577 protein-coding genes, 8 tRNA genes, 1 other RNA gene and 4 pseudogenes (2 of these 590 cut by a window edge) are annotated in these 435,410 nt (G+C 48.9%); 266 read left to right on the top strand and 324 right to left on the bottom strand.

Going from position 1 to position 435,410, the window contains the following annotated elements:
- A protein-coding gene (locus tag NGAR_RS08950) for a hypothetical protein (RefSeq protein ID WP_015017779.1) crosses the window boundary here: on the bottom strand, positions 1–725 show its 5' portion. Its footprint begins 493 nt before the window's first position; the window shows 725 of its 1,218 coding nt (coding positions 1–725); the start codon lies at positions 723–725; the stop codon falls past the left edge of the window.
- A gap of 363 nt (positions 726–1,088) precedes the next feature.
- Between NGAR_RS08950 and NGAR_RS08945 the strand changes: the two genes are divergently transcribed.
- Both NGAR_RS08945 and NGAR_RS17515 read left to right on the top strand, forming a co-directional pair.
- On the top strand, positions 1,089–1,391 hold the full coding sequence (locus tag NGAR_RS08945; RefSeq protein WP_015019380.1) for an adenylate cyclase: 303 nt from the start codon (positions 1,089–1,091) through the stop codon (positions 1,389–1,391).
- A gap of 747 nt (positions 1,392–2,138) precedes the next feature.
- Positions 2,139–2,312: a hypothetical protein gene (locus NGAR_RS17515; protein ID WP_015019378.1), complete on the top strand. Its 174-nt coding sequence runs from the start codon at positions 2,139–2,141 to the stop codon at positions 2,310–2,312.
- Positions 2,313–2,357: 45 nt separating this feature from the next.
- Here NGAR_RS17515 and NGAR_RS08940 read toward each other — a convergent pair whose 3' ends face one another.
- From NGAR_RS08940 to NGAR_RS08905, 8 genes are all read right to left on the bottom strand, one after another.
- Entirely contained in the window at positions 2,358–3,248 is an 891-nt protein-coding gene (locus NGAR_RS08940; protein WP_187147442.1) for a cation diffusion facilitator family transporter, read from the bottom strand.
- Positions 3,249–3,281: 33 nt separating this feature from the next.
- Positions 3,282–6,830 carry a chromosome segregation SMC family protein gene (locus tag NGAR_RS08935; RefSeq protein WP_015019376.1) on the bottom strand — a complete coding sequence of 1,183 codons (3,549 nt, stop codon included), beginning with the start codon at positions 6,828–6,830 and terminating at the stop codon, positions 3,282–3,284.
- Positions 6,831–6,937: 107 nt separating this feature from the next.
- Positions 6,938–8,026 (bottom strand): inositol-3-phosphate synthase, encoded by a 1,089-nt coding sequence (locus tag NGAR_RS08930; RefSeq protein ID WP_015019375.1) that lies wholly within the window; start codon positions 8,024–8,026, stop codon positions 6,938–6,940.
- A 37-nt stretch (positions 8,027–8,063) separates the two neighbouring features.
- The gene (locus NGAR_RS08925; protein ID WP_015019374.1) at positions 8,064–8,378 is read right to left on the bottom strand and encodes a hypothetical protein; all 315 of its coding nucleotides are present in this window, start codon (positions 8,376–8,378) and stop codon (positions 8,064–8,066) included.
- Between the two features lie 71 nt (positions 8,379–8,449).
- Complete coding sequence (locus tag NGAR_RS08920) at positions 8,450–9,154, bottom strand: GNAT family protein (protein ID WP_015019373.1); 705 nt, start codon at positions 9,152–9,154, stop codon at positions 8,450–8,452.
- A 37-nt stretch (positions 9,155–9,191) separates the two neighbouring features.
- Positions 9,192–10,361 (bottom strand): class I tRNA ligase family protein, encoded by a 1,170-nt coding sequence (locus NGAR_RS08915; protein ID WP_148681220.1) that lies wholly within the window; start codon positions 10,359–10,361, stop codon positions 9,192–9,194.
- On the bottom strand, positions 10,358–10,633 hold the full coding sequence (locus NGAR_RS08910) for a hypothetical protein (RefSeq protein WP_015019371.1): 276 nt from the start codon (positions 10,631–10,633) through the stop codon (positions 10,358–10,360). Before NGAR_RS08910 ends, NGAR_RS08915 begins: the two co-directional genes overlap by 4 nt.
- A 67-nt stretch (positions 10,634–10,700) precedes the next feature.
- Entirely contained in the window at positions 10,701–11,777 is a 1,077-nt protein-coding gene (locus tag NGAR_RS08905; protein ID WP_015019370.1) for a radical SAM protein, read from the bottom strand.
- Between the two features lie 103 nt (positions 11,778–11,880).
- On the opposite strand from NGAR_RS08905, the gene NGAR_RS08900 reads away from it, so the two are divergent.
- Together NGAR_RS08900 and NGAR_RS08895 are read left to right on the top strand one after the other, a co-directional pair.
- Entirely contained in the window at positions 11,881–12,519 is a 639-nt protein-coding gene (locus tag NGAR_RS08900; RefSeq protein ID WP_015019369.1) for a LysE family transporter, read from the top strand.
- Positions 12,520–12,990: 471 nt separating this feature from the next.
- The gene (locus NGAR_RS08895; RefSeq protein WP_148681219.1) at positions 12,991–13,197 is read left to right on the top strand and encodes a hypothetical protein; all 207 of its coding nucleotides are present in this window, start codon (positions 12,991–12,993) and stop codon (positions 13,195–13,197) included.
- 111 nt (positions 13,198–13,308) lie between these two features.
- Here the strand turns inward: NGAR_RS08895 and albA are convergent, their stop codons facing one another.
- Together albA and NGAR_RS08885 are read right to left on the bottom strand one after the other, a co-directional pair.
- Positions 13,309–13,635, bottom strand: coding sequence for a DNA/RNA-binding protein AlbA (albA, locus tag NGAR_RS08890; protein ID WP_015019368.1), 327 nt, complete (start codon positions 13,633–13,635; stop codon positions 13,309–13,311).
- A gap of 57 nt (positions 13,636–13,692) precedes the next feature.
- Positions 13,693–13,944 carry a hypothetical protein gene (locus NGAR_RS08885; RefSeq protein ID WP_187147441.1) on the bottom strand — a complete coding sequence of 84 codons (252 nt, stop codon included), beginning with the start codon at positions 13,942–13,944 and terminating at the stop codon, positions 13,693–13,695.
- Between the two features lie 153 nt (positions 13,945–14,097).
- Between NGAR_RS08885 and dinB the strand changes: the two genes are divergently transcribed.
- Complete coding sequence (gene dinB, locus NGAR_RS08880) at positions 14,098–15,234, top strand: DNA polymerase IV (RefSeq protein WP_015019366.1); 1,137 nt, start codon at positions 14,098–14,100, stop codon at positions 15,232–15,234.
- On the opposite strand, the gene artG is transcribed toward dinB, so the two are convergent.
- Together artG and NGAR_RS08870 are read right to left on the bottom strand one after the other, a co-directional pair.
- Positions 15,212–16,258, bottom strand: coding sequence for a thaumarchaeosortase (gene artG, locus NGAR_RS08875; protein ID WP_015019365.1), 1,047 nt, complete (start codon positions 16,256–16,258; stop codon positions 15,212–15,214). The genes dinB and artG overlap by 23 nt on opposite strands.
- Before the next feature lie 39 nt (positions 16,259–16,297).
- Entirely contained in the window at positions 16,298–18,034 is a 1,737-nt protein-coding gene (locus tag NGAR_RS08870) for a helicase C-terminal domain-containing protein (protein WP_015019364.1), read from the bottom strand.
- An 855-nt stretch (positions 18,035–18,889) separates the two neighbouring features.
- Here NGAR_RS08870 and NGAR_RS08865 point away from each other — a divergent pair.
- On the top strand, positions 18,890–19,102 hold the full coding sequence (locus NGAR_RS08865; protein ID WP_148681218.1) for a hypothetical protein: 213 nt from the start codon (positions 18,890–18,892) through the stop codon (positions 19,100–19,102).
- 389 nt (positions 19,103–19,491) lie between these two features.
- Entirely contained in the window at positions 19,492–19,713 is a 222-nt protein-coding gene (locus tag NGAR_RS08860) for a hypothetical protein (protein ID WP_148681217.1), read from the top strand.
- 4 nt (positions 19,714–19,717) lie between these two features.
- On the opposite strand, the gene NGAR_RS08855 is transcribed toward NGAR_RS08860, so the two are convergent.
- From NGAR_RS08855 to NGAR_RS08845, 3 genes are all read right to left on the bottom strand, one after another.
- Positions 19,718–20,644, bottom strand: a complete 927-nt coding sequence (locus NGAR_RS08855) for an ion transporter (RefSeq protein WP_015019361.1) — start codon at positions 20,642–20,644, stop codon at positions 19,718–19,720.
- 83 nt (positions 20,645–20,727) lie between these two features.
- Positions 20,728–21,690 carry an ABC transporter ATP-binding protein gene (locus NGAR_RS08850; RefSeq protein WP_015019360.1) on the bottom strand — a complete coding sequence of 321 codons (963 nt, stop codon included), beginning with the start codon at positions 21,688–21,690 and terminating at the stop codon, positions 20,728–20,730.
- Positions 21,691–21,781: 91 nt separating this feature from the next.
- Positions 21,782–22,069 carry a response regulator gene (locus NGAR_RS08845; protein ID WP_187147440.1) on the bottom strand — a complete coding sequence of 96 codons (288 nt, stop codon included), beginning with the start codon at positions 22,067–22,069 and terminating at the stop codon, positions 21,782–21,784.
- Positions 22,070–22,533: 464 nt separating this feature from the next.
- Between NGAR_RS08845 and NGAR_RS08840 the strand changes: the two genes are divergently transcribed.
- A complete protein-coding gene (locus tag NGAR_RS08840; RefSeq protein ID WP_015019358.1) occupies positions 22,534–23,049 on the top strand; it encodes a transcription elongation factor NusA in 516 nt (171 codons plus the stop codon).
- A gap of 11 nt (positions 23,050–23,060) precedes the next feature.
- The gene (gene aspS, locus NGAR_RS08835; protein ID WP_015019357.1) at positions 23,061–24,350 is read left to right on the top strand and encodes an aspartate--tRNA(Asn) ligase; all 1,290 of its coding nucleotides are present in this window, start codon (positions 23,061–23,063) and stop codon (positions 24,348–24,350) included.
- Here aspS and NGAR_RS08830 read toward each other — a convergent pair.
- Genes NGAR_RS08830 through NGAR_RS08820 form a run of 3 tightly spaced genes read right to left on the bottom strand, consistent with a single transcriptional unit; the run spans position 24,340 to position 26,491 of the window.
- Complete coding sequence (locus tag NGAR_RS08830; RefSeq protein WP_015019356.1) at positions 24,340–24,735, bottom strand: Mov34/MPN/PAD-1 family protein; 396 nt, start codon at positions 24,733–24,735, stop codon at positions 24,340–24,342. The two genes, aspS and NGAR_RS08830, sit on opposite strands and share 11 nt — an antisense overlap.
- Positions 24,735–25,970, bottom strand: coding sequence for a plastocyanin/azurin family copper-binding protein (locus tag NGAR_RS08825; RefSeq protein ID WP_015019355.1), 1,236 nt, complete (start codon positions 25,968–25,970; stop codon positions 24,735–24,737). Before NGAR_RS08825 ends, NGAR_RS08830 begins: the two co-directional genes overlap by 1 nt.
- A 53-nt stretch (positions 25,971–26,023) precedes the next feature.
- A complete protein-coding gene (locus NGAR_RS08820; protein ID WP_015019354.1) occupies positions 26,024–26,491 on the bottom strand; it encodes a PRC-barrel domain-containing protein in 468 nt (155 codons plus the stop codon).
- Between the two features lie 75 nt (positions 26,492–26,566).
- On the opposite strand from NGAR_RS08820, the gene NGAR_RS08815 reads away from it, so the two are divergent.
- The 4 genes from NGAR_RS08815 (at position 26,567) to cyoE (ending at position 29,113) form a co-directional block, all read left to right on the top strand.
- A complete protein-coding gene (locus NGAR_RS08815) occupies positions 26,567–26,884 on the top strand; it encodes a DUF2795 domain-containing protein (RefSeq protein WP_015019353.1) in 318 nt (105 codons plus the stop codon).
- Between the two features lie 142 nt (positions 26,885–27,026).
- Positions 27,027–27,662: a hypothetical protein gene (locus NGAR_RS08810; RefSeq protein ID WP_015019352.1), complete on the top strand. Its 636-nt coding sequence runs from the start codon at positions 27,027–27,029 to the stop codon at positions 27,660–27,662.
- A 315-nt stretch (positions 27,663–27,977) separates the two neighbouring features.
- Positions 27,978–28,154 carry a hypothetical protein gene (locus tag NGAR_RS17510; protein ID WP_015019351.1) on the top strand — a complete coding sequence of 59 codons (177 nt, stop codon included), beginning with the start codon at positions 27,978–27,980 and terminating at the stop codon, positions 28,152–28,154.
- 53 nt (positions 28,155–28,207) lie between these two features.
- Positions 28,208–29,113, top strand: a complete 906-nt coding sequence (cyoE, locus tag NGAR_RS08805; protein ID WP_015019350.1) for a heme o synthase — start codon at positions 28,208–28,210, stop codon at positions 29,111–29,113.
- On the opposite strand, the gene NGAR_RS08800 is transcribed toward cyoE, so the two are convergent.
- The 6 genes from NGAR_RS08800 to NGAR_RS08775 form a co-directional block, all read right to left on the bottom strand.
- Positions 29,106–29,366 (bottom strand): hypothetical protein, encoded by a 261-nt coding sequence (locus NGAR_RS08800; RefSeq protein WP_148681214.1) that lies wholly within the window; start codon positions 29,364–29,366, stop codon positions 29,106–29,108. The two genes, cyoE and NGAR_RS08800, sit on opposite strands and share 8 nt — an antisense overlap.
- Positions 29,367–29,543: 177 nt before the next feature.
- Complete coding sequence (locus tag NGAR_RS08795) at positions 29,544–30,338, bottom strand: hypothetical protein (RefSeq protein WP_015019348.1); 795 nt, start codon at positions 30,336–30,338, stop codon at positions 29,544–29,546.
- Positions 30,339–30,555: 217 nt separating this feature from the next.
- Positions 30,556–32,742: a CDC48 family AAA ATPase gene (locus tag NGAR_RS08790; protein WP_015019347.1), complete on the bottom strand. Its 2,187-nt coding sequence runs from the start codon at positions 32,740–32,742 to the stop codon at positions 30,556–30,558.
- Positions 32,743–32,776: 34 nt separating this feature from the next.
- Positions 32,777–33,058, bottom strand: coding sequence for an elongation factor 1-beta (locus NGAR_RS08785; protein WP_015019346.1), 282 nt, complete (start codon positions 33,056–33,058; stop codon positions 32,777–32,779).
- A 2-nt stretch (positions 33,059–33,060) separates the two neighbouring features.
- Positions 33,061–33,240: a zinc finger domain-containing protein gene (locus NGAR_RS19340; RefSeq protein WP_015019345.1), complete on the bottom strand. Its 180-nt coding sequence runs from the start codon at positions 33,238–33,240 to the stop codon at positions 33,061–33,063.
- A 39-nt stretch (positions 33,241–33,279) separates the two neighbouring features.
- Positions 33,280–34,446: a geranylgeranyl reductase family protein gene (locus NGAR_RS08775; protein WP_015019344.1), complete on the bottom strand. Its 1,167-nt coding sequence runs from the start codon at positions 34,444–34,446 to the stop codon at positions 33,280–33,282.
- Positions 34,447–34,506: 60 nt separating this feature from the next.
- Here NGAR_RS08775 and pth2 point away from each other — a divergent pair, with 60 nt between their 5' ends.
- The gene (pth2, locus tag NGAR_RS08770) at positions 34,507–34,860 is read left to right on the top strand and encodes a peptidyl-tRNA hydrolase Pth2 (RefSeq protein ID WP_323444713.1); all 354 of its coding nucleotides are present in this window, start codon (positions 34,507–34,509) and stop codon (positions 34,858–34,860) included.
- Here the strand turns inward: pth2 and NGAR_RS08765 are convergent.
- Complete coding sequence (locus tag NGAR_RS08765) at positions 34,857–35,756, bottom strand: DMT family transporter (RefSeq protein WP_015019342.1); 900 nt, start codon at positions 35,754–35,756, stop codon at positions 34,857–34,859. The genes pth2 and NGAR_RS08765 overlap by 4 nt on opposite strands.
- A gap of 94 nt (positions 35,757–35,850) precedes the next feature.
- Between NGAR_RS08765 and NGAR_RS08760 the strand changes: the two genes are divergently transcribed.
- The 3 genes from NGAR_RS08760 (at position 35,851) to NGAR_RS08755 (ending at position 37,960) form a co-directional block, all read left to right on the top strand.
- Positions 35,851–37,449 (top strand): hypothetical protein, encoded by a 1,599-nt coding sequence (locus NGAR_RS08760; protein WP_148681212.1) that lies wholly within the window; start codon positions 35,851–35,853, stop codon positions 37,447–37,449.
- A gap of 73 nt (positions 37,450–37,522) precedes the next feature.
- The gene (locus NGAR_RS18795; protein ID WP_266190233.1) at positions 37,523–37,654 is read left to right on the top strand and encodes a hypothetical protein; all 132 of its coding nucleotides are present in this window, start codon (positions 37,523–37,525) and stop codon (positions 37,652–37,654) included.
- Positions 37,655–37,762: 108 nt separating this feature from the next.
- Complete coding sequence (locus tag NGAR_RS08755; RefSeq protein WP_148681211.1) at positions 37,763–37,960, top strand: hypothetical protein; 198 nt, start codon at positions 37,763–37,765, stop codon at positions 37,958–37,960.
- On the opposite strand, the gene NGAR_RS08750 is transcribed toward NGAR_RS08755, so the two are convergent.
- Positions 37,957–39,162 carry a phosphoglycerate kinase gene (locus tag NGAR_RS08750; RefSeq protein WP_015019339.1) on the bottom strand — a complete coding sequence of 402 codons (1,206 nt, stop codon included), beginning with the start codon at positions 39,160–39,162 and terminating at the stop codon, positions 37,957–37,959. The genes NGAR_RS08755 and NGAR_RS08750 overlap by 4 nt on opposite strands.
- Before the next feature lie 123 nt (positions 39,163–39,285).
- Between NGAR_RS08750 and NGAR_RS08745 the strand changes: the two genes are divergently transcribed.
- Both NGAR_RS08745 and NGAR_RS08740 read left to right on the top strand, forming a co-directional pair.
- On the top strand, positions 39,286–40,269 hold the full coding sequence (locus tag NGAR_RS08745) for a cation diffusion facilitator family transporter (protein ID WP_187147439.1): 984 nt from the start codon (positions 39,286–39,288) through the stop codon (positions 40,267–40,269).
- A 174-nt stretch (positions 40,270–40,443) separates the two neighbouring features.
- A complete protein-coding gene (locus NGAR_RS08740) occupies positions 40,444–40,683 on the top strand; it encodes a hypothetical protein (RefSeq protein ID WP_148681208.1) in 240 nt (79 codons plus the stop codon).
- Positions 40,684–40,947: 264 nt separating this feature from the next.
- Here the strand turns inward: NGAR_RS08740 and NGAR_RS08735 are convergent, their stop codons facing one another.
- The 4 genes from NGAR_RS08735 to NGAR_RS08720 all read right to left on the bottom strand — a co-directional run bounded on the left by NGAR_RS08735 (position 40,948) and on the right by NGAR_RS08720 (position 42,673).
- Positions 40,948–41,193 (bottom strand): arginase family protein, encoded by a 246-nt coding sequence (locus tag NGAR_RS08735; RefSeq protein ID WP_015019336.1) that lies wholly within the window; start codon positions 41,191–41,193, stop codon positions 40,948–40,950.
- A 379-nt stretch (positions 41,194–41,572) separates the two neighbouring features.
- Positions 41,573–41,764 carry an arginase family protein gene (locus NGAR_RS08730; RefSeq protein WP_015019334.1) on the bottom strand — a complete coding sequence of 64 codons (192 nt, stop codon included), beginning with the start codon at positions 41,762–41,764 and terminating at the stop codon, positions 41,573–41,575.
- A gap of 465 nt (positions 41,765–42,229) precedes the next feature.
- Entirely contained in the window at positions 42,230–42,451 is a 222-nt protein-coding gene (locus tag NGAR_RS08725; protein WP_015019333.1) for a hypothetical protein, read from the bottom strand.
- A 21-nt stretch (positions 42,452–42,472) separates the two neighbouring features.
- Complete coding sequence (locus NGAR_RS08720; RefSeq protein ID WP_015019332.1) at positions 42,473–42,673, bottom strand: hypothetical protein; 201 nt, start codon at positions 42,671–42,673, stop codon at positions 42,473–42,475.
- Positions 42,674–42,968: 295 nt separating this feature from the next.
- Between NGAR_RS08720 and NGAR_RS08715 the strand changes: the two genes are divergently transcribed.
- Positions 42,969–43,583 carry a DUF929 family protein gene (locus NGAR_RS08715; RefSeq protein ID WP_187147438.1) on the top strand — a complete coding sequence of 205 codons (615 nt, stop codon included), beginning with the start codon at positions 42,969–42,971 and terminating at the stop codon, positions 43,581–43,583.
- Between the two features lie 5 nt (positions 43,584–43,588).
- Here NGAR_RS08715 and NGAR_RS08710 read toward each other — a convergent pair whose 3' ends face one another.
- Positions 43,589–44,107, bottom strand: a complete 519-nt coding sequence (locus NGAR_RS08710; RefSeq protein WP_148681206.1) for a 50S ribosomal protein L16 — start codon at positions 44,105–44,107, stop codon at positions 43,589–43,591.
- Positions 44,108–44,167: 60 nt separating this feature from the next.
- Between NGAR_RS08710 and endA (NGAR_RS08705) the strand changes: the two genes are divergently transcribed.
- From endA (NGAR_RS08705) to NGAR_RS08700, 3 genes are read left to right on the top strand one after another with little or no spacing between them, the layout of a single operon-like run.
- Complete coding sequence (gene endA / locus NGAR_RS08705; RefSeq protein ID WP_015019329.1) at positions 44,168–44,779, top strand: tRNA-intron lyase; 612 nt, start codon at positions 44,168–44,170, stop codon at positions 44,777–44,779.
- A gap of 42 nt (positions 44,780–44,821) precedes the next feature.
- Entirely contained in the window at positions 44,822–44,980 is a 159-nt protein-coding gene (locus tag NGAR_RS17505) for a hypothetical protein (protein WP_015019328.1), read from the top strand.
- 41 nt (positions 44,981–45,021) lie between these two features.
- Positions 45,022–45,396, top strand: a complete 375-nt coding sequence (locus tag NGAR_RS08700; protein WP_015019327.1) for a DUF6659 family protein — start codon at positions 45,022–45,024, stop codon at positions 45,394–45,396.
- Positions 45,397–45,779: 383 nt separating this feature from the next.
- Here NGAR_RS08700 and NGAR_RS08695 read toward each other — a convergent pair whose 3' ends face one another.
- Both NGAR_RS08695 and NGAR_RS08690 read right to left on the bottom strand, forming a co-directional pair.
- Positions 45,780–46,058: a DUF3175 domain-containing protein gene (locus tag NGAR_RS08695; protein ID WP_015019326.1), complete on the bottom strand. Its 279-nt coding sequence runs from the start codon at positions 46,056–46,058 to the stop codon at positions 45,780–45,782.
- Between the two features lie 75 nt (positions 46,059–46,133).
- Complete coding sequence (locus NGAR_RS08690; RefSeq protein ID WP_015019325.1) at positions 46,134–46,394, bottom strand: hypothetical protein; 261 nt, start codon at positions 46,392–46,394, stop codon at positions 46,134–46,136.
- Positions 46,395–46,681: 287 nt separating this feature from the next.
- Here NGAR_RS08690 and NGAR_RS08685 point away from each other — a divergent pair, with 287 nt between their 5' ends.
- Positions 46,682–47,566 carry an EamA family transporter gene (locus tag NGAR_RS08685; RefSeq protein WP_187147437.1) on the top strand — a complete coding sequence of 295 codons (885 nt, stop codon included), beginning with the start codon at positions 46,682–46,684 and terminating at the stop codon, positions 47,564–47,566.
- A 770-nt stretch (positions 47,567–48,336) separates the two neighbouring features.
- Here NGAR_RS08685 and NGAR_RS08680 read toward each other — a convergent pair.
- Positions 48,337–48,412, bottom strand: a tRNA-Glu gene (locus tag NGAR_RS08680).
- 314 nt (positions 48,413–48,726) lie between these two features.
- A pseudogene (locus tag NGAR_RS19080) lies at positions 48,727–49,099 on the bottom strand (IS1595 family transposase).
- A gap of 346 nt (positions 49,100–49,445) precedes the next feature.
- On the opposite strand from NGAR_RS19080, the gene NGAR_RS08665 reads away from it, so the two are divergent.
- Positions 49,446–50,567, top strand: coding sequence for an OBG GTPase family GTP-binding protein (locus NGAR_RS08665; protein WP_015019320.1), 1,122 nt, complete (start codon positions 49,446–49,448; stop codon positions 50,565–50,567).
- On the opposite strand, the gene NGAR_RS17500 is transcribed toward NGAR_RS08665, so the two are convergent.
- The 5 genes from NGAR_RS17500 to NGAR_RS08645 form a co-directional block, all read right to left on the bottom strand.
- Positions 50,560–50,715, bottom strand: a complete 156-nt coding sequence (locus tag NGAR_RS17500) for a hypothetical protein (protein WP_187147435.1) — start codon at positions 50,713–50,715, stop codon at positions 50,560–50,562. The two genes, NGAR_RS08665 and NGAR_RS17500, sit on opposite strands and share 8 nt — an antisense overlap.
- A 77-nt stretch (positions 50,716–50,792) precedes the next feature.
- A complete protein-coding gene (locus NGAR_RS08660; RefSeq protein ID WP_015019319.1) occupies positions 50,793–51,185 on the bottom strand; it encodes a cupredoxin domain-containing protein in 393 nt (130 codons plus the stop codon).
- A gap of 312 nt (positions 51,186–51,497) precedes the next feature.
- Positions 51,498–51,752 (bottom strand): TRAM domain-containing protein, encoded by a 255-nt coding sequence (locus NGAR_RS08655; protein WP_015019318.1) that lies wholly within the window; start codon positions 51,750–51,752, stop codon positions 51,498–51,500.
- A 47-nt stretch (positions 51,753–51,799) separates the two neighbouring features.
- Positions 51,800–52,630 (bottom strand): aspartate dehydrogenase, encoded by an 831-nt coding sequence (locus tag NGAR_RS08650; RefSeq protein WP_148681204.1) that lies wholly within the window; start codon positions 52,628–52,630, stop codon positions 51,800–51,802.
- Positions 52,631–52,666: 36 nt separating this feature from the next.
- The gene (locus NGAR_RS08645) at positions 52,667–52,849 is read right to left on the bottom strand and encodes a 30S ribosomal protein S30e (RefSeq protein ID WP_015019316.1); all 183 of its coding nucleotides are present in this window, start codon (positions 52,847–52,849) and stop codon (positions 52,667–52,669) included.
- Positions 52,850–53,025: 176 nt separating this feature from the next.
- On the opposite strand from NGAR_RS08645, the gene nadA reads away from it, so the two are divergent.
- Positions 53,026–53,976, top strand: a complete 951-nt coding sequence (gene nadA / locus NGAR_RS08640; protein ID WP_015019315.1) for a quinolinate synthase NadA — start codon at positions 53,026–53,028, stop codon at positions 53,974–53,976.
- Here the strand turns inward: nadA and nadC are convergent.
- The 4 genes from nadC to NGAR_RS08620 all read right to left on the bottom strand — a co-directional run bounded on the left by nadC (position 53,966) and on the right by NGAR_RS08620 (position 56,226).
- Positions 53,966–54,832, bottom strand: a complete 867-nt coding sequence (gene nadC / locus NGAR_RS08635; RefSeq protein ID WP_015019314.1) for a carboxylating nicotinate-nucleotide diphosphorylase — start codon at positions 54,830–54,832, stop codon at positions 53,966–53,968. The two genes, nadA and nadC, sit on opposite strands and share 11 nt — an antisense overlap.
- 1 nt (position 54,833) lies before the next feature.
- Entirely contained in the window at positions 54,834–55,022 is a 189-nt protein-coding gene (gene spt4 / locus NGAR_RS08630) for a transcription elongation factor subunit Spt4 (RefSeq protein ID WP_015019313.1), read from the bottom strand.
- Positions 55,023–55,613, bottom strand: coding sequence for a DNA-directed RNA polymerase (locus NGAR_RS08625; RefSeq protein WP_015019312.1), 591 nt, complete (start codon positions 55,611–55,613; stop codon positions 55,023–55,025).
- A gap of 64 nt (positions 55,614–55,677) precedes the next feature.
- Positions 55,678–56,226, bottom strand: coding sequence for a hypothetical protein (locus NGAR_RS08620; RefSeq protein ID WP_148681203.1), 549 nt, complete (start codon positions 56,224–56,226; stop codon positions 55,678–55,680).
- Positions 56,227–56,385: 159 nt separating this feature from the next.
- On the opposite strand from NGAR_RS08620, the gene NGAR_RS08615 reads away from it, so the two are divergent.
- The 3 genes from NGAR_RS08615 (at position 56,386) to NGAR_RS08605 (ending at position 59,163) form a co-directional block, all read left to right on the top strand.
- Positions 56,386–57,306 (top strand): transcription initiation factor IIB, encoded by a 921-nt coding sequence (locus NGAR_RS08615; protein ID WP_148681202.1) that lies wholly within the window; start codon positions 56,386–56,388, stop codon positions 57,304–57,306.
- Between the two features lie 256 nt (positions 57,307–57,562).
- Entirely contained in the window at positions 57,563–58,663 is a 1,101-nt protein-coding gene (locus tag NGAR_RS08610; RefSeq protein ID WP_015019309.1) for an Mrp/NBP35 family ATP-binding protein, read from the top strand.
- Positions 58,663–59,163, top strand: a complete 501-nt coding sequence (locus NGAR_RS08605; RefSeq protein ID WP_015019308.1) for a GTP-dependent dephospho-CoA kinase family protein — start codon at positions 58,663–58,665, stop codon at positions 59,161–59,163. The genes NGAR_RS08610 and NGAR_RS08605 overlap by 1 nt, the downstream gene beginning before the upstream one ends.
- 81 nt (positions 59,164–59,244) lie before the next feature.
- On the opposite strand, the gene NGAR_RS17495 is transcribed toward NGAR_RS08605, so the two are convergent.
- Positions 59,245–59,412 carry a hypothetical protein gene (locus tag NGAR_RS17495; RefSeq protein ID WP_187147434.1) on the bottom strand — a complete coding sequence of 56 codons (168 nt, stop codon included), beginning with the start codon at positions 59,410–59,412 and terminating at the stop codon, positions 59,245–59,247.
- 33 nt (positions 59,413–59,445) lie between these two features.
- Positions 59,446–59,685, bottom strand: coding sequence for a hypothetical protein (locus NGAR_RS08600; RefSeq protein WP_015019307.1), 240 nt, complete (start codon positions 59,683–59,685; stop codon positions 59,446–59,448).
- A 118-nt stretch (positions 59,686–59,803) separates the two neighbouring features.
- Here NGAR_RS08600 and NGAR_RS08595 point away from each other — a divergent pair, with 118 nt between their 5' ends.
- Positions 59,804–61,300, top strand: a complete 1,497-nt coding sequence (locus NGAR_RS08595) for an FAD-binding oxidoreductase (protein ID WP_148681201.1) — start codon at positions 59,804–59,806, stop codon at positions 61,298–61,300.
- 7 nt (positions 61,301–61,307) lie between these two features.
- Positions 61,308–62,306 carry a methyltransferase domain-containing protein gene (locus NGAR_RS08590; protein WP_015019305.1) on the top strand — a complete coding sequence of 333 codons (999 nt, stop codon included), beginning with the start codon at positions 61,308–61,310 and terminating at the stop codon, positions 62,304–62,306.
- A gap of 4 nt (positions 62,307–62,310) precedes the next feature.
- Here NGAR_RS08590 and NGAR_RS08585 read toward each other — a convergent pair whose 3' ends face one another.
- Positions 62,311–62,712, bottom strand: a complete 402-nt coding sequence (locus NGAR_RS08585; protein ID WP_228369135.1) for a VOC family protein — start codon at positions 62,710–62,712, stop codon at positions 62,311–62,313.
- A gap of 255 nt (positions 62,713–62,967) precedes the next feature.
- Between NGAR_RS08585 and NGAR_RS17490 the strand changes: the two genes are divergently transcribed.
- From NGAR_RS17490 to NGAR_RS08575, 3 genes are read left to right on the top strand one after another with little or no spacing between them, the layout of a single operon-like run.
- Positions 62,968–63,270 (top strand): hypothetical protein, encoded by a 303-nt coding sequence (locus tag NGAR_RS17490; RefSeq protein WP_187147433.1) that lies wholly within the window; start codon positions 62,968–62,970, stop codon positions 63,268–63,270.
- Between the two features lie 54 nt (positions 63,271–63,324).
- Positions 63,325–63,486 carry a hypothetical protein gene (locus NGAR_RS17485; RefSeq protein ID WP_187147432.1) on the top strand — a complete coding sequence of 54 codons (162 nt, stop codon included), beginning with the start codon at positions 63,325–63,327 and terminating at the stop codon, positions 63,484–63,486.
- 26 nt (positions 63,487–63,512) lie between these two features.
- Positions 63,513–63,809 carry a hypothetical protein gene (locus NGAR_RS08575; RefSeq protein WP_015019302.1) on the top strand — a complete coding sequence of 99 codons (297 nt, stop codon included), beginning with the start codon at positions 63,513–63,515 and terminating at the stop codon, positions 63,807–63,809.
- Here the strand turns inward: NGAR_RS08575 and NGAR_RS08570 are convergent.
- From NGAR_RS08570 to NGAR_RS08560, 3 genes are all read right to left on the bottom strand, one after another.
- On the bottom strand, positions 63,790–63,999 hold the full coding sequence (locus NGAR_RS08570) for a hypothetical protein (protein ID WP_015019301.1): 210 nt from the start codon (positions 63,997–63,999) through the stop codon (positions 63,790–63,792). The genes NGAR_RS08575 and NGAR_RS08570 overlap by 20 nt on opposite strands.
- A gap of 41 nt (positions 64,000–64,040) precedes the next feature.
- Positions 64,041–64,313 carry a hypothetical protein gene (locus NGAR_RS08565; protein ID WP_015019300.1) on the bottom strand — a complete coding sequence of 91 codons (273 nt, stop codon included), beginning with the start codon at positions 64,311–64,313 and terminating at the stop codon, positions 64,041–64,043.
- 496 nt (positions 64,314–64,809) lie between these two features.
- Positions 64,810–65,004: a hypothetical protein gene (locus NGAR_RS08560; protein WP_148681200.1), complete on the bottom strand. Its 195-nt coding sequence runs from the start codon at positions 65,002–65,004 to the stop codon at positions 64,810–64,812.
- Positions 65,005–65,783: 779 nt separating this feature from the next.
- Here NGAR_RS08560 and NGAR_RS08555 point away from each other — a divergent pair.
- The 3 genes from NGAR_RS08555 (at position 65,784) to NGAR_RS17480 (ending at position 67,007) form a co-directional block, all read left to right on the top strand.
- A complete protein-coding gene (locus NGAR_RS08555; RefSeq protein ID WP_015019298.1) occupies positions 65,784–66,029 on the top strand; it encodes a winged helix-turn-helix domain-containing protein in 246 nt (81 codons plus the stop codon).
- A gap of 120 nt (positions 66,030–66,149) precedes the next feature.
- Positions 66,150–66,440: a hypothetical protein gene (locus tag NGAR_RS08550; RefSeq protein ID WP_148681199.1), complete on the top strand. Its 291-nt coding sequence runs from the start codon at positions 66,150–66,152 to the stop codon at positions 66,438–66,440.
- 411 nt (positions 66,441–66,851) lie between these two features.
- Entirely contained in the window at positions 66,852–67,007 is a 156-nt protein-coding gene (locus NGAR_RS17480; RefSeq protein ID WP_015019296.1) for a hypothetical protein, read from the top strand.
- A 203-nt stretch (positions 67,008–67,210) separates the two neighbouring features.
- On the opposite strand, the gene NGAR_RS08545 is transcribed toward NGAR_RS17480, so the two are convergent.
- Positions 67,211–67,489 carry a hypothetical protein gene (locus NGAR_RS08545; RefSeq protein ID WP_015019295.1) on the bottom strand — a complete coding sequence of 93 codons (279 nt, stop codon included), beginning with the start codon at positions 67,487–67,489 and terminating at the stop codon, positions 67,211–67,213.
- 337 nt (positions 67,490–67,826) lie between these two features.
- Entirely contained in the window at positions 67,827–68,270 is a 444-nt protein-coding gene (gene hsp14 / locus NGAR_RS08540) for an archaeal heat shock protein Hsp14 (protein ID WP_228369349.1), read from the bottom strand.
- 535 nt (positions 68,271–68,805) lie between these two features.
- Here hsp14 and NGAR_RS19070 point away from each other — a divergent pair.
- Positions 68,806–68,913 (top strand): winged helix-turn-helix domain-containing protein, encoded by a 108-nt coding sequence (locus tag NGAR_RS19070; RefSeq protein ID WP_323444712.1) that lies wholly within the window; start codon positions 68,806–68,808, stop codon positions 68,911–68,913.
- A 612-nt stretch (positions 68,914–69,525) separates the two neighbouring features.
- On the opposite strand, the gene NGAR_RS08530 is transcribed toward NGAR_RS19070, so the two are convergent.
- Complete coding sequence (locus NGAR_RS08530) at positions 69,526–70,377, bottom strand: class I SAM-dependent methyltransferase (RefSeq protein WP_015019292.1); 852 nt, start codon at positions 70,375–70,377, stop codon at positions 69,526–69,528.
- A 155-nt stretch (positions 70,378–70,532) separates the two neighbouring features.
- Here NGAR_RS08530 and NGAR_RS08525 point away from each other — a divergent pair, with 155 nt between their 5' ends.
- Positions 70,533–70,910 (top strand): cupin domain-containing protein, encoded by a 378-nt coding sequence (locus NGAR_RS08525; protein WP_228369329.1) that lies wholly within the window; start codon positions 70,533–70,535, stop codon positions 70,908–70,910.
- Between the two features lie 186 nt (positions 70,911–71,096).
- The gene (locus NGAR_RS18415) at positions 71,097–71,294 is read left to right on the top strand and encodes a hypothetical protein (RefSeq protein ID WP_148681198.1); all 198 of its coding nucleotides are present in this window, start codon (positions 71,097–71,099) and stop codon (positions 71,292–71,294) included.
- A gap of 114 nt (positions 71,295–71,408) precedes the next feature.
- Here NGAR_RS18415 and NGAR_RS08515 read toward each other — a convergent pair whose 3' ends face one another.
- The 3 genes from NGAR_RS08515 to NGAR_RS19335 are packed head-to-tail and all read right to left on the bottom strand — an operon-like array spanning position 71,409 to position 71,888.
- Complete coding sequence (locus tag NGAR_RS08515; protein ID WP_148681197.1) at positions 71,409–71,555, bottom strand: DUF892 family protein; 147 nt, start codon at positions 71,553–71,555, stop codon at positions 71,409–71,411.
- Complete coding sequence (locus NGAR_RS18410; protein WP_228369328.1) at positions 71,540–71,755, bottom strand: hypothetical protein; 216 nt, start codon at positions 71,753–71,755, stop codon at positions 71,540–71,542. The genes NGAR_RS08515 and NGAR_RS18410 overlap by 16 nt, the downstream gene beginning before the upstream one ends.
- Positions 71,685–71,888: a DUF892 family protein gene (locus NGAR_RS19335; RefSeq protein WP_407637201.1), complete on the bottom strand. Its 204-nt coding sequence runs from the start codon at positions 71,886–71,888 to the stop codon at positions 71,685–71,687. Before NGAR_RS19335 ends, NGAR_RS18410 begins: the two co-directional genes overlap by 71 nt.
- 300 nt (positions 71,889–72,188) lie before the next feature.
- Between NGAR_RS19335 and NGAR_RS17475 the strand changes: the two genes are divergently transcribed.
- Genes NGAR_RS17475 through NGAR_RS08500 form a run of 3 tightly spaced genes read left to right on the top strand, consistent with a single transcriptional unit; the run spans position 72,189 to position 73,274 of the window.
- On the top strand, positions 72,189–72,362 hold the full coding sequence (locus NGAR_RS17475) for a hypothetical protein (protein WP_187147733.1): 174 nt from the start codon (positions 72,189–72,191) through the stop codon (positions 72,360–72,362).
- On the top strand, positions 72,316–72,966 hold the full coding sequence (locus NGAR_RS08505; protein ID WP_187147732.1) for a hypothetical protein: 651 nt from the start codon (positions 72,316–72,318) through the stop codon (positions 72,964–72,966). Before NGAR_RS17475 ends, NGAR_RS08505 begins: the two co-directional genes overlap by 47 nt.
- Positions 72,967–72,995: 29 nt before the next feature.
- Positions 72,996–73,274 carry a hypothetical protein gene (locus NGAR_RS08500; protein WP_015019288.1) on the top strand — a complete coding sequence of 93 codons (279 nt, stop codon included), beginning with the start codon at positions 72,996–72,998 and terminating at the stop codon, positions 73,272–73,274.
- Here NGAR_RS08500 and NGAR_RS18785 read toward each other — a convergent pair.
- Complete coding sequence (locus NGAR_RS18785; RefSeq protein ID WP_266190404.1) at positions 73,271–73,402, bottom strand: hypothetical protein; 132 nt, start codon at positions 73,400–73,402, stop codon at positions 73,271–73,273. The two genes, NGAR_RS08500 and NGAR_RS18785, sit on opposite strands and share 4 nt — an antisense overlap.
- An 87-nt stretch (positions 73,403–73,489) precedes the next feature.
- Here NGAR_RS18785 and NGAR_RS08495 point away from each other — a divergent pair, with 87 nt between their 5' ends.
- Both NGAR_RS08495 and NGAR_RS08490 read left to right on the top strand, forming a co-directional pair.
- Positions 73,490–73,882, top strand: coding sequence for a pyridoxamine 5'-phosphate oxidase family protein (locus NGAR_RS08495; protein ID WP_228369348.1), 393 nt, complete (start codon positions 73,490–73,492; stop codon positions 73,880–73,882).
- Positions 73,883–73,887: 5 nt separating this feature from the next.
- A complete protein-coding gene (locus NGAR_RS08490; RefSeq protein ID WP_015019286.1) occupies positions 73,888–74,361 on the top strand; it encodes a tetrahydromethanopterin S-methyltransferase subunit A in 474 nt (157 codons plus the stop codon).
- On the opposite strand, the gene NGAR_RS08485 is transcribed toward NGAR_RS08490, so the two are convergent.
- On the bottom strand, positions 74,350–74,679 hold the full coding sequence (locus tag NGAR_RS08485; RefSeq protein ID WP_015019285.1) for a dUTPase: 330 nt from the start codon (positions 74,677–74,679) through the stop codon (positions 74,350–74,352). The genes NGAR_RS08490 and NGAR_RS08485 overlap by 12 nt on opposite strands.
- 106 nt (positions 74,680–74,785) lie before the next feature.
- On the opposite strand from NGAR_RS08485, the gene NGAR_RS08480 reads away from it, so the two are divergent.
- A complete protein-coding gene (locus tag NGAR_RS08480) occupies positions 74,786–75,811 on the top strand; it encodes a hypothetical protein (RefSeq protein ID WP_148681194.1) in 1,026 nt (341 codons plus the stop codon).
- On the opposite strand, the gene NGAR_RS08475 is transcribed toward NGAR_RS08480, so the two are convergent.
- From NGAR_RS08475 to NGAR_RS08465, 3 genes are all read right to left on the bottom strand, one after another.
- A complete protein-coding gene (locus NGAR_RS08475; protein WP_015019283.1) occupies positions 75,803–76,063 on the bottom strand; it encodes a hypothetical protein in 261 nt (86 codons plus the stop codon). The genes NGAR_RS08480 and NGAR_RS08475 overlap by 9 nt on opposite strands.
- A 253-nt stretch (positions 76,064–76,316) precedes the next feature.
- On the bottom strand, positions 76,317–77,495 hold the full coding sequence (locus NGAR_RS08470) for a glycosyltransferase (RefSeq protein ID WP_228369327.1): 1,179 nt from the start codon (positions 77,493–77,495) through the stop codon (positions 76,317–76,319).
- A 34-nt stretch (positions 77,496–77,529) separates the two neighbouring features.
- Positions 77,530–78,231 carry a DNA repair and recombination protein RadA gene (locus NGAR_RS08465; RefSeq protein ID WP_015019281.1) on the bottom strand — a complete coding sequence of 234 codons (702 nt, stop codon included), beginning with the start codon at positions 78,229–78,231 and terminating at the stop codon, positions 77,530–77,532.
- A 106-nt stretch (positions 78,232–78,337) separates the two neighbouring features.
- Between NGAR_RS08465 and NGAR_RS08460 the strand changes: the two genes are divergently transcribed.
- The 4 genes from NGAR_RS08460 to NGAR_RS08445 are packed head-to-tail and all read left to right on the top strand — an operon-like array spanning position 78,338 to position 81,712.
- Positions 78,338–78,595, top strand: coding sequence for a U6 snRNA-associated Sm-like protein LSm6 (locus tag NGAR_RS08460; RefSeq protein WP_228369326.1), 258 nt, complete (start codon positions 78,338–78,340; stop codon positions 78,593–78,595).
- Positions 78,596–78,620: 25 nt separating this feature from the next.
- A complete protein-coding gene (gene metK, locus NGAR_RS08455) occupies positions 78,621–79,763 on the top strand; it encodes a methionine adenosyltransferase (RefSeq protein WP_015019279.1) in 1,143 nt (380 codons plus the stop codon).
- A gap of 37 nt (positions 79,764–79,800) precedes the next feature.
- Positions 79,801–80,553 (top strand): SDR family NAD(P)-dependent oxidoreductase, encoded by a 753-nt coding sequence (locus NGAR_RS08450; protein ID WP_187147731.1) that lies wholly within the window; start codon positions 79,801–79,803, stop codon positions 80,551–80,553.
- Between the two features lies 1 nt (position 80,554).
- Positions 80,555–81,712 (top strand): cobalt-precorrin-5B (C(1))-methyltransferase, encoded by a 1,158-nt coding sequence (locus NGAR_RS08445; RefSeq protein ID WP_015019277.1) that lies wholly within the window; start codon positions 80,555–80,557, stop codon positions 81,710–81,712.
- Here the strand turns inward: NGAR_RS08445 and NGAR_RS08440 are convergent.
- From NGAR_RS08440 to NGAR_RS08415, 6 genes are all read right to left on the bottom strand, one after another.
- A complete protein-coding gene (locus tag NGAR_RS08440) occupies positions 81,709–82,155 on the bottom strand; it encodes an Lrp/AsnC family transcriptional regulator (RefSeq protein ID WP_015019276.1) in 447 nt (148 codons plus the stop codon). The genes NGAR_RS08445 and NGAR_RS08440 overlap by 4 nt on opposite strands.
- Positions 82,156–82,735: 580 nt before the next feature.
- The gene (locus tag NGAR_RS08435) at positions 82,736–82,966 is read right to left on the bottom strand and encodes a hypothetical protein (RefSeq protein WP_015019275.1); all 231 of its coding nucleotides are present in this window, start codon (positions 82,964–82,966) and stop codon (positions 82,736–82,738) included.
- Positions 82,967–83,063: 97 nt separating this feature from the next.
- Complete coding sequence (locus tag NGAR_RS08430) at positions 83,064–84,131, bottom strand: cobalt-precorrin 5A hydrolase (RefSeq protein ID WP_015019274.1); 1,068 nt, start codon at positions 84,129–84,131, stop codon at positions 83,064–83,066.
- 51 nt (positions 84,132–84,182) lie between these two features.
- Positions 84,183–85,793, bottom strand: coding sequence for an ArnT family glycosyltransferase (locus tag NGAR_RS08425; RefSeq protein WP_015019273.1), 1,611 nt, complete (start codon positions 85,791–85,793; stop codon positions 84,183–84,185).
- A gap of 18 nt (positions 85,794–85,811) precedes the next feature.
- Positions 85,812–87,296, bottom strand: a complete 1,485-nt coding sequence (locus NGAR_RS08420) for an ArnT family glycosyltransferase (protein ID WP_187147730.1) — start codon at positions 87,294–87,296, stop codon at positions 85,812–85,814.
- Positions 87,297–87,923: 627 nt separating this feature from the next.
- Positions 87,924–88,349 carry a TolB family protein gene (locus NGAR_RS08415; protein ID WP_015019271.1) on the bottom strand — a complete coding sequence of 142 codons (426 nt, stop codon included), beginning with the start codon at positions 88,347–88,349 and terminating at the stop codon, positions 87,924–87,926.
- 136 nt (positions 88,350–88,485) lie between these two features.
- On the opposite strand from NGAR_RS08415, the gene NGAR_RS08410 reads away from it, so the two are divergent.
- Together NGAR_RS08410 and NGAR_RS08405 are read left to right on the top strand one after the other, a co-directional pair.
- Positions 88,486–89,244: a sirohydrochlorin chelatase gene (locus NGAR_RS08410; RefSeq protein ID WP_015019270.1), complete on the top strand. Its 759-nt coding sequence runs from the start codon at positions 88,486–88,488 to the stop codon at positions 89,242–89,244.
- Positions 89,245–89,278: 34 nt separating this feature from the next.
- Positions 89,279–89,914, top strand: coding sequence for a precorrin-8X methylmutase (locus NGAR_RS08405; protein ID WP_148681792.1), 636 nt, complete (start codon positions 89,279–89,281; stop codon positions 89,912–89,914).
- A 9-nt stretch (positions 89,915–89,923) separates the two neighbouring features.
- On the opposite strand, the gene NGAR_RS08400 is transcribed toward NGAR_RS08405, so the two are convergent.
- A complete protein-coding gene (locus NGAR_RS08400) occupies positions 89,924–91,294 on the bottom strand; it encodes a cobyrinate a,c-diamide synthase (protein ID WP_015019268.1) in 1,371 nt (456 codons plus the stop codon).
- An 82-nt stretch (positions 91,295–91,376) separates the two neighbouring features.
- Between NGAR_RS08400 and cobO the strand changes: the two genes are divergently transcribed.
- The 7 genes from cobO (at position 91,377) to NGAR_RS17470 (ending at position 95,286) form a co-directional block, all read left to right on the top strand.
- The gene (gene cobO / locus NGAR_RS08395) at positions 91,377–91,910 is read left to right on the top strand and encodes a cob(I)yrinic acid a,c-diamide adenosyltransferase (protein WP_015019267.1); all 534 of its coding nucleotides are present in this window, start codon (positions 91,377–91,379) and stop codon (positions 91,908–91,910) included.
- Between the two features lie 22 nt (positions 91,911–91,932).
- On the top strand, positions 91,933–92,427 hold the full coding sequence (locus NGAR_RS08390) for an ATP cone domain-containing protein (protein WP_187147729.1): 495 nt from the start codon (positions 91,933–91,935) through the stop codon (positions 92,425–92,427).
- A gap of 55 nt (positions 92,428–92,482) precedes the next feature.
- Positions 92,483–93,295, top strand: a complete 813-nt coding sequence (locus tag NGAR_RS08385; protein WP_015019265.1) for a translation initiation factor IF-2 subunit alpha — start codon at positions 92,483–92,485, stop codon at positions 93,293–93,295.
- Positions 93,296–93,300: 5 nt separating this feature from the next.
- Positions 93,301–93,462: an RNA-protein complex protein Nop10 gene (locus NGAR_RS08380; protein WP_015019264.1), complete on the top strand. Its 162-nt coding sequence runs from the start codon at positions 93,301–93,303 to the stop codon at positions 93,460–93,462.
- A 43-nt stretch (positions 93,463–93,505) separates the two neighbouring features.
- Positions 93,506–94,552 carry an NAD(P)/FAD-dependent oxidoreductase gene (locus NGAR_RS08375; RefSeq protein ID WP_015019263.1) on the top strand — a complete coding sequence of 349 codons (1,047 nt, stop codon included), beginning with the start codon at positions 93,506–93,508 and terminating at the stop codon, positions 94,550–94,552.
- Positions 94,553–94,576: 24 nt separating this feature from the next.
- Positions 94,577–95,050: an acyl-CoA thioesterase gene (locus NGAR_RS08370; protein ID WP_015019262.1), complete on the top strand. Its 474-nt coding sequence runs from the start codon at positions 94,577–94,579 to the stop codon at positions 95,048–95,050.
- A 65-nt stretch (positions 95,051–95,115) separates the two neighbouring features.
- The gene (locus NGAR_RS17470) at positions 95,116–95,286 is read left to right on the top strand and encodes a hypothetical protein (RefSeq protein WP_015019261.1); all 171 of its coding nucleotides are present in this window, start codon (positions 95,116–95,118) and stop codon (positions 95,284–95,286) included.
- Between the two features lie 10 nt (positions 95,287–95,296).
- Here NGAR_RS17470 and NGAR_RS08365 read toward each other — a convergent pair whose 3' ends face one another.
- From NGAR_RS08365 to NGAR_RS08350, 6 genes are all read right to left on the bottom strand, one after another.
- Positions 95,297–95,500: a hypothetical protein gene (locus tag NGAR_RS08365; protein ID WP_148681192.1), complete on the bottom strand. Its 204-nt coding sequence runs from the start codon at positions 95,498–95,500 to the stop codon at positions 95,297–95,299.
- A gap of 242 nt (positions 95,501–95,742) precedes the next feature.
- Entirely contained in the window at positions 95,743–96,615 is an 873-nt protein-coding gene (locus NGAR_RS08360; RefSeq protein WP_015019260.1) for an isocitrate lyase/PEP mutase family protein, read from the bottom strand.
- Positions 96,616–96,647: 32 nt separating this feature from the next.
- Complete coding sequence (locus NGAR_RS08355; RefSeq protein WP_015019259.1) at positions 96,648–97,073, bottom strand: VOC family protein; 426 nt, start codon at positions 97,071–97,073, stop codon at positions 96,648–96,650.
- 2 nt (positions 97,074–97,075) lie between these two features.
- On the bottom strand, positions 97,076–97,249 hold the full coding sequence (locus NGAR_RS17465; protein ID WP_015019258.1) for a hypothetical protein: 174 nt from the start codon (positions 97,247–97,249) through the stop codon (positions 97,076–97,078).
- Between the two features lie 47 nt (positions 97,250–97,296).
- Positions 97,297–97,440: a hypothetical protein gene (locus NGAR_RS17460; protein WP_187147728.1), complete on the bottom strand. Its 144-nt coding sequence runs from the start codon at positions 97,438–97,440 to the stop codon at positions 97,297–97,299.
- A gap of 54 nt (positions 97,441–97,494) precedes the next feature.
- On the bottom strand, positions 97,495–97,857 hold the full coding sequence (locus NGAR_RS08350; protein WP_148681191.1) for a PH domain-containing protein: 363 nt from the start codon (positions 97,855–97,857) through the stop codon (positions 97,495–97,497).
- A gap of 107 nt (positions 97,858–97,964) precedes the next feature.
- On the opposite strand from NGAR_RS08350, the gene NGAR_RS08345 reads away from it, so the two are divergent.
- Entirely contained in the window at positions 97,965–98,564 is a 600-nt protein-coding gene (locus NGAR_RS08345; RefSeq protein WP_228369325.1) for a TIGR00296 family protein, read from the top strand.
- Positions 98,565–98,598: 34 nt separating this feature from the next.
- Positions 98,599–99,771: a glycosyltransferase gene (locus NGAR_RS08340; RefSeq protein ID WP_148681190.1), complete on the top strand. Its 1,173-nt coding sequence runs from the start codon at positions 98,599–98,601 to the stop codon at positions 99,769–99,771.
- Here the strand turns inward: NGAR_RS08340 and NGAR_RS08335 are convergent.
- From NGAR_RS08335 to NGAR_RS08325, 3 genes are all read right to left on the bottom strand, one after another.
- On the bottom strand, positions 99,755–100,225 hold the full coding sequence (locus tag NGAR_RS08335) for a hypothetical protein (protein ID WP_015019254.1): 471 nt from the start codon (positions 100,223–100,225) through the stop codon (positions 99,755–99,757). The genes NGAR_RS08340 and NGAR_RS08335 overlap by 17 nt on opposite strands.
- Positions 100,226–100,315: 90 nt before the next feature.
- Positions 100,316–100,558 (bottom strand): hypothetical protein, encoded by a 243-nt coding sequence (locus NGAR_RS08330; protein ID WP_015019253.1) that lies wholly within the window; start codon positions 100,556–100,558, stop codon positions 100,316–100,318.
- A gap of 116 nt (positions 100,559–100,674) precedes the next feature.
- Positions 100,675–101,040, bottom strand: coding sequence for a hypothetical protein (locus tag NGAR_RS08325; RefSeq protein WP_015019252.1), 366 nt, complete (start codon positions 101,038–101,040; stop codon positions 100,675–100,677).
- 132 nt (positions 101,041–101,172) lie between these two features.
- Between NGAR_RS08325 and NGAR_RS08320 the strand changes: the two genes are divergently transcribed.
- The 9 genes from NGAR_RS08320 (at position 101,173) to NGAR_RS08280 (ending at position 107,823) form a co-directional block, all read left to right on the top strand.
- The gene (locus tag NGAR_RS08320) at positions 101,173–101,622 is read left to right on the top strand and encodes a 30S ribosomal protein S15 (protein WP_015019251.1); all 450 of its coding nucleotides are present in this window, start codon (positions 101,173–101,175) and stop codon (positions 101,620–101,622) included.
- An 11-nt stretch (positions 101,623–101,633) separates the two neighbouring features.
- Positions 101,634–103,073 (top strand): DHHA1 domain-containing protein, encoded by a 1,440-nt coding sequence (locus tag NGAR_RS08315; protein ID WP_015019250.1) that lies wholly within the window; start codon positions 101,634–101,636, stop codon positions 103,071–103,073.
- Complete coding sequence (locus tag NGAR_RS08310; RefSeq protein ID WP_187147727.1) at positions 103,057–103,311, top strand: KEOPS complex subunit Pcc1; 255 nt, start codon at positions 103,057–103,059, stop codon at positions 103,309–103,311. Before NGAR_RS08315 ends, NGAR_RS08310 begins: the two co-directional genes overlap by 17 nt.
- 1 nt (position 103,312) lies before the next feature.
- Positions 103,313–104,593: a serine--tRNA ligase gene (gene serS / locus NGAR_RS08305; protein ID WP_015019248.1), complete on the top strand. Its 1,281-nt coding sequence runs from the start codon at positions 103,313–103,315 to the stop codon at positions 104,591–104,593.
- 49 nt (positions 104,594–104,642) lie between these two features.
- Entirely contained in the window at positions 104,643–105,338 is a 696-nt protein-coding gene (locus tag NGAR_RS08300; protein ID WP_015019247.1) for an eS1 family ribosomal protein, read from the top strand.
- A 38-nt stretch (positions 105,339–105,376) separates the two neighbouring features.
- Positions 105,377–105,823: an RNA-binding domain-containing protein gene (locus NGAR_RS08295; RefSeq protein WP_015019246.1), complete on the top strand. Its 447-nt coding sequence runs from the start codon at positions 105,377–105,379 to the stop codon at positions 105,821–105,823.
- Positions 105,824–105,885: 62 nt separating this feature from the next.
- The gene (locus NGAR_RS08290; RefSeq protein WP_015019245.1) at positions 105,886–106,359 is read left to right on the top strand and encodes a hypothetical protein; all 474 of its coding nucleotides are present in this window, start codon (positions 105,886–105,888) and stop codon (positions 106,357–106,359) included.
- Positions 106,359–106,655 carry an Rpp14/Pop5 family protein gene (locus tag NGAR_RS08285; RefSeq protein WP_148681188.1) on the top strand — a complete coding sequence of 99 codons (297 nt, stop codon included), beginning with the start codon at positions 106,359–106,361 and terminating at the stop codon, positions 106,653–106,655. The genes NGAR_RS08290 and NGAR_RS08285 overlap by 1 nt, the downstream gene beginning before the upstream one ends.
- 286 nt (positions 106,656–106,941) lie before the next feature.
- Positions 106,942–107,823, top strand: a complete 882-nt coding sequence (locus NGAR_RS08280) for a radical SAM protein (RefSeq protein WP_015019243.1) — start codon at positions 106,942–106,944, stop codon at positions 107,821–107,823.
- Between the two features lie 11 nt (positions 107,824–107,834).
- Here the strand turns inward: NGAR_RS08280 and NGAR_RS08275 are convergent, their stop codons facing one another.
- Positions 107,835–108,707 (bottom strand): polysaccharide deacetylase family protein, encoded by an 873-nt coding sequence (locus NGAR_RS08275; protein ID WP_015019242.1) that lies wholly within the window; start codon positions 108,705–108,707, stop codon positions 107,835–107,837.
- A gap of 162 nt (positions 108,708–108,869) precedes the next feature.
- On the opposite strand from NGAR_RS08275, the gene NGAR_RS08270 reads away from it, so the two are divergent.
- Together NGAR_RS08270 and endA (NGAR_RS08265) are read left to right on the top strand one after the other, a co-directional pair.
- Positions 108,870–109,523 carry a DUF47 domain-containing protein gene (locus NGAR_RS08270; protein WP_015019241.1) on the top strand — a complete coding sequence of 218 codons (654 nt, stop codon included), beginning with the start codon at positions 108,870–108,872 and terminating at the stop codon, positions 109,521–109,523.
- A gap of 3 nt (positions 109,524–109,526) precedes the next feature.
- A complete protein-coding gene (gene endA / locus NGAR_RS08265) occupies positions 109,527–110,069 on the top strand; it encodes a tRNA-intron lyase (RefSeq protein WP_148681790.1) in 543 nt (180 codons plus the stop codon).
- A gap of 6 nt (positions 110,070–110,075) precedes the next feature.
- On the opposite strand, the gene NGAR_RS08260 is transcribed toward endA (NGAR_RS08265), so the two are convergent.
- Positions 110,076–110,738, bottom strand: coding sequence for a hypothetical protein (locus tag NGAR_RS08260; protein ID WP_015019239.1), 663 nt, complete (start codon positions 110,736–110,738; stop codon positions 110,076–110,078).
- 116 nt (positions 110,739–110,854) lie between these two features.
- Here NGAR_RS08260 and NGAR_RS08255 point away from each other — a divergent pair, with 116 nt between their 5' ends.
- Complete coding sequence (locus tag NGAR_RS08255) at positions 110,855–111,115, top strand: hypothetical protein (RefSeq protein ID WP_015019238.1); 261 nt, start codon at positions 110,855–110,857, stop codon at positions 111,113–111,115.
- A 340-nt stretch (positions 111,116–111,455) separates the two neighbouring features.
- Here the strand turns inward: NGAR_RS08255 and NGAR_RS08250 are convergent, their stop codons facing one another.
- Together NGAR_RS08250 and NGAR_RS08245 are read right to left on the bottom strand one after the other, a co-directional pair.
- Complete coding sequence (locus NGAR_RS08250; protein WP_148681187.1) at positions 111,456–111,890, bottom strand: DUF6438 domain-containing protein; 435 nt, start codon at positions 111,888–111,890, stop codon at positions 111,456–111,458.
- A gap of 4 nt (positions 111,891–111,894) precedes the next feature.
- On the bottom strand, positions 111,895–112,329 hold the full coding sequence (locus NGAR_RS08245; protein WP_015019236.1) for an HIT family protein: 435 nt from the start codon (positions 112,327–112,329) through the stop codon (positions 111,895–111,897).
- Between the two features lie 97 nt (positions 112,330–112,426).
- Between NGAR_RS08245 and NGAR_RS08240 the strand changes: the two genes are divergently transcribed.
- The 3 genes from NGAR_RS08240 to trpE are packed head-to-tail and all read left to right on the top strand — an operon-like array spanning position 112,427 to position 115,768.
- The gene (locus NGAR_RS08240) at positions 112,427–112,615 is read left to right on the top strand and encodes a hypothetical protein (protein ID WP_148681186.1); all 189 of its coding nucleotides are present in this window, start codon (positions 112,427–112,429) and stop codon (positions 112,613–112,615) included.
- A 39-nt stretch (positions 112,616–112,654) separates the two neighbouring features.
- Positions 112,655–114,334: a dihydroxy-acid dehydratase gene (ilvD, locus tag NGAR_RS08235; RefSeq protein WP_015019234.1), complete on the top strand. Its 1,680-nt coding sequence runs from the start codon at positions 112,655–112,657 to the stop codon at positions 114,332–114,334.
- A 51-nt stretch (positions 114,335–114,385) separates the two neighbouring features.
- Complete coding sequence (gene trpE / locus NGAR_RS08230; protein ID WP_015019233.1) at positions 114,386–115,768, top strand: anthranilate synthase component I; 1,383 nt, start codon at positions 114,386–114,388, stop codon at positions 115,766–115,768.
- A gap of 241 nt (positions 115,769–116,009) precedes the next feature.
- Here trpE and NGAR_RS08225 read toward each other — a convergent pair whose 3' ends face one another.
- Positions 116,010–117,350, bottom strand: coding sequence for a threonine synthase (locus tag NGAR_RS08225; RefSeq protein ID WP_015019232.1), 1,341 nt, complete (start codon positions 117,348–117,350; stop codon positions 116,010–116,012).
- A 62-nt stretch (positions 117,351–117,412) separates the two neighbouring features.
- Entirely contained in the window at positions 117,413–117,676 is a 264-nt protein-coding gene (locus tag NGAR_RS08220) for a hypothetical protein (protein WP_015019231.1), read from the bottom strand.
- A gap of 182 nt (positions 117,677–117,858) precedes the next feature.
- Here NGAR_RS08220 and NGAR_RS08215 point away from each other — a divergent pair, with 182 nt between their 5' ends.
- Entirely contained in the window at positions 117,859–118,512 is a 654-nt protein-coding gene (locus NGAR_RS08215) for a Snf7 family protein (RefSeq protein ID WP_015019230.1), read from the top strand.
- Positions 118,513–118,536: 24 nt separating this feature from the next.
- On the opposite strand, the gene NGAR_RS08210 is transcribed toward NGAR_RS08215, so the two are convergent.
- From NGAR_RS08210 to bioB, 3 genes are read right to left on the bottom strand one after another with little or no spacing between them, the layout of a single operon-like run.
- Positions 118,537–118,866, bottom strand: coding sequence for a hypothetical protein (locus NGAR_RS08210; protein WP_015019229.1), 330 nt, complete (start codon positions 118,864–118,866; stop codon positions 118,537–118,539).
- A 60-nt stretch (positions 118,867–118,926) separates the two neighbouring features.
- Positions 118,927–120,096 carry an aminotransferase class I/II-fold pyridoxal phosphate-dependent enzyme gene (locus tag NGAR_RS08205; protein WP_015019228.1) on the bottom strand — a complete coding sequence of 390 codons (1,170 nt, stop codon included), beginning with the start codon at positions 120,094–120,096 and terminating at the stop codon, positions 118,927–118,929.
- Positions 120,080–121,054, bottom strand: a complete 975-nt coding sequence (gene bioB / locus NGAR_RS08200; protein ID WP_015019227.1) for a biotin synthase BioB — start codon at positions 121,052–121,054, stop codon at positions 120,080–120,082. The genes NGAR_RS08205 and bioB overlap by 17 nt, the downstream gene beginning before the upstream one ends.
- A 427-nt stretch (positions 121,055–121,481) precedes the next feature.
- Between bioB and NGAR_RS08195 the strand changes: the two genes are divergently transcribed.
- A complete protein-coding gene (locus NGAR_RS08195) occupies positions 121,482–122,075 on the top strand; it encodes a recombinase family protein (RefSeq protein ID WP_187147726.1) in 594 nt (197 codons plus the stop codon).
- Here the strand turns inward: NGAR_RS08195 and bioA are convergent.
- Positions 122,067–123,404, bottom strand: coding sequence for an adenosylmethionine--8-amino-7-oxononanoate transaminase (gene bioA / locus NGAR_RS08190; protein ID WP_015019225.1), 1,338 nt, complete (start codon positions 123,402–123,404; stop codon positions 122,067–122,069). The two genes, NGAR_RS08195 and bioA, sit on opposite strands and share 9 nt — an antisense overlap.
- Positions 123,405–123,446: 42 nt before the next feature.
- Between bioA and bioD the strand changes: the two genes are divergently transcribed.
- Positions 123,447–124,148, top strand: coding sequence for a dethiobiotin synthase (bioD, locus tag NGAR_RS08185; RefSeq protein ID WP_015019224.1), 702 nt, complete (start codon positions 123,447–123,449; stop codon positions 124,146–124,148).
- Here bioD and NGAR_RS08180 read toward each other — a convergent pair.
- Positions 124,134–124,691 (bottom strand): hypothetical protein, encoded by a 558-nt coding sequence (locus tag NGAR_RS08180; RefSeq protein WP_148681185.1) that lies wholly within the window; start codon positions 124,689–124,691, stop codon positions 124,134–124,136. The genes bioD and NGAR_RS08180 overlap by 15 nt on opposite strands.
- 42 nt (positions 124,692–124,733) lie before the next feature.
- Between NGAR_RS08180 and NGAR_RS08175 the strand changes: the two genes are divergently transcribed.
- The 7 genes from NGAR_RS08175 to NGAR_RS08150 are packed head-to-tail and all read left to right on the top strand — an operon-like array spanning position 124,734 to position 128,844.
- Positions 124,734–125,162, top strand: coding sequence for a hypothetical protein (locus tag NGAR_RS08175; protein ID WP_015019222.1), 429 nt, complete (start codon positions 124,734–124,736; stop codon positions 125,160–125,162).
- Complete coding sequence (locus NGAR_RS17455) at positions 125,159–125,299, top strand: hypothetical protein (RefSeq protein ID WP_187147725.1); 141 nt, start codon at positions 125,159–125,161, stop codon at positions 125,297–125,299. Before NGAR_RS08175 ends, NGAR_RS17455 begins: the two co-directional genes overlap by 4 nt.
- Positions 125,300–125,337: 38 nt before the next feature.
- Complete coding sequence (locus NGAR_RS08170; protein WP_148681184.1) at positions 125,338–126,021, top strand: nucleotidyltransferase family protein; 684 nt, start codon at positions 125,338–125,340, stop codon at positions 126,019–126,021.
- Entirely contained in the window at positions 126,018–127,001 is a 984-nt protein-coding gene (locus tag NGAR_RS08165) for an LLM class flavin-dependent oxidoreductase (protein WP_015019220.1), read from the top strand. The genes NGAR_RS08170 and NGAR_RS08165 overlap by 4 nt, the downstream gene beginning before the upstream one ends.
- 1 nt (position 127,002) lies before the next feature.
- Positions 127,003–128,106 carry a thiolase family protein gene (locus NGAR_RS08160; protein ID WP_015019219.1) on the top strand — a complete coding sequence of 368 codons (1,104 nt, stop codon included), beginning with the start codon at positions 127,003–127,005 and terminating at the stop codon, positions 128,104–128,106.
- 4 nt (positions 128,107–128,110) lie between these two features.
- Positions 128,111–128,449, top strand: a complete 339-nt coding sequence (locus tag NGAR_RS08155; RefSeq protein WP_148681183.1) for a Zn-ribbon domain-containing OB-fold protein — start codon at positions 128,111–128,113, stop codon at positions 128,447–128,449.
- Positions 128,450–128,484: 35 nt separating this feature from the next.
- Positions 128,485–128,844 (top strand): hypothetical protein, encoded by a 360-nt coding sequence (locus NGAR_RS08150; RefSeq protein WP_015019217.1) that lies wholly within the window; start codon positions 128,485–128,487, stop codon positions 128,842–128,844.
- Between the two features lie 39 nt (positions 128,845–128,883).
- Here NGAR_RS08150 and NGAR_RS08145 read toward each other — a convergent pair whose 3' ends face one another.
- The 18 genes from NGAR_RS08145 to NGAR_RS08060 form a co-directional block, all read right to left on the bottom strand.
- Positions 128,884–129,351, bottom strand: coding sequence for a hypothetical protein (locus tag NGAR_RS08145; protein WP_148681182.1), 468 nt, complete (start codon positions 129,349–129,351; stop codon positions 128,884–128,886).
- Between the two features lie 69 nt (positions 129,352–129,420).
- A tRNA-Asn gene (locus NGAR_RS08140) sits at positions 129,421–129,527 on the bottom strand.
- Positions 129,528–129,576: 49 nt separating this feature from the next.
- A complete protein-coding gene (locus NGAR_RS08135) occupies positions 129,577–130,140 on the bottom strand; it encodes a 50S ribosomal protein L6 (RefSeq protein WP_015019215.1) in 564 nt (187 codons plus the stop codon).
- Positions 130,124–130,516 carry a 30S ribosomal protein S8 gene (locus tag NGAR_RS08130; RefSeq protein WP_148681181.1) on the bottom strand — a complete coding sequence of 131 codons (393 nt, stop codon included), beginning with the start codon at positions 130,514–130,516 and terminating at the stop codon, positions 130,124–130,126. Before NGAR_RS08130 ends, NGAR_RS08135 begins: the two co-directional genes overlap by 17 nt.
- Before the next feature lie 12 nt (positions 130,517–130,528).
- Positions 130,529–130,708, bottom strand: a complete 180-nt coding sequence (locus NGAR_RS08125; protein ID WP_015019213.1) for a 30S ribosomal protein S14 — start codon at positions 130,706–130,708, stop codon at positions 130,529–130,531.
- 8 nt (positions 130,709–130,716) lie between these two features.
- Positions 130,717–131,244 carry a 50S ribosomal protein L5 gene (locus NGAR_RS08120; RefSeq protein ID WP_015019212.1) on the bottom strand — a complete coding sequence of 176 codons (528 nt, stop codon included), beginning with the start codon at positions 131,242–131,244 and terminating at the stop codon, positions 130,717–130,719.
- 1 nt (position 131,245) lies between these two features.
- A complete protein-coding gene (locus NGAR_RS08115; protein WP_015019211.1) occupies positions 131,246–131,959 on the bottom strand; it encodes a 30S ribosomal protein S4e in 714 nt (237 codons plus the stop codon).
- On the bottom strand, positions 131,959–132,414 hold the full coding sequence (gene rplX, locus NGAR_RS08110) for a 50S ribosomal protein L24 (RefSeq protein WP_148681180.1): 456 nt from the start codon (positions 132,412–132,414) through the stop codon (positions 131,959–131,961). The genes NGAR_RS08115 and rplX overlap by 1 nt, the downstream gene beginning before the upstream one ends.
- 18 nt (positions 132,415–132,432) lie before the next feature.
- Positions 132,433–132,873: a 50S ribosomal protein L14 gene (locus tag NGAR_RS08105; protein WP_015019209.1), complete on the bottom strand. Its 441-nt coding sequence runs from the start codon at positions 132,871–132,873 to the stop codon at positions 132,433–132,435.
- Positions 132,857–133,198, bottom strand: a complete 342-nt coding sequence (locus NGAR_RS08100) for a 30S ribosomal protein S17 (RefSeq protein WP_015019208.1) — start codon at positions 133,196–133,198, stop codon at positions 132,857–132,859. The genes NGAR_RS08105 and NGAR_RS08100 overlap by 17 nt, the downstream gene beginning before the upstream one ends.
- Positions 133,199–133,209: 11 nt before the next feature.
- On the bottom strand, positions 133,210–133,488 hold the full coding sequence (locus NGAR_RS08095; RefSeq protein ID WP_015019207.1) for a ribonuclease P protein component 1: 279 nt from the start codon (positions 133,486–133,488) through the stop codon (positions 133,210–133,212).
- Positions 133,485–133,691, bottom strand: coding sequence for a 50S ribosomal protein L29 (rpmC, locus tag NGAR_RS08090; RefSeq protein WP_015019206.1), 207 nt, complete (start codon positions 133,689–133,691; stop codon positions 133,485–133,487). Before rpmC ends, NGAR_RS08095 begins: the two co-directional genes overlap by 4 nt.
- Positions 133,678–134,388, bottom strand: coding sequence for a 30S ribosomal protein S3 (locus tag NGAR_RS08085; RefSeq protein WP_148681179.1), 711 nt, complete (start codon positions 134,386–134,388; stop codon positions 133,678–133,680). The genes rpmC and NGAR_RS08085 overlap by 14 nt, the downstream gene beginning before the upstream one ends.
- Positions 134,389–134,390: 2 nt before the next feature.
- The gene (locus tag NGAR_RS08080) at positions 134,391–134,867 is read right to left on the bottom strand and encodes a 50S ribosomal protein L22 (RefSeq protein ID WP_148681178.1); all 477 of its coding nucleotides are present in this window, start codon (positions 134,865–134,867) and stop codon (positions 134,391–134,393) included.
- 5 nt (positions 134,868–134,872) lie between these two features.
- Positions 134,873–135,280: a 30S ribosomal protein S19 gene (locus NGAR_RS08075; RefSeq protein ID WP_015019203.1), complete on the bottom strand. Its 408-nt coding sequence runs from the start codon at positions 135,278–135,280 to the stop codon at positions 134,873–134,875.
- A 66-nt stretch (positions 135,281–135,346) separates the two neighbouring features.
- Entirely contained in the window at positions 135,347–135,715 is a 369-nt protein-coding gene (locus tag NGAR_RS08070) for a 50S ribosomal protein L23 (protein ID WP_015019202.1), read from the bottom strand.
- Positions 135,712–136,524 carry a 50S ribosomal protein L4 gene (rplD, locus tag NGAR_RS08065; protein WP_015019201.1) on the bottom strand — a complete coding sequence of 271 codons (813 nt, stop codon included), beginning with the start codon at positions 136,522–136,524 and terminating at the stop codon, positions 135,712–135,714. Before rplD ends, NGAR_RS08070 begins: the two co-directional genes overlap by 4 nt.
- Positions 136,524–137,522 (bottom strand): 50S ribosomal protein L3, encoded by a 999-nt coding sequence (locus NGAR_RS08060; RefSeq protein WP_015019200.1) that lies wholly within the window; start codon positions 137,520–137,522, stop codon positions 136,524–136,526. The genes rplD and NGAR_RS08060 overlap by 1 nt, the downstream gene beginning before the upstream one ends.
- A 231-nt stretch (positions 137,523–137,753) precedes the next feature.
- Here NGAR_RS08060 and NGAR_RS08055 point away from each other — a divergent pair, with 231 nt between their 5' ends.
- Positions 137,754–138,611: an SIMPL domain-containing protein gene (locus NGAR_RS08055; RefSeq protein WP_015019199.1), complete on the top strand. Its 858-nt coding sequence runs from the start codon at positions 137,754–137,756 to the stop codon at positions 138,609–138,611.
- 67 nt (positions 138,612–138,678) lie between these two features.
- Here NGAR_RS08055 and NGAR_RS08050 read toward each other — a convergent pair whose 3' ends face one another.
- From NGAR_RS08050 to psmA, 3 genes are read right to left on the bottom strand one after another with little or no spacing between them, the layout of a single operon-like run.
- Positions 138,679–139,521 carry a putative RNA uridine N3 methyltransferase gene (locus NGAR_RS08050; RefSeq protein ID WP_015019198.1) on the bottom strand — a complete coding sequence of 281 codons (843 nt, stop codon included), beginning with the start codon at positions 139,519–139,521 and terminating at the stop codon, positions 138,679–138,681.
- Positions 139,521–140,186: a thioredoxin domain-containing protein gene (locus NGAR_RS08045; RefSeq protein WP_015019197.1), complete on the bottom strand. Its 666-nt coding sequence runs from the start codon at positions 140,184–140,186 to the stop codon at positions 139,521–139,523. The genes NGAR_RS08050 and NGAR_RS08045 overlap by 1 nt, the downstream gene beginning before the upstream one ends.
- A gap of 38 nt (positions 140,187–140,224) precedes the next feature.
- A complete protein-coding gene (gene psmA / locus NGAR_RS08040; RefSeq protein WP_148681177.1) occupies positions 140,225–140,962 on the bottom strand; it encodes an archaeal proteasome endopeptidase complex subunit alpha in 738 nt (245 codons plus the stop codon).
- Positions 140,963–141,069: 107 nt separating this feature from the next.
- On the opposite strand from psmA, the gene NGAR_RS08035 reads away from it, so the two are divergent.
- Positions 141,070–141,489 (top strand): DUF371 domain-containing protein, encoded by a 420-nt coding sequence (locus NGAR_RS08035; protein WP_015019195.1) that lies wholly within the window; start codon positions 141,070–141,072, stop codon positions 141,487–141,489.
- Here the strand turns inward: NGAR_RS08035 and NGAR_RS08030 are convergent, their stop codons facing one another.
- Together NGAR_RS08030 and purC are read right to left on the bottom strand one after the other, a co-directional pair.
- The gene (locus NGAR_RS08030; protein ID WP_015019194.1) at positions 141,490–142,056 is read right to left on the bottom strand and encodes an ArsR/SmtB family transcription factor; all 567 of its coding nucleotides are present in this window, start codon (positions 142,054–142,056) and stop codon (positions 141,490–141,492) included.
- 281 nt (positions 142,057–142,337) lie between these two features.
- Entirely contained in the window at positions 142,338–143,171 is an 834-nt protein-coding gene (purC, locus tag NGAR_RS08025) for a phosphoribosylaminoimidazolesuccinocarboxamide synthase (RefSeq protein WP_015019193.1), read from the bottom strand.
- Positions 143,172–143,262: 91 nt separating this feature from the next.
- On the opposite strand from purC, the gene purK reads away from it, so the two are divergent.
- The 5 genes from purK (at position 143,263) to NGAR_RS08000 (ending at position 147,606) form a co-directional block, all read left to right on the top strand.
- A complete protein-coding gene (gene purK, locus NGAR_RS08020; RefSeq protein WP_148681176.1) occupies positions 143,263–144,444 on the top strand; it encodes a 5-(carboxyamino)imidazole ribonucleotide synthase in 1,182 nt (393 codons plus the stop codon).
- The gene (gene purE / locus NGAR_RS08015) at positions 144,441–144,962 is read left to right on the top strand and encodes a 5-(carboxyamino)imidazole ribonucleotide mutase (RefSeq protein ID WP_015019191.1); all 522 of its coding nucleotides are present in this window, start codon (positions 144,441–144,443) and stop codon (positions 144,960–144,962) included. Before purK ends, purE begins: the two co-directional genes overlap by 4 nt.
- Positions 144,963–144,996: 34 nt before the next feature.
- Positions 144,997–145,299, top strand: coding sequence for a hypothetical protein (locus NGAR_RS08010; RefSeq protein WP_148681175.1), 303 nt, complete (start codon positions 144,997–144,999; stop codon positions 145,297–145,299).
- A gap of 6 nt (positions 145,300–145,305) precedes the next feature.
- Positions 145,306–145,713: a hypothetical protein gene (locus NGAR_RS08005; protein ID WP_015019189.1), complete on the top strand. Its 408-nt coding sequence runs from the start codon at positions 145,306–145,308 to the stop codon at positions 145,711–145,713.
- A 75-nt stretch (positions 145,714–145,788) separates the two neighbouring features.
- Complete coding sequence (locus NGAR_RS08000) at positions 145,789–147,606, top strand: SDR family NAD(P)-dependent oxidoreductase (protein WP_015019188.1); 1,818 nt, start codon at positions 145,789–145,791, stop codon at positions 147,604–147,606.
- A gap of 43 nt (positions 147,607–147,649) precedes the next feature.
- Here the strand turns inward: NGAR_RS08000 and NGAR_RS07995 are convergent, their stop codons facing one another.
- Complete coding sequence (locus tag NGAR_RS07995) at positions 147,650–148,420, bottom strand: sulfite exporter TauE/SafE family protein (protein ID WP_015019187.1); 771 nt, start codon at positions 148,418–148,420, stop codon at positions 147,650–147,652.
- Positions 148,421–148,601: 181 nt separating this feature from the next.
- On the opposite strand from NGAR_RS07995, the gene NGAR_RS07990 reads away from it, so the two are divergent.
- Positions 148,602–148,796 carry a hypothetical protein gene (locus NGAR_RS07990; RefSeq protein WP_015019186.1) on the top strand — a complete coding sequence of 65 codons (195 nt, stop codon included), beginning with the start codon at positions 148,602–148,604 and terminating at the stop codon, positions 148,794–148,796.
- On the opposite strand, the gene NGAR_RS07985 is transcribed toward NGAR_RS07990, so the two are convergent.
- From NGAR_RS07985 to NGAR_RS07955, 7 genes are all read right to left on the bottom strand, one after another.
- Positions 148,793–149,437 (bottom strand): phosphoribosyltransferase, encoded by a 645-nt coding sequence (locus NGAR_RS07985; protein WP_148681174.1) that lies wholly within the window; start codon positions 149,435–149,437, stop codon positions 148,793–148,795. The genes NGAR_RS07990 and NGAR_RS07985 overlap by 4 nt on opposite strands.
- Before the next feature lie 5 nt (positions 149,438–149,442).
- Positions 149,443–150,138, bottom strand: coding sequence for a DNA-processing protein DprA (locus tag NGAR_RS07980; protein WP_015019184.1), 696 nt, complete (start codon positions 150,136–150,138; stop codon positions 149,443–149,445).
- A 182-nt stretch (positions 150,139–150,320) separates the two neighbouring features.
- Entirely contained in the window at positions 150,321–150,494 is a 174-nt protein-coding gene (locus NGAR_RS17450) for a hypothetical protein (RefSeq protein WP_015019183.1), read from the bottom strand.
- 472 nt (positions 150,495–150,966) lie between these two features.
- Positions 150,967–151,473: a hypothetical protein gene (locus NGAR_RS07970; protein WP_015019182.1), complete on the bottom strand. Its 507-nt coding sequence runs from the start codon at positions 151,471–151,473 to the stop codon at positions 150,967–150,969.
- Positions 151,474–151,490: 17 nt separating this feature from the next.
- Positions 151,491–152,222, bottom strand: coding sequence for a hypothetical protein (locus tag NGAR_RS07965; protein ID WP_148681172.1), 732 nt, complete (start codon positions 152,220–152,222; stop codon positions 151,491–151,493).
- 14 nt (positions 152,223–152,236) lie between these two features.
- Positions 152,237–152,926 carry a hypothetical protein gene (locus NGAR_RS07960; protein ID WP_148681171.1) on the bottom strand — a complete coding sequence of 230 codons (690 nt, stop codon included), beginning with the start codon at positions 152,924–152,926 and terminating at the stop codon, positions 152,237–152,239.
- A 75-nt stretch (positions 152,927–153,001) separates the two neighbouring features.
- Positions 153,002–153,358 (bottom strand): hypothetical protein, encoded by a 357-nt coding sequence (locus NGAR_RS07955; protein ID WP_015019179.1) that lies wholly within the window; start codon positions 153,356–153,358, stop codon positions 153,002–153,004.
- Between the two features lie 61 nt (positions 153,359–153,419).
- Between NGAR_RS07955 and NGAR_RS07950 the strand changes: the two genes are divergently transcribed.
- Positions 153,420–153,923 (top strand): hypothetical protein, encoded by a 504-nt coding sequence (locus NGAR_RS07950; RefSeq protein ID WP_148681170.1) that lies wholly within the window; start codon positions 153,420–153,422, stop codon positions 153,921–153,923.
- 613 nt (positions 153,924–154,536) lie between these two features.
- Here NGAR_RS07950 and NGAR_RS07945 read toward each other — a convergent pair.
- Entirely contained in the window at positions 154,537–155,055 is a 519-nt protein-coding gene (locus tag NGAR_RS07945) for a hypothetical protein (RefSeq protein ID WP_015019177.1), read from the bottom strand.
- A 106-nt stretch (positions 155,056–155,161) separates the two neighbouring features.
- Between NGAR_RS07945 and NGAR_RS07940 the strand changes: the two genes are divergently transcribed.
- Positions 155,162–155,344, top strand: a complete 183-nt coding sequence (locus tag NGAR_RS07940) for an AbrB/MazE/SpoVT family DNA-binding domain-containing protein (protein WP_015019176.1) — start codon at positions 155,162–155,164, stop codon at positions 155,342–155,344.
- On the opposite strand, the gene NGAR_RS07935 is transcribed toward NGAR_RS07940, so the two are convergent.
- Positions 155,341–155,553: a hypothetical protein gene (locus tag NGAR_RS07935; protein ID WP_015019175.1), complete on the bottom strand. Its 213-nt coding sequence runs from the start codon at positions 155,551–155,553 to the stop codon at positions 155,341–155,343. The genes NGAR_RS07940 and NGAR_RS07935 overlap by 4 nt on opposite strands.
- 69 nt (positions 155,554–155,622) lie before the next feature.
- On the opposite strand from NGAR_RS07935, the gene NGAR_RS07930 reads away from it, so the two are divergent.
- Positions 155,623–155,838, top strand: coding sequence for a hypothetical protein (locus NGAR_RS07930; RefSeq protein ID WP_015019174.1), 216 nt, complete (start codon positions 155,623–155,625; stop codon positions 155,836–155,838).
- A 215-nt stretch (positions 155,839–156,053) separates the two neighbouring features.
- Here the strand turns inward: NGAR_RS07930 and NGAR_RS07925 are convergent, their stop codons facing one another.
- From NGAR_RS07925 to NGAR_RS07915, 3 genes are all read right to left on the bottom strand, one after another.
- Positions 156,054–156,713: a hypothetical protein gene (locus NGAR_RS07925; RefSeq protein ID WP_148681169.1), complete on the bottom strand. Its 660-nt coding sequence runs from the start codon at positions 156,711–156,713 to the stop codon at positions 156,054–156,056.
- A 165-nt stretch (positions 156,714–156,878) separates the two neighbouring features.
- Positions 156,879–158,795 carry a minichromosome maintenance protein MCM gene (locus tag NGAR_RS07920; RefSeq protein WP_187147724.1) on the bottom strand — a complete coding sequence of 639 codons (1,917 nt, stop codon included), beginning with the start codon at positions 158,793–158,795 and terminating at the stop codon, positions 156,879–156,881.
- 259 nt (positions 158,796–159,054) lie between these two features.
- Positions 159,055–159,288: a hypothetical protein gene (locus tag NGAR_RS07915; protein ID WP_148681167.1), complete on the bottom strand. Its 234-nt coding sequence runs from the start codon at positions 159,286–159,288 to the stop codon at positions 159,055–159,057.
- A 462-nt stretch (positions 159,289–159,750) separates the two neighbouring features.
- Here NGAR_RS07915 and NGAR_RS07910 point away from each other — a divergent pair, with 462 nt between their 5' ends.
- On the top strand, positions 159,751–160,680 hold the full coding sequence (locus NGAR_RS07910; RefSeq protein WP_015019168.1) for a hypothetical protein: 930 nt from the start codon (positions 159,751–159,753) through the stop codon (positions 160,678–160,680).
- Here NGAR_RS07910 and NGAR_RS07905 read toward each other — a convergent pair.
- Together NGAR_RS07905 and NGAR_RS07900 are read right to left on the bottom strand one after the other, a co-directional pair.
- Positions 160,642–161,856, bottom strand: a complete 1,215-nt coding sequence (locus tag NGAR_RS07905; RefSeq protein WP_148681166.1) for a tyrosine-type recombinase/integrase — start codon at positions 161,854–161,856, stop codon at positions 160,642–160,644. The two genes, NGAR_RS07910 and NGAR_RS07905, sit on opposite strands and share 39 nt — an antisense overlap.
- Positions 161,857–161,907: 51 nt before the next feature.
- Positions 161,908–162,339, bottom strand: coding sequence for an Lrp/AsnC family transcriptional regulator (locus NGAR_RS07900; protein ID WP_015019166.1), 432 nt, complete (start codon positions 162,337–162,339; stop codon positions 161,908–161,910).
- Between the two features lie 76 nt (positions 162,340–162,415).
- On the opposite strand from NGAR_RS07900, the gene NGAR_RS07895 reads away from it, so the two are divergent.
- Together NGAR_RS07895 and NGAR_RS17445 are read left to right on the top strand one after the other, a co-directional pair.
- Positions 162,416–163,423 (top strand): homoserine dehydrogenase, encoded by a 1,008-nt coding sequence (locus NGAR_RS07895; RefSeq protein ID WP_015019165.1) that lies wholly within the window; start codon positions 162,416–162,418, stop codon positions 163,421–163,423.
- 127 nt (positions 163,424–163,550) lie between these two features.
- Entirely contained in the window at positions 163,551–163,709 is a 159-nt protein-coding gene (locus NGAR_RS17445; protein ID WP_015019164.1) for a hypothetical protein, read from the top strand.
- A 239-nt stretch (positions 163,710–163,948) separates the two neighbouring features.
- On the opposite strand, the gene NGAR_RS07890 is transcribed toward NGAR_RS17445, so the two are convergent.
- On the bottom strand, positions 163,949–164,425 hold the full coding sequence (locus NGAR_RS07890; protein ID WP_228369323.1) for a TIGR00266 family protein: 477 nt from the start codon (positions 164,423–164,425) through the stop codon (positions 163,949–163,951).
- Between the two features lie 50 nt (positions 164,426–164,475).
- Between NGAR_RS07890 and NGAR_RS07885 the strand changes: the two genes are divergently transcribed.
- Positions 164,476–164,997: a PUA domain-containing protein gene (locus NGAR_RS07885; RefSeq protein WP_015019162.1), complete on the top strand. Its 522-nt coding sequence runs from the start codon at positions 164,476–164,478 to the stop codon at positions 164,995–164,997.
- On the opposite strand, the gene NGAR_RS07880 is transcribed toward NGAR_RS07885, so the two are convergent.
- From NGAR_RS07880 to NGAR_RS07860, 5 genes are all read right to left on the bottom strand, one after another.
- A complete protein-coding gene (locus NGAR_RS07880; RefSeq protein WP_015019161.1) occupies positions 164,994–165,599 on the bottom strand; it encodes an Ntn hydrolase family protein in 606 nt (201 codons plus the stop codon). The genes NGAR_RS07885 and NGAR_RS07880 overlap by 4 nt on opposite strands.
- A gap of 102 nt (positions 165,600–165,701) precedes the next feature.
- A complete protein-coding gene (locus NGAR_RS07875) occupies positions 165,702–167,336 on the bottom strand; it encodes an ATP-binding protein (protein WP_015019160.1) in 1,635 nt (544 codons plus the stop codon).
- A gap of 191 nt (positions 167,337–167,527) precedes the next feature.
- The gene (locus NGAR_RS07870; RefSeq protein ID WP_148681164.1) at positions 167,528–167,803 is read right to left on the bottom strand and encodes a hypothetical protein; all 276 of its coding nucleotides are present in this window, start codon (positions 167,801–167,803) and stop codon (positions 167,528–167,530) included.
- A 217-nt stretch (positions 167,804–168,020) separates the two neighbouring features.
- A complete protein-coding gene (gene prf1, locus NGAR_RS07865) occupies positions 168,021–169,301 on the bottom strand; it encodes a peptide chain release factor aRF-1 (protein WP_015019159.1) in 1,281 nt (426 codons plus the stop codon).
- A gap of 1,112 nt (positions 169,302–170,413) precedes the next feature.
- A complete protein-coding gene (locus NGAR_RS07860; protein WP_015019158.1) occupies positions 170,414–170,944 on the bottom strand; it encodes an eCIS core domain-containing protein in 531 nt (176 codons plus the stop codon).
- Between the two features lie 512 nt (positions 170,945–171,456).
- On the opposite strand from NGAR_RS07860, the gene NGAR_RS07855 reads away from it, so the two are divergent.
- Complete coding sequence (locus tag NGAR_RS07855; RefSeq protein WP_015019156.1) at positions 171,457–172,011, top strand: CBS domain-containing protein; 555 nt, start codon at positions 171,457–171,459, stop codon at positions 172,009–172,011.
- A gap of 627 nt (positions 172,012–172,638) precedes the next feature.
- Here the strand turns inward: NGAR_RS07855 and NGAR_RS07850 are convergent.
- From NGAR_RS07850 to NGAR_RS18780, 3 genes are all read right to left on the bottom strand, one after another.
- Positions 172,639–173,109 carry an Ig-like domain-containing protein gene (locus NGAR_RS07850; RefSeq protein ID WP_228369347.1) on the bottom strand — a complete coding sequence of 157 codons (471 nt, stop codon included), beginning with the start codon at positions 173,107–173,109 and terminating at the stop codon, positions 172,639–172,641.
- A 33-nt stretch (positions 173,110–173,142) separates the two neighbouring features.
- The gene (locus NGAR_RS17440; RefSeq protein ID WP_187147723.1) at positions 173,143–173,280 is read right to left on the bottom strand and encodes a hypothetical protein; all 138 of its coding nucleotides are present in this window, start codon (positions 173,278–173,280) and stop codon (positions 173,143–173,145) included.
- A gap of 373 nt (positions 173,281–173,653) precedes the next feature.
- Positions 173,654–173,788 carry a hypothetical protein gene (locus NGAR_RS18780; protein ID WP_266190403.1) on the bottom strand — a complete coding sequence of 45 codons (135 nt, stop codon included), beginning with the start codon at positions 173,786–173,788 and terminating at the stop codon, positions 173,654–173,656.
- A 77-nt stretch (positions 173,789–173,865) separates the two neighbouring features.
- Between NGAR_RS18780 and NGAR_RS07845 the strand changes: the two genes are divergently transcribed.
- From NGAR_RS07845 to NGAR_RS07815, 7 genes are all read left to right on the top strand, one after another.
- Complete coding sequence (locus tag NGAR_RS07845; protein ID WP_015019152.1) at positions 173,866–174,402, top strand: hypothetical protein; 537 nt, start codon at positions 173,866–173,868, stop codon at positions 174,400–174,402.
- Positions 174,403–174,697: 295 nt separating this feature from the next.
- Positions 174,698–175,903, top strand: coding sequence for a glycosyltransferase (locus NGAR_RS07840; protein WP_148681162.1), 1,206 nt, complete (start codon positions 174,698–174,700; stop codon positions 175,901–175,903).
- A gap of 45 nt (positions 175,904–175,948) precedes the next feature.
- Positions 175,949–177,316, top strand: a complete 1,368-nt coding sequence (locus NGAR_RS07835; RefSeq protein WP_015019150.1) for a glycosyltransferase — start codon at positions 175,949–175,951, stop codon at positions 177,314–177,316.
- A gap of 98 nt (positions 177,317–177,414) precedes the next feature.
- Positions 177,415–177,942 carry a hypothetical protein gene (locus NGAR_RS07830; protein WP_148681161.1) on the top strand — a complete coding sequence of 176 codons (528 nt, stop codon included), beginning with the start codon at positions 177,415–177,417 and terminating at the stop codon, positions 177,940–177,942.
- A gap of 181 nt (positions 177,943–178,123) precedes the next feature.
- Positions 178,124–179,344 carry a glycosyltransferase family 4 protein gene (locus NGAR_RS07825; protein WP_148681160.1) on the top strand — a complete coding sequence of 407 codons (1,221 nt, stop codon included), beginning with the start codon at positions 178,124–178,126 and terminating at the stop codon, positions 179,342–179,344.
- A 130-nt stretch (positions 179,345–179,474) separates the two neighbouring features.
- Positions 179,475–180,497 carry an FkbM family methyltransferase gene (locus tag NGAR_RS07820; RefSeq protein WP_187147722.1) on the top strand — a complete coding sequence of 341 codons (1,023 nt, stop codon included), beginning with the start codon at positions 179,475–179,477 and terminating at the stop codon, positions 180,495–180,497.
- 91 nt (positions 180,498–180,588) lie between these two features.
- The gene (locus NGAR_RS07815; protein ID WP_015019146.1) at positions 180,589–181,530 is read left to right on the top strand and encodes an FkbM family methyltransferase; all 942 of its coding nucleotides are present in this window, start codon (positions 180,589–180,591) and stop codon (positions 181,528–181,530) included.
- 621 nt (positions 181,531–182,151) lie between these two features.
- Here NGAR_RS07815 and NGAR_RS07810 read toward each other — a convergent pair.
- Together NGAR_RS07810 and NGAR_RS07805 are read right to left on the bottom strand one after the other, a co-directional pair.
- The gene (locus NGAR_RS07810; RefSeq protein WP_148681158.1) at positions 182,152–182,346 is read right to left on the bottom strand and encodes a hypothetical protein; all 195 of its coding nucleotides are present in this window, start codon (positions 182,344–182,346) and stop codon (positions 182,152–182,154) included.
- A 2-nt stretch (positions 182,347–182,348) separates the two neighbouring features.
- Positions 182,349–182,561 (bottom strand): hypothetical protein, encoded by a 213-nt coding sequence (locus tag NGAR_RS07805; RefSeq protein WP_015019144.1) that lies wholly within the window; start codon positions 182,559–182,561, stop codon positions 182,349–182,351.
- Positions 182,562–182,783: 222 nt separating this feature from the next.
- On the opposite strand from NGAR_RS07805, the gene NGAR_RS07800 reads away from it, so the two are divergent.
- On the top strand, positions 182,784–182,972 hold the full coding sequence (locus NGAR_RS07800; protein ID WP_148681157.1) for a hypothetical protein: 189 nt from the start codon (positions 182,784–182,786) through the stop codon (positions 182,970–182,972).
- Positions 182,973–183,382: 410 nt separating this feature from the next.
- On the opposite strand, the gene NGAR_RS07795 is transcribed toward NGAR_RS07800, so the two are convergent.
- On the bottom strand, positions 183,383–184,426 hold the full coding sequence (locus NGAR_RS07795) for a type II glyceraldehyde-3-phosphate dehydrogenase (protein ID WP_148681156.1): 1,044 nt from the start codon (positions 184,424–184,426) through the stop codon (positions 183,383–183,385).
- Between the two features lie 212 nt (positions 184,427–184,638).
- Here NGAR_RS07795 and NGAR_RS07790 point away from each other — a divergent pair, with 212 nt between their 5' ends.
- Both NGAR_RS07790 and trpD read left to right on the top strand, forming a co-directional pair.
- Positions 184,639–185,229 carry an anthranilate synthase component II gene (locus NGAR_RS07790; protein WP_015019141.1) on the top strand — a complete coding sequence of 197 codons (591 nt, stop codon included), beginning with the start codon at positions 184,639–184,641 and terminating at the stop codon, positions 185,227–185,229.
- Entirely contained in the window at positions 185,226–186,299 is a 1,074-nt protein-coding gene (trpD, locus tag NGAR_RS07785; RefSeq protein WP_015019140.1) for an anthranilate phosphoribosyltransferase, read from the top strand. Before NGAR_RS07790 ends, trpD begins: the two co-directional genes overlap by 4 nt.
- Before the next feature lie 5 nt (positions 186,300–186,304).
- Here trpD and radA read toward each other — a convergent pair whose 3' ends face one another.
- On the bottom strand, positions 186,305–187,333 hold the full coding sequence (radA, locus tag NGAR_RS07780; protein ID WP_148681155.1) for a DNA repair and recombination protein RadA: 1,029 nt from the start codon (positions 187,331–187,333) through the stop codon (positions 186,305–186,307).
- A gap of 223 nt (positions 187,334–187,556) precedes the next feature.
- A pseudogene (locus NGAR_RS19330) lies at positions 187,557–187,694 on the bottom strand (DUF5679 domain-containing protein); the annotation flags it as partial.
- 388 nt (positions 187,695–188,082) lie between these two features.
- Between NGAR_RS19330 and NGAR_RS07770 the strand changes: the two are divergent.
- Both NGAR_RS07770 and NGAR_RS07765 read left to right on the top strand, forming a co-directional pair.
- Positions 188,083–188,922 (top strand): coiled-coil domain-containing protein, encoded by an 840-nt coding sequence (locus NGAR_RS07770; RefSeq protein WP_015019138.1) that lies wholly within the window; start codon positions 188,083–188,085, stop codon positions 188,920–188,922.
- A gap of 30 nt (positions 188,923–188,952) precedes the next feature.
- Positions 188,953–189,276, top strand: a complete 324-nt coding sequence (locus NGAR_RS07765; protein WP_015019137.1) for a hypothetical protein — start codon at positions 188,953–188,955, stop codon at positions 189,274–189,276.
- 49 nt (positions 189,277–189,325) lie between these two features.
- On the opposite strand, the gene NGAR_RS07760 is transcribed toward NGAR_RS07765, so the two are convergent.
- The 6 genes from NGAR_RS07760 to NGAR_RS07740 form a co-directional block, all read right to left on the bottom strand.
- On the bottom strand, positions 189,326–189,598 hold the full coding sequence (locus NGAR_RS07760; protein ID WP_015019136.1) for a hypothetical protein: 273 nt from the start codon (positions 189,596–189,598) through the stop codon (positions 189,326–189,328).
- A complete protein-coding gene (locus NGAR_RS17435; RefSeq protein ID WP_187147721.1) occupies positions 189,588–189,737 on the bottom strand; it encodes a hypothetical protein in 150 nt (49 codons plus the stop codon). Before NGAR_RS17435 ends, NGAR_RS07760 begins: the two co-directional genes overlap by 11 nt.
- A gap of 110 nt (positions 189,738–189,847) precedes the next feature.
- Positions 189,848–190,597 carry a hypothetical protein gene (locus tag NGAR_RS07755; RefSeq protein ID WP_015019135.1) on the bottom strand — a complete coding sequence of 250 codons (750 nt, stop codon included), beginning with the start codon at positions 190,595–190,597 and terminating at the stop codon, positions 189,848–189,850.
- A 31-nt stretch (positions 190,598–190,628) separates the two neighbouring features.
- On the bottom strand, positions 190,629–191,450 hold the full coding sequence (gene trpA / locus NGAR_RS07750; RefSeq protein ID WP_015019134.1) for a tryptophan synthase subunit alpha: 822 nt from the start codon (positions 191,448–191,450) through the stop codon (positions 190,629–190,631).
- Entirely contained in the window at positions 191,440–192,663 is a 1,224-nt protein-coding gene (gene trpB / locus NGAR_RS07745) for a tryptophan synthase subunit beta (RefSeq protein ID WP_148681153.1), read from the bottom strand. The genes trpA and trpB overlap by 11 nt, the downstream gene beginning before the upstream one ends.
- 49 nt (positions 192,664–192,712) lie before the next feature.
- The gene (locus NGAR_RS07740) at positions 192,713–193,522 is read right to left on the bottom strand and encodes an indole-3-glycerol-phosphate synthase (protein ID WP_015019132.1); all 810 of its coding nucleotides are present in this window, start codon (positions 193,520–193,522) and stop codon (positions 192,713–192,715) included.
- A 91-nt stretch (positions 193,523–193,613) separates the two neighbouring features.
- Between NGAR_RS07740 and NGAR_RS07735 the strand changes: the two genes are divergently transcribed.
- From NGAR_RS07735 to NGAR_RS17430, 3 genes are all read left to right on the top strand, one after another.
- Positions 193,614–194,777: a Cdc6/Cdc18 family protein gene (locus NGAR_RS07735; RefSeq protein WP_148681152.1), complete on the top strand. Its 1,164-nt coding sequence runs from the start codon at positions 193,614–193,616 to the stop codon at positions 194,775–194,777.
- A 2-nt stretch (positions 194,778–194,779) separates the two neighbouring features.
- Complete coding sequence (locus NGAR_RS07730; RefSeq protein WP_015019130.1) at positions 194,780–195,079, top strand: hypothetical protein; 300 nt, start codon at positions 194,780–194,782, stop codon at positions 195,077–195,079.
- Positions 195,080–195,167: 88 nt separating this feature from the next.
- A complete protein-coding gene (locus NGAR_RS17430) occupies positions 195,168–195,314 on the top strand; it encodes a hypothetical protein (protein ID WP_187147720.1) in 147 nt (48 codons plus the stop codon).
- Between the two features lie 9 nt (positions 195,315–195,323).
- On the opposite strand, the gene NGAR_RS07725 is transcribed toward NGAR_RS17430, so the two are convergent.
- Positions 195,324–195,728 carry a hypothetical protein gene (locus NGAR_RS07725; RefSeq protein WP_148681151.1) on the bottom strand — a complete coding sequence of 135 codons (405 nt, stop codon included), beginning with the start codon at positions 195,726–195,728 and terminating at the stop codon, positions 195,324–195,326.
- Between the two features lie 82 nt (positions 195,729–195,810).
- Between NGAR_RS07725 and NGAR_RS07720 the strand changes: the two genes are divergently transcribed.
- Complete coding sequence (locus NGAR_RS07720) at positions 195,811–197,439, top strand: CTP synthase (protein ID WP_015019127.1); 1,629 nt, start codon at positions 195,811–195,813, stop codon at positions 197,437–197,439.
- On the opposite strand, the gene NGAR_RS07715 is transcribed toward NGAR_RS07720, so the two are convergent.
- Both NGAR_RS07715 and NGAR_RS07710 read right to left on the bottom strand, forming a co-directional pair.
- Positions 197,429–198,436 carry an NAD(+)/NADH kinase gene (locus NGAR_RS07715; protein ID WP_148681150.1) on the bottom strand — a complete coding sequence of 336 codons (1,008 nt, stop codon included), beginning with the start codon at positions 198,434–198,436 and terminating at the stop codon, positions 197,429–197,431. The two genes, NGAR_RS07720 and NGAR_RS07715, sit on opposite strands and share 11 nt — an antisense overlap.
- 42 nt (positions 198,437–198,478) lie before the next feature.
- Complete coding sequence (locus tag NGAR_RS07710; protein WP_015019125.1) at positions 198,479–199,402, bottom strand: PfkB family carbohydrate kinase; 924 nt, start codon at positions 199,400–199,402, stop codon at positions 198,479–198,481.
- A gap of 227 nt (positions 199,403–199,629) precedes the next feature.
- Between NGAR_RS07710 and NGAR_RS07705 the strand changes: the two genes are divergently transcribed.
- On the top strand, positions 199,630–199,917 hold the full coding sequence (locus tag NGAR_RS07705; protein WP_015019123.1) for a 30S ribosomal protein S26e: 288 nt from the start codon (positions 199,630–199,632) through the stop codon (positions 199,915–199,917).
- Here the strand turns inward: NGAR_RS07705 and NGAR_RS07700 are convergent.
- Positions 199,910–200,545, bottom strand: a complete 636-nt coding sequence (locus tag NGAR_RS07700) for a CDP-alcohol phosphatidyltransferase family protein (protein ID WP_148681149.1) — start codon at positions 200,543–200,545, stop codon at positions 199,910–199,912. The two genes, NGAR_RS07705 and NGAR_RS07700, sit on opposite strands and share 8 nt — an antisense overlap.
- 210 nt (positions 200,546–200,755) lie before the next feature.
- Here NGAR_RS07700 and NGAR_RS07695 point away from each other — a divergent pair, with 210 nt between their 5' ends.
- Complete coding sequence (locus NGAR_RS07695; protein WP_148681148.1) at positions 200,756–200,944, top strand: hypothetical protein; 189 nt, start codon at positions 200,756–200,758, stop codon at positions 200,942–200,944.
- A gap of 602 nt (positions 200,945–201,546) precedes the next feature.
- Here NGAR_RS07695 and NGAR_RS17425 read toward each other — a convergent pair.
- Positions 201,547–201,684 (bottom strand): hypothetical protein, encoded by a 138-nt coding sequence (locus NGAR_RS17425; protein WP_187147719.1) that lies wholly within the window; start codon positions 201,682–201,684, stop codon positions 201,547–201,549.
- A 191-nt stretch (positions 201,685–201,875) separates the two neighbouring features.
- Positions 201,876–203,138 (bottom strand): PQQ-dependent sugar dehydrogenase, encoded by a 1,263-nt coding sequence (locus NGAR_RS07690; RefSeq protein WP_015019119.1) that lies wholly within the window; start codon positions 203,136–203,138, stop codon positions 201,876–201,878.
- 108 nt (positions 203,139–203,246) lie between these two features.
- Here NGAR_RS07690 and NGAR_RS07685 point away from each other — a divergent pair, with 108 nt between their 5' ends.
- A complete protein-coding gene (locus NGAR_RS07685) occupies positions 203,247–203,840 on the top strand; it encodes a class II aldolase/adducin family protein (protein WP_015019118.1) in 594 nt (197 codons plus the stop codon).
- Here the strand turns inward: NGAR_RS07685 and NGAR_RS07680 are convergent.
- Positions 203,837–204,133, bottom strand: coding sequence for a V-type ATP synthase subunit F (locus tag NGAR_RS07680; RefSeq protein WP_015019117.1), 297 nt, complete (start codon positions 204,131–204,133; stop codon positions 203,837–203,839). The genes NGAR_RS07685 and NGAR_RS07680 overlap by 4 nt on opposite strands.
- Positions 204,134–204,476: 343 nt before the next feature.
- On the opposite strand from NGAR_RS07680, the gene NGAR_RS07675 reads away from it, so the two are divergent.
- Positions 204,477–204,704, top strand: coding sequence for a hypothetical protein (locus NGAR_RS07675; RefSeq protein WP_148681147.1), 228 nt, complete (start codon positions 204,477–204,479; stop codon positions 204,702–204,704).
- A gap of 7 nt (positions 204,705–204,711) precedes the next feature.
- On the opposite strand, the gene NGAR_RS07670 is transcribed toward NGAR_RS07675, so the two are convergent.
- The 4 genes from NGAR_RS07670 to NGAR_RS07655 all read right to left on the bottom strand — a co-directional run bounded on the left by NGAR_RS07670 (position 204,712) and on the right by NGAR_RS07655 (position 206,993).
- Positions 204,712–205,134 (bottom strand): J domain-containing protein, encoded by a 423-nt coding sequence (locus NGAR_RS07670; RefSeq protein WP_015019116.1) that lies wholly within the window; start codon positions 205,132–205,134, stop codon positions 204,712–204,714.
- A 53-nt stretch (positions 205,135–205,187) separates the two neighbouring features.
- Positions 205,188–205,622 carry an SRPBCC domain-containing protein gene (locus tag NGAR_RS07665; RefSeq protein WP_015019115.1) on the bottom strand — a complete coding sequence of 145 codons (435 nt, stop codon included), beginning with the start codon at positions 205,620–205,622 and terminating at the stop codon, positions 205,188–205,190.
- A gap of 27 nt (positions 205,623–205,649) precedes the next feature.
- Positions 205,650–206,120 (bottom strand): hypothetical protein, encoded by a 471-nt coding sequence (locus tag NGAR_RS07660; RefSeq protein WP_015019114.1) that lies wholly within the window; start codon positions 206,118–206,120, stop codon positions 205,650–205,652.
- A 240-nt stretch (positions 206,121–206,360) separates the two neighbouring features.
- Complete coding sequence (locus NGAR_RS07655) at positions 206,361–206,993, bottom strand: hypothetical protein (RefSeq protein WP_015019113.1); 633 nt, start codon at positions 206,991–206,993, stop codon at positions 206,361–206,363.
- 214 nt (positions 206,994–207,207) lie between these two features.
- Between NGAR_RS07655 and NGAR_RS07650 the strand changes: the two genes are divergently transcribed.
- A complete protein-coding gene (locus NGAR_RS07650; RefSeq protein WP_015019112.1) occupies positions 207,208–207,513 on the top strand; it encodes a hypothetical protein in 306 nt (101 codons plus the stop codon).
- Between the two features lie 1,044 nt (positions 207,514–208,557).
- Complete coding sequence (locus NGAR_RS07645) at positions 208,558–208,836, top strand: Lrp/AsnC ligand binding domain-containing protein (RefSeq protein WP_015019109.1); 279 nt, start codon at positions 208,558–208,560, stop codon at positions 208,834–208,836.
- Between the two features lie 11 nt (positions 208,837–208,847).
- On the opposite strand, the gene NGAR_RS17420 is transcribed toward NGAR_RS07645, so the two are convergent.
- The 13 genes from NGAR_RS17420 to NGAR_RS07590 form a co-directional block, all read right to left on the bottom strand.
- Entirely contained in the window at positions 208,848–209,024 is a 177-nt protein-coding gene (locus tag NGAR_RS17420; RefSeq protein ID WP_187147718.1) for a hypothetical protein, read from the bottom strand.
- Positions 209,025–209,190: 166 nt separating this feature from the next.
- The gene (locus NGAR_RS07640) at positions 209,191–209,526 is read right to left on the bottom strand and encodes a hypothetical protein (RefSeq protein ID WP_187147750.1); all 336 of its coding nucleotides are present in this window, start codon (positions 209,524–209,526) and stop codon (positions 209,191–209,193) included.
- Positions 209,456–210,211, bottom strand: coding sequence for an eCIS core domain-containing protein (locus tag NGAR_RS19325; RefSeq protein WP_407637189.1), 756 nt, complete (start codon positions 210,209–210,211; stop codon positions 209,456–209,458). The genes NGAR_RS07640 and NGAR_RS19325 overlap by 71 nt, the downstream gene beginning before the upstream one ends.
- Before the next feature lie 392 nt (positions 210,212–210,603).
- Positions 210,604–210,846, bottom strand: a complete 243-nt coding sequence (locus NGAR_RS07630; protein WP_015019105.1) for a hypothetical protein — start codon at positions 210,844–210,846, stop codon at positions 210,604–210,606.
- A gap of 37 nt (positions 210,847–210,883) precedes the next feature.
- A complete protein-coding gene (locus tag NGAR_RS07625) occupies positions 210,884–211,744 on the bottom strand; it encodes a prephenate dehydrogenase/arogenate dehydrogenase family protein (protein ID WP_148681146.1) in 861 nt (286 codons plus the stop codon).
- Position 211,745: 1 nt separating this feature from the next.
- Positions 211,746–213,125 carry an aminotransferase class I/II-fold pyridoxal phosphate-dependent enzyme gene (locus tag NGAR_RS07620; RefSeq protein ID WP_015019103.1) on the bottom strand — a complete coding sequence of 460 codons (1,380 nt, stop codon included), beginning with the start codon at positions 213,123–213,125 and terminating at the stop codon, positions 211,746–211,748.
- 11 nt (positions 213,126–213,136) lie between these two features.
- Entirely contained in the window at positions 213,137–214,231 is a 1,095-nt protein-coding gene (gene aroC / locus NGAR_RS07615) for a chorismate synthase (RefSeq protein ID WP_015019102.1), read from the bottom strand.
- 49 nt (positions 214,232–214,280) lie between these two features.
- Positions 214,281–215,582: a 3-phosphoshikimate 1-carboxyvinyltransferase gene (gene aroA, locus NGAR_RS07610; RefSeq protein WP_015019101.1), complete on the bottom strand. Its 1,302-nt coding sequence runs from the start codon at positions 215,580–215,582 to the stop codon at positions 214,281–214,283.
- Positions 215,575–216,432 carry a shikimate kinase gene (locus NGAR_RS07605; protein WP_015019100.1) on the bottom strand — a complete coding sequence of 286 codons (858 nt, stop codon included), beginning with the start codon at positions 216,430–216,432 and terminating at the stop codon, positions 215,575–215,577. The genes aroA and NGAR_RS07605 overlap by 8 nt, the downstream gene beginning before the upstream one ends.
- On the bottom strand, positions 216,429–217,274 hold the full coding sequence (aroE, locus tag NGAR_RS07600) for a shikimate dehydrogenase (protein WP_015019099.1): 846 nt from the start codon (positions 217,272–217,274) through the stop codon (positions 216,429–216,431). The genes NGAR_RS07605 and aroE overlap by 4 nt, the downstream gene beginning before the upstream one ends.
- 186 nt (positions 217,275–217,460) lie before the next feature.
- Positions 217,461–218,144 (bottom strand): type I 3-dehydroquinate dehydratase, encoded by a 684-nt coding sequence (aroD, locus tag NGAR_RS07595; protein WP_015019098.1) that lies wholly within the window; start codon positions 218,142–218,144, stop codon positions 217,461–217,463.
- A gap of 36 nt (positions 218,145–218,180) precedes the next feature.
- Complete coding sequence (locus tag NGAR_RS17415) at positions 218,181–218,327, bottom strand: C2H2-type zinc finger protein (RefSeq protein WP_187147717.1); 147 nt, start codon at positions 218,325–218,327, stop codon at positions 218,181–218,183.
- Between the two features lie 15 nt (positions 218,328–218,342).
- Positions 218,343–218,630 (bottom strand): hypothetical protein, encoded by a 288-nt coding sequence (locus NGAR_RS07590; protein WP_015019097.1) that lies wholly within the window; start codon positions 218,628–218,630, stop codon positions 218,343–218,345.
- Between the two features lie 137 nt (positions 218,631–218,767).
- Here NGAR_RS07590 and NGAR_RS07585 point away from each other — a divergent pair, with 137 nt between their 5' ends.
- Positions 218,768–219,112, top strand: a complete 345-nt coding sequence (locus NGAR_RS07585; protein WP_015019096.1) for a hypothetical protein — start codon at positions 218,768–218,770, stop codon at positions 219,110–219,112.
- Here NGAR_RS07585 and NGAR_RS17410 read toward each other — a convergent pair whose 3' ends face one another.
- Positions 219,113–219,286, bottom strand: a complete 174-nt coding sequence (locus NGAR_RS17410; RefSeq protein WP_015019095.1) for a pyridoxamine 5'-phosphate oxidase family protein — start codon at positions 219,284–219,286, stop codon at positions 219,113–219,115.
- Positions 219,287–219,568: 282 nt separating this feature from the next.
- On the bottom strand, positions 219,569–220,447 hold the full coding sequence (locus NGAR_RS07580) for a DNA-methyltransferase (RefSeq protein ID WP_015019093.1): 879 nt from the start codon (positions 220,445–220,447) through the stop codon (positions 219,569–219,571).
- Positions 220,448–220,645: 198 nt separating this feature from the next.
- Between NGAR_RS07580 and NGAR_RS18405 the strand changes: the two genes are divergently transcribed.
- The gene (locus NGAR_RS18405; protein ID WP_228369322.1) at positions 220,646–220,789 is read left to right on the top strand and encodes a hypothetical protein; all 144 of its coding nucleotides are present in this window, start codon (positions 220,646–220,648) and stop codon (positions 220,787–220,789) included.
- A 9-nt stretch (positions 220,790–220,798) separates the two neighbouring features.
- Here NGAR_RS18405 and NGAR_RS07575 read toward each other — a convergent pair whose 3' ends face one another.
- From NGAR_RS07575 to NGAR_RS17405, 3 genes are all read right to left on the bottom strand, one after another.
- Positions 220,799–221,797: a 3-dehydroquinate synthase II gene (locus tag NGAR_RS07575; RefSeq protein WP_015019092.1), complete on the bottom strand. Its 999-nt coding sequence runs from the start codon at positions 221,795–221,797 to the stop codon at positions 220,799–220,801.
- A 64-nt stretch (positions 221,798–221,861) separates the two neighbouring features.
- Positions 221,862–222,644 (bottom strand): 2-amino-3,7-dideoxy-D-threo-hept-6-ulosonate synthase, encoded by a 783-nt coding sequence (locus NGAR_RS07570; protein WP_015019091.1) that lies wholly within the window; start codon positions 222,642–222,644, stop codon positions 221,862–221,864.
- A 59-nt stretch (positions 222,645–222,703) separates the two neighbouring features.
- Positions 222,704–222,856 (bottom strand): hypothetical protein, encoded by a 153-nt coding sequence (locus tag NGAR_RS17405; RefSeq protein WP_187147716.1) that lies wholly within the window; start codon positions 222,854–222,856, stop codon positions 222,704–222,706.
- Between the two features lie 193 nt (positions 222,857–223,049).
- On the opposite strand from NGAR_RS17405, the gene NGAR_RS07565 reads away from it, so the two are divergent.
- Positions 223,050–223,241, top strand: coding sequence for a hypothetical protein (locus NGAR_RS07565; RefSeq protein ID WP_015019090.1), 192 nt, complete (start codon positions 223,050–223,052; stop codon positions 223,239–223,241).
- Positions 223,242–223,285: 44 nt separating this feature from the next.
- Positions 223,286–223,600 (top strand): hypothetical protein, encoded by a 315-nt coding sequence (locus NGAR_RS07560; RefSeq protein WP_015019089.1) that lies wholly within the window; start codon positions 223,286–223,288, stop codon positions 223,598–223,600.
- A gap of 15 nt (positions 223,601–223,615) precedes the next feature.
- Here NGAR_RS07560 and NGAR_RS07555 read toward each other — a convergent pair whose 3' ends face one another.
- Positions 223,616–224,464 carry a deoxyribonuclease IV gene (locus tag NGAR_RS07555; RefSeq protein WP_148681775.1) on the bottom strand — a complete coding sequence of 283 codons (849 nt, stop codon included), beginning with the start codon at positions 224,462–224,464 and terminating at the stop codon, positions 223,616–223,618.
- A gap of 92 nt (positions 224,465–224,556) precedes the next feature.
- On the opposite strand from NGAR_RS07555, the gene NGAR_RS07550 reads away from it, so the two are divergent.
- Both NGAR_RS07550 and NGAR_RS07545 read left to right on the top strand, forming a co-directional pair.
- Complete coding sequence (locus tag NGAR_RS07550) at positions 224,557–225,603, top strand: DNA primase large subunit (protein WP_015019087.1); 1,047 nt, start codon at positions 224,557–224,559, stop codon at positions 225,601–225,603.
- Positions 225,600–226,775, top strand: a complete 1,176-nt coding sequence (locus NGAR_RS07545) for a DNA primase small subunit domain-containing protein (RefSeq protein ID WP_015019086.1) — start codon at positions 225,600–225,602, stop codon at positions 226,773–226,775. The genes NGAR_RS07550 and NGAR_RS07545 overlap by 4 nt, the downstream gene beginning before the upstream one ends.
- A 228-nt stretch (positions 226,776–227,003) precedes the next feature.
- Here the strand turns inward: NGAR_RS07545 and NGAR_RS07540 are convergent, their stop codons facing one another.
- Positions 227,004–227,270, bottom strand: coding sequence for a hypothetical protein (locus tag NGAR_RS07540; RefSeq protein WP_148681142.1), 267 nt, complete (start codon positions 227,268–227,270; stop codon positions 227,004–227,006).
- On the opposite strand from NGAR_RS07540, the gene NGAR_RS07535 reads away from it, so the two are divergent.
- From NGAR_RS07535 to NGAR_RS07520, 4 genes are all read left to right on the top strand, one after another.
- The gene (locus tag NGAR_RS07535; RefSeq protein WP_148681141.1) at positions 227,239–227,466 is read left to right on the top strand and encodes a hypothetical protein; all 228 of its coding nucleotides are present in this window, start codon (positions 227,239–227,241) and stop codon (positions 227,464–227,466) included. The two genes, NGAR_RS07540 and NGAR_RS07535, sit on opposite strands and share 32 nt — an antisense overlap.
- Positions 227,467–227,602: 136 nt before the next feature.
- The gene (locus NGAR_RS07530) at positions 227,603–230,512 is read left to right on the top strand and encodes a UPF0182 family protein (RefSeq protein WP_015019084.1); all 2,910 of its coding nucleotides are present in this window, start codon (positions 227,603–227,605) and stop codon (positions 230,510–230,512) included.
- Positions 230,513–230,516: 4 nt separating this feature from the next.
- Positions 230,517–231,068, top strand: a complete 552-nt coding sequence (locus NGAR_RS07525) for a type 1 glutamine amidotransferase (RefSeq protein ID WP_015019083.1) — start codon at positions 230,517–230,519, stop codon at positions 231,066–231,068.
- Between the two features lie 39 nt (positions 231,069–231,107).
- Entirely contained in the window at positions 231,108–232,046 is a 939-nt protein-coding gene (locus NGAR_RS07520) for a tetratricopeptide repeat protein (protein WP_148681140.1), read from the top strand.
- On the opposite strand, the gene NGAR_RS07515 is transcribed toward NGAR_RS07520, so the two are convergent.
- Both NGAR_RS07515 and NGAR_RS07510 read right to left on the bottom strand, forming a co-directional pair.
- A complete protein-coding gene (locus NGAR_RS07515) occupies positions 232,030–232,374 on the bottom strand; it encodes a putative quinol monooxygenase (RefSeq protein ID WP_015019081.1) in 345 nt (114 codons plus the stop codon). The genes NGAR_RS07520 and NGAR_RS07515 overlap by 17 nt on opposite strands.
- A 27-nt stretch (positions 232,375–232,401) precedes the next feature.
- Complete coding sequence (locus NGAR_RS07510; protein WP_015019080.1) at positions 232,402–233,547, bottom strand: aldo/keto reductase; 1,146 nt, start codon at positions 233,545–233,547, stop codon at positions 232,402–232,404.
- On the opposite strand from NGAR_RS07510, the gene NGAR_RS07505 reads away from it, so the two are divergent.
- Both NGAR_RS07505 and NGAR_RS07500 read left to right on the top strand, forming a co-directional pair.
- Positions 233,547–234,416, top strand: coding sequence for a hypothetical protein (locus NGAR_RS07505; RefSeq protein WP_148681139.1), 870 nt, complete (start codon positions 233,547–233,549; stop codon positions 234,414–234,416). The genes NGAR_RS07510 and NGAR_RS07505 overlap by 1 nt on opposite strands.
- Positions 234,394–234,666: a winged helix-turn-helix domain-containing protein gene (locus tag NGAR_RS07500; RefSeq protein ID WP_148681138.1), complete on the top strand. Its 273-nt coding sequence runs from the start codon at positions 234,394–234,396 to the stop codon at positions 234,664–234,666. Before NGAR_RS07505 ends, NGAR_RS07500 begins: the two co-directional genes overlap by 23 nt.
- 153 nt (positions 234,667–234,819) lie before the next feature.
- Here the strand turns inward: NGAR_RS07500 and NGAR_RS07495 are convergent, their stop codons facing one another.
- The 4 genes from NGAR_RS07495 to NGAR_RS07480 all read right to left on the bottom strand — a co-directional run bounded on the left by NGAR_RS07495 (position 234,820) and on the right by NGAR_RS07480 (position 239,109).
- Positions 234,820–235,698, bottom strand: coding sequence for a prenyltransferase (locus tag NGAR_RS07495; RefSeq protein WP_015019077.1), 879 nt, complete (start codon positions 235,696–235,698; stop codon positions 234,820–234,822).
- A gap of 52 nt (positions 235,699–235,750) precedes the next feature.
- A complete protein-coding gene (locus NGAR_RS07490) occupies positions 235,751–236,014 on the bottom strand; it encodes a helix-turn-helix domain-containing protein (protein ID WP_015019076.1) in 264 nt (87 codons plus the stop codon).
- Between the two features lie 31 nt (positions 236,015–236,045).
- Complete coding sequence (locus NGAR_RS07485; RefSeq protein ID WP_015019075.1) at positions 236,046–236,447, bottom strand: DUF2203 domain-containing protein; 402 nt, start codon at positions 236,445–236,447, stop codon at positions 236,046–236,048.
- A gap of 70 nt (positions 236,448–236,517) precedes the next feature.
- On the bottom strand, positions 236,518–239,109 hold the full coding sequence (locus NGAR_RS07480) for an amylo-alpha-1,6-glucosidase (RefSeq protein WP_015019074.1): 2,592 nt from the start codon (positions 239,107–239,109) through the stop codon (positions 236,518–236,520).
- A gap of 186 nt (positions 239,110–239,295) precedes the next feature.
- On the opposite strand from NGAR_RS07480, the gene mpgS reads away from it, so the two are divergent.
- Positions 239,296–240,486 carry a mannosyl-3-phosphoglycerate synthase gene (gene mpgS, locus NGAR_RS07475; protein WP_015019073.1) on the top strand — a complete coding sequence of 397 codons (1,191 nt, stop codon included), beginning with the start codon at positions 239,296–239,298 and terminating at the stop codon, positions 240,484–240,486.
- A gap of 14 nt (positions 240,487–240,500) precedes the next feature.
- Here the strand turns inward: mpgS and NGAR_RS07470 are convergent, their stop codons facing one another.
- Positions 240,501–240,830 (bottom strand): hypothetical protein, encoded by a 330-nt coding sequence (locus tag NGAR_RS07470; RefSeq protein ID WP_015019072.1) that lies wholly within the window; start codon positions 240,828–240,830, stop codon positions 240,501–240,503.
- 239 nt (positions 240,831–241,069) lie between these two features.
- Here NGAR_RS07470 and NGAR_RS07465 point away from each other — a divergent pair, with 239 nt between their 5' ends.
- Entirely contained in the window at positions 241,070–241,276 is a 207-nt protein-coding gene (locus NGAR_RS07465) for a hypothetical protein (RefSeq protein WP_148681137.1), read from the top strand.
- A gap of 230 nt (positions 241,277–241,506) precedes the next feature.
- Complete coding sequence (locus NGAR_RS07460) at positions 241,507–242,856, top strand: glycerate kinase type-2 family protein (RefSeq protein ID WP_015019070.1); 1,350 nt, start codon at positions 241,507–241,509, stop codon at positions 242,854–242,856.
- Positions 242,857–242,865: 9 nt separating this feature from the next.
- Here NGAR_RS07460 and NGAR_RS07455 read toward each other — a convergent pair whose 3' ends face one another.
- Positions 242,866–243,840, bottom strand: coding sequence for a biotin--[acetyl-CoA-carboxylase] ligase (locus NGAR_RS07455; protein WP_015019069.1), 975 nt, complete (start codon positions 243,838–243,840; stop codon positions 242,866–242,868).
- A gap of 111 nt (positions 243,841–243,951) precedes the next feature.
- Between NGAR_RS07455 and NGAR_RS07450 the strand changes: the two genes are divergently transcribed.
- The gene (locus NGAR_RS07450; protein ID WP_148681136.1) at positions 243,952–244,227 is read left to right on the top strand and encodes a winged helix-turn-helix domain-containing protein; all 276 of its coding nucleotides are present in this window, start codon (positions 243,952–243,954) and stop codon (positions 244,225–244,227) included.
- Here the strand turns inward: NGAR_RS07450 and NGAR_RS07445 are convergent.
- The 10 genes from NGAR_RS07445 to purQ all read right to left on the bottom strand — a co-directional run bounded on the left by NGAR_RS07445 (position 244,224) and on the right by purQ (position 253,077).
- Positions 244,224–244,448: a hypothetical protein gene (locus tag NGAR_RS07445; RefSeq protein ID WP_148681135.1), complete on the bottom strand. Its 225-nt coding sequence runs from the start codon at positions 244,446–244,448 to the stop codon at positions 244,224–244,226. The two genes, NGAR_RS07450 and NGAR_RS07445, sit on opposite strands and share 4 nt — an antisense overlap.
- Positions 244,449–244,457: 9 nt before the next feature.
- Positions 244,458–245,672, bottom strand: a complete 1,215-nt coding sequence (locus NGAR_RS07440) for a redox-regulated ATPase YchF (RefSeq protein ID WP_015019066.1) — start codon at positions 245,670–245,672, stop codon at positions 244,458–244,460.
- Between the two features lie 39 nt (positions 245,673–245,711).
- A complete protein-coding gene (locus NGAR_RS17400; RefSeq protein WP_187147715.1) occupies positions 245,712–245,855 on the bottom strand; it encodes a hypothetical protein in 144 nt (47 codons plus the stop codon).
- A gap of 36 nt (positions 245,856–245,891) precedes the next feature.
- A complete protein-coding gene (locus NGAR_RS07435) occupies positions 245,892–246,734 on the bottom strand; it encodes a hypothetical protein (protein ID WP_015019065.1) in 843 nt (280 codons plus the stop codon).
- Between the two features lie 74 nt (positions 246,735–246,808).
- Entirely contained in the window at positions 246,809–247,159 is a 351-nt protein-coding gene (locus NGAR_RS07430; protein ID WP_015019064.1) for a hypothetical protein, read from the bottom strand.
- Between the two features lie 39 nt (positions 247,160–247,198).
- On the bottom strand, positions 247,199–247,621 hold the full coding sequence (locus NGAR_RS07425) for a CoA-binding protein (RefSeq protein ID WP_015019063.1): 423 nt from the start codon (positions 247,619–247,621) through the stop codon (positions 247,199–247,201).
- Positions 247,622–247,659: 38 nt separating this feature from the next.
- The gene (locus NGAR_RS07420; RefSeq protein ID WP_148681134.1) at positions 247,660–248,220 is read right to left on the bottom strand and encodes a hypothetical protein; all 561 of its coding nucleotides are present in this window, start codon (positions 248,218–248,220) and stop codon (positions 247,660–247,662) included.
- A 492-nt stretch (positions 248,221–248,712) separates the two neighbouring features.
- On the bottom strand, positions 248,713–250,149 hold the full coding sequence (purF, locus tag NGAR_RS07415; protein ID WP_015019060.1) for an amidophosphoribosyltransferase: 1,437 nt from the start codon (positions 250,147–250,149) through the stop codon (positions 248,713–248,715).
- A 57-nt stretch (positions 250,150–250,206) separates the two neighbouring features.
- Positions 250,207–252,381, bottom strand: a complete 2,175-nt coding sequence (purL, locus tag NGAR_RS07410; RefSeq protein WP_015019059.1) for a phosphoribosylformylglycinamidine synthase subunit PurL — start codon at positions 252,379–252,381, stop codon at positions 250,207–250,209.
- Positions 252,382–253,077 (bottom strand): phosphoribosylformylglycinamidine synthase subunit PurQ, encoded by a 696-nt coding sequence (purQ, locus tag NGAR_RS07405; RefSeq protein WP_015019058.1) that lies wholly within the window; start codon positions 253,075–253,077, stop codon positions 252,382–252,384.
- A gap of 129 nt (positions 253,078–253,206) precedes the next feature.
- Between purQ and NGAR_RS07400 the strand changes: the two genes are divergently transcribed.
- Positions 253,207–253,677 carry a CBS domain-containing protein gene (locus NGAR_RS07400; protein WP_148681133.1) on the top strand — a complete coding sequence of 157 codons (471 nt, stop codon included), beginning with the start codon at positions 253,207–253,209 and terminating at the stop codon, positions 253,675–253,677.
- Between the two features lie 141 nt (positions 253,678–253,818).
- On the opposite strand, the gene NGAR_RS07395 is transcribed toward NGAR_RS07400, so the two are convergent.
- From NGAR_RS07395 to NGAR_RS07385, 3 genes are read right to left on the bottom strand one after another with little or no spacing between them, the layout of a single operon-like run.
- Positions 253,819–254,091 (bottom strand): hypothetical protein, encoded by a 273-nt coding sequence (locus NGAR_RS07395; protein WP_015019056.1) that lies wholly within the window; start codon positions 254,089–254,091, stop codon positions 253,819–253,821.
- 44 nt (positions 254,092–254,135) lie between these two features.
- Positions 254,136–254,507: a carboxypeptidase-like regulatory domain-containing protein gene (locus NGAR_RS07390; protein WP_015019055.1), complete on the bottom strand. Its 372-nt coding sequence runs from the start codon at positions 254,505–254,507 to the stop codon at positions 254,136–254,138.
- Positions 254,508–254,530: 23 nt separating this feature from the next.
- On the bottom strand, positions 254,531–254,902 hold the full coding sequence (locus tag NGAR_RS07385; protein ID WP_015019054.1) for a hypothetical protein: 372 nt from the start codon (positions 254,900–254,902) through the stop codon (positions 254,531–254,533).
- Positions 254,903–255,052: 150 nt separating this feature from the next.
- Here NGAR_RS07385 and NGAR_RS07380 point away from each other — a divergent pair, with 150 nt between their 5' ends.
- Positions 255,053–255,379 carry an ArsR family transcriptional regulator gene (locus NGAR_RS07380; protein ID WP_148681132.1) on the top strand — a complete coding sequence of 109 codons (327 nt, stop codon included), beginning with the start codon at positions 255,053–255,055 and terminating at the stop codon, positions 255,377–255,379.
- 62 nt (positions 255,380–255,441) lie between these two features.
- The gene (locus NGAR_RS07375) at positions 255,442–255,876 is read left to right on the top strand and encodes a hypothetical protein (RefSeq protein ID WP_148681131.1); all 435 of its coding nucleotides are present in this window, start codon (positions 255,442–255,444) and stop codon (positions 255,874–255,876) included.
- A gap of 22 nt (positions 255,877–255,898) precedes the next feature.
- Here the strand turns inward: NGAR_RS07375 and purS are convergent, their stop codons facing one another.
- The 6 genes from purS to NGAR_RS07345 all read right to left on the bottom strand — a co-directional run bounded on the left by purS (position 255,899) and on the right by NGAR_RS07345 (position 259,516).
- Positions 255,899–256,180, bottom strand: a complete 282-nt coding sequence (gene purS, locus NGAR_RS07370; protein ID WP_015019052.1) for a phosphoribosylformylglycinamidine synthase subunit PurS — start codon at positions 256,178–256,180, stop codon at positions 255,899–255,901.
- A gap of 18 nt (positions 256,181–256,198) precedes the next feature.
- Entirely contained in the window at positions 256,199–256,432 is a 234-nt protein-coding gene (locus NGAR_RS07365) for a hypothetical protein (RefSeq protein WP_015019051.1), read from the bottom strand.
- Positions 256,433–256,906: 474 nt separating this feature from the next.
- On the bottom strand, positions 256,907–257,110 hold the full coding sequence (locus NGAR_RS07360; RefSeq protein ID WP_015019050.1) for a hypothetical protein: 204 nt from the start codon (positions 257,108–257,110) through the stop codon (positions 256,907–256,909).
- Entirely contained in the window at positions 257,107–257,301 is a 195-nt protein-coding gene (locus tag NGAR_RS07355) for a hypothetical protein (RefSeq protein ID WP_148681130.1), read from the bottom strand. The genes NGAR_RS07360 and NGAR_RS07355 overlap by 4 nt, the downstream gene beginning before the upstream one ends.
- 246 nt (positions 257,302–257,547) lie before the next feature.
- A complete protein-coding gene (locus tag NGAR_RS07350; RefSeq protein WP_148681129.1) occupies positions 257,548–257,874 on the bottom strand; it encodes a hypothetical protein in 327 nt (108 codons plus the stop codon).
- 310 nt (positions 257,875–258,184) lie between these two features.
- Positions 258,185–259,516 carry a hypothetical protein gene (locus NGAR_RS07345; RefSeq protein WP_015019047.1) on the bottom strand — a complete coding sequence of 444 codons (1,332 nt, stop codon included), beginning with the start codon at positions 259,514–259,516 and terminating at the stop codon, positions 258,185–258,187.
- Positions 259,517–259,564: 48 nt separating this feature from the next.
- Here NGAR_RS07345 and NGAR_RS07340 point away from each other — a divergent pair, with 48 nt between their 5' ends.
- A complete protein-coding gene (locus tag NGAR_RS07340; protein ID WP_148681128.1) occupies positions 259,565–260,062 on the top strand; it encodes a hypothetical protein in 498 nt (165 codons plus the stop codon).
- A gap of 31 nt (positions 260,063–260,093) precedes the next feature.
- Here NGAR_RS07340 and NGAR_RS07335 read toward each other — a convergent pair whose 3' ends face one another.
- The 7 genes from NGAR_RS07335 to NGAR_RS07305 all read right to left on the bottom strand — a co-directional run bounded on the left by NGAR_RS07335 (position 260,094) and on the right by NGAR_RS07305 (position 263,445).
- Entirely contained in the window at positions 260,094–260,333 is a 240-nt protein-coding gene (locus NGAR_RS07335; RefSeq protein ID WP_148681127.1) for a hypothetical protein, read from the bottom strand.
- A gap of 19 nt (positions 260,334–260,352) precedes the next feature.
- Entirely contained in the window at positions 260,353–260,997 is a 645-nt protein-coding gene (locus tag NGAR_RS07330; protein WP_015019045.1) for a hypothetical protein, read from the bottom strand.
- Complete coding sequence (locus tag NGAR_RS07325) at positions 260,997–261,482, bottom strand: hypothetical protein (protein WP_148681126.1); 486 nt, start codon at positions 261,480–261,482, stop codon at positions 260,997–260,999. Before NGAR_RS07325 ends, NGAR_RS07330 begins: the two co-directional genes overlap by 1 nt.
- An 89-nt stretch (positions 261,483–261,571) precedes the next feature.
- Positions 261,572–262,042, bottom strand: coding sequence for a hypothetical protein (locus tag NGAR_RS07320; RefSeq protein ID WP_015019043.1), 471 nt, complete (start codon positions 262,040–262,042; stop codon positions 261,572–261,574).
- Positions 262,043–262,046: 4 nt separating this feature from the next.
- Positions 262,047–262,319 (bottom strand): hypothetical protein, encoded by a 273-nt coding sequence (locus NGAR_RS07315; RefSeq protein ID WP_015019042.1) that lies wholly within the window; start codon positions 262,317–262,319, stop codon positions 262,047–262,049.
- Between the two features lie 17 nt (positions 262,320–262,336).
- Positions 262,337–263,230: a hypothetical protein gene (locus NGAR_RS07310; RefSeq protein WP_015019041.1), complete on the bottom strand. Its 894-nt coding sequence runs from the start codon at positions 263,228–263,230 to the stop codon at positions 262,337–262,339.
- Positions 263,230–263,445, bottom strand: a complete 216-nt coding sequence (locus NGAR_RS07305) for a hypothetical protein (protein ID WP_148681125.1) — start codon at positions 263,443–263,445, stop codon at positions 263,230–263,232. Before NGAR_RS07305 ends, NGAR_RS07310 begins: the two co-directional genes overlap by 1 nt.
- Positions 263,446–263,638: 193 nt before the next feature.
- On the opposite strand from NGAR_RS07305, the gene NGAR_RS07300 reads away from it, so the two are divergent.
- From NGAR_RS07300 to NGAR_RS07285, 4 genes are all read left to right on the top strand, one after another.
- Positions 263,639–264,406 carry a hypothetical protein gene (locus NGAR_RS07300; RefSeq protein WP_015019039.1) on the top strand — a complete coding sequence of 256 codons (768 nt, stop codon included), beginning with the start codon at positions 263,639–263,641 and terminating at the stop codon, positions 264,404–264,406.
- Positions 264,407–264,490: 84 nt separating this feature from the next.
- Positions 264,491–264,670, top strand: coding sequence for a hypothetical protein (locus NGAR_RS07295; RefSeq protein WP_015019038.1), 180 nt, complete (start codon positions 264,491–264,493; stop codon positions 264,668–264,670).
- Positions 264,651–265,226, top strand: coding sequence for an ATP-binding protein (locus NGAR_RS07290; protein WP_148681123.1), 576 nt, complete (start codon positions 264,651–264,653; stop codon positions 265,224–265,226). Before NGAR_RS07295 ends, NGAR_RS07290 begins: the two co-directional genes overlap by 20 nt.
- Before the next feature lie 84 nt (positions 265,227–265,310).
- Entirely contained in the window at positions 265,311–265,493 is a 183-nt protein-coding gene (locus NGAR_RS07285) for a hypothetical protein (protein ID WP_015019036.1), read from the top strand.
- A 267-nt stretch (positions 265,494–265,760) separates the two neighbouring features.
- Here NGAR_RS07285 and NGAR_RS07280 read toward each other — a convergent pair whose 3' ends face one another.
- The 4 genes from NGAR_RS07280 to NGAR_RS18775 form a co-directional block, all read right to left on the bottom strand.
- Entirely contained in the window at positions 265,761–265,985 is a 225-nt protein-coding gene (locus tag NGAR_RS07280; protein ID WP_148681122.1) for a hypothetical protein, read from the bottom strand.
- Between the two features lie 136 nt (positions 265,986–266,121).
- Positions 266,122–266,364, bottom strand: a complete 243-nt coding sequence (locus NGAR_RS07275; protein WP_148681121.1) for a hypothetical protein — start codon at positions 266,362–266,364, stop codon at positions 266,122–266,124.
- A gap of 73 nt (positions 266,365–266,437) precedes the next feature.
- Positions 266,438–267,178: a hypothetical protein gene (locus NGAR_RS07270; RefSeq protein ID WP_015019034.1), complete on the bottom strand. Its 741-nt coding sequence runs from the start codon at positions 267,176–267,178 to the stop codon at positions 266,438–266,440.
- Between the two features lie 121 nt (positions 267,179–267,299).
- Positions 267,300–267,422 carry a hypothetical protein gene (locus tag NGAR_RS18775; RefSeq protein ID WP_266190402.1) on the bottom strand — a complete coding sequence of 41 codons (123 nt, stop codon included), beginning with the start codon at positions 267,420–267,422 and terminating at the stop codon, positions 267,300–267,302.
- A 492-nt stretch (positions 267,423–267,914) separates the two neighbouring features.
- Between NGAR_RS18775 and NGAR_RS07265 the strand changes: the two genes are divergently transcribed.
- Together NGAR_RS07265 and NGAR_RS07260 are read left to right on the top strand one after the other, a co-directional pair.
- Positions 267,915–268,003 (top strand) — tRNA-Thr (locus NGAR_RS07265).
- A 249-nt stretch (positions 268,004–268,252) separates the two neighbouring features.
- Complete coding sequence (locus NGAR_RS07260) at positions 268,253–268,465, top strand: hypothetical protein (RefSeq protein WP_148681120.1); 213 nt, start codon at positions 268,253–268,255, stop codon at positions 268,463–268,465.
- Position 268,466: 1 nt separating this feature from the next.
- Here NGAR_RS07260 and NGAR_RS07255 read toward each other — a convergent pair whose 3' ends face one another.
- Genes NGAR_RS07255 through NGAR_RS17395 form a run of 3 tightly spaced genes read right to left on the bottom strand, consistent with a single transcriptional unit; the run spans position 268,467 to position 270,355 of the window.
- A complete protein-coding gene (locus tag NGAR_RS07255) occupies positions 268,467–269,222 on the bottom strand; it encodes an ABC transporter permease (protein WP_015019032.1) in 756 nt (251 codons plus the stop codon).
- A complete protein-coding gene (locus NGAR_RS07250) occupies positions 269,209–270,138 on the bottom strand; it encodes an ABC transporter ATP-binding protein (RefSeq protein WP_015019031.1) in 930 nt (309 codons plus the stop codon). The genes NGAR_RS07255 and NGAR_RS07250 overlap by 14 nt, the downstream gene beginning before the upstream one ends.
- A 58-nt stretch (positions 270,139–270,196) precedes the next feature.
- Positions 270,197–270,355 (bottom strand): hypothetical protein, encoded by a 159-nt coding sequence (locus NGAR_RS17395; RefSeq protein WP_015019030.1) that lies wholly within the window; start codon positions 270,353–270,355, stop codon positions 270,197–270,199.
- Positions 270,356–270,564: 209 nt separating this feature from the next.
- On the opposite strand from NGAR_RS17395, the gene NGAR_RS07245 reads away from it, so the two are divergent.
- From NGAR_RS07245 to NGAR_RS07235, 3 genes are all read left to right on the top strand, one after another.
- Entirely contained in the window at positions 270,565–270,888 is a 324-nt protein-coding gene (locus tag NGAR_RS07245; protein WP_015019029.1) for a hypothetical protein, read from the top strand.
- 65 nt (positions 270,889–270,953) lie between these two features.
- Positions 270,954–272,195, top strand: coding sequence for a site-2 protease family protein (locus NGAR_RS07240; RefSeq protein ID WP_015019028.1), 1,242 nt, complete (start codon positions 270,954–270,956; stop codon positions 272,193–272,195).
- A 114-nt stretch (positions 272,196–272,309) separates the two neighbouring features.
- Positions 272,310–274,412, top strand: coding sequence for a beta-CASP ribonuclease aCPSF1 (locus NGAR_RS07235; RefSeq protein WP_015019027.1), 2,103 nt, complete (start codon positions 272,310–272,312; stop codon positions 274,410–274,412).
- Between the two features lie 208 nt (positions 274,413–274,620).
- Here the strand turns inward: NGAR_RS07235 and NGAR_RS07230 are convergent, their stop codons facing one another.
- Together NGAR_RS07230 and NGAR_RS07225 are read right to left on the bottom strand one after the other, a co-directional pair.
- The gene (locus NGAR_RS07230; RefSeq protein ID WP_015019026.1) at positions 274,621–274,911 is read right to left on the bottom strand and encodes a UPF0147 family protein; all 291 of its coding nucleotides are present in this window, start codon (positions 274,909–274,911) and stop codon (positions 274,621–274,623) included.
- Between the two features lie 63 nt (positions 274,912–274,974).
- A complete protein-coding gene (locus tag NGAR_RS07225; RefSeq protein WP_015019025.1) occupies positions 274,975–275,289 on the bottom strand; it encodes a hypothetical protein in 315 nt (104 codons plus the stop codon).
- A 73-nt stretch (positions 275,290–275,362) separates the two neighbouring features.
- Between NGAR_RS07225 and NGAR_RS07220 the strand changes: the two genes are divergently transcribed.
- Positions 275,363–275,551, top strand: coding sequence for a hypothetical protein (locus NGAR_RS07220; protein ID WP_015019024.1), 189 nt, complete (start codon positions 275,363–275,365; stop codon positions 275,549–275,551).
- A gap of 15 nt (positions 275,552–275,566) precedes the next feature.
- Here NGAR_RS07220 and NGAR_RS07215 read toward each other — a convergent pair whose 3' ends face one another.
- A complete protein-coding gene (locus tag NGAR_RS07215; RefSeq protein ID WP_015019023.1) occupies positions 275,567–275,992 on the bottom strand; it encodes a universal stress protein in 426 nt (141 codons plus the stop codon).
- A gap of 38 nt (positions 275,993–276,030) precedes the next feature.
- Positions 276,031–277,080: a sodium:calcium antiporter gene (locus tag NGAR_RS07210; RefSeq protein WP_148681117.1), complete on the bottom strand. Its 1,050-nt coding sequence runs from the start codon at positions 277,078–277,080 to the stop codon at positions 276,031–276,033.
- A gap of 173 nt (positions 277,081–277,253) precedes the next feature.
- Between NGAR_RS07210 and NGAR_RS07205 the strand changes: the two genes are divergently transcribed.
- A complete protein-coding gene (locus tag NGAR_RS07205; protein ID WP_148681116.1) occupies positions 277,254–278,447 on the top strand; it encodes a glycosyltransferase family 4 protein in 1,194 nt (397 codons plus the stop codon).
- Here the strand turns inward: NGAR_RS07205 and NGAR_RS07200 are convergent.
- Positions 278,434–279,267: a hypothetical protein gene (locus NGAR_RS07200; protein ID WP_015019020.1), complete on the bottom strand. Its 834-nt coding sequence runs from the start codon at positions 279,265–279,267 to the stop codon at positions 278,434–278,436. The genes NGAR_RS07205 and NGAR_RS07200 overlap by 14 nt on opposite strands.
- Before the next feature lie 12 nt (positions 279,268–279,279).
- The gene (locus NGAR_RS07195) at positions 279,280–279,453 is read right to left on the bottom strand and encodes a hypothetical protein (RefSeq protein WP_228369320.1); all 174 of its coding nucleotides are present in this window, start codon (positions 279,451–279,453) and stop codon (positions 279,280–279,282) included.
- A gap of 112 nt (positions 279,454–279,565) precedes the next feature.
- Between NGAR_RS07195 and NGAR_RS07190 the strand changes: the two genes are divergently transcribed.
- Positions 279,566–279,745, top strand: a complete 180-nt coding sequence (locus tag NGAR_RS07190; protein WP_148681114.1) for a hypothetical protein — start codon at positions 279,566–279,568, stop codon at positions 279,743–279,745.
- A 26-nt stretch (positions 279,746–279,771) separates the two neighbouring features.
- Here NGAR_RS07190 and sucD read toward each other — a convergent pair whose 3' ends face one another.
- The 3 genes from sucD to NGAR_RS07175 form a co-directional block, all read right to left on the bottom strand.
- Entirely contained in the window at positions 279,772–280,698 is a 927-nt protein-coding gene (gene sucD, locus NGAR_RS07185; RefSeq protein ID WP_015019018.1) for a succinate--CoA ligase subunit alpha, read from the bottom strand.
- Between the two features lie 7 nt (positions 280,699–280,705).
- On the bottom strand, positions 280,706–281,812 hold the full coding sequence (locus NGAR_RS07180; protein ID WP_015019017.1) for a succinate--CoA ligase subunit beta: 1,107 nt from the start codon (positions 281,810–281,812) through the stop codon (positions 280,706–280,708).
- Positions 281,813–282,382: 570 nt separating this feature from the next.
- Positions 282,383–283,687 carry a cytosine permease gene (locus NGAR_RS07175; protein WP_015019016.1) on the bottom strand — a complete coding sequence of 435 codons (1,305 nt, stop codon included), beginning with the start codon at positions 283,685–283,687 and terminating at the stop codon, positions 282,383–282,385.
- 167 nt (positions 283,688–283,854) lie between these two features.
- On the opposite strand from NGAR_RS07175, the gene NGAR_RS18770 reads away from it, so the two are divergent.
- Positions 283,855–283,989: a hypothetical protein gene (locus NGAR_RS18770; protein ID WP_266190401.1), complete on the top strand. Its 135-nt coding sequence runs from the start codon at positions 283,855–283,857 to the stop codon at positions 283,987–283,989.
- 105 nt (positions 283,990–284,094) lie between these two features.
- Here NGAR_RS18770 and NGAR_RS07170 read toward each other — a convergent pair whose 3' ends face one another.
- The 3 genes from NGAR_RS07170 to NGAR_RS07160 all read right to left on the bottom strand — a co-directional run bounded on the left by NGAR_RS07170 (position 284,095) and on the right by NGAR_RS07160 (position 285,850).
- Positions 284,095–284,289, bottom strand: coding sequence for a hypothetical protein (locus tag NGAR_RS07170; RefSeq protein WP_148681113.1), 195 nt, complete (start codon positions 284,287–284,289; stop codon positions 284,095–284,097).
- Positions 284,253–284,576, bottom strand: a complete 324-nt coding sequence (locus NGAR_RS07165; RefSeq protein WP_228369319.1) for a calcium-binding protein — start codon at positions 284,574–284,576, stop codon at positions 284,253–284,255. The genes NGAR_RS07170 and NGAR_RS07165 overlap by 37 nt, the downstream gene beginning before the upstream one ends.
- Before the next feature lie 275 nt (positions 284,577–284,851).
- Complete coding sequence (locus tag NGAR_RS07160; RefSeq protein ID WP_015019014.1) at positions 284,852–285,850, bottom strand: hypothetical protein; 999 nt, start codon at positions 285,848–285,850, stop codon at positions 284,852–284,854.
- A gap of 253 nt (positions 285,851–286,103) precedes the next feature.
- Between NGAR_RS07160 and thiD the strand changes: the two genes are divergently transcribed.
- The 3 genes from thiD to NGAR_RS07145 are packed head-to-tail and all read left to right on the top strand — an operon-like array spanning position 286,104 to position 289,467.
- Positions 286,104–287,438 (top strand): bifunctional hydroxymethylpyrimidine kinase/phosphomethylpyrimidine kinase, encoded by a 1,335-nt coding sequence (gene thiD / locus NGAR_RS07155; RefSeq protein ID WP_015019013.1) that lies wholly within the window; start codon positions 286,104–286,106, stop codon positions 287,436–287,438.
- 56 nt (positions 287,439–287,494) lie between these two features.
- Entirely contained in the window at positions 287,495–288,199 is a 705-nt protein-coding gene (locus NGAR_RS07150) for a nucleotidyltransferase family protein (RefSeq protein ID WP_015019012.1), read from the top strand.
- A 2-nt stretch (positions 288,200–288,201) separates the two neighbouring features.
- Positions 288,202–289,467: a putative sugar nucleotidyl transferase gene (locus NGAR_RS07145; RefSeq protein ID WP_015019011.1), complete on the top strand. Its 1,266-nt coding sequence runs from the start codon at positions 288,202–288,204 to the stop codon at positions 289,465–289,467.
- 2 nt (positions 289,468–289,469) lie between these two features.
- Here the strand turns inward: NGAR_RS07145 and NGAR_RS07140 are convergent, their stop codons facing one another.
- From NGAR_RS07140 to NGAR_RS07125, 4 genes are all read right to left on the bottom strand, one after another.
- Entirely contained in the window at positions 289,470–290,918 is a 1,449-nt protein-coding gene (locus NGAR_RS07140; protein WP_015019010.1) for a UDP-N-acetyl glucosamine 2-epimerase, read from the bottom strand.
- On the bottom strand, positions 290,915–291,370 hold the full coding sequence (locus tag NGAR_RS07135) for a hypothetical protein (protein WP_015019009.1): 456 nt from the start codon (positions 291,368–291,370) through the stop codon (positions 290,915–290,917). Before NGAR_RS07135 ends, NGAR_RS07140 begins: the two co-directional genes overlap by 4 nt.
- Before the next feature lie 193 nt (positions 291,371–291,563).
- Positions 291,564–291,971, bottom strand: coding sequence for a hypothetical protein (locus NGAR_RS07130; protein ID WP_015019008.1), 408 nt, complete (start codon positions 291,969–291,971; stop codon positions 291,564–291,566).
- A gap of 17 nt (positions 291,972–291,988) precedes the next feature.
- Positions 291,989–292,429, bottom strand: a complete 441-nt coding sequence (locus NGAR_RS07125; protein WP_015019007.1) for a hypothetical protein — start codon at positions 292,427–292,429, stop codon at positions 291,989–291,991.
- An 808-nt stretch (positions 292,430–293,237) separates the two neighbouring features.
- Between NGAR_RS07125 and NGAR_RS07120 the strand changes: the two genes are divergently transcribed.
- Positions 293,238–293,543 carry a hypothetical protein gene (locus NGAR_RS07120; protein ID WP_015019006.1) on the top strand — a complete coding sequence of 102 codons (306 nt, stop codon included), beginning with the start codon at positions 293,238–293,240 and terminating at the stop codon, positions 293,541–293,543.
- A gap of 272 nt (positions 293,544–293,815) precedes the next feature.
- Here the strand turns inward: NGAR_RS07120 and NGAR_RS07115 are convergent, their stop codons facing one another.
- Entirely contained in the window at positions 293,816–294,847 is a 1,032-nt protein-coding gene (locus NGAR_RS07115; RefSeq protein ID WP_015019005.1) for a galactose-1-phosphate uridylyltransferase, read from the bottom strand.
- Positions 294,848–295,001: 154 nt separating this feature from the next.
- Positions 295,002–295,139, bottom strand: a complete 138-nt coding sequence (locus tag NGAR_RS18400; RefSeq protein WP_228369318.1) for a hypothetical protein — start codon at positions 295,137–295,139, stop codon at positions 295,002–295,004.
- 74 nt (positions 295,140–295,213) lie between these two features.
- Here NGAR_RS18400 and NGAR_RS07110 point away from each other — a divergent pair, with 74 nt between their 5' ends.
- Genes NGAR_RS07110 through NGAR_RS07105 form a run of 3 tightly spaced genes read left to right on the top strand, consistent with a single transcriptional unit; the run spans position 295,214 to position 296,839 of the window.
- Positions 295,214–295,396 carry a hypothetical protein gene (locus tag NGAR_RS07110; RefSeq protein WP_015019004.1) on the top strand — a complete coding sequence of 61 codons (183 nt, stop codon included), beginning with the start codon at positions 295,214–295,216 and terminating at the stop codon, positions 295,394–295,396.
- A complete protein-coding gene (locus NGAR_RS17390; RefSeq protein ID WP_187147712.1) occupies positions 295,375–295,539 on the top strand; it encodes a hypothetical protein in 165 nt (54 codons plus the stop codon). Before NGAR_RS07110 ends, NGAR_RS17390 begins: the two co-directional genes overlap by 22 nt.
- Before the next feature lie 25 nt (positions 295,540–295,564).
- Entirely contained in the window at positions 295,565–296,839 is a 1,275-nt protein-coding gene (locus NGAR_RS07105; RefSeq protein WP_187147711.1) for an alkaline phosphatase family protein, read from the top strand.
- Here NGAR_RS07105 and NGAR_RS17385 read toward each other — a convergent pair.
- Positions 296,836–297,009 carry a hypothetical protein gene (locus NGAR_RS17385; RefSeq protein ID WP_015019002.1) on the bottom strand — a complete coding sequence of 58 codons (174 nt, stop codon included), beginning with the start codon at positions 297,007–297,009 and terminating at the stop codon, positions 296,836–296,838. The genes NGAR_RS07105 and NGAR_RS17385 overlap by 4 nt on opposite strands.
- Before the next feature lie 48 nt (positions 297,010–297,057).
- On the opposite strand from NGAR_RS17385, the gene NGAR_RS07100 reads away from it, so the two are divergent.
- The gene (locus NGAR_RS07100; protein ID WP_187147710.1) at positions 297,058–297,204 is read left to right on the top strand and encodes an LPXTG cell wall anchor domain-containing protein; all 147 of its coding nucleotides are present in this window, start codon (positions 297,058–297,060) and stop codon (positions 297,202–297,204) included.
- A 2-nt stretch (positions 297,205–297,206) separates the two neighbouring features.
- Here the strand turns inward: NGAR_RS07100 and NGAR_RS07095 are convergent, their stop codons facing one another.
- The 8 genes from NGAR_RS07095 to NGAR_RS07060 form a co-directional block, all read right to left on the bottom strand.
- Positions 297,207–297,395, bottom strand: coding sequence for a hypothetical protein (locus NGAR_RS07095; protein ID WP_015019001.1), 189 nt, complete (start codon positions 297,393–297,395; stop codon positions 297,207–297,209).
- A 60-nt stretch (positions 297,396–297,455) separates the two neighbouring features.
- Positions 297,456–298,478, bottom strand: a complete 1,023-nt coding sequence (locus tag NGAR_RS07090) for a transcription initiation factor IIB (protein ID WP_015019000.1) — start codon at positions 298,476–298,478, stop codon at positions 297,456–297,458.
- A gap of 6 nt (positions 298,479–298,484) precedes the next feature.
- Positions 298,485–298,787: an H/ACA ribonucleoprotein complex subunit GAR1 gene (locus NGAR_RS07085; RefSeq protein WP_015018999.1), complete on the bottom strand. Its 303-nt coding sequence runs from the start codon at positions 298,785–298,787 to the stop codon at positions 298,485–298,487.
- Between the two features lie 103 nt (positions 298,788–298,890).
- A complete protein-coding gene (locus NGAR_RS07080; protein WP_015018998.1) occupies positions 298,891–299,211 on the bottom strand; it encodes a signal recognition particle subunit SRP19/SEC65 family protein in 321 nt (106 codons plus the stop codon).
- A 51-nt stretch (positions 299,212–299,262) separates the two neighbouring features.
- Complete coding sequence (locus NGAR_RS07075; RefSeq protein ID WP_015018997.1) at positions 299,263–299,751, bottom strand: hypothetical protein; 489 nt, start codon at positions 299,749–299,751, stop codon at positions 299,263–299,265.
- Positions 299,752–299,794: 43 nt separating this feature from the next.
- Positions 299,795–300,199, bottom strand: a complete 405-nt coding sequence (locus tag NGAR_RS07070; RefSeq protein WP_015018996.1) for a 30S ribosomal protein S8e — start codon at positions 300,197–300,199, stop codon at positions 299,795–299,797.
- A gap of 30 nt (positions 300,200–300,229) precedes the next feature.
- Positions 300,230–300,811 carry an SMC-Scp complex subunit ScpB gene (scpB, locus tag NGAR_RS07065; protein ID WP_015018995.1) on the bottom strand — a complete coding sequence of 194 codons (582 nt, stop codon included), beginning with the start codon at positions 300,809–300,811 and terminating at the stop codon, positions 300,230–300,232.
- Between the two features lie 33 nt (positions 300,812–300,844).
- Positions 300,845–301,564, bottom strand: a complete 720-nt coding sequence (locus NGAR_RS07060) for a hypothetical protein (RefSeq protein ID WP_015018994.1) — start codon at positions 301,562–301,564, stop codon at positions 300,845–300,847.
- 374 nt (positions 301,565–301,938) lie between these two features.
- On the opposite strand from NGAR_RS07060, the gene NGAR_RS07055 reads away from it, so the two are divergent.
- Positions 301,939–302,271, top strand: a complete 333-nt coding sequence (locus tag NGAR_RS07055; RefSeq protein WP_015018993.1) for a hypothetical protein — start codon at positions 301,939–301,941, stop codon at positions 302,269–302,271.
- A gap of 671 nt (positions 302,272–302,942) precedes the next feature.
- Here NGAR_RS07055 and NGAR_RS07050 read toward each other — a convergent pair.
- Positions 302,943–303,299 carry a hypothetical protein gene (locus NGAR_RS07050; protein WP_015018991.1) on the bottom strand — a complete coding sequence of 119 codons (357 nt, stop codon included), beginning with the start codon at positions 303,297–303,299 and terminating at the stop codon, positions 302,943–302,945.
- A gap of 591 nt (positions 303,300–303,890) precedes the next feature.
- Here NGAR_RS07050 and NGAR_RS07045 point away from each other — a divergent pair.
- Complete coding sequence (locus tag NGAR_RS07045; protein ID WP_148681110.1) at positions 303,891–304,130, top strand: hypothetical protein; 240 nt, start codon at positions 303,891–303,893, stop codon at positions 304,128–304,130.
- 335 nt (positions 304,131–304,465) lie between these two features.
- Here NGAR_RS07045 and NGAR_RS18765 read toward each other — a convergent pair whose 3' ends face one another.
- On the bottom strand, positions 304,466–304,594 hold the full coding sequence (locus NGAR_RS18765; RefSeq protein WP_266190400.1) for a hypothetical protein: 129 nt from the start codon (positions 304,592–304,594) through the stop codon (positions 304,466–304,468).
- Positions 304,595–304,688: 94 nt separating this feature from the next.
- Here NGAR_RS18765 and NGAR_RS07040 point away from each other — a divergent pair, with 94 nt between their 5' ends.
- The 3 genes from NGAR_RS07040 (at position 304,689) to NGAR_RS07030 (ending at position 305,521) form a co-directional block, all read left to right on the top strand.
- Positions 304,689–304,901, top strand: coding sequence for a hypothetical protein (locus NGAR_RS07040; RefSeq protein ID WP_148681109.1), 213 nt, complete (start codon positions 304,689–304,691; stop codon positions 304,899–304,901).
- A 21-nt stretch (positions 304,902–304,922) separates the two neighbouring features.
- Positions 304,923–305,405 (top strand): hypothetical protein, encoded by a 483-nt coding sequence (locus NGAR_RS07035; protein WP_015018989.1) that lies wholly within the window; start codon positions 304,923–304,925, stop codon positions 305,403–305,405.
- Between the two features lie 41 nt (positions 305,406–305,446).
- Positions 305,447–305,521: transfer RNA gene (locus tag NGAR_RS07030), tRNA-Arg, on the top strand.
- 242 nt (positions 305,522–305,763) lie between these two features.
- Here NGAR_RS07030 and NGAR_RS07025 read toward each other — a convergent pair.
- Genes NGAR_RS07025 through NGAR_RS07010 form a run of 4 tightly spaced genes read right to left on the bottom strand, consistent with a single transcriptional unit; the run spans position 305,764 to position 307,408 of the window.
- Positions 305,764–306,135: a hypothetical protein gene (locus NGAR_RS07025; protein WP_015018988.1), complete on the bottom strand. Its 372-nt coding sequence runs from the start codon at positions 306,133–306,135 to the stop codon at positions 305,764–305,766.
- Between the two features lie 39 nt (positions 306,136–306,174).
- Complete coding sequence (locus NGAR_RS07020) at positions 306,175–306,540, bottom strand: hypothetical protein (protein WP_015018987.1); 366 nt, start codon at positions 306,538–306,540, stop codon at positions 306,175–306,177.
- Positions 306,541–306,542: 2 nt separating this feature from the next.
- Positions 306,543–307,001, bottom strand: a complete 459-nt coding sequence (locus tag NGAR_RS07015; protein WP_015018986.1) for a hypothetical protein — start codon at positions 306,999–307,001, stop codon at positions 306,543–306,545.
- A complete protein-coding gene (locus NGAR_RS07010) occupies positions 307,001–307,408 on the bottom strand; it encodes a cupredoxin domain-containing protein (protein ID WP_015018985.1) in 408 nt (135 codons plus the stop codon). The genes NGAR_RS07015 and NGAR_RS07010 overlap by 1 nt, the downstream gene beginning before the upstream one ends.
- A 145-nt stretch (positions 307,409–307,553) precedes the next feature.
- On the opposite strand from NGAR_RS07010, the gene NGAR_RS07005 reads away from it, so the two are divergent.
- Both NGAR_RS07005 and NGAR_RS07000 read left to right on the top strand, forming a co-directional pair.
- Positions 307,554–307,850: a winged helix-turn-helix domain-containing protein gene (locus tag NGAR_RS07005; RefSeq protein WP_148681107.1), complete on the top strand. Its 297-nt coding sequence runs from the start codon at positions 307,554–307,556 to the stop codon at positions 307,848–307,850.
- 39 nt (positions 307,851–307,889) lie between these two features.
- Positions 307,890–308,264: a hypothetical protein gene (locus tag NGAR_RS07000; protein ID WP_015018983.1), complete on the top strand. Its 375-nt coding sequence runs from the start codon at positions 307,890–307,892 to the stop codon at positions 308,262–308,264.
- A 118-nt stretch (positions 308,265–308,382) separates the two neighbouring features.
- On the opposite strand, the gene NGAR_RS18760 is transcribed toward NGAR_RS07000, so the two are convergent.
- The 6 genes and pseudogenes from NGAR_RS18760 to NGAR_RS06975 form a co-directional block, all read right to left on the bottom strand.
- Positions 308,383–308,511, bottom strand: coding sequence for a hypothetical protein (locus NGAR_RS18760; protein ID WP_266190399.1), 129 nt, complete (start codon positions 308,509–308,511; stop codon positions 308,383–308,385).
- A 372-nt stretch (positions 308,512–308,883) separates the two neighbouring features.
- Positions 308,884–309,045: a hypothetical protein gene (locus NGAR_RS17380; RefSeq protein ID WP_187147709.1), complete on the bottom strand. Its 162-nt coding sequence runs from the start codon at positions 309,043–309,045 to the stop codon at positions 308,884–308,886.
- A gap of 703 nt (positions 309,046–309,748) precedes the next feature.
- A complete protein-coding gene (locus NGAR_RS06995; RefSeq protein WP_015018981.1) occupies positions 309,749–309,931 on the bottom strand; it encodes a DNA-3-methyladenine glycosylase in 183 nt (60 codons plus the stop codon).
- Between the two features lie 166 nt (positions 309,932–310,097).
- Positions 310,098–310,831 (bottom strand): annotated as a pseudogene (locus NGAR_RS18395) (cysteine hydrolase family protein).
- A 110-nt stretch (positions 310,832–310,941) separates the two neighbouring features.
- On the bottom strand, positions 310,942–311,415 hold the full coding sequence (locus NGAR_RS06980; RefSeq protein WP_015018978.1) for a C2H2-type zinc finger protein: 474 nt from the start codon (positions 311,413–311,415) through the stop codon (positions 310,942–310,944).
- Between the two features lie 57 nt (positions 311,416–311,472).
- Positions 311,473–311,736: a TFIIB-type zinc ribbon-containing protein gene (locus tag NGAR_RS06975; RefSeq protein WP_148681105.1), complete on the bottom strand. Its 264-nt coding sequence runs from the start codon at positions 311,734–311,736 to the stop codon at positions 311,473–311,475.
- 637 nt (positions 311,737–312,373) lie between these two features.
- Between NGAR_RS06975 and NGAR_RS19320 the strand changes: the two genes are divergently transcribed.
- Entirely contained in the window at positions 312,374–312,535 is a 162-nt protein-coding gene (locus NGAR_RS19320) for a DUF892 family protein (protein WP_148681771.1), read from the top strand.
- Positions 312,536–312,672: 137 nt separating this feature from the next.
- On the opposite strand, the gene NGAR_RS06965 is transcribed toward NGAR_RS19320, so the two are convergent.
- Together NGAR_RS06965 and NGAR_RS06960 are read right to left on the bottom strand one after the other, a co-directional pair.
- Positions 312,673–313,053 (bottom strand): hypothetical protein, encoded by a 381-nt coding sequence (locus NGAR_RS06965; RefSeq protein ID WP_015018974.1) that lies wholly within the window; start codon positions 313,051–313,053, stop codon positions 312,673–312,675.
- A gap of 81 nt (positions 313,054–313,134) precedes the next feature.
- A complete protein-coding gene (locus NGAR_RS06960; protein ID WP_187147708.1) occupies positions 313,135–314,001 on the bottom strand; it encodes a YciE/YciF ferroxidase family protein in 867 nt (288 codons plus the stop codon).
- A 266-nt stretch (positions 314,002–314,267) separates the two neighbouring features.
- Here NGAR_RS06960 and NGAR_RS06955 point away from each other — a divergent pair, with 266 nt between their 5' ends.
- Complete coding sequence (locus NGAR_RS06955; RefSeq protein ID WP_015018972.1) at positions 314,268–315,470, top strand: hypothetical protein; 1,203 nt, start codon at positions 314,268–314,270, stop codon at positions 315,468–315,470.
- 49 nt (positions 315,471–315,519) lie between these two features.
- Here the strand turns inward: NGAR_RS06955 and NGAR_RS06950 are convergent, their stop codons facing one another.
- The 3 genes from NGAR_RS06950 to NGAR_RS06940 all read right to left on the bottom strand — a co-directional run bounded on the left by NGAR_RS06950 (position 315,520) and on the right by NGAR_RS06940 (position 320,510).
- On the bottom strand, positions 315,520–316,482 hold the full coding sequence (locus NGAR_RS06950; protein WP_148681103.1) for a hypothetical protein: 963 nt from the start codon (positions 316,480–316,482) through the stop codon (positions 315,520–315,522).
- Between the two features lie 169 nt (positions 316,483–316,651).
- Positions 316,652–318,694: a glycosyltransferase gene (locus NGAR_RS06945; protein ID WP_148681102.1), complete on the bottom strand. Its 2,043-nt coding sequence runs from the start codon at positions 318,692–318,694 to the stop codon at positions 316,652–316,654.
- A gap of 97 nt (positions 318,695–318,791) precedes the next feature.
- Positions 318,792–320,510 carry a hypothetical protein gene (locus NGAR_RS06940; RefSeq protein ID WP_148681101.1) on the bottom strand — a complete coding sequence of 573 codons (1,719 nt, stop codon included), beginning with the start codon at positions 320,508–320,510 and terminating at the stop codon, positions 318,792–318,794.
- 164 nt (positions 320,511–320,674) lie between these two features.
- Here NGAR_RS06940 and NGAR_RS06935 point away from each other — a divergent pair, with 164 nt between their 5' ends.
- From NGAR_RS06935 to NGAR_RS06915, 4 genes are all read left to right on the top strand, one after another.
- Positions 320,675–321,775, top strand: a complete 1,101-nt coding sequence (locus NGAR_RS06935) for an ATP-grasp domain-containing protein (protein WP_015018968.1) — start codon at positions 320,675–320,677, stop codon at positions 321,773–321,775.
- 128 nt (positions 321,776–321,903) lie between these two features.
- Entirely contained in the window at positions 321,904–322,122 is a 219-nt protein-coding gene (locus NGAR_RS06930; RefSeq protein WP_015018967.1) for a hypothetical protein, read from the top strand.
- A 27-nt stretch (positions 322,123–322,149) separates the two neighbouring features.
- Positions 322,150–322,608, top strand: coding sequence for a PQQ-dependent sugar dehydrogenase (locus NGAR_RS06925; RefSeq protein ID WP_015018966.1), 459 nt, complete (start codon positions 322,150–322,152; stop codon positions 322,606–322,608).
- Between the two features lie 431 nt (positions 322,609–323,039).
- Positions 323,040–323,279: a hypothetical protein gene (locus tag NGAR_RS06915; protein ID WP_015018965.1), complete on the top strand. Its 240-nt coding sequence runs from the start codon at positions 323,040–323,042 to the stop codon at positions 323,277–323,279.
- 93 nt (positions 323,280–323,372) lie between these two features.
- Here the strand turns inward: NGAR_RS06915 and NGAR_RS06910 are convergent, their stop codons facing one another.
- Entirely contained in the window at positions 323,373–325,262 is a 1,890-nt protein-coding gene (locus tag NGAR_RS06910) for an Ig-like domain-containing protein (RefSeq protein WP_015018964.1), read from the bottom strand.
- A 181-nt stretch (positions 325,263–325,443) separates the two neighbouring features.
- Positions 325,444–326,079: a PHP domain-containing protein gene (locus tag NGAR_RS06905; RefSeq protein WP_015018963.1), complete on the bottom strand. Its 636-nt coding sequence runs from the start codon at positions 326,077–326,079 to the stop codon at positions 325,444–325,446.
- A gap of 154 nt (positions 326,080–326,233) precedes the next feature.
- Here NGAR_RS06905 and NGAR_RS06900 point away from each other — a divergent pair, with 154 nt between their 5' ends.
- On the top strand, positions 326,234–327,229 hold the full coding sequence (locus NGAR_RS06900; protein ID WP_015018962.1) for an ATP-grasp domain-containing protein: 996 nt from the start codon (positions 326,234–326,236) through the stop codon (positions 327,227–327,229).
- A 19-nt stretch (positions 327,230–327,248) separates the two neighbouring features.
- Here NGAR_RS06900 and NGAR_RS06895 read toward each other — a convergent pair whose 3' ends face one another.
- The 4 genes from NGAR_RS06895 to NGAR_RS06880 form a co-directional block, all read right to left on the bottom strand.
- Positions 327,249–327,962: a PIG-L deacetylase family protein gene (locus tag NGAR_RS06895; protein WP_015018961.1), complete on the bottom strand. Its 714-nt coding sequence runs from the start codon at positions 327,960–327,962 to the stop codon at positions 327,249–327,251.
- Positions 327,963–327,996: 34 nt separating this feature from the next.
- Positions 327,997–328,530, bottom strand: a complete 534-nt coding sequence (locus NGAR_RS06890; RefSeq protein WP_015018960.1) for a hypothetical protein — start codon at positions 328,528–328,530, stop codon at positions 327,997–327,999.
- Positions 328,531–328,597: 67 nt separating this feature from the next.
- Positions 328,598–329,887 carry a UDP-sulfoquinovose synthase gene (gene agl3 / locus NGAR_RS06885; protein WP_015018959.1) on the bottom strand — a complete coding sequence of 430 codons (1,290 nt, stop codon included), beginning with the start codon at positions 329,885–329,887 and terminating at the stop codon, positions 328,598–328,600.
- A gap of 714 nt (positions 329,888–330,601) precedes the next feature.
- Complete coding sequence (locus NGAR_RS06880) at positions 330,602–330,880, bottom strand: hypothetical protein (RefSeq protein WP_148681099.1); 279 nt, start codon at positions 330,878–330,880, stop codon at positions 330,602–330,604.
- Between the two features lie 11 nt (positions 330,881–330,891).
- Between NGAR_RS06880 and NGAR_RS06875 the strand changes: the two genes are divergently transcribed.
- The 4 genes from NGAR_RS06875 to NGAR_RS06860 all read left to right on the top strand — a co-directional run bounded on the left by NGAR_RS06875 (position 330,892) and on the right by NGAR_RS06860 (position 334,240).
- Complete coding sequence (locus NGAR_RS06875; protein ID WP_015018956.1) at positions 330,892–332,130, top strand: hypothetical protein; 1,239 nt, start codon at positions 330,892–330,894, stop codon at positions 332,128–332,130.
- A gap of 303 nt (positions 332,131–332,433) precedes the next feature.
- A tRNA-Pro gene (locus NGAR_RS06870) sits at positions 332,434–332,507 on the top strand.
- Positions 332,508–332,876: 369 nt separating this feature from the next.
- Positions 332,877–333,074 (top strand): hypothetical protein, encoded by a 198-nt coding sequence (locus NGAR_RS18390; protein ID WP_148681098.1) that lies wholly within the window; start codon positions 332,877–332,879, stop codon positions 333,072–333,074.
- A gap of 587 nt (positions 333,075–333,661) precedes the next feature.
- On the top strand, positions 333,662–334,240 hold the full coding sequence (locus NGAR_RS06860; RefSeq protein WP_148681097.1) for a 5' nucleotidase, NT5C type: 579 nt from the start codon (positions 333,662–333,664) through the stop codon (positions 334,238–334,240).
- Positions 334,241–334,472: 232 nt separating this feature from the next.
- On the opposite strand, the gene NGAR_RS06855 is transcribed toward NGAR_RS06860, so the two are convergent.
- Genes NGAR_RS06855 through leuC form a run of 4 tightly spaced genes read right to left on the bottom strand, consistent with a single transcriptional unit; the run spans position 334,473 to position 338,248 of the window.
- Complete coding sequence (locus NGAR_RS06855) at positions 334,473–334,802, bottom strand: hypothetical protein (RefSeq protein WP_015018951.1); 330 nt, start codon at positions 334,800–334,802, stop codon at positions 334,473–334,475.
- Entirely contained in the window at positions 334,799–336,169 is a 1,371-nt protein-coding gene (locus NGAR_RS06850; protein ID WP_148681096.1) for an amidophosphoribosyltransferase, read from the bottom strand. The genes NGAR_RS06855 and NGAR_RS06850 overlap by 4 nt, the downstream gene beginning before the upstream one ends.
- A gap of 54 nt (positions 336,170–336,223) precedes the next feature.
- Positions 336,224–336,826: a 3-isopropylmalate dehydratase small subunit gene (leuD, locus tag NGAR_RS06845; RefSeq protein ID WP_015018949.1), complete on the bottom strand. Its 603-nt coding sequence runs from the start codon at positions 336,824–336,826 to the stop codon at positions 336,224–336,226.
- A gap of 6 nt (positions 336,827–336,832) precedes the next feature.
- Complete coding sequence (gene leuC, locus NGAR_RS06840; RefSeq protein WP_015018948.1) at positions 336,833–338,248, bottom strand: 3-isopropylmalate dehydratase large subunit; 1,416 nt, start codon at positions 338,246–338,248, stop codon at positions 336,833–336,835.
- A gap of 164 nt (positions 338,249–338,412) precedes the next feature.
- Here leuC and NGAR_RS06835 point away from each other — a divergent pair, with 164 nt between their 5' ends.
- The 4 genes from NGAR_RS06835 to psmB all read left to right on the top strand — a co-directional run bounded on the left by NGAR_RS06835 (position 338,413) and on the right by psmB (position 340,069).
- Entirely contained in the window at positions 338,413–338,667 is a 255-nt protein-coding gene (locus NGAR_RS06835) for a cupredoxin domain-containing protein (protein WP_015018947.1), read from the top strand.
- Positions 338,645–338,803, top strand: coding sequence for a cupredoxin domain-containing protein (locus NGAR_RS17370; RefSeq protein ID WP_187147707.1), 159 nt, complete (start codon positions 338,645–338,647; stop codon positions 338,801–338,803). The genes NGAR_RS06835 and NGAR_RS17370 overlap by 23 nt, the downstream gene beginning before the upstream one ends.
- 352 nt (positions 338,804–339,155) lie before the next feature.
- Positions 339,156–339,368, top strand: a complete 213-nt coding sequence (locus NGAR_RS06830) for a hypothetical protein (RefSeq protein WP_015018946.1) — start codon at positions 339,156–339,158, stop codon at positions 339,366–339,368.
- Positions 339,369–339,409: 41 nt separating this feature from the next.
- Positions 339,410–340,069, top strand: a complete 660-nt coding sequence (gene psmB, locus NGAR_RS06825) for an archaeal proteasome endopeptidase complex subunit beta (protein ID WP_015018945.1) — start codon at positions 339,410–339,412, stop codon at positions 340,067–340,069.
- A gap of 37 nt (positions 340,070–340,106) precedes the next feature.
- On the opposite strand, the gene NGAR_RS06820 is transcribed toward psmB, so the two are convergent.
- Positions 340,107–341,549: a M3 family metallopeptidase gene (locus tag NGAR_RS06820; protein ID WP_148681095.1), complete on the bottom strand. Its 1,443-nt coding sequence runs from the start codon at positions 341,547–341,549 to the stop codon at positions 340,107–340,109.
- 117 nt (positions 341,550–341,666) lie between these two features.
- Here NGAR_RS06820 and NGAR_RS06815 point away from each other — a divergent pair, with 117 nt between their 5' ends.
- The 3 genes from NGAR_RS06815 to NGAR_RS17365 all read left to right on the top strand — a co-directional run bounded on the left by NGAR_RS06815 (position 341,667) and on the right by NGAR_RS17365 (position 343,104).
- Positions 341,667–342,281: a QcrA and Rieske domain-containing protein gene (locus NGAR_RS06815; protein ID WP_148681094.1), complete on the top strand. Its 615-nt coding sequence runs from the start codon at positions 341,667–341,669 to the stop codon at positions 342,279–342,281.
- Between the two features lie 64 nt (positions 342,282–342,345).
- Positions 342,346–342,912, top strand: coding sequence for a helix-turn-helix domain-containing protein (locus tag NGAR_RS06810; RefSeq protein WP_015018942.1), 567 nt, complete (start codon positions 342,346–342,348; stop codon positions 342,910–342,912).
- A gap of 36 nt (positions 342,913–342,948) precedes the next feature.
- Entirely contained in the window at positions 342,949–343,104 is a 156-nt protein-coding gene (locus NGAR_RS17365) for a hypothetical protein (protein ID WP_187147706.1), read from the top strand.
- 24 nt (positions 343,105–343,128) lie between these two features.
- Here the strand turns inward: NGAR_RS17365 and tes are convergent, their stop codons facing one another.
- Complete coding sequence (gene tes, locus NGAR_RS06805) at positions 343,129–344,832, bottom strand: tetraether lipid synthase Tes (RefSeq protein ID WP_015018941.1); 1,704 nt, start codon at positions 344,830–344,832, stop codon at positions 343,129–343,131.
- A 179-nt stretch (positions 344,833–345,011) separates the two neighbouring features.
- Here tes and NGAR_RS06800 point away from each other — a divergent pair, with 179 nt between their 5' ends.
- The 4 genes from NGAR_RS06800 to NGAR_RS06785 all read left to right on the top strand — a co-directional run bounded on the left by NGAR_RS06800 (position 345,012) and on the right by NGAR_RS06785 (position 347,992).
- Positions 345,012–346,007: a TrmB family transcriptional regulator gene (locus NGAR_RS06800; protein WP_015018940.1), complete on the top strand. Its 996-nt coding sequence runs from the start codon at positions 345,012–345,014 to the stop codon at positions 346,005–346,007.
- On the top strand, positions 345,931–346,314 hold the full coding sequence (locus tag NGAR_RS06795) for a metal-dependent transcriptional regulator (protein ID WP_148681769.1): 384 nt from the start codon (positions 345,931–345,933) through the stop codon (positions 346,312–346,314). Before NGAR_RS06800 ends, NGAR_RS06795 begins: the two co-directional genes overlap by 77 nt.
- Before the next feature lie 158 nt (positions 346,315–346,472).
- A complete protein-coding gene (locus NGAR_RS06790) occupies positions 346,473–346,928 on the top strand; it encodes a hypothetical protein (protein WP_015018938.1) in 456 nt (151 codons plus the stop codon).
- Positions 346,925–347,992, top strand: coding sequence for an mRNA surveillance protein pelota (locus NGAR_RS06785; protein ID WP_015018937.1), 1,068 nt, complete (start codon positions 346,925–346,927; stop codon positions 347,990–347,992). The genes NGAR_RS06790 and NGAR_RS06785 overlap by 4 nt, the downstream gene beginning before the upstream one ends.
- Here NGAR_RS06785 and cutA read toward each other — a convergent pair.
- Both cutA and NGAR_RS06775 read right to left on the bottom strand, forming a co-directional pair.
- Entirely contained in the window at positions 347,945–348,298 is a 354-nt protein-coding gene (gene cutA, locus NGAR_RS06780; RefSeq protein ID WP_015018936.1) for a divalent-cation tolerance protein CutA, read from the bottom strand. The genes NGAR_RS06785 and cutA overlap by 48 nt on opposite strands.
- A gap of 120 nt (positions 348,299–348,418) precedes the next feature.
- Positions 348,419–349,576, bottom strand: coding sequence for a hypothetical protein (locus NGAR_RS06775; protein WP_015018935.1), 1,158 nt, complete (start codon positions 349,574–349,576; stop codon positions 348,419–348,421).
- Positions 349,577–349,643: 67 nt separating this feature from the next.
- On the opposite strand from NGAR_RS06775, the gene NGAR_RS06770 reads away from it, so the two are divergent.
- Entirely contained in the window at positions 349,644–350,705 is a 1,062-nt protein-coding gene (locus NGAR_RS06770; protein ID WP_148681093.1) for a DUF354 domain-containing protein, read from the top strand.
- Positions 350,706–350,737: 32 nt separating this feature from the next.
- Positions 350,738–350,837 (top strand) — tRNA-Gln (locus NGAR_RS06765).
- A 99-nt stretch (positions 350,838–350,936) separates the two neighbouring features.
- Here the strand turns inward: NGAR_RS06765 and NGAR_RS06760 are convergent.
- Positions 350,937–351,221, bottom strand: a complete 285-nt coding sequence (locus NGAR_RS06760) for a hypothetical protein (RefSeq protein ID WP_015018933.1) — start codon at positions 351,219–351,221, stop codon at positions 350,937–350,939.
- Positions 351,222–351,348: 127 nt separating this feature from the next.
- Between NGAR_RS06760 and argH the strand changes: the two genes are divergently transcribed.
- The 10 genes from argH (at position 351,349) to NGAR_RS06710 (ending at position 360,968) form a co-directional block, all read left to right on the top strand.
- A complete protein-coding gene (gene argH, locus NGAR_RS06755; RefSeq protein WP_148681092.1) occupies positions 351,349–352,836 on the top strand; it encodes an argininosuccinate lyase in 1,488 nt (495 codons plus the stop codon).
- Between the two features lie 149 nt (positions 352,837–352,985).
- Positions 352,986–354,206, top strand: a complete 1,221-nt coding sequence (locus NGAR_RS06750; RefSeq protein ID WP_015018931.1) for a LeuA family protein — start codon at positions 352,986–352,988, stop codon at positions 354,204–354,206.
- A gap of 9 nt (positions 354,207–354,215) precedes the next feature.
- Positions 354,216–354,386, top strand: a complete 171-nt coding sequence (gene lysW/argW / locus NGAR_RS06745; protein WP_015018930.1) for an alpha-aminoadipate/glutamate carrier protein LysW — start codon at positions 354,216–354,218, stop codon at positions 354,384–354,386.
- Positions 354,383–355,279, top strand: coding sequence for a lysine biosynthesis protein LysX (gene lysX, locus NGAR_RS06740; RefSeq protein WP_015018929.1), 897 nt, complete (start codon positions 354,383–354,385; stop codon positions 355,277–355,279). The genes lysW/argW and lysX overlap by 4 nt, the downstream gene beginning before the upstream one ends.
- Positions 355,280–355,285: 6 nt before the next feature.
- Complete coding sequence (locus NGAR_RS06735; RefSeq protein ID WP_148681091.1) at positions 355,286–356,407, top strand: M20/M25/M40 family metallo-hydrolase; 1,122 nt, start codon at positions 355,286–355,288, stop codon at positions 356,405–356,407.
- A 45-nt stretch (positions 356,408–356,452) separates the two neighbouring features.
- Complete coding sequence (gene dph5, locus NGAR_RS06730) at positions 356,453–357,526, top strand: diphthine synthase (RefSeq protein WP_015018927.1); 1,074 nt, start codon at positions 356,453–356,455, stop codon at positions 357,524–357,526.
- Positions 357,523–358,053, top strand: a complete 531-nt coding sequence (locus NGAR_RS06725; RefSeq protein ID WP_015018926.1) for a pentapeptide repeat-containing protein — start codon at positions 357,523–357,525, stop codon at positions 358,051–358,053. Before dph5 ends, NGAR_RS06725 begins: the two co-directional genes overlap by 4 nt.
- A 146-nt stretch (positions 358,054–358,199) precedes the next feature.
- Complete coding sequence (locus NGAR_RS06720) at positions 358,200–358,820, top strand: twin-arginine translocation signal domain-containing protein (RefSeq protein WP_148681089.1); 621 nt, start codon at positions 358,200–358,202, stop codon at positions 358,818–358,820.
- 10 nt (positions 358,821–358,830) lie between these two features.
- Complete coding sequence (locus tag NGAR_RS06715; RefSeq protein ID WP_148681088.1) at positions 358,831–360,462, top strand: cytochrome b; 1,632 nt, start codon at positions 358,831–358,833, stop codon at positions 360,460–360,462.
- A gap of 41 nt (positions 360,463–360,503) precedes the next feature.
- A complete protein-coding gene (locus NGAR_RS06710) occupies positions 360,504–360,968 on the top strand; it encodes a cupredoxin domain-containing protein (RefSeq protein ID WP_015018923.1) in 465 nt (154 codons plus the stop codon).
- On the opposite strand, the gene NGAR_RS06705 is transcribed toward NGAR_RS06710, so the two are convergent.
- The 4 genes from NGAR_RS06705 to NGAR_RS06690 form a co-directional block, all read right to left on the bottom strand.
- A complete protein-coding gene (locus NGAR_RS06705) occupies positions 360,965–361,342 on the bottom strand; it encodes a hypothetical protein (RefSeq protein ID WP_015018922.1) in 378 nt (125 codons plus the stop codon). The two genes, NGAR_RS06710 and NGAR_RS06705, sit on opposite strands and share 4 nt — an antisense overlap.
- Positions 361,343–361,536: 194 nt before the next feature.
- On the bottom strand, positions 361,537–361,884 hold the full coding sequence (locus NGAR_RS06700) for a hypothetical protein (protein ID WP_015018921.1): 348 nt from the start codon (positions 361,882–361,884) through the stop codon (positions 361,537–361,539).
- Between the two features lie 71 nt (positions 361,885–361,955).
- Positions 361,956–362,345 carry a hypothetical protein gene (locus tag NGAR_RS06695; RefSeq protein ID WP_015018920.1) on the bottom strand — a complete coding sequence of 130 codons (390 nt, stop codon included), beginning with the start codon at positions 362,343–362,345 and terminating at the stop codon, positions 361,956–361,958.
- 97 nt (positions 362,346–362,442) lie between these two features.
- Complete coding sequence (locus NGAR_RS06690; RefSeq protein ID WP_015018919.1) at positions 362,443–362,811, bottom strand: hypothetical protein; 369 nt, start codon at positions 362,809–362,811, stop codon at positions 362,443–362,445.
- 447 nt (positions 362,812–363,258) lie between these two features.
- Here NGAR_RS06690 and NGAR_RS06685 point away from each other — a divergent pair, with 447 nt between their 5' ends.
- The 6 genes from NGAR_RS06685 (at position 363,259) to NGAR_RS06660 (ending at position 366,195) form a co-directional block, all read left to right on the top strand.
- Positions 363,259–363,504 carry a helix-turn-helix domain-containing protein gene (locus NGAR_RS06685; protein ID WP_015018918.1) on the top strand — a complete coding sequence of 82 codons (246 nt, stop codon included), beginning with the start codon at positions 363,259–363,261 and terminating at the stop codon, positions 363,502–363,504.
- Between the two features lie 183 nt (positions 363,505–363,687).
- On the top strand, positions 363,688–363,873 hold the full coding sequence (locus NGAR_RS06680; protein ID WP_015018917.1) for a transposase: 186 nt from the start codon (positions 363,688–363,690) through the stop codon (positions 363,871–363,873).
- Positions 363,874–363,927: 54 nt separating this feature from the next.
- Complete coding sequence (locus NGAR_RS06675) at positions 363,928–364,386, top strand: RNA-guided endonuclease InsQ/TnpB family protein (RefSeq protein ID WP_148681087.1); 459 nt, start codon at positions 363,928–363,930, stop codon at positions 364,384–364,386.
- Positions 364,387–364,475: 89 nt separating this feature from the next.
- Positions 364,476–364,709 (top strand): hypothetical protein, encoded by a 234-nt coding sequence (locus NGAR_RS06670; RefSeq protein WP_015018915.1) that lies wholly within the window; start codon positions 364,476–364,478, stop codon positions 364,707–364,709.
- Between the two features lie 90 nt (positions 364,710–364,799).
- Entirely contained in the window at positions 364,800–365,348 is a 549-nt protein-coding gene (locus tag NGAR_RS06665) for a ribonuclease H family protein (RefSeq protein ID WP_015018914.1), read from the top strand.
- A gap of 34 nt (positions 365,349–365,382) precedes the next feature.
- The gene (locus tag NGAR_RS06660) at positions 365,383–366,195 is read left to right on the top strand and encodes an alpha/beta fold hydrolase (protein ID WP_228369315.1); all 813 of its coding nucleotides are present in this window, start codon (positions 365,383–365,385) and stop codon (positions 366,193–366,195) included.
- 6 nt (positions 366,196–366,201) lie between these two features.
- Here the strand turns inward: NGAR_RS06660 and NGAR_RS06655 are convergent, their stop codons facing one another.
- Positions 366,202–366,513: an AbrB/MazE/SpoVT family DNA-binding domain-containing protein gene (locus NGAR_RS06655; protein WP_015018912.1), complete on the bottom strand. Its 312-nt coding sequence runs from the start codon at positions 366,511–366,513 to the stop codon at positions 366,202–366,204.
- Positions 366,514–366,672: 159 nt separating this feature from the next.
- On the opposite strand from NGAR_RS06655, the gene NGAR_RS06650 reads away from it, so the two are divergent.
- Positions 366,673–367,581 carry a DNA-3-methyladenine glycosylase family protein gene (locus tag NGAR_RS06650; RefSeq protein WP_015018911.1) on the top strand — a complete coding sequence of 303 codons (909 nt, stop codon included), beginning with the start codon at positions 366,673–366,675 and terminating at the stop codon, positions 367,579–367,581.
- A 95-nt stretch (positions 367,582–367,676) separates the two neighbouring features.
- On the opposite strand, the gene NGAR_RS06645 is transcribed toward NGAR_RS06650, so the two are convergent.
- On the bottom strand, positions 367,677–368,645 hold the full coding sequence (locus tag NGAR_RS06645; RefSeq protein WP_015018910.1) for a hypothetical protein: 969 nt from the start codon (positions 368,643–368,645) through the stop codon (positions 367,677–367,679).
- A gap of 115 nt (positions 368,646–368,760) precedes the next feature.
- Positions 368,761–368,940, bottom strand: coding sequence for a hypothetical protein (locus NGAR_RS06640; RefSeq protein ID WP_148681086.1), 180 nt, complete (start codon positions 368,938–368,940; stop codon positions 368,761–368,763).
- Between the two features lie 1,195 nt (positions 368,941–370,135).
- On the opposite strand from NGAR_RS06640, the gene NGAR_RS06635 reads away from it, so the two are divergent.
- Positions 370,136–371,302, top strand: a complete 1,167-nt coding sequence (locus NGAR_RS06635) for a cation:proton antiporter (protein ID WP_015018906.1) — start codon at positions 370,136–370,138, stop codon at positions 371,300–371,302.
- 2 nt (positions 371,303–371,304) lie between these two features.
- Here NGAR_RS06635 and NGAR_RS06630 read toward each other — a convergent pair whose 3' ends face one another.
- Entirely contained in the window at positions 371,305–371,490 is a 186-nt protein-coding gene (locus tag NGAR_RS06630; RefSeq protein ID WP_148681085.1) for a hypothetical protein, read from the bottom strand.
- 156 nt (positions 371,491–371,646) lie between these two features.
- Positions 371,647–373,137, bottom strand: a complete 1,491-nt coding sequence (locus NGAR_RS06625; RefSeq protein WP_015018905.1) for an ammonium transporter — start codon at positions 373,135–373,137, stop codon at positions 371,647–371,649.
- Positions 373,138–373,334: 197 nt separating this feature from the next.
- Between NGAR_RS06625 and NGAR_RS06620 the strand changes: the two genes are divergently transcribed.
- From NGAR_RS06620 to NGAR_RS06600, 5 genes are all read left to right on the top strand, one after another.
- Entirely contained in the window at positions 373,335–374,210 is an 876-nt protein-coding gene (locus NGAR_RS06620; protein ID WP_015018904.1) for a SirB1 family protein, read from the top strand.
- A gap of 1 nt (position 374,211) precedes the next feature.
- Entirely contained in the window at positions 374,212–374,484 is a 273-nt protein-coding gene (locus NGAR_RS06615) for a hypothetical protein (protein ID WP_015018903.1), read from the top strand.
- 22 nt (positions 374,485–374,506) lie between these two features.
- Positions 374,507–375,103 carry a uracil-DNA glycosylase gene (locus tag NGAR_RS06610; protein WP_015018902.1) on the top strand — a complete coding sequence of 199 codons (597 nt, stop codon included), beginning with the start codon at positions 374,507–374,509 and terminating at the stop codon, positions 375,101–375,103.
- A complete protein-coding gene (locus tag NGAR_RS06605; protein ID WP_015018901.1) occupies positions 375,100–375,714 on the top strand; it encodes a DNA-3-methyladenine glycosylase in 615 nt (204 codons plus the stop codon). The genes NGAR_RS06610 and NGAR_RS06605 overlap by 4 nt, the downstream gene beginning before the upstream one ends.
- A 61-nt stretch (positions 375,715–375,775) precedes the next feature.
- Positions 375,776–376,117 (top strand): hypothetical protein, encoded by a 342-nt coding sequence (locus tag NGAR_RS06600; RefSeq protein ID WP_015018900.1) that lies wholly within the window; start codon positions 375,776–375,778, stop codon positions 376,115–376,117.
- Here NGAR_RS06600 and cobT read toward each other — a convergent pair.
- The 4 genes from cobT to NGAR_RS06580 form a co-directional block, all read right to left on the bottom strand.
- Positions 376,114–377,196, bottom strand: a complete 1,083-nt coding sequence (cobT, locus tag NGAR_RS06595) for a nicotinate mononucleotide-dependent phosphoribosyltransferase CobT (protein WP_015018899.1) — start codon at positions 377,194–377,196, stop codon at positions 376,114–376,116. The two genes, NGAR_RS06600 and cobT, sit on opposite strands and share 4 nt — an antisense overlap.
- A gap of 2 nt (positions 377,197–377,198) precedes the next feature.
- Entirely contained in the window at positions 377,199–377,825 is a 627-nt protein-coding gene (locus NGAR_RS06590) for an MBL fold metallo-hydrolase (RefSeq protein ID WP_148681084.1), read from the bottom strand.
- The gene (locus NGAR_RS06585) at positions 377,822–378,493 is read right to left on the bottom strand and encodes an NAD(P)H-hydrate epimerase (RefSeq protein WP_015018897.1); all 672 of its coding nucleotides are present in this window, start codon (positions 378,491–378,493) and stop codon (positions 377,822–377,824) included. The genes NGAR_RS06590 and NGAR_RS06585 overlap by 4 nt, the downstream gene beginning before the upstream one ends.
- A gap of 92 nt (positions 378,494–378,585) precedes the next feature.
- Positions 378,586–379,212 (bottom strand): hypothetical protein, encoded by a 627-nt coding sequence (locus NGAR_RS06580; RefSeq protein ID WP_015018896.1) that lies wholly within the window; start codon positions 379,210–379,212, stop codon positions 378,586–378,588.
- Between the two features lie 142 nt (positions 379,213–379,354).
- Here NGAR_RS06580 and NGAR_RS06575 point away from each other — a divergent pair, with 142 nt between their 5' ends.
- A complete protein-coding gene (locus tag NGAR_RS06575; RefSeq protein WP_015018895.1) occupies positions 379,355–379,603 on the top strand; it encodes a winged helix-turn-helix domain-containing protein in 249 nt (82 codons plus the stop codon).
- 40 nt (positions 379,604–379,643) lie between these two features.
- Here NGAR_RS06575 and NGAR_RS06570 read toward each other — a convergent pair whose 3' ends face one another.
- Together NGAR_RS06570 and NGAR_RS06565 are read right to left on the bottom strand one after the other, a co-directional pair.
- Positions 379,644–380,072: a hypothetical protein gene (locus NGAR_RS06570; protein ID WP_015018894.1), complete on the bottom strand. Its 429-nt coding sequence runs from the start codon at positions 380,070–380,072 to the stop codon at positions 379,644–379,646.
- A gap of 295 nt (positions 380,073–380,367) precedes the next feature.
- Positions 380,368–380,646: a hypothetical protein gene (locus tag NGAR_RS06565; RefSeq protein WP_148681083.1), complete on the bottom strand. Its 279-nt coding sequence runs from the start codon at positions 380,644–380,646 to the stop codon at positions 380,368–380,370.
- 531 nt (positions 380,647–381,177) lie between these two features.
- Here NGAR_RS06565 and NGAR_RS06560 point away from each other — a divergent pair.
- Both NGAR_RS06560 and NGAR_RS06555 read left to right on the top strand, forming a co-directional pair.
- Positions 381,178–381,528, top strand: a complete 351-nt coding sequence (locus tag NGAR_RS06560; RefSeq protein ID WP_148681082.1) for a hypothetical protein — start codon at positions 381,178–381,180, stop codon at positions 381,526–381,528.
- A 213-nt stretch (positions 381,529–381,741) separates the two neighbouring features.
- Positions 381,742–382,713, top strand: a complete 972-nt coding sequence (locus NGAR_RS06555) for a ParB/RepB/Spo0J family partition protein (protein ID WP_015018891.1) — start codon at positions 381,742–381,744, stop codon at positions 382,711–382,713.
- 86 nt (positions 382,714–382,799) lie between these two features.
- Here NGAR_RS06555 and NGAR_RS06550 read toward each other — a convergent pair whose 3' ends face one another.
- The 5 genes from NGAR_RS06550 to NGAR_RS06530 all read right to left on the bottom strand — a co-directional run bounded on the left by NGAR_RS06550 (position 382,800) and on the right by NGAR_RS06530 (position 385,624).
- Positions 382,800–383,051, bottom strand: coding sequence for a winged helix-turn-helix domain-containing protein (locus NGAR_RS06550; RefSeq protein WP_015018890.1), 252 nt, complete (start codon positions 383,049–383,051; stop codon positions 382,800–382,802).
- 64 nt (positions 383,052–383,115) lie between these two features.
- Entirely contained in the window at positions 383,116–383,307 is a 192-nt protein-coding gene (locus NGAR_RS06545; protein ID WP_015018889.1) for a hypothetical protein, read from the bottom strand.
- Positions 383,308–383,465: 158 nt separating this feature from the next.
- Positions 383,466–383,798, bottom strand: coding sequence for a hypothetical protein (locus NGAR_RS06540; protein ID WP_015018888.1), 333 nt, complete (start codon positions 383,796–383,798; stop codon positions 383,466–383,468).
- A gap of 22 nt (positions 383,799–383,820) precedes the next feature.
- A complete protein-coding gene (locus tag NGAR_RS06535; protein ID WP_015018887.1) occupies positions 383,821–384,801 on the bottom strand; it encodes a DNA-methyltransferase in 981 nt (326 codons plus the stop codon).
- A gap of 448 nt (positions 384,802–385,249) precedes the next feature.
- Positions 385,250–385,624 carry a response regulator gene (locus NGAR_RS06530; protein ID WP_187147703.1) on the bottom strand — a complete coding sequence of 125 codons (375 nt, stop codon included), beginning with the start codon at positions 385,622–385,624 and terminating at the stop codon, positions 385,250–385,252.
- Positions 385,625–386,101: 477 nt separating this feature from the next.
- Between NGAR_RS06530 and NGAR_RS17360 the strand changes: the two genes are divergently transcribed.
- From NGAR_RS17360 to NGAR_RS17355, 3 genes are all read left to right on the top strand, one after another.
- The gene (locus tag NGAR_RS17360) at positions 386,102–386,269 is read left to right on the top strand and encodes a hypothetical protein (RefSeq protein ID WP_187147702.1); all 168 of its coding nucleotides are present in this window, start codon (positions 386,102–386,104) and stop codon (positions 386,267–386,269) included.
- A 76-nt stretch (positions 386,270–386,345) separates the two neighbouring features.
- Entirely contained in the window at positions 386,346–386,681 is a 336-nt protein-coding gene (locus NGAR_RS06525) for a hypothetical protein (protein ID WP_148681081.1), read from the top strand.
- 296 nt (positions 386,682–386,977) lie between these two features.
- Positions 386,978–387,154, top strand: a complete 177-nt coding sequence (locus tag NGAR_RS17355; protein WP_015018884.1) for a hypothetical protein — start codon at positions 386,978–386,980, stop codon at positions 387,152–387,154.
- A gap of 42 nt (positions 387,155–387,196) precedes the next feature.
- On the opposite strand, the gene NGAR_RS06520 is transcribed toward NGAR_RS17355, so the two are convergent.
- A complete protein-coding gene (locus tag NGAR_RS06520; RefSeq protein WP_148681080.1) occupies positions 387,197–389,497 on the bottom strand; it encodes a beta-propeller domain-containing protein in 2,301 nt (766 codons plus the stop codon).
- A gap of 346 nt (positions 389,498–389,843) precedes the next feature.
- Between NGAR_RS06520 and NGAR_RS06515 the strand changes: the two genes are divergently transcribed.
- From NGAR_RS06515 to NGAR_RS06495, 6 genes are all read left to right on the top strand, one after another.
- Complete coding sequence (locus NGAR_RS06515) at positions 389,844–390,710, top strand: SIMPL domain-containing protein (protein WP_148681079.1); 867 nt, start codon at positions 389,844–389,846, stop codon at positions 390,708–390,710.
- 73 nt (positions 390,711–390,783) lie between these two features.
- Positions 390,784–391,332 carry a hypothetical protein gene (locus NGAR_RS06510; protein ID WP_015018881.1) on the top strand — a complete coding sequence of 183 codons (549 nt, stop codon included), beginning with the start codon at positions 390,784–390,786 and terminating at the stop codon, positions 391,330–391,332.
- Positions 391,329–391,661, top strand: coding sequence for a cupin domain-containing protein (locus NGAR_RS06505; RefSeq protein WP_015018880.1), 333 nt, complete (start codon positions 391,329–391,331; stop codon positions 391,659–391,661). Before NGAR_RS06510 ends, NGAR_RS06505 begins: the two co-directional genes overlap by 4 nt.
- A gap of 39 nt (positions 391,662–391,700) precedes the next feature.
- Positions 391,701–391,865, top strand: a complete 165-nt coding sequence (locus NGAR_RS17350) for a hypothetical protein (protein WP_187147701.1) — start codon at positions 391,701–391,703, stop codon at positions 391,863–391,865.
- A 58-nt stretch (positions 391,866–391,923) separates the two neighbouring features.
- A complete protein-coding gene (locus NGAR_RS06500; RefSeq protein ID WP_015018879.1) occupies positions 391,924–392,091 on the top strand; it encodes a 50S ribosomal protein L40e in 168 nt (55 codons plus the stop codon).
- Positions 392,092–392,267: 176 nt separating this feature from the next.
- Positions 392,268–392,657, top strand: a complete 390-nt coding sequence (locus NGAR_RS06495; RefSeq protein WP_015018878.1) for a hypothetical protein — start codon at positions 392,268–392,270, stop codon at positions 392,655–392,657.
- A 328-nt stretch (positions 392,658–392,985) separates the two neighbouring features.
- Here NGAR_RS06495 and NGAR_RS06490 read toward each other — a convergent pair.
- The 3 genes from NGAR_RS06490 to NGAR_RS06480 all read right to left on the bottom strand — a co-directional run bounded on the left by NGAR_RS06490 (position 392,986) and on the right by NGAR_RS06480 (position 395,020).
- Positions 392,986–393,060 (bottom strand) — tRNA-Val (locus NGAR_RS06490).
- Positions 393,061–393,099: 39 nt separating this feature from the next.
- Positions 393,100–394,347, bottom strand: a complete 1,248-nt coding sequence (gene ahcY, locus NGAR_RS06485) for an adenosylhomocysteinase (RefSeq protein WP_015018877.1) — start codon at positions 394,345–394,347, stop codon at positions 393,100–393,102.
- Between the two features lie 34 nt (positions 394,348–394,381).
- The gene (locus tag NGAR_RS06480; protein ID WP_015018876.1) at positions 394,382–395,020 is read right to left on the bottom strand and encodes a phosphoribosyltransferase; all 639 of its coding nucleotides are present in this window, start codon (positions 395,018–395,020) and stop codon (positions 394,382–394,384) included.
- A gap of 82 nt (positions 395,021–395,102) precedes the next feature.
- Between NGAR_RS06480 and NGAR_RS06475 the strand changes: the two genes are divergently transcribed.
- Positions 395,103–395,621 (top strand): TIGR00725 family protein, encoded by a 519-nt coding sequence (locus tag NGAR_RS06475; protein WP_015018875.1) that lies wholly within the window; start codon positions 395,103–395,105, stop codon positions 395,619–395,621.
- A 538-nt stretch (positions 395,622–396,159) separates the two neighbouring features.
- Here NGAR_RS06475 and NGAR_RS06470 read toward each other — a convergent pair.
- On the bottom strand, positions 396,160–397,317 hold the full coding sequence (locus NGAR_RS06470) for a 3-hydroxyacyl-CoA dehydrogenase family protein (protein WP_015018874.1): 1,158 nt from the start codon (positions 397,315–397,317) through the stop codon (positions 396,160–396,162).
- An 89-nt stretch (positions 397,318–397,406) separates the two neighbouring features.
- Here NGAR_RS06470 and NGAR_RS06465 point away from each other — a divergent pair, with 89 nt between their 5' ends.
- Positions 397,407–398,063: a hypothetical protein gene (locus NGAR_RS06465; RefSeq protein WP_015018873.1), complete on the top strand. Its 657-nt coding sequence runs from the start codon at positions 397,407–397,409 to the stop codon at positions 398,061–398,063.
- On the opposite strand, the gene NGAR_RS06460 is transcribed toward NGAR_RS06465, so the two are convergent.
- Positions 398,058–399,401 carry a DEAD/DEAH box helicase gene (locus NGAR_RS06460; RefSeq protein WP_015018872.1) on the bottom strand — a complete coding sequence of 448 codons (1,344 nt, stop codon included), beginning with the start codon at positions 399,399–399,401 and terminating at the stop codon, positions 398,058–398,060. The two genes, NGAR_RS06465 and NGAR_RS06460, sit on opposite strands and share 6 nt — an antisense overlap.
- A 45-nt stretch (positions 399,402–399,446) precedes the next feature.
- Between NGAR_RS06460 and NGAR_RS06455 the strand changes: the two genes are divergently transcribed.
- A complete protein-coding gene (locus tag NGAR_RS06455) occupies positions 399,447–399,953 on the top strand; it encodes a DUF367 family protein (RefSeq protein ID WP_015018871.1) in 507 nt (168 codons plus the stop codon).
- 32 nt (positions 399,954–399,985) lie between these two features.
- Positions 399,986–400,266, top strand: an RNA gene (rnpB, locus tag NGAR_RS06450) — RNase P RNA component.
- A 401-nt stretch (positions 400,267–400,667) separates the two neighbouring features.
- Here rnpB and NGAR_RS17345 read toward each other — a convergent pair.
- The 4 genes from NGAR_RS17345 to NGAR_RS06435 form a co-directional block, all read right to left on the bottom strand.
- The gene (locus tag NGAR_RS17345) at positions 400,668–400,817 is read right to left on the bottom strand and encodes a hypothetical protein (RefSeq protein WP_015018869.1); all 150 of its coding nucleotides are present in this window, start codon (positions 400,815–400,817) and stop codon (positions 400,668–400,670) included.
- A 206-nt stretch (positions 400,818–401,023) separates the two neighbouring features.
- The gene (locus NGAR_RS06445) at positions 401,024–401,428 is read right to left on the bottom strand and encodes a PRC-barrel domain-containing protein (protein WP_015018868.1); all 405 of its coding nucleotides are present in this window, start codon (positions 401,426–401,428) and stop codon (positions 401,024–401,026) included.
- A gap of 57 nt (positions 401,429–401,485) precedes the next feature.
- Positions 401,486–402,343 (bottom strand): DNA adenine methylase, encoded by an 858-nt coding sequence (locus NGAR_RS06440; RefSeq protein WP_015018867.1) that lies wholly within the window; start codon positions 402,341–402,343, stop codon positions 401,486–401,488.
- Positions 402,344–402,410: 67 nt separating this feature from the next.
- Positions 402,411–402,785, bottom strand: coding sequence for a hypothetical protein (locus tag NGAR_RS06435; RefSeq protein ID WP_148681078.1), 375 nt, complete (start codon positions 402,783–402,785; stop codon positions 402,411–402,413).
- A gap of 350 nt (positions 402,786–403,135) precedes the next feature.
- Here NGAR_RS06435 and NGAR_RS06430 point away from each other — a divergent pair, with 350 nt between their 5' ends.
- From NGAR_RS06430 to NGAR_RS06420, 3 genes are read left to right on the top strand one after another with little or no spacing between them, the layout of a single operon-like run.
- On the top strand, positions 403,136–403,528 hold the full coding sequence (locus tag NGAR_RS06430) for a hypothetical protein (RefSeq protein WP_148681077.1): 393 nt from the start codon (positions 403,136–403,138) through the stop codon (positions 403,526–403,528).
- A gap of 33 nt (positions 403,529–403,561) precedes the next feature.
- The gene (locus NGAR_RS06425; RefSeq protein WP_015018864.1) at positions 403,562–404,518 is read left to right on the top strand and encodes an NOL1/NOP2/sun family putative RNA methylase; all 957 of its coding nucleotides are present in this window, start codon (positions 403,562–403,564) and stop codon (positions 404,516–404,518) included.
- Positions 404,515–405,045 (top strand): PUA domain-containing protein, encoded by a 531-nt coding sequence (locus tag NGAR_RS06420; RefSeq protein ID WP_148681076.1) that lies wholly within the window; start codon positions 404,515–404,517, stop codon positions 405,043–405,045. Before NGAR_RS06425 ends, NGAR_RS06420 begins: the two co-directional genes overlap by 4 nt.
- Here NGAR_RS06420 and NGAR_RS17340 read toward each other — a convergent pair.
- Both NGAR_RS17340 and NGAR_RS06415 read right to left on the bottom strand, forming a co-directional pair.
- Entirely contained in the window at positions 405,042–405,194 is a 153-nt protein-coding gene (locus tag NGAR_RS17340) for a hypothetical protein (RefSeq protein ID WP_187147700.1), read from the bottom strand. The genes NGAR_RS06420 and NGAR_RS17340 overlap by 4 nt on opposite strands.
- Before the next feature lie 109 nt (positions 405,195–405,303).
- On the bottom strand, positions 405,304–406,224 hold the full coding sequence (locus NGAR_RS06415) for a hypothetical protein (protein ID WP_148681075.1): 921 nt from the start codon (positions 406,222–406,224) through the stop codon (positions 405,304–405,306).
- A gap of 205 nt (positions 406,225–406,429) precedes the next feature.
- Between NGAR_RS06415 and cofD the strand changes: the two genes are divergently transcribed.
- Together cofD and cofC are read left to right on the top strand one after the other, a co-directional pair.
- Positions 406,430–407,350 carry a 2-phospho-L-lactate transferase gene (gene cofD / locus NGAR_RS06410; RefSeq protein ID WP_015018861.1) on the top strand — a complete coding sequence of 307 codons (921 nt, stop codon included), beginning with the start codon at positions 406,430–406,432 and terminating at the stop codon, positions 407,348–407,350.
- A complete protein-coding gene (gene cofC / locus NGAR_RS06405) occupies positions 407,347–407,997 on the top strand; it encodes a 2-phospho-L-lactate guanylyltransferase (protein WP_015018860.1) in 651 nt (216 codons plus the stop codon). Before cofD ends, cofC begins: the two co-directional genes overlap by 4 nt.
- Here cofC and NGAR_RS06400 read toward each other — a convergent pair.
- Complete coding sequence (locus NGAR_RS06400; protein WP_015018859.1) at positions 407,994–408,347, bottom strand: hypothetical protein; 354 nt, start codon at positions 408,345–408,347, stop codon at positions 407,994–407,996. The genes cofC and NGAR_RS06400 overlap by 4 nt on opposite strands.
- A gap of 76 nt (positions 408,348–408,423) precedes the next feature.
- Here NGAR_RS06400 and NGAR_RS06395 point away from each other — a divergent pair, with 76 nt between their 5' ends.
- Complete coding sequence (locus NGAR_RS06395) at positions 408,424–409,065, top strand: restriction endonuclease (protein WP_015018858.1); 642 nt, start codon at positions 408,424–408,426, stop codon at positions 409,063–409,065.
- Here NGAR_RS06395 and NGAR_RS06390 read toward each other — a convergent pair whose 3' ends face one another.
- Genes NGAR_RS06390 through NGAR_RS06380 form a run of 3 tightly spaced genes read right to left on the bottom strand, consistent with a single transcriptional unit; the run spans position 409,066 to position 411,413 of the window.
- Complete coding sequence (locus tag NGAR_RS06390) at positions 409,066–410,823, bottom strand: DUF2070 family protein (RefSeq protein ID WP_015018857.1); 1,758 nt, start codon at positions 410,821–410,823, stop codon at positions 409,066–409,068.
- A gap of 6 nt (positions 410,824–410,829) precedes the next feature.
- On the bottom strand, positions 410,830–411,000 hold the full coding sequence (locus NGAR_RS06385; RefSeq protein WP_015018856.1) for a preprotein translocase subunit Sec61beta: 171 nt from the start codon (positions 410,998–411,000) through the stop codon (positions 410,830–410,832).
- A gap of 44 nt (positions 411,001–411,044) precedes the next feature.
- Positions 411,045–411,413: an Sjogren's syndrome/scleroderma autoantigen 1 family protein gene (locus NGAR_RS06380; protein WP_015018855.1), complete on the bottom strand. Its 369-nt coding sequence runs from the start codon at positions 411,411–411,413 to the stop codon at positions 411,045–411,047.
- A gap of 96 nt (positions 411,414–411,509) precedes the next feature.
- On the opposite strand from NGAR_RS06380, the gene yciH reads away from it, so the two are divergent.
- Both yciH and NGAR_RS06370 read left to right on the top strand, forming a co-directional pair.
- Positions 411,510–411,818: a translation initiation factor gene (yciH, locus tag NGAR_RS06375; protein WP_148681073.1), complete on the top strand. Its 309-nt coding sequence runs from the start codon at positions 411,510–411,512 to the stop codon at positions 411,816–411,818.
- Positions 411,819–411,891: 73 nt separating this feature from the next.
- Positions 411,892–412,326 carry a hypothetical protein gene (locus tag NGAR_RS06370; protein ID WP_015018853.1) on the top strand — a complete coding sequence of 145 codons (435 nt, stop codon included), beginning with the start codon at positions 411,892–411,894 and terminating at the stop codon, positions 412,324–412,326.
- Here NGAR_RS06370 and NGAR_RS06365 read toward each other — a convergent pair.
- From NGAR_RS06365 to NGAR_RS06350, 4 genes and pseudogenes are all read right to left on the bottom strand, one after another.
- On the bottom strand, positions 412,316–413,212 hold the full coding sequence (locus NGAR_RS06365) for a transcription initiation factor IIB (RefSeq protein WP_148681763.1): 897 nt from the start codon (positions 413,210–413,212) through the stop codon (positions 412,316–412,318). The genes NGAR_RS06370 and NGAR_RS06365 overlap by 11 nt on opposite strands.
- Before the next feature lie 155 nt (positions 413,213–413,367).
- Complete coding sequence (locus tag NGAR_RS06360; RefSeq protein WP_015018851.1) at positions 413,368–413,622, bottom strand: hypothetical protein; 255 nt, start codon at positions 413,620–413,622, stop codon at positions 413,368–413,370.
- A 318-nt stretch (positions 413,623–413,940) separates the two neighbouring features.
- A pseudogene (locus NGAR_RS19315) lies at positions 413,941–414,245 on the bottom strand (heavy metal-binding domain-containing protein).
- A 203-nt stretch (positions 414,246–414,448) separates the two neighbouring features.
- Positions 414,449–415,138, bottom strand: coding sequence for a hypothetical protein (locus NGAR_RS06350; protein WP_015018850.1), 690 nt, complete (start codon positions 415,136–415,138; stop codon positions 414,449–414,451).
- A gap of 105 nt (positions 415,139–415,243) precedes the next feature.
- Between NGAR_RS06350 and NGAR_RS06345 the strand changes: the two genes are divergently transcribed.
- The 4 genes from NGAR_RS06345 (at position 415,244) to mscL (ending at position 417,421) form a co-directional block, all read left to right on the top strand.
- On the top strand, positions 415,244–415,570 hold the full coding sequence (locus NGAR_RS06345; RefSeq protein WP_015018849.1) for a hypothetical protein: 327 nt from the start codon (positions 415,244–415,246) through the stop codon (positions 415,568–415,570).
- 212 nt (positions 415,571–415,782) lie between these two features.
- Positions 415,783–416,457, top strand: a complete 675-nt coding sequence (rpiA, locus tag NGAR_RS06340) for a ribose-5-phosphate isomerase RpiA (RefSeq protein WP_148681072.1) — start codon at positions 415,783–415,785, stop codon at positions 416,455–416,457.
- Positions 416,458–416,514: 57 nt separating this feature from the next.
- On the top strand, positions 416,515–416,889 hold the full coding sequence (locus NGAR_RS06335; protein WP_323444721.1) for a DUF5654 family protein: 375 nt from the start codon (positions 416,515–416,517) through the stop codon (positions 416,887–416,889).
- A gap of 163 nt (positions 416,890–417,052) precedes the next feature.
- Positions 417,053–417,421 carry a large conductance mechanosensitive channel protein MscL gene (gene mscL / locus NGAR_RS06330; RefSeq protein ID WP_015018847.1) on the top strand — a complete coding sequence of 123 codons (369 nt, stop codon included), beginning with the start codon at positions 417,053–417,055 and terminating at the stop codon, positions 417,419–417,421.
- Here the strand turns inward: mscL and NGAR_RS06325 are convergent.
- Complete coding sequence (locus NGAR_RS06325; protein ID WP_015018846.1) at positions 417,414–418,829, bottom strand: dihydroorotase; 1,416 nt, start codon at positions 418,827–418,829, stop codon at positions 417,414–417,416. The genes mscL and NGAR_RS06325 overlap by 8 nt on opposite strands.
- 99 nt (positions 418,830–418,928) lie before the next feature.
- On the opposite strand from NGAR_RS06325, the gene NGAR_RS06320 reads away from it, so the two are divergent.
- Positions 418,929–419,001 (top strand) — tRNA-Ala (locus tag NGAR_RS06320).
- A 36-nt stretch (positions 419,002–419,037) separates the two neighbouring features.
- Positions 419,038–419,904 carry an SDR family oxidoreductase gene (locus tag NGAR_RS06315; RefSeq protein WP_015018845.1) on the top strand — a complete coding sequence of 289 codons (867 nt, stop codon included), beginning with the start codon at positions 419,038–419,040 and terminating at the stop codon, positions 419,902–419,904.
- Between the two features lie 42 nt (positions 419,905–419,946).
- Here NGAR_RS06315 and NGAR_RS06310 read toward each other — a convergent pair whose 3' ends face one another.
- On the bottom strand, positions 419,947–420,396 hold the full coding sequence (locus NGAR_RS06310; protein WP_148681071.1) for a hypothetical protein: 450 nt from the start codon (positions 420,394–420,396) through the stop codon (positions 419,947–419,949).
- A gap of 896 nt (positions 420,397–421,292) precedes the next feature.
- On the bottom strand, positions 421,293–421,532 hold the full coding sequence (locus NGAR_RS06305; RefSeq protein WP_015018842.1) for an Lrp/AsnC ligand binding domain-containing protein: 240 nt from the start codon (positions 421,530–421,532) through the stop codon (positions 421,293–421,295).
- A gap of 86 nt (positions 421,533–421,618) precedes the next feature.
- Here NGAR_RS06305 and NGAR_RS06300 point away from each other — a divergent pair, with 86 nt between their 5' ends.
- The 9 genes from NGAR_RS06300 (at position 421,619) to NGAR_RS06265 (ending at position 429,145) form a co-directional block, all read left to right on the top strand.
- Positions 421,619–423,931, top strand: a complete 2,313-nt coding sequence (locus tag NGAR_RS06300; RefSeq protein ID WP_015018841.1) for an LAGLIDADG family homing endonuclease — start codon at positions 421,619–421,621, stop codon at positions 423,929–423,931.
- Between the two features lie 146 nt (positions 423,932–424,077).
- Positions 424,078–425,529, top strand: coding sequence for a hypothetical protein (locus NGAR_RS06295; protein ID WP_015018840.1), 1,452 nt, complete (start codon positions 424,078–424,080; stop codon positions 425,527–425,529).
- A 90-nt stretch (positions 425,530–425,619) separates the two neighbouring features.
- Positions 425,620–425,754, top strand: coding sequence for an antitoxin VapB family protein (locus NGAR_RS18385; protein WP_228369312.1), 135 nt, complete (start codon positions 425,620–425,622; stop codon positions 425,752–425,754).
- Positions 425,755–425,769: 15 nt separating this feature from the next.
- The gene (locus NGAR_RS06290; protein ID WP_015018839.1) at positions 425,770–426,105 is read left to right on the top strand and encodes a hypothetical protein; all 336 of its coding nucleotides are present in this window, start codon (positions 425,770–425,772) and stop codon (positions 426,103–426,105) included.
- Positions 426,068–426,403 carry a hypothetical protein gene (locus NGAR_RS06285; RefSeq protein WP_148681070.1) on the top strand — a complete coding sequence of 112 codons (336 nt, stop codon included), beginning with the start codon at positions 426,068–426,070 and terminating at the stop codon, positions 426,401–426,403. The genes NGAR_RS06290 and NGAR_RS06285 overlap by 38 nt, the downstream gene beginning before the upstream one ends.
- 58 nt (positions 426,404–426,461) lie before the next feature.
- Positions 426,462–426,953, top strand: a complete 492-nt coding sequence (locus tag NGAR_RS06280) for a helix-turn-helix domain-containing protein (protein WP_015018838.1) — start codon at positions 426,462–426,464, stop codon at positions 426,951–426,953.
- A 180-nt stretch (positions 426,954–427,133) separates the two neighbouring features.
- Positions 427,134–428,159 (top strand): hypothetical protein, encoded by a 1,026-nt coding sequence (locus NGAR_RS06275; protein WP_148681069.1) that lies wholly within the window; start codon positions 427,134–427,136, stop codon positions 428,157–428,159.
- Positions 428,141–428,875, top strand: coding sequence for a hypothetical protein (locus NGAR_RS06270; RefSeq protein WP_148681068.1), 735 nt, complete (start codon positions 428,141–428,143; stop codon positions 428,873–428,875). Before NGAR_RS06275 ends, NGAR_RS06270 begins: the two co-directional genes overlap by 19 nt.
- Before the next feature lie 12 nt (positions 428,876–428,887).
- Positions 428,888–429,145: a hypothetical protein gene (locus tag NGAR_RS06265; RefSeq protein ID WP_015018835.1), complete on the top strand. Its 258-nt coding sequence runs from the start codon at positions 428,888–428,890 to the stop codon at positions 429,143–429,145.
- 339 nt (positions 429,146–429,484) lie between these two features.
- Here NGAR_RS06265 and NGAR_RS06260 read toward each other — a convergent pair whose 3' ends face one another.
- Complete coding sequence (locus NGAR_RS06260; protein ID WP_015018834.1) at positions 429,485–429,916, bottom strand: hypothetical protein; 432 nt, start codon at positions 429,914–429,916, stop codon at positions 429,485–429,487.
- 104 nt (positions 429,917–430,020) lie between these two features.
- On the opposite strand from NGAR_RS06260, the gene NGAR_RS06255 reads away from it, so the two are divergent.
- From NGAR_RS06255 to NGAR_RS06225, 8 genes are all read left to right on the top strand, one after another.
- Complete coding sequence (locus NGAR_RS06255; RefSeq protein ID WP_015018833.1) at positions 430,021–430,566, top strand: hypothetical protein; 546 nt, start codon at positions 430,021–430,023, stop codon at positions 430,564–430,566.
- Positions 430,567–430,810: 244 nt separating this feature from the next.
- Positions 430,811–431,800, top strand: a complete 990-nt coding sequence (locus NGAR_RS06250; RefSeq protein WP_148681067.1) for a hypothetical protein — start codon at positions 430,811–430,813, stop codon at positions 431,798–431,800.
- A complete protein-coding gene (locus tag NGAR_RS17330; RefSeq protein WP_187147698.1) occupies positions 431,797–431,964 on the top strand; it encodes a hypothetical protein in 168 nt (55 codons plus the stop codon). Before NGAR_RS06250 ends, NGAR_RS17330 begins: the two co-directional genes overlap by 4 nt.
- Positions 431,961–432,215: a hypothetical protein gene (locus NGAR_RS06245; RefSeq protein WP_015018831.1), complete on the top strand. Its 255-nt coding sequence runs from the start codon at positions 431,961–431,963 to the stop codon at positions 432,213–432,215. The genes NGAR_RS17330 and NGAR_RS06245 overlap by 4 nt, the downstream gene beginning before the upstream one ends.
- Positions 432,205–432,414, top strand: a complete 210-nt coding sequence (locus NGAR_RS06240) for a hypothetical protein (RefSeq protein WP_148681066.1) — start codon at positions 432,205–432,207, stop codon at positions 432,412–432,414. The genes NGAR_RS06245 and NGAR_RS06240 overlap by 11 nt, the downstream gene beginning before the upstream one ends.
- Before the next feature lie 247 nt (positions 432,415–432,661).
- Positions 432,662–433,078 (top strand): hypothetical protein, encoded by a 417-nt coding sequence (locus NGAR_RS06235; RefSeq protein ID WP_015018830.1) that lies wholly within the window; start codon positions 432,662–432,664, stop codon positions 433,076–433,078.
- A complete protein-coding gene (locus NGAR_RS06230) occupies positions 433,079–434,602 on the top strand; it encodes a hypothetical protein (protein ID WP_015018829.1) in 1,524 nt (507 codons plus the stop codon). It abuts the gene before it with no gap.
- Between the two features lie 6 nt (positions 434,603–434,608).
- Positions 434,609–434,980 (top strand): hypothetical protein, encoded by a 372-nt coding sequence (locus NGAR_RS06225; RefSeq protein WP_015018828.1) that lies wholly within the window; start codon positions 434,609–434,611, stop codon positions 434,978–434,980.
- Positions 434,981–435,011: 31 nt separating this feature from the next.
- Here NGAR_RS06225 and NGAR_RS06220 read toward each other — a convergent pair whose 3' ends face one another.
- Both NGAR_RS06220 and NGAR_RS06215 read right to left on the bottom strand, forming a co-directional pair.
- Positions 435,012–435,311: a hypothetical protein gene (locus tag NGAR_RS06220; protein WP_148681065.1), complete on the bottom strand. Its 300-nt coding sequence runs from the start codon at positions 435,309–435,311 to the stop codon at positions 435,012–435,014.
- A 60-nt stretch (positions 435,312–435,371) separates the two neighbouring features.
- Positions 435,372–435,410, bottom strand: the end of a protein-coding gene (locus NGAR_RS06215; protein ID WP_015018826.1) for an AbrB/MazE/SpoVT family DNA-binding domain-containing protein. It continues 144 nt past the right edge of the window; the window shows 39 of its 183 coding nt (coding positions 145–183); its start codon lies off the right edge, out of view; its stop codon occupies positions 435,372–435,374.

Genomic DNA, 435,410 nt, shown 5'->3' with positions numbered 1-435,410 from the left:
CTTCTTTTCCGGGTCAGTCTGGATAACGTGCCGCCTTTCCTGCCTCTTGGAAAAGCGGCTATGATGTACGGGATACGCATGGAATTGAGGTAGCTCATTACAGCTGCTGTAAAGAACCCCTTGTCAAGGAACAGGCATTTTATCACGATGCTCGCCTTCTGTACCTCTGCAAGCAGGTACCTGACTACTCCAACCAGTGCTTCCCCCTCCCGGATGTACCTGGTGGCCAAGGTGAACCTCCTTCCATGGAGCATCACGTAGGCGCTGGCGTACGTGAAAAAGTGGGTCGTGCCGCTCCTGGCCCTGCCGCGTCTGACATCCCCCTCATTCTCAGGCTCGCCGTGGTAGGGAACGTCTGTCATGTCGATGGCTATGTCGACAGCTCGATTGTGCAGGGTCTCCGCCACCCTTTTCTGCAGCAGCCTGTTGGCGGCCGACTGAATCCACGAAATGTCAATCTTGGACACGTGGTACTGGACATCCCTCCTGGACGGGGTGCTGGCCAGAGTACAGCAGGCTTGTGTTATGGATGTCCCACCGGTACAGGCATAGACCACAGAATTTGCTATATCGACTACTGAATACCGCCTTTTTCTGAAATCGGCTGGCCTGAAGACTGGCAGCAGTACGTTTACTGCATTACCAAGTACTCTCTCATGTGTCAAAAAATGTTTGTCGGTAGGTTCTTGGGTAAATGTACCGCACTGGATTGGCAGGGTTCTCACAAACCATGCGTCTCTGGTGGCAGCTTTAGCTGTTGCCAGGGACGCCCTTCAACAATCGACTAAAAAGCTGCTCACAAACTCGTTATTGCCAAGTACTGATAATAGGATTGTCAACGAGAGTAAGAACGAACTGGAATGTTGGAACAAAAGAGATTTCCTTTTCAGGAGAAGTACAAAACTACTGCATATGCTTTATTGATATTATAGGTTCTACGAAAGTATCATCCGATCTTACGCCTACTCAAGTAGATATTATGAGCTATTCCTAAATGTGATTGCCCTTATCGCGAGGAATTTTGGAGCAAAGATGCCGGTGATGCACTCATCTTTTACTTTAATAACACTAATGATCCAAATAACATCATGAAATTCAAGAATGTGCTGGACTGCGGCCTCACAATGGGAATAGCAAGCATTATGCTCAATGCTAAAATGCTCAGTGAAAAATTGCCGCCAATACAATATAGGATAAGTGCAGATTATGGCGAGGTTTCAGTTGCTAGATCCGCATCATCTCAGAGCGAAGATCTCTTTGGCTCTGCAATGAATATTTGTGCAAAAATCAACTCCAAAGCCAAACCAAACGGGCTAGTTATTGGCGAGGCCCTCTTTGACAAAGGGATGAATATGAGTTTGTCCCATCTAAAGAGAGACTCATTGGTGTAAAAGGCGAGTATGGGGTATATCATGTAGATCAGAAAGAAAATAGCAATATGACAGACAGTCCTTTTGAGAGGAGAGCGTTAAATTATTAATATATGAGAGTATCGTCCGGTAGGGACGTCATCTCTTTCGTTATGTCTATCGTTACGCAATTGGAGTTCTTCTGCAACAGCGAGCTAGGCGACTTGCTTAGATATACCGTTCCCATATTGCGTTGAATTATTCTATTAACATTCCTTGCTTCGTTTCGCCTCAAAGTCTATGCGCAGCCTGTCTTTGTCGCACTGGGGACCTCTACAAATGTTGATGTGACAATTGAGTAGCAAGGAGCAACAAAGGTAGTCATCATAGAGATTCGATTCTGAGAATGCAGGAATGATTCCCAATAGATCCTTCGCCGCCATTCGCTCCGACACTCGCACCAAGCGAAACATCGACCAGTAAAAAGATACCCATGACAGTCACGGTGCCAGCTGAAGAACAAGGAACAATCAAGCACATCGATATGGTTGTAGCAGCATCTGCAGGTTTTGCAAGCGGTGAATTCATTGCGCCCATAGCAGTGAATCTAGCACCAAGCTTCAACTATGGATATCTGGTGCTCGTAGGCTTTATTTTCGACATATGTATACCAAATTGATATTTGGAGTCCACATCGGCCTTTTTTGTTAGAAAAATTCTTTCTTGCTGCCTTGTAAACTCATTTCTAGCCTTAATTTATAAAACGGTAGGGTCTTTTCTTGCCCGTATATGGGTAGCAGAAGGAGAAAAACGCTTGCAAGGCCGGCAAGAAAATCCCGCAGGGTAGACGGGCGCTGTCCAAAATGCACCACAATTGTCAAGTTCAATGTGTCCGGCCCAGTCGGAGACGAGATCTATGAATGCACCGGCTGCATGTCCAAATTTCACATAGACGAACTGTAGGTCTGCGATAGCGGCATACGCCCTGAATAGTCAGAACTAAACTAGCTAGCTTTTTGTCAGAGTCCGCTTGAAGGACACCTTTTGTTCGTTCTCCAGTTGTATGGTCGTGTGCGTGATGTTATAGCGATCGGCAAGCACTTTGTTTATGTCATCCAAGAGCTTGCTTGATTGGCTCAGCATCTGGTCGCGCACCACTACGTGGCCACTCAGCGCGTCCATGCCAGTCGATATTGTCCAGACGTGCAAGTCATGGACGTCGACCACCCCGTCCAGCTGCTTCAGGGTGGAGATGATCTGCTGTATGTCAAGCTCGCGAGGAGCACCCTCGAGTAGTATGTGGGTGCTGCTCCTTACGATGGTGTAGGCGCTCCTTGCTACCAAGCCGGCAATCAGAAACGCCACCAGCGGGTCGACTATGGTGATGCCCATGTACATGGCAATGAATCCTGTGATAATGACTGCAACAGACGACACTGCGTCATAGACCACGTGCACGAACGCGCTCTGGATGTTGATGCTCTTGCCTGCGTGGTGCTTGAGCAGGAACATCACTGCCAGATTGCCTGCAAGACCAATGCCTGCTGCAGCTAGCATCAGCGGCGTATCTATCAGGCGGGGCGACATGACACGCAGAAACGCTTCGTACAGCACCCAGATCGAAATGACAGACAGGGCGACTCCGTTTGCCAGCGCCGCCAGAACCTCTGCCCTGTGATAGCCAAACGTCATGGCTCCTGCATGACTCCTTGCAGCCAGCGCTATGGCAAAGAGGCTCAGTGCAATTGCCATGACGTCTGTGAACATGTGCACAGAGTCGCTCACGAGTGAAATGCTGCCGCTCAAAATGCCGCCTACGACCTCGACTACTGCTAGCGAGGCAGTGACTACAAGCGACAGCGTCAGCAGCTTTTTTGGCTGCTGGAGGTTGATCGCCAACAACAATATATGAATAGTGGTCGCTTTTTGTATTTACATCTTGTTTTCGCTTATCTGCGCAAGCGGGATCTGTGCAGGGTTCTTGTATTTCACCACCTGCGAAGCTCCTTCCTTCGGATATACGCCGTAAATGAGGGCGGCCTTTGCCACGGTCGAGTCCTTCAGGGTGACCATGATTATCTGGCTGTCCTTTGAGCGCTCTAACAGGACCTTTGACAGACGCTCCGTGTTCTGCGCGTCAAGGTGCGCATCGACCTCGTCCATAAGATAGAACGGCGAGGGTTTGAGCGACTGGAGCGCAAGCAGGAACACCGTTGCTGCTATCGTCTTTTCGCCGCCAGACAGCGCAGTAGACTCGCGGGGCACGGTCTTGTTTGGGAAGCGGACAAGCAACATCACGCCACTGGAAAAAACATCTGCTGGGTTCTCTATCTCGAGCCACGCGGCGCCTCCAGTCATCCTTTCAAATGTGATGCGGATGTCGCTATCGACCTTCTGGAACGCCTCCATGAAAACCTTCTCCTTCTCCTTCACTATCTCCTCGATGAACGAAACGATGGAATTGCGCTCGCTTTCAAGCTGGTTGCGTCGAGTAGACATGCCGCGGTAGCCGTCCATCACCTGCACGTACGCTTCGTCGGCGCGCAGGTTGATCCTTGACTTGACGTTTTCATACTCGTCAGTCAGCTCTTTGATTGCGGCGCCAACATCCATTTCATCAAGCAGGTTCTTGTAGCCAAGCCACACAAGGTCGTTTGTCTGGCGCGACTCCTCTGCGGTAAGGTCTGCGATGTCTTTTCTTAGCAGCGCGGATTCACGCTCTATAATGTTGTGCTCTTTTGACAGCTTTCTTTCATTCTCTGTAAACGCCTTTATCTTGCGTTCGTATTCCTGAAGCACGCTGTAGGCGCTGCCGGAAGAGTCGATTATCTGCTGTTCCTGGTCTCTAAGCCCCTTCAGCTCTGCTTCAAGCGACTGCGACTTTGTCTTCAGCTCTTCCATCTGGCGCCTACGCTGCTCGAGCTCGAGTGAAAGCCGCTCTTTTTCATTGTCCATCTCGCCCAGCTGCCGAGTGTCAAGCTCGAGCCTACCTTCAAGCCCTGCAAGCATCGAAGTAGCCTGCCCAAGCTCGATGTTGACCGTGTCTATGGCTTTGATTATCTGGTTACGCTCTAGATTCTTGGCTGCAAGCTCGCTCTTGCTGGAAGGCTCGTCACCGATGCTCTGCAGCCTTGACGAAAGCCTGCCGATGGCAGGGACCAAGAGCTCGAGCCTCCTTGAATATTTGCCAAGTTCTGCGGCCAGCATGTCGGCCTCTGATTGGAGAATCTGATTACCCGAAACAAACTGCGACACTGATTTTTCCTTTGCGCTTACTGCTTCGTGCTCGGCCGCAATCCTGCTTTCCAGATTGCCGATGGCAAGTTCCAGCCTTACCTTTTCGGCCTCGCTTGAGGCTATTCGCTCGGCAATTTCCTGCAACTGCGCGTTCTTTTTCTCCACCGTCTTTGACAGCTTGGCAAGCATTCCGCGAAGCTCTTCGACAGAGTCGCCAAACAGTATCGCCTTGGTCATGTCGGTTATCTTGCCTCCAAAGTCAAGCGCCATCGAGCCTCCTGCCGGCTCGAACAACTCGCCCTCTGCCGACACAGTCCGGTAACCCTGCCTTGCCAGCATGAATGCGCTGGACGAATTCCTCACAAGCAGTGTGTCTGAGAAGAGGAATTCGGGCAGCTTGCGATAGTCTGACTGCACAAAGTCTGACAGCTTCCCAATGACGTTGACATCGTCGTCCGGGATATCGCGGTTTTCCTTGAACCGCATGACTACGTCAAACGGTATTATGCGAAGACGTGGTAGCCTGCGCTCCTTGGCATAGGCGGCTATCAAGATCATCGATTTAATGTCATCAACGACAAATGCCTTCATCCATTCAGAGCCTGCCGCAAGCACCGCCCGCTCGTAGTTCTTGTCCCACATTATCAGGTCGTGCACGAGCCCTCTGATGCCAAACTTGTCTTTCTCCTTCATCAGCTCTGCAATGGCAAAATCCTCGTTCATGGCGTTCTTGGCGACGCTTGCACGCTCCTCAAACTTGGTAGCAAGGCTTTCTGCTCTGATAAGCAGGCTGGCAGAGCCGGCAAGCTCTTTTTCAAGCCCTGCCTTTGCCTCTGCAAGCTCGGCAACGAGCCCGGACGTTTCTTGCAGCTTTTTCTTGTCGTTTTCAAGCGATTTTTCCATTTCTGCAATCCTGTGTTTTGCGGCTAAAATTTCAGACTGGAGCGCGCCAAGAGCAGCATCATTGGAACTCTTTTTGTAGTTGATCGTCTTGATTTTTTCTTCAACTCTTGTTGCAGCAAGCTCGATCTGCCCCTTCAGTGCAGACATCCTTGCGTGCCTTTTTCCCAGCTTGTTCCTAAACGCGGCGTATTTTGCGACCTTGGCAGTTATCTTTTCAATTTCAGCGTCAAGAGCATCAAGCTTTGTCCTGAGCTCGGCCATGGTCGCTTTTTTCTGCTCGACTGCCACCTTTAGTTTCTCTGCCTCTGCGCGGGCGCTTTCCATGCGCTGGGCAACCACCTGCTTACCACTGTCGATGGCCGGCAACCTCCTTTCTATTTCTACAATGCGCCGCTCTGACTCGCCAAGCATCGCTTTTGTGCGTTCAGAGTCGTGGACAACGCTTGATATCCTGCTTGCCACCTGAGCCTTTGCCCGGGTGGCCGCGTCCACCTCTTGGATGAATTTTGTCTTTTCGGCATCCAGCTTTTCGATCTCTAGCCTGAGCTCATCGACCTTCTTTGAGAGCTGGGACGACTTCATGTTGTTGGATTCTAGGATCTGGGTGCTCGTGGCCAGCTTGTGTCTCACCGTCCGTATGGTGTTGGAGATTTGCACGGCCTTGAACCTCTTTAGCTCAGACCCTATCTGGTCGTACCTCAGCTGGTCGTTCCTCTCTGCCTCAAGCTCGTCTATGCGCTTTCGGATTTCTCCCATCCTTGCAAACGCCACTTCAAGCCTCCTATCGGCCTCGTCAAGCTGCTTCATCGCCTCGGCTTTTTTCTCGTCAAAGTATGATAGCCCGACAATGTCTTCTATTATCTTCCTGCGCTCCTCAGAGTTGAGCTCTGATATTCTGGTTATCATGCCCTGCTGGACGATGTTCAGCTTGTTTGGCGCGGCAAGCACTACCTCGAGGAGCTCCATTATTGTAGTCTTGCTCACCTTCTTGCCGTTGAGCGAATACTGGCTCTCGCCATTCTGCCCCTCCATCTCGCGGGTGAGAGTTACGCTGTCCTCGTCGACCGGGATGCCCCTATCTGTGTTGTCAAATGTGAGGCTGACGCGGATGAGCCGGTGGCTGCTGTTGTGGCTATCGTGGAAGAGCGACTGGAACTTGTCCACCCTGAGAGCCTTTGGGCTGTTCTCGCCTATAGCAAACATGATGGCGTCGAGGATGTTGGACTTGCCCGAGCCGTTTGGGCCCGTCACGGCGATGAGACCCTTCTCAAAGTGCACTACGGTGTTCTTGAAGCCGAACGACTTGAACCCGTACACTTCGAGCTTTTTTATATGAACCAATGTGACATCTATCGGATTGAGTTTTCCAAGGAGCTAATTATGCGTTGTAGCGTCCAATCCAGCTCCTTTTGGTGAAATTTTTTTATCTCATTGCTCTAGCGCTAACGCTAGCGCTCGCGCTTGCCTTCGACAAACTCTAAAAAGTTCGCCTTGGCAACCGAGTAGGGCATCTGCACAGGTGGGTGCTTGAAGCAGTACGCCGAAATGCTCTCAAGCGGGCCTGAAATGCCCCTGTCGATGGCTATCTTGGTCGCACGCACGGCATCTATCATGACACCTGCGCTATTGTATGCGTCCACCACCTTTAGCTTCAGGTCAAGCTCGACCGGTATACCTCCAAAGTATTGGCCTTTTATCGAAATGTAGCATATCTTGTCATTGTCAAGGAACGACACAAAGTCTGATGGGCCGATGCGCATAGGGATTTCGTACGGAGCCATTGCAGCCACCGCACTTGTCTTGCTTATCCTCTTGTCCTCTAGGCGCTCCTCGTCAAGCATGTTGTAAAAGTCCATATCGCCTCCGATGTTCAGTTGGTACGTCTCGTCAACCTTGACGCCACGATCGACAAACAACTTCACAAGTGTCTTATGGAGCACTGTTGCTCCAAGCTGGCTCATCACGTCGTCACCGGCGCAAGGCAGCCCCCTGTTGGCAAACGCCTGCTGCCATTTTGGAGTTGACGCAATGAAAACTGGAATGGCGTTGATAAAGCCGCAGCCTGCGTCAAGTGCAGCTTCGGCATAATATTGGGTGCCGCGCCTGCTGCCGACCGGCAGGTAGCTGAGCAGCATCTCTGCGCCAGTGTCCTTGAGGACCTGCGCGACATTGACGGCCGGGGTGTTTGCAATCTTGACTTTCTGCGAAAGGTGGCGCCCGACCCCGTCGTGTACTTCGCCTTTCATCACCTTGACATCCATTTTGTCCATTTCCTTGACTATTCTGACTGTGTTGTTTGGCTTGGCAAAGATCGCCTCAGAGAGGTCCTTGCCCACCTTGGTGTCTGCCACGTCGAACGCTGCTACAAACTCAATGTCTGACGGCTCGATCCCGGCGATGTTGTAGGCCGTCAGGCCTATCCAATCCTTGTCTGTCTTGTGAGCGTCTGAATTGTCGCGGTAATACCGGGTGCCTTGGATAAGAGCTGATGCGCAGTTGCCGACGCCAGCTATGGCAACCTTGACCTTTCTCCCCATATGATGTAATATGGGCATCAAACGCAGAGTAATAAATCTACTCTGTTTCCTTGAGCACAAGGTGCCGCCGCTTGGTTATCTCTAGCTCGTTTTCCTTGAGGAGATACTTCAGGTCATAGTCATGTCGCGCGCATAGGTACAGTATGAGTTTGAAAGCATTGACGTCGGCGGCTGGAGCATCCTTTTCCATTATCATCTGCCTTTCCTGCGCGTCAAGGTTCAGAACGTTGACATCGCTTTCCTTGATGACCACATATACGGAAGCAGGCTCAAAACACCCTGCCACCTGACATGCTGGATGCTGGATAGAAGAGAGCCCCAAGCCCTCGCCGTCATCACCGTCATATAGCATGTTCTAAAACGTAATTCAAAATTTAATATTTACAGGTTATTTCTGTCTGTAGGGAATTGTGTTTAGAAATTTTAGTCTAGATTTATTTCACTGCATGGTTTTTTCAAACTCTTTAATTTATTTGCGCGCCGAAGCACGTAGATTTTCTTGGTATAAGCAACCACAAAGCCTGCTTTTTTGTAGAATGGCAGAAGCTCCTCGCTGCCAAGCGTCTGGAGAAACAGGTTGTCGGAGCGCTGGGCTGCGGTCGCAAGTATGTCGTTGGCCAAGCCTTTCCTGCGCAGCTGCGAAATCGTGCCGAGGCAGTAGAGACCCGTTACGCCGTTCTTACTATAAAGCGCGGCACATCCTGCAGGCACCTTGTCCCTGTACGAGAGCAACAGCTCTAGCCTGTCAAAGTTGACGTCCATTATCCTTTCAACTTCTTCCTTCCATTCAGGCACTGCAAAGGATCTGCAAAATACGTCTATCCAGACAGGCAGCAACGGGCGATCAATCTGTAGGACTCTCGTCTTGATAGTGCGGCCGCCGGCCTTACCAGCCTTTAGCACATACATGGTGTCTATCTGATCAAGACCTTTTCCGGTTAGACTGCCGTCAGCGTCATACAAATAGCAGTCCAATCTTTTTTTCCAGAACACTTTTGCAACTTGGACGGCTACTGCAGCAGTATCGGAACAGCCAGATACGCTTGCCCTGCTGAAGAAATAGTCGCCTTCAAGCTTGCTGTTAAGTAGAGCGGTGGCGCATCCCGACCTGATCCGCTCTGTCCACATCGAACAGAAGGACCACTCGTTGTCCTCCATCGTCCTTTCAATATCGCAGTCCGAAGACGCTCACCATCGTGCCAAGGTCTGCGCTACGTGATTTGGCCCCTTCGATCAATACACTTATCGCGCCTGGTGTGTCAAAATCGTCCTCGATGCGATCGAAAAATCTCTCTGCCATCTTTCTTCCATCAAGTCGGCGGCTGTTCATCGCCGACGCTATCATGTCGTCGATCCGTTGGAACCTGCCAAGGTCGCTTTCTGAAAAGTCAAAGTCGTCTCTGTAGTGCCTTGAGTAAAAGTATAGCCTCAGCGCGTTTGCGCTGTACCTCTTGAGCAGGTCGCGCACTGCAACCGTGTTGCCAAGAGACTTGCTCATTTTCTTGCCCTTTGTGCGCACCAGCCCCACGTGCGTCCAGAACCTTACAGGTCTGTCCCGCAGCGTCAGCGCCTGCAGCTGGGCAAGGTGTGATTCATGGTGCGGGTATACAAGCTCGCTTGCCCCGCCGTGTATGTCGTATAAACCACCGTAGTTGGCCATCGCCACAGATGCGTCCTGCATGTGCCACCAAGGTATGCCGCTGCCAAGGATATCGTCGCGGAAAGAGACGTCGAAACTTTCACTTGCATTCCACATCAGTATGTCTGACGGCGACTTTTTGGCTGGCGAAATGTCCAGCCTGCAGTCGTCCAAGTCTTTCTTTGTCATCTTTGCCATCATGCCAAGCGACAGTGTGGCAGCAGTATCGAGATAGACGTTTCCGCCGGCAGAGTATGCCTTGCCGCTCTGCAAGAGCCCTGCAACCAGCTGCCGCGCCGTGGTAACGTGATCTGACACGCGTGCAAGCATAAAGCCGTCGATGCCAAGCGACGATAGGTCGCGCAGCAATTCATCAATGAATTTGCTGGCCAGCTCGGCCGGCCCCGTTGCTGCTGCCCTCGCCTTGCTGAATACCTTTTGGTCAATGTCCGTGATGTTGACTATGACGCTGACGCCTATCTTTTTGGATCTAAAGTATCTTGCCATCAGATCGTAAAAGAGAAGCATTCTTGCGTGCCCGATGTGAGCGTAGTCGTACACCGTCGGGCCGCACAAGAGCATCCTAACTTGGTTGCCCTTGACGACAAACCTCTCCTTTCTTCCAGATAATGTGTCATAAAGTTGTTGCACGTTGCTGCCGGTGGCGAAAAATGATGTTATAAGCCTTGTTTTCACGCAGCCTGACAACCGTCAAGCATGGACCTGTACACGTCTGCCAGCACTCTGTGGTGTCGGGCTGCAGCGTCGTTGCCAGTCGCCAGCGCGTCGTCTATCAAGCCAAGCTCTATAGCCAGCCTCTCTGAAACAAGCTTGTGGTAGTTGTCTGCAATGAGCCTTAGGGTTTTCTCTGCGTTTTTCTTCATCTCCTTGTCTGCGTTGTCAATCTGCTCCTGTACGTTGTGCAGAAACCTCTCATAATTGTCCGAGCTTAGCAGTGAGGATCCCACTAGGAAATGACTGATAATTTACTATATAAGACGAATGAAGAAATCTTCCATTTTTTCTCGCAAGAAGCTATGATACTGCTTCGGCCAGCTCGGGACTCTTTTGACCTATTATCCTGCCCAGGCCGCGCATGTAGTTCTTTGCAAACGTGATGACCGGCTGGGACGAGTACCAGATGCAGCCGAGCACCTTGCAGTCGTGGCACGTCCTTGCAATGTCCCACTGAGGCGCGTCCCATATCTCGTCCACGCTCTTTTCAAGCAGGCTGTAAACGTTCTCTGGCGAGTTGAACTTCCAGCAGGGAACCATCACGGTGCCGTTGCCGTTGACAAAGACGCTCTTCCATACGCCGCACTCGTCAAACAGGGTCTGGCCGTGCTCTATTATCTGCTGGAAATATTCCGGCGGTATCATGAGCGGAAGCGAGCCGGGTTTTTTCATGTAATCAAGGACACTTTCGCAAACCTCTTTCATGGTCTTGCTGTCCGGCAGGAGCGAATAGTTGACATCTGATCTATCCTCGACAAACGTCAGCGACACTGCGTTTGCACCAAGCTCTCTTGCCCTGTCAAAATAGGTCTGGTCTATGAACTCCTGCGTGTTGTACTTAGTTATCACGCTGTTGAAATAGTGCGGCACCTTGTGATCTGTAAGCAGGCGCACATTGTCAGTAACCCGCTTGAACACCTGGGGCGTCACGCCGCGCACCTTGCAGTAAGGCTCCTCATAGGTCGAGTCTACACTGCATGTGATAAACTGGATGTATTTTTTCAGCTCGTCAAGGTCAATTGTATGCAGGAGCGAGCAGTTGGTGATGAGCGTTACCGGCATCTTGATGCTGTGCAGGTATTTCACTAGCTCCATAAAGTCGGGCCTGCTGGTGGGCTCGCCACCCTCTATTATTGACCAGACGCAGTGCTTTGAAACCTTGTCAAATATCGCTTTCCACTGCTCGGTCGTCAGGTCGCGACTGCGGACAAGCTTCATCTGGCCCTCCTTGTCAGAGTCGCCAAAGGGGCACATTGGGCAGTAAAAGTTGCAATAGTGAGTCATGCTAAACACTGCGATGATGGGGCGCCTCCTTCCAATTGCCCTGTTGGTAGACCACTTGCCCAAGAGCTTGATGGTGCGGATCGTGTCCACCATATATTATACGCCGTGTCTTTGCAGCGGCCGCCCTTTTAAGCGATTCTACGTGTAGTAGGGGTGCAAAAAACCTTAACAGCGGAACAGCATTGTTACAAAGGCAATGAGCGTGCTGGACTTTGGGGTGGAAGTGATAGCCATCTCTGCGTCCGGTGTGCTTGCGCCCGGTCCTCTGTTCTTCACGAACCTGCTCTATGGCACCCGGCAGGGGATGAGGTCGGGCATCAAGGTGGCATACGGACACACTGTGGTAGAGCTGCCGCTCATTATACTGCTTGCTGCGGGGCTATTCACGTCTGCTGCCATAAGCCAGTATGCCGGCGCAATAGGTCTTATAGGCGGGATCGGCATCCTTGGATTTGCCAGCTTGCAGATCGCCGGCGTTGTTGCCAGAAGAAAAGACGTGCAGGCTGCGCCGGTCATGGCAAGCGGCAAGAGCCCCTTTGTAGCAGGCATTGCGCTGTCTGCGCTCAACCCTTTCTTTCTTGTCTGGTGGTTCACGGTGGGGCTGAAGCTAATAGCCGACTCTGCAGCATTCGGGCTTGCTGCTGGCATCATGATCCTCTTTGCTCTCCATATATGGATGGACTATGCGTGGCTTGCCGGCACTGCCTACCTTGCGTCAAAGGGTAGCTCGGTGATCAAGTCGAAGTATTATCCTCTGTTGCTCATAGCACTTGCAGCAGTCCTTCTATACTATGGCACAACATTTGTGCTGTCATCGCTGTTTGCAGACATGTAGCTATCCATCTATCTATCGCACTGCGGATTCACTCTGGCCCTGCATCGTTCTCGGCTATGCCGCCAGCTTCCGTTCATGAAATACTCCAAATGGTTATTGCCATTCCTATCTGTTACTACTCTCTCGTCTCTGTTCCTTGGAGGTCCAGAGCGGGGACGGAACAATGGTGATGTCGCTCCAAAACTTGACATGGTAGAAACAGCATAACATCATATTTATCCAGTAAAAGATGTAGATGATGATGGCTCTGCTGCTACAGGAAAAGAACAACTAGCCAATCATACAATATAATATTAACAAGCCTTATAGACATCGCAAGGAAGAAATCTGATTCCTATATACGCATATGTGGAGACAATAAAATCTCTACTACTAGTAATGTAAGGCAAGAATGGGTGAATGTATGTATGTATGTATGTTTAGCATTTGTTTGCAATCGATATATTTTGATGTATTCCAACAGCACACTATATGGCCTCTACATCAACTGGACCGACAGGGTCTACAAGTAGCACTGCCCAGCCGCCGTACATGCCTGCGGAACTTGGTGGCGGTTTCAAGTACCTCGACTGTCCAGATGAAAGAACCTTTGCTTCTGACGAGGAATTGAAAAAGCATAGAGACGAAGTCCATCGTTCAGAATTGCAAGGAAGCAGACAAAGACTGTGCCGGGCATAAGCAAAGAATCTGGCTATTGACGTATTAAATTCTCGTCAAGGCTCGCTTGTTGCGTCTAGACTGTGGTGTGCACGTGTACCGACCGATGTGAATGATGATCGGTCGTAGTAATTACCTAGCGCGAGAAATCGGGACTTCTATGGTGGAGACATTCCTTGTCCTGCCGTCCTCCGACTGCACGGTCTCGGAGCCCAGCTTGATAGGTCCGATCTTGTATCCAAGCGTATCCATGCGCTTGACAATAATCTGGGCCACGTCTACCGCTCTTGTGATGCTCTTTCCTCTGGCCTTTATCACAACCGTTGGCTCATTTGCCAGCTGAACCAGCGTTGCAGTGACATATGTCATGAGCGGTTTTTTCCCAATAAATATCTCGTTGCTTGGTTTGCCCGACCTGACTGTGTTGGTGTTTGCAGCGTTTGCAGTGTTTGTAGACATGGTGCGAGAGTATTCAGCACGCTAGAATATAACGTTTATTCTGGCTCCTTCCGGTCATCAACCTGACTGGGCAGCATATCTTTTGAGTATGCTCTCTATTTCTGAAGGGTTTTGGGCAATTTCCCTGACGGCGTCGGGATTCTCTACCTCATAGCAGTGCAGGAGGCCTTCTTCGTCCTTGTAGAACAGGAACACCTTGTTGTCGTAGATGCAGTAGTACAGCTGGTCCGTCACCATCTTTTCTGTCTTGAGCTTGATCCCGTCCTGACCTGCCACCACAGGGTAGTCGTCGCCGCCTGCTGCCATCAACAGTAACTTGGAAAAAGGTTATTTATTTAGTTCCAATCGGCTCGACAAATGGATGTTCCCTTCAAGTTCAATGAAATACTGATGATATGTGTACGTACAATGTATTATATGCTGTATCGAAAAACTTAAGCATGCACCAGCAAAACAATCAGCATGATCATTGAAGGGCCGAAAAGTAACACTTCAAGGATCATAACACATGTCGATTTTGACTACTTTTTTGCGCAGTGCGAAGAGATACGCCGGCCGGAGCTGCGCAGCAAACCAGTCGTGGTTTGCGTCTTTTCCGGCAGGACAGAGGACAGCGGCGTCGTCAGCACGGCAAACTATGTAGCCAGAAAGTACGGAGTGAAATCCGGCATCCCGATCAGGGTTGCAAAATCAAAACTGGCAGAGGTTTCAGACGCAGTGTTTCTGCCGCTGGATTCTGCGTATTATTCGCAGGTATCCGAGTCTGCTATGTCGATCATAAGTTCGTATGCCGACATGTTCGAGCACGTCGGCATTGACGAATGCTACCTTGACGTCTCACAGAGGGCAGCTGGCAGCTTTGACGTTGCAAAAGGTCTCGCTCAGAACATCAAGCAGGACGTTAAAAAGCAGGCAAGCCTGACATGCTCGGTTGGCGTTGCACCAAACAAAATGCTTGCCAAGATCGCGTCGGACCTGCACAAGCCCGACGGCCTGACGGTGATTGAGCCCGACGACGCAGCCAGGTTCATCGCCGGCATGGACGTTGGTAGGATACCGGGCGTCGGCCCCAAGACGTGCGAGCGGCTAGGAGAGCTGGGCATAAAGACGATCGGTGACCTTGCCAAGTTTGACCTTTTCAGGTTGATTGAAGAGTTTGGCAAAAAGAATGCCACTTATATGCACAATGCATCCAAAGGCATTGACGACGAGCCCGTTGTCGAATCGGGCGAAAAGCAGCAGATAATGCGTATCGCTACGCTCAAGAGTGACGCGACAAGCAGCTCAGAGATGCTTGGCGACCTCTACGAAATATGCCGGTCTGTTTTCCAAACCGCAACTGATAGAAGACTATCGTTCAAGACGGTGGGGGTGCTCTTGATACTGGACAACCTTGATAACATCACAAGGTCAAAGAGCCTAAAGGTGCACTCGACCAACTTTGAATCGCTTCATTCCGCCGCTAGGTCTGCTCTGGACGAGACGATGAGGGAAGCCGGCCCGGTAAAGGTGAGGAGGCTAGGGGTCAGATTGTCAGATCTCCAGAGCAGCGAGGGCCAGAATACAATGCTTGACTTTATGAGTTCGGGCGACTACTAGCAGGGGTCGCGCTTTCTGCCTGCATCCTGCGCATCCTCTTGTTCTCGACAAACATTACTATCCCAAGGTAGATGCCAAGCCACGGTAAGAACATTATCTCCCCGGCGACAGAGTGGAAAGCTTCCCATTCGCGCACGTTTGTAGTCACCACCAGAGCATAAAGCGAAAGCGAAGTTATCCTGATCACGTTCACGGCCACTGTGCCAAACGTGCCTATGGCAAAGTAGATCAGCTTTCTCTTGAGCGGAAGGTCCATCTTGAGCAGGAACGCAAGCATCACAAGGGTGTAGATTATCATGCTATGCACGCCTGCAGACGGCCAGAACACCTGCAGCGCAAACGGCCCGTGGAGGCCGTTGAGAATTAAAAGATTTCCTGTAGCTCTGACCGGATTTGCCGGATGGTTCGGGTCTTCTGGTCCTACGTTAGTCACGTAATCGTCAATGAAATTGATTGTCGCTTCATCAATTATCAGGTATATCGGGACTATGAACTGGAGCGGGCCCAGCGAATCAAACGGAAAGAACGCGTCAAGCGCCAGTATCACCGCGCTGCCTGCCAGGTAAATGGCGCCGGCAGGCGCTATCTTGTACCACTTTTTTCCAAACAGTATGACGAGCGAGCTTGTTACATAGACGAACATTACGACAAAGTCCCACATCCATATCCAGCTGAGCTCAAGTGAGACATTGTAGTAAGTTGCTCCATTTTTGATGTATTCGCTCAGCCCGTAAGGAAGGGCGACGAAATAGGTGGTTGTCAGCGCGGCAAGCCCAACTACGATAAGGAACCTCGTCTTGCTTATTCGGTACCGCAGCCCTACGAGCTCGGCCGCTATAAACGCCATTGCGAACAAAAAGCCGCCCCTTCCTTCATTCCACGAGAGGCTGAATGAATCGGGGTATACAATAATCGTGTAAATTATGGGCACAATCAGTATGATTGTGGCCGCTATGCTTGAATTGATGCCAAATATCGTATAGCCTGCGGCTTCGCCGGAGGCAACTGCCTTGTCGCCGGACAAATTTCATTTCTTTTGGAATTCATTGGGCATAAAAACGTTCTATGATTGCACTATTGCTTCGGTGAACCACTTGGGCACAAGGTCCTGCGCGTTTTTCAGCAGATAGGAAATGCTGCTGTCAAGGATGTAGGTCGTGGCATAATCGTCTTTGCTCCGGACGCTCCTGCCATAAGCCTGCACCAAGCGAAGGACTGTGTTCCATGTGTACCACTTTGGGTCCTTATCTTTCATTTTTGCGATTCTCTTGTCGGTAAGGTCAGGGTAAGGGACCTTGACTATTATCTGGAACCTTGAAAATTCATCTTTCAGATCTACTCCAAGATGCAACGAAGGGGATATCAGAACTGTCGGATTTTTGCTTGAATAGTGTCTCTCTAACACTTCGCTTCTATCAAGACCTGATCCAGTTTCTATCAGTCTGTCTGCACTCTCATGGTCGATATTCTTAAGGAACTCTTTGATGAACTGAAGCTGAGAATAAGACGTAGTATGGATTATGCCCTTTTGGTTTTTGTGCTTGGGATCGGACATAATTTTTCTAACTTCTTCTGCAATTTTGGGCAGACTTTCATTCATTGTTTTTGCATTAAGCCATGCAGTATTCTTCATATGGATTAGTCTATTCTTTACTGGAAAGTCTGATTCTTCTATCCTGATGAACTTCACCTTGTCTGGCTCAAGCCCTGCTGTTTTGCAAAGATAGTCCTTGCTCAAGATAGTGGCGCTCATGAACAGCGATACCGAGCCCTTGTCAAGGATTGAATCAAAGTAGCCCGAAACTTCGAGCGGCATGAGCGTCACCCTTGATAGCTGGTTTGCATTGTCGCGCTGTACGCCTGATACGATCCAATTATCCTTGTCGGCCTTCATGTCGTCGATTATTGCAGTCAGGGTTGCTTCGCGTTCCAGCGCATCGATCAGGTTCTTCTCAGTGAACGGCTCTGTCATCACTTTTTGGTTGCTCCGCTCAATTATCCTTTCAGCCTTCTCTGAAAATTCAAACAACTTTTCCTTTAGCTCGATGCAAAAGTCAAGCCATGTCTCAATGTCGTCTACGTTGCTATCAGGCATCTGCATCTTTAGAAATGGCAGCATGTTCTTGCGAATCGTGAAACTTCGAAAGTCGCCTACTTCTGATTCAAGCTGGTGAGCCTCGTCAAGCACAAGCAGGTTCCTTTTTTGCGTCGAGCCGGCATAGAACACATCTGATAGAAAGTAGCGGTAGTTGTATACAGTATGGCTGGATCTGGCCCCGATCCACTTTTGATGGAAATAGTGGCACGGCCGCCATTCAAGCTCTACCAGCTTTGACTTGCTCCGCATCTTGTCAATATACTTGCGCTCTGCAAAGGAGTCGAGCTTGACCAGCTCGTGCATGGTGCCCTCGCCTTCTGCCCTGTAGTCCATCAGCCGGGTCTTGTAGGTGCAGTCGTACGCGTCGTCCTTGACGCAGGGACCATAGTCGCAGCTCTCGTCAAGACCCATATCTTCCTTGACTATGCAGGCAAAATTGCCCCTTCCCTTTACTTCCACTACAAAGGGAAAGTCGCGCCGGTATTGCGTTTGCAGGTCTTTTGTCGCGGTGCAAATGTGCGAGCTTCCAAGGTAGCGGGCAAGCGTTATGGCTACTGGCGTCTTGCCAAACCCTGTGGGCGCTTCAAGGAATATGTGCTTGTAGCCAGACTTGATGGCCAATTCGATATCAACAAGAACGCTTCTCTGCTTTTCTCGGATATTTGGGAATGGGAAATGCGCAAGTATTGTTGTTGTCGTCAATGAAACAGGGCTTTCTCAACAACTCGCTCTTTTTAAGGTTGGCGTGTCTCCATTAGCGGAGACACCAAGTGCTGAAACCGCTCTAGTAAACCTTGAAAGTTCTTGATCTCTGTGGATAGGGCGGAGTATTTCGGGATTATGACAGTGACAGTTCTAGGCTTTTGTGCTAGGCTTGTAAGAGCAAAGCAGTGAAAACAAAATACCAAAGGTTAGAACAATAATTAGCGCAGATGAACGTCCGCCCAAACTATTTGTTTTAAGACATAGATGCCATTGAACTTTAGTCCAAATGCTTGATTGTGTAAGCCTTTAGTTATTGCATTTCACGATACAGCTTCAGGCCAGCCACACCTGTTTCAGCTAGAACGACCTCATAGCGTTCCACTGCCGTGATGTTGTTGAGCCTTTGGCTATCATTCTAACAATCTTGCAAACGTTTCTCTCTTTTGTGGTTCAAAAGCGCACTATCATATTCGATATAACCGCACTTCTCACAGTACCCGCCTATTTCCTCAAATTGTTGATCATTCTGCTTAGAGCCTCTCTTGTAGAGGCGGTCCATCATCATCTTCTCTGTACCATGCTGTTTGCATGGTATCTTGTTCGTCAATCTACTCGTGCATGATGAGCAGCATTATTTGTTGTTAACCTGCTGATTGCTGACTAACGACCGTCGCCATAGCTTAAGCATTGGATCATAGTCTGCATTAGTTCCAGCATTGGCTATAACTGCTTTACCTATGATCTGTTTGATTATTTGACTGACACGCATACTCTGCTGGTTTGACTGCTACCGCTGCCGTTAAACTCAAAACGGTGGCTCTGGCTCTGGTCGACAGATAGGAGGACATCCTGGTGGTTCCGGTAACCTTGGAGGAAGCGGTGGCCTTTTGCAGAGCTCCGGAGGAAGAGGAGGACATGTTGGTTCGTCAGGTACATCAGGAGGAAGAGGACATTCTCCCGGAGGGCAACTCGGACCTGCGCCAAAAAATCCAAAAAATTCTTGTGCATGTGCTGTTGAAACAGCTAGACCTGCTAATGCTAGTGTTCCCACTGCTGCCATATTGACTGCAAGTAACAAGAGACCCTTTCTCATCACAACAAAATTTGTGATAAAAGATTTATTTATTTTCCCACAATATTCCGGCTTTTGTTGTTTGATTATTATATAATCAACCATTTCTTTAGCCATATATAGCTTATATTTAGAAAAATTATATCCTATATATCTATGAACATCATACCGGTTGCTAGTTCAAACCTCGACTACTCTAAAGAACCAGATCTGATCGCTGAACTTGATACTTGCTGACTAACGGTCAGCCGTTGCCGTAGCTTTAGATCAATTCTGATTGAGCAGAACCACACAATGAACGCTGGAATAAGCTCATAGTATGCAGCTACATATGCTTTTATCGCAACTTCCAGTCTCATCCTCAATGTTATCCAAGCACGAGATGGCATTTCTGACAGGCACGCTTCAGCTGGAAGGCAGAGCTGCCAGAAATGCCAGACATAGGATAAAGAAGAAGCTGGAAACATTGCGCCAGCTGGGCTTTAATATCAGCTATGATGGAGGAAAAACGTCTCCGCTAATAGAGACAAAAACCGCTCTTTTTAAGGTTAGCATATGTCTCCAACAGGCGAGACGCCAAGTGCCGAAAAACGCCATGACTTGACGGTTCAATTCTTATCGATTCTATCACTGCCATTTTTTGAATCGTCATCTTGCCGGCTTATTCTCCTCTCCAGTTCCTCCAAGATCCTGTGGATTTCCCTCAACTCCTCTGCGATCTCTTGCTGTGTTAGAGGAGTTCCAGATTCTAGCTGCAGCTGTTTGTACGCTTCTTCAGATTTTCTGACGATTACTGAGATAAACAGGTTGATGATTATAAAAGTGCCAATCACAATAAAGGTCGCAAAATAGAGCCAGTACAGCGGGCCCAGCTGCGATACTATCGGTTCTGTTATGTCTATCCATCCCTCCAGTGTAATGACTTGGAATAACGTTGTAAGAGAGGCAAGAAATGACGACCAGCGTTGCGGGTCTACATTGCTAAACAGATGGTATCCAATGATTGCATAAATGAAGAACAGCATGCCAAGCAAAATCAAGATGTTAAAGATGCTTGGAATAGAGCGAACAAGAGTGGATACAATTGCCCGCAGCTCTTTGGATTTTGTAACTAGCCTGGTGACTCTCAGCAGCCTGATAAGCCTTGCAATGGTTGCAAATGGACCGGTGACTGGAATAAGTGAAAGCACTATCACTGCAAAATCAAAACTATTCCATCCATCTTTGAAGTAATCTTGGGGCTTTGGACATAATGCCCCTAACCTCATTCCAGCCTCGACAATGAAAACCATGACTACTGCAGTATGGACTGTGCCAAACAATCTTGCAGCGTCATTTGTTCTTTCACCATTATTGTTAGAATAGAGGGCAGGCGTAGCTTCTAGCGCAAGGGCAACTGCCTGAAGAAGGATTACACTCGTTATTGTAAAGTCAAACGCCCTGCTTCCAACTATGCCTCTCAAAATATTAACAACTGTATCGTCAGCTCTTTCCGAGGGCAATTTTGACCGAGGCAGAGATGGCTTTTCTTCCATTGGTTGCCTGAGCTGCTGTGAACGTCATTGTATATATTCTCTCACCAGCAAGCCGTAGACTTTGTCATCTGAATTTGCTCTTTTTAAGACTCGCGCTTGTTATTTTCATACAGCCAGCAGCGCACGTAGCCTGTGTCTGTCTTGAATTCCGGAGGATCTTTTTTGCAGGCATCCATGGCATGTGGGCAGCGATCGTAGAACCGGCATCCATGAGGTGGATTGAGCAACGACGGGGGGCTGCCGTTGACAAAGTGTATCTTTTTGTCGTTCGACTTGAGCCTTGGCATTGCAGCTATGAGCGCCTGCGTGTAAGGGTGCCGGGGGTTTTTGTAAATGTCGCTTGTAGAGCCGACCTCGACCAGCTGGCCGGCGTACATTATGCCTATCTTGTCTGCTATCTGCGAGACAAGGGCAAGATCGTGCGTTATCAGGATGACAGTTATGCCATTTTCCCTGTGCAACTTTTTGAGGAGGTTTATTATCTGCGCCTGCACCAGCACGTCAAGAGCGGTGGTCGGCTCGTCTGCTATCAAAAGGTCCGGCTTGAGCAAAAGCGCCATTGCAATCACGACGCGCTGCTTCATGCCGCCAGAAAGCTCATGAGGGTAGCGCTTTGCCACCGAGAGATCAAGCCCCACCTGGCGGAGCGACTCTGCTATCTTTTCTTCCATATTGCCTTCAAAACGGTGCTCCCTGAGCACCTCATGCAGCTGGCTTTCAATCGTGTAGACAGGGTCAAGTGCGTTCATTGCGCCTTGGAAGACCATTGCTATCTTTTTCCATCTTATCTTGCTGTTGAACTCTGAAGCGGGCATCTCTGAAACGTCGGTACCATCTAGAACTATGCTACCGCTGACTATCTTGCCTGGCGGCTGCATAGAGCGCATGAGGGCCGCGCCAAGTGTGCTCTTACCGCATGCCGACTCGCCCACGATGCCCAGCGATTCGTTGTCTGATAAGGAAAAGTTAACATCGTCTACTGCCCTGACTGGGCCCCTTTCAGTGGCATAATATGCCTTGAGCCCCGAGACCACAAGTTTTGGCAATCAACAAAAAACATTATTTGCGCATTATAAGAGGATTCTGTCACCTTGTATATTATGCATATAAATAATCTAGAATGTGGATAAGGCCGCACTAGATATTTTTCGGGTCAGTTCCTTTGGGCTGAATTTGCTCGATGGCAGGCTTGTCTTCTTCTTGTATAGGACGCGCTAGCTCTTCACGAACAATCTTGGCCAGTTGGTTGATTGTTATCGGCTTGCGGACAAAGCAGCTCACGTCTATTTTTGGGAATACTCGCCTGAATTCATCAAAGTAGATTTCAAATGCCGTGATAAAGCACACCTTTACTTTTCTATCGATCTTTCTGATATTCTTGAAGAGCTCAAAACCATTCATAAGCGGCATTCGGATATCTAGCAAGAGAAGGTCGTACTGTCCAGCCTTGTAATTTTCCAGAAAACCTTCGGTTTACTGCTAGTATATATACACTAAAGCCCTCGTTTTGCAGACCTTCTTGTAAAACAAAGGATGTCTTCCTCGTCATCGACGATCAAGATTTTTACCTTTTGTTTTTTGGTGGGATTCTTATCTGACAAAATCTATAAATCGAAATATATCATGCTGTGCTGCCTAATATTTCAGTCGGCACATAACTAGTCTACAATTACAATAAAAGACTACCTAATTATGTTTCGTACTACACTTTTTGCGTGAATATTGCTTTCAAGCATTTTCTTTTTGTTGCAATCGATATAATCTGACGCCCCGTTAGGATCTATCTGAGGAAAAATAGATCATACCACTAGACATCGATTTCGTTATCGGTTTTCTTTAATGTATGGTTTATTTATCCCATTAAATTGCATAATGGAAGTTTATAATCATTGAAGTCTGCCATCTGCCCTTTCGATGCCAAGTCCGGCGTGCTTTGCAGCAAATGCGAATCCAAGCTTGAATCGGGCAGCATAACGCGGGACGATGTCGAAGCCGCGATCAAGCTTGCCCGGCTGGCGGATCGCAACCAAGACGTCGATAAGTTCACGCTTGTGCGCGGCGCAAAGGTGGACGACGATTTCGTGCTAGTGCTCCGGAGCCCTGACGTGATTGCCCTTCAGAGAGACTCGGAGCTTGCAGACAAGATCGAAGACGCGTTTGGGCAGAAGGTATGGTTCGTTGAGTCAGAATCTTCTGAGAGGCGCTTCATTGAGGGCCTGCTCCGTCCTCTCAAGGTGCTATCGGTCAACCTATTCTGGCTCCCTGACGGCAACAAGCTCACCAAGGTCATAGTGGCAGGGGACAGCAGAAAGGCGTGGGTTAATATAGAAAAGGTTCAAAAGATTGCCAAGACAGTTAGGAACATTGAACTGCTCATTGAATTCGAGAACAACAATAACAGGTAGGTAATAATAAAATGGTGAACATCAAGAGGACCCACTATGCGCGCCAGCTTGACGACCAGTTGGTGGGGCAGCAGGTAAGAGTCGGCGGCTGGATAGAAGATGTCCGCGATATTGGCAAGCTGGCATTTGTAACAATAAGGGACGTCACCGGCGCATGCCAGGTTATCGTAACTGGCGACAGCGTGCAGGCAGCCGTGCAGGCACCAAGGCAGAGCGCGGTGGTCGTCGCCGGGGTGGTGCAAAAGAGCAAGGCAAAGGATTTCCCGGTAGAAGTCAAGGTCAGCGAATTTACAGTCCTTACAAAGGCAGTCCACCCGCTTCCGATAGACCCTACGGGGCGCGTCGAGTCTGCCATCGACAAGAGGCTTGACGCACGTGCGCTGGACCTGAGGACGCCCAAAGTTGCGGCGATTTTCCGTCTGCGCTCGGCAGGCTTGGTAGTGGTAAGGGACACTCTCCTGGGAGAGGGCTTTATCGAGGTAAACACACCCAAGGTGATCGGGAGCGCAAGCGAGGGCGGAGCCAACCTTTTCAGCTTTGACTACTTTGGCAAACGCAAGGCATACCTTGCCCAGAGCCCGCAGCTGTACAAGGAGCAACTGACGCTAGGACTTGATAGGGTATTTGAGATCGGACCGTATTTCCGCGCCGAAAACTCGCACACTGTGAGGCACCTAACCGAGTTCATAAGCGTCGACATTGAAGCCGCATTTCTCGACTATGAAGATGTCATGGATATCGTGGAAAGGGTGGTGAGAAACGTTGCCACTGCATTTCAGGAAAAGCACAAGGCTGATCTGCAGCTGGCAGGCGGCAAGGATATTTCGGTCTCCAAGATAGATCGGCTGACGTACGAGCAGTGCCTTGACGAGCTTGCCAAGGAAGGGGAAAAGCTGCAGTTTGGCGACGACCTGTCAGATGCCGCATTGCGCAAGCTAGGCGAAATACACCGGGGTTTTTACTTTATCACAGACTGGCCGCTCAAGCTCAAGCCATTCTACATACATGAAAAGGAGGACAACCCTAAACTGTCCAAGTCGTTTGACCTGCAGTATGGTTATCTGGAGCTTGTTTCTGGCGGCCGGCGCTTGCACGACCCGGCAAAGTTGAGGAGCAGGCTTGCCGAGCAAGGACTCAACCCTGCCAGCTTTGAGGAGCACCTCAAGGCGTTTGATTGGGGCATGCCTCCACACTCTGGATGGGGCCTTGGCTACGACCGGCTCATGATGGTGCTGACAGGGTCGCAAAACGTGCGCGACGTGGTCCTGTATCCGAGGGACACGGATAGGCTCACGCCGTGATAATCTTTACGACAACTTCCCTTACGTCGGTGTCGTAGACGTATGCCTTGAACCTATGCTCGGTGGTCGAGTAAATGAGCCACACCACTGGGTTTATCTCCATGAATCTCTTGTCAGTGCTTGACGGCGCAGGCTTGGCCGGGTGCGAGTGAAATATCCCGATTATCTGCATCTTTTTGCTTTCTGCAAGGTCGTACGCTTGCAGCACCTGCTGCGGCTTGATGCTGAAGGATATTGCTGACCTGTCGGCGTTTTGCATAGGCAAGATTTCTGTGATTCTATCGTTTTTGCCAAGGAGGAAAGCGCAGGACTCGTTTGGAAGCGAGCTTTTTGCAAGGCTGGCGAGCTGGTCGATCTGTCTTGATGTTAGAAAAATTTCTTCCATTAGTTTACAGTGACCTTGCCGGTCATATACGGGTGCAACGAGCAATAGTATGGGTATTCGCCGGCTTCGTCAAACACGAACCTAAAGCTGGCGCCGTGATTCATGATGCTTGAGTCAAACTTGCCGTCCGGCTTGGGGCTGTTGTTTTCCACCACTCCTGACGTTACAGTATGGGGCACGCTGTCGTCATTGGTCCAAGCCACCATGCTGCCGACCGTCGTCTCTACGTTTTCGGGGTTGTAGAACTCGCCATTTGTTGGAACCGATGACCCGACTACTATAGACACCGAGGTTACAGAAGCACCGCTGCCGCCAGTGGTAGCATTTGGCGTGCTTGCTGTTGTTTCATTGCTTGTAGTTGATGATTGGTTGTTGGACGAACCTTCTGGAGCTGTCGCATTTTCTGGAGCGGTTGCATTACCGGAGCCTTCTGCAGGGGCCGCCGCTCCGCCTTCCGTCACTGTCAGCGTGGCTACCATGTTTGGATGCAATGTGCAGAAGTACTCATATTCTGCCGAGTCAAGCTCTGCTGTGTTCAAGAGCCAGTTTCCTCCTGCATTGATTATTGAAGAGTCAAATACGCCCTCTTGCCTGCTCGTTACTGTGTGAGGCACATTGTCCTCATTGACCCATCGCACCCCATCGCCCTTGTTGACAGTAATAGGATCAGGCTCATAGTCAGGATTGCCCTGTGCTGAAGCACCCGCTAGTATTGTTGCATTGATGATGTTGGCCGGAGGTGCAGGCTCTTCAGCCGGCTCCTCTTCTTCTGGTGGTGCTGGTGGCCTAGGTGTCACGAGGCCAAAGGCATAGAACGTAGAGCCGCCAACAACCGCAGCTCCGATGAATATAACTGCCAGTGCCTTGATGTACGGGATCTGCTTGTATGAAGCAAATGCAAGGACTGCAGCTGGAATCGAGATTATCAGCATCAGGCCAATGTAGGCGTAAATGCTTGGGACCTGCGTGCTGACCGTGACTGCGGCTGCAAAGCCAAAGGTGACAAGGAACCCGAGCGTGATAAAGGTGGCAGACTTGGCCCGCCCTGTAGAAGGAAAGCCGTCCTTGAAAAGTCCTGAGGCAAGGAAGATCATGCCGATAAACATTGTCAAAAGCGAGACTGCGTGCATGCCGTCAATAAAGGTCTTGGCAATGCCCGAAAGAGAAATTGCAACGCCAACAATGCCTATGGAAGTAAGACCTATCCCGGGGGTCAGAAGGTCCCAATCAGACATGTTATACAAGTAATTGGGGTTTGTTTGGTATACTTAATCGTTTCTTCTAGTTGTCAAATGCCAGTCGGGGCCTTGTGCTGAGCCACCCTGTGTTCTTGCAGTTCTCCGGGGCTACCAAACTTTTCATTGCACATGTCGCAAAGGTATTCTGAAATGGGAGGCGGCCTCTCCGCCATTATGGTTTCTTCGACCGGATGGGGCGATTCATACCTGATCATCGGCTTTTCCAACAGGATCTTTCGCTCGGATTCTGCAACTCCACTCGCAAATTCAGAGTTGGGCTTGGCCCTTGCAAACTCGTAGCCGTGCTTTAACTGCTCTTCTTTCAGGCTGAGCCTGACTACTGTCGTTGCACTGTCATAGTTTTCAACCGCCGAGATCGCAGAAATTGGGATCCGGAATTCCTCGTCTGTTACAAGGCCGCGCTTGAAAGCTGTAAAGTATCTGGCATTGATCTCCTTTATTCTGCCCATTCTTTTTCCTTCAACTGTATAGACCTCTGCATCTTTAAAATCGGTCACTGCATATACTACTATGTCGACATAGCTTTTATCTTGTTCTACAACCGTTAATAGAAATATTGGACATTTTCTGCCATGTCAGAAAGGGAAAACCGGGAGCAGATCCCTACGGAATTCAACGCGGAGCAGACCCAGCGGACTTTACGGAGGCAGGACCGTGTGGAGGGAGGGCAGAGGGAAAAGACAGTCAGCGACTTTCCAAGTGCAGCAGCCCTTGGACAGGTCTTGAAGGACCTTGACTTTCCGGCTGACAAGAGCTCCATTATCAGGTTCGTAGAACAGTCAAACAAGCTCGAGCGCAATGAGGTGCTGCCGCTGGTCCAAAAGATAGAGGAGCGCCAGTATCAGAACGTCTCTGAAGTAGCTGAAGCAGCGCGGCTGGTACAGGGCTAATCTTGAAGTAGATCATCGAAGATGGAAGGAAAACAATCAACATAGATGATTCTGAAGAACGGTACATCATAAAATCAATTGCAATCCTTATCTTTGCTATCAGTCTTGAAACTCTGACAATATGGCATCATCAACAAGACGTATGGATGAACGCACTCAAAGGGAACAGCAGGAAGCAACTATTCGCTCTATTGACGAGACAAGAGACAATATTCGAAGGGCGATAGAAGAGACAAGAAGGGAAGTTCCTCGCTTCTCCCAAACAATAACAGATCTTCAGAATGAGACAGCCGATGCAACTAGGGAAATAGCTGATACATTTCTGGAGTCACAAAAGGATGTTCTAAATTCAATGCAATCTGCTTGGCGCGATATGGCAGACAGGGCAGGGTATTGGATGGAATGGATGCAACCTTGGAACTGGTGGACTGGAGGCATACAGCCAAGAAATATGGCAGACATGTATGCAAGGATGGTATCTAGTACAGCAGAAAACTTTGCCGCTGGAACAAGGATGACTACCAACATGATGTTTGCTGGAGCAGAAGCAGCCAGAGCAGCTACAAGGTACGCAAGAGAAAATGCAAAAGAAGTGTCGAAAATGACTTCCAACACTGCAAGAGCGATGGGTCACATGACTAAGGAGGCCATAAGGGTTCAAACTGAAGGCGGTGGTGGTCCGACCACTGCTGGTGCAGCTGGCGCAGGTGCAGAGACGGCGGCTGGAGGAGAGGAAGGTCCCACTAGGGGAGAGACAGGGTCTACTAAAAGAAAATAATGATGGGTAGCACGAGTTGAAGCTTGGCTGAAATCAAAGGTATATTGGGAAGCCGCTAAAGGAAGGGCAACAACAACTGCGAATAGCGTGATAGGTTTATGCACTTTTTTGAAGCGCAAACTAGCAGCCTATTTTAGCTATTTTGATAGGTGTATAATAATTGGTATGATGTTTTAATACCCTGTACGGGGCGTCATAGCCGTGTCTGTAGCGGACCTGTTTGAAGTGGGCAAGGCGGCACGGTATCGGATGCCTGGCTCACGACCGTCAACCTGTTGGATATGCTCGAGCACACCCACAGGATAGGCCCATACTATGACTTCGCAGGCACTAAACAAGATAGCCAAGCTCTGTGCCATTGCAGAGGCTCGATCGACAGGAATGAAGAAGTGCAAGTGTGGCATGTCGGATGGCGAGCATGCCCTACTCAGGCGTAAGATGATGATATTCTTCAAGCTGCAGGTGGCTAATCTGAAACATTTCGTCTACTGACTCAACGAATAAATTAAATGCAAGCAGAGCAGCACTCTCTCTGAGGCAACCCTGTGACTGCACGCGATTATGTCGAGGTTTCAAAGCCACGAATAGTGGTAGTCTTGGTGATAACGGCAGTCACGTCGTATCTTGCTGCCACCCGGTTTGACGCTACTCCCGGCGTGGCATGGGACGTTGACTGGTTCACGCTGGGCTTTCTCACGCTTGCCGGCGCTCTGGCATCGATGGGCGCAAGCGCGCTTAACCATTACTACGACAGGGACATCGACAAGGTGATGGAGAGGACTGCTAGAAGGCCTATTCCTGCAGGGAGGCTGTTGCCAAAGAGCGTTCTTGCTTATGGGATTGCAGTTAGCGCTGTTTCTGTCATTATTGCATGGTTTACTCTGAACCCTGTGGCTACAGGCATGATTGCGCTTGGCATATTCTTTTACGTAATAATCTACACCGCGTGGCTCAAGCGGAGCAACGCCTCAAACATTATCATTGGAGGGTTCGCCGGGAGCGCCGCCTCTATGGCTGGATGGGCCGCTGTCACAGGCTCGATGGATCTGCTTGGGTTTCTGGTGGGGTGGCTCGTGTTCATGTGGACACCTCCGCACTTTTGGTGCCTTGCGATAAGGGCAAGGGAAGAATACGCAAGCGTGCGGGTGCCCATGCTTCCTGTGCTGATCGGCAACCAAAAGACTGCAAGCTACATCCTGCTCAACACTGCAATACTGCTTCCATACTCTGTGGCAATTGCATTCTTTGGCCCTGGCGTGCTCTACACCGCAGTCGCGGCAGTCTCTGGCTCGCTGATGCTTGCCTACCATTACAAGCTGACAAAGAATCCAACGCCGGAATTTGCTTGGAAGGCGTACAAGGTTACCGCACCGTATCTTGTGGCAATATTCGTGGCGCTCGCAGTCGACGCGCTGTTCTACTATCCTCTGCCTATCCAGCTTCTCAGCTAGCAGTGCCGGAATCGGCGACCAGCTCGATCCTGCGTTTGTCTTTTGTCACCCACGAGACCCTGACTAGGCCATATATTTCGAGGTCTAAAAGTGTCTTGTTAAACTCTGACTCGGCAAGCGTGACGCCGTCCTTTGACAGGTCTTTCATGAGGTCAGCATCGGTCAACGTGCCTGCCTGCCTTATCTTTTCATACATAAGGTTCCGGATGGGATATTTCATGTTGTTACCCGTAGAATGTCTTGCTATTGGCACGCGGCTGGTTATATTCTTTTGAGCTTGCAATATCCTCTGCATACGGTTTTATGCTCTGTCTTAAAAATGAAAAGGGATGTATAGGAGCAGATAAGAAAAAACTCTGCTATATTTGTAGGCCGCCAAATTTATGGATCCTTCTTGTCGCAGCGATTGTTCCGACGATCGCTATTGATGTCACCAGAATTGCCAAACTGCCAACTCTGGAACTATGAAGGTACCTGCGATCTCGATTTCTTCGCTTCCATTTTCGAATTCCACTTGGAGGACTCTTGCGTCATCAGTAGAGTCCAGCTCAGTGAAGTTGGCGGCTTGACCATCGATAAGCACAGAGAATTCATCATCTGCATCTATCATTTCGGTTGGTAGCCAGAGCGCGAGAATGCCACTGGTATTTGAGGAGATGGAAACCGTTAGACTCTTTGACTCGATGTCTGCACTAACGCTCTGCACAAAGCCGCCGGTGACTTTGTAAGGAATGTCGTAGCTACGGTCTTCTATTTCCACAGAGAACGTCTGCGGCGCGGGCTCTGGCTCCTCGTCTTCTTCTCTCGCCATGGATGTACCAACTATTTCAATTTCCTCAGTCCCATTCTCAAATTCGATATAGAGAACTCTGGCGTCCGCGGTTCGCTTTAGTTCGTCAACGACAAAATTCCTGAATTCGCCATCGACAAAGACAGAGAACTCATTGTCCTCTGCATCTATCGCTTCGGTTGGAAGCCCGATGGTGAGATTGCCGTCTGATGTGGAAGAAATTGTAACCAGCAAAGTTTTCAGCGCTGGGTCGGCAGTCATCCTCTCCTCTAAAGTACCGCCGTTTATCGTGTACTGGATGTCAAACTCTTGGTCTCCTATTACCAGTATTGCAGTCTCTGATCCTCCGCTTGGAGTGGGAGCGGATGTTGTCGCGTATGCTGAATCTAGCCTTGCAATGGACAACAACATTCCAATCAGGAATGTTGCAACCAAAAAGGACCTATTGTCTTCAATGTTTATGGAAGAGCCTTATGTTACTTAATCCTTATGGAGTTTTACTATAAAATCTTATATGATAAATATTCATATTGCCACCTTGGCCGTGCATCTGGGCGTTATATCAACAGAACAAGAAAAACATTTTCTACTATAGCAAGCAAAAACTTTTGTTTTGCAATCTGTCCGTATCATCAGCTATATAATGTGATAATCAGCCGTAGAATGTCTTGTCTATCTGTTTGGGCATCGCATATGTGATGTTTTTCTTTATCGACTCGTACCAGTCTTCGACGTCCTTTGTTATCGACGGCCGGACAAGCCTTATTGCCTTGGCAAAGTCGGCGTTTGATATGATCTCTGACTTGCTCTGCATGGCGTTCACCGCGGCCTCTCTGCACAGCGCCACAAGGTCGGCTCCGCTAAAGCTCTTTGTGGACTGGGCGATGCCTGCCAGATCGACGTCGTTTGCAAGGGGCATCGGCTGCGTTATTATCCTCAATATCTCCTGTCTGGCCTTTTCGTCCGGCGGCCCGACATACAAGATCAGGTCCAGCCTTCCAGGTCGGAGCAGCGACGTATCAATGAGGTCAGGCCGGTTAGTTATGCCTATCACTACCACGCCGGCGCTTCCTGAATCGTCCATTTCAGTCAGTATCTGGCTGAGGACCCGCTCGTTGCCTGACATGTCCTCTTCTTGTCCTCTCGGCCTTGCAAGCGAGTCCAGCTCATCGAAGACGACAATGCATGGCGACGAGGACTTGGCCTTTCGAAAGATCTCGCGGATTGCCTTTTCAGATTCTCCTACCCACTTACTGAGCACTTCGGGCCCGCGGACTACGATGATATTTGCATTGCTCTCTGTGGCAAGCGCCTTTGCAAGGAGCGTCTTGCCGGTGCCCGGCGGCCCGTAGAGCAGAGCCCCTCGCGGCGGCCTGATGCCCATCTTGGCAAATTTGTCCGGCTCCCTGATGGCCGTTATGAGGTTGTCATGCAGGGTGCGCTTTGCCTCGTACAGGCCGCCGACGTCGTTCCACTTTATGCGCGCGACTTCGACGTAGAATTCCCTCATTGCGGTCGGGACGATCTCTTTCATGCCTTCCTTAAAGTCGCGGTTTGTTATGACCATGCCTTCAAGGATCTCTGGCGATATCTTGTCTCCTTCAAGGTCTATCTCTGGCAGGTATCGCCTGAGCGCCTTCATGGCGGCCTCTCTACACAGCGCCTTGATGTCCGCGCCGGTGTATCCATGGAGCTCTGACGCAAGCTCTTGCAAGTTGATGTCGTCAGAGAGTGGCATGCCGCGGGTGTGTATCTGCAGTATCTCAAGCCTGCCTTCAGCGTTTGGGACACCTATCTCTATTTCCCTGTCAAACCTGCCGGGACGCCTCAGCGCAGGATCCAGGCTCTCCGGCCTGTTGGTGGCGCCAAGTACGATGACTTGACCCCTCTCGGACATGCCGTCCATGAGCGCAAGGAGCTGCGCCACGACGCGCTTTTCGACATCGCCAAATGCCTCCTCTCTCTTTGGGGCGATGGCGTCGATCTCGTCGATGAATATTATGCTGGGCGAAGACTCGCGCGCCTCTTTAAAGATGTCGCGCAGCCTCGCTTCTGTCTCGCCATAGTATTTGTTCATGATCTCGGGGCCGTTGATTATGAAAAAGTTCGCCTCAGACTCTGACGCAAGAGCTTTTGCGATCAGGGTCTTGCCGCAGCCCGGCGACCCATACATCAGGATCCCGCTGTGTGGCTCTATGCCAAGCCTTGCAAAGACCTCGGGGTGGCGCATCGGAAGTTCCACGATCTCGCGCAGGCGCTTTATCTGCTCTTTCATGCCACCTATCTCTTCGTAGGTCACGCGCGGCTTTCTGTCGCTTGTGATCTCGGCCATTATGGTGAGCTTTGTCTGCCTCTCTATTCTTGCTATGGCCTTTGGCGAGACCCTTTCTACCTTAAAGTCCATCTGGTTGCCCAAGATGACTACTGAAATCTCGTCGCCCTCGTTCACGGGGTAGCCCTTGATCCTGTTCTTTACAAAGTCGCAAAACTCCTTGTCGACAGTAATGGTACTGTCGCCAAGTGGCATGAGGGTCACGCTCTTGGCCTGCTTGCAGTCGATCTTTCTGACGTTCAAGAGATCATTGAGTCCTACGCCGGCGTTCTTTCTCGTCTGCCCATCTATCCTGATAATGTCGCTCTCTTTTTCTTCCTCGTCAGCCGGCCATGCCGTTACTGCAGTGCTGCGCTTGCCCACAAGCTCGACGACCTCGCCGGCTTGAATTCCCAAGTGATCCATGTAGCGCGCGTCTATCCTTGCCCGCCGCTTGCCCACGTCGCGGTGCTTGGCCTCAGCTACCCTGAGCTGGATGGGAGATGATTCGTCGCTCCCAGTGCGCACCTTTTTCAAACTGTAAAAGCCTCCTGCATTGCTACTACTTCATTTTTACTGATTGCCTGCTGATATTCATCACTTCGATCTCGCCGACGCCTTCGACATTCTTGATCGACTCCTCCAGCTTGTCCATCTGCCCTTCTGCGTCTTCCAGCAGAAAGTCTCCGACTATGGCCTTTAGCCCAAAGGCGATCGGCTCCATCGCGTGGCCCTTCATCTCCATTCCTTCAGGCAAGGAGCTTTTTATAGAATTGACGACGCTGTCAAGGTTGGACTCGGCGTCTGCAGGCATTATCCTTATTCTGGCTACTAGCCGTGCCATGTCTATGGGCCCTCAAAAGCACACCCTACGCACTTGTAAGGTCTCGCAAACTCGCGGCAGGATTCACAACGCCATATGAGCACGTAGCCACAGTTTGGACAGTAATACTTGACACATTCATCGTTAGGCATAATCGGCCTGCTGCATGATGTGCAGACCGGCAATTGCAATGGCTTGGACATATACGTGCTCTCTTAAGGTTAACCGAATTTATATCTTGCTTAGCTGATGTCAATCAGGCGCCTGATCTCGTTGCCAAGTAGCGCCTTGGCCATCCGGGTGGCGCTCTTTGCGCCGAGAATCTTGGCCAGAGCGGCGGAATGAAAGTCAAAGTCGCCGCTGGCCGATGCCTCCTCGATCTTTTCTGGCGGCACAGCTGAAAAGAGCTCGTCTATGGCCTTGTTGTCGAGTCGTTCCAAGAGCTTCCTTGCAAGCAGCATCTTTTCAAACTCTGCGCCAAACATCGATCGCCAATCTTTTTCGTACTGGGCCAAAAGCCTGTCATCATTCTTTCTGGCTGCCTCTGCCACTGCTCGCCCCGCAAGCACGCCTCCCATGCCGCAGGTATAGATGCCGCCTGCGGTGGTGGGCTTGCTCTGGCCAGCCGCATCGCCCACTATTATCATTCTGTCAGACACAAGGTTTTCCATCGGGCCGTTGACCCATATGGATGCGTATACTTTGCGCACGATTGAGCATTTACCCTTGCCATCAATGTATGACTGGAGCGCGCTTGCCGCATTGATGCCCCTGCCAGCCACTCCGACCTTGCCGCTTCCCTGCGCAGTAGGTATTATCCACGCAAAAAAGCCGGGATAACGCTGGTTGTCAAACGCGACTTCGATGGTGTCCCGCTCTATCCACGGCGCATAAACTTCATACTGTGCTGACTGGAGGACGCCTTCTCTGTTTCTGGCGATTATCGACGCGACGCCCCTTGCGTCTACGAAATATTTGCATACAAGGTCGCCTTCAGAGGTCTTGACAATGTAGGTGGGGCCGTCGTCTTCTTTTTTTGAAAACGATCGCATGGCGCATTTTACCTTTATTTCGGCACCCAGCTTTTGCGCCTGAAATGCGATCTGCTTGTCAAAAGCCCGCCTATCAAGCACCATCACTTTTTGCTTTTCTGCGCTGATCTCAAAGCCGCTAGAGGGAGAGAGGATCTTAGCCCGCGCGATCTTGGTGTTTTCTACTGCACTTGCGTCTGGCACGATGCCTATGTTCCGTATGCCTGCTATGCTCACAAGCCCACCGCAGTGCTCCGGCGTCCCTATCTCCGAGTCCTCCTCAAGGACAGCCACAGAGAGGCCGCCAGCCGCGGCCTCGCGTGCTGCAAGCAGGCCGGAAACACTACCGCCTGCAACTATCACATCATAGCCCGGCATCTCGCAAAAGACCAGCAATGTATTTTTCACTCTGTTAATTAAACTATCACAGAGCGTCAGGTGGAGTTCAAACAGGTGATGGTGGTCAGGCGGGACCTTGGCATGGGAACAGGCAAGATAGCGGCGCAGGTGGCGCACGCTGCCGTGATGGGCGCAGAAAAAACAAAGGCGCACAGGCGGGCGTGGTTTGACGCGTGGTTTGAGGGTGGTCAAGCCAAGGTCGTAGTGAAGGTAAAGAGCATGGAAGAGCTGATGGAAATAAGAAAGCGGGCAGAAAGCTACAGGCTGCCTGTCGTGCAGGTGCAGGACAGCGGGCTGACACAGATACCACCGGGCACGACCACTTGCATAGGAATAGGCCCTGCGCCAGCAGACCTGATCGACAAGGTGACAAACGACCTAAAGCTGCTCTAGTGGCGGCTCACAAGCAGGATGCCCATGATTATCAGACCGGTTGCAATTCCTTGAAACACGCTTATCGATTCGCCAAGCGCAATCGCCGCTATGACTATGCCAAATATCGGGGTCATGGAAAACACTGACATTGTCTTGACCGTTCCTATCCTCTTGATTCCCTGTAGGAATAGCAAGAGCGCGCCGCCAAACCCGGAAACTGACATGCCCGCTATTATGAGCCAGAGGCTGGGCTCTATGCTTGCAATCGAGTCTGACTTGCCGAGAGCCAGAGCAATTGCAAGGAGTACAAGCCCGCCAGAAAGCGACTTGACCATTGCAATCTTGGCTGGGCTCACATTTGATGTCAGCCGCCTGCTGATGTTGTTGTCTATTGCCCACATGAGCATGGACACCAGTATCATGAGGTTGCCAGCGTTGAACTCCAGTATGGTTTCTGATACTTTCAGGTCTGTTGTTGCTATGAAGAGCCCGATGACCACTAGAATGACGGCGAACAGCCCAACTCTTCCGTGCGGCTTTTCACCAAAAAACATCGCAGAGAGCAATATGGTAAACACGATCTCGCCGTTTGCCAGTATTGCCGCATCAGCGGCATTTGTCTGCTGGAGCCCATAGAGCAGGAGCACCGGCGCGGCCACCGCGCCAAAAATTGTTACTATTGCAAGATAGTAATACTCGCGCCTTGTGGCGAGCCTGAACGACGCCTTTGCAAACGGGAGCAAGCCAAGACCGGCGATGGTGTAGATTATGGCCGACAGCGCAAGCGGATCCATGGTGGCGAGGGGGACTTTTGCCAGCGTGAACACGGAGCCGAACAGCGCGGAGGCAAGCAATACCGACAGGTAGCCTGCAACTGCATACTGTCTGTGCCCCTCTGCTTTTTCTGCGGCCAAACGGGACAATATTTTACTTCTGATGTGGTATTTCTGCCTATGCGCCACCTCCTATGGCACTAGAGATATATGGTAGAAAATCGGATTTCTCGCTGTGCCAAGTTCCTCTCGTACCTCGCGCTCATCGTCATCTTCGTCTAAAAAGATCATTGTTTATGCGATAATTGGGATAGTCGCGGTTGCCGCGGTCTCTGTTTCAGTGTTTGCGCGCCCGCCTCCCGGCGGTCCGAACAATGAACAGGATACGCTGCAACGGTTCCAAGAGCAATTTTGTGGTACCGATACAAGCCCAAACTCTAACGCGTACGTAATTGAATTTGTGCTACAATCAGACTGTGAAATGCCGGTTGGGATTGCCGCTGATGGCAGCAGTCAGGTATGGTACGTGTCTGCAAAGCGCGGCCTCCTTGGCAGCTATGATGTTGCGGAAAACAGGTTCAACGAATACAACATTCCCGAATGGCCGACCCGCGAGCAGCCGTTTACAAACTTAGGGTCGTGGCAAATGTCATGGACAGTCAAGGCTAATGGTGACTACGTGTGGTTTACGGATCAGAACAACGCGATCTGGAGATTCAACAAGGCATCAGAGTCGTTTGACGTGTTCAGGGTGCCTGCAAGATATCCTTCGGACATGGAATTTGATGCAAACGGCAATATCTATCTCATTGGGATAAACTCGAAATCAATCTTCTTTGGCGATGTTTCAAAAATGAAGAGTGGAACTTCGGAAGGCTTTACAGAAATTCCCTTGCCGCTGGAGGGCTTTGAAGGGGTTTCTGGCATCGTTACTTCAGGTCTGCTTGTGCTTGACGAGCAAAGAAATGATCTGTGGGTCTCGCTTCTCTCCTTCCAGCAGAAAGGCCAGCTTTTCCAGTATGACATTGATACAAACTCGTTTGTGCGCACAGTCGATCTTCCCGCCAGCCTTAGCTCGCCGGTAGGCGCAACGCTTGACAACTCGGGCAACCTGTGGGTCACCGATCATGGTACAAATATCTTCTTCAAGTACGATCCGGTGGCGGACGAGATAACAAAGTTTGTGACATCCATAGCATCGCCCAAGATTTTCGGCGGAACAACACCTGCAAATGCTCAGACGTGGCCGTACTGGATGGCGACAGGTCCGGATGGCTCGATCTGGTTCAACGAACACACAGGCAACAAGATGGCCCGCTTTGACCCTGAAAATCTTGTACTGACAGAGTACTGGATCCCCTCACAGAACAAGAACTGGGCAGCTTGTCCTCCAGGCTCAGACACTTGCGGCATTGCAAACGTCCTGCAGTTTGCAGTGGGACAGGACAATCAGGCGTGGTTCTCAGAATGGACTGAAAACAAGATAGGCAGGCTGGACGCTGCAAAGCAGGTTCCAATCTCCGTCTCTGCACCAGACGGGGAGGTGACAGTGGCAAGGGGCGATAGCACAGAAATCAGGGTCACGATAGATGCTTCTGGGGACTTCAGCGGCAAAATGATGGCGGCCGGCACGTTCACGCCAAACAGCATGCTTGGTAATTCAACTGGCATATTCAGCGAAGAATCAGTTTCCATATCGGGAGGGGGCTCAAAGCAGGTATCCTATGTATTCATGCCAGCTGAAGACCTCGCCGCAGGTCAGTATGTCATAATGATAGGCGCGGGCAATGATGACGTGTCGGTCCTGAAGGCAGTCAGGGTCAACGTTATCTAAGGACATCATCATCGTCTGTTCTGTGGTTGTACCAATGATCTTAAACTATGGCTAGCGATCTAGAACGCTTGCTGTGAATTCTCTGCGGTTGATGCAGTTTGGGCCGCTCCCACTCAGGATAATGATGGGAATAACGTTCCTTGCCCACCGGGTGCCCAGCCTTACAGACTTTGGACAGGTGCAGGGGATTCGTCGGCCGCATTAGTCTGCCGCCCGAGGTCGCCTTTGTTATAGCGACTCCAGAAATTGGCGGCGCAATAGCCATATTCGCCGGCATAATTAGAGGATCACTGCCGCGTTATACATAATACTGATGTTGAGCACGACGCTTGTAATCAAGCTCTCAAGAGAATTTGTTGGCGGCTTTGAAGTTGACCCGCTACTCTTGGTGATGGCGGCAAGCCTACTTATCACCGGCCCGGGAAGGATATCTATCGAGTGGGATGTGCTCAAGAGGGAAATATGGCCTAGGGGCAAAACGCTCGTGCCGGCTGCACCGCCAAGGGCTTAATGGCCGTTCAGAATTACAACGCCGGGCATCTCGTCGCCTGCAAGGTAGCGCAGGGTTGCCCCGCCGCCTGTAGACACGTGGCTCACTTCATTTTCTGCCACGCCCGACTTTTTCATCGCCTCAAGGGTGTCTCCCCCGCCAATGAGCGTCTTGCTTCCGCGCCAGAACGCAAGCGCCATGCTCTTGGCGATGTTTATGGTGCCGTTTGAAAATGCCCTGATCTCAAACATGCCCATCGGCCCGTTCCAAAAGATGGTGCCTCCGCCGTTGCCTCCTACCTCTGCAGAGTAGCGTTCTATCGTTTCGTTGCCAATGTCAAAGCCGGACATGCCGTTTGGGATGTCTCCCCTTACCATCGTGACTGAATTATCGTTTGGCGAATTTGCGCAGACATGGTCTGTAGGGAGCATTATCTTGTCGCCGTATGTTGACAGAGCCTTTGTGACCCATGGCAGGCGCTCTTCATCTATGAGCGAGTTGCCTGTCTTGATTCCCTCTGCCTTGAGGAATGTATACGCAGCAGCTCCTCCTATCATTACCTTGTCAGCCTTTGGTAGCAGATGTTCAAGCGCACCTATCTTGTCCTTTATCTTGACCCCGCCGACTACGATCTTGAAGGGCTTGATCGGGTTCTCCCTTATCATGGACAGGTATTCGACCTCCTTGCTCAGGTTAAAGCCTGCAAGCCTGATGTCAAAGAGCCAGGCGGCGCCATAGGTGGAGGAATGCTTCCTGTGAGAAGTGCTAAAGGCATCGTTGACGTAAATGTCTGCAAGCGATGCGAGCCTCTTGCTGAACTCTGGATCGTTCAGCTCCTCCTCTTTATGGAAGCGCAGGTTTTCAAGCAAGAGCACGTCGCCCTTGTTCATCTTGCTTATTTCGTCCTCCACTTCAACGCCGACGCAGTCATCTGCAAAGCGTATCGCCGGCCTTGACTTGCCACCAACAATGTCTGACAAGCGTTTTGCAACAGGCGCAAGCGAATACTGTCTGTCGCGCCCTTCCGGCCTTCCAAGGTGCGAGGCTAGTATCACCTTGGCGCCGCGCTTTGTCAGGTATTCGATAGTAGGAATGGACATGCGGATCCTATAGTCCTCGCCAACCGCGCCGTTGTTTACGCTGACGTTGAAATCGACTCTCACGAGCACCCTTTTCCCGTCAAATTGCGAGTCTGGCAGATCAGAAAGAGTTCTCAGGGCCAACTGGACGATCGGTAATCTGGTGGGGTTTAATTTATCTTTATAAGAACTACATAAACGAGCTCCATACCAGAAGCATCTTCCATACGGCATTAAATACAATGGTCTGCAAAAATATACTATATCGTGATTAAGCCCCCAGCCGGAAGGCCGGCGGATCTTGTAAACGAAGGCCTAGTTGCGGGCCAGAGGATCGCCAAGATCTCTGTGGTAACCTTGGTCAGCATAGGAGTTGTCGAAATACTGATGGGGCAGGTGAGCGGCAGCGTCGTGGCGACCGCAGACGGCATCGACTCGCTCTCGGACGCAATGATATCGCTCATAGTCCTCGTAGGGTTGCGCATGGCCCACAAGCCGGCAGACAGAAAGTTCCCCTTCGGCTACCACAAGGTGGAAAGCTTTGCCGCGCTCATTGCAGCAATAGGCATGGTCGCGATAGGTGGGTTCATCCTGTATCATTCGTACGAGGCATTGCTCCACCCGCGGGTGATCCAGCAGCCGGTGCTGACCATGATCGTGCTGGCGGCCGCCGGCGCAGTGTCGCTCCACCGGGCGTTCCAGATGAATTCTATTGCCAACAGGTACAACCTGCTTTCGCTCAAGACGGATGCGAAGAACTCGATAAAGGACGGCTCTGCGTCCATTATTGGCTTTGTGAGCGTTCTCATTGCGTCCCAGTTTGGATTCCTGCAGATGGATGCAATAGGTGGCATCATTATTGCCGGCTACATATTCTCAGTATCGTACATTTCACTCAAGCAGTCGTCGCTCATCTTGGTTGACTCATGGCAGAACCCCAGAATAACAGAAATGGTGAAAAGGATCGTAGAAGAGAAGTTCAAAGACGAAAACATCCGGGTAAAGTCGGTGCTTTTGCGTCCCGCCGGCGCGCTTGCCCAAGCCGAAGTGCACCTTGAAATCGATGGCAACAAGAGGCTTGCCGACGTGGAGCTCCTGCTCGTCAACATAGAGGCGGCCATACGCTCGCAGATCCCTGTGATAGGCAGGATCTCGTCAATACCTCACTCGTACCCTGCCCAAAGGTCAGAGCCGACCAGAAGGTTCGGCGGAATTTTTGGGGATAGAAGAAATACGTCTGGAGCCGCCTGATCGGATCACAACACTCTGTCCATCTATGTCTTGATGTATTATTGTTAGTCTTTAGTAATTTAGGCTATCGTCGAACATTTGTCATATCATAATTTTCAAATTATTTGTTAGAATATACGGTGCGGCACTTTTCATGATTATTACTTTAATATCTTTTATAGTTCAACATGGCGGATGAGGACCCTGCTGTTGCCATTGGCTCTTGCTGTGGTCGCCGCCGCCCTTGCCTCTTCGCTGCAGGCTGCAGACGCGATTGTTTCGGTAAAATCGGCCGGACTCCACCACCATCACCAAGACTACCAAGACAGCCTTTTAGTCGCGTTCTTTACCATCGTTTGCTCTGCACTTCTTGTAACGATGGTGATCCACTATTATCGGATTCAATGGGGAAGAAAGTCCATTATTACCGAGTAAAATATCTGTATGGAGATGCTTTCCAGAATATTCTTGCAGTAGTCTTAAAGGAGCTCGCTGTCATGTTATACGCTGATCAGGTCAGGACGAGTCACATCTATCTTGTTCATCCTTTGGTATCGGATGCAGCCGTGCTGCCATATGCACAGACTCGCCTGATCCTGACAGGATTCGTCTTTGTGTATGCGTATAAAGTCGGTTGTGTTCGTGTCGATACTTTTAAAGCCTGTAACTTTTAGACAGGTATTTTTTGAGGTATACCTGCTAATGACTGGCTAACCCAGACGCTAGGCTAGATACCAACCTGCGTGCTATTGAACCATCTGAATCTAGTTTAGGATTAAAAATAGCGATATCCATTCCAACTGCTTTTCCAGTTCCAAGCAAGATTTGCAAGAGTTGGCTTATGTCTCCGTAGCTCAGCCCACCAGAAAGGCGATAATCAACTGCTGGCATATCTTTATCATTCAATACATCAACATCTGTGAATCCAAAAACCTTGGATTCCACTGTTCATTAGTTTCTTAATAGCCTCTGAAGCAGTTTTTGCGATTCCAATTTTTGTATCTTATCAAAATCATAAATGTTGATGTCGGTCTCGCCTACGTCTTGGCTGCCATAACTTTTTGCTTGTTCGGCATCAAGATGATTCTTCATCTCGAACAAGCGGTTTCAGACCATCTATGTTGGTAAGAACATCTGGACCTCGACCAGACACGATCGCCAGATCCCTATCAGCAACTTCTCCTGTAGGAGATGCCTCTGGTTGATAAAAATCAGCGTGACCGTCTATGAAGAATACCCGTATCTTCCCAGTCTGCGCAAGGCTAACAGATTGCCGATGATAATGCTGGAGTCGCCACCAAGCACTATGGGAAATCGTCTCCCCCTACAACACATTAGCCACGACATTTGCAAGCTGTTTTGAATATCGTCTGATCGCTTTGGGATTCAGTAGCAGCGTTTCTTCATCACGCTTTGAATTATACTCTGGTGGAGAGACCTCCGCCACATATTCAACGTTCAATCTCCTTAGCAAGCCTGCAGCTTTCATTGCTTCTGGAAGATACTCAACTCCCATTGGTCGTAGCCGTAGTATGAAGGAGCGGCTATTATCGCAAATCGTTGCATTTGATCTGATATCAATAGAATAAGTTAGTTTTTAAACAAAAAGAGCTTTTTGCATAAAACCCATGGATTCAGAACATTAATTAAACAATGTAAAACGAAAGCAGAACCTTAACAACCTCTTTAAGATTGAATTTGGTGCACGGGCGCCGTGCAATATAAGGAATTGCCGTTCAAAACAAAACCAAGGACAGGGCCGCTTTTTCAACACGAGCGACGTCCAAGGACAAACCGCAACGTGTGCTTGAATTCAAGTGTTAGTCGGCGCTTGTTTTCCTACGCCGTGCCAAACGACGAAACTTGACGAGGATACCGGGACAACTTTATGACCTACATGAGCGACATTGACGTTTTGTCGCCGGATGCCCTCTTGTGCGACCGTTCAACAGACGGGCAATCAAGCAATTGCAAGACCGCCTTAAGCCAAAATAGCGTCGCGCCTCTGCCACCTTTCAACCTTTGCAAATTCTGCAATCAAATCGCCAGTCCTATCGTTTATCGCCCGTATGAGGACGCACTGTCTCAATGTCTCATGAATAGTGGGATCGTCAAGCAAGACCGGCGGCTGTTGATCCTCGGCAACAAAGATTTCCAAAATTAACCGGTTGAACTCGTCCCTTGCAAGTTCGAATCTCACCATTGATCGAAGGCTTGCTAGTTGTCAAATAAAAATGCCTTTGCCGCCAACCTTTGCTTTTCCTTGGAGCTTCGCTCGTGCCGGATTTCTATTCTTTTCTAGCTTGCGAACATTGTCATCAATGGCTTGCAGCGACTTGTTATTTTCCCGCATGAGCCTAATCATTTCTTGCTCAAAATCGCTCTTGTACGATTGAGCTTGGCGGTTTGCCTTTATCGCCTTCACATAGCTTGTTTTCTACATAGTAATAATGGCAAAGTTGAACGCCTTGCCGACCGTGATTTATTGTCAGCGCCCATAGTTTCGACCGGACAGAACGGCTCCGTTCAAGAATGCCGCAACACGCCGACGACAAAAAGTTAATTAGCGGCGCAGCTGCGACAAATGTCGCCCGCCGCACTTGCAAAGTGCAAAAAGTAAGGCGTTTATGTTTTTCGCCGATCGTCGCGCTATTTTAGCACAAATTAAGATAGATCGAGCGAGAAACGTTGATAAAATAAACAGCGAAAACCTTGTATTTGTGAGCAGCTTTATTCCAAAAAAGGCCCTTGGCAAGTTCATGCATGTCACAGACGAGCCGCTGAAAAGGCAGAGTGGCAAGTCCCTCGTGTTCTTTATGGGTGCCGGCTTTTGCCCGTTCTGCGCGGCAGAGCGATGGACCATTGTGAACGCGCTTGCCAACTTTGGCAGGTGGGAGGGTCTTGTCGAGACTGCAAGCGCAGGTCATGACGAGAAATACCTGAACATCCCCACTTTCAGCTTTGCGCGAGCCAAGTATGAAAGCGATTATGTCGAGTTTGTTGGGCGCGAGACTGCCGACAGGAATTTTGAGCCGCTGCAAGAGCTCGACGAAAAGGACTTTGAGATCCTCGATATGTTCAACCCTGACCAGATTATCCCCTTCCTGCTGATCGATGGGCAGTTCATGCAAGTTGGGGCAGGCTACAGCCCGCAAATTCTGGAAGGCATGGATCATGCCAAAGTCAAGGCCGAGCTTGCAAACCCTGCTTCGCCGGTCGGAAAGGCAATAAAGACAGAGATCGACAATATCACCGCGCTGATCTGCAAGAGCATAGGCGGCAAAGCGGACGTATGCAATTCTGAAAATATCAAAAATCTAGTTGGAAAGATCTAGCTAGCCTAGTCTTCTGCCACCACTGCTTGCTCTTTCAGCGGTGTTATCCTTATGGTCGTCGGGCAGCCCAGCTTGCTTGAAGCCACCTTGAATCCCTCTTTTGCAAGGTTCAGGTTTGCAGCAGTCACATAAGCCTCAAACAGCACCTGTCCAGGCATGACCCTCGCTGCAAGGCCCGTTGCCTTGCCAAAGGCTCGCCTCATTCCTTCCTGAAGACGATCCGCACCAGCAGTCGCGATCATTTTGTTCTCCCTGAGGATGACATGAGGGTAGACCCTGAGCATCGAGAAAAAGCTCGTCTCGCCTGCTGTCGCCATCCTCTTGTTGGCCGCAAGCCTGGCGGCCTCAAGGGCATTGTGCCTTATCTGGATCTTTTCAGTCGCCAGAAGTTCGAGCTTGTAATCATAATTGTTGCCGGCCTGGCCAGAGGAAAACCTTGCGATCTTGATCTGGGGCTTGCCAGCTATGTATTCGCGCCGGACATATGGCATTCCACGAGTTTCACGATAATTGACTCCCTTCATATCAATACACTAATTTTATTTGAATGCTTAAATGTGGAGGTTTGCTGTGATTTAATCGTTATGTCGTCATCAGCAACAGCTCCGCCGAGCGCGCAGCAGCCATTTTCTGGCTCTAAAATGAGTGAGGCCGAGATGCCATCTGTAGTAGAGGCGCGGCTTGCAGCAGGCGGAAAGATACTGGTTGACAAAACGCGCTTTCAGGATGAGCTCCGTACAAAGGGCTTTGGCGAAAAGGAAGACGCCGAATATGTGCTCAAGCCATACGAGGCGCTGTACCTAATGCACACAAAGCGCCTTGCGCTCAAGAACAAACCCGGCATGACGTTTGACCCGCTGTTTGAATTACTGCTCAAATACGACAGGAACATCATGACAAAGTTTCTGGTCTACCGAGACCTGCGAAGCAGGGGCTATGTCGCAAAAGAGGGGTTCGGGTTTGGCAACGACTTTCGCGTCTACGATCGGGGCGAGTACGAGAAAAAGCCTGCCAAGTATGTGATCTTTGGCATAAACGAGGGGACAAACACGACTGTCAAGGACTTTGCAAGCGCAATCGATCAGATAGAAAGGATGGGTAAGGAAGCGGTAGTAGCAGTGATAGAGCGGCGTGGCGAAGTGATCTATTACAAGGCTTCCAAGATGCGATTCACGGAAAACAGGTATCGCCGCTAAAACAATGCATAAAAGTGGGAGCTGCTCATTGTAGTACTGTCATTGCCGTTCAAAGAGATCTATTGCTCTGACTGCAAGACTGTGCTTGCAAGGTATTCTACGAAGTACTTTACCGACGCGGACATTAATGAGCTAGTCCACCTGCACTATTCTGCGCATATCAAAGACGGCCACTCCATGGAAACCCGGCTTGCCGAATAATTTGTGTAAACGATTTATATTCCTACAAGCCACTACCATTCATGCAACGCAACCTGTGCGACAAGATTATCAAGCTTGACCGCAACATACGATTTGTCGGCATTGTAAACAACAGGGGCGAAGTCATAGAGGGTGGCTTCCAGCAGGGGATCGAGCCGCTGCTCGACGAGACCGCCGAGCAGCAGATGTACATACAGTCGCTGTGGAACCTCACCACGCTCGAATCGTATAGCGACAAGCTGGGCAAGGTTCGTTACAGCATTACCGAGCATGACAAAGTTACGCTCATGACTTTTCCACTTGGTGACGGCATTCTTTGCCTGTCAGTGACGCCACGGGCAAACGTAAACAGGATACGGGACAGGGTAATGCAGACGATCAAGAAAAAACCAACAAGCAGAAAGAAGAAGAAATGATGCAAAAAGTTAAATTGCAACTAGGATAGGTTAGGATAAGAGAGTTTGGCAAAGAGGTTCTGCGAGAACTGCTTTTACCGTGGTGACGAATCCGAATTCTTGGCCGCGGCTGATTTTTGCTTGGACTGTATGGGCGTTCATTCTGCTTGCCCGAAATGCAAGGCCGGCTTCCACAGCGTGCACGTAATAGAATAACGATTTTTACCGGCCTGCTTCCCATCTAATGCAGGCTGCAGGATGATGACGAAGTAACAGTCCCCCTATTATCTGCCCGCAAGGGCGAAAAAATGAAGAGAATATACCGGACTGCCGAATCCTGAGCCTTCATTTGGAAACCCGTAGAAACCGTTTGGATCGTGGTGGCAAAACACAAGAGCAAATTTTTATCTATTTTTTTGTCGGGCCTGCAGTATCCTTTTTGCCTTCTCTAGCTCGCGCCTCCGTGAAGCAGGCAAGCTCCTGCCTGCGCGGTTTATGAAGTATTGTATCATACGTATGCCCGAGCCTATCCCTTTTGGACTTACCTTCTTTGAAGCCATGTGTCGCGCAATCGTCTCTGCATCCTTGGTGAATATGCCTTTTTTGGGAAAGGTTGATTCGGTGGTGACCTTGCTTACCCATCGCTTCTTGCCCTTGCTGTTCTTCTTTCGAGCCGGCGGCATGTCAGCAACCTCTGGTAAAAAAGTAGTAGTGTAAATTGAATAAATCTTTGCGTTTATAGAACCAAGCCATGACTTTTAGTGCTTTCGGGTCGCCACATTCTCTACAAATGATTTTACTTTATAGCTACAATACAGGTTGACCTTGATTCCTGCATAGTTCCAGATGAACGCTATTGGAATACTTGCTATCGCACCTCTCAGAAACTGTTCGGGCGTAAAGTTCATGACATACAGGTTCCACGGTAGAAAGACGAGCTGCCCTACAATGTGACTGACAAGTGTGACGATCATGTATTCTTTAACCCTGTCTTTTGATATTACTTTCTTAACAGACATTGTTATAGTATATTGTTACTAGCTTTATACAAAAACGTATTGACAAACTTGCTTGCTGCATTTGGAATAATGTTCTCCCAAGAGCTCTTGAAGGATAGTTCTAATCATTGTAGGACAAGAAACACAAAGGCCAGTGCAAGATCAACAGGTCCGACAGTATTGGTAATCCGTAGGAGGACAAACATGCACTGATCTCTTGCTGTTGCCTGCACTTCCATCATCCAGATGTTGAAGCTGGCTCTCTCATAATAAAGAAATAGGCGTATCTGAAAAGACGTGACCACTACTTGATTCGCCACTCTTGGATCATCTTTCTTCATGCTGCTCTGCTGTCAATAGAGTCAATAATTGTGGAAATGCTCGCAACCCAGATTCAGCTCGCTCCACTTGTCATAGCGGCAAACAGCATCCCTTTGGCCGGCGCAGTCATGCTCCTGATATCGTTTGGGTCTGAAAAGAAAAAGAGCATCACAGTCTTTCAATCTTGGAAATACTTGTTGCCTGGTTCAGTACTTCTTGCTACAGGAGTATTCGCATGGTACGATTCGGTTGGCAGGGTAGGCGCATCAAAGGAAGGCCTTCTTGCCGGGCCGCTTGAGACAGTAGTCATACTACTTCTTGCAAGGGCTGCCTTGAGTGAGAAATTGAGCAGGCTCCAGCTCGCTGGTGTAATGATCGCGCTTGCAGGATTCTTTGCAACAGTGATGAGCAGCGGTCTTGACGCGCTGATCACATTTGGCGATATAGAAGCCATGCTGTCTGCAACAGCATTTGGATCTGGGATAATTTTCATTACAAAACTAGCCAAGACGCATTCGGCGCAGGCAGTTACAGGCTCTTCTCTTTTCATTTCCGGCCTGATACTGGCCATGATACTATGGACGACGCAAGCTCCGGCGATATCGGCACAGGATTGGATGGTGTTATTGTTATTTTCGCTTCTTCCGTTAACTGCGGCCCTGACTTATGTAGTGGGCTTGTCAAGGATAGGTGCCTCGCTCACTTCTATCATTGGCTCATTTTCCATAATCCTGACGGTGGTCTTTCAATTGGCCTTGCTTTGGCAAAATGTGGAGGTCATACTGCCAGCAAACATTCCTCTGGCAGTGGCCGGTGGAATAATGGGAGTTTTTGGCATCTACCTCATACACAGGACGAAAAAGACCTTCTAAAAACGCTGAGATCCTCTATTAGGCTTTGTGTAAAAAGTAATAACTCATAAAAACAAAGTCATGCAATCAAACAGCTATCCAAGCATGGATTGTTGACTTTTTAAACAAAGCCCCTCTATTAAATACAATATTGTGCATTAGCATCATATCTCAACTTGACCCTCCTCCGCCACCCTCACTATCATCGCTAATTCGTGCGCTACCTGGATCGCCAAAGAATGGTGACGAGAGGATGGATAGTATCAGACAAGGACGATATCAAGCATGTAGAATACTTTATAGATGGAAGTTGGAGGCATGATCATGACAGGTGTAGAGCTATAATAAATCCTGCTTGTAATAGAAAGTAATTTTTTACTGCAAGTCTATGTATATGTATAGATATTTAGAAAAGCACAACAGAAAAACAATGGGCAAGCTGACGCGTGGTTACTTGGCCTTAACGGCCACTAGTTCTCCGCGCTTCCGATCATCTTGCCCATTCTCCAAGACATCTCTAGAGCAGCAAAGGTCGGAGCAAACCCAAGTGCCACCAATACCAAGGAGTCGATTGCGTTCACATATCTCAAATAACATTTAGATAGATAACCCTTTTAACATTGAAAATTAAATGCTTATAAGATTCTTGAATCTGTCAGCAGCACCTATGCGAATTTATAAGCTATCTTTTCTTATTACTGGCAGAACAAAAAATGACACCATCCCAACCAAGCCTTCTGTACAATTCAGGATCTATCTAATTTAGAATTGGTGCTGGTGGGAGAAAAGAATGCTCCGGCCGGGATTTGAACCCGGGATCTCCGCCTTGAGAGGGCGAAATGCTTAACCGGACTACACCACCGGAGCCCGGACAGTCTGGATAACGTACAAAATATAAACGCAACTTCATGGCACAGTTATCGGTCGCCATCCCATACGCCATATATAATGTAGCTTAGGTCTTGGAATCTGCGACATTACGCGGTGGCCCCATTTAATGCGAAGGTATTATTGTTCTCTTCCAATAGCAAGCAAATGTTTAGAAAAGCTGTTCATATCCAGCATTTTTGTTATATGATTGGTACTGTGGTCAATTTTCAACGAGAGCAGCGGAGCCTATGAATTTGCTAGCATCAATATCAAGTAGTCAAATGACACGAGCAAATAGTCAAAGGTAATACCTAAAGATCTGGAGCAGTTCTGACGACCATTTTTGTCAGTATTGGATGCAAATTTTCGTTCCTGTAGTTGAACCTGAATTCTATTTCTTTCAGATACAAATGGAAGTATTGTTTCGGTACACCACGACAGTGGTATAGCCATGTCTTGGCATAGCTCCAGAATCCTTCAATTCCCTTGATGTGAGCGTCTTCTACTCTAACGTACTCTGCTATGAGCTATGATCTGATGTTTGCCAGTCAGATTCAAAGCGGCATACGCAGTATGGTCGTCTGAATAATACAACGAGCCTTTTCTTGTATGCTGTCGTATCAACGGAATCAACGTCTCCTTTCTTCTGTCCGATACAGGAAACGTGATAACCTTGCCATGCATTTCTTCTGTAAATGCCAAATACAAGAGTCTTTCCCTCAACACCCCAGCCGCGTTTACCTCCCTTTCTTCGGCTGCCAAACAAGGCTTCATCCAGCTCTATACGACCAAATAGTTTGATTTCCTGAAGCTCGCACAGAAGAGAATCATAAATAGCCTGTCTGAAAATCCGAAATACGTGTTCTATGGCGGCCATGCTGACTGGAACATGCCATCTGATTCTGTAAGCAGGTAGCCCCCTGTGATCTATGTTGACGATAGACTAAAGATAAATAACAATTCTTTCTTCCAAAGAACACATGACTGAATGTTTTTATCGCTTTACCTACTACAAGGGATGTGATCGCCTTTGGGCATTCCAGAGAAGATAAAGGAGATACAGGACCAGATACATCGCACCCAGATCAACAAGGCTACCGAGTTCCACATAGGGCTGCTCAAGGCCAAGATAGCGCGCCTCAAGCGCGAGATGGAGGAAAACACTCATGGTAGGACGGTGCATACTGGCGGCGAGAACGTCGGCTTTGACGTCAGAAAGACAGGCGATGCCACCGTAGTCCTCATCGGCCTCCCAAGCGTTGGCAAGTCCACGCTCCTCAACAGGATCACAAACGCCAAATCGCGCGTTGCGTCTTACCAGTTCACTACTCTCACGGCTGTCCCCGGCATGCTGCACCACCGCGGCGCCAAGATTCAGGTGCTGGACCTTCCAGGAATCATCGAAGGCGCCTCAAGCGGCAAGGGCTTTGGCAAGCGCGTGCTATCTGTTGCGCGCAGCGCTGACCTTGTGCTCATTGTTCTTGACGTCTTCCAGCCTCATCACTTGGGCGTCTTAAAAAAAGAGCTGGCAGAGGCCGGCATCAAGCTGGACGAGCGGCCGCCAGACGTGGTAATCGAAAAAACGTCGACAGGCGGCATCGGAGTTAACGCGCAGGTTCCAATCAAGGTTTCGGAGCGGCTGATAAAGGAGATGATGCGGCTGTATGGCATACCAAACGGCAGAATAATAATCCGCGAGCCCAACCTGACCGACGACCAGCTGATAGACGTGCTGAACGGCAACCGCGTCTATATCCCGTCGCTTATCGTGCTCAACAAGATAGACCTTGTGAACAAGGGCTTTATCCAGGAGGTCCAGTCAAAGATAGGGAACAACTTTATCCCGATCTCTGCAGACGCCGGCGTCAACATTGATGCTCTCAAGGAAGCCATCTACCAAAAGCTCGACCTTATCAGAATTTACATGCGTCCCAAGGGAGGCGAGACCGACTATGAAGAGCCTATGATAATGAAGAACGGCTCGACAGTTCAGGATGTGTGCAACAAGATACACCGCAACATGGCCAAGAACTTCCGCTACGGGCTGATATGGGGCAAGAGCGCCAAGTTCGACGGGCAAAAAGTGGGGCTGGATCACCGGCTTGAAGACGAAGATGTGCTGACGATAATCAAGCTGGCCGGCGCTATGTGAACGGTCGCACCTTCATTTCTACATGTCCTGACATTTCTCTGTGATCCTCTACATCTGACTTGAACAGGAAAACCGACCTGCACTGCGAGCAAACATATATCCTGTCCAGTCTTTCTTCCGCCAGTTTTGGATTCAAGACTGATAGCACACGCAGACCACTGCAATTGCAACTATAAACGATCTGCATGAACTTTCTGCAAAGCAGTGACACTATTACTTACTATTTTATTGCGCGATTATCCTGCCGCGCATTTCTGGATGGTACCAGCAATAGTATTCATAAGTACCAGGCTCTGCTGCAACTATGGCAGTAAGAAAATCCTGGCCTCCACGAAGAGGTGCCGTATTGATCGGCGTTATTCCTCCGTTCTCTGCTTCATCCACCCTCAGGTCGTGCGTCACGACATCATCGTTTCGCACCACAAGTTTTGTAGGTACATTCACGGCCACATGGATGTCCGGGTTGGTGCCATTAAATGTGCTTCGCTGCGCTATCAAGAGAATGTCCTCTACAGGCAGCTCTACCTCTGGGGGAGGATTCAGCAGGTTCCCTATGCCCCACAACGCGCCCATGGTCAAGAAAGAAATGGCGACTATGGCGATTATGTTGTTGCGCATCCAAGATGCTCTTGGAGCGAGTTCCCCTAAATTCCTTTGGACTGACTAACCGTTAAAAGCAAGATCCGTATTCTTGATAGTACGTCATCAGAGTCAAAGCTTGCCGCCAGGCGCTACCGCCAGTACAAATTGCAAAAACGCAAAGAATCGCTGATCCAGCATCTAGTGCACCTCATCCTGCGCTTCCTGAGTGCACTGACCAAGGCGCTGCAGGATACGCGAATAATTAGAAAGCGAACTGTTGAAAAGGTACATGTTGAATGAATAAAAAAGAGTACTGCGAACGTTTGTCAGAACGCAGTAATTTTTCTCTTAACTTGTTGGTGTGTCTTGCGAAGCGGGTGCCGAACCGTTGACGACCTCGGCTGTTGCGAACCTTGGTCCGATCTGGCTGATGCGGATCTTTGCATTCTGACCTACCTTGCCGTCTTTTACAAAGATAACAAATCCTTGTATCCTTGCAATGCCGTCACCTTTGCGGCTGATTTCCGTGATCTGTACGTCGTATTCCTTACCAGTTTCTACTGGTTTCGGACCGAAATTGTCGTTTCTTCTTCCGTAACTCATACGTAAGCCTGGTCACGCAATATCCATATATAAATCAAGAAGCCGGTTTACGATCCTATTCTCATGCCGTCGTCACATATCGAACGGAGACATTCTATTGCTGACAAGACTGCAAGGAAACTCGTCTTTGGATTCCCGGGGCTTGGCACGTTGTTGACTGTTATTCTTATCTCGCCAAAACTGCCTGTTGCAAGAATTTCGTGCTGATTGGTGGTCGCCTGCGGGTCGGCCACAATTCTTACCCTGGTCTTGTCGACGCCAATGCCGGCAAGGCTCAGCACTGCAGCCACGTTGACGTTTGCTGGGAACATCCTAACTGCTTCTGCCGCGACGCCTTCGTATATGACCGTGCTCTTGGTAACGTCGTCCAGTTTGATCTTGCTTGTTTCAAAAAAGGGCGCGCCTGCAAGTGCCTTTGGGCTCTTTGTGGTAGTAAGTGTGACAGAATCCAAGAGGTGCTTTACACTCCTTATCGCGTCAATGCCTGCTATCGCTCCCGTCGGGACGTAGATCCTGCAGCCCTTCTTTGCAGCCACCTGCAGAAGCTCAGCAAGCAGGTTCCTGTCTGCAAGGGCGCCGACGCTCATGACCATCATGTCCTTGCCTGCCTCAAGTATCGCCCTGCCAAATGTCCTTACCGCATCCTGTGAGGCCGCTTCTACTATAATGTCTGCGCCAGAGGCAAGGAACGCGCCGAAATCGGAATGGGTGCCAGGGCTGCTGCGCTGCAATTTTGACTTTAGGTTCTGCAGGTTGCCTTCTACAACATCAAAGAGCGCCACCAGCGAAGTATTGGCTATCTTGTCCGAGTCAACAGCCATTGCAAGTTGGCTTCCAATTGTGCCGCAGCCTACTAGCCCGATCTTTCTCTTTGGCATCTATATATAGGATAAAAGATAGAGTTGGAAGGATTTTTACCTTCTGCCACCGCGGCGCTCTGGCTTTTTCTGGCCAGGAAGCCTCTTCTTTTCAAACCTCTTCACAAAATTGTCCTTGTTACGCATCCTTGCGATCGGGCTCAGGCGTGGCTTGCCTTGGATTTTCGGGGTCTGGCCCCTTACCTTGCCGGCCTTTGTAAGTGAACCGTGTGTTGGCATTAATCTCCCTCAGTGGATTATCGTTTGAATATTTATATTTGTATGCATGCATACATGCATGTGCGCACCGATGGTGGCAAGTATTGCCTGCAATTTTGACTTCATGGGCAGCGTTATCCTAGATTGTACTACTTTAAATGTAGAAGCTCTATAACATTTCATGTTTATCAAAAGCCATGACGATGCTAGATCTTGACTACAAGCGCAAGGTAGTCGCGCTGAAGGAGCAAAAGAACGCAGTAATTCTGGCACACAACTACCAGTTGCCAGAAGTACAGGACGTGGCCGATTTTATAGGCGATTCGCTTGCACTATCCAAGAACGCAGCCACGACAGACGCGGACGTTATCGTGTTTTGCGGCGTCCACTTTATGGCCGAGACCGCCTCGATCCTGTGCCCTGAAAAGAAGGTCTTGATACCTGACCTTGAGGCTGGATGCTCGCTGGCTTCAACCATCAATGTTCACGAGTTGCAGGCTTGGAAGGCAGAGCACCCTGACGCAGTGGTAGTAAGCTACGTCAATACTACTGCAGATGTCAAGGCACTGTCCGACTATTGCTGCACCTCTTCAAACGCAGTCAAGGTGGTAAACAGCATACCCCGCGACAGGGAAGTGCTATTCCTGCCAGACCTGTTCTTGGGCTCGTACGTCGCAGAAGTGACAAAGAGGAAGAACATGTACATATGGCCGGGCGAGTGTCACGTACACGCCGGCATAAAGGCAGATGACATCAACAAGATGCTTGCGACGTTCAAGAACGCCGACTTTCTCGTGCACCCTGAGTGCAGCTGCACTTCTTCGGCCATGTATCACATGTCAAAGGGCGACTTGGCCAAGACTGGCCACATACTCTCGACAGAGGGCATGATGAAGCACGCCCGGGCATCGGATGCGAAACAATTCGTGGTTGCTACCGAAACAGGCATACTGTACAGGATGCAAAAAGAAAACCCAGACAAAGAGTTCATACCGATCAAGCGTGACGCGGTGTGCAAGTACATGAAAAAGATCACGCTGGAAAAGGTGTACAACTCGCTTGCGCACAACGTCTACGAAGTAAAGGTGCCAAAGGATGTTGCCGACAGGGCGCGCCTTGCGATCGACCGCATGCTGGCTATTTCGTAATTATTATTTCTAGACTGAAATCGACCGCCTTGGGCGAATGCGTGATGTGGCCAAGCGAAATGAAATCGGGCTTGGCCCGCGCATACTGGCGGATGTTCTTTGCATTGACGCCTCCGGAAATCTCTATCTTTACTTTTCTGCGCAGGCCCGCTTTTGCAACGTGCCTTATAGCGTCGGCAGCCTGCTTTGGAGTAAAATTGTCCAGCATGACAATATCTGCTCCTGCCGAAATTGCCGCCACTACTTCTTTCAGGTTCTTTGCCTCGCACTCTACCTTAATGGACGAGCCTGCATTTTTCTTGGCAAGCCTGACGCACTTGTCCGCAGGGCCGGCAAGCGCAAGGTGGTTGTCCTTTATCAGAACCATGTCGTCAAGCCGCATTCTATGAGCGCCGCCCCCGCCCATGACTACCGCCTTTTTGTCAAAATAGCGCAGGCCCGGCGCAGTCTTGCGCGTGGCAAGTATCTTTATCCCCTTGGCAAGGTCAGCCATGCGCCTAGTCTCTGTTGCTATGCCGCTCATCCTCATTATCATGTTGAGCGCAACCCTCTCTGCCTTCAAGATGGCGCGGGCGTTGCCTGATACCTTCATGACGGTCGTGCCCTTTTTTACCCTCGACCCGTCCTTGACCAGAATCTTGCTTGTACAGCCGCAAAGGTCAAAAATGATAGCGGCCTCTTCAAGGCCGCACACTACTGCCGGGCCCGATTTACATACGATTTCAGCTCTGGCAAAAAGGTCGCCGGGGATTATTACGCTGTTGCTTGTGATATCGCCTGCGCCAATGTCTTCCTGCAAAAAGCTCGCAAGCATTTCCCTGACGTCAAGAAATGTCTGCAGATCTTGCCGCTGCAACCTACGAGACCTTCAAGGCATATTTGTTGGGGGTGGTGATGTCAAGCGTCCTAGCAACCTGGGACTTGGCAGGATCGAAAACCAGTATGATGCCGGACCAGTCAGGGCTCAGGTCTGTTGACTTGCAGTTGGGGCACACCTTGCCCGTGGTTATCACTTTGCACCTGCGGCAAGCCTTTTCCTTGGCCAACTACTTTTTGTCTCCTCCCTTCTTTTCCTTCTCGCCTCCGCCCTTGGACTTTTTGATCTCCTCTGCAATCCATTCTAGGGCGCCCAAGAACGGCTGCCTGCACGTTATGCCTATCTTGCCCATGCCTGCTCCCTTGCCGAGGCTTACCGCCGTAATCCTTGCCCGCAACTTTGACCCGATCTTGAGAGACCTTGCCGTCTGGTTCGCGACAATGACACCCTGCTTGACATCGCTCTTCAGGTAGTCGTCGGTGATCTGCGAGAGGTGGAGAAGGGCGTCGGTTGGGCCTATCCTGACAAACGCGCCAAAGTCGGTGATTTCGACAACTTCGCCTTCAACTATTTCCTGAAGCTTGGGATAGAACGTAAGCGCCTTGAACGTGACCTTGTGGTAAGTCGCGCCGTCGCCGGCGACCAGCTTGCCGACCGAACTCGTGTCAGCGTCAGTTATCATGATGACATAGCCAACATCTGGGCTGATCATGCTCTCGTATTTTTCTTTGAGTATCTGTATGGCCGCGTCCTTCAGCGAGTGAGTCAGTCTGTTTGGAGGAATTCTGACAACATCGCTCATGTGCACTATGGCAAACATAATATACGCACTCTTGATTGGCAGGTCATTATGAACTTTTGCCTTATAAGGGGGTCTACTACTGCTACCTTCTGGGAGGAAGCTCACACTTGATCGATGAATCTGTGACCTCAAAGATGGCATTTATGCCAAGCATGGTTCTCAGCCCTGCTTGAAGGTAGCCTTCTAGAAAGCGCGAGCCCTTTTTGCCAAGCCTGTGGCGCACCACGATGGCAATTGCCCCACCGGGCATCTGCTTTTCGTCATACGTTCCAAGGTGGCCGTACCTACAGATCACCTTCTCGATGTATTCCATCACAGCCGCCTCCGAGGTCTCTTTCTTCCAGAAAATGACAGTATCTGACATTACAGTCTCTCCCAGCTTCAGACCCAGTTTGCAGAGTTCCTCTTCGTCGAGTTGTTCCAGAAGCGAGGTCAGGATTTCGCGGTTTATGACTACCATATCTATCTTGGACAGGTAGCGGGTGAACTCGGTATACCTGCGCAGCACGATTCCTACCAACGCATTCACTGATATACCCATGCGTTCGGCTTCCTCGTCAAGCATCTTCAACACGTCTGTCTCGAACCTGAACGACCGGGTAATCGAGGTGCGCGCGTCTTCAGCTAACACCGGCATATATCTTGCTATTTAGGGCACAGCATCTCGTTTAAGGGGCACGAATATGTGTTATAATAGAGTGTTATGTAGCAGCTTGCAGTACAGTGTAACATGATAATACACGATGTAGACATGGGCCTTAAATGAAATTTGTACGCAAAGGCTGGCAATATGAGTTACAAACTTGCGTCAGAACAGGCAGCAGATGTCTGCGCATTGTGCAACAGCAAATCGATCGTTTTCGACTCTGAGACTAGCGAGGCCGTCTGCTCGTCATGCGGCATGGTTATCAAGGACAACATCGAGTCGATGGGTCCGGAATGGAGGTCATACTCTGGCGAAGACATTGAAAGCAAGAGCAGGACTGGCATGCCATCTTCACTTGCATTCCACGACATGGGACTTTCAACATTCATTTCATATTCAAATGTTGATGCAAACGGCGTCGCGATAAGCGCAGAGCAGAGAAGCAAAGTGCAGAGGATGCGCAGGTGGAACAAGATCTCGAGCAACAACCGCAGCTACCACCGCAACCTGAAGAACGCGTTTGCTATACTGAGTACGATAAAGGACAAGCTCTCCCTGAGCGACACACTTATTGAAAAGGCGGCATACAACTACAGAAAGGCGCTTGACAAAAAGATAATCAAGGGCAGATCAATCCGGGCGCTGATAGTAGCGGCGGTATACGCCGCATGCAGGGACCTTTCTGTGCCGCGCACCCTTGAAGAAATATCCGCTGCAGCAAACACAGACGCGATATTCGCCGGCAAGTGCTACAGACTGCTTGTCCAGAATCTGGATCTGCGGCTGCCAGTGATCGACTCGAATAAGTATCTTGCAAGGATTTCAAACAAGGCCAAGGTTAGCGAAAAGACCTACAGGAACGCGCTTGAGATGCTGTCGACCATCAAGGACAATCCGATCTCGCACGGCAAGGATCCAAACGCGCTTGCGGTAGCGGTGTTGTATGCAGCGTGCCTGAAGGAAGGCGAGAACGTAAGCCAAGCCCAGGTTGCAGTCGCCGGAGACATCAGCATCGTGACTCTGAGGAAAAGGTTCCAAGACGTAAGGAAAATTTTCCCCTCCTAACTTTTTTGTCAGGATACTAATGCTAAAAATGCCCATACCTGGGGCCGATGGTTTGCAACCTACTGCCAAGACACCGAAGGGAACACATCTTTGGGATAATCGAGCAGAACAAAAAGACAAAGTAAATTCTGCCAATTCTTTTTCTCCTTTTGCGTCTAATCACGTGCTTTTGTGCTGGACCTTTATATGAGCGCTACAATTTATTTGCCCTGCGAAACGATGATTTAAATACGGTAAAGTCAAATTTTTGGGTACAATGGTGACGGTCGATCAGGTTCTCAACTCGCTGAAAAAAGTTGTAGATCCTGAACTTCACAAAGACATTGTTTCAATGGGGATGATAAAGGACCTGTCGATAAACGACGGCAAGGTCGCCTTTACTCTTGAGCTAACTACACCTGCCTGCCCGTTTAACAGCGACATTGAGCGCGATGTGCGGACTGCGATGGCCAGCCTTGGCGTCAAGGATCTCAACATGAGGGTTACCGCCCGGGTCATGGAAGGCAGGGCGCTTTCGATGGACGAGCTCTTGCCTGGCGTCAAGAACATTATTGCAGTCGCAAGCGGCAAGGGCGGAGTAGGCAAAACCACGGTTTCTGTGAACCTTGCGCTTGCTCTTGCCAAGACGGGCGCAAAGGTGGGCCTGCTTGACGCAGACATTTACGGGCCGAGTGTCCCGCTGATGCTCGGGCTAAAGGCGTCGCCGGAGGTTGTCAACAACAAGATCCAACCTCCTATGGTTGAGGGCATCAAGGTAATTTCCATGGGCTTTTTCTATGAGCAGTCGCAGCAGGCCGGCATCTACCGGGGCCCGATTGTCTCTGGGATAGTCAAGCAGTTCCTGACTGATGTCAACTGGGGCGAGCTTGACTACCTTATCATAGACCTGCCTCCGGGCACGGGCGACGCGCCGCTGACGATAGCGCAGACGATACCAATCACTGGCATACTGATAGTCACGACGCCTCAGGATGTTGCCATGAACGTGGCAGTAAAGGCGATAGGCATGTTCAACAAGCTCAACGTCCCGATAATCGGAGTTGTCGAGAACATGAGCTACTTGCAATGTCCACACTGCAGCGAACAGGTCTACCTCTTTGGACAGGGTGGCGGCAAAAAGATAAGTGATGAGTTCAAGATTCCCTTCATAGGCGAGATCCCGCTTCACCCGCAAATTCGGGAAGGAAGTGACACTGGCAATCCATCAGTCATGTCACAACCGGAATCAATACAGTCGCACGCGTTTACAAAGGCTGCCAAGGTGATCGCAGGCAGGATAAGTATAATTGCTACTGAAATGCAGGCGCAGGAACAGGCAGAAGCAAAAGCAGCAAGTGAGCAGGCCAAAAAGGAATAATGCCTATAAACGAAAATGATGCACGCCTCTTAAAACAGCCCTTTGGCACACTTGTTCCAGACAAGCAGGTAACAAAACGAAAAGTAGCGTCGGTGCTGAAAGGCGTCAAGCAAGTAATTGCAGTTGGCGACGCGACCACTGAACGCCTTGTATCTTTTGGAATAAAACCGGATATTGCTGTCATTGACGGCAAAGAAAGGCGGTCAAAGCGGAGCTATTCTGCAAGCTATTCTGCAAAAGAATTGCATTGTATCAACCCCGCCGGCACAATTTCAAAAGAAGCAGTACAGGTTTTGCAGGACGCCTTGAGGATGCCTTCTCCTGTGCGGGTGCTCGTAGATGGCGAAGAGGATATGCTTGCCCTTCCGCTCTTTACAATGGCGCCAGAAGGTTCTGCGGTCCTCTACGGTCAGCCTCTTGAGGGGCTGGTAATAGTCAAAATAACAAGTGCAAAGCAAAAGCAAGCCAAAGACTTAATGGATAGAATTGGCATCGATTAATTGGGGGATGAAGATGTGGTGGCTGTATGACCTAGATATGATTATGTATACCAATCTCTGACCCCTCTTTTCCTCTTCTTATCACTTGTCGCATCCGCAGCCGTCGTTGCTGAGGTCAAAAGTTCTGATGTTGTATTTCTTCATGCATAAAGGGCAGACACTCTGGCCGTAAGGGATCTCGGCATTGCAAAAAGCGCACGCTGCCGCAGCAGTAGCAGTACTTTCATTTGCCTTGGATATTGTCTTCAACGAATATGAAAAAGGCGGAATGGCTATTAAACCTTACATCGGCGCAATCAGGATCTTTGGCCGGTTGGGCGTATTGTGGTGGCACTTTTTGCCGCACAGCGGGCAGTTCTTCCTATCGAGGAACACACATTGGCAGATGTGAGACTTCATGTAACTCTCGGCTGCCTTTGTAAATTCGCCGGTGCCATTGCAAAATGGACAATCAGAATCGGTGATTTCTATAAGCCCCTTGCCGGAGCAGACGGGGCATTTCTGGACGTCGGTCTGAGCCATCTCCTCTAGGTTGAATATACTATAATATAATGATAATGGAGTCTTAACCAATCCTTTTACGGGAAATTAATCCGTAGATATTCTCCATTTCTTGCTTATCCACGCTTGTGGCAAAAATTTGTTATACGCGTATGGCTATTCCCTGCCATTGCATCACGTCATAGCCGATGACCTGCTCCGCATTGCAAAAGGCGAGGTTCTTGGCGACAGCTGGAGCAGGCAGGCCTATTCTGTTGATGCAAGCCACTATGAAATTCAGCCTGCGGCGGCTATATGTCCTGTAGATTCACATGACGTCGAACAGGCATGCAAGTACAGCTCTGAAAAAAAGGTGCCAATAACCGCAAGGGGCGCGGGCACAGGGCTCCTCGGGCAATCGCTCTCTGAAGGCATAATCCTTGATTTTACAAAGCACATGAACAGGATAATCGAAATTGAAGACGACTATGTGGTGGTGCAACCGGGAATCGTCAAGGGCGTGCTTGACCGGGAGCTAAAAAAGAGGAACAAGTTCCTGCCGCCGGATCCTGCAAGCAGCAACTATTGCACGATCGGCGGCATGATAGCGGATAACTCTAGCGGCATGCACTGCCTTGGCTACGGCAACACCATCGACTTTCTTGAAGGAGTGGACGTGGTGTACGCTGACGGGGAGCCGGGCTTTGCAAGCGCCGACAGATTCGATGGCAGGATGGAAAAACTTGGCAAGCTGCTGTCTCCACATGCTGACGCCATCAAGAATGGCTACCCTAAGGTGAGCAAGAATTCTTGCGGATACAGGCTCGACACCGTGATGTCAGACAGATTCATGCCGCACAAGGTATTTGCCGCTTCGGAAGGGACGCTTGGGATAGTGACCTGCGCAAAGCTCCGGCTCCTTGACATTCCTGAGTATCGGTGCATAATGGTGCTGGGCTTTGTAGATCTGCTAGGCGCAGTTTCGGCAGTCCCGGCTATCCTGAAATTCTCGCCGGTCGCTCTTGAAATGCTGGACCACACCGTCCTCTCTTTTGGCAGCAGGGCCGGCGGCACAGGGTGCCTACTGTTTGTCGAGTTTGCCGGCGACGACAGCAAGAAGATTGAAGACCGTCTACAAGCGTGCAAGGAGGAGCTTGCCGGCAAGTGCTCGGTGCTTGAATATGCTTCAGACGAGCAGAGCATGGCCAAGATATGGAGGGCCAGAAAGGGCGCGCTGAACAACGTCATGAAGCTCACAGTAGGCAGCAGAAAGCCGATCGGGCTGATTGAAGATACCGTAGTCCGGCCGGAGCTCTTGGCAGATCATGCCACCAACCTGCTCCAGACCTACCGGCAAAACAAACTGGACTACGTGATGTACGGCCACGTCGGGGACGGCAACATACATACAAGGCCGCTTGTGGACATGGGCTCTGACAAGGAGGTCGATCTGATGCGGAGGATCGCCAAGAGCGTGTTTGAGCAGGTTATCAGGAGCGGAGGCACGATAACTGGCGAGCACGGCGACGGTCTTGCGCGGGTGAGCTATATCGAAATGATGTACGGCAGACACATCACCGACCTCTTCTCAGCGGTCAAAAAGTTACTCGATCCTGCATTTATGATGAACCCCGGCAAAAAAGTCCCGGTGCAATGATTTAAGAATGGCGCAGGCCGACCTGCCAGCGGTTATGAAGGCGCGCTCGGCAGGCTTTGCAAGGCTATGGGGATACTCTGTCGGCTTTTACGGAGTGTGGCTGGCCCACATCGGAAGGCAGACAGGTCTGCTTGAGAGGATCGCCCACAGACCAGTATCAGTAGACGAGCTGGTTTCTGCGACAAAGATGCATCCTCCTGCCGTGCAGGCGTGGTGCTCTGCCGCAATTGCGTACGGGCTTGTCAGCGAAAAGAAAGACAAGAAGATGTATCTAAAGCCGGAAATGAAGATAATGCTCTTGGATAGGAAAAATCCTGACTATTTGGGCGGGCAATTCTCGTACTTGGCTCTGAGGAGCCTAGAGTACGGCGCTTTTCAAGACCTGTTCAGGTTAGGCCGGACACGTGAAATGTCGTACACCCTTGGCGCGATAGAGCAGGCCACCGACTGGGACCACTATTCGTTCCTGACCGCAATCAGGCGGGACAAGAAAATGAGCCGGCTTTTATCACAAGGATGCAGGCTGCTTGATGTCGGCTGCGGAACCGGCAGCCTGCTCGCCAAGATGTGTGCTGAATATCCAAAGTCAAGTTTTGTTGGGATAGACCCCTGCGACAAGGCAGTGGCGGCTGCGCGCAAGATTGCCAAGGGCAAACCAATCAAGATAATAAAACAGGCCGGCGAATCAATGGTGTTTGAAAACGAGTTTGATATCGTGTACCTTGGCGAGTCGCTCTATGCCGCAAGGGACAAGCAAAAGGTAGTGTCAAACTGCCGGCACGCCCTGGAAAAAGGGGGCACCATTGCGATAGTGGAGGGTTTATTGCCAGAGTCTAGATTGCACGGTGACGACAGCCGGCTGATAATGGGGATGCAGCTTGATTTTGCGCTTCAGGGCTACAGGTTCATGACAAAGAAAGAGGTCGCCAGGCTGCTTGCAAAGTTCTCAAGAGTTCGCTTCAAAGCCCTCGGCGGCTCTGTCTACCTTGTTACTGCAATCAAGTAGTAGCCTACTCTCGCCCTATCAGCCCAAGTAGATCAAAGCCTTCTGCCGACTTTTCCTTGATCTCTGCTATTGACACCAAGTGGCCATCGGGGTCCTGAATTATCGCATGCTTACCAAACGGCTCCTCCTTTGGCTTTTTAAAGAACTTGACTTTCTTTTCCTTCAGCTTTTGCACAGTAGAGTCGAGGTCGCTTACCTCAAATCCTACAAGCATGCCCGAGCCTGTCTTCATCTTGCTCTTTTTCTTTGCAGGGTGCAACGCAAGCACTGTATCTTTGTTGAAAAACTCGGTCCAGTCATTTGACTTAGTCTTTATCGGAATTCCAAGGGTATCTTTGTAGAACCTGATCGATTTTTCCATGTTTGAAACAAGCAGTATTACAGCTCCGACTTTTCTAAAGGACAAGCAAACGCACCTACCCGGAGTTCTACAAAGGTAAATAATGAACTTAACGGTATATGCATGCGGGGGTTAGTATAACTACTCCACCTTAATTCCTTAGCTCTGGCGCATTTCGCCAGCCGGAAGATCTGTTACTTAATGAGGAAAAATAGAACCTCTCTATATTCACAAAACTTGTACATCGAGCCAAACAAGTATGACACGTTCTAATAAATTTCCATCCATTGACAAGTGCCAATGGTATTGGATGATTTTCTATTGCCTGCCGAAAACGTCAGGTTTTCGAGCAAGGACAGCATCGCCGAATATGCAGAAAAAAGGTATAGGGTTCTTGTAACAGACAAAAGGTTGATCCTTTATGCACAAAGGGGAATGCTGATGAAATCAGACGACATTATCAGTGAAAGGCTGGACTCGCTGCACGGGTTAAAATATTTTGAAAGAGGCACCATCTTTCGTTCAGCAGTGGTCTCTGTCCAAGGGACCGTAAAGTTTGACATCAAAGGTTCGCCGTCACACCTAAAGCCGCTATACCATAGCCTGCAAGCAGTAATCAAATAAAATAATAATTTTCATCTTTAACCTGATAAATACGATGTAGCTAGATTCAGGCATATGGCCGCAAACGTGGACAAGGTCGAAGAAAAGATAGAAAAAGAGCTTGAAGAAAAAATCAAGGTTGGCAAAAGCCGGGCAGAAATAGGAAGAGTTGGACTCCACAACGTCGCCTACAAGATAAAGGACAGAACAGACGAGATGATGAATGAACGACTATAAGCCATGCTGTGCAATTGTTATTACCATTGGTCTCTCTCTTCAGGGCAAGGGCTGCAACTGCACTTGCGATATCAGTGGCAGTAGATGCCCTTGACTATGTGGCAGCTCCGCTCTTTGCCACGCCTGTCATAGGTGACATATCAGACGCCATAGTAACCAGCGTGCTTTATGCGATAACAAGGAGCAAGCGCTCTGCGCTTATCAATATGGCCGAGTTTGTGCCGCTGGTAGGCGACTTTGTGCCAGTCTATACGATATCGACCTTGATGTGGATACATAGCGAGTTAAAAAAGGAAAAGGTCGTTATGAAGAAGCGGTCATGATTTCTATCTGAATCCTTTGACCTATCTTCATCTCGTGGTTTAAAAAGTCGGCCACTTCATTTCCATTGACGGTCATCCTTGTAACCATGCTTGGATCCGTCCCCCTCACTTTTAGAAATTCGCCCACCGTGTATTCTCTTGGAGTGGTCGATTCGATATGGGTGGTGCCGGAGGTGTCGTGGGTGTGCATGGGCGATATACCGGACGGACCATATTTGTCGAGTGATCGTACTACAGCTGCGGGCTCATTCCTATTCCCTCTGGAACAACTGCAGGCTGGCTGTCCACCAACATAGTAAGTAAAACATGGTCGTGCTTTGCAAGAGAAACGCTATGGATCTCTTCTAGATTGAACTTGTTCATTTCTCCTGCAGTCTCGCTTGCTAGTGGCTGGTAGACCAAGACATCTCCTACGGATAACCCCTGATATATTAGAATAATAGTGACTATTCCAGAGACAACTAGCCCAGCTCCCATCAGGATAAACATGGTCTTCTTGTTCATACGAAATCAGTGATATGAAGCCGTTCTAAAAGGATACCTCTCTCCCTATGGTGCTAGCTTTGTTATAATTAGCTCTTCTCACTGGACGCCAGATGTTTTCCAGCTCGATCCTACAAGAGTCGCGATTCAAAAGATGATAGAAACGCATGAGCATGATAACTACTCGGAATCCGCCAATTATTAACAGTCGCTTGGAATTGGAGATAGCTACGCTAAAGCCTCTGGGGATGTGATTGCATTAGAAGCATTGACCAGAAAGAAGATCCGTGCAAAGGAACACGCTAACCATATAACCGAAACTCAGAAGCTAGTGGTGGAGCTAGAGATGTTGCAAATAGTTTGTATTTGGTAAATAGCGGAGGAGAAGAACAAAAAATAAGACACGCGTGTCTCTGCGAAACCTAAAGATAGTATTGTTGCAGCATACCCAAAAGACCTATTTCAATAAATTCAAAGAAAAATGAGGGTTTTCAATTTCTTCTATGTCGGCCTACTTCTATTCTTCCCCCTTCTCCGGAGTTTCAACACTTACACTGCTATCTTCTATATCCACTACAATATCTCTAGCTTCGATGTGTACTGTACTATCTTCTTGGACATCGACCAGAAATTCTTCGTGTTCGATCGATACTGTGCCGTCATCGACTGACACAGACACAGCGAGTGCAGGAACAGCCATTCCTGGTGCCAATAGTCCAAGAGAAATGATGGCCGCAGATATTGTTGGCGTGATTGCCGTGCAGACTTGTCAAAACATAATGATTTATGTGGTTTGTCGGAGATTTCTGCTGATACCACTTACACATTATCAGCCGTAAGTCTTGTCAGTTGATGATTTTCAGAGATATGGTATTGTTATTGATTATCGCACTGGGGCTGAGATCTCAGCGAGAGTGCATAAAAGAAGGAATGCGAAAGCGTGAAGGATAAAATCATAGTTCCTTGTACGTTTTGCATCTAGACCATGAAATTGATACTTTGAGCTCGATATGGACAAAAATAGATGTGATCAAGTTTAATGTGCGGAGTACATCTGAAGAAGCGCCATTAGAATCGTTCGTTCTGCCTGTAAGATCGCCTTCATTGACTGTCTTTTCTAAAGTGAAGAATAACAACTGGTGGAATGGAAGATTATTATTTGTAAATGTAGCAAGAGCCAGCAAAAAAGTCTTATTGCAAGTAAGGTCGCGGCTATTATCGTCTTATCAATCTGTGAAAAATTGCTAGTGGCGCGCCACGATTAGCAGCTTTTTGAGCCTGCTAGATGTGAAATCTAACAACAGGTCGTATCAATTATTAAAGTTATTTCTGCAGAATATCATATTTATCATATGACACAAGACAGCAAAGGCAGAGGTATGTTTGCGTGATGTGTAAAATGATATTCTTCGCATATTCTGAGGTAGTACATCACAAAGACATGACTAGTCACGCAGAATACGAAACTAACGAGCTGCTGCCGTCTTAGGCATGACTAAAGACATTAAGAAGAAAAATCGCACACGGAACGATATCATTGTAGAAATGCTGACTTCAGCTTTGGAGGGCACTACAAAGACGAGAATGATGTTCTATGCATACGTTTCATATACTCAACTTAGTAAAGAGTACCTGCCAGTTCTCTTGAAAAACGAACTATTGGCATATGATGCAGAGAGAAACAGATATTTCACCACTGCAAAGGGCTGTGAATATTTACGAAGTTATGAAAAATGAGCCTATAGCTGAATGCAATATCCTTACCCAACAACAATTATCATTGCCGTTAGCATTCAAAGTATAAGAATCTTGTATTGCGGGATTTCTTATCGCCAAGACCAACCATACCACTGAGCGATGATCCCAACAACAAGGATGATCATGCTTACGACCGTGCTCGTAAGCACACTCGTACCAGCAGCCGCAGCCGCGCAGACGACCATCAACCAGTCAAACTTCAACAGCAACACACAAAATGCCACTGCTACCGCCACCGTTGGTGGAGGCGGAGCTTTCAACACCAACAGCGCAACAGCCGCTGTATTCCAAGACGCAGGCGCTTGTCAGCAAAATGTAGCGGCAGTCAATAATGCAGCAGCATCGGCCAACATTGGTGGCGGACGGAACAGCTTCACAGACTGCTCGTAAGCAATATCGCAGGCAAAAAGTAGATAACTCTATCACCCTCCCTCATTTTCTTTCTTCTTTTTTACTTGCAATGGAGATACGACAAAATATGTTTTTGAATTCCATTCGAAGATCGGTCTGACGCAACAGTATCAAAATCATCAAGTCCCAATCGCTATCTATCTAGGGTCTATCCATCTAAGAATCCACAACTGGCAATGGTGAATTATTCGATGGCGAATAATATTATACAAAAATGTAATTGCATTTTGAAATATAAAAATATAATTAAATTTTGAATTTCGAAATTGAATTATATTTTTGAACTAATAATACGAATCTCGTGGAATCATTTATCACTACAACGACGAATCTGAATATAATATTGAACTTGCTAATTCGCTCTGAATCCATAATAGAAGAAAGCTGAACATGAAAGATGCAACGACTCTGGCCTTGGATCATGAAATTGATACCCTAGGCTGGATGTGGATCAAGATAGATGCGACGATCAAACGCAATGCCTCGGGTGTTTCTGATGATATAGTAAAAAGGATGTATGGCAGCCAAATAGCACACTACAATTAGCGGTCGTAAGAATAGTGTTCGAACCTACAAGATAAAGGGGTATTGGAGAGAAGTGGATTTATCATCAGCAGTTTATGTTCTTGGTTGACGTTCGCCAAGGCCATAGAGCTTATGTAATGTTGTCGTGCAATTCTTCAGCAAGACCTAGATTGATCAACTTTTAGAGTTTAGCATTCAACAGAATCCGACGAATCTCTTAAAGGTCAAGACCAATACATTATGTCTGAAAGAGAAATGATGACAAACTCTCTTTTCATAGTGGCAGCCGTCACCACATCTGCATTAGTTGCAGCAGTCGCTCTACTGCCTGAAGCTTTCACAGTTTCAGCAACTGCTGTCGTTGGAGAGTCTTCAGTGTCTGTCGTCAAGTCCTCACAGTCCACAAAGTGCAGCGTGTCTGTATCCTCAGGGTCGATTGTGACGTGCTCGCAATCCCAGTCCTCACAGTCTAGCGTGTCGGTGTCCTCAAGTACAGACGACACAGTTAAAGTTAAAATCGGTGTAAAACTTGATAATCACCATCCGTGTAAGGTTGTTCTCATAATTCCACCGAATAACTCCCACATGGATCCTTTCAAGATCTCAACTTGTTAACAAAAATCGGGCCGGCTCCAATCAAATCAACTTTTTTCTTTATCGTATTTCTTACTAACAAGAAAAGTAGCGAGGGTTGGCAGGCACAAGCCTGAAAGCCAATGGTATCAGCTCTAAATCCTTAGGTAAGTAGAGCTTGGTTTACTTCTCTCCTTCTCTGAACCTTCCTGATCTTCAGGCAATGCGCAGAAACTCTGATCAACGTTCCGTTGTATTGATTACTCTCTACGTTATAGGAACAACGGTTGCTTTGGGAATTGGGATTCTCAATGTAACAACACCATTTTCATACTTTGCTGTTCCTGTTACTCTCTCAGCGTCTCTCGTAGAGATAGGCAACACTATCCTCTTGTCTATTTGAACTGGCCTCTGTCTGTAGTGTATCGGACCTAGTGGTTCCTCTGCTGTTGGTGGCGCTCGCTTTTTTGTTGCTTTGATCGACAGTATGTTTCCATCTACGATTCTAATGCTGATGTCTTCCTTTCTAAAACCGGGCAGATCAACATCAACAACCAAATCATTTCCATCCTCATACATGTCCACGGCAGGCATCACATATTCATAGAACTCCTGCGTTCTTTTGTCAAGCTCCCTGAACAATTCACGGACAGTATATTCTACGATGCCCATACATGCTATATCTTCTAATAACGCAATTAACTGTTTCATTACAGCCAAGGCTTTTGGAGAGGAGAATTGCCTGCCAAAACTTTGGACGCTTATTTCCCGGCATCCTTTAAATCAAATGCAAACTATAACAGAATAGGGCACATAGTAATGGGAAAAAGTAGGTTGAACCCATTGGCAAGCTTGGTTCTGGGCACCGTAGGAATTACAATTTTGTCTAGAGTCATAGTGCCAGTATGTTGGATCAGAATTCGACGTGGTACAAGATAGATGGTTGTTTATTATTCACGCTGTAGTGTCTATTGAAGGCTTTTCCTGTTCTTTTTCCAGTGCTCAATTCACTTTCTCCATTCGTATTTTCAGTTTTTAACTTTCAAAAGTAACAAGCATGAATCCTGCATAACAATCATGTTGAACTATCATTGTAGTACACAACTCCGCCCATATATACATCCTGGGTGGGAACATTCGCCAAGCTCGGAAGGGTGAGTAGGGCTTGGTTTTCATACAAACTTGGTTTACACCCATTGTACACCGATGGCATATTAGACCGTATTGTTCTGTAATTTTGAAACATATGAAATATAGAAGTAGAACCGAGATAACTGCTCAAATTTTAGAAGCTGCCTGCGGGGGCGCAACGAAGACAAGAATAATGTACAAAGCGTACCTATCATATGCGTAGCTAAAGGAGTACGCGTCGCAGCTGATCGAAAATGGTCTGCTAGAATACAATCAGGCTGGTCAAGTCTACGAAACAAGCGATAAGGGCCACAAATTCTTGAATCTGTACAACGAAATAGGTCCGTTAGTATCAGTTGGACCAGATTATGAAAGAATGCCTAGAAAGAGCTTTTGAGAGCTGGCAAAAGTTATAGCTGAAATATGCCTTATCACAATTTTTCTAGAGATAGTTGAAAAATAGTAAAGATCCAAGGTAAGCAGGTTAAAGTAGACGTCACGAACGAATTGTAGGCTTTTCTTATCTTTGCTCTGTTGTTGACCGCTTCAGCTAGTAATTGGATGCAACATTCATCATCCTTGTCTATAACCATGCGCTCTGTCGCTATTTCTAGAAGGATCATTCCCATGATTCATTGAGCTATCTAAGCATAAGGCAATTATCAAATTCTTATGGGTTCTGATGTATTATCCTCATTTGATCTCGAAAGAAATAGCGCACTGTTACTTTAGAACTATTGAGGCAATGCCGACTGCCACAAAGCTGATGCCGGCGTAGAGGAAAATCTGCTTTTTCTGTCCTTATTGCACACGCCTGTTATTGAAACAGAGGGCATCAGTCTTGCGCGCGTATCGCAGTCGCAATGAGCACCTGCCATGGAAACCGTATCCTGCCGCCTTTCATGAACTTGCGCGCCTTCTCTTCTGCCTCGGCCTTTATTGCAGACACCACGCCAAGACCCCTGCCTTCAATCGTGGCTCGTATGGAATTTGCCGTTGTGGACATATAGTCCGACCAGTACTCTTCAAAGGTCCCGGCCTCGCACTCAAAAACAAATTCTTCAATCGAGATCTTGGAAAATCCTGCGCTGGCAATCACTTTTTGCAGGTCTGCCTTGTTGCCAAAGCGGTGAACCGTCGGAGCTCCTTCTGGCCGGATGTCCGGTATGTGTCGCAGGACAGGCTCCATCACTGTGCTAAAGTACGGCACTCCTTCTGGCATTCCATGGACCGCTACTGCAAGCTTGCCGTCATCCTTTTTCAAAAGTGCCCAGAGCTGGCTAAGAACCCGTACAGGGTCCGGGAAGAACATCAGGGCATACTGGCACACTATTCTGTCAAATTTTACATCAAATCCAATGTTCTCGGCGTCCATCTCGGCAAAGTGGCCAGTCGGGACAGATGACTTAGCGATGCCAAGGGCGCCTCTTGAAAAATCAATTCCTACAAGTGTCCCTGAAGGCCCAAGCAGCCGCGCAGCATGCATTGACACTGCGCCAGTGCCGCATGCTACATCTAGCACATAGTCGTCCGACCTGATGTCAGCCGCCTTGATCAGCTCGGCAGTCGACCTGAAGGGGCCCCTTTCCTTGCTTGCCCAGTCGCTGTGGTAGCCGGGTGCGACAGTGTTCCAGTTTTGAATTGAGCTTATCTTGTACTTGACAGGATCGTAGCCTGCGGCCATCATTACCGCCACATAAGAAGTTCTAGCTTGAAATTAATATTCTAACTGTTTTTGACAAACAGAAAAGATCGTGGATAGTAGCTGAAAGCAGACGACAGCGAAATCTTATCGTAAACAACACCAGTAACCATAAAGCACATTTGCACCCTGCCTACAATATGAGTTCAACTCAAAGCATGGGAAGGCTGGAAGAAAGAAACCTTAACACCAAGCCAGATGAAACCCGCAAGTTTGACAAAGGTAAGCTGGATATCGCAAATATTGGAGATGTATCGATTGGCCGATTCACGCTTGAACCGGGGTGGAAATGGTCAACATCTGTAAAACCAATAGTCAAGACCGACAGCTGCCAGCAGCATCATACCGGGTACATCATTTCTGGGCGAATGAGGGTAAGAATGGACAATGGAACCGAAATGGAATGTGGGCCTGGAGACGTGGCGATAATCCCGCCGGGTCACGATGCATGGGTAGAAGGAAACGAGCCCTGCATAGGCATTGACTTTACTGGCGCAAAAACATACGCCCAGAGGTAGGACAGGTAATACTTGACTATCTTTTGCAGTTCTTCAAAGTAATAGCTCTTTTGCTGGCTATCGATGATAAGGGTATGGTAGTGACTTAATGGAAAGCCAGAGTAGCCTCATTTCTGCTATTTTCTTACGTTGCACCGAAGCATCTTTCTCAACCAATAAAGGCAATATCTGACGTGGGATGATGATATGCAAACTGCTCGAACAGATTTGGAGCTGCGGGCAGAAATGCCTGACGATATCGGGGTTAAAGGAAGGATACAAATGCCAGCGCGCATGTGCATTGCTACTACAGCAGCAGTGGCCGGCGGAGCTATCGCCGCTGGACTTATATTGGAGTATTACTTGCGCAAGAGGCGGAATGCAATAAGCCTTGCCTCAAGCTAGAATCGACGCAACAATAGGCTGGCGTAGTTTTTAATCAATCAATCACGCTTCAGCAGTTGTTCCTGCGCCCACTTGTTGTGTCTGGCTGTCGCCAGCTTCAGAGGCAACCGAAGACTATGGATAGAGCTGCGTTATCATTGCAGGCAGGTTCGCTCTTAGCCAATCAGCCATTTCCTTTTCTTCATTAAGATTCTGTGCAAATACTGGCACTGCATCACCGACATCCATAATCTGGGCGAGCTGGCTCAGCGTATCGTGCATACAATCTCGGCATTTTCTATTATCACATCCTCTTTGGCTGCTATCAGCTGTTTCTCTGCTTCTATAACTGACTGCTTCATTGCGTTTGCTAAGCTCTTGGGTGTCGCAGGTAGAGGCAGCAGTGCAGCTTCATGGGTAGCCTTTCCGCCAAGGTTCGAAATAAGTTGCTCGTCTACTTTGTTGCTCTCTCGTTTCTTCAAGGTGGTGCTTCAATTGCTCTTTTGCTTCGGGCAGGGAGACTTCCTTTATCCTTTGCTGCAACCTTGGTATAGCGACATTTTCAATAGCTAAAGCGTCATTAAGGTAGATGACAAGTTTATCGTTAATGGTCATCATCTTTTTGGCATTTCTTTTCGTTCCTGATGGTTGGTTCTTGTGAGCCATCCATCAATCATTGCACCCTATCGATATTATCACTTTATAACGAATGTGTACAACTTATTATTTCTCTTTTATTTCCGGTAGTGGTCCTCATTTGTTCCTACCGTGAAAAATGTGATCAAAACTACCGGCTTTTGCGGCGGAATGATGACTGCCAATATGCTCCTATTGTCCAAGATATGTGATGAACTGTAGATTCCGCTGCCTGCTTGCAGTTATGCTTAAATTCCTTTTTAATTTAATCGTAGAACGTTGAAAGAATTCCGGATACTCCAGAACTGCTCGATCTGCGGCGAGGGTTTTGATTCTGACTACAAGTTATTGAAGCACATGAGCAAGTTCCATCCGCAGCCGAAAAAGACCGGCTGGGTGGGCGGCGATGACTCGTGCAGCTGCGGTGGCCATCATACGCACAAAGACGGCTGAGCCAGCGTTGAAAGCAGACAAGCTCTTCTTCATCTATGTCGCCAAGAATAAAGAGTGGCAGCAGAGACAGCAGGAGGATTGGGGCTACGTTTCATCTATGTCCCGTTTCTTCAAGTGGTGGGCGCAGCGCTATTTCGATGTCGAGCTGCCTGTCGAAGCCGACATCCTGCCCGTGATCCCGGGCAAGCTGTTTGACAGGATGTCGCTTGCATACCTTGTAAGGGACCACTCTGAAAGAGGAAACGATATTTACCACTTTTACCTTGCATATTTCAAGCCGTTCTGGACTGACTGTAATACCGAGGGATACACGGCAGAGAACATCGGGATGGCATGGTGGCAGAGGCCGGACAGCGGCGTCTCTGAGACAGAGCGCTATGTGTTCTATGCGGATAATAACTGCCCCCGGGTGTCGCACGTCCTTGCGCATGAGCTTCTCCGGATGAAGGGCAAGACGAAAAAGGACTATTTTGGCAAGGTTCACGACCTGTGGGACAAGCATGTCTACAAGGACAAGCCCTTTCTGTACTTTGATAGCCGCTTCAAGCGGGTGCGGAAGGATGATTCGTACCGCTTTGCCACACTCGACCCTGCGGAACTTTAATCAAGCGCCCATGAGCAGCATATTGCTGATTGTCGCTTGAAGTGCTTGCCAAGTCTGGCGCGATAGTGTCATCGGCCGGAGTCGCACTCTTGGTGGCGTTCGTAGTCGTTCTGCTGGCGTTCCCAGTGATCAAAGAGTGCGAAGATAGTAAAGAAAGGTGCTCCTACACTTCGACGGCGCCGGAGCAACTAGCCGCAATAGTGCAGCCGGGGTTCCTTGCAGTTACGTTGCTGATAATCGCAGCCGGCGTGTTCATGGTAAGATTCAGCAGGTGGAGAAGTGACAAAAAAACTAGTGGTGGCTCTTAGCTTACGCCGGCGGGGCTCGTTTGCTGCACGTGGTCGCGCTTTGTGTGCTCGTCGGCCTCCTGCTGCGTCAGAAAGGTCTTTCCACAGACCGAGCATCTCACCTGAGCAACGTTCGCTCTGGATGCCATTGCAATTGCTACGCAGACATGTTATTTAATGAGTTCAAACACGCGTCTATAAATAGCAGGAATTTCCAGATTCTTCTGTTGGGCAGAGTGACCTTCAGCAAGGCAGAGCGCGAGTTTCTGGAACGTAACGAGGCATGCAGGATAGCAACATGCCATGACAACATTCCGCACATTACGCCAGTGTCGTACGTTTTTGAGGACGGCGCCTTTTACATTGCAACCGACTATGAAACAAAAAAGTACGAAAACATCAAGGCGAACAACCGCGTGGCTCTGGCAGTTGACATCTACAGCTCTGTTGGCAACAAGGCCGTGTGCATCCAGGGGAAGGCAGAGATAATCGAAAAAGGGAAGGAATTTGCAAGGCTTTACAAGATATTCCACGATCGCTTTGAATGGGTGAGACGGGATCCATGGAAGGAAGGCGAAGCGCCATTCCTCAAGATGACTCCGATAAGCAAGGTCAGCTGGGGACTCTAATAATAATGGGCATCCGGAAAAAACTCGACGATGTGGCCGGTAAGGTGTGTGAAGCCGTGCTGCCGATCAAGCACGAATACCACCTTGGCATGGGAAAGGAGCTGGCGATATGCACTCTGTCAAGCATGGATCTCTTGGAAAAGCTATCCAAGTCTGATCCTGTTATGAACAAGATCGCAATAGCCGGCCGGCTCCTCTCGGAGAACAGGGGCATCGACGCGATGATCAAGTTTGCGCTCGATCATCCAGAGCTTAGGCGCATAATCGTCTGCGGCAAAGAGGTCAAGGGGCACAGGGCGGGTCAGGCCCTGCTTGCGCTTGCCAGAAACGGCATAGACAGGAATGGCAGGATAGTCGGCGCACTGGGGCCGTACCCGATATTAGAGTCGCCAGCCGGCGATGTGGATGCATTCAGGCAACAGGTCGAAATCTTGGACATGATAGGCACCACTGATATTGAGAAGCTACTAGTAGCCTGAAGCCTGCCTATCGCGGTTGACCTTGTTCTTTTTCTTGTATTCCTCCAGTATGTCGGCCGGGCTCATGCCAAGCTCTATCGATGCCTGGACGACAAAATGCCAGATGTCGATAAGTTCCTCCTTTGCCGCCATGCTGTCAAAGGCTGCCGGCTTTTTCCACCACTTCCAGCTCGTAAGCCGCTGGAGCTCCACCGCTTCGTGGATTATCGCAGTCGAAAGCGCCGAAACCCTGCCCTCGGCCGAAGTTGGATAGCGAGATAGGTCCATCATGGATGCAAGTTCCTTCTGCATTGAAAAAATGGCTTCAAGGGTGTCCATCAACCTGCTAGTTCCAGCCGCCTACGTAAAAAGCCTTGTTCTCCGACTGGTGTCGAATGGCAGGGTGCCTGCGAAAGCTTTAAGGCATGATTTTTGCCTATTAGCCTTGACAATGGTTTCTCATCCTTCCGCTAACAACAGCAAGCAGCATCCTTCGCCATCCCTCCAAGAGCCAAACGAAAGCCAGTCTTTTTCTTCCTCTCCATCCTTGGGCAACGTGCTTACTGCATGCCTTGACCTGCTCAAGATCGACGACCCTGAGGTGCGAAAAAAGGCGGTTGAATTTGTAGGAAGTGTCCCACTTGGCACAGTGAACACGTACGGCAAGTGGATAACCGCGGCCAAGGCAATAGCCGACTCGTGCGCAGTCAGCGGCCGGCTGTTCTCCCAATCCGAAATGTGCGACTTTTTGACGGTGGCTGCAAAGGGCGTCGATTCAAAGAGGGCCGGTGCAAAGGCGGTCAACGACGCCACTTTTCACATTTACGTCGACATCATGGAGAACTACCAAAAGTCAGATGACAGGGTGAAGCTGCACTACCCCCGGATCATTGTCGATACTATTTCTGCACTTGACAAGGGGGTTGATACCAGAGGAGAGGCAGTCGGAGTCTATAGCCTAGATAGATATTATCAGGAAAGAAAGTCAACTGCGATACTGGAAGACCCTGCTGCAACCTATGTCGGAACTCCGACAAGCGAAAAGCCGGCATCATCTGCCTCACAGGATCTGCCCTCGTACAGCGACGAGCTGGTGGAAAACCTCGTGCACATCACAGGCAGGCCGCGGAAGGACCTTGAGCAGTCGCTTGCCGGCCTGCAAGCAGCAGACATCAAAAAGATAACCGATCTTTCGCTAAACTACAAGCGCCTGCAAAAGTACAGCAAACTGCTATCAAGCCCGGCAGCCTTCAAGAAGGAGGTTGAAAAGGAGCTTGGGCGCAAACTGACCGACAACCAGCTGCAGCACGCCATTAACTCGATAAGAAAAGCCAAGACCTACATCGAAAACGTCCTCGATGGCAAGTTCGTCCCGCATGGGACGCACGGGATAAACCACGTCAAGCACAATCTGGAATACGGCTACCAGCTGATGGGGCTGATGGAGCCGAGAAAGAGGCGCTCAAACTAGGCTTTTTTGCGCCTGCAGCATCCGCTCCATGTTGAACCGGATCTCTAAAAGCTTGACGCCGTTGACGGTAGTCCAGTAGTAGGCTGAAGATGATGTCGAGTCCATCTCGAGCAGCTTCCTGTCTACGAGCATTTTCAGCAGCCATTCTATCTCGTTATGCTTTAGGTGTTGCTGCAGCGCCGCGATTCTGGCGCGCGACGCGCCTTCCAGCGCGGCCGACAGGATCTTGGTAGACTCCTCAATCAGATCCAATGGCGACGGTCGGGTGAAATCGGATTAAAGCATTTTGACGCTACGTTCTGTATGGAGACTCTATATGTGTGTCTATAATTAGGTAGGGTCGTCCTCCTATCGCAGGGGCCCCAAATACCCCTAATTGATACGGAGGGTCCTTCTACCTATTTAGCGGACGTTTTGTTGGTTGCATGTTGTTAGTGTAGGTAAATAATTAAGGTTTTTGATGTAAATTTATCAAATCCGTGATAGTATCGTCGCGGTCGCCAATTTAGCTCCATATTTTCTCCTTGAAGGTCCACTTTTTGTTGAACAAAAAGTTTCCAACGGCTGCAACCATCACTGCAAGGACCAGCGCGACAGGGTAGCTTACCTGCTGGCTCCCATGCAGCATGTATAGCATCGATAGCTGTATGGCGGCACCCGGTGAGCTAAAGCCTGCAAACAGGCCGTATTGCACCAGTGTCGTGTTTGCCGTAAAGTCCCTATCTTCAAATGTCCACAGCTTGTTGAGGAAAAAGTTTGAAGTTATCGAAAATACTATTCCAGCCACTGCTGCATACAGGATCCAGATGCCCGGCAGCAGTCCGACAAACAGGGTAGTGGCAGCATAATTGACAAGCAGCCCAGTCGCTCCGATCGTGTAAAACCTTGCCGCTTTTGAAAGAAAGCGGACCGAAGCGCGTCTTTCCTTTTCCCGCAGCGACTTGCCATAGCGGTACAGCCTCCACACCGCCCGCAGGTAGTCAAACATGACAGACGAGTCGAGCTTGCTGGCGCCGGCGCGCCTGTTGGTAAAAGTATAAGGCACTTCCTTGACGCGGGCGCCCTTTGCCTTGACCAGAATTTCAAGCAGCATTTTGTAGCCTATCGCGTCAAACTTGACTCCTTCTATGATGCGCCGCCTGAAAGCAAAGAACCCTGACATTGGATCCTTCACTTCGATGCCAAGGCCCACCTGCGCGATCTTTGTCGCGCTCTTGCTCATGAGTCTGCGCTTGAAAGGCCATCCTATCACTGAGCCTCCCTTGACGTACCTTGACGCGACCACGATATCGCATTTCGGGTCCTGGAGCTCCTCAAGCATGTGGGAGATCGTTTGCGGCGGGTGGGAAAAGTCGCCGTCCATGACAACTACGATCTCGCCTGCGGCCGATTGGACGCCGGCAAGTATGGCAGAGCTGAGCCCCATTTTGCCCGGCCGGCGGATGACTTCGATGCGCACTTTTTTGTTGCTGATGTTCTTGGCGTGCTGGGCCGCAATGTCGCCGGTGCCATCGGGCGAATTGTCGTCCACGACGATAATCTCTGCGGCAGTATCTGCAGGGAGCGCTTCGGCTATCGAATCGAGCATCTTGGCTATGTTTTGAGACTCGTTGTACGTTGGAAGGACTATAGACAGCGGCACCTTGCCGGCCTTTAGCAGCTCTTCCTGCGCTGGTGCGCTCACATGCTCCAATAGAACAGCGGGGTATAAAATTATTCTAATTGATGATATCAGAAATCCCGCGAGGCGTTATGGAAAATGGCACGGGCTCTTTGCCTGCCGACTGGACGAGCAGAGCCCTGAACGAGGATTTGGCCGCGTCGACTATCTCCAGCTTGACCTTTATATGTGAATAGATCGAGACCGAGCTCCCAAGATACTCGCGCTGCTGGGAAGGCACCACCGCCTGCGCAATGTTGCGGCCTGCCTGGTCGACTACAGTTATCGGCGCGTTTCTGACCATGTTGGTGACTACGACCGCGCAGCCGGCATTTATCGCGGCGAGCGCCAGCTCGTGCATGTGCTTCATCACCGCAAGGTGCCGGGCAGGCCCCGAGTACTCTGCAGAAAAGAGCGACGTCAGTGTGTCCACTACTACGAGCTGCGGACCTGTGTCAAGGATTTTCCTGATAGCGTTTGTCTGGTCAAGCGTGTTAAGCGCCCTTATAAAATTGATCTTTTCAAGCGCGCCGGGCGAGCCGGATATCTCGACTATGCGCTCTGGCCGGAACGTCCCGGCGGTATCGACAAATATCGCCGTGCCACCGGCCCTTGCGCAGTTGGCACAAAGGGTGAAGCAAAGTTGCGACTTGCCCGAGCCGCTTTCGCCATAAACATCCGTTAGCATGCCTGTGCGTATGCCGCCTCCTCCAAGGAGCGAATCTATTGCTTTTGAGCCGGTAGAAATGGTGGTAGCCAACGTGCCAAGCTCGCTATATCTCTACTATGTACAAAACCCACTTATGAACCTGCGGCAAAGGAACCTTTTTATTCGAGCCACGATTTTTCAAAAGCGATTAGTTAGATTGTCATCTTCGCCGTCATCACAACAGCAACCAAAGCGCCCCCTGTCGACACTGCAGCGTGCGATCAACAGGAAGGTTGCTGTAAGGCTCAAGAGCGAAATAGAATACAAGGGCAGGATGAACAACGTCGACTCGTACATGAACCTGATCCTGACAGACGCCGAAGAGTTCAACGGCTCTGACGTGCTTGCAAACTATGGCAAGGTCGTGATAAGGGGCAACAATGTCCTGTTCATCAAACTAGAAAAAGAGTTCTAGCCATGAAGTCGGTGCTATTTTATAAATGGTAAGAAGATGGTTGTTTACATCTGAAAGCGTAACTGAGGGGCACCCTGATAAGGTGTGCGACCAGATATCTGACGCCGTTCTTGACGATTTTCTAAGGCAGGATCCTGACTCTCGTGTCGCCATAGAGTCAATGACCACGACTGGCATCGTGTTTGTCGCCGGCGAGGTCACGTCAAAGGGCAGGGTGGATGTGCAAAAGATCGTGCGCGACACGATCAGGGAAATAGGGTACGACAAGCCGGATTATGGTTTTGACTGCGACTCGTGCGCCGTGCTCGCAGCATTGCACGAGCAGAGCCCTGATATCTCCCTGGGCGTCACGGCCACTTCAAACAAGGAGCAGGGAGCCGGCGATCAGGGGCTCATGTTTGGATACGCCACAAACGAAACACCAGAATTGATGCCACTTCCGATCACGATGGCTCACCAGATATCGATGAAGCTGGCACAAGTGCGCAAAAAGAAAGAGCTGAGCTGGGTCAGGCCGGACGGCAAGTCCCAAGTCTCTGTCGTTTATGAAGACGGCGTTCCAAAACGCATTGACACGGTAGTCGTCTCGACACAGCACTCGCCGGACATTGGCATGAGTCAGCTGCGAGAAGAGATAATCAACAAGGTGGTAAAACCAGTCTGCGGCAGCTGGATTGATAGCAGGACAAAGTTCCTTGTCAACCCGACAGGCAGGTTCGTGATAGGCGGCCCGCCCGGCGACACTGGCCTGACAGGTAGAAAGATAATTGCTGATACCTATGGCGGCATGGGGAGGCATGGAGGCGGGGCGTTCTCTGGTAAGGACCCGTCAAAGGTAGACAGGTCTGCCTGCTACATGGCAAGATACGTGGCCAAGAACATTGTTGCTGCAGGTCTTGCGGACAAGTGCGAAGTGCAGGTGGCCTACGCGATAGGTGTGGCAGAACCAGTCTCTATAATGATAGACACGTTTGGCACCGGCAAGGCCTCGGAAGAAGAGATCGAAGCCAAGGTCCACAAAGTCTTTGACATGAGGCCGGCAGGCATCATAAAGACGCTTGACCTCAAGCGCCCGATATACCACAAGACTGCAGCCTACGGTCACTTTGGAAGAAACGACCAGAACTTTACCTGGGAAAAGACCGACAAGGCTTTCGAGCTGCGCTAATATTAAAAATAGCCAGAGGGCATAGACTTTCCAGTTGTTGTTGCTAAAGAACAAGGTTGCAGTAGTTACTGGCGCAAGCGGGGGCATTGGCTTCCAGATAGCCAAAGAGTATGCCGCGCGCGGCGCCACTGTTATCGTGTGTTCGCGCAAGATCGCAAGCGCAGAAAAGACTGCCAACATGATCAAGGGCAAGGCATACCCTGAAAGGCTGGATGTGACTGACGCGCCCGGCGTGACAAAATTCGTGCGCCACGTAGCAGAGAGGCACGGGCGCATCGATATCTTGATCAACAACGCTGGATACCCGTTTGACCGCAACATGTGGACAAAGAGGTTCCACGAGGTTGCCGAAGAAGAGTTTGACAGGGTGATAGAAGTGGACCTCAAAGGCACCCTCCGGCTATGCCTTTCCGCGCTCCCGTTCATGATCAAGGGCGGCGGGGGAGTGATAATCAACATCTCTTCGACGCCTGCAGTGTCAGGGCACACCGAGGGCGCGCCCTACACGGTCGCAAAGGCCGGCGTGATCGCCATTACAAAGCACATTGCGCTTGAATACGGGGACAAGAACGTCCGGGCATACACCCTTGCGCTTGGCAACATCTCTAGCGAAGCCACCTTCAATTCAATGACCGTGACTGAAAGGAAAAAGGCGGCGATGGAAAACTCGATGAAAAGGTGGGGCGACCCGTCAGAAGTCGCCAAGGTTGCCGCAAGCTTGGCAAGTGACGATTTTTCATTTGCGACAGGCAACACGATAGTGATAGATGGCGGGACAGTGCTGCTGTAATATGTTTGCTGAAGACAAGGATCTAGAGCTTGCAGAGCAGGAACAAGAGCTGCCGCCAGAGATCGAGGAAAAAAGGCGCAAGGGCGCACTCAGAACAGGCTACACGACAGGCACTACCGCGACGGCGGCCACGAAGGGCGCGCTTTATGCTTTAATTGAGAAGCCAGTCGAGCAGGTGACGGTGTCGCTGCCAAAAGGCAAGACTGCCACGATCAAGATCGCGTGGACAAGAATCGACGGCAACAAGGCCACCTGTGCCGCGATAAAAGACGGCGGCGACGACCCGGACGTCACGCACGGCGCAGAGATATGCTCCACTGTTTCGCTCAGCGACAACGCCGGCCAGATAAACATCGACGGAGGTAAGGGAGTTGGCAGGGTGACCAAGCCGGGGCTAGGGCTTGAAATAGGCAAGGCCGCGATCAACCCTATCCCGATGAAGATGCTTGAGCAGGCAGTCCGCGAAGTCGCACAAGATCAATTGAAAAAACACGGAGTCGAGGTCGTGATATCGGTCCCAAAGGGTGAAGAGATCGCCAAAAGGACCGACAACCCACGCCTTGGCATTCTAGGCGGCATCTCTATTCTTGGCACCACTGGCATAGTCCTGCCTTACTCGACAGCGTCGTTTGCTGCCTCGATCAGGCAAGGCCTTGACGTGGCAATCGCGATGGGTGCGGACACTACCGTTCTTACAACCGGAGGGCGCAGCGAGGACTTTGCCAAGACGCTGTTCAAGCTGCCTGATCACTGCTTTGTGCAGATGGGAGACTTTGCCGGCTACTCGATAAAGCAGTGCGCAAGCAAGAAATTGCGCAAGGCGATCATTGCCGGCTTTATCGGCAAGCTGACAAAAATGGCGATGGGAGTCAAGCAGACGCATGTCGCCGGCTCGCATGTTGACATGGAGTTCATGGCGCGCCTTGCAGCCGAATGCAAAGCGCCGCCAGAGGTTGTTCAAGAGATCAGGGGCGCAAACACTGCCCGGCACGTGTCAGAGATAATAACGAAAAACAATGTCGCCGGATACTTTGATCTTGTATGCAAGAAGGTACACGAGCAGATGAGCGAGCACTCAAAGAGACAGCTAGACATAGAGGTAGTGATGTTTGAGTTTGATGGGCAAGTGATCGGCCGCCATCCTCCTCTTGATGTCTAGCGCTTTTTGTATTGTTCCTTGAGCATTTCTATACGTCCGCCGTGCTTGTCCTTGTAGGATACCCTGCACTGGGTGCAGCAAAAGAACCTCTCAAAGCCTGCAAATTTCAGAACCTTGGGCTTGCCGTGGATGGGCCCTCCGCAGAACTCGCATTTCAGCTTGACTTTAAGACCTTCAACGTAAACGTGAAAGTGCTTCTTTTGCTTTTTCAGCGATTCCAGAGTGTCGTCAAATTCATCCTTGCTTTTCTTGTCCACTTTTGACAGGTCAATTTCAGGTTTGATTGCCTTGATGAGGCCCATATTAACAAGGCGCTCGTACCTGGCCTTGACAGTAGGAGTGCTTACCTTTATCTCGCGTGATATGGCCCGAAAGGACTTGCGACCATCTTCCATCAGCGATTTCACTATAGCAACATCGGTGTCGTCAAGCTGGACAGGCAACGTTGTAACAAATAGCTAATCCATCTTATAACCTTACATTGAAAAGCGACTTGTTTTCCTGTTATAATAGTGATATCATTTTGTATTCTAACGACAGCTTCACTTGCTCCAACCGTATATGCTCAAAACAACCACGATGTTTCCTCTTCGTTTACTATTTGGGCAAGCTCTGAACTAAAAAAAGGTGAGCCTCAAAAAATCCAAGGAAAGCTATGTACAGATTTGTTCCAACGACTAATGAGGACTATGAATATTCAAGACCCTGGCATCCTGTCGTCAAGGTAGTATACTATACAGCAACCCCTAGTGGTAAATTATTCAATGTAACCATCATGTAGAAGCAGAAGTAGACAACAATTGTACTTTAGTTGTTCGATACAATCCGACAAACGAGATTGGCAAGTATTCGGTATATGCGGAAATATCATGGTATTCAAACGGCATTCCGCATAATGCAACTAGCAATACATTTACCTACGAGGTCAAACTGGGAATTTTCCAGAAAATAACTTGCTTAAAAGAATTATTTCTTGGCCGTTCGTAGAAAATTAGCCGCGCCTGCAAAAAATAGAGAAGGTAGCTATGCTACCTTGTAGCTTTGAACTTCTGAATACGTCATTGAAAGGCTGACTTCTGACCCGTTAAAGCCATCAACGGCCGATTTTGGAATATTGTATTCGCGGCTTGCACCCTGCATCACGGTTATAGTGTCGCCAGCTTCTGAAATGATGTTTCCGATGTCGTATCCGTCCCTAGATCGCACGTTCTTGTGTATGACACGCTCCCAGTGGAGTATTACTGGTTCTGACATGCCATATCAGAATTATGATACAACAATGCAATATTTAAAATTAGTTCATCAGCAGAAAAAAGTCGCATATTTACTATAAAATATTGAATATTTATATCTAAATTTGGTTAAAGTTGATGCGTGAGACTGCCACAGTGAGGTTTGGCGAGAACTTTTGCTTTGGCACGACAAGCTCGCCCTTTGAGCTCAGCAGCGACGACGCCTCTGAAACGCTGGGTGTCCCCTCGAACTTTTGAACGGTCTGTGAAGGGTTCGGGACGTTTACCGACGCCAGCTTGTCCTTGTCATAGATCTCGATAGGTATCCCATATTGTTTTGAAAATTCCTCAAGGCCCTTTACCTTTGCCCCGCGGTTGATGCTAGAGATGTTCCTTATGCTTTTGAACGACAGACCTTTTACCTTGAAAACCGTCATGATTCCAGATTCAATGACATCCTTGCTTGTGTCCCAGTGCAGGCCGATCCCGACGACGAGCGACTTGGGCCTATAAATGACCGACTTGCTTATTATTTCAGGATCGGAAATTGCCCTGTCGGAAATAACGAGGCCGGCCTTGAACTCAGGCGACTTGATCTCTTCGATACTGCCAACAACAGCGACATTTTTTGGCAGTGGTGCGTGCCACCAGTTCCTTTCTCCTGCGTCTTGGTAAATAGCGATCTTTTCTTCGTTGACCATGAATGCACTCGTCTTGGTCACGTTTTCGAAGTTCTCGATTGTCCAGCCAAACTCCCTGCCCACGAGATCGACTGCGATTGTCTCGTTGACGTCTGCTGCTGTCGTAATGACGGGCTGCGCGCCAAGGAACGAGGCGACCAGCCTCGCCAGCGCATTTGCACCTCCAAGATGGCCCGATAGCGCGCTTATGACGTGGTTTGCCCTGTCGTCTATGACGACTACCGCCGGGTCGCTCTTTTTATCGACAAGGTGCGGCGCGACCATCCTTATCACCGCGCCAAGAGAGAATATGCAGATCAGGGCGTCGTACGTCTTGAAGAGGCTGCCGACGAGCTGCGTGCTCTGCTCTGAGAACCAATTGATATCGGTCACGCCGTCGCTGTGCTTTGCCGGGACGTAGATCTCTACTTCGGGCATCTTTTGCTTTATCCTGCGTGCTATTTCGATCCCGTGCTTTGTTATGGCGACGATGGCTGTCTTGGTCAAACAGTTAAGGGAAGGATTGCGATGGAAAAATAACCTTTTGCATTTTTCTTATTATCTTAGAACCAGTATCTTGTAGTATTCGTTTTCATATACCGTTCTGTAATGTGTCTCAAGCTCTGCCATCCTGTCTAGCCAGTACTGCGTGGTGCTCAGGGCATCAGTCCCCGGTTTTTCTGTTATGACCACCCATCTGTCGTGTGACCAAGGCTCCTTGAACGATGCCTTCCAAGTGCTATGCTCAATTATTTCGTCGAAATTTGCAAGGGGGATCCCGCTGGTGATCATTACCCTGTGTTCCAGCCCAGAGCCGGTCAGGATCATTATTTTTCCGTTGCCGTCGTACAGCGATTTTAAAGCCTCCCCGGTGTCTATGGCAAGGAGGTTTTCTTTGACGGAATAGCCGCCGATAGCGTCGTTCATTGTGATAATCGTGAAAAAGGCAGGCATTGCCAACTGGGACGCAAACAGCACGCCAATTGCGCCAATTATGATGATCCGCCGCCTGTCTTCTTTGATGTTATTATTATTGTTCGTATTGGCAAGAAAGATGCACGCTATTACTATGATAAGCGGCGACAAGAGCACCATAAAGCGTGAGTTGAACCAGTACGACATTTCGCCAATTCCAATCAGCAGAGAGGTGATCGTAAAGATTGGAGGTAGGGCCAAAAACAGCAGTACGAGTTTCTTGCCGCTGACGTTGGCTTTGCGAAAGATCCAGTACCCTAGTATCCCGGCGCCAAGAAGCAATGGGCCGTACATTGCAAACGCGGTCACGCCATAGATAGACAGGACGTTTGCAGGCTGGAGGAACAAGATCTCCCGAAATGGTCTGTTCTGCGCGTACCATGAAGCGGAATAATACTGAGCGTTGCTGAACTCTAGCGCGTCGCCGTAATGATACTGATTCCATACAAGCCAGAATACTATGTTTGACAGCGACAGGACAGAGGCAAGGATCGCAAATATTTTTTGTTTGTTCGGGCTCTGGCTCTTGCTCCTTATCATAAATACGGCCGCCACGATTATCAAAAAGATCGGAAGAAACCAAGCCTCATACTTGGTAAGTGTAGCAAAAGACAGAAAGATTGAACACAGTATCAGATCTCTCAGCCTGTTGCCGTTCTGGTACCATGACTGGAAATAGTATGCAGAAGCCACGAAAAAGAGCATGAATGGAGCTTCGGTCATCGAAGTGATGCCGAGGTACATGATGTTAGGGTTTGTTGCATAGAGCATCGCTCCTGCAAACGCCGCAAATGACGGGATGACTGCGATGCTTGGCATCTTTAGCGATTTTATGATCTTGTACAGGTACACGGATGTCAGGCCCAAGCATGGCAGGCTGAGGGCAGTTCCTGCAAATCCTGTCGTGAACAATGCGTTTATCAGAGTAAACGGCAAAAGCAGGAAATGCGGAAGTGGCATCCACACCGTTCCGATCTGGCCCAGACCAGGGTTTTCGCCCCAGTCTACGAACTTTCTGGCCGCGACTGAATGCGAGACAGCGTCCCAGTAATAGAGGAGCGAATACTTGTCAACTACGAAATAGAGGTAAAACGCTGCAGCAAGCCCAATCGCCACGACAGCCAGAAATATTATTACTGGCTCTCTTCCCTTGGCAACTGTCACCTGCAGCATGTATGTCCCTTCAAAATGCATGTGAGGATAAAAGCCTTGTCAAGGCAGTTTCTGCCTGACGTCAATGTCGTTTCCCTGATAGTTCAGGGTCATGCTGGTATAAGGGTACAGGTCTGGGTCGTAGCTTCTGGCGTTTCCATAAAAGGTTCTGACGCTGGTGGTGCTGTTGTATGTCTGCACTATCGGCGCTTCATTGATGCTGCCCCGGAAGTGAGGATCGGAAATGAGCACAACCTTGTCGGTTGGGATTGCAGAGTACATGACATCCCGATAGTCATTCATGGCATGAGGCACATGAAACACGAAATTGTAGGGCCATGAATAGACAGGGTTTGCAATTATCGTCGTGTCATTGTCTGCCAGCGACAGGGCAAATGCAGCAGCCTCAAATTGGCTCGATGTTACGTTAGTTGTTATCAGCAGCGTGGTGCTGGCAAGCCCAAAGACTACTATGGAAGCCACTATGCCATGTTGTATCAGCCGCCGCCCTGGTCCGACTTTGTTAATGACGTCATTTATCCAGAGGGCTGCAGAGATGCAGAACACTGGCAATACTGGCATCACATGGAAGTACTGCACGTAACCTATAAGCCACAAGAATACCAGAAACGGTCCTACCCAGAGCAAAACGAACAGGTCCTTCTTCAAAATGGCATAACCAAATCCAAGGATGCCCAGCGCAAGGAGGACAGGATCTGTGATAAGAAAGCCTGCAAAGGCGGTGGTAATGCCGTCGCTGTGCCTCTGTGTCTGCGTCAGAACGCCTCTGACCCAGTTATCAAAAGAGCCGGTGGAAATGCTCTCCGCAGGCCAGATCATCGGAATCAAGACTACCGGAATGAACCAGAGGCCCACATTTCTCAGCTGGTTCTTCTCCTTGCTGCTGCCAGTATAGACTGAAAAGCCAATCAGCGGGATCATTGTAAATACGGGGATCTTGGTAAAAATCGCAAGGCCAAGACACGTTCCGGAAAGCATCATGGCAAAATACTGCTGCTGTCTTTTGTTGTGCGAGCGCTGCAGCTGGAGCGCAAACAAGATCGAGGATAGCAGGAAGGGCAGCAGCAACGACTCTAGCAGTATCCTTCTGGTAAGCCAAGTCATTGGCATTACTGCAAACAGGATCGAAGCAAGAAACGCAATTCTAGAGCTGCCGTACTTGTAGTCTGCAATTTTGTAGATCAGGAACGTGTCAATCACAGCAAGCACTCCCATCCATATCTTTGGCACAAGATAGAGCGATTCAATCGATTGAGCTGAGATTGACGGATTTAGTGAATCCGGATAGTTGGTAAGAGCAAGCAAGCCAGCCAGAAAGATCTGGCCAAACAAGGGATGATCGTAATAGTACAGGTTTTCCTGCAGCATTTGATGTTCCAGAACGTTCATTGCTCTTCTCATGTAGATGCCCTCGTCGTAAAACAGGTCTGGAAAGCCCGTGGCATTCCAGAGGTGCGTAAACGAAGACAGCGCTAATGGAATAAGGATCAGCAAGTATCTCTTGTTGAAAGATACAGAAAGCAATATGCAGAATCTATCAACTATGGCAAAGCTATTAGAATCTAGCGCATAACAAAGAACGCCTGCTGCAAAATACGTGCATGCCAATCTGGCTTTAGCAATGCAAGTCCCTAATGAACGCCGGGACTTACTTCTCAGGCCTACTATAACAAATGCAAGCATGTGAAAAGCAAGATTGTCGTAAAAGGAGAAAATTCAGGCATAGGATGCGAAAACCCCATTTGATATACTCCATTGCTATCAAAGACGAGCTTGGAACCGTCGGGTGCCACCACGGCGGTAAATGTCGCATGTAGAACTGTAGATCTTCTCATGAAATTGTCCATCTTCGCTTATGACTTCAATAGAATCACCCGGCACAAAGTGGCAGGTTTGGGTTTCGTAGACGACTAAATGTGAATTAGCTGCCCATTTGCCATACTTAGACAGCTTGTTCCAAAGTCTAGAGGGACTTCGAATAGCTTTTTGCTGTTTATGTCAAATGTCATGAGTTTATGCTGAAATAAGCCTTTGATTTCTGGATGCGATTGGATTTTAACAAACACTACCTTATTATCAGTACTTACGTCTAGCTGTTGAGAAATACTGCCCGATATTGTTAAGACTCTTTCGGCCTATACTCCTTCAGAGTTAGCAATCCAGAGAGCTTGTTTGATGACTGGTGTCCTTTGTATCTGTCTCACTTTGAACGTACAGTATTCTACCGTTCGAAAGCCATTCAGCTCCAACTATTCGCTCAACCAAGCCCTGCGCTGTCAATTTTGGATTATTTGTTAGCTGTTGTATCGAACCATCGCTTAGCTTATACTTGAAAACATCATAATTTGTATCCATTTCTATTTCATGCTTGGCAATAAATAATAGTTGATCATTGCTCGGTGAAATGCTCGGAATAGAGATCTCTTCCAAGCCTTCCGGAACTTGTAAAATTATACCATTTGGACTAATCATTACGAGGTTATCTCCGATTATGAATCTGCCATCCGAACTCCAATCCCTGAGAAATGTGGTACCATTCGAAATCTTTGTTATCTTTCCATTCTGGACTGGAAGCACGTATGTGTACGTAATCTGTATAATTTTTTGTGCGTAAAATGCAGCTGCGCTGCATCATTTTTTCCACTGGAAATGCGCACATACGCGCGCATAAAGATAATTAGCCCGTGCAAACCATCTGCACAGGTAGTTGAAAATGAAAAAGGCGCTTTTGATAGTTGACAGAGGGAGCAGGGAGCCGGACGTAAGGCAGGAGCTGCAAGAGATCTGCTCGATTGCAAAGCGCCGCGCAGGATATGACTATGCAGACTATTGCTTCCTTGAAGTGCTTCCGCCGTTTATCGGAGAAGGCATAAGCAAGTGCGTGGCAAGCGGGGCCGGCTTTGTCACGGTGATGCCATATTTCCTGTACCCAGGCATGAAGCTGAAAGACACTGTGAAGCAGAGCGCCAAGATAGGAAAGGACAGGAAACTGCAGATGGCTATCACAAAGCCCCTTTCCTACCACCCGATGATGGCGCAGCTGATAGTCGACAGGATAAGCGAGCTCAAAAAAGACAGGGGGATCACATATCCTGACAAAGAGTGCGATGTTGTGCTTATTGGGCATGGCAGCAGCGACAAGAATGCCCGCGACGCTTTCATTCATGCTGCAAACATGATAAGGCCACACTATCGCAGCGTCCACTTTTGCTTTCTAGAACTAGACCATCCAAACATCGAAGAAGGGATCGGGCAGGCGATTGCCGGGAACCCAAAAGTGATATTGATGATGCCATACTTTTTGCACAGAGGAGCACACATCAAGACAGACGTGGTCAAGGACGTAAACGCTGCGCTTGACAAGCATGGCTTTACAAGTGCGTTCATGGCCCGGCATCTGGGCGTCGACGAAAAGCTGGTTGACCTCGTGATCGAGAGGGCAAGAGAGGTGGAGAAAAGGTTTGGCGTCTGATCATCACCACAGCGGCACTGCAGCAGGCAGAGCAATGTCCAACAGGGCATTTGACATTGAGAAAAAGAGCTTTGAAATAATCGACTCTGAAATCGGGAGCCACGATTATAACGAGTTGCAATGGGCCATCGTCAGGCGGGTCATACATGCGACCGCCGACTTTGACTTTGCAGGCAAGGGCAAAATTCTCTTTCATGAAAGGGCGATCGAATCCGCTTTTGACGCGATCAGAAACAGGTGCACCATTGTAACCGATGTTGACATGGTGCTTGCCGCTATGAACAAGAAATCGCTTACCGACCTTGGCCTTAGGACAGCGTGCTACATATCTGACAGTGGAATAGCAGAGGAGGCTCGCAGGTCCGGCAGGACAAGGTCCGAGGTTGCCATGCGCCACGCGGCAAAAGACATGGACGGAGGCATTGTGGTAATAGGCAACGCCCCAACCGCGCTTTACGAGGTCATCAGTATGGTAAGGGAAGGCGTCACAAAGCCCGCACTCGTGGTTGGGATACCAGTTGGCTTTGTCTCTGCGCCAGAATCAAAGGAAGAGCTGGCCAAGATGGATGATGTGCCTTTCATTACAAACGTGGGCAGGAAGGGCGGCAGCCCGGCGGCGTCTTCAATAATAAACGCAATGCTGCTGTTGTACCAGAGCAAACAACAATAGTAGTAGTCATCATCTGCGTGAATATCTAGCGCACGCCTGCATCAACCTGTCAGGTAGCTTTGTGTCTGCAAAGTGCAGGTGCATGTATGCTGCAAGGCCGCTTCCATTTACGACAAGACCGTCCTTGTCTCCCGTTATGCCTTTGCCTTTTTTCATCGAATACGCAAACTTGGAATCGCGCGCAACATTTTCAATAGAAGAATAGTGGAATTCATGTCCTCGCAGGCGCGTCCTGCCAAAAATGGGCCCATCACATACCGCCTCCGTATAGTTCAGGGTGAGCCTGCTCGTCATGAGCGTGTCGGCGTCTACCAGACCTGCCATTTTCCTCGCCTTTTTCTCGCCTTTGTAGCCTCTTATCGACCGGGTGAGGTACATCAGTCCACCGCATTCGCCATAGATCGGCATGCCATCCAACACCGCTTTTCGGATGGATTTTATCATCGATTGGTTCCTTTCCAGCCTGTCTGCAAGCACCTCTGGGAACCCGCCGCCAAGCATTATGCCATGAATGTATTCAGGCAATCTTGCCTCCTGCACGGGGCTAAAGAACACTAATTCTGCTCCACTCCTTCTCAGCGCGTCAAGGTTGTCTGCATAGTAGAAGTTGAACGACTCGTCTAGAGCAACTGCGATCCTTGATTTTGTATCAAGTCGAGTACGTACAGGAGCATCTGAAAGTAGGCTTGTGCCGCAAAGCTTCAGTATCTTGTCGATGTCGATCTGGTCTGCAACATATTTTGCCGCGGCGACTATTGCCTTCCTCTTTACCTCATGCAGCTCTGGCGCAGGGACGAGGCCCAGATGGCGCTCTTCCATCCTGATCTCGCTGTTGCGCCGGACAATGCCTACTACCGGCACCTTGATCTTGCCGGCCAGCGCGTCGGTGATGTAGCCAGCGTGCCTTTCGCCTGCGACATTATTCAGGATTATCCCTGCTATCCTGAGATTCTTGTCAAATTGCAAAAAGCCAAGAATGATAGCTGCTATTGATCGTGCGCTCTTGGCAGCATCTACTACCAGCACTACGGGCGCGTCTAGAATCTTGGCCACGTGGGCAGTGCTGGCAAAATCGTCCTTGCCAGACATGCCATCAAACAGCCCCATGACTCCTTCGATCACCGCGACATCTGCGCCTTGGCAGGCGCCAACAAAGCAATCAAGCACGCCTTGCTTGCCCATCATCCAGACGTCAAGGTTGCGTGACTGCCTCTTTGTTACAAAAGTGTGGTATGAGGGGTCGATAAAGTCGGGCCCGACCTTGAACGGCTGAACCTTCAGGCCCCCCTTCCTGCGGAGCGCATGCATGACAGCCACAGCAACGGTGGTCTTGCCCACTCCGCTTGTGACCCCTGCAATGACGATTCTTGGGATCTGCACTAGAACAGAGTTGGATTAGTTTTAATTTTAACTTTTTATTTAGATTGATTTTTATCTTCACGACGATTAACGTGTATAACAGATGTCAGAAAGGGGCCTTGTCATAGTATACACCGGCAAGGGCAAAGGCAAAACTACAGCCGCCCTTGGAATAGTGCTTCGGGCGGTTGGGCACGGCTACAAGGTCTGCATGATCCAGTTCATCAAGGGAGAATGGTACTATGGCGAACTAGCAAGCTCAAAAAGACTCGAGCCAGAATTTGAGTTGATAGCAGCCGGCAAAGGGTTCGTAGGAATAATAGACGACGACCACCCGATCGGGGATCACCAAAACGCCGCAAAACAGGCAGTCTCGCTGGCAAAAGAGAAGCTTGCATCAGGTGCATACGACATCATGATACTGGACGAAATAAACTATGCAGCAAAACTTAACCTGATTTCAGAACAGGACATACTGGACATAATTGCTGCAAAGCCAGAAAAGACCAGCCTTGTGCTCACCGGCAACTATGCGCCCGATCCTGTGATTGCGACAGCAGACCTTGTAACAGAGATGAAGGAGATCAAGCATCCCTACCAAAAGGGGATAAAGGCGAAAAAGGGCATCGACTTTTAGCGCTTGTTTGCCATATTGGTACATGGCAAGGAAGAAAAAAGCTGTCAAAAAGCGCACGACAAGGAAAAGCAAGGGCGCCGCCAAGAGAAAGAAAAGGCCCAGGAAAAAGCCGGCAGCAGTCACGATCCGGCGATCAAGCGGTAGAAAGGAAAAGTTTGACCTTGACCGGATGGCTGCAACTACCAGCAGATCGGGGGTGCCGTTTTTGATAGCCAGAGACATTGCCAAGAATGTCTCAAAGCAGATCAAATCCGAAGCAAAAGAAAAAAGCAAAAAGACCGTGACTGCTGGCAGGGTAAGAAACATGATCGCGGAGGAGCTGCGCGGCCGGAACCAGCAGGCTGCCGTATCATCATACATTGGTGAAATGCCAGAAAACACACAGCACGACAAGGCCAATGTAGACCAGTATGAATCACCCATTGGAAGTGCTGATACTGATCAGCATAATGCGTACAGGGCAAACAGGGACAGTGTAATGCACGACCGGAGCAAGCGATTTGCATCGTCTGCCTGAGCATGGAGCAACCTTAAAGTATGCCATTTGCACCGTGTATCGTAATAATCAGCAAATGACTGCCACCGATGAGGTTCAGAGGCTTCCTGAGGAGGGAGAAATTGTGATTGCTACTGTCAAGGAAGTCACCGGCCACGGCGCATATGTCACGCTTGACGAATACAACAACATGACAGGCTTTCTCCACATCTCAGAGATTGCAACCGGCTGGATAAGAAACGTCGAGCGATACGTCAGGCCAAAACAAAAGGCAGTCCTCAAGGTCATCAGGGTCAACAAGGCAAGAGGAGAAGTTGACACCTCTCTCAAGCAGGTCTCAGGAGAAGAGCGCAAGTCCAAGCTGATCGAAGTAAAAAAGAACGAAAAGGCGACCGCGTTCATGGACTTTATCAAGTCAAAGCTGAAGCTTACTGATCAGCAGGTCGCAGAGATAGAGGAAAAGATTCTGCAAAAGTATGATTATGTTTACGACGCTTTTGAGGCGGTGGCAAGGAAGGGGCCGGAAGCCATCCAGAACATCGACCTTGCGCCGGAAATAAAGCAGGCGATAGAAGAAGAAAGCAACAAGATCCAGATCCCGCAAGTCGAGGTAAGGGGCATAATGGAGATATCATCAAAAAAGCCGGACGGCATTGAAATTATCAAGAACACTCTTGCCGGCATCGAAAGCAGCAAGGGAGGCGCGACCACCACTGTGACCTATGTAGGCGCACCAAGGTACAGGATAGTGGTGACTGCGGAGAATTTCAAGGTAGCCGAGAAATCGATGAACAATGCTGTGGAAAAGATACGGTCCGCAATCGAAAAGCAGCACGGATCTTTTAATTTTACTCGCGAAGAGTCGAAAAAGTCGCACCAGTCAGGTTAAGTCATATGAAGCACCTAATACGCAAGTGCCCCTCATGCAATACTTACACGCTCAAGCACGAATGCCCAAAATGCAAAACTCCAACCACGGACCCGCATCCACCAAAGTATTCTCCTGACGACAAGTATGTCCGCTACAGGATAGCGGACAGGTATTCGGAATCCTGACAAGAATTATAAGTAAACTTGCAGGCATTGAAAGCAGAAGAAGATGCGTTTTGCAATAGCGGGTGCAGGCGTGGCAGGGAGCTACCTTGGCAAGATGCTACAGCAGCGCGGCCATGACGTCGAGATCTTTGAGGCATCAAAGAAGGAGCATCACTGGCCCGTCTGCGCGTGGGGCGCATCAAGACACATGCTTGAAAAGTTTTCAGATCAGGCAGGTCTTGATTTTGCCAATTACATTTTCCATGTCGGCCAGCGGCTCAGGATGGAGCTTCCAAACGACAATGAAGAATATCTGGACCTGAAGGGCCTTGTGACCTATGACAAGCACAGATGGGAAAACGACCTGCTAAAGGACGTAAAGGTGACATATGGCGTCAAGGTCACACGCGAGACATTTCCATTTGACAAGTACGACTGTGTAATAGACTGCACAGGCCTCCACCGGACCCTGCTTCCAAAATCCGAGCAGGACTTTTTGATACCGGCGTACGAATACCTGCTTGAAAATGTGCATGGCATAGACGAGTTTTACGTCATAGGCTACAAGGGCGCAAAAGGGTATTTCTGGTATTTTCCGCTTGACGGCGGACGGGGCTACATGGGGGCAGGAGACGTTCAGAAAAAATACTATGGAGTGGACGAATTTTTCAAGGAGCACCCGGAAGCAAAGGTCGTAAAAAAGATAGGCAGGCCGATCAGGCTGGCCCCGCCAAAGCGCATGGAGCCGTTTTACGACGGCGACAGCAACATAATTGGAGTGGGCGAATCGATAGGCTGCGTTTTTCCGATGCTGGGCGAGGGCATAATTCCATCGCTTATCTGCTGCGACATATTTCTGGACGTGCTTGGCAGGAGTAACAACAATAACGGCAAGTTCGACTTCAAGGAATATCGCAAACGGGTGCTTGATAGGTTCGACTATTACGACGATGTCTACAGGATAGTTAGGCTCAAGATGGACGGCAAGCTGAGCACGATAAAGCACGTAAATCTCATGATGAGCATGTACCGTCACATGAAGAAGGAAGAAAAGCGCTTTGGCTTTGAGGTCAGCCTAGACAAGATGACGCGACTGGTAAACGCTTTATAGCAAGCAAACAGCAAAGAAATCGATTTGAAGAAGAAAAGCCCTAGCGAATCAAAGACAGAGATGACGTTGATGATGCTTCCGTCAGATGCCAACCCAAAAGGGAATGTCTTTGGCGGTGTGATACTAAAGTATGTTGACCTTGTCGCAGGGATTGTGTCAAAGAGACATGCGAGAAACACAAACTGCGTCACTGCCAGCATTGACAGGATGACATTTCTAAAGCCCGTGTACATTGGCAACGCGCTGATCCTGTCTGCCCGGCTCAACTACGTCCACAGGTCGTCGATGGAAGTAGAAGTGACGATCGAGGCAGAGAACCTTGATGACGGGACAAGGGTCCGCACGGGGACTGCATTTGTAACCACTGTTGCGCTTGACAAAAATGGCAAGCCGACAGAGGTGCCTCAGCTCGTACTCAAGACGGCTGACGATAGAAAGCGCTTCAAAGAAGGATATGCCAGAATGCAATCGCGCCTGAAAGAAGCCGGCAAGATTTAAGAGAGACACTGACGCTAGCTAAATTTTCGTGATCGTATAAATCAGTTGTAGTCATTCTTGATCAGATGCAAGGCGATGAGCTCGACAAGGAAGGGTACTGGTCCAACGAGCTGGACTCGCTTGGAATCAACGTAAAGAGGAAGAATGAGCTGAACGACAGAAAGGAAATGAGGGACCTTGTAGAAAATGTAAAGCAGGTCATGCTCCAAGAATACAGGAACGCCTATACTGGCTGACTGATTGTTATTACTCGTATTCTTCCAGCTCTTCGTCATCACCGAGATCACTTGTTGTTAGTGTATCTGGCTCTATTACGGTTTGTCTCATTAGTGTACTGCCAGTAGCAAAGTTGGCATTAAGTGTCTGCAATTCAGCAAGGATCTGTCTCAACAGTTCTAACTGCTCTTCCTGAGCGCTTGGTTTTTTTGCTCTTTTCTTTTTGGCGGGCAATAACCAAGAAAAACATTGTTGCCTTTTAAATCTGATTATGGATACAACCTCCTCCACTTTCAAGGTACAAGCTTTTTGCTAGCGAAAGGAGAGCCGTTAGGGTCTTGTCAATAATAAAATTTTCTTCATTTCTGGCACATAGGTATCACCATGGCTACCTTCTGCTGACCCATGTAAATTAATAATATTGATTGATTTTACTTACCAATTCGAGATCATTCTACTAGTGTAATATAATGATATCAAGTGTATCTTTTTTCAAGATTCATGTACTTGTCAAGGTCTACAAAGCGGTTGAAATCTTTGAATGTGACCATCATCTTGCGTGTCTCTTTTGTCGCGCCAGTCTTTTTCAGCTCTGTTAGCACCTCTCTCATGGCGTACGTGGCGCTGTAAAGTGCCGACAGCGGAAACACGGCTATCCTGTAGCCAAGCTTTAGCAGCTCTTGGGCAGGCAAGGTCGGCGTGACCCCATCTTCTATCATGTTTGCCACCAGCGGCGCATCTATTTCATCAGCTACTCTTTTCAGCTCTTCGACAGATCTTGGAGCTTCTACAAATATGACGTCGGCCCCAGCCTTTTTGTAAGCCTTGCCGCGCTCTATCGCTTCATCAAGGCTTATCGGCGCGCGGGCGTCGGTCCTTGCGACTATGATAAAGTCTTTGCTCTTGCGCGCTTCAACTGCCGCCTTGAGCTTGGGTAGGTACTCGTCCTTTGGTATGACGTCCTTGCCTATCATGTGGCCGCATCTTTTGGGCCATATCTGGTCTTCAAGGAATATGCCGGCAGCACCCAGGCTTTCAAGGTCCTGCACAAGCCGCCAGACGTTGAGCGGGTTGCCATATCCCGTGTCGGCGTCGACCAGAACGGGGACGCTGACTGCGCGAATTATCCTCCTTGCATTGTCGACGGTCTCGCCGGCGTTGAGGAACCCAAAGTCTGGCATCCCAAGCAGCGCGGCTGATGATCCGTACCCAGTCTGGAACATTGCATCAAAGCCCACCTGCTCTGCTATTCTGGCGCTCAACGCGTCAAAGACACCGGGAAGGATGATTATCCTGTTTTTATCTTCAAGCTGCTCTTTCAGCGACAACAGTCTTGCTTTCTTGGCCATCAGTGGGGAGAACAGGCAAGAACGTTATATTATTAGCTTTCCACCGGCCATTCGCCTGGCGTTATCAATTCGACAAGGTTGCCGGCGGGGTCGCGGAAGTAAAGTGATCTGCTGCCACCCCCACTGCCACTGCCATTCCAATCAACCTCTTTTTCTATTGCGATCCTGTTCTTTGCCAGCAATTCCTTCCAGCGCAAATAATCGTGTTCTTCTATTTCCATGGCAAAGTGGATGCTTGCCGGCGGGGTCTGCGCGCCGTGTGTTGGTAGCCTGTAGTTGTCGATGCTGGTCTTGGCAGGGTTGAATATCAAAAGCATGCTCTTGCCGGCCCGCAGGAAAACAAGCTTGTTCTTTTCTTCCTGCACAAGAGGAAGATCTAGGATCTCGACATAGAACTTTTTCATACTGTCAAGGTCGGAAGAATAGATGCACGTCTCGACAACTTTGTTTATTTTCATGATTATTGTTGCTGCTGTTGATTTTGCTCTATGGGCTTTGCTTCATAGTTACCATCGGGGTATTTGACTACGAATAGCTGGCATCTCCTGCATTTGTATTCTTTTACGGGTGGGTCGTGCAGGACTGATCCGTTCAACCACACCATGATTGCGCCGCAGGAAGGGCAGTTCATCATATGTGGTGGTAGGTTGATAAAATACAGTTAATATATCTTTATTATTATCAGCGCCCAATCTGCCTCTTGGGCCGGTACTCTCTCATTTCTGTGCCGCAGTAGATGCAGCGGTATACTTCTAACTGCGCCCCGGATACCCTATCCGTGCGCGGGTAAAACACAAGCTCGCGGCTACAGTAGGTGCACTTCATCGCCAACAATTCCACCCCGTCCAGTATAAAAATTCCGCCTTGCTAAAAATTACATCAAGCCGCATCAGCAGCCTCCCTTGCCCTGTCTATGCCTTCCCGAATAAGCCGGAATGCCTGCTGCGCCATTTCATTTGGGATGTCCTCTAGCACCAGATCATTGGCATCCATCTTCAGGTTCAGCATTATGGTAGACCTAAGGGGGCCTTTGTCAAGGACAATGTTTGTAATGTCGCCATAGCTGTAGTCGACGTAGCTCTTTTTTATCCTTAACATCGAGGGCCGCCGGAGTATTATGCGCTTGTTGGTAATGGTGGCAGACTCGATATTTATCGATGGTCTGTATTTCCTCTGCTTTATGTTGAATAACACCTTCTCATCCTCATCAAGAAGCGGCAGGATGTCGTCTGGTACTTCCACACAATATCATGCAGCTGCAGTTTAAAATCTGTAGCATGCCAGAGTACCGGAAGAAAATACTCGTAAGGATATGACTTTTTAGTCCGTCTGGCGTGAACTGTCGCGTATTGATCTCTGATAGCGAAGGCGCCGAGCTTGTCAGGCTGGCCAGAAAGGCCGTCGAAACATACCTGCGCGAATCAGTAATAATCCAGCCTGAGCAGGATGCAGGGAGGGCCGCCGGAGTATTTGTCACGCTCAACTACCTGACAAGGAACAAGGAAGAGCACCTGCGCGGCTGCATAGGCTTTCCACTGCCGGAAAAAGAACTTTACCAGTCTGTGGTGGAGGCGGCCATCGCTGCTGCGACAGAAGATCCTCGCTTTCCGCCGGTAGACAAACAGGAGCTGGACAGCATAATCTTTGAAGTGAGCGTCCTGACCCCGCCTGAGGAGATCAGGACCAAATCTGCAGCTGATTATAGAAAAGAGATCAAGATCGGAAGGGACGGGCTCGTCCTGCGCTGGCGCTACGGCTCAGGGCTCTTGCTGCCGCAGGTGCCGGTGGAACTAAAGTGGAATGTAGACCAATACCTTGCCAACATATGCTACAAGGCCGGGGCGCCGGCTGACGCATGGCTGGACCCTGCATCTAAATTGTACAGGTTTCAGGCCATAGTGTTCAAGGAGGTAGAGCCAAGGGGCAAGGTTACAAGACTTGAGCTATGACAATATTATATAATCAAACTTAGTAGTCCCATTCGTGGGCGTAGCCTATTTTGCTCCATACGGGGTGGGCCTTGGACATGCTAGCCGTCTGGTCATGGTGGCGGACCAGCTCCGGGAGGGCGGATCAGAAGTCCAGTTCTCGTCATACGGCGAGGCTGCAAGTTACGTTTCATTGAGAGGCTACAAATGCGTCACTGTTGCGGCAGTCGAGTTCGCATGGAGCATGGAAGGGGGCTTTTCTGTGAAGAACAGCTTAGCCAACATACCGCTCTGGTTTGCCAACTTTTCAAAGCAGGTAAACCAAGAAACTCGCAACATGACTGCGTGCAACCCCGACATCGTGGTGTCTGACTCGCGCCTGTCGCCGCTTGTGGCCGCCAGGCTGCTAAAGATACCTTCGATAGTTGTTCTGAACCAAGTCAAGCTCTTGCTGTCACCGCGCCTACGGGAGCTTGCAGTTTCGCGCCTGTTTGAAAACATGGTTGGCGAGTTCCTCGGCTCGATGTGGACAATGGCAGACCGCATATTGGTGCCGGATCTCCCTCCGCCATATACTATAGCGGCGCATAACATATGGGAGGTAGGCTCGGCGGCTCAAAAGCTTGAATACATCGGGTTTGCCTCGCCAAAGCCGCATGTAAGCAAAGAGCAGGTAGACAAGGTGGCCGACAGTCTTGGGCTTGACCGGTCACGGCCGGTGGTGTTCATACACGTGAGCGGCCCGGCGCAGACCCGCCCGGCGCTCATCAGGGTTGCACTTGAGGCGGTCAAGAAGCTCGATCCCAAGATCCAGTTCGTGATCTCTGAAGGAAACCCAAAGGGTGAGAGCGAGCCCCGGCGAATTGGCGAGTCGGGCTGGTACTACGGCTGGTGCCCGGTCCGTGACGAGATATTTGCTCTGAGCGATCTTTTGGTGCTCAGGGGTGGGCACGTGGCGCTGTCGCAGGCGATTCAGTTTGGCAAGCCTGTAGTGACTGTCCCAATTGAGAACCACGGGGAGCAGCTTGGCAATTCGGCCAAGGTGGCTGAGTTGGGGATGGGCGTGATGCTGCATCCAAAGGGGCTAAAGCCAGAACAGCTTGCAGACGCAATCTCGCAAGTACTTGGCAATGCTCAATACAGAAACAAGGCTGCCGAGCTCCAGAGTCTGACTGAAAACCTGAACGGGATTGACAACGTGGCGCAGATCGTCAGGTCATATCTTTGACGCAAATGTATGCCGACTTTTTGCCCACGATAGCCAGAATCACCCTGTCAGCTTCCTGCTCGCTCTTTGCCGGCAGGGCGTTTATTTCTGCCAGCTTGCCAACAAGCGCGCCGGTAGAAGCAAATTCGATGTCCCTGTCTACATAGTCGGCCTTGGCCGCCTGCTGTATCACTTTGACGTAAAACTTTTCATCAGGCAAAATTGTTTCGCTCCCCGCCTGAACAATTGCATTTGTGATGCTTGAAAACCGACTTGGTACTTTTCTTGCTATTGTGGTGATATCAGCTCCAGCAAGGTTGGCCAGCCTTGATGCAAGCTTGGTAGGGTCGCGTCCTTCGCAGATGATGCATCCGCCTTCGTTAGAAATCCTGATGTCCAGCCCCCTTATGGAGCGGGCAAGTGCCCGTCTGCTTGTAGAAGCGGAAGGAGGGAATATGAGGACTACTACGTTCAACTGATCCTTGATGCAAAAGGCGGGTAATTATGTTGTTGTTAGATATAATAAAAGAAAATAAGATAAAATGGGCGCGTAGCCCGAGGGTTTTTACCAGTGGTGCTTTTCGTCCGGAATCAGGCCGATCTGCTCGCGTTCAAAGTACCTTTCCAGCTCTTGTGCCCACTTTTCTTTTGCAGAGCCACCGCCGAGACCTTTTCTCCTCAGCCAGAAGGCGATGACGCCTAGCAGGAAGACTGCGAACAGCATGGTTCCGAATATGTAGACCATGACGTCGTAGAAGAGTGGGTCGTACGCTGGACCTATCTGCCCAATTAGACTATCGAAGACCATTATCCTTATGCAAAAGGATCCAAAGATATATACATTTTGGTTGCAGAGAGTTTAAAGAACGATTATCATCCTGTCTTATTGAAGCTGGATTTAAAATAAAACAAAAAGAGGGAGGGTTAGGTTGAGACTGGCTTTGCGCCTCTGCCCTTAAAGAAGAACGCTGCAGCAACTCCACCAAAGATTGCACCGAGAACGCCAATGAAGACTGCCATCTGGCCTGTCTCAGTTGAGAGCATTGGTGTTCCAGATCCGGTGGATGGGTTCTCTTGTGCCGCTATCAGTCTTCTCTTTGCCAGAAGAGTCGTGTCGTTGCACTCGTTCCTGTCGATTCCCAGCTGTTCGCATTCTTTCAGTTGTTCTGGAGAAGCTGTTCCTCCGCCTCCGCCATACAAGCCCTGAGCGTATGCGGTCTGGAGCACAATTACAGGGGTGGCAAAAACCGCTACAGCAGCTAGAGCCATCATGATGATTGGCTTGTTCATATTACCTAACCTCTTCGAATTCTGCTATTTAACTTTTTATGGAATAGACTTTACACTTTTTTGGCGAACCTCAAACGCCAGTCATGCAAGCAAGTAAACATATAAGACGTGCGTGCAGTGTGGTAAGGATATATGGCGCGAATTCATGTTCACACTCATGGCAAGTCTCACTCTACCCGTCCTACCTCAAAGAGTTCACCATCATGGCTGAACCAGAGCAGGGATCAGGTTTCATCACTTGTTGTCAAGCTTTCAAAGGATGGTCTGAGCCCAAGCGAGATAGGCTTAAAGCTTAGAGACGAGCACAGGATCCCTCTTGTCAAGCCGGTTCTGGGCAAGAGCTTAACCGAGGTTCTGGCTGAAAACAACATCAAGCCAGACATGCCAGAGGATCTAGACAAGCTAGTGAAAAAGGCACTTGGCCTTCAAAAACACCTCAAGGTTCACAACAGCGACCACCGGAACGTTCGTTCGCTCGAGTTGGTAGAGGCCAAGATCCATCGGCTTTCCAAGTATTACAAGAGCATTGGCAAGCTTCCAAAGAACTGGAAATACGCCGCGGTTATTGCTCAGCTAGAGTAAGGTTCCTTTAGATGAGCGACAGCGCCAAGCTTATTGAAGCTCTAAAACCATTTTGCGAAAAACTGAGATCAGTAGTGGAGAATGGCAACGAGATTGCAGTCATTACACACCTTGACGCCGACGGCATAACGTCTGGCAGCATAGTTGCAAGCGCGCTCAGGCGCATGGGGGCGCGCTATTCTGTCCGGACCATTTCTGACATGAACCCTTCAGTCATTGAAAGGATGAAAGCTGACAATCGAGATTTTTACGTCATAACTGACCTTGGCGGAGGCTGGGCGTCGCACTTGAGAAAGAGCCTTGGCGACAAATGGGTCATAATTGACCACCACCAAATACCAGAAGAAGAAATACTGACCGATGACGACGGCCAGATATTGAACGCGTGGAAATTTGGAATCGACGGTGGCAGGCATGTGCCAGCGGGCGGCATGGCCTACATGGTTGCAAGCACGCTTGATAGGAAGAATCGCGACCTGTCGTACATTGCAGTCGTTTCCGCTGTCGCCGACAGGCAGGACCAAGGCGACAAAAAGTCGTTTATCGGCCTGAATACTGAAATACTGAAAACCGCCCAGTCGCTTGGCCTTGTGAGCGTAGATCTGGACATCATGCTGACAGGGCGGGAGACACGGCCGCTTCACGAGGCTCTTGCATACACCTCTTGTCCATACATCGACGGGCTCACATGGAACAGGGAAGCCTGCTACACACTGCTCAAGAACGCAGGGATAAGGCTCAAGGACAACGGCCGGTGGCGCGTGCTGGCCGAGTTTTCGCAGGAGGAAAAGAGTGCAGTTCTTGACGCAATAGCCAGGTTTGTCGCCACTTCAAACAAGACCTCAACGAGCGTGCTTGATGACCTAATCGGCTACGTCTACACGCTTGCGGGCGAGGACAAGAGGAGCCAGCTCAGGGACGCAAGAGAGTTCTCCACAATGCTCAATGCATGCGGCAGAATCGGTAAGGCAGGCGTAGGCATTGCAATATGCATGGGAGACAGGAATGCCATGCTGAGTGCGGGGGAGGAAATAGTAGGAGAATACAGGACGACGCTTCGTAACTACATTTCTACCATTTTCAGCGAAAAGTGGAGGCTTGTTGACGATGGCAAGAATGCCTTTGTAAATGGCGACGGGCTCTTGGCTGAGGATATGCTGGGAGCGGTGTCGTCACTACTCAGTGGTTCGCCTTCGCTTAGCGGCAGGCTGCTCTTTGTTCGCACTCTTACAAAAGATGGCACTTATCGATTTTCTTCCCGCAAATGCCTTGGCTGTGATTCCAAGGCCAACCTTGGCCTGATAATGCGGCATCATGCCGAAGCATTCAAGGGTGCAGGTGGCGGGCACTCGGCTGCGGCAGGCTGCCGGATACCCTCTACTGCTCTTGAAGATTTCCTTGCCAGCTTGAGGGCGGCTACAAGTGACCCGAAATTTGCAACGGCAACTTGATGTTACAGTGTCGGTGGATGTCCCGTTTTCAAGCAGCGCAGAAGCCAAAGCTGTGGTGAAGGCATTAATACCAGACAATGTTAACTTTCCAAAGGGGCTGTCGATGAGAATATTTTCAAAGGGTGCTACTCTTGCAATCCAGCTGACAGGCAAGAACGTCCCGGCCGCAACGGTCCTCAGCACCCTTGACGAAGTGCTGGAGCACATTTCAATATCAAAGAAAGTGATGGCTGATTAATATGCTCGATCCGAAACTTTTGAAGGAAAATCCACAGGCAGTAAAAGACATGCTAAACAGGCGCAACATGGCCAATTTCCCGCTTGACGAGCTTGTAACTATTGATAGGCGCCGGCGCGAGCTGATCGTTGAAACGCAGGAGCTGCGGCAGAAAAAGAACGTGCTTGCAGAAGCCATCGCGCGCAAGAAAAAGGCCAAGCAGGATGCTTCCTCGGAGCTTGCTCAGATGAAAGAAGTCAGCAGCTACCTCGGAGATAGCGAAGAGGAGCTGGTGAAAACAGAGGGCAGGTTCAAAGAGCTGATGATGGTCGTGCCCAATATGCTTCACGAGTCCGTGCCAACGGGCAAGGACGAAAAGGACAATGTGGTGGTGCGGCAGAACGGCAGCGCAAAAAAGATGAATTTCGCACCAAAGGATCATGTCGATATTGCAGCCGCGCTTGACCTTGTAGATGTAGAGCGCGCTGCCAAGGTATCCGGCGCGCGCTTTTACTATTTGAAAAACGAGCTTGTAAAAATGAATCAGGCGCTTGTGAACTTTGCCCTTGATTTTCTGTCAGAGCACAGCTACATTCTAGTCCAGCCTCCTTACATGATAAGAAGGGAGTCGATGTCAGGCGCAGTGATACTTGGCGACTTTCAGGATGTCATTTACAAGGTAGAAGGCGAAGACCTCTACATGATAGGCACGTCAGAGCACGCAATCGCAAGCATGCACATGGACGAGATTCTTGACGGCAAAAAGCTGCCGATAAGGTACGCCGGCTACAGCCCATGCTTCCGCAAAGAAGCAGGCGCGCACGGAAAGGACATGAAAGGCATCTTTCGGGTGCACCAGTTTGAAAAGGTGGAGCAGTTTGTCTACTGCAGGCCGGAAGACTCGTGGAAAGAACATGAAAGGATGCTCGCGCTTTCTGAAGAATTCTATAACAGGCTTGGCATCCCAAACCGGGTGATGCTCCTGTGCTCTGGCGACACCGGCAAGATATCTGCCAAGACATATGACATCGAGGCGTGGATGGCCGGCCAGAATGCCTATCGCGAGATCGTTTCCTGCTCAAACTGTGTGGACTATCAGGCGCGGAGGCTAGGCATTCGCTTCAGGGATAGGACGAATGAGGAGACGCGCCTTGTGCATACTCTCAATAGCACGCTTGTTGCCACCGAGCGCACGATGGTGGCAATACTTGAAAACTACCAGACCTCCAATGGCACTGTCGAAGTGCCAGACGCGCTGCAAAAGTACATGGGCGGCATAAAGGAGATCAAGCCCCGCAATTGACGCATCGTATATATTATATATTTTAGTCAGAAAAGGAGAGAGAAGTTTAATGGTTAAAGGAGCAAAGAAAGGTGGCAGGGTCCGCGACAAATGGCGAGACAAGCAATGGGTAGTTGTAAACAAGCCCTACGGCTTTGAGCCGCAAGTGCCAGTAAACTATGTTCCAATTACAGACGTTGAGCATGCCAAAGGGCGCACTATTGAAAACACGCTGCACGATATGATGAAAGGTAACCCAGACCAGAGCATGGACCAGCACCAGATCAAGGTCTTTATCCAGATAGACAAGATTAACGACGGCATTGCAAGCACGATCTTTAAGGGCCACGAATATGCCAAAGAGTTCCTCAGGAGCCTGATTCGCAGAGGAAGCTCTATGATCATGTTCACTCATGATTATACCACCATGGACGGCCACACTTTCAGGGTCGCCGTGGTTGCGTTTACCCAGAGGAGGGTCAACTCGTCCAAAAAGCACGAGATCAGAATGGTGGCTCACAAGATCCTGTCTGAAAGGATCCCACAGCTGACGGTTGACCGGTTCGTCCAAGAAGTCACGGGAAGCAAGAGGGGGGACATTCCAAGGGAGACCAACAGCAAGCTAGGTGCTGAAATACTGAACGAAGCGAAAAAGATAACCGTGATTCGGCACATTGGGATCAAAAAGACAAAGCTGATCTCTACGCCAGAGTCAAGGGCGATCGAAGAAGCCAAGCCTGTCGAAGCCGCCCCGCCGGCCCAATAACATAGCTTTTTAGCCGGTATTTCTCCATATTTTTTCAAATGCCTGAAGAGGACCTGAAATTTTCTACAGCAGAGGTGAACTTGGTCCTGCATGCCACGGAGGACGGCAACAAGGTGCTCCAGTCCATACATGATGTCCTCTCTGTGCCTTTAGAGCGCTTTTCCGTTTCGCCTTCAGAAGGGCACTACAAGAACAAGATCCTATTGCTCAAGGCCATACTTTCAAGCCAAGAAGCAGGCGAGCTCGCTCGCCGCATCATGTCGCTTTTGAATAGCTCCGATAGGGAGCACCTGTCAAGTTCGCTACCAGAATATTCAGACGAAAAGGGGAACCTCTACCTCAGGCTTGACAAACAGAGAATAGTTCAGGGCAAGGTTTCGCTGTCAGAGGCAGACGCAATAAGGATAAGATTCCGGCCTGTCAAGAGATATCGACCTTCGGGCAATCTTGAGAGCTACAGGGGGCTTTTGTCTTCAACCGAATAGATCTTTGCGTCAGCGGCGACTTTGACATTGCGGCAACAGCAAAAGCGCTTTCAATAAGCAAAGTGGCGTCACCACCATTTGTTGACGGTAAGGTACGCGAAGGCATCATTTACAGGCTGAAAAAGGCGCCGGAATCTCCAGTAAAATATCCATACCTGATAGTTTCAGACAATCTAGATGCGCCTGCAGCCGATGTTCTTATGATAAGCGACATCTGCAACATCTACAGAGCCAAAGAAAAATTGAAAAAGAAAGTAAAAAAAGGAACCGGCCTTGAAGTGGCAGTCGCGCCAGCAAGAAAAATGGACGCCGCAGGCGTCGGTAGGTGGTTTGAAGGTATTAGAGAGCTGTACCTCTTCTGCCAGTCATCCCGGTGCCAGTTTATCCTCTCAAGCGGCGCGGCATCGATGCATGAAATGGTTTCCGGCCCATGCTTGGACGCTGTACTGAAGAATTGCGACATCGACCCACAAAGGCACTGGCACGAAATGAACAGCTGGCTTGAGGCAAAACTATCAAGGAGGGTGTCTGTCTAGTGGTGCTTAACAGGCGGGCCAAACGGCGCTATCTGTCAATTATGCATACAGCGCCGGCCAACGAAGCAGTCAACACGATCATAAAGCGCTGCTCTGATCTTTTCGGCTCTGTTGCGACGGAAAATGCCGCAATAAGGCTGATCAAGTCAGAAAATAACAACAATAGCGTAACGATAATCAAGTGCAGGCTGAACCAGCTGGAAAACGTCCTTGTTGCCATTGCCCTGTCAGACCCGCCAGTTGTGACGCTTGACATGTCAGGCAGCATAAAGCAGCTCAAGCGCCGCCTGACCTGAAGTGGTATACCAAGATTTAAGTTGGTTCGCCGCCATAGCATGCATACAGGGGATGAGGTGAGTTCGCTGCTCCAGACTGAGCAAAAGCGATGAAGATCTCGCGACGAACCGACCCAAATTACTACAAGGTTGCATCGGTACAAGCATGTGTATGCGCACATTTGGAATTGCACCATTTTTTGTGCGTAAAATGCAGCAGCTCTGTATCATTTTTCCAGTGGAAATACGTGCAGGGCTAGACATACATAAAACAATTATTAGCATCCACCTCCCATTTTAAATAAAAATGGAGATCATCTACGATTATCCGCTTTATAGGCCGCCCTCGGAGGCCAACTCTATGATATTTCAGGTCACCTTGGGCTGCTCTTTCAACAAGTGCTCATTTTGCAATATGTACCGCACCAAAGAATACTCTGAACGGCCTTGGGATGAAATAAAGGCTGAGATCGATATGGTTGCAAAATTCTATCCTGATACGCGCAGGGTGTTCCTTGCAGACGGCGACGCGCTCAACCTGCCAAAGGACAGGATGATCCAGATCCTGCAGTACCTATATTCAAAATTTCCAGAACTTGAACGTGTATCGTGCTATGCGATGCCCATGAACTTGCTAAAGAAAAAGGACGATGAGCTTGAAGAAATGAGGGCCGCCGGCCTCCACATGCTGTATGTCGGCATTGAAAGCGGAAGCGACATCGTGCTCAAGAAGGTGACAAAGGGCGCGACGTACCGGACAATAGTTCAGGCATGTCAGAAGGCCAAGCGCCACGGTTACATCCTGTCATGCATGGTTATTCTTGGACTTGGCGGCAAGACCTATACCCGGGAGCATATCGCAGACACTGCCCGCATACTGAGCGAAACAGCGCCGGATTATGTGGGCGCGCTGACTCTGCACTTGGAACATGGCATATACAACGAGTTTATGACAAAATTTGGCGAACCTTTCATAGGGCTTGACGATATGGGCGTTCTCGACGAGCTTGAAAGGCTTGTCGCAAATTTCAACCCAAAAACACGGGTGGTATTCCGGGCAAACCATGCGTCAAACGTCTACTCTATTGGAGGCACAATGCCAGACGATAAGGACAAGGTCTTGACGCTTGTCAGGAGTTTAAAGTCCCACCCTGAGATGCTCAAACCCAAGTTTCTCAGACGCTTTTAGCCAGATGCGATCTAGTCTTCTTTGCGCGGCTGCGGTGCCTGCAGGAAAAAAATGTCTTGCTTTTGAGTGACATGGCGGTTAATTTCGCTTATTGTCACCACCTTGATGCCCTGCTCTTGAATCTTGTCCAGCAGCATTTCTAGTTCTTTTATGTAATTATGGTCAACCATGTTCTGGTAATTCAGCATGTCCCTTGCTGCAAAGTCCTGCGGATGCATCGTTACAACTGCAAACCCGTGCTGGTCTAGGCTTTCTCGGATCCCTTCAAAAACCTCTTGATGGCTAAAAGTTATCCAGTGGGTGTCGTCTGCGCTCAGGTCTCCTATCAGGACTGTCTCTGGGAACCGGTAAAGGCTCTGGTTGCTGCTGATGATGTCATAGGGAGGAGGATCGTATGTCATGTTGGCGCTGATGTAGCGCATGCCGTTTTCCTGCACAGCGGCAAAAGTGTCGTTGTTTATGGTATTATAAGGCGCGATAAACACTGTAGGCTTGATCGCTAGCAGGTCAAAGATTTTCTTGTTGGTTTTCTGCACAAGAGATGACTGGCCTTCAAGGCTTAGCTCTGTAAAGTCTTCGTGGTTCCAGCCATGGTTGGCGATTTCAAAAAGGGGATCGCCAGTCCTGTTTTTGATATAGTCGACGATCATGGGGTCGCTGCCAATATGATTGCCAATCACGCCAACAGTCAGACTCAGGCCCCGCCGCTCAAATACACTCATGACCTCGACCTGTACATTGTTAAGGAAATAATCTTGAATGTCATCTAGCCGAAAGGCGGCACAGGTGCAGGTCGGGACCTTGCTGGCATTAGGAGTTGCTTCAAGAGCGACTATAAGCAGTAGCGCCGCGCATCCCACAGCAGCAAAGCCCAAGTTCTTCAAACTTCAGAAGATGCCTCAGAATCATAGTAATTCGTTGTGATTTGCCATTATAGAGTGGAGCTCTACCTCTTGGTACAATTCTTGCAATATGAAAAACAATTTCTTCTACAGCCAAAAGGAGCATCGATAGAATTATTAGCCTGAAAGCGTATTTCGGCTCTAATGTACAGCGGGGAACTGGAAGTTCAGGCCAAGAGAAAGGCTCTGGCGGTTTTGCAGGATGAAATCACAAGAATTTTAAACTCTTCAAGGGATCTGTCAACACTCACAGCCTCGCTTATGAAGGGCGACGACAAAGACATACAGCACTGCCTTGAGCGCATGAGGAACACCGAGGAAGAGGTCGAGAACCTACGCAGAAAGATAACTCGAGAGGTCGCCGAGATTGGGAGCCTTATGGCAAACAGGGAGGACATTTTGAGAACCGCCTACATCATCGACGACATTGCAGGCTACATTAGCGGAGTCGCCTTTAGGCTTGCAAACATGAAGCCGTCTTCGCTGAAGAAGGCATCATTTGACGATGACCTGAAGCAGCTGGTCGGAATGGTCGTTGACACGATTTTCAAGCTGAACGAAATGGGCCGCGCGCTATCCATCAACCCTGCAAACGCGATCGACTTGGCACAGGACGTGCAAAAGCTAGAGCGCCAAGTTGATGCCAAGTACAGGGCTGTGATCATTAAGGCACTGAATGAAATTTCCTCAACCAAGGATCTCCTGCTTCTAAAAGATGCCGTAGAAGGCATTGAGGGCATGGTAGACAAATGCCAAGAAGCGTCCGACTCATTCACAATACTGGCACTGAGCATGTAAATGATCAGCGGCAAGCTGGTTGAAAGCAGGATTGTAATCTGGGACATACCAGATTCAAGGACCCTCTTTGGCAGCGGCTATTACGGCAAGCCGCTTGGCATTCCAAAGCCAAAAGGGACGGATTTTGACGCGCCGCTCGTGCTCGACCTGATAGAGGGCTGCTATCTTGTCGAAAAGAACAAGCTGAAAGTAACCCACATTAACGGCAAGGCCGTACCTCTTGCAGAAATAAAAAAGATATGCAAAAAGCAGTACGTCGATTTTGAAACTCAGTACTTTGTATTTCAGGACCTCCGTGACAAAGGCTACATAGTCACGCCCGGCATAAAGTTTGGTTGCGATTTTGCAGTGTACGAGCAGGGGCCCGGAATCGATCATGCGCCTTACCTTGTGCAGGTGTTCCGGCCTGCAGACGATCTTACAGCGACAGAAGTCGTGCTTGCTGGCAGGCTTGCAACCACAGTGAAAAAACAGTTTATTCTGGCGATCCCGAAAATAAAAGAAAGAAAAGTGGACTATGTGGGCTTTGACTGGTGGCGCGCCTAGGATAGCCTAGCTCAGTGTCGCCTGCGCTACTTTTTCGCCTTGAGCCGGCAGGTCAAACTTGACAAAATTTTCCCCCGAGATCGTCAAGCGCGCCGTGTATTTTTCAGAGCCTTGCTCAAGCCACCCCTTGTAGCGGATCGAGTTCTTTACAATGTCTACGATGCTTGGCTTTTTCTCGTTCACTTCTTCGTAGCATGATAGGATCTCGCCAAACCTGACTTCCTGCTGCTTGTTGAATTTCGTCAAATAATATACAAAGACGGCCGCCTTTTCATAGTGGTTGGCCGGCTTTTTCTCTGCATAGAACTCGCGCAGGCCCACCTTGCTTTCATTAGCCTTCAAGTCGACAGGAATTGGATGGATCGTGACCGTCGGTCTTGGAGTGTGCTTGCCGTTACCACCCTTGGGCTGTGGCTGCACCGGTGCCATCTGCTGTTCGGCCGCAATTGGAATTTCTTGATGCTGCAACTCCTGAGGCAGAGCGGCCTGTACCGGCTGCGCTTTCAATGCGATGTTTTGCTCAAGACCGCGCGTTATGGCTTCCTTTACGGCCATCTTGAAAATCTCTTCAAATTTTTCAAGGTGCTTGTCAACAAAACTTTCCTTGCCTTCAAGCTCAACTACGCCTTCCCTAACGTTTATCGTAAATCTTGCTTCTGAACTGGTCACTTGCAGTATGAAACTGGAGGTTTTTAATTAAGTTGCCGGTGAAAGGCCTTTTGCCAAAATTGCAATTAGAGCATAAACGGCTGTCTTAAATATCTGCGGCGCAATAGCATAGCGCGATGTTTGTCGTCAAAAGGCTCGGCAAGAACGGGATGTGGAGTGCCGTCAGCCTGATCGACCAGAATGGCTCGTTTCGAGGCGAGGCCAAGTTTGAGACGCGTGATGAAGCTGAGGAGTACATGGCCGAGTATTTAAAGAGGATGAAAAGCCGCCAAAGAATAAGCCCTGAAGGATACGGAGAAATCAAGGTTTTTGATGAGAGCAAACAAGATAAGGAGAAAAGCAAACCCTCCAGCAAAGGAAAAAAGAAAGCCCATTAGCCAGCATTTGCCATTGAGAAGTCATGTCTTATGAATATGTAAATCCTGCAATAGATAGAAGAATTTGTCGAAAAATCTCAGCTTTTACATGTGAATATCCTTTAGCCTCATCATATAAGAAGTTCTGAAAACCAAAAGAGCTTTATGCCGGGAAGACCAGTATAAGACTGTGATTTAGGCATGTTCGTGTGCCGTACCTGCAAGGGAACAGCGTTGATTCTGGCAGTTGAAAATGACGGCAGGCTCTGCTTTGAAGAATGTCCTGATTGCAACCCACATCCTGAATCATACGTGCCCATTTTTGAAAAGTAAAAACATTTTTTGCGAATATGCTTAGCGATCAGGCTCTTAATACCGGCTGACCAGCTTGGTCTCTTACCCAGCGTCCTGATTGTGAAATTTCGTCTATCATTTTCTCCAGCTGATAGAGTTCTTCAGGTGCTTGCGATGGATAACAGTTGACAACCTCCTTGGTCTTGCCATCTGCAAAAATTGACGTTTTTGTGATGGCGCCGTCAGTGGCTATTGCATCATACCTGTCTTTAAGCGAAAAATAATTTGCTTTGTAAAATTGGTCTAGGAGCTGTTTCACCCGAGTTCCCAAAATTCGTCCCTCACGTCTTCCTTTTACGGCCACATAACGCCTTCCTTCATATACGATTCTTCCGTCGCCATAGACAAAAACTGAATAATCTGGGCATGCGCCGGGACACATTATGCGGTGGAGCTCTATCACCAAGTCCTTCGGTATCGCAGTCTTCTTTGGGTTTGTCATGGCCTTATCTTGAAGGGATCAAAGTGATTTCCTGTTTGATCTTGTGCGCTATCTTGGCAAGCTCTTCCTGCGGCGCGACCCTGCGTGCGGGCCACTTGCCGTCTGGGCTATCATCATTAAAGCGCGGCACAATATGGACATGGACATGGGGCACGATCTGGTTTGCCGCTATCCCATTGTTCTGGCCGACGTTAAAGCCGTCGGCCTTGACTGCCGAAACTACTGCTTTGGCAATTGTAGGCACCAGTGCGTGAAGCTTGCCTACCTCGGCAGGAGGCATGTGCAGCAGGTCCTCGTAGTGTTTCACCGGCATTACGAGTGTATGCCCCGGGTTGATCGGGTACTTGTCCATGATTACAACAAAGTTAGAGTCACGGTAGACCAGAGCTCCCGGCTCTTGGCCTGCTATTATGGCGCAGAATATGCAGGATTTGGACATGTAATGTGCCTTTTTGCATGGATTGCATGTTTATTTTTTGCTATTGTGTCCATATACGAATTTTTAAATACACCAGAGTTCCGACTCTATCATGTACATGGCCGAAACACTTGAGCTTGAAAGCTTTGATATTAGCTTCTCTTTTCGCTGCCCCAAGTGTGACTATTTGAACGAGGAAGTGACCGCCAAAGACCTTTCAAGCGGCAACGCAGAGTGCGGCATGTGTGAAACCATCTTCAAGGTAGAGGGGCTAGACGCGGTAAAGATAACGGCCACCCTTGACTAACGAATCTTAAAATATGCACAAAGCGCCCCGATAACTGTAATGGAGCTTCAGAGCAGAAAGGCGATCGAGGGGCCGGCGAGGGCTCCTCACAGGGCCATGTACAAGGCGATGGGCCTGACAAATGAAGATCTGGACAGGCCGCTCATAGGAGTGTCCTCAACTTGCAACGAGGCAACACCTTGCAATATACATCTAGGTCAGCTGGCGCAGAGCGCAAAGCGCGGGGTAAAGGACGCCGGCTGCACTCCAAGAGAATTTACCGCTATTGCAGTTTCTGATGGCATTGCCATGGGGCACGAGGGAATGAAGGCGTCCCTTGTCAGCAGAGAGATAATAGCCGACTCGATCGAAGTCATGGTCAGGGCCCACCAGTATGATGGTGTGGTGGGGATATCTGGCTGCGACAAGAGCCTGCCAGGCACATTGATGGGGATGGGCCGGCTCAACCTGCCGGCGATATTTGTCTACGGTGGGACAATCATGCCGGGAGTATGGAATGGCAAGCAGGTGACGGTGCAGGATGTCTATGAAGCTGTGGGCGCCTATGATGCAGGCAAGATGACGCTGCAAGAGCTGCTGAGCCTTGAAGACGTGGCCTGCCCAGCTGCCGGATCATGCGCAGGAATGTACACAGCAAACACAATGGCTTCAATCAGCGAGGCAATAGGTATGTCGCTGCCGGGAAGTGCCTCTCCTCCTGCGGAAAGCGAAAGGAGACATGAAATCTGCTACAATACTGGCAAGGCCATAATGAACCTGCTTGAAAATAACATCCGCCCACGCGACATCATGACCTTTGAAGCGTTTGAAAACGCGATCATGATGGCAAATGCCATTGGAGGATCCACAAATGCAGTGCTCCACCTCCTTGCGATAGCAAGGGAAGTTGGCGTCAAGCTAACGCTGTCTGATTTTGAAAGGATCCGCAAGCGTACGCCCCATATCGCAGACATGAGGCCTGGTGGCATGTATGTCATGCTCGACCTCGACAAGGTTGGCGGGGTGCCGGTGATACTGAACAGCCTGCTCAAGAAGGGGCTCCTGCATGGCGACATCATGACGGTTACAGGCAAGACAATGAAGGAGAACCTCGAATCCATGACGTTCAACTATGGTCCTGACGCCAAGGTGGTCAGGCACCTTGACAACCCGATCAAGATTGAAGGGACGCTCAAGATATTGAAGGGCACGCTTGCGCCAGACGGTGCCGTAGTGAAACTTGCAGGTGTTCAAAGCAAGAGATTCGTCGGCAGGGCGCGCGTCTTTGATGCAGAAGAAAAGGCGTTTGACGCTATATCAAAGCGCAAGATAGTGGAAGGAGACGTAGTCGTCATCAGGTACGAAGGCCCAAAGGGTGGGCCAGGCATGCGCGAAATGCTGGCAGTGACTGCTGCGCTCGTAGGGCAGGGACTTGGCGAAAAGGTGGCAATGGTCACCGATGGCAGGTTTTCGGGCGCGACAAGGGGCTTTATGATCGGACACGTCGCGCCAGAAGCGATGGTGGGCGGCCCGATAGCACTCGTAAAGGAGGGCGACGAAATAGTGATAGACACATCAAAGAGCAGAATCGACCTGAGGGTATCAAAGGCAGAGCTAAAAAAGAGGATGAAAAAGTGGAAGCCCATCAGGCCTCACTACAAGACGGGCGCTCTTGCGAAATATGCATCACTGGTCCAGTCTGCATCCGAGGGTGCAGTAACACTGCCAGTAAAGGTTTAAATGATATTTACAGGGCACATAGGCCGATAGGCTAGGAGAACATGAGCAAAGGTGGTTACTTTTGGTCAGCTTGCTGGCAGCTCGATCCAGATACACAAACTAGCTACGTCTGAAAACCAGTTTGAACTTTTCAAAAAGATCTACTCGCTTTACGACAAGGTCTTCATCCTAGAGTCGCTCATAGGACCAAAAGAGCTTGCCGAGATGTCAGTCATCGGCTTTGACCCCGAAGTCACAGTGACCTGCGACTCAAAGAAATTCACAGTCAGAGACAGAAAGGGTAAAGTCGTCCAAAGCTCGCCCGTTACAGAACCACTTTCACAACTGCGGGAATTGATGCCAAAGGTAAACGACGAACGCTTTCGGTACATTGGAGGCGCAGTGGGATACATTAACTACGACGCAATACGCTTCTGGGAACACCTGCCAGTCAAGGGTAAAAAGCAAAGCAACTTTCCTTTGCTAGAATTTGGTATATACCAGGATGGGATACTGTACAACCACGAGGAGAACCAGGCCTACTACTTTTTCCTGGACAAGTCGCGCCTGCAAGAAGTAGAGCGCAAAATGGCGAAAGTCAAGAACAAAGCTACGCGCTTTTCATACTCGACGCCTCGCAGGAACATGACGAAACAACGCTTTATAAAAATGGTGAAAAAAGCCAAGCACTATGTCTATGAAGGCGACGTCTTTCAGGTCGTCCTTGCAAAGAGCATGAACTTCACAGTTAAAGGCAACTTGATTGATCTGTACGCGAGCCTGCGCGAGGTGAATCCCTCGCCGTATATGTACCTCCTGAAAATATCTGAGCGATGCATAATCGGCTCCAGCCCAGAGATGCTTATTCGCGTAACAAAAGACTATGTTGAGACATTTCCAATAGCGGGCACGAGGCCTATAGTGGAAGACGAAAAGAAGAATGAAGAGCTGCGCCAAGACCTGCTCAAGGATGAAAAAGAGATCGCCGAGCATACAATGCTCGTAGATTTGGCTAGAAACGATATTGGCAGGGTGTGCGAGTTTGGAACGGTCAGGGTCAACGAGCTCATGACGGTCAAACGGTTCAGCCACGTGCAGCACATTGTGTCGCATGTTGTAGGCAGACTGCAGAAAAGTTATGACTCGTACGACGCTCTGAAGGCGGTTTTTCCTGCCGGCACCGTGTCCGGAGCCCCGAAGGTTCGTGCTATGGAGATAATAGACGAGCTCGAGCCCACGCTTAGAGGTCCGTATGCAGGCGCCCTTGGTTACTTTTCCTTCAACGGCTCCTGCGACTTTGCGATCACAATAAGATCCCTTTTTGTCAACGGCAGAAATGGCTACATTGAGTCAGGCGCAGGCATCGTCATGGACTCGGACCCAGAGCGAGAATGGGCTGAAACAGAGCACAAGGCAAACGCTATGCTGTCAGCGCTGAAGAAGGCGTCAAAGTAGACATTTTCCGCTCAATCCTGCAGGCCATTCTAACCCTTTTAGCCCTGTTTTTATGCTCGTTCAAGCACCAAAAGGGATGGTTCTTAGTAGCCGGCCTAAAAAATGCCGCCAAAAACTATAATTGATGTAGCACTCTGATATCTGTCATTACAATAGTGCAATTACAGTTATATTACATATTAATACGCTATAGTATAGACTATATCATAACATATGCAGAACCATTGCAATAATTAAAAATCTAGTGGCTTGTTGGCGGCTTTGCAAACATGTTATTTGGATTGGTATGATATTCTACTGCAAGCCCCGGATCCTTCTGTCTTCCAGTAAGTATGCCAACCACCACATCATCGCGTTTTATCAAGCCCTCTCTGCGTAGCTTTCTCACGCCGGCTGGCACAGCTCCAGACGCCATTTCACAGTCAAAGCCGTTGAGCCCGACTATCGACATACCGTCGCTCATTTCCTTGTCGCTTACTTGCACAACGATGCCATTTGTAAAATCGAGCGCGCGCAGTGCTTTTACAATGTTGGCAGGTTTTCCTATCTGGATAGCCGTTGCATGGGTCTTTGGCCTGATGCCTTTCTTGTCCAAATGCTCGTAGTAGCGATCAACCATTGCAAGATCCGGCCTACCGTCGTTCCAGGTCAGCCGCTTGCCTTCGAACAAGCCATTATAGAGTTCGTAGAATGTGTTTGCGCCTTCTGCGTTCACTATTGCCATGCGCGGGATTTTTTTGATCCAACCCCATTCGTACAGTTCAATCAGGCACTTGCCGCAGCTTGAAGTGTTGCCAAGCGCCCCTCCGGGATATACGATCCAATCAGGCGGGTTCCAGTTGAGGTGTTCTAGGACCCGATAGACAATAGTCTTTTGTCCTTCAAGGCGGAATGGGTTTACGGAATTAACAGTATATCCGCCGGTTTCTTTGGCATTTTTGAGCGACGCCGCAAGAGCGTCGTCAAAGTTGCCCTGAACCTGTATCACTTGCGCGCCAAACTGGAACGCCTGTCCAAGCTTGCCGGGCGCAATTTCGCCCTTTGGAATATAGACATCGCACTCCATGTTTTCGTTGGCAGCATACATTGCAGCAGAGGCCGAAGTATTGCCGGTGGAAGCGCAGATTATCCTTTTTACTCCAAGCATCTTTGCATGGGTCACCGCGGTCGACATGCCATTGTCCTTGAACGAGCCGGATGGGTTGTAGCCTTCGGGCTGGAGCAGGAACGAATCATGGTTCATTTCTGCATAGTCAGCCGCTTTGCTCATGTTGTAGGGCTTTGAGAGGCGGCCTTCAGAGCCGTCAAGGGAGACCAAAACACGTGCGCATTCTTCAAAGTTTTCAGTGTCAATGCCGGCAAAATTGATAAGGTCGCGGAAGCGCCATACACCGCTTTCGTTGTAAATGTTGCCCCCGTGGTTGCGTCGCTGGTAGAACGTTTCGACAAGATCGCGGCTTGGCTTTTTGTTGTATTTTATATCAAGGAGCGAGCCGCAGGAGCACCGGTAGATGTCGTTGTTAATTTCATAAGTAAGACCGCACGCTGGATTGATACACTTTTTGATTGCGTAGGCGTCCATATATGAGAAGGGACGCTTGCGATTGTTATTTAGATGTTTTCTAGATGCTATAAAATGTGCTACTACTTCTTGGCAGCCTTTTCGTACATCTTTAGCAGCTGCTGTATGACTCCATCCATATCGTCTTCCCTTACTTCTGGAGAAACAGCGTGCTTGAGCAGGTTGCTCACCGTGCTAGAGATCTCAGAGCTCACTTCGTCAAAACTGTCCATGTCGCTGTAACTCTGCTGATAAAGCCTCCGCAATCGCATTGCATACATCTGCGTCTGCTCGTTTATAGTGACATTGTAGCTGCGATTGTTGACTTTGATCTTTTCCTTTATCATCTCTACAGACTAACCCCGGGATGTGGTCTTTAAAAAACTTGTCTAAAGGATAAGGTTTGTGGTACATATGAGATTGTTCTAGAAGATGTGTAACCGCGGACTGGTGTTACCGCAGTTACTGTTGGTCGCAGTACATCGCGACTTTTAGTTCTTTGATGATACCATGATGGCTAGGTAATAGTATGCCGTTTGATAGCAAGTGGGTAAAGCCACAAGGGGAAAGTGTTGGTCACAGGCTGCTCGAGGGCATCAAGCCACAAGCGCCGTTGAAGCCAAGAATAGAAGAAGCACAGAAAAAGCTGCAAATGCAAATCGCAAAACTGGATTCAATATCGGCAAGGATGCAAGAAAAAGATCATGTGATCTTCAAGCGCGTAGTGCTTGCGATGCAAAGCCACGACGCTTCGCACGCAAGGGTGCTATCAGGAGAGCTGGCACAGATCCGGAAAATGAACAAAATGGTGACTTCTGCAAAACTGGCGCTGGAACAGATACAGCTAAGGCTGAACACGATAACAGAGCTTGGAGACGTGGTAGTAACGCTGAGCCCGGCAATGTCTGTAATAAAGGGATTGCAGGGTGGATTGGCAGGAATGATGCCGGAAGCAGATCAGTCATTTGGACAGATATCAGAACTGCTTGGAAACATCATAACTGACTCTGGGCAGATACCGAACAACGAAATCGGAACGGTCACCGGGTTCAACGAAGATACCGCACGGATAATGGAAGAAGCAAGCGCCGTAGTAGAAATGAACATGAAGAACAAGTTCCCGGACTTGCCATCATCAACAACGTCAAGCATGACCAAGAACTTGGAAGCAACAGGCTACTAGTAGCCTGCCCGCTCCTTTTCCTCTTTATTTTTGACCTGCTATTTTCTGAACCTGTTTTTTTATCCTTGATATTGTAGGATAGCTGTATCCTTTCTCCCTGTACGTCTTGATCATGGCTTTCCAGTTATTGAGGCGCCACTTTGCCTGATCCTGGCTTAAAAGGTGCGTCTCTCTTTTCACCATGCTCTTGCGACCCGGCATCAGGTAGCCGCCACTTGCTGCCGCATGCCGGTTGTATGCAAAGCGCAGGCCAAAAAGCAGATCTGAAGGTGAAAGCGAGTTAAGATACATCGCAAATTCCCTGCTCTGCTCGTCTGAAAGCTTTAGCTTGAACATGAACTCCTTTGTAGGCACAGAAATAATGCAAAATGGATGTTAATTAACTTTGTTTCAGAACTCGAGTTTAGAAACATCCTAGATGATGCCTGTTTTTCTACCTGCTTTTCCAAATACATCGATAGCGGCGTCCAAGTGCTTTTGCGTATGCATTGCAGTGAGCGAAACCCTGAGCCGTGCAGAGCCTTTTCTGACTGTCGGGTATCGTACCGCCTGGGCGAAAACGCCTTGCCTTAGCAATTCTTTTGAAAATTCTACTGCCAATCTCTCCGGACCAATCATGATAGGGATTATCTGACTAGACGAGTTGCCAATAACAAATCCAAGCTTTTTCATCGCATCTATGAAGTAAGCGATGTTCTTGTAGAGTTTTTTCTGCAAATCACCCACTTTGGCCAGTGGGATTGCCGCAATGGCGGCAGAGCACAGGTGGCTGGGCAGCGCCGAGGTATAGATGAACTGCCTCGATGTGTTGATCAAGAGCTCTCTCAAGTGCTCAGTGGTGGCTACATAGCCTCCAAAGCAGCCAAGGCCCTTGCTCATACTGCTGATGTGAATGTCTACATCTGTTCTGAATTTGGCCGGAATGCCTGAAAATTTTGGGCCAAAGACAAAGTCGCCATGAGCATCATCGACTATTGTTATCGCGTCATTTTCTTTTGCTATTGAGCATATCTCTGGCAGCCTTGCCATGTCACCATCCATGCTAAAAACTCCTTCGGTTATCACGATCTTGCTGCCACCTTTTGTTTGGCGCACTAGTTCGTCCAGATGGCCGGCATCATTGTGCCGAAAGACCTTGACGGTTGCGCCGCTCAGCCTGCATGCGTCTATTATGCTTGCATGGTTCAGCTCGTCGCTGAATATCGTCGAACTCTTGCCTGCAATGGCCGTGATTGCGCCCAAGTTGGCGCTGTAACCTGTTGGATATACCAGCGCAGATTCTGTCTTACGGTGGTCCGCAAGCAGGCCCTCCAGCTCCATGATTGTCGGATGATTGCCGGCGATCAGCCGGGAGCTGCACTGTGAAACCTCCTGCAGCGCTTTGATAGTCTTCTTGATGACCTGTTTATTCTGCGATAGCCCGAGGTAGTCGTTTGAGCAGAGGTGTATGACCTCTTTGCCATCGACTACTGCAGCAGGGCCTTCGACTTCAACTGTTCTCAGGCGGCGGTAGAGGTCATTCCTTTCAAGAAAATCAAGTCGTTCTTTGACGAAGGCTGCTGTCTTCTTATGCTTTGAGGCCAATCTCTTTTATCATCGCAATGTCCTTGTTTGGCGCGTTTCCTCCTGTCGTGAGGTATCCACCGGTGATTATGCCGTTTGCGCCTGCCTTGAGTGCAAGCCTGTCCTTGTCTTTGAGGTGCACCTCACGTCCACCAGCGATCTTGAGGATCGTTTTTGGCATGATAAAGCGCCATACTGCAATGGTCTTGATTGCCTCAAGCGGGTCGATCGGCTCAAATCCTGCCATCGGGGTTCCTTCTCTGCCAATGAGAATGTTTATCGGAACTTCGTCTGGGCGCAGGGATGCAAGCGAGAATGCAAGATCCAACCTCTCCTTTTTGCTCTCACCCATTCCTATAATGCCGCCGGAGCACAACTCAAGGCCGGCCTCCTTGACAATTTTTGCGGTATTGACCCTGTCAGCAAAGTCGTGTGTCTTGCATATCTTGGAAAAGTAGCTCTCGGCAGCTTCCAGGTTATGGTTATAGCGCTTTACTCCAAGCTCTCTTAGCCTGCGCGCCCTTGCAGGCGTCATAAATCCAAGAGAAACGTTAACCTCGATGTCTACCTTGGACCGGATCTCTGCGATGGTTTCGCAGATCTGCTGAAAGTCCTTTTCTGGCGGCTCCCTGTAAGCGCATACAAGGCAGAAACTTGTGGCCCCTGCCTCCTTGGCCTTCCTTGCATTTTCAACCAGCACTTCCTTTGGCAATAGCGGATATTTTGTAATGCCAGTGTCATAGAACGACGACTGCGCGCAGAACGAGCAGTCCTCCGGGCACCTGCCGGATTTTGCGTTTATCAGGGCTTCGACATCCACCGTATCTCCATTAAACGTCCGGGTTATGGTGTTGGCGCAGCCGGCAAGCGTCATGACATCATCAGTTGCAAGTAGCCGCTCGGCTTCTTCAAATGTAATGGAACCGCCGGCAAGGACTTTATTCGTGCAACTGCGGATAAATGCTGAATCGGCCATCATCAGGTCAGTCGAGTTGTAAACTGGTAATTAAAACTTTGGTTCACAACTGCTGTTTGGGCATGATATTTCAAAATTCGAGTTTAGAAATATATGCTGGAAATCGTGCGTAAAAACCATCTATCAATAACTGGCCAAAAAACAGCGTCCGGAGCCAATGTTTTGCGTGCAAAAACGCCAAAATGTTGCTAGATCGTTTTTGACTGTCGACAGCGGACAGAAATGGCGAAAACCGTCATTTTGTCGATCACTGCCAAGCCGTTCAAAAAAGGACCCGTTTCTGGATTGGTCAAAAACATGCCCTGTTTTTTTACTTTTGATTTTGCTTGGTTGCTCATTCGGTGGTCATTTACTGTCATCACCCTTTTTGAACGGTTTATCGCACTTTGTTGACAATGTCCCTGTTAAGCTGTTTTATCTAGCAGGATCTATGAAATACGCCTTTGCATACCTCCGGGTAAGCACCGAAGAGCAGACTGTGCAGAACCAAAAGTTGGCTCTTGAAAAATGGGCGCAGGAAAACAATTACCAGATACTTGACTTTTTTGAAGATTCCGCTGTCAGTGGCAAGGTCCCTGCTACGCAGCGGCGCGGATTTCAGGAAATGCTCGAGCTTATCAAAACGGCAGGAGTCGATGCAATCTTGGTGTACGAGCTGTCACGCGTAGGCAGAACCTTCTGGGATACCCTCGATGCCATAAAAGCGATAGAGCAGTACGCTCCTTTAATCTCGTGTTCTCCGAGGGAATCTTTTCTGCAAACGACGGAACCGAGCGTCAGAAAACTCATGATCGGCATCCTTACCTGGGTTGCCGAGAGAGAGCGCGAGATGTTGGTGCAGAGGACAAAAGACGGCATGGAGAGGGCTAGAGCTGCGGGCAAAGGAATTGGCAGACCTCAAAAAGTGATAGACAAGAACCAGTTAATCACACTGCTGGCAGAGAACCACTCAAAGGCAAAAATAGCCAAGAACTTGGGCGTCTCAAAGGCTACGCTGTACAAAGAGCTGAGGCAGCTAAGATAGCTTCTCCACTTTTCTCAATACCTCTAGCTGCACATCAAGCAGCTTCTCAAGATCTTTTCTCCCGATCGCAAGCGGAGGGATCACCATCATGATGTTGCCCAGCGGCCGCAGATGCACGCCCATCTTCAACGACTCTTGCATGATAAAGTAGTTTATCCTCTCTTTATTTTTCAGCGTGACAATTGGCTTGTTGTTCCTTGCCAGTTCGATACCTGCCAGCAGTCCCTTGTGCCGGATGTCTGCCACTATCGGCGATCTTACAAATTCGCGCAGCCTTGACGCTATGTATTTGCCATTTTCATTGATTTGTTGCATTAGATTCTGTTTTTCGTAAAGTTCGATATTTGCCAATGCGGCTGCGCAGCCGACAGGATGGCCCGTAAAAGTGTGTCCATGATAGAAATGCTTGTTTTCAGAATACTTGCCAAGGAACGCGTCAAAGATGCGATCAGTGGTAAGCGTAACTGCAAGTGGGAAATACCCTGCAGTCAGAGCTTTTCCAAAGCAGACTATGTCTGGCTTTGATCTCTGGGCAAGGTATTCGATCATGCTACCGAGCCGGCCAAACCCTGTTGCAATTTCGTCCAGCACCAGCAATACGTCATAGTCTCTGCACAGTCTGGCAACCTTTCTCTGGTAGCCGTCAGGGTAAATGATCGCACCTCCAGCGATCTGGGCACCGCTTTCCATAACTAGCGCGGCTGTCCTGTCACCACGCTTTTTGAGAAGCTTTTCCGTTTTCTCAAGGCACCAATCTACCAGATCTTTTTCATTCTCAAACCGGCTTCCGTAGAGGAGAGGACTTGGGGCTCTGTGCACTCTGGTCAGCAATGGCTTGTAAGCGCCAAAAAATTTCTCGATGTAGCCCACAGACATGGTGCCAATCGTGTCGCCATGATATCCATGCTCTAGCGAGATGAATCCCTTCTTTGCGTTCCTGCCCTTGTTGCGCCAGTACTGGAGTGCCATCTTCATGGCGGCTTCAATTGCGGTGGATCCATTGTCTGTATAGAATACCCTGTCCATGCCCTTTGCACGTACCACAAGCTCCTCGGCAAGTTGTGCCGACGGGCCGTTGGCAAGCCCGAACAACGTTGAATGCTGCAGGTTTTTTAGCTGTTCTGTCATTGCCTCGACTACTTTATTCTGGCCGTGGCCCCAGACATTGCACCACATGCTGGCAATGCCGTCAAGATACCTCGTGCCCTCGCTATCGACGAGGTAAAACCCCTCGCCCTTTACTATTACCCTGTTGTTCCACTTTTTCCAGTCGCTCATCTGAGTATACGGGTGCCAGACGAACTTTTTGTCTGCATCTCTCAGGTTCATCAGTTAAATATAGGTGCCAGCCATGGCTCTAATAATATTTCCATGCGCGGCATATTCGTAACAGGCACAGGGACAGGAGTTGGCAAGACTGCAGTATCTGCAGGGCTTGTGTGGGCCCTGAGAAGGCATAAAGTCAATGTAGGCGTCATGAAGCCATTCGCCACGGCAAACAGGACATTTTCAAAAAAATACAGGTCTCAAGACACAGCAATTCTTGCCGAGGCCGCCGGTGTGGACGATCCTGACAGTGAGCTGAATCCTTTCTTTTACTCGGTAGCGGCCTCTCCTCTTCTTGCCTGGCAGCTAAGACGCGAGCCTCCTACCAGTATAGAAAACGCATTGCAGGTTTTGCAGAATCTTGCAAAGAAGCACGATTTCATGGTAGTCGAAGGCATCGGCGGGATAATGGTGCCGCTGACAGAAAACGAGTCTGTCGCAGATTTTGCAAAGAGGGCGGGGCTGCCGGCCATAATCGTCACAACGCCGGTGATAGGAACGCTCAACCATACTCTGCTTACGGTGATGGCCTGCAAGGAATTTGGCATCAACATCAGGGGTATCATTGTTAACAAAATGCCAAAAAAGCCAAGCATTGCAGAGCAAAAAGCGCCAGAAATGATAGAAAGGCTAACAGGCATCAGGGTTCTTGGGACCTTGCCCTTCTCAAAAAGTGCGAATCACACCATTATCGGAAAAATCCTTGAAAAAATAATAGATCTCGATAGCCTGCTACTGTCCGTGTAGCAGTTTCAGCCCGCGAGCTCCCTTTTCAGATAGGAACACACTGATGTCAGAAATTATCTGTGAATATGGAAGACCACCTGAGCCGAGGTGGTAGTTTCTATACCTGGTATGCAGCAGCTGCTTTGCAGATATGAGCCAGATGTTTTCGTGACGCTGTTGCACGGATTCGGCCTGCTTTACCTTTGCAGTAGGGTCGCTTCCCCTTACCACCTGTATTACAAGCGACTTGTCCGGGCTCTTGTCTAGCATCCTTGTAGAGGGAATGACGATGTCAAGGTCTACTCCGTGCACGTTGATCTTTCTCTCAGACGGTAAAAGGGATGCAGTAAGCATGAAATGAAGTAGCGCCTCACACAGTGTCGCAAGCGTTTCATCATTTGTTTCAGGGCCCAGCCTGCTTTGGCATTTGCCGAGAATTTCTACACAGTATTTTTCGCAGACATCCATATTAGAAGCAATATCCATCCGAATCTTTTCCTTACCTATTTCGTTTATGGCGGAATACAGCAAGTCCTTGACGTCTGCAGGCACAGAGTACTGCAAGCAGCATACGTTTATTAAATCTGATTATGAATTATTACTCATATGGCCAAGGGAATCGCAACAGGTCTTCTTGTCGCCTCGCTAATACTTTTGATAATCTATGGCGCAGACGCCGCAGTTGCGGCATCGTCCCCAGACAGAATGGGATTTGTGCCGCTTGACGAGGCCGCAAGGGGAGCAGGGCTTGGAGGAGGCGCAGTAGTGATGTCGATAATTGGCTTTGTAATCGCGCGCAAAGAGCATGCACCAATCGTTTCAACCCTTTTGTTCGTGAACGGCGGCCTGATCATCGCAGGGATGCTTGCCCTGATTGCACAGGGCGCGCTTGCATCTGAAGACTCATCAGGCGCAATGCGCACAATAGGCTCAACGATGGCAATGGGTGCTATCTTGATAGGCTTAGGCGCATGGAAAGTAGCAATCGATAAGAGAACAATTGCTGCAAAAGGCAAAGAGCAGGCTCAAAAATGAAATGCAGCCTGTGTGGCATCGACACTGGCAAGGCCTACCAATGCGACCACACCGAGGGCAAGGATATGTGCAAGGAATGCTACCAAGAGATCCATTGGCTCCTCACAAGCAGCGAACAGAAGAAAACGCTGTCATGATAACGTTTTATACGAACCGGACGACTCTTGGTTATATCATGAAAGCAGTCATTCTTGCAGGTGGTTTTGGCAAGCGATTAAAGCCACTAACGGACCAGAGGCCCAAGCCCATGATAGAGGTCCTCAATGTCCCAATTATTGAATGGCAGGTAAGATGGCTTCGGAAGTTTGGCATCAAGGATTGCGTCCTGTGCGTTGGATACATGAGAGGGCAGATATTCGATCACATTGGCGATGGAAGCAAGTTCGGAGCCAAGATAAAATATTCAGTTGAAGAGGAGCCTCTTGGAACTGGCGGCGCGCTGAAAAATGCCCAAGACCTTCTTAGTGACCAAGAGTCATTTTTAATGTTAAATGGCGATGTCCTTACAGAGCTTGACCCGAACAGGTTGAATCTTGCCGGCTCGCACACTATCGCGCTTGTGCCGCTTCGCAGCCCGTTTGGCGTGGTAGAGCTTGACAGTGATTCCAAAGTGCTCGGCTTTGTTGAGAAGCCGGAAATACTCGATAGGTGGATCAACGCAGGTGTGTACCACTTTACGCGGGAAGTGTTCAGGTACCTGCCGGAGAACGGCAACATAGAGGTGACCGCCCTGCCTGCGCTGGCAAAGGAGGGAAAGCTTAAGGCAGTGAAATACCAGAACGTTTTTTGGCGCTCGATCGATTCGCACAAGGACATTGAAGAAGCAGCCAAAGAAATGCAGGCCGTAAGGATGTCATGACCACCACAATCATAGGCTATAGCCTTGGTCCACTGCTGTCGATGCAGGAAGTTCTTGCATGCGCCAAGATGGCCGATTCGCATCAGAGCGTCGATTCTATATGGGTTCCGGAATCCTGGGGACGCGAGTCCTTTGTTACTCTTGGCGCGATATCCCAAGTGACAAAGAGGGTCAAGCTTGGCACTTCAATCATTAGCATTTACGCAAGGACTCCTGCGACGGTGGCAATGGCGGCAACTACGCTTGACATGCTCTCAGGCAACAGGACAATCATCGGCCTAGGCGCAAGCACGGCTGCCATCGTAGAGAACTGGCACGGGCTGAAATTTGAAAGGCCGGTCAGCAGGATGAGAGAATACATAGAGTGCCTGAAGCTGATGGCAAGCGGGGAAAAAGTAAACTATAGTGGCAAATTTTTCAAGGTGAACAATTTCAAGATTCTATACCAGCCGCAAAGAAAACAGATCCCCGTCTTTATGGCAGCTATCAACAAGAGAATGGTCAAGCTTGCGTCCGAACTGGCAGACGGCGTACTGTTGTATTTGCGGCCGCTTGATGAGCTGAAAAAAACTGTGGCAGACATTAAGCAGAATACAAAGGGAAAAAAGAGTTTTGAGGTCGCCTCGTCATTTATCTGTGCGCTATCGAACAAGGAGCCTGAAAAGGCCCGCGAGCGCGCCGCAAAGACTCTTGCGTTCTATGTTGCAGTCGGTAAATACTATAACAAGTTCCTATCAGAAAATGGGTTCAGGGATGAAGTTGAGAGCATTACCGCAGAATATGGCAGAGGCGGCGCAGATGCTGCTTCAAAATTTGTTTCTGACAGGATGCTTGATTCTCTTACAATCTGCGGCAGCGGAGAGGAATGCAGGAAATCGCTTACAAAGTTTGTGTCTGCAGGAGTTACGCTTCCGATAATCCAGCTGAACCCTGTGGGCGATTCAGAAAGTTCATTTAGGGAGATGTTGTCAACCTTTTGAAGTGCGCAGGGTAGCTATCTCTTCGTGGGCAACCTCAAAGTTTGCCAAGGATTCCAAGATGCCGCTGCTAGAGCTGGCATGCGAGCCCTGCGCAGACATCCTGAAGAGGAATGACATCTCTGGAAAAGAGATCGACGCAGTTCTGTTTTCAAGTTGCGCGACCGATCAGTACAGCTCGACAATAATATCTGAAATGCTCGGCATGCACCCAAGGATTTCTCACAGGATAGACAACCTGTGCAACTCTGGCACCAATGCAGTTGCTTCTGCATTTGCAATGATTGCGTCCGGGCTGTGCGATAGTGCGCTAGTAGTTGGCGCAGAAAAGGCAGACAGCCCGGGCAACAAGTTGCTGTGGGATATTACGCGCGGATCGTTCATGTTTCCAGCGCACTGGGCCGCGATATTTGCAAAGGCTCACATGAGAAAGTACGGGACAACTGAAGAGCAGATGGCCAGGGTCTCTGTCAAAAATCACAAAAATGCTGCAAAAAACCCGCAGGCGCTCTTCAGAAAGGAAGTTACCCTGAATGAAGTAATAAATTCAAAAAAGATTGCTGACCCGATCAAGCTACTTGATTGCTCTGCTCCGTGCGATGGCGCGTCTGCAGTGCTCTTGGTTTCAGAGGAAAAGGCAAAGAAGCTGGACAACCCCGTATGGATAAAGGGCATAGGACAGCAGACAAACTCGGCCAGCTTTGCCAATGCTACTACTACTGGCGACCTCACAACAATCGGGGCGGCCAAGCGCGCAGCGCGTCAAGCCTTTGAAATGTCCCAGGCAAAGCCTTCGCAGATAGATGTTGCAGAGTTGCATGATGCATTCACGATCCTCGAAATACTGGCGTACGAAGATCTCGGGTTTGCAAAGAAAGGAGAAGGCGGCAGGTTTGTAGACCAGAATCAAATAGCGATAAACCCAAGGGGCGGGATCATTGGATGCGGCCATCCGGTCGGGACAACAGGCGTGGCGCAGGTGGCAGAAATCGCGTCTCAGCTTGCCGGAAAAGCAGGAAAAAGACAGGTAAAGGGATGTAAGACAGGCCTAGTCCACAACTTGGCGGCTGCCGGCTCTTCAGCAACTGTAATCATTATGGGTGCTTGATCGGTTGCAGGAATTCCTCGACCACTTGAAGAAAGGCAAATTCATGGTTCCTACGTGCATATCCTGCGGTAGCAAGGTATGGCCGCCATCACATCGCTGCCCATACTGCCTGTCAAAGACGTCATTAAAGAAAATAGAAACAACTGGAATTCTCTTGGAATTTTCAAGCTCGCACATCAAGGGCAAAGAAGGAGTTTTTGGCTTGATCGAGATGTCTGGTATCAAGCTTATCGGATCTTTTGGGACCCCACAGCTGAAAGAAGGAATGAAGGTAAAAATGACTAGATGTGGAGTCAGGCCCGACGGCACCGCGTTTTACTCTTTTGCGCCGGCGAAGGCTTGACATTAATATACTTCGGGGCCGGAGTAAAATCACATATGAGCTACGACCGGTTCATTGACGAGAGACTCCTTACAAGCAGGGACGCGCTCAACAGGCTCCAGATCAAGATAAAGTTGCTCGAAATCGACGAAAACGCACGCGATTTTTCCCAGCGCTTTGGCCAGAGAATACTTGTCAAGAAGGTGCTCCTGACCATCAAGCACACAGAAACCGAGGAGGTTGAGGAAAAGGAGCTTGATGTGGAAGAAATCGAAAGGAGGATAAAGAAAGAACGGTTGTTCAGCTCGTCAAACCGGTGGCTTGCATCAACAGACATCAAGAACGGGTATGTGGTTGCCAGCCATCATTTGGACCTGCTTGCCGACGCGATTGCGCTTGACATCATTGTGATCTAATAATGATATTTCAAAACTCGAGTTCTGAAATATATATCATCAGGTGACGGGCCTTTTTATCCACACCCGTATTGTTTCAAACCAGAATGCGACGGTTCCTGCAAGAGCAAACCCGATCGCATAGATGTCAAGATTTTCAAGGTTCAACACAACATATGCAATAAGCACTGTAGTGAAGAACGCCGCGAAGAATGACAGGCGTGGCACCGTCAGGCCGCCAATGTTGACGAAAGCTTGGAGCACGCCCACTTGTACTTTTTGCACTACGTAGTAGCGTCCATATTCGTCCTGGCTGATAAGAGTCATCTCTACAAGCTTGTCGATGTGGTAGTTTGCCACGCTTGGGCTTGAAAACCCAAGGTCGCGCTGCACCTCTCTGACGCCCACAGGCTCTTTCTTCTTTATCATGTACATGTATACCTGCAGGGTTTTTCCCTTAAGCTGGTCTTCAATTGGCAGCTTTTTGCTGCTGTCGTCTGGAGGAGGCGTTTCGATGTCTTTGGTCAAGGCGGCCGAGTCACCAATATATGATTTTACTATAAAACATATTGCAACCCCTCTCAATAAATATGATAGCGCCGCTGACCAGACTCGAACTGGTGACCCACTGGTTAACAGCCAGTTGAGCTTCAAAGCACAATATTGCGCTACGAAATTGCTCTACCATGCTGAGCTACAGCGGCGCACTATTACAGCAAATCCGAGCACAAAATAAATCTTTGGGCTCGCTTACTACTGTTGCATGCCTTCTTCGCGGGAGTAGACGTATAGCCCGTCTAGAAATACACGCTGATCCTTGTCCTTTATTCTGGTAGATAGTTCAATGTTGGCAGCGGTCTGTGAAACATCTTCAAGGCTCGGGCCTTGTACCACCACGTCTTCTCCTACCACATGGACCTTGGTGGCGTCACCGACTATTCTGGAGACCCTGGGTGACCTTTCGCCAAAAAAGTTCTCCACATTGACTTCTTTGCCCTTTACCTTGACAGAAATCGGAAAGTGCGCGAAAATGATCTTTAGCTTGTACGTGTAGCCTTTTTCAACGCCTTTTATCATGCTCTCAATTATGCTGCGAGCTGTGTGCGTCACTGCAAGGTCGCGCTTGCGCGTGCCATAAGGCTTGATCGTTACCTTGTTGCCTTGGACCGTTATGGTGGCGGGAAGTTTTGTAAAGTCCTTCTTTACCGTACCAAGCTTGCCCTTTACCGAAAGGACATTGCCTTCCTTTGTAATCTTAACGCTGGCAGGCGCTTCCACTTCTGCCATTATCATCTCCTGATCAGTAGACGTAGCCAACTAAGACTCCTCCCAGTCCTTCTGATATTGCTTCGTGGTGAGACATTATCCCCTTGCTGGTCGATACGAGCAGTATGCCCATGCTGTATGCCGGCAGGAACTGCCTTTCCCATCCAAAGTAAGCATCCTTTTTGACCGAAAAGCGCGGAGTGATAATGCCGCACTTGTTTATCTTGGCAAGCAGTTGAACTCTGAACTTGCCTGCCCTGCCGTCGTCCACCTGCTCAAATTCGCCAATGTAGCGATGCTTTTGCATTACGCGCAGCACTTCGCTTGCAAACTTACTTGCGGGGACAATGACACATTCCCTCTTTCTTCTAGACTCGTTATTGTAAATAGTTGTAAAGAGATTTGATAGGACGTTTAGTGCTGGCACTTCATATTTCACCTACTCGTATTTCACAAACCCTATGCTGTTTGCAACTTCCCTAAAACACTGTCTGCAAAGCATCAAGTTATAACTGCGGATGAGGCCGTTATATGAACCGCACCGTTTGCACCACCTTGTGCCCTTGCCGTGGGCAAGTTTCTTTCGTCCAGTCACTTCGTATTCTCTTGGCTTTGGCATCTTCTCTGTTATTCCACCTCTACTCCATATTCCTGTCTGAAGAACGCAACAGCATCATCCTTATTTATCCTGTGGGCCTTGCCAATTTTTGCGCTTTTCCTGCTCTTCCTTGCGATCCTGTATCCGGGCCTGCTGAGAACAATGTTGACATCCATGCCAAAGATTCCGATTTCGGGGTTGTACTTTGTACCAGGGATGTCGATGTGCTCGTGTATTCCAAGCGAAATGTTTCCGTAATTGTCAAACGAGGAGGACTTCAGCACGTTCTTTTTGGCCGCAATGACGCGCTTTAGGAACTCTATTGCAGGATCCCTGCGCAGCGTCACGACTACGCCTATGGGCTCGCCCTTGTGAATGCCAAAGTCCCTGACAGTCTTTTTGGCACCGCGGACTGCTGGCTGCTGGCCAGTAAGCTCTAGCAACGCCTTCTTTGCCTTTTCAATAGGCTCGCCGGACTTGCCTACCCCGATGTTTATCACTACTTTGTCGACGCTTATTTTTTTCATGTCATGTTGTACTTGTAGTTGCTGACTCAATCTAGTTCACCTTTATCACTGGCTTGTCCTTTCCGACAACCATAACCATTTCAACCGGAAGTTCTACCGACTTGCCGTCGAATGAAACAAGCGCTCTCTTTGGAAGCGAGAATATGCCATCTTGGATGTCTTCTATCTTGCCTACTGTGCCTGCATTTTCACCGGTGATAATGAGCGCGGTGGCACCCTTCTCAAAGACAATGTGATCTTTGACCTGAACCTTTGGAAGGTCGATGACGCATGTATCGCCAACCTTGAGCTTTTGGTCGCTTATCAATGTCTTGCCATCGTGGAATCCGTACTGGATCTTTTTACCCTTAATGGTTGCCTTGCTTGTGACCTTTACCAGCTTCACTCCTTTTTCAGATTGTTCGATTGCGATAGAGTCCAGGAGCGCCGAGTTCTTTGGGACCATGCGGTATGCCTGGCCTGTTGCAAGCTCTACCACGTCCATGAGCCCCACTGCAAGATTAGAGTCGCGCCTTACCGTGCCGTCAACTTTGACCTTGCCTGCGTTCAAAATTCTTTGAGCTTCATGCATCGTGCTTGCCACTTTGAGCACGTCGCGGAGCACCATTCCAAGCGGATACGCCCTGTGCTTTGGATGGGGACCGGGCTTGACTCTCAGGACAAATTGACTCTGCTTTCTCTTGATTGCCCAGAACGTCGGAGCCATCTGCCTCTTTACTCTAGTGTCACCGCCTTTCTTGCCCATTATTCGCTAGCCTCCTCTTTCTTTCTCTCTTCCTTCTTCGTTGTTTTCTTGGCAGCAGCTGCTGTTATTTCATTTTTCTCCGCTTTTTCTTCCTTCTTTTCAGCTGCCTGTGGCTTGCCGCCGCCCTGCAGCTTGTTTGACCTGTACTTGTCCTCAAGGTTCAGGGCTGTTATCTTGACGTTTGAAGCATGAATGGGAACCTTGACCTGCCCTCCACGGATCTTTTCTCTCTGCATGCCTTCAATATGCAGAGTCCCGTGTTCAGTGTCCACATCTTCGACCTTGCCTCCGCGTCCCTTGTATTCGCCGCGCACTACCATGACTGAATCACCCTTTACCACGCGCAGGGTTCTCTTTTTGTACTGCTCGCGCAGCTCGTCCGCAAGCGATGCGCCGAGCATCTTGTCGCGCCGGTGCTTTGAAACGTGGATGAGTTTCGGATTAATGTCTGCCATAATTACTATTGCCACCTACTACACTATCATTCCTGCTAAGTTGGCTATCCTTGGCCACTTTTCTGCAGCTTCTGCCGCCACTGGCCCCTTGATATCTGTGCCCTTGATCTCGCCCTCAGGAGTCACAAGTACTGCGGCATTGTCCTCAAAGGAAACGCGCACACCGTTGAGCCTCCTTATCGGGTACTTTTGCCTGACAATTACAGCGCCAAAAATCTGCTTGCGCAGCTCTGCCGGACCCTTCTTGACAGTGACTGTAACGAAATCTCCAACTGCTGCTGCCGGCATCCTAGAGTGCCTGCCCTTATACCTGTTTACCATGGCAATGCGCAAGACCTTCGCGCCAGTGTTGTCCGCACATACAAGCTCTGCCGTGACGGGAAGAGCCCTTGTAATGTACGGGCGGAATTCTTCGACACCTTTTGCCGAAACTGCTCTTGACTTAGCTCCTGTCGCCATCCTTGTTGTTCACCTCAATCACCACAAATGATACAGTCTTTGAAAGTGGCCTGCACTCGGCTATCCTGACCTCGTCGCCCTCTTTCACGTCCACGCAGGGTGGAAGGTATGCGTGCACTTTAGACCTGCTCCTCTGGAACCTCTTGAACTTTGGGGTAGGACGCGGGTATTCTCTTGACACGACTACCATCTTGGGCGCCTTGGCGCTTGATACAATCCCGGTCAGCAGCTTGCCCCTTACCGACAGGGTGCCGTGAAACGGGCAGAGTTCGTCCTCGCATGTTTTACGCGGGGATATAACTGAAACGCCGATATTTCTAACCATAAACCATCACACTAATTATTCAATCGCGATATACGGTCCTCAGGTCTTCCTATCAATGATGAACCACTTATAAAGCAAACGCCAAAGTGTGTTTTGATCTCGATCTTTTTTGCCGCTCTTTTTGCTATTTGTTTTACTGAAGAATCCAAATCCGATCTTATCGATATCATATTTTTAGTTTCAAAGACTATCGAGCCGCTGACGCCCTCAAGCGTCGGGTCTGTCGACTCGACTATCTTTGCGTCAAGGCCGATGATCTCGTGTACAAGCACGTTTTCAGGGCTCGTCATTTCTTGGCCTTCCTTTCGTTAAGAAGAGTCATCATGCGTGCAATGTCGCGCCGGAGCCATTTGATGTTGCCTGTCTGCTTCTTGAGTGTACCTTTCGACTGTTCCAGCTTTAGCTTAGCAAGGTCTGCTTTCAGCTCGGCGAGCTTATCGGCCAGATCCTGATCATTCATTTCGCGCAGAGTCTTGAGCTTAAGCCTGGCCATCTTGTTTGCCTCCTCCTTCTGGTTGTTCAACAGCCGTTGCTGCTTCTGCAACTTCGCTTGGCGTTTCGGGAACAGGCGCTGCTGCAGCCTGCATGCCAGCAGCAGATCCGTCCTTTAATTCAAATTCCTGCGGTAATGCCGCCTTGGATGCAATTCTTAGCTGGATGCCCATTAAGCCCATCTTTGTCAAAACATGAGACACGCCAGTCGTCACTATCTGGCCTGCAATGTCGCCGCTCTTTGGCACGACGCCTATGGTGTGCTTTTCAAAGTGAGCGCGTTCTGTTCGGAGCTTGCCAGAAATCACGACTTCAACGCCAAGAGCACCCGCGTTCATTATCGTGTTAAGCGACCACATGGCTGCTCGCCTGAAAGCTGTTCCGCGCTCAATGAGCTGTGCAATTCTGTTGCACATGATGTGCGGGTTCAGCTCAGGGTTGGTTACTTCAAGGACTGAAATCTGGGGGTTCTGAAGACCGAATTTTTGCTCTATCTTTGTCATAAGGTCCTTGATGCCTGTCCCTTTTCTGCCTATTACAAGGCCCGGCCTTGTGACGTAGATGGTTATCCTGGCGCCAACAGGAGTCTTTTGCACTTCGACCCCGCCATAGCCAGCATCCTTGAGGGCATCGGCAAGGAACTCATTAAGCTCCATGTTGCGGAAGTTGTTCTTGATGACGTTCTTGACTGCGCTCATTATTATTCTTCGCCTCTTGCCTCTTGTGCTACAAGCTCGACATGAACCAGAGTGTCATACTTTGGACTTGATCTTCCCATTGCGCGGGGCTGAAAACGCTGGAGCTTTGTGCCCTTGTGCACCGCGGCGCTCACTATACGCAACCGATCAAGGTCCATGCCCTTGTATTCTGCATTTGATTCGAGGTTGTCCAAAAGTTTCAAAAATTCGCCGGCCGCCTTTTCCGGGAACCTGCCGGCAAAAAATCCGTCGCGGATGTTTGACCTGTGGGCCACCTCCATGTTGTAGCGCCTGTATGGGACGGCTTCCTTGCGGGCGATGACGTTCTCAAGGAATTCGCGCGCCTTTTCAATCGACATGCCCTTGATGGCGACAGCAATTTCCCTAGAGTGCTTATGCGAGATGTCTTTCTCCCTTATTGAAGCGCGCACGTGCTTTGTTTTGTCATAATTTTGAAAAGCGTAACCAAACTGTGGCATGTCAATCACTTCAATGGGACATACAGGCTTGACCTGGAAGCTCCGACACCTGGCGCGCCGTGCTGCACACGCTTGTTTGTTATCGCGTATTCGCCAAGGTAGTGTCCGATCATTTCCGGCTTGATGTTAACCTGCGCAAACTCTTTGCCGTTATGAACATGAATAGTGAGACCTACCATGTCTGGAAGAATAATCATATCTCGGGCATGTGTCCTTATGTTGCCCTTCATCTTGCCCTCTCTGGCGAGCTTGACCTTTTCGCGCAACTTCCTCTTGTCGTCATTCATATAAGTGCTGACGCGCTTGTCAAGCGACCTGCGCTGCCTTGAATTAAGAAGCGGCAGTAGGTTCTCTATCGACAGCGATTGAAGCTGCTCATGGGTGTAACCTTTGAACTTGAACTCACGTACCAACTAGATCATTCACTCCTTGTTCGAGGGACCACTTTTAAATCTAACGAGAAAATCATGCTGCTACTATTACACCAGCCCCAGCTTTGTTGCCAGATCTCTTGCACCTTCAGGCGCCTTGAATCTCACAAACGCCTTCTTGCCTCTGATCGTCCTAGTAGTGTTAACCTCTGTCGCTTCAGCCTCGTAGAGGATCTGGATGGCTTCGATTATCTCCTTCTTGCTTGCCTTCTCTGCGACAATGAAAGCCAATTTGTTCTCCTTCTCTATCTGGTTGAACGTCTTTTCAGTTACATAAGGCGCGATTATCAAGGATGTTGCTTCTTCTGCTGTCATACTAATTGTTGGTGCCGCCGTCGCATTGGCCTCTTTCTTTGGCGCTTCCTTCTTGGGCTCTGCCGCTGATGCTGCTGCCTTTGTTGTTGTTTCTTTGCTCATTTGTTGATCAGCTCCATTACTTTGTGCATTGGTGCCTGCAGGCTCTTCAGCTCGTCAATTGCACTTTGCGAAAATATTGTCAGTCTTATTGGCTTTGAACCCGGTGCTAGGTCAATTACGCTTACGTCCTTTGCATGTTTGATATCAACTCCGGATATGGACCGCGAAAGCGCGACCAGCTTTGAGTTGTTGCCTACTACAATGAGGGCGCTCGTGCCTGATCTTGCAGGTCTACCTCTGCGTCTTGCGGTGCCGGATTGCGCCTTTCTCGTCATGCTTGCTCGTGCAATGTCATCGCCAAGGCCAAGGTCCAGCAGTGCCTTTTTCAGGTCCTTGGTCTTGGCGATTGATTCGATGTCGTTTGAAACGATTATCGGGAGTTTTACATTGTCGCCTATCTTGTGGCCGCGCTGCTGCACAAGCTCCTTTCTGGTAGTTGCAGCTATTGCAGAGCAAAGCCCAAGCTGCTTTTCCTTGTGGTTGATTTTCTTGTAGATTATCTTCCACGATTCTGGTGGGTGGGCAACTCTTCCGTGCCTGACGCCTGCTACACCTGCCGCCTGACCTGCCCTCGGGAAACCTTCTCCTCTGGCCCTTGCAAGCCTCGCAATGCCAAGGCCAGTGTTGCGGGACTCGGCACTTACCATTTCACCTGCAGCGGGATAGCGACCCTGCCTCTGGTACGAGTGTGACAGCAGGTTCACATAGACTTTGTGAATGACTTCTGGCCTGTACGGCGTATCAAAGACTACAGGCAGCTCGATTTCGCCTGTTTCCTTGCCGCTTACTGCAACTACTTTGGCCTTCATTATTCAACTACAACCTCCAAAACCTTTGGCTCGAGCACCTTCTTAGATACATTGCGTATTGGCTGCCTCATCTTTATCAGGCGCTTTGGAACGCCCGGAACGGAGCCCCTGACTATGATGTAGTCGCCCTTGACGAGCCCGAAATGCTTGAAGCCGCCTGATGGGTTTATTGAATTCTGCCCGTCTTTTTCAGTGTTTGACATGACGAGTATGCGCTTGTTGTATTCGGTCCTCTGGTGGAATCCCCTCTGGCCCTGCCTTGCGACTGTGTACATGACCACCGCAGGCGAGATCGGGCCGAGTGTTCCCACAGCGCGGACGCTCTTTCTCGACTTGTGCTGCTTTCTCTTGATCCCAAACCTTGTGACTGGGCCTTCAATGCCCTTGCCGCGTGTTATGCCAAAAACGTCGATGTTTTGTCCCACTTGGAAAATGTCGCTTACCTTAACCTCTCTGCCAAGGACGCTTTTTACATAGTCATATTGTGATTTTGCGTCCTTGCCGGAAACTGCCATTTCAAAAACAAACGGAGTCTTTTGAGAAAGGCCAATAGAATTTGGAGAGACCGCAACTATCGCCATGATGGCGCTTGCGCTGCCAAGCATGCCTTCTGCCTTTGCAAAGGCTTCATCGCTGGACTTGGCGTCAAATTTGCGCGACAGCTCTTTTGGCAGATCCTTGGCATAAACGTCAAAGATAGCATGCTGGCCGTAGATGTCTTTCTTGTAGCCGCGGATGCCAATAACCCTGATGGGCGGTGTCACGATTACAGTTGCCGGGTTGAGCAGCTGCTTGCCAAAGTTTGGTGTCTTTTCCCTGTCATCAATTGTCAGTACGTGAATACAGCCAGCTTTGAAACCTGCAAACCCTAAAAGAGAGCTTTTTTCTGCTGCGAGCTGAGGCCAAGTTCTAACTCTTGCCTCAAGGCTCCTGGCCCTTGCCCTTGGTCTAAAGGCAACACTACCCCTCCTCGGGGCGCTATACTTGCGATGACCCATAGATACTGCATGACTCTGCCTGTCCCTTTAATAAGTTAACCGCAATATGGGAAACCTTGAAAGAAATAGAAATTCCTAGGCATGACTGGCAGGAAAAAGCTCTAGGGAATCCGTTCATCTATATGCACTATCGTCGAAGATATGTGGCCGTTCTGAAACGTAGAACGGAACGTGAAACACGTTCTAAAATCAAGGTTTACCTAATCTGCCACCCTTTAGTAAGCCTAAGATATGTCGTCAAATCAGAACGTAAACAAAAACACAAAGATAGCCCTATTCGCAGGCATACTTGCAGTAGGACTTTTGGTAGCTGTCTTGGTCGGGAGCTTCCCGCTGACAAGCAGAGGAGCTGCCGCACAAGAATCCGGTCTGCAGCACCCAGTACTTCATAACAACACGTCCATAGTCTCTGCCACAGGTACTGCAACAACTTCTGTAAAGCCAGACAAAGTATCTATCGCCGTTGGCGTTGAGACGAATGGAACATCTGCAGAAGAAGCAGCTTCCAAGAACGCTGACCTGATAGCCCAGATCATAGCTGCCCTCAAGGAACTTGGCATCACCGAAGATCAGATAGGCACAAGCAACTACAATGTGTTTCCTGTTTACCAACACAAAGAGCCAGCTGAAGTGTGCATAATGATCTACCCACCACCTCCTAAATGCCAGCCAGGGCAGGAAATTGTTGGCTACAGGGCAGTAAACAGCATCACCGTAACGCTTGACGTAGATGGCGAAATCGATGCCGGCGAGGTAATCGACACAGCAATCGAAGCAGGTGCCAACAACGTCAACGGAATATACTTCTTCCTGTCAGATGAAAGACAAGAAGAAGTCCGCGACAGCCTGATCAAGGAAGCAATAGACAGCGCAAAGTACAGGGCAGAAGTGGCAGCCTCGGCGTTGGGATACACCATATCTGGCGTCCAATCAATACACCTGAACGATGTGAACTTCCCGATCTTCTATGGCCGCAGCGCATTGTCAGAAAGCGCAGTATCATCAACACCCATCATGCCTGGCGAACAGCAAGTGTCCACAAGTGTAACTGTCGTATTCTACATGCCGGACATAGCGGTAGCGCAATAGAGACACATAGTGTGAGAGACGCCGTCACAACAGGCGTCCTCGAACTCCCTCCTCTCTTCTCCTTTTATTATCTTTTGCCGATAGAATGATTCAGAATGGCAAGAGTTCCAAGCACAGCTTCTTCCAGTCTTACTGTCTCTGTGCCTTGGTTTGGGAACATGTTGACGACAAATTCGTAAGGCTTAATGCTTGCTCCCTCCTTTGCAAGGATATCGTACACGCCGTGTTTTGGCGCTCCAAATACAACTAGAATATTTTGCGCGTTTTTGGCCCGTTCGATAAGCTTGGCTTCTACATTTTTGAAGTAGCTGCCCTTCCTTGACGTGATGACGACTTCGGTGTTTTCTGCGCTTGCAAGCAGCAGCTTGCCAAGCGACGGTACTTCCTTTACCTCATATCCCCAGTACTCGAAAATGTCCTCCTCAGAAGCCTCGATCGCCTTCAGGTTGGGGTACGGTGAGATGAACTTGACATTTACCTTCTTGCCTTCAAAGCCTTGACCGACAAACGGCACGAGAGACCCAAGTCCAGCCTCAACAAACAGCTGCCCTTTGACCTTAGTGATGACTCCTGTGCGCACGTCGCCGGCTCTCACGCGCTTGATGTCTTCAGGAGGCTTGTGATGCGGCGCCTTGATCGGGTGCAGTATTCCTGCATATTCCAGCTGGTGCATCCTAGGATACAAGGCCTTGCGCAGATACTGTGGAGTGTCAAGGTAGCGCAGGATCGTTTTGAGCAGATTTGGATCGTCCCTTTCAAACTGGGACAGCGAGTCATGGTAGATGTATATCCTCTTTACTTGGAAGATGGCGCAGGCGCGCGCAAACTGCGCAATCTTGATGCTCTTGTCGCGCCTTGTCTGCTCGTCTGAAAGCGAAGAATCAGGTATCGCGACCCAGAGATTGGGCATTATTCTTTCAGCAGCTCTTCAACTGCGCCTTCTAAAAAGCCGTTTGATCCAAAGAACGTGGAGCGCAGTATGCCCTTCCTGTCGACCAGTATGCTCGACGGAGTCCCGCGCAGGGCATACTCTTCAAAGGTCTTGGCGCTGTATTCCTTTGACCTCAAGTATTGCTTTACCCTCTCAACCAGCAAATGTCTGTCCTTTTCGGAATATGATCTAAAGTCGGGGATGTTGGCCTCGATAAAGTCCATTACCTTGCTGTCGGTCATCATCTGGCCGGATTCTTTCTTTAGCATGTCCATGCCAACTGGAAATGGTATCTTGTATGGTATCTTGTTGCCATCCATTAGCTGGCCGTACTGCGCCAGCGCACGGTATGTCTCGCCAATGACTTCGCCGGTCATGACCAGCTTTTGCAGATTCTCAAGCGTGTTTTTATCATAATCCTCAAAAGCGGTCGCCATGCCAAGGACGGTCAGCCCTTGATCCTTGTACTTTTTGTAAATGTCTATTGCTTCCGGGATTCCATAGAGAAAGCAGCCGGGGCAGTTGACCTGAAAAACTTCGACCAGAACAACATTGCCTTTTTCCTTGTCAATGTTTGTGGGCTTGCCCTGAACCCATCTTGAAATTTGAAGGTTGGGTGCCTTGGCACCTATTTTCGCTACCATTACGCAATTCAGCTGGGCAGTTATTCCTTATAATTTTATCAGGTGCCCCGCTTCGAGGTCCTGTCTCGTGCCATTGAAGCGTATCTCTCTATCTCCTCGTCCTCTACCTTGCGCATTGTCTTTGTCTTGTTGTCAATTATGGCCATCTTTAGGTGTCTTGTGCCAGTCTTTTCCTCGCTCACCAGATAGATGGATTCGATTGCAAGCGCAGCGCCTTCGTCAAGGCTAATGTCGGCTTTGTAGCTCTTTTCAAGAAATTCTGTCACCTGATCGCTACCGGCGCCTATCGCCACTGCATCATAGCCGATGTATGTGCCGCTCGGGTCTGTCAGGAATAGAGCAGAACCATTCTTGTCAACGCCTGCAAGTATGAGCGCAACGCCAAATGGCCTCACGCCAGCGTATTGCGTGAACTGCTGGGCCATGTCTGCAATATTCTTGGCAACGCCCTCGACATCTACCGGCTCGTCATAGATCAGCCTATTGCTCTGGGCAAAAAAGCGCGCGTGATCTACTTGAGTGCGCGCGTCAGGAATATAGCCTGCTGCTGCAACGCCAATGTGATCGTCAACCTGAAAGATCTTTTGGGTTACATTTGATATCTGAAGCTTTCTTGCCTTTTCTTCTACTGCAAGTATTACGCCGTCCTTGCTCTTGATGCCTATAGCCAGTGTCCCGCGTCTGACAGTTTCAATCGCATATTCCACTTGGTAAAGCCTACCGTCTGGCGAAAATACGGTAATGGCTCGGTCATAGCCCGCTGCTGCTGGTAACAATTCAATCTAGATTTTTGTAATGTTCCATTTAAGCCTAACTATGAGGGCTCGGCACAAAAGCAAACGCAAGCTTGATTTTAATATCGTACCGGCCAAGTGATTCCCGTATGGTTCAGGACGAAGTGATATTCTATGGTCACCCAAATGTCCAGTCGCTGCATGGCAAGACGGTTGAGATAACCAAGGATGAACATCTTACGCTAAGGGGTGACTGCATAATAGGGGTGCGGGCGAGCAAGGCTTGCGCCGACCTAGACGAGACCTTAAAGCGCAGGCTGGCATCAAACGACTCTGTCGTGAGCATAGAGATAATGGTGGGCAGCGAGACCTTTGTCATAAATGGCAGAGGCGACGAACGGATTAGCCTACAAAACCCTCACGACATCGTGATACGCAAGACGAACTTTGTCTGCCCGCGCACATTGTCAGTCAGGTGCGACAAGGCTTCTTCTGACGTACCAAGAAAGATTGTCAAAATGTTGCAGGATAAGGACGCAAAGGGTATATTCAGGATCACTATCGAATAGCTACTTTTTTGGTTGCTCTTTTCCTGCAACAATCATTTCTACGTACTCTTTTCTTCCCATAGCTTTTGCCAGTGCTGCGTTTAATATTTCCAGCGCAGCATATTCTTTGTAATGGTCGCCCTTGCACTGGCTGCAAACATCATCCTTTCCTGCAAACGCCGCGACAAATTTCTTGTCTTCAAGCACGCTTTTCAAAACCTTTAGCAGCCTAGTGCCTGTGTCATCAACAAGCTTGGCATGCTTTTCGAGGTCTGGCACATCATAGCTGAATGCGCGGAGGGTTGGTGCATAATATTTCATCACGGCGCCTCTCACCTCGACCATCTTGGTGGCTTCAATCAGGCCGGCACTTTTCAGAGTGTCCAGATGGTGCCGGATGGTAGTTGTTGCTTTTTTATAACCCGAGCTGCCAAGCGCCTTGGCGATTTCATCGGCAGACATTTGCTTGTGGCTCAAGATTTCAAGGATTTTTATCCTGACGGGGTCATTTAGTGCCTGTGCGGCAGAATAGCCAAGTGTAGTCACTCTTTTTATCCTGACATCTTTCTGGAACAGGGTTTCGGCCATTGTAGCATCAGAATCGAACGTACATAGTAAAAGGCAGTTATATCAGTAATTGTTGCCCTGATTGTTAAATGTTATGACTATTGCCATGTCGGTCCAACATATAGCTATACGTAACGATTATTAATACAATATTAATATACTAATACTATTGCTATGATATCTATCATAGCAATTTAATAAGTATGGTAGATAGTCGCCGCAGGGCAGACATGCTAGCCTGTGCGGTCGTTATGAGCATGCATACTGGTCAAAAACTGGCAAAAAGCAGGTCTGAAATTGAGCTATAATTTGCGGCCGCTTATGCGCTCGTAGGCCAGAATGTATCGCCGGCTAAGCTCGTTTGCCACTTCGGGCGCCACTTCAGGAGATTCAGGTTTTTTGCCCTCCTTGGCAAGACTGTCTACCTTGTCCTTGAACCCTATCTTGGCAAGCCAGTCGCGCAAAAGTTGCTTGTCATAGCTTTCTTGAACCTTGCCGGGCTGGTGGTCGGTCTTGAGCCACAGCCTGTACTCGTCGGGACCAAGCGAGTCCCCAAGGACAATGTCGCCCTGTTCATTCCTGCCAAATTCGAACTTGACGTCTGCAATGATAAAACCTGCCCGCTCCACAATCTTGCTCATTTTCTCATATAGCGATATTGATGTTTTTTCCAAGTAATCAAAGTCCTTTTCAGACAAAATGCCTGAGAAGATTGCTTGCTGCCTGGTTATTGGCGTGTCATGCTCCTCAGACTTTGTCGTAGGGTCGAAAATGGGCCGCGGCAGTTTACCTGCCAGAATAGGCTTGAAGTCCAATGGCAGACCCTTGCCAAGATGACCTTTGTATCGGTCGACAAAGCTACCATAAAAGTATCCCCGTACCACGCATTCCACAGGTACCATTTTGAGCTTCTTTACCTCCATCTTGTCCTTTTCGACTATCCTTACCATGTGATGCGGAGTTTGAAGCGTATCAAACCAAAACTGGCCGAACCTGCAGAGAACCTCACCCTTCCTTGGGATGGGAGTGGCCATATTGACATCAAAGGCAGAAACACGGTCTGAAAAGTGAAACAAGATGTTGCCGTTATCAAGCTCGTAAATGTCCTTGACCTTGCCCTTGCGTAGGAGCCTCATCATTGCAATGCCTACTATGTGCATGCAATAAAAAATCTATCTATGATTGAAAGATTTTTAACACTGCTACTAACCAGCTAATACCAAGTTAATGGTTAGCAATGACCTCCTTGCCATAGGCCGACCAATCTGCGTAGGTATTATCGGCGGAGGTCAACTCGGAAAAATGATTGCGCATGAGGCAAGGCGGATGTCGCTTAAGGTTATCGTGCTTGATCCTACTGAAGGATGCCCAGCTTCTGGAGTGGCAGACGAGCAGATAGTTGCCGACTTTAAGGACGAAAACGCGATAATGAAACTGGCGGAAAAGTGCGACATTCTGACCTATGAAATCGAGCTGGCGAATTCTGCAGCGCTCAAAGAGCTTGAAGCAAAGAGCTATCCTGTCAGGCCGGCGCCGGAGACCCTGCGTATAATACAGAACAAATACCGGCAAAAGTCGTTTCTGAAAGATCACAAGATCGCCGTGCCGGATTTTGCGCTTGTGCGATCTGAAGAGCACCTGCACGAACTATGCGAGCAGTTTGGATTCCCTGCCATGCTCAAAGCATGCGAGGACTCGTACGATGGCAGGGGCAACTTTCTGATAACCTCAAAAAACAAAATGCATGAAGCCTTCAACTACTTTGCAGGCAGGGAATGCATGCTGGAGAAGTTCGTGCCGTTCACAAAAGAGATATCCATAATGGTCGCCCGCAACCCAAGCGGCCAGATAGAGTCGTTCCCGGTGGCGGAAAACATACATAAGAACAGCATCCTTGACACCACTATAGTGCCGGCGAGAATTGATCGCAAAGTGGAGTTAAAAGCAAAAAAGATGGCAGAAAGAACCATGCAAGTGCTGCACGGCGCCGGGATATTTGGCATTGAAATGTTTGTAACAAAAAAGGGCGACGTGTTGGTAAATGAGATCGCCCCAAGGCCGCACAATTCAGGCCACTATACTAACGAGGCGTGCTCCGTCTCGCAGTTTGAGCAGCACCTGCGGGCGGTGCTCGACCTGCCACTATCAAAACCAGAGCTGCTATCGCCTGCGGTCATGATCAACATACTTGGCGCTGAAAATTCAAACGGGCCATACGCTGTAAAGGGCCTGACAAAGATGCTCAGAGTGCCCGGCGCAAAGCTGTACATATATGGCAAGAAAACTGCCAAGCCGCAGCGCAAGCTGGGCCATATCACTGCTACAGGCAGGACTGTAAAGGAGGCGCTTGCGCGCGCCGCAAAGGCTAGAAAGGCGGTCGAGCTTATCCCTACGGGTGGAGCAGAATGAAAAAAGCTCTTGTCGGCATCATAATGGGAAGCGACTCTGATCTGCCTGTAATGAAAGAGGCAAAAGAGGTTCTCGACTCGTTTGGCATTCCAAATGAGATCACGATAGTGTCTGCGCACCGCACCACGAGGAGGATGGTCGATTACGCTTCTGGTGCGAAGAAGAGAGGTATGGAGGTCATTATTGCAGGGGCCGGAGGCGCTGCTCACTTGCCTGGCATGGTGGCATCGCTGACGCCTCTGCCCGTAATCGGTGTTCCAGTCAGGACAAAGAGCCTTGACGGCTTGGATTCGCTTCTGTCAATAGCGCAGATGCCACCCGGCGTTCCTGTAGCCACTGTCGCGGTAAACGGCGCCAAGAACGCAGGTATACTTGCGTGCCAGATTCTGGCGATAAAGCACCAAGACATAGCCAGAAAGGTCGAAAAATACAAGCGCGACCTAGAATCCAGCGTGCTGAAAAAGGCAGGTATACTTGAGAAATCAGGCGTCAAGAGATACCTGAAAAGATTGCAGTAGAATTTATTTGTGGGCGGCAATCCTATCTGTTGCCGTGGAGCATACACATCATTCTTCTCACGCTCAATCGCACGAGGAAGAGGAAGAACACGGTGGTCATGGTGATGCCGAGCCGATCGTCATAAAGAGGGTGGCTGCGCACCAAAAGCTGGCGCAGGAAATGAAGAAAAGTGGGATTGATTGCGATGCGCTTCCATACGGATCGCACCAGCTAGAGCACAAAGAAGCCTACTACAGCCACGGCTTTGCGCTGTCGTCCAGACTAGTGACTAACAAGGGCCTGATAAAAGTAAACGGCAAAAATATCGACTTTGTCCAAGTGTTGCAGAGGAATTGAGAGAATATGCCAAAGCAAGACCCAACCCCGTTGCCGTATGGCCTGTTGCAATATTATCAAGTACACTATATCTTGAAGGTAGAAAGCGGAGAGAACGGCAATTTTCTTGCAAGGTGTGAGCCCATAACAAAGGGCCATTTTGGCAACAAGCAAGTAGTCGGCGTCAGGTGGACTGGCGCGGACGAGTTTGCCGAGGTATTGCAAGAGGACGCCAAGCTGATTGAGATGCTAAAGGAAGTCATGCTGCGCGAAGGCGAGATAAGGGTTGACCCCTTGGACGACCACATCAGGATTTATGGCAAATGGATTCACGAAGACTCGTTTGCTTTCAACCAGGCCATGCTGGAAATCGCTGACAGGATTGCGGGGCACATTAAAACTCGGCTGCATATACTCAACAAACCAACGCCCTAGCAATTCCACAAAGGTGTTCATAACTAATGCCGGACATGAAGTTACCTTTAATAGTCCTGAAAAAGTTGCAATTTTGTGGAAAAGCAGTCTTCTCTCAAATCTAATCTGAAATTTAGCGGTAAAACTGTTGTTATTACTGGCAGCGGGACAGGCATCGGGCAGGCAATAGCAAAAAAGTTTGCCGAGAACGGTGCCAACATTGTCATCATGGGCAGGAGAAAGGAGCCTCTTGACCAGACAGCTAGCATGCTGAACAAGATAATCGCTTCTGCCGGATCTTCTGGCAAGGTCGTGGTTTTCCCCAGAGTTGATGTCGCAGATGAAGCCGGCATAAACGCCATGTTTGCGAGCCTGAAGAATCAGTTTGGCAAGGTCGACATCATTGTCAACAATGCAGGTGTTTCAGGACCTGTCAAGACTTTTACAAATGCAAGCGTCAAAGAGTTCCGCGAAGCTGTTGCCATCCACCTGACAGGCACGTTCTGGACCTCTGTCAGCGGTCTGAGCGCGATGGAAAGGGGCGGCAAGATAATCACGATTGCGACATTTTTCACAGAGGAGAACCGCTACGAGCAGAGGCCCTACAGATTTCGGACTCCATACACGGCGGCACAGGGAGCCAAGAACCGCCTTGCAGAGGCCCTTGCGTGGGAGCTGGTAGAGCGCGACATTCGCTCGATATCCACCAACCCTGGGCCGGTGCACTCTGACAGGATATACAAGACAGTCTATCCAAAGGCTGCCGCCGAATTTCTGCGCATAGGCGGCTACCCTGGGCTTAGCTCTATAGAGGTCGAGAAGGTCACTGCGGGCGCGCTCCCTCTGCTGGGCGAGCAGGACGAAGTTGTCGCAAACGGCTGCCGACAGGTGGCGGTCGAGATTGCCAAGGCGCGTGGGCAAGAAGAATCTGAAGAAAACATAAAGAAACTTTCGGAAACCGTTGCAGGCGCTCTTGCCAAGATGCAGGAAATTGCCGAAAAGATACAGAATAACACTAGCAAGATGATAGTTGACGGCGAGTTCTTGACGCAGGAGGACGTGGCAGAGATGGTCATGAACCTCTGCGACGAGAAGATAAGCAAGCTGATAAACGGCAGGGTGATCCCAAACGACCGCGTGTTCTACCCTGTCAAGCCGATAGTTGGAACCTCAGTCGACGGACCAGCACAGCCCGACTTGAAGGACAAGGTCATCATCCTGACCACCAGCTCTTCAGCCAAAAAAGACATCGAGCGGGTCAAGCAGGTCGCAAGACTTGCGCAAGGCGCTGGCGCAAAGCAGGTAATAGTCCTTGCCAACAACCAGAGCGACATGCAAGAATACCGAGATTTCCACAACCACGCCATAAACATGCTGGACGAAGAGAGTGTGAGGCGCATCTTTAACACCGCAAGGACAAAGTTTGGCAAGATCGATTCTGTCATTCATTTTACCGGCGACTATGACTACAATGCCGCATTCAGCTCGCTTTCAAGAAGCCAGTGGGACGCACTGGTCAACAACTTTATCTACATTCCAGGGCTGATCACAAAGGAAGCGGTAAACGCGATGGCACCGCAAGGCGCGGTAGAAGAGCCTGCAAAGTACAAGGACTCTAAGGGCACAGTCGTAATCGTTGGGCCGGACGCGCCTGTGGGCAAAAAGATCTCTGGCGTCCTAAGAGCAAGGGCTGATGTCTTCCGCGGCGCGCTGCGGCCGTACACAGCGACAGTGAACCAAGAGCTGGGTGATGTCCTTGGCTCAAGTATCAAGCTGCATCTTGTGCTCGCCGGCAATAGCGAAGGATCAGAGCCTGATGCTGCAAGGCTGCACAATTCAATCCTGAACCTGGCAGCTGGCGTCGCGCTCAAAAGAAACGAAGCGATATTCTATGTCGACGAAGCAAGAAAGTAAAGATATATCCACAAAAATTAGGGCTGCCAAAAAACAAGCCAAACTACCTTGAGGCGAACCAGTCGATGACAAACTCGATGGCCACTGCTATCAGTGCCAAGCCCAGCAAACGTTGAAGCAGCACGTCTTTTGTAGTACGCGATATCCTTGCCCCTATCTGTGCACCAGCAAACGCGCCTGCTGACAGAGCGGCTGCCTGCAGGTAGTCAGGATGCCCCAAGAGACCGTGCGCAAAGATGCCTGCAATCGAAGTCGTCATGAGCGTCAGCTGAGATGTTGGCACGGCACGCGGCATAGTCAGGCCAAGCACGAGCAGCATCAGTGGCACAAATATTATCCCGCCGCCTACGCCAAATAAGCTTGCTATGATGCCTGCTCCAAAAGTTGCCGGAAACACTGCGGCATAGGCCATCGAGCGCTTTTTGGCGGCGCTATCTTTTAGAATTGAATTCTTGTAAAGCACATAGATGCCGGCGAACATCAGCAAGATGCCAAAGTACAGCTTGAACGACTCTACTGACACGGATTCAGAAAGGATGGCGCCCAGCACTGCGCCAGGTACTGCAAATGCAGACATTGTGAGCCCAAGCCGGTAGTCGATCCTCTTTTGTCTGGAATATTCTATAGTCGACGACACGCTTGTAGAGGTCACCGCAATTAGGCTCGTGCTTGCCGCTTGGGCAGGCGGCAAGCCCAAGAATGTAAGAGCCGGCACCATTATGATGCCGCCGCCCACCCCTATCATCGAACCCAAGGTTCCGGCCCCAAGGCCAACTGCAATGAGAACTACTATAGTGGTGATTGGGTCTAGCACGACAATACTGCATCCTTTATGGGTTCAGTGTTATAACCGGGGAGGGTAAAATTCCTTTGCAATAGCTATTATTCTTTCCATGCAGTATGCGTATGTTAAACTATCCTTATGAGGCAATTTTCAAGTGAAAAGAGGTCAAAAGTCCCTGTTATGGACTCCAAAAAGCAATTTTGGTACACATATGAGCAAGATAAAGTTTGCCAAGCACCCAAGATCCATAGTAAGAAAGCGGCAGGACCATCCCTCAAGCTTATTTGTGACCATTCCTGTCAGAATCGTAAAGCAATGGGAGCTCAAGGGCGGAGAGCTTGTAGAATTTGAATATGTTAAGAGGAACGAGAAACCCGTCATTGAGATTAGAAGGGTCGACAGCTAGGGTCGTCGAAATGTATCGATGCCTCTCAACTCGATATTACCTACGCACGGATCAAACAGTGATCTAAAAACATCCGGTGGGCTTATCGTTCGCATCGCAGCAAATACACGAATGTGCGCTCTAGGAAAGGCATCTGCCAATTTGTTAGCTGCGCCCAAGAGGGTGGCACCTCGCGTTACAATATCATCTATCAAAAGAATTTCTGAGGGTTCAGGAAAGATTTTTTGCACTTCCATCGAATTGTAATGTTCGAATGCCTTTGGCCTGTCTCCTTGACTTGTTGCAGATTTCCTTACAGCCTTGAAGCGGTTAAGACAAGGCTCAACATTCTTTCCTAGTCCTCTTTGCGCAAGTGCATTGGCTAGTCGTTGTGGAACCCAGAGAGTGCCTGGTCGAATTAGGGAGCTGCGCGGAGTGGGAACTAGAATAGGCTTGGCTTTAAAGAAATTTGAAAAGGGCAAGCTATTGAGATTATCTCTGATCAGATTCGCAATGAATTCAGATGTCAGAATTTGAGAGTTTGGAAGAACTTCGTCGTCCTTTAACGCTCTCATGGCGTTTCTTGATGCTTTAGCTGCATCTGAATCGCACTTTGGCGAATATGTCAGGTATGAACCGAATTCAATTTTAGTGATGCGCATTATAGTTACTGGAATAAAGGCATCTGTAAATCTGATGGCAAAACTTCAAGGACATCTTCTGGATTGGAAAGCTCCATCGCGCCATACTGCATCATCTTCCTCGGCCAAGTGAGTTTTTTATTTTCCAATATAGATTTCCAAATGAACAATGAGCGGCCAAGCCTGAGTGCTTCCCAACCCTGATGTAAAGAGCCGCTAAACTCACCAGCTTCCACAATAATTGTGGCGTCAGAAATCAGTGCCATAGTCCGATTTCTTAGAACAAAATCCTTCGGACGTGTTGGATGCCCGATGGGAAATTGTGAAATGACTAGATGGTTATTCATAATTTCTTGTTGAAGCTGATAATTCTTTGCAGGAAAGACCTTGTTCAGCGGCGTGCCAATAACTGCGATCGTTCGTCCATGCGATTCTAGGGCTGCTTGGTGGGCAGAAGTATCGATTCCTTCTGCAAGACCGCTGACAATCACAACTCCATCTTTTACTAGGGTGCTCGCGATTCTGTTGGCCGCATGAAGTCCCTCTTCGGATGCCTTCCTAGAACCCACTATCGACACTCTGGGTCTTGGTAAAGGAATTCGCATTGATCCTTTGACGTAAAGGATTTTGGGAGCGTATTTCTTTTCAATATCGTTTAAAGGTCGACCCAGAAGCTCTTCGACAGTGAGCACAAGACCCTGCGCTCCGTCGGCGGTCCCCATCACTCCATCCCTTGGGATTATCACCTTTAATACTTTCTCCTTGGTAAAATTGTCATTCACGACATCTCATATATTCAAAGATGCACCTCAAGGAGAGGGAGGGGCATCATTCTCTTTTCTAAAGAAGAAAGTGATGATGGTAAAGCTTACGCTTTCATTATAAGCTTTTGTCAAACCAAGGATTATGACAACTCCTTTTCTTTTATGGCCTTGAGCGTGGGTATAGAATACAGCCGCATAAGCTTGACAGCAAACCTGATGCCATCGCCGGTCGATTTAAAGATCCCAAGCTCCTGCAAAAAGTCAATGTCGCCCTTGTCAAACCCTACTGTCATTCTATGCTTTTTGGTGCCCATAAATCAAAATTAATAGGTGCAATAATGCACCAATCCACATCAAGATAAGCCACCAAGAAATTACGCTTATAGAGGCGCTCTCTGCTCATATCTCGCGCATAGCCCGCGACATGCCATATTGAGATAAAATTATTCGTGTTACAACTTTTCCCGTAAATGCGCTAGTCCGCCAAAACACCAAATGGCAGAATTGCCACTTTTACCGCCTTTCTAGTTATATGCCGCCCTTTTTTTGACTATTGTGTGATTGATTAGATACGGCGGCATGTAGCCATAATGAACTTTTGTTTATGTGCTCTGTTTCTTGGCGAACATCTCAGCCTATAATTGCAGCATGGGCATCTAAGAGCCCCGGTAAACAGGAACACCTCACACTCATGGCAGCGTTTAAAGCCGCTCATATAGCGCGGTGTCCATTGCTCCCAGACAGGATTATTCTTGACTAGCTGCGCGCATATACCCCGGCATGCCATTATGACGATTCACCAATTGGTAAAACTGGAAAATTGCCATCGGCGGCAGCATTGTCATTGCTGCTATTTGCTGCTGGTGGTGGCGATTGTTGTTGTTCTTGGATCTTGGCTGCAACTTGCTGCTGAATAAAGTCTCTAAAATAGTACCCATGGCCCTGTTTCAAGAGCTCGCCTTTATTTCTGGCCCATGTTATGGCGTTTCTTACAGTTGTCCTTTGGTAGTGCAGCTTTTCAGCTACTAGAGTCGCAGCATCACGCATGGCAAAGCCATCTCTAGGGAATGTAGACTTGAGCAGCTTGATAATCCTGTCATAGGTTTCTTCTTTTGAAATAGAAGGGCTAGGATTAGGCTGCTGCTGTCTTATTTGTGGCTCATGCGGCATTGGTTGTGCAAAGCTACCGTTGAAACTACCATCAAATTCCTTGCAAATGTCAAGAATCCGCTGCAAGTCGCCTGCATTTTTCACATTGAACGTAACAGTAAGAGAGCCAGATACTTCAGTCATGAAGGAAAATTATTGCTTTATGACTTTGCTTCAATGGGCTGCGCTGGCTTGGTCAGTTCAGCCGCTAAAGTCTTGTCGCCGTGCGACAGCAGCAGTACCCTAATTGGCTCCATCAGGTCATACATGGCTTTTTCAATGGCAAGTGCATCCCTCTTTTTTAGTACTCCAGCGTTAATAGCGGCGGCCATCCAGGCATATTCTAGCATTGGACCAAAGAATAGCTGGCTAACTATTCGCTTGCATTCTTTGGCAACTATAGTCATTTCTACAGTATCGAGATTGTATCTGGAAAGCTCAGACATGGCGCGCTCTTTGACCATTCGCAGCATGGGTTTGTCATAGCCATTGAATTTAAGGGAAACTTCGCCGGTGAGGGGATCTTGTTTTACAATCATCTCCTTGCCGCCAGCGATACAGCCAGAACGATAAGCATCATTTAGCGATGTTTTGACCCTCCTGCCTTGAAAATCCTTGCCGCCGCGGTTGATCTTGTAGGCCAGACCGGGGTTCTTTTTGCTGACATAATCCATGTTCTCAGTTTCAGAGTTTAACAGGCCGTTCCCCGCATAGCTTGAGGTTGCATTCATCATGCGGCCTTCTAGGTCTGATACATAGATATCGCGGTTGTCTGCTTCTTGAGTAACCATGCCGCACTTTATGCAAACTTGCTCGCCTGTTTCAAAATCAGTAGCAGAAAAGACGCTGCAGTCATGATCTTGTCCCTGCTCCATAACTTTTGCTCGCTCCATGTTAATCTAAAACCTTATGTTGCGGGCTCAAGAGACATCAGATCGCCGCCATGGCTGCACACTATGTGAACCTTCCTTTTGTTCTCCTTTCCACAATGATCGCAATTGAACTTAAGTTCCCTGATATATGACGTTGCATTATCGACCGTCCTTGGCGCAGGTCCATTCCATGATTGATTTTTGATATGCTCTGGAATCCTTGACTGTGGCTGCTGTTTTGTTTTCTTTACCCTCTTCTTTTCAAGCTGCTCAAGCTCACGCTCTATCAATTCGGCTGCTATAGAGTCATTATAAAAGCCGCAATCATGAAGATAAGAGAGGATCTTTGTCTGGCCCTCTTGCACCCTGTTCTTTATGATGGGCTTGAGGTTAGATTCAATCCACTTTTTAGACATTCTGGGGTCTTTGGTCAGGGAGGCCGTTGTCTCATAGGCGGCTCTCAAGGCTCTTAGCTGGTCGATGCTATCAACCGGCTCTCGCCTTATCAGGATCTTGGAGATATCAAATTTGTGACCATCTTCTATTATCTTTGATATCAGAACAACGCGATGTCTGCCCTGAATTATCTGGTTGTCAAGCCGGTGATCGTCTGAAGAGGCCAGAACCAAACTTTGACTTTGGTCCCACCCATGTGTTAGTAGCGACTCGTACAGCCTAGCGCGGAACCCTTGCGATAGATCCATCAGGTCGGCATCTAAGGCCAATGGCGCTATGTGTAATTTTTGCATCCACTTGGCATTTAGCTCGGGTACAACTTCGCGGCGCATTCTACAGTAAAATTAAGGAGTAGTTGCTGCCCTGCCGCGCTTGCGCCAGGAGCTGAAAATTACCGTTGAAATTATGCCATAGAGTAGGACAAATACAAAGATCACAACATCGGCCTGCTTGTTATTCCATGCGTAATAGCCAACAGATCCAACTACGATGAAAGTAAAAATCAGGTATATCTTGGTTAAAAAGGCCATGTTTGAAAATTGAATTTTCCTTTGATCATGCTCCAGTTTCATATGCTGTAAGTTGCCATACTGGGCTGCCAGTCGCTTTATGACCCTCCTGCATTGCAGCAGGGCGCGGTAGCAGCCCGCCGCGTCCTGCTTCTTAGTGTAATTTTCTTTTATGCAATTCGGCAGACGCAAAGATGGTAGATTCTATCCCAAGAGCAGCAGACGTTCTATCACGGTTCGCGGCAATCCCGGTATGAGTCTGGAAGCCTATAGAGGCTTGCATCGCCATGAAACGACGCGGCGTCAACGCATTTTTACACGGGCCGAGCGCGCCCGCCTGTCAACGCTTGAAAATCCCTTATTGTATTCCAACTTTGTAAAAAAACTTGAAAAGCTGAACCCTGACATATTTGATCCAGATTGGATAGACAGAACTTTGGAGCCAGAAGAAGCGCTGCTCGATTTAAAGCGCAAGCATCCCGAGCTTGATATAGGCCTGAAAGAAAAGGAGCAGATTGAAGGTTTCCGCGAGTTCTTAGATGAGATAGGCATTACAAACGAGCGCCTGCAAAACATGATAGCGATGGAGGATAGCCCGCTGAGCGAAGATGAACTTAACCAGCTTGCGTACATCCTGCAAATGAGGTCCGAGCACGCGCAAAAAACAGACATGGCTCTAAAAGCGCCGCTGGCAAAGGACGTCAGGACATGGATAGCTAACCCTAACCGAGTCGATATCAAGACAGTTGACCAGTGACTTCTTTAACTCGGTCACAAGTAACAGTTGCAACATGCCTGTAACTCTGTGCTGCTGGCATGAGACGGGGTAACAGCAACGGTAACAGCTGGTAACAAAGTCTATGGTTCTGTTACCTGTTACCGTTAAAATCGTTGCCGTAACAAAGATGTTAATAATAGTACCCCCCACCCCTTAGCGCGCTACACGCGAGAAATAGATCAGCAATGCAGCCAACAGACAATAAGCCGTTTTAGGCATGGATCTGTTATATTCTTAGGGTTGAGACAATATAACATAACAGTAACTAAAACCATAACCATTTTGTTATTTTTGTTATGTTATGCTTGACAAACCCTGCCCCTTATAGTACTGTTATAGGGCACCTCTTGTCACCTCTCTGGAACACCGAATCAGAATTGCAAAAGACAGGGGTTAATGATTCGATTCGGTCAATGAGAGCATGGACCGAGCAGGATTTACAGACCGAATGATTCTGTCTTTTTGATTCGCTCGCTCGCTCATTTGACCATTATTATGCTCACTCTAGTACAATAAATCAACTACTATCACAAGACGCGTGTATATAGTTTTGAAAAAAGAGAAGAAGGAAAGGGTCAGCAGACAGGTTGTATCAAGCCAAGCTCTTTAGGTCGCCCTTCTCCTTAGTGTATTCATTCATATAGTAACCTAGCATCTTTGGATCCTTAAAGATTTCTTCAACGGTGTCATCAACTACTCTTTCAAGATATGCCTGTCTGACAGGTTCGGGCAACTTCATAAAACGATCCCAGTGCTTTCTATTCACCTTGATGCTTAGAGTAACGATATCATCGGTGTCTGGCTTTTGCTTCTCTGCCAATTCTATTATCGCTTTCAGGCGCGATTTAGATGTGTGGGCAAATGGAGCGCCTACAAATTCAGGCTCGCATAAGCCCCTGCTAGAATCCCTAATCTCATTTACCAAGTAGTCTGCTAGTGGTGTATCGAAGCGATCTGCTATCTGCTTGTAGATTTCTAGCTCTTCAGTTGTCAGGTCCAAGGTAACCTTTGTCCAATGCAGCTTTTCTTTGGATTTTGATTTTCCGTTGTCTTCTCGTGCTGTTTGGGTTTTTTGACCGCTGCTAACGGCCGTGCTGGCTTGTTTTGCCATGCGTCAATATGGGAAATGGTACTATTTATGTCTATATATACGTATATGTTCACCATTAGTTAACCGTCTATACATATAAATATAATAGACGTGTGTATATACAGCGATGGCTATAGAAGAAATGTCGGCAATCTTTGAAGGAACTCTTGTCAAGTGGGGTAACTCTCTCGGCGTTGTGATTCCAAAACCTGTTCAGCGTGGCATGGCATTGAAGCCGGGTGAAAAGATTCGTTTCAGACTAGAGAAAAACAAACTGTGTATCGAAAAGATAGAAAAGAAAGAAGATTAGCCGCTCTCTATCATCTCTTCGGCACGCCGCCCGCAATAGATGCACCGGGAAGGCTTGCGATCTGGATTACGATAAGTGAAATTCATTTTTACGCTACACGGCCTGCAGGCTAGGATAATGTTGAATTGCTGCATCGGCTCTTGCAGCTGCTCTTCTGTCGCTGTAACTGGCTGATCAGGCTGCTGTGGTTGTGGCGCGAGTTCACTCATATACTCTAAAATTGCCACAGAAACTATGGCACAATAGACATGTGCCGATGACTACTATAATTTTCTATCATGTCAATAGATGGCCTATGGTTCAAGTCTGAAACGGTCATTTTCCAGGCAACAAAAGGAAGTCCTTCCCTTCGGAGTACCGTACCGCAGGATGTCGTGGACTTTTTACAGCTACAGCCAGGCGATGTTCTGGAATGGTTAGCAAACATCAAGGACAACAAAGTGACTGTCATTGTGCGGAAGAAAAAACCAGCCGACAAATTGACGGCAGTATAGTCCTCATGATATGTCTATCCATGTGGCTGTACAAGTCGAGTCAGTAGACTTGACGGTTGGATTTACGATAATTTTCATACGTGAATCACCCTTACATTGGTGTCCTGCACCGCGATTACCAGAACTGCAAGTCATGCGGCAGGAGTACGGCGACGGTATGCGAGAGCTGCAAGGCTTGTGAGCCATGCCACATTATTGAAAAAATGAAAGGTTAGCTACCTTCCAACGATCGGAAGGTTGCATTTTACGTCTTCTTTTCCTTCTCTCACGCATTGCATGCAGTACAGGGCTTTGCCGTCGCTGATATGTAAAGGTCTGCTATGGCCGCAACTGCACATCTCTTCCTTCTTGATAGTCGGTGCTGGTGCTGCGGGCGGCTGATGCTGGCTTGCCACCGGCTCAGGATTAGCGTCTATTTCTTCAAAAGAAAGCTCACCTAACCCTATGAGATCGCTTATAGCTCTGTTTTTCGCTCTGGTATGAGCTGTCGCCAGTATGTCATGGTCAGGGTGTGCAAACTTCCTCTCTTTCGTGCTGCAGGTCCCTATTCCCATGGCTGAGCGCCCAGTTCTGACATGATAGGCTTCGACTTCAACGCGCCACAGAAAGTGGCCGTCGTCCTGATCTTCGCGTTCCTTGCTTACTATCCTGTCAGAGATAGCGAACGCACTTTGCAGCTTGCGCCAGCCTGAGCGCTTGACGTACGCTTTGCCGCTTATTTCCTGAATGTCTGACTTGTCAAGGATGCTCCTCTTTAGCTCCTGTATTTTCTGCCAGTGGTGTTTCAGCTCTTCAATCTCTGCCGCTGGCTCTATCAACATCATCGCTGCTGTACCTTCGGCTGCTGTTTCGATCGCGGTTGTTGTTTGACTCATGTTTTTTCTCTTTTCCTTGGCAAATTCGCGTTACCCGACCACGCCACGAGGAGGCTTTGCCATGTGGTCATAGAGGGGGATATCATTTCTAGGGTTGGTAGACTTGGCAGACTTGGTGGCGTTTTGCCAACTCTGCCGACTCTACCAAGGCCAAAAAAGATACCCCTATGAAGCATTGTTCTTGTCACCTATTACCTTCGAAAGTTTGGTGAGCTTCAATGTTGCCGTGAATCCCCGATTGCCTTGTTTTAAGAGTCCATCTTCCTTCATTTGGTGAACCAAAGGTCGCAGTTGTTCTTTGTCTGATAGCCGGAATTTGTGCATCATATCTTCACGAGTGAACTTTTCCTTTCCGGAAATCCAGTTAATCATCTCATGAATTACCTTATCATCTAGGGCCTTTTGTCCGAGCGCTGTCTGCATATTTTGAATAAGGGTAGCTGCTTCATCAGGTGTCACTTCTTGCCTGTCATCCATCGCCAATGAGCCAAGTCCAGCATTCTCGTATTCACTTTCTAGGAGGTTTACAACATAATCCACATGTTCTTGCTTGACTGTCAGTGTTGACCAATCGGATGAAAAGCTACAGGTGAGCGCGGCGAGTGATGCAGATAGTCTGGCTAATTTCTTGTCAATATCTGGGCTGGCAAGAGGGATCCTAGTGAGGTAATACTTCTTTTGAATCCGTGTTGCTTCAGATAGTATCTTCTCAAGGGCTTTATCTTCAAAAATTGTCTCGTACTTTCCTGTCCATACGTGTCTGCATAGCGATGTTAAGCATTGTAGCTCTGGATCCGTAGTTCCTTTATGGACAATGTGGATATCTTCAGGCGTAACATCTGAAGCATTCACAAATATGGCTAGATCAGTTCTTGCTATGCTTGTCGCATCCATCACCGTCTCAATCGCTTGAGCTCCCCGCCGGAAGGTGTCCATTGCTCTTGTGAAACGCCTATCTTCAGTTACAGGATTGTAGATCAGTATTAAGCGAGTTCTTGCATTCGCTTCGGCCTTGCCTGCTTTTGTAACTCTTAGTATACCATCTCTTTCAGCTTCACCAATAGCAGCCCAGTCGCTAGCGCTTACCTTGTGAGCACCATCGACAGCGAGAAGTTTTGCATCCATGAGAACAAAGGGACCGTATTCTATCATCCATTGTCCAGATGACGCCTGCATGTTGGCGGCGGCAAGTCCGGCCATCGAAGCCATTTCACCGCTTATGATCTGCCCAAGACCGAACAGTTCGTTAATTACAGTTCTCACAGTCTTTGACTTGCCAGCCGTAGAATCGCCAATGATTACTATCTTCATCCATCCCTTGATCTTTTCCCCGTTGAAATTCAGGTATAGAGGCGAGAAAAAGCAAAGCAAGGCACCGTGGATAACATTCTCACGCTTCACAACTTTTGCATAGGTGGCAACATTTTTGATGATCCAATCCATTCTTTGCTCGACTGTCCAATTCTCAAATAATTTGGCAAGTCGGTTCATCTCTTCGATGTCAGCTGATGCCTCTTGTGCCTCATTGACATGCCGCGCCATCATGGTGATTCTTGAAGAACGTGGATCAGGCAGGACAAGCCCTGTAAGCTCGATGTGTTTGCCGGGTTGAGTAGCCAGTCCGTTTTGCAGTACGAAAATGTCTATTGATTTCCATTCGCGGCCCATGCTATCGTAAAACTTGCCATCTTTGCTGAGAAGATTCTTGACTACTGGCCTAGCTCGGATTCGCTTTATGGTGGTTGTTTGAGGGTCCTTCACTACAAGACTGCATTTATGATTAAAGCCGGTGTTTTCTGAATTTTTGAAGAGGTTGATCAGGATGCGCTCTCTCACAAAATCAGACACTTCAGTGAATTTTGGATAATCCTTTAGATCTACAGCAAATGAGGCTTCCTTCTCGCATGTGTGTTTGTCATCATGGTTCAAGCATTTTACCTTCATTATAACAGGTATGGTATATGAGATGCTGTTGCTGGCAATGGTTGCCGGAACCTGTACCTCTTGACCAGATAAACCAGGTGTCTCGATATCGAGCAAGTTGTCAAGCGACTTGACGGCTCTCGCATCTTCTGGTATCATGGAATCTGGCAGTCTGGCCTCTTTTCCAGTCATACCCAAGGCATTTCAACTCCTTTTGTATCACTCTCGAGAAGTTCACGAGCCAGAAATTTTGCACCTTCCCAAGTAACGGACTTATCGTAATTTGCGCATGCTCTCATGATTTCCGAGGCAAATTCGTTGACCGTTATGCCATTTGTGAGAGGTAACAGATAGTTGCATCTAGGATCATTATCAAGAAAAAGCGTGCGATTAACCAGAAGAACCGACTTCAAAGGACTCAAGTAATATCTCCTCGCATTGAATCTAGCTCCGCATCGACATCAGCTAATTTTTTCTGCAGCCGCTTTTTCTGATCAACTAGATACCTTGCTCGTCCGATTTTAGCATCAATGAGATGTGTTTGTCTAGCTGTTTGTCGCTCAATTTCTCTCGCTAAATCTGCAAACGCGTTGAATACTTTCTTCTGGTGGTTGTTATCAATGAGTTTATTATTTAGTCTAGAGTATTCCATTTTGTACACCTCAGTGATGTGTTGTGCCCTGGCAGGCGTAGCACATCGCCTTTTTTATTTAGCGGCCTCCACCGCAAGCCCGTCTTTTACTAGCGAATCCGCACATTCATCGCAGAAATAGCCGCTCAGATTAAGATAGCGTAGTGTGAGAGGTATAGTGCCGAGCTTATTGCACCCTTTGCCAGCACAAGTTTCAAGGACTTGCATTTTCCTCGATCACCTCTGGTGTATTCAGTGGTTGTAGTGTTATCTTCTTTAATTCTGAATCGAGTCTAAGCTCTAAAATGCTAGATTTGGAAAGTGTAAGAGCCTTGACTACGGCCGCAGGAATAACGATGACTAGCGATCTATGCGGTGTCCCACCTCCACCCATCTCAAATGGCTGGATAGCGAATACAGTCTTTTGTGACATAAATAAGGTATAGAAGTTTTTATTAATAAGATGTGTAAGTATGTACGCTATTGCATCTATTTAGGTACATTGCAGAGCTTGAGAGAAAGGGTGTACTGCAGAAGCGACTAGCATTTGACATAAGACCCAGTGACAAGGATTTCTTCAGACATCTTACAGAATATGCACTAAACAATGAAATATTCTATGCACGAGAGATTGAACGATATCTGAAGCGGAAACGATCTAAGGAAGAGATGATCCACTATGTTCAGAAAAGAAAGGCAATGAAGCATCCGCATGTTAACAAGCATTTTAAAGAATTGGCAAATGCAGGGTTGATCGTCAAGGTCGAGGATAAATTGCTACCTCATGCCAGAGCAAGACCTTTTAAAATCTCACCGTTAGGCTGGCTATATTTCTGGGCAATGCTGCGGATACCATTCAGGAGCTATTTTGAAATTCTAAAAGAAAGATATGATTCAGATCCTATTGTTGAAGCATTTATTCAGCCATATTTTGAGAAAAAAACAGTTCAAAGTCTCATACATTCTACCTATGTGATTGACGAATATTTGTCACCTGGGTCGTTTCAACCGTATCTCGAAAAATGCTGTCGAGATCTCATATCAGATCTGCAAAGCATACGATTCTCTGAGGAATTCTTTAAAGCAAGAGTACGATACAGAGCCAAGATGTTCATTTTAGAAGAAATATTATTCATGGGTAGGGAACCAGTATCATTTTCAATACTGGGCAAATGGAAGGATAAGAATCTAGAACGATATCAGGTCAGATCAGAGATTGAAGCTATCCGGTCATTAGGTCATAAGAAAGGCTCTTTGTTAAGACAAGATCGCAAATTCATGACTGTTCTTGGCGAGATAAGAGACGAGCTTGGGCGCGCTATGCTGTATTTTGTAGATAGTCAGAAAAAGAACAAGAAGGATGATGTAAGCTATCTACTGGCTCCTGAGCTTGCTAAAGTCAACCCTTCCTGATACTGTTTGAATATACTTCTCAACAGCCTCTGCAACTCTCTTATCGAGATCCTCTTTGTGCTTTTTGTCTTGCTCCTCTAATCGCTTTTCCATCTCCTTCTCCTTTTTCTCAAGCTCCAACTTTATGTCGATATAGCCCTTTTTCATTGTGTCAAGGTCTGCCGTTGCCGCTTTCAATTTTTCAACCTCATGTTTTAACAACTTCTCTTCACTGATTGTCAATAGATCGAGCGCCTTCAAGAACTCGGTGAGCAGCTCTTCATCGTCTGGCCTGAGATAACTATCTTCTAACCCCATCTTGTGGCCCATCAACATCTCTTTTATCGCGGGCTTGCATCCTGCCTTTTGCAGCATCGTGTTAAAGTATTTTCTAAAACCGTGAAACCTCATGACCTCCTGCCGCTTTGTGTAGTCCTTGCCGCGCTGTCGTACCCCGGCGTCAAGCAGTGCTCTCTCAAGTAAGAATTTCACGGCATGCAGCGATAACGGCCTTGGCTCTTTTGCATTTTCTGGCTTGAACTGCTCTCGAATAAGCGGCGCGTCTGGCTTGATCTCTTCACCGTACCGGCGCCTATAATCGAGATAAGAGTCGATAGCCTGTGCACCTTCAACTGTTGTAAAAGTGGTATATTCCTCAGGCTCGCCAGCATAAACAATGATCTGATACACATTGAGAGGGATTGGCTTCTCTGCACCTTCTGGCTTGAATTCCTTCCACTTTGTTAGATGTTTTATCTTCAATCCCGGCAACGCTCCAATGCGAAGACCCGCAAGCATTAGAAACACTAGGACGCGCTTGCGCTCGTCGCACTTTTCAAGGATCTTCCTTATCTCTTCCTTTGTGTAAATGCGGTCCTGAGTTACCTTGACCTTTGTACTTGCACCAACAAACTTCTTGATTCTAGGCCAGTTCAAAACAAGGTCGTTCATAACATAGAAGTGACGGATACCTGAGAGCTTGGCATAAATCGACGCTGGCGACTGCTTTTGTTTCTTCATGTAGTTGATGTAGTCGATTATTTTTTCCTGCAAGGGCTTTGGTTTGTACTTCAAAAGATCAGAGTATTTCTTTGCCTTCATCCAGTCCTTGAATTGCGAGAGATGGAGGTCATAGTTTGCCTTGGTTACCGGCGACTTGCAGGTGTCGATGAAATTACGATAGCACTTTTCCAACATCTCTTTACAGAATGTGCTTATATATAAGAATAGTGTTAAGGATAGTATAAGTCATTCTTTCCATGCATTGAGCACAGTTATCACTTGAGTGCCTACGACCCCGCCTACTGTTTTGATCCTGTTTGCGATAATATCAGCGAGGTCGCTTGAGTTCTTTGCCCTCACCTTGAGGAGCATGTCACTGTAGGTATGAGTCTCGTACACCTCAGATATTGCGTCGATCGTTGAGAGCCTTTTTGCAACATCGGCCAGCCTGCCCGGCGCAGCATTGAGGAGTATGAACGCTACTACATTCTGGCCTATGGCCGTCGAGTCAACAGAGATTGTGAATTTCCTTATCACGCCGGTCCTGCGGAGCCTCTTTATCCTGTTCCTGACCGTTCCCTCTGTCACGCGCAGGCTGCTTGCCATTCTCACAAGCGGGACAGAGCTGTCTTTTTGCAAGAGGTTCAAGAGCCTTAAGTCCATCTCATCTATTTTCAATGCGTGTCAGGGTTTCTCGCATTCAGTTTTATAGTTTTATTAACCCCACACAAGATGTTAAAAGTCGGTAGCTAGATTGCGCGTAATCGTTGTCGGCTTTGGAGTCGTAGGGCAGAGCTTTGCCAAGCTGCTGCTGTCCAGATCAGCCGACCTGTACAGCAAGTATGGGATAAAGCCCCGCATAGTGGCATGCGTTGACAACGATGGCTCGGCGGTAGCGCCTGCCGGCCTTGACCTCCAGCGCCTGCTTGATGCAAAGAAGACCAAGGGGACTGTGGGTGCCTATGAAAGAGGAGGCAAATTCAGCCCGCTGCAGGTGATCGAAAGCGTCGAGGCAGAAGTGGTGCTCGAGTGCACGCCGACCAACCTTAATGACGGCGAGCCTGGAACTTCACACATAATCACAGCGATGAGGACTGGCAAGCATGTGATCAGTGTGAACAAGGGGCCGCTTGCCCTCGCATTCCCATCATTGATCGAGCTTGCAAACTATAATGGAGTAATGCTGCGTTTCAGCGGGACGGTTGGAGGCGGAACTCCCATTCTAGAATTTGCAAAGCGCTGCCTAAAGGGCGACAGGATAACGTCCTTCAAGGGCATATTGAATGGGACAACGAACTATATCCTGAGCAAGATGGAAGAAGGACTGACGTATGAAAGCGCGCTGCAGGATGCCTCAAAAAAAGGCTATGCCGAAGCAAACCCCTCACTTGATGTCGACGGCTTTGATGCCGCGGCAAAGCTGGTCATCATGGCAAACTGGGTGATGGGCATGAAGGTGACTATGAAAGATGTCAAGCGTACAGGCATCACCAAGGTGACCGTCACCGATGTGAAAAAGGCAGCACAGCGCGGCAATGCGATCAAGCTCATAGCGGCGTGCGACAGCAGGCAGCTTGATGTGACGCCGAGCGAAGTCGCCAAGACAGACCCGATATGCGTCAACGGCACGCTCAATGCAGTCACGTTTTCATCAGAGCATTCCGGCCAGCAAACCATAATCGGCAGGGGCGCAGGTGGGATGGAGACTGCAAGTGCAGTGCTCCGTGATCTGATAGAGATACGCGATACTACCTTTAGCTGAACCAAAAAGGTCCTAAAGGGCTGGGAGAGTCAGTTTTCATTCTTTATAAATAAAAATCTGTGTAATTCAGCAGAACAAAAATAGGTATAAATATTGCAACTTACCATCAAATTTCTATAAGGTAAATATGCAAATTTTAACCGTAGAGACAGAAAAAAGGGAAGGAATTGCAGATGGCGACGCATTTGTATGCAACCGCTGCAAGAGCAAGCCTGCTGAAATATTCCAAGTAAACGGCGAGTACTGCCTAGACTGTTGGCAGGCGATTACCCATACCAACACCTAACCTAGCCAATACGGAACCTACCGAACGATACGCCAGAGCCTGATGTCCTTTCTGCTCTTTGGTTGATCCCAAGCAGGTCAATTAATTCGCGGATGTTCTTTGTCTGGAAGTACAGCGATCCGGGCCCGGTGACTTCAGTGGCAAGCCCTCGCCTCCAGGTATCGTAGTTTTCATGCCTCAGACCTTGGTCACACAGTAGGCAGCCTGGTCGCTGAGCGCGACTAGGTGGTAATTGTCGATCATATTCTCTCGCTCGCAGCCAGCTGCTTGTGCATGATGCCGCCGTATGCGTTAAAGAACAGGTCGCCTTGACCCATTGCCTTGAGCATGAAAAATTCACTTCCAAACAATCCCTTAGTAAAGCCCTGCCACTTGGTGTCCAGCAGCACACCTTGGGTGGATGCGACGTACGAGCCTGACTGCACGATAAAGTCACTGCCAGGCTTGATATCTGGGCGCACAATGTCGCCAAGCGGAGGACCAGTGACACCTATGGAACAATCGCCTTGCGCGATATAATTGTTGACAATGAATGACTCACTGCCAAGAGCTGTGACCTTGAGCTTTTTCAAGAGCCCGCCTTCGCACGTCCGAGTCTTGATCTCGATGTCACCTTTTATGTAGACCGTTGCACCTGACTCGGCGGTTATCTTTTCGCCAGAGCTCATCTGCACATCAAGTATGGTCATGGGCTCCTTCAGAATTTGATACTGCATATATACACAGAACTATGTTGTATAGAATTGCAATAAAGGTTCGTACAGCAATGGAACGAATTAATACCATTGCCCGGATTATTGCTCTGATCAGCCTGAAGACGTTCGTGTTATCAAAAAGCGAAACTGGCGAGCTCTTGGATAAGCTGGGCTCTGTATGGCCACAGGGTGTCGTGCCGAAGGTTAAGAGCATTAAGATATATGAGGTTGAAGAGGGCAGGCGCCTGCTGATCGCTGATGAGACAGTTGCCGTGCAAGTGCAGGACAGCATCGTGCCGTTCCTCGGGAGCAAGCCAGAAGTGCTCCAGCGCTTTCCGTCCGTGACCGTTGACATGGGGGCCGTGAAATTTGTATGCAACGGCGCCAAGGTTATGCGGCCAGGTATTACTAACTTTGATTCTTTCAAAAAGGGTGATATCGTGGTGGTAAAGGACCAGACGCACGGCAAGGCTCTTGCAGTCGGGGTCGCCTTGGAGGACAGTGAATCAGCAAAAGCTATGGCAAAAGGCTATGTCGTTGAGAACCTGCATTACATCAGCGACAAAATGTGGGAAGCCTACAAAGAAATCTAGGCGTTGCGGATCGGTATTGTTTCTTCACGGTGGCCTGTCCTTGATACGACCAGCACGTCGATTCCGTCTCCGCTTGCCGCGTCACGCTGGATTGCTGACCTGATCGCCCTGACGGCCAGCTCCTTGGCCTTTTCTTCAGTCATGTTGGGCTTGAACTCGGCATCCATGATGCCAAGCGCCATCTCCGCGCCAGTGCCAACGGCGGCATAATCGTCAGGCAGGACAGAGCCTAGCGGGTCAAGCGTGTAGATTTCAGGCTTTGTGTTAATGCCGCCTACGATCACCTGCGTCAACAGCGGAAAGTACCTTCGCTCAAACATTATGACAGACATCAGCTTAGCGATAGAGTTTGGCGCCACGTCGCGTCTGGTCTCAAGCTTGCGAATCTTGGCCAGAGCCTCGACCTGCCTTACGAGCACCTGCATGTCTGCCACCATGCCGGCGCATGCAGCGCCAACATGATCTGTGACTGAAAATGTCTTTTTGATGTTCTTGTTCACAACAAAGTTGCCGAACGACACCCTCTTTTCTGCAGCCAGAATAACGCCATTATTGTACGATATGCCGACTACTGTCGCTCCGGGCATGAATTCAAAGGCCATATATGTAAATCGAGATGCCAGTTAGATTTAGTCGTTTCTATTGGAAAAAGAAGAGGAGGAGGAAAAGAAAATTGCTTGCGGGCAGACTCGAATATGTTCTGCTTAGCGCTTTAGCACGTTAGTATCGTGTATCCTTATCGCTTCTGAAACGAGCCGGTTCTGGAGCTCAAGTGCTTCCTTGCCCTCCGGATGCTTTTCTTGCGCCACCGCCTCGGCGACGATGCTGATGACGTGTCTCATCAGGAACTCGTCTCCCCTTGCGGCCTCTGCTTTATAGGTCGGGTTGGCCTTGTTCACAAACACAATGTTGTCTGTGGTAAAGCTATAGCGGGAATCGGTCTCGTCCTCGTACGGTATGACCTTGTAGCCGATCCTCTTGAGCGCAAACGTCTTTTTCAGTATCGGCTTTCTCACTGTTCTTGTCCTGATTACTGTCCCATCAGCCTGAGCCTCGTCCACTGTCTCGACGACCTCGCCGGCGATTTCGGGAGCGGTTCCTTCTTCATAGATGATGCCAGATTCGCTTACCGTGTGCTGCCGCGCATGATCTGCCTTTGAAATACCAGAGCTGGCCGGAGGGAGCGGCTTGATCTCTTCATAATCAGCCACCTGGCGGCTCGCATGAGCATGTGCCCTGTGCTCGTGCTTGCCTCCCTCTTCTTTGCGCGTCCTGACGCGCTCCTTTACCTCCACCATCTCGTAGCCTTGCACTTCCTCTTCAAGCTCTAGCGTCTCTACCATGGCCTGCCCAAGCACCTTGTCTATCTCACGATAGATCTTGGATTCTTCCCGGGTTATCAACACGTCCTCGTACTCTGTGAGGCCGGGGATGACAGTATCAATTACAAATGTCTTCATTAGCTGGTTGAACTTAGCGTATTCCTCGTCTTCAATGATTGCAGACTTGTCGGCGAACCTTGTCGTTAGGGTGTCGCACCTGACAAAGCCGGTGACGCGGTTAAGCTTTGTGTCAAAACCAAAGTTACTGTGTGTTACGATGTGGTTCCCAACCATCACTGCAATGCCGCGCTCTTCATCTGACAGCGGCCTCCTTGCAATAATGATTTCGCCAGTTATCCTGCCACCATCAAGGTTGACAGGTATCCTGTGGCCTTGGATGTCGGGCGCACGTATCACCTGTGCGCCGTCAAAGTTCCATTCCTTGAACTTGTCAGCAGTCTTAATATAAACCTCAAACATCGGTTGCCTCAGCACTGCCAGCTTGCGGATCTCCTTCATGATCCTGAACATATCGACAGCTATCTTGGCGCCGGTCATGACAAGCTCGGTGCCATCGCGCTTTAGGGCCGGCTCTTTCAGTTCGTCAAGCTTGGCATTGCCGGTGTACAGTTTATCTAGAACGTCTGCGTCAATGACAATCGCCTTGGCGAAATTGCCGCGCTTTGTCCTTATTTTCATGCTTTCAAACGATGTCAGAAATGATAGCCTTCCAGTGCCGTACCTGCCCGTCCTTATCCTTTTCAGTTTTGGAGAAATCGATTCGACCTTTTTGTGCGGCGAGCCCAAAAGCAGAAACTTTTCCATCCCGTTTTGATCCATTCCTGCGTCATCTTCGACAGCAATAGATCCGTTGTTCAGAACGGTGACAAGAACTCTTGTGGCATCCTCATCAAATGCATTCTCTACAAGCTCCTTGACAATCTCTGTCGGCGAGACCCAAGTCTTGGTGGCAAATTCCTTGAAAAACGATGGGTGAACTTTTAGTTCAGTAGGCATTCTCTCAAGTGCTGATATTTCTTTACCTTTATTTAATACTTGTCAAATTAATCTTGACTAGTTTATCAAAAGAGTGGCAGCAAGAGAGAAGTCAGCTGCTGCCGTGCGAATGTTTGTAATCGTGCAGGAATTTCCATGCGCGCCTCTTTGTGTCTTACTATTTACGCGGATGCACAATTATGCCCCACAGGCTAATATGGCGACCCTGTGTGTGGTGCTGATGATCCCGGCACTCCTCCGGCGTCAGTGCTTCCAGTCGTAGTAGAGTTGTTTGTGCCGTTGTTGGTACCCGCGCTTGCAGTAGTGGTTGTTGTAGGCCCGCCAAGATCTGGAAGCTCGCCACTTTGTTGTGCCTGAAAGCTGGTGTTCTGGAACATCGTGTCAGGGTATAACAAAAACAACGACCCTGCTATCACGGCACCAGCCGCTATGCCACCAACAATGAAAAACATCTCGTTCTTTGCCATGCCGGCACTCGTACAAAATAGTAATTAAGAAGAATAGAAAAAACGACTAGTCGTTTTTCCGCAAGCTAGATATTGTTTAGATGTAACAGATTGTGCATGCACAAGTGTAGTTGCGGCAGGGATTCGAGGACCTTTGAGGCATGCACTCCAATGGGGTGCAACATGTTTGTAGTATGCACTGGCTGCTTCAAGGGCATAGATGAATGCTCGTGCAAGCCTACATAGGCTTATAACGCAAAATCGCGCCTATTTTGCCAAGGCTGGCAAGCTGTGACCCTTCTTCTGTCTTGCTGGAAATGACTTCAAGCCGGGCACCAGTCATTGTTGCAAGCTCGTTCAGGTAGTCAACAATGTCTTTTTCAACAGGTTCAATGTCGGTGGCGTGGCACGACGGGCACGGCTTTGTCAAGTACTCTTGCTTCGTGGCTATGACCTGCGCCCGTTCGACTATCTTTGTCTGCACGTTCTTGCAAGCCTTGCACTTGAACTCTAGCCGGACGTGGCTGATGTCATCTGTAACTATGACAAGATCGGCCACGCCGCCCTCAAGAGCCCTGACGACGTCATGTACGCCATAAATGCCAAGGCCCCTGCCCGAGTGCACCTCGCTCATGAACTTCTTGACCAGCTGCTTTTCTTCCATTACACGGTACTCTTGCAGGATGCCGTCTTTTTGCGCCTTTTCTATCAATTCGCGCACGCCCTCCTCGCCAGAGTACGACGAGTCAATGGTGGCTATGACGCTCTTTTGCAATCTGTAATCGAGGTATTCTTCCTTCAGGAAATTCTCCTTTGTTGGGCCTGGGCCCCCGAGTATTATGCCCTTGACATTGTACTGGTCGATAAATACCTTCTTTACGTGGTCGGCTACCCTGTGGTAGTACTCGTTCAGCTCGTTTTCCCTTAATCTTTCGAACCTCCTCGCAGACTGGCCTCCCTGCCGGTGCTTACCTGCGACGCCCGACGTAATGGTATCGACTACTTCCCACCGGTCGCCCGTCAGTATGCCGATGCCTGTCTCCTGCGTATCTATGGAAAGTATGCCAATGACCTTGTCGTCCTTCATCATTTCTTTCAGGTGGTCCGTCCAAAAGTGGTCGTCGCACCTGTACAGGCTGATTTGGATCGGCTTAGGAGGGATCACAGGGTATATCTCTATCTTTTCCTTCCCAATCCCTTTGTCGTTTGGGATGGCTCCGCAAAATATCACAAGCCCATTCTCAGGCGTCTCCTTGAAAAGTTTCAGCTGCTCAATCGTCCTGCTGAGCGCGTCTTGCACATGGGTTCTAGTAAGATCTGACTTGATGTTTGAGGCTGTGCCGGACTCGTTGCGTAGCTGCGCAATGACATCAAATATCGGTCGCCGGGGCGGAATGTAAACGGTGACAAGCTCTGTGCCATGGCCAGATATACTTGACAGTTCGTTTATCATCTTTGTAAGCTTGTACCGCTTGACCGAATCCCACTTGCCATCGCCATTGTTATTGTTATTGACCATTGCAGACTAGAACAAAGAAAAATTCGCGCGCACATAATATAAGGCTTTGAACTATGATTTTCTATATAAAACAAGAATAATTCGTTTTTCGGGTGCTGAGGTTTTAGGCACACACAGGTAGTGTGGTGGGCGAGAGAGCTGCTTTCTGTATGGAAAGAAAAATAACAAGATATTGAAGAGTAGAGAATTTCTAGAGAACAAAAAATACGTTGATTTCATAGGGTAGGATGCGGTGGGTTTGATTGTGGTGGAGTTTGAGGCTGGTTCTGAAGCCTTTTATTGTTAGCACGTATTGCATTCAGCACATCAACAGCTAGCTGTCTTCTATTTCTGCTAGAGAAACTTGTTGTAATGCCTGACAAAATGCTGGTAAAAGTCCTTTGTCAGGCGCAAGTCCGCTATACCAGCCTACGAACCAATTGACGATTCCGCAAGCGGATTGCAATGATGGAGCCGCAGGACTTGGGTGCCTACGCGCAGAACGTCGTAATTCCCACTTACGGTTTCCCATCGTAATGCAAAATCGCTAGTCACCGAGCCGATGCCCATATTGTTCAAGCTCAGATGATTTGCACCATTATTCATCATCCACGTCAAGGCATCGTTCAGATGAGCATGCTAACCCGCTGGGTGAGAGATTGGAAGGCGGTATTCGATGCCCCTACAAACGAGCTGATAAATTGGTCGACTCGACCAACATACTGTCTGCCCGTGGGGTCTCAGATATTGTGCTGTAAGTTGCCTGCCATGTTGCCAGGGTCCTCTTTCATAGATAACGAGATGTCCGAACAACTCGTGCGCCAAAGACTTGCTTCCAAGTACTCCCCGTCCTTGTACGCCAGTCTCGATTTGATCTCTCGTTGTATTCGTGCTAACTACAAAGGTCATAGCAGTAGTGTTTAATCGATTGCGCCACAGAGAGACGCGGAAGAATGATTCCTGATGCTCCAAGCACCATAAGATTTCTTTGGACTGTGTTCGTTCCCGCCGTTACTTCCTTAACCGGAAAATCTTGAGTCATGCTTATTGCATTGATTTCGACATGACCGTTGTCTACTATATCCTTCAGCCACTGTCATCGAAAAGGATCATCGGGAGTGTTATGTGTGGTTTTATATCCAAGTTCCCGACTTCCTGTAATTATAATATGAGCCTGATCTGGGCCAGGCACAAAGATTTCCATGTGTTCTAACATCCCTTGAGGCAGCTGCATTGAGAATTACATCTCTGACTTCAAATGTACGCCTGTTGAAAGTCACGGGCCTCAAATGCACTTCATCTGCAGGAGCAGAATGAGAAACTTCGGCTCTAAGACTATCTGTAGAGCTGTTCGCAAAATTGCGATGAGGTTTAATTTCTGTACTCTGAGCTTGTAGTATGACATGTACCAGTTCGTAAGCAAGTAATTCTTTTCCGCGTATTGTACCCGGTTCGTACATATTCCGACCAAAGAAAATGTCTCTGCCAACTGTGTAGGCTTGAGCTCCTATAGATTCGGCGGATTTGGCTGCTGCTTCGTCTGTGTGAATTCGTACATTGTCAAAGTTAAATCCAAGGCGTTCTTTCATGAATCTTCCTGTTGCTGCATCGATAGATCCTATAGAAGATGATTTGGCTCCCAACATATTATCATCATCTACCATCTCGCCTGTATCATGTTCTTGTGCTCTGTTTGTTACTGAAGAAGATACTGAACGCGATGGTTTCTATCTGAGAGATTCTGGTATGATTGAACGGACGCAGGCTCCGCAACTACTTTGCTTGCTATGTAGTCTGCTTCTTGCTCATACGCGTCTCCCTGCTGGCTCACTTTCAGCTTTGGTCGTATTCCAATTTTTGCAAACCTCATTGGATAATGGGGCTATACAAATTGCTGCACTGCAGAGTTACTGATGTCTTGTTCTAGATAATCAACAAAATCGTTAGAGGCATCTTTCAAATGATTATTATCCCGACGATTCCCAAGGGTTGATAATCATCGATCTATTGCCATCGCTGGTCTTGTTATTTTGATGTGCTAATTCAAATGACATAGGAGTCTACCTACCTCTTATAGATAAGATTTCTGTTTAAGCTTCTGATGAGATAAGGCTATCAAAAAATCTTGTGTGGCACCCAAGCTTATAAGTGCGGAAGTCGGGAATGTAAAAGTCGCATGCTGCCAAGGCTCGAATACATTAAGCAGGCCAGAATCAGGCTTGGGATTACCCAGAGAAAGCTTGCCGCCCTGACGGGCGTCAGCACCTCCATGATAAACCAGATCGAGTCTGGCAGGTGCAAACCAAGCTACGATACTGCAAGGAAAATCTTTGAAATACTGGGCTCGCTTGAAGGGCGCACTTCGATGAAGGCCGGCGACATCTGCAGCCGCCGCCTGATATCTGTCCAAAGGGACGAAAAGCTGCACAAGGCCATAGACGTCATGCGTGACAACTCGATAAGTCAGATCCCTGTCTTTGATTCTTCGCGAGTTGTGGGCATACTGACCGAGGACGGCCTTGCCAAGGTGATGGTGGAGAAGGAAGAGGAGGACCTCAAGAACATGCACGTGGCGCAGGTGATGGAACCGCCGCCCCCGATCGTTGACGTGTCGACTCCTGCCAAGGCTCTGATCCCGCTTGTAAGGTTTGCAAAGTGCATATTGGTAAGCGAAAAGGGCAATGTAATCGGGATAGTCACGATAACTGACACGCTCAAGATGGTAGAGTAGTAGCCACATAATACACACATGCGTACGCGCGTTTCCAGTCCAGCATTTTTTGGAATATACATGAATATTTTATTCCATCTTGCACGCTTGGATTGGAATACTACATTGGATTAATATTCCAAATTATTCCAGTTTTGGAATAATTTGAGCACGACTTGGAATATATTCCACAAAAAATTATTCCACTGTTGCTTTGTCGCAAACTGCCGTTGGCTGACAACGATGAGAGAGTGTATTAGACTTGCTATTAAAGAACTAGTTCTAGGTTGAGTTCAATCAGCCTTGCAGATGAGGATTATTGATGGTGCATCGCGGTATGCTATGTTACTTATATCTTTTTGATGTCGCTCTGATGGAATCATTGGCGTATCGCCAATATAGTCCAGTACAAACATCTTGGCATTATAGCTGCCCGCAGCATCCGACTTCCAAGACACGAAAACGTCTGCAGTCTGGTCGCTTGCAACAGTCCCTTGCTGCCAGCCTATGTAAAAGATAATGTCCTGCTTGTTGGTTATCTGTACAATGAACGCATGGTCTTGAGATACTTGCTGAGGGTTGGCAAGGGTAGCAGTTATGATTACCTCCTATCATATGATTGATTGAGAAATGCTGACTCCAGACAGGTCAAGGAATGTAGAGTATCTGAATCTTATCAAGCGGGTTCTCTTCAAAGTAGCTCTCTGGATATGTAGTAGTGGTGATGGTGGAAGGCTTGCCAGTCTGCGGATTCAATATCACTTTGCGGCTGCTGCCATTGCCGCTCCCTCCACTTCCTTCACTGTCGCTGCTGCTTCCAGAATTGGTAGAGACGGTTATCGACGCAGTGGCAGCCGTGCTATTGCTGGCGCCATCGTTTACCCCGAAAGTAAAGCTGTCAGTGCTGGAGAAACCTGCATTCGGAGTACAGGTCAGGTTAGGCGTAGTTCCAGAGAGGGTGCCGCTAAAGGGCCCCGACACCACTGAAAACTGTAGCGACACGGCTGCAAAGCTTGGCTGGGCGTCTGGGTTTATGCCGTTAAGTGTAAACGCCACAGCGTTGTCTTCATTTATAGAGATAGACGCGGTGGTTGCTACGGGCGCGCAGGCATCCGCCAGAGCGTTACCACTTGTTACTGATCCAGTGAATATTCAGTTGCACTGGATGATATTGATGCTGCCGTCATTGTCGATGGTGCCGGTAGTAGACATTATTCTCAGATTTATGCCTGAATTGACAGTGAGCGAGTCAGCCGAACCAAGTGATAGGATGCCGTCTCTATCTGCCATGTATTGATGGCGGTAATCGACATGACGTTGCTAGTGCCGCCGTTAAGTGGTATTGCTTCGCAGTTGGCCGGAGTGTCATCTATAGTAAAAGATGCTGCATAGGCAATCCTGCACAGAAAACAACGATGGCGATATCAAGCCGGCAAAGCCGCTGGCCAATGCCATCAAGAGCAGAAAAATGGTTTGTAATCTTAACCATTCCTCACAGAATATTTTCTATTCGAACTGTTCGTTTTCTATTGTATATAAATTTTGAAGATATTTCTATAACATCATATAGGAGAAGATGGTGTCTTGCCTTTTGCTTTGGAATTTTTTGTTGCATAATTTGTAGCCGGGTGCGAAACGTGAATAAGCTCAAAGCACGTATGTATTATTCCTTCAACTTTTCAAGACCGACGCAGCAGTCGGCGCACTTCATGCACTCGTTGCATATGCTGACCTCGCTTCCAACAGGTAGAGTCGTACCGCAGAGGGCACATTCCTTCTTTGACTGTAGTTGTGCCAAGCAACCTACTATGGCTCAGAACACTATTTGAATTCTTCCATGCCACTTAAAGAATAATAGGAGTAGGGCCATTTAGCATGCCCAACAACAATATGGTGCCTGCCGGGCTCTCAGCAAGGATAGTATTCTCAAAGCCATACATAGCACTGGCTGCCACAGTCACGGTTGGGTTCTGGATAATATTCAACGCCTTGGACGGCCTGCTGCTGTTTTCGCCGTCTTTAGACTTTTACTATCCAATACCGCAGGACGCAATCCCCGGCTTTGTCCTGGCAAACATCACCGTGCCACTAATTGGCATAATTGTCAGCATGAACGTCTATATTGCCAGAAATTCCAAGTCAGGAGCGAGCAGATCGTCGTCATCATTTTTTTCTGGCTCTGCCCTTGGTACTGTCTCTAGCGTGTGCGCGGGCTGCTCTTCAGTCGGCTTTTACCTTGCGACCACCTTTGGCACTGCAGGAGTTGCCGCGTCAACCATCCTGTCAAACTATCAGCTTCCGCTCCGTCTGCTTGCGATCGGACTGCTTGTATTGGCCTATTACTCGGCCCACCGCAGAATAACAAAGTCCTGTGTCGTCAAGTATAATGATGATGACAATAACAGCAACTAAGAGATTTGTAAAATCCCTTTTATCCTTGCGTTCTAACATGTGCAGGCGAGCAGTAACCACAATAGTCGGTGTTTGGCCTTCTGTGGCAGATGCATTCACACTTGCCGTATGACTGTGTTTTGTTGAATTTTTTCATAACTATACAATGACATCATGGCTATTTAACTAGCAACCACAGCACCAGAATCCGGCTTGAATTCTTCTTCAGTAGAATGTCTAATGTCGCCAAAATAGAAGTATTTCATAGCATTAGATAATGTACGAATTTTTGCAAGTAGTAATATCGATATTATGATTGACATGGTTTGTGAAGGCTGCCGTAATACACCATACACTCAATACGCTTGGTGGAGAAACTACCGTCGCTATAGACGCAATAGAGTCGCTTCACGAGCTTGGATACGAGGTCGACCTTATCACTGTCCAGCCGCCCGACCTAGAACGCGTTGCCAAGGCATACGGCAAAGACCTTCAAATCAAGCACATGATATCACTCCTGCCATTCAAGGCTAACTATTTTGGCATGTACCAGAAGCTGATGACGGTCCTGCTATCAAGCCGCATTCACGGCGCAGACATCGTACTCAACACCCACGGCGACCTTTTACCTTACCACATTGAAGGCTCACGCCAGATTTCGTACGTGCATTTTCCTGCCTTTCTGCTTACAAGTTCCGAGGAGTTCAGGAATTGGAAGTACGAAAACTCTCTCTTCTGGAGAGCATATTTCAAGCCGTATCAATCCATTTCATCTTTTCTTGCAAAGCGCGCAGCGAGGAATAATAATAATCTAGGGTTGGTCCTTGTCAACTCTGCATTTAGCAAGAACGCCATAAAAAAGGTCTTCCCGGATATCGATGTTCGCGTTCTCTATCCGCCCGTAGATACCGATAGGTTCTCAAACGCCTGCGACTCGGACATTGCAGACGGCTCACAGGTTCTGACGGTGTCCCGGTTTTCACCCGAGAAGCAGATTGAAAACGCCATCAAGGTTGCCCTTCTCTTGCCAGATACGAGATTTGAAATCGCGGGTGCGCTCATGCGGGCCAACACTTCCTATTTTAAGTCGCTTCAAAACATGATAGAGCGGCACGGCCTTGGCAACAGGGTCAGGCTGAAACCAAACGCCACGAACGAAGAGCTCTTGGATTCCATGTCGAAAAGCAGTGTGTACCTTCATACGATGGCAGGCGAGCACTTTGGCATGTCGATCGTAGAGGCAATGTCGGCTGGGCTCGTGCCCGTTGTCCCGTCCTATGGGGGATGCAGCGAAATTGTTCCAGCAGAGTATCAATACGGCACAGTAAGGGAGGCGGCAGACCGCATAGCCAGAATTATTGATAGCGGCGATCATTCAAAGACGGCACGGCGGCGCATGCGCAACATGGCAATGCGGTTTTCTTCAAAGGAATTCAAAAAAGAGATCAAGAAGTACATAGAGCAGGTCAAAAGCGTGCCAATCGAGGCTGGCAAAAGGTCGCAGCCAGCAGAGGCAGCATAAGAAGAAGATTGCAAGTACGCATGAATGTGCGAGTGAGAGAAAAAATTGAAGATACTGATGGTTTCAGGCGAATACCCGCCAATGACAGGAGGAGTTGCGAGGTATACACGCAACCTTGTACGGGCGCTGAGCAAGAGGGCGGATATCGAGCAGGTGTGGGTCGCAACCAGCACCGTTGTTGAAAAGCTGGCTAACAATAACAGCAACAGTAGCGGCGATGGCGTCAACGACCCCGGCCTTGACGGCCACAAAGTATATGGCATAATCAAAAAAGGGGACAGGAGAAATTCAGATAGGCTGCTCAGGTTGGTCGAGGAGCTCAAACCGGATATCGTCAACATACAGTACGAGAGGGGCCTTTATGAAATCGATACCACTGTCTGCCATACCATAAACAGGATACTTCACGGGTCAACACTTGATAAATTTTACAGGGCATGCCCCGTACCCACCGTCTCGACGCTGCATACGGTCTTTCCTTATGAAGAATATCAGGGCTACATAAAAGAAAGAGCGCGGAGAAAGGAGGGCAGGTTTGGATTCCTGCCTACCCCGTTCCGGATAGCCATAAGGAAGTGGGTGATGGAGCGGAGATATGATCTGCTACTGCAAGTAGTTCGCCTCTCTACTGAGATAATAAGTCCTGCAGAGACGATTCACAATGTAGTCAAACGGGGCACCGTCATTTATCATGGTGCAGAGCCCGCCCTTTTGTCATCAGAAGCGAGTTCCCATCTGCCATCCTCCAATTCAACCACTAACATCAGAACTGTGTCAGCACAGACTACAATCACCAGCACCACTACTGCCGCCATGCCAAGAAACAACAAAGAGGAGTTTAGAAAGCAGTTTGGACTGCCTACCAACAGGATGCTTTTGCTGGCCTTTGGCTACGTCGGCTCGTACAAAGGCTTTGACTTGCTGGACAGACTGGAACTGCCTGAGGGTTGGTCGATAGTGGTCAAGCAGACGCGCCATGAACGCGGTGTAGAAAAGCCGCTGTCACTGAAAAAAGAATCTACGATCAGCCTTGATCTTGGATACATGGATGATGTCACTATGTCAAAACTCCTATCTGCCTGTGATGCGATCATATTTCCATATAGGGTAGTCTCGCTCTCCGGGGTGATGTTTGATGCTCTGGCGCACGGCCTTCCATTTGTGGCGTCAGATCTGGAATTCTTTAAAGAATTTGCCAAAATGGGGCTTGGCATAACGAGCGAAAGGACCCCGGCTGCATTGGCCAAGGCGCTTTTCACCCTTGCAGGAGAATATGGAAAATTCAAAAGGAACGTCGAGCAGTTTGCGCCAAGGCTGAGGTGGGATCGGATTGCGGAGGAGCATACCAGATTTTATTCCAAGTGCATCACTTGCTACGGAAACGGTTCAGCAAAAAAGATGTACAATTCTTAGGCTAAAGTTTTCTATTCCCTTACATAAAATCTGTTATACGGAGTCTGTCTGATAATATGATCAGGAATATGACAGCGAGAACTATTTTTAGAAACAAAATGAGCCTTGGGGAGTGGATTGGTAGGAGATTCTGGGAATCAAGGCAATTTTATTCAGCCTACATAGCGCTATTTATCGCAATATCCAACTGGATAACGATCCAATACAGGCTGCTGCTTGAAAATATTCCTATCCTCAATGCAATGTTCTCAAACATATGGGTCTTTCTTGTTGTAGCGACGGTAGTTTTCACTATCCTGAGCATACTTGGAGGGCACTATATCCACAGAAAGAGACAGTTCAGGATAGAGCAGGCGGTAGCCATCGAGGAAAACCCGTACCTGTACAGGGCGGCCCCGGGAAAAGAGAGAGACCTGATGATACCGATGGGCATCCTGCAGCTGGATGCTACGGAGGCGATCCTGAGAGCTAACAACATGCTGACAGACGAAAAGAAGAAGCAGATCGACGCATTCAAGAATGAGTTGAAGAAATTGTCACAGGGCCTGCCCATTGGAGCAGTTCCAGCCGCCAGTACCACTACTGCGCGGCAGGGTGTTGAAAAAAGGGACAATGCTCTAGCATGATACCAAGCATGTTGAGCTCTATCGATGAACAGGCGCAGCGCGTAACAAGTAATCCGCATTATAAAAAATGTTTCTTAAACTGCAAAAGGAGAGGTTGCTCTTGTTTCGTTTAGAAGGTTTGCAAAATACATATGCTCAAAGGCCAGAGAAGAATCTCCAGCGCAGGAGGTAGCAGTAATAAGTGACATTGAAGAAAATACTGATGGTTTCGACAGAATACCCTCCGATGCCCGGCGGAGTAGGCCGCTATGCCGCCAACCTCACCCGCGCGCTAGAAAAATACGGGTCTAATAAAGTCATAGTAGTATGCGACGAGAAGGGAAAGGGAGATTATGCTGGCTCTATTTCTCCTTCAAACCCTAGAAACTCGGATAACCTTTTGAAGATCGTCGACGACGTAAAGCCAGACATTGTGCATGTGCAGTTTGAGCCCGGACTTTATGGATTGTTTCTTGATGCCGTAGATCCAAGGAAGAGCGCGACGTACATCGACTCTTTCTATGAAAATTGCAAAGTACCCATCGTGACCACATTTCACTCTGCGTACACTTTTAGGGAATGGGTTGGACAGTCGCTTCTCGTAAAGAGGACTGGCAGAACAGGCAAGTTTGGCGTCCCTGTGCGACTGGCAGTGAGGATGTGGAAGAGCCTACTACATTACAATTCTTTTCATGATTTGAACAAGGAAAAACTCGCGCTGAGCCAGGCAGGGATATGCTTTTCACACTACATGACCAAGATCTTGGGCGGCGGGCACATCGTTTATCATGGAGCCGAGCCCACCGTTTCTCCAGTCCCTGGCAAAAAGGAGGCCAGAAGCAGAATGTCGCTGCCATACGAGAAAAAGCTGGCTGTCGTCATTGGCTTTAGGACTATGACAAAAGGATGGGACATCCTTGAAAAGATGCGAATGCCAGAGGGCTGGGCGCTTGTGATCAATTCATCAAGAAGCCATTACAACAACGAAAACCTTGAAACAACAGGATTTTTTGCCGGCAGGAGCGACGTCATAGACCTGCAGAGAGGATTCCTAAGCGACGAAGACCTGTCGACATTGATGCTCGCATGCGACGCAGTCCTGCTTCCGTACAAGATTGCGTCAGGATCTGGCGTGATGTTTGATGCTCTGGCGCACGGCCTTCCATTTGTGGCGTCAGATCTGGAATTCTTTAAAGAATTTGCCAAAATGGGGCTTGGCATTATCACGCACAGAGATCAAAAGTCATTTGTCAAGGCATTGTCCAAACTGGACAGGAACTATGGAAAGTATTCTAGTAATGTAGAACAATTCCGGCAAAAGCTGCGATGGGAGCATGTGGCTAGGCAGCACATGCAGATCTATGAAGAGGCAGGAAAAGGCATTATTAAAGGAAAAAAGAAGACGCAAGCGCAAATCCAATAGGATGTACTTTTTGCTGCCCAAGAAAAAACAAGCAAGCCCGCATATACCTGAACATCTTGAGGAAATCCACTTAAGCTTAGTTGACTATCATGAAGCTGCGGCAAAAAGCGCCACATTATGTGGGATGCATATGGATAGATCATCAGCAGTGGGTTCTAACGCGCATACCGTCGACAGAGGCTTGGAACACATCGGGAGCAACGCATGGTGGCTTAAAGAGGTCAGAGGCGCTCGCCTTTTCGACAGGGCTGTCATAAATTTGCTAAGGGCGGCCTACCTCGGGACTAGGGTATCGCTCAGGGTTCTGCTTGGAAGGGCAAAGAGGGACTCGCTCTTTATTGAAAAGCAGATCAACTTCAAGGATTTCTTGTTCCACTCGATCAGGCTGTTTGGGCTGGACAACGGCAAGCTGTTGCTGCTGCTCGAAATACCTGTTCACAACCATGACAAATACAGGGCGTACTGCCCGCTCAACAAGGAAGACTTTGTAGTCATGACCAAGCATGAAGATGACATATTGCGCCAAGTTTTTCGTCCGAGAAGCGGCGACGTAGTCGTAGACGTGGGGGCGCACATGGGGAGATACACGCTAACGGCTGCAAAAAGCACAGGCAGGGATGGAAGGGTGATAGCCGTCGAGGCCCATCCATACAATTACAAAATGCTGTGCAGGAATATCGAGCTCAATGGCGTATCAAACGTAATTGCGCTAAACTGCGCCGCATTCTCTGAAGAGAAGTCAGGGCTCAGGCTGTACCTACCAGACGAGCAGCTCGGATACACGATGCACCACAGTTTGATGGCCGGTTACCTTGTATCGAAATATCACGAGGCAGCGGAAAAGAGGTACATCGAGGTTCAGGCACACACACTAGACTACATTGTCAAAACCTCAGGGGTGGGGCACGACAGGATCAACTGGCTAAAGATAGACGTTGAGGGGGCAGAATATGAGGTCCTTAAAGGCAGCAGCCAGATACTTGCAGCAAGCAAGGATATTTCACTTCTTATTGAAGTCCACGGCAGGGAGACCTACAGGCCGGTGCTGGAGCTGCTCAGATCGCATGCATTTGAAATCGAATTTGAAAGGACATATGATAACGGCGAGAAGCACATACTTGCAAGGAAAGGAGGGCGCCCGTTTAGGACATGATTGTTTTATTAGTTATTATAGGCAGCTTGAGTGCCTGATTATTCTTTGGCATGGGCACCTAAATAAATAAAGTGAGCGATTCTGTTTCGCATTGGCAAAAGGCAGTAGCGGCCACCACTACCACTTTCTTTCTTGGCTAACGGGAGAATACGTAGAAGGCTATGTTCCAGAAATCGATAGAGCGATCATGTTCCTTCCAAAAGCCATCTTTCTTACATCAAGGAGATCGGCGCGTCTGCTTTTAGGCCAAAAAAGGAGGGACAAGATAAAATTCCTGCAGCGATTTTGGCTTGCAGATTACGAAAGCCCATCCTATCATCTATTGAGATTGTATCATCGCAAAAATAGAAACAAACTGATAAAGGTACGCGTCCCAAAGTATGGCTACAGCTACCTATGCAGGATCAACAGTGGCGACTATACTCCAAGCAGAGAGCTAGAAGTTCTGCAAAAGTTTACTCCAAGCAGCGGAGATGTAGTAGTAGATGTCGGCGCGCACATCGGCAGATACACCATTGTCAGCTCAAAAGCAGTAGGCCCAATGGGCAGGGTCGTTGCCATCGAGGCTGATCCGGACAATTTCAAAATTTTGAATTACAATATTGAATTAAATGAATTGACGAACGTTTTGCCACTCAATTACGCTGCTTACTCTGAGGATACAAGATTGCGGCTTTACAAAGTGACCTCTTCAGAAATTTACAACACAGTCATGTCATCCAGAGCTCACAGCAAGAATGCATATGTAGACGTCGATGCTTGCACGCTGAATAAGATACTCCATTTAATTGGCATCAGCAGGGTAGACTGGATAAAGATAGACGTAGAGGGCGCCGAGTTTGAAGTGATTAAAGGGGCGACGCAAATAATGGCAAATAACCCCGGCCTCTCCATTCTCATAGAAGTTCATAATATAGATGATGATCCGCAGCATTATGACAGGATAAAGAATTTTCTTGAATCATTTGGCTTTTGTGTAAAGTTTGAATTGGCATATTCTAGCGGAGAGAGGCATGTAATCTTTCACCGCTAGCATCCTTTTGGATCTATTGAGGGTTCTGTCGACTCGTCGGTATTTTGGATACAATAGCTACTTGTGCTTGGCTATCCACTTTCCAAGTCTTCATATTCATGTTGACAATTAGTCTTCTATCTGCAGCCGCAAGTCGCCGTCCGGGAATGACACTGATAATATATCATGTGGTTGGCGGCAGGAGTCCATGAGCAGGACTTGCATTTCAGAATTATTTGAGAGGACGAGATTCCAAACCGGTTATATTTAGTCGATTGTCGTATACGCTACGGAAGATCTGAACAATCTGACTCGCCAGGTCGCCGCTATTAGGTGCATCCTCATCATCATATACGGTGGTGGCCGGGCTTATTATTGAGTTTCAATTCACCTTTCTAATTCGTATTATCAGTTTTTTAACTTTTAAGGGTAACAAGCCTGAATACCAAATAACAACGATACTGACCTATTAGTGAACAAGGGCACAGGCTTATGCACACACACCAAGCCCAAAAGCTCAAAGTATCGGCTATCAATCTCCGGGCAAGTAGGGCTTGGCTTCTACTTCCATTCGTATGCCGTTGTTCTGAATCACTGTGTCATAGGTGAGTCAAAATCTCTGATTCCAATGCAAAAATAAGGTCATTCATTCATGACAATTTCTGCGAATTTGTATAATATATATATCCGCTGACCATCACCAAAAACCTCTTCTTCTCTTTCTACCTTCTCAAACCCTGCTCTTCTCATGAGCGCACCACATGAACCGAGATCTTTCTCCTCCGCCCTCTTCAGCCGCTGTCGTAAAAAATCCATATATGGATAGCTTGCTTGCATCTCTATTGCGCCATGTGGATGTGTGGGTATATATTGTGTGTCATTGTGCCACAGAGCCACAACATTTTTGCCACTTGAGAATCTTGCGATGGTGCCCTTAATGTCACATATGCAAAACTTACTTCCATCGTTGTCCCTTCTATTGGGTGCACCTTTGTTACCTTGAAGCCTACTACGTTGCCGCTTTCTTCAAACGCCTTTTCTCCTAATGCCATATTGACAATTGAAGAAGATGGAAGAAGAATAGATGAGGGTTATTGTTTTTAAAGAGAAACCGATTTCTAAAAAAGTTATGACTTGTCCATCTCTGTGGATGTCATTTTCCAGATGTCTTCAATTCCATATGTGGCTTGCAGAACTGGCAGTCAGGGTCTAGTTCTCCCACTTGATCACCGGTCCAGTTGACATGATTTTTCCGGTGGTGATAGAATAGCAAAATGCAATCTACTACATATTCCACATTTGCTGCATCAGATCTAGCAGACTTCTTGGCTTTGTTATTGTGGATCCCTGTTTCTGCTGCTGCCATTATAATACACAACAGCTCAGAGGAGGAGATTAAAGGTTCAGTGATAGTAAAAACTGGAAGGACAAACCAAGGGATTAAAATAGAGAGAGAATTTTGAAGTAATAGTGACTTCATAATTTTTTTCTACGCGATAACACCAACATCTACTTAATCAGGAATCGCTCCGTCCTACAACTAATGAATCAGACGGCAATTGTTATTGTAGCATTGGCGGCAGCGTTAGGAATTCTTGGAGTTGTTGTCATCATGAGTGCTGCAACGGCCCCAGAAGCAGAAGCGGCAGGATGCCAAAATGGGTTACCACACAGTGCTCCGGCGCTTAATGCAAGCAAGGGACGTTGCTTCCATCCCTAGCCTTTCTTCCTTTTTATTTGACAAGCTCCACGAGATATGATTGATTAGTGTCCATGGTGCAGCTGCTGGACTTTACGCTGTAGCTCGTGTACCTGTCTTTACAGGACATCAATCAATTCATAACAGAAAGTTGCGAGTTCCTTGATGCCTGCGTCACTTGAATTCCTCTTCTAGAATCTTGCGCTTTTTGGAAACCTGAAAGAGGTTGTCAGTCCTCTTGAGAGCTTCTTCCCTTGGACGCTTGAAGACCATGGACTGGAGCAGCATGTGGTTTTCCGGTATCACCATGCCAGTCTGGTCGTCAGAATAGCCGATCTTGACTACGTCGTCCTGCACTCTTATGATGTCTTGGTGTATGTGCACCATGTTGGTGTCGCCGTGCGCAAACCCAAGCTCAAGGGCCTTCTTCCTGACATCGCCGGTGCCCTTGGCGGAGCTGATTATAGCGACTCCAAACTCGTTTCTAAAGCATTCCAGTATTTCGTCCTTTGTTGGCGCGCGGTCGCTGAACCGGATAAACATCTGGTGCAAGTGCATCATGCGGGATGGCACCTTGAAAGCATCAACATAAAGATTCGCAGACGGGATAAAGTCCTTGACGTCTTCTTGGTGGTGCGGGTTCCTATCCCACTCGATCGAGTCCTTGACGGGTTTGGTGTCCTCAAGGTCTGCCCACCTCCTTATGAGCTCAACGTCATAGCGCTTTATTCGGTTGCCAAACTTTTCAATCAGCGGCTGCATTATCCTGCCCATGCCGGAGACGTTGCAGCTGCCCTGTATGACGTAGGTCTTGCCTGCGGCTTTGGAATAGTTTACACGTGAATTGTGGATCATGTCTGCCACTGCATGCTCGCCGTGGCGGTCTTCGCCGCCCTGAAATATCGCCGGCTTGTTCATCGGCTCGTACAGGCTCTTTTTATTGTCGTAGCCTCCTCCTTCCTTTGCGGCGTCCACCACAATGTCGCTCTGCTTTACGGCTTCTTCAACAGCGCCTGTCACGTTGTAGCCCTTGTCCTTGAACGCGCCTATCATCTCCTTTGGGACAAAAACGTTGTAGTGGTTGTCAAGCGCTTCCTTGACCTTGTCGTCTACTGTATATTTTGCCACCCCGATGAACTGGATCTCTTTATCGACAGAGAGCGCGCTGGCAAGACGCCGGCCTATGTTTCCGTAACCATTTATGAAGACTCTGACCAAAACCAATCACACCTGAAATGCGAACATGCTGTCAATAGTTTCCATGCATTATATAGATTCCTAAATTTTGACTGTATTTTTCCCGAGACAGTGCACTAAACTTAAATACGGTGCAAGCATGTAAAAATATGGAGAGCAATGCAAAGAGGCGGTCATTTTTGGCGCCGACTGGCACGTTCCGGCTGACAATCTACTCTCAAGTGGGGTTCTGAATGAAAATCCTTGTAATTGATAACTATGACTCGTTCGTATACAATATTGCGCAGATACTTGGCGAACTTGGAGCAGAGCCGGTGGTGGTCAGAAACGACAAGATAACGCTTGAGCAGGTCAAGGAAATGAACCCGGATGGGATAGTGATATCTCCGGGCCCCGGCCACCCAGCCGATCGCAAGTATTTCGGGGTCTGCACTGATATCATCAGAGAGCTCGGACCAAAGACGCCGATACTGGGGGTCTGTCTAGGGCATCAGGGCATAGTCCATGCCTTTGGAGGCAAGGTCATCAATGCCAAGAAGGTTAGGCACGGTAAAACAAGCCCGATACAATACATGCAGGAGGACAGGATCTTTGAAAATGTTGCAAACCCGTTCAAGGCCACGCGCTACCACTCGCTTGTGGCAGAGCAAGACTCGATCCCCGATTGTCTCAAGGTCACTGCAAAAGCGCTTGACGACGGCGAGATAATGGGCATCAAGCACAAGCAGTATCCGATTGAAGGCGTCCAGTTCCACCCAGAGTCGGTCCTTACTGGTGAAGGGCGCAAGATGCTCCAGAACTTTCTTTCGATGGTGAAAAGATGAGTGCGCAGCAGCCTGACTTGCGGCCTGCAATAAGAAAGCTGGTTGCGAGGACCAATCTATCAGACAAGGAGGTTTCCTTAGCGCTTGATGCGATTCTCAGTGGAAGCATACCTGATGCTGCCATATCGGCGTTCTTGGTTGCCTTTGCAATGAAGGGCGAGACTGCAGAGGAATTGGGCTCGGTCCTGTGTTCCTTGCAAAATCATGCCACGAAGATCACTCCCAACGTGCAGGGCCCGCTCATTGATACATGCGGCACGGGAGGCGACTCTATAAGGTCATTTAACATCAGCACTGCGGCCGCCATAGTGGCATCTGCCGCTGGCGCCAAGGTTGCCAAGCACGGCAACAGGTCGGTGTCAGGGCTTTCCGGGAGCGCAGACTTTTTCGAATATGTCGGTCTTGATCTGAATGCCCCACCGGCAAAGGTGCAGTCGTGCATCGAAAGCACCAGGATCGGGTTCATGTTTGCTCCTCTGTTCCACCCTTCAATGAAGCACGTTGCGGCCGCAAGAAAGGCTATCGGGATCAGGACCGTGTTTAACATGGTAGGCCCGCTGAGCAACCCCTGCACCAACATTTCCGGTCAGGTGATAGGTGTCTTTGAGCCGACGCTTCTTGATGTCTTTGCCCAAGTGTGCCAAGGGCGCATTAACGAAGCAATGATAGTCCACGCGCACGACGGCTTTGACGAGCTGTCAAACACGTGCGAAAATGATGTTTTGTGGGTGTCAGGCGACAGGCAGACAAAGAGGATACGCCTCCACCCAAGGGCAGTAGGGATGAAGGTGGCCAAGCCGGAACAGTTGGTAGTGAATTCGAAGGAAGAATCGATCAGGAGCACTCTGCAATCAATCTATGGCAAAGCAAGCAAGGAAAAGCAGGACATCGTAGTTCTCAATGCGGCAGCCGCGCTGGTTGTGAGCAAGATTGCGCACGATTTCAAGGATGGCGTTGAAATTGCAGGAGATGCGATCAAGAGTGGAAAAGCTCAGGACAAGCTATTGCAGATGATAAAATACTGCGGTGATATAGAAAAATTAAAAGAGGCAGAGAAAAAGTTTCTCTGACCTAGCTAGTCGTCACTATCCTTTTCCTTTGCAGATTTCTTTTTGGGCGCGTCTGACTCGATGTCGTCGACACCCTTTTCGTTCACGGTGAACCTGACATCCGAGTATGGGTGGTATGGTGAGTCGATTATCTTGGCGATCCTGTCGTTGCCAGCCTTGCGCAGGTACACCCTGTAGGTCGATGCGTGGCCAATTACATTTCCGCCTGCCGGCTTGGTCGGGTCTCCAAAGAATGTGTCTGGTGTTGACTGGACTTGGTTTGTGACAATGATTGCGATATTATAGATCTCAGCGATTCTTACCAGCTTGTGCATTATGCTGTTGAGGCGCTGCTGCCTGTCTGCAAGAGTTCCTCTGCCTGAAAACTCGGCGCGGTGGAGCGAAATGATGCTGTCGATTATTATCATCTTGGCCTTAAAGTCGTCGATGTACTTGCCCATTGACTTGACTATAAGCTCCAAGTGGCTGCTGTTGTACGCCTTGCATATCGCTACCCTCTTCAAGATCTCTTCAGGATTCAGACCTCTTGCCCTTGCAATCTGGTCAACTCTCTCAGGTCTGAACGTCCCTTCAGTGTCAATAAGTATCACGCCTCCGCCAAGCCCACCTTCTTCTACCGGCTGCTGGGCAGTCACGCATAGCGTATGGCATATCTGCGACTTGCCGCTTCCAAATTCGCCGTAAAACTCGGTAATCGCCTGTGTTTCTACGCCGCCAAGCAAGAGCTCGTCAAGGGCTTTTGCTCCAGTGCTGCAGCGTAGCAATGACTTTCTCTTTTCAAGCTCGACGTCCGCCGTGGTGAACTCGTTGTCTAGAACGCCACTTTCTCTCAGCAGCTTTTGAGCTGCCATGATAAAGGTGGCAGCAGTCTCTTTTGAGCTACCAAGGTCTGTAGCGAGCTCGTCGGCCACTGCGGTGGCCAGCTCCATCACCGAACTTATTCCTGCTTCCTTCATCTTGCGGGCAGTGGTTGGCCCGATTCCTTCAATGTCCTCTATTTCCAATTCTGCCACATTTTTTGACGAATTAGCCATTATGCCCTATCTTTTTTAAAGGAAGTATATAATGAATGATGCACTGAAGGGGGAGGGGGTATCCGACAAAACAGCAGCAACAACAAAAACTTGAAACATAAAAAAGGTGCCTAGGAGCTGGCCCCTAGACCCATGTGTAGTTTTACTTTCTCTTCTTGGCCTTCCCCTTCTTCTTGGCAGTAGCCTTCTTGGCCTTGGCCTTGACGCCTCCGCCACCACCGCCACCGATCTTGAACATCTTGGTCCCACAGACCGAGCATGCTCCAGTTGTAGCCGGACGGCCGTTTTTCATAGTTATCTGCTTTTCTCCCTTCATTTCCCTTTTTGCTTTGCATTTTACGCAATATCCTACTGTTGCCAACAGGCGTAGGTCTTGTGCGCTTGGATATAAGAATAGCTCTATGCACGCTTGTTTTGCTCTGTTTAAGCAGAAAATAAGCCCAAACTTGGGGAAATTTATAGGTCAAATTGAAAAATCCAGCTCTTGTGAAGAGAAAAGAGGCCAATTTTGAGCACGAATTTAGGCAAAAGCTTCGTCCCGCCGCATCCTATTTGCTGGAAATCGTTGCGGTTCTATGCACCAACAAGTCCAGAAATCGGCATCCGTCACGATGGGAAATTCGCCCACAAAAGACGGCTTCCGCACCAATCACAGTATTTTGACAGCGATTTTCAATAGCCGTGTACCATTCAAGCAAACCGCACGCTTGTTAAATTTTTATATCATTTTACTTTTAAGGCATAATGCGTTGTCTGCTGCTGATACCCGAGATCTGAAATCGCTTGGCTGGGACGAACTTGTCGCCCTAAAGCGCAAGCTTGCTGGCGAGCTTAAAGAGATAACAGACAAGATTGTCGAGATTGACAGAAACAAGCTACGCGCCATAACTGACAACATAAAGGAGCAGAGAAGCATCCTTGACGTTCACACTGAAAGACTGAAGCAGGTGCGCTCAGAGGTCGAGAAGCGCAATGCCGAGCTTTTGGCCGTGAGCGAAAAGATCTCTCAGTCAAAGAACTTTCTTTCAATGATGGAGGCCCGGCTTCCTCCTGAAAAAGAGGAAGAACTGCAGGCAACTGTCCAGAATAATCAGGCGCTCTTGGACACCAAAGACTACAAGAGCGAGCGCGAAAAGAATGAGATCCTGTCAAGGTTAAAGGAAGCATCAATGAAGATGGAGGCCATCAAGGCCACCCGCACGATAAAGGATCAACTTGCCCAGCTGACGCATGAATCAGCCGGCATCAGTAGTGCTATAAGGCGGCTTGACGAAGAGCGCGATTCGCTCAGGGCAAAGATATCAGAGATAAATAGCGCGCTGGACAAGCTGTATGACTCGAAGAGAAAGCTGGCACCGGAGCGCGACCTGCATCTTGCCAAGTATGATGAAATCGCAAAGCAGTTTGATGCCATAAACGCGCGGCTTGACGCAATGTCTGAGATGAGGAAAAGGCAGCGCGAAGAGTACGGCTACGGTCTGCCAAGTGACGCTCTGTTCAAGGTAAAGGAAGAAGCTAGGAAAAAACTGGAAGCGGGATCAAAGCTAAGTTTTGAAGAACTGAAACTGCTGTACGGTGAAAAGGATTAATTTTTCATCCGGCCTATCCTGATCGTTCATATGATTAATGATTTTGCGCTGGCGTGTGCAATAGATGAGTCGCCGGCGTATTTTACCTACCACAAGGAAACCATGCTTATAATCCAGTCGGCGCGGGACGCCAAGGCCGGCGTCAGGAGTTTTCAGTTCATCGAGCCGTTCATAGAGGCTTTGATATCCCATGAATCTATCCATGTTGTGATAAAAAAATTCGAAGGCGCGGAGGTGTCCGATTCGCTTGACGACATCGAGGTCATTGTGGAGCACAGGGGCACAAAGTTTCAAGTCACGCTCAACAACATGCTTTTTGCAAGAGATAACTCGGGCATTGTCACGCCAGAATGACGATAATAACATAGAAGAAGAAAAAAAGTGGTGCGTTGTTTAGCGCACACTATTTGATTTCGTCGGCAGCTATGTCCCGCTGGCTTATCACCATTTCGTCGACTCGAACTGTCACTTTGTACCACTTGTCGTTGTGCTTGAAAATGTGCGCTGATCCCTTTTTGTTGCTGGCGGAGCCGTACCCTCCGACCCTCTCGCTAAGCCTAGAGCGCAACTTGTCTACCTGGTACTGTGCTATCATCAGGTTCCCTATTATGTTCTCCAGCTCTAGATCACGATCTTCGTCGATGTCTGGAACCTGAGAGTTTTTCTTAGTCTGCATTCTCAATGTACATCCTGTTTCCTATTCTGTAGTGGATCTCGTCTATGTAGTACGCAGTGTCGACTACTGGTGACGACAGGTTTGCGCCACACACCGGAACTCCTTCCATCTGTTCTTGCTCTTCAACTAGAAGGCTCATTTGATCATTAGTTCAAAACATGGAATAATAACGGAAAGTAACAATGTTAGATAAGACCGAATTAAAGAGGACTTCCGGTTAGAAGACACTGCAACTTTAAAAACTGCCAATCAAAAATAGTCAGTTAATTTGGTGTTGGCTGTTTCTTTTATCAACCTCGGTATCCTTTTCCTGCCGTCAGGAGGCAATCTAACGCCTGCAAGCGTCTGCAAAAATTCCAATTCTTCTTCAGTCAGACCAAGATTTTCAAAGTAGATCTGGTTGAAAGTTAGTTTCTGTAGTATACGCTCCAGCGCAACCAGCCGGCTGTATGCCTTGCTGTTGTCGGTTCGGCCAAGCGTCCTTGCAAGGCTTGTCCTGTGCAGATTAAAAGTGCCAGTCGATACAAGCCTGTCAAACTTTGAGACGACTTCAAAATGGTCGTCGACTCCAGTGTAGCAAATTATAGTTGCAGGCAGGAACTTGGCTAGGCTGCGCGCTTTCTTTGAATGGTTCCTGTCAAGCACCACTATCGACAACCCAAACGCCAGAATAGCATCAATTATCTGGTTTGGCAGGCGATCGTCCAGTGTGTCATCGTCTGATTTGACTTCTACTGGGTAAAAACTGACGCAGTCTATCCTGCATTTTTCGCTTCTTGCAAACCGCTCCAGCAGCTGCGTGCGCACAAGCAGGTTATTATAATGAGCATAATCTTCGGCCGGCTCTTTTGTTATTGCCGCCACTAGCAGGTCAAAGCTGCGAGAATGAGCCTCCTGAACGATCCTTATGTCTAAAGCCGTCGGTACGAGGTCATTATTCTTTATGTGTCCTGATACAAGCGCACTGCAGAACAGCGACTTGAGCTGCCTTTCGTTCATTGCTTGATTTGTTTTGCGATCTTGTGTTAATTTATCTTGTCCTACTTTTTTTGCAGGCCTTTTTCATCGATCTGGCAAATTCCTGCAGCCCTGCTAGCATCTTTTTGCCAGACGACTTGGCTATCATGTCTATGATTGCGCTGCCTACAATGACTGCATCGGCGCCGGCCTCTATCATGAACTTGGCGTGCGCCGGTGTGCTTATGCCGAACCCCACCGCCACAGGCACTCTGCCGCTGGCGGCCTGCTTGACACTCTTGACTGCGTTCAGTGTATAGTCTTCAAACGACTTGCGGGCCCCAGTTATGCCAAAGACAGAGACCAAGTACAGAAATCCAGAAGTGCTGTCAACTATTTTTTTGAGCCGCACTTCAGACGTGTTGGGCGAAGCAAGGAATACGGTTGCAAGGCCGAGCTTTGATGCTGCTGCAGAGTATGATTCTGCCTCCTCCACAGGCATGTCAGGCAGGATAAATCCGTCGATACCGCACGACTTGGCCCGCGACATGAATTTCTCCATGCCGGCGTGGACAAGTATGTTAGAATAAGTCATTGCAAGCAGCGGCAGCTCAGGGTGCTTTTTCCTTACGCTTTTTGCAAGCTGTAGTGCCTTTTCCGGTGTGATGCCGCGCTTGAGCGCGCTGTTCGACGCGGCCTGTATCGTGGGTCCGTCAGCGATAGGATCTGAAAACGGGATTCCAATCTCGATAATGTCGGCACCGCCTTTTACCAGAGCATCGATCACCTGCTCCGAGGTCTTGATGTCAGGGTAGCCGGCGACGACATAGCATATGAGCGCGCATTTGTCCCTGCCTGCCAGCTCGCCGAATTTTTCGGTGATTCTATTTGGCATGTCTTTTCTTCTTTTTGTTTTTCCCTTTGTTATCAAGATAGTCTTGTACAACTTGGACGTCCTTGTCGCCGCGCCCGGAAAGTGTGACTACTATGATATCGTCCTTGTCCATCTCCTTTGCAAGCTTCATGGCATACGAGATTGCATGTGATGGCTCAAGCGCAGGGATTATCCCCTCAAGTCTAGAGAGCGCAAGAAAGCCCTCCACTGCCTCATCGTCCGTGGATGCTGCATACCTGGCGCGATTTAGGTCCTTTAGCATAGCGTGCTCCGGTCCCACGCCAGGATAGTCGAGGCCCGCCGAAATGCTGTGGGTCTCTATGACCTGGCCGCACTTGTCCTGCAGCAAATAGGTGAACATGCCATGGAGCACGCCTTCAGAGCCGGCGGCCAGAGTCGCCGAGTGTTTGCCAGACTTGATCCCTTCTCCCCCTGCTTCCACCCCCCACAGCATTACGTCAGCATCGTCAACAAACGGGTAGAAAGAGCCCATTGCGTTGCTCCCGCCGCCCACGCATGCGACCATTGCATCAGGCAGTCTGCCTTCCAGCTCTTGCATCTGCTGCCTTATTTCATATCCAATGACGCTCTGAAAGTCCCTTACCATCATAGGGTATGGGTGCGGGCCTACCACCGAGCCAATGAGGTAGTAGGTCGTTTTCACGTTGGCTATCCAGTCGCGGATCGCTTCATTGATGGCGTCCTTGAGCGTCTTGCTCCCGGACTGGACGGGGTGCACCTTTGCGCCGAGGAGCTCCATGCGAAAGACGTTCAGCCTCTGCCGCTCGACGTCCTTTGCCCCCATGTAAATCTCTGCAGGCAGCCCGAGAACAGCGCAGGCAATTGCCGTGCCCACTCCATGCTGGCCGGCTCCGGTCTCTGCTATTATCCTCTTTTTGCCCATCTTTTTTGCCAAGAGCGCCTGCCCGAGGGTGTTGTTTGTCTTGTGTGCGCCCCCATGCAGCAGGTCTTCACGCTTTAGGTAAATCCTAGCGCCACCGATATGCTCGGTCAGGTTCTTTGCAAAGTAGAGAGGGGTCGGCCTGCCGGCGTATTCAGTAAGATAGTATGAAAGATCCTTTTGAAATTCAGGGTCGTTTCTGTACTTCTCGTAGGCGGATTCGAGCTCCTCGACTGCAGGGGCCAGCGTCTCGGGTATGTACTTGCCCCCGTACCTGCCGAATTTGCCGCCCACAGGATAGCTGCCTAACAACAAGCGTGTCAAGTCAGGTAGTTGAAAAGGGGTATTAAGGGATTCGCAATTAAAGAGCGTTGTACAGCTCGGCCACCTTGGCCCCGATGTCGCCTGTCTCCATTATGCTCGTCCCGACCAAAAAAGCGTCTGCGCCAGCCTTCCTCAGGTACTGTATGTCTGCTGGCTTGGCAATGCCGCTCTCGCTTATTATCAGGCTCTTACCCTTGTCGTGGTTTTTGAGCAGGCGCTCGGTGGTTGCAATGTCCACTTGCAGGTTGTCAAGGTTGCGGTTGTTGATGCCAATCAATGGATACTTTGCATTGAGCACTTCGCCAAACTCCTGCTCGGTGTGGACTTCGACTAGCACCTGCAGGCCCTTATTTGTCGCATACTCGGCCAGCTTTTCCATGCTTTCTTCCGCCAAATCCTGATCAAAGATGGTCTTGATAAGCAATATGCAATCTGCACCGGCCTTTTTGCCCGCGTCGATCTGGATGGTGCTGACGATGATATCCTTCATGAGCAGTGGCGCGCTGACTGCCTTTCTGATAGCCGTCAGATATTCAATCGAGCCTTCAAAAAGATAGGGCTGTGTCAGGACTGACAGGCCGATTGCGCCCGACTTTATCATAGTGGTTGCGATCTCTACCAGCGAAGAAGTAGTCTTGCTCCTTATCCTGCCCTGCGAAGGCGAGGAGAACTTTACCTCACTGATGAGCGGGGCGTGGAGGCACAAAGTGATCGCCTTTCTGAGGCTTATCGCATCGTGCGTGAGCGAATACGCCGTCGTATCGTACGCGCCCTCGTCTATGGCCTTGAATGAATTGTCTACGAGGCGCTTTATCCCCAAGCCGGTCCTGACAAACTTGCTCATCATGCGTTCAGGGCAGGTAGCGATTTGCAGGTATTAAATTCTATTCAGATATATATTGACGGACTACCCGTATCCAATTATAGCTGGAGAAGAGATGTCTGAAAGCGCAATCTTCCACGACAGGTCGAAACTATCACCACGATATGTGCCGGAAGAGCTGCCGCACCGTCAGGCCCAGATAGAGCAAATAATCCACGTATTTTCTGACGCAGCAAAGGATCCTGACAGGTTCCCGCTGACGATCCTGCAGGTGGTGGGCGTGGCAGGTATCGGCAAGACATCCACTATCCTCCGGTCTTCAAAAATTATTGAAGAACAGTTTGTAAAAAGCCGGCTCGTCCTAAAGACAGCGTATATCAACCTGAAGCTGCAGGGGGGCAACAAGTATGCGATTTACAGGTTCCTGCTTGAGAGGATAGCGCCGGAGCTGCCTGCTCAGGGCCTGAGCGCAGAAGAGATGCTCCGCTACTTGCTGAGATACTTACGGGAAAACAAACAGTACGCGCTGATCATCATGGACGAAATTGACTACCTGATAAAGACAAGCAAGGACACGGGCATCATTTACGACCTTACAAGGCTCAACGAATTCGAGCCGGACAAGCCCTGCAATGTCAAGGGTGTGGTGTTCATTGCAAGGAGCACAGAGTTTTACAGCAGGCTCGATCCGGCAGAGCTGAGCACGCTTGGTCGTGTGCCGATGGAGTTCCACCCGTATTCCATAGAGCAGGTGAGCGACATACTGGAGAGCCGCGCAGGCCAGGCGTTCAACCCAAAGGCAATAGGCTCTGATGTCATTGACAAGGTTGCAGAGATTACTGCTTCTCCAGAGGTAAACGGCGACGTGAGGTATGCCCTCGACCTCTTGCTTTATGCAGGCAACCTGGCCGAGTCGCAGGGGACAGGAAGGGTAACGCTTGACCACGTCCGCAAGGTGCACGGGCAGGTGCACCCTTCGATAACAACTGAGGAGATCGAGCAATTATCAAAGAACCATCTGGTCAGCCTGATGGCGCTTGTGCGGGCGCTAAAGAGCAAGAAGAAGCCGTACGTCGAGCTCAAGGATGTCAGACTGTATGCATCAGAGCTTGCCGAGCGGCTGGGCATGAAAAAGATAGATGTCGAAGACTACCTTGACGACCTAAAGGCAAGGAGGCTTGTCGACATCAGGTCGCTCAAAGAGATCGGGCTTCACGGCGCGTCGCTTGCAGAGCTAGAGCCGGCACTAATGAACAGGATCAAGGGCGGAGAAAAATAACAATGTCGTCAGAAACAATGAGCAGCAGGGAGATCATAGAGACAGGGCTTGGCAGCATCGGCAAGGTCAAGATAATCCGGGCGCTAGCCGAAGAGAGTAAGCTGGCGACGATTTATGTGCTCCACAAAAAAACCCACCTAAAGCGCGAGGATATCAAAAACAATCTGGACGACCTTGTAAGGATAGGCTGGGTGACTCAGAGCAAGTATGCCAACGTGATGTACGGCATAAACCGTGAAAACGAGTACGTCAATAAGCTGATTGAATTCTTCAACGACGTCGGCTACATCGGCCAGTCGTAAAAGGAAGCGGTTGCAGCATATGCATATATGTGTATATATTAAAAATACGTACTACAAGTTAATTTGCCAGGGCGCGCTTAACCTGTGTATGATGAAGCTCTATATATGCCAGAGTTGCGACGCCGTCTTCTGGTCCGATCTGGACGCTCAGCACCACAGCAGGAACAACCTGTATGGTAAATACAGCGAATACGACCTTGAAGACCTTTTGGCAAGGTTCCTTGCTCAGGCGTAAAAAGCTAACTCAGTCGTAGATGCTAAACCTGTCGTCGATTGTCTTGCCGCCACGTTCTATAGTCGAGAGGCTCCTGAAAAGGGCATCTACAGCTGCCGCTTCTGTCAGCTTGCCCTTTGCCACCTGACTGGCCGCGCCAGAAACGTCAAGGTGCTGCACCCGCTCTGCAAGGGCCTGTCTCTTCATGCCATTATCACCTGCCCGCCTTGCAAGCGACTCTAGTATCTTGTCGATGTGGTAGTTGATGTGTATCTCTGCAGCTTCGTCGCTTTTGACGCCGTAGAGCTTGGATATCGTTGCGTCAAGCCTTGCTTCGTCTTCGCCGGTGACGCTGGCATGGGCGGCTTCTATTGCGGATCTGCCCCGGAGTCTTTTAGAAGATATCTGCTTATTGTCCATCTTTTGTGAGAACAACGTCTATGACGCGTTTTCTTCATATTAACATAGCGCTTGCGAATCTAAAAAGGAATAAAAAGGTGCCTTTCCAAACCGTAATGTGCAGTCCAAGTCTCCAAACGGGAGCAAGTTCATTTTCGTTACAGGCGGAGTCATGTCCGGCCTCGGCAAAGGCGTGATAACCTCTTCAACGGCAAAGCTCCTCCAGCTTGCCGGCTACAAGATATCCTGCGTCAAGATAGACCCTTACGTCAACTATGACGCCGGCACCATGAACCCAGTCGCGCACGGCGAAGTGTTTGTCACAGACGACGGCGGCGAATGCGACATGGACATCGGCAATTACGAACGCTTTATCGACATAGCCATGACCAAGGACCACAACATCACAACAGGAAGGGTCTACATGGATGTCATCCGCGCCGAGCGGGAGGGCAAGTACCTTGGCCAGTGCGTCCAGATAATCCCGCACGTCACTGACGCGATAAAGAACACACTGCGTAAAATAGCAAGCGACGAAAAGCTGGACATCATGGTGGTAGAGTGCGGCGGGACCGTAGGAGACATTGAGAGCCTGCCATTCCTTGAAGCATTCCGGCAGATGGAGCTTGAGCTTGGTCAGTCAAACACGCTGTTCATACACGTCACATTGGCGCCGGTGCTTGACGTTGTGGGCGAGCAAAAGACAAAGCCTACCCAGCACAGCGTTCAGGAGCTCCGCAGGATCGGTATCCAGCCGGACATACTTGCGGTCAGGTGCAAGATGCCACTGAGTGACGACGCCCGGCGCAAGATTTCGCTGTTTGCAAGCGTCGAGCAGAAATGCGTGATTTCATGCCACGACGCGCCGTCGATCTACAAGGTGCCAGAAGTGCTTGAAAGTCAGGGGATGCTCAAGGCAATTTCAGAGAGGCTGGCGCTCCGGAGGTCGACTCCCCAGTGGGGCGACTGGAAGGCCATAGCAGAGTCATTTTCAAAGTATGGCGGCTCTGTCAGGATAGCGGTCGTAGGCAAGTACGTCACGCTGCCCGATAGTTATGTCAGCATATACCACGCGCTGTCGCACGCAGGGGCCAGCATAGGCAAGAAGGTAGAGATACAGTGGATCGACTCTGAGAAGTTTGAGAACAGAGGGCAGCAGAGCCTGTCGATGCTAAAGAATTTTGACGGGATACTTGTCCCCGGCGGGTTTGGCAAGCGCGGAAGCGAGGGGATAATCGGCGCGGCCAACTTTGCAAGGGCAAACAACATCCCGTACCTTGGGATCTGCTTTGGGTTCCAACTGGCCATAGTCGCATTTGCAAGGCATGTCTGCAAGCTTGGCGATGCAAATTCCACCGAGCTAGAGCCAAACACAAAGAACCCTGTGGTAGACTTTATGCCGGAGCAGCGTAACATACACGACATGGGCGGGACGATGCGGCTTGGCGCCCACGACATTGCAATAAACCCCAAGACCATTGCTGCCAAGGTTTACGGCTCTACTGCAATAAGGAGAAGGCACAGGCATCGCTACGAATTCAACAAGAAATATCTTGACCTTGTAAGCAAGAACGGCCTTGTCCTGTCGGCCCACTCTGACAGCGGCAGGAGGATGGAGATACTGGAGATACCAAACCACCGCTTTTACTTTGCTGTGCAGTACCATGCAGAATTCAACAGCAGGCCGGGCAAGCCAGAGCAGGCGTTTGATGCGTTCGTAAAGTCGGCAGCATTAGCTAAATCTTGAGCTCGTAGATCCTCTGCCGGGCGTCCCTCAGCGACGTCTTTTTCTTGACGTAGCCCTGGTTGATGAGGTGGCTCAGCGAGAGTCTGATCGTGCGCTCGGGCAGCATCGTCCTTGTCGCAAGGTCCTTCTGGCTCAGCGCGCCTTCGTACTCTAGCGTCTTTAGTATCAGTTTGGCGCTTGGCGGCATCCTGAGCATGTCTTCCGCAAGCTGCACTTTTTTTGCCATGAGCGACGCGGCCGACGACGAGTCACCAGCAAGCCTGACAAGGCGCGCAGGAAACTCGTGCTTTGAGCATTCAAGGTTGTCCTTTATCCGCATCCTGCGGCCCCCGTCCACCACCACCTCGCAGTGATACCTGCTGGTGATGTCGGTGATCTCTAGCTTGCTGTCGTTTGGAACCACAAGCGGCCTGCGGGTGTTGTCAAGCGAGTTTACAGAGACCACGAGAAACACTGGCGCCTTTTGGAGCACCATCGGGCCGCCTGCAGACATCGAGTATGCCGTCGAGCCTGTCGGAGTCGAAATGATGACGCCGTCGCTGTTGTCGTGCCATATGTCGTTACCGTCTATGCGCAGGACGTGCTCCATCAGAGTCGCGCTCTTGCTCGGGAAAACTGCCACGTCGTTTAATACTGGATCGACCTGCTTGCCGTCGACCTTGACTGACAGGCGGAATACTTCGTCAACAGAGTAGTCGCCGCGCTTTAGGCGCGATATTGCCGACTCGATGTCGCGCACTTCAAGCTGGGCAAGAAAGCCGGTCGAGTCTGTTTCATAGATGCCAAGCACTGGCGCAGAGTCGGTCTTGACCTTGTGGAAATAATCCAGTATCCCTCTGTCGCCCCCTGCCACCATCACGAGATCGACCTCCTTTGCGGTATCGTAGTCGTCGTCTTTCATTATCTGGGTCCTGACGTCGAGGGATTCAAGCGTCTTTTTCACTTTGGACAGGAGTGCACCATCTCGCGAGTCGACGCCTGAAAGCACCACTTTCATTGCTATTACTATAGGAGTGTTTGCCTAGAGCCTGATTTAAAGCTAAGAGAGTTGCTGGAAGCCGACGGTGTTGTAAAAGTAGGAGGCGCTCTGCTCTATCTTGGACATTGACGGGACCTTGGCAAGCCCGACCTTTCTTGTTTCAAGGGCAGCCCTGACTGCGCCTGCCCCAAAGCAGATCGCCCAGAGTGGGTCCTTTTCCTTCAGAAAAGAGCAGGTAAACGCTGCGCACAGAATGTCGCCAGCACCAGTCGAGTCTGGAGTGTCGACATCCCGCATCTTGATCCAGTAATGTGTCTTTTCGTAAAGGAGGTGGATTACGCGGTGCTCGGTTGAAACTACGAACCTGATTCCCCTTGACTGCAGCGCCTGCATTCCCTCAAGGCCCTGCAGCCCTCCTGTCAGTGCAGACATTTCCTGCGAATCGACCTTGATCGCGGTTATGCCCGATAGGTCTAGGTCAAGCCGATCCTTGAGCGTAACTTGCCCATCGCTGCCAGCAGCGGTTACTATCCGCATGTAGCCCTGCGGGTCGAGCATTACGAAATCCTTTCTGCCTCTGCTCTGCTTTATTGCGGCAAGGACGTCTGGCGGGACTTCGTCGATCACCGGGCTTGCCAGCCAGCAGTCGACCTTCATGTCCTTGATCTCGTCAACAGTCAGCGGATCGCATTTGGCGCTCAACACAAGCCGGCGCGACTCGCTCTCTGAAATGAGGCTAAACCGCGTGGTCGGCGCGCTTGAAGAAACCTGCCTGTCGCTCAGTATCAAGTCGTTGTCGCGCAGAACCTTGCGCATCTCTTGCGGAAAGTCGCTGCCGACCCTCGTCGCAAGGCGGATATCAAAGCCAAACCGCCTGCCCGTCATGCCGCAGTAGCATGGAGGACCTCCGACGCTCTCTGTCAGGTTCCCGTCCGCGCTCTTGATTGTGTCAAGCACGATATGAGAGGCGATACCTATTCTCAAGGTTGTCTAGTTATATGCTTTTTGAATAATAAAAGGGCTTGTTTGCGCAGCCCAAAACCGGTTTTGGGATGGCGGTTTGCTGGACTGGCGCTGCCCTCTGTATGTGTGACTGTGACCCGATAAAGCTATAAGCTTTGTGGACAATTTTTCCTGACAAGCTAACCGTATTTTTGGCATGAAAAACAATCACAAGATTTAAAGGATGGCTGGCGACCTTATCGCGATATATGCCAAAGAAGAGAGCGAGCAGAGGGCGGTCAAAGGGCGGCAAGGGCAGCTCTGGCGTAGTGCATTGCAGCTCGTGCGGCGCGCTGGTTCCACGCGACAAGGCCAAGAAGGTAACAGGAAGGATAACGCTTGTAGAGCCGACGCTTGCAAAAGAGCTCAGGGCGGCAGGCGCATACATTCCCATGTCTACTGACGTCAAGTTCTATTGCGTATCATGCGCAGTTCACAGGGGCGTCGTAAAAGTGAGATCAGAGTCCGATAGGCGTACTGCAGGCAAGCTCAGGTAAAAGAAGAGGACAGTTTTTTTGCAGTCACCGCTACCCTCTGGATTAGCGTGATGCCTGCCACTATTGACACTATTATCACTGCCCAGTACATTCCAGAATGCATACCAGATATTAGATCAAGCGGGATCATGCCAATTATTGCAAGGATGAGTATCCGCTCCGCGCGCTCGCCGATGCCTATGCCTTTGAGCTCGACTCCAAGCGACTCGGCGCGGGCCCGGGTATAGCTGACAAGGATTGATACCCCGAGAGCTACCAGACACCAAAACGGATCTGCAAGGCTGCCAAAGGCGATGCCTGCAAAGATCACCACTTCAGATATCTTGTCAAAGGACGAATCAAGAAAGGCCCCCTTTTTCGACGTCTGCTTTGTCACGCGCGCAACACTGCCGTCGACAACGTCAAAGAACGCCGAGACCAAAAGTAGGACGCCACCGATGACTGCCGCAAGGTATGGAGAATACCAGCGCACATCAAGGAAGGCAGGCGAGGCATACGCGACTCCTGCCGCGATGGATATAGCCAGACCTACGCCAGTCCAAAAGTTTGCTGACATGCCAGTTGAGGCAAAGCTCGTGCCCAGTCTTGTCATCATAGGCTGGAGCGAATCCCTCAGCTTGTTAAGCAACGATTTTTCAACAGGATTCTTACATAATTATATTTTGGCTTTAAGAAAATATTAGTCGTTGAGATAGCAATATCAAATATCCTGTTGCGTGGACATCTGATACGGATTTGCTGCTTGCACCCGCAGTTTTCTCCTGTCCGTCAATTGTCCATAAAATGGAATATTCTTCCATTTTCCTTAAATGCGATTAACTTACAGCACTTGCCAACCGTGGCCTACAAAATCACCATAGAGCTTAAACAGAAAAAGATGACACATGATGAGCTCAAGCAGGCATCAAGGTACCTTTCAGAAGCCCTTACGAAAATAGGAATTGACCACTCGGTAGAATGCCGCATGGACAAGCTGAAACTATTTCGCATAACCCGGGATTTCCTAAAGCACAGGAACGAGCCATAAAAGATTAGAGACTAGCAAAAAAGATAGTCGTTGGCTTTACCACTCCCTTACTGGCATCCTACACACATTAGAGCGGCCTGTATGTTGCGATGCCAAGTACAGGAATCAGAGCCAACAGTCCTATGCTTATCAACATCCCTCCAAGACAAATGTGGTATTTTGTGATCTTCATGCGTATACTTACAAAGAGCAACTATTACAACGATGCTCAAACACTTCACTCACAAGTTCAAAGGCAGTATTAGCTGTGAGCAGCAATGCTGACTGCTCATAATGTCTTTCCATGCAGAAATAGATTGCAAAAAAGAAATCTCTTGAGCAGCAAGCCAGATTTTTTGCTAGTGCTATTTGTAGCAGCTTCTAGCAATAGCAAACTTACCTTTTCAATTACTGAATGAATGCTGATCGGCTTCAAGACAAACTCGTCTGCCCCATAGTCAAGTATTCTTGTCTTTGTTTCCTCCAAATATCGATCCGCAATTACAAAGACCTTGATTTTGCTGTTCAACCTCTTTATGTTGACAATCAGCATTGCAGTCCTATCAGAAGTCACATTTTTCCATTCATGCAAACAACATCCACCGTGACAATTCCAACTTGCTTTATCTGGTCAATACATTCTTGAGCAGCACGGCGGCATACGGCTCAAAGCCTGCCAGCTTGAACGCGCCCCTCAGCAAGCGAAGAACATCTTGGTCATCGTCTGCTATTATGCAAACCGGCATACCACGCTCATTCATTTCTATCGCTGTCTGTTTGGTGCCAATAAGCGATATAATGGATAATGAAAAAAGTATTCTAATGTAATCTCTATTATAGCATGCAAGTTTCGGTTCGACACGCTAGAATGGCTGCAATAGATCGTAAAACATCTCCTTAAGCCATATGATGCTCTAAATGTGACAAAGTCACGGTGAAAGAGCAAGCATTGCTAGCTTGCAGGCACTATACGATACAGGCTGCCACTGAACGAAAGTACATAGAGATGCCCATCAGGGCCGGTTTCAATGTCGGTTATGCCGCCAAAGTTGGTGCCAAGTGTGACTGCCTGTGCTTCTGTGTCGCTGTCAGCCACCAAGTCCTCAAGCCCTGCACCGCCAATCTCGAGCCCCGTCCTGTCTTGGTTGACAGTAAAGAAGTAAAGGTTGCCGTTGTTGATGTCACCAACAAATATGTTGTAGGCGTACCTGTCCCCAAGTTTTGTAGAGTTTAGGAACTCGATATCGGTAACGCCCTGCGATACGCTCCAGCTGAACACAGGGTCTGCATAGTGCGACCCTTCAAACTGCACCAAGGTTTCTGTTGTCCTGCCGGTCCTGTCTATAGGTCCCATGATCTGCTCCCAGCCGCTGTTAAAGCCCTGCTCGACTACGTTTATCTCGTCATAGCCTGCCGGGCCATTCTCGGTGTCCCACAGGATTCCTGTTAGAGGGTCAAAGTCCAGCCCAAAGCTGTTGCGTATGCCGTAGGCATAGTACTTGTTGTTCGTGCCGTTGTTGACCGCATTTCCGTCGCGGTCAACCCTGAAAATGACAGAGGTATCGTCGGGCTCTGGGCCGTTTGGAAAGTTCTGGAGCATCCCGTTCCTGTTGAGATCACCTATAACTGTGTACAGCATGCCGTCGGGCCCGATTATCATCTTACCGCCGTCGTGGTTCGGGCCGGGCTCGCCGGGCAGGTCAAGTATAAGCGTCCCTCCGCCAAGGTTTCCAGAGCCGCTCCAGTCGTCGTGCCTGTATACTCTGTTCCTTATTTCGCCGCCGTCAGACTCGGTGTAATATAGGAACACGGTCTTTGAGTCACCGGTGGCGTTTGCCACCGCTACGCCAAGCATGCCGCGCTCGCTGACGCCATCAACAGATACTTCGTGCACAGGGTCGGGCTGCAGGGTCCCGTTTGTGACATGGCGCACCCTGCCATCGTTCTTTTGCAGGATCAGAAGATCGTCGTGATCCAGAAACGCCATGCTGGTTGGCTGGACCAGCCCTTCTATCACCTTCTCAACCCTTAATCCCGCGTCAGAAAGCGTGGGCGGGTTCAGATCTGGCAGGACGCTGAATGTGCCGTTTGCAGACACCGACCCAGATGTGTCATTGTTGTTCAACCCGGCGTAGCCCAGCGAGATCGACACGGCTGCCATCACCACCGCCACCGCGATGATAATCAAAAGAGGTATTGCCAGCTTTCTTTCCATCAGAGGTTTGATATTCTACTTCCCAATTATTAAGAAGTTCTGGTTGCAGCCTACTACTGGTACTGCTACCAGTGCCGCTTATAACGTGGTAAAAACTATCCCAACCTGTTGGATAGCAGAAAAGAGCTCGTTGACTGCGTCAAGAGCTTGTACGGCATGGGCCTCACCACTCCTGTCTCGGGCAATCACAGCATCAGATCTGGCGGCAGCTTGATGTGGATCACGCCGTCAGGAGTCCCGCGCTACAGGATGCGGCCAGCTGACCTTGTCAGAGTAGACTTGAAAACCGGCAAGGCTATTGGCAGGTCAAAACCAAGCATCGAGCTTGGCATGCACAGGAGCATCTACAATGTGCGCCCCGATATCAATGCGATTGTCCACGTACATAGCCCCTTCACCATCGGGGTTTCGATATCTGCAAAGAGGTTCTGGCACGTAATAGGGGAGGCCAAGATGGTGGTCGGCGAACCGGCTGTCATTACAAACAGGCCCTCCGGCTCGGCCGAGCTTGCAAAGGCAGTGTCAGACGAATTCAAAAAGGGCGCCAGAGCGGTCGTGATCAAGAACCACGGAGTTGTCGCTGGCGGTAGCGACATAGACCACGCCCGGGCGATAGTAGAATCACTTGAAGAATGGGCAAAGATACTGACGATCGCGCAGGTGTTTGGCGGCGTGTCCAGTTGGCTTGATGATGACGGCTAGACGCCCAGAATCTGCTTGAGGAGCGCCCGGTAGTCGACCCTTTCTTTCTTGCTTCCCGGCGATGGGAGCTCAAAGATCAGCGGTATAGGTCTCTTTGCCCGGAGGCTTGTCAGCTGGTAGCGAATTTCCTTGCCAATGTCGTCGCTCAGGAGCACCAGCCCGATCCCGCTGTTTTCGTCCATCCTGTTGATCTCGGTAAGCGCCTCTGACGGCGTCTCGACCTTCACTCCCTTGACCCCGGCCAGCTGGAAACTAGTGACAAAAACACGGCTGCCTATTGCGACTATTCGCATCTCGTTCGCCTTTAATTCCAGTCCCTTTTTATTCCTTTAGGACAGTTGTTGCCTAGGCTGAAGCAGAATTAACTAGTTCTTTTAAGCAAGTTTCCTTTGGACTGAAAAAGTGTGCGCATTACATTCCTTCTTGTAAATTGCACTATTCTTCGTGCGTCAAATGGTGCAAAATGCACCAAAATTCGTCTGGAAGCACAGTTTGTAAATTGTAGCATTTTATGCACAAAAATGCTACATGCTGCATCATTTTTCTTCACATGCTCCACTAGAAACGCACGCATGGGGGAACTACACACTAGGACAGGAAACCACTTATACCATGTAGCCTGCTAGATCAGATGAATTGGCTGCAACAAAATCTATGCTTCTGATGCTCATGATCGCTTCGCTGGCCTCTGGCGCGTTGGCCGTGCTGCTGGCGCTGTCGGTGGGCGGAGGCTCGATGCTCATTATTTCAGCACCTGGCTTTATAGTGGGCGCCTTCTTTGCGTTCAAGTACGCCATGTATGACAGGTCGAAGGCCAAAGAAGAGGAGCACAGGCGCAGCAGGAACCACCGCCACAAACACTAATAGCTAGCTAGTCGACAAGCAGGATATAGATCACTACCGCGCCAAGGCACGCAAACAGCACCATCGTGGCCTTCCACATGCCAAAGCTGGCCTTGTCGCTGATGTCCCACATGCCGCCTCCAATGTTGCTTGGCCTGTAGCGCCTCTTGATCTCTTCATAGCTATACACAGTAGTAAAGTCAGCCGGCGGCGTCCACCTTGGCGTGGGCCCGGGCCTTTGCTGTAAAGTGCTGTTGTCATAGATCTTCCTTGCCTGATCGTCTGAAAGCACCTCGTAGGCTTCTACTATGCTCATGAACTTTTGCTTCGACTCTTCAGAATTCCTGTTCTTGTCCGGGTGGTATTTCAGTGCCAAATTCCGAAACGACTTTTTTATCTCGTCCTGCGTGGCTTCAGAGGACACTCCCAGTATCTCGTAGTAACTTGGCACCCGGTACCAAAGGCAGGACAACTAAATAATTATTTTCATTACCACCACCTCAATCAAGTCCGCTCCGCCCTCTCTTTGAGCGCCTTGTTCATCTCTTCAAAGCCTTCCTTGACGTCGGTGTCAAGGCTCTTGCCGAAGAACGAAGTCAATAGCCCGTCAAACACCTCTCGATGGACCAGCCTGACGCTCCCTGGCTGCAACTGTTCTATGGTAAAGATGTGTTCGCCGTTTAAAATGCCGGGGAGGGAGCTCTTGCCAAGCCAGCGGAGCTCTCGTCCATGCTCGACCTTTGTCACTGTCGGCTCGTATTTTCTGCGTTTGCCTCGGGGCGTCTCGATGTGTATCTCTATTCTGGAGCCTTCCTTTGCTTCGCCGATTATCTTGTGTATGAAAGGGTTCCACTGTTCGTACCTTTCAAAGTCGGTGAGTATCTTCCAGACTTTTTCCGGGCTGGCACTGATCTCGATCTCTGTGTGGAGTTCTTTCACCCCGGTACATCAAATCGCATTTTATAATTAGTTTCTGCTTGTAAACTCGATCCTTATCGACTGGCCTTCCATCAGTATAATGTCACGAATATCGCCTTCAGTGTGCTGGACATCATTGACAAACACCTTTGTATTGTACTGCAGAAGGTCGTTTCCAAGCCAATAATACAGGAAATGACCTAGGGTAAAATCATGTGGTCTGCTGTATGCTACATGGATTACGTTTTCCTGAAGAGTATGGACAGGTCGTATGCAGTTGTCATCGATACCAATTCCTCTTGGGACTAATGCTGGAAAGCCATCTTCTGTTACAGTTATTGGAACTGACAGCTGGAAAGGCTGCGATGTCGGATCTTCTATACACTGGTTAACAGGGTCTTGAGAGCGAAAGTATATTGAAAGTGCTGCAGTGGCAAAAATGGCACCGCCAATAAGCGCGGCAAGCACCACCATTGAAGATATCAGTTTTTTCCTTTTCTCCGGACCTTCAAATGCCATCAGGATCAGCTAGGCTCGATGTTATAACTGCCTTAGTGAAGGGCAGCGTACATTGGCAAGCTGCTGTCTGTCAGATGGAATCCAAGCAACATGTTCGCAGGAGTTGTCGTAAGCCAGATCAAAACTCCAGGTACCGCAGCGCAGACTAGGATAGTGAGAATAATCAGCCAGACGGCTGTCATCTTTTCGACCATCGATCCAATTCACTTTGACTGCGTTATATAAGTCTTCAAATGTGTCCTAGCCGGCCTTCGGCGCGGCTGCATTTTTGGATTGGCTCTTCAGCAAATCAAGCTCCCTTGTGAGCTCCTCGTTTTCATCTTCAAGTATTTTGAGCGATGTCAGTGCTTCTACATTCTGCGCCCGGAGCGCCTGAAACTCTTTTTGAAGCTTCTCGTACGATTGCTTCAGCTTATCGTCGCTCTGGACTGTTTGGGTCTTTTGTGCGGATGGCGCATTTTTGAGTGCGGCCTGGAGGCGCGCATTTTCGGCTCTCAGAGAGTCAATCAACAGGGTAGCGCTAGCAATCTGCTCCTTCAGTCCAGCAATTTCAGCAGAATATGATCGGCCCCGAGTAACAAGTCTGGCATTGTCTTCTATTAACTTTTGCCTCTCAGCACCATACCTGCTTATCTCTGCCTTTAGCTGGGCAACAAGCTCGGCATTTGAAGAGACATCAATCTTGCTCCTTTCAACCAGCTCGGAGAGGATTGTCGGCATCGCCTCAGAGTTGATGTATGCCGTGGCCCCAAAGTCCAGAGATATCGCCCCCTTGGATTTCAAAAAGTTCTCGATTGATGGGTCCAGAGGGAAGGAGCTTGCGTTAAACATGAATAGTTTTACCTGCGACAATTCTACCCTGTCTTGCTTCATTTCTTTAAAAAGATTGGAACATAAAATTAGTTGATACGAGTATTCAAAGAATGTAGCACGCACAGCATCATCGCAATAATGAACGTCAAAGTGTTTAACGATTCGGTAAAGTTCTGCCCACCACAAGAATCTGAGGAACCTCTTCAGGCAGGGATTTCATCCGCAAATGGTGTCTTGAAGGTATTGTTATAAGGTCATGAGCTGCAGCTACTATATGACGGATAGAGGCTTTAAAGTTGATATCCTGAATGATTCGGTCAAGTTTTATCTACCCCGCGTAGAAGGCTATCTAGAGATAGTACGCGATATGGCCTTCAGGTACAAAGGAATGTCATTAATCGAGTTTGATGGGTACTTTGAGGGCAAAATGGAACCTACAAAGTACACAAGAGTCGAAATTCACACAAATGACGTTGACGAAAATAAAATGACCGAAGTGGCAAATGAATTGCGTATCAGGCTTAAACAGAAAAGTCTAGCTTTTGAATTTAACAACAAACTGATTCTTGTAGGAGAATAGAGAGCGATATATCTGGGCTGTATGTATATCCCTCCCCTAGGATCTCTATAGCAGCTATAGTAGCGCTTCATGAGAGAGACAGGCTCAAAGGTGCCGTGCGGCTGGCTGCGCTGGATTCACGGTCCATGTTGTTGAATGGTAGTTCAGATTTATCATTATCACGAATCGCCCATTATCCCTAAATATCATAAAGCAAAACATCCAATTGTGACTCAATTCAACCGTCAAGAGGAAAAGTCGCATCTTGAAATGCCAACACAGTGAGCATCGTTCGTTCACGATATAATCAGCCAGTTGACTAGAGAGAATGTTGCTTTGACATACGAATTAAACAATGTCAGAATAGCAGTTCCGGGTTCACTAAATAATAGATCGGAACAAGCGCAATGGATAATTGATGGAAGCATAACGGTCAGGGGCACAAGATAACCTCCATCACATTACTGACTAGCAGAGACTTTCTTAGCTCTCAATTCACTTTTCAATTCATATTTTCAGTTTTTAACTTTCAAATGCAACAAGCCTGAATACTGTATAACAATCATGCTGATTCACCACTAAGGGTATCCATACCCGCGACTCCAAGCCCGAAAGCCACATATCCATCTCTAAATCCCTTGGCAAGCAGGCTTGTTTGCTTTTCCTTCGAAAAGATTTGTTGTTCTGGCGTCATCGCTCCTAGGCAGGCTCAGCCAGCATTCACACATGTGCTGTATTGACACTGAGCGCTGTATAAGAACTTGCGCGTTGGAACTTTCTAGTGTGATGACATCAATGTGGTCGTTCTTCTAAAAATAAAAGATGAGGCTTGTCTGTCAAACCTGACTAGAGCCTGAATACTTTGCAATGATTCAAGCCAGATACAGAAGAAGAATTCTTCTGTGTTATCGGATAGCAGATATAGCGATGAGAACTGCCAATGTGATCTCTGCGCTGCCCTGAAACAAAAGAGCCTTGCATTCGAGTTCAACAACAAGCTGTGATATTGATGAGCGAAGCCTAGGCAATATCGTTTAATATCCGGCACTAGTTACAGATAGCCATATGCCTGGGGCATACGTCATGGTCAATACGCTACCGGGGATGGAAAAGCCTGTCCTTGACGAAATAGCGCAGATACCCGGCGTCGTGTCGGTTGAAGGCGTGTATGGCGAGTTTGACTTAATAGTTCGAATTGAGGTCCCGGTTGGCAACACAGTTGATTTTGTCATCAACAAGCTGAGAAAGGTGTCGGGCATAAAGTCAACGAGAACAGTTTCGACCATTGACGGTGAGCGCAAGAGTGGCACTGGTATGGATTATCTTGGGCCGCCTTCTGACTGAGTACTTTTAAATCATTTTGAAATATCCCAGCTGCCACCGTTATTATCAGAGCTGCCGTTGCCCCATGTCCCTTGGAGTGTGTTCTCCTTTGATGAAGTCCAGATGCCCTTTCCTGAGGCAGCCCCTTCCTGCCAGTCAAAGTTTATCTTTACACCTGTTATAGCGCCCAGGACATCTGTAATGTGCATATCATTCCGGCGATTGTACCACCTATAGTAGAAGTCCCATCAGAATATGTGTAGCTGCCAGTCACCTTCGTCCCGCCGGTAACTGCGAGCGTGACATGTATCGGCATATTCACGCCAGGACTTGAGAACGAAAACCCGCCAGCCCAGTTCCCATAAGCAGGTTGCTTCATACAGTTTTGCCCACAGAAGCCTCGTAAAAGCTCGGATTGCTTTCCTCGTTCCAGTTACTATTGATATAATTGGCAATATCAAAAGTCATGTTAGGGTTGGCATCAAGGTCGCGATAAAACTGCAACCCCTGTTTGTTTGCTTCAAGGTCGGCATTTGAGAAAACGCCGGTGGTTTTCAACCCATAACCTCCCGCTTCTGTTGATTCTCCGTATGCCTCTGCTGCCTGTTCTTTGGCAGGTGTCTTTTCCTTCACAAAATAATCAAAGAAATACTCGTAATCCTGTTGCAAAAAGTGATCCAACTTGTCGCTTCCAATACAGACTCCGTTCACACGCATTGTCGGATTGAGTATCGGAAATAAGGGATTGCTCTACAGACGATATGTCACGCCTGCATACTTGGTTGAACTTTGGGCCGGAAGGCGCACTTTTGATGCGCCCAATCCCTCTGCCCATAGCTCTATCTTCGCCCTGGGCTCGTAAGGGAATTTTCAGCCAGCTCTGCATAAAGTTCCTGTGCCACATCTGCACCGGTAGGCTTGCGCCTGCTGCTTTGTGTGCATTGGCAAGGGCCTTGTTTATACGGGAATTGACATCGCTCATACTATCTGCAAGACCAGAGCAACTGTTGGTAGTGTCAGTTTTGGCCCGCTGTATGGAATGCAGCTCAGCCCCTTGTTGTTGCACAACATGTGTCAACTTGTGTGCCAAGAGCTGCCTGCCGGCTTGGCTGTCGGGAGAGTACTTGCCTTCTGCAAACATGATGCTGTTTCCTACGGTAAATGCAATTGCGTTTAGATTGGATGACAGGCGGGCGGCTTGCAAGCCTGTGTGAATCCTAACTTTGCCAAAGTCAGTTCTAAAACGCTCCTCCATGAACGAGTGCGTCTGCGGATCAAGGGCATGCCACCATCGGACATGCTTTGGATCTCGCCGGCTACCTCCGACGACACAGGCATCTCTGCATGATCGGAGGCAGACTTCTTGTTTATTTTTAGATCTTGGCAATCTGTACACTTGCGCTGCAAAAATGTGGAGCCACTCTGTGCAAGACGGTGCCCCATCTCCAAAAGGGCACTTGTCACTGCCCGGGCCACCCTGTCGGCTTCTTGCTCGTAGGCGTCGCCGGGGCTTCCAACTACTGGCTTTGCGCGGGAAAGCTTGGAAATATCTTGATGTTCTTAAAAGCAAACTCCGCGCTTGTCGATGCTACCGACGGCTTGCTACTTTTGGATGGCAGTGTTTTATGAACAAAAGCTCCTTCACTCTTCACTTCTTTATGCGCAAGCTGAAACAATTACCTTGGAATGGCAAAAAGCAATAATTAAAGATTCTTGGGTGGCACAGGATTATGCGAGTGTCGTGATCCTAAATGAAATTGTAGATGCTCTTGATGAGTTGGTTACTCTTCATTGGAAGTCGTGCAGTGGTTTGTCCTTGTGCAAGTTTATCTTTGCTTCCAGCTGCTTTTTGTGAGCAGACAGTATGTGCTTGTTGGCGCATGCATCGTGCATTATCCCTTTGTCGCAAAAGTCGCACGCTGTTACAAAGTCAATCTTGCGGAAAGCCTTTTTGCAGTAGCCGCACTTGTCTGCTCCCACGTCAAAATCCGATAAAGGCTTGAGCCAAGAGTCGCGCCAGAGAAGTGTCATGTGTATATTCACTGGCACGCTGCACGTATTTTTCCTTTTACTTCATGTTCTCAATGATGTCGTACATGCGTCGATAAGACTGTTGGAGGTCCTGCCATTTTTGCATCTTTGACCTGACCTTTTTCAGGTCGGCCCTTAGCCTCTTGCTGTCCCTAGCAGACGCCATCTTGGCTACTACTGCTGCTTTTTTCAGGTATTGCTGGATGTATTTCTTGGCGTACGGGTTTTCTTGGATAAGGGCAATTACAAGATCTGGCTCGTTTGTCAATATGCTTTCTGCGATGAGCGACTGGAGACCAAACGTTGTCCCTGAAACCTGCTTGAGCATTGAAATATTGTTTCCAGATACCACCTTGGCAAATACAATGTTTGCAAAGTACGTCAGTCCAAGGACAGTTGCAATAGCCTTGTCGTGGGTCCGGGCATCCGGCAGCACCTTTACTGCAGCATTTTCAAACATTTCGTGCACGATCTTCAGCTCTGCCTCCTCGTTCCTTACGGGAACCAGCAGCACTTTGGTCTGCATCTTATCGCTTGCACCCGGTCCAAACATTGGATGGATGCAGAGTGGCCGCAAGTGGCCCGGTACTCGCCTGAGTGCCTGAAAAGTCCTGTGCTTTACTGACGATATTTCTGAAATGATAGCACCATCATTCTTCATGCTTTTTGCACATTCCCTGATGATCTGCGGGGTCATGCGCACAGGAACAGAGACAAGCACAAGGTCGGCACCCTTGACGCAAGCGCTTATGCCGCTTGCGACCCTGACATTACCGGAAGGTCTGAGCGTTTCCTTATTTACATCATATACAGAGACGTGCAATCCACGCCGGGCAAAGTAATTGGTGAACCATGACCCCATCTTACCGGCTGCGCCCACGATCGCTATTTCCTGCAACTTAGGCAAACTCCTTTATGACTGACGCCATTATATCAAGGCCCATTTCTAGTGTCTTTTCGGGCTGGCATGCAGATATCCTGACAAACTGTCGATAATGATCGCCAAAGCCGCTTCCCGGCGCAATAGCCACGCCTTTCTCAAGCAGCTTTTCAACAAGCATGATGTCATCGCCCTTTGGCAGCTCGGGATAGACATACATCGCACCGTCAGGCTCGACGAACTGGAGCGACATCTCCTTGAGTTTGCCGGAAACAAAATCAAGCCTCTTTTTCATAGTCCTGATATTTTCTGACGGGTCTTCCCCGAGGGCTGCGAGAGCGGCGTATTGCATGGGCTCTGCAACGCTTGTTATCCCAACCGCTTGGACCCTGGACATTTTGGCAATGACGTCCTTGCTTGCGACAGCATAGCCTACCCTGAACCCAGTCATTGCGTAGCGCTTTGAAAACGACGACACCAGAATGCACTTGTCATAGTCATATTCGTGGATGCTGGCAAATTTCTTGAAGGCATAGTCGGCGTAGACTTCATCACTTAGGATATAGAGGTCGTTGTCTTTGGCAATCGACACTATTCTTTCCATTGTCTTGCCATCCAGAATCTTGCCGGTTGGGTTGTTTGGGTAGTTGAGCGCTATCATTTTTGTGCTCGGGTTCACCATCTCTTCCAACTGCTTTAGGTCAGGTGTCCATTTGTTCTCAATGGTGGTCCGCAGCACTTTGGTCCTTGCTCCGATAAAGTCGGCGCACTCTTTGTATGCTGGCCATGCCGGCTCGATGACCATCAGCTCCTGCCCGGCCTTTAGCAACGAAGTGATCGCGCTAAAAACTGCAAACCGGCCGCCCGGCGTCACTACAACCTGATCTTCAGAGACACCCTCTTTCTTTGCAAGCGCGTCGCGCAATTTTGGGATTCCGCGTGTATCTGTGTAGTGGTATTGCCGTTGCTTGAACGATTCTGCAAGCGAGTCTCCGACTGCTTCAGGAGGAGAGTAGTCTGGCTCGCCAACCTCCATGTGGATTATCTTTTTCCCCGACGCTTCAAGCTGCTTTGCCTTCATAAATATGCCAAGGTGTGTCTGTTTCTGCTGTCCCTTCTGCGGGCGTTTTTGGGCCTGCACATGCTCAGATTCTGCAAGCAGAATGTTGAGCAGCTGCAGCGCAAAGTCGCGGCCCATGCCGATTTGGTCAGCAAGTGAAAGCACCATGAGCCGTATGTCGTGCTCGACCTTTTCGTCCTTAACGTCGATGCCAAGCATGCTCTTTATTTCCCCGATCTGTTTTGCAAGATCCATTCGCCGGTGCACATCACGTATTATCTGCGCAGTTATGTCGCGGACCTGGCGGCGCAGCGATTCTAGCTCGTCGTTCTTGGCCATCGCCATCATCATCACTTGAGCACAGGTGGAATAAGGCCTGCTCTGATGGCGTGGTCGGCTAGAACCATCGAGACGACACACTCGACCACTGGCGGAGCTCTTGGGACAACGCACGGGTCGTGCCTACCGGGAACTTCAAGGTAAGTCTGCGAGTTCTTGGCAATGTCAAGCGTCTCCTGCGTTTTCGCTATTGACGCTGCCGGCTTGAAGCCAACCCTGATGACAAGCGGCATCCCATTTGAAAGCCCACCTAGTATGCCGCCGGCGTTGTTGGTCTTCGTAACCACCTTGCCGTCCCTTATCATGTAAACGTCGTTATTTTCGGAGCCACGCCTTTTGCTGCCGGCAAAGCCAGAACCAAATTCGACAGCTTTGACCGCAGGTATGCTGAAAAGCGCCTTTGAGAGATCCGACTCGAGCGATGCAAATATCGGCTCGCCAAGACCCACGGGGAGGCTGCTGGTGATGCATTCAATGACTCCTCCAAGTGAGTCGCCATCCTTTCTTGCCTGCAGTATTGCTTCCCTCATTTTTTCTGCGGCCGCCGGATCAGGGCACCTGACATCATTGCTGTACCGAGTTGCGATGTTGGCCGGCGTGATGTTGCCGGCCTTGACGGTGCCGATCTCTGTGGTGTAGGCTACTGTTTCGATGCCAAGTGTTCTTTTCAGCAGCTTGCCTGCGACGGCCCCAGCCATCACCAGCGTTGCAGTGAGCCTGCCAGAAAACCTGCCACCACCGCGATAGTCTGCAAAGCCACCGTACTTTACCATCGCAGGATAGTCGGCGTGGCCCGGCCGCGGGATGTTCTTTATCATTTCGTACGGTCTGGAATCAGAATCCTTGTTCCATATGAGCATGCAGATGGGCGCGCCTGTCGTGTTACCGTTAAAGATGCCGGAGATTATCTCTACCCTATCTTCCTCTTTTCTCTGGGTCATGACAACCGACTGGCCGGGCTTTCTCAGGTCCAAGAGCCCCTGAATGTCTGACTCGTCAAGAGGCAGGCCTGCCGGACAGCCGTCGACGACAATGCCGACGCACCTTCCGTGGCTTTCTCCAAAGCTCATGGCGACAAAGCGTTCGCCTATTATACTGCCACCCATCTCTCTAGTAGGTGCACTTGAGCCTGCTCTATATATTGTCTTTTTGTTATTATTCTCTGTCCGGCGCCGGCGAGATCTTTGCCCCGAGATCCTTCATGTCCTGAATGAAAGCAGGATACGAGACGTCCACCGACTCGGCACCGGCCACCACCGACTTTTCAGTCATCATTGACGCTATTGTAAAGGCCATAAAGAGCCGGTGGTCGTTGTATGCCTTAAGGGACGCATTCTTTAGCGGCTTGGGAGCGGTAATCTTTAACCCATCTTGGAACTCCTTGATGCGCGCCCCGAACTTGGTCAGCTCTGAGGCAATATTTGCAACCCTATCCGTCTCTTTCACCCTTGCGTGCGCTACGCCGGTTATTGTTACAGGGGTTTTCGCCTTGAGCGCAAGTATCGAGACTACTGGCAGGAGGTCCGGCGTGTCGTTCAGGTTAAAATCTCCTCCTTCGAGTTCCTCGGCCTTCTGGACCACCACTTCGCCTTTGCTTTTATCGATCTTTATCGGGCAGCCCATCTGCTTTAGGATGTCGACGATTTGCGAGTCGCCCTGAGGCAGTGCAAAGTTGAGGCCCTTCACTTCCAGTTTTTCGCCGACAAGCGCGCCAGCAGCAAGTATCAATGCGGCGGTCGAAAAGTCGCTTGGCACATCGAATTTGGTTGCGCAGTATCTTGCGTTCTTGATCTGGTATTCCAGCATGTCAGATCTATGATCCACCGTTACGCCAAAATGCTTCATTGTTGCAAGTGTGGCGCTGACGTATGGTTTGGACACAAGGTTGCCCTTTATCCTCATCACTATTTCAGAGTCGGCATAAATGCCGGCGATAAGCAGCCCCGAAATGAACTGGCTTGAAATGCTGCCGTCGATAACCGTAGTTCCGCCCCTTATCCCGCCGCCTTTTACTATAAGGGGCGGAGTGCCATTTCCCTTCGTGGAATGCGCTTCAACCCCCAGTTGGGCAAGCGCGTCGAGTATCGGCTGCATCGGCCGCTTGCGCAGGCTCTCATCACCGGTCAGCACTGTGTATCCGGTCCTCACGAGGCCGGACATTGCTGTCATTATCCTTATTGTAGTGCCTGAATTCTCGGCGTTTATCACGTTCTCGGGCGGCTCAAAGGTATGCCTGCCCTTAACCTGCACCGTTGTGCCTTCGTGTTTTATCTCCGCTCCAAGGGCCCGGCAGCTAGCAAGAGTTGCCAGAGTGTCGCGGGCAAGCAGGGCATTTGTTATCGTCGACTGCCTTTCTGCAAGCGACGCGATCGCTATTGCCCGGTGGCTGTAGCTCTTGCTTGATGGACATCGAACACTTCCAGCTATCTTGGACTTTCTTACTAGTATGCTAACCATTCACAATTTCCACGCTTGCCTTCTGGTTATTAACCTTGGAGATGATAATCTTGCCGTCAAACTTTGACAGGGCTGACTTGATGTCTTCTATTTCGTCTTCGTACGCCACTACAGCAACTGACGGACCGTTGCCAGAGATTCCTGCCGCCAGTGCTCCGCGTTCTAGTGCCGCCATTATGGGCGCGTACCTTGACGACAAGGCTGCAGAAGCAAGCACGCCATTTAGCTTCATGGCTTTCCAGTATTCACCTGCCTCAGCCAGCCTGAAGGCATCCGTGAACAGGTCTGATAGGGCGCTCAACTTGTGTACGTCACCCCTCGGAGTGTTGCGTGGTAGAAAAATGATCGCATACAGGTTATCAGGCGCAGGCTCTCTACGTATCAGCCTTCGTGAATAGTTGTCAGTAACCGTAAAGCCTCCAAAGTAGCAGGCAGTGGCGTCGTCGTATGCTCCAGTTATAGAGACCTTGGCATCCAATGATGCTCGGACTGCTGCATCAAGGACGGCGTTGTCGTCGATGTCATCATCCCTTGCAAGGCGGCTGCATGCAAGTGCCACCGCGTTTGACACGGCACTTGAGCTCTTGAGCCCGTAGCCAATCGGGATTTCGGACTTGACTCTTATTGTTACCTGGTTGTTTTCGATCATTTCTTTCGGCATTGTGTTGCGCACAATGTTATTGACAAGCCGGTCCTCGTTCCTGCCTGTCAGGAACCTGACTCCGCGGCCCCTTCCAAGCTCGGCCTCTGCAGTGACCCTGAGCGAAATGCCAAGCGACGAGCCGTTGCCCGTGGCTATGGCGTTAACTATCGAAATGGCCCCGTGCATAGTTGCCCTTGCCTTTCTCATACTGGCTCCCCAAAGATTCCAAGGAGGTTCTTTTTCATAGCTTCCCGCGGAGCCGGGAGGCCAGTCCATATCTCAAATGCCTTCGCACCCTGTTCGATTAGCATTTCGTAGCCGTATACAACGGTTGCCTGTGCATATTTGGCATTTTCGATCAGATCTGTGACTATCGGGCGGTAGACAATGTCGTATACTATGCTCCCCTTCTTGATATGTTCGTGGTCGATAACGCTAGGCTCTTTGTGGAGGCCCAGTGTCGTCGCATTCACTATCAGGTCGCATTCCAGCGAGACGTCCTGCGCATTTTCAAGCGGCAATGTTTCGGACTTGAGTCCAAGGCCGGACCCGATCTTGGCAAGCTCGGCAGCCTTTTGCACATCGCGGTTTGCAATTGTTACCTTGGCAATGCCTCTCTCTTGCGAAAGAGCTGCCACCACTGCCCGAGCCGCCCCTCCGGCTCCAAGCAGCAGCACCTGCATGCCGCCAAAATCCACATGCCGCCTGTGCAGCGGCTCAATAAAACCATCAATATCGGTGTTGTATCCCTTGAATATGCCTTCGATGTTGTTGACGGTGTTGACAGCTGCCGCTTTTTTTGCAGAAGCGTCCAGCTCGTCAAGGTACCTCATCACTTCCACCTTGTGTGGAACTGTCACGTTGAACCCCGCGATGTTTATGCTGCGCAGGGATTCGATCGATTCTTTTAGTTCATTCGCTGGGACTCTGAAAGCAATGTATGTACAGTTGAGTCCAAGCGCCGCAAATGCGGCGTTTTGCATCCCTGGCGATAGCGAATGTTGGATCGGATCGCCTATGATGCAGTATGTCTTGATCGAGCCTTGCAATTTGTCCAGATGCGAATATCAACCAGTCTGCCATATATACCTGAAAGAAATCGAGCATGAGACACCTCAAGTATGCAGAGCCCCGATCTGAATGGTCTGGTCTTCCAAAGGGATATGACGGAAGGTTTACACCCTGTAACACTGTTTGAACAGCATCGGATAAAAAGCTAGGCGTATGTGGATGGCCTACAACATTTTCATCCTATCGTACAGCTTCTTCATCTGCTTTACTGTGAGCTGGCCGGGTGCAACGGCTTTTTCAATGCTTGCATATGTGAACGGCGCATTGCCTATCACGGTGCAAAGTACGCGAGAGATCACGCCTGCCTCTCCCATTGCAAAAAAGATCGGGTTCAAGCCAATGGCAGTTTCGTACATCTCTAGCAGTCGCAGTGAATCCTCGACGTTATTTGCCGCAGTCACTATCTTGACATAGTTGCTGTATATCCTCATCTCTGACAATATGTCGGCTATCTGATCGTTTGGCGGCGTCTTTTGAAAATCATGCCATGACACAAGCACCGGCGTCTTTTGCCCTTCAAGAAAATCTGCCAGCTCGTCGTTTTGCTCCAGGGTGTCAAGCTCGACATCTAGCAGCATCGGCTTTTGCTCGGCAAGTCGGTACAGCCATTTTATGCGGTCCTGCTCGCCTCCGGCAAATTTGCCTCCCTGGTCTTTTGAGCGGAGTGTAAAGATTGCCCTGTTCTTTATGCCCTTTGCAGACTCGATCGCTGCCTGCAATTGCTCCGGCCTGAGAAAGTCGAACCGGATCTCGACATAGTCGGCTCCAAGCTCAAAGGCCAGGCCTGCCTGCTTTGTTATCGACTGGACATCATCGGGTGCTATCGACGCGCAGATCTTGGCTGCCAAGGCATTAATTATGCTCTTGCAGCCAGATTAATTGTTTTAGCCTACTCCGGCCGGAGGCGAGCTGTTCTTGCTGTGATCCATACGTTTGTGCGCCTCAAGCAGGTCAGCAGAATCAAAAACCCTGCCACAGAGGTTGCAGCGGTGCTGTCTTGGAGCTTTAGAGCCCGCGGCTGCAGTCGACATGATTATCTTTAGCTGCTACACCTTATTAAGGATGATTTGGCCGGCAAAGGCGTTAGCCGAGGTGCCCATATCGAGGCCTATCAGGCACAACATGCCCTTCATGCCCCTCGTCCAAGAATCAAAGCTTGACGAGCTGTCTTCTGAGGAGGAAGAAGAAAAGCCGCCGCATTTTGTGAAGGCGCTGCTTGTGCATCCATAATCCGTACAGTTTGTGATCTCTGAAACGCCCAGAGCCACCGGGATTACAAATACTGGAATCATGTATGCAAACATGATTATGCCGAGTGAGATGGCAGTCATCATGACTACTTTTTTAGTGTGAGGATGCATCTCGGTAAAAATTTCTCAAAAACGACAGTTAAACCAGTGTATGTCATTGTGGCTTACACAACAACCCTGCCCACAGATTATTAATCCCTGCCCATTTAGCATGGACACATATGCCCTCTGTGGAGGAACATGCCGCGCGGCTTCAATCGCTTGGCTTTGACGACGCGATGATAGAGTCGTTTTCTAAAGAATGGAGAGCGCTCGCAGATGATGGCTATGAGATGTACGCAATATATACAGGCGCAGACGGCTCTGCACTAGAAGACAAAAAGGCGTGCGTCATCTGCTCAAAGAGCGATTCCGGCTTGCGCTGGGAGAAAGTAATAACTCCAAGTCAGGACAGCGCGGCAATCTACTCTGTGTGCAAGAGTTGTGATGACCAATATGTCGAGACGGCCATTCGGCAGAAGGCACTTGGCAGGCTGCTCAAAGAGCGCAACACACGCCCATCATGATCAGCGTATCTTTATGTGGGACACCCTTTCCGGTTTTATCTTTAGCAGGACCCTCTTCTCTCCCGGCGCGTGGCCGGGATATTTGTCTAGGCCCACATACTTTTTAGCCATCTTGTCAATATGTTCATCTGCTCCATTTGTGGTCTGCTCAACTACCTTGCCTCTGACAGTCACCCTTTCATACAGGTTGGCCTGACGAATACGGAAACTGCGATTCGTGGATCCCGTGAGATGTTCTTTTGCTTTAGCCTACCCATTGCAGTATTGATAATAATGTGGTTGTTCTCGATATCCACCCAAAGTCGGCATAACCTGCGGCGGCCCATCTGGTATCAGCATTGCTAGGAATCCAAAGTTCTTGCCTTGAAAGAGTTTGCGTATAGGCTCTGATTGTATAGTGGTGTCTTGGCTCATGTATACAATAATAAAGACACAGCCTACAATAAAAACAGCTAGCTAGTGCTTCTTGTAATGAGAGGGTATCTTTTTCCAGTTGGCGATGAGCGCCTCATCCCGTATGTGGAGAGGCTCTCGCTCCATCCTAGACCGGGCAAGGTTGACATAGTCCTTCACCAAGTCTATTCCGATGTAGCGGCGCCCAAAGTGGTGCGCCACTTTTGTGGTCTGGCCGCTGCCATTGAACGGATCGAGCACAACGTCATTTTCATAGGAATAGAGTTTCATCAGTCGGTACGGGATCTCTTCAGGGTATGGGCATGGGTGGTTGATGTAGCCGGGCGGGACGGGCGCAATATGCCACACTGAATTTGCGATTTCTTTTGTCCACTCTTCATGCGTTGCTGGCAGAGCGTTCTTTCTCTGAGTCCGGCCGCTATTGACGTCGCCCTTGCGCAGTATCAGTATGAATTCGTGCATGATGTTTGCACGGTAATATTTCGGGTAAGGGTTTATGACGAACGACCCATAGCGGTTCGTGCCGCCTGTCACCTTGTGCCAGATTATCTCTTCGTGCAAGTTCCATTTGCCAAATGGCTGCACTAGTCTTGACAGCAGCATGTGCGGTAGCGGGAGTATCGTGCCGTTGACCACCTCGTTGGCAATCACTATGCAGCAATAGCCGCCCTCCTTTGTCACTCGGTAGACCTTGTCGCCGAAAATGTCTGCCATGTCGTTGAGGTAGTCGTTAGTATCAAGGTTAAGCTTGCCGCGATAATAACCGCCGTTGCCAGATGCGTGCATGTCATAGTCGATCGCGTTTCTGTATGGCGGCGATGTTATGGTCAGCTGCACAAAGTTTTCCGGGAGCCTACGCAGCACATCCTTGCAATTTCCAAGGACTATTTGGTTTACAATTTCTTCTTCCTGTGCAAGCATGATTGGATGTCCGCTTGCTTGTCTAGTTCATCCATATCCGGCTTACTTTAAAGTAATAAACAACAGGCTAAAAAGACGCTACATCGCCAGCTTCCTTTTCCGAGCGGAAATGGTAATCGCGACAGCGTGTTTGTGTATCAGATAGCGTGTCAATTCTCTTACATAATAGGGATTAAATGAGGTGTTACTGAATATCTCATGTCTATAGCAATGTCTGAGAAGACCTGCTTCATATGCAAGGGGCTAAAGGTCACTACGGGAAGCATGGCAGAGTTCAACGGCAGGCCGTGCTGCCCAACATGCCTTAACAGGATATTCGTGGCGTTTGCAAGGGAGGATTAATAATTAAAATTACTTTTCCACGATGTATTCGTCCACTTCCATCCCAAAGTGCCGTCCCGATGCCGGCTTGGCATATCCCAGCACCTCGTCTCCGACCTTGATCTCGGTCACTGACAAGAGCTTGCCATCTTTGGTTATCAGTCGTATGGTCTCTGCATTTTGCAGTATGACAGTACCCGTCTCCCCCTCTATTTCAGCGCGTATTAACCGCAGTGGGCGCGTCTCTATCTTTGATCTGCCGACGACCGCCCTCCTTGCCGAGCCCTCCTTGTTGACGACCCAGACCTCGCTTCCAGACTCGATCTCTGAAAGGTAGCGAGTCTTGCCGTCCGGCGCTATCGTGTAGCAATACACTGCGCCGGCGTTCACCCGGAACGGGCGGGGCGACGTAAACGAGGACCCCACTGATTCATTATGAACAAGAAGCATAAAGTTCGACCTGCTTCCAACCAGCATGCCTTCTCCCATGCCCATCATGGAGGCCGTGTCCACGCAGACACGCTCGCCTGTCCCGACGTCTTTTATTTCTACTATCTTGGCCGGCTTGATCGGGAACCTTGCTGTCGACAATTGCTGCCTTGCCTTGTCGACTTCGTCTTCGCTGTCTGTCGACAATATCACGCCATCGACTCCAAGCTCTAGAACGGCAAACATTGTCGCGACTTCCCTTGAACTTTTTGCAGTGGTGAACACCTTGGTCTTTGATTTGTGGAGTTTTGCGATAATGTTCTCTAGCGGGATTATCTTCCAATCAGATGCGTCTACGATGACAAATTCTGCGCCTGCCTGCGATGCCCTTTCGATTTCGTCAACGTCGGCGTTGCTCAGCACCTTCTTGAAGTAGCCGAGGCTCTTGCCGGACGACGACCTGAGCGACTTTAATTGATCAAACGTCTTGCAAATCACCATGTCGGCATCTTCTGATTCATAGATCGTGTGAAAGTCTTTGCCGGCCACCTTAGGGTCGGCGTTTATGATTGTGATGCCCTTCTCTTTCAGTTTTGACATAAACCCGGCCAGTGCAGACTTTGCTGCTACTGTCGGTCGGACTATCAGCTCTTTTGGCTTGGCGTCAGTCAAGTTCCTTCAGGGCCTCTTTTACAGGTTTATTGTCAATTATTACTTTGCGAAGCGCGCGCACCATAGCCGGCGGATTCTTGTGCTGGAAGATGTTGCGGCCAAAAGTCACGCCCTTTGCGCCTGCAGCCATTGCCCCTGCACACATTTCAAGGATTTCGCGGTCGGTGTTTGCCTTTGGTCCTCCAGCGATAACTATCGGCACAGGACAGCTCTTTACCACCCTTTTGAACGAATCAATGTCGCCGGTATATACTGCTTTTACAATGTCGGCTCCGGCCTCTGCGCCCACCCTTGCCGCATGTGCGACAATCTCCGGGTCATGAGGGTTCTTGATATTTTCGCCTCGCGGGTACATCATTGCAACCAGCGGCACGCTCCATTCGGTGCACTTGTCTGCCACCATGCCCAGCTTTTGTAGCATCTCCGGCTCCTCCTTTGCGCCAATGTTGATGTGCAGCGACACTGCGTCAGCACCGAGCCTGATCGCTTCCTCGACGCTCCCCATTAACATCTTTCTATTCGGCGCCGGCCCAAGCGACGTGCTGCCGGAAAAGTGTGCAATAAGCCCTATATCCGGCGGCCTTGGCATGGTCTTGATTATCCCCTTGTTGACAAGCACGCATGTGAGCCCAGCAGAGGCGCACTGGTAGATCATACCGTTGATGTCCTCTAGCCCCTTGATAGGACCGTTGCTGATGCCGTGGTCCATGGGTATGCACAACATCTTGCCGTCCTTCAATATCCTTGAAAGCCTGATGTCCCTGCCAAAGACCATATATGTATCAAGACCTTCTTGCTATCCTACTTATAACTTGTTTACTCTAAAACGTGTGGCTAAATTTGGGGAATCCCTGCTTTCTTGTTCAGCCTCAGCAGGCCGTCCCTTATTTCCTTCAACTGCTGGTCGGTTGGGCGGTATATGAGGATCTGGTTGATATGGACCCCCAGCTTCCTCAAGTCTGCGATTATCGACTCTCGGTTCTCCATCTAGAGCAGTAGTACAAACTGATGACCATATAAGCAGATACATGTCCCTCATCCTACAATGGCCGCGTTGTAGTAACGGATAGCAAAAGAATATCCAAACATGGACATAGAAAATGAAGAACATCTGGTGAATGTTTACAGACAGACATATCGATATTCTTATATTGACAATCAGATAACTAGGTGAGCTATCTTGCTGACAGAACATGAACGGAACCCGTTCTGTTACATTTGTAACCTATTTTTCACCCCGGACTATATGCCGATCCACCTCAAGACGGATCATACGAAAGAAGAGCTTGCATCCCATCTTCTGTTGGCCTATTTCGATGAATGGCTTGAGCAGGAAGAAGCGATCGAGGAAGCCGTAGAATCGACCCGGTAGTAACAACACCATAAGTTTTTTAGAAGTGCTTACGACTTTACAGCATGAGCTACGAGTCGGATTCATCAGAATTTGAGAGGATGTCTACAAAAAAACTGGCGATACTCTTTGGCCTTGCATTCTTTGGAGCTTTCATGGTCATACAGATGATACAGGGTTTCCCTCTTGCAGAGCTTTTCACAAGGCAGACCGTGACTGAGGAGGTTGAAGTATCATTAAAGAACAAAGATGTCTGTATCGTCGAGCCGGCAGATAGACAGCCAAAAGATATCCATCAATGCCCATATAACAAGGGCGACATGTTGGTCGTGACGTACTACGAGGGCAACACCAGATTAGAGTCTCATAGGTTGAAGTAGTAGTAATAGTTCTATCTATTTTACCATTCCAAGGACGACTTGAAGATTCTGCTCATCTCCCCTCTTCTCGTCGATTGGAGTCTCCATTATTACAGGCAGTCCCCGGATGGCTCTGTGGTTGAGAAACGCTGCAAGACCTTCTGATCCTATCGACCCAAGCCCAATGTGCTCGTGCCTGTCAAGGTTGGAGCCAAGCGGCCCCTTGGAGTCGTTGAGGTGGATAAATTTTAGTTCCTTGAGCCCGACAACATTATCAAATTTTTCAAGCGTCTTGTCCACTTCTGCCTTTGTCCTCAGGTCATAGCCAGAGACAAACAGGTGACAGGTGTCGATGCACACGCCAAACTTCTTTGGATCGTCCAGCTTGTCGAGGATGGTGCGCAGCTCCTCAAAGTTTCCCCCTATGCAGTTCTTTTGCCCCGCATTGTTCTCAAGCAATACCATGGGCGCGCCACCATCTGACTTGACTCGCGCAGACTCGATGGCCTTTACTAGCTGACTTAAGCCGCTTGCCTGCCCTTTGCCCATGTGGCTTCCAAGGTGTATCACAAGGTATGGTATTCCAAGGGCGCTGCACCTCTGGATCTCTCCGGTCAGTGTTTCTACGGATTTTTTGTAAAACTCTCCATCCGGCCCAGATAGGTTTGGCAAGTAGGGCATGTGCACTATTACAGAATTTTTTTCAATGCCACTTGTAGCCAGCTTGCTTTTAAACAGCTGCACATCGTCCGGCGCAAGCGGTTTTGCGGCCCAGCCGCGCGGATTTCTGCTGAATATCTGGAAGGCTGTGCAGCCTAGCTTTTTCGCATTGTCCACAGAATTTGATATGCCGCCGGCAATTGAAACATGGAAGCCCACCCTGATGCCCATGATTCGCTATGCGTGCATATGTGTACTTTAACTTATTGGAGGAATGGCGTTTTTATGGCAGTTCAGCTATCCATAGCTGAACTGTATTGTCTATAAGGATAGGACCTAAAGATTGGGCTGATGATCCCCTCCAAAACGAGGATTTAGCAAAATATCCTTTTCTGAATGATGTATCAGAGTATATCCGTCAAACGCACTTCGATTTCGAAGAATATAATCGACCAGAGTTTAAAGATATTATTGAAACAGCAATTGAGAGGATCGAAACTGAAGCGAGTGGGAGACTCTATGAAAAGCTTGATAGATTCCAAAGGGAAGTATTCATATTTCTTGCTACGCTCATAATAGTGAAATCCATTGGTATAGAATCAGTTCTCCGGAAATACTCTTTATTTGAAGCCATGCGAGCAGAGAAATTCCTTACTGAAGATCTAAAAAGAGAAAGAAATGAGCAAAAAAGACGCTTGCTTTTATTTAAGATCTTTAAAGAATTATTCAATGTCGATATTGATATAGACGCGGATGACGAAAGATTATTCAAAGTAAAAATTACTGATTATCTAAAACGTGCGTCACATTTTCATGAGCAAGAATGGAAGCTTATTAACAGGATGGTAAACAAAGGGTATGTCTATTTAGATGCTGATGAAACTGTCAGGTTATTCAGAAATGAATTAGGTGCTTTGGTATATGATAAGGTTAAGATGATGCAACTACTGACTTTACCAGAAGCACTCAAAACAAAAATTGAGGAATTACGAACTAAGATGACTCATCGGTACGAATACCGCGCCACTGCAGTCACCGACTATCCGCCGTGCGTCAAGCACGCGCTTGAAGTCATGGGCAGGGGAGAAAATCTTCCGCACTCTGCCCGAGTCATGCTTGCCACCTATATGCTTGCAATTGGTAAGCCGGTCGATGAAATCGTAATGATGTACGAAAACGCCCCCGACTTTAACGAAAAAATAACGCGCTATCAGGTTGAGCACCTTGCAGGCATGAAGGGCAGCAGGACTAAGTATTCTGTCCCCTCGTGCGACAAGCTCCGCAATGAGAACCTGTGCTTTGCCACTGCAGAGTGCGATGGCATAATCAACCCAATACAGTTTGGCAGGAAGATGAGAAAATGACGGAGAGCGCGGTTGTCAAGACCATCAATGCAGTCAAGAGTGCGTTCAGGGGATACTACTTCAAGCCAGACATGGTTGAAGCGCCCGACAAGATGGAGCAGCGTGAATTTGGCTACATGCAGTTTGGGCAACCAGGCATGGTCCGGCACCTCTCTTTCAAAAGTATGAAAGAGCTAACCGCCACGATAATGAAAGAAGTGCCTTCCGACATTTACTGCTCAAATGCATACTACCGCTTTCCCACATATCCTATGCAGGAGAAGCAGTGGCTTGGAGCCGACCTGATATTTGACATAGACGGCAAGGATCTCCACCTGCCTTGCGTCCCTTCGCATTCCTACCCCATCTGCACAAACTGCGGACACGCTTCAGCGCCCGTGCCAGATGAAAAGAGGAAAGAAGAGCATTACTCCTGTCCGGCGTGCGGCGGCAAAAAGGCCGACGATATTTCGATACCATGCGCCAAGTGCATCGAAGGATCAAAAAGGGAGGTCAAGCGCCTTGTCGAATTCTTGACAGGAGATCTTGGAATGCAGCGGAGCGATATCCACATTTATTTTTCCGGTAACAACGGCTTTCATATCCATGTAAGCGATGAAGCATATATTCCGCTTGATCCGCAGGCCCGCTCTGACCTTGTAGGCTACCTCTCCGGCTCCGGTCTCATGGCAGAAAGTATCGGCGTCAGGAAAGGTAATGCAGAAAATCTATTTTTCATAAAGTTCCCTAAGAGTGGTCTTGCGTACGGCTGGAGGGGCAGGGTCGCAAACAAACTGAAGATCGATGGCTCGTCCATGATCAAGCTCAAGCACATAGTCGAGCAAAAGGGAGGCTACGCAGCATTCAAGGCTGATCTTGACAGGATGACCCGGGACATAGGAGTCAGGATAGATCCGCAGGTGACAACCGATGTGCACAGAGTCTTCAGGATGTCAGGCACACTCAACAGCAAGAGCGGCCTTGCCAAGATAAAATGCGGCGACAATATTGATTCGTTCGACCCCTTTGTCGATGCATGCCTGCTTGGCGATGGCAAGCTAAGTGTCAAGGTCAAGACACAGGTCAAGTTGAAACTAAAGAACAAGTCATTCAACATTTCAAAAGAGTCTGCAGAGCTGCCAGCTTATGCAGCGATCTATCTTATCTGCAAACGTCTTGCAGAAGCAAGTTAGATATCTTTTCTCAATGTACATTATATGTAAGAATCTTACGAAAAGGCACTATAGAAATGTTTTGCAATTCTGGGCATTGTTATTGCAGCCGCCCTTCTTTTTACAGCGCTTGGGACCCTTTCGTTCAACGCAAGTGCGCAGCAGGATCAAGCGGGCAACAATAATAACGATATCCCTTCGTACCTCTACAAGCTGAACCAAAAGTATCACGACTATAATAACGACGTCTTAAAGGCGAGAGCAGGTACTGGCGGACCGGTGGCACCCCTGACATGGTTCTTCCCGAAGAGCGCCGATCAAGGTCGACGAGACAGCCGTCTGGTACAATCCGACTAGCATAGGGGAGCCACACACTGCCACCTTTACATTTGGAGGAGAGCTCCCAGCAGTTGATGCGCCGTTTGTTGTCAGCGGCAACGGCACAAACTTTACGCCCCTTGTGCCGGGCGCAAACGCCGAGCCGATGGCAATCCCTAGCGAAAACGGCTCGAACATAGTTGTTGCAGCCAACGCCAGATCATGGAACCCGACTATAATTGATGCTGACGGCAAAGTCATCTACCTCCCGCCAAACGGCAACTATACGATCACGGGAACTGAAAAGTACGTCAATTCGGGCTTTTTGCGGCCGCATAGTCAGGCTCCGCCAGGGCTCCCGCCGACAGAGACGTTCAGCGTGACCTTCCAATGAAGGATCGCACAACTACATTTGCGTCCTTCATCCTTGGATGACAGGCCAGGTAAACATCACAGAATAAGAAGGGATCAAACTCCCTTTCTTTTTGTTAAAAAACACATTAAAGGGTCTTTTTGGATAATCATCCCAGTTGTGGGACACGTACAATGAAGATAGAGCGCGCCGCACAGACATTGGCAGAATAGTGCGGATTGCGGTATTTGCAGCGATCGGCGTCATCATATTTGGCCTGGTAAGCAACCAATCAGTAAACCTCCTCATGAACTTAGAAGAGTTTGGCGAGGTCTTTACAAAGCCGCTGTACTACTCGATCCTTTCTGGCATCATCCTTGCCGCAATTGTGTTTGTCCGGGTGAATTTCAAGGCACGCCACTCTGCAACGTGGTACAGTATCAAGATGCTGATAAACTTCCTGAAGCGTGGCGATTACGAATCCCAAAGCAAGATGTCCCGCTATTCTGAATTTCAGATGGGCAAAACAAGTTTTGCGTTCTGGCAGTTGACCAAGGTGGTGCTCTTTGCCCCGCTCTTTGCCAATATCATGTTTGGCATGGCCGCAGAGTACATCATACAGGGAAATGACATTGGCCTCAGCTCGATTGGCAACATATTTGCGATCCCGTTTGCAGATATCACGACAGATGGAAGTTATGCACAGCAAAATGTAATGCCGATGTTCCCTGCTCTCACGCTTTTGATCCCGCCTCTTCTAGCGGCAGTCGGGCTGCGGCTGCTCCTGTATGTTGGAGTCACTAGCGTGGTCAACATCGCCTCCCAGTACGCGATTGACTCAAAGGAAAGCAAACCCAAGTTCCTATCCTACATTTCTACTATAGAGATCATTGCCGGTGCGGCCGTATTCTGGATCGGATTTAACATGTTCTTTTCCATCAATATCGACTACAATACAAGGTACGCGATCGCCGGCGCAATGACCCTTGGAGCTGCGTTCATAACTTTTGGATTCGTCGACAGGAGGCATGCAAAGGTGATAATCTACCCGACAAAGAGGCTAGTATACTCCAGGCTCTTTACAGCGGCTGTAATCATCGGGCTGGCCGGTTCGATAATGATAGTGAACAACAGCATAGCCGAAACCAGAAAAATAGAATGGAATGGGCCTTACATTGCCCAGCAGATAGAAGTTAACCGCTTCATGCACGGGCTTGACAAAATAGAGACAAAGAATTACGACATCGCGCAGCCGCCGGTTTCACCTTCCGCCATCCAGTCTGTGGTAGAGCAGAACGGGGACGTACTGGGAAATATCAGGCTGTGGGACGAAGCAAATGCAGAGGCAAAGCTTAAACAGCAGCTTGGGCAGAGGAGCGATCTTGGCTACTTTGACTTTGACGTACTCAGGTTTAATGGAGAGATGTACTGGACTGGAACCACCGTGCCGGTCATTCCAAACACAGTAGCATCAAGGGATACGTGGTTCAACCAGCATTTTATTTATACACATTCTGACGTCGGCATGAAGATGCTTGAAGCAGATACCGGCAACATTGTCGACGAAAGCCAGTTCTTTAATCAGCGCCGCATCTATTACGGCGAAAGCGGTAACGGCGGCCTGTTCAGCACCTACTGGTCAGCATATCCTGTCACCGGGACAAGGAGCGAAGAGGTCGGCGGGGCCTTTTATAATGGGACAGGCGGCGTGAATGTCGCTCCACCTCTGAGCTGGATGTTCGAGCCAAACTTTATGGCTTATTCCAATACTCCTGTGCACGTCATGAGGTACAAGGACATACATGACAGGATGGAGTTGTTGTACCCGTACTTTGTTTACGAGTTTTGTTTTGATTGCACCCAGAACAACCCCCAGCCCAAGGAGGTTGAGGCGTTTGTGGTGACCGATGGTACAAGAACCTACTGGCTGATGCCGCTTATCGTGGCCATAAACACGTCAAACGTCCCTTGGAGCTCGGCTACTTCCACCAGCTTTATGCTCCAGCTCGTCGGCTATTCTCTCATTGATGCCTATGACGGCACCGTCCAGATAATCGTCACAGGCAATGACTATTTTTCACAGATGTTCTTTGAGCAATACAGGGACATTGGCGCCACAAGGGAGGTCCCAAGGTGGCTTGCCGATCAGATAAGGTACCCCGAAGAGATGTTCATCTGGCAGATTTCAAAGTTTAACACGTACCACGTAACCGATCCCAAGGCATATATTGAAACAAAGGACTTTTACTCTATTGCGGATGACTCTAACGAGGTTGTGCCGTATTATGCATATGCAAAACCGCCAGAATTTGAGAGCCCCGAGTTTGTGGGGCTCCAGCCTCTGCAGCTTAAGGAGCCGCAATCAAACAGTCTAGTAGGATACATGACCGTCCAGAACGATCTGGAAGATCTTGGCAGGATGACATTTTTTTCCATACCCAGGGATTCGCCAACGAAACTCATTAGTCCTGCAGCCGCCAAGACCACACTGACAGGAAGCGCAGAATACAAAGAAGCCAAAAGAGCTCTTTTTGGCGACACCAACCCGCCGCTTGGACAGGTCAGCCTCTACAAGGTAGGCGATTATGAAGTCTACTTTATCCCTGTTTTTGCCGATACTGGTGGCAAGCAAGTAGGCATCGTGGGCGCAGTTGGCGCTGCTTCGACGACCGGGACGCACTACGTCGGCCTTGGCAACACTCCTGCTCAGGCGTTTGAGAACTATTTGCAAAAGCTTTCAGGAGTTGCGCCGACTGACCAGCCGCCAGTAGTAGTCATCAACCAGACGGCACCTGACAGGCAGAGCAAGATACAGAACCTTGAAAAGGTATTCATCGATGCAGGGCTGACGGTAATCAAGCCGACTGCCGTTTCTGCTCCGGTAGAGTTCAGAGAGGCGCAGGGAGTCTACAGGGCGGACTCTGACTTGTCCCAAGCAGAAGCAGCCATTCAGAGCTTTATACAAGAGTTTGCGCCGGAAGGTGGGCGAATATTTGAATGGCATGACGGCACGACGGTCAACTTTGGTGTGCTGCGCGAAGTTGAGGGCATTGTCGAGAACCACTATATTTCGATAGAGGTAGGCTAGGATAATGCCTGTGCTCGTGGTAGACAACCTGTCACCGTTTACGCCGGACATACTTGACTGCCTTGGCCGGCTTGGCATCACTAATGTTTACAGGAAATTCTCTGAAGTATCAGAACCTGAACTTGCACAGTGTGACAAGGTGATCCTATCAGGAAGGCGCAAGAATAGCAAGGAGATAAACATGGTGAATTCAAGAATAATAAGGCACTGCCATGACGGCGGCAAGCCGCTTCTTGGAATCTGTTACGGGGCTGAGATAATAGCGCTCACGCTCGGAGGATCGCTCCGCAAGATGCCCGCTCACGTGCAGGGCACAACTAAGGTGTCGGTATCAGACCAAAACCCGCTGACTGGAGACAAGAAATTGATCTCTGTCTACGAAAGCCATGGCTACTGCGTTGCCAAGCTCCCTGCGAACTTCAAATCGCTTGCGAGCTCGCAGTATTGTGAGCATGAGATATTTGCCAGTGGCAAAATTTTTGGCACTCAGTTTCACCCCGAAAAGAGTGGAAGCGACGGCCTTGCACTCTTGCAGAACTTTGTCGCCAAGACATGAGAAGGATTTTATTTGCTTGAAAAAATAGCCGGTACAATCTTGGAGTCTCAGCCGGAACATTTCCTCAGCCTGCCACTTGTAAGCAAGAATGAAGAGAGTGCCAGTCTACCGCTGGTGATAAATGTCGTGGCAAAATACTGGGGAGAGAACATTGCACCGCAGGCAACAGCCGCTGAAACAAAAGGCGCAGCGATGATCGACGGCATCATGCTTGCAGAAAGCCGTGGCTTTGCCTCGTACATTTACAAAGGCTCGACAAAAGATCTGAAAAAACGTATTGATCAGGGCATACCACCCATTGTAATAATGCCAGGTATACAGGGAACGGTGCAGCATGCGATGGTCGTATCAGGCTACAACAGCGAAGAGCGCAGGATGCTTACCTACGTGCCAGAACCTGATACCGTGGGCGCGATCCCAGAAGGCAAGTTTGAGCAGGACTGGGAGCAAGACGACATGACTGTGATAATCATCGTACCTTCTGACATGAAGGACCTGCTAAAGAACGAGAGTCTAAAGTTTGCCAAGTCAAACAGGATCTGCTTTGAAGCTGAAGGGCTTCGCCAGCGAGGCAGGGTAAATGATGCCATAGAGAAACTACAGAAAGCCACAGAGATTGACATAGATAACGCCCAAGCTTGGTGCCTGCTTGCAGGCATGTACAATGAGACAAATTCCGAACAGGCAGTGCCCTGCTATGAAAGAGCGATCAGGCTGAACCCAAAATACTACCTTGCCTACCGCGGGCTGGGCAACTATTACCTGAAAAAGAAGGATTACTCGCTTGCAGAAGCATATTACAGCAAGGCGATAGGCATCAACCCTGTCAGGTTTGGGCCGATTTACAAAAATCGCGCAATAGCAAGGATACAGCTTGCCAACAACCAAGGCGCAAAGGAAGACCTTGTCAAATATCTAGAGCAGACACCTGCGGCTGAAGACAAGGAAAGCATCAAACAAGCTATTGCTCAACTCTGACCTCTGAATAGGTCTTTACCTCAGGCGGAGCAACCAGCAGGTGTTCTATTCTTGCATTTAGGTTCTTGATATGGGGTTGTTGAGCGTGTTCTTCAAATGCATGCATTGAAGTAAATATCTCGTCAAAGACAAGTTCATCTGGGTTTTCAGTCGACCTATGCAAGACATAGGCAATATTGCCCGGTTCGCTCCTTGTAGGCCTAACAAGCGTTAAGAGAATTTTTTCAAGTGCTTTTCCCTTGCCCTGCTTGGCCTTGAAAAATGCAAGCACCCTTACTGCATCGGCAGTCCTGCTCTGAAACTTTTTGATATCTGTGGTAGTCTCCATCCTGCAATGGAGTGTTTTTCCGATTTTTTATAGTTGCTGGCTTGTAAGGACGCGCACGACCTCCTTGAACTCTTTGTCAGAGAGCGGCGGTACATTTGCAACCTTTAGGTTTTCCTCGATATGCTCTGGTTTTTTCTGCCCAATCAGAGGCGCGATGACCGAGGGGCTTGACCTTATAATCTGGACTAGCTTGCCCACAGGCTCGCTTATGCCCGCATAATCGGGCACCTGAGCACCCAGCAGCCTGCCCTGAAAGAGGGGTATACTTGTAAATACGCCTACGTGGAGTTTTGCTGCCGCTTCCAGAATTGTGAGGTTATTCGCAGAGCCAACTGACTGGTTCCGAAGCAGCAATGCTTCGCTGTATGCAAGGTTGTATGGCAGCTGGATAAACCTAAAGCCGTGGCTCTTGCCACCGACGCTTTCTGCGATCCTGATTGCCTGCTCAAGTGACAAGTATTCGTGGCTACCCGGCGGCACCCGGAAGCACGTCCATGTCGCCATCCCGTAATAGCGGATCTTGTTCTCTGATCGGTATTTTTCATAGACTTCAAACGCCTTTGCAAGCATCTCCATGAACTGTTGCCTGCTCACATCTTGATTCCAGCTTTCAAAGGCATTGTGGATGTAAACAAGATCGATCGTAGATAGGTGCATGTTCATGAGCGACTTATCAATGCACTTAGCAAGGTAGTTTGGGTTCATGACGTTATAGCTGGAGCTGATGTCATCTGCCGTTATCACTTTTGTCTGGATGTACATGCGATGTATGTACTCCATCACGTCGACATTTGGATAGTCGCCGTCATTTGTGATATATCCATTCTTGGTGGAAATGAACACCTGATCGCGTGAAATCACCCCGTCCTTTACCAGTCGCAAAAGGGCTTTCCCGATGCTCTTTTCCGACTTCATTGCGCGGTAGTTTATCGCAGTGTCGATGACGTTGACTGCGCCAGACTTGACAGATTGGTAAACCGCATTTTCAACCGCCAGATCGTCCTCTTGCGTGGGCTGGCCCAAATATGTTCCCATACCGATGCTAGAGAGATGCAGGCCGTCAAATGTCTTAAAATGGGCCTGCGGCCTGCCCTGCGAGGCAGCGCGCTGGACGTATTTCTTAGTGCCCTCGGGCGTAGCGTGGCCATGAAGCGTCTCATATGATGATGACAATGCCTCATTTAGGAGAGGTGGAAAATAATAACGAATCGAATCTCGCCACTCCCTTAAAGGGAGCAAGCCTTATCTTGTGCGGGCACGAAATAATAATAGCCATGGCAGTGCTGGACCCAAACGTGCTCAACCCATTCGTACTGGTGAGCCCGGCTGTGGCCCCAGCGCTTGCAGTTGCAATTACTGCGATTTCAGTTTCGCTGTCACTAATGATTTCGCGCTACTTCTTCAAGTCGTACACGTTTTCCGGCTTTGGCTACCTGCTTGGCCTACCAGTAGGCTTTGCCTTCCTTGGCGCATCGTTCCTATTTGAATTATCAAGCCTAATGTACAGGGCAGACCCGCTGCTGTACCCTGCATTCTTTTGGATCCAGATGTCGCTCCAATCTGAAGCGCTTGCGCTAATCGCTCTGTCGTACTACTACAAGAGCTCGGATGCAAGCGAGTCTGGCAAAAGAGTGCGTGCAAGGGACGTACTAGTCACGACGCTACCGTTGGTAATGGTAGCAATCCCGTTCCTAGTTCCAACTTTTTCACTGGCAAGTCAGCCATACTTTAACTATGCTGGCCTCGCAGACCTCAGCTTTTACATGAGGATATTCAACATGGCAGTGATAGGATACATATTCAAGAGCACCATAGCATCGCTGGTCAGGGCAGCAAACATCAAATTGCTATATGTGCCGGCAGCCTTTGCGCTGCTGTGGCTTGAGCAGTATTCGCTTGTCCTTGCGTACTTTGACAACAGCGCGATCGCATTCATTGGCTCGGCTGCCGCAAGGATGGCCGGCCTTGCGCTATTTGCGTACATCATGCACAGCGTAACTTCGAGGAGGAAAATGGAGATTGAGGCAAGAAAAGCGGCATAAACTGCAATTGTTCTACGAGATCCTCTGTGCGATAGAAGAGGACGCTATGCATAACGAAGTCGCCAGGCCTACGCACGTCCAGCATTTTACCCGGCTATCATATGACAAGATGATGAACCACTTTGATGAGCTGGAAGAAAAGGGCATGATCCACCGAGTGAGCGGGCTTGTTGCCATAACTGCCAAGGGCAGGATGTTCATCGAGCAGTACGACCAGCTGATAAGCCTGATAGAGAGCGCAGGCCTCTAGGCCGACAACAGCAAGCAGGAATCGGTCATGATGTCAAGCCGGTTTTTGTAGGACAGAGAAAAATCTCATAAGGTTGGCAAGATACGCCGGTTTGGCAAGACAGTGCATCAAATCAGATAGTAAAATGATACTAGAACATTGCATTATTCTTCTTCAAAAGAGTAAGCTTAGTGCCAGTAAAAAACCAGTAATTCGAGAATACGTGACCGCCGACGCCATCGCCGGCATCAGCTTATCGATGCTCTGCTGGTCCTTCCTCAGCGACATTATGGACTTTGCTGCAAATGGGATCGATACGAGACTGATCAGAGAATATATCTTTGTAAAGCCAAGCAAGATTCCAGCAACTATCATTGCATAGGCTGCAAATATAAAAAGTGGAAATGCTCTTGCGGCCGCCTTTTTGCCTAGGACTCCGACAAGGGTGCGCCGGCCTTTCGATCGGTCCGCTTCAAAATCAGGAAAGGAGTTGACAAACAGCACCGTTGCAGAGAGGATGCCAACGATGGCACCGACATATAACGCTGCAGGCTCGATCGCAGCCAATTGGACAAAAAAGGTACCAAGCACAATCATTGCGCCCTTGATCGCAACAAAGAGCTCTCCAAGGCCTGCGTTAACAATGCTTGTAGAGTAAAAATAGATCGCGACCACCGCAAATCCAAGAATTACTGCTATTGTTACCCCGCGCACAGCGACAAAGTATGCTCCTATCGACGCGCCAAGGATCAGAAATATCACGCCCGCCGCATATACTGCCCTTGGCGTTAGCAGGTTTTCAGGTAGCACGCCGGTCCCGCCGCTGAACTTTGTCCTCGTCGTTGCGCTGTCGATCCCACGTTTGTGGTCCCAGTAATCATTGAGAAGATCGACGCTTGTATGCAGGAAAAGCACTCCGACATAGGTCAGGGCGGCGTACAGCGGATCGATGGTGCCGGTTTTCCAATAGGCGATAGCAAGGCCGTTGCTAACAGCTATAACTGACGCTAGGAGAAACCTGATCCTGATTGCCCGCAGCCAGCTAGACAGCACTTCTTCTTGTGCTATCCTACCATGGCAGGCATTACTATGTTTTTTGAATCAGTTAGTCAGAAACGCAGCGGTAGTAGGTCGTCCCGCCTATTGTGACGTCCTCTATCCTTATCTTTTTCTTCCTGCCAGCTATCGCGCTTGCAAGGTCTGAAAGGCCCAGCTTGAACATGGCGCTGTTCACATCCGCTTCTGAAATGCCAGTGGCCTGCGCGATCTCTTTGGCAGAAAAGCCCTTGTCACGGTTCCTGCACAGGAACTGAGTGATTATCGTGGCTAGGTCCTTGTGGGCGTCAAACTCGGCGGCGTCTATTGGCACAGTGGTTGGACATCTGAACGACTCTATAAATTTACGGCTCTATTATCCCGGTGCTTTCAAGGGGTTTTCTGCCCATAAAGCCCTCGTCCTTTGCATGCCAGAACTTGATCTCGCTTTCCTCTACCTTCCAGCATAGCCACACCTCTTCGTCGAACCTCTTTGATGGAAAATCGAGGAGACCCTGCTCGATGTCCTTTATCACGACCCCCGTGGCTTCAAGTTGCTCTATTGCCTTGTAATAGTTTGAAACGGCAGTGTTTAGCTCCTGCTTTTTCTTGACAAACTGTTCGAACTGGCTGCCTGACTGGATTATCATTTCAACCTGTTCCTGCAGCGCCACTGCCTGCTTTTTGTACATCAGTATATTTGAAAAGAGACGTCTTACTTCCGGCAATGCCTTGTTTGCAGTCTGCGGGGTAAATAGCGTAAACATCTTGACAAGGTCTTGTTCGATTTTGAGATAATTTATGCCTTTAGCACGGGTCAGATCTATGACATTTTGATCATAGTGGGCTTAGCGAGTAGGAGTCGCTAAAGATCTCTGGCCTTTTGCTGCCTGAATTCCTAAATGTCGCAAATATCTTTTCATTGCGCGGGTCGATCTTGACATAAAGCCTTGCGATCCCGTCCTTGCTGGGAATAAAGTGCTCAAAATCTAGCGGAACGGCCGTCTCTTTGAGCGATTCTGGGATGTTTGGCTCAAGTTGTATTGTGTTGTCGATCATGTTGATCTTCATTCCAAGCATCATTTCACGAAGTGCATACGCATACATGCCGACCGACCATGCCTGTAGTATGCACGAGTTGAAAGGCTCCGGCCTATCTCCACGGTACGTCTCGGCAAACATACCATTTTCGTGCAAGATCCTCTCTGCCATTGACCCCATGTAGCGCAAGGCCTGCTCATGCCTCCCAAACTTTATTTCGCTAGCCGCCGCCCAGCCTGTTACAAGCGGCCACACGGCACCGTCGTGGTATAGGGTCGGCTGGTACTTTTGGTCTTTACTGCTCAGCGTCCTCACGCCCCATGCAGTCGTCATGTCCTGCTCCTCGATCCTTGAAAGCACCGAGTCTGCTCTGCTCCTCTCCCTTACTACGTCTGATAGGAGCAAAACCAGAGCGTTAGGCCGAATGCTCGGATCCTTTGAGCCGTCCTTTCTTATCGTGTCATAGTAAAAGCCAGCACTGGTGTTCCAGTACTCTCTGTCTATTGTTTCTTGGAGCTCTTTTGCCTTGCTGCTCCATCTGGCTTCATTTTCGCTATCGCCGGCCATGGCTGCCAGCTCGCTTCCGATGCGAAGGCTTTCGTAAAAGAGCGCCTGTATGTCGTTTGCGCTCTTTCTCCTGTCGATGTGATCCATCCATGTCGAATCCTGTATCGGGAGCTTTTCTGCGGTGCCGGTAAAGCCGTGCTCTATCAGCCCGTCGCCGTCAACGTCCTTTAGGAACCCATAGTTTACGAGATCCACTATGGAATCCCATCTCTTTTTCAGATAGCCAATGTCTCCCGTGCCAAGCACGTATTCCCTTATGGCCCACGGGAAGAGGAATGTCGAATCGGCTGACCCATACGTGGTAGTATGGAGAAAAGCCTTGCCGCTGATTATCATGGGGAGCTCCCCCTTGGTCGCAGCCTTTGTCGTGGTTTTTGCCTGATGACGCAGAAAATTGTCGATCGTCGCAGCCGCAAATCGGTAGTCGCCTATAGCCAGATAGCCTCGGAGCGTCCAGCCGGTATCTCTTGCCCAGTAATTTGGAAAGCGCGGAAGCCCAGCGCAGATCCCCTCACCCAAGCCATCATACTCGGCTTTCAGGTAGCGCAGGCACGCCTTGGCTTTGTCATAAGCAGCCAACAGGCGCGCCAAGCCGAGGTTCTGCCTTGCAGGGGGCGGCCGGGCGCTCAAGGTCGAGGAAGAATATTCTGCAAAACCCTTCTCTGTGTCCTCCACCAGCTGGCTGTAGTTGTCCCTCATGTGGCGAAATTCCTTTATGCAACTCTCAGGGCCAGTGAAGCTGCCGGTTCCCACAAGGGCGAGTGCTATAGTCTTACCTGCTTCAACTTCAATGTCGTATGACATTTCCAGATCGTTGTCGTACGAGTCTGTCAGTATCCTGCTCGGCTTTAGGCGCTTTGGTGCAATACCTATTACTCCCGAATACTGCGCTCCAATGTCCCGTGCCACTGTGCCCAGCTGCAGGCAGTTATCTTTTGCTCGGAATTTAGAAACGACATTCTGCGATACAGCAGCAAGCCCATAACTTGTGATGTTTCCATCTATCAAAAAGTGCACGCGGATCTTGCGCTTTTTTGCAGTTTTTCTGCGCAATAAAGCCCTAAAGCCGCTGAGCGGGCGAAGCTCAAGTGTCATGATAAATCCCCGGCTGTCAAACGGCACCAGCAGCTTCCTTTTTACCTCTAGCCCCGCAAGCTCATGCCGGGTGTAAAGGATGCCATTTTCGTGCCGGGATTCAACAACAAAATGAGGTAGTCTTTTGCGCACGCCATCGTCCATTGATATTTCAACTATTATCCGCCCAAACGCCCTTACTGGCGGCACGTATAGCCCTCCGTTGTCATATCGCACGCCCATCCACGTCCAGTTGGCAGAAATTGCTCCGTTTGACGAGCAGACAATGTATGCCTTCTTGCCTGATAGCGTCAGCGGCGCGGTAAAGTTCTTGAAGACCATCCCATCTTCGCTAAGTACGAGTGGTTCTTGGGCCTGCGCCGTTTCCGGGACGAATATCCTCCCGCTCCGGTATCCGGGGTAGTCCGTGAACGTGAACGGGATCATTATCTGCTCAAACCCTTCCATCTTGCTCATGATCACTATCTTGTGCTTCTTTTTCTCGTCCAACCCACCTTCCTTTATTACAAGGAACCTTGCGCTCTCAAAGGGCTTGAATGGGACCGGCTGGCTCTCGGATAGAGCGGCCGCATTAACCACATCGTCTTGGGTTGCAACAAAGACTGATTTTTTGGGGATCGGCAGCTCGTCGACATAGATGTCAAGCGCGATGATGTTGCCGCCAAGCGGGACTGGAGGGTTTAGCAGCGAGAATATGAACCCCTGATGTTTTTCCCCGCCCTGCACAATTATTACGTTTTGCAGGCTTCCTTTGACATAGGAAAGGGCTGTATGGATGCTGTCAAGCGTTCTGGCTATTTTTAATACACCCTAAATTTGACAGAATATCCAGACATCTGTTTTAAAGATTTTTGCAATCTCTATACTTTTAATTGCCAAAATATTTTATACGATCACCTTTTACCATATGCAATGAAGCTCGATTTTCCAAGATACACCGAACGGCTAGGCACGGTCAGCATCCATGCAGTGCAGCGCATTTATGAGCTCGATTCTGGAAAATCCAAAGGTTTCCAGTCGTCACACCAGACCGTCAGGAAATTTGATTATGATGAAATTTCAAATATTATGCATGATCTTGCTATCGTCATCCCGATAAAGAACGAAAAATTAAAGCTGCTTGAAGGCGTACTCAGCGGCATACCAAACGAATGCCTCGTCATAATAGTCTCCAACAGCTCAAGGAGCCCCGTGGACAGGTTTGCAATGGAGTCAGAGGCCGTCAGGCAGCTTAGCCGGTTCATGGATAAGCGCATGATAATAGTGCACCAGCAGGACTCGGGGCTTGCAGAAGTCTTCAAGAAAACCGGCTACGACTCTATCTTAGACTCTGAGGGCAACATAAGGAGCGGCAAGGCCGAAGGCATGATAATCGGCCTCCTTGCAGCAAAGATGTACCACAAGGACTATGTCGGGTTCATTGACAGTGACAACTATGTCCCCGGCGCGGTCAATGAATACGTCAAGATATTTGCAGCCGGTTTTGGCATGTCGACCACGCCTTACTGCAACGTGAGGGTGTCGTGGGTGTTCAAGCCAAAGGTCAGGAACAACGCGCTCCAGTTCTCAAAGTGGGGCAGGGTATCGGAGATCACCAATAGGAACCTCAACGCCCTTTTAGCGGCCATAACTGGCTTTGAAACCGAAGTCATCAAGACCGGCAACGCCGGCGAGCACGCACTGTCGATGCCACTTGCAGAGTGCCTGCACTACACCAGCGGCTACTCGATAGAGACACGCGAACTTATCGACATACTAGAAAAATTTGGAGGGCTGATGCCTTCGGAATATCCGCAAATAGTTGACAAGGGCGTCGAGATATTCCAGATAGAGACTCGCAACCCGCACTTCCACGAAGACAAGGGCATGGCACACCTGAATGAAATGCTCGAAGCGTCGCTTGCCACGATCTTTGGGAGCAAGATCTGTACCCCGGATTTAAAGAAGGCGCTGCAGGACCAGCTGAAGCAGATGACAAAGAAAAGGATCGATTACAGCAAGAAATACCATATGCTCGAGCCCATCAATGCGATACATATGCCGGAATTTGAAAAGGGAGTCAGGGAAAAGGCAAACACATTTCTGAGGATCGGCCTAAGGTAGATATGCTATTATTACTACTGCCTGTGTTTCCTTGCATACTTGCCCGTAGAATGCCGATGAACCCTGTCCAGATCGCCAAGACCATGATGATAGCGCTCCCAGCTGTTCGACCTACCAAAGAGGTTGTCAAGGTTTGCTGATGCACTGAGCGAAAACTTGTTTATTGCAATGTGTAGCGTCTCATGACTCAAAAGCGATGAGGCCACTTCGGCTATCTTGCCTTCCCTGCTGTATTTCCGCCACGAGCTATAGTTTGCGATGAACGCACGTGACCGGCCGTAGTAGGGCACGAACATCAGCCCGCGCTTGCCGACACCGCCTTTGAATTTTAGATCAGCCACCATTAGAAAAGCGCGCATATTTCTGCAAAATCGCCAGATTAACCTTGTCCAGCGAAAATCTACAATGTCCAAATCATTTTTTGATAAAATAATTGCTAGAGTGTATATGAAAGGTAAAAAGGCATCTTAAGGCTATCCAGAATTTGCAGGTTTGTGCATCTTGTCTGGCATGCTGCCAGACGGATACCCCCTCCCCTTTGGGTGTTCCAGACCTTAAAAACAACTGCCAAGATACTGCTTTCATGGAACCAAAACTGGAAGCAGAAAAGGTAATTGCAGAGAATACGGCCATCCAAGAGGAAGAGAAGCAGGTAGAATTTCTGGAACACGAAATAGAATGTCCGCGTTGCCATGATAGCATGGTGTTGTGTTCCGACTTTGACAACCTTTACTACGTATGCGAAGAATGCGACTTTTGCCTCTACACGATAAAGAAAAACAGAATATAGATTACGGAAAGGTATACTTCAACATATTTAGTATAAATATTGCAGCCAATCATTATTCTTCGCTACCCTGTCTGACTGCTAGAACAAAACGAACTATTATAACGCGGCTTTAGTATGTTGTGACGGATGAACTGCGTAATGGGACTCTTTTTGCAAAGGAACAAGATAGTGTGAGGAAAAGATATTCACCGTCTAAAAGAAAATTAAGGCCGCAAGCTCTTGTCAAGTGATTGATTACGAACAAACGCGAGCTGACCACCTTCCACAGCGACAGGTCATCCCACTTGGTCCTTGGAGCCCTAGAAGCCGCTGTTGACAGCGTCATGCCTGCGGCCCTTGTAAAGCATGCAGTAAAATTTGAAAAGGAACTATCTGTGCGCGACATTAACGGCAAGATCATCAGATTGCGGAACTTCGACCGCGTATATATCGTCGGCGCAGGCAAGGCCACAGCAGGCATGGCAGGCGCCCTTGTCCCAATGTTGCAGGACAGAATGGCTGGCGGCGCGATCACTGTTCCTTATGGCATCAAGGCAAAGATCAAAGGAATCTCAATCACATATGCATCGCACCCGGTGCCCGATAGATCCGGCATGGAAGGCACAAAAAAGATCCTAAATGTTCTGAAGAAAGTGCAGAAAAACGATCTGATCTTTGTCCTGATCTCGGGCGGCGGCTCGGCACTAATGCCGCTCCCTGCGCCCGGCGTTTCTCTGGCCAACAAGCAGAAGATCACAAACCTGCTCATGCGCTCAGGCGCATCCATTCACGAGATCAATGCTGTACGCAAGCACCTGTCTGCCGTCAAGGGAGGTCAGCTGCTGCGTCACATCGATGGTGCATGCACCGTTGTTTCATTGATTCTGTCTGATGTAGTAGGCGATGATCTTGAGGTGATCGCTTCAGGCCCAACCTGTGCTGATAGATCCACCTTTGCAGATGCTCTGAAAATACTAAAGAAATACCGCATCAAGGATCCAGATGCCGCGCTTGCACATATTGCTGATGGTGCCAAGGGAAATATTGAAGAAACGCCCAAGCCACAGGATCCAGTGTTTTCCCATGTCCACAACATGCTGATCGGCAACAATACTATCGCATGTACAAGCGCGATCAGTTATCTGAAGAAACGCAAAGTGCAGGCAGTACACCTTGGATCAGAATTTGACGGAGAAGCCAGAGATTTTGGCACATTTCTAGCACGGCTTGCATCAGACCTTAGTAATAGCAAGCCTTTCGCCATAGTGACTGGCGGCGAAACCATCGTCAGGTTGAACAAATCCAAGAGCGGCACTGGCGGCAGGAACCAAGAAGCAGCCATGGCGTATATGATGGAGCTGCGACGGCAGCATGATGTTGCGGCAGCGTTCATGGGGACGGATGGCATCGACGGCAACTCTGATGCGGCTGGCGCACTAGTGTCGCCAAAGACAATCACCAATGCCAAAAAGATGAATCTGAAAAAGTATCTCGACAACCATGATAGCTATCATGCCTTCAAGAGGTTGCGCTCTCTTATTTTCACTGGATATACCGGTACCAACGTAAACGATATTGCGATAGTATGCAAAGCGCCTTGATTTTACGTGCTAGTATCTGACATGTATGTCGCCAGAAACAACATTTACGTCGCCCACATCTGTCTTGAGCAAAAGCGACCCGTCATCGTTAATGTCTGTAGCCATGCCTTGAATTATCTTATTGTTGTTCTGCACCACTGCGACTTTGCGGCCCAGCATGTCGGATCGCTTCTTCCATTTTTGCAGAATTGTGCCCACACCTTGCTGCTCCATCTCCAAGTAATAGTGCTCAAGATTCTCAAGCAGCGACCTTGTAAGATCCAACCTGCTTGTGCTGTGCCCAAGCTCATCACTTATTGAAGTGATCTTTGTCCCGTCAAGGCGCGCCGAGATTGCCGCAGAGTCAACGTTTGCGTTTATGCCTATGCCAATCACTGCATAGTTGATCTGATCCGCCTCTGCGCTGATGTCAAGCAGTATGCCGGCCACCTTCTTGCCCGAGATCATGACATCGTTTGGCCATTTTAGCCGCGCATCAAGCCCTGTTGCATTCTTTATTGCGTCGCACACTGCAAGCGCCGCTACAAACGGTAGGAGCGTTATTTTGGCAGTGGGTATGCCCGGCTTCAATACCACAGATAGCCATATGCCTCCCTTTGGCGACAGCCATTTTCTCTTTTGCCTGCCTCGCCCGCTTTTTTGCTGCTCTGCAATTACTACGGTGCCGTGCGAGTCGGACCTGTCTGCAAGTGAAATTGCAATATTTTGGGTCGAGTCAGTTGTCTCTTTGTAGACGACGTGCTTGCCAATAAATGAAGTGCGAAGAACCCTTGCCAGCTCCCAGGGAACAGGAAGGTCCGTCTGGCCAGCAAGCCTATAGCCCAGTCCGTGCCTGGATTCGATTGTATAGCCATACCTGCGGAGCATCCTTATCTGCTTCCATACAGCGCTCCTTGAGATGCCGGCCTTTTTTGCAAGTGCCTGACCGGAGATATAGCCGGGCTCGGACCTGAGCAGCGAAACGAATGCTTCAGGCTGTGGCATTTGGGCATTATGGCACAGCAGCAGGTAATATACTGATCAAACTAATTCCACTAGCTTGTCTGCTAACTTGCTTCAATTATGATTTATATCGTCAGATGTCTTTTCCTCTCTGTGAAGAACCGTAGCAGGCCAGACATCATGGCCATTATTCTGGAAGCTGCTAACGGCGGCATAACAAAGACAAAACTTCTCACTCGCGCCAACCTTACAAGCGGCCAGCTGAGGCAGTACCTCGATGTCCTGATAGAGAAGAAGCTGATAACAGAGCTAGCAGACGAGGACAAGAGGCACGTGGCCTACAGAACCACCGAAAAAGGCATGAGGTACCTGTCAATCTATTCTTCCTTGAAGAGTATCGCAGTCTTTCCGCAGGAAGAAGAAGACTAGGTCTTGTTCCATTTGTAGTATACAGTACCGCCCCTGCAAGTTGCGTATACATCAGACTTGCTTTCCTTGAGCGAACTTGAAACTTCAAGCTCGGCCAGCAGGCGCTCGATCTCTTCGTCCTTCTTTATTGGCGCAAGGAGGTTCAGGATCTCTTCCTTTGAGTACATCCTTGAGGGGTCCTTCCGCAGTATGCCTTCGATTTGGTGCACCAGGTCTGCCATTATGATCACTTACTTTTTCTTTGTCCTTGCAGATACTATCGACAACACATCGCGGTCCTTAAGCTGGTAGTTGGTAGGCAGCCTGAGGCCATCTCTAGCGTCAAGCGCGTAAAGTATGCCCTTTGCCAGCTCGCTGTGTATCTCACGCGCCAAGTCCTCGACGGTCGAGCCGGACCTCATTAGGTAGACATCTGGCAGCACGTTGCCGTGCTTGTCTGAAAACTTTTGCGCGTCTGCAACTGGATAGACGGCATTCATCTTTAGCAGCTTGAACACGGCTACGTTTATTGCAAACTGGACGCCAGTGCGCATGTACTCCCCAAGGATATCCTTTCTGATGAAGTTAAGCGCCCACTTTTGCTTGTCGTTGAGCTTTGTCTGGTCGTTTATTTCAAAGCGCTCGTCCCCGGGCAGGTAGCGGATTATCCCCTTGCTCTCTGCTCGCCTGAGCGTAAGTTCTGCGTCTGCGCTTGCCGGCACGACAATGACATCCTTGTATTCCTCCCGAAGCCTGTTAAAGTTCTCTGTAGCTGTCGGCAGGTCTACCTTGTTGGCCACGATCAACGTTGGCTTTGAAATATCGCGCAGGCTCCAGCAAAAGTCCTTGCTCTCCTGTGGCCCAAAGTCTTCAAATGGGACATCCGTCAGGTTGTTCTGTGCAAGGGCCAGCTTGACATGTTCTTCTCTGACTCCTATGCCGCGAAATACTTCGGTTATGGCAGGCACTGTTTCCGTGCCGGTGCTGATGGCGTGTGATATCTTGTCGCGGTTCCCCTCCAAGAGCTTCAGGTACCACATGACAAGCTCCTCTTCAATGTCTGCGACGTCTGCTATAGGATCTCCCGATCCTGGCTCGGCGATCTTGCCTGATGCGTCGATGCTCCCAGATGCGTCGACAATATGGAGCAGCACGTCGGACTGTGCGGCTATGGTGAGGAACTGGTTGCCAAGCCCCTTGCCCTCCCACGCGCCCTTGATAAGGCCAGGCAGGTCCACTAGCTCAACAGGGATAAAGCGCCAGCCGTCTATGCATCGCGAGTTCTTGGGCTGATCCTGCACATTGAATTCCTTGTGGACGCAGAGTGTGATTGCATGCGCGTTGCCTATTGCTGGCTGCTTTGTGGTAAACGGGTAGTTGGAAATCTCAGCAGACAGCAAGGTGGCCGAATTAAAGAACGTCGTCTTGCCAGTGTTTGTCTTACCAATCAGCCCTATCTTTATCATGGGTTTTCCACTCTTTGTTATTATTTATATATACTCTGATCAGCGCACGTGGTGGCAACCAATTACTGCAAAGTACCCTACAAGGGCTACGAACCCGCCAAGGAGCGATGCGTGAATCAAGAACGCAGGATTTCCTGCCAGCACAGACCTCTTTTGCTTTGAAACAGGGATTGAAACTTGCATGAAGTTATTATGGCGTTACTAACGGATAAGATTTTCTTAAAATAGGCCGAACCTCTTGCCTGCTTTTGATCCCCAGAACCTGTGTTTTTCCTCTTCTTGGTCGCCATCTTCTTCTCCCCCTTCTTCAAGTTCCTTTAGTTCGCCAAGCTCCTGTTGCTGGGCCACTTCCCTTACCATCTTGATCAGCTCTTGGTTGGCCGCCTGCTCTGGGGCTTCACTAGTGATCTGATCGACTTCATGTTCTTCGGGTGTTAAGGTATCCATGTTGGGTAGCCGTTCTTTCATTGACACGATTTCGGCATTACGTTCATCAAGTTGCCGCACCACTTCGGCAAGCCGTAGCTCAGTAGCCAGCTTGTCCTGCTCAAGCTGGCTGACCTTTTCCCTCAATTCGCCCACCAACTTGTCTTCCAGATACTTCTGTAGAGTCTCAAGCTGCTGCTGATTGCTTGCTGAGAGACTCTCATAGTTCTTTTTCATTGCCTCTAGCTGGCTTGCAAAGGAAGCCTTTAGTTCGTTCTGGAGTGCAGCGTTCTGGGTGCCGTAGAATTCGCGCAAGTGCTCAAGCTGCATCTGGTAGTTCTTCTTGAGCTGTACAAGACCGCGCTTGTAGCGCTCCTTGCTAACCCTTGCCTGCTCGCTCAGCCTTTTCTGCAACAACTTTTTCCCGATTTGCTGCCTTTTTGCCATGGCCTGTATGCGTTTTTGCTGCTCCTTCTTGAATCGAGCAAGCCTGTCGGCATGCTCCTGTCTTTCCTTCCTTAGCTGTTCGCGATACTTTTGGGAAACGCTCTTTCCAAGCTGCTCCTTTACATGCTCGTATTCAGCTGTCTCTAGCGTCTTGCTACAGATAGGGCACTTGATATTGGCAGAGCTCACTGCACTACGACTCATTTTTCCTTTTTAAAAGGACTTGTATGTAGGTCACGTGCCCATACTTATCTCGGACCTTATTATTTGCCTGACAGCCTTTCAAGAGCCACCTTAATCTCGTCGCAACGCCACGACATTTCGCTTATCTGGTCGGCCGTGAGCTCGGATTCCCATTTTTCGAGAGCCGCCTTTGAAATTTCAGCTGCGTGATACAGCACCGCCCAATATGGATGGTGCTCTGCCGTGGTGTAGGCAAGCTCAAGCATTTCTTCCAGCCCTGAAGAAGCGCGATTGATATAGTCCGAGCCTTCGCCGTAGATCCGGATAATGCCAGCGTCCCTGTCAACGCCAACTTTGGTCGAGATCTTTTCACTGCGCTCCAGCTCTTCCAGAACCAGCATGATTCGCTCCAATACCCTGTCTATTGACATTCAGCCATTATTCAATGTTGAATAGGATAATAATTTAACCTAGTCTCCGAACAATCGCTCGTGTTCTGCTAGCATGCACCTGTTGTAGACCACCTCTATGCCCTTTTCCTTAGCCATGCGCTCGGCCTCCTTGCTGTAGATGCCTTCCTGCATCCAGATCACCTTGATGCCCTCCTTTTTCAGGGCATCCTCTACAACTGCAGGCACGTCCTCCGACGGCCTGAAAATATCAACGATATCTACCTTGTGTGGCACGCTGCTGACTGAAGGATACGACTTGCGCCCTTGGATTTCGCTTGCAGTCGGGTTTACCGGTATAACGTTGTAGCCATGGTCTATAAGGTACTTTGGAACATAGTGTGCGGCCTTGCCCTCGTTCTTGGACATACCAACCACTGCAATGTTCTTCAGATCATAGAACTTTATTATTTCACTGTCAGAGTGAGCATCCCTTTCTTGCATCCCAGTCAGGTACTTGTCTTCACATTATTTAAACGCAGTCAGGAGCCTATCATGCCAGGCAGCTTTATCGGGCTGCGATATGGTTGCACTATCTCTATCCCGGGCTCGGCTGTGACCGTGACGCGGTCCAGTTGCACCCCTTCCGGGGGAGAGAAGTTCATGGTTTTGCCCGGCTGGAGTACCGGTATTACCGGTTCCTTTTGGCCACCGCCATAATCTACCAGTACATTTGTGAGCGGCAGCCTGCCGATGTTTTTGACTATAACGCGGCTATTGGTATAAAGCGACTGCTCGTCCTTGAGCGCATCCACGCTCAGGTCATAATCTTTTGTCGGAAGTGCAGAGGCAAACATTGCGATCAGGGCTACTGCGACGATTCCTACAGCAGCTGCCACGATGAACGCAAGGCGCATTGAAAGAGAATATGGCTCAAGAATATTTAAGCAATTATCATAGATTGTGGATGTATATACTCGATCATCTGTGGCGGCCCCTGTTGCTTCATACCTGCAAGTAGGCTTGTTTGATCGCCCTTCCAAAAGTGCAGGAAACGACGGGTCGGTAATAATGAGTCGTGGAATCAGGCCGTAAAGGCGCATGGTTGTTTATCAATCAGCAAAAAAATTTCGTTGATGATTTGTCTATCATGAGACTCTGTTGTCAAGATTTTACAACCTATCCATTATTAGAAAAAGAAGGAGCAAGCAATAATAATATGGCTCTTATCCCTAGGTCAAAGGAAAGTACCGCCGCCTGTTGCCCTTATTGCAAGCACCCTATGCTAAAGCTGTGGGAGAATTCAAAATATTGGCACCGCGAAAGATGTAGTACTATTTTTGATGAAGGCTCGTTCATAAACAAAATCTGATCACCATCAAACTAAGCTAGTCGTGTTTTCTGCCTAGTCTGTATAAATTACATACAAGTGCTAATAGCACAAGGTTCTTGTACTCATAGCCAAGGGTGCATAAGACAAGTTGATTGCCACAAAAATATTGGCAGTCTTTATTCCAATTTTTGGACTAGGCTTTGCTGCATCAACAGTTAATTCCAGAAAGAATACTTAGGCTAGACAACGAATAAGCAAGTGGTTATTCGCCTTTCATCTGGATTCTTGACTTGAACACCGGCCTGATACCAAGGGGCGCATAGTTGCCCGTGGAACATGTAAAGCAGAGCTCCTCCTCTGGCATGCCGATTGCCTTTGCAAGGTTGGAAGTATCGTTGTATGCAATATGGTCTGCGCCTATCACCTGAGAAACGCGCGCGCCTATAGTCGCGTTAGAGTCTTCAGTCACGCCGTGCTGGTAGGCGACCAGCTCTTCCTGCGAAGGGAAGTCGATGCCGGCGTAGCACGGGTAGCGAATAGGCGGATATGTGACAACGAGGCTGACCCTGCTTGCCCCGACCATGCGTAGCGTCTTGATTATCTCTGCCGAGCTCGTGCCCCTCACGATGCTGTCATCAACTACTATCACGTGCTTGCCTTCGACCACTTCCTGGATCGGTATTATGCCCTTGTTTATCTCGACCCTGTCGCTCTGGTACGGCTCGATGAAACTTCTCATGGAGCCCTTTCTGCTGTATCTGTCCTTGAGCAGGCCTTCTTCAAAGGGCAATCCAAGTTCTTGCGCGTAGCCAAGTGCTGCGGGCCTTGCCGAGTCGGGCACTGGAACTACAACGTCTGCATTTGTTATCGGGAATTTTCTCGCCAGAAACTGTCCAATCCTTTTCCTTGCGGCATAAATATTGATCCCCTCCATTATGCTAGAAGGGTGCGCAAAGTAGGTGTACTCAAACGCGCAGTGGGCATGTGGCTTTTCGTTTGCAAACTGCTGCGAGCTGATGCCGCCTTTGCTCATTTTTACAAGCTCGCCCGGCTCGACATCGCGCACGAGCTGCGCGCCAACTGCCGCCAGCGCGCACGACTCTGAAGCCACCATGTAGGTGTTGGTCTCGCGGTGGTGGCCAAGGACAAGTGGGCGGAAGCCACGCGGATCCCTTGCCGCATATACAGAGCCACCATCGGTCAGAAATGTAAAGCAGAACGAGCCGACCATCTCCCCCTTCAAGATGTGCATCGCCTCTGCCATGTCCTCCTTGTCTGCAAGGTGCATGACGAGGCGCTGGGCTGCAACCAGCGTGTCGCTCATTGTCTGTGGAGTGAACGTGCAGCCGCCTACCATGCCTGACAGCTCTTCTACGTTGGCAATGGTGCCGTTGTGCGCCACGCACAGGTCTTTTACCTTGAGCGGCTGGGCGTTCTCAAGCGTGCTCTTGCCAAGCGTCGAATATCTTACATGGCCGATTGCTGCATGGGACTTGTACTTTTTCACGACCGTCGGAAACTCGGCCGCTGCAGAGGAAATGAGCCCCAGTCTCCGGAAAGGCGACTTGCCGGGGACTGCAATGCCCCACGCCTCTTGTCCCCTGTGCTGGAGAGCGCGCAGTGAATCTATTACAAAAGGTATGACGTTGTGTCCATCAAGCGAAAATATGCCCACTACGCCGCAGTTTTCATGAACCAATGCCGCCACCCCAACAAGATGTACTAGGTTTAGCCCTAAGCGTTAAAAAATGTATCTTCATCGCTGCATCACTTTTCCAAGCGAGTAAAAGCTTGTCTGCAACTGCTTCAGGGTCAGCCTGATTACCTTTTTCTTGCCTTTGGTAAACTTGACAGCACTAGTAGCGCTTCCTATCTGTGCAAAGGTCACGCCTGCCGACGACAGTGCCTTGCGGACCTTCTCCGGCTCTTTTGTGCCAACGATGTACCTGGAATGTGATTCAGAGAACAGTAGATCATCCATCCTGTCGCACGAGTTTGGAACTGCGTCAAGATCGACTTTAAAGCCAGTTGAGCCGGCTATCGCCATTTCGGCAAGTGCCACTGCGAGGCCGCCCTTGGAACAATCGTGTGTGCAGGTAACGAGCCCGCTCCTTATCAGGCTCTGAACGGTGTTCCTATTCTGCTTGTCGACCTGTAAGTTGACCTTTGGAACCGGCCCGCCAGTTATGTTATGAACATATTCATAGTATTCAGAGCCGCCCATTTCAGGGGCTGTATTTCCGATGATAAAGATCGAGTCGCCGGATGACAGGCTAGGTCGGGTGATCTGCGACTCGTTTTCAATCAGGCCAAGCATGCCCATGACAGGCGACGGCTTGATCGGCCCCTTGGCAGTTTCGTTGTAAAAGCTCACCTTGCCCCCGACAACCGGAACATCCATGAACTTGCAATAGTCTACAATCGCGTTTATCGCCTGAGTGAATGTCCAGTAGATTTCCGGGTCTTCTGGACTGGCAAACTGCAAGTGATCCACCACTCCGATAGGTTCGGCGCCAGCACAGATGACGTTCCTGCAGCCTTCGGAAAGGCAGCCAAGAGTGCCTTGATATGGATCAAGGTAGCAGTGCTTTGAGTTACCGTCCAGCTTTATCGCAACAAACCTGCCGTTGTCAAGCCTCATGACTGCGGCGTCACCCATACCTGGCTTGACCACCGTCCGCACCCCTACCTCATGGTCATACTGCTGATAGACCCAGCTCTTGCTCGCTATTGTCGGGTTTGAGAGGAGTGACAGCAACGTCTTGCCAAGATTCGCAGGCATTTTCGGCTGCTTTACCGATGATTTTAATCTATCAAGATACGCGGGACGCTTGGTAGCCCTGTCTGCAAGCGGAGCATGCGCAACAAGGTGCGACGGCATCTTTGCCACCACCCTGCCACCGTGCCTGACAACAAGATCTCGGTGCCCCTGCACTTCGCCAAGTACCGAATAGCTGATCTCGTATTTGTCAAGGATCAACTGTAATGCAGGTAGCCGTGTCTTATCTGTGATATAGAGCATGCGCTCCTGCGATTCTGAAATCATTAGCTCGTTTGGAGTCATGCCACTTTCCCTTGCGCGCACTCTTGTGAGCTCTACGTCAAAGCCCTTGCCAAGGGTGTCTGAAGTTTCAGACAGGCAGCATGAGAGCCCCCCGCCGCCAAGATCCTTGATGCCCTTGATGCAACCCTGTTTTACGGCTTCCATGGTTGCTTCAAGCAGCAATTTTTCAAGGAAAGGATCAGGAATCTGGACGGCCGACCTGTTTTCCACTTCAAGCGCCTTTGATGCAAACGACGCGCCATGGATTCCATCCCGGCCGGTCGAGCCGCCTGCAAGCACAATTACGTCGCCCACATCAGCTTGGTTTGCGACAATGTCTTCTTTGCGTCCAAACCCAATGGATGCAACATCAACAAGGCAATAGTCCTCAAACGACGGATCGAATTCGATTTCGCCCCCGACTGTCGGGATGCCGATGCAATTGCCATAGTCGGCTATGCCCTTGACGACGTTTTTGAACAGCCACTTTGATTTTGCGACCGCCTTGCTCTTGCCAGTTATCGGCGCAAACCTCAGGGCATTGAGCACTGCTATCGGCCTGGTGCCCATGGACATGATGTCGCGTATCACGCCGCCAACGCCGGTGGCGGCGCCGCCAAAGGGCTCTACTGCCGACGGGTGGTTGTGGCTTTCAATGTGCACCGTCAGGACGTAGCCGTCGCCAATGTCAAGAACCCCGGCGTCATAGCCGGGCCCAACCAGTACGCGCTTGCCTTTTGTAGGCAATAACCGTAGGTATTTTTTCGATGATTTGTACGAGCAGTGCTCTGACCATTCAGCGCCGACAATATCCTGCTCGACCTCGTTTGCCTTGCGCTTCAGGTTCTCTTCGAGGTAGTCGAGCTCTTGCTTTGTCAGGACGCCCATCTATGCAATCGCCTTTTGCTTCAGATTGGAAACAAGTGACCTGAAAATCGTGATGGCGTCGTTCCCTGCGCCTTCTGCTGCAAGGATGCTTTCGCTCGCCCTCTCTGGGTGGGGCATCATGCCCATAACGTTGCCCTCTTCGTTGCAGATCGCCGCAATGAGGTTGGTCGATCCGTTGGGGTCATCATTGGAATACTGCAAAACAATCTGGTTCTTTTTCTTTAGATCCTTTATTATCTTGCTGTCGGCCATGTAGCGGCCTTCGCCATGTGCCACCGGGATGGCAAATGTCTGCTTTGGTGCAAACTGGCTTGTGAAAGGAGTCTTGTTGTTCTTGACCTCGACCTTTGTCCACCGGCACACAAACCGGAGTGAGTCGTTCATCATGAGGGCACCCGGCAAGAGACCAGACTCGACCAAGATTTGAAAGCCGTTGCAGATGCCAAGCACGGGCATGCCGTCCTTTGCCATCCTTTTCACTTCTTGTATAATTGGGCTATGGGCAGCGATGATGCCTGCCCGCAGGCGATCGCCAAAAGCAAAGCCGCCGGGGATTATCATTGCGTCGTAGCTGCTGATCCGGTCCTTGGTGTGCCACAGAAAGTCTGCTTGGACGCCTATGACGTTGTTTAGAACGTGGTGAACGTCGCGGTCGCAGTTGCTGCCGGGGAAAACAACAATTCCAATCTTTGCCATTACTGCGAGTGAGACTTGCCAGAGCTCGTATTAATATCTTCAGATTAGCGAATTCCGCACCAGCACTTAGTTGCAGTAGTAGTTCATGACAGCATTGTTTTTATCTTCGGCTGATTCTTGGAAATTGGCATGACAACAGGCGTAGTGCGCGACATCATGACAAAGCAGATAGTCATGATAGACCATGACAAGTCGGCACTGGAGGCTGCCAAGACGATGGCAGAAAAGGGCATCAGTTCCGTGTTCGTTGTCAAGGATGGTCAGCCTGTCGGTATCGTGAGCGAGCGTGACTTTATCAAAAAGATATGCGCCAAAGAACTGCCGATCGCGCAGGTGAAAATAGGTGACATCATGTCCAAGATACTGACAACTGCCGACCCGGAGACGCCTATAGAAGTCGCCGTGCAGAGGATGGTAAATCACAAGATACGCCGGCTTCCAATAATGGACGGCGGAAAATTGGTCGGCATAATCACCGTGACTGATCTTGCAAAACATCTGAGGACAACGCTATTGCTTGAAGGAGCGCTGGGCGACTTTAGTAGCAGCTTGGACGATGCCTTTGCTATAGAGCATGAAGATAATAAAAACACTAAATAGAAAAAGAGATAGGTTTCAGGTCGAGTTTGACGTGGTCTTTTTGTCCAGTTTTTCATCTGTGATTCGATCACGAGTATTGCAGCTGCCAGCCCAATGAATGCTCCTTGCATCGCTTCCACGATCATTGCCATTTCATTGACTCTACTTCCATTGCCAGTTATCGGATTGCCGGGAAACCTCGTAATTACCCAGATCACCATCAGAACCACCGTGCCGCCAATTCCAATCCCATACCCATACCCATCTTCGCACCATAGACAGGGCCCAGAAGAAGACCTGCGCAGCTCCTCCCACGAAAAAGAGCGTAGTACCATTTGGGTTAAAATTCAGCATGTTTGGGGCCAACATCAGGTGCAGTATGCCTGCTATGGCAGTAGCTGCAGCCGCTGTATAGTAGAGCACTTTTGTTTTCATATCTCCAATCAGACCTCCTTCTTTTGTGCATCAGTATTCAAAGTTCAGCTCAAGGCTTGATCCTCTTCTTCCACTGTAGCAATCTTGTCCGTTCCGTCTGGGTAGGCGACATAGACTATGTACGTGCCAGGCGGCACATCTATAAAGTACTGGCCGTTGACAAAGACAAATGCGCTTGCCGCAAAGTCTGTTCCTTGCTGTACCGCTAATACTGTCGCCCCTATGGCAGGCAGACCGCCGGGACCATCGACATAACCGTGCAAAAATCCGGGCTCCAATCCGGGCGGTATGGTCTGGCTAACATTAGCGTCAGGCAGGACGCCTCCGCTTATTATAAAGCCTGCAAGTGCTATTTCACCAATTATTCCCGCCGCAGTATATGCGACTATTCTGGTGCTCTCCTTTCTTGTCGGCAATTCTTCACTTTTTGGCGCAGCTTCTATTTTCTGGATGCTTGGCGATGGCGCCGATGGTTTCCAAGGCCACCAGTGAATTCGTCTGTGACTTCTATCACTCCGAGTCGGATATCTCTGAGCATTTCCAGCGTCAGCTTTTGGTTTGTCACGTAATGCGTGTAGTTATCATAGATGGCGAGGCTCATGCCTGTCTTGCCGATTATGTAACTTCGGACTTCGACGTTTAGACCCGGCTTTGTAAACACTTCGACCAAATACATTGGGACGACGTTTGGGTTCTCCATCTGGCGAAGGAGAAGGTCATCTATGAGTGCTGGGTCCACTTTTGGAAGGTACTGCCAGTATTTCTGTTGCAGTTCCAAGAACTGATCCTTTATTTCTACTACTTCGCTCATGCACGATCTCTGCACAAGGTCAATGATATTTCCTCTTTAGCAGATTCACTCAACCTTTTAACAAGTCAACTTTCATAATTCTTGGTTAAGAAGCCCGTTCTGGAGTTTTTGTGCTCATATGCAGAATATATAGACGGTTGCGATATACAAATGAAAATCTTAATTATCACTTGTAGAATATTTACACATGGAAGCCTCATCGGAGCGTTCTCTGGCCTCCGAGTTGTTTATGGGGCTTGCCAGCGAAACGAGGTTTCCATACTTTCTTCGCTGAGCAAAAAGCCGGCCAAGCTCAGTTCTCTATCTAGGGAACTTGGCATTACCGTTCAGGATGTACATCGAAATTTGAACAGACTTTCGCAGGAGGGTCTTGTAAAAAGGCTTGACGGCATGTTCTATGTGACAGAATATAGCATGGTAGTGATGAAGCAGGTTCCAGATTTGCTTGTCATGAAGAAGAACAGAAAATTCTTTTAAGATCATATCCTTGTGGATGCTCTTCCTGCCAAGTTCCTTCAGAGAATTGGTGCTCTGGAAAATTGCAGGACGATAAGCAGTGTGACGGCTGTTTTCAGAGCTTGAAAAAGCTCCAGTCATCATCAACTAACTCGCTGAGAATAATCGTATCTCAGGCTTGGCCAAGGGAAGACGAGATGCTCATTGATAGGGCTAATAACGGAGTCAAAATTTCCTCGCTAGTCGGCCATAACACAATATTGCCGACAAATGTAATTGAAAACATCATGCAAAGGATCAATGAATTGATTTCAAAAGGTATCTTTGAAAGGAAGATGATGGAGTGGGTAAGCGTCGCTCTTTTCATCGCTGACAGCCAAGAAGCAACCATTGCGTTTCCAAATACAAAGAGAGAGGTCGACATGAACACAATGTTCGTATGGGAAGACCCAATGTTCTGCGAGTGGTGTTCCGACTACTTTGAGTACATGTGGAAGGATTCCAAGCCGTTAGCATGAGCAAGATCAAAGTGTTAGAATACTAGGCAGTGCCAGTCGCCTTGACAGTGCAGTTGCTGACGACAGGGTTGAATATGCGCAGCTCTTCGCATAGCTTTTTCACGATCGCTTCGGCGTCTTTCTCTGATTTTGAGCTCACGACCATCTTTAACATCTTTGCTGACCTCACAGATTGCACGTTTGAATAGCCGCCCTTGACAACAAGGTCGCGATGTATGGTCTCGCCTTCAGGGTCGTTGATGTAGGGCTTGTTTTCAATCACTACCTGCACTACGAACTTTGGCACAGGTTCCCAAAGATTCATGCGATTTAAATACATTCTTTACATGAACCGGCCAAAAACTTTGGTGAACAAAAGGAACGTTCCAATCGATGGTGGGATCAGCCCTAGCATGAACATGTTTGGCTTGTCTTCGCCAGGGATGTCGGAATTATTGAGAGCTACTATCACGATAAAGAATGAGATAAAGAGCGTCACCACAAAGAATACTGCAGCTCCTATCATGAAGGCAAGCAGCTTGAGGTTATCACGCCTTGTTCTTACCGTGTGCGCCAACTCTGGTAACTAGAGTATCCAAGCCGTAGATTAACCTTTTCCAGAGTGCACTTTTGTCCACGATAGAACCTGACATTTTTACACCGCTTAGAGCCTGAAAAGTGCCAAGACAATAATAGTTACAATTAACGTGTCTGACTTTAAGAAATGATAGCGGGCGAAGCCCGCAAATTGTGTATATGTGCCTTTTTTAGAAGTCCCCGACCTCTACAAAAACCACTGCTTTGCAATGGATGCAGTGCGTTACTCCTAAGACCTCTCCGCGCCTTTTCAATTTAGCAGGTATTATTTCGTGATAACCAAAAAAGCACTGTATTGCTTGCTTAATCTGCATCCTCAAACACCCGTTTGAATATGTCCATGTTCCACTTGCAATCATCACGAATAAAGAGCAGTGGACAGAAAGGCGAATCGCTCCTGATTAGAAAGGCTCCGTGACAAAAGAGGCAGATTGCCTTAACCCAGTAATCGAGCCTATTCAATAGCATCCATTCCTCCTCTGATAACTCCTATTTTTCGACTGACGTTTGAGCCTGCATACGGTGCACATTCCATCGACTGCATCAGGAAAAATAACAATCTTGCATTTCTTGCAAAGCGTTTTACCCTCTGCAATGAGCCTGTTATTGATTGCCTCCTGCTCCCTGATTGCCTGTTGAATCTCTGCCAGTCTATCAAGCAAAAAGCCTCCACTCCCTGATTATTTCGCCAATCGTGTATAGCCAGAAATACGTAAGAGGCTCATGCTCTGCTGTCTTGCACTCCATCAGATGTTTTCTAAATGAGCACAAACCCTCTACGTTGTAGGCATTCGGTGTTTTTCCGCAACTGCATTTTAGGGTAAAAATTAACTCGGTGCCTGCTGTCATGATAAGCGCCTCCCGCATTCGCAATTCTGGCACTCACAAAAGCCAAAACCGCATCCGTTGCATCTCTGTTTAGCCTGCTTGCAGGAGGGACAGAATGCCAGAGCGCAATAGATAGCACTCAAGCAGATGGAACCTCCTGCAATGGTCTCTCCTGATGGAATGGACAGTAAATGACTGCATCAAATACGTGCGAGACCTCTGTTGTAAAGAGGCATTCGGAGCACTTGAGCACTTTTTTAATTCCGTTCAATTTCCTCCCTCCTCTGATGTTGTCGTGACCTGCTTTCCTGCTCTCTGCTCTCGCTCTGCATACATTTTGAAACGTATTTCATTGACCAGTGAAATGACGGCTTTTCTTAGTTCCTGCTCTGTTTCGTCGAGTGTCCTGTGCTTGTTTGCTCTGACTGTTTTGATAGGCTCCCCGCATTGCGGGCACACTATGGCGACCTTTTCATCAGTGATTTTTACCCTCAATTTCAAAAAGGTAATTTTGTGATAACAGCCAGTGCACCAAATAGTAAAAATGGTGAGCATGTCACCAAGTGCATAATGCTCACCATAGATGTATGCCATCAATATTCACCTCCATGCAAACCCCAGAAGCAAGCGTGACACACTCTTGTCAGCCTGAGCAGTGTTTTCCACGTGACTTTATTCGGGCAGTCGTGGCATTCTTTACATTGACACTGCATCAATAGTCCCTCCTGCTCCTGTTGGCTAATTGGAACCTGACTGCATCACTGCAATCAGAGACCTCAACGCCTGCTCTCCTGAGCATTTCCTTGACCTCTTTTGCTGTCTTTTCTTGCAATCATTTCACCTCCAAATTGATTGCATTTTGCTGAGCTATAGCTCCCTGTATGTAACAGAAATTTACAGACAACTATTCCTCTCCCTCCTCTTCATCATCGTCCTCTCCTGACTCGTGCTCGTGCTTTGCTTCTGGCAATGCGCCTCCCTCTCCCTTTTCTCCGAAAAGCGCAGCGAAACGCTCTTTTGCCTTCTGTAATTCCTCTGCTAGTTCTTGGAACTCTAGGTAGTATTTTGCAGCGGTGCCAATGTCTCTCCATCCTACGTTAAGGGTAATTGCCTGCTCTAAGCGAATGCCCGACCTGACAAGAAATGAAATGTAGACTTTTCTTAAATCATGGAGCCTCAGAGCGTTATCTATTATTGGACGATTCAGTTTATCCTTGACAATATTGCCTGCGTCGTCTTTTCTGAATTGACCTATGCCAAGAGCCAGACATGCTTCTTTTAGAATGCGGGATACTCGGCTAATGCTAATTTCAATGAGCCACTCTCCAGCCTGCTTTTTGCTGACATAATCAATAATGCGCTTTTTGGTCTCTGCATTGTAAAAGTTAATGTCCCACTCTTCATCCTTTTTCTCCAGCAAATGCCAAATGAAATTATTGCCGACTACCTGAACGAATGAAGCATTTTTGCCTCTCTTGTTTTTCCACTCTCCGCCCACTTTGGTGCCCCAAAGACCTTTTCCTGTCTCTCTGGCTCCCGTCCTGACTCCTATTCTTGGCTTGACTTGCAGGATAAACTCAATCTGCTCTCTCTCCTCTGGTCTTGCAATTTCAACTGCTTTTGCAACTATCTTTTGATAGAGCTGCGGGAAATCTGGCAGTTTCAAAAGTTTTGGCTTTCTTGGTGCAGGCTTGAGACCTCTTGTTAGATCGTCAATGTCTTTAATTTGCTGTCCAAATTGCCGAATTGCAATAGTGTGAGTGTATTTTGAGCCTGCTCCTACTGTCCCAATGTATTTGTTATAATCCTGCTCTGTCCAATCTTTAGGATTCTTTTTGCCTACGAATTGCCAGAAACGCTCTGCTACGTTTAACTGGTCAAGAAACCAATCAGGATAGTAATTGCCTCTGCCATAGATTCTCTCTGCAACACTTTTGACAACTTCATACGGAGAATCGACTTTGCCGTCTGCATCATACCTCCAAAAGTATTTTTTTCCTGTTGTTAATTCGAGTTTCACTTTTTCATAGTCCTGTTTTGCCTGCTCGTTGCCACTCTTTAGAGCCTGCTCAACATCTGCGACCATGTTTGAAACGCTGGACTTGCTATAGTGCCTCCCGAACTCTGACTTTATGAGACCTGCAACATCACGAATGCTGAATCTATCAGGATGCTCCCTGTTCCAAAAAAAGGCAGCATACGCATGTTGAGGCTCCCACATTCTCTCCCGAACCATAATGATTGCTATTTGATTGCAGTATATAAGCAATTTGCAATCAGATATATGGGTTATCCAAACCGCTTAAATTGGCTAATTTGTTACAAAAACCCCTCTGAAATGCTACCAAAAGGCTATAAAACAATACTGTTACAGGATTACGGAGAGCGGGCAATTTTGGTAGATTCAGTTCCAGAGGTGAAAAGAGAAGCGGTAACATACAGACTCCCTCCGAGAATACTTAAAAAAATCAAAGAAGAATCGAGCAGGAGCGGGCATACAAATAACAATGTCGTTGAATTATGGCTATCAGACCACATTGCCGAATTAGAAAAGCCAAGATTCACGCCATACAAAATAATCAATAATTCAAAAGTGGTGCTCTATGACCGTCAAGAGTCAGAACTGGTTATAGTCTATTTGGCAGAAGATTCGGACGAGCTGATTCACTTGGAATGCGAAAAGCACGTTGGCTTTAAGAAATGCGATCACATCGACTTTGTTAAAAACATCCCGACCATAAAGGAATGGATTAAAGAGGCAAAAGCAGAGACAAAATACTAGTTACAAAAATGGAAGGGGAGAGAATGCCTCCCTAGACATTCTCTTTTTTAAACACATAACGGAGCACTGTTACAATCGCAACCGAGACCACTACGCCAACTATGACTCCTGCATCGATGCTCCCTGTGAACTCGATTTTACCATTCAGAACACCCATCCAAAGTAGACCAACCGCATTCAAAGTAAGAGTCACTATCAGGAACAATATGATCACGTTCTGCATCATCTTGTCTGCTTTGAATCCTCCGTTCTGATTCTGGCTCTCTGTCATTCAATCTCTCTCCCTGCTCCTATGCTCCGTAGACTCTGAAATCATCGAATTGTACTGCATAACTCTGTGCTCCTCCGTTGAGGTTGATGTTTTGTGCTCCCCATCCGATTTTATTTGATGCTGACTTATGCAAATTGCTTGCATGAGCAGTATTGCCTGGATTCAATTGAGTCCAAGAGGCTCCTCCATTATCGCTAAATTCAATTCTAACAAAGAGCTGACCTGTTGCCTCCCACCATGTTATACGCATTTTGTACCATGTTGCATCATTGATTGTTTGACTGATGTTGCCTGTTGCAATTTCGCTTTTTATTCCTGCATTATTCACTATCACGAACCATGTTTTAGTTACAATATCGCTCCTCCTGTGAATGCCCGCACAGTACCAGTTATTTGCATCTATGTACCTGAAATAGACTCCTGCTCCATGAATGGGAGTTGCGCCACTGATCGCATCAAGCATGAAATATGTTTCAACCTGTCCAATGTTCCTGCCTCTGATGTCTACTCCGTTAATGGTATTACCGCTAGGGATATTTGGAGCAGAATTGAGACTACTGCCTGACCTGTTATCGACTATTCTAACGCTAGGGTTAGTTGTTGGAGAGTCGTTAGGTGATGTCAAAGTCACGTTTGAATCTATTGTGTAATCTCCAAGTACCATTATACAACCCTCCTAATGTAGACAAAAACAAATTCTGTCTTTTCTGTATATGATGGATGGAATGTCAGCGATGTACTGACAGCATCGTAAATGATGTTTTTCTGCTCTGCCTCGCTAAACTCTACGTATGTTGCAGGTACCGTTGCTCTATGCTGTCTTGCAGGATATGATGTTTCAAGCAGAGTGCCAAAAGGAGTAAACCGTAACTGTTGCCATACTCCCGCACTTATCTCCTGCTCATAAGTAATTTCTACGTTAATGTGTGCTCCAAAAATTGCGTTATCTTTTCTGCAATCAATCAGTACATTTGGAATCCACGAATAGCCATTGAATTGTGATGCCACTAGCAGAGACATTGGAGGCGCATCATTCTCGAATCCATCAGTGACAAGCAGAGACATTGCAGGAGGCTCATTGCTAAACTCCTCTGCTGTCAGCAGAGACATTGGAGGAGGCTCATTAACAAAAGTCTCTGTTACCAGCAAGAGCATCGTTGGTGCCACCGTTGACAGCATACCTCTCCTGCCAATTACCTGAGCCGATTCTTGCACTGCATCAAACAATCTTTGCAATGTCATTGAGCCACCACCACCGCTGCGGTAAGAGTGACAGAGGTGCCATCACTGCTTGCAGTTTGAATGATTATGTCTTTTCCAGCGGGCAGAGTCATGCCTACGTTGCCGAAGTCAATCGTTTTGCTCCCTATATCGGTAAAATATGCCGGCTTGTTTGGCAAAAATACGGAAATGTCATTAATCAATACCTGAACGTGTCCTTTTGTTTTGAATGCGCTATCTGGCACCAGCGAAACGTATAGCACCCGCATTGGTCTCTGAGTCTCGTTTTTGAATTTCAAAGAGGCTCCCTGAGCCAATGTCTGAGCAGTCGTTGTGAGCCTGTCGTTTATCATCCTAGCCCACGAATAACCGCTAGACTGGACTACAACGCTCTCTCCTGTTTTTGGATCGGAAAAAGAAAAACTGGAGCCTGTTAAGGCTCCAGCGAAACCTCCGATTAGCGCAGTGATTGCAGAGATTAGCCCCATTTCTCTATATCACCTTGCTAACCACTTTGCCGAATGCACCGACTATTCCGTATTTCCACACTAGGATGCCAAACACGACTACCAGACCTCCCGCTATGTAAACCCAATACGGACGCAGTGCATCAGCAAAACCCTTGAGTCCTATCTTTATCTGCTCTCCTATCCAGTTTATGCCTCCTACTATTCCACCACTAGCCCAAGAGAAGAATCCACCAATGCAGGAGATAGAAGTTGCCTGCGGATTAATCAGGAACTCCTGCCATGAGCAACTAGCCATTTTTTAGTTGCTCCCTCCTACTTCTGGTAGAACTGGTAAACCCTGACCTCCTGAGCGTCTGCAATGTTTACCGTCAGTTCTGTTTTATCCTCCTGCCATGTGAACGGCTTGTGGAACAGAGGATAGAGACCAGTTACCGAATGACCAGAGACGGGATAGCGCAGCACCTCCATTGCTTGCAGAGCCTCTTCATCTATATGGTCAAATACGGTAATTTCTCCATCAGGCTTGAAAATCACATACAGCTGCGCTATGTTTGTAACCGTTGGGAAGAATAGCGCAATCTGAGTAATTGTGCCCTCTTTGAGCAGATCTCTTGCAATGTCTTTTTCACCAGTGCCAAGAGATGCTGTCTGTCCCTCTTTGAACCTGATGGTTTTGTCTGCAACAGTGTGACCGTAGTGAATGTAAGTGTCTATCGTGACAGAGCCAGAAGTGCTATTTGCATTGCCTGCATTGGTCAGCGTGTCAATTTCGTATGCAATGCGAATAGGCTGGTCTGGCATTTCTATTGCAACAGGCAGAGTAAACTTCATCGTGTCAGTGCCACTTGAGGAGGCATTGATATTAGTTCCTGTTACAGGGAGAGTGAGACCAGTTAGCAGATGATAAAGATGATTCAGTCTTGCTCCTGCAATCTTCATTATGTTGTCGTTGCCTCTGTCCTTTATCTGAAAGTCCTTTATGCCATTGATAGCGATAGCAGTTACAGAGCCTCCCGCTCCCTGAGTCAGAGAGAGAGCTACTGCAAGAGTTATGCTGTCAATTTCACCGAATGGTTTTACAATCAGCTCTCCGCTATCTTGCGGGATTGTAGACAGAGCCTTTGAAACGCTCTCTATCTTGTCCCACTCGACCTCTACCTGAGCAACTTGATTCTTTGAGTTTTTGGCGATTGCACTAGATGCCATTATGGAACCATCCTCCCTGCGAATACGTCAATAATGCCATCTACAAGAAATATCGAAGAGGCACCGAGCAGAAACGGCGACAGGAATTGTATGCGGAAAAGCGCAGCGAAAACAAGAGAACCAAGCCCGATAACAAGGTTAGTGTAAATTCCAAACCAAGCGGGCAGTCTGTCCAGCACGTATGCATAAGTAACGAATGCACCCGCTGACGACATAAAAGCGACTGCCGTTTCGGAATGGCTAAGCCCTCCGATTTTGAAGGACTTTATCTGTTGAACTACTGACTGTTGTTCAGCCATCATTGGAATATACGGTAATTACTCTTATTAGGACAGAGCAGGAGAAATTTCATTCCTGCATTTTGCAATTACCGCGTCTAGTTAAGAGTGAATCACGCAATTACTATCAATGGTAGCCAAAAGTGGGCGAAAGCCAAAACCTGCAAAAGATGTGATCATTAAAATGAAGCAAGCGGGAGCCTCGACCTCTGAAATAATTGCCAAATTGGGAATAAAGACCAAAGAGGGAAAAGACTATGTTTATCATGTAATTACGGAGGCACGAAATAAGGGACTTTTGAAACCAGAGACCGCACTGGAGAATCCTGCATCTCCTGCTCCCTCCAGTAGTGGCTCTGATGGACTCATTATCGAAGAGGCACCAGTTGCAGAAGAGGCTCAAGAGGTTAGCGGAATGTATGCAGAGCGAAAAAATGAAGAAATGCCAAGAGCCAATTTGCCAATTTTTCAACATCCCACGCCTGACTTAACTGGAGAAAATGCCAGACAGGATATAACGCCTCCTCAAGATTCAAACCTTGATAATCCTGATGTAAGCGCACCTGTTGATGAAGGGACAGAGATAGACCTCTCAGACATTACCGAACTCCCGATAGAGATAGAGGATAAAATATTCAGGAGGAGAGGACTGGAGCCACTGACAGAGCAGGAAAAAGAGAATATTCGCAATCATGGAAATGTCATGATTGCAAAGCGCATCCATCTCAAGCATCCTCTTGGAGATGTTATCAACTATGCAAAAGCGATCATCAAACCAGTTTTAACAAGAGTAGTGGGACGCAAATTTACCAAAGATGTTGAGGAGCAGGAAAAAGAAGAATCTGATGCCATGAAAGAGTATGAGCGATTGCAAGCGAAAAAGCAGGAGGGACACTAATTGCCACACTGCATTATCTGTAGTTCAAAGAATGAATGCCAACTGCTAAAGGGTAGATTCTTTTGCGCAGAGTGCAGGAATGATTTGGCAGCTGTTGAAATTGACAACAGCAAATTCCATGCAATGATGGAATACCTGAGACTTGCAAGAGCCAAGAATGAAAAACGCATTTCCGAAGAGCAACTTAACGGAGGCATGACGCAAATTGAGATCGCACTGATGGACAATATCATCAGGAGGGTAAATGATGCAAAACGCTCCTAGATTCAGATGGAATAAAGACCTCTGTTGTCTGATTCATGACAGAGAGAGCGGAAAAACTACTGTTGCATTAGACCTAGCAAAGAGAGTGCCAAAAACAAAGATAATCGTGCTCAATTCCAACTTTGAGCACGCATACAGGGACATTGCTTACAAAATTGTCAAACCAAAATTCTATACTACGGAAATTCTTGATGCATTTATCAAGTATCTCCGTCAGCATGTCAATGTTCTTGGCATAATTGACGACATAGACCTATACAAACCGCAATACTCTATGCAACTGGAGAGTCTTGCAATCAATGGCAGGCACCAAAACGTAGGACTGATAATAATGTCTAGGAGAGTGGTTGGACTCCCTAAGACATTTTGTAAGTGTGTAGACCTCCTATACTGCGGATATACGAATGCAAAAAGCGACCTAGAGACCATTAGCGAATATTTTGATGCAAAAGTTGCTCAAGTTGTCCCCACACTACCGCGAAAATACAAATTTGCAAGATGGAGTAAAAAAGACCCTGACAATATCGTCATCATAGAGAGTGGTAAATCCCTTTGACAAATTCGGAAATTGGCTTAATCATTATCGCCATTAGCGGAGCACTGACAGGCTTTTCTTTGCTGATGATATGGAGCGATAGAGATGTTTGAGCAACTGAAATTATATTATCACTCTGTCATGTTTGCATGGAGTCTACGGAGATTCTATAGCAGTATTGGAGATATGATGAATCATGCAATGGCAATGGGAGAGGCAATGAGCAGAGACCAGAAGATAGACCAGACACTAGGGAGTGTAAAAGGAAAAATTAAACTGAAGAAATGAGGGGAGCTACTTGATTAACTACGAATATTTGTTTAGTAGTTATCAAGCAGGCATACACATTTTTTAATTCTCTAATTTTGTCTGCTTGCACTCTGCATTTTTGATTGCAACAGTTGCACCGTATTTTTTCAGTGCCGTTGCTGTTGGCATGTCTCTCTGTATGCGGTATAGGTCTCGTGCACTTTGAGCACCACATAAAGCCCTGATAGTAAAAATCGCTCCCTATTGGCTTTCCAAAAAATTTACAGGAACCTTTGCAATCGTTCATCAGGCTCCCTCCATTGCTCTTGCATACTTGAGCAGTTTTTGCATCGCTTCTGTAAGGCTCTCTGCAGTGTCAGCATCAATCGTCCGTATGCTCTTGACATAATGGACATTATGCACAACAGGAATAGCACCGATAGCGGCTCTTGACGCATAGCGTACGAAAATGTCGATAGAGTCTTTTCTAACATAGAAACCCTCCACAGCATAGCCGTCATCATTCTCCATCAGCGCCATCCTCCGCAATGATGCTGACCGATATGTTCATTGCAGAAGTCTCTCCCGCATGTCAGGCAGTTTGTGACTGGGTTTAGTGCGTCATGTCTCCCGCAAATTTCGCAATAGTCTTTTCCGCATTTCCACACTAGCGACCACTCCCGACTAAATGAACGTGCTCGTCAATTCTGATGATTCTTTGATAATCCAATTTCTTGAGAGTCTTATACCGAGATGCTTTTGCAATCTCTCTCCAGCATATCCACCCTATGCCTCTCCTGACATATCCAATTTGGACATAGAGCCTTTTCATTTCATGACCGCATACTTTGCATCTCTTGGCGTTAGGTCTTTTTTTCGCCTGTTTTGTGCTTAATGAGACCTCAGACATCACAAAACCTCCTTATATTCAGCATAGAGTCTCAATACGCACGAAATATGCCAAAATGATGATATTGCCTGAGTCAAGCGCTTACCCTCCCTGCAATGATTTTGATTTTTTCGCACTTGATGTAATGTGTGCCTAATTCTGTTATGTCCTTGCAGAGTTTACCACACATGCAAGCGTAAACTTTGACCTCTCTATCTTGGTAGATTATTTTCTCCTGCACTGTTGGACTGTTGGGTATGGGTCTCTGTATTGGACTCGGAGGAGGATTGAATCTGTCTTTGTGCTCTGTCAAAAAGTGAGCTTGCAATGCTCCCGCACTTGTGCAGAGCCTCTCTGTTGGGCAGTAGGGACAGAGATAAAGAGCCTTGCTCTCTTGCTCCTGTCTCTCGTGCTTTTCGTTAAAGTGACTCATGCAATTTAGTGGCTCTGCAAACGCCTCCCCGCATTGGGGACAACAATATTTATTGCGATATTCTATTTTTGGAATGTCGCCATTTTTCAATTTCTCCCTTTTGTCATGGGTTAAGGCAATCTGCTCCATTTTCAGTTTAAGGTTAGCAGCTGCGGTTAGTTGCTTGATTACATCGACTTTGTATTTTATGGCTAACTCAAAAACTGAGCACTCTGCATCTGCTTTATTGATGGCTCCATCTTGCTCTTTTTGGATGGCTAGTTTTGCAAAGAATACCTCCTCTGTTACCTGATGCAGACTTTTTCCTGATGCCTCTGCAATCTTCTTTAGTTCATCCCTGATGGCACTGCTTATTTTCATAGTGACAGTGCCAGACTTTGCATCCTCTTCTTTCTCGGTCATTCTCTATTCAGTAGACCTCCTGACATTGCAACAGTAAACCTCCATAGCCTGACTCTTGCAAAGAAAAAGCCATAGGAATACTCAAATTCAAATTTGAAATGTTGGCGTTCAATGATTACCCTCATTGCCTCTTTGACCTCCGTTCAACCTGCTTGATTATGTCCTGTCTGCCGTAGGCTCTTGCAATGAGAACAGAGGCAATGTCTGCTAAGTCTGCATGATTGCCCTCTGCATCATTTTCCAACAGTCCTTTTAGTTTTTCATGTATGCGAATAACCGCTGTTTTGTATCCTTTTTTTGGTCTCCCTCTTTTGGAGACAGTTTCGCTCTCCCGCACATGACAAGAAGTTAAGCAGGAAATTTAATCGCTTAGTGATTTTTCCTGTCCATGTTTACTTATTCCTAGGAAAAGGATTTTTGAGAGTGGTATTGTGCTATCTTGGACGCTTTTGCTGTCCATAATGCGCTTTTCGAGCCTGATTCTTTGATTCTTAGGAAAAGGCTTTTGTGGACTACTTTAATGATTTCGTACCACCTTTAGGAGCATGGACAGACACGTTTTTTGTGCTCCCGCTGCCACTCTGCAGCCACTCGTGACCCCAAAAAATCCATCTTGGACACTATCTTGGACGCATAATTGTCCAAAATAGCCCTTTTTCACGCACACCTAACGCCTTAACGGTGTTTCCAGAAACGCCGTTTAATTAATAAAACGCAGTACCATTAGAGCGCACGAGGTCACGTAGCTCAGCCTGGCCAGAGCGGCTGACTTGTAAACTTCGTCAAGAGATCAGCAGGTCGTGGGTCCAAATCCCACCGTGACCTCTTAATTAAAATTCAAGATGTACTTTCCAACGATTGTTGGAAGGCAATCTGGCGTACCAAGGAAAGGAATTCTGCAGATGGTAGGAAATAGAACGCTTGGTGAAAGAAATTGCTTTGTAGGTAGAAAAGTCAGGCGCAAGATATGACGGCATCCTTGGTATCACTAATGGAGGCATCATACCAGCAAAGCTGTTGTCACGCTAACTAGGACTTGACATCATTCAGTTCGTGCCGGTGCGCAACAAGACTATGATAAAGCCAGATATGCCAGTTCTAGACACTGCCAAGAAGTACTTGGTAATTGATAATATTTACGATACTGGCGACACCTATCATAAGGTGATAGATGCATTGACAGAATTCAACTGCGATTTTGCGTTCTGCATGAGCAGGTACAAGAGACACTGGATAACGGCAAAGGTACTCGACCACAACAGGTGGATCGTGTTCCCTTGGGAATAGTCTAGCTCTCTCTCCAGATAGCTTTAGTTTTTGCCAGTGCGACAAAGCCAACCAAGTAGGCAATCAGCACTGTAAAGCCAAAGCCAAGCGACCACCCTTCCGGCAAGGTATCCATGCCTATGATGTACTGGATTATCAGCGATGCATGGGTAGTAGGCATAGCATAGGCAAGTGGCTGCAGCGCCGGCGGCATGATGTCTATTGGGTAGAACACTGGCGGCAGGATCGCCAGTATCACGTTGACAAACGAAATGACCTGTGTCGCATTCCGCATGTGGAGCATATGCGATGAAAGGAAGAATCCTATCGCCGACATTGACCCCCAGATAAGCAGGATCGTGGCGACAAGCAGCGGGATGCTAAATATCGGCGCGCCAAAGAATATGACAAGGGATGCCAGTACGACTAGCGCGGGCAATCCAAACAGCAATTCCGATAATGCAAGTCCCATCATATAGGTCAGCGGCGACACAGGTGACGCAACAAACACATCCTGCACCTTGTATTCTGTCTTGTAGAAAGAGATGTCTTGCCCGAGGGCAAGGCCATAGCCCACGAGCGCCATAACCAGGCTTCCTGCGACTGCAAAGTCAGTGTACTGGCCACCACTAATGACAAAGAGCACAAACAGAAGCGAAAATGGGCTTATGGCTGTGAAAACGAGTGACATTGGGTTCCTCCGCAGCCACAGCACGCCCGTCATGTAGGCGATGAGAAACGCCTGCCTTACAGGCAGCATCATGCTAGCCTCTGCCATTCTGGTCATCTCCAATGCCGCCTCCTGCGAGGTAGACAAACACATCGTCAAGCGTTACCGGCGAAACGGTGAATGCAAGGTTCTTGCGCAGCGCAAGCTCGGACAGCTCCCGAACAGCCGACTCGAATGTGAACACACGCAGCATCCCGGCTCCCGTGTCGACAACAGAGCCGTACGACCTTAGAACGTCAACGTCAAGTCCGTCCCGCGCAATGTCCACCCTAATGTTCTGCGGTATCACCTTGCGCAGCTCTTGGATTGTCCCCTGCGCGATCACCGTGCCCCTGTCGATAATGACGATATAATCGGACAGCATTTCTGCCTCGTCCATGTAGTGTGTCGTCAACAGTATCGAGCCGCCCTTGCTCTTCCAGTCCTTTATAGCAGACCAGACCTGCCTCCTTGACACTGGGTCAAGCCCGATGGTGGGCTCGTCTAGAAACAAAAGCTCGGCGTCAGTAGCCATCGCCATCGCAACCAGAATTTTCTGCTTCATACCTCCTGATAGATTCATTGCAGGCTTGTCTCGCGCTTCGTACAGTTCGAGCTTGCGCAGGATCTCTTCTGTTTTTTCTTTGGCAGTCTGCTTGTTTTCACCCCTTATCTGGAGCCAGTTGTAGACGTGATCCCAAGACGTCAGAGCCCTGAGGGGCCGGCCCTCCTGTGGCACGATGGAAATGAGCTCCCGTATCTGCTTTGCTTGGCTTGTAACGTCGTAGCCAAGCACGCGGATATTGCCAGAGCTTGGCATCAGTTGCGTGGCGCACATGCGCACAAAGGTAGTCTTGCCTGCCCCGTTCCTTCCAAGCAGCGTAAAAATTGTGCCTGCTTCTACCTTGAGCGAAACATCTGACAGCGCGGCCTGTCGGGCATCCTTATATATCTTGGTGACGCTGGCCGCATCTATTGCAAGCACGAGATCGGTGCGCAATCCTCTAATGTAGACTTTATGTTAAGAGTGAAAGTGAGAACGGTCACCTGTCGCAGCCCCTCTGGAACTTCAGGCAACCATGCTGGTCGCAGTCGTATACCACCCCGCATTTTGGGCATTGGTGCGAATGGAACTGGCCTGTCAGCACAAAGTCAAGGAGCAGAGTTCTGTATCTGTCGTAGGAGAAAAATGTTGTTGACACAATTGTTGTTAGTTGCTGCTAGAGGCAGACAATAGACCAATGATCAACGACCTTTTTATTGCAAATCCTGCCAACCAGTATCGTAAAAACCGCCCTTCCGAAACCAGACCGTGATTCCTCTGGACGGACCCTGCTCCCCTTTGCAACAGGGTCTTCCAGCCGCCTTTTTAGATATGCAAATAAGTCCCTCTGTGCAAGGTACGCCATAAATGAGAAGGGAATACATAATCGCCAGAATTGAGGCGTCACAGGACGGAAGCCCGTACGTCTATGTCACCTTCAACGACCCAAAAGAGTACAAGCCCGATAGGCCCAACATGAACCCGTTTGGCTCAGGCGTGGCGACTTTTAATTCGATAGAAGACCTTATGAAGAACATGCCCAAGGTCATGGCAAATATTCCCGGGCTCGGCGGAGGGCTGACAGAGTCCCCGACGATAAAGCTGAGCATGAGGGAGTACCAGGATATGGGCATCAAGGTCGGCGACAAGGTCTATATCGAAATACAAAAGACAGAGAGCAGTGGCGTCTAGCTGTTGTTGTATGCAACAAGAGGATGCTTTGATTTAAATACAGAGGCTGCATAATATACACTCGGTTGGAACAGCAAAAGAGCAGAGTGCGTGCCGAAGTAAAACTCCCCCTGATACTTATCCACACTCCTTTTGGCCTTAAGTTCTTTGACAGGGTCGCCAAATGGCGTGCGGCCAAAGTGTATGCAGACTTTAACACGTACCTGATGCCAGCGATAACAGGTCTTGCGATCTTCCTCATAATAGGTTCGCTCATGATCATGTTCTCCAACTCCACTGCAAGGGGTGCTGTAGCCGACGTAGGTCCTCAGGCCAACTTGCTTATCCCCGGCCTCAATCCATTCCTGCCGATAACTTATGGATGGGCAGCACTCATTATCACGATCATCATTCACGAAGCAGGACATGGCATTGTCGCCCGCGTCTATAACATCAGAGTTGACTCGACTGGTCTTGTGCTGTTCCTTGGTCTGCCCATAGGCGCCTTTGTCAACATTGAAAGGGATGAGCTGAACAAGGCGACGCTGAAGCAAAAGAGTGCAGTGCTCACAGCCGGCCCGCTCAACAACATGATACTGGCCGGCGCTTCGCTGTTTGCACTGTTCTTGGTAGTTTCGACGCTTACGCCGCTTCCGCCTGATCCAGATGCCCCACAGTTTGGCGTGATGGTCGCCAATGTGCGCGGTGGATCTCTGTCAGAATCAATCGGGATGCAGCCTCAGTCAGTCATACAGTATGTGGACGGCCAACGGGTCGAAGCCATCGAAGACTTGGGGCCTTTGCTCAGGGACAACCTTGGCAGGACCATCGATATAACTTGGGTTGACAAGTCCTACAATACCATAACTCGGCAGGTGACTCTGCCGGCTGCGGTGGAGCCGGGCAGAGGAATATTGGGAGTCGACGTTACTCCCCTTTCGCCAGACGCTCAGCCAGTCCTTGACAGGTACAAGAGCGCGTTTGGCTCAAACCCGCTGGCACTGTTGTTGCCGCCAACGATGCAGCCGACAGTAGTCCCCTACTCTGACGTGATGGCCCCAAGATATACCTCTAGCGTTCTGGGCGACTCCTTTGTATTTGGGCCGGTGGCCAACCTGTTGTTCTGGCTGTGGTTCATCAACTTTAACGTCGGCATATTCAACGCGCTCCCTATCGGCCCTCTGGACGGCGGCCAGCTGTACGGCGCCCTCATAGAAAAGCGTGCAAAGTCAAAGGTGTTGGCCAAGAACGCAAACATGCTTTTGACGCTTGTCATGGTAGCCATAGTAGCAGCGGCTATACTGGTTCCCTACGTGCCTTTCGAATAATGCTTTTATAATGGAAATGCCGATATAGCTTCGGCTTATTACCGGTTTGTGCCTTATCCGATTTATTGTAGCCATGGGGCATAGCACTTTGGCGGTATAGCCAGACGAACGACAATGGGAGAATTGGAAAAGAACGAGAAAGTTGGCGAAATTATAGCACAGGAACAGGCAGCACCTCAAAAGAGAGGCAGGCCAGCCGCAGACATTGATAGTTCGGTCACAAAGGTGACCACCGAGAGCGAGGAGGCTGTGGGCAAGATAATACTAAAGTCCATCCCGCCCGACTCGCAGATAACGCTTGTGAGGTTTGAGGGCCCCAACATTGCCCTCTATACAAAGAATGCCAAGTTCGCACTTACCGAGCTTACGTATTATTTATCGTCCCTATCAAAGACTCTGAAAAAGAGGTTCATCATACGCACCGACCCATCGGTCAGGCTGCCTGAAGACCAGACGAGGCAGGCCGTAGTCAAGCTGTTGCCAAGAGATGTGCTTGTCTCTGCAGTGTTCTGCGATGATGCGACTGGCGAAGTAGTGCTTGAAGTCAGCAAGCCAGAGGCAATCGACCCGAACATGATAGTGCAGATCGCGCAGTCTACAGGATGGATAGCGCACACCAGACGCTCGCCCCACATCCCCTCAACCAGCATCAACACCATACACTCGACCCTCAAGGGATCGGCAAAAGAGAGAACAGACTTTATGCAAAAGCTTGGCAAGCGCATCTTTAGAGGGTCGCTTGTGGTAGGCAACGGCAATGGGAACGGCAGCGCACACTACCAGCAGCAGGCGGCGGTAAGCGAGCCTGGCTCGGCCAAGCCCCAGTCGTGGTCGACCAGCAAGGAAGAGGTGATGCTCTTTTGCCTTGGAGGAGTCAAGCAGGTTGGAAGGTCTTGCTTTATCGTAGTCACACCGGAGAGCAAGGTGATGCTTGACTGTGGAATCAACCCAGGAGAGATGTCGGGTCTTAATGCATACCCGCGGCTTGACTGGTTCAACTTTGACCTTGACGACTTGGACGCGGTGATCATTGGCCACGCCCACATCGACCACCAAGGGTTCCTGCCGGCGCTCTTCAAGTATGGATATAAGGGGCCGGTCTACTGCACCGAGCCGACCCTGCCGCTGATGACCCTGCTCCAAATGGACTCGGTCAAGATAGCAAACAGCAACGGCACGTACCTGCCGTACGAGGCAAGAGACGTGAACGAAGTGATCAAGCATTGCATCACGCTCCCGTACGGCAAACCGACTGACATTTCGCCAGACATCACCATCACGCTTCAGAACGCTGGCCACATTATGGGGAGCGCAACTGTGCACCTGAACATTTCTGGCGCGCACAACATCCTGTACTCTGGCGACTACAAGTACGCCAGGACGCAGTTGCTTGACAGCGCAGTGTCGATGTACCCGAGGGTAGAGACGCTCATCACAGAAAGTACCTACGGCAACACCACTGATGTCATGCCTGACCAGCAGGTCGTGTACCGCAGCTTCACCGAATCGATAAACAAGACGCTGATAGAGGGAGGAAAGGTATTGATCCCCGTCCCGGCGGTGGGAAGGGCTCAGGAGATAATGCTCGTCATGGCAAAAGAGATGAGGGAAGGCAGGCTTGTCGAGTCCCCGATATATATCGAGGGCATGATCTCTGAAGCAAGCGCAATCCACATGTCCTACGCCCACTACCTAGGATCAGAAGTGCGCAAGTCAGTGTCACAGGGCATCAACCCCTTCCAGTCAGAGTATTTCACAGTAATCAGCGGCCATGGCAAGCGTGATGACGTGCTCAACGATGAAAACCCGGCCATAGTGATGGCCACATCCGGCATGCTTGAAGGTGGCCCGTCGGTAGAGTACTTCAAGGAGCTTGCGCCAAATCCCAAGAACAAGATCATGTTTGTCTCGTACCAGATAAACGGCACACTTGGCAGGCGCGTCCTTGACGGGGCCATGTCGGAAGTCAGCATGATGGACAAGACGGGCAAGGTCAAGGTAGTGCCCGTCCGCTGTCAGACGCAAAAGATAGACGGCTTTTCAGGCCACAGCGACTTCAACCAGATACTGAACTTTGTGTCTAGAGTCAAGCCAAAGCGCGTGTTGGTCAACCACGGTGAGAGGAGCAAATCCGAAAACGTGGCAAGCGCCATCTATTCGCGCCTCAAGATAAGGTCAGGAGTTCCCGATAACAGGGAAATAGTGCGCCTACGCTAATTTTCTGTAGTATTATATCCATAGCGTTTTTAGCCATGTGCATACTACACTATTTGCGCGCAAGACATATGGCGATCAGGTACAGATGCGTTCACTGTAACATTGTGCTTAGCGGCGAGGGTGCTTCTAGACATTACCTTGCTAACCCAACTCACAAGCTAGAAAAGCTGCCTCCGCCTGTCAAGCCGGTAAAAAACGCGCGGTAATATTACTCCCTTATGCTTTCAAGCGTCGATACTACCTGCCACAGCATTGTGCGGATGTGCGACTGCATCTGCGGGCTTTGTGTCGCGTTGTCAAGCAGGCTGATCGCATTAGCGGCCCTTACAGACACGCTGCCGCCTTTTTCGTCCTTGAGCGCAAGCAGCACTTCCTTTATCATGTTGCGTATGCTCTTCTGGATGTCGCTGTTCTTTGTAATAGAATCAAGGGTTTCGATAGCGCGTGCAAGGCGTTCCTGATTTTCTTTCTCTTTTAGTTCTTTTTTCGATGAAGTCACTATACATCATCACTCCAGCAGACGAATGCTCACTTAGCAACCAGTTGCTTTTGAATGTTTTCGTCACTGCTCAAGGCTTGCAGCAGCCAGCTCTTCCACGTACCTGGCACCCTTGGCAGTCAAGGAAAACATCTGGCCGTCACCGTCCTCTACTCCGTCGCGCACGGAGCAAGCAATGTATCCCTTTGCAAGTAGGTCGCCGATGGTCCTGCTAAGCAGGACTTCAAAGTAGCTGTCGTTGATGTTATAGTCGTGGTCATGCTCGCTCTCTTGCGGCACTATCCACATCTTGATCTGGCTCATGCTGACCGCTGATGGACCCTCACTTGATACGCTTGCAAGGCGCGCCAAAATGGCGGATGCAATTTCCGTCTGCATCAATCAATTGCCGCCTCCATTTCATAAATGGCTTACTGTTTGTTTTATATTCCTGTCAAGCCATAGGTCGCGTATGGCCGACGAGCAATTGAGGTGCAACATTTGCGGCATTGCAGTGAACGCCAGCCAAGCAAAGCTGCATGCATCCACTCCTTCCCACGAATCGCACAGGTCAGAGCTTGAGCATGAGCTCGAAGAAGTAAGAAAAGAGAGCTACAAAAACGACAGATCGGTCATTCTCCAGTGGGAAAGCTCTATCTGACTCTACTACCGCCACCTATTTTACGACAAGCACGCCACATTTTGCATGGTGCAGTACCTTGTTCGATACGCTGCCAAGCACCATCTCCTTGAACCTGCCAAGGCCACGGCTGCCGATAATTATGAGGTCAAAGCCCTCCCGGTGTGCATACCCAGCGATATTGGATGCTGGGTCGCCTTCAGCGATCACAGTCTCGAGCTTGACACCGGCTTCGTCCGCTTTCTGCTTGCACTTGTCCAACACCTTGGCTGATTCGGACCTGTATTTGGCAAGCAGTTCGTTGAGCAATTTTTGGGATTCGACGTACACAGTGGGCGGGTTTTCTATCACGTGCATTGCAGTCAGGCTGGCGCCCGTAGTCTTGGCAAGGGAAATCGCGGCATCAAGGGCGCGGAAGGAATTGTCAGACCCGTCTACGGGCACAAGTACTTTTGAGAACATATATGTATGTACACATATCGATGGTAGGTAGTATTATTTTAATGCAGGGTCAGGTCCTGCGGGAGCAGGAACTGTATGAACAGACTTACAATGTACATTACTGCTAGAATTATTCCCACCTTTAGTCCTATTTCCTTCTTGAACATCATTATCAGGGCGCCAATGGTTACCACGGTCACGAGTATCATCTGGTATTCCAATATAGGGTTCAGGGCGATATTGGCGTAAAAGCCGCCATGGTACATCGCTCCAAACACCGCCACTGCCAAGAGAAGAGTGTTGTTAAGTATCTTTGAGCCCAACACGTTTGCAACCGCTATCGACGCGCCCGCCGCTCCCTTTCTTGCAAGGAGCATCATCGAAATCTTTTCGGGCATTTCCCCGGCTATCGGGCTGATAATCACGGCAAGGATGATAACTGAGACGCCCACTTCAAGCGAGAAACCTTCAAGTGACTCAATGAAGGGCGAGGCTCCGAAAAAGATGCCAGCGGTGCCTGCCACAAAAGCCAGCATGGCCTTTGTCATTTCTCTGTTCGGCCCCTTTCCAGGCAGGCCTCCATCGACCTTGACAACCTTGTGGCCAGGGTTGCCCGCCTCTACTACCTCCTTCTTTGCCTTGCTCTCTGCCTTCATCTCCATCAGCGCCATGATAAGGTAGGCTCCGAACATGCCGGCAAAGATAAAACCGTCGATAAAGTTATAGCCATCAATAAAGAGGACTGCGCTAATGACTGCAGTAGCCAGCAGAAATATCTTGTCCAGTTTGAAGGTGGTGACGTCGACCCCCTTTAACGGCGCTTTTGATAGGCGCGTTGTGGCTATCAGAAGCATTATAGATAGCCCGAGGGTCATCATCAGCAGGTTGCTACCAAGGCCGGCGCCTATCGCAGTGCCATAAAGGCCGTCAGCAGCAGCGTAAATGACGATCGCGATCTCTGGAAGGGTAGTTGCGACGCTCAAAAGCGTCCTGCCCACGAACTTTGCGCCATACTTTTTTGACAGGTGCTCCGCCCCGTACGAGAGGAGGAAACTTGCGCCGGTCAGCTCCGCAAGCCACAGGAGCATCGTCAGAAGGTTCTCGGCCAATCGTTGTTTCTCACCGGCTAGGTTAATATAAACCAGATTTTGCCAAACCTGTCTCTGCCGTAGAAGACGGTTGGATCTTCTTAGTTAAGTTTCTTATCACCAACTCTTTGCAATCTTTTCCAAGAACTAAGTATATAGCGATTAATTAGCAATATCCGCGTAAATTTAGTGCTTTGATTGCAAATGTTGTTCACATTAGCCTAAATGCTCGAGGGGGCGGAGAAAGGCTAGCCGTTGCCACAATAAGGGCGCTTGCTGCTATGGGCATCGATGTCGAACTTGTTACCCTTGAAAAGCCAGAAGCTGTATCGATACGGGATGCTTATGGTACAAGTATAGACCGCGATGTAAAGAGAATTAGGACGCTGAGCCTGTCCCAGATTGCCGGGACCAAAAGCCATGGCGTCACGATAAATACGCATGGCGACATGCTGCCGTTCTTTCGGCACAACTTTGCGAAAAATAACGCAATAACCTACTGCCACTACCCCATAGCCGGTCAGCTCATAGACTCTGGCGACTCTAGCTATTACAACATTCTTCAGAACATGAACCTCTCTACCACGACTCCCAAGTGCCGCAGCATGTACTTTGAGATTGCAAGGGATGCATGCAACAAGATGATGACAAACTCGACTGTACTTACAAATTCAGAATTCAGTCGCAAAGCAATATTCAAGACACATGGTGTGGACTCGACTGTGCTGCACCCGCCCGTCGATGTTGATACTTTTCGAAATGCTGCTCTCTCCTCTGATGCCAGAGACGATTCCATTCTGGTTATTTCGCGATTTCATCCAAGCAAAAAGATAGAAAATGCGATCCACTTTGCCAAGCTGCTCAGGCAAAATGAGCTGGGCAGTCGCATGAACATCGTAGGCAACATTTCGCCGGATGGCGCCAGCTACTTTAACTATTTGCGCCACCTTGTAAGGTGCTATGGCCTTGAGGATTTTATCAGGTTTGAAGTGAACGCCAGCTTTGACAGACTGCTTGGCCTGATGCGCATATCAAAGGCCTACTTCCACCCCCTACCCGGCGAGCCCTTTGGGATATCTACTGTCGAGGCAATGAGCGCAGGCGTCATCCCGATAGTACCTGACACTGGAGGGCACACAGAATTTGTCCCGGCAAAATACCAGTTCCATACCTTCGATCAGGCAGTTGAAGCAGTGGCGGCAGCGCTTGATGCGCCGGCTTCAGAGCGAATCCAGATAAGCTACTTCACTCAAAAGTATTCAACTGCAAATTACATCAGGGGCTTCCAGAAGATCGTAGCTGAAGTGTCTGACATCGGCAAAAAGCCTCTTGAGCAGACTCCTGTCATTTCCATGCCCAAAAGGTTCCCAGAGTCTATGGCTTCTTGAACCTCGTATACACGTACGCCGTATCTACCACCTGATCGGTGGTCCATAGCGTCGGCAGAGTGACAGTGTCAACAAGCTCTAGGTCGTGATTTGCGATGACGCTTCCCCAGCCCCACCCAGTCTGATCTCTTGAGAACGACTTCATGACGTGGCTGCCCATAAAGTTAAAACCGGCGCTGTTATGCATTAGCCCCTCTATCGACTTGGCTTGCGATATCACACTGTTTGCGAGCATCTCGCCCATTTCAGGGAGTCCGGAAATAAAGAAGATAGGCTTTGACAGTTTCAAGGTTTTGTAATCAAAGCGCGTAGCGTCGGCCCTTATTGCGCTGTATCTGATACCGGTTGCAGCCGATATCGAGTTTTGGAGCTGCACAAGGTCATAGTCTATTTCTATGCCATGCGATTCCATTCCAAGCAGCCTGCCGCAGTATGCTATCCTGCCATCACCGGATCCCACATCAACCAATTGCTCAAAGCCAAGCGACTTGGCCCCATGCGCAAGCGCAAAGGCTGACAGTATCCAAGTAGGGTAGAAAGGCTGGTAGCTCGTGTCGTATTTCTTGCTGTTCAACCAGTAGTTGTTGATATCGCCTTCATAGACCTTGCAGGCGATCCCGGAAATTTCAGAATCATACGACCTGAAGTAGATCAGGTTGGCCGCTGCAAACTGGTGCAGAGAATGCAATACATCATCATCGACTGGAAGATACCTTGAATTCGGCAGAGGCAGAACTTCGCGAAGGAGGCTCTGCCCCCTGTAAGTGCGCACAAATTCGTTCTTGAGCTTTATGATCAACCTTGGAATAGAATTGTCCATGTGCATATGCCCTCAGTAGACTGATTCTGCGCTTGGGCGCAGTCCCCGCCTGTAGCTTTTGTGTCCACACTCCTTGCAGCGATAAAGCCTTCTGCGCTTGTAGGTATAGATGGTCTCTGGATCCTCAATCATCTCGTGTTGGGTCTTTACCATGCACCGGTCGCAAAAGCGCAATTCAGAGGACAATACCTGCACATGGTGCGGCCGCATTTTTTAATATATATGTCCAAGATGCAAGCGCTGGCGGACCAAATGTTTATGAATCAAATGCCATGACTCTCTTGCCATGTGGTCAAGCGTGGTACTATTTATTCTGACGTTCGCAGTCTTGGGACTACTTTTGGGCTTTGCTGCAGTCTATAACACTGGCCCAGAAGAAGGCCAGAGTAATAGCACAGCAGCAGTAGGAGAAGAAAACACTACTACTGCTGCCAATGTTATTGGGAGTAGCGAGTCCAACAACAGCAGTGTTGTCTAAGAGAGCGGTGGGCAGTAAGCCCCTCATTATTTCCGCAGTTTTTTAGCCAAGAGCTCTGGAACTTCCGCAGGGCGTTTTGCCACTGGCACGCCAGCCTTGGCATAGTTGGCTACCTTTGATTCTGCAGAGCCATAGTTGCCATACACTATGGCGCCGGCGTGGCCCATCCTCTTTTCCTTGGGAGCTGCCCTTCCTGCAATGTAGGCGATGACTGGCTTGTCAAACGATGTCCGTATGATGTATTCTGCAAGCTGCTCCTCTGCGTCGCCACCTATTTCTCCAACAACAACGACCGAGTCAACATCGCTTCTGTCCCTGATAAGGTCGAAAGCTTCTATGAGGTTCGTCCCGTTTATCGGGTCGCCGCCGATCCCAAGGCACAGCCTCTGGCCGTAGCCCTTGTTCGTCAGGTTGTACGAGACTTCATACATGAGCGTCCCGCTACGGGAGAACACGACCGTGCTTCCAGCCTTGAAAGGCTGGGCTGGCATGATTCCTACCTTCATCACTTCCGGCACGATCACGCCTGGTGTGTTCGGGCCCACCATCCTCGCGCCCTTTTTCCTTGCGTGCTCCAAGACTTTTATAGAGTCCCTTATTGGGACGTGCTCTGGTATCGCAACCAGCAGTTTTATGCCGCTGTCAAGCGCTTCGATGGCTGCCTTAAGGAAGAAAGGCGCCGGGACAAAAATGCCGGATATCTGCGCGCCGGTAGCCTTGACTGCGTCGGCCATCGTGTCATATACTGGCGTGCCTTCAAAATTCTGGCCGCCCTTACCCGGTGTCACGCCCGCGGCAATGTTTGTGCCGTATGCCTTCATAAGGCGGGTGTGCGTCGAGCCATAGCTGCCTGTTATGCCCTGTATGACAACAGGCTTTTTGCCAAAGTCCTTGTCGCCCTTGTTTCCCACGAGAATGTCAAATATGTTGAATGTCTTTTCTACAGTTGTCATTTTGATCTCACCTTTTCACCGCTGCGACTGCGGCCTGTATTGCCTCTTCGACCGTATTATAGAGCTTCGCCCTGCTGCCGTTGAGCATCTCGCGCGCCTTCTCTGACTCGGCGCCGGAGATCCTTGCAAACACCGGGACGGTTATCAGGTTGTTCTTGTACGCGTCCAGTATCGCCTGCGCTACAAGATTGGTCCTGACAATGCCACCAAAGAGGTTTACAAGTATTGCATCAATTTGCTTGATCTTGCTTATTACTTTCAGAGCCTCATAGATGGTCTCGGTGGTGGCCCTTCCTCCAAAGTCGAGGAAAGCTCCTGCCTTGCCGCCTGCATCAGAGACCATGTCAAGGGTCGACATCACGAGGCCGGCGCCATTGCCAATTATTGCAATGTTGCCGTCCAGCTCAACAAGAGAAAAGCCGCTTACCTCTGCCTGCCTTTCCAGCTCTGACACGTGTTCATATTTTTTCAGCTCGGGATGGCGGAACATCGAGTTGTCGTCAATTATCACCTTGGCGTCAAGGGCCATCAGCGAGCCGTCGCCAAGGATAGCGACAGGGTTTATCTCCGCCAGCTCGGCTTCTTTTTCGCTTACCAGCCTTGATAGCTTTGTCGTAAAGTCTACAAACGACACTACGGTCTTGCCATCTAGCCCCAACTTTGATGCAGTCTCCTCTGCGGTATGCGCCGTCAGGCCGTCTATTGGAACGTCAACCATTACCTTGTTTCTTGCGCTTTCAATTTCGACCCCGCCCTCGGAAGAAGATATCAGGGAATAGCAGCGCTTGCTCCTGTTCAGGAAAAGTGAAAGGTAAAGCTCCTTCTTGATGTCGGCCATTTCTTCAAGCAGTATGCCGCGCGGAAGCTCACCCTTGACTTCCTTATGCAATAGCTCGTTGAACCTAGACTCCAGCTCAGACTCGCTTTTGCACTTGACGATAGCACCTGCCTTGCCTCTCCCGCCAACCGTAAGCTGCGATTTTAGCACAAGCGGATAGCCAAGTTTTCTGCCGCCCTCCCTTGCATCCAGCAAAGTATGTGCAAGGTGCGACCTTGGTATCCTGATTCCATACTGATCAAAAAGTTCCTTTCCCTGATATTCCAGCAATTTCATAATATATTTCCAGCAGCAGGACAGTCAATTCTCGTTATTTATAAATTAAGTTCCTGTTCGTTACTTGCGAGTCCACAACTAGCGGATGATATCACGGTTCAACGATAGCTGCAGATATCCTCTCGACTTCCTTGTCAAAACAGGTGGGGCACAGCAGGAGGGAATTGAATTCTATAAGACTGGTGGCTAGCTTGTTGCAGTTCTCGCAGCTTGTTCTCATCGTCCAGAGATATGCCAGCAATAACTCATATTTGTGAATTATGGTGTCTCTTGTTCTCAAGTGCGCTTGAGGCGGCCATGTGTGTTTTTTAGACATTTTGTATGTAGTGAGAGCATACAGACTCTCATGTATATTGTTCAGGGTGCTCCCAATGCATACTGAGAGAATGTCGCGGTTCATACTTTATCTTCGCATCAAGGCCGCTGCGGTGGCCAGCATAGGCGCTGCCTTTTTCCTGTTATACCTGCCCAAATTTGGATAAGTCATTATGATGCTGCCAGAGCTGTTGCTCAACCTTTCCAAGTCTGTGGCAATTGGCATTGTCGCAGTCGCAACGCTGTTCCATCTGATCAAGTTTCTGAGCTAGCAACTGTTTTGTTTGCCTGTGGCTGCATCCTTGTTATTGCAATATATATGAGCGAAGCCGCGGCAAGGCTTGGTATTGTTGCCCCTGTTGCCGGCAGCTGCTCTTGGTAAATTGGCGACAAGGGCGACAGCATATAGTTCACCAAAGCTCCAAGGGCCCACGCGATTATCGCAGGCACGCCTATACCCAGCCAGTTCTGCCGCGCGTACAGCATTTGTTCGGTGTACTTTTGCCTCCTTATGATGTAATAATCGGTAAGCACCACTCCAAAGAGCGGCACGAATATCGCGCCTATCAGGAGAAGGAACACTTCGTAGTCTTGGATAGAGACCACCATTGCAAGCACTGCGCTGAGCGCGGTGAACCCTATTACCAAGTACTTTTGGTTTATTTTTGCAAAGATGTCCTGCGTTGACACGGCCGCAGAATAGACGTCTGCAAAGGCGTTGTCGGCTTCGTCCACTATGAGCAGCAGCATCAAGAATCCAAAAAACATGGCCTGTATTGCGATGACGATTTCAATGACATCCGGCGTGCCGATCAGCAAGCCACCAAAGTAGAACAGGATGTTTGTCATAGTAAACCCTACAAATGTCCCCCACAGCGCGCTCTTGCTCTTTTTCGCAAACCTGTTGTAGTCGGCTACGAGTGGCAGCCACGAAATGGGCATAGCTATCACGAGGTCAAGTGCAGAAAAGAACGACATGCCTTCTCCCGGTGACACAACGAGTGCCGCTATATCTGCAGAATTGATTAGGTTGATTATGATTATCGCAGAGGTGCCGTACGCTATCCACACTGCAAACTTGCCGATCCACTTCCTCACTACGTTGAGCGGGCCAGCGATGCCAAGCAGCGCCACGAGCGCACCGAATATCGCGGCCCAGAAATAGTAGGGCATCACGCTCCCAGCGAGCATTTCGGCGGCCCTTGCCATTATCATGATCTCAAATGTCGTCCAGCCGACGAGTTGCATGACGTTCAGTATAGCAGGCAGGTACGAGCCCCTGATGCCAAACGACGGCCTCATGGAAATGAGCGAGGGTATCCCGTAGTCGCTGCCTATCTTGCCGGCAAGTGCCAAGAGGATCGAGCCGGCGGCCGACCCAATAATTATCGCAAGAGTCGCATCCACAAAGCTCGCGGCAGAGAGAAACGAGCCTGCAGAAAAGACCAGCAACCCAACGCCGAGGCTTGACCACAGTATGAAGTAGTCAAAGCCGCCAAGCATCTTGTGCCTATCCTCAACCGGTTTGACGCCCCACTCAGGTGTCTTGAATAATGCCAAACTCTACTGATTAGATGAGATTATGTTAATAATCTATATACATTTGCGCGATTGGCGAAGCAAACCTGAGGAGAGAATATGACTAAAGTTAGCTAGCTTATGTGTCTAAATTAGCTTGCCCTTTAGATTAACCAAGCTCATTGCGATGTGCAGGCACACATATGCAGGTGATAACAAAGGAAATCGAGTCCGGGCGATCAGTGTTCTGTGAAACTCATAGCAAGTATTGCGAATTTGTCTCTGGCAGTAACAAGTGCGCGTGCTGCGGCAAGCGCGTGTGTCTCTGCAACTACATCCTGTAGTAGGTCAAACAAACCCTGCGCGCTGACAGTGAAGAAAAAAGAAGAAGAGAACAAAAAATTATTGTTACAATGACAATATTTCTGCACAAGCATCAGGGTTTTCTATTACGTCGCCCTCCTCTTGATGGTAGTCGATGATGGAAGTGAGTCGCCAGCGGGGTCGCATATGAAGCGGTCAGCGCCAAGGCCGCCGTACTGATCGAGGCAATGTTTGAGCGTGTCACCACCGTCGTTTCCATAAAGGACCCCGTGGCCTATGCCTTCTATAAGTCGTTGCCTGAATCGCCGTGCACGTTGCATTGGTAGCCTTTACATTTTATGATGTCTGCACCAGAGCCGCCGTAGAGGTTGTCGGTATCGTAGCCCGACATGTCATGCATGTAGTCATTTCCCGAACCCCCGTATAGGTCATCATCGCCTATACCGCCATACAGCTTGTCGGAAGAGCCATAGCCGTATATTGTGTCCCTATACGGCGTTCCTTTTATCACATTGTTGTCCGGGGTTCCAGAAATTGTTGCAGCAAAGGCAGCCATTAGCGGAAGCACCAGCAACGCTGCCAACGCAAGTGGTGCAAGAGTTGGCAAGTAGTTGTTTAGTCCCATAATGCTTTGTTTTTTGTCCAAGGTTAAGTCATTTGGAAACGCAGTGACAGATTGGATATTTACGCAGTATCGAGTCTGCCACCAGAAGATGCAGTTGAATCTCAGAGAAAGGTTACAAACAATTTTTTCCCTTTTATCGCTTTGGATTTCTGCTACTGCAATCATATTTTTTGGCATTTGTCAAAGCTATTGTTCAGATGAGAATTGGAGAATTAGAACTCGTGATATTAAAAAATGAGTGTGGTAGCGATCCACACCTAGAGAGGGCATCCTGCTCTGTTGTTATCTGATAGCGAATTCTTTTGTTCCTGCATGTCATTGTCATTGTAGTACTCTTGGCTGTTAATGATTTGTGGGTCTGCGCCATCTTCAAAGTTATGTATTACTTTGTCTGTACTGAGCGCATACTTGACGTTGGGATGGTCTGAATTGAGAAGGGCAGCTGCAAATTCTCTTGCCAAGGCATCATAGCCACCATTTTGGGTGTCAAGTGCCTCTAGCAAAGTATAGTCATACTCGGATGGGATCGCGTTGCCAAGATCTGTTACTTCACTTAATTTCTGGTCAGGACTGTATCTGGTTACTTCCCAACTTGCAAGATTGTTCTTCCAGTAGTTAGGGCTGCATCCTTCATCATCATTGTTGTTATTATTATTCTCTTGCTGTATTGTGTGCTCTTCACTCTCTGCTCCCTGTGTCTGATATTCTTTCTCTTCATGCGGAGGATATTCCATTTTAACTTCTGTAGGATATTCTTCCTCATGTCGTGGAGGGTATGCATGTTGTTGTTCCTCTACTGGATATTCTTCAGTATGCGGCGGATACTCCATTTGTTCCTCTGCAGGGTACTCTTCTTCATGCTCACGTGTAGGGTACTCGTGCTGCTGTTCTGCAGGATAGTTCTCTTTCTCCTCACGTTGATGATATTCTTCGTTTGATTCTTGCTCTTCGTTAGCTCCTTGTTTCCCATTACTGATCTCTTGTGCTGCATCAGCAATCTGATCTTGGACCTTGTGTATGCCTACTTGCAGATTATTATCCCATTTGTCTGGCGTCTGGACATTATTTGCAGCTTCTTTAGCAACTTCCTCTGCCACTGTGGCTGCTTGATACTTGTTGTTGTCTTCCCATGCAAATGCACTGGTTGTCGTCAGCATTGTTGGAGTAATGCCAAGTGCTGCCGCAGCAGCAAGCATTGCGATTGCTCCAAAAACTGCGCTCATTCTTCTGGATTGTTTTCTATTTTTTCCAGTCAAGTCGCGGCTAAGCCCAGATGCACCAGTAATAAAATCTGTGGAAGCTCTTTCCAAAATACAAAGTTTGACATATTACACGTTAGAATAACAACTATCATACTACAGTTTTGTAATTCTAGTGGCTACTTCTCCCCTCCGCACACAGATTTTTTCGTGCAAACTATCCTCTAGCACCAGTCGCATTTTCAACATCAATGCAGGGAGGACTTCTCAAGGAAAGACTGAATAAGTCTATCACTTTTTACCACTCTGCTTGAAGATTGCGCTATCAATAGCGGGCAGCGACTCTGGAGCTGGAGCTGGCATACAGGCTGACCTCAAGACTTTTTCAGCCCTCGGTGTTTACGGATGCACCACCATTACGGCGATAACCGCGCAGAACACCAAGAGGGTGGCCGAGATATTCGAAGTCTCGCCGGCAATGGTAGAGCAGCAAATAAGGTCGGTCATGACCGACATGCCGCCTGACGCCATCAAGATAGGAATGGTCTATAGCAGGCAGATAATAGATGTCATTTATCAATCACTCAAAAAATCAAAAGTTCCAATTGTGCTTGACCCCATTCTTGCAGCAGGTACTGGCGCCAGTCTGCTCCGCGACGACGCATTTGACCCGTTTGTGTCAAAGCTGATGCCGATCTGCACTCTGGTGGCTCCCAACAGGATCGAAGCAGAAAAGCTCTCAGGAATGACAATCAAGACAGAAAGTGACAGCATAGAAGCAGCAAGAAAAATAAAGAAACTAGGAGCGGAAAACGTCATCGTAAAAGGCGGCCACTTTGGGGCTTCCAGCGTTACTGATCTGCTGCTGGATAGAAGGGGCAGGCTGACAGAGATCACGAACCCGAGAATAGAAATAAAGGAAAGCCACGGCTCTGGATGCAACTTTTCGTCTGCAATCACCGCCTACCTTGCCAAGGGCGCATCTCTGGAGGATGCATGCAGGATGGCCAACGAGTATGTCCACATCGCAATCAAAAATGCAGTCAGGGTGGGCAGGGGTCTGCCAGTCACAAACCCATTATCTGCAATCTACCGCGATGCCAGCCGCTACCGCGTGATTGCAGAACTCCAAGCGGCGGTAGAGCAGGTCAGCACCCTTGACGGCTTTTACAAGTTGATACCCGAGACGCAGACGAACTTTGCTTATGCGCTGCCTGATGCAACAGACATTTCAGAAGTAGCAGGAGTGCGGGGAAGAATAGTCAGGATCGGCAACACCGCCGTTCCAGCCTCTTACATCGAGTTTGGGGCATCAAGGCATATGGCATCTGCAATAATTGGATACATGCAAGTCAATCCCGCCTTCCGGTCCGTCATCAACATCAGGTTCAACGATAAACTGGTGAATGTATGCAAGTCGTTGTTTACTGTGTCCAGCTACGATAGGAGCAAGGAGCCTAAGGGCATCAAGAAGAGAGAAGGATCAAGTGTGTCATGGGGGACCATGCAGGCGCTCTCAAAGAACCCAAGAGCCGATATCATTTATCACAGAGGAGACATTGGCAAGGAGCCCATGATAACGGTCTTTGGCAGGAACCCGGGTGAAGTTGTAACCAAGATCAAGGCAATACTGGAAAATTATTGAACTTGCATGGTTTTACCTTATATATAGCAGAAGTAGAAAAAGGACAGGAAAAACATATGAAGGCAGTAATCTTGGCAGGAGGGCTGGGCACAAGGCTTCAACCCTATACGTTCTTTATCCCAAAGCCGATGCTTCCGCTTGGCAACAAGCCTCTTCTTGAATACATCATCGAGTGGCTAAAGAACTCTGGCGGCATTGACCATATCGTTATTTGCGTCAGCTACCTTCACAGGACGATCGAGGACTATTTTGAGGACGGCGCCCGCTTTGGAGTCGAGATCGAATACGCTAGATCAGAAAGACCGCTTGCAACCGCTGGCCAGCTAAAGACTGCGGAAAAGTTACTCGACGAGCCGTTTGTGTGCGTTTATGGCGACTCTGTTTACGAGTTTAACCTGCGCAAGATGCTAAAGGAGCACAGAGAGTCAAAGGCGTTTGTCACAATGGCGCTCCTGCAATACTCGACAAAGCTAAAGTACGGCTTTATTGACTTAAACGGGCAGGAAAAGGTCACTGCCTGGCGCGAAAAGCCGGAGATAAGCGGGCTGATAAACATCGGCTGCTACGTGATGGAGCCAGAATTCTTGAAGATAATACCCAAGTCAGGGTCGTTTGGAATGGACGATGCGGTAAGAAAGGTGTTGGAACAAAAAAAGACGGTCAAGGGCTTCAGGATAGATACTGGCTTTATTGACATTGGCGACAAAAAGTCATACCTCGACGCCTACAAGCAGTATGCAAGCAGGCTGGGCAAGATCTAGATATGGGCATAGCCCTGTTTGAGGACTCACACTGGCAGAACTTTTCCCCAATCTCCCTTACGAAGGCGACGTTTGACATCAAGGTCGGGGCAAGGAGCTTTTTTGAAGAGCATCAGGTGATGCCTGAAGTGCTGCTGACAAGGGAATATCTGGCAGGCGTCACGAGTGAGCGGCACGTCCGGTGCAGAGTCAACCCAAGTTCAATCGATGCCGACACGGTGTTTGTCAACGGCCTCCTACACCCCGGGACAATCTTCCCGGACCGCCTGCAGAAAGTCGGCCACACCTTTGCAATAACTGCCGGCGACAGGCTGCTTGTTGCAAGGCTTGGTAGGAAGGGCATTGAATACCTGTCGGACTGCGTAGCGGCAGGAAAAAACATTGATGTCAGGAAACTCGACGTTGAAAAATCGACAAAGCTCAAGGCAGAAGAAAGTCAGGGGCTGCTGTCCGAGCCTTGGGACATCATAACCCTTCTGGAAAATTCGCTTGCGTTGCAGACATCCAAGATGCAAGGCGAAAGCGACCTTGGTCCCGGCGTGCGGGTTGCAGGCAACCACGCGATAGCAATCGCCAGGAACGCCTCGGTTGAAGAGGGGACGGTGCTTGACGCAAGGCAAGGAGGCATCTACATTGGCCCGGACGCATATGTCGCGACGAGCAGGATAGTCGGACCGGCATACATCGGAGGCATGACGCAGGTAAAGCAATTCACAATAATAGAGTCAAGCTTTATCGGCCACAACTGCAGGGTGGCCGGTGAAATAGAGCACTCTGTAATTTCTGATCACACCAACAAGACGCATGCAGGCTTTATCGGCCATTCGTACGTCGGCGAATGGGTCAACATAGGAGCCATGACAACTACATCTGACCTGAAAATGACGTACGGCAGCATCAAGATGGCAAGTGGCGGCGGCAAGACCAAAGTCGACACCGGCCAGAACAAGATCGGGTCGTTCATTGCCGACATGACCAAGACGTCCATTGGCACGCTCATTTACAGCGGCAGGCGGATCGGCACCTCTTCTCACCTGCATGGCCTCGTCGCACAGGACGTGCCAAGCTTTACCATTTACGGCTCTAGCATCGGGGCGACCAACACAGAATTGGAGCTCTGCTCAGCCATAGAAACACAAAAGAAAATGATGTCGCGCCGGAACCAGACGATGAGCAAGGCCTACGAGCAGATGATAAAAGATGTCTTTTCCATGACCGCAACAGAGAGAAAGCGTGCTGGCGTCCGCAAGGCCAAATTCGCTCTCTAGCTCTACATGTAGTCGAGGCCTTGGCCTTCCTTCCAGAGCCCAAGCCTCTGGTGCAGCCAGGGGTAAAAGTTGGCGTCGCCGTTTTCAAACTCTTTCTTGATTATCTTGATTATGCTCCTTGATACCTGTCCCGGCCTTCCATACATCTGCTTTTTGCGCCGCAGCCTCATGCCCAGCCCCTCTTCCTTGTCGTACGCCTCATTGACAATCGATGCTATCCAATTGGGGCTCAGTGGCGGAACCAGAATGTTGCTCTTGGCGTCAAATATCGTTTCCGGCCTGTCGGTGTTGAGCCTGACTGTCAGCGACGTTACTTTCGGGAAATACAGCAATTCTTCCTGCATCGATCCCGAATCAGTCATTTCCGCCCAGCAGCGGCCGCTGTCTAGGAATTCGATCACGTTTGCATATTCTTTCCACAGCGGCGTCATGATGAATTTATCAGGATGCTCTTCCGTAAGGCCCTTCAGCTTTGACTCAAGGTTGTACTGTTTCAGGGCAGACACTGTTGCGTTCAGCATGACCAAGACCACCTTCTTGTCAGTGTTCTTGATCAGCTGGACCAGCCCGCCGATTATAGAGGTAAAGCGCCGGTGCGTTAGGTTCTCGCGCCTATGAATGTCCATCCTTATCCATTGGCCTTTTTCCAGCTGCGGGTAGAGGTCAAAGATGCTCTGGCGGGACTTTTCCTTCCTCTTTTGATGTATTGCGTCAACTACTGAATTGCCAACGACGTGGACAAAGTTCTCAGGGTAGCCTTCCCTCACGAGGTTGTCCCTGTTGAGCTTGGTGGGTGCAAAAAAGAACTGGGTTCCAGCAGAGCATATCCATGTATCTATCTGCTCTGGGAAGGGCTCTTCCCTTGCAAGGAACCACCTGCCGTCAAACTGGCTGCTGATGAACCTGCGTATTTCTGCTTTTGTCGGTTCTCTGCATGCTTTCAGTCTCTTGATCGCCTCGGGGCTCATGGAACGGAGGCCTGCCTCGTTCTGCCCGACCTTTTGCCCCATGCCAAACACCCATGCAAGTGGCGCGATGCCCGCCACCAGCGTGTCGCCGTGGACTATTGGAAGGAGTGATTCTGTGCCAAAGTTCTTCCTGCAGTACCGGCCAAACGAGCCAAACTTGATTATCAGCTCGCTTGCCTTTTCCATCAGGTCGCCCCTTATCTGGAGGTTGCAGCCTACGAACTGCTGCAGGTTGAACTCCTCGATTCCAAAGCCGAGCACCTCATCAAAGTGCTGGCCGGTGTTTATGACAAAGACAGGCAGGTTTTCTTTTGCCGCCTCGATTACAAGTGGCGCCTGCTTGTAAAAGTCCGGCTTCGTGCCGGTCACTATCGCAAGCACAGGCGTGCCCTCTTTTCGTGCCTTGGCAAAGACAGATTGGAGATTATCTGATACCTTTACAGGTAGCAGGCTGCGCGATACATCTATCTCCCTGACGCTCAACGGAGATCATCCAAGTCGCTGCTGATTGGCCTTCTTTTCGTCGCAGCTATCAGGTAACCGCCCATTGCCGCTACCCCTGCGCCAGCCGTCATGAAAAAGTAGGGAACGTAGCCTACCACGCCCACGATATACTGCTCAGAGATCCTTGCCAATAGCGGGATTCCGGCTATCATGCCTGCAATCATTATAACGCCAGAGGCTACAAGCATCGTGCCACCTATCTTAGTGCCAAAGGTCTTTGCCATGCCAAATGCAAAGCCGGCCAGTGCAAGGCTCGGCGCTCCCGAGATAAAGATTTCCTGAAGTACTAGACTTCCTGGGTCTACCACAGCCTCTGGACCCTCACCTTCTGGCCCTATCAAAAAATTGTAAAATGAGAGCAAAAGGACGACAAACATTATAGATAGCGCAAGGGATGCAAGCGACGTCCACTCCTCCAGCTTTAGCCTCATTACTAGAGCACTGTATTTGCCGTTTGGTAATTAAATCATTCCTTGGCGGTCGAAGCCCATACTATGCAAAAATCTCAAGCAGCAAAAATGCGATGTTTGCCTATACGATAGACTAGAATAAAGATTATCATCCTTCTTCAATCACAACCTTGTGTCTCTTGAAAGTACTTTGGTGGATAGCTTTCAAGATTTGTCATTGCCTTCTTATAGCTCTCAACAAGCCTAGTCCGATCAGGATAAAACCGCTTGCAATTAGCGATACGTACACATAAGGAAGTGCCACAGCCAAGAATAAAATCAAACCCATTGTTGGCTCTATCAATTTAGAGACTGCAAGCATTGCACCACCTGCCATCAACAAGACTGTCGTTATCCTTATCTTTTGTCTAAGTCCAACAATTCCAAAAGACAAGAAGAGCAGAATGATCGATGGTAATCCAAGTAATATCCCGCTCTGCCGGTCAGTTAATGGCAAGAATCTGTTTCCGCCTTGCCCCATTAATGTCCCTGCAGTATCTATAGTGAGTAGAGCCATGCCAACAATGGCAAGTGCCTCAGAAGCCTTTTTCTTTCTAAGGTCACTTTTTTGAAGGTGATACATCTCTCTGACCCTCCTCCTCAGCTCCTAGCAGTTACCATTGTTGTCATCATTCTTGCCGTTCTTATTCCCTTTGCCACACCAAGCCCGACAATTACTAACCCAGATATAAACCCGAGAATTGGACCCGGGATCAAGATGACTGCAATGTTGATGTTCGCCAAGGCTATCAGAGCAGGGATCATGTATATGATGCCACTTACGATTAGCAGTCCCGATACCAGAAACGACCTCTGCTTCCATGATACAACAAACGCTGCTGTCCCTAACGCTATTGCTCCTATTCCAAACGCTGGTCCAAACCATGCAGATAATGCTCCCGCTGTAAGCCCTGCCTGTCCCACCAATGGCGCTAAGGATGTCGGCAACACTAGCAATCCGCCCACAAATAAAGGAACCACCACTAATGTTGCTACTGCCAGTCCTACTGATATTACATACCTTAGATTTGTTGTTTTCATGGTGCAATCTTCGGCTTGATCTATTTTAGATATTGCTAACCCTTGTTAAGTCACATAGTTACCCCACCCATTAATCTAATCGGCTAGGAGATGACCTCTAAAGGTGCATAAGATTAATAGCCATAGTTACGAGCAGCGTAACTAACCAGATGTTGCAAATTTGAAAATCAAATAGCATAGATTGGCGGCCAGATAAGGCTTAACTAATTAAATCATACAGACACTTTCAGTGACCATATATTTTTGCTGAAACCATCTGATACTAGTCAATTGAAATTGCTTTAAGATATAATGCTCGTAATCAGTATATACACAACCGTATACGTGATGAAAGTTGCCCATACGGTGGAGATGTAAACGATGCAAGCTTGAATTCAATGGCGACGGGGCCTCTAGGCACTATCTTGCTCATCCAAAACATAAACTAGAAAAACTGCCGTCAAATCCAAAGCCTTCAAAGATCATAGCAGAATCATGAAACCTAGTGATCAAACAGCTTTATGTTAGCAATCATCATTATTTTTGCCCTAGGTTGAAAATGAACTACAAGCCCAAAGGCCAGTGTTATCAGCTCTAAATTCTAGGCAGTTTTAGGGCTTTTCAAATACCTCTGCGGTTGATGCCATCAAATGGTTTTTTAGACGATTCTACAAAGTTTTCTGCTATATCATTCAGATCAGTTATTTTGGAATTGCAATCTAACGTCAGTAACAGCCCGTTGTTCTAAACTTACCATTCGACTTCCTGATCTAAAGTCGATTAATCCTTTGCCGCGTAGACAATTTTCATATCATCAAACAATAGAGGTTTGGCATCAGCGGACGAAGAGATAAAGAAAAGAGTAGCGAGGAAAGGTGGAGAGGCACCACATGAAGAAAGAGGACTGCAAGCAGCAGACCAAGAAACAAGGGAGCGTGTAGCCCGTGCAGGAGGCGAAGCTTCACATGGTGGTGGAGGCGGTGGCGAAGGCAGAGGCTTTGCAGGCATGTCAGAAGAGAAGCAGAGATATCAAGAAAAGGCGGCTAAAGCTCGCACGGCGGAAGAAACGATTAGATTCTTCTTCCATCCATCTTTTTTCTTCGCAAAGAATACTAGGGCGGCATACGACGGATAAAGAAATAATCAGCCTGAGGCTTGCAAGGGGCATGCTGTTGGCTATTGACCTGCAGGTTGGCAGCGTGATATTGAAGGCTAAATCGTGTCATCATTTGAAGAATTAGCGATGCTTGCTGCCATTGTTGGCATAAAGGTAGTTGTCGGTTGGACGCTTTCAAAAGAGGTCAATAGGCATCATGACGAGAAGGCAAGATTGGAAGAGATAAGACGGCAGCAAAGGAGGTTGAACAGCGAAGAGCAGATTCTGCGGCTTTCTAAGAAGCTACCAAATCATACTATGCCTACGAGCCCGGCCAGCTCTTTCCTGCTCGCTGAGCCCAGTATTTCTGCAGACTTTTCCGGCCTGACGTTGTTTACGAAAACCCCAAAGCCCCGCTCCAGACCTGACCATGTGTTCAATTGTGGATACACCTCAATGTGCCAGTGGATCTGCCGGCTATTCTTTTTCTCAGGCGACAGGTGGAACACTAAGTTGAACGGCGCGTCCTTGAGCGCCTTTGACATGCCCCCAAGCGTCGCCCGGAGCATGAGGGCAAGGTCGTTTATCTCCTTCTGCGTTATCTTCGAAAAGGACGTGATGTGCCTCTTTGGATATATCCAAAATTCATACGGGTAGGTCGGCGCCCAAGGGCAGAATGCAAGGAAGCTATCCGTTGCCAAGATCTGGCGCGGCCCGCTCGACTCAACGCCGATAATATTGCATGCAGGGCAGTTACCATTTTCGTTCATGAACCTGTGCGACCCTTCGGCCTCAAGCTCGATAACTGGAGGTATCGTGGAAAAAGTGACGATATGCAGGTGCGGGTGCGCCACCTGCGCGCCTGCGCCCACCCCGCTGTTGACATAGATCGAGACATACGTCACGCTCTTTTGTGTGTAGAGCCACCGTACCCGGTCTTGGATCACGACAAGCACGTTGCCCCACTGCTCAACTGACATTTGTGAGAGGCTCTGCTTGTGATCTGGCGACGCCACGACTATCTGATGGTACCCGTAGGCAGGCTCGCTGTAGAGAGGTTTGTCGCTGTAGCTTGTCGCAGCGCCTGTTGCGACCACAGGGTTCTTGCTCTGGAAAACCCTGACTGACCAGTCCTCGATGATGCTGTCCTCGCTGTCTGAGAGGCGCTGGAGCATGCCATCTTGGACGACCAGCGCAAGCAGCGCCGGCTCTGTCATTGATTCGTTGCCGGGACAGTATGGGCATTTGCTGCCCTCTGGCTTGTCGCCAGCGGTAGCAGCCTGATTGGCTTCAGGCACAACAACAAATTTGTCAAGAACATAGTCTTTGCGCAGATCCCCCAAACTCTTCAGCCTGAAAAATGCTCTATCTGCTTTTAATTAAAGGTTCTGCATAAACTGGCTTTGTGTAAAAAGTAATAACTCATAAAAACAAAGTCATGCAATCAAACAGCTATCCAAGCATGGATTGTTGACTTTTTAAACAAAGCTGCATAAACTAGTTGCCAAGCGAAAACTCTAGCGCCTTCATGCACCGTGCACAGACATGTTTCCCGCGGTTTGCTATTCCAAAATCCTCTGTCTTTTCACCATTGTCGTCCACCACGATGCGCCAGCAAAACATGCATTGCTCCAACGCACAACAATAGTATCGCTTGCTATTATGGATAACTTTTTGTCAAAGAACCGCGGCTGGCATCACGTACACATATGTCCCTTGACAAGGACATCAGAAACATAATCGAAACCCCCATTGAAAATGATCTGGCCGCTCCTAAGGTTCCGAAAAAGCGCATGCCAAAGCTAAAGCGCGTCTGGAAGTGCGAGCATGCCTACGACTTTACGGTCATAGAGCCGGCTACTACAAGGGTTTGGTCGAAGGTCTGGTGCTAGAGAGGTACAGGCGCCAGCTCACCGAGGATGAGGACAACGAGGTGTTTGAGATCATCGAGCGGTACACCAATGGGCTGAGAAAGTACTTTTCATACCACAAGCCAAAGCACAGGAATCGCCGAAAGCTGCCTCACAAACAATAAATTGACCAAAAGTTCTTCCGTCGCTATGAAAGGCATCCGGCTAGTCTACGTTTTGCTTGATGGCATTGGCGACCTGCCCCACCCTTTACTGAACGATCTGACGCCGCTAGAGGCTGCATATACCCCCAACCTTGACGCGCTAGCAAGGAACGGCGCTATGGGCAAGGTCATAAGCGTGGGCAAAGGGATCGCGCCTCAGTCCGACATTGCGGTTTTCAACATGCTAGGCTACAGCTTCAAGGACGGAAGCTATGTCGGCAGAGGAGTCATCGAATCAATAGGCTGCAACATTGACTTTCGCGATGGCGACCTTGCCCTTCGCGGCAACTTTGCCACGATTGACGACAAGCTGAAGATAGTTGACAGGCGCGCTGGCAGAGTCATCAGCAGCGAAGAGGCAAAGGCTGTGTGCAAGACTCTGCGCGACAACATCAGGTTCAGCGACAAGGACGCTTCGATCGCGCTAGAGCCCACAATTGCCCACAGGGTGGTAATCAGGCTCAGGCACGCTAAGATGAAATTGTCAGACAAGATTACAAACACGGATCCGGCCTATGACAAGATAGATGGCATGGGCATTGCAAAAGACACCACCGGGGAAATGTTTGTCCAAAAGTCTGCCGCCGAGGAGGACAGCGATCAGGCAAGGACCGCTGCCAAGATGCTCAACGAGTTCACAACACAGGTTGTACAGCTTTTGCGTGACCATCCGGTGAACAGGGCAAGGATAGCGGCAGGCAAGAAGCCGATGAACTGCATCATTGCGCGGGACTCTGGCAATAGGTACCCGCATGTCGACCCCATAGACAAAAAGCACGGCATCAGCGTCGGCTGCATAGTGGATATGCCAGTCGAGATCGGGATTTCAAAGGTGCTTGGTATGAAAATGTTCCAAGCTGGCGACGTCAACGACTACGAAGAGAAGGCAAAGGTAGCGGCCAAGAGCCTCAAGTCGGTCAACGCAGTCTATGTCCATATCAAGGGACCAGATGAATTTGGCCATGACGGCGACGCGCGGGGCAAAAAGAAGAACATCGAGGACATCGACAAGCGCTTTTTTGGGACGCTCATGAATGAGTTGAAAGGCAGCAGTACCGCCATAGTCGTCTCTGGCGACCACTCTACCCCCTGCGTAAAGAAAGGGCACAGCGACGACCCTGTCCCGCTTCTCGTGTCAGGCAGCATGGTCAAGCAGGACGGCAGCGCGAGGTTTACCGAAAATTATGCCAAGCGCGGCAACTTGGGACTCCTGATGGGCGCGGACGTGCTCTCAACCGCAATCAAGATGGTGGCCGGCTAGGCCGGCATACCCATTATTTGTAAAAGGTATTTGCGGTAGTAAATGACGAGCACGATCCCGACCACCGCAGGCGTTATGCCGTAGACCCAGTAGCCAAACCAGATTAGGAAGAGTCCGATGACCAGCATTGCAAGCCCTGCAAGAGGGTTGACATACTCCAGTTGCACCAAGCGCAAAAAACGTTAGGATATAAATCTAGAAAAGCCTTTTGCTCTGGTGTGCTTTCAGTTCTTTCAATCCTCCCCGAGGGGAGCGTCAGAGACGAGACCACATTCTTTATCCTGATTGGCGGCCTTGCAGTGCTTGTCGGCGCGGCGATATACCTGAGGATCAGAAGAAAAAGAGAGGAAGAAGATCCCCATTGATATCATAAGGGGACTATTACGTAAAGACCCGAAGCAAGACCCAAGAGAGTGCCGACGACAGAAGCCGTCCTTGACGACTCAGCCCTTGGAGGGTGGTAGGTATGCACCGACTTGTCGTTTTCCTTTTCGCAGCTGCTGCACTTCCACAGCACCGCTTCATTGCAGGAGGGGCAGTACTCTGTTGCCATCATCTCTGCCCCACAGGCTCTACACAGCATTAGTTGGGTAACGTTCTTCTCCCTTTTAAACAATTATGCTGCAAAGCCCGGCCTGACCTGTTGCGGCTTTACTGTTACCGTCATCTTGAAGTTGGTAAGTATGTCCTTGCACCTGTTTCTGATCGTCACTTCGGTGACGCCAGACAAGCTAGACACATCACGCTGGAGTATGTTGACGCCCAAAAATATCGAAGCGATGTAGATGTATGCTGCCGCTAGGCCGTTTGGCGCCTTGCCGTCTGCTAGCAAGTGGTCGTCCGTCTTGTGCGCGATATCGATTGCGAGCCTTTCCACTTTGGTGTCTATCTTGGCCATGTTGGCAAGCTTTGATATGTAGTAGTCAATGGCAAGTGAGACTGCCGGTGAAGGCTGCTGCGGTGTGCTGGCGGCTTGCGCCGGTGGCTGCTGCTCCGTAAACACCCCCATCTCCATAACCATCATCCTGTAGTACTTTGATGCCAGCTTGACGCTTGACCTGTCCTGATCGGTCACGCCGGTGGCTTTCACAATTTCTTCTAGCGAGCGCACCACCGAGCACTTTTTGCACGCAAGATAGATGGTGGCCGCGGCCATGCAGGCAATTGACTTGCCCTTTGCCTCGCAGCTGCTCTCATAGTTACGGTAAAGGATCGCTGATGTCTCGACCAAGAGTTTTGGAAGGGACATTGCGGCGCATATCTCATTTATCTTTGTGAGGACATTTGACAGCCTGCGCTCCTGCGCAGAGACGATCCTGCTCCGGATGTGCCATTTGCGGATGCTGTTCATGGTTTCGGCCATCTGGTAGTCTATCGACTTGCCGGCATAGTCCTTTGAGCCGTAGGCAATCTCTGTTCTCAGCCCATAATCGTGCAAAGCAAAACTGGTTGAGCCGCTTGCTCTCATGTTCTTGGACTTTTCCTCAAAGTCGGTGGCGTTTGATTCGCGCCCAAAGTCCTCGACCTGATCCATCATGACGCAGCCGCACCTCTCGCAAATGTATTCGCCCTTGCTGTGGTCCTGAATGAGGTTTGCGCCGCACTCGGAGCACTGGGTATAGTATTCTGCAGACGTCATTTTCTTCTACCTCGTCGACCTGCGGCCAGAGCCCCTACCCTGGCTGCGAGACATTTTAGCAAAACCGCCGCTGAAAACCTTGGATCCGACAAGCCTGCTCGTCCTGTCAGTCATTGGTATGACCGACGCGTATGGCGCGCTCACAGGACCGATCAACTCTGCCACTCTGCCTACTCTCTTGCCCGATCCATCAACGAGCAGCTCGCCAGCCCGGATGCCGGCACCCGCTGCGTTGAGTTTGACTATCAACCTTCCACTTTTTGCCAGATGCATAATTTCCCCGATCTCCCCCACGTTGGTAAGCGACATAAGCTAATTACTTGCTATCATGCGCTTCTGTCAAATATTATTTGTATTTCGATAAACAAGATTCTGTCATCAGCGCCCGGAAATTTTTTAGATATGAAAAATTTCATTTCTTGCCGGACTTTTGCTTGCTTCTTCTCTGCACTATCTTTTCGGCGACCGCGTCGATCACCTGCGACTTTTTGACACCCTCTTTTTTTGCAACCATCACATAACCGGATCTGGTAAAAGACCTTCGAGGGAACCTGGCGTTATCGTTCACTTCTTGATCCGAGAACTGGAAGCCAGCAGCCTTGGCTGCCTCTGCCAGCTCTTGCACAGTAGGGTCAAATACCGCCTGCTCTCTGTTGACCTTGCGGCCCTGCCGCCTCTTGAGGTTCTTGTTAAAGTAGTCAAGCCAGAGCACGACGTGGTCGTAGTCCTTCAAGGTTCAATGCCCGTATATTTTGAGGCTTTTATAAACAATGTTGAGAGAATGTTACATCTTTGGTTCTGCGCGCGCCTGCCAGTGGAACGCGTCTTCAGAGTTAAAATAAGCCGTGCAGCTGTTGCCGCCCTCAAGCACGTACGTTATCTCTAGTGTGTAGAGGTTCCTTTTGCTTTTGGGGCTTGCCGCGCCTGTCCTCTCGTAAGTACGGGTGCCACCCTCCATCCAGCTGGACGGGATGTTCAGCTCACCGGTCCACATGCAAGGCCTCCGATTGTCCTGCGTCAGTAAGGCTGTGAGAAATGTCTTGCGCATCAGAGTACTGGAGCTTTGCATCTTCTCAAGGTTTTCCTTCTTGGCATTGTTGATCAGTTTGGCAGAGACCTGCCGTACGCCATCTCCGAGGTAGACCTGCAAGAACAGCCTACCAGATTCAAGAGAATTGAGAGTTTCGGCTGGTGCCGGCTTGCTTGCAAAGTCGACAGGGTACGGGCATGCAACCCTGTCCTTTGGGTCTGGACCGTCCCACGATATCTCCACAGAAAAATGAGAGTGCTATTAGCTCTTAATGGTTATCGAAGAATCATGAAGTCTTGGCTGCCGCTGCTTTTACCAGAACGGCGTTGACGACTCCGTCCTGCCCCGGGCGGGAGACCACCACTGCAGTGCCGCTTTCAGTCTCGATCACTGCGCCCTTGCTTATGACGCCCCTTCTTTCATAGTCTCTGTTTGCAGGGTTCTTGTTCACCTTCAGGATCTTGGACTTTGTGACCTTTTTGGCTTCCTTGTCAACGACATTGGCAAACTCGGCAGTCTTGAATGCGGCCTTGATATTGTTGCCCCTTGTCCTTCTGGCAACGATCTGGGTCGGGCCGACCACGGCTTCATTTGGATACCTGTCAATCTCGAACTTGCGTCTTCCTCTCATGGCAACCTTGCGTCCGCCAGTCATCTTGCGCCCAGCAAGGTTCTCTATCGATTTTCGCATAGCAGTGCAGTAGGTAATTTTTCACTCTAATTAAGACTTTTCTGGAGACCGAGGCGGGCCCGCTGCTGCAGCTCGTGGAGATGGCGGAGACTGCTTGTTAGTTGTCGCCACCAGCTTGCTCTTCATCGCGTTCAGGTCAGTTATGCCAAAGTAGTTCTGGAACTTGGGGGTCGTGCGGTAGACCTTAAGCCTCCCAAGGTTTTCATGCTCTACGAACTGCAGCTGCTCAAGGATCCTGATGTGCGAATATACCTGGCTTCCCCTAATCTGCACAAGCCTCTTTGAAGTCACCGGCTGTTCGTACGCAATGTAGGAGAGGGTCTTGAGCGCCGCTGACGGTATCAAGGGGTGCTGAGCGAACCTTCTGACAAGTGGTGTATATTCCGGCCTAAGCTGGAACACATATGCTCCGTCCTCCAGCTGTGCTATCTCGATTGCCTTGAATGTGGTCTTGGTTTTCTTAACAAGCTCGTTGACGACGCGCAGCGTCTTTTCCTTGGAGTTGGTGCCAGACGCCTTTATCAGCTCGTCCACCGACAGCGGCCTGCCAGCAGAGTAGAGCGCCGCCTCTATCCTTGCGGCAATTTCATTTTCTGGAAGCGAGTCGCGCAAACTGCTGATTATAATGAAATATAATCGCTTTATTTATTGCTGCTGTTGTTGCTGATGATTATGCTGCTTGGCAATTGTTATCTTAACGTCGTCTGAGCCTTCCTGCTGGTCAAGCTCGACCTTGCCTTTCATTGCAAGGTACAGCATTGCAATAAAGCATCTTGCAGTTTCCACCGGCTCCATCTTTTCCACCAGTGTCTTAAACATCAGCACACCGTCCGCGCTCACTATATCAAAGATCATGTCCTCGTAGCGCTGGATTATCTGCTCGAACTTGACGAGATACTGGTCAAAGTCAAACCCTTGGACGGGCTCAAGCTCCACCTGCTTTTTTCTCGGCCTAGGGTTTGCAAGCTCCATTATCATATTTTCCAGCATATGAAGCAGGTCTTCGACTGAAACAGGGTATGTGGACTCGATCCTGAACGGAAGCTCGACAGGGTTAAGCTGCGGTATGGGCTGCTGGCTGTCTGGGTCGTCAACGCCTTTCCTCTGCATCGCGATCTTTTCAAGCGCAAAGATGCTTTCCACCTTCAGTCGGTATATCATTGACGACGACACGGCGGCAATGCCGCAGATGCGCAGGTCTTTGGTGCCAGTCGCGTTGATGAGCCGGAGGAACATTTCAAGCAAAAGGGCGACATCGATGTTCCAGACGTCCTTTCTTACAAGGAGCGAGGGGTTGAAAAGGAGGTTCAGCGGTGGCTGGGCTATCGACTTTTTTGTGTCCGGCTCTGCCTGCTCCTTGGCCAATTCTGTCTCTCAATTCAGCAAGTCGCCATATAATACTTGTTTGTAAAAACATCTTACGAAAATGGTAATTTATTACGGACGAACGTGACTTGGTTTATCTGACTAGCAATTGTGTCTGGTCTGTATCTACACGCTTGGTTCTAGGTCAAGTTAAAGCAGGCGAAACAAGACATTCAAGCATAGTTTGTGATATAGTATGATAGAAAGTGAAAGAAAAACTCTGTGTTTGTATAAATTTTATCTTAATACATCAAGTCATTATAAGCATCTCACCAGCTAATCTTCATGGATAGATTTTCTAAAGTAGAAGATAGAAGGTATCATTCTGAGGCTATTTGCTAATTTTGGCATTCAAGGTATAAGAATCTTGTACTATGGGATTTCTTATCACCAAGGCTAACTTTACTTTTAGAACGATGATCCCAACAACAAGGTTAGTCATGCTTGCGACAGTAGTCGCAACCACTTTGGTACCGGCAGCAGCTGCTGCACAGACGACCATCAACCAGTCCAACAGCAACACCAATAACCAAGCTGCCACTGCTAGCGCTAGCGTAGGTGGCGGAGGCACTGGCAACACCAACACCGCTGTTGCAGCAATCTCCCAAGACGCAGGTGCTTGTCAGCAAAACGTAGCAGCAGTCAATTTCTCTACTGCATCAGCACAAATTGGTGGCGGACAAAATAGCTTCACAGACTGCTCTTAAGGAAGAAGACAGTATAGGCAAGAAAAAGAGCAGCTAAATGTATCTTACCCTCCCTCTTTTTCTTTTCTTTAATTCCACAAGAAGATTGATCTAACACGACAATATCAAAAATCATCGTCCCAATTGCGATCCTCCAGAGGGCTTAGGGTTCTGGTAACTTAAGGGGAGATCACCCGGATTTACTGTGCAAAATTATGCTCATCTCCCGCCAAGTTACCGGTGCCTGGCTTAGAATTCATAACAAACATTGCAGGATTTATTCGATGGCGAATACAAAATTGTAATTACATTATGAAATACAAAACAATAATTGAATTTCGAAATTCAAAATTGTATTTATATTTCAAAATGATTTTTCAAAGTTCGATCGATGCAGCAAAAAGCTAAACTATCATCGATGACGACTTGCAGGAAGTGAATAACGAACGCTGGTAACTTAAAGGGACATTGCACCAAGATCCCTCATAAAATACTGTGTATGTCCCGCCAAGTTACCAGTGTAGGAAATGTGAAAGATGCAAAGGTGTATTGATTGACTATGATAAATTGACGCTCAGTAAGGTTGATGACTGCCTACACTTTGGTGTTTGTTGTGGGTCATCACAAAGCTCGTATAAAGCAATTGTGACATCATCAAAAATCTTTGCCAAATGGAAAATGACTAACGCTCATCAACCATTGTTCTGATAAATGGTAGTCTTCGAGTTGGATTGGACTGTGACTGTTTGTGTACTTGAGTCAGTCTTGACTGTATATGTGCCCGGTTGATCGCTGGTAAATTCATAATTTCCTTCGAAGTCTGCTGTGACGGTGGCGAAATGCTTGCCATCCTTGTATACGTTGATCGGAGCAAAAGGCACACCGACAGAACCTCTGATAGTAACCTTTTGTTGTGTACTACTACTACTGCTAGCCGTGGTGGTGGCGATGGTGGTAGTAGTAGTACCAGATTCCTTTAGTGCAAAAACGATTGTTGTGCCGATAATCAAGCCAGCACCAAGCACAAGTCCTCCAACAAACTTCTTCAATACAAATAGGTGCGTGTAGGATGTTCATAAAGTTATGGAGCTACTTATCAAAGACTATTTACGAGAAGATATGCCTATTGTTTTGATATTTGGAGCAAGATATATACTATTTCATGCTTCATAGAGAGATTTTATGAAATACTATCTGCCAGCGCAGCAATATTGAAAGTACATTTTAAATGAATGATCAAGAAGAAATTTGGTGTCCATGTTAAAAGTAGGAATGTTATCGCGCAAAAGAATAAAGTGTTGTTAAAGATACTTTTCATAATGTTTTTGTGGTAAATCAGGAAATGCACGAGCTTGGAATACAAGCTGCTTTTGGAACGAATGGACAAAAATCAATAGCGCAAAATCCATGACCGAATGTAGGATTAAAACTGGAATGTGACTGACTATCTGTCAATATTATTTGGTACCGAATAAATCATCACAATGCAATTTGATTATACAAAATCGCAATCAAATTTTGAAACAACAATACACAAACCCCATCATCTTATATAATACCATTATCGCTGCAAGAATTCATAGAATATATTGTCTTCGCTAAGGGATTCTTTTTAGACAAGAAAAATCTTTGTACGCGAGATGATAGCCACAAAAACAGCAACTTTAATGACAGCAGTATCTCTGTTGGGTGTAGTCGCTCCAGCAGCATTCGCCCAACCCGATGTTACTGTGAACACTTCCACGGCTGTGACAGTCCAGACTTCAGTTCAGACTGCAATCAACACCGCAGTATTAGTCGGTGACACCGGAAACATAACACAGACAATAGAACTACAGTCAGAACAGGCGGCAGAAGCTCAAGCCAACGCTGGATCCTAGATATCTGCAACTTGGACACTGTAATTAAGCATAATTAAGCAGACAACAAGCACGACACACAAAGATGCGAACCCTCTGCCCCTTTTTTCTTTATTCGGGCAAGCTAATGTTGGTGAGGGTTTACTACCAAATATGGTGGCAGATAGTTTATAAAAATTTAATTCTTGCTTTTCAGCAGTGCGCGTGCTAAATGTCACGAAAGCATGTAGTGAGAACGAGGTGGGATATTTGGTTCTGGTAACTTAAGTGGAGATCACCCGGATTTACTGCGCAAAATTATGCTCATCTCCCGCCAAGTTACCGGTGCCGGATATTTAATGTTCAGCTCTATCTAATTATTCGGTCCTTGAGGCCCTCTTGTGCAGGGGCTTGTTTGGTGGTATGTCCGGCCGGAATCGCCTCTTCATGCGGATTTTCTGCCTTTCAGACTTTTTGTTTGCATGCTTGTTTTTCTTTGTCTTCATGGGCAGAGTTGGCAAGTATCATTCATTAAGGTTATACAATATGCTAGAAGATGCTTTTATAACTATTAAATCAAATAGCCCGCAAGCATGTCAGATGGCATACACGGGTCTGCCCTGCGGATGCATGATGCAGTGGGACGAGGACGAGACCGCAGTCGTGTTCTGCAGCCGGCACACGGTTGACTACATCACTGGCAAGGAAGCGATAGGGACTTGTCAAAATGATAGCCACGCCAAACGGCAAGGCTGGCAAGAAGTCGCTTGCAAAGACGATGCAGTGAAAGCATTTATTTTATTCTTTTTGTGATATCGCTTGCAGCATATATAGATGGGGAGAAAAAAGAGGACAAGCCGCATAATCACCATCGGCGGCATCGCGGTCATTGGGGCGCTGGTCGCGTTCATGGTTGCTTTGCAGGTAGAGGCTGCTAGGAACAATGAGTTTAGGAGATCGATTGACCAGATAGCGTTTGACACAATAGCTCTGACGCAGGAATACCAAAAAGTAGAGGAAAAGTGGATGGAAAATCCGCAGGACAATAACAGCACGATAACTTCCACATTTGAGCAGTACAAGTTGCGGTACCAACAGCTGATTGATAGGGCAGAGGGGCTGGATACACCAGACAAATACAAGACGGCAAAAAGCCACCTCATCAAGGCGATTGAGCTGGAAATGCAGAGCAATCAGCACTTTTACAACTACTTGATCAGCGGCGATGATAGTGAGAGAGAAAAAGCAGGGGAGCTGGCATCACAGTCGCTTGTCAGTAGTGCCGAATACGACGCCGCAATAAGGGCCGCCGGCTAGTGCCTACGTTTTAATTAAGGTCTGTAAAATGTCGTTATGCTGGGCCCATAGTTCAGCTTGGATAGAATGGCTGCCTGCGGAGCAGTTGGTCGAGGGTTCGAGTCCCTCTGGGCCCGCGTTTTTTAACGATTTTCAAACTATTTTCACCTCGCTTTATCTGCTTTTCGTTGTCCCCACTGCAATAATCATGACTTTCCTTGTGGAATTTTGATTCTGAGGGTTCGAGTATATGGTGGTTTTGTCCCGGTCAGAATTCCGAACAAAAGCGCGCGAAAACGGGATCGGCGCGGTAGAGTCATGATTCGTCAATCCGGCTTCATTGCGTCACGCAAGCAGCTAGACCGGGAGTAATTAACTATCAAGAGACAGTCGCCGTTTTGCTCCCTATACGCGCAGCTTCTATCCCTTTTGCCGCTCCAAGCCCAATTATCCCAACCCCTATTATTACCCCTATAATCGGACCGGGGAATACGATGACGGAGAAGAACCCTGTAACTATCAGCCCGTATACTAATCCTACCATGCCACTTGCAACAAGCAATCCGGCCACCAGAAACGACCTTTGATTCCGCGATGCAACGAATGCCGCAGTCGCCAGCACGACGAGACCGATGCCGGGCCACGGCGCAAGCCCTGCCTGCAGCGCGCCGCCCAAAGCGATAACAACAAGAAACAAGACAAGTGCAGTCGAGGCTAGCCAAACGGCCAACACAAACCTAGAATTTGTCATTAGATTTCATTTTTCCTGCCGTGCACACTTGTTTGATGCTCATCTGGAGACGGCTGTCGCTGCTATCCTTGTAGTTTCTATTCCCTTTGCCACGCCAAGTCCTATTGTCCCAAGCCCAAAGATGAATGCAATTATGATCCCCGAAGACGCGCCGGCGCTATCTCCCAATACTATCGCAGCAGATACTGCATGAATTATGCCATTTGCGGACAGCATTACTGACACAGAGTATGACCGTTTTTTCAGCGACAGGACAAATGCTCCCACGGACATCACAAGAGTGCTTATGCCGACCACATTTGCTGGCAGCATTGTCTGCATGCCCGCTATCACATAAACTGTGACCAAAGCTAAGGCCGCTCCGGCTAGCACATTAGCAATTACAAGTCTTGGATCTGACGACATGTCTATGACCTCAATCCTTTGCCAAGGTACGCTTTGACATGTGGTCTGTATAGGAAGTAGATGGTTACTGCGCCTATGATAACGCCGAGCATCCTGCCGCCATTACTGGGGATGAGAGCAACAGTAAATGCGTACCACGCCATGCTGGCGATTGACAAGACCAGAGTGGCAGTCCAAGCCCATCGCCGGCCTTTCAGTAGCCCGGAGGCTGCAATAAATGAGACGATAGCTAGAGGAAGAAATGCTGTTCCAAGTGCAATGCCGAATCCCGGTGTTGAAGCTTGATCGGCTGATAGATTTTGTCTTGGAAGATCACCAATGGCAGATTCTATAAGCGGATGCAATAAGGCATCTTGGGCAATAAACCCAATTCCGAAAAAAAGCCCGGCAATTCCACCGATTATGCTGACAGTTGCAGCTATTGTTGCTCCACGCGGGCGGGATTTAGTTGCACTCTGCATTAGCTTTCTGTCACCACCACAGTGCCTACCATGTTTGGATGGGGCTCGCAAAAGTACTGGTATTCGCCTGCTTTGTCAAAGGTGAAGCTAAATGACTGTCCCTTTCCTATCATGCCGGAATCAAAAACGCCATCCTTTGAAGTTACAGTATGTCCACCAGAGTCATCGTTTACCCACGTTACGGTCTCGCCGACCTTGACCTCTGCAGGATTCGGGCTGAACGAGTTGCTTCCGGCGTTGGCGACTATTTTCACTACTGTTGAATTTTCGGGGATTGGGGTAACAGGCTCTTGCCTATTTCCAGACCCTTCAACCCCCATATTCATGCTGCCTGATAGAACGTACGTAGCCACGATAGCACCAGCTATCACAACTGATGCAATCACTACGACATTTTTCTTGACCATGGCAAGAGTAATCTAATTTTTGTTTTAACCCTTGTTTACCCATCCTACGTAGTTTAGTTACGTGCATACTTAATAGACTGTGGGTATGAACAAATAAAGGGCTGTGTTAGCCATGCATCAAAATGCCTCCGGCAATTGAGTCAAATTGGTACACGCACACAGAGATAGAATTTACATGAGAATGGACATCATATTGCAACTAAGCCAGCGCGGAGAGCTCAACCAGAGCCAGCTCATGAGCTCCTGCCGCCTGAACAATGTCCAACACAAGCCCATAATCGATGAGCTGGTGGAAAAGGGGCTGATAATCAGGTTTGAAGAGCCGTGGGGAGAGCAGAACAGGATAATCAAGTACAAGGTTTCAGAAAAGGGGAGAGAGATTGCAAAGAAAATATTCGAACCATATGAACTCCTGTTTCCAAGGAGTGAAGACAAGAAATGAAAGCAGGTAACACGGTTAAAAGAAGCGGAGGATCGATTAATGAGTGACATGACCGATGGCGGTAGAAGCAAGAAGGGGACAGAACCCGAGAACTTGCCCGAGATGATAGACAATGTCATTCGGCAGCTGGATTTTAACAGGAAGATAATAATCATAATGGTTATCTCTTTCGTCATCATCGTGCCGATAATAGCGTACATTGGCTTTCTGTCACAAACAACTGCCGGTGTCGGCAGATACATCGTAATCATAGGAGGCGTGGGTTTTGTAGCATGGCTAGCCGTCGGCATCAGACAGTGGATGGTCTTTTCAAAGTGGTTACGAAAATTCCGGCTGTACAAGGAAAGGCAGAAAGAGCTTGAAGACCTTCTTGATTTTGAGAAAAGCGATGAAGGAAAGAGTAGTCCCAATTAATGCCAGAGTACTGACAAGAAAGAGTTGTTTACGGATTGCCTTTGGATATCTTTGAATTTATCAATCAACTTGTGGCTCGAACCCATCCGGGTTCGGGTACCTCTGGGCCCGCTTTATCTCATATAGTTGTTATTGTTATCGGGTTAAAGGCAACGTTAATTGCACCATGTCCCTTTAAAGTTCTGTGAATAATTGAGGCATTGAATGCTGCATCTAGATTTCCGGGTGAGTCATAATCTGCCAGCATTTCAAACAATACTCGCCTGTTAACTGAAAGAGCTCGGCCTTTTCTTTTCGACACTTGTCACAGATTTCATCTTCAATCCCATCCTTTAGAATTTGCTGCTGTTGTTGAACATCATTATTACTCATAACAATAATATCGACCGACTCCTGATCGCAAGACCTGCAGCAGCTATAAACCTTGTGTAGTGAAATCACAAACAGCTTGTTACTGCTTTGATTGCAAAATTGAATGGAAATAGATGCAATAGTTTTTAATTTCTTTGATCTGAACATCGATCTGAAACATTTTTGAACAGCAAGTGACGAACAGAAAGCAAAGGATCCGTGATGAGAGAGTTTGCATCAAAATAAAGGGAAATTGGGCTAGGTGCTATTAATCATAAATAGGCTTGCCATCAGATGTGTACTTTTTGATCCGCTTTCCAGCCGTTGTTGTTGATGATGATGGTGATTGCTGTTGCGATTTTGCTTCTTGTGTTGTTGCCGTGCTTGCCGTTTCTGCCTTTCTCTTCTTGAACCTGTCTAGGAATCCCATTTGTAAAAATTCCTTGATGATAATAATAAGTTAAAAGTAGATACAATCCCCCTCTTAAATTTCAAGAACCCTTTTGAGCAATCAGCAACCGACATTCTTAACATCTTTAACATCAACTATCATACTACACAACTACCGTCTCAGCAACGTCTAGCAAGACCAATGATTGGCCTTGTCCATCAGGGATCACCATGTCGTCGAGGACCCTTTGGTAGGCTGTTGCTGGCAAAACTGCAGCCCAATTAGACACATGGTGATCCTAACCTTTTTGATATCCTACTGCTCACAGCGGAATTTGCTAGCGCCTCAAGTATTCGCCCAATTCTGCAATGGGTTTTTGAGAGTCAACTACCCAATGGCTAAAGCTTGTGGGCTTATCCTTCCAAACTTAATGCTGCAGACACATGCCGCCAGTTTCCCAGACGGTTTCACGGAGGACAATAGGCTGGTTGACATCGGATCGCAAATCCTACCCGGCAATTCACTCGTAGTACGCGGGTGCAGCCGTCTGCAACACGGAGCTTATGCGCGATGCATCTCCCCCTGTCACCAAGGTTAAGTTGCAGATGCTCTCACACCAAGTCTTTCCTGCAGAGGCTTAGGCGAGTCTATCAATAGGTGCCTGTTATCAAAACTCATATTTAAATGCGCAATTCCTCCCACGTCTAAAGAACGTGGGCTTCCTTGCGCCGACGTTTGTGACTTATGCTCCATTAAATCGGGCCACAAGGGATTTTGGTATTGCGCCATGAACCGGATCTCCTTGCGATTCGATCAAAATCGTATCGCCTTCTATTGCCACGACATTTCCGGCAGGTTGCCCGTCAGAGGATCTTATATTTTTGTGGATTATGCTGTCCCAGTCAACTACTGGCTCGCTTGGCATGGATGGAAAAGACTCTTGCGTCTACTATTTGAAACGTGTGAATCATTGTGTCAAAAGCCGATTCATAATATAATGGTTGTATACAAATTCACAATATTATCTTATGATGTGAACCTATGCTTTTCAAGTTATAGTCTGCCAATTATATTCAGATGCATTAACAGATTTATGCAATTCGTGCAATGCTTTCCCTAGGATCAAGCAGATTAAACGTCTGAATGAAGGTGTCAACCCTATCTTTGGGCATCTGTCTGTTGTTCTGCTGTGCCCAGCGGAACCAATTCGCAATTCGCTCAAAGTCCATCACCACGCCATAATAGTCTCTTATTCTTTGAGGAGTCATATCGTAGCTCTCATTGCTGCCAGACTCAGTAGCATCAGATACCAAAATTATATCATATCCTTGATTAAATGCATCTCTAAGGAGCGTTTCTACGCATATTGACGTGTCAACTCCGCAGAATACGAGTGTGTTTACGCCAAGAGCCTTGAGCCATACATTTGTTTCCGTATCTTGGAAGGCAGAATCTCTTTTTTTATGATTATGTGGTCATCATCTGTGGGCTTGAGCTCATCGATGACTTGTGCGTCCCATGTGCCGCGGACACAAATCGGCACTTTCCTTATCCTCTTTTCCCGGGATTTTGGCAGGATCCTGTGCACCCTTGTTAACAGATCTATTCCGCTCGGTTCGCGGACAGCTTCTGTGTAAAAGATTGGAATCCCTATCTCCCTGCACAGGTTGACAAGTTCTTGCATCTTTCGAACTGCGGATCTGTAGTTTGAAGTGTCCATTCTCAGCCTGTCGTACGAGCCACCCTTGCTGACAAAGCCGTTTTGCACGTCGATTACAATCAGAGCAGGCCGGAGAGTATGAGTGAGAGTCGGTATAGCAAACATATTCTTTCTTTACTCAAAACATTGCTATTATCGGTTATTGTCTCTTTCATTGATCGGCACACATGCTGCTGTGCAATTGCCTTTGAGCATTGAGTAGAATTGTTTTTACGCTAATGACCCAGTATGTGGCTGCTTAACTCGTCTTCTGTCCTAAACGTAATGTTGCAAAGGTCGCAGCGAAAAACATGCAGCGGTTCTGGAGTCTTAGGAGACGCTGCAGCTACTAGAAATGGCCGGTCTTCTTCATATTTTGCCGGAATCTTTGGAAGGTCGATGAGAAGGTCGCGCACGGCGTCTTCGTCTGCGGGTGGCGCGCCGCTATAGTGGTAGTAGTATGGATCAGGAGCGTCGTCCTTCCGATACCTGCTCTTTACATGCGCTTCGGGGACTTTGAGCCAGACCACCTTTCCATCCCAGCCTTCAACCCTTGTCACAGGGATATAATAGCGGCGGACATTCAAAAGCCCGCTCTTTACGACCAAGAAGTAGCGGTTAATTGCTTCGATATCACCAATGTCAGCATCATCGCTTGCATAGACTGATTCGTGGATAAGGTCTGTCCAGCTGGCGGGTTCTTTTTCCACGTGTATGATGAGTAGAAAAACTATTTAGCAATTCCAGCAACGGCATGAAAATTGCTTCTAATCAAAATCAAACAGGTCGCCAAAGAAGCCTCTTCGCCTTCTGTGCCCTCGATAATTGTAATAGTCGTCATCATACTCGTCATAATCTCTGTCTGTATGGTAGCGGCGATAATGCTCTTCGTCATACCTTGTTTGCATGGTTGCTATCTTGTCAATTTCGCCCCTGTCAAGCCATACGCCTTTGCATGTAGGGCAATAATCAATGTCTGCATCATACCTTCTAACCTCTTGCATTGGCGAAGCGCAATTCGGACAGTTCATAGCCGAAAAATTCTAGACTGTCATAGGATAAAAACAGTGCTGCAAATCATAGGCTAATTTTGAATATAAAAAAATGCCCAGTGTTGCAGAAGTTGCGAGCTCGTATCAAAAATACAACGCTGGTAACTTAAAGGGACATTGCACCAAAATCCCTCATAAAATACTGTGTATGTCCCGCCAAGTTACCAGTGTATCTTATGGCATAAAGAAATAAAATTAATCTTGTCAATTGTTAAGACCCTTGTCTGCAATGGTTATGCGTATCTACTACTAGTATTCCGTCAGAAAGTAATGACAAAGTGATAGAATATCTGAATGAAATGCTTTCTGCTGAAAATGCAGCAATTGACAGGCTTGAATCGAGAGTTTAAGAATGCCTGTTGCAGTAGGGCAAGCAGCAACTACAGCACCATCTTAAAGAAACCCGGCAGCACAGAGAGGGGCTCTTGAAAATCATTTCTGATGTAGGCGGCAGCACAACTGACGCCAAAGCTGATCTGCCGGCATTGAGGTTTTGCCTGCAGGAACAATGGCAAAGAAGACGCTCACGAATGTAGCCAAGTCGATCACTGGAGAGGGCGACACCAATCCAATGCGCGAAGAATTAGAGCTTATGAGAACCAAGGAAGACTATTGAATAGAGCATGTAGAGATCCTGTCCTATAGATCGCTCATCCAGTTATGTCAAAGATTGGGATTAAGTAGTGCGATCCCTCTTCTGACCCAAAGCCGGAAAGAAGAAGAGTCAATGGCAAAATGGATCGAAACTAACGCTCCTATGACATTTGACCAGCTGTGACCCAGGATAGAAGCTGCAGTAAGAGGCATCAGCAAGGAGAAAGCAGGCGCAATAGCCTGACTTTTGCTGTCGCGCTTTTGGGATCACATGACAATCTTGACTCTGTCACTTGCTAGGAACGGATTGTGCAACCGTACTTACCTCATGAGCCATGCCCACCATGTCGCTGCAAATGGAATGTCTCCATGCATCTTTATCTTTGCTTCAGAGCCGTGCTTGCGCAGCTGGTCTTGAAAGGCGTCAGTTATTTTGATAGTAGCCGATTTCTTATCCCTTACGCCTTCTGGCAGGAGTTGTTGGAATATCTTGGTGACAAAATCCCGGGATACGTAGATATCATAGAACCACCAGCCTGCGGCCATCTCAGCCCTTTCGCTCAGCTTGAAGCCATTCTCTGTATGATTTAACTTTTCAAAACCAGAAAAAATGTGCTTTACAATGTAAAGGTCTTTATTAAAATTGTTGGAAATGATGGTAAAGAGTGGGAAGAATGTCCCTTCTCCTTGGCTTGCAGTCATGCTTTTTGCTGCTCAAGATGCTATTTAATGATAGTAGTAGCGTCAGGTTGGACGGGGCGGACCAGCTATAAACAAACAAACTTAAGCTATTTTCGCCCATAGCTGTGCAAAGTTAGATGGCAGATTAGCTCTCGTCCATGCAACCATTTCTTCTTCCTCTTGAAGACTTTGCCTCAATGGTACCATTGCTTCGCCGATATTCATCTTTACCGCCATCTGAATTAGTGTATTGTAGGCTATCATCTCTGCATGTTCTATCAGCGCATCTGCCTCTAGCGTCTTTAGCTCCTGTTCCTCTGGGGCCGTAGCGGAGGCATTAAGCGCATCAGCTAGTAATTTTGGAGGAGAGTAGCCGGGCAACTCTGCCCGCTCGCCTGTAGGCTGACCGCCCAATCTTGTGATCAACGAAATAAGCCGTTCTTTCTGCTCCCTCGTCTCTTTCAGATGATGGACAAGTTGCTGCCTAATTTGGGCCAAGGGAGACTGTTGGATCCTTGCGTGCAGTCTTTCTACTGCCGCGTTTTCTATTGAAAGCATAAGATTCAGATACAGAACGAATTTGTCATTTCTAGAGTGGGTGTTTGATGTCATCTGCTGAATTTCCTTGTTTGCCGCACGAATAGTTCGGGCTCTTTCTTCTACCATCATCGGTGTTATTTGAGTCTGCATATTGTCAGGATTGCTCCTGCCAGCCGTTATTGATTCATTATCAACCTGCCTTGATTCCAATGTCTTCGCTTCCCTTGTCTTTATCAGGGATTCTACATTTTTGGCATGCAGGCTTGCACCCTGAGCCATGTCACTCATTGCATTATATTTTGCAGAATCAAAAACTTCCGATGGACGTATGCTGGCAGCATCAGCTGTTGCGGAATCATCTTCCTTGGCTCTGCCTGTAGCATGAATTTCAGACTCGCTGCCTCCTACCCTTTTTTCCTTGCTGACCATTTTGTTAAACATTGACGCCATAATAGCGTTTAACAATTGTAGTAGAATACCTCATCATTGAGACTCTACATTTGCAATGATAAAGCAGTATTGGCCGCAGGTGCCTCTTCTTGTAATCAATCCTAAATTATAAAGCAACGCATCACCTAGATCTATACCAAAGTCAGAATCTTGTGACGATCTTACAAAGCAGCTTTATAAAAAATCCAGTTCTTGTTAGACATAGCCAAACTCTTCTTATATTAAGGAGCATAATTCATATTGGATTGGCAAATCTAGATAGCCAGAGGGCGGATAACGGCACTCAGGAGAAAGAAGCAAACAGACCATCATTAGCTGCAGATGCCGCTAGCAAAGCAGTCAAACAGGATGATGATACCATTACTATTGTCAACCACAAAGACACAGTAAGGTCATTCATTGAAAAATCTCCACTTGCAACGCAATTTGCAATCATAGTATTATTTTACTTGGCAAAAGAATACATGAACAGCAGCAAAAGCCTGTCGTCAAACCGGACTGATGCAAATATATCAGCAGCAATTCTAGAACCATTTTCTTTTACTTCAAAGGAATTCTTTGACACATACAGCCAGCTTGCCCTAGAGATGGGCCTGATAAAATATCTGGTAAGGCATATTGCGTTTGCAGAATTCATGCTTACATTGGAGTACCTTGTTCTAATACGGGAAGAGGAATCCACTGCAAGGTATCAGTTTAAAGTCAATTTTGAAGACTTGAGGTGGATGGCTTCAATAGCACTACAGCAGATTGTAGGTGGTCAAAACCTTTCCTCTCCAGAAATATTTTACCCGTCGCCCCCTAGGACAACCCGGCCGCCAGACAATAATACTCCTCAGCCAGATAAAACCATCATCAATCCACTAACCCAAAACAACACAGACAGGACTGCTGCTTTAGTCAAAGATATAGCTCAGAGCATCCTTGCCAAAAATGAGCTTGAACAAAGCGGTGGAGGAACTGGTAGAAGCATTGATGATGCAGTGCGACTGAGAAGCAAAGATTATGGGCGCTACCGGCCATATTTTCAACACAGAGTTCCTCCTACACAATACAGCTTTCGGCTACCAAATAAAGACGAGGTAAAAAGAATCTACCAGGAATTTGTCGAAAACCAAACATGTATTGAATGTGGCGAAAAGATCGTTTTGGATTATTTCGATGTATGGATAGGAGAGCCGCTAGAAGCAAACACAAGGCCTGAAATAAGTGACCAGAGAATGACAGAAGTTCTTGGCAGTATCACGCAGGAAAGATCAGATACAACAATTCAGGAAACCATTAGTCACGATTATCACCCTACTGACAGGGAGCTTCTATCATTCAATTATGGGATAATTCCTATGGATGGAAGAGATGCATTTATTGCATTTGCAAAGCCCAAGCTGCTATGTTCTAAATGCGGAGCAAATCCAGCTAATTCAGTATCGCTTATGCCAAAATACTAACTAATGCATGCACGCACACAGTTTTAGCTAGCTATCCCAATGCGTTCTTCTAAGATGTAATAGTCCCGGCATTAACAAATGTTCTTTCCTGAGGAGGGCGTTCTGATTTGAGTGAGTTAATGGCTTTGAGCACTGCATCCAGATCCTCCGGAGTGCAGGTCGAGATGCACGAATCAGATATACCATCATTATCTGGATCCGGCAGGTACGCGACAATGTATCCATCAACATAGTCCTTTGTTCTTTCAATGGCTTCTATCATATTGCTGCTACTAGCAAATCTAAATGACAGCTGGGCAAAGATCTCCGTCTCAGGATTTTGCGAGCGCACATGGTCACTTATCATTTTTGCATAATTGGAATATTCTGTAATGTTGTCAGAAAATCTCTGAAGCTGCATGCCCAAAAAGTCAACTTCAGACCAGTTTATTTTCATATAGTTATCTAGAAGAAACGGCGCGTCGGGCGTTATGCCATATTTGAATCCTGCTTCATGCACCACATGGGATCCGTTGCTTATTGCTGTTACTGGATTTTCCCTCTCAAGACGCGTTGTTCTTTCCCAGTTCTCAATGTCATAGGTGATGTGGCTCACTTTGTCAAATTTGTTTCCAAGCTCTATAGCATCTGTCATGTTATCCAGCGACTGCACGATTATCATCTTTTCCCTGTCAGGGAACTCATCAAATAACCAAGCTGACGGCGAACCAGATGGAAGCAGAGCGCGAATTGATTGCAAGATGTATGGATTCCCCCTGTTGGTGCTAAAACCGTAGTCATAATTGCTGCTACTGTCGCTATTGTAAGAATAGTGTTTCTTCAGGATATTCATCGATGCTTCATCGCTCACAAAAGTAAATACTGCAAACGATAGTGGAGTGGACACTTTCTTGCCCTTAGGTTGCTCCTGAGGAGGGGTAGGGAAGAAAATCGAAGGATTGATGAACATAACGATAATAATGATGGCACCAATAGATGAAGCAATAATTGCTACAGCGGTACCCCTTCGCATCGTTATCATAGTACAGGAAATTTTGGTATTTATAAGATTCATACAGTATTCCTATCTGGCTTAGTAACAGTTTTCAGCCGTATTCAATAGTAATCAAGTCACATTAAGGAGTAACAGAACACTTGTGACAAAAGAGACAGATATATCATTCTTCTTTTTCGCTATCGGATCAACTGGCAGCGGCGGTAGCATCGTCAGCTTTCTTGGAATGAGCTACCTGCTCGCCTGAAGGATATAACGGATCAATACTCGTATGCACGACTTTTCTAAGGTCTCTGAATGATTCGGTTGTATACTCTTTCCATCGGACTGACCATGAAAGCAGGACCTCCAAGGCCTGTGGCTTTACGATGAAGTTGAGTATTATGACCAAGAATCGCACAAGTGGAAAGTACAACATATACCGGGTTTTGCCAGCTTTATTTAATCTATAAGCATACAGGATAATGGCCACTGCGTAAATTATCGCCTGAATTCCGAGGAGTTTAGTGATTATGACTCCATATGTTATCAATTCAGGGGTAGAAAGGCCCACAGTTCCCATCAGGATTGACACAGCCATATAGGGCCACAACAAGCCCCGGCCCAGACTGATGCCATGCGACATCAGGTTCCAAAGGAATACAGGCCAGCGGCTATTTCCTACCTCCCTAGCGAGCCTCAGGTTTCTGCCGCGAGAATGGAAGAAGGCTACGCTCCATCTTGCCCGCTGTTGCATAAATCCGACAAGCGTTTCTGGAAGCTCTGAATAGATCAGTGCGTTGCCCTCAAAAACGCCCCTGTATCCTAGCCTAGCGACCCTGTTTGTAATTTCGCCGTCTTCTCCAAAAATATTGTCTACCCATCCTCCTGCCTTGATCAGTATGTCTCGCCTGTAAGCCGAAGCAGGCCCGGGCTGTGTTATTATGCCATCCACCATTTCTTGCGCCCTCTTTGTGTAAAAGTAGTACGCACAGAGAACATTCTGTGCCTTCAACCATGCTCCCTTCCCTTCTAGCGGCATTATCCAGCAGGATACCGATCCCACTTCGGGGTTCTTGAAATGGGATAACATAGGAGCAAGAGCATTTTCGTCTAGCGCCGAGTCTGCATCTGTCCTGAAAATAATTTCACCGGATGTCCTCTGCAGGCCGTATGCCAGCGCAAATCCTTTGCCGGAATTGGGGATCGTGTAGAACACGCCGCTGCAGAATTTGAGTTTTCGCAGAGATTCTGAAATTATCCTTTCTGTGTTATCCCTAGAACCATCGTTGACAACGACGATGTCGACCTTGCCTGCGTATTTTGCAGCAGCTCTATCAATGCTTTCTATGCATCTTCCAATCAGCCTTTCTTCATTATATGCAGATATGAGAAATGAAACTGAAGGCCAGGGGGTATCTTTCTCGTTCTTTGGTGCCTTGTATGCGTGAACTGGCCTCTTTATTTCATACATCAGGTTCGCGATGAAGTAGCTGAAAGTTATGACAACCGGAACATTTAGCCAGAAACCGAGGTAGATGTAGTCCAGCGTCATAGGTTCTCCAGAATACGCGTCTAGCCCAAGGAAGTAGATAAGCAAGTAAAGTATGACAGATGAGGACACAAGTATTATCGCCAAGTTTGCATATTCTCTGAAGTATCTTCTCTTGATGAATGGCTTGACTTTGGTAGGAGTGGGTATGGTAACAGTAGAGAAAAGCGCCACCTCTATGGCAAGACCTCCAGTAAGTATTGTTACAATTATGCTTGTTATGCGAAAAGCGAACGGCGACTGTAGTGGCTCGATGTAAAGCGATGACGCGATTATGACTAGCTGAACGGCTATGAAGAGCAGGAAACATATCATTCCAAATGCGAGCAACCTCAAACGCATTTTCATATCTATCCGTGCAGTAAATGCAATAGTTGGGAAAAACACAAGAAATAGCATCTGCGCTATTATGGGCAGATCAAACGTGATCGTCCCAGTGTCAGTTTCAACATGAAGGCCATCCCTATCAAGCAAGGATTCTGTTTGCAGCGGCTGCAAAACAAATGGAACCGGATCTCCAATCGTGGTGGCGTACAATTGCACAGCGTTACGCAAGAATTGCATAGCAGTATGCAGAATCCACTCTTCAAATGTTGTGATGCTGTCAATGACACCAATAAAGATAAACGAGAAAAATATTGCCGCAAGATAATACCGCAATGCAAAGTACGACAATACGGCCCTTGCGCTACTACCCATCTGCTTCTATCTAAAAGGCAGCGCTACGGATTTTAATAGTGCCGTAGATCATTCTAGATGACCAGTACATACATTTGTCAGCTCTATGGGACTCTTGTCACAAAGTAACATCAGCAGAATTGTTCATGTAGATCGGCGCCGCCAAATTGCCGTTCTCCAGCAAATGGCTCCGCCATTCTGACTCTATGTTATCCATTCCAAAGTTTACTGCATAGTCTATGAAGCAAGAAGACAGATTCATGATGTTGCTAGTCCTCTGCACCAATTCGATTCTCTTTCGCAGCTTTCGCTGCTCCTGCTTTAATGCAAATATTTCTTGGAGAATTTGGTCGATGGGTATGTTATTTCTTACCATGCGGCTTTTTTCAATGGTCAATGCCTTGATCCTGCTTGCATAGACCTCATTGTCATGTTCAAGTTTACCAAGTAATGGCTGAACATCAATGCGTTCTTGCGTGCCTAGATATCTTAAGGCAGTGCTTTGCCCAATGCCATTGTAAATATCTACACTGGTCCAAAGGGCGATCAGAGGAAATCTAACCGAAAGCATTTTGCTAATCACTGCTGCGTCTGTTACATACCCCATGCCACCTGTTCCAGAGACCAAACATGCAACCCCTAGATCTCTTGCAAGCAATATTGGAGTGGGCACTGCCCGCAGGGAGAGATTCTGGACGCTTCCAGAAATATCAATCGCGTCTGAATTGCCCAGATCTTGTCTCAAAACTTGCCTGCAACCAAGGCAGATCCCAGTCAAAAGAGTCTGCCTGCCGCTTTTGGTCAAGCGTACAGAAGCTTTGCTGCCGCATTTGCAGTGAAGCCAAACAGGGGCACTTTTGTAGACATTGGTGCTCACCCGGGTGTTGATTCCGTGGTTGATCAATGTCTTCTCAGTCTCTTGCAACACCTCAGAATAAGTATGAAAGTTTGAAACCAGATACTTGATTCCGTCTTCAACGGCAGGAGATATCTCAGACGCCCTTACGAACAGCGTGCTATATCCGAATACTTTGTTGATCATTTCTGACAAAAGAAACGCGTTGAAGTCGGCCAATGATTTTGCTCTATGGCGCACAGATTCGACCTTGGCCCAAAAGTGGTCGAAGTTATCGAGAACCTTTGACTTGTTGAAATTCAGTAACGTTGTGCCCGTTTGGGATGATTTTGGTACAAGCAGCGTTTCTCGTATCCATGACCTTATTTGCTTCCTCCAGCGATCCAGCATCATCAATGATGGTTTGTCCACGTTTTTTACAAGCCAGCGCTTTTGAGACTTCACGATGGGATAAGTAAGCTGCATTATCCCGGATGGATGATGAACATCAGGCAGCTGCGCGTGGCAAATCCACCTGTCATCTACAAACTCGTGATCTATGACAATAAAGAGGTTGATAATCTTGCCATTTGGATCAGCTTCCTCTAGTTTCTTTTTTAGAGTTTCAAGCAGTACAATCTTCTTATAGATGCCGCCATACGGGAAAAGATTTGGCTGATGCATTGAAACGAGAATCTGGGTGAAGGGGTCGCCCAGCAAATCAATGTGCTTGCTTACAACCGAAGAAAGAGTGTCTGCTTCGGAATGGAATCTGCGAATGGACGACTTGAGCTTGATCCTATTGCCCAATACAAATGGATCTGCTGCAACATTTGTAAATGGCTTTAAGAGCCTGATGATGTCTGAAAAGTTAAGCGGTATCGAGGAAATAAAGCCAGAAATCAATGGATCGGAAACGGTATAAAATTTTGCCAGCCGAGTCATCGGTGATTCTTCGTTAGTACTTGCAATGGGCTGCGACTCAACTTCAGGATCGTTCAATTAGTAGAATATGGGCACAAACATAACTCATAAGGATGATACTGTCGCGCTCTATAGAAATTGAACAAGTCTTGTTGCAGGAGCTTCCTACATAAGAGTCTTGCATAAGACAGCTGAAATTGGGATACTGTAATAAGCAAAATGAGCGCATACCTTCGCAGACCATGATCGCCAATGTGCTGGTTACTTCAGCAGGAGGCATCGTAGGTCAGGGCATAATCAAAGCTTTAAAGTTATCAAATAAATCTGCTGCCACCAGTCCTGTAACATACAATATTTTCGGCACGGACATGAATCCATTGGCTACAGGACTGTACCGTTGCAATACCGGCATGTTGGTTCCTCCTGCCACCTCCCCGGATTACATTGACTTTATTATTGGCGTTTGCAAGAATAACAATATTTCTGCCATATTTGTCGGATCCGACGGCGAACTTTTGACGCTTGCAGCTGCAAGGGAAAAGATAGAAAGAGAATCAGGCGCTAAGGTACTGTCAGGCCCAAGTGACATTCTATCTATTGCACGTGATAAATGGAAAACATACGAATTTTGCAAGGCAAACAACATCCCTTTTGCAGACTCGGCTCTGCCCCCAGATAGCGAGCAATTCGTAAGGGAATTTGGTTTTCCTGTTGTCGTAAAGCCAAGGGAAGGATACGGCTCTGTCCACTTTAATATAGTGCACAATAGAATGCAGATGGAGCAGGTCATCTCAGAGATCGAAGCTGCAGGCTGGCGCCCCATAATTCAGAGATACTTGGGACATGATATCAAACATAATCTTGACGGAATAGATGGTGCCAATGAATTTACAACTGGCATCACAGTGGACAAAACTGGGAAAAGAGTAATGTCTTCCATATCCATAAAAAAGATACTAAAAGCTGGGCAGACGCACAAGGCACTTATTGACGATTTCCCGGGCATACGCAAACCTGCAGAAGCGGTTGCTTTGAAGTTGAATGCCGCCGGCCCGATAAATGTGCAGGCAAAGCTTGAAGGAGATACGCCAGTAGTATTTGAAATAAACCCGCGCTTGTCTGCAACATGTGCCATGCGTGCCTTTGCTGGGGTAAATGAGCCGGACATCATTTACCGAAACTTTCTGCGCGATGAAGAGATAAAGGTTGATAGCTACCAGAAGCTTGTCTGCCTGAGGTATCTGAATGAAGTTTATGTCCCCTTTTCCGTTTATTCGCGTGTGCTAGTGGATAAGGAGATATCAAATAGCGAGAGAGGCTCGTTCATACCTGATTACTTTTAGATGGTTTCCGGCAATGTTGCAAGAGCCAAAGCGACCCAACGCCAAATAAACAAAAATCTTCTAGCAATTTATCCTGGATGAAACTGTGAAAAGCAAATTATGACGTTACTCTCTCTGATGCAAGACACATGTACGGTGAGTTTCCCAAGATTCTATCGATTGCCATCTGTGTCCTGCTCCTTGTCGTTACAGCAATAATCGGTCTGCCACGGGCAAATACAAACGTGACAGTGGAGTCTCGACCAGCAGCAATAATCCCTTCATCTGCAAGCCTCAAGGATCCCAACTTGGAGCTCCAGCTAGTCTTTAAAGTATCCCACGGCTTTAGAATTTTCAGGGGCTGGTGACATTCTCGTACTGGAAAAAAGGATGGCATGGTGAGAAGGATTGTAAATAGAACCCTGCTCAAAGAGCCAGTTTTGGATGTAGAGGTAGCAAATCTCCGCGAAAGAGGAATGCTAGGAATTGCAATTGCAAAGCAGAATAATGCGACAAATCAGAAAACAACAAAAACTTTTGTTTTCCTTTACTATATAGAGGCCAAGCAGGACGGCAGCGACGCAAAAAACGGCGATCCTCCGCTTGGAAATAGATTGTATCGATACGAGCTTATGGACGGCAACTTAAAGAATGGTAAATTGTTGCTTGATATTCCGGCGGAACGCAGTGCACTGCACAATGGCGGGAAGATATTGATCGGGCCCGACAGTAATGTGTACCTTGTAGTCGGAGACCTTGCTCATCGGACCCGCTTGCAAAATTATGAAAAAAAGTTCAACCCTCAGCGAAACAAGCGCAGTATTTCGCCTTACACAGGATGGCAAACCTGCTGAAGGAATACTTGGAAGAGACGAGCCCATCAGCAAATTCTACGCCTATAGAATCCGCAACAGTTTTGGCATGGATTTTGATCCGGTAACGAATAAACTGTAGGATATAGAAAACGGTCCCTCGTACGGAGACGAAATTAATCTAGTTGAACCCGGATTTAATAGTGGGTGGGCAGATGTAGTTGGAATATCGACAGTCAATAATAATAGCACAAGCCAATTTGATGTTGAGAATGACCTTGTTAGTTGTTTGTACTGTCGCCCTTCCACAGGCATGATAGATAGATGTTCAACCAGTTCTTTTTGGAGTTCAGGATGGAAAGTATAGCGAGTCTGAATTTACTTGGGCCACCTCTACAGCGCCTACTGCCATCAAGTTTCTGACTTCTGACAAACTTGGGCCTCAATATGAAAATGACATTTTTGCGGCTGACATGCAAGGAAACATTTACCATTTTGAGCTAAATGAGAACAGGGACGGCCTTTCACTAAATGGCACGCTTTCAGACAGGATAGTAGATTCGCCAGAAGAGCTTAAGCCCCTAGTATTTGTCCAAGGGTTCAACTCTAGCATCATCGATATGGACATAGCGTCCGACGGGTATCTGTATTTCACTACATATTACAGACATGACGCGTCGATTTATCGAGTTGTTCCAAAAGGAGCCCCGTAGCCTTGGATATGACCATCTACAGTTGAATAAATAAAAAATGGCAGGAATAGGGCATAAAAATTGCCCTGTGCCGTCATGGCTCTCTGGCTGTTATTAATGGTAGTTTGCATCAAACCACTTAGCAAATGACTCTACTACGTTTAGCGAGCTGTCGTTGTTAGAGAACCACAATGATACTCCGTCTACGTCATCCGCTACACGAGCAAAGTCATGCTTGAAAGTTTCAAGCAAACTCATTCCATTTGCCGATTCTCGCTGCGTAGATAGCTGGACTGATATCACGATATCTGGGTTGTTCTGCCTAAGTTTTGTTACTGTTGACTTGACGAATGACTCGTACTGAGCAGGACTTCCCTGCAGCGATTGTGCCTGAATGTGGTATTGGTCACAGTACGGTGCAAGTTGCGCGCCATAGTTGGTTGTTATTTTCTTGCTAGGTGAGCACTGGAACAGCAATCCGTTGTCATGAGCCGCCTTTGATGCTGCCCTTATTGAAGCAACGGGGTCCGACAAGTCGGAGCTGGGGCTATGACCGGAGCCCGGCTCAAGGTCGTAGTCGATGAACTCTATTCCCTTTGCCTTGAGATGAGGAGCATTTGCTTTGATCTCTTTAAGAGAGAAGAATTCCATGCCGTGGCTTCCCGGAAGAGACAGCAGACCATTGAGCTGAGCGTTTGTCACCTGCTTGTTCAAGCCTACATGTATTCTTGCTTTGTCAGAAGATATCATGTTTGGCTTGTAGATGTTCACCTGCTTGTCGGTGTCCACGTACTGCAGCATGGTAGCCATGAAGTACTTGTCGGCAGTAGCAGCAGGTGGCGGTGGATTGTTGTTGTCTGCTGCAACAGTTACGCTGATCGAACTTGTTCCTTGATTGCCGGCGTTATCTGTGGCTCTTGAAGTTATGCTGGCGCTGCCAGAAGAGACCGGCACTGTAGCTGTCCAAGAAGACCAGTCTCCTGTAGCTCTTGGCACTGCCTCAACATAGGCCCCGTTATTTACCTTGACTTCAACCATCTTGACTCCGCTGCCAGAATCAGACGCGGTCCCTTGTATTGTAATCTTGCCTTCGTTGGCGCTTACTGTCGAGCCGTCAGCAGGGCTTGTTATTGCTACCGTCGGGTTGGTTGTATCTTGGGTAGGAGTAGTATCTTTCTGGAATGTCACACGTATTGGGTTCAATGCCTGGTTGCCCGCATTATCTGTAGCCCTTGGAACTATTTCGTGCGTACCAGGTGTTCCCAGATCAACAGATACCGACCAAGAAGACCAGTCTCCAGATGCTTTTGGCGTCGCGCCCACATAAGCACGGCCATCCACGCTTACTTCTACTATCTTGACTCCGGACATGTCGTCAGAAGCTGTGCCTTGCACTGTGATTTGGCTGCTTGAACTTATAATGGTCGAGTCGTTCGCATGGCTTGTTATCTCCACGTCCGGCGCCTTTGTATCAGCAGCAGAAGCAGCGGCGGTATAAACATCTATTTCGGTTATGTCATGCCAATAGTTCCATTGGTTGCCGTCAAGTCTGACCTTTACCCATCTTGCAGTAGTGTCTGCGAAATCGTATCTTTCAGTGTCCAAAGTCCTGCCGCTGCTCTTTCCGTGGTATACCGTGTCCCATTCACTGCCGTTCTCGGATGTGTATATGGTGAAGCTGTATATGCGTGAATCGCCTTTGTACCACATTATATCGATGTAGCAAACTACCTTGTGCTCCCCTAGGTCAGCTTTTATCCAAGATCCTTTGCCTTGAGCTGTCCACCTTGTATCGAGATTGTCGTCTATTGCATTTGTAGGACTTCGGGTACTGGCACTTGCAGTAATTTTGCCTATCTGCGTATCCTCGCATTGCTGCGTAGCGGCGTACGCGCCGGCAAAAAGTCCGGCCGATTCTGTTCCTGCAGTATTATTCATTGTTGTCGTTCTTGTTCCCACAATGGTCGCTGCTGTTGCCAGCGAAAGAAGTAATGCTATCGACAAAACAGCGGTTGTGGATTTGCCCTTCCTAATTCGCATCTTCTTATCGAAATTTCGGTAAACTTATTACTTAATAATCCAGTGTAAGTAAAATATGAAAAGAGCCTACACTTTCTAGAACTAATTATCCGTGACGGTCTTCACAATTACAGGAAGGAATGTGAGCTCTAGCGAGCAGGCCATGTTATGATACTATGGCAATCAGATCCCACACCCTTTCAAAGCGACCTATGGCTTCAAGGCTATGTGCGTCGCTTCCCAGATGGAAGCGGACGCCATTCCTCTTGAAAACCTTCAGCCAATCGTTTGGTGGTGCATGGTACTTGGCATTAATTTCAACTATTTTGTTATTTGCCGCCATCAGCCGCGCAAGGCGCCCTACCTCATCTTCTTCAAGTGCAAAGGAATTTTCAGGGAAGAGATGGCCGATGACGTCGACGTTTTTGTTTTCAATGGCTTTTTCCAACGCGTTTAACCAGATCTTTTTGTCCGTGTAGCGCGTGTGGAAGCTTGCTACCAAGAAGTACTTTTGAGCGCAGTATTCGGGGCAATCGATAGAACCATCGGCCAAGATCTTGGCCTCAAATCCCGGAATTATCTTTATGGCATTCTTGTTGTCGTCTGCACTATTGATTGCAGATTCCACTTCCGCCAGATAGCGCGGTATCCATTCTGATGATCTTCTAACATGCTCTGTGAACGCAATTGCCTTCAAGCCCATTTTTTCTGCCTGCTTTAGAGCATTCTGGACTGTAAGATCAGCTGACGAGTGATCGTTGTAGTTACAATGGACATGGTAATCCTCTTTGATGTTGAGCATAGAAGTGTGCTTCGTATTCAAATCTGCTATGATACTATTATTATGGCAACCTGCTCCTTGACACTAGAGATAGTTAGCAAAGAAATTACAGTAGAAAAATACTGTGCTGATCTCTGATATCTGACAAATAGATTCAAAGTCATTCATACATGACTTGGAAAGGAGCATTCGCACAGTGGTGGTGCCGGGCGCTGCAAGTCCGGCCGGCATAAATACAATCAAGGCGCTAAGGATGGCAGGATTCAAAGGAAGAATCCTTGCAACAGATTCTTGCCATCTGGCGGCCGGCTTTTTCATTGCTACCTCTTATGAGGTAATGCCCAGAGTCAACGACGAAAAAAATTATGCCAACAGGCTCTTTGACCTAGTCAGCAAGCATAAAGTCGAGGTTCTCATGCCGTCTTCAGGGTATGACATTTACCCTTACAGCAAGTACAGGAGACAGTTAGAAGAGATGGGGGCGAAGGCAGTCGTCAGCGACTTAGAGAGCCTCGAAACATGCTATGACAGAGTACTGACCTTTAGAAGTCTTTCTGAGAAGTTCAGCTGCATATTGCCGCTTACAACGACCGATCCATATGAAATAAAGGAATTCCCAATTTTTGCAAAACCAAGGCGGGAAAAAGGCGGGCATTATGCGGCAAGAATTGATGATCAGAATGACCTCAATTATTTTATTTCCAAATTCAAGAACGAGAACAAAAGGGGAGACATAATATTTCAAGAATACCTGCCCGGCACCGAATATACAATCGACGTTCTTTGTGACCTAGAGAAGAACCCGTTAATTGCAGTTCCCCGGATCCGGTTGGAGACAACTGCAGGCATCTCAACAAGAGGCCAAGTAATGCGCAATCCAGAGATTGAGCAAACCTGCATGAGCATTGCAGAGCACATCGGCATCAGAGGACCCTGCTGCATCCAGATGAAAGAGTCCTCAGAAGGAACCATGAAGGTCACAGAAATCAACCCCCGGATGGGAGGTGGCACCATATTTGCAGCGCTGGCTGGCGCAAACTTTCCAGACATGATACTTAAGATGGTAGAAGGAAAAGCGGTCGCGATTCCCAAGATCTCGGAGATTACCGTAGTCAGGTACTTTGAAGAAATAATTGTACAAGGCAGAAAGCAGCTGATGCCACGCCAGTGATATAATATAACACCTATACCTACGCAGCCGACGTTGTTGTCACTTTGCCAGCCAAGCCTCTTGCCGCTGTCTTCTGCGCGCCTTCTGCAATGTCTTCCACAATGAACTTCTTTATCGCAAATGCTTCCGCCATGCCGTCATGCCTCACTCCTATCTTGCCAAGCATATACCTTGTATATGCAAGTGACGTGAGTGCATTAGGTTGCATGTACCACTTTTTGCCCTGCGTGTTATGGGCGGCCACGCTCTTTATCTTTAGATCAATGTATCGAGTAATGTCTACGTAGGCATTGGGTATAAAGCATGGATTCGTTGAAGGGATTACTTCGTAAAACAAGACCTGTCTTACATCCTGGGCTGCCTGGGTTACGCAATGACTTACGGACTCGTGCACCTGATGATAGTCAAAAGGACTGTGAGTGTAAAGCCTGTCCGGGCCTATCTCCTCTATCGCTTTTCTGACTAATTGCTCAAACTCGGCAGAGGGCCTGTTCAGTTTGACAACAGGGTAATCCAGAATATGAAGTTTTGCTCCTAGAATTCCTGCAGCGGTCTTGGCCTCCATCTCCCTTATTTTTGGATCTCCTGATTGCCCGCCAATTCCAAGACTGCATATGACCATATGCACTTCATCTCCCCTATCGCCATGCTTGGCCACCGTCCCTGCCATCCCAAGCTCTACGTCGTCAGGATGGGCGCCAATAGCCATTACAATTCTTCGGCCTGTTGTCAAGTGATGGTTGCTGCCTCCTGCATTATGCAGCTCATCATACCATCTCCACCTCGTCTAAAAGCAGCAGCCTGTGGCTTTCGTACCTCTCTTCCGCAACATCCAAATCGCCGGTCTGTATTCCAAAATCTCTTTTGGCCGGGAACATGATAGTAGGCACAAAATTAGCATTATTGTTGACCTCATACATCAGTATGCTTCCAACCCCCCTGCAGGCTATCAGCGTGGTTCTTGCAAGGATCATGTGGTTGTGGCTGGGGGATTTCCAGTGAGGCATTATGACAGCAGAGGGACTAATTACCTTAATGTGGGCGTTGATCTTGTCTGCATTTGCTTGGGTAATTGCAGAGTAGTCAAAGCCGTCGACGAAATGGATTTGGGAAATGCCAGCATTATCGAGCAATGTCTCTTTGGGCCCTTCTTCCTCTTTTTTGGCAGACATAAATGAGACCGGAGTATTGCTCACAACGATGGCGTGCACTTCGTGACCGGTAGCTGCCAGCTTGGATATTGCAACAGAGCAGGCTGCTTTTAATTCAAAGAGCGAAGGAGCTACCACCGCCACCCTCATCTGGCTTGCTGCTGCCTCCCGGAGATGCGAAAACAGAATCGATTGATTTTTTGTTGTTGATGATGGTTCATGACTCAGATGAAGTTGCAAATGACGAAGTCGGATGCGGATACGAGGAAGCATCTGCTGCCGCAGTATGAGAATGCTGCGGCAGTGCTGTCGCCTTTGTCCAGATCCTTGGTTCTGCCATTCTTTCACCTGTGCCTCTTGCCCAAGTAGTGCGTGGCAGTATCACTTCGCTCCTTTCCATTATCCTGTCCCTGTACTTTATCAGATCAGTTAGCATGATCTCGACGGTTTCTGTGATGCGCCTCGTGGGGCGGAATCCAAGATTGCGCAAATGCTCGCGATCTACCTTGTAGTAGTGATCCTCCTTTTCTATTCTGGGATTCGATATTGGCTGTATCTTGACGTCAAGTCGAAGCTTTTTGCCTACTTGGACCACATATTGTGCAAGCTCGCTTACGCTGTAAATTTCGTCCAGCTGATTGAACACGCGGTATTCGCCCCTGCTTGGAGGATTCTCTACCGCTATTCTTATGCATTGCACAGAATCAATCAGGTCAATAAAGCCCCTCTTTTGCCCTCCTGAGCCATATGGAGTCAAAGGATGCCCTATGACGGCCTCTGCGCAGTATCTGTTTATTACGGTTCCAAACCACTCGTCAAAGTCGAATCTTGTCATCAATGAATCGTCCACCATTTCTGCAGTCCTTGTACCATAAACTACTCCTTGCATGATGTCTGTAGAGCGAAGCCGCCACATCCTGCAGGCAAAGTGAACGTTTCCGCTGTCATGCACTTTGCTCAGGTGGTACAGGCTTCCCGGCTGCCTTGGAAAAGGAAGTGTATCTTTCCTTCCTCTAAATTCTATTTCAAAAAACCCTTCAGGAATATCTACATTAGGAGTGCCATATTCCCCCATTGTCCCGAGTTTGACCAGATGGCAATCAGGGACATACTCTTTCATCGCATACAATACATTGAGTGTTCCCTCGATGTTGTTATGCTGTGTATAAATTGCATGCTCGCGATCTATCATGCTAAAAGGGGCTGATGGTTGCTCAGCCAAATGTACTATCGAATCGGGCTTTGTTTCTCTGACGACTTGCTGCAGAAAATCATAGTCCAAAAGATTTCCTTCATAAAACGAGATATCTTTTTCGTGAATTTGCTTGAAGGAGCTGATCCTTTCTTCCATGTCCAAGATAGGAATGGCAGAAGTGGAACCTACGGATTCAACATTTTTTCTCCTTTCAAAGTCATCGATACCACTTACATTATGACCCCTTTTTGCCAAATGCATTGCCAAGCTCCAGCCTATGTATCCATCTATCCCTAGGATGAGAACATTCATTGCAACTAGTGTCACTACACAAATATTAACAAATTCGTTAGTTTATTAGATAAATTGTTTAATGAAAGTTAATGCATAAAAAATCAATGGATTGCCGTCTCTATAAGACTTACAGCTGTTCATATGGCACCCATTGATGATCGAGAGATATTTTATCTCTAATTAAATGCAGAAATTTTTGGTCGGTTTTATATCATGACTGATGTGAATTTCTGCAGTTGCAGAAAAGAATTAGTTTTGCGCGATTTGTATACAGACTCTCGCGCATGCATTTCAGTGTTTTGTCCCGATGTGAATTGCCAACAGGATCTTTTCTTTGAACTCTGCCTTGCAAATAGGGCACAGGTACAATTCTGCCCTGCTTGCATTTTGTCGACGCACAGAGTGCGCCTCTATTTTGACCAATTGTCTGTTGTCCAACCTTGACAGACCGGTCTTATTAGCCTTCAGGAGAAAGCAACGTTAAGAAAATAATGATAGTAATAGCTCCCAGTGCGGCTGATGCTCAGGAGCCGGTTACATCATTGCAGACTTGCGCCTGCGAGTTGCGGCGCGGCCTTTTCTTCCGGCCTTGACTTTCTTGGATCTACGCGTTGTTGATCTTTTTTTTGCCATTGGACTATTCCCGCATCTATGTTATTAAAACAGTCGCATCAAACAAGTACAGTGATGCGACCGAGATACAGGCGATTGCTAACATAGATAGATTTTTTCCTATTCGTACACCGGCGTGCCATCTGACTTGAACTTCTTGATCCTTCTTGTTGTTCCGCCGCCCGAACTGCTGCTTGCGGTAGAATGCGATTCTGCCGCTTCCGCCGGCTCCCGGCGCTTGCGCGCTCCTCTTGCGCCAAAACAGACCGCCACAAGGAAGGCCATTATTCCAGTCATTACGGCATACATGAACATCGCATCGGCCATAGGACATGACTGGTCGATTGTCGAAGATAAAGTTATCGCACGTTTTGCAACTATCATATAGACCCGCGGCATCTCATTTCAGGTTGGCAGAAAGCGATGTCAGGGTTAGCCCGGTGAGCAAGCCGTTCATAGTGACGGCAGTAATCCTTGTCTTTGCTGGCTCGATCATTGGCTCCTTGTGGATGATGTCACTTCTTGGATTGGATCTTGCTTTTGCCCGCGGCGCATTCTCGCTGCATAAATCCTTCCAAGTTGACGGCTTTCTGACACTGATCATAATGGGAGTAGGCTACATGATAGTCCCAAGATTCAGAAACGTCCAAGTGCCATCAATCAGACTGACGTATTTTTCGTTTCTACTTGTTGCGTTTTCAGTAGCGGCTTCGATTGTCTCTGCAATTGGAAGCGACCTGTCGGTGCCGGGCGCATTTGCGCGCGCCGCCGGCGTGTCAATATTTGCAGCCATCACACTATGGACGCTCAGGATCCACCCAAAGCTTTTGCGGATAGCTGATTATTTTATTTCGCTGTCAGTAATCACGCTACTTGCAATCAACGGAATCCACCTTGCAGGTTATTCAGCAGGCAATCCATTGAGCGGAGTGCAATTGCTGCTACTATTTCCGGTGCTGATGATATTTGGCGTAGAGTACAAAACCTTACCTTCCTTTATCGGCTTTATTAGGCCCAGAAAAAGGCTGTCGGCGGTTTCTTTTGGGCTTGCCGCGATATCAGTAGTTCTTGGCCTATCTTCAGCTTTGCATGGCGATCCATTGCTCGCAATAGCCTTTAATGTAGCATTGCTTGGATGCGCGGCGGCATTTGCCGGCGCTGTGTATATTTTTGGCGGCTTTGACAACAGCGAGATCATGCGCCTAATACATGGCGAAAAGAAGGCTCGCTACATGTACACGATACAGCATTCAAGGCTGGCATTTCTATTCCTTTATGCGGGCATTGCAGTCGCAACGGCGTTTAACGTCTCCAGCAGCTATATGCTTTACGACCTTGCCATACACTACACTGCTATCGGCTTTATCGGGCTTACGATCGCGCTTTATCTGCCCCTCATGCTGCCGCCGATAACTGGCAGGATGATCCGTTTTACAAAGTTCAATAGCGTGCCAGTGTTGTTAGTCATCCTCGCGCTTGCGGTGCGCACTGCCGGCGACGTCGCTATAACAACGCAGGTCACATCTAAAGAAGTATCCTACCTGCTGATGACATCAGGATGGCTGGTAGTTGCGGCATTGTCTACGTTTGTAGCCATGATCCACAGATCCATGAAAGAAGAAGATAACGTGATCGATGGCAATTTGTAGAACTATCTTCTGTATTGTGTCACCACTTTATTTTTAAGCTAAAAGTAATGAACCAAGATTCCAGTTATGAGCAGTATCAAATATAGAATTAACCATAACCCGGTGACCTACGATCACCGGACAAAGACATATCGCGTGGGCGATCACGCATTCGAATCATACCAAGATGCCAAGTCCAGGCAATGGCAGTGCGAAAAATGTCACCTCGCTTTTGCCAGCTTTAAGGAGCTGAGGTCTCACAAGACGAACAACCATTCATATTAAATATATAATATGGATTGCATCCACAGACCCTGAAATCTAGGGGCCGTTGTCTAGCTTGGCAGGATGCCAGCCTCGGGCGCTGGAGGTCGCTGGTTCGAATCCGGCCGGCCCCATTATCTTAGATATGTTGTATCATTGGTAGTGCATGCGTTGAAATTAGCGCAAATAGCTTGTTCTACATGATATTCGCAGTTACTGGCCTAGGTGCGGTAGTGATGTTTTTGCGTTCTACAGTAAGCAAGTCGGGACAGAGAAAACGGCTCGGCACGATTTTAAATATTTTCATTTGAAACATAGGATGCAGTTTTGTCATTGATACGGACATGAAAATAAATAATAGCCAATGCGAGTAAAGGAAAAGCAGTGCCCGCATCAAAGAAGGTTAGCCTAGCTTGGCAGATCATTTTCATGTTCCTACCGATAGTTAATTTCTAGGCTTTTTACAGAATTAGAAAGCTGCGAAGATACTATTGTACGTTATTTTGCCAGAAATAGTGCTAACAGTTGCAGTGGCTGCATACTATTTTGATGATACATCAACAAATAATCCCGCCTCATTAATTCAATCATCGATCATTCCTAATGCGATAGGCATGGGTCTTTTCGGCTTTTCAATCTATTTAGTGATAACTGGTCACAACAGCATAACAGGCAGTACGACCAGCCAGCTGCACAATTAACCAGTCCATCTATGTAGTAATAGAAATTATCGGCCCTTCAATCAAATGCCGACCCCGCCAAGACAATGCATAAAGTGACAGTCAAAGCATAGGCCGCATTTTTTGGTGGTTTCTCTGATATGACATATATCGCACTTTTCACCAGTCACAATACACGTAGCAGAACGACATGAGATACAGAATTTAGTTACCTCTTTATTATTAGTAAAAACTAGTTATGATTGCGGTTTTATGTCGCTGGTTCGAATTTGGCCGCGATGCTATTTGTTTTGCTCTGCAGTTTGGTATTGGAAGCTGATAACCGATCTTCTTCCGTCAAAAGAATATTCTAGAACATGCCATCAGTAGGTATATTATAGATCATGCTGGTGCAAAAGAAAAAAGTGGCTCAAAAGAAAAACGTCCGTTACGTTTGCAAAAGATGCAACATGTTGTTCTTCTCGCATCCAGATGTAATAGAGCACAAGGCCATGACGGACACAGGGAATACGAAGAAAGCGAGCGCAAGCAGTGAGATTTCTGCGCGAGCAAAAAACCAGCATTATTGATATTCTATAAATAAGCAGTAATTGCTGCCGATCATATTGTTGACCACAACAACAGAGGGCAAAGCGCCAAAGGTGACCGAAGCTGTCAAGACGGTGGCTATTGATGTCGACTCTGTACTTGCCGACGTGATGCTAGTCTGGGCAGACGAGTACAGCAAGCGGAGCGGGACGCGAGTTACGAAAAAAGAGATCATCAGGTGGGACATCCCCACAGTACTGCCGATAACTCCAGACACGGTCTACCGCTACTTTAGCCACGTCTGGAAACATAGGTGGCGCGAAATACCCCCGACCGAGCCCAATATCGGCGACGTCACAAAGCGCATCCACCGCAAGGGATACAGGATCTCGATAATCACAAAGAGAGAGAGGCCTACAGTGCCCTACGTTGCCATGTGGCTTGACCTGCACCGTGTCTATGCAGATGAGTTGCTTTTCATCTATGATTCTGTGCCAAAGGCCAGCTACCCGTTTGATGTGCTGATAGATGACGCGCCAAAGAACCTTGTAGACATTACTGCCCCCAAGTCGGCGATACTATTCAACCAGCCGTGGAATAAGGACTTTGAGTGGCCAGTGAGAGTGAATTCCCTAAGCGAGGCAGAAAAGCTGCTCTAGCAGCTGTTATAGTAGTGGTCGCAGCCGCACACGCCGAACAGGCACTTTGAAAAGCCTTGTATATGATATTTTGCTGGATGCCCGCAGGCACATGTCTTTTCCCGGCTGAAAAGGTTGTTGAGTCGTAGTCCGCTGTGTGGCAGTGCCATTGCATTGTGGTAGAGTTCTTTGATATATTTTACATAAGCGTCGTTATTGTAGAGCATTGTATGAAAAACTATTGTGCCAAATTTTACTGCTGCAATAGTTCTATCAGCGCGCGGTTTATGAGCGACGCAAGTCCGACGTACTGCGTAAGCATAGTCACCGCAGAATCAAGCGCATCCGGCCCTCTAAAGCCTTCGTCGTACTTCATTTCCGCTGTTCCTTTGTCGGTTTCTACCAGCACGGTGAGGAGTGAGTAATCGCCAAGCCAGTCGTCCTTGCGCTCGATGAACTGCCTCATCTCTACCCGTTTGATGACAAAGCCCTGATTTTTCTGCTCGCCTTCTGCCAAAATGACCTTTACCCTATCAGGCGGCCGGCTGATCCTGCCCGGATCGATGTCGCTTACCCTCTTCATTTATAATCGAGGAACCTTACCCATTCTGGGAACCACAGGTTGTTCTCAGGCACACCAATGCCCTTTGCCAAGACCGCCGGCGAGTTGTAATATACAGTGTCGGAGCCTATCTCCCTTGCGACCTTCTGGTTCAGCTCGTTGATGGAAGACACTTCGCCCACGTACTTATTTGCAATAAGGTCGCGGTTTTGTGTATACAGTCCAACCTGCCTCCCATCTACGGTCGGCACGTAGCTCACGACGACATCTATGCACTTTGCGCCGGCGTTCTTCAGGTAGTATATTGTCTCTCGCGTGGTGCTGCCGGTCTGGATGGTGCCCTGCACAGTCGCTATCTTTTTTCCCTGAACGAGGTTCTGCATGACGAACTTGAGCGACCTGCCGGTAGTGAGCAGCTTGTTCTTGCTGACCTGCTCTGAAAAGTCGATCATGTGATCCGAGTCGTCATACCTGTCCTTGATTATGCCCTCTGCAATCTCGAATCCCTTAGAATGCTTTTGGTACTCAAGTCCAAAGCCGAGGGTCATGGGGCGCGTGTAGTCAGGCTCGGCGTAAGCAGAATCAATGTCCAGATCCTTTGACAAGAAGTTGGCCTGCTCTTTCCCAATGTTCTTTCGGATCTGGTAGACACTCTTGCCGTTGACCGTCGCCACGACGTTTGACTCTCGTATGAACTCAAACGGGTCCATCATCATCTTGATGGTCGATGTGCTGGCAATGACTTCAAGCCCGCTCTTTTTGCTCATCTTTAGTAGCTGGCCGGGCATGACGTCAGAAAACTGCATATCGATAAGTGACGTCCTGAGCGAGTTCTCTGATGCGATGATGTTGAGTGTCTTGTCGTAGTTGGTCGCAGTCACGAGCGGCTTGAAGCCTGTGCTGTCGCGGTATGCGTAGATCTCGTCGCCCACCTTCACCAGGAGGTTGCCCCTCAGGTGCCTGTCCAGAAACTCGGCTGCGCGCTCAGGGTTCTTTTTCTGGATCAGGAGCTGGATGAAAATGTGGTAGATCTTGAAGAGCGAGTCAGAGTCACGGGCCGGCCCGATGTATGGGTGCAGGTGCAGCTTTTCAGTGTCTACAAAAAAGCCGTCAAACGCGACCCAGATGTTGTTCATGCTTGGGAACGGCGGCGGCCTCTTTGAGAGATAGCCTATGCCGTTGTTTCCATGCAGCTTTTCCTTCTGAGCAATCCTCAGTATTGCATCGTCTGCCGGGAGCCATCCTTCTGCGCCGGTGGCGGCATTGCCCACCATCATTTTCCAGTATGCCTTGCCCCGGTGCTGGAGCATCCTCATCGAGTGGGCAAGGTAATAAATGATGTTCTTGTTGTTCGTGCCGTGGCTGTAAACGGCGACAATGCCGGCCAACTACTACTTCCTCTCTCTTACCTTTCCTCAAAGTGGCTCAGGATAAAAATCTTGTCAGCTGTCGCTCGGAGCGAAAAACATCCGGTTCTGCCTTTCATACCTTGCGATATGGTCTTCAAGCTGCAGGGTGAGCCCTATGCTGTCCAGACCTTCAAGCAAGAGTTTCTTGCGGAACTCGTCTATCTCAAAGTGCATCTTGCGGCCGCTGCCTGCCACCACCACAAGCTGTTCTGCAAGGTCAATCTCAATGTCAAGGTCCTCGTTCTTGAACAAATAGTCGACTTCGCTGGACTTGAGCCGGACAGGCAGTATGCCGTTTTTGAAGCAGTTGTTGTAGAAAATGTCTGCAAAGGACGGCGCGATTACAGCCCGAAACCCGTAGTCAAAGATTGCCCACGCGGCGTGCTCGCGCGAGCTTCCGCTTCCAAAGTTGTCCCGGGCAAGCAGGATCTGCCTGCCGGAATATTTTGGGTTGTTCAGCACAAAGTCGCTCCTTGGTCTGCCGTCCCTATCAAAGCGCCAGTCGTAAAACAGGTACTTGCCAAAACCCGTCCGGTTGACAAGCTTCAGAAATTGCTTTGGAACTATCTGATCGGTGTCGACGTTGACCCTGTCAAGCGGGGTCGCCTTGCTCTTGAGCACTGTAAAGGGTTCCATCTACTACTAGAGCCACTCCCTCACGTCCACAAAGTGCCCTTCAATCGCGGCTGCGGCGGCCATGACAGGGCTTACGAGATGCGTTCTGCCCCCTGCCCCCTGCCGGCCCTCAAAGTTGCGGTTTGAGGTGCTTGCGCAGCGCTCGCCGGGCCCAAGGATGTCAGGGTTCATGCCAAGGCACATGCTGCATCCAGACTCGCGCCATTCAAAGCCGGCCTCTTTGAAGACTTTGTCAAGACCCATCTGCTCTGCGGCCGCCTTGACGTGCTGCGACCCGGGCACCACCATAGCCCGCACGTTTGGCGAGACCTTTCTTCCCTTTACGACCATCGACGCTTCAAGCAGGTCTTCAAGGCGTGAGTTTGTGCACGAGCCGATGAACACCCTATCCAGCCTGACATCTGTCATTGGCGTGCCCGGCTCTAGCGCCATATATTCAAGGGCGCGTACTGCGGCTTTGCGCTCGTTTTCGTTTCCCTTTGCAAACTCGTCGGGGTGCGGCACCGCGCCGGTAACGTCTACTACCATTCCCGGGTTGGTCCCCCAGCTTACTTGGGGTGCAAGCGAGCCGACGTCAAAGCTGATCGACTTGTCAAACTTGGCGTTTGGATCCGTCCGAAGGCAAGACCAGTATTCAACCGCCTTTTCGAACTGCTCGCCTTTTGGCGCGTAGCGCCTTCCCCTGATAAAGTCAAAGGTCGTCCTGTCAGGCGCTATCAGGCCGGCACGCGCGCCTGCTTCAATAGACATGTTGCATATCGTCATCCTGTTCTCCATCGAGAGCTCGGACATTGCCTCGCCGCGATACTCTAGCACGGTGCCAGTGCCACCAGCAGTCCCGATTGTCCTTATCACATAGAGTATCATGTCCTTGGCAGTCACGGCGTGAGGGTTCCTGCGCCTGCCTTCAAGGTTTATCGCAAACGTCTTGGGCTTGTCCATCCACAAGGTCTGGGTGGCAAGCACGTGCTCTACCTCGCTCGTGCCTATGCCAAGCGCAAAGGCGCCAAAGGCGCCATGGGTCGAGGTGTGGCTGTCGCCGCACACAATCGTGGTACCTGGCAGTGTCAGCCCAAGATCTGGACCTATCACGTGCACAATGCCCTGATCGGGGCTGTGCATATCAAAGAGTGTAATGCCAAACTCTTTGCAGTTTTGCGCAAGCGTCTGGATCTGTATAGACGAAATTTGATCTACTATTGGAAGCGACCTGTCGCTTGTTGGCACGTTGTGGTCCATGGTGGCAAATGTCAGGTCTGGTCTTCTGACGCGCCGGTTGTTCATTCGGAGACCGTCAAACGCCTGTGGCGAAGTGACTTCATGCACCAGGTGCCTATCGATGTATAGCAGTGACAGACCACCGCCTTCCTTTTCGTAAATAATATGACTGTCCCAGATCTTCTCAAATATCGTCTTAGGCAAACTGCTAGGGAAAAATCAGCTAAAGGGTGATATAAAATAAACAGAGACTGCACCGTTTGGACAAAACTTCATTATATAGAAACCAACTCTACTTATAGTGGGCGAGATCGACGTCCCCGTAGCTATAGGTCTGACAGTCGGAATCGCCTTGTGCTTTTTCCGCGATGTTTGCAGCGTCTGGCGGCAGCGGTACAGAAAGAGTGTCGTCTATTGTAACTATACCCGCTGGCTCCTCCAGCGGCAACAAGAACTTTGAACCTGAGGTTATCAAGGTGATAATCGGCGTCAACAATACGGTCAGGTGGATAAACAAGGACGACGTGCCAAACGCAGTTGTGGCAAGCAACGATGACGATTCAGTTTTTCAATACCATCAGCGGAAGCGGACCCAACATCTTGGTGCCGGATGGGTTCTTTGAATTCACATTTACGAAAGCAAGCAAGTATGAATACTATGACATGCTGCATCATTGGATGCAGGACACTGTCGTAGCGCTAGAGCGTGGCGCGCTAGACGACCGGTACAGGGAATTGGTCGATACGAGCCTGAGGTAGAAGATACAAAATACGCCGCTCACCACACGTGTCGGCCAGGTAGGTGATATGGTACAGGTAAATGCCGTGCAGAGTTTTATCGTCGAAGATTCCAATTCTGTCAGCGCATATCCGGTGTATCCTACTTGAAGCGACAACAATAAAAATCCTAGCGCAGAGAAATTAACTGACAGACAGGGCAACACAGTGCCGCACAGTCCAATCCTTCACGAAACGGTGCTTCCCGCATTTGATGTCGATTGTCTGCATACTGAAATTACCGTCGGGCAGGACGGATCTATCAATGGGTCTTCGATAGATAAGGAAACCACCGCGCACTATCTCAAAGATCAGCACAGAGCGTGACAGCAATATGACAGGCATTCTGCACTACAGCTATGGCCTCGGCACAGTCGAGCCGGATGAAAACGGCATCTACAGACTCACCTTTGTGACACCTTGTGAGGCGCAGGTAGAGCTTTCAGACGAGCTCGATATGCTATCGTATGAAAGGAGCAATTGCGTAGCCGACGACGGCAACTTGACGATTCCACACTTTGACATAATTTTTAGAATTAGCAGATAGTTTTAAATCAGGTAAGGTCTCTTCAATGCAATGTAGTATATATGCACCCTCAGGACAAGAGATATCCCGATTACATTGCCGACCAGATAAAGAAAGGAACCACTACATGCGCCTTGACATGCAAGGATGGTGTGGTGCTTGCGGCCGACACCCGCGCAAGCGCGGGACTCTTTATCGCCGACAGGCACGTCATGAAGATCCAAAAAGTTGACCAGCACCTTGCAATGACCATAGCCGGCGGCGTGGCCGACGCGCAGAATCTTGTCGACACGATGCGCTACAACGCCAACCTCTACCGCTTCCAGAACAAGGAGCTTATGCCAGTCAAGTCTGCTGCGAGGCTCTGCTCAAATATCCTCTTTAACCAGCGATACTTTCCATACTATGTCCAGATAATAATGGCAGGTTACACGAAAAACGAGGGCAGCCAGATCCACAACATCGACCTCTTTGGCTCGATGACGACTGAAAAGTTCATTTCCACCGGCAGCGGATCGCCTGTTGCTTACGGCTATCTAGAATCGGAATACAGGGACGGCATGAGCGTTAACGACGCGTACAAGGTAGCGATGCAGGCGATAGCAGCTGCAATCAGAAGAAACGCTGGAACCGGTGACAGCATCAACGTAGTCATTATCGACAAGAACGGCTACCGCGAGTTGTCAAAGGAAGAAAAAGCGGCAGTCGGGGTAGTCTTTTAGGCTACTCCACGATATCCGCGACCCTAAAGCCGGAACATTATCTTATTTCATTCATGAACAGGCTGCTATCAAGCCTTGAGAACCTTGACAGATCTATCTTGGCTCCCGGCTCCGTTATTTCTCGGATGTAGCTTCCAGCCTCTGTCTGGGTCCACCACTCTTCCCCGAACCTACCCTGCAGGTGGTGGTCAAGCTCGGCAGCGCGAACTGCCGCCAAAAGATAGCTTGGCACATACATTATCGCGTCCGGCAGTATGTGGTGGAGCATCCAGTACTCGCCGGGCATTTCAAGGCCAGTGTATTCCTTTATCAAGTTTGCATAAAGGTCGCTTGCCTTTTCCATCGACAGTTTCTTTCGCCAGAATTCTGCCTTCATCAGCGAGTTGGCAGTATAGAACGTGACAAAGAACAGTTCCATAAAGTTGTTCCTCTCCTCGATTTCATCAAGGACCCGCTCGTCATGCACTCCAAGCGAAGATAGGTACTTTTTGTTCTTTGTCAGCCTTTCCAGAAATATCGAGAATACCTCGGCTATGCCCATCGAAAAGCCGTATCGGTCCCAGTACTTGGCCCGCGAGCTTATCGATGAGGCATGCATTGCGTGCCCCATTTCGTGGTAGCACCCCTGCAGGTCAAAGTATGGGCTTTCGCTCTTGTACAGCACGCGGATGTCACTTGGCACCTGCACGAAAAAGCATATCGGTGACGGGTACTTGTTCTTCCTATCCTCCGTGTCAAAGTGGATCGGCGATAGGTCAAACTGCATGGCTGCAAGCGTGCGCCGGACTTGGTCAGGCGGGTTTACTCCGGCAAACTCCTTTTCAAGGTCAGCATACACCCTGTTGCGGAAAAAGTAAAAGTCATCGTAATATTCCGCGTCTCTTCCTAGCACTTTTTTTGAAATGGTCGCAAGCGCTTCCTGAAAGGGCTTTTTTGCCTGCTGGCCCATCGACTTTACGAAATCGATCAGCTGCGAATACGAGACCTTCTCGTTCTCCAGGTAGCCATCAAGCGGGCTCAGCTTCTTGCGCGAGTATTCGCTGTAGATTTTTCCCATCTGGTCAAACCGGGCCTTGATGGTTGGTGAAAGGTACTTTGTCTTGGAGATGAACTCGTCAAACACCTGTTTTCTCTTTGCAGGGTCTTTTTGGGCGCTGTTGAACTGCCGCCACGTGCTCCAGCTGACCGCAGCCCCTCCAAAGCGGTGACGCGAAGAGACTACCTTTTGGTTGCGCAGATTGTACAGTTTGAGCTCAAGCTTTTTTGTAGTCGAGTCTGCGATGTTTTCAAGCGAACCTAGGAACAGTTCCCTTGGTTCTGTAAACGAGCCAAGAAAGGTTTTGGCGCTCATGGCCTTCATCTCTGCCAGCTGCTCTATCACGCGCTCGCTGTGCGGTAAGCCGGCGTACTGCTTGTAGCGCTCGTCCGCGTCTGCAATGTAGATCCGCTCGTCTAGCTGGCACCACTGCTCTAGGTTCATGGCTTGACAAAAGCACTCGATCCAATTTTAAGTTTGACCGCTTGAGGAGATCGATATTTAAGATTTTGTCCAAACGTTTGGATCAAGTGTTATATCAACTCACGACCAATTTTACTTATGTCTAGTGCCCATTACCCAGCTGTAGCAGCAGGCAACAAGGGGATGTCTAGGCGCGACTTTTTGAAATTGATGGCAGCCGCCGGTACCGTAATGACTTTTGCGCCCTTTGTTGACTGGGGCAAGTTTCTGCCAAACAACAGGGCAAACGGGGCAGAAAAGACGAAAATAGAGATCAGGGGAGGCGAGCCGTCCAACATCTACTCTTTCAAAGTAAACCATTCAGAGGTTGTGATCTACCCAAAGACCGATGACCCGGTGCTGAACACAGAGGCGTTCCGCACCTGGCAGTTGATAAGGCTCCCGCTTGAGCTTGGCGGAGGCAAGAACGATGTCTCAGCGTTTCGACTTTACAGCATGGTTTGCCTGCATTTGTGGTGTCTATGGAGGTACGAGTCAAAGCTGAACATGATAGCATGCCCGTGTCATGCAAGCGCATACGATCCTCTCACCGGCAAGGCTTATGCAGGGCCTGCGTCGCTTCAGAGCCCCCCTTCAAACGTGCTGCCAAGGCTGGACCTTGAGGCGGACGCAAATGGCGACCTGTGGATACTACCTCCAACGTGGGACGCTCGCAAGAATGGTGTGGTTGGGTATGGCAGGCATGTCGCCTAAGACTTTTATCCCTCACAGGCGTATATTGTGCTGTTGCTCCAAGCAGGAGGTTTACTCCGCTGAAATGAGCACGACGAAAAGCCTGAGTCTAGCAGTTTTCCTATTTACTGCTCTGACCCTGACACATGCGGCGTTTGTTGACTACCGTTCTGGCGCGACCGAAACACACCCGCAACAGTTCAAGGCAGTGCAGGACAACAAGATGGCCAACCAGATGTTGTACCTTCATACCAGAAAGCTTGCCGGCGCAGAGCTGTCATTTGATTTTTTTGGTGCCGGCGACCGACGCGACATCATCTGGCGCGGCCTTACCAAGTCAAAGTGGACCGAGAATGGGCTTTGCTGCGGCGTGTTTGAATTGCTTGTCAAGATGAAGGGAGGCAGGACCAGAACGATACTCTTGAGGTCGCTCCTTGGGCCAAAGAACAAGCTCCAGTTGTCGCACGAGCTTGGTATCGATTGGAAGGCAGTCGACGGCCACATATCCAAGCTGCTGCAGTACGGGTTAGCGGCAGAGGTCATGGCTGTTGGCACATGCCGAGTCTATGCCATAACACAGAAGGGCAGGCGCGCGCTCGAACTGGCAGATGAATGGCAGGAACCTGACAGCAACAATATAGAATGCACCTAATAAAAGGTATTTACGGTGCATAGTGCTGATTATAGTATGGCAAGACCATTAGGAGTACTTGATATCCTGATCATAGCAGCTCTTATCATCGTGGCTGCGATAGTGATCTATTTCCTGTGGCCGCTCGTCATAGCCATTATAATCATTGGCGCGGCCTACTACATCTACAAGTGGTACAGGCACAAGACATAGTAAAAAAGGGGAAAAAGAGAGCGCTTACGCGCCGGCCATGTTGTTGCGGAGTTCTATCCCCCTGTGATCGTCGGAGGCTTCGGCAGCGGCCCTGTGTATTTCTGACATAGCGCAGCCCATCTGAGCCTCTGGCTTGCCCCTTCTCATCAGGCCCCTGTAGAGTCCTGCTTCGAGGGTCTGGCCGTGGGCCTTCTCCCACTCTTCGACTGGGATGCTATACTTCTTTTGTATCCTGTCACGGTACCATTCTGGAATGACATTGAATGCGCAGAATGGGATGATTCTAAGGTCTGGCGTCAGGTAGTGGATGTCGCACCTCTGGAGCCTCTCGAGGTCTTCGTTGTACTTGTCTTGGAAGTGCATCATGCCGAGGAACAGCGACCTTACGTGCCATGAGCCCACAGAGTCAAAGTTGCGCTTGAGCAGGATGCTCGAGAACATCTTGGCAAGGTCCAGCCCGCGTGGCTGCTTATCCTTGTTGACGAACTGCTTTAGCTTGCGCACGACTTCGAGCATCGCCCAGTATCTGTTGGCGCCTGACTTGATCTCGTCGGCTTTTTCTTCAAAGTATTCAAGCACGCCCTTAATGTCGACAAAAGATGTCAGCGGTATCAGCTTCTTTGTGTCCATATCTTCAAAGACATATGTTCCTGCGCCACATGCAAAGTGTATCGATAGCTCGTACTTTGGCTTTTTGCTGAAAGCCTCGATGATGTTTGTCATGGGCATGCATGACGGAACCGGGAACCAAGCATCCTTTGAAATCTCGCCGTTAGTCTGTTCTTCAATCCTTTCGATGCAGTCTGGGATCGTGATTCTGTACTTTTCACGTTCTTTCTTGCCCATCCTGCCTGTGAGCGACACCGGCTGGAAGTTGACTGCGTGCACCACGTCGAGGTTCTTTTGGGCATAGCGTATGATACTGCCCAGCTCGTGGTCATTAATTGACTTGATGACCGTCGGGACGAACACCACTGTCATTCCGCACTTTCTTGCTGATTCCAGCGTGTACGGGATTTCCCAGTGGTTCTTGGGGTTTGTCCTTGGGGTTACGCCATCGAACGAAAGGTAGAGGTTGTTAACACCTGCCATCCTTACTTGGCGCATAGTTTCTGGCGACATGGCCAGTTTGATTCCGTTAGTGTTGAGCTGGACATGGTCGACGCCCTCCTCTTTCATTATCTTGATGATCTCCGTAATGTCGTCGCGGAGCATCGGCTCGCCACCGGTGATCTGGATCGAGTTGCCCGCGATCGGCTTTTCTGCCTTGAGCGTCTTCATCATGGCCCTTACCTGCTCCATGTTTGGCTCGTACAGATAAGCGCCTTCAAGGCCCTTCTTGACGTAGAAGAAGCAGTACCAGCACGTCAGGTCGCACCTGTTAGTGATGATCATGTTTGAAAGTCCAGAGTGTGAAAGGTGGTTGGTGCAAAGTCCACAGTTGTTTGGACATGAACACTTGTCTATCATCACGTTTGGAGCGTGCGCACCCTTGCCATCCATCCAATATGTGCTGAATTTCTTGTACATTTCGTACGAACCGAAATAGAGCTCCTCGCATTCGCCGTGCGTCGGGCACGTCTTGGTCATAAAGACCTTGCCACCCCTTTCAAAGACTTCTGCATCCAGAATCATGTTGCAGTCCGGGCAGATGCTTTGAGTAAACCTTATTGTCCGCCTAGCGCCTACGCTTTTGCTAGACATGTTCGAAATTTGGATTAGGTCCATACTACTACCTTAATGGACACAATTTCCATTTTCTATATAAAGCTAACCTACTAATTCATACGGTGAATAGGTTAAATTCTTGCACACAAATTGCAAGAAAGACTTGAGATTTAGACTGTCCCTCTGGAATGGCTTTGCAGAGCATCTTAATATAGCACGCGCCCTCAGTTTGAGAAGAATTGAGCATTAGCGACAGGTCAAGGAAGGCCATGGAAAACCTTGGCTTGACGAGCTACGAGATACGTGTGTATCTCTCGTTGCTTGATAGCGGCGCCATGACCGCCGCAGACATCTCGAAAAAATCCGGCGTGCCCTATTCAAAGATCTATGAAGTCCTCAACAGCCTTGAGGAGAAGGGATGGCTCGAGTCGGATAGCTCTCGCCCGCAAAAATTCTTCCCCAAGTCCCCTTCAAGCGCGCTTGAAGCCATGAGGATGCGACACGAGAACAATTTCCGCGAGAGCCAGAGCACCATTGTCAATGAACTGATGCCGATGTATACCAAGAGTGGGATGAAGGAGCGCCCCGAGATATGGGTCGCAAGAGGGGTCTTTAACATAGTCGCCAAGGTCAACGAAATAGTGCAGAACGCGCGGCAGGAATTGCTGGTCGCGCTGCCTTTTGTCGCGGTAGACGTAGCCAAGCCGCTCCAGCCGGTGCTAAGGACGCTGCATGATAAGGGCGTCAAGATACACATCCTTGCATCCGCTAAGATAACGCCGGAAACGATCAAGGCACTTTCCAGAGTTGCAGAAGTGAGGCTGAAAGATGGGCTTTTTGGAGGTGGCGTCATAGGGGACGGCAAGCAGGTCGTGTTGTTGCTTGGAGAAGGCACAGGGGACGGCGGCAGTTTTGAGCCGATAGCCATCTGGGCGGATCATGCCGGCCTGGCAGGATTCGCCAAGGGCTACTTCCAGTACCTCTGGGAAGATTCGGCAGAAAAGAAAAAAAGTAAAAAACGGCGTTATATGCGAAGGGATAAGGTTAATAGAGTTTGGCGAGAACAGATAGCGCGTGGAGACTGCCGTTGCAAAGAAAAAGCCAACAGGCTACGAGGAAGAGCTTTTTGTAGGCACGGCCGAGTCAGAGCACGTCGAGATGTACCTGAAGGCCATATGGTACATCCGCGAAAGAGGAGAGGAAGTCAAGGTAAGCTCGATAGCCAAGCTCCTTAACGTCACCCAGCCATCCGTTGTGCAGATGCTCCGCAAGCTTGATGGCTCGCAGCTCGTTCGCTACAGCAAGGGTAGCGTGGAAATGACCGGCGAAGGCGAGCGCATCGGCAAGCAGATGATGCGAAACACGCGGCTGCTTGAAGTCCTGATGAAGGACGCGCTCAAGATAGAGATAGACGAAGAAATGGTCTGCGGCATAGAGCACCACATGAAAGATATTTTCACGGACGCGCTGTGCACGCTGCTAAAGCACCCGAGGAAGTGCCCCCACGGCCACACGATCCCGCGTGGCAAGTGCTGTTCGTAGATTTTTATGTCGCAGACACCTCATTTTCGATGTGGACAAGCAATGACTAGACTAGCCCTACTGACCTGATGAGGAAGATCTTGAGTAAGGAGTTTGTCCACCCACCTACCCACTCTCTCATAAACTTGATAAATGGCTACCGCCCCCTCATACTTACCTTGGTTCAGATAGAAACTACGGCTTCGCTGGAGAGCTTTAGAAAGTTTATCATTGTAAGCACCTGCAGATCCTTCATACCAGAAAGTTACCTGCGCGACTATGAAGTATTCCCCGAGCGCGAAGAGGGTCCCGGCGCAATCTACATCGAAGCGGCAGACAAGGTCACGCTGAAGAAGATAAGAGAGATGACATTTGTGAACGCAAAGGAGATCCTTGGCATCATTTACTCGTCAAAGAGCGGCAACACCCAGTTAAAGTGGAGGCAGGTACGCAGGCGCGGAGGCAAGGTGCAGGGCTTTGCTTCGCCCAACGCGCTGGTCAACCTAGTCGAGTCTGGCGTGCTGACCCAAGAATGGGTCGACAACTACTTGAAGTCAGTCCAGAATCAAGAGCGCGGCAGTGAAGACTCTTCATCTCCTTCTTCCTCCGTGACTGAAAGCGAAAAGACAGTATGATAGTAAAGCCGAGCGGGGCATCCACCAACGCTTTTTTTGTCATCCCCGAAGACGCGGACGATCTATTTACACTGCGGAGAATTATAGAAAAGGACGACCACGTAATCGCAGACACTACCCGCGTGATCAAGCAGGTAAAAGAGTACGGCAGGCCGGACAAGGGCGAGCGGGTCAAAGTGCGCGTTTCTATCAGAGTGGAGCAGAGTAAGCTTGACGCCGCAGTCGACCGGCTCAGGATAACAGGAGTCATTGCAGAAACCGACAACGAGATGGTAACAAAGGGGACTCATCACTCGCTCTCTGTGCAGGCAGGCGATATGATAACCATAGACAAGGGGAGGAAGTGGCAGGAGGTCGAGCTCAGGATGCTCAATAGGTCTGGCAGCAATGCCAGCTTTATTCTGGTTGCTATCGACACACAGGAAGCGGCGGTCGCAAAGGTTTCCGGAACGCATGTCAAAGTCATCCCCAACATCTACTCCGGCCAGAGCGGCAAGCGCTACCAGACCAAGAACAACCCCAACATCGAAATCTATTTCACAGACATCGCCAAGACGGTTTCTTCAATCATTGGCGAAAACGACAAGGTGATCATATTTGGCCCTGGCGAAACCCGCCGGAGGTTCTTCAACACTCTAGTTGCTAGGCAAGAGATCCCAAGGGACAGGGTGCAGGTAGTTGACGGCGTGGACGTTGCCGGTGAAGATGGCATATTCGTGTTCCTGCGCTCGCCAGCGATGAAGGAGGCCATGAGCGCGAGCAAGCTGGCTTCGGTATCTTCTATGCTTGATCGGGTGATGCTGATGGTGAACAGGGGAGAAGCCAAATTTGCAATGGGCATGCAGGAAGTGTCCCAGGCGGCCGCGATGAAGGCGGTAGAAGCAGTCGTGTTCTCGGATTCGATCTTCAAGACTGCGGCAGATGAGGAGCAGGTGGTAAAGCTGCTCAATTCAATTGAAGGCTATGGTGCCAAGGCGTTCGCGGTGGATTCGTCGACTGACATTGGCCTTCGAGTCTCATCGCTTGGCGGCATTGTGGCGCTTCTTCGGTACGCCATCCGTTGACTCCGCCAACCACGACAGGTACGGCCTTGAAACATCCTGCATTTTCAGCTCCACTATTTCCGGCACTTCGTAAGGATGCAGCCTTGCGATTTCGGCCTTGAGCCTTTTCGCAGATGTTGCAGTCGTCTTGAAAAGAGCAACGAACTCCTTCTGGTCTTCTATCTTGCCGCGCCACGAATAGATCGATCGAATCTGGGTGAAATTGACGCAGGCACATAACCTGTCTCTGACAACCTTGTCAGCAACGTCGACTACAGACTTTTCGCTTGGAAACGTGGACAGGATAATGGTTCCACTGCTAGCCATAAGTTATGGTTGCGGCGTGCAATTAATTAATTCTTTTAAGCAGACTATAAAAGAACTAATTTTAATTTCTATATGTATGCTCCACTGGAAACTTGCACATGCACATATACGCACGGGTCATTACAGCGTTTCGCACAGCGGATTTGCCTTCATCACGATAAAGTCTTGGTTCGCCATGTTCTTTGAAACGACCTTTTCATAATCCGCTTTAGAGCACGCAATGACCACGGTGGTCTTGTCTGTGTGGTAGAGGTCGAACGTGGGCCCTTGGTGGCGCTCGACATCGCCGATATAGTCCTTGACCTTGGTCTCAAGCGATGACAGCAGTTCGATCTTGTCGCCCCTCATCTCATGCTGGTCAAGCGTCCATGCTATGGCAACTTTTGTCCTACTGGCCTTGAGGTCGCGCTTTTTGAGGGTGGCCCGTATCTGGTCAATTAGGTACTTGACATAGCCTTCGATGCCCTTGATGCTGCCGTTGACCAGGTACATCAGAGGCCCGGTGCCATCAAGCGACGACCCTATTATGCGAAGATCGTACAGCCCGCCGGTCACGTCGTCAATGTAGAGATCGGCAAAAGTGCCCTGCATAAGCTCGCTTCCAATGTTGCTGTCGGCCGCCTTTTTGCAGATTTCAAGTATACTGGCCATGCCAGAGTAGTGGCTCAATGTCTTTATTACATGCGCAAGTTCAGCAGAATTGACGTCCACAAAGATCAGCTTGCGGCGCGTGTCAGGGTCGTGGAGCATCTTGGACAGGTGATTATCCTGCTTTGACTTGACCGATCCTATCAGTGTCTCAGAGCTCGCGCTGGTAAAGGTGCTCATCGGCAGATAGTAGTATGACACGTCCTTGTCGACGGACATTCCGGTCATGTGCTCTATCAGAGCAATGTTTTCGTTGTTGCCACCTACCCCGGTCGGCAGCATATAGACTACAGAGGCGCCCCGCTTGAGCGCCTTGATCGCGTCCTTGAACTTGCTCGTCACGTCGCTTTTCACGTCCGGACCCACCTTCCTTACGCGCGGAGCAAAATAGACGTACGAGGCGTTGCTCACTGCTACGTCTATCGGCTCCAGATCAAGGAGCGGCTCGTCCTCTATTAACGAGCTTACGTTTGGATACGTCCTTGCGATGTCGGGCTTGAGCGAAATCGCCATCCTGACCGATTCGTCTATCAGCGAGACCTTTGATCCCTTGATCGCTATCGAAGATGCTATCCGATATCCTTCGGTGCTCAGGCCATAGACTGCAACAGAAGATCCTCCTGCGCTCAAAGTGTCGACTGAGCTCCCCCGTTCATCCCTACGTTATACCTCAAGTGGTCTACAAAAGGTTTTTCCATTGGCTTCCGGCTACAAGTCATGCTTGAAGAAAAAGATCTGGTTTGACATTTTGACCCCAAAGCAGGTCATGTTTTTCAGGCGCGCAGTCACTCTGCTTCGCGACTCTGGCCACGATGTGCTCTGCACTTCAAGGCAGTACAGGGAGGCAATCGAGCTGGCTAGGATCAAAAAGCTTGATCTCATCGTTGTAGGGAGCCACGGCGGAGCCGACAGGTACGGCAAGCTGCGCCAGAGCGCCAACAGGACGTTTGAACTGGCCGAAGTGGTAGAGCGCTTCCGGCCTGACGCAGCCGTCACCTTCGCATCGCCGGAAGGAGCTAGGGTTGCATTTGGTCTCGGCATAAAGCACATTAGCTTTAACGACTCGCCTCATGCGGAGGCCGTTGCAAGGCTCACTGTCCCGCTGACAAGCAATTTGCTCTGCCCGTGGGTCATACCATATTCAGCCTGGACAGGGTACGGCATTGCAAAAAAGGACATTACCCGTTATCATGCGCTTGACCCGGTGGCATGGCTCAAGCATGACGAAACATCTGAAATCGAGCAGGACAAAAAGAATACGATACTCCTCCGGCTTGAAGAAAGCAAAGCATCATACATTGCAGATAGAAAACTTGGCACTGCCAAAACGATCGACGACTTTGTGAACGACCTGTGGCAATCGGCCAACATCGTGATGCTCTGCAGGTACCAGGACCAAATAGCAGAGATAGAGGCGCGCTATGGCAGCAAAGTGCAGGTTCTAAAAGACGTTGTCGACGGCACCGCGCTCATAAAGTCTATCCATCTCTTTGTCGGGGCAGGCGGGACGATGACTGCCGAAGCTGCTCTCTTGGGCAAGCCCACGATATCGATAGCACCACTCCGGTTCCACATCGAGAAATACCTTGTAAGGTCAGGCTTGGTCAAAAGGGCGAGTAATTCCAAGTCTCTCGTAAAGATGGGCAGGAAAATGATCTCTGACGAGCATTACATGAAGGCGCAGAAGAAAAAAGCCGCGCGGATACTGGCAAGGATGGAAGACCCGACTGACAGGATGATTAACGCCTTAAGATTATAAGGACGTACAAGATAGTTCAAGGTACGCCCGGAAGCCCGGTGGAGGAAAAGAAGATCTTTTTCCGCTGAATGTAGTGGCCAAGCATAGGGGCCTTTGGAGCCCTTGACCCCAGTTCGAATCTGGGCCGGGCTATTGTTATTTTATTATTACTGCGTGTCTGCATGTGCCAGTTTCCAGTGGAGCATGCATATAGAAATTAAAATTAGTTCTTTTATAGTCTGCTTAAAAGAATTAAAGAAAGAGGATCTGTGCGTTCTGGTATTCATCAAACAGCGAGCTGGCAACGATCTCGCCTATCCTGCGCCGGCTCTCCTCGACCACGGGTTCTATCAGGTCCTTGGTGATGATATCCTCTTTTTGCCCAGAGAAGAACCCGAGCACCACAACCAGAGGCTTGCCGCTTCCGCGCGTGCATAAGTACAGCAGCTGCCTGTCCCCGACGCCGATGATGCTGCATCCCGATAGGTCGGCTGGGTATTCTATCAGTCGCGTTGATTCTGCAAGGACGGATTCCATCGAAAATCCGTTGCTAAATGGTGTATAACAGCGGGCAAGCTAGTACACGTTAACAAACAGATAGACTGGAGCTAGCTTGTTGCTGTACAATCTTAAAATAAAGCGCCCACGGTGCACACTTCTATATATGTACCGGTCCCGACCCAAGGATAAACTGGACGACCATGTACTTAGGTTCCTCTCTTCGATGCAGCACGACCAGTCGATACTGTACTACGACATCCTTGGGAGCGAAGCACACTCTATAATGCTGCACGAAATGGGGCACCTCACTTCTGGCGAGCTGAAAAAGATACTGTCGGCACTGGAAGATGCAAAAAAGAATCCGGACAGGATTGAGACTGAAGGATATGAGGACATACATGAAGCCCTTGAGGCTTTTGTGATAAAGAGGGCAGGCATGGACGCAGGGGGCAAGATGCACACCGCCCGGTCAAGGAACGACCAAGTTGTGCTTGATATCAGGATGAAGATACGCGACGACATTAACGAAATCTGCACCGCCCTTGCGAGCCTGATAGAGGGCTTGGTAGAGAAGGCCAAAGAGACCAAGCAGGCTGCGATGCCGATGTATACCCATTTGCAGCAGGCGCAGATAGGGACGTTCTCCCACTTTTTGCTGTCGTACGCCTACGCGCTCATGCGCGATATGGAGCGGCTATATCTCGTATACCAGCGGGTGAACCAGTCGCCGCTTGGCGCGTGCGCCATAGGGGGATCGAGTATAAGTATCGACAGGAAAAGGACCGCCGTCCTGCTAGGCTTTGACAGCATAGTCAGGAATTCCATAGATGCAACAAGCTCGCGCGACGCATTCTTGGAATATGCCGCGACGCTTGCGATATTGACCAGCACGCTTGGCAGGATTGCCGAGGACTTTATCATCTGGTCGACGTCCGAATTTGGCTACATCGAGCTTGCCGATCGGTACAGCTCGACTTCAAGCGCGATGCCGCAAAAGAAGAACCCTGATCCTCTCGAGCTGACAAGGGCCAAGGCCGCCATCGTTGCAAGCAACCTAGTGTCGATGCTCGGCATCGTCAAGGCGCTGCCGTCCGGCTACAGCCGTGACTTGCAGGATGTCAAGCCGCCGCTGCTTGGCGCGTCTGCAATAACGCTTGACACGATCAGGGTAATTGACGGTGCAGCCAGGTCGCTCAAGGTGAACAAGGAAAAGATGTGCCGGGCTGCAAGCACCAGCTATGCAATCGCGCTAGACATTGCAGAGCAGCTGGTGATGAAAAACAAGATGCCATTCCGGGCAGCTCACAAGATAGTGGGTGCTCTTGTCAACAGGGCCGCAAGCATGGACAACTTGCCACTTGCAAAACTACAGTTGTCCGACGTTACTTCTGTCCTGAAGACACAAAAGGCGGGCGTAAGCATCAAGCCGGACGAGATGATGAAGATAATCAAAGAGATGACACCGGAAAAGTCTCTGCAGGTGCGGAAATCGACAGGGTCGCCCAACCTTCAGGAGCAGCAAGAGATGATAGAGTCGCTGTCGCAAGGAGTGTCAAACTACAAGGTCGGGATCCAAAAGCGCACCAAGATGGTCCAAGGTTCGTTCGATAACCTGAACAGGATCGTCAGGAAGTATCTGCAACAATCTTGACTGTTATCGCACTTCGCCGAAAAATTCTACCGAAAATCGTCCCTTTTGCTTATCTGGTGGCGCTTGGAGCGAAAAATGGCGCTGGAATTCGCTGTTTTAGTTGCGATAAGATTTATATCATGTCCGAAAGCAGTTAATTGTCGCAATAAATGTCGCTAAAATCAGACGATCCAAACTATTATGCGCATCAGTACAACTGGATGGGTGAAAATGGCAAGCAGAAGAAGATAAGGATCCTCGATAGCACCCTGAGAGAGGGCGAGCAGCACCCCGGGGTAGCGTTCACGATAAAGCAGAGGATCCAGATCGCGTGGATGCTCGACTCGTTTGGAGTCGACCAGATAGAGATAAGCCCAGTGGTTTCGCCGGACCACGCTGAAGCGACCAAGACAATAATCAAGCAGGGGCTGCGCGCCGACATTGTCGCGCACACAAGGGCGATCAAGTCCGACGTCGACGTCGCGATCGACTGCGGCGCCACATGGGTCGCGACCTACATGGGCATTTCAGACATCCACATTTCGGCAAAGCTAAAGATCACGCGCGAAGAGGCCAAGGCAAGAGCGTTAGAAGTCGCCGACTACATCAAGGCGCATGGCCTAAAGGCGAGGTTCACCATGGAAGACGCCAGCAGGACAGATCCGACGTTCCTTATCGAGATGTGCAAGGAGATGAACAGGCGCGGGATCGAACGGATAAGCATACCGGATACCGTCGGCATCATGCGGCCGCGGGGCATGTACAATTTGGTAAAAATGGTATACAACAACATTGACAAGAGCAAGACTTCGCTTGATGTCCATTGCCATAACGATGTGGGGCTGGCGCTGGCAAACGCGCTTGCAGGGTGCGAAGCTGGAGCTGACCAGATCCATACGACCATAGATGGGTTTGGCGAGCGCACTGGAATCCCGAGCCTAGCCGAAACGGCTGTCGCGCTCACGCTTATCTACAAGTCAAACAACGACCTCCGGCTCCACATGCTAAAGGACCTTTCAAAGACCATCTCTGACTATATCAGCCTGCCAATACCAGAGTCAAAGCCGATCGTCGGCGACAGTGCGTACAAGCACAAGGCCGGTACGCACTTGGCGGCCATACTGCGCAACCCCGCCGCCTATGAAATAATAGAGCCAAAGACGGTCGGCAACAGGCGCAAGATAGTGTTTGGTGAGCTTGCAGGCAAGAACGGGGCAGCGTACCTGCTGTCGCTGCTTGGGCTTGAGACTAGCAAGCATGAGGCAGAAGCTCTGGCACGCGGCCTGAAGGAACTGCGCATGGGCGACATACTGGAACTATATTTGGACGACAGGCTGGAGAGAAAGATACTTAATGACGCTGCTGTAAAACTAAGCCCATCAAAGGAGTAGAATAATGGCGTGGTAGTCAAGTGTCCAGAATGTGACGCAGAGATCAAGATACCTTCCGACTCGATAGAGGGCGAGATCGTAACCTGCCCTGACTGTGGCGCAAGCTACGAGCTTGTCAAGTCGGGCGAAGGGTTTGAAATAAAACCGGCGCAGGTTGTCGGCGAGGACTGGGGTCAGTGAGGCAGGAAAAGGCTGGCCAGTCGTCTCAATCAAATTTTTCCGGCAACTCCCTTACCATCCTCTATGACAGCATCAGGTGGGAGGAGAAGGCCCTCTACGAAGCCGCAAAGAAGAAAGGTGTCAGCGTCGAAAACGTTGACTGCAAGAACCTTGTCGTAAACCTGAATAGCGGCAGGTCAAAATACAACGGACAGGTAGTGCTCCAGAGGAGCGTCAGCTACTTCAAGAACGTCCACTCTACCGCGGCGCTTGAAGGCCTTGGCGCATGTGTGATCAACCCGTTGAATGCTGCCATACTGTGTGGCAACAAGATGTATGCCCACATGGAGCTTGAAAAGGCGGGCGTGCGAACACCAAAGGCAGTAGCAGCGTTTTCAGAAGAGTCGGCTCTGGCGGCGCTCGAAGAGTTAGGCTATCCTGCGGTAGTCAAGCCCACGGTTGGCAGCTGGGGTAGGCTCATCGCGCTCTTGCGCGACAAGGAAGCGGCCAAGGCAGTGATAGAAGATAGGGAGCACATGTTTCCGATATATCAGGTCTATTACTTTGAAGAGTTTGTCGAGCGTCCGCCCCGGGACATCAGAGCGATTGTAGTTGGCGACAGGGTAGTGGCTGCTATATACCGCTATTCCGGCGAAGGCGAATGGAAGACGAACATGGCTCTTGGCGGCCACGCCGAGGCATGCCCTGTTACAAAGGAGCTTGAAGACATTTGCCTTAAGGCCACGCGGGCTCTGGGCGGCCAGATAGTCGGGGTCGACCTGATGGAGAGCAAGAGCGACGGCCTCATGGTGCACGAGGTCAATAATACCACTGAATTTAAAAATACCGTCCGGGTTACAGGGGTTGATATCCCCGGTTTGATGGTGGATTACGCGCTAGGGCAAGGAAAGTAAGCAAAATTGGTTTCGCCAAGTTACGCGGTAGAATTATTGAAGAAGGCGTTGGAGCTTTACACCCCTTCCAGATCAGAGGCTGCCCTTGCCAACATGATAAAGGACAAATGCGTGAACGAGCTTGGCTTTGAGCAGGTCAACATCGACAACGTCGGCAACATCATTGCCACAAAGGGGACTGGCGAGCCCCGCATTTTGCTCTGCGGCCACATGGACACTGTGCCTGGGCAGGTGCCGGTAAGGATAGAGGACGGCCACATTTACGGCCGCGGCGCTTCCGACGCAAAGGCGCCCCTGATAGCCATGCTGCTTGCCGCTTCAGAGTTTCCAAAGCAGAGCGGCACCGTGATATTTGCAGGAGTTGTGGACGAAGAGGGCAACGCGACGGGGGTAAAGCATCTGGTCAAGAGCAAGCTTGGGGTCGACTATGCGGTGTTTGGCGAGCCTTCTGGCGTCGAAAACATCACCGTCGCATACAAGGGCAGACTGGCTGTGCGCCTGACGTGCGACGTCGGTGACAGCGCACACGCAAGCGCGCCATGGCTTGCCAAGAACTCGATTGAAGAAATGTACGATTTTTGGAAGGCCATCAAGTCAGAGATAGAGCGCGTCGGCACGGCAGAGAACAAGGCAAAGTCGATCAGCTGCAGCCTGACCGAGATAACCGGCGGGTCAAGCCACAATGTCACGCCACAAAAGTGCAAGATAACCATAGACATCAGGGTGCCCACGATAACGACCTGCGACAACGTGCTCCGCATAGTCGACACTGTCATTACCAAGGTCGCTTTGGAAAAAGGGGTCAAGGCGACATACAGGATAGAGGACAAGACCGAGCCTTTCGAGGCCGATCACGCGTCGCCCCTTGTCAGGGCGCTCCTGCTTGCAGTGCTTGACGTGCGCAACAAGAGGCCGACGCTCCTTCGTAAGACCGGCACTGGCGACATGAATGTGCTTGGGCACAGCTTCAAGATACCCGTTATCACCTACGGGCCGGGCGACCCACACGCGTCGCACACAGCCGACGAGCGGGTAAACATCGACGAATACGTGGCAAGCATTGAAGTGTACGAAAGGGCGCTTTTCCACCTGTCGCGCTTGCACCACCTGAAGAAGAAAAAGAAATAGCTAGCGATGCCAACATATAGGCGTCGGCCCCTCCTTGCTCCATATATGCTATGGTTTGTGGGTACTGGCATCAACGGCTACCGCGGCCTGAGCCTTGCAGCGGTCGACATCCTGAAGAAATGCAGCGTCGTCTACGTTGAAAGGTTCACGAGCGCGCTCTCCGATAGCGACCTTCAGGGTCTGAACTCTATCCTTGGAAGGCAGGCCGAGCCGGTGCAGAGATGGTTCGTGGAGGACGGCAGAGAGATTCTAGAAGTTGCAAAGACAAAAGAAGTCGCGCTTGTCACGTACGGCGACCCGCTTATCGCGACAACCCACACAGAGCTGCGCTCAAGAGCCGCCAGAAACTTGATCAAGACAGGGGTGCTGCACGCCGCGTCAGGCATCGCCTCTATAATGGGCGAAACTGGCCTGCATGCCTACAAGTTTGGCAGAATGGTCACAATGATGTCAGAGCCCCAGTCTGTAGTCAGCGTCTACAACACCATTTTCGAAAACCTGCTTGCCGGCAGCCACACACTCATCCTTACAGAGTATAGCAGTCAAGGCAAAGGCAAGGAGGAACCTTTCTTTCTAAGTCCTACTTCAGTGTTCAAGATGCTGCTGGATACAGAGCGCGACCAAAAGTACCAGATCTTTTCAGACAATACCTTTGCCGTGGTTGCCTCAAGGGTTGGAGCAGGTGACCAGAGGATCACATCAGGCAAGGTCGGATCGCTTGCAAAGATCGACTTTGGAGCCGGCCCCCATTCCATAATCGTCACGGGATCCTTGCACTTTACCGAAGTCGAAGCACTTGCGGCCTTAACTGAAAACATGGACGAGCCGTCTGACAATTCGCAGAACATCAGGCGGATTTCAGTGCAGATGGTCGAGCGGTACGCGCCAAAGGCCAAACAGGCAATACAACAGATGCGCGACATCGTCAGGCAGGACGCGGGCAACAACAGTGGCGTGTTTGAAGTATTGGACAACGCAGAATATTACATTGCAGACGCTGAGCGGTTCCTGCGGCAGGCCAAGTTTGAGCTGGCGGTACTGAGCATTGGCTACGCAGAGGGTCTGGTGGACGCGCTGCGGTTCCAGAAAGGCATCAACCCGTGGGAGACCCATGGTTGACGTATATATATGAGAGGCAGAGATGGACAGACGTGTCAGAAGAAGGCTTCAGGCTATTATCTGAAGGCAAGGTTCAAGAGTTCAACAGCTGGAGGATGAAGAACCTAACGGTCAAGTTGGATTTTACCGGCAAGGACCTATCGGGCAAGAACGTCTCTGGCGCTTACCTGAATGGGCTTGTTGCAGATAGGACCAACTTTTCCCGCGCAAACCTAGCAGGCACCAATCTGGTGCAGGCAAGCCTGAACGGAGCAAATTTTGAGTGTGCCGACCTGACCGGAACTCTCCTGATGTATGCAGAGATGAAAGAAGCGCGCCTTGCAAACGCCAACCTGACAAAGACGAACCTGATGTGGGCCAACCTTCAGGGCACTGACCTGACAGGGTGCAGGATGTCGCAGACCGTATTTGTCGAGGCAAACCTGCAGAATGCTAAGGTCACTGGTGCCGATAAGGCAGGCGCCTATCTAAAATACGCCAAGTTGGACGGCACGACGTGGTTTGAGCAGGTCGCCGGAAAGCACTAATAAAAAATTTTATCCAAACATTTGGATCAACCATTATATCGATTCTTGGCGAACTTGCAGCAGCCATGGCTGCTGGTACCTTTGTTCTCGTGCTGTGGATGATTTCCAAAGATTTATTAATTATCGGTGAATCCTTTTCTCTTAGTATGGCGCAAACCCCTCCGGTTGCAGGAGGAAAGGTATCCCGGCGCGACTTTCTAAAACTCATGGCAGCCGCCGGTACCGTAATGACTTTTGCGCCCTTTGTTGACTGGGGCAAGTTTCTGCCAAACCCGGCGACCCAAGCAGCGCAAAAGGTCAAGATAGAGCTTGAGGACGGCTCGATTGCCAACGTTAACACTTTTGAAGTTAATTCTTCGCAGGTTGTCATTTACCCCAAGACTGACGACGAGGTCCTGAACCAAGAGGCATTCAGGACGTGGCAGCTCATACGGCTGCCTGCAGAGCTTGGCGGCAACAGGAACGACGCTTCCGCTTTTCGACTTTACAGCATGGTTTGCCTGCATTTATGGTGCCTGTGGAAGTACTGGCCGCAGGAGGGAAGGAAGAGAGGAGAGTGCCCCTGCCACGGCAGCATGTACGATCCATACACAGGCAAGGCGTTTGCCGGGCCGGCTGCTCTCCAAGGCCCGCCTTCAAACGTCCTCCCAAGGCTTGACATTGAGGTCGAATCAAACGGCGATCTATCGATACTGCCTCCGGTATGGAGCCCAGACAGGAACGGAGTAGTGGGATTCGGACGCTACCTCAACAACAATAACACTTGAGTGATTTGATATGGGTACCTCCTTAACATATGAAAATAGCTTTGTAAGGTTCGTCCGGTGGGTTTACGCCGGCATAGAGCGAACCATATTCATGGGGATGAAGTTCACATTCCCCGGCAGGTTCGTCAGCCCGCTTGGCTTCCTCGGCATGCTGACGTTCGTCATATTCATCATTCTTGGCATCACTGGTGCGCTGCTCATGCTGTGGTACGAGCCGATACTCACCAGAGCATGGGACAGCGTCAAGATGATCAACGATACGATCCCATACGGCTTCCATATACGCAACATCCATTATCACGCTTCAAACGCGATGGTCATGATGGCGCTATTGCACATGTACTACCAGTACTTTAGCGGGCGCTACAAGATCAGAAACGAGATACTGTGGGTAACGGGCATCATTCTTGGCGTCCTTACGATTCTCGAGGCGTTCACAGGCTACGACATCATCTTTAGCGAGCGTGCCGAGCTGGCGATTTCGATTGCCGCATCGCTCACCAACTCCATACCCATACTAGGGCCCCAGATGAGAGAGGCATTCTTTGGTGCCGGATTTCATGATTTCATCCTGAGGTTCTACACATTCCATGTATTCATGCTGCCTATAGCGCTGCTTGGGTTAATGGTCGTCCACTTTCCAAGGTTCTTGGTATTTGATGTGCCGATGGTCATGGCAGTCGCCGGCGCAATCATGTTGACAGGCGGAGTGTTCCCGGTAGGTCTCGGATTAAAGTTCGACCCCAACGTGCCGCCTGGCATCACTGTGCCAGAATGGTACCTTACCGGCCTTTACGCGTTCCTGCGCACGATGTACGACAAGTTCGTTACAGGCGTCGCGTGGCCAGGGCTCTTCATATTCGCGCTCTTGGTCGTCCCGTTTGTTGACAAGTACAAAAAGTTCTCTTGGAAGGATAGGCCCATCATCACAGCGCTTGGCATCACCAGCCTTGCCCAGATCATTGTCACTACTTACTGGGGATTCTATATCGACCCCAGCATAGAGAAAGCGCTCTTGGAAAGACTTGTAATCGACCCGATATTCTTTTATCTGGTCATGATACTGCTCGTGCCGCTATCGTTTGGCTTTACCTACATGATGATAAAGCTGGCCAAGCATGCTGAGGCCAACGCCAAGCTGCAGCCAAAGAAAGCGGCCAAGGGCTCAATAAACATCTCCCAAAAGTGGATCTACGTCCTGTTCGTCGTGCTCCTTGCATTCCAGGTGTACCTCAACATCTCGGCATACTATGCGATGCTTCAGGGCATGAAGAACTATTCGCTATTTATCATAGGCATAATAATGCTGGTATTTGCAGGCATGTTCCACCTTTACAGGTATGGCAGGGCGATGGCAAAGGCCCCACCGCCAAAGCCTGTCCCGCCTGCCCCGTCAAAGCCAGCGGCTGCACCGGCGGCACCCAGACCGGCGCCAGCTGCACCGGCAGAAAAGCCATTGGCTGCCCCGCCTACTGCAACAGCAGCAAAGGTCGGCGCAGATCAAAAGCCGCAGCTGTCGCAGCAGCAAAAGCAGGCAGCCACAGGCACAACAGGCAAATCAGCAGCGATGAGCCAAGTCCAGCCCACTACTACATCAATAGCAGACGTTGATGGCCCTGACAAAAAGGCCACTACTACCTAACAAAGAATATATGTGAAAATAGAAAGAGAGAAGATCGAACCATGGCGAACCACGCAGGCGGCATCAGCATAATCACTTTCATTGTCGCAGTTGCCGTAAGCATGGGTTACTACCAGTTCGTCTATGTCCCGCAGGCTAATGCAAGGCCAGTCCTTCCAGAAGAAATAGTGAACCCACCAGAGGTCACCAATGTTCAGATCGTCGAAGGCTCGGCTCTGGAGTCCCAAACCAGAAACTTTGTTCCAAAGGATGCGCGTGCTATCCTAGGACTATCAAACAAAGTGGTATGGACGAACAACGATGGCACGTCGCACACAGTAACCAGTGACGATGGATACCACGATCAGCTTAGCGGCGCGTTTGCTTCGACCGAGCAACTGGGTGCTCTTATCAACCCTGGTGAGACATTCGAGTTCATTTTCACAAAAGAAGGAGAATATCCTTACCATTGTGACCCTCACCCATGGATGCAGGCGACGGTCGTAGTAGTTCCGAACTTTGCCTAAGCCTTCTTCTTTTTTACTATTTTTATGTAGGCAATGTCGCTGGCCACTTCTTTATGTTCCTGTATTATTGAGACACGGAACTTGACGCTCGAGTGATCGTCGGCAGGGACATGGTTAGTCGTGGCAGTGAACTCGATCGTGGTCCTGCCGCCAAGCTCGGCCTTGAATATCGAGAGGCGCGCATAAGGGTGCTTGATCTTTTTCCCATTTAGGTTAATGTATGAAAAAACATCACTTGAATTCTCTATCTGGGAGTTTATCACCAAGCTATCAAACCTACCGTGGTAGTTGATGACGACAGTCCCGTGTAATTCCTCGTCTGCAGCGATAGAGTCCTCAGCAAGTGAGATGGAGATCTGTTTTTGCTCGCTCAAGCCAGAAAAAATCCGAGAGTGACAGATTTAAACTAACTAGGTATTCACGGTAATTTTTAACAAGCTGAAACAGGAAACTCATACTCTTTAGCCAGAGGATGAAAATGAGCTTCAGGTTCTCAAGTCTCTATCGCATATGCTTATCATCCCAAGAAAAGAAGTCATCCAAAGATGACATGGTAGTTCTTTTCCTATTATTGCTTGTATCGTTTATCGCAGTAAGTAGTTGTTGATGTGGTTGTGTTCATGAAGCTATAAGGAGTGGGATCTCTCCTTTCATACAGGATTGCAAAGCTCAGCAGCCACGCCTCTTTGAGTTTCTTGATCTCAGAAGCTCCCTGCATGTCATTATTTTTCTGGCATTCTTGCAATTTCCTGATCCAAGATTGCCTTATTAAATCATTTAGCCAATGCGACATCACACTAACTGTTGCGTCTATAAAGTCTGGATTGTTTATGACGCCAAGGCCTGTATCTTCAGCAGTATATTTTATAATTTTCCCGTACACATGATCCTTCTTCAGCGCAGAAATGCCCTTCAATAGCTGAGACTTTCTTGTTTCAAACTATTCTATTGTCTTTTCAAGCGTGGAAGACTGTTTGAACAGATCCTCTACCTGTTTTCTAACCTGTCCTGGTCTACAGTAAAAGAGTCGATATCTTCTTTTATCAGCTTGCGCGTCAACTCGTAGCTTTTAATCTCCTTCTTAATTCTGTCTAGATTCTCTTCTTCTCGTTGAAGGTCTTCCTTGACATGCCTGAGTGAAGGCGTGTACTTTTGGTAGTCAACAAACTCGCTTAGGATCGTGTTCTCCTCATGCATATTCTTGTGCAGTTCAAGCAGAGCATCAAATTCTTGCATCCTTTTCTCGTATAAATGGAGAAAGCTGTTACAGCTTATAGTGCGATAATACTCTGCCTTGACCCTTCTAAACTCTGCAGGATCGACATCAAGCTCTATTATAATCTTCTCGTCTGGAATGTTCTTTTCAGCCTCTTCCATACTCTAACTCGCAAGCTTTTGCCGTTTGTGAGCTGATAATGTTGCGATACAGCGGAAGCACTATTCTGCGAATAAATGGTTGAAGCAACTTCTGCTACTACTTCGCTGCCCTAAAATCAGCAGGTCTGCACCCCTCATCATTGTTATGGCTGTCTGGATGGCTCTGGTTAGCTGTAATGCCTGACGACTTTCCTGTTCCACTTGTGCGATAGCTGTTAGTGTCAAGTTTGCCTCTGCGATCTCTGAGCGCAAAGTCCTGCGGCAACCACCCTTTTTTCTTCAGTTCATTTACGACCTTGTATGGATATTCCGTATTTGTCCCTGTCTTCTCTGCGATTGTCTCCCCGTTATAATCTGAGGTTACTAGCAGGTTGTAAATGACCTTCTTTTTGCCTGTTAATTCGTATTTCTGGCTAGATCCAGATAATACAGATCTAGCAAACTGTTGTACTGAAATTTCTGACATGTCTATTTTTACTCACAGGTAAAGTGATAAGCCTGTCAGCGGCTTCTGTGAGGATAGAATGAACAGCACCTGCCTTGCCTGACCTTACCCACCTTGCAGCAGACACAATAATATGGCTAAAAATTCTAGTTTTCTACCATAAAATTCCAATTTGACTATATAGTATGTTTTGTATGTATATGTATGCGTGTCTTCTTACCTTACCTACCTTACTCATATGTGCGTTCGCCAGCGGCAGTTAGCATGATGTTATAGCTAGCTCTATAGTGTCCACGTGGCAGTAAGGGCAGAATGTTATTGATTTATTTTCGTATGAATAAGTCATCTTTGGATGACTTCTTTTCTTGGGATGATAAGCATATGCGATAGAGACTCGACAGAACCGAGCTTCAACAGGTATTTTGGTTACCTTCGTACACACACCGATCAGTACTTGGTGAAGGAAACATGATAAGGTGCTACAAGTTCAGACTTTATCCAACAGAGCAGCAAGTCAAAATCATGAATGAAACTATGGAAACTTGTAGGCATCCCTACAATGAATCATTAGGCGAGAAAAGCACAGATTGGGATATTGGATTCTATGCGCAAAAACAATTACTAACGGTGAGAAAACAGGATAACAGGTACTACAATCAGGTATACAGCCAAGTATTGCAAGATGTACTACTAAGACTTGACAAGGCATACTAGTCATTTTTCAAAAAGATAGGCCAGTATCCAGAGACGCGGAAAATACAATTCATTTACGTATCCATGGTATGGTGGCTTTAGAATCAGAGATAATAAACTGATATTATCATGCATTGGTGCTGTTAAGCTCGAAATACATCGCATACCCATGGCACATTAAAAAGAGGTACAATCATCCGTGATGTGGATCAATGGTATGCCGGCATAACAACAGATGATGGCGTTGAAAAGGCTGCTGTCAAGGTTGATGTAACAAAGCCTGTAGGAATAGATGTCGGATTGCTAAACTGGCTAACTCTCAGTGACGGCAAAGTAATATTAAATACATTAGACTTTGGAGCTCGGATAAATAAGATCAAACAGCTGTAGAGGAGTCTTCTATCCAGAAAGTAAAAAGAATCCAAGAACAGAGAGAAGGAAAGGATTCAACTAGCCAAGGCATGGCGGCAGGTCAGGAGATGCAGAGGTGACTTTGTACACAAGATTTCAAGGGCTCTAGCAGATGAAGGTCATACTCTGGTAGTGTTTGAGAAGCTGAATATCAATAATATGGTCAAGAACCACAATCCAGCATCAGCAATAATGGATGTCACTTGGAGTAAGCTTCGCCAAATGACTGCCTACAAGGTGGAAAGGCGCGGTGGACAAGTCATTCTTGTCAATCCAAGCGGTACATCGCAGAAATGCTCTAGGTGCGGAGTGGATAAAGAAGAGAAGAAGCTTGGCCTTGATGAGCGCATATTTGAATGTCATAGCTGCGGGTTGGTCGTAGATCGGGACGTGAACGCAGCCAAGAACATTCTGAAACGGGGTCTGGAACAGGCCTATGCTGAGAGGCAGCCTCGTCCATCAACAAAGAAGAATAAGCAAGTTTGCTTCTAGGAAGCAAGAAACCCAGTAATGGGCAGTTCACCTAATAATCGAAAATTCTTGAGCATGCAGGTAGAAAAGACATCTGTCGATTGCATGATATGTCGCTGAGCGAATGTCCAGCATGCTGCAGCAGGATCTATGAATACCGCGACGGCAGGTGGACGGAATGGATCTGCTGGAGGTGTGGCCACTACGAATCTGACACACCTGCGTTCAAGGCGTACCCACACCTGTTCCATGACATTGTTCGCAAGAACGGCAACTATTTTCTTGTAAAATACGCATACTATGGCAAAGGCATAGTAAGGAACCCTGAACCTTCAGGGCAGTAATGCCGGAATCATTCTTCAGTTTCAGGTCTCACATAGTTGAGTACATAGCTAAAGTTTTGTTATTAGATAGGGTATTAAGCAAGTTAGCCGATGATACGTTACGGAGTGCGTCTGTCAAGCATCACGATCGATGCCGATGGATCCCCGTCCGGTTATATCGCCTGGTACAACCATTCTACTGGAGAACCTGGGATCAAAATCCTCCGCCCTCCGGCAAGAAATGAAAAGTACGGCGTGCAGAGGATGGAGATGCTGGCGATTTATTTTGCCATTGTAAAGAACCAGCGCCAGATAAGCATGCTTGCCAGCAGCCAGAAAAGGAAGCAGATCGTAGTGAACATTAGGAGTGATTCAAAGACCTGCATAGAGCAGCTGCAGGGCATTTCAAAGGTCAGGGATGCAGTTCTGCAGAGGATCTGCACGTCGATAAGGAAGCTCTTGGACAGGATGCCCTACATGATAATTTTCAACTACCTTGAAAGGGCGAGGAACCATGCCGGCCTGCTGCTGGAACGCAGGAGAAGAAAGGAGATAGAAGAAGACCTGATGCACCGGTACCAGAAGCAGTACTATTATAGTAGCGCCAGCGGATTCATGATGATGAACCATTATTACAGCGGCAGCCTGGCCACTGCATAAATATATTAAGTGAGGTACGATAGTACCGAGATGATTGCAAGAGCAGTCGACGCCGCAGAGGTTGACATATGTCAACGGCTATGCCACAAGGTATCTCGAGCACGGCCCGCCTGATGGCAAGACCTTGATCCTTTTGCACGGCATTGGCGCTTCCGCCGAAAGGTGGTCCCGCGTGATCCCCACCCTGTCAAAATATTTCCGAGTGATAACGCCGGACATTGTTGGATTTGGATACAGCGACAAGCCCACGGTGGAATACACGATGGACTTTTTTCTCGACTTTTTCACAGGGTTCCTTGACAACCTTGACGTGTCAAAGGCAATCGTGGTAGGATCATCGTTTGGCGGCCACCTTGCCACAGAATTTGCAATAAGGCACAACCGCAAGGTGGACAAGCTGGTCCTGGTATCGCCTGCCGGCATGATGCGCACATCAACCCCGACCCTTGACGGCTACATCATGGCAGCCCTCTATCCCACCTATGAAAACGCGTACAGGGCCTTCAGAGAGATGGCCCACGACCCGGACGCCGTCACCGAGGAGATCGTGATGGACTTTGTGAACAGGATGAGGCTGCCAAATGCCAAGTACGCGTTCATGTCAACCCTGCTTGGCATGAGGTACGCCCCAAAGCTGCAAGGGCGGCTTGGCAAGATAATCTCGCCCACCCTGCTTGTGTGGGGAGACAGCGACAGGATGATACCAGTGCAATACGCCAAGGAGTACAACGAGATCCCTGACAGCGAGCTTGTGGTGATAAAGAATTGCGGCCACACGCCATACGTGGAAAAGCCGATGACGTTTAACAAGCTGATTTTGAAATTCTTGGTCAGAAGTGACCAGTGATTATTATTATGTTTCTTTTTGCTGTGCACCTTTGCGCTTGCGCTCTATCGGCACCACGATAACCTGCACAAGGTCGCCTTCTTCGATGTTGAGCGCCTGCCTTTCAGCTTCCGGGATCGAGATCCTGCCGCCACTCTGCACCGTAGTCTTGAACATTGCGTTGTAGAAGGTCAACCCCCGGAGCACGGTAAAGTAGTTCTGCATGACATCCTGCTGGATATTGGAAAACTGTTTTATAAAGTCCTTTTGTGCCTCGCTCCCCTTTTCAATCGCCTTCCTGAAAGCTTCTACGGGGTCAATGGGATCGTTAGAGCTCATATATCACGAAAAACACGTGTGCCATTTATTTAACGGTACCGGTAAGTGTCCAAACCGTAAATAAAACAGATTGAACCTAGAAACATAGGCGATGAAGAGTCTAGACGGAACTGACTGTAGATGCCAGAATGAGGTGACTTGTTACTCTGAGCCGGACTCATGAAAAAGTTCAATAAGGATCGTAGAAACTGCCTAACAGGCTTGCAGTCGCTATATCAGAGCTTTGATCCAGTCGTCAGCATAAACAGCGGACAGGTCTTTTTGTGGGAAAAGCGCGGTAATTCCTGGTACGGCGTCCACGGCGACCGGATCGTCAGGTTCGCCCAGATGATAGATGGACACGCTGAATTTGCGGCGTTCCCGGAAGATAGGCTCTGCGAGCAGAAAATGTTCAGGATGGGCGACGATGTCAGAGCAATATTTTCAGAGATATCTCGCGATCCGCTTGTGCGCAGGCTTGTCAGGACGTACCCGGGCCTCCGCCTCATGAGGCAGGAACCACACCAGTGCCTCTTTTCATTCGTGTGTGCAAGCAACACCAACATTCCCATGATCCGCAGGATGCTCTACACGCTGACAAGGAAATTTGGCAGGCCGGTACATGTCGATGGCATCGAGTTTTTCACCTTCCCATCGGCTTCCGATATCAACAGGGCAAGTATCGATGAGCTGCGGGCGTGCGGCCTGGGCTACAGGGCAAAAGCGATCAAGGCCGCGGCTGGCGCCATCGCCACAGGACAGCTTGATTTTGATGTGCTCAAGAGCACAGGCTACGAAGAAGCCAAAAAAGAATTACTGCAGGTGTATGGCGTCGGCAATAAGATAGCCGACTGCGTGCTCTTGTTTTCGCTTGAAAAGCTTGATGCCTTTCCAATAGACGTCTGGATTGCAAGGGCGCTCGCAGGTCACTACAGGTGGCTGCACAAGAAGAAATTTGGAGACAAGATCACTCCACACCAATACGAGCAGCTGTCAGAAAGCGCGAGGGACTATTTTGGGAGGTACGCCGGCTATGCGCAGCAGTATCTCTACTATCACATGAGGCAGTCGGCTGGCAAGAAATGGTAACGACATCAATTGCACAAAATGTTTTGGAATCTTCATTGTTGGCGCTTCTTAAAATAAAGAAAAAGGATATTCTTGCTGTCGCCAGCAAGAGTTTATCATTGTCCGCCTGTAAGGTTCTGAAGCCCTTCGGTGAGGTTTTCTAGGATTCCACCAGTTTGGTTTCCACCGGTCTGGTTGCCGGTGCCGGTTGCATTGCCAGCTGTCTCCGCCTGGGCGCCACCTGTCTCGATCAGTTCGTTGCCGTTCTCATCGGTCATTGACTCGACAATTCCGTATATTGGCTGCCCCTTGAAGTGGTCTTCGGTATCCTCTGTTGCAACCGAGATAGAGATCACGTTGTTCCTTTCTATGATAATCAGTGCATCTGCGCCTGTCCACCTTGTTTCGCCATCCACAGAGATATCAACTGTGCCCATGATGAATGATGTTCCGTTTCCGCTCGTGTCTATTGTTGTCGAGTTGTTAGATACAAAGTTGCTAAATTCATGAGTGTGGCGGTTTGTGCCGTCGATGTGTACCATCGTAAAGTTGGCCGCAAAGTTGTTTACGCTGCCGTCCTGAACATCCAAGCTCCAGTCGCCTGCCAAGACATATGGCGGTTCTAACTCTTGCGCTGTGGTTGTTTCATTGTCTGCTGTCAAAGTCGTGTTTTCGTCTGTGCCTCCTGTCATGATTTGCGGCAATGTCGTTGTCATATTGTCTGATGTAGTCACATTGCCTGCTGCGCCAGTCTCGTTGCCAGTAGTCAGGCCTGTTTCATTGCCAGTGGTTGTGCCTGTTTCGTTTTGCATTTCGCCTGTTGTGGTTATTTCGCCTGTATCAAAGATCAGAGTAGCAATAGAGCCTCTGGCAGAGAATGTTTCTGCCCCTGCTACAGCTGTTTCATTTTCCGGTGCTGTTACGTTACCACCTGTCACATTTCTATCGGTGACGTTTCCGCCTGGTGTTGTTACATTACCGTCCGGTGCTGTTGTGTTTTGCGCGACTGCTGGTGCAAGACTAACCGCTGCGGCGAAAAGTCCAAAAACCAGCACTAGCGCGACCGCTATAGGTGCTTTCTTCATCGCAAAGAGCGTGCACAAATAAATTTTAACAATTTTATCTATTAGCTAGAGAAATATTCTAAAGAGCCTTGATCACTATAATTCCACGATATAATCTTCTCTAAATGCAGTGCTGCTACTGCGTCAGGTCGATTATGCTTCTTCTGATAATCAGCTTTGCCTCAGGCGAAACATCGTATTTCTCTAGGACAATTCCAGGATCCTTGATCAGCTCATTTCTGAATTCTGGCTCGCTGGCCGCCTTGAGCAGAATCTCGCTTATAACCTCGGCTTCTTTTTGCTGTCGAGATTGCAAATGTATCAGCACCAAAGTAAAAGCTTGTATATAATCTTAGTGCATGATTTGTACATTACAGAGAGCAGATGGAAAAGTAAGTCCGCTCCAAGCTACATAGACAAAGTTTCCTTCTGCAACAATCTGATAGTCCTCACAGGTGCATGTATGTTCTTGCCCGATCTTTCTTCTAAATTGCCGCCACCTGCGCTAATTGTAGCGATCTTTCCAAAGGTCTTCCACTATCAGTACTTTGCCTGAACAATATTTCATCGGTATACTCGCCGGATGCTACCAGATAATAGCGACATTATCTTGGCCACTAAGATGGTCGTGGGCTATGGTCATTCTAGCCTGCGCCGCCTCAACCCCCTCAAAAAGTATTATAGGCTTATCAAATGTAGTCCCATTATCGTCGCTTTTAGTAAACAAAATACTCTCAGCACAGGGTGCGCTATCGTCGATCACGAGACAGGATTGCCATGTGATGTAGATATTTTCGCCAGAAACGGCCATTACAGGTGCCACTAACTGACGGATGTAGCGTTCCTTCCTTCATAATTGATAATAGTTCCACTCAGATTTATTGTATTGTCGACGGAAGTAGTATTTTGGTGCGGATGCTTTTGAAAAGTATATTCCAAGTCCCATCGTAAGTGTTATCGTTCCATAGTACATATGCATAGTTTCCAGCAGCAACTATCTGCGGACGTTGCGACGACCCCGGATTCTTGCTCAGGTTTATAATATTTCTAAATGTCGCGCTGCTATCATCACTCTTTCTGAATAATATTTCGTCATTTCCAACAAAATAATCCGTCCACGCTACATAGACATTGTTACTAGAAGCAGCCACGGCCGGATATATTGCGGTACCAGTCAGACTAAGGTTTGTTGCATGATTAATGGTACCTTTTGTCTGTCCTTGTGTGTCCGCAGCTATTGGATGAAACGCCAACAAAACCAAACTAATTTGAAACAATAGACCTATTAGAATAACAAGCTTCTCACTATTAATCCAGCAACTTATTTTAAGATGACCATAGCTTCCTCTAGTTTTAACCATTTGTGGTTGTTTTCATCATTGCTGTCATGAGATAATAGATCGAAAGACCCCATTGGATCGAGATCGGGCTAGTATTTACTTTTTAGTACCGAAACGTCGAGTAATCTTGACTCTGTGTTATAAAGCAACCAAAAAAGCTTGTTCTGTTGATTGACTGTCGGAATCGAGCTTGTAGGAGACCTAGGATACCTGCTGTTGGTATGCTCGGCGGTTGGCGCACTTGCATACGTTCTCAAGCAGCCGATGGTTCTAGGGTTCCTTATCGCAGGCATTCTCATAGGCCCTTTCGGGCCGTTTAGCCTCATTAAGGACACAGAGATGCTGAACAACTTTTCCGACATTGCGATCGTCCTCTTGCTCTTTGGAGTCGGCCTCTCGTTCCCCTTGGGCCAGCTGCGCGCCATAGGCAGGATAGGGACCAGCATCGCAGTGATCGAAGTTCTCGTGATGCTTGCCATAGGCTTTGCAGTTGGAAGCGCCCTTGGCTGGTCGTTCTATGACGCCATGTTTCTGGCGGCCGCCCTCTCGATAAGCTCGACAGCCATAATTGTGAAGGTCCTCGAAGACATGGGCAAGATGGAGAGCATGTCTGCCATCCTCATGATAGGCGTGCTCGTGATCGAGGATCTGGTGGCAATCCTGATATTAAGCGCAATGCATGCGGGCGTCGTCAGTGGCTCGTTCGCGTTCACCGAGATCATTGTGACTATGGGCGAGATAGGGCTCTTTATCGGCGGCACGATAGGCGTAGGCATCCTCGTCATGCCCAGAATATTTGCGCTGATCGCCAAGCTGGAGCGCTATGAGATAACCATCATGTTCGCCCTTGGCACGGCGTTTGGGCTTGCATTCCTTTCATACGAGCTCGGGTTCTCGGCAGCCACCGGCGCGTTCTTGGCAGGCGTGATCATTGCCGGCAGCAAGTTCTCAGAGCAGATATCCGTCATGATCTCTCCCATAAGGGAAATCTTCACTGCGATATTCTTTGTCACGATAGGCGCGCTGATGGATCTTTCGCTGATTTCTGTGTACTGGGTTCCGGTGGCGATAATCACACTTGTGACGATCTTTGGCAAGTTTGGCGCGGTGTACGCCGGCACCAGATTAATGGGATTTGATAAATCGTTTGCAATAGGCATCGGCCTGAGCATGGCCCAGTTGGGCGAGTTTTCGTTCATCGTGCTAAAAACCGGTCAGGACCTTGGAGTCATCAGCAGCATGCTCTTTCCAATAATAGGGATGGCGGTTGCTCTGACGACGTTCATAGGCCCCATGCTGGTGAAGCTTGGAAGCAGGGTCGTCGCAGTGTACGAGTGATATCAGATGCCGATTTCGGGGAACGAGGACTGCTTTATTCCAAGCTCGCCTTGCAGAGTTTTGATCTTTCTGGCATACTCTGTCATCTTTGTCTTGTCATTCTGCACCTTGGCGATCTTGTAGCCCTTCCACGCTTTTTTCAAAGCTCCCCATGTCTGGCCGGCCGTAAATTTGCCCCGAGCACTCATGCTGAAAGCAATTACGAATACTAAGATATAATATTTATTGTCTCTCAAGATTGTGCGCCCGCGCCAACAAAAGGAGCACTTTTTAGCTCTAACATGCAGACTTGACAATAAGCTGCGGATCAAAAATATAAAAAAGAAGAAAAAGGTAAGTTTTCCTTACCCTGTCACGTACGCCCTTTCTCCGTGCTGCGCCAAGTCAAGGCCTATCTCTTCTTCCTTTGGAGTGACCCTTATGCCTCCTGGCCACACTACATCCATTACCTTGATAATGATTGCAGTGATGCCCATTGCCCATGCTAGAGCTGCAAACGCGCCAACAGCGTTTTCATACAGCTGGGCAGGGTTGCCGAATGCTAGGCCATTGTCGCCCCACGAAGTGAACCTCGCTTCTGCGAACACGCCTGTAAGGATAGCGCCTGCAAGACCACCGATGCCGTGTACGGCCCAGGTATCCAGTGCGTCGTCCCACTTTCTCCGGTTCTTGAACGCCACTGCTGCGTAACAGACAATGCCAGCCAGAATGCCAATCACTATTGCAGACATTGGCGAAACGAATCCGGCTGCTGGCGTGATTGCCACAAGCCCTGCTACTGCACCAGATGCTGCACCAACCGTCGAGGGCCTTCCAGTGTGTCCCCACGAGACCAAAGCCCATGTTACTGCTGCCATGCCTGTTGCAATCTGGGTTGCCATGAACGCGCTGCTAGCGTTGGTAGCCGCTGCACCCGCAGAACCAGCGTTGAAGCCGAACCATCCTACCCACAGTAGAGCTGCACCGAGCACTACCAGAGATACATTGTGCGGCTCCATTGGCATCTTGCCATATCCCAGCCTGCGTCCAAGCATGAGGGCAATTACAAGTCCAGACCAGCCAGACGTGATGTGTATGACCGTTCCGCCTGCAAAGTCTAGAGAACCTAGACATCCAGTCCATCCAAAGCCACAGTAGTCAGGGTTCCTTCCATAGTTGTCAGGTGCCGCAATCTGCCAAGTCCAGTGTGCTGCAAAGTCATAGACAAACGTTGCCCAGATTACGATAAAGATAATGAACGCGCTGAACTTCATCCTCTCTGCCACCGATGCTACAATCAGTGCTGGAGTGATGATGGCGAACATCATCTGGAATACGACAAACGAGGTGTGTGGTATTGTGACAGCATACTGGCTGGAGGGTGCGTCATGGAGTACGTTCTGCAATCCTGCCCAGTCAAGTGTTCCAATGAACCCGTGCCCCGTAGCGTCAGGTCCAAAGGCCAGACTGTAGCCCCACAGAGTGAACTGTACTGCAATCACACCTGTGGTTATGAAGACCATGTGGATGGTGTTCACAGCGTTCTTTTGCCTCGCCAGACCTCCATAGAACATGGCCAGACCCGCAGGAGTCATCATAAGCACCAGCGCGGACGATGTCAGCATCCATGCATGGTCGCCAGTGTCTATTGCTGCAGGTATCAGGTTTCCTTCTTCATCTAGCACATAGTTGCCTTCTTCGTCTGTTTCCCACAAATGATATACTGCAGCTGGGTCGTCAGGCGTGTAAGCGAGCGCCGTGCCAGAGAAATTAATGGCGACAAGCGCAGCTAGCACAGAAGCCAGACCCAGTACAGCGATCTTGGAACTCAGAGTTTTCACTTTACCGTCTGCCATGGAAGTGAAGGCTAGGAAGTTTGAATAAAAGTATTTAGCTTAATTTTTCCCAATCCGGCAGTATTTTGGTTTGGTGAAAAGCAAAGAATAATAACGTAAAAACAATATTTTATGATAATGGATTTTATTAACGCGTTTTTAAGCACCGTCAGCCATGATTGACATAAATATATGCCTCTCGCTTGAGAGAGGTACAAGTGGCCGTCAATAACAACATTGATTCTTTGATTCAGGATTGGAAGAGTAGCGTCGTCAAAGATGTAACGTCATCTGACGACACAGACAGGCTAGCAGAATATGCATTGCATCTTGCGAGGATTCTAGCATACCCCAACCTTGATGTCCCAGCTACACTGGCAAAGATAGACTCCATGGGAGATGAGGTGGCGCAGCTGATCAAGAAAACCCTCAGCACGCCCCGGCGGCCGACCCAGATAATAGACAAGATAAATGACTACCTGTTCAACGTGCACAAGTTCAAGGCAAACACTGATGACTATTACAACCCGCTGAACAGCTACCTCAACGTGGTTATTGAGCACAAGACAGGAATCCCGATTACGCTTGCAATACTATACCTGCGCATCGCTCGCGCGGCGAGCTTCAAGATGCACCCGGTGAATTTCCCCGGCCACTTTTTGATAAAGCACGTGCTTGAAGATAACAGCGGCGAAATAATTGTTGACCCTTTCAACGGCGGCAGGATCATGGACGACTATTCGCTAAAGGCTTTGCTCGACCAGACATACCCGCGGCAGAACATACCCCTAACCCACGCTCTGGTGGAAAAGGCAACGTCCGCTCAGGTGATAATCAGAATGCTGAACAACCTAAAGGGCAGCTACTACGAAGCTCAGGACATAGACAGGTACGGCATCGCAAACGAAATGGTGCTTGCTATCGACCAATACAACCCGGACGCAATAAGGGACAAGGGCATAATGCTTTTGAAAAAGGGCGATCCGTCAGAGGCGCTAAAAATACTGAATTCATATCTTGAGATAAACCCAGAGGCAGAGGATGCAGACGACATACTTGACATAATCCGCCAGATCAGATCGGGCGCGAAATGACTTGGCATCCGCAAGAAGATACCTTTACGTTGGGGTAATAATCCTATCAGTCAGCGGCGCGATTGCAATCTATCTGAACTTTCAGGGCGTCAGGTGCTTGTCCGATCTTGCGCTTGTAGACAGGTCGGTCTTGGCACCAACGCAGCTTGAAGAAATGGAAAGGAACTGCTCGATTGTCACCAATTCGTACGTTTACTCTGTCTACGGCGTCGTGGCCGGCATTATGCTAGTCGTGATAGGGTTTATGAGAAAGAGGAAAGGCAATGTTTCTTAAGTTATCAAGGAGATGACATTTTGTGGCGGCTCAAAAGCAGCACGATTCACTTGAAAAGGTGGCAGCAGAGGTCAGAGGCTGCCCGCTTTGCAAGCTATCAAGAAGCAGAAAGAACGCTGTGCCCGGTGAGGGCCAACTGTCGGCCAAAATAATGTTCATAGGCGAGGCTCCTGGCAAGAGCGAGGACGAGAAAGGCAGGCCGTTTGTAGGTGCCGCCGGCAGAGTCCTTGATAACCTGCTTGAAAAGGCAGGCATTGGGAGGTCGCAGGTATTCATCACAAACGTGGTAAAGTGCAGGCCCCCGAACAATAGGGTGCCAGAGGAAGACGAAGTAACCGCTTGCAGACCGTACCTTGACAGGCAGATCGCGCTGATAAGGCCAAAGGTCATATGCATACTTGGAAGGACTGCATACTCTTCGCTCCTTGGCGGAGGCTCAATAACTGCAAACAGGGGCAAGATAGTAGAAAGGGCCGGCCAGAAATATTTTCTGACATTCCATCCAGCGGCCGCCATATACAATAAGAACCTCCTTTCAGCGCTTGAAGCAGACCTGAAAAAGCTGGCAAATGAGATCAAAAAAGAAGAAGGCAAGCACTCTATGGAGGATTATCTGTGAGCTGCCCGCCAATCTCATTTTACCGGCGGCCCACCGAAGTGGTGGCAAGGGACCTTGTCGGCAAAAAGCTGGTGCGTACCATCAGAGAGAACGGCAGGATCTTCAGGCTTGCCGGCACAATAGTTGAGACCGAGGCTTATGGCTACAGCGACGATCCAGCTAGCCACGCATGTATGGGCCCAACGGCCAGAAACAGAGTGATGTTTGGCGATGTTGGAAGGGCCTATGTCTATTTCACTTATGGCAACCACTTTTGCGTGAACGTCTCTGCAAGATCGAGCACAATAGAGGCAGGCGCAGTCCTAATACGCGGGCTAGAGCCTGTCGAAGGCATCGAGATAATGAAAAAGCTGCGGCCTGTCGACGACGCATTTTCGCTCACATCGGGACCTGGCAAGCTTACACAGGCCCTCAACATATCGTCCGCGCTAAACGGAGTCGACATGACCAACCCCGAGTCAGAGCTCCATATCGAATTTGGCATCAGCAAATCTATACGCATTATGGCCACCCCGAGGATAGGGATCACCCGCGCCGTTGACAGGAAATGGCGCTTTGTAGACCCTGCAAGCCCCTATGTATCGAGAAGGATTCAGATCAAGGCAATATGACTAGACGGTAAGCTGAAGTTCTATCACCGGTTTTTATCGCAATGCGGCATTCACATACTCGATGCAAAACCAAGGAATATCGACCTATCATGTTACGATGGATGACAGCGACAAGCTGGGAGTAAAGCCAGAGGTTCTTGTCAGCATGTACACTGCCATCGATGCCAAGGCAAGGCAGCTCGCCCCGCAAGACTTCAAAAGGGAGCTGGTCATATCGCAAGACGGCAGAATAAAGAGCAGGTTCTACATACGAGTGTCAAACAGGATGGCACCCCATCTGATAGCTGCAATCCAGCAGCAGGCAGATTCAGAAAGTGGCATCGGCATGAAATCGTACTTTTACAAGCTGCAGGAGCAGTTAATGTCCCAAATGTTTACTGGCGTCAAGGACGTGATCGGCTAGCGCCGCGCGGTTCCTATAGAAGTCTCGTATTCTTTTTCTATCGCCTTCAGCAATTTTTCCCCGGTTATCCTGCATCTCAATTTTAGCATGGCAGCTATCGAGGAGCCGCCTGCCCCGACTCCCTCCTTGACAAAGCCTTTTGCAAATGCCTGCAGCCCCGGCTTGCTCGATTCGCCAAGATGAAGATCGCACGACAGGACAGGAACCTGCCCTGACGCTGCCTTGACAAGGCCGGCCAGATCCGCGGACGGGTCCTTTGCCACGTATGTGGTAGTGCCTATGCAGAGGCTGCTTAGGGGCCTGCCTATGCGCTTCAATATCGCAACGACTGCCGACATTTGCGTGCCCCCGGCAAGCATCACCCTACCTCCTGCTGCCAGTGCGCCGCTTGCAATGCCGGCCACTGACGGCATCATCGGGTCCCCAAAGGCCGCGACCGCCTCAAAGGGCGAGCGGGTGATGATGCTTCCAGCCCGCTTTGTAGCAGACGCAACCACGCTATTTTTCAAGCTATGGGGGTTTTCCGGCATACTGCTGCTTACCTTGAACCTTGCGTCTATGCCAAGCGCGCCTAGCACTGCGAGAGCAGTGGTAGTGCCGCCGGGGATGCTCTCTCCAATTACCACCAGATCGGATAGGGCTGCCAGCTGCTTCCCAAGCAGCTCGCCGTGCCCAAACGCCTGCACGACCATATGATAGTCCATCGCGTTTTCATTCGCGATGTTTCTGCCCGGCTCCAGTCCAAACGATACGCAGGGAATTGAAGGCTTGACTTTTGCCCCCGCATCAACCACCAAGAGCGGGATCCCTGCCGCTTGAAGCGCCGCTCGGGTAATGAGCGCGGGTGTAGGCTTACCGTCAGGCGTTGCAGGAACTGCATCTATGCATCTGCAGCGGCCATAGTACAGAAACTCGGCGTCTGCTGGTGACGTGTATTTCACCAGCTCAGGATTTGCACCTGCGACTGTGAGCCCCGGGATTTCGCTCGTAGCAGTGTATGATATTACGCATACAAAGACCGGATTTTTTGCTGCAAATCTTTTGATCGCAAGCTTGTGCGATGCCGCAATGTCTCGCATGGCTAGTCACCGCCGGACATGAATGCCAGAAACTCCTGTTTCGACCTTGGCTGGAGGAGATAGTTTGTCTTTTTCTCGCGCTCTATGGTTGACGTGGGAGTAGTACCATAGTTGTGGCCGGGGTACACGATCAGCTTGTCGTCTAGTTTGGCAAGCCTGTCAAATAGGCTGTGGTACATTTCTGCAGGATCGCTCCCCGGCAGGTCTGTCCTGCCGCAGTTGCCCACAAAGAGCGTGTCGCCGGTAAAGACCAGCCGGCCGTCAAGTATGAGACACATGCTGTCCTTGGAGTGCCCCGGTGTATGGAGCACGCGCAGTTTGAGGCTCCCTATTTCGATCACATCCCCGTCAGAGACTGCAATGTCCTTTCCCAGCTGCGAGTTTTTGTGTTGTACTATCTTGGCGCCGGTCACTTCTGCCAATTGCTCGTTGCCAAGCACATGGTCAAAGTGGGTATGGGTGTTGATGACGTATTTTGCGCGCCAACCGTTCTTTTTGAGCGCACGAAATACTTCATCCAGATCCCATGATGGGTCGATGACGGCTGCGTCGCCGCTCTCTTCATCGGCGATAATATATGTAAAGTTGGCCATCTGGCCTACTGGTATCTGCAATACCACGGGGTTCATAGGACGCCTGATTCCGCCTCCGGCGGTATCCCTATCCACTCCACGTGCACCGGCCCCGTGTACTTTTTCCCCTTTGTAAGCCCAGTTTTGAGCCGGTGGAAGGTGATCGTGGCGTCTGCCCTGACACATTTTTCGTGGATCTGGCCAGTGTTCGGGTCAAAGCCCGAGGGGACGTCAACTGCCAGAACGTACGCCTTGGACTTGTTTATGGCATCTATCGCAGACGCATACGGCTCCCGGATCCCGCCTTTGATGCCGGTGCCAAATATGCTGTCCAGAATTATGTTGGCTTTTGCGATCCGGCTCTTTATCTCGTCTGTCAGCTCTTTGCCAAAGATTATCTCTATCGAATTCATCTTTTCAATTATGCCCCAGTTGAGCCTCGCCTCCTCGCTTCGAAGGTCTGAAGGGCTTCCAAGCAAGATGACAGTTATTTTTGTGCCATGGCCTGCAAGGTGGCGCGACGCGACAAACCCGTCGCCTCCATTGTTGCCTGTGCCACACACCGCGACTATTCTTTTGTTCTTCAGTCTCTTGAACTTGTGTACAATGAAATCGGCCACGCCATGCCCGGCATTCTCCATCATTAGAAAGCGGCGCATGCCCAAGACAGAATGACCGTTCTCTTCAATGCGATACATCTGGTCTGAAGTGATCGGCTTCTTCAATACCTGACGGTCTGGCTAGCCAACATAAAAGTATTGACCGCTGCCACAGATTTGCAACCTGAATTAATTTCCCTTTGGATTCCAAAAGGCATTCATAAGAATTCGAACGTAGACAGGCTATCTTCAAACTCCTGTATGTGATCGTCAAAAGTAGTCGCCATCGCATTGTATGTGATAATATAGGCATAGTTGTCGCGTTCAAGTATAACCAGCTCGTTCTTTATGGGCTGTTCCATTTCGAGAGTTGCCGTAATAAAGTATGCATCCCTTCCGTTTATCTCTGTATGACCTTTGTCCAAGACAGTAAAGTTATTCTTGCTAAAAGTTGATGCCAGTGATTTTTCGGTATTTTGGGCAAATTCTTCAAGTGACATTCCCTGCATGTAGTTGGTTTCGATGTTGATATTGGTTGCAAAATTATCCTGAACTGGTCCAGCAAATACAACAACAAAACTTAATCGATCTGTGCCAAATGCGCTTCCTATCTCCGAGTTTTTAATGCCTACGTCTTCTAGCACCTTCCAGCCTGGCGGATACGCAATTGATAATTTATATAGAGAATTATTATAGATATTATTTTCGCTTACATAGCCCCGGTAGGTTATCCCAGTGTCGCCGCTGCTGAGTAATGGCAAAAGGAACAGGACTATGGTCGTAGCTGCTGCGCCAGCGCCAGCCACAGAGGAAATTAATATCTTGTCATTTCTAAAATGCACCATCTTCTGCCCTCACTCTATGATGCTCTGCCGCAAGATGGTGACGGCTTGCACGATCTCGCTGTAAAGGAGCTGATTTGTTTATGACTTATAAGAGATCTTGCCACACATGCTTTATTGTATACTATTCTTCAGATAGCGACATGTGAAGTATCGAAGTCGCACTGAAACCATTGCCCAGATATTAGGAGCAGCAAAAGGCGGCACAAGCAAAACTAAGATAATGTACAAGGCATACATAGGATATGAAAAATTGATCGATTATCTAGAACTCTTGATAGATAACGGTCTGATTTACTATGACGATAAGACAAAGGTATACGTTACTACACACAAGGGGCTCCTATTCATTGAAAAGTATATCCGTATGGCGGAATTAATGGGAACAACATAGTTCAGTCTGCAATTTCTTGAAGATGGACAGCATGAAAAAGCTACGGAAACACTCCGCTCATACTTACACCATCTTTGCCATCCTGACCGTCTTTGCCATTTGCAGTATTTCCACTGTTAGCATTCGCATCTCCACCGTCTCCACCGTCTCCACCGTTGCCACCGATGCCGATTCCGGGAAGGCCGCCGATACCTACGCCGTCTCCACCGTCTCCACCGTTGCCACCATCCCCGCCGATAGCAACACCATTACTTCCATCTCCCCCTTTAGCTAAAGATGTGTTTTGATTGGAATTAACTTCATGACCATTAAGTTCTATTTCATTGCCATGAATTTCTATTCCAAAATAGTGTAAGATTGAAGATAGGATATCAAATAAGGAAGTGTTGGCTCCATCAGCTGCAGAAAAAACTACACTGACAATAGCAATCGGCGCCAGACTCTTTACATAGATATCTTTATTCATCATCTCATGAAAAGAGAGATCTTCTTGCCTAAAAGGAATTGCTTAACTAGGCATTATATTCGGGATTCCTTGCAGCAATTAGGATATTATGGGGACAATGGGGTTTGCACATTATCTTTCCAAAATTTAACTATGATTTTGTATAATTAACATTGCAGCAGAATTTATTCGATGGCGAATAAAAATTTTGACTTTCACATAGCGTTCGACTGACTTCTCTTTGTTCAAAAACAGAAACATCATCGCAATTGAAAAAAGAAAAAGGTGGTGGGTAGGTTTGTTCATCCTTGGATTTGGCCTAACAGACGCCAGACAGGAGCGCAACAAAGGAGTTGCAAGTAGCGTCTCCGCCTCTAGCGTTCGCATTTCCGCCGTTGCCACCGTTGCCACCGTTGCCACCGATGCCGATTCCAAAGAGGCCGCCGATACCTACGCCAGCTCCGCCGTTGCCACCGTTGCCACCGTTGCCACCTGTGGCAGTTCCGCCGTTGCCACCAGTCACTTGAGCGACTGCTGCTGCCGGTACCAAAGTGGTTGCGACTACTGTCGCAAGCATGACTAATCTTGTTGTGTTCATCGTTCAGTAGTAAAGTTAGTCTCGGTGATAAGAAATCCCGCGGCCAAAAATTCTTATACTTATGATGTCAAAATCGATTGATCTGTTTCTTATTAGTAAGAACATTGTGATGCAGAATAACCAAGCAAATATGTGCTGCCTTTATATTCAGAGGGTCAGAATAATGCATTCAAATTTTTGGAATAATCTCTTTATTGTTAGCGGTGGATGACGCATTGAAGTTTGTTGTCTTTTAGACGGCTCCTGATGCACTGAAAATATGATAGCATAAGATACTTGTGGCAAAATATCTTTCTTGGCACACTCGATTGCGTGCCTTTAAGATGCAATTGAAAATTCGATTCAGAACCTCCATACATTTTTGGATATTAACTTTACTTTTTGCTAGTCGATATATGCAAGATGATTATTCAAATTTGTATGAGAAATAACCAGATACAGAAAAGCTACTTTTTGATACCAGTGAGTATTTTACTAGTATCAGCAAGCATCGGAATTGTAACTGGATCAGCAAGTGCATTAAAACCGCCTGTGACACAGAGCCAAGCAGATGTTGTCAATCATGCCACTAAAGGGAGAGTCGGCATCGGAGTTAACCAGCCAGCGAATGGCCAAGACGTAGCGTTAGGCTTTGCAGACAATGGCAATAACGCGAACGCTAATGGCGGCAAGTTTGCAGCAGCTTTTGGTGGAGATGGCGAAACAGACCAAGATGGCGGAGATGGAACTGCTAACGGCGATCTGGTTGGTTTAGGTTTTGGCGGAGCGGGTGGACCTGGTTCTGCATGTCACAATGGCGCTAATGGCGGAGATGGAAGGGGCACAGGTGGAATTTTTGGAGGAGGATTTGGCGGGCCTGGCGGAAGAGGAGGAGATTGCTAAGGAAGCACAGCGTGAACCAAATCGAGGAATGTAACATATAGCACACTGCTAATTACATCCTCTATACTTTTTTACAAACATTTTTGTAGTTCTTTTAAAGGAAATAAGGAAGACGTTATAGTCACATCATTAATTGTTATACTGTGTTGAATAGTACCTCATTCTGAATTTTGTTGGTGAAATCCTTATAATGCATGCCAAAATTAATCTTTCATGTACAATTTAGGCGTATTCCAGACAATTGCAATAGATGACATAGTATATTCTACAAACATATTACGCAATCCGCGGCAATCTCTAGATCAGCTAGCTGTATCCATCATGCAAAGAGGTCTGATTCATCCGGTTGTTGTCAGGCCAAAGAATAATGAGTATCGCTATGAATTGATAGCTGGATACAGGCGATTTGAAGCCTGCAAACGTCTGGGCATGCAAAAGATAATCTGTCATATAGTTGATGTAGATGATAAAGAAGCTTATGAAATCTCTATAACAGAAAATGTGCAACAACAAACCATGTCCCCAATCGAAGAGGCCATTGCATTCAAGAGATATATTGAGACCTTTGGTTGGGGAGGCGTGTCAGACCTAGCTCGGAAAATAGGAAAGAGCCAAGAATACGTAAGCAAAAGAATAAAGCTACTTTCACTGCCTGAGAGTCTACAAAAGGATATCGCGCAGGGCAAGATTAACGTAAGCACTGCAGAAGAATTGTTTCCTCTGAGTAACACAGAGATTGCTGAAAATTTAGGAGACTACATCCTAGAGAACAATTTGAGCGCAAAGGAAGCAAGACGAGTGGTCAAAGTTTTTAAAGAAAACTTTAAGGATCTTGATGTATCTTTAGATAAAAGCAATAACGAGCTAGAATTTCTGCTACCAAGGCAGCTCACTGAGGAATATATAGATGATAATAATAGTAGCAGCGCCAACCAATCAGAATTGTTATTTCGTGTTGCAAATCCCTTGCTAAAAAGATGTGCACTTGGCATAAGGTTATCGCTCAGAAATATAGATGACATAATAGGAGACATCGAGGATGATCGAGCTTCATCCACGTTAGACAGTTTCTGGATCACAAAAGAGCTGCTAATGCAGCATAGGATTAGATTACATGAACAACTAGATCAATTGTTAAGACAGGCAAGCAAATTGAAAAATCTACAAAAGCTGCAGGCGCTTTGACGGGATTGACCATCATCTTTATTGTCGCTCAATCCAATGGACTTCTGCGGCTCTCAAACAGAAAAACTAGGTATGAAAAAAGTTGGTCATGTCTCCGTTGAGACCATTTCTCCTATTTCGTTGTAGGTCCTCATGAAGCGGAGACCCTTTTCGGTAGTCTTGTATTTCAGCTGGCCTTCCTCATACTCCAAGAGGCCGTTTTCAATCAATATTGTGAGATATTCCTTTAGCTGGGCGTACGACAGATAGGCTTTGTACATTATCTTGGTCTTGGTAGAGCCGCCGTTTGCAGCATCCAGTATCGTGGCAACAATATCCGTCCTGCTTCGATACTTCATACCAGAAGAATTACATAAGCAGTCCCAATAAAAATAAGATGGCGAGATGTTATAGTAGAATCCTCTATTCACCGCGCTTTTCAAGGAATTCCCTGAGATCCCCGCTTATCTCGGCGACTTCGCCAAGCGTCAGCTGCTTCTGTTCCTTGCGCGTCCAGACTATGTAGCCTTCAGTGTCTATGACTATTGCGCCGGATCTCTCGAGGTAGCGAACAATGACGTTTATCTGGAGCGGGGTGAGTGAGGGTACCATCATGCCAAGGTCTTTTAACTTTGGGTAGCCATCAAATTCCTTTATGGCCTGCAGAAGAGCGTTGATATCCTCTTCTGAAACCTCGTTTGCAGGTTTTGCTTTTCTGCTCGGTTTTCGGGATCTGATGCAAGAGCATGTGCAGCTTTGCCCTAAAACTTTTTCTAGGCAGGGAACGCAAGTGTCGATTTATCAAGCTGCAGGATCGGGACGTATAACGACTGTGCGTCAGTGCCGAGGTTATCTATGAACGTGTATTCGCCAGAGAGCCTCTTTAGCTGGATGAACTTCTTGGCCGGCTTTTCATTCTGGATGACATAATGGACCGTCACGCCACCCACAGTCCCGGTCTGGATAAAGAGGACGTGCCTGCCGTTGTGGCTGATGTGGTACAGCATGGGAATGACACCAAGCATCGACTGGGCAGAGTAGATTATCACCTTGAGCATGTCTTCCAAGTTCTGGTACTTCAGATACACGATTTCGTTCTCTGGCATATGCAGCTGATATATGTGCACTTCATGTCATATCTTCTTTGCTGATGCGCCTGAGCGCAGAGCCAACGTATTCCTGCTTTGTCTCATAGCCCAAGAAATGCCTGCCGGTCCTGATTGCCGCTACGCAGGTAGAGCCGACCCCACAGAACGGATCGAGCACGAAATCGCCCCAGAAGGTGTACAGCTGTATGCAGCGGTATGGAAGCTCTATAGGAAAGGGCGCGGGGTGCCCGACCTTGTTTGCAGATTCGGCAGGGAATTCCCAGACGCTTTTAGTATATGACAGGAATTCCTCCTTGCTTATCGTGTTGTACCGGCCCATGGCGGCACGCGAAAATGAACCCTTTGAAAATACCAAGATGTATTCATGTGTATCGCGCAACGCAGGGTTTGCAGCCGATTGCCAGCTTCCCCAAGCAGTCGACGCGCCGGCGCTAGAGCCCTTGTTCCAGATGATCTCGCCCCTCATCAGAAATCCGATGTCAAGCATGTCTGCAATCACGTAGCTGTGGAGTGGGATGTACGGCTTTCTTCCAAGGTTGGCTACGTTGACGCACACCCGCCCGCCGGTTACGAGCACTCTGAACACTTCTGAAAACACGGTCTTGAGCAGCTGTCGGTATTCTGCAAGCGTGAGATCTTGGTCGTAGGTCTTGCCAACGTTGTAGGGAGGCGAGGTCACTGCAAGATGAACGCACGAGTCAGGCAGCTCGGTCATCTTTTCGCTGCTCTTGCACAGGACCTTGTCAACATATTCTGGCGGTACGGCGTTTTCCACGCCACTAGAGCTTGTGCCGTCCTTGCCATTATTGTCATAAAGTTTGCGGCTGTAAAATTTTGAAGAGTCATGGCCTTCGCGCCTTGACACCCCAAAGTCACTGGTCTCCGTTGTTTTTCTGCGGCCGGCCATGATTCCGCAATCAGGCGCAAGGATAATAATTTTTAGCACTAACCGGCCCGACTTTATTCTTGGCTTTTCCCTTGCGCCGTGAGCAAGCGACAATTTCTTCAGAATATATCTTGGCTTTGCAATAGAGACATTTGCTATAGACTATGTACGAAGACTTGGCATCCTCTAGCATCATAGATGGTATTCAACATTTGGATGTGTGATTATTTGCCAGCATTCAGTACAGAAATCCCCATCGATCTGAAAATATTGGGACCGGTTTTGACTTGCAATTACCGCAGCAAGATGATTCAAGCATCTGCTGTCGGACCTCAATTGGGTATTTCTTTGAATGCATGTCAAGAACGGTTGTTGCCATTGTTGAATGATGCCTCAATATGCATAAGTCCTCTATTCGTTATAGATGTACATGCAATGTTCTACTACATTCTAAAAGTGCAATGTTTAGCACCTCTTTGCTATCGCTCTTGCAAGATATGAGAACTTAGCCACCGCGCTGCAATGAAAACAACACACATCTCATGACAAGAGAGTGCACATACTAGTTCGCCATTGCGCCCTTGACTTTTTGCACAAGGGTCCGGATATCAACTGGCTTTCTGAGAAAGTCGCTTGTCTTGACAGCAGATGTTGAAAACTCCAAATCGCTAACCTCAAACGCTGACATGAGCACTATCCTTGCGTCCGGCTTGATCGCCTTGATGTTCGCAGCAAGCTCAAAGCCGCTCATCTGCGGCATACGCACGTCCGATATCACAAGGGCATAGTCTTGGGCGTTTAATCTGAAATGCTCAAGAGCCAGTGTAGGGTCAGTAAAGCCAAAGACAGAATAGCCATACCTGCTCAGCGCTTGGCGAAAGATGGTGACAATATCCAGCTCGTCGTCCACTACCAATATCGACTGTGCTCGAGACAACTCAATACCCCGCCCCGGCGACAGCTGTTGTTCCTGCGACAAGAGCGTTGGACATCAAAGCCACAGTGAAAACAAGCTACGAGTTTATATCATCTGCGAAAAATTATTCTATAGAATGCCGGCTAGCAAAAACACTTTTCAATTATTGATTTGTACACATCTGTCATAACCCGGTGATGCATCACTCCCTGTATGTTGCTGGCCTTTTGATCAGGTTCTGCCTGCCGCGGCTCCGCTCCAAGCCTTTCAAAGAAATACTGCTGGTTCTGGTCCTGTATCTTTTCCAGTATTTCATCGGCAAGCCTACGACTTAAGTTGACCCGGCTCTCTACGCCTCGTCTATTAGGTCCCGAAGCTCACGCTTTTTATCAGGCACCATTTTGCAGTATGGCAATCATGCAAGCATCAATTACTTAAATTTGCAAGAAGGAATGTTATGGAATATGAATATATTGTCATGGAAACGCATGCCTCCTATTGACTGAGAACTCTGTCAGGCACATTGACACGCTCAGGGAAATGGAGGCGCACAAGCGCCACTACCAGATACGCTTTAGCCACCATGAGCTTGAATTTTCTGCAAAAGATAACGTGCACAATATGTGGCAAGAACTGGATCTACGTGCAGGAGCGCGGCTATTCTGACCCAAGGCAGGTCTATGCAGCCGAAAGAGACTCGTGAAATAGCGGCATTTTTATTTCAGGATTTTGCTGGTACGCCGTGACCACTCCTCATCATCAACTTTTGCTTGAAGAGCTTGCCCGGGCAGAAGACAAACAGGAGAGGATGAACGTTTTCCGGCGCTATTTCGCTGCAAGCAGGTATAACCGGCTCTTGATCCAGCAGACACTCGTCAGATCTGCTCAGGACGGGTCGCTTTTATCCAAGGTCAAGAAAATGGAGCAGGCTCATGACAAGGGCTTTGTCGACACTGTCAAGGCGCTGAAAAAGAACGGCTATTTTGATGAGTTCCTAGCCGCGGTAAAGGAGGAAGACGAAGCTCTCGTAAAGATAATCGAGGCGTACGACAAGAGGATGAGGAGCAACATGAGTTAGCTCTCTGCTATCGTGATCTCTTGCAGTTGACATTGGCATAATCCTCTATCCTGCCGCACTGGGCGCACACCCAGTTGCTATGCTCTCCGCACACGCTGCACAACGAGTGCAGGATGAGAGAGGCGCCGCATTCCTGGCAGGACTGTTTGTTGTACATCTGTGGTGTGTTTCACTCGATTGTTATATCAGCAGGTGTGTGAACGAGAGCTAACCATTGGATTCACTACCTTGTTAATGTAGTGGAGGCTGCACCTGTAAAAAAATATAATAGCGGCTGCCACAATCTCCTGTACTGTTTGGCACCCGGGAAATTCCAGTGTAGCTGCGGCAAGACTATAGAATATATCGACCGGGTTGTAGGCGGCAACAATGCCCAATCAACCACGCTTGTCTGCAGCAAGTGCCAGAAGGAGCACCAGATCACCTTTTATGGCTTTCTGAGCGAGATCAAGGGCGCATCCATAAAGCGGTAGTGTCTTGCAGAACAAGCTTTTGCCTACCTAGCGGCGCAGCTCTTACTTTGTATCGTCCTCAAGCTGGGGCGACTTAATTATGCTGCCGGAGGGCCCTATCTCCAGCTGGTTGATCTTGTTAAGGCTCTGCAGATCGTTCATCTTGATCAGGTTGTTCAGACTCACCGTATAGAGCACATCTGCGATATAGAACGATCTGCTTCCTTGCGTGCCGTAAATGTAGTAATAGTCGCCCGTGTCGTTAAGGTGCTCGACAATGCCCTTCAGCATAAATCCCGCCTCTGGGTTGACGCCAAAGACGTAAAAGCCGCGCCACACCTTGGGCTCTATGTACCTACCATCTTCAGTGTACCTTGGTCCTGCATAGTCAGGGTATATCGATACTGGGATCGACAGTACGTTCTTGCTCCTGTCAAAGAGGAGTGCCTTGTGGTCATATAGCACCTCCGAGTCTGTGCCGCTGCTGCCTATTTCGTAGACGTCTACCACTGCAGGATTGTTGACGTCTGACACATTAAAGAGTACGAGCTTGATTCCCAGCGTTTCGATGCCGCCGTACTGGTTCTCCTTTGTCTCCTTGCCGATGCTTATCACATGGTTTTCGTCGTACGGGTGCAGGTAGTTAGAGTACCCTGGCAGCTTCAGCTCGCCCAGCACCTTTGGCGCGTCGCTTGAAAGGTCGATAACAAAGAACGGGTCGATCCTTTGGAACGTGACAAGGTACAGCCTGTCGTCCATGAAGCGGGACGAGTATATCGACTCGCCCCGCGCTATTTCTTCGAGCTTGCCGACTATCTTCATTGCTTCATCAAGCACGTAGACATTGTTATACATGGTCGAGCCGCGGTACGGCGAGTAGAACTCGGATGTCGTGGCCACCCTGAACCTATCACCATGCTCGTCCATAGAGAACTGGTTGAGCAGCCTGCCGGGAACTTCGCCCCGGGAGCTGTAGCTGATCCCTTCCGGCCCGATCGCGATCTTGTGTATGACAGTTATCTGCGTCTCCTTTGCTATCCTTTCGTCATAGTCTGCAAGGGCCTGCCGGATCTCTTCAAACAGCCTCCTCTTTTCCGACTCGGGCATGTGGTTGTACGTGTCCTGTAGCAGCTCGGAGACCCTGTCCCACTTTTCCGATGGTGTCAGGTCGCTGTTGCCCTCTATTTCCCTGATCTCTTGCTGCACGTTCTGCGGCAGCAGGGGCACCAGCGCTTCAAAGAACCTATCCTTGCTGTGGCTCTGGTAGTAGTAATACGGATGGTTCTTCTGGTATGCAATGTAGATGTTGTCCTCGGATGCGTACAGTGTGCTTGCAGGGTTCATCAGGAATGTGGTCGAGTTGACCGCATTTTCGCCCTCGTCAGCCGTGATGTCTATCGACGTCACGGTGTTGAAAGTGTAGTACAGATCAGGGTTGTCAAAGTAGTAAATGTCCGGCCTGACTATTGTGCTTGACGACTCGCTTACAAGCGGGAGTATTGGGTTGCGGTAGTCGTAGAGGTCGCTTGTCGTGATCAGGTAGACCTGATCGCCTATCATCCTTGCGTTGTTGTAGTTGCCTGAAACCTTGTAGTTGTGGAGGACTTGAGGGTTCTCCCTGTCAGATACGTCCAACAAGAGTGCGTGCGTATTTGGCCGCGATATCGGCTGTGGCGCAAAGTCGTACTGTTGTATCACAAAGTCCCTGCTGTATTCCTGGTAGAATATCACCAGCGTGTCGTTATTCAAGAACATGTTCTGCAGATACTGGCCCTGCTGGATGTCAAGCGCTATCTTGACTGCGATTGTCGCGTTCTCTGGCGGGTACGCATCGACTATGGTCAGCCTGTCCCCGGACAGTATGTAGACGTATTTGCCATCATTTTTTAGGAAATCCGGCTCGTCGACTCCCTGCACTTGGACGTTTGTCGTAGAGTAGTCTTTGTCACCACTTTCTATCACTGCCAGTCTAGGTGCATCTGCCGAAGAAGGAGCTGGAGGAGCTGATGATTGTAAAGATTCAAGACCTGTGCCTTGATCTGTAACAGTGGGGTTTACAACATCTCCTCTGGAGATGCTGCTGCCGCCAAAGAACGATCTTGCTGCCGTTTCGAGCTCTCCCCTATTTGCTTCAACGCTCAAAAGGTAGCTCTTGAGTTCGTCAACGGAAGAGAATTTCTTGAGTGCCTGAGTCGCAGTCGCAAATACTGTTGGACCAGCGCCACCATCATCATTATTAAATATTTCCGGGCTGCTCACTTCAGGTGGAATCAGAGTGTTACCAAGCGAACTTAACGCAAACACAAAGCCTATCGCTGCCGTAATGCCTACGCCAGCCATACCAAACATGGAATATCTTGCCATCAACTATCGTGCATCCTTAATTGCGATTACTTAACATACTTTCTATCTTAATTCTATAGTTTAGAACAGTAGCCCGATCTGTTCTAGCGCTTGGAATGGCTCTGATCGTTCCACTTTTTGTCGTAAAAAATCGTCGCCTGACGAGGCCCCTTATTTGCCCACAACATGCGACGTTTGACCGATCAAATGAGAGACAGATGCAGAAAAACCGGCAAATTTTATGATACATCCAGATATCTTTTGCTCCGTTCTAGCGTACATGGGGTGTTCTGAAACGGCGAACAGGCTCCCGGGCGGTGTTCTGAAACCTAGGCTTACCTAATCCATCATAGTAAACAATTCCGAAATGTCGGAACAAAAGAAGACAAACAGACGCATGTTTGCCTTGATTGCAGGCATACTTGCAATCAGCATGGTGGCAGCCAGCATCGCTGGCGGCCAGATGCTAAGTGCGCAGGCACAGAACTCAGACGATCCAATGCCAGTAGACTTGGAGTGTGAAACTGGCGCCGAAGTCTGTGAACAAGAGATAAAGAATGTTGTGCAGTCCGTAGTCTCAACGTCAGGCACAGCAACAGTGAAGGTCATCCCTGACAAAGTATCCGTGACAATCGGAGTAGAGACCCGCGGCGAGACTGCAGAACAAGCTGCGGCGGCAAACGCAGAGCTGATGGAAAAGGTCCTGGCGGCTCTAAGAGATCTTGGCATACCTGAAGACCAGATAAGCACAAACTGGTACAGCGTGTGGCCGGTGTACGAAATGAGGTCGCCGCCATGCATCGAGATCTACCCGCAGCCTCCTGAATGCGCTCCAAAGAACGAGATCACAGGCTATGTAGCATCGAACAGCGTGACAGTAACGCTGGACGCTGACGAGGACGTAGGCAAGGTGATCGACACTGCGGTTGCAGCTGGTGCGACCAGCGTGAACGGCGCGTACTTCTTTGTCTCCAGCGAGAGGCAGGAAGAGATCCGCGGAGGCCTGATCGCTGACGCAATCGCCAACGCAAGGAGCCGCGCAGACAAGGCAGCAGCCGCAGCCAACATGGAGATCACAGGAGTCAAGTCAATCAACCTGAACGACATGTACTTCCCGGTCATCTACAAGGAGCTTGCGCAGGCAGACAGAGGAACATCATCATCGTCAACCCCGATACTTCCGGGCCAGCAAGAAATCTCGATGACCGTTCAGGTCACCTTCCGCATGAGCTAAATGGGCTTTCTCCCTCACCCTTTTCTTTTTCTAAAATCTTTTTAGCAGGCCGCAGACAATTTTCTCTACTGATTTGGATCCTGAGAAAGAAAGGACAGCAGAGCAGATAATTTCGCATGAGGTAGACGCTATCGCCAGCAACTCTGCACGTATCAAGGAGAACAGCTGTGCTGCCTGCCACGTACTTTTTACGCTTGTTGGCAGGATGAACCTGAGCGAAACTGATGCGGCAGACCTGCTGACAGAAGTGCTTCTGGTAAAGCCCGAACTCAACGACCGCTTTATCGAGATGGTGGAGAACGTTCACATGAAGCAGAGGATGATGGGAGTGACTTTTGCGATAAAGACAAGGGAAGCAAAGGATAGGTACATTGACTCGCAATTCAAGAACACGCTTGATGAACTGCTGGCAGACACTGCAAATTATGGGGCGGGTATTGTGCTCCGCAAGCTGGTCATGTCGTACATTGCACTTGAAATGGCGCAGAACATAGGCATCGATTACCACGCGGCCACTGAAGAATTGTATTACTACATGAGAAAGCGCGACGAAGAGACGCACACCGCTCTGATGAAGCTTGTCCGGTCGATGATAGAGAAGAGGAGCAGATACAATAGATGACAGAAGAAAAGGTGTTCGAGCTAGAGGACTTGGTCGCGCAGCTGGAAAAAGAAGGCGGCTATTTCCTTGACTTTTTAAAAATACGGAATCTTGAGGCGGGCATAATCGTGCTTCATCCCGGGGAAAAGGACACGCAGGAGCCACACTCGGCAGACGAGCTCTACTACGTTATTGAGGGAAGTGGCTTTATGGAGCTTGGCAGGAGCAAGTGGCAGCCGGTAAAAAAGGGCTCGATAATATTCGTGCCAGCAGGAATGCATCATAGGTTCTACGGCAACACAGAGGATCTGGTAGTGCTTTACATGTTCGCAGAAGAGTCCACAGGTTGAACCAACAGCTTTGTATTGAGGATGCTTGCAGACCATATTATGGTTCCAATATCCTTCTTGCTGGTCATTGGCGGACTGGTACTTGTAGTGCTGCTTTTCTCATTCTATATCTTCCCAGATATCATCTGCCCGTCAGTCCCGGATGCTGGCGGCCAGACAAACGCCAATGACCCCATCATAGGGTTCTGCTCGGTCTTCAAATAAAAATAGGGACGTAGAATAGAAAGATACAAAAGAGCCCTCCATTGCATCAAGAGCAAATATGCCAATTACGGATGCAGCAAAGAAACAGATCGCGCAGCAGCGCAAGCTGTTCTTCAAGATATGCTTCAAGTGTGGTGGCAAGAACCCAATCTCGGCCTCAAGGTGCAGGAAGTGCCACGGAAGCCAGATGAGGCTGAAGAACAGGACGCTTGGAGCGAAGAAGTAAAAAATCCTTTTTCTTTTACCTTATTTGTAAGTGTGAATATGGATATCTGGACTTGTGAGTTTACTACATCCAAAACTGTGTCCAGATTTCAATTAGTTTGTTTTTCCATGAATTCCACCTATAGAACTAAAATCTATAGTGATGTACCTTAAATGCTAGGCGCACAATGAATGATTATGATAGTTGATGATGATGAGATTTACCATTTGCCGGAAGTAGTGCTAAGGTTAAGCAAATCTATACGCCACTGCGAAGTAGTAGACAGGTCTGGCAACATCGTTGCAAGCAAGGCAAGAAATGACCTACAACCTTTTACAGATGAAAACGGACATAGACAGGCACTAGAGGCTGCAATGCGCTATTTTAGAACGCCTTCATGGGCGCGCAATATAGGCAAAATGTACTACAATGCCAGCAGGTACGAAAAAGTGATTGGCGCAGTAATACCCATAGCAGATAGATACCTGTTGCTTGTGTCGTTTGACCACAATATGAACGACTTTGACAAAATCATTATGAAAAAAATAATGCTGCTTGTGAAGCGCATTTCTGAAAGCAGGCTTTAGGCTGAATAGAGAACACATTTTCAGATATTTCTACTAGCACTGCACACCAAATGTGTTTTATAGATATATCCTGAAAAGCCATGTTAGTTGCCTAAACCACAGAAAGCGTTAGGAATTGAGTGTCTAGACAAGATTTATTTTTGTACAAAATGCAATGCTTGCTTCCTGTTCAAATCTGACACGGAAGATCATGATCTATTCTTTGGCCATAGCGAATTTTCGACAATCCCGTTCGAATAACTGCCTGGCAGAGGCAGGGCCCAAAACTCACACTTTTATCTTTTTAGAGAGCCATCTATAGGCACACATACGATCTTGAGTAAAAGAGTGGATGGGGAGAGATTTGAACTCTCGACCACCTGTGTGTGAGACAGGTATCCTAACCAGGCTAGACTACCCATCCATCCACCTTTCTGTGGTTTTGCCAGCACGATAATTAATACTATGTCCCTTCGGCAAATCCTTCCAAGTACGCCTTTTGCGCCGGCGTCAGCGAATCGATCTCGACTCCCATCGACTGCAGCTTGGCAAGTGCGATCTCTTGATCCTGCGCCTTGTCGATATTGTAGACCAAAGGCTTCATAGTCTGACCCTGCTGAGCCAGCTTTAACACGGCAAGGAACTGGTTTGCAAAGCTCATGTCCATCACTTCTGATGGGTGGCCTTCTGCTGCCGCCAGGTTCACGAGCCGGCCTTCGCCAATGAGATATACCCGCTTCCCGTTCTTTAGTGAATACTGCATCGTGTGGTCGTTGATCTCTTTTTTCTGCACGGTCTGGCTTTCAATGCCGGGTATCGAAATCTCAACGTTAAAGTGGCCGGCGTTGGCGAGGATTGCGCCGTCCTTCATCTTAGCAATGTCCCTGTCGACAATGACGTCCTTGCAGCCCGTTGTTGTAACAAAGATGTCGCCTATTTCTGCAGCCTTGTTCATTTTGGCAACAGAGTAGCCGTCCAGCTTGGCCTTGAGGGCGGCTATAGGATCAACTTCGGTGACGATGACGTTTGCGCCAAGGCCGGCAGCCCTTCTGGCAACCCCCTTGCCGACGTGCCCATAGCCGGCAATGACGACGTTCTTGCCGGATACCAGTATATTTGTGGCCCGTATTATTCCGTCAAGGGCCGACTGGCCCGTGCCGTAAATGTTGTCAAAGTCGTGTTTTGTTTCAGCGTCGTTGACTGCAATTATAGGATAAGCAAGCTTGCCTGCCTTTTGCATGGCGCGCAACCTGATAACGCCGGTAGTGGTTTCCTCGGTGCCCCCGCGGATCGACTTTGGCATTCCCTTGTGCATTTCAACTGTGAGGTCAGCGCCGTCGTCAATCGTGACGTGTGGGTCAAGTTTCATCGCAGAGTGGATGTCGTCATAATATTCCTTTGAAGTTACCCCCCTGCTTGCAAATATCGCGATGCCCTCGTCTTTGGCTAGGGATGCCGCGACATCGTCCTGCGTGCTCAACGGGTTGCAGCCGCACCATGAAAGCTCGGCGCCGGCCGCTTTGAGCGTCCTGACAAGGACGCCTGTCTCCTTTGTCACATGCAGGCACCCGGCGACCCTGATGCCCTTCAATGGCTTGGTCTTTTCGTATTTCTGGCGCAGCGCCACCAGCACGGGCATATGGGCCTCTGCCCAGTCAATGCGATTCTTGCCTTCCTCGGCAAGTGCAAGGTCTTTGACACGGAATTCCATTCGAATGAGAAAATATACATGCCATATATTAGTTCTACAGCAGCCCCCTTGAGCGCATTATCTCCATTACCTGCTCATCAGAGACTGGCGCAAACTCCTCGTAAAACTGCCCTACAGACGTAAAGTCCCGTGGCGTGGCAAGCACAACGACAGAGTCGGCTTCCTGCTCAAGCGCTTCGACAGATTGTGAGGGCGCAACCGGCACGGCAACTATGAGCCTTGAAGGACTCTGCTTCCTTGCCCACCTTGCAGACGCAATGACTGTGGCTCCGGTGGCTATCCCGTCGTCCACCAGAATCGTGTTCTTGCCGGCTATGCGGTAGGCGCCGGGTTTTCGATAGGCTGCCGACCTTCGTCTTATCTCTGCGGCCTGGCGCGCCGTTTCACTTTCGACGTAGTCTTGTGAGATGCGTAGCGCATCGACAATGTAACGGTTGATGTACGACGTTCCGTCCTCCATCACAGCCCCTATCGCAAGCTCCTCATTCCCTGGCGCGCCGAGTTTCCGCGGTATCACGATGTCAAAGTCCGCGCCAAGCTTTTTTGCTACAATGTTTGCAAGTATCACTCCTCCACGCGGGATGCCAAGCACTATAACATGGGTGTGCGAGGTTTTTGCCAGCCTCTCTGCAAGAAGGTTGCCTGCGTCGACCCTGTCGCGGAACTTCTTCATGCTGTAATTTCGCCCTCCATTGTTTTAAGTCTTGGCACTCCCACAAAAACTATAATTCAGTGGACAAGTTGCAAACATACCTGTGCGCAAGCTACAGATCTCGGTGATTGGCTACAACAAGGACTGCACTGAAAATGCAAGAAAGGTGGCCTATGAAGTGGGCAAGGAGATTGCGAAGGCAGAAGCAGTTCTAGTGTGCGGCGGCCTTGGAGGCGTCATGGAGTCTGCCTGCAGGGGTGCAAAAGAGAACGGCGGCACTACTGTCGGCATAATACCACAGGAAGAATTCTCGTATGCAAACCAATACTGCGACATCGTGGTGTGCACCGGCATTGGCTATGCCAGAGACTTTATTGTCGCGTCGTCCGGCGACGGCATAATCGCTGTTGGAGGCGGCGTCGGGACGCTGATTGAACTAGGAGTCGGATACATGACGAAAAAGATCATCGTGGCTATGGCTGGGAGCGGAGGTGTGGCCGACATGTACGGCGGCAAGTTTTTGGATGAGCGCAAAAGGGCACAAATAGTAATTGCAAAAGACGCAAAAGAAGCTGTACAGGTGATTCTAGAAAAATACCATAACTGGCAAAAACACCAATAGAGTTCCGGAAGTCCACCTGCAGGTTTTCATAAATATTATCAGTTGCAATACATACATGATCGAACTCCGATGCCCCAATTGCAAGAGTGTGGCAGTACAACGGCCACGCCAAGTTTTATACCCATTGCCCACAATACTCAAAAACAGTATGAATTGCACGCCCTAGAAATTAGGGCAGAAACAATCCTCGGATAAGAGGCTTCAAAACACAATAACAACATGATTGAGTCTGGAAAAGTAAAATGCCGAACTGGCGCTCGAAGACATGTGGCTTGCCCTCAAGATTGCCATGACAGGTTCCGTAGCAACCCCGTGGTTTGCCCTTGCCATCGCAGGTTTAGACTGTTACACATGTTCCGTAGAACATGTGTCTTACCTGTGCGCCTAGAGATGGCAGCTGTCACGTCTTTGGACGCAGCGAGCCTTTACCCGTTGCGCAGATTCTGCGTGACAGATCGTTCCTCTCTTTCGGCCAGTTGGCACTCTATTATACGACTCGTACGCATTTAAGATTTTCTGTATATGCTTATAGAAGGACTTACCCCCCTCGATAGTTGACGAGGTACTGGTCAGGCTCGTAGAACGACCCATGCTTTGCCGCAAGGTCTCTTAGCGTGTTGACCACGTTGCTCGGACCAAAGTCCCGCACGGTGGCAAACAGCTCTTTCTTCAGCCCCATGCCAAGCTTCAGCGCCTTTTCCAGATCCTCTTTGCTGCAGACCCTGCTTGAAATGAGCCAGGCGGCATTATTGGCTGCCACCGCAAGCAGAGCGATCGGGTTATACTTTGCGGCTTCCTGCTCTGTCAGGTTTATGCGCTCGTACTTGTCGCCCTTGTATTCGTAAAAGCCCTTGCCCGTCTTCTGGCCGAGGCTCTTTTCATCAAACAGCTGCTTTACTTTTGGATGCGGGCGTATGACCTTGCTGTCCCGGGAATGCATCTCGACAGTTGCCTTGTGAATAACATCAAGGCCAGTATAGTCAGCAAGCTCGAATATCCCCATTGGGAAGGCCATCTTGAACTTGACCGCAGAGTCGATAGTGGTCATTGGCACGTTATTGTCCCTTTCTTGGCAGTAGACTGCTTCGTGCACGAGCGGGATAAAGACGCGGTTTACGATAAAGCCGGCGACATCCTTTTTGCAGAGAACCGGCTGCTTGCCCACCTTTTGCACAAATCCCATTGCCATGTCAACCATGCTCTGGTTGGTCCGGCCGCCGGGTATCACCTCGACCAGCGGCATCAGTTGTGGCGGGTTGAAAAAGTGCAGGCCGATAAAGCGGTCTGGCCTGCTCGTAAGCGCCGCCATCTCAGTTATCGGAAGCGTGCTCGTGTTTGAAGCGTAAAGTGTCTTGGCCTCTGCAAAACTATCGACCTCCGCGTACACCTTTTTCTTCAGGTTCATGTCCTCCGGCACAGCTTCGATGAGCAGGTCTGTGCCCTTTAGCGCCTGCTTCAGGTCTACTATGGGCGTGATGCGCGCAAAGATCCTGTCGGCGTCTGCCTGCGACAGCTTTTGTTTTTCAACCATCTTACTGAGCGACCACTTGATCTTTTCCATCGCCTTATCAAGGAACGACTGCTCGATATCGCGAAGAACAACGTTGTACCCGGCCATCGCGGAAACCTGCGCAATGCCGTGGCCCATCACGCCAGAGCCAAGGACGGTTATCTTGTTGATTGTTGAGAGCGACATTACAACAGAGGCATGGCTCTCAGGTAATTTTTAATGTTACTAATATCGAGCATCACCTTTAAAGCCAGACCCATGCCATATTGTTACGGTTGGACCTAGAGCGCTTTACAGCCGACGTGACATCGCTTTCAGGCAGGATGTCTGCCGGCGAGTCCGAGGAAGTGGTGCAGAGGATGGACTTTGTAAAGAACCGACTCATTGACCTGTATAGCCGCAACCTTGTCAAGATAAACCACTCTGCGATGGAGCTCGTGTGCGCCAAGCACCTGATCCACTATGGCTATCAGGTCGATGTGGAAAAGCAGTTAACAGACATTCTGGTCTGCGACGTGTATGCGGAAAAGGGCGACGGGGCAGCCATTGTTGAAATCGAGACCGGCTTTATCCCGCCAGAGCATGCGCTTGACCCGCTGTCGTACTATGCTGCAAGGATAGCAAGCAAGATCGGGCGCTACAGCAAGTACGCCAACAAGTTTGTCCTTGCCACCCCTCCAGTCAGCGTCCTTCCAATACCTGAGCTGTTCAGGCGGCCCCCAAAGGACAGGCGGGCGAGCGAGATCAAGGAGGTCAAGGCGCTGTGCGACAGGTATTACAAGAACCCGCCGGTGACAGAGGACGAGATACTTAACGGCCGGCTGCACGTCATTTACATCATAAACATCGACGCAGGCAAGGTAGTCGAGATGGACGTTGACTCGTACTTCGATCAAGTGGGAGGCATGCTTTCCACAGGCATGGATCTATGACGGAAATTTTGTCAGCGTCCTTTGCCCGTGCGCTGGCCTCTTGTTGCTGCTGTCCCTTGCCGCAGGGGCGCGGACAGCAGCCTTTCTTTCGTTTCCGTCCTTTTCAATCGCCGCCTTGACCACTTTGAGCACGTTGTCGTCCTTGGTGCCGCTGACATAGACGACATATACGAGCGCCTGATCTTTTCCTTCTGTTTTTCTAACGACTCTCCCTATCCTCTGTGCTACCTGATTCATATTGGACGTGCTTGCGATAATGATGGCGATTCCCACCTGTGGCACGTCGTACCCAATTTCAAGCGTGTGCACGGACAGGAGCGGAAAGTAGTCCTTGCCCCAGCTCTCCAGTATCTCCTGTCGCTCCCTTGGCTTGATCCCATTATGGATTGTCTGTGCAGGTATGCCGCTATCCTCAAGCAGATCCTTCAACTGCTGAATAGAGTCGATAGTCTCGCTAAAGATCATGATGCGCTCGTTTGGATGGCGCCTGACAAGGTCTGCCGCCTTGAGCAGCTTTTGCTCAGTCGCGCTCAGAAGCTCTTTCCGCTTTCTCACGTGTGCAAACCACATTTTTGCCATCGATCCACGCGACCCGCCGCGCATCAGTATCTTTGTCATTTTCACCGGATCGTAGGCCTGCAGCTTTCTAGAGATGTCTTTTATGGCCGCGCTCGCTTCGTCATAGATCTTTTGCTCTTCCGGCGTAAAATTGACCTGAATGGGCTGGACAACCGGCTTTGCCAGCCTGCCATCGGTTACTGCGTCCTTTATCATATACTTTTTGACTGGTGGCGCCACCGTCAGTATCGTCTGGTATTTCGGGTCCTTTTCATTGATAGTGGCAGTGAGGCCGAGGATGGCCTTGGCCGGATCCTCAACAATAACATCAAATATGCTGTCAAACGCGACTGCACTCTCGCTTACAAGGTGCACTTCGTCAAGCACCACCATCCTTGCGCTCCGGATGAGGTGATGGTTGTTGATCGCGCTCTGGTATGTGCTTATCGTAATTTCACGTACGTCTTTGCGCTCGCCATAGTAGACCCCGATATAGTCGTCAGGTATGCTGTATGCCTGAAGGCGCCGGACGTTCTGCTCGACAAGCACGATCCTTGGCACAAGGAACAGGATCGGGAACCGGTCTTGTCCCGATAACTCGGCCGCTCGCCTTGCGCATTCAAACGCAATCTCAGTCTTGCCGGTGCCGGTGCTGAAAATGACAGAGCCTCTGCAGCCGTTCCCGATCCAAGCTTCTGCCGCTTCCAGCTGATCTTTTTTCAGCTCGAACGGGAACTGGATTGCAGATATCGCCGGCGGCAACGCAACAGCTGAACCCAAAGCGAATAAAAACTTTAATGATCTCGTGCCCGAAGATATCGCACAGTGAAGCCGCTTGTATACATGCTCAGGCAGGACGACCCATTCAAGTGCACAGCAGCAAAGCTTGCCAAGTTCCGTCTGGCAGAGCAAGTAAAGTTCATACGCAAAAACACCATTGTGCTCAATCCCTTTTCACGGACTCCAGTCACAAAGAACGACTCTGCAACGGCGGACTCGGTTTGCGCCATCGACTGCTCGTGGGAGCGAGCAGACGAGGTGCTAAAGAGCCAGCGGCTGATTTCGCAGGGCATCGGAAGGAGGCTGCCGGCGATGCTTGCCGCAAACCCTACCAACTATGCCAAGCTGGGCAAGCTATCAAGCGCAGAGGCCCTCGCAGGCGCGCTTTACATCTTGGGCGAAAAGAAACTGGCCGCAGAATTGATGGACAAGTTCAAGTGGGGCCACACATTTTTAGAGCTGAACTCCAGCCTGCTTGAGGACTATGCAAATGCAGACACGAAAGAGCAGGTAGAACAGCTGGAAAAAGAGTATTTCCCGCAGCTAGCCTAGGTTTTAATACTAATTCTGCACAACTTTTCTGTGCGAGCCAGTGGGCGGGTCACTCGAAAGAGAGGAAACTCCTCCCTCACTGCAGGCACCCGAATTAGCGATAATTAGCCGGAGACGGCTGGCGACGGAACAGACAAGAGATCCAGTCAGGGCGCACACGGTGATGGCGAATAGCCTGAGGTTCCTGATACTGGAATGAAACTGCCGACCCGGGTGGAGCAAGGCCAAACAGAGCCCAAGTCCCTGCAACAGCTCAGGTTGGCTGCTCAGCGGAATCCCGCTTAGAACAGAAGGAGGGTTACTGCTGGCACGCACAATTATTTTATTGGATAGCAAATCGCTAATTATAGGCATGCTATTAAAAAACAAGCGTTGTCACTTTTTTGACAACTCTACAGTGTTCTAATAACTGCCATCATAGAGCATATCTCCCTGTTGCACAGCAAATCAGACAAATGACAGAGCGGACCTACTTTTGCAAGAGCTGCAAAGCGATGCTATTCTCATTTTCAGACATGCGAAAGTATATGTCGCATAGACAGGCCACGAAGAAGAATATTATGTACATGTAAAGCGGTCCGAAACAGGATTTTATGGCTCTTGGCCATATCTCGCAGAATAGGCATGGCCTAATAAAATGTTCTATAATATATTTCTAGATACGATCCTAGTACATATCGAACCACCTATCGCTCACGTAACACATACAATAGCTCAAGCTCTGTCGGAATTGTTCATTTCTTTTTCACTGAATTCTTCATGGCCGGTCTGCACGGCATGCTGTTCTTTATCATATACGAAAGCAAATTTTGCGCCGCAGATGCGGCAAATGTACCACTTGAGCCTTTCTGGATCTCCTGACATTTGAATAAATGGAATGAAGCTCTAGAATGTTCATATTTAAGAGTCATGCATATGTTTTAACTAATAAAATTCTAGAAACCCCTCTCAAAAAGAGAGGTTGCATGTCCTACTTAATGTCATCGGACAGGTAACGCATCCAAATGCTAGACATGTCGCCTTAATTATGCTTGTTATTTTTGGTAAGCACTTCTTCTACTGGCACGCACTCAATCCAAATCGCGAATGTTCTTGTAGCCTGCGCCCTGTGCGCCAGCTCTCTCTTCTGTCACACGTATGTTCTGCTCGAAATCCGGCAGGTATGTCGCCTTTTGCCCGTACGGAGTCGACCTGAACGTTTCAAACTCGCGCATGTACTGCTCTCTTGCCGGCTGCGTCGTGTACGAATACCCCTTTGCGATGTCGTCGCTGCTCACCAAAAGCCAGAGAACCTTGCCGTCGTACGCGTCGGCCACATATTTTGGAATCCAGAACTTATCCTTGTCCACGACGCCCTTTTCAAGGCGGATATAGTCCTGTGTCACTTCTTTAATCTCCCCGAGGTCCTTGCCGTCGTTTGTCTTGACCCTCTTGCCCTTCAGCTGCTCCCAAAGGATCGTCGGACCGTCACTCATGCAATCGGCTGCGAAATATCTGCTATAAAGATTGGAGAAAAGAGTTCTGCAACTTGGCTATAGCGCATAGTTGCGGATCAATAGCTCCCAGTAGCCGGTACGCCTGGATCCCTTGCAGCTGATCGCGCGAAGCACACGCACTCTGCTCTGGTCAAACCCAGAGTAAAGCTCCCTTGTGAGCTTGGTGTCAGAGTTGCTCAGCAGCACCTTGCATCCTTTGTTATCAAGCTCACGGAACACCTGTGCAAGTTCAATCTGGTCCTCTTTCCCAAAGCCATTTTTAGTATAGTCGACAAAGTGGGCTGTCTCACTCAGAGGGTTGAACGGCGGATCCAGATAGACAAAGTCACCTTCGCGCGCCTTTTTCAGCGCATGCTTGTAGTCACATGCGACGATCTTGGCATCAGAGTAGTTCAAGGCAATGCTGGCTCTGCGTAGCTGATCCCTGTCGCAGACGGCGGGGTTGCTGTACCTTCCAATTGGCACGTTGAACTCCCCGCTTCTGTTTACTCTGTAGAGGCCGTTGTAGCAAGTCTTGTTGAGCGCGATGAACCTTGCGGCAGACTTCATGTCACCATCTGGCCGTGCGGATCGGAGCTGGTAATAATACTCTGCCGGCGCCCTCTTGTAGTTTTTTTCGTGTTTTTCAAGCAGGCCGATCAGCCCTTCAACGTCGCGTTTTACCATGTTGTATGCATTGACAAGCTCACGGTTTGCGTCTGAAAGGTGCGCGCTGAACTGCAACCTTGAGGCAAGGTGGAAAAAGAGCGCGCCGCCTCCAAGGAAAGGCTCAAAGTACCTTACGAACTGCGGTATGTGGGCATCAAGTATTGGCAGCAGTTGGGTTTTCCCGCCGGCCCATTTGACAAAAGGTGCAGCCTCTTTCAGTCCGATCTGCGACTTGACGGCCTGCATCCACTTTTCCAGAATTGGATGATTTTATTAAAACTTTGCCAAAGGGTTTTTGCAGCAGTTCTAGGGTTCAGGCGGGCGGGTTCTGAGCCAAGAGCCTGCGCAGGTAGCTGTCTATGTTTCGCATCATCGTAGGGTCACCTTCCACCTTGGACTTGAGCTTGTTGTTGGTGTACCTGACATCAACATAATTGAGGGTGTCATTGGACGGATAGTATTCGTAGTCGATAATGACCTGTGACACCCCGCCGTTAATCCTAAAGTCAAGCGACACCCGCCCACGGATGAGAATTGGCGGCGCCTTCTTGGTGTCAGCCTGTAAGTCGTATAGCATCATTTTTGAATGGCCGAACTGCCGCTTGTGATCCTCTACATCTGAATTGAAGGCAAAACTGCGTCCGCATTCACGGCACAGCCACACGACATTCAGATCATCCGGATGCATCTACCCGATATCAACCGGGCAATTAATGGATTTAAAGAGTAGACAGCGATGTCATATTCGTTTTATTTAGAGCGTTGCTCTTGTTAATCGTGTCCCGAGCATCGTATAATAAGCAATACAAGTTTATCAACCAGCAATAGCTTTAAGGGGTTGGGTGGCAGAGGCTTAGCACAAACTCGTCCTGAGAAGTCCAAGAAATACAACTACCGTGTTTATGACGACCAGACCATAGAAAACATGATCCACTATTACAAGGTCGATGGAAATTTTGACTCTGCTAAAATACATAAAAAACCGCAGCCTGCGAGAAGATGTGCTGTATAAAATAATCTTAATACCATCTCCATCCAATGAACTGTATATATATGCACCGGGCGGTCATTTTTGCCGGCATCGTAGCAGCCGTGGCAGCAGTAGCTGGCTATATCGTGTATCAGCAGATTAACAGGCCGCCGTTTGCGCTTGAAGTTGACGCGATAAAGGATACTACGGATATCGGGATCCAGTACAGGATAAGGATGACCAACGTAGGCACACAACAACTGACAGGCATCATTGTAGAGCTGGGCGCAAATGACATCCAAGAAAAATCATTTCTGAATCCGGGGCAGTCATATTACTTCTATCCTGACCCCGAAACTCAGGTCTCCAAGGTAAGGGTCAAGACAAACGAAGGGATCATGATCGAAAGCGACTACCGCTCGCCCACCAAAGTCCTCGGCCTGCCGGGAGCCGGCAGATAATATAAATGAGAAAAAACAGAAGCACTGCTTGGCGTGACACTGATATTTCCAGATTCGGCCGAGTCGGCGAGCCTTGCCGCTAAGTATGGCTATGACAGATGGCTTGTTAGCCGGTTTCTGGAATACGTGCCGGACATACAGGATTTTATGGACAGGATGGAGAGGCCGCCGACGCAATACATCAGGGTCAATACGCTCAAGATAGGCAGAGACGAGCTTGAAGCCCGCCTGCGCTCAAAAGGGTTTGAGCTGAAAAGAACCGTCATCCCAGAAGTGCTTGCGGTGGAAAAGGCACCGATGGCAACCGGCGCGACGAACGAATACCTCCTTGGCCACTATTACATCCAAGATCTCAGCTCATGCATGGCGGTTGATGCACTTGATGTTTCAAAGGATCAGATAGTGCTCGACATAGCGGCGGCGCCGGGCGGCAAAACGACATTCATGGCACAGAGGATGGAAAATACCGGCTCGATAGTTGCGCTTGAGCCCAATGACAGGAGGGCTAGGGCAATGTCGTTCAACCTTGCGCGCTGCGGAGTGTACAACACGTGCATACTGAGGATGGATGGGCTAGAAGTGGAAAAACTGCAGGCAAAATTTGACAGGGTCCTGCTTGACGCTCCGTGCAGCTGTGAAGGCGTGATAGCAAAGGACACAACAAGGAAGACAAGCCACACGCGGCAGGACATTGATTTCTGCGCAAGTAGACAGGACAGGTTGATCGAAGCAGCGGCAAGAATGGTAAAGGCCGGCGGCATTTTGGTTTACTCGACCTGCTCGTTTGCTCCAGAAGAAAATGAAATGGTGGTGGATAGACTCTTGCAGAAATTTGACAACATCACGATCGAGCCTCTGAAATATGGTACCAGTGGGCTGACAAGGTTTGGCGACATAGTGTTTGATGGCCGGCTAAAAAACGCCCGGCGCCTATACCCACACATACATGACACCACTGGCTTTTTCATAGCGAGGCTGAAGGTTGGATGATGAATACATACCGCAGGCCATCAAGGGAAGAAAGGACGCGGATAAACAGGGCCCTTGACAGATGGGGAACTTTTGAGTTCTTTAAAGATAAATCGCTAATGATACAGGAAAATGACGATGGTGGCAGCAAGGCAGTGTGCTTTGTGCCCGGCGAGCTGGAACCATTTATGCGCATGCAGCCACCGTACCTTGCAGGGCTTGTCATTGGCGAGCTGAAAAAGCAGTTTGTACCTTCCATGGCAGGTGCCGACCTTTTCGCAAGGTCAGGCAAAAGGAATGAATTTTACATCGTCGTGAATGAAAATGCTGAAAAGCTGGTCCTCTACGGCAGGGACATTATGGGGGAGTCCATAGTGGAGGCATCTGACATGCTGGACGAAAACGAGCTCGTAATAGTGCTCAACAGAAGGCTTGAAGCCATAGGGATTGGGAGAACTAGGTTTGCAGGCAGGTCACTTTTGCAGAAGGGAAGGATAACGGTGACAACCGTAGCTGACGCGGGTTATTATCTAAGAGAAGAGGGCTAGGTTTCTGTAGGAACGTTGCTAAGCACAGAGTTGACATAATCGGCCGTTGTGTCGAGACGGGTGCAGATGATTTCAACAGACATGCCGCTGTCATATAGCTCGAATATCCGCTCATTGAGGTCGTATTTTGTCTCTTCTTCCGTCCTCATTAACTGGACAAGATTGATTTTAGATAATAGGCATTGTGATTGATATTGTATGTACCTGCTTGTGAAATAAAATTAAGTGGTGGGCAGGCGCAGCTCTTTCTCTTTCTACCTATTTTCTCGCCTTGAGTAGCACAAAGATGGCCACTGCACCCATCATGCCACCAAGAACCAAGAGCACTTGGATCGGGAATCCGCCAGTTGAGGTCTGCGCCCCTGCAGGAGCTTCAGCCGTAACTATTGCAAATTCGGCCCCTTCATTTTCCTGATGGTTTGCATACCCTGCAATCGTGATCTGGCCGCTTGGAGGTGGTGTGGTGGAATGAACATTTACTTGAGCTCCGTCAATAGTTGCATCTGCGTCCTTTTCAGTCTCGGTATGCGCGCCTTCCCTCAGACTGCTTTCACCAAGCGAATAGACAGATAGTGCCTTGGCACCACCTGTGTCCAATCCTACACTGGTTCCATAGGTTCCAACAGGATCAAACAACCTATGCCATGAGCCCATTGGGGCGTTAAAGTCATCAAAGTTCAATATTGGATCTTCCAATACAGTGCTAGCAGGGCTGTTAGCCAGTTTCTCTGCAATTGAAGGATACAATGCCTCCAAAAGACCTATCGGATAGTTGATATTTATTCTGCCGATATCAGGAGCGGTGACAACCAGCGGTTCTTGTACGACGATGCCCCTCCACTCAAGGTCGATAATATCGCCTGACGAGTCGGTGGTGATAAGATACCTTTCCAGGGTGGGCTGAAGATCAACTCTATAGGATATTAGCGTGCTCTGTGGACCCCCCCTCAGAACAGCAGTGTAAATGATTGCAGCCTGCTCTACTTGGACTGGGCTTTGAGCTGCTATGAACGCTCTGTTAACCGCACTGATAACCTCGCTCATTCCAGATTCGTCCTGGCTGCTGGTCGTTCCGTTCAGCTCAAACTGGATGCGCTCGTTCTTGCCGTTGAGTTCCTGTGCCAGCGAGCTGCCCTCAGGGTATCTAATGGTGACGGTCTTGACACCAATGTAAGACACTTTGGCATTGTCGGTCTGCGGAACAAGAGATGCTGATAAATCTGCTGCATATGCCTGTAAAACGAGACTAGATATCAAAAGAGCAGCAATTATTCCAGAAAGGACTGTGGCGAAATACTTCACGAGAGGACTTGCCGCCATCTGGTTTATAATCCTTATCTTCTCGGCAGATATAATAAAACGCAATATCTATCTACCATAGCATTTGATAACGGTTCTTGCTGGCGGCACTGGTTCTGTAAAACTGGTCAGGGGCCTTGCCAAGTCGGCAAAAGACATGACGATAATCTCAAACGTTGGTGATAACATCTGGCTTTACGGCCTTTACGTGTGCCCCGACATCGACACAATAATCTACGGCCTTGCCGGCGAGCTTGACGAGCAGCGCGGTTGGGGCATCAAAGGCGATTCGTTTGAATGTCTGGCGCAACTGAAGAGACTTGGCGCGCCAGCATGGTTTGGTCTTGGCGACAGAGACATTGCAATCCACCTGCAGAGGACTAGCATGATCAAGAACGGCAAGAGCCTGTCAGAGATCACTAGCTGGATGACGGATCGCTATTCGGTTGCAGCCAAAGTCATCCCGGCTACCAACAGCGAAGTGACAACCAGGATCATAACCAGCAGAGGCGAAATGCATCTGCAGGAATTCTGGGTTAAGCACAGAGGAATGCCAAGAGTAACAGGAGTAAGGTACGACAGAGTCGACAAGGCAGTGGCGAACCATGATGCCATTGACGCAATAAGGCAGTCAGACGCAATAATAGTCGCGCCGGCGAACCCCGTATCAAGCATAGGCCCAATCGTTGCTCTTGCAGACCTGCGAAAGGAGCTTGTACAAGTCAGGGAAAAGGTCGTGGCAGTTTCTCCCCTGATAGGCGAGAAGGCGGTGAGCGGGCCGGCCGTAAAATACATGAAGGCACTAGACATCGAGAGCTCGCCTGTCGGAGTTGCAAGATATTATCAAGATTTTGTGGGCACGTTTGTAATCTCTAAAGATGACCACCGCTTTTCATCCAAGATAGAGGCTCTCGGCATGCATGTTCATGAAACAAACATAACCATGAAAAGCAGACAGGACGAAGTCAGGCTCGGCCGGCAAATTTTGAGCATGATAAGAAAATGATCGAAACATTTGCCATAATTCCTGTGAAAAAATTTGAAAACTCGAAGGCACGGCTGTCCCCCATGCTCAGCGCCGATGATCGCATACGCCTGTCATCGCTGATGCTTGATGACACGCTATCCGTGCTTGCAGGTGCGCAGGCGCTCCGGCAGATCGTGGTAGTCTCAGGCGATAGGCGCGCAGAAGAAATAGCGGCGAGGCATGGCGCCAAGTTCCTGCACGAGCAAAAGGAAAGTGGCGTCAATGCAGCAGTGATGATGGCTAACAGATACTGCATGGAGCAGGGAGCCGGCGCGACCGCGGTGATACCACAGGATCTCCCGCTTCTAGACGCTGCCGATATTGCGATGGCCTGCGATCTGGCAGAAGATGAGGACAGATGCATTGTGATCTGCCCATCGCTCCGATATGACGGGACCAACCTCCTTCTCAGAAAGCCTCCCTCCTTAATAGAGACCTACTATGACAACGACAGCTACCAGACCCACATCAAGACCGCCGGCGAGCGCGGAATCCCGGTAAAACTTTTCCTTTCAAAAAGGCTGATGTCTGACTTGGACACTCCTGAAGATGCAAGACAGCTCGCAAAAGAGGCCAGTTCCAGCAAGACGTTGGAGTTCATCAAGTCACGGCTCACCAAGCCCTAGAGTGGATTTGAGCCGTCGTGACCGATCAGCCTTGCCACGTTGCTATATGACGATATTAAAAGTTCAACATCCGATCCGATATCAACAAGCTGAGCATCACTGTCAGAGATGGCGTACTTGACCACAGTTCCACGTTCTATTCTGAAAACCCGGTCGTCGTTTTCGATAAGCACAGAAAGAGTCTGGACGGAATAAGATCTGCCGTCGCCAAGATCCAGCTCTGCGATCCCTTTTTCCAGCACCTTGCCTCTAACTATTGTGAACGTTTGCGCAGCAACTGCAAACGCCGCTGCGCCTACCACTATCAAAAGCGCGCAGAGTATAGCTGTAAAATCCTTCCAGTCCGGCACGCCAGAAAAAATGTATATGCTGCTTTATTTTTGCTTGCTGGACTTAAATATATCTGCAAGCCATAACACATGTAACGTGTATCCCGACCTTCTCGTCAGGGCGCTTGCCGCAATAGAGCCAAAGACCACAGTGCAGAGATTCCAGGCGGCATCAGGAATAGCAAGTCAATCTGTCACAAAGAGCGTCCTTGATTTTCTCGCTTCCAACAACATTGGCACGATTGCCAAAGACAAAGTAGAATTCTCAGAGTCTGACAGGCTCTACGCAGCGATGCTTGCCTTGCAGAGCGGATGTGATGTGGAGCAGGTGTCGGCGCATCTTTCATGGAAGGACTTTGAAAAGCTTGCATCAGAGGTGCTCAGGTCGTTAGGATACAGGACCCAAACCAACATCTATCTTGCAAAACCGCGCATGGAAATTGATGTGGTAGGAATCAGCTCGGCGTTTGCCATCGCTGTTGACTGCAAGCACTGGAAGAGGAGCAGCAGCCTGTCGGCAATATCCGGCTTTGCAAGAAAGCAAGCCGCAAGGGCAGAACGGTTGCTCACATGGGATAGGAGTAGGATAACAATATCTCAAGTCGTGCCGGTGATAATGACCCTTCATGCCGCGTCCGTGAAATTCGTCCATGGAGTCCCAGTGGTGCCTGTGCATAAATTCAAGTCGTTTGTGATGGATGTAAAGGGCTTTTTGCCAGAAATTTATGTGGCCGGCTAGCTAGGACAGGACGAGCATCGCTATGTAGGTCGCAACGGTGATCGCCACAAAGATCTTTGTCACGTTCATGGATCTATCGAGAGCGGTAGAATAATCCTCAAACTGCTTCTGTCCCATCACCTTGATGGTCGATTGTGCGACTGATAGCTCAAACGTTGACTTGGCTGCTCGCTCGGCCGCCTTTGCACAGAGCTGGATGTACGCCTCTGCAATGTCGTCTGCGTTGGTGGTGGTCCCAAGGGCAAAGTATCCTTCTCGGGTTCTCTTGCCTGAGGTAGAGTGTGTGTCTGAAGAGCAGAGCTCTAGTATGGTAGTAACGTCCCCGCTTGCCTTTGAGATAACACGGTCACGCAGCCCATTATTCATATTATTTGAGTCGGCCCATCCTATTGCATAGTTCTTGCCGCCTACACCGATGACCAGCACTGCAAGACCAGCTTGGCCAAGCTCGCCTTCCAGATCTGGCTGGTGCGAAATGTCACCTAGGCCGGCAAAGCCGATGTTGAACTCGTGTTGTGGCTGATTTTTCATCCGGTCAAGGCACTGCTTTGCAGACATGACAAGGTCGTCCCTGTCCGAGTCGTCCAGATGCTTGCCCATGGCGTTATGGCAGTCGACAACTAGCACGTCTGAAAACCCAAGGCCGATCCCAAATGATTCCAGTTCGGTGCGCACGCTCTGCGGGATGTCTTCCATGCCTTTTGGAGAAAGCGACAGCATCACCACTGCGGTGTTGCCAAATGCGATCCCAGTACAAGTGGAATTGGTAATCTTGATTTGCACGGGCACGCTGCAAGTGCTGCCTCTTTCTACCACCGTCCGCTTTCCAAGTTCTTTTACGTACCTGTCTACTTCCCTCTTTGAAGGGATGTTGAGCGAATGATCCGAGACGCTGTGCATGACAAGCGCGCTCTTGTTGAACGTCTCATACAGCACATAGGGAAGGTTGCTCCCGCCGACCATGCTGAAAGGCCCCGGGTGAATGTCCGGCAGGACAATTGCCGCCAGGCTGCCAAAGCGGATGATCTTTGTCGAGACAACGTCGTCGTGCGCTTTTGCTTCGGTAAATTCTTCCATCTTGTCAACCCTGTTTTCAGTCCACGCGGCAATGAACGCCTGCAGCACGCCAAAGGTGCTTTTTATCCCCGGCCTTCCGGCTCTGTCTGCAAGGACCGTCCACACAATTCCAAGCGCCACGAAGGCAGCTCCAAACGCAACGCCTGCAGAGCTGAATGTGTCAAGCGAGTGGTACAATGGGGGCACGAAGGCAAAGAGAAAGATGAGCGGCTGGATGAAAGATACCGCTGTCGCTCTGCCGGTGCTGGCCCCAAAGACAGAAGTGAATATCCCTATCCTGAGCCCGACTGCAAGCAGCATTCCTGCTACGATATAGTCCATGCCAGAAGGAGGCTTGGCAAAAACCAGATCCGCGGCGACTCCCAGAAAGACGGTTAGCGCCCACAGCCCATTGGCAAACGCAGAGACATGCGCTACCTTTGACAGTTTGTTAACTGGCGTTCCATGGAGCGCCATATAATCAAGAAAGTGCGAGCCGACAAGCGCGACAATGCCAAGCGGCAGGTAGACTGCTAGCCCTTCCGTATCTGCCTGAAGATGATAAAGGTGTGAAACGACAACGATAGCAATTGCGCATCCAAGCCAGATGGCATAAGATACCTTGGAAGATGACGGCCCAATAGTGGTAAAAGACCAGCGCCTATGGATGTTCGATACGTCGTCTTGGCCGGGCGCAAACATTAGCGCTCAACCGACAGGCAGCAAGATCCTTATCAGGATTGAGGCCGCAATAACCGCGCCAGTTATGCCCAGCACGATCTCGGGTTTGACCTTGATACCTCTCGTCTCATCCTCAAAGAATCTCAACAAGCCGGCGCTCGAAGCAGGCAGCGGAGCATTCTTTTTCTTGCTGCTCATCTAGTGCAGAGATTGTTTTCAAGCGCTTAAATACATTCCGCTGGTTATCCAAGCAGGCTCTTTGTCTTTTCCAAAATCCTGAGATAACTCTCGAGCAGTTCTGCCTTTTGCTTCTGCACTGAAATGTCGCTTTCATTCTTTATCTCTGTTGCAAGTAACATGATCTTTTCTTCGATAAGCGATGCTGCAGAGGCCAGCCCTGAAGACGCTTGCGCCGGCGCTGCCTTTTCTGGCTCTGCTTTTTGTGCGGCACCGGCCTTTACTTCGTTGCCGCAGTTTATGCAGGTTGTCTTGTTGGCAAAGCGCACTTGCACCCCTCCACATTTTGGGCATGCGTCGCTTGTCAGCGTTCCCCCCTTTACAAGAAGCGAAGCCGCCGACCTGATCCTGCTTGCACTGTCTTCAGAAGACATATGCCAGATTATTGGCGGTCGTCAAATTTCTTCTTTGTGCTTGCAGCACGAGACAACAAGGCTTAATAATAGGAGTTGTGAAAATTGTATTACTCGATGGCGGTTATCTGTAAAAAATGCGGTCTCCCAGACGACCTGTGTGCCTGTGGAGAACTAGACAAAGAAGAAGCGCGAATCGTCGTCCGCCTTGAAACAAGAAGGTTTTCAAAAACAACGACTCTTATCGAAGGCATCAATCCAAAGCAGAGCGACATGCAAAAGATCGTCAAGGAATTGAAAAGCACTTTTGCGTGTGGCGGGACTGCAAAGGATGGCTTTATCATGCTGCAGGGCGATCACCGCGACGACGTCAAGGGCTATCTAGTCAAGATGGGCTTTAACGAAGAAGCAATTGAAGTTCAGTAACCGTTTTGCAGAACTATTCCTTTCATTAATATTTTCATACGAAGGCATTTAAACCGGCCGGTCCAGAACTTGCTTGGTGCACAAAAATTTCAAGCGTCAGCGTAGGCTGGAGAGTCGTCTTGACGAAACTGTAAGGATCGCGTCGATTGTGCAGAAAGGAATGGCGACAGGTAGATCCAGCTACGTCGAAATGCGCGCGCTTGACAGGCTGATAAAGCACAACATCAGGACCAGAGTGAGCGCGCTCAAAAAGTCCGTAAAATTAAGCGTCGAGCTTGACGAACTGCTGTCAAAAATCCCGCAGGCAGTCTCTGACGGCTATACCAAAGTGCTGACGCCAAACGGGATCGTCAGGGAGGGCGAGCTTGATCACCTGCTGTCAATTGATGCAGACATTGTCATGTGCATTGGGATGTTCGAATCAGAAAAATCGCGCCGCGGTGTAGTTGAAACGCTGAAAGAACTTGTTGAAGAAAGAAAGAAGTTGATAGACTCCCTCAAAGTCTGAGGTGCGTCTTGAGTCCCTTGTAGCGGTTCCTGATCGTTACCTCGGTAACGCCTGCCGCTTCAGCCACGTCCTTCTGGGTTTTGTTCTCGCCGTTCATGACGCAGGCAACGTATAGAGCAGCTGCCGCCAGGCCCATCGGATCCTTGCCGGCCGAGATCTTGCCCTCTTCTGCCTTTTTAAGAATTTCAAGTGCCTTGCGCTTTGTCTTCTCTGACAGACCCGCCTTGCTTGCGATCCTAGCGACACATTTCACAGGGTCAACAACGGGCATCTTGAGGTCCAGCTCTCTTATCAGCAGTCGATAGCATCTTGCCACGTCCTTTTTCTTGATGTTGCTTGCGTTAGCAATGTCCTTGAGCGTCCTCGGGGTTTCAGTGTCGCGGCATGCGGCGTACAGTGCTGCCGCCACAAGTGCAGAGATAGAGCGGCCGCGCACAAGTCCTTTCTCTAGTGCTTTTCTGTAGACATATGCAGCCTTTTCGATCACTGCATCGCCTACTGCCAGCTTGTCCTTGAGCCTGTCAAGCTCGGAGAATGCCTGGCGGAAGTTGCGGTCGACTGGTTCGTGCACCTGACTTCTGCTGTCCCATGTCCTGAGCCTTTCGATCGTGCTCTTCATAGAGGCAGAGAGCGGCTTGCCTGACGCATCCTTGTCAACAGGCCCGATGATGGTCGCAAGCCCCATGTCGTGCATTGCAAGCGATGTCGGGATGCCTGCCCTGCTTCTGTCTTCGTGCTCTTCCTTTGAGAAGGCGCGCCATTCCGGTCCGAGCTCTTCTATCCTTTCGCTTACTACAAAGCCACAGTTACCGCAAAACATTTCTCCGCTAGAGTTGTCTGTTACCATAGAACCCCTGCCGCAACGTGGGCAGCGGTCACCAAACATGGAAATATCTTTTACCAATTTCTCCACCAAAACTTTTTTCGCTGCTTTTAACAGCCTATATTTATGTTTTATTCTAATATATAAAGTTTATCCCAAAAGGTGCTGTAACCATACAGACGCATAAATACCCCTGTAACAGCGCGGCGGATGCCTATTTAACCTAAAATACTTCTAATCAGGCTCATTCCTCCCAGTAACAAGCCGACAGCAAAGCCACTGAATACCAGTACATAACCGACAGGCGAAAAGGCAATGATAGTAAGTGCATCAGATTCAAATTCGGTAGCAGTGATACTGACTGCAACACCCGTAACTAGAAAAGTAAGGATAAGACCCAATGCTAAAAGAATTGCAGCTACAATTACTCTAGCGGTTTTGCCAAATTTTGGTGGCGAAATCACAATAACCAAAGAGGATCTATGGAATACTACGTGCTTTACCCTATTAACGAATACCAAGCTTTAGTTTAGTTTACCAGTGTTTTGTATGATAGTTAGCAGTGGTACGCCTGAGCCTGACCGGCAAAACGTGCCGCTGATCCCATCATTTACTTCTCCCTTTCTTTTTTTGAGGGTACAAGAAAATTCACAAGCTTAGGTTTATGGCTTTTGTGACTTATAACCCGATACTCAACAGAGCCATTTATCATGTAGGAATGCGCCGCGCTGTTACAGGGGTATTTATGCGTCTGTATGGTTACAGCACCCCACTATTGCCTGCGTCCTTTATCATTCAACTGTCACAGCTGTGCCGCTTACCGTGATCATTAGCATGCCATACTGGCCTACGGTCTCGTAATCGATATCTACTCTTACCACGGCGTTTGCCCAACTTCCTCGATACTCTTTTGCATCTCGCCTATGGCAACGTCTCTTTCCCTGCGCAGGACTTTCTCGTACTGGCCAGATCTTCAATTATATCCCTGATGCCTGCGGTAAAGTATGTTGGCACCCATTATTGCTTCACCTGTCACGAGTCCGTTATACGCTGCAATTCTCTTGCCCTCAATTGAAGGCGTTGTCGTTAGGATCATTGGACTTTGCATAAGTTGTGCCAAAAATTATATTTATTGAATATAGAAGAAAAATTTGATTACCTTGGCTTGTGGCGCTTGCGCCTTTCTGCCTTGGCGTACTTTTTGCTCCCCGATCTCTGGGCGCTATAAGCATGAGTTTTTGTAATATCGCGTTTACGTGGCATAGGCAACTAGCATTATGCGGGTATTATATATTCTTCCTACCTTGGCTCTTCCTTCAGCTTCGACAGCCTTCTTTCTATTTCACTTACTATCTGCCGTTGGTTGGAGTAGCAGGTATTCCTGTAAAGATCTAGGTTCTTTTTCAGAGTCGTGAGCAGCCACTTCCTGTCCTTGAATTCGTAAAAGACGTTTTCCCATTCCTGTGAAAACGCGGTTATCACCTTGACCACCTTGCCAATCACGTTGTGCTTTGCGACGTTGTAGGTCGAGCCTGAAAGTGGATCTTCGACGTTCACTGCGCCGTCTATTATGCTGACCTTGGTCACCCTGACGTGCTCGACCACCAGATCCTTCACATCTGTCATTTGCAATACCTGAATGTAGTCGCCTGTGCAGAGCATATCAACAACCGTGTAGATTATGATGTCGCCGGGGAACATCAGGTTTGGTATGTACCTGTCAGATATCCCGACATGGCCCGAGTCTGCTATCAAGAGCCCATAGTCGTCCTGTAGATATTTCTTGCACGTCCAGTAGACATGCGACCTGTCAGATGCCGCCACCCTCTTTAGCACTTCGATCAGGGTGTTGCCGATATTTTTATCGAGCGATATTATTTCATCTGCAACTGCCGCAATCTTGTCTTTTTTCGTAATGATAAGAGGTGGAGAAGCAGCAGCTTCTTGCGAGTTGTTATTATTATTGTCTGGCTGCGATGTTGAGGACAAGCAAATCTACTAGAAGATTCTTTTTAATAACATTATCCAAATTAGAAATTGAACAAAAACAATAAATTAACTGACAAGCGATGATGCTAGTGGTGGAGGAAGAAGATGCAAGACAAGAATAGAATTCCAAGGTGGCTTGTAGAAAACGATCCATCATGGGAGAAATCAATTGACTCGGACCTTGGAATGCTCAAGTGGACAAAAAAAGGCACCGGTATACAGGCCACATGCTATCCGACCAGCATGTTTTGCGAGATTGTGGGTCAGACCGACCAGGCAGGCTTGTCAGACATAGTCTCTAGCATGAGGGCGAGCAGGCAGGCAGAGATAGCATCAGGCGCTAGCGACATTGTCAAGTATCTCTCCAGCAGGTACCTTAACCCCGGGATCAACGGCCCAAGGCTTGATCTAAAAAAGATTCACAAGTTCTAAGACTTTTTTCTAAAAAACAGCATGAGGAGAATCTTGCAGATCAACTCACCGCAATAACTTAAAGCTTAACTGCGTATCTGACCAGCGTAAAAACACACATCTATCAAAAAACCTACTGACCCCAATAATTGTTGCAGGCCGATCCCCTTGCTCCCCGCGCCTGCAACAATTATTTTATATACAAAACCCCACAATTGTTGACTGATTACCTATTGTCATTACAGGACGCGGTGCAAAAGCTTGCCAAGGACGCAGTAAAGTTGACTAAAGGTGCCAAGGTGGTCGGGCTTGGCAGCGGAAGCACGGTGGCGCACATTGTGAGAGAGATGGCAAAGCTGCCCGGCAAAGAATCAATAGAGTTTGTTCCTACTTCGCTCCAGATCAAGTTGGAGGCAGAAAGGAGCGCGCTCAGGTTGGTAGGAGAAGAAAGGATTCAGGATATCGACATTGTCTTTGATGGCGCTGACCAGATAGACAGCAGGTTCAATATGATAAAGGGAGGAGGTGGCGCTCTTTTGAGGGAAAAGATCCTGATCTCTGCGGCCAAAAAAGTGGCAATAGTAGCGGATGCTAGCAAGTTCGTCCAGTCTTTCAACAGATCAGTGCCAATAGAGATCCATCCTATGGCACGATCAATAGTGTGGAAAAAGTTGTTTGAAATGGGCGGCAAGCCGACGCTTCGCACACTTGACAAGGGATATCCATTCATTACGGAAAACGGCAATATCATACTCGATACGACATTTGCTTCGATTCCTGATCCAAAAAAGAAAGAGAACGAATTGAAGAACATCGCCGGCGTGCTTGAAGTAGGGATCTTTACCAGAAGGGCAGACGTTTATTACAAGGCGAGAGATGACGGTACCTTTGAGACAATTGCATTTTAGTAATCGTGTTTCATAATATCTTACATTTTCTTGCGGAAATGCAAAGCAATATAATAAATTATCATAAGTATCTCGTCAACTCAATTATCGAGTGCATCTGAAGAATGTGTTGAACAAGAGGTTGTCAAAGCATTAGCTGCACTTATCACAGCAGCCTTTGGTCTTATAGCAGCTCTTGCTTGGAACACTGCAATACAAGAAATATTCAGGGTGATCTTTGGGGATCAGAGTGACATACTAGCAATGATAATCTACGCAGTAGTTGTCACTATCGTAGCAGTGATCGCCACGATAGCAATCGGAAGAGTTGCAGATAAAGCAGGTGTAAAAGATGAGAAGCCTGCTGCAGAGCAGGAGTCAGAGGCATTAAGGTCGGAGCTTCGGTCCTTGAGGGAAGAGCTGAGAAGACTAAGGGAAGCACAAGCAGATTAGGACGCTGCTAGAATTTACCTCTGCGGGACCAGATTTATGTTTCTGGCAATTTTCTATTTGCCTGTAGGGTTATCCTTTACCATAACTTGCGAAGTAGATCCTTCAAATGACGAGTATAGGACATGCTATTTGCAATGCTTTATTAGCAAGCGCTAAACCACCCATGGCTGTGACAGAGAGCGCACCGACGAATAAAAAGACGCTCATTCAGGAATTTGTGGACTTCTTGAAGACTTTTGGGGTGATCGGATTGGCGATTGCGTTCATTATTGGCGCAGCGTCGTCTTCGCTTGTCACATCGCTCGTACAGGATATCATCAACCCGCTAGTAGGGTTGTTCCTGCCTTCCGGCGATCTTGAGCAGCTGTATGTAAACGCTACAGGAGTGTCGGGCACGCCATCGCAATTCAGGTACGGGCACCTGATTTCAGAAATAATTGACTTCTTGATAATTGCCTTTATCGTGTTCCTTACGTACAAGTGGCTATCCAAATACAGATTAGTCGAGGATAAAACCAAGCCGCCTAAGTGACTACAGGCCGCGGTACAAATTCTCCGTGCCCCAGCACTTCGCGGTCTATCTGCCCGTTCTCCATCACAACCCTGCCTCTAACAATGGTCATGACCGGCCAGCCCTTCAGCCTATGGCCGTCATAGATGGTATAGTCAGAGTACGACTGCAGCAGTTCGGGCGTGACCTTTTTTTCAAGGTCCAGATCAACTATTGCCAAGTCCGCGTCAGAGCCGGGCTGAATCGTACCTTTCTTTGGGTACATGCCAAATATCCTTGCAGTGTTGTAACTCGTCACTTCAGCAACCCTCTCTATGCTTATCCTGTCTTGATTCACACCGTAGCTCAGTAGCACCGGCAGCATTGTGGCGATGCCTGGAAAGCCTGCAAGGGCAGACCAGACGTCGCCGTCCTTGCCCATTTTCATGTCGAGCCTGTTTGCGACGTGGTCGGTTCCTATAGTGTCCACAATGCCGTTTCGCAGAGCCGACCACATACTCTGCAGGTCGCTTTTTGACCTGATCGGCGGCACCACCTTGCCAGTCACGCTGCCAAAATCTACGGTATGCGTCAGGTAGTGAGGGCAGGTCTCGATGTAATAGTTTGATCTGCCCTTTTCCCTTTCTGCCAGTACAGCATCAAGTGCTGCAGTTGAGCCGATGTGCACAAAGTACAGGTTGGCCCCAAACTTTCTCCCAAACTCCGACACCTTGGCGACGCTCTCTGCTTCAGACGATGGCGGCCTGCAGTCAGACCATGCCTTGAGCCCGCCCATTCCTTTTTCCTTTCCACTGCGCATCTGCTCTGAGCAGATCGCCGGGTTTTCGGCGTGCACAAGGATAGTCGAATGCACCTTCGATCCTTCCTTCACTATTGCTGATAGCAATTCGTCTGTCATGTTGACTTCTCCGTCCTTGACGCCGTGGGTGCCCGGCTCTAGATCCATGTAGATGTGGTTTAGATCAGCGCCAAGGTTCATGTAGATTTTCAGCGAGTTGATGCCAAGCTCCTTCAAGTAAGGGATGTCCTTGACCTGCTCTAGTCTCAGTATTGAGGCGTGGATTGAATAATCAATATAGTGGTTGCTCCTGCTTGCCTCTAGTTGCTTTGTCACGTTGCGGTAGCTTTCATAGAGCCTCAGCATCCGAATCATCGTGGTGACGCCGCCGACCGCGGCCGATCTCGACTCTGTCCTTGCGGCTTCGTCAATAGGAGTATAGACGCCATAATGGACATGTGGGTCGATTGCGCCTGGCAGCACGTACTTGCCTTGAGCGTCTATCTTTCGTGACGCAGAAATATTGTTGCTAGCAGAATTTGTGAGTGCCTTTATCTTGCCATCCTCGATCATGATGTTTGTGTCAACTATGCCCACCTTGGGTATGACGACAGACGCGTTTGTGATCAGGACGTCGCAGGAGTTTTGCATGTATATTATTCTTGGCTAGATTCTGTGTACCACTTGTAATATGTTTATGCTCCAACATTCTGATGTTTTATATTGGGATTTGTTCGCACCGATAGCGAAGGGCTGGTAGTTCAGGGGTAGTAATGCTCGCTTCGCAAGCGAGAGGTCGCGGGTTCAAATCCCGCCCAGTCCACTAATTGCACACTGATTCAAGAGGTAATATCTCATAATGGCAAACCTTGAAGGCAAGACCTGCCTTGTTACTGGCGCTACTTCTGGCATAGGCAAGGAAATTGCAATGGGCCTTGCAAAGATGGGAGCGACTGTGGTTCTAGTTGGCCGCAATAGGGAAAGATGTGAACTGGCACTGCAAGAAATCAAGGCAGAAATCAATCCTGCAATGGAAGACAAGAGGATTTCTTATTTAGTGGCCGATCTCTCTTCACAGACATCAATTCGCCAGTTTGCAAAACAATATACGGACGCTCACCAGCGTCTGGATGTTTTAGTCAATAACGCAGGAGTCTTTCTTGCCAAACGCGCTACAACCGTTGATGGCATAGAATATACATTTGCTGTCAACCATCTTGCGCCTTTTCTCCTTACCAACTTGCTTATTGACATTATCAAGGCAAGCAAGCCGTCCTCTAGGATTATCACTACCAGCTCTGTTGCCCATAGAGGAGCGCAAATTGATTTTGATGATATCCAGTTTGAAAAAAGACCTTACAGTGGAATCAAGGCGTATGCACAATCGAAATTAGCCAATATCCTGTTTACGAAAGAACTGGCAAGGAGACTAGAAGGGAGCAGTGTTACAGCAAATTGTTTCCATCCTGGAGCGGTACGGACAAGTCTTGCACAGGGAAAAAATCCATGGTACTATAGGCTAATCTGGACTGCTGCCGGATCATTCTTTCTGAGTCCGGAGAAAGGAGCAGATACAGCCATTTACTTGGCTTCGTCCCAGGACGTGAATGGAATAACTGGAAAGTATTTTGTAAGGCGAAAACAGGTGAATCCATCCATTGATGCAGACGAGAAAGAGGCGGCTGCCAAGCTTTGGAGTATCAGTGAGAAGCTGACCAGCATGTAAAAATGATTTAAATTAAAAATAACTTTTCGCCAGTGCCAAGACTTATTCTTTTTTGATTTGACTTTGAGCTAAAGTTAATGAATAGATTTTTTCTTCTTTCGTATTGCCGCTATCAGCAGAGGATCTCTTCCAGGTATTCGCACCATGATTCATAGCTATATCTTTTCCACCCGTCAGACAAGCTCCATTTTTTTGCCTTTGCAATATCGCTTCTAGATAGTCAAGTACTTGTTTTGTTTCTTCATATGTAGCCTTTCCTTCAATTAGCCTAATTTGGTACCTTGCTATCCATGCCCACACCCAGTTTTCTTGAAGAAGCGCTTCATTCTCCACAATCCATTGATGACGCCTGTGCCAATAGCCAATGATTACTGAAGTAGGGATGTAAACACCAAGGAAAAAGAGCGCAAATAGCCCTACGCTGTAGAAAATGTTATTCAGAAATGCAAACTGTGAAACAGCAAAATTGTAAGCAATCAGGATAGAGTTCATAAAAGTCAGAATGAAGCTGAGGTATACACTGTGACCATTTCTAAAGTCGAGCCATCCTCTCTGCAACGAACTGCTGCCATAGCTTCGAAAGCTTTGTTTTGATAATAGAGTCATTGGTTTTTCATCCCACGTATGAGAACTATGTGAACGGTATCTATCATTATGTTCCTTTGTGTGTAAACGTTGAGACGCCGGGGCAGATTACTCAATCACCACCGTTGTAGAATACTCAAGTTCACCTAGAAAAATTGCAAATAATGTCCTGAGATTAACAATAAATTCTGCGCAGCTTGTATGTAGCGAAATCTCACAAACACATCTCAATAATATGTGGTACCGGATTACACGTTGAGAGAATTGCTCTCAAGATGAGGTAATCTTAAGCTGACAATATCCCAAATAGTCGACAACAATCGGGTTCTGCTAGCCTTCAGTAAAGTGTTGGATATACTGGGAGAACCGTCTCGAAACATGATCATAATATACATACAAAAAAAATACAATGTCTCGATCTTCTCAGATATCAGTCGTTCCGTATCGATTGAGGAGATCGAAGATACAATACAGGAACTTTTCCCAATAGGGAGCGAACTCATCATCAAAATGTTTGAAGCTGAGATTGACAGAATGGAATCTCGGTGACAAACGGTATGTATCTACCGTTAGTCACATAGAATACATACTAGACCCTTTAAGACATGATCTCGTTCTAGAGTGCGGTGTCAGCAGCTAAAAGCCAGAAAGAAAAATATCAACATCATTATTACGACGACCAGACCATAGAAAACCTTGCGCGCTATTTCAGAGTGGATAAACACCATGACATGTTGTTTTTTCTAAGAAAGTTAAGAAAGCATGGCTATTGATTTATCATCATTGTGACTTGTCGGAGTTAGTCAATCTCCTTGACCCTCTATGACCATCATTGTAAGGCTTGATTTTATGCTGCTCATCGAGCGAATTTTTGCGATCACTTTTTTTATGTCACTTTCAGATGGCGCGTTCACCTTTGCTATCACGTCATAAACACCAAACACGCCTTTCACTTCTGAAACTCCGGATATGGATTTCAATTCTTTGATTACTCCGTCTTCAGTGCCAAGGTCGCAATTGATAAGTACGTATGCTTCAGCCATGCTGATGAAAAAAGTATTGGAGAGTATTAAAGAATTGCTGGCGCGACCGATAGTCTTTAAAGTTTCGGCAACATTGTACAGGAGAATTGAAGTTCCTTTTTGTCTCTCCCGAAGCTTTGAGCCTTGATCTAGCTTATACTCTGCGGCAGGAGGGCAACGACGTCAAGTTCTTTATCCAGAGCGCGACGGAAAAAGACGTCGGCGACGGTTTTGTAGAAAAAGTTGATTCGTGGGAAGATCAGATCGACTGGGCCGATGTAATAATTTTTGATGACATTGGATTTGGAAAGACCGCCGAAAAGCTGAGGGAAGAAGGCAAAAAGGTCGTAGGCGGAAGCGTATACACTGACAAGCTCGAGAACGAAAGAGAATTTGGTCAGCAAGAGCTCGCCAAGGCAGGCGTCTCCGTTCTTCCGAACTGGAACTTTTCAGATTTTGAAGAGGCCATCAAGTTCGTTCAGAGCAATCCCGGCAGGTACGTGATAAAGCCAAGCGGTAAGGCGCAAAATGAAAAGGAGCTGCTGTTCGTCGGACAGGAAGAGGACGGCAACGACGTGATCAACGTTCTGGCGCACTACAAGAAGAACTGGTCTAACAAGATCAAGATATTCCAGATACAGCAGTTCTCATCAGGGGTCGAGGTCGCTGTAGGCGCGTTCTTTAATGGAAAAGAGTTTGTCCGGCCGGTGAACATCAACTTTGAGCACAAGCGGCTCTTTCCCGGCAATATAGGCCCGAGCACTGGCGAGATGGGATGCTATGATGACAAGACCGAGGTACTAACTGACAAGGGATGGAAGCTTTTCAAAAACCTGTCTTATGAGGACGAAATATGTACCCTCAACCCAGCCACTCACGCAATAGAATATAACAAACCCACAGCAATAGTTTCATTCACACACCACAAGAAATTAATCTCGATGCAAAACCGCGCCATCGACATTGCTGTAACGCCGGACCACAACATGTACGTATGTTCCCAAGAAAATGCAAGGAACGCAAACAACAAGTTCGAATTTGTAAAGGCAAAAGATTTGCAAGATCAATCAGTCATCAAAAGATCAGGTACATGGATCGGCGTGGAACGAGAATATTTCGTACTGCCTTCTGTATCTTTGGGTCATTACGAAGGCAGGCAAATAGTATTCCACGAAACTGGACAGTTAGAGGTCTCGATGGATATATGGGCTGCATTTATGGGCATATGGCTTTCCGAAGGCTGTGCATCTTGCAACAAGGTTTCAATAGCCCAAAAGACCGTGCAAAAATCCAAGATCATAGAAGAACTGTTAAGGCATCTCCCGTTCAAGTTTATCAAGGGAAGAAATGAGTTCTACTGTTATAGCAAGCAGCTATATACGTACCTGGCAGGCTTTGGCAAGGCTTATGACAAATATGTTCCTCAATTCATAAAGGAGTTAAGTGCAAGGCAAATAGCAATATTTCTAGATTGGTATGCCCTTGGCGATGCCACTGTAATGAAGAGTGGCTTTAGGATCTTTTACACTTCATCAAAAAGAATGGCTGATGACATACAGGAGCTTTTGCTGAAAATAGGTCGAGTAGGTATTGTCAAGACAAGGAAAAGGCGTACCAATAGGATCTGGATAGAAGATCATTATGCTAATTGTTCAGGGATACAATACGAGATCATAGAAAGAGTGAACAAGCTTGATTCGTGGCTTGATAAAAGAGATATCAAAACAATAAATTATGAGGGTAAGGTTTACTGCGCCACCGTAAAGAACCATGTGATGTACGTTAGAAGAAATGGCAAGCCTTACTGGTGTGGTAATACACTCATGTTCTGGACCCACAATAACAGGATCTTTGAGCTGACACTTGAAAAAATGAAGCCGGCCCTCGCCGCTTCTGGCTATGTGGGATATATCGATGTCAACTGCATAGCAAATGGGACAGGCATATACCCGCTTGAATTCACGTCCCGGTTTGGATACCCCACTATATCGATCCATATGGAAGGCATCACCAGCAAATGGGGCAAGCTTCTCCATTCGCTCGCAAAGGGTGAAGACACTGAACTCCACACAAAGAAGGGCTTCCAGGTCGGAGTAGTCATTGCTGTGCCGCCGTTCCCGTTCAATGATGACAGGACATTTCGGAAATTCTCAGAAGATGCGACGATACTCTTCAAGACCCAGAACCTTGACGGGATCCACCTCGGCGAAGTCAAGAGAGAAGGCAACGACTGGCGCATAGCCGGGAGGTCAGGATATTCTTTGGTGGTAACAGGCTCTGGCAACACCACCGATGAGGCAAGGGCACAGGCGTACCGACGGGTAGCCAACATCATGATACCCAACATGTTCTACAGGACAGACATTGGGAGCGGCTGGGTCAGAGACAGCGACCTTTTGCTCTCATATGGTTACATGTAAAGGCAGCTTTTGCTGCAAAGGGTAAGAGTATCATCACGCTATAGAAGAAACCTTCAGCAGTCATCCTCTATAACGGGCACAATAACAGGGATAACACCCGCTATATAGCATAAAATTTAACTACTCTGGCAGGCTGTGAGATAGCCATGGCCAAGGACCAGCGGAAAGCAGCCGTTCAAGCAGGTTACAATTTCAGAAGGCTAGAAGTCTATACCCCTGAAGAGATCGACCACTGCGAGAAGAGCAAAAACATCAAACGCTACATTACGGCAAAGGAAAGCCAGTCCAGCAACACCGCCACCGCGTACAAGACCAAGCTGCAGGCCTTCGCGCAGTTCGTCTACAGGAAGCTGGATAAGGTGGCCATTGATAGCCTTATCGAGGAGATCAAGGCCGGCAAGCGAGATCCCTATGAGACGATACAGGATTTTGTGTATTTTCTGCAGAAGGAACGACCAGGCGACAAGCTGAGCAACAACGTTATCAGGGAATCGGCCAAGACTGTTAGAAAGTTCTTCAAGAGCTGCAAGATCAAGGTGAGCATCGAGGATTTCAACGAGTTTGTATCGCTGCCAAGGCATGAGAAGCCCAAAAAGACGGGCATCACAAAGAATGACATCATCGAGCTGATAGCCAGCCCAGCAGCAGGGCCCCGGCTCAAGACCTTTCTGATGTTTCTAGGTGCCACTGGCCCGCGGCCAATCGAGCCGTGCGCGCTGACAGAACGTGATATCGAATTCATGGACCTGAAGGCAGCCGACACCTCCAAGAACGCTTCATGGGTTAATTTCAATCCCAAATACGATAAAATGAGAGACGCCAGACGACGGCCGCTTACTGTTGAGGTCGACAGGCAGCTCAGGATATGGCTAGATTACAAATACCGCGAGCGCAGGACCACCAAGATAGGAAAAAACGGCAAGCTGGTCCATGTAACAGTTAAGCCTGAGCGGGACCCGGATAGCCTGCTATTCGCTCATGTACACTTTGATGGAGAGCGGCCGACACCTGAAAATCTGTATGATACCATCGCTGACGAATTCGCTAATCTTGTCGACCTGCTAGGGCGTGGTCAGCGTGTCGGGGCCGGGAAGGGCAAGCGGCGCAAGCTGACGCTTGGCAGGTTCAGATCATGGGTCAAAACCACCTATAGTAACCTAGGCAATCGCGACTTTGGCGAATTCATGATCGGCCACTCCGGCTCTACATATTATGAAACAGCAGGAGATGAGGCCATAGTGAAGACGTTGCGCCAGTACGAAAGGTACTTCACCTTCCTAGATGCAAAAGCACTGGAAGCCATTGGAGCAGACCAGCAAAGCAAGATAGAGGAGCTCAGAGAGCAGCTTGAAAAGAACAATGAAAAATGGGAAAGATTTGTTGCCAATTTCATGCGCCTGTACGCAGAAGAGCGTATGATGGCCAAGTTTGGCACGCCTGAGGGGCAGAAGATGATGGACGAAGAAAGAAAGGCATTCTTTGAATATGCTAAACAGTTCCTGGCTGAGCGCGAAGGTAGGAAAGAAGCAGTGGCCACAGTCACTACTACTACCACCAGCAGCACCGGCCAAGAGGATTCCATCAGTGGCGGCCAGTAGTCTGCTGGCCGTCGGCCAAAATCTTAGGGAAATAATTTTTCCTAAGGCGCTAGAGCCACCCTTTTATTCCTTCTGACTTACAACTATGCTATGACTTGCAAGATTCTAAAGAGCATAGCAGTTGATGAATCGAACTATCAGGCATTGAAGAATCTTGGCAAAACCGGCGATTCCTTCAACGATGTGATTACAGAAGTTCTCATCAAGGTCGGAGCTAGAAAGTAAGGGAGCTAAAGAGCCTTGAGCCTGATCGCTGAGCCCACTATTGAAGAGCAGAAGAACGAACGTAGAGAGAGGAGCCGTACCAGCCAGACCAAAACTGGTGACGAAGCTATCACATGGAGAGAGGTCAAAGATAGACGTAATGCGAGGCTGAGAGCCGAGCGAGCATACTTCTGTCCCTGCAGTCGTGGCCACTACTATAGCGGCCCCGGCTCATGGAAAAAAGCAAAAGAGCACGCAGAGGTAAAAGGCCATCCAATACTACGTGGCTATGGCACGAAGAAGGTCAAGCTCATGCCGTGGGGGCAAATCGCGGATGAGGAAAAAGGAGGTGGCCACAAGCCTGCAGGATGAAAAGAAGGAGGAGGAGAAGAAGAATAATACGGTCCGCACATTGCTCATCGACTCCATTATCAGACTGGAGCGGGAGCTTGGCAGGATAACAAGTATAAAAGAAGAAGAAGAGCTGGAGCATAGAAGCAAGCTGGCCGAACTGAGTGAAGAGATTTTGATCGATCTGATATGCATAACAGCGAGCGAGATCGAATGGAAGAAGAAGAATAAGCTAGCAATATCGTCGTCATCGTCAGATCCCGTGTCTGGCAGGCTCGAGGACATAAGGAACCCGCTTGCAAGGGAGATGTTCAGATGATGATGTTAAGCGCCAGAGGGAAAACTGGCCACCTGCAATATAAGGAGGGCGGAAAGGATTGAGTTCAAAAAAGAAAAAACTCGAGAACGATCTGATTGAATGGAGGCGCTCTCAAGTCCTCTCTATGTTGGCCACCGGCCTGAGCCAGACAGAGATTGCCGACATGCTAAAAGTGGCCGTTTCCACTGTCAACAAGGACATTAAGAAGATCCGTCTTGAGGCCAAGGCAAAGCAGCAGGACTATATCGATAACGAGCTGCCATTCCAGCACAAATTAGCAGTGGCCAGTCTGGATAAAGTGCTAGAAGAAGCCTGGCAAATCTTCAGAACAGAGAAGGCGGTCAAGGCCCGGCTGGCAGCCTTGGAGATTATTGCCGACTCGACCATGAAAAAGCAGGCCGTCCTTGGAGATCCTGCTCAGATAGAGAAGGCCATCAAGCTTGTCAACAGGTTGAGGAAGCAGATATCTTCCACTGGGCAAGCACAGCTGGAAGAAGGTAGTGGTCACCAACAACAGCTGGAAGAAGAGCAAGAGGAGGCCGAACTATAGGAAGATGCAGAAGCTAGACCCAACAACTGGCCGATATGAACACCACTGTGATGGCTGCGAAGGGGCACTTTTACAAGGCAAAGGCAGCCGGTACGTAGTAGTGCAGGACCCACAGAGGGAGGACTATGCTGTTTATCATGAAGCCTGCTTTAGACTGTGTTATGATGGAGGGCGAAACTAATGCCGTCGCGCCTGGGCCGCAATATAGAGCAGGTTTTGGGCAATATCGATATCTCTCAGTATGTCATGCTTGATGACCAGGTGCCGCTTGACCCTGAACAGTTTTACAACTCCTTTGGCCACCTGCAGCATCCAAGGACCAAAAAGCCGGTGAAAGAACTGGCCCCCTATCAGATCAAGGTCTGGAAGGCCATGCTGGAGCAGCGCCGGGTGCTGGTCGTCAAGACCCACAAATGCGGGCTGTCGACGTCGCAGCTCATGGCCGATTTTCAGCTTGCCGTTCTGCCTTCGAGCCATCCACTGTCGACCAGAGGCTACGATACCCTTCTTGTCTCGCAGACCAAGGACATCGCCAAGGAGCTACTCAGGACGCTCAGGCGCATGATACTGCACTCAAAGAAATACAGCAAATACCTTATTGACAGGCCGACAGAGATCGAGGAGTTTGGAAGTGGTCACATTTCATACCAAAAGATCATGCGGGACGAGCAGACAAAGACTTCAGTGATATACATACGCAACCCTGAGGACGAGACAAGGCCTTCGAGGATAATCGCCCTTGGAGCCGACAACCCGGGATCCATCGAGAGCTGGCCCAACATCCACCACATCCACATTTCAGACATAACGGCCACCATAGGCGACTATTCGGATTCGCTCAACGTGGCCATTACCAGGCTGGCCAATACAGGCGGCACCATGGTAATTGAAAGCATTCCGGACTTTGCTGGCAGCACGCTGCACCAGCTCTACGAAAAATATCAGGCCAGACAGAGCCGGCTTGCAATCGGCCAGGACTTTGCTACATTTGAAATCACCGCAGACGAAGCAGTGGCCGCCGGCGTCATGACGCCAGAGCATCTGGCCAGTGAAAGAGAGCGGCTCGGCCCACTGTTCCCAAGATACTACGGTGCCAAGTTCCTCTCTTCTGGTAATGCCTGGTATGACGAATCACTGATACAGTATTTTGAAGACGATGATGACGATGAGGAGGAGGAAGAAACAGAATGGGAGGTCTCTCGATAGTGGCCAGATACATCTATGGGCTTGATCCTGCTTCTAAAAATGACTGGTTTGGAATTGTCGTTCATGAGCTGATGATGGCCGCTCATGAAAGGCCGCCGAGGCTCCGGGCAATCAACCAGATGACGCACACCAGCTTTGACAAAATCTATGGCTACCTGGTTGAGGATATGTTCAAGCGATATCCGCCCTATTACATTGTCATTGACTACTCGAATGAAAAGACCTTCTCTGACCTGCTTGTTCGGCTCTATGGCAAGGAAAAGGTCGAGCGGATAGCCTTCAGCAACGCAAACAAATTGATGCTAAAGGAGGACGGGCTGGCCATCATGAAGCAGGAATACAAGTTCCCAAACCCTGCAAAGGTGGCCGATCCTGCCGTGGCTCAGCTGATATTACTGCTTGTCCAGCAGCTAAAGAGCGAGCAGATCCTTCAGACGGCCACCGGGAAAACAACATTCGACCATCCAAGGGGCCAGCATAACGACCTTGCTATTGCCTGGGAGTTATCTATCCATGGCTGCCTGAAATTTATGATACGTGGCCAGAGGAACACCGGTCTTGTTTACAGTAGGAAATACGATTATGATGATTATGCATCATCATCCCTAGGCTATGCTTCCAACAACAACTACAACAATCACGGCCTTGGCTCCGGGGTTCCCGATCGCGTTGGAGTCACTAGGACTGATAGGGCCATAATCTACCCGGGCAGGTGACTCAATAAAGGCATGGCCCTGATTGCTGAAGACATAGAGCTTCTTGATTGGCTGCAGTGGCCATACATCAACACAACCACGCTAAACCCTGACGATGAGCAGAGGGCTCACAGGATATTTGGCACCATTGCCGGAAGGGTAGGCACTCAGGCCAGATTGAACGACATAGAAGAATACCTTAACACGAACGGCAGTCGCTATAGAGAATGGGTAATAGATGACCTCATGAAGATAGCGAAGAGCCAGTTTGCAAGGTATGGCCTAAGGTAAAATGTTTCTGGTGGTTCTTCTTGTCCTGGTGGCTGCTCACTTTCCAGTGGTGGAGGCGGCGGTAGTTCTGTTCTGGCTGCGGAAGTGATTTCCGCAATAGTCCGTTTTTCTGACTGATTACCCTTCCTGCCTATCTCTTGGGCATGTCTGTCTTTCGCATCACTAGGAATATACTCTCGTATCGTCCTCTCCGTCCACAACCCGGCGCAATCTCTCATTATCTTCTCCTTTGCCGCCTTGGGTGTATACCACTCGTCAAGAAGAGCGCGGTAGAGCTTGGGCACAAATAATAATAATTCAAGAAAAAAGGCAGGGAGAGATCAGGACTGTTGCTGTTTTTTAGATGCTTCTGCTGATGTCTCTGAAACGTTTGATCACTTCATCGCCCATCTTGCCAGAAGAGTAGTAGCCTTCTTGCTCGCTGGCCTTGAAGTGTGGCCGATACTCTGCTGGCCTTGGTTGAATAGTGTGCGTTTGCGCTACTGTGTGCTGTTGCTGTAGGGCCTCCTCAAGAGTGGCCGAGATCTCCGCCAGAGTATCTATAGACAGCTTGTACAGTTTTTCCTTCTCTTCCTTGACCTGGCCCTGTCCTATCTTGCCAAGCTCGAGCTTGCGAGCAATGATCTCGTCCACATAATTATTTCTCTGCTCATCCTCCTGCATCACCTGTTCCATATACTTCCTTCCTGCATCAGACGTGGCGGCAACCAGTCGCATCTCTCCTCCCCTGATCTGAAGTACCATTTTGTCGTCAGAATTCTTTTGGCTCATGTCTTTCAGAAAGACATGAGCCGCGCGCTGCTCTTAAGATTAGTCTAAAGTGTGCTGCACACTTTACCAAGATGTTAAGAACTCTCCGCCGCCATAATTCGCCCATGGTTCGATTCAAAAGCGCAGCAGAAAGCAAAGCAGAGTCTGAAGGGAAGACTGTGACGTTGAAAGAATTCCAGTCGATAATGGCCAAGAAGGGGAATAAAGGCGTGAAGGAGAGGAGAGAAATAATCTCAGTGTACAGATATTTCGATGAAGGACGAGAGAAAGAGTTCTTCTACTACCACGAGCAGCGCTCAGCTGACACCAACACTGATGGATGGATAAGCGCGTACACATCGCATGTAGGATTCTCTGAGGAGTTCCCGCCATCAGAGGAGTTTGAATGGACGCCGGCGAACCTGGCCAACATCAAGAAATACTTTACAACGGGCACGAACTTTTACGCGTACATCGGAGATAGAAGAACTGCAATCAACAGGCATGACTTTGAAACTGCAAGGCTGGCCGACATTGAAAACAGGATAGCCACCGTACGAATCGACGCGCAGAGCCTCATTAGTGCAGTAAACAACGTGGCAACGGCCGCTGCCGCCACCACCACTACTACTGCAAAGAAGTCTACTACCACTACTAGCCCTGCTACATGAGGTAGATAGAGGATGGATATGCGCCAGACGACCTATTGGGAAAATTTGGGATGGAGGCTGACCCCTGGCTGAACTTCTTTTTCATTTTCAATGGCCACATAGAAGCCGGCAAGTGGCCACCACTACTACAGCGGCAATGGGGTGGCCAGAACCAATGATGGCCGAAAGGTTACATTCTGAAAATGTAACCAATCAGGAATGGTTACAGCATTCCGGCAGATGCAAAAGGCTGGCCGCCTTCGCATTGGAAAAAGGCACTGCAGGCTTCACTAGAAGGGATATCGTTCGTGAAGGCATATCGAAGAATGAGAACGCGGCCAAGGTGATGCTAAAGCGCGCCGTAGACGCAAAAATAATCAAAGTCAACGAAGAGGACCATTCTAGGCGCCGGAGATACTACCACGCTTCTGTAATTGCTGATGTCATGGCAGACTTTTACACACAAAATGTAACCGAAAGGCCCACAGGGCCGGCGCGGCGCGCCATGCAGGCGCTGGAACTGGCCACTTACGACTGGATCGAGTCAAACATCCTGCAGATGCTTCCAGGCTCACCCCAGTATATTCACAACATGCACTTCAGGCTGAAGCTATCGGACAAGTGGCTGGCCAGCGGCCTGTATTCTTCTCTTTCTGGTGAGCCTGCCAAGGGCAACAGGGCCAAACGGTTCGAAAAGTACTTGAGTGGCCACTTTGTAGAAGGACAGAATCGGCCTGCAGCTGGCCACCTAGTAGAATTTCTCATTTATCCCAATGGCACGGTTGTTATCAACACTTCAACCAGCAGGGCACCCCACAGAATCGAAACACCCGAAGATCTGGATGCTTTGAATCAGTGGCTAGGAAGGATAGAGCAGGCCCTGGCTGACGTCCTGTCCTGCAGGCATTCAGACATGGTGCCACCGGTGAGGGAATGGATCTTGACGCGGTGTGACTTGAACATCGATATTGAGGTGCCACACGAGCTCCAGCTCTACGGGCCAAATCTACAGTGGAAATACTATGGCCACCTGTTCCGGCTGTATGTAAAATCAATGGGCGATCGGACCGTGGCAAGGCCAGAAATCTCGCCGAGCCCGAAAGAGCCTGTCACTGAATCGCTGGCTAAAGTCTTTACCCTTGCCGGCCATGAAAAGCGCCTGACTCTGCACGACGATCAGATAATGGAGATGAAGGGCCAGATCCTGTCGCTTCAGAAGCAGGTGGCCGAATTAGAAAGGAGGGCTCAGACTTGAGCGAAAAAGAGATCTCTGCATTCTGTGACCTTGTGGCTAGATTATTACCAACCGCGGATCTTAATGCAGTGGTGGCGGCGGCCGTAATAATCGTAATAATCAATGAACTAAGAATTCGGGCCAGAAACAACTGGCGCCCAGTGGAGCAACAGGCGACGACATGAGCGAGCCGCCAGCAGCTACAATCCCAGAGGAAAAAGCCCCAGCAACAACTTCTTCATGGAAGGATCGCAAGCGGCAAAAGAGGGCGGAAATGCACTCGTATAGCTGCATCAAGTGCGGCATCACCTGGTCTGGGAGAGGGCGATATCAGTGGGCCCTTGAGCATGCCCTGATAACTGGCCACCGCATAAAGCTGCCCAGGAGAGAGAAAAGAAAGAAAGGAGGAGGTCTCTGCCACCGGCTTGAACAATAATGATAATGATGATAATGATAATAATAATGATAATGATAGCCTTCTACTGCCATGGCGCTCTCAAATCATGCCAGACCAGGCGTTCCTTCTGACAGTCGCACAGTTGCGCCAGGAACTGGCCACCGGCGAACTGTGGAATGGCATCAAAATCAGAAACAGAAAATTGGCCACCAAGCTGCTGCCGCCAAAGAAAGAGTAGTAGCAAGGGCCCAGGTCAATAATCAGAATATTTTTTCGGTACATCTGCCATCGCCTTTATCTGCCTGTAATGGTCTAATGGAATCTTGAGCCATCCCAAGGCTCAATGGGTCGTCTGGTTCCTGCCGAATGCCCGTCCGTGCGGTGACAGTCGGCAACGAACCCCATTTTTGAGCGGGGGGCGCCTGTATCGTACGGTACATCTGCCATCAGATTTTTAACAAAACGGCGCGCCATGAAGTCTGTTAATGGTCGTCACCACCAGCACTATAGATGCTACTGCTGCTCCTGTTATTATCACTAGAACAGAAGTGTCAGAAAGCGACGTCGTTAGCGAGCCGGGAGACCTGTTCACACTTCGATATAACCGGATAAAGGAGGAAGCCAGGGCAGAAGTGGCCAGAGCCTACAAGATTACAGCGAGGCCGGCTATGACAACGAACCTCCGGCATGGGCAAGTTGGCCCGTGTGTCTGGTGCGGTGCAGTGGCCACATTGGAGATCCTCCTGCACTACAGAAGCCACCTTGCTGAAGAATGGCGCCATATCTGGACCGTCAATAATGATGGCTGGTTTACATGGATCGTTGTAGAGAAGCACTGCGATTCATGCGCTAGGCGCCACTATCCGGAAACGATGACCACTTCTTTGGAGGACCTAAAGTAAATGGCCGATGAAGAGATTGAGTTAGCATGGCGTCTCAGTGTCGAAGGTGCAGAAGAAGTCAAGGCCAAGATTTCTGACCTCCACGATCAATTCAACCGTGGCGAAATTTCCACAGAACAATATGCAAAGGGTCTTAGATCTGCCGGCAGTGAATTAAAGACGTTTAGTGATGCTTCCCAGTTGCAGACTAGGGCTTTCATGGCCGCACATCCGGGCTTGGGCGCCCTATCGCGGGCGATGTCTGGCTTTTCAAGTATTCTCAGGGCTGGCCAAGCCGCTTCTAACGCTATGAACTTGGCAATGATAGCCACGCAGGGCACATCTTCCAATCTGGCCGCATTGCAAGCTGAAGCAGCTGCTGCCCAGCGCGCCTATAACAAAGCAGTGGCTGAATTTGGCCCAGAAAGCGAAGAAGCGTCGATGGCATTAGATCAGTTGAATGCGGCCACCGCCAAAGTCAGGGAAGAACAGGACAAGATGGCGCAGCAGTCCATCCAGAACGCCTTCACATTCGCCACTTCAATGGGTATTATGGTATCCTCAGCAGTGCAGAGTATTCCAAGGATCAAGACTGAGCTTGGCAACCTATCAAAATCTATAGGCGAGACATTCGGCAAGCTGGGTGGTGGCGGCAATGTTGCCAGGGCCTTGGGTGGCATGGCTGCCATAGGCTTGGGCGCCACTGCGCTGGCCACTGGCGGATTCAATGCTCTGATAGGCCAGTCAGATACTGTGGCTGACAAGCTCAAGGCCATAGGCGGGATCGGGGCCATTGGTGTCGGCATCGCTCTGGAATTCCCCGCGATAGCCAAAATTGCATTGATAGGAACAGCCATCGCTACTGCAACAGTGGCCATAATCCTATTCCGCAAAGAGTTGGCCGACACAATGGCTGGTGTGGCAGAAGCACTGGCTCCTGCAGGTGGAGCCCTTATGAAATTCTTTACAGAAGACCTGCCGGCATGGGGGACTTCGGCATTATCCTGGCTGTCCGGTGTTTTCTCTGTCGCCTTCACTTCGATATGGCAGGGAATCCTGGCGGTGGCCACCACGATCTGGGATTCGCTGAAGTCGGCATTCGTGGGCTTCTGGAATGGAATGATAGGCGTGGCAAATGCAGCTTTGGCCGGAATAGCAAGTGGCATCCAAGGCTTCATCAACTCGGTAATCGATGGAATCAACGCGCTGATCTCGATCTATAATGCAGCTGCCAGGGCCCTCGGACAGGGCACAATGGCCACAGTTAGCAGGATTTCAATTCCTGTACCACAGATCCCAGTGATTTCAGCTGCTACAGGCTTTAATGGTATCCTGGCTCAGGATACTATATTCCAGGCGCATAGAGGCGAAATGGTGAGGATCACGCCAGCTTCAGATGTCCGCGGTGGCCTTGGAGGTGGCACAACCGTGATCCATAACCACCACCACAATTATCACATAGAAGGCTCTGTCTGGTCAGAACGTGATCTTAAGAGAATGATCGGTAGGGGCCTCTACTATGACCTGAGAGATAGGGGCGTGTAGGCAGCTGTGGCTACTCCTGCTGACAGTGATCCATCTCAGGCATGGCAGGTGGTCCACAAACCAACTGGCCACAAATACCTGATGTATACGGTACCAAGCAGGGAAATAGCCCAGACTATCAACTGGAAGCGCAAGCGGCTTTCTACACTGCTCTATGATTACCAACACGCCAAAAGCCCTGAAGAGCGCGCTGCCAAGCGCTCTGAATTTGATAGTGAGAACAAGCATCTAGAATGGATCATGGTAGAATTCCTGCAGGACTGCCTGGGCCTGACCATGGATCAGATTAAAGCCATCGGAACACAGGAATGTGTTGAAATATTTGTGGAGGTCATAGATTACTGTGAGAAAAACGGCCCCTCAGAAAGAATAGCCTAGCGGTGGCCACCTTCAACATACTGGCAAAGGCTCAAAGTTTGCTAGCATTAAGAATCGCTTGTCTGATTTGGTGCATTCGACTATTCAGGACCTGCACCGCTTCGTCCATTTCTTTTTCATTGATCTGTCTTTGAACATCCCTGAAGACTGAAGCAACCCCTGCAATCATTAATCCCCAAGTATAACCAAAAACAAAATCACCTTCTTCTTTGAGCATCAGAGAAGGATCACGTTTTAGCAATCGATAAAATCTGACTGTGTCAGGTATTGTCTTGATTCTACTGTCGACCATTTCTTCCAAGGCAGCTAGCTCGTCAGGAAGGAGTGGCAATATTTGAATTCAAAAAGTGGCCACTTGCTTTTCAGCATTCGCCTAAGGTGTCCTAAGGCATTATTCCTTGGATTTCTTGATCACTAGGGCCATTTCGCC

Origin of the sequence: Candidatus Nitrososphaera gargensis Ga9.2 (assembly GCF_000303155.1) — an archaeon.
GTDB classification, from domain to species: domain Archaea; phylum Thermoproteota; class Nitrososphaeria; order Nitrososphaerales; family Nitrososphaeraceae; genus Nitrososphaera; species Nitrososphaera gargensis.
The sequence above is the reverse complement of the archived record's forward strand: the minus strand, read 5'-3'. Positions and strand labels throughout refer to the sequence as shown.

What these genes read in the sequence shown, in the direction of transcription:
- NGAR_RS08945 (WP_015019380.1), top strand. Translation starts at nt 1,089, where the DNA reads ATGAAATTCAAGAATGTGCTGGACTGCGGCCTCACAATGGGAATAGCA.
- NGAR_RS17515 (WP_015019378.1), top strand. Translation starts at nt 2,139, where the DNA reads ATGGGTAGCAGAAGGAGAAAAACGCTTGCAAGGCCGGCAAGAAAATCC.
- NGAR_RS08930 (WP_015019375.1), bottom strand. Translation starts at nt 8,026, where the DNA reads ATGGGGAGAAAGGTCAAGGTTGCCATAGCTGGCGTCGGCAACTGCGCA.
- NGAR_RS08925 (WP_015019374.1), bottom strand. Translation starts at nt 8,378, where the DNA reads ATGCTATATGACGGTGATGACGGCGAGGGCTTGGGGCTCTCTTCTATC.
- NGAR_RS08920 (WP_015019373.1), bottom strand. Translation starts at nt 9,154, where the DNA reads ATGTGGACAGAGCGGATCAGGTCGGGATGCGCCACCGCTCTACTTAAC.
- NGAR_RS08905 (WP_015019370.1), bottom strand. Translation starts at nt 11,777, where the DNA reads ATGGTGGACACGATCCGCACCATCAAGCTCTTGGGCAAGTGGTCTACC.
- NGAR_RS08900 (WP_015019369.1), top strand. Translation starts at nt 11,881, where the DNA reads ATGAGCGTGCTGGACTTTGGGGTGGAAGTGATAGCCATCTCTGCGTCC.
- NGAR_RS08895 (WP_148681219.1), top strand. Translation starts at nt 12,991, where the DNA reads ATGGCCTCTACATCAACTGGACCGACAGGGTCTACAAGTAGCACTGCC.
- albA (WP_015019368.1), bottom strand. Translation starts at nt 13,635, where the DNA reads ATGTCTACAAACACTGCAAACGCTGCAAACACCAACACAGTCAGGTCG.
- dinB (WP_015019366.1), top strand. Translation starts at nt 14,098, where the DNA reads ATGATCATTGAAGGGCCGAAAAGTAACACTTCAAGGATCATAACACAT.
- NGAR_RS08860 (WP_148681217.1), top strand. Translation starts at nt 19,492, where the DNA reads ATGGCATTTCTGACAGGCACGCTTCAGCTGGAAGGCAGAGCTGCCAGA.
- NGAR_RS08855 (WP_015019361.1), bottom strand. Translation starts at nt 20,644, where the DNA reads ATGGAAGAAAAGCCATCTCTGCCTCGGTCAAAATTGCCCTCGGAAAGA.
- aspS (WP_015019357.1), top strand. Translation starts at nt 23,061, where the DNA reads ATGGTGAACATCAAGAGGACCCACTATGCGCGCCAGCTTGACGACCAG.
- NGAR_RS08830 (WP_015019356.1), bottom strand. Translation starts at nt 24,735, where the DNA reads ATGGAAGAAATTTTTCTAACATCAAGACAGATCGACCAGCTCGCCAGC.
- NGAR_RS08825 (WP_015019355.1), bottom strand. Translation starts at nt 25,970, where the DNA reads ATGTCTGATTGGGACCTTCTGACCCCCGGGATAGGTCTTACTTCCATA.
- NGAR_RS08815 (WP_015019353.1), top strand. Translation starts at nt 26,567, where the DNA reads ATGTCAGAAAGGGAAAACCGGGAGCAGATCCCTACGGAATTCAACGCG.
- NGAR_RS08810 (WP_015019352.1), top strand. Translation starts at nt 27,027, where the DNA reads ATGGATGAACGCACTCAAAGGGAACAGCAGGAAGCAACTATTCGCTCT.
- NGAR_RS17510 (WP_015019351.1), top strand. Translation starts at nt 27,978, where the DNA reads ATGACTTCGCAGGCACTAAACAAGATAGCCAAGCTCTGTGCCATTGCA.
- NGAR_RS08785 (WP_015019346.1), bottom strand. Translation starts at nt 33,058, where the DNA reads ATGGCACGGCTAGTAGCCAGAATAAGGATAATGCCTGCAGACGCCGAG.
- NGAR_RS19340 (WP_015019345.1), bottom strand. Translation starts at nt 33,240, where the DNA reads ATGTCCAAGCCATTGCAATTGCCGGTCTGCACATCATGCAGCAGGCCG.
- NGAR_RS08775 (WP_015019344.1), bottom strand. Translation starts at nt 34,446, where the DNA reads ATGCCGGGCTATGATGTGATAGTTGCAGGCGGTAGTGTTTCCGGCCTG.
- NGAR_RS08755 (WP_148681211.1), top strand. Translation starts at nt 37,763, where the DNA reads ATGTTGAGCACGACGCTTGTAATCAAGCTCTCAAGAGAATTTGTTGGC.
- NGAR_RS08740 (WP_148681208.1), top strand. Translation starts at nt 40,444, where the DNA reads ATGAGGACCCTGCTGTTGCCATTGGCTCTTGCTGTGGTCGCCGCCGCC.
- NGAR_RS08730 (WP_015019334.1), bottom strand. Translation starts at nt 41,764, where the DNA reads ATGGGAGTTGAGTATCTTCCAGAAGCAATGAAAGCTGCAGGCTTGCTA.
- NGAR_RS08725 (WP_015019333.1), bottom strand. Translation starts at nt 42,451, where the DNA reads ATGGTGAGATTCGAACTTGCAAGGGACGAGTTCAACCGGTTAATTTTG.
- NGAR_RS08710 (WP_148681206.1), bottom strand. Translation starts at nt 44,107, where the DNA reads ATGAAGGGAGTCAATTATCGTGAAACTCGTGGAATGCCATATGTCCGG.
- endA (WP_015019329.1), top strand. Translation starts at nt 44,168, where the DNA reads ATGTCGTCATCAGCAACAGCTCCGCCGAGCGCGCAGCAGCCATTTTCT.
- NGAR_RS08700 (WP_015019327.1), top strand. Translation starts at nt 45,022, where the DNA reads ATGCAACGCAACCTGTGCGACAAGATTATCAAGCTTGACCGCAACATA.
- NGAR_RS08695 (WP_015019326.1), bottom strand. Translation starts at nt 46,058, where the DNA reads ATGCCGCCGGCTCGAAAGAAGAACAGCAAGGGCAAGAAGCGATGGGTA.
- NGAR_RS08690 (WP_015019325.1), bottom strand. Translation starts at nt 46,394, where the DNA reads ATGTCTGTTAAGAAAGTAATATCAAAAGACAGGGTTAAAGAATACATG.
- NGAR_RS08660 (WP_015019319.1), bottom strand. Translation starts at nt 51,185, where the DNA reads ATGCGCAACAACATAATCGCCATAGTCGCCATTTCTTTCTTGACCATG.
- NGAR_RS08655 (WP_015019318.1), bottom strand. Translation starts at nt 51,752, where the DNA reads ATGAGTTACGGAAGAAGAAACGACAATTTCGGTCCGAAACCAGTAGAA.
- NGAR_RS08650 (WP_148681204.1), bottom strand. Translation starts at nt 52,630, where the DNA reads ATGCCAAAGAGAAAGATCGGGCTAGTAGGCTGCGGCACAATTGGAAGC.
- NGAR_RS08645 (WP_015019316.1), bottom strand. Translation starts at nt 52,849, where the DNA reads ATGCCAACACACGGTTCACTTACAAAGGCCGGCAAGGTAAGGGGCCAG.
- nadA (WP_015019315.1), top strand. Translation starts at nt 53,026, where the DNA reads ATGACGATGCTAGATCTTGACTACAAGCGCAAGGTAGTCGCGCTGAAG.
- NGAR_RS08625 (WP_015019312.1), bottom strand. Translation starts at nt 55,613, where the DNA reads ATGTTTGCCATAGTGCACATGAGCGATGTTGTCAGAATTCCTCCAAAC.
- NGAR_RS08615 (WP_148681202.1), top strand. Translation starts at nt 56,386, where the DNA reads ATGAGTTACAAACTTGCGTCAGAACAGGCAGCAGATGTCTGCGCATTG.
- NGAR_RS08610 (WP_015019309.1), top strand. Translation starts at nt 57,563, where the DNA reads ATGGTGACGGTCGATCAGGTTCTCAACTCGCTGAAAAAAGTTGTAGAT.
- NGAR_RS08605 (WP_015019308.1), top strand. Translation starts at nt 58,663, where the DNA reads ATGCCTATAAACGAAAATGATGCACGCCTCTTAAAACAGCCCTTTGGC.
- NGAR_RS08600 (WP_015019307.1), bottom strand. Translation starts at nt 59,685, where the DNA reads ATGGCTCAGACCGACGTCCAGAAATGCCCCGTCTGCTCCGGCAAGGGG.
- NGAR_RS08590 (WP_015019305.1), top strand. Translation starts at nt 61,308, where the DNA reads ATGGCGCAGGCCGACCTGCCAGCGGTTATGAAGGCGCGCTCGGCAGGC.
- NGAR_RS17485 (WP_187147432.1), top strand. Translation starts at nt 63,325, where the DNA reads ATGGCCGCAAACGTGGACAAGGTCGAAGAAAAGATAGAAAAAGAGCTT.
- NGAR_RS08570 (WP_015019301.1), bottom strand. Translation starts at nt 63,999, where the DNA reads ATGCACACCCACGACACCTCCGGCACCACCCATATCGAATCGACCACT.
- NGAR_RS08565 (WP_015019300.1), bottom strand. Translation starts at nt 64,313, where the DNA reads ATGAACAAGAAGACCATGTTTATCCTGATGGGAGCTGGGCTAGTTGTC.
- NGAR_RS08555 (WP_015019298.1), top strand. Translation starts at nt 65,784, where the DNA reads ATGACTAAAGACATTAAGAAGAAAAATCGCACACGGAACGATATCATT.
- NGAR_RS08550 (WP_148681199.1), top strand. Translation starts at nt 66,150, where the DNA reads ATGATCCCAACAACAAGGATGATCATGCTTACGACCGTGCTCGTAAGC.
- NGAR_RS17480 (WP_015019296.1), top strand. Translation starts at nt 66,852, where the DNA reads ATGAAAGATGCAACGACTCTGGCCTTGGATCATGAAATTGATACCCTA.
- hsp14 (WP_228369349.1), bottom strand. Translation starts at nt 68,270, where the DNA reads ATGAAACAGTTAATTGCGTTATTAGAAGATATAGCATGTATGGGCATC.
- NGAR_RS19070 (WP_323444712.1), top strand. Translation starts at nt 68,806, where the DNA reads ATGAAATATAGAAGTAGAACCGAGATAACTGCTCAAATTTTAGAAGCT.
- NGAR_RS08530 (WP_015019292.1), bottom strand. Translation starts at nt 70,377, where the DNA reads ATGATGGCCGCAGGCTACGATCCTGTCAAGTACAAGATAAGCTCAATT.
- NGAR_RS08525 (WP_228369329.1), top strand. Translation starts at nt 70,533, where the DNA reads ATGAGTTCAACTCAAAGCATGGGAAGGCTGGAAGAAAGAAACCTTAAC.
- NGAR_RS18415 (WP_148681198.1), top strand. Translation starts at nt 71,097, where the DNA reads ATGCAAACTGCTCGAACAGATTTGGAGCTGCGGGCAGAAATGCCTGAC.
- NGAR_RS08515 (WP_148681197.1), bottom strand. Translation starts at nt 71,555, where the DNA reads ATGCACGATACGCTGAGCCAGCTCGCCCAGATTATGGATGTCGGTGAT.
- NGAR_RS19335 (WP_407637201.1), bottom strand. Translation starts at nt 71,888, where the DNA reads ATGACCATTAACGATAAACTTGTCATCTACCTTAATGACGCTTTAGCT.
- NGAR_RS08505 (WP_187147732.1), top strand. Translation starts at nt 72,316, where the DNA reads ATGACTCGTGCAGCTGCGGTGGCCATCATACGCACAAAGACGGCTGAG.
- NGAR_RS18785 (WP_266190404.1), bottom strand. Translation starts at nt 73,402, where the DNA reads ATGGCATCCAGAGCGAACGTTGCTCAGGTGAGATGCTCGGTCTGTGGA.
- NGAR_RS08490 (WP_015019286.1), top strand. Translation starts at nt 73,888, where the DNA reads ATGGGCATCCGGAAAAAACTCGACGATGTGGCCGGTAAGGTGTGTGAA.
- NGAR_RS08485 (WP_015019285.1), bottom strand. Translation starts at nt 74,679, where the DNA reads ATGGACACCCTTGAAGCCATTTTTTCAATGCAGAAGGAACTTGCATCC.
- metK (WP_015019279.1), top strand. Translation starts at nt 78,621, where the DNA reads ATGGTAAGAAGATGGTTGTTTACATCTGAAAGCGTAACTGAGGGGCAC.
- NGAR_RS08445 (WP_015019277.1), top strand. Translation starts at nt 80,555, where the DNA reads ATGTTTGCTGAAGACAAGGATCTAGAGCTTGCAGAGCAGGAACAAGAG.
- NGAR_RS08435 (WP_015019275.1), bottom strand. Translation starts at nt 82,966, where the DNA reads ATGTCAGAACCAGTAATACTCCACTGGGAGCGTGTCATACACAAGAAC.
- NGAR_RS08425 (WP_015019273.1), bottom strand. Translation starts at nt 85,793, where the DNA reads ATGCATTTTGAAGGGACATACATGCTGCAGGTGACAGTTGCCAAGGGA.
- NGAR_RS08410 (WP_015019270.1), top strand. Translation starts at nt 88,486, where the DNA reads ATGAAAAAGGCGCTTTTGATAGTTGACAGAGGGAGCAGGGAGCCGGAC.
- NGAR_RS08405 (WP_148681792.1), top strand. Translation starts at nt 89,279, where the DNA reads ATGTCCAACAGGGCATTTGACATTGAGAAAAAGAGCTTTGAAATAATC.
- cobO (WP_015019267.1), top strand. Translation starts at nt 91,377, where the DNA reads ATGTCAGAAAGGGGCCTTGTCATAGTATACACCGGCAAGGGCAAAGGC.
- NGAR_RS08390 (WP_187147729.1), top strand. Translation starts at nt 91,933, where the DNA reads ATGGCAAGGAAGAAAAAAGCTGTCAAAAAGCGCACGACAAGGAAAAGC.
- NGAR_RS08385 (WP_015019265.1), top strand. Translation starts at nt 92,483, where the DNA reads ATGACTGCCACCGATGAGGTTCAGAGGCTTCCTGAGGAGGGAGAAATT.
- NGAR_RS08380 (WP_015019264.1), top strand. Translation starts at nt 93,301, where the DNA reads ATGAAGCACCTAATACGCAAGTGCCCCTCATGCAATACTTACACGCTC.
- NGAR_RS08375 (WP_015019263.1), top strand. Translation starts at nt 93,506, where the DNA reads ATGCGTTTTGCAATAGCGGGTGCAGGCGTGGCAGGGAGCTACCTTGGC.
- NGAR_RS17470 (WP_015019261.1), top strand. Translation starts at nt 95,116, where the DNA reads ATGCAAGGCGATGAGCTCGACAAGGAAGGGTACTGGTCCAACGAGCTG.
- NGAR_RS08360 (WP_015019260.1), bottom strand. Translation starts at nt 96,615, where the DNA reads ATGGCCAAGAAAGCAAGACTGTTGTCGCTGAAAGAGCAGCTTGAAGAT.
- NGAR_RS08355 (WP_015019259.1), bottom strand. Translation starts at nt 97,073, where the DNA reads ATGAAAATAAACAAAGTTGTCGAGACGTGCATCTATTCTTCCGACCTT.
- NGAR_RS17465 (WP_015019258.1), bottom strand. Translation starts at nt 97,249, where the DNA reads ATGATGAACTGCCCTTCCTGCGGCGCAATCATGGTGTGGTTGAACGGA.
- NGAR_RS17460 (WP_187147728.1), bottom strand. Translation starts at nt 97,440, where the DNA reads ATGAAGTGCACCTACTGTAGCCGCGAGCTTGTGTTTTACCCGCGCACG.
- NGAR_RS08330 (WP_015019253.1), bottom strand. Translation starts at nt 100,558, where the DNA reads ATGGTCTTCGATAGTCTAATTGGGCAGATAGGTCCAGCGTACGACCCA.
- NGAR_RS08325 (WP_015019252.1), bottom strand. Translation starts at nt 101,040, where the DNA reads ATGAACAAGCCAATCATCATGATGGCTCTAGCTGCTGTAGCGGTTTTT.
- NGAR_RS08320 (WP_015019251.1), top strand. Translation starts at nt 101,173, where the DNA reads ATGGCGCGAATTCATGTTCACACTCATGGCAAGTCTCACTCTACCCGT.
- NGAR_RS08315 (WP_015019250.1), top strand. Translation starts at nt 101,634, where the DNA reads ATGAGCGACAGCGCCAAGCTTATTGAAGCTCTAAAACCATTTTGCGAA.
- serS (WP_015019248.1), top strand. Translation starts at nt 103,313, where the DNA reads ATGCTCGATCCGAAACTTTTGAAGGAAAATCCACAGGCAGTAAAAGAC.
- NGAR_RS08300 (WP_015019247.1), top strand. Translation starts at nt 104,643, where the DNA reads ATGGTTAAAGGAGCAAAGAAAGGTGGCAGGGTCCGCGACAAATGGCGA.
- NGAR_RS08295 (WP_015019246.1), top strand. Translation starts at nt 105,377, where the DNA reads ATGCCTGAAGAGGACCTGAAATTTTCTACAGCAGAGGTGAACTTGGTC.
- NGAR_RS08280 (WP_015019243.1), top strand. Translation starts at nt 106,942, where the DNA reads ATGGAGATCATCTACGATTATCCGCTTTATAGGCCGCCCTCGGAGGCC.
- NGAR_RS08270 (WP_015019241.1), top strand. Translation starts at nt 108,870, where the DNA reads ATGTACAGCGGGGAACTGGAAGTTCAGGCCAAGAGAAAGGCTCTGGCG.
- NGAR_RS08255 (WP_015019238.1), top strand. Translation starts at nt 110,855, where the DNA reads ATGTTTGTCGTCAAAAGGCTCGGCAAGAACGGGATGTGGAGTGCCGTC.
- NGAR_RS08250 (WP_148681187.1), bottom strand. Translation starts at nt 111,890, where the DNA reads ATGACAAACCCAAAGAAGACTGCGATACCGAAGGACTTGGTGATAGAG.
- NGAR_RS08245 (WP_015019236.1), bottom strand. Translation starts at nt 112,329, where the DNA reads ATGTCCAAATCCTGCATATTCTGCGCCATAATAGCAGGCCAAGAGCCG.
- NGAR_RS08240 (WP_148681186.1), top strand. Translation starts at nt 112,427, where the DNA reads ATGGCCGAAACACTTGAGCTTGAAAGCTTTGATATTAGCTTCTCTTTT.
- ilvD (WP_015019234.1), top strand. Translation starts at nt 112,655, where the DNA reads ATGGAGCTTCAGAGCAGAAAGGCGATCGAGGGGCCGGCGAGGGCTCCT.
- NGAR_RS08225 (WP_015019232.1), bottom strand. Translation starts at nt 117,350, where the DNA reads ATGGACGCCTACGCAATCAAAAAGTGTATCAATCCAGCGTGCGGTCTT.
- NGAR_RS08220 (WP_015019231.1), bottom strand. Translation starts at nt 117,676, where the DNA reads ATGATAAAGGAAAAGATCAAAGTCAACAATCGCAGCTACAATGTCACT.
- NGAR_RS08215 (WP_015019230.1), top strand. Translation starts at nt 117,859, where the DNA reads ATGCCGTTTGATAGCAAGTGGGTAAAGCCACAAGGGGAAAGTGTTGGT.
- bioB (WP_015019227.1), bottom strand. Translation starts at nt 121,054, where the DNA reads ATGATGGCCGATTCAGCATTTATCCGCAGTTGCACGAATAAAGTCCTT.
- NGAR_RS08195 (WP_187147726.1), top strand. Translation starts at nt 121,482, where the DNA reads ATGAAATACGCCTTTGCATACCTCCGGGTAAGCACCGAAGAGCAGACT.
- bioA (WP_015019225.1), bottom strand. Translation starts at nt 123,404, where the DNA reads ATGAACCTGAGAGATGCAGACAAAAAGTTCGTCTGGCACCCGTATACT.
- bioD (WP_015019224.1), top strand. Translation starts at nt 123,447, where the DNA reads ATGCGCGGCATATTCGTAACAGGCACAGGGACAGGAGTTGGCAAGACT.
- NGAR_RS08175 (WP_015019222.1), top strand. Translation starts at nt 124,734, where the DNA reads ATGGCCAAGGGAATCGCAACAGGTCTTCTTGTCGCCTCGCTAATACTT.
- NGAR_RS17455 (WP_187147725.1), top strand. Translation starts at nt 125,159, where the DNA reads ATGAAATGCAGCCTGTGTGGCATCGACACTGGCAAGGCCTACCAATGC.
- NGAR_RS08170 (WP_148681184.1), top strand. Translation starts at nt 125,338, where the DNA reads ATGAAAGCAGTCATTCTTGCAGGTGGTTTTGGCAAGCGATTAAAGCCA.
- NGAR_RS08165 (WP_015019220.1), top strand. Translation starts at nt 126,018, where the DNA reads ATGACCACCACAATCATAGGCTATAGCCTTGGTCCACTGCTGTCGATG.
- NGAR_RS08150 (WP_015019217.1), top strand. Translation starts at nt 128,485, where the DNA reads ATGAGCTACGACCGGTTCATTGACGAGAGACTCCTTACAAGCAGGGAC.
- NGAR_RS08125 (WP_015019213.1), bottom strand. Translation starts at nt 130,708, where the DNA reads ATGCCAAAGCCAAGAGAATACGAAGTGACTGGACGAAAGAAACTTGCC.
- NGAR_RS08115 (WP_015019211.1), bottom strand. Translation starts at nt 131,959, where the DNA reads ATGGGCAAGAAAGGCGGTGACACTAGAGTAAAGAGGCAGATGGCTCCG.
- rplX (WP_148681180.1), bottom strand. Translation starts at nt 132,414, where the DNA reads ATGGCAGACATTAATCCGAAACTCATCCACGTTTCAAAGCACCGGCGC.
- NGAR_RS08105 (WP_015019209.1), bottom strand. Translation starts at nt 132,873, where the DNA reads ATGGCGACAGGAGCTAAGTCAAGAGCAGTTTCGGCAAAAGGTGTCGAA.
- NGAR_RS08100 (WP_015019208.1), bottom strand. Translation starts at nt 133,198, where the DNA reads ATGGTTAGAAATATCGGCGTTTCAGTTATATCCCCGCGTAAAACATGC.
- NGAR_RS08095 (WP_015019207.1), bottom strand. Translation starts at nt 133,488, where the DNA reads ATGACGAGCCCTGAAAACGTGCTTGTACACGAGATCATCGGCCTTGAC.
- rpmC (WP_015019206.1), bottom strand. Translation starts at nt 133,691, where the DNA reads ATGGCCAGGCTTAAGCTCAAGACTCTGCGCGAAATGAATGATCAGGAT.
- NGAR_RS08085 (WP_148681179.1), bottom strand. Translation starts at nt 134,388, where the DNA reads ATGAGCGCAGTCAAGAACGTCATCAAGAACAACTTCCGCAACATGGAG.
- NGAR_RS08080 (WP_148681178.1), bottom strand. Translation starts at nt 134,867, where the DNA reads ATGCCACAGTTTGGTTACGCTTTTCAAAATTATGACAAAACAAAGCAC.
- NGAR_RS08070 (WP_015019202.1), bottom strand. Translation starts at nt 135,715, where the DNA reads ATGAGCAAAGAAACAACAACAAAGGCAGCAGCATCAGCGGCAGAGCCC.
- rplD (WP_015019201.1), bottom strand. Translation starts at nt 136,524, where the DNA reads ATGAAGGCCAAAGTAGTTGCAGTAAGCGGCAAGGAAACAGGCGAAATC.
- NGAR_RS08060 (WP_015019200.1), bottom strand. Translation starts at nt 137,522, where the DNA reads ATGGGTCATCGCAAGTATAGCGCCCCGAGGAGGGGTAGTGTTGCCTTT.
- NGAR_RS08055 (WP_015019199.1), top strand. Translation starts at nt 137,754, where the DNA reads ATGTCGTCAAATCAGAACGTAAACAAAAACACAAAGATAGCCCTATTC.
- NGAR_RS08050 (WP_015019198.1), bottom strand. Translation starts at nt 139,521, where the DNA reads ATGCCCAATCTCTGGGTCGCGATACCTGATTCTTCGCTTTCAGACGAG.
- NGAR_RS08045 (WP_015019197.1), bottom strand. Translation starts at nt 140,186, where the DNA reads ATGGTAGCGAAAATAGGTGCCAAGGCACCCAACCTTCAAATTTCAAGA.
- NGAR_RS08035 (WP_015019195.1), top strand. Translation starts at nt 141,070, where the DNA reads ATGGTTCAGGACGAAGTGATATTCTATGGTCACCCAAATGTCCAGTCG.
- NGAR_RS08030 (WP_015019194.1), bottom strand. Translation starts at nt 142,056, where the DNA reads ATGGCCGAAACCCTGTTCCAGAAAGATGTCAGGATAAAAAGAGTGACT.
- purC (WP_015019193.1), bottom strand. Translation starts at nt 143,171, where the DNA reads ATGAGGCTCCTACGCAAGGGCAAGGTCAAGGACATTTACGAGCTTGAT.
- purK (WP_148681176.1), top strand. Translation starts at nt 143,263, where the DNA reads ATGGTTAGCAATGACCTCCTTGCCATAGGCCGACCAATCTGCGTAGGT.
- purE (WP_015019191.1), top strand. Translation starts at nt 144,441, where the DNA reads ATGAAAAAAGCTCTTGTCGGCATCATAATGGGAAGCGACTCTGATCTG.
- NGAR_RS08005 (WP_015019189.1), top strand. Translation starts at nt 145,306, where the DNA reads ATGCCAAAGCAAGACCCAACCCCGTTGCCGTATGGCCTGTTGCAATAT.
- NGAR_RS07990 (WP_015019186.1), top strand. Translation starts at nt 148,602, where the DNA reads ATGAGCAAGATAAAGTTTGCCAAGCACCCAAGATCCATAGTAAGAAAG.
- NGAR_RS07985 (WP_148681174.1), bottom strand. Translation starts at nt 149,437, where the DNA reads ATGCGCATCACTAAAATTGAATTCGGTTCATACCTGACATATTCGCCA.
- NGAR_RS07980 (WP_015019184.1), bottom strand. Translation starts at nt 150,138, where the DNA reads ATGGGGACCGCCGACGGAGCGCAGGGTCTTGTGCTCACTGTCGAAGAG.
- NGAR_RS17450 (WP_015019183.1), bottom strand. Translation starts at nt 150,494, where the DNA reads ATGGGCACCAAAAAGCATAGAATGACAGTAGGGTTTGACAAGGGCGAC.
- NGAR_RS07970 (WP_015019182.1), bottom strand. Translation starts at nt 151,473, where the DNA reads ATGACTGAAGTATCTGGCTCTCTTACTGTTACGTTCAATGTGAAAAAT.
- NGAR_RS07965 (WP_148681172.1), bottom strand. Translation starts at nt 152,222, where the DNA reads ATGGAGCGAGCAAAAGTTATGGAGCAGGGACAAGATCATGACTGCAGC.
- NGAR_RS07950 (WP_148681170.1), top strand. Translation starts at nt 153,420, where the DNA reads ATGAGTCTGGAAGCCTATAGAGGCTTGCATCGCCATGAAACGACGCGG.
- NGAR_RS07945 (WP_015019177.1), bottom strand. Translation starts at nt 155,055, where the DNA reads ATGGCAAAACAAGCCAGCACGGCCGTTAGCAGCGGTCAAAAAACCCAA.
- NGAR_RS07940 (WP_015019176.1), top strand. Translation starts at nt 155,162, where the DNA reads ATGGCTATAGAAGAAATGTCGGCAATCTTTGAAGGAACTCTTGTCAAG.
- NGAR_RS07935 (WP_015019175.1), bottom strand. Translation starts at nt 155,553, where the DNA reads ATGAGTGAACTCGCGCCACAACCACAGCAGCCTGATCAGCCAGTTACA.
- NGAR_RS07930 (WP_015019174.1), top strand. Translation starts at nt 155,623, where the DNA reads ATGTCAATAGATGGCCTATGGTTCAAGTCTGAAACGGTCATTTTCCAG.
- NGAR_RS07925 (WP_148681169.1), bottom strand. Translation starts at nt 156,713, where the DNA reads ATGAGTCAAACAACAACCGCGATCGAAACAGCAGCCGAAGGTACAGCA.
- NGAR_RS07920 (WP_187147724.1), bottom strand. Translation starts at nt 158,795, where the DNA reads ATGATACCAGAAGATGCGAGAGCCGTCAAGTCGCTTGACAACTTGCTC.
- NGAR_RS07915 (WP_148681167.1), bottom strand. Translation starts at nt 159,288, where the DNA reads ATGGAATACTCTAGACTAAATAATAAACTCATTGATAACAACCACCAG.
- NGAR_RS07905 (WP_148681166.1), bottom strand. Translation starts at nt 161,856, where the DNA reads ATGTTGGAAAAGTGCTATCGTAATTTCATCGACACCTGCAAGTCGCCG.
- NGAR_RS17445 (WP_015019164.1), top strand. Translation starts at nt 163,551, where the DNA reads ATGCAAATTTTAACCGTAGAGACAGAAAAAAGGGAAGGAATTGCAGAT.
- NGAR_RS07890 (WP_228369323.1), bottom strand. Translation starts at nt 164,425, where the DNA reads ATGCAGTATCAAATTCTGAAGGAGCCCATGACCATACTTGATGTGCAG.
- NGAR_RS07885 (WP_015019162.1), top strand. Translation starts at nt 164,476, where the DNA reads ATGGAACGAATTAATACCATTGCCCGGATTATTGCTCTGATCAGCCTG.
- NGAR_RS07880 (WP_015019161.1), bottom strand. Translation starts at nt 165,599, where the DNA reads ATGGCCTTTGAATTCATGCCCGGAGCGACAGTAGTCGGCATATCGTAC.
- NGAR_RS07875 (WP_015019160.1), bottom strand. Translation starts at nt 167,336, where the DNA reads ATGCCTACTGAACTAAAAGTTCACCCATCGTTTTTCAAGGAATTTGCC.
- NGAR_RS07870 (WP_148681164.1), bottom strand. Translation starts at nt 167,803, where the DNA reads ATGGCAAAGAACGAGATGTTTTTCATTGTTGGTGGCATAGCGGCTGGT.
- prf1 (WP_015019159.1), bottom strand. Translation starts at nt 169,301, where the DNA reads ATGGTCAATAACAATAACAATGGCGATGGCAAGTGGGATTCGGTCAAG.
- NGAR_RS07860 (WP_015019158.1), bottom strand. Translation starts at nt 170,944, where the DNA reads ATGGTAGATGATGATAATATGTTGGGAGCCAAATCATCTTCTATAGGA.
- NGAR_RS07855 (WP_015019156.1), top strand. Translation starts at nt 171,457, where the DNA reads ATGCTGCCAAGGCTCGAATACATTAAGCAGGCCAGAATCAGGCTTGGG.
- NGAR_RS17440 (WP_187147723.1), bottom strand. Translation starts at nt 173,280, where the DNA reads ATGGCAGATAGAGACGGCATCCTATCACTTGGTTCGGCTGACTCGCTC.
- NGAR_RS07845 (WP_015019152.1), top strand. Translation starts at nt 173,866, where the DNA reads ATGCCCAACAACAATATGGTGCCTGCCGGGCTCTCAGCAAGGATAGTA.
- NGAR_RS07830 (WP_148681161.1), top strand. Translation starts at nt 177,415, where the DNA reads ATGAGCCTTGGGGAGTGGATTGGTAGGAGATTCTGGGAATCAAGGCAA.
- NGAR_RS07820 (WP_187147722.1), top strand. Translation starts at nt 179,475, where the DNA reads ATGGATAGATCATCAGCAGTGGGTTCTAACGCGCATACCGTCGACAGA.
- NGAR_RS07810 (WP_148681158.1), bottom strand. Translation starts at nt 182,346, where the DNA reads ATGCAAGCAAGCTATCCATATATGGATTTTTTACGACAGCGGCTGAAG.
- NGAR_RS07805 (WP_015019144.1), bottom strand. Translation starts at nt 182,561, where the DNA reads ATGGCATTAGGAGAAAAGGCGTTTGAAGAAAGCGGCAACGTAGTAGGC.
- NGAR_RS07800 (WP_148681157.1), top strand. Translation starts at nt 182,784, where the DNA reads ATGCAATCTACTACATATTCCACATTTGCTGCATCAGATCTAGCAGAC.
- NGAR_RS07790 (WP_015019141.1), top strand. Translation starts at nt 184,639, where the DNA reads ATGAAAATCCTTGTAATTGATAACTATGACTCGTTCGTATACAATATT.
- trpD (WP_015019140.1), top strand. Translation starts at nt 185,226, where the DNA reads ATGAGTGCGCAGCAGCCTGACTTGCGGCCTGCAATAAGAAAGCTGGTT.
- radA (WP_148681155.1), bottom strand. Translation starts at nt 187,333, where the DNA reads ATGGCTAATTCGTCAAAAAATGTGGCAGAATTGGAAATAGAGGACATT.
- NGAR_RS07765 (WP_015019137.1), top strand. Translation starts at nt 188,953, where the DNA reads ATGATTAATGATTTTGCGCTGGCGTGTGCAATAGATGAGTCGCCGGCG.
- NGAR_RS07760 (WP_015019136.1), bottom strand. Translation starts at nt 189,598, where the DNA reads ATGCAGACTAAGAAAAACTCTCAGGTTCCAGACATCGACGAAGATCGT.
- NGAR_RS17435 (WP_187147721.1), bottom strand. Translation starts at nt 189,737, where the DNA reads ATGAGCCTTCTAGTTGAAGAGCAAGAACAGATGGAAGGAGTTCCGGTG.
- NGAR_RS07755 (WP_015019135.1), bottom strand. Translation starts at nt 190,597, where the DNA reads ATGAACGAAAGGCAGCTCAAGTCGCTGTTCTGCAGTGCGCTTGTATCA.
- trpA (WP_015019134.1), bottom strand. Translation starts at nt 191,450, where the DNA reads ATGCCAAATAGAATCACCGAAAAATTCGGCGAGCTGGCAGGCAGGGAC.
- NGAR_RS07740 (WP_015019132.1), bottom strand. Translation starts at nt 193,522, where the DNA reads ATGATGAGCAAGTTTGTCAGGACCGGCTTGGGGATAAAGCGCCTCGTA.
- NGAR_RS07735 (WP_148681152.1), top strand. Translation starts at nt 193,614, where the DNA reads ATGTCTGAAAGCGCAATCTTCCACGACAGGTCGAAACTATCACCACGA.
- NGAR_RS07730 (WP_015019130.1), top strand. Translation starts at nt 194,780, where the DNA reads ATGTCGTCAGAAACAATGAGCAGCAGGGAGATCATAGAGACAGGGCTT.
- NGAR_RS17430 (WP_187147720.1), top strand. Translation starts at nt 195,168, where the DNA reads ATGATGAAGCTCTATATATGCCAGAGTTGCGACGCCGTCTTCTGGTCC.
- NGAR_RS07715 (WP_148681150.1), bottom strand. Translation starts at nt 198,436, where the DNA reads ATGAAAGTGGTGCTTTCAGGCGTCGACTCGCGAGATGGTGCACTCCTG.
- NGAR_RS07705 (WP_015019123.1), top strand. Translation starts at nt 199,630, where the DNA reads ATGCCAAAGAAGAGAGCGAGCAGAGGGCGGTCAAAGGGCGGCAAGGGC.
- NGAR_RS17425 (WP_187147719.1), bottom strand. Translation starts at nt 201,684, where the DNA reads ATGAATGAGCGTGGTATGCCGGTTTGCATAATAGCAGACGATGACCAA.
- NGAR_RS07690 (WP_015019119.1), bottom strand. Translation starts at nt 203,138, where the DNA reads ATGGAAAGAAAGCTGGCAATACCTCTTTTGATTATCATCGCGGTGGCG.
- NGAR_RS07680 (WP_015019117.1), bottom strand. Translation starts at nt 204,133, where the DNA reads ATGCGAATAGTCGCAATAGGCAGCCGTGTTTTTGTCACTAGTTTCCAG.
- NGAR_RS07660 (WP_015019114.1), bottom strand. Translation starts at nt 206,120, where the DNA reads ATGGCATTTGAAGGTCCGGAGAAAAGGAAAAAACTGATATCTTCAATG.
- NGAR_RS07655 (WP_015019113.1), bottom strand. Translation starts at nt 206,993, where the DNA reads ATGAAGCAAGACAGGGTAGAATTGTCGCAGGTAAAACTATTCATGTTT.
- NGAR_RS07650 (WP_015019112.1), top strand. Translation starts at nt 207,208, where the DNA reads ATGACGGATAGAGGCTTTAAAGTTGATATCCTGAATGATTCGGTCAAG.
- NGAR_RS07645 (WP_015019109.1), top strand. Translation starts at nt 208,558, where the DNA reads ATGCCTGGGGCATACGTCATGGTCAATACGCTACCGGGGATGGAAAAG.
- NGAR_RS17420 (WP_187147718.1), bottom strand. Translation starts at nt 209,024, where the DNA reads ATGCACATTACAGATGTCCTGGGCGCTATAACAGGTGTAAAGATAAAC.
- NGAR_RS07630 (WP_015019105.1), bottom strand. Translation starts at nt 210,846, where the DNA reads ATGACACTTCTCTGGCGCGACTCTTGGCTCAAGCCTTTATCGGATTTT.
- NGAR_RS07620 (WP_015019103.1), bottom strand. Translation starts at nt 213,125, where the DNA reads ATGGCCAAGAACGACGAGCTAGAATCGCTGCGCCGCCAGGTCCGCGAC.
- aroC (WP_015019102.1), bottom strand. Translation starts at nt 214,231, where the DNA reads ATGGGTGGCAGTATAATAGGCGAACGCTTTGTCGCCATGAGCTTTGGA.
- aroA (WP_015019101.1), bottom strand. Translation starts at nt 215,582, where the DNA reads ATGGTTAGCATACTAGTAAGAAAGTCCAAGATAGCTGGAAGTGTTCGA.
- NGAR_RS07605 (WP_015019100.1), bottom strand. Translation starts at nt 216,432, where the DNA reads ATGAGAAAGGCAAGGGCAACTATGCACGGGGCCATTTCGATAGTTAAC.
- NGAR_RS17415 (WP_187147717.1), bottom strand. Translation starts at nt 218,327, where the DNA reads ATGTCGACTGCAGCCGCGGGCTCTAAAGCTCCAAGACAGCACCGCTGC.
- NGAR_RS07590 (WP_015019097.1), bottom strand. Translation starts at nt 218,630, where the DNA reads ATGATGACTGCCATCTCACTCGGCATAATCATGTTTGCATACATGATT.
- NGAR_RS07585 (WP_015019096.1), top strand. Translation starts at nt 218,768, where the DNA reads ATGCCCTCTGTGGAGGAACATGCCGCGCGGCTTCAATCGCTTGGCTTT.
- NGAR_RS07580 (WP_015019093.1), bottom strand. Translation starts at nt 220,447, where the DNA reads ATGCTTGCACAGGAAGAAGAAATTGTAAACCAAATAGTCCTTGGAAAT.
- NGAR_RS18405 (WP_228369322.1), top strand. Translation starts at nt 220,646, where the DNA reads ATGTCTATAGCAATGTCTGAGAAGACCTGCTTCATATGCAAGGGGCTA.
- NGAR_RS07575 (WP_015019092.1), bottom strand. Translation starts at nt 221,797, where the DNA reads ATGTCAAAACTGAAAGAGAAGGGCATCACAATCATAAACGCCGACCCT.
- NGAR_RS07570 (WP_015019091.1), bottom strand. Translation starts at nt 222,644, where the DNA reads ATGGTCTTTGGCAGGGACATCAGGCTTTCAAGGATATTGAAGGACGGC.
- NGAR_RS17405 (WP_187147716.1), bottom strand. Translation starts at nt 222,856, where the DNA reads ATGGAGAACCGAGAGTCGATAATCGCAGACTTGAGGAAGCTGGGGGTC.
- NGAR_RS07560 (WP_015019089.1), top strand. Translation starts at nt 223,286, where the DNA reads ATGAGCTACGAGTCGGATTCATCAGAATTTGAGAGGATGTCTACAAAA.
- NGAR_RS07545 (WP_015019086.1), top strand. Translation starts at nt 225,600, where the DNA reads ATGACGGAGAGCGCGGTTGTCAAGACCATCAATGCAGTCAAGAGTGCG.
- NGAR_RS07535 (WP_148681141.1), top strand. Translation starts at nt 227,239, where the DNA reads ATGGCAATCCCTAGCGAAAACGGCTCGAACATAGTTGTTGCAGCCAAC.
- NGAR_RS07540 (WP_148681142.1), bottom strand. Translation starts at nt 227,270, where the DNA reads ATGTTCGAGCCGTTTTCGCTAGGGATTGCCATCGGCTCGGCGTTTGCG.
- NGAR_RS07525 (WP_015019083.1), top strand. Translation starts at nt 230,517, where the DNA reads ATGCCTGTGCTCGTGGTAGACAACCTGTCACCGTTTACGCCGGACATA.
- NGAR_RS07515 (WP_015019081.1), bottom strand. Translation starts at nt 232,374, where the DNA reads ATGGAGACTACCACAGATATCAAAAAGTTTCAGAGCAGGACTGCCGAT.
- NGAR_RS07505 (WP_148681139.1), top strand. Translation starts at nt 233,547, where the DNA reads ATGCCTCATTTAGGAGAGGTGGAAAATAATAACGAATCGAATCTCGCC.
- NGAR_RS07485 (WP_015019075.1), bottom strand. Translation starts at nt 236,447, where the DNA reads ATGTTTACGCTATTTACCCCGCAGACTGCAAACAAGGCATTGCCGGAA.
- mpgS (WP_015019073.1), top strand. Translation starts at nt 239,296, where the DNA reads ATGAAGCTCGATTTTCCAAGATACACCGAACGGCTAGGCACGGTCAGC.
- NGAR_RS07470 (WP_015019072.1), bottom strand. Translation starts at nt 240,830, where the DNA reads ATGGTGGCTGATCTAAAATTCAAAGGCGGTGTCGGCAAGCGCGGGCTG.
- NGAR_RS07465 (WP_148681137.1), top strand. Translation starts at nt 241,070, where the DNA reads ATGGAACCAAAACTGGAAGCAGAAAAGGTAATTGCAGAGAATACGGCC.
- NGAR_RS07455 (WP_015019069.1), bottom strand. Translation starts at nt 243,840, where the DNA reads ATGCCACAGCCTGAAGCATTCGTTTCGCTGCTCAGGTCCGAGCCCGGC.
- NGAR_RS07445 (WP_148681135.1), bottom strand. Translation starts at nt 244,448, where the DNA reads ATGGCAGACCTGGTGCACCAAATCGAAGGCATACTGCGGAAGGACCCC.
- NGAR_RS07440 (WP_015019066.1), bottom strand. Translation starts at nt 245,672, where the DNA reads ATGATAAAGATAGGGCTGATTGGTAAGACAAACACTGGCAAGACGACG.
- NGAR_RS17400 (WP_187147715.1), bottom strand. Translation starts at nt 245,855, where the DNA reads ATGCAAGTTTCAATCCCTGTTTCAAAGCAAAAGAGGTCTGTGCTGGCA.
- NGAR_RS07430 (WP_015019064.1), bottom strand. Translation starts at nt 247,159, where the DNA reads ATGTCAATAGACAGGGTATTGGAGCGAATCATGCTGGTTCTGGAAGAG.
- NGAR_RS07425 (WP_015019063.1), bottom strand. Translation starts at nt 247,621, where the DNA reads ATGCAAGAAAGGGATGCTCACTCTGACAGTGAAATAATAAAGTTCTAT.
- NGAR_RS07420 (WP_148681134.1), bottom strand. Translation starts at nt 248,220, where the DNA reads ATGCGCCTTTACGGCCTGATTCCACGACTCATTATTACCGACCCGTCG.
- purL (WP_015019059.1), bottom strand. Translation starts at nt 252,381, where the DNA reads ATGGGCGTCCTGACAAAGCAAGAGCTCGACTACCTCGAAGAGAACCTG.
- purQ (WP_015019058.1), bottom strand. Translation starts at nt 253,077, where the DNA reads ATGGCAAAGATTGGAATTGTTGTTTTCCCCGGCAGCAACTGCGACCGC.
- NGAR_RS07400 (WP_148681133.1), top strand. Translation starts at nt 253,207, where the DNA reads ATGACAACAGGCGTAGTGCGCGACATCATGACAAAGCAGATAGTCATG.
- NGAR_RS07395 (WP_015019056.1), bottom strand. Translation starts at nt 254,091, where the DNA reads ATGAAAACAAAAGTGCTCTACTATACAGCGGCTGCAGCTACTGCCATA.
- NGAR_RS07385 (WP_015019054.1), bottom strand. Translation starts at nt 254,902, where the DNA reads ATGAGCGAAGTAGTAGAAATAAAGGATCAGTTCTTGGAACTGCAACAG.
- NGAR_RS07380 (WP_148681132.1), top strand. Translation starts at nt 255,053, where the DNA reads ATGAAAATCTTAATTATCACTTGTAGAATATTTACACATGGAAGCCTC.
- purS (WP_015019052.1), bottom strand. Translation starts at nt 256,180, where the DNA reads ATGAATCTTTGGGAACCTGTGCCAAAGTTCGTAGTGCAGGTAGTGATT.
- NGAR_RS07355 (WP_148681130.1), bottom strand. Translation starts at nt 257,301, where the DNA reads ATGACAGCAGGCACCGAGTTAATTTTTACCCTAAAATGCAGTTGCGGA.
- NGAR_RS07350 (WP_148681129.1), bottom strand. Translation starts at nt 257,874, where the DNA reads ATGGCATACATCTATGGTGAGCATTATGCACTTGGTGACATGCTCACC.
- NGAR_RS07345 (WP_015019047.1), bottom strand. Translation starts at nt 259,516, where the DNA reads ATGGTTCGGGAGAGAATGTGGGAGCCTCAACATGCGTATGCTGCCTTT.
- NGAR_RS07340 (WP_148681128.1), top strand. Translation starts at nt 259,565, where the DNA reads ATGGGTTATCCAAACCGCTTAAATTGGCTAATTTGTTACAAAAACCCC.
- NGAR_RS07335 (WP_148681127.1), bottom strand. Translation starts at nt 260,333, where the DNA reads ATGACAGAGAGCCAGAATCAGAACGGAGGATTCAAAGCAGACAAGATG.
- NGAR_RS07330 (WP_015019045.1), bottom strand. Translation starts at nt 260,997, where the DNA reads ATGGTACTTGGAGATTACACAATAGATTCAAACGTGACTTTGACATCA.
- NGAR_RS07320 (WP_015019043.1), bottom strand. Translation starts at nt 262,042, where the DNA reads ATGGGGCTAATCTCTGCAATCACTGCGCTAATCGGAGGTTTCGCTGGA.
- NGAR_RS07315 (WP_015019042.1), bottom strand. Translation starts at nt 262,319, where the DNA reads ATGGCTAGTTGCTCATGGCAGGAGTTCCTGATTAATCCGCAGGCAACT.
- NGAR_RS07310 (WP_015019041.1), bottom strand. Translation starts at nt 263,230, where the DNA reads ATGGCATCTAGTGCAATCGCCAAAAACTCAAAGAATCAAGTTGCTCAG.
- NGAR_RS07305 (WP_148681125.1), bottom strand. Translation starts at nt 263,445, where the DNA reads ATGTCGTCAGCGGGTGCATTCGTTACTTATGCATACGTGCTGGACAGA.
- NGAR_RS07300 (WP_015019039.1), top strand. Translation starts at nt 263,639, where the DNA reads ATGGTAGCCAAAAGTGGGCGAAAGCCAAAACCTGCAAAAGATGTGATC.
- NGAR_RS07290 (WP_148681123.1), top strand. Translation starts at nt 264,651, where the DNA reads ATGATGCAAAACGCTCCTAGATTCAGATGGAATAAAGACCTCTGTTGT.
- NGAR_RS07285 (WP_015019036.1), top strand. Translation starts at nt 265,311, where the DNA reads ATGTTTGAGCAACTGAAATTATATTATCACTCTGTCATGTTTGCATGG.
- NGAR_RS07280 (WP_148681122.1), bottom strand. Translation starts at nt 265,985, where the DNA reads ATGGAGAATGATGACGGCTATGCTGTGGAGGGTTTCTATGTTAGAAAA.
- NGAR_RS07275 (WP_148681121.1), bottom strand. Translation starts at nt 266,364, where the DNA reads ATGTCTGAGGTCTCATTAAGCACAAAACAGGCGAAAAAAAGACCTAAC.
- NGAR_RS07270 (WP_015019034.1), bottom strand. Translation starts at nt 267,178, where the DNA reads ATGACCGAGAAAGAAGAGGATGCAAAGTCTGGCACTGTCACTATGAAA.
- NGAR_RS07260 (WP_148681120.1), top strand. Translation starts at nt 268,253, where the DNA reads ATGATAAAGCCAGATATGCCAGTTCTAGACACTGCCAAGAAGTACTTG.
- NGAR_RS07255 (WP_015019032.1), bottom strand. Translation starts at nt 269,222, where the DNA reads ATGGCAGAGGCTAGCATGATGCTGCCTGTAAGGCAGGCGTTTCTCATC.
- NGAR_RS07245 (WP_015019029.1), top strand. Translation starts at nt 270,565, where the DNA reads ATGAGAAGGGAATACATAATCGCCAGAATTGAGGCGTCACAGGACGGA.
- NGAR_RS07235 (WP_015019027.1), top strand. Translation starts at nt 272,310, where the DNA reads ATGGGAGAATTGGAAAAGAACGAGAAAGTTGGCGAAATTATAGCACAG.
- NGAR_RS07225 (WP_015019025.1), bottom strand. Translation starts at nt 275,289, where the DNA reads ATGCAGACGGAAATTGCATCCGCCATTTTGGCGCGCCTTGCAAGCGTA.
- NGAR_RS07220 (WP_015019024.1), top strand. Translation starts at nt 275,363, where the DNA reads ATGGCCGACGAGCAATTGAGGTGCAACATTTGCGGCATTGCAGTGAAC.
- NGAR_RS07215 (WP_015019023.1), bottom strand. Translation starts at nt 275,992, where the DNA reads ATGTTCTCAAAAGTACTTGTGCCCGTAGACGGGTCTGACAATTCCTTC.
- NGAR_RS07200 (WP_015019020.1), bottom strand. Translation starts at nt 279,267, where the DNA reads ATGGACAATTCTATTCCAAGGTTGATCATAAAGCTCAAGAACGAATTT.
- sucD (WP_015019018.1), bottom strand. Translation starts at nt 280,698, where the DNA reads ATGACAACTGTAGAAAAGACATTCAACATATTTGACATTCTCGTGGGA.
- NGAR_RS07180 (WP_015019017.1), bottom strand. Translation starts at nt 281,812, where the DNA reads ATGAAATTGCTGGAATATCAGGGAAAGGAACTTTTTGATCAGTATGGA.
- NGAR_RS07170 (WP_148681113.1), bottom strand. Translation starts at nt 284,289, where the DNA reads ATGCAACGTGCACGGCGATTCAGGCAACGACTTATAGAAGGCATAGGC.
- NGAR_RS07150 (WP_015019012.1), top strand. Translation starts at nt 287,495, where the DNA reads ATGAAGGCAGTAATCTTGGCAGGAGGGCTGGGCACAAGGCTTCAACCC.
- NGAR_RS07145 (WP_015019011.1), top strand. Translation starts at nt 288,202, where the DNA reads ATGGGCATAGCCCTGTTTGAGGACTCACACTGGCAGAACTTTTCCCCA.
- NGAR_RS07135 (WP_015019009.1), bottom strand. Translation starts at nt 291,370, where the DNA reads ATGAGGCTAAAGCTGGAGGAGTGGACGTCGCTTGCATCCCTTGCGCTA.
- NGAR_RS07130 (WP_015019008.1), bottom strand. Translation starts at nt 291,971, where the DNA reads ATGTATCACCTTCAAAAAAGTGACCTTAGAAAGAAAAAGGCTTCTGAG.
- NGAR_RS07125 (WP_015019007.1), bottom strand. Translation starts at nt 292,429, where the DNA reads ATGAAAACAACAAATCTAAGGTATGTAATATCAGTAGGACTGGCAGTA.
- NGAR_RS07110 (WP_015019004.1), top strand. Translation starts at nt 295,214, where the DNA reads ATGTCCCTTGACAAGGACATCAGAAACATAATCGAAACCCCCATTGAA.
- NGAR_RS07105 (WP_187147711.1), top strand. Translation starts at nt 295,565, where the DNA reads ATGAAAGGCATCCGGCTAGTCTACGTTTTGCTTGATGGCATTGGCGAC.
- NGAR_RS07095 (WP_015019001.1), bottom strand. Translation starts at nt 297,395, where the DNA reads ATGATGGCAACAGAGTACTGCCCCTCCTGCAATGAAGCGGTGCTGTGG.
- NGAR_RS07090 (WP_015019000.1), bottom strand. Translation starts at nt 298,478, where the DNA reads ATGACGTCTGCAGAATACTATACCCAGTGCTCCGAGTGCGGCGCAAAC.
- NGAR_RS07085 (WP_015018999.1), bottom strand. Translation starts at nt 298,787, where the DNA reads ATGTCGCTTACCAACGTGGGGGAGATCGGGGAAATTATGCATCTGGCA.
- NGAR_RS07070 (WP_015018996.1), bottom strand. Translation starts at nt 300,199, where the DNA reads ATGCGAAAATCGATAGAGAACCTTGCTGGGCGCAAGATGACTGGCGGA.
- NGAR_RS07055 (WP_015018993.1), top strand. Translation starts at nt 301,939, where the DNA reads ATGGGATTTCTTATCACCAAGGCTAACTTTACTTTTAGAACGATGATC.
- NGAR_RS07045 (WP_148681110.1), top strand. Translation starts at nt 303,891, where the DNA reads ATGATAGCCACAAAAACAGCAACTTTAATGACAGCAGTATCTCTGTTG.
- NGAR_RS18765 (WP_266190400.1), bottom strand. Translation starts at nt 304,594, where the DNA reads ATGAAGACAAAGAAAAACAAGCATGCAAACAAAAAGTCTGAAAGGCAG.
- NGAR_RS07040 (WP_148681109.1), top strand. Translation starts at nt 304,689, where the DNA reads ATGGCATACACGGGTCTGCCCTGCGGATGCATGATGCAGTGGGACGAG.
- NGAR_RS07035 (WP_015018989.1), top strand. Translation starts at nt 304,923, where the DNA reads ATGGGGAGAAAAAAGAGGACAAGCCGCATAATCACCATCGGCGGCATC.
- NGAR_RS07025 (WP_015018988.1), bottom strand. Translation starts at nt 306,135, where the DNA reads ATGACAAATTCTAGGTTTGTGTTGGCCGTTTGGCTAGCCTCGACTGCA.
- NGAR_RS07020 (WP_015018987.1), bottom strand. Translation starts at nt 306,540, where the DNA reads ATGTCGTCAGATCCAAGACTTGTAATTGCTAATGTGCTAGCCGGAGCG.
- NGAR_RS07015 (WP_015018986.1), bottom strand. Translation starts at nt 307,001, where the DNA reads ATGCAGAGTGCAACTAAATCCCGCCCGCGTGGAGCAACAATAGCTGCA.
- NGAR_RS07010 (WP_015018985.1), bottom strand. Translation starts at nt 307,408, where the DNA reads ATGGTCAAGAAAAATGTCGTAGTGATTGCATCAGTTGTGATAGCTGGT.
- NGAR_RS07000 (WP_015018983.1), top strand. Translation starts at nt 307,890, where the DNA reads ATGAGTGACATGACCGATGGCGGTAGAAGCAAGAAGGGGACAGAACCC.
- NGAR_RS18760 (WP_266190399.1), bottom strand. Translation starts at nt 308,511, where the DNA reads ATGCTGGCAGATTATGACTCACCCGGAAATCTAGATGCAGCATTCAAT.
- NGAR_RS17380 (WP_187147709.1), bottom strand. Translation starts at nt 309,045, where the DNA reads ATGGGATTCCTAGACAGGTTCAAGAAGAGAAAGGCAGAAACGGCAAGC.
- NGAR_RS06995 (WP_015018981.1), bottom strand. Translation starts at nt 309,931, where the DNA reads ATGCCAAGCGAGCCAGTAGTTGACTGGGACAGCATAATCCACAAAAAT.
- NGAR_RS06975 (WP_148681105.1), bottom strand. Translation starts at nt 311,736, where the DNA reads ATGAACTGTCCGAATTGCGCTTCGCCAATGCAAGAGGTTAGAAGGTAT.
- NGAR_RS06965 (WP_015018974.1), bottom strand. Translation starts at nt 313,053, where the DNA reads ATGACTGCAAGCCAAGGAGAAGGGACATTCTTCCCACTCTTTACCATC.
- NGAR_RS06960 (WP_187147708.1), bottom strand. Translation starts at nt 314,001, where the DNA reads ATGGTCAGCAAGGAAAAAAGGGTAGGAGGCAGCGAGTCTGAAATTCAT.
- NGAR_RS06950 (WP_148681103.1), bottom strand. Translation starts at nt 316,482, where the DNA reads ATGCGAAGGGGTACCGCTGTAGCAATTATTGCTTCATCTATTGGTGCC.
- NGAR_RS06945 (WP_148681102.1), bottom strand. Translation starts at nt 318,694, where the DNA reads ATGGGTAGTAGCGCAAGGGCCGTATTGTCGTACTTTGCATTGCGGTAT.
- NGAR_RS06935 (WP_015018968.1), top strand. Translation starts at nt 320,675, where the DNA reads ATGATCGCCAATGTGCTGGTTACTTCAGCAGGAGGCATCGTAGGTCAG.
- NGAR_RS06930 (WP_015018967.1), top strand. Translation starts at nt 321,904, where the DNA reads ATGTACGGTGAGTTTCCCAAGATTCTATCGATTGCCATCTGTGTCCTG.
- NGAR_RS06925 (WP_015018966.1), top strand. Translation starts at nt 322,150, where the DNA reads ATGGTGAGAAGGATTGTAAATAGAACCCTGCTCAAAGAGCCAGTTTTG.
- NGAR_RS06915 (WP_015018965.1), top strand. Translation starts at nt 323,040, where the DNA reads ATGCAAGGAAACATTTACCATTTTGAGCTAAATGAGAACAGGGACGGC.
- NGAR_RS06905 (WP_015018963.1), bottom strand. Translation starts at nt 326,079, where the DNA reads ATGCTCAACATCAAAGAGGATTACCATGTCCATTGTAACTACAACGAT.
- NGAR_RS06890 (WP_015018960.1), bottom strand. Translation starts at nt 328,530, where the DNA reads ATGAGGGTGGCGGTGGTAGCTCCTTCGCTCTTTGAATTAAAAGCAGCC.
- agl3 (WP_015018959.1), bottom strand. Translation starts at nt 329,887, where the DNA reads ATGAATGTTCTCATCCTAGGGATAGATGGATACATAGGCTGGAGCTTG.
- NGAR_RS06880 (WP_148681099.1), bottom strand. Translation starts at nt 330,880, where the DNA reads ATGCCGCGGGTCTATATGATAGTTGCAAAACGTGCGATAACTTTATCT.
- NGAR_RS06855 (WP_015018951.1), bottom strand. Translation starts at nt 334,802, where the DNA reads ATGAAGAGGGTAAGCGACATCGATCCGGGCAGGATCAGCCGGCCGCCT.
- leuD (WP_015018949.1), bottom strand. Translation starts at nt 336,826, where the DNA reads ATGGAACCCTTTACAGTGCTCAAGAGCAAGGCGACCCCGCTTGACAGG.
- NGAR_RS06835 (WP_015018947.1), top strand. Translation starts at nt 338,413, where the DNA reads ATGTTTGCAGCGTCTGGCGGCAGCGGTACAGAAAGAGTGTCGTCTATT.
- NGAR_RS06830 (WP_015018946.1), top strand. Translation starts at nt 339,156, where the DNA reads ATGACAGGCATTCTGCACTACAGCTATGGCCTCGGCACAGTCGAGCCG.
- psmB (WP_015018945.1), top strand. Translation starts at nt 339,410, where the DNA reads ATGCACCCTCAGGACAAGAGATATCCCGATTACATTGCCGACCAGATA.
- NGAR_RS06820 (WP_148681095.1), bottom strand. Translation starts at nt 341,549, where the DNA reads ATGAACCTAGAGCAGTGGTGCCAGCTAGACGAGCGGATCTACATTGCA.
- NGAR_RS06815 (WP_148681094.1), top strand. Translation starts at nt 341,667, where the DNA reads ATGTCTAGTGCCCATTACCCAGCTGTAGCAGCAGGCAACAAGGGGATG.
- NGAR_RS06810 (WP_015018942.1), top strand. Translation starts at nt 342,346, where the DNA reads ATGAGCACGACGAAAAGCCTGAGTCTAGCAGTTTTCCTATTTACTGCT.
- NGAR_RS17365 (WP_187147706.1), top strand. Translation starts at nt 342,949, where the DNA reads ATGGCAAGACCATTAGGAGTACTTGATATCCTGATCATAGCAGCTCTT.
- tes (WP_015018941.1), bottom strand. Translation starts at nt 344,832, where the DNA reads ATGGACCTAATCCAAATTTCGAACATGTCTAGCAAAAGCGTAGGCGCT.
- NGAR_RS06795 (WP_148681769.1), top strand. Translation starts at nt 345,931, where the DNA reads ATGTACCTGAAGGCCATATGGTACATCCGCGAAAGAGGAGAGGAAGTC.
- NGAR_RS06785 (WP_015018937.1), top strand. Translation starts at nt 346,925, where the DNA reads ATGATAGTAAAGCCGAGCGGGGCATCCACCAACGCTTTTTTTGTCATC.
- cutA (WP_015018936.1), bottom strand. Translation starts at nt 348,298, where the DNA reads ATGGCTAGCAGTGGAACCATTATCCTGTCCACGTTTCCAAGCGAAAAG.
- NGAR_RS06760 (WP_015018933.1), bottom strand. Translation starts at nt 351,221, where the DNA reads ATGGAATCCGTCCTTGCAGAATCAACGCGACTGATAGAATACCCAGCC.
- argH (WP_148681092.1), top strand. Translation starts at nt 351,349, where the DNA reads ATGTACCGGTCCCGACCCAAGGATAAACTGGACGACCATGTACTTAGG.
- NGAR_RS06750 (WP_015018931.1), top strand. Translation starts at nt 352,986, where the DNA reads ATGTCGCTAAAATCAGACGATCCAAACTATTATGCGCATCAGTACAAC.
- dph5 (WP_015018927.1), top strand. Translation starts at nt 356,453, where the DNA reads ATGCTATGGTTTGTGGGTACTGGCATCAACGGCTACCGCGGCCTGAGC.
- NGAR_RS06720 (WP_148681089.1), top strand. Translation starts at nt 358,200, where the DNA reads ATGGCGCAAACCCCTCCGGTTGCAGGAGGAAAGGTATCCCGGCGCGAC.
- NGAR_RS06715 (WP_148681088.1), top strand. Translation starts at nt 358,831, where the DNA reads ATGGGTACCTCCTTAACATATGAAAATAGCTTTGTAAGGTTCGTCCGG.
- NGAR_RS06710 (WP_015018923.1), top strand. Translation starts at nt 360,504, where the DNA reads ATGGCGAACCACGCAGGCGGCATCAGCATAATCACTTTCATTGTCGCA.
- NGAR_RS06695 (WP_015018920.1), bottom strand. Translation starts at nt 362,345, where the DNA reads ATGGAAGAGGCTGAAAAGAACATTCCAGACGAGAAGATTATAATAGAG.
- NGAR_RS06690 (WP_015018919.1), bottom strand. Translation starts at nt 362,811, where the DNA reads ATGTCAGAAATTTCAGTACAACAGTTTGCTAGATCTGTATTATCTGGA.
- NGAR_RS06685 (WP_015018918.1), top strand. Translation starts at nt 363,259, where the DNA reads ATGATAAGGTGCTACAAGTTCAGACTTTATCCAACAGAGCAGCAAGTC.
- NGAR_RS06670 (WP_015018915.1), top strand. Translation starts at nt 364,476, where the DNA reads ATGTCGCTGAGCGAATGTCCAGCATGCTGCAGCAGGATCTATGAATAC.
- NGAR_RS06665 (WP_015018914.1), top strand. Translation starts at nt 364,800, where the DNA reads ATGATACGTTACGGAGTGCGTCTGTCAAGCATCACGATCGATGCCGAT.
- NGAR_RS06655 (WP_015018912.1), bottom strand. Translation starts at nt 366,513, where the DNA reads ATGAGCTCTAACGATCCCATTGACCCCGTAGAAGCTTTCAGGAAGGCG.
- NGAR_RS06650 (WP_015018911.1), top strand. Translation starts at nt 366,673, where the DNA reads ATGAAAAAGTTCAATAAGGATCGTAGAAACTGCCTAACAGGCTTGCAG.
- NGAR_RS06645 (WP_015018910.1), bottom strand. Translation starts at nt 368,645, where the DNA reads ATGAAGAAAGCACCTATAGCGGTCGCGCTAGTGCTGGTTTTTGGACTT.
- NGAR_RS06630 (WP_148681085.1), bottom strand. Translation starts at nt 371,490, where the DNA reads ATGAGTGCTCGGGGCAAATTTACGGCCGGCCAGACATGGGGAGCTTTG.
- NGAR_RS06625 (WP_015018905.1), bottom strand. Translation starts at nt 373,137, where the DNA reads ATGGCAGACGGTAAAGTGAAAACTCTGAGTTCCAAGATCGCTGTACTG.
- NGAR_RS06600 (WP_015018900.1), top strand. Translation starts at nt 375,776, where the DNA reads ATGCAAAACCAAGGAATATCGACCTATCATGTTACGATGGATGACAGC.
- cobT (WP_015018899.1), bottom strand. Translation starts at nt 377,196, where the DNA reads ATGCGAGACATTGCGGCATCGCACAAGCTTGCGATCAAAAGATTTGCA.
- NGAR_RS06590 (WP_148681084.1), bottom strand. Translation starts at nt 377,825, where the DNA reads ATGAACCCCGTGGTATTGCAGATACCAGTAGGCCAGATGGCCAACTTT.
- NGAR_RS06580 (WP_015018896.1), bottom strand. Translation starts at nt 379,212, where the DNA reads ATGGTGCATTTTAGAAATGACAAGATATTAATTTCCTCTGTGGCTGGC.
- NGAR_RS06570 (WP_015018894.1), bottom strand. Translation starts at nt 380,072, where the DNA reads ATGATGAATAAAGATATCTATGTAAAGAGTCTGGCGCCGATTGCTATT.
- NGAR_RS06565 (WP_148681083.1), bottom strand. Translation starts at nt 380,646, where the DNA reads ATGAACACAACAAGATTAGTCATGCTTGCGACAGTAGTCGCAACCACT.
- NGAR_RS06555 (WP_015018891.1), top strand. Translation starts at nt 381,742, where the DNA reads ATGTACAATTTAGGCGTATTCCAGACAATTGCAATAGATGACATAGTA.
- NGAR_RS06550 (WP_015018890.1), bottom strand. Translation starts at nt 383,051, where the DNA reads ATGAAGTATCGAAGCAGGACGGATATTGTTGCCACGATACTGGATGCT.
- NGAR_RS06545 (WP_015018889.1), bottom strand. Translation starts at nt 383,307, where the DNA reads ATGATGGTACCCTCACTCACCCCGCTCCAGATAAACGTCATTGTTCGC.
- NGAR_RS06540 (WP_015018888.1), bottom strand. Translation starts at nt 383,798, where the DNA reads ATGCCAGAGAACGAAATCGTGTATCTGAAGTACCAGAACTTGGAAGAC.
- NGAR_RS06520 (WP_148681080.1), bottom strand. Translation starts at nt 389,497, where the DNA reads ATGGCAAGATATTCCATGTTTGGTATGGCTGGCGTAGGCATTACGGCA.
- NGAR_RS06515 (WP_148681079.1), top strand. Translation starts at nt 389,844, where the DNA reads ATGTCGGAACAAAAGAAGACAAACAGACGCATGTTTGCCTTGATTGCA.
- NGAR_RS06505 (WP_015018880.1), top strand. Translation starts at nt 391,329, where the DNA reads ATGACAGAAGAAAAGGTGTTCGAGCTAGAGGACTTGGTCGCGCAGCTG.
- NGAR_RS17350 (WP_187147701.1), top strand. Translation starts at nt 391,701, where the DNA reads ATGGTTCCAATATCCTTCTTGCTGGTCATTGGCGGACTGGTACTTGTA.
- NGAR_RS06500 (WP_015018879.1), top strand. Translation starts at nt 391,924, where the DNA reads ATGCCAATTACGGATGCAGCAAAGAAACAGATCGCGCAGCAGCGCAAG.
- NGAR_RS06495 (WP_015018878.1), top strand. Translation starts at nt 392,268, where the DNA reads ATGATAGTTGATGATGATGAGATTTACCATTTGCCGGAAGTAGTGCTA.
- ahcY (WP_015018877.1), bottom strand. Translation starts at nt 394,347, where the DNA reads ATGGAATTCCGTGTCAAAGACCTTGCACTTGCCGAGGAAGGCAAGAAT.
- NGAR_RS06480 (WP_015018876.1), bottom strand. Translation starts at nt 395,020, where the DNA reads ATGAAGAAGTTCCGCGACAGGGTCGACGCAGGCAACCTTCTTGCAGAG.
- NGAR_RS06470 (WP_015018874.1), bottom strand. Translation starts at nt 397,317, where the DNA reads ATGTCGCTCTCAACAATCAACAAGATAACCGTCCTTGGCTCTGGCGTG.
- NGAR_RS17345 (WP_015018869.1), bottom strand. Translation starts at nt 400,817, where the DNA reads ATGTCAGGAGATCCAGAAAGGCTCAAGTGGTACATTTGCCGCATCTGC.
- NGAR_RS06445 (WP_015018868.1), bottom strand. Translation starts at nt 401,428, where the DNA reads ATGAGTGACGGTCCGACGATCCTTTGGGAGCAGCTGAAGGGCAAGAGG.
- NGAR_RS06440 (WP_015018867.1), bottom strand. Translation starts at nt 402,343, where the DNA reads ATGCAGGCCGTCAAGTCGCAGATCGGACTGAAAGAGGCTGCACCTTTT.
- NGAR_RS06435 (WP_148681078.1), bottom strand. Translation starts at nt 402,785, where the DNA reads ATGCATCCGGATGATCTGAATGTCGTGTGGCTGTGCCGTGAATGCGGA.
- NGAR_RS06430 (WP_148681077.1), top strand. Translation starts at nt 403,136, where the DNA reads ATGAACTGTATATATATGCACCGGGCGGTCATTTTTGCCGGCATCGTA.
- NGAR_RS06420 (WP_148681076.1), top strand. Translation starts at nt 404,515, where the DNA reads ATGATGAATACATACCGCAGGCCATCAAGGGAAGAAAGGACGCGGATA.
- NGAR_RS17340 (WP_187147700.1), bottom strand. Translation starts at nt 405,194, where the DNA reads ATGAGGACGGAAGAAGAGACAAAATACGACCTCAATGAGCGGATATTC.
- cofC (WP_015018860.1), top strand. Translation starts at nt 407,347, where the DNA reads ATGATCGAAACATTTGCCATAATTCCTGTGAAAAAATTTGAAAACTCG.
- NGAR_RS06390 (WP_015018857.1), bottom strand. Translation starts at nt 410,823, where the DNA reads ATGTTTGCGCCCGGCCAAGACGACGTATCGAACATCCATAGGCGCTGG.
- NGAR_RS06385 (WP_015018856.1), bottom strand. Translation starts at nt 411,000, where the DNA reads ATGAGCAGCAAGAAAAAGAATGCTCCGCTGCCTGCTTCGAGCGCCGGC.
- NGAR_RS06380 (WP_015018855.1), bottom strand. Translation starts at nt 411,413, where the DNA reads ATGTCTTCTGAAGACAGTGCAAGCAGGATCAGGTCGGCGGCTTCGCTT.
- yciH (WP_148681073.1), top strand. Translation starts at nt 411,510, where the DNA reads ATGGCGGTTATCTGTAAAAAATGCGGTCTCCCAGACGACCTGTGTGCC.
- NGAR_RS06365 (WP_148681763.1), bottom strand. Translation starts at nt 413,212, where the DNA reads ATGTTTGGTGACCGCTGCCCACGTTGCGGCAGGGGTTCTATGGTAACA.
- NGAR_RS06345 (WP_015018849.1), top strand. Translation starts at nt 415,244, where the DNA reads ATGCAAGACAAGAATAGAATTCCAAGGTGGCTTGTAGAAAACGATCCA.
- mscL (WP_015018847.1), top strand. Translation starts at nt 417,053, where the DNA reads ATGGCTGTGACAGAGAGCGCACCGACGAATAAAAAGACGCTCATTCAG.
- NGAR_RS06325 (WP_015018846.1), bottom strand. Translation starts at nt 418,829, where the DNA reads ATGCAAAACTCCTGCGACGTCCTGATCACAAACGCGTCTGTCGTCATA.
- NGAR_RS06315 (WP_015018845.1), top strand. Translation starts at nt 419,038, where the DNA reads ATGGCAAACCTTGAAGGCAAGACCTGCCTTGTTACTGGCGCTACTTCT.
- NGAR_RS06310 (WP_148681071.1), bottom strand. Translation starts at nt 420,396, where the DNA reads ATGAACTCTATCCTGATTGCTTACAATTTTGCTGTTTCACAGTTTGCA.
- NGAR_RS06305 (WP_015018842.1), bottom strand. Translation starts at nt 421,532, where the DNA reads ATGGCTGAAGCATACGTACTTATCAATTGCGACCTTGGCACTGAAGAC.
- NGAR_RS06295 (WP_015018840.1), top strand. Translation starts at nt 424,078, where the DNA reads ATGGCCAAGGACCAGCGGAAAGCAGCCGTTCAAGCAGGTTACAATTTC.
- NGAR_RS18385 (WP_228369312.1), top strand. Translation starts at nt 425,620, where the DNA reads ATGACTTGCAAGATTCTAAAGAGCATAGCAGTTGATGAATCGAACTAT.
- NGAR_RS06285 (WP_148681070.1), top strand. Translation starts at nt 426,068, where the DNA reads ATGAGGAAAAAGGAGGTGGCCACAAGCCTGCAGGATGAAAAGAAGGAG.
- NGAR_RS06275 (WP_148681069.1), top strand. Translation starts at nt 427,134, where the DNA reads ATGCCGTCGCGCCTGGGCCGCAATATAGAGCAGGTTTTGGGCAATATC.
- NGAR_RS06270 (WP_148681068.1), top strand. Translation starts at nt 428,141, where the DNA reads ATGGGAGGTCTCTCGATAGTGGCCAGATACATCTATGGGCTTGATCCT.
- NGAR_RS06265 (WP_015018835.1), top strand. Translation starts at nt 428,888, where the DNA reads ATGGCCCTGATTGCTGAAGACATAGAGCTTCTTGATTGGCTGCAGTGG.
- NGAR_RS06260 (WP_015018834.1), bottom strand. Translation starts at nt 429,916, where the DNA reads ATGAGCCAAAAGAATTCTGACGACAAAATGGTACTTCAGATCAGGGGA.
- NGAR_RS06255 (WP_015018833.1), top strand. Translation starts at nt 430,021, where the DNA reads ATGGTTCGATTCAAAAGCGCAGCAGAAAGCAAAGCAGAGTCTGAAGGG.
- NGAR_RS06245 (WP_015018831.1), top strand. Translation starts at nt 431,961, where the DNA reads ATGAGCGAGCCGCCAGCAGCTACAATCCCAGAGGAAAAAGCCCCAGCA.
- NGAR_RS06235 (WP_015018830.1), top strand. Translation starts at nt 432,662, where the DNA reads ATGGTCGTCACCACCAGCACTATAGATGCTACTGCTGCTCCTGTTATT.
- NGAR_RS06230 (WP_015018829.1), top strand. Translation starts at nt 433,079, where the DNA reads ATGGCCGATGAAGAGATTGAGTTAGCATGGCGTCTCAGTGTCGAAGGT.